Here is a 459,883-nt window from a genome sequence, read left to right as displayed (position 1 = left end):
CGCAGGCGGTCAAGCACGTCTTCGACGTTATGCGTGAACCCCACGATCGACGCCAGACCGAAAAGACCCGCCGAGCCCTTGATAGTGTGCGCGGCGCGGAAAATCGCGCCAATGGCGTCCTGGTCGTCCGGCTCGCTTTCCAATTGCAGCAGGGATTGCTCCATGGCCTGCAACAGCTCGCGTGCCTCAACGATGAATGTCTGCTGTGCCTGATCGAGATTGATGCTCACCGGGACTTTCCTTTTCGATCAAAAAACGTGGGAAGCGCTGACTATGAGGCCGCGCTGCGACACAGTTGGAGCGCCTGCATGACCACCTGGCTCTGGCCGGTCACGCTCAAGGCTGTACCGGCGATGCCGGCTTCACGCTGGATGACCGCGAGCAACTGCAAGCCGGCGCCATCCATTTCCGTGACCTCGGACAGGTCCAGTTCCAGGCGCGGTGCCGCGCCCATCTGCGGCAGCAGTGCACCCGCCAGTTCCGCTACGGTGTAGATCGTCAGCTCGCCGTCAATGCGCACGCGGGCAGTGTCGTCGACTGTTTCAGTGGTGATCGGCATGGGAGCCTCCCTGGCGCCGGGGATCAGGGCAGGATCAGTTTAGACACGGCGGCCAACATCTGCGCCGGCTGGAATGGCTTGACCACCCATGCCCTGGCGCCGGCGGCCTGGCCCTCGGCCTTCTTCGCTTCCTGGGACTCGGTGGTCAGCATGATGATCGGGGTGAACTTGTAATTGGCCAGCTTCTTGACCTCCTTGACGAAGGTGATGCCGTCCATGTTTGGCATGTTCACGTCACTGATGATCAAGTGCACTTTCTGCCCGGTCAGCTTGCTCAGGGCATCCTTGCCGTCGCTGGCCTCGATGACGTCGTAGCCGGCGCTTTTCAAGGCAATGCCGACCACTTGCCGCACGCTGCTCGAGTCGTCGACCACTAATACATTCTTTGCCATGATGTGCTCCTAAAAGAAGGTGATGTCTTGAGAGTTCTGCTGCGCGGCCGCCGCTCCGTGATGGAGGCGCCGTTGCTCGTCGGTGGCATAGGTGGCTTCCATCCGCGCGAGCCACTGCCGGGCATCGACGCCCACCGCCTGGTCCGGCGCCTGGCTGGCTTGCAGGAGGTGGTCATGCAAGGCCTGCATGTTGTCTCGCACGTGGCTGAGGATCTGGCTGACCCGGTCCTGGAATTGCAGGCTGACCAGCACTTCGGTCATCTCATCACGGATGCCGTAGCTTTCCTGCTTGAGCAGGTCGGCAGAGTCGGCCAGGCGCCCGGTGATGTTCTGGAAGCGCTCGAGTACGCGTTGAATGCTGTTTTCCGACTCGGCCACCGAGTGGCTGTCCTGGTCGGCACTGCTGGATGCGGCCTGCACCAATTGCGTGATGGCATTATTGATGATGTCGACCTTGGCCGACATCTGCTGGCCGGTTTCACTGGATTTGTTCGACAGGCTGCGCACCGCATCGGCGACCACCGCAAAGCCGCGCCCTGCCTCACCGGCGCGCGCCGCCTCGATGGCTGCGTTGAGGGCCAGGAGGTTGGTCTGCGCGGCAATCGCCGCCACGTCGGCGGCCATGGCGCGCAGTTCCTTGGTATAGGCGGTGAGGCTGCGGACCTGGGCCAGGGTCTGGTCACGGCTGGTCTGAGTGGCCTTGAGCGAGTTGATCACCTGGCTCAGCTCGCTGTCACTGCGCGCCAGCACCTCCAGCGCGCCATCGGCGGACTGCCCGTCCAGTTCGCCGGCAGCCTGCTGCGATGCCTGTACCGTGTCCTGCAATCGCGTGGCGATCCCGGTGAAACGGTTGGCCAGGCTTACAATCGCTTCTTCAGTCTGATGCCGCGAGCTTTCCACCTGCTTGGCCCAGATCGGCATGGCGCCCAGCAACACTTCATCGAGCTGCGCGCGAGAAGCCATGCCGTTGTGCGCCGCGTCCACCGTTGACTGATCCGCCTGGGCCCGCGCCGTCGTGCGCAACACCGCCTTGCGCTGTGAACCGGTGCTCCAGGCACAGGCACCGAGACCCATCAGCACCAGTACCGCACACGCCACCAGGTTGGCCGTGGAGGCTGATTGCACCAGCAACCACACCACGGCAGGCACTACCGGGATAAGAGCAAACCAGCAAAAACGCGGATGACCAGAAAGGGGAATGCGGACGGATTGACGCTGGGTCATGAGTTCGATCCTTGAACAGTGTTGCGGATATAGGCGACATAGGGGTTATCTGCCCAGTGCCTCGCAACTTTAGAATCCTGAATCGCCCCGGGTTTTCTAGACACTCTCAAGGCTCGCTGCGTAACGCTTTTCAAACTCTACCGGTGACAGCTGATTGTTGAAACTGTGGCGTCGTTTTGGGTTGTAAAACATCTCGATGTAATCGAACACATCATCTCGAGCATCCTGGCGTGTAGTGTAGATTTTACGCTTGATCCGTTCCCGCTTCAGCAACTGGAAAAAGCTCTCCGCCACAGCGTTGTCGTGGCAATTACCTCGACGACTCATGCTGGCTACCAGGTTGTTAGCTTTCAAGAAGCTTCGCCAGTCTGAGCTGCTGTACTGACTGCCTTGATCCGAGTGGATCATCACCTCTTGCTTCGGCTTACGTCTCCAAACCGCCATCAGCAGTGCATCAATGGCTACGTCGCTGGTCATCTGCGACTTCATTGACCAACCAATGATCTGGCGTGAAAACAGATCGAGCACCACGGCCAAATACAGCCAGCCTTCATATGTTCGGATGTAGGTAATGTCTGTGACCCAAACTTTGTTGGGTTCTCTGACATCGAATTGGCGCTTCAGTAAGTTCGGTGAGGCAACGGCTGGCTTACCGCCGTATTTTCCAGGCCTCCGTCGATACCCAGTCTGAGAACGTAAACCTTCAAGGCGCATCAACCTAGCCACCCGGTGACGGCCACAGCTCTCACCAACCTCTCGCAGGTCATCATGGATCTTTCGATAGCCATAAACGCCACCGCTTTCCAGCCAGGAGTGTTTGATCAATCCAAGCAGTCGCTGATCGTCCTTGGCTCGCGCAGATTTTGGTTCTGATAGCCACGCGTAGTAGCCGCTGGGATGAACCTTGAGCGTCAGGCAAAGCCGTCGAATCGCGTAATGACCCGCTTGCTGCTTAATAAAGGCGTACTTCAGCCGCACTCCTTGGCAAAGTACGCGGCGGCCTTTTTTAAGATGTCTCGCTCCTCCGTCACCCGTTTCAGCTCGGCACGTAGACGACGAACCTCAGCGCTCTGATCATCCTCCTCAACGCGCTGTTCCTGAGGCTTGGTGTAGCGCTTAACCCAGGCATAGAGGCTGTGCACAGACACACCCAATCGTGCAGCCACCTCCGAGACAGGAAGCTGCTTTTCGGTCACTTGCTTGACCGCCTGGATTTTGAATTCTTCGGGATAACGCTGGTTGCTCATGGCACCTCCTAATGGGCCTCATTTTAAGGCTTGGAGGTGTCTACGAAACTAGGGGCGATTCATCCTGATATGCCTTCCGTCTGGTTTATGACCATTGGATGACCGGCCTGGGTGTCGGAATTTCCTGTGCGCTGGACAAAAACGAAATATGGCGTGCGCGCAGAATCAGGGCGAATCGCTGGTCAGGCCAACAGATCTCTCTTTTCGACGTCCCAGCTGTGCAACCAGGTAGGCGACGGAGTCAGCGTTGTTAAGTACCGTCAGGATGCGTTTAAGCGGATCGGTACGGAAAACTCGCCGGGCATCGGCGAGGGTTTGGGTGCCGGTAACGGTGAGCAGCCTGTCGAGCACATGTTGTGTTGCCGTGCCTTGTGCAGGGTCTGTTTTGAGGCCGGTTGCAATATCGACAATTTGGAACAACGTATGGGTCGGGGTATTGAGCGACAGCCTTGAAAGATGGCGGTTTTCCAGGGTTCCTTTAGTGTTACGGCCCTCAGGGGTCTGGGGATCAATCAGATCATCAAAGGGATGGGTTGAATGCACGTAAGCCAAGTCCAACGTCTCACATACATGATGAGTGATTTCGTGAATGAGGGTAGTCGCACGGGCATGGACGCTGACATAGAACGGCTTTATCAACAAATGACTGTATTTCAGACCTGGGTTGAAAAATACCTCGGTCAAGTACACCAGTTGAAGGGGGTCAGGGACAATCGTAAAGGCCATCAACGTGTGTCCGCCCTGAACAGCCGGCAACCGCGAACGGCCAATGACAAATCGCGTTGAGTCCGAGGAGGTCAGTGAGGGCTCCATCAACGCAGTGCAGACCGTATCGACGATCTCCTGAATTTTCTCAAGGTGTTCGACCTCGAGCGTCTGCAAGCCAAAAAACGCTTTGATCTGTTTGACGAGCTCAGGTGCAGCAAGGGGTGTTTGTGCGATCAGGCGCAAGTTTTCCTGGGCGTTCTTTGCATAAAACGTCGCCAAGGCAAGTGCATCGGTGATAACCCAGGCTTCCCGAGGGTAAAGCGCTCGTATCTCGCGCATCCCGCTGGCCAATACATTCATACTGGAGCGCGCAAATGGCTCGGAGTAGAAGCCATTAAGTAATCGTGCAAGTGCCCGTCGCCCCGTCAGCACTGGGCCAGCGCTACTGAGCATCCACTGTTGTCGAGGGTTGCGCTGTACCTCAGGACCGACTTCGCCATCACCGATGATGCGCCAACCCAGGCCATGCTTGATGACTTCGAACACTTTACCTGCCACCGCCGCGTAATAATTGCTGGAGGTCGATCGGTAAAGGTTGAGTGAGGTGTCTTTGATCAGGTTGGCCAAGCTCGGCTCAAGGACTTCGAAACGCTGGAGCCGAGTACGCGGCGCAGCGGTAATGTCCAGCGCGGGCCAGGACACTACGGCGGTCGCAGCGGTGGAAGTCGGCGGGACCGGCTCGGCTGCAGCGGGTACGCCGCCTTCTGATACGGGAGGCATGGAGTTGCGCAAGCCGGCCAGCAAGGCGACACCGCCGATAAAATGACCCAGCGCCTCATGCCATTGGTGGCTTTGCAGCTCTTCGGCAGACGCTTTGAATAGCTTGAAGCTCTGCCAGACCACCAAGGGGTAAGCCAGTTTCCCGGCAAAAAACACGATGGCCTGCTGCACACCCTCAGAGAACACGGCCTTGGCCGTATCCCAGGTCGTGCCTGCATTGGCCGTTTTCTGACAGCCCAGCAGCGTTGTCAGCAGCTCGACATTGTCGGTGAACAACTGTTTGAACAGCGCAGCGTTGATAGGGTTGCTTGCCAACTGGAGGGCAGTGCTGGCCTGGGGTTGCTCCAGTACGCTTTTCAGTGCCGCATGATCAACGGCCGGCACCACCTGCCGAACCCACCGCTGTAAGGCGCCCGAGGTTGTCAGCTCGGCACGCAGGGCCGCCTCGACGGTATATTCCTTGAGGGTGTAGCCTGGACTGTAGGGGGCATAAAGGACGTAAGGTCCCTTGTCACCCGAGGTAGGGCCGATCAGGTAAGCCCCAGGGATCTTGAGCGTTTTCTTCCGGGCATCGACCAGCAGTTCCAGCGGGCGGATCATGGCGTTGGCGCCCACTACTGTCGCACGGGCGGTCGCATCGGGCATGTCCATGACTTGTTGGATGAGCCCGAAGGCTGCCGGTGAAAGCTGGCCTTGCAACGTCATACTGTGAGCGTATTGCATCAGTTGCCAAGGCAGTTGCTTGGCGAATCGCGTAAAGCGTTGCTCAAATTCAGGGCTGGCAGGACCCAGTACGGATTTGATGTACGTCTGGTAAGCCGCGTTGATGTTCAGCGCCTTTATCCGCGTTTTCAGCGTCAGCGCATCCAGGGTGGATGGCAACGGCGTTTTACCGGTGCTGGCGAAGAGGGGCACCTCATCGTTCCAATACGATTGATGACTCAAGGCATAGTCCAGCAGTGACTGGTTGCGGGCAGGCGTACTGCCCTGGGCCGGCAACCCGACTTCGACGTCATCCGGTGTAACGCTGGCCTGAATGTCAGGGCCCTCGAGTACACCGCTGAGTTTCTTGCGCGTGAACTGAACCAGCGAGTCGATCCCGTGCAGGTAATCCTGATTGTCGGTGACATTGTTTCGATACTGCTCCAACAACTCGGCATAGAGCTGTTGATCGACAGCACTGGCGTTGCCCAACCATTGCAAACCATGTTGCACGATCATGGCCCGGGCCATGTCCATGGCACGCTGCAGGTTGGTGGGCGCCAGATCTTGCGTGGCTTGAACCCGCCACAGCTTGCGCAACTGTTCGAGCGAGAGTTCCATGGAAAGGATTCGCGCCAGCTCACGGTCTTTCTGTTGAGCATAGGTTCGTTGCAAGTAGTCGACGAGGTTGTCTTCGATCAACTCAAGGGAACTGAGTGCATAGGTCGGATGTGAGTGCCAGTCCGGTTGCGCCAGGTTCTCCAGTAAAGCCTGTCGTTCGTCCGGGCTTGCCAGGCGTCGCTCCACCTCTGCTTTGAAGTGGCTCAATGAACGGAAATGCTCCAGTCCCAACGCGGGCGTCCAGAGCAGCGCACGACCGCTATATTGAGGGTCAAGCCCGCCGCGCTCGGTCAGCATGAAACAGTGAGTGAGTACCTGCTGGGTAGTTTGCCCAATGGGTGTGATCGCCAACGCAAACGCATCAGGGCGAAACCCGTTGACACTCAGGCGCAAGTCTCTGGCGTAGATACCCAGTACGGTTGAGAGTACTTCGTAGTCGAGGGGCAATAACGCGTTATTCCACAGCCTGACTTGCATTTCCCCGGTCAAGCCCATCTCCATTGCTTTTCTCAGCAAGGGCTCCATGTTGGGGTACGTACCGTGGGTTCTGCGCAGATACGGCTTGAAACTATCGACTGCACTGTCGATCAGCGTATTGAAGTCGGTGATGTCCAAGCCTGAAATCCTGGTGGCGGTTTCGTCAGGAGTGGTTGAATAAACGTAAGTGTTCAACGGGTCGTTCAGTGAACCCACATCGCCACATAACCGCGCCAGAAAATAGTCGACCATGCTGCTCGATGACAGCAGTCGAGGTGTGTCGATGTTATTGGAGGGAGTGCTGTATCGACGCACGGAGAGGCATGCGGCCTGCAGGTGTTGATGTTTAGCGTGCAGCCTGGTGTTGAGATAGGTGGTGGCGGAATGCTCCAGCGAGGGGCGCCACGCCAGGTGTCGTTCGATTTCAACGCTGACGTTTTCGAGCAATTGCACAGTGGTGCGCAGTGCAGAGAGCGTTGGCGGAACCCTGGGCTCTGTCGCCGCAGCCCAGGTGCTTGCCAATTGGGTACTCCAGCGGCCCATGGGGTCGAAGGTGAGTAATTTCGGATCGGTCATGCCACGCACGTCCAGCACATGATCGACCAGCGCATCGAGGTCCATCGTGCCCTGGCTCAGGCGATATTGATCAAGGGCGTATTCAAGGTTGCTGCCTTGTTTTTCAATAATGCCCGCCATGATGCTGTCAAAAATACCCCCTGTGACCGGGGCTTTGGTCAGATCGCAGGCCGACAGATCGGCTTCGTTAAAGCGTTGCGACCTGGCCAGATGATTTCTCCAGGCATCGGCGTGCTGCCGCGGGTTGAGGCTATCGAGAAGGTGGGTTTTCAGCGCTTCCAGCGCAGTAAACGATTGCAAGCCCTGGTGGGGGGTGTAGAGCAGCCAGGGCGAGCCATCGTCACTTTCATCATTTTCGTTACTGCTGATGATGAGCGTTGATGCCAGCTCGACAGGGGGCTGTCCAGGCGCCTGCAGCAGTGCCTTTTCAACAGCAATAGTGGGCGTCGGCGTTGTCGCGGCAAGCGCAGCCTTGAGCGGCAAGGCCTGTAGCTGCAAACGCTGGTCAACCGTAATCGCAGTTTGCTGCTGTTGATCCAGCGCGACCGTGAAAAAGGCATTGGCCATGGCTTGAGTAAACAGTTGCAGCCGTGAAACCCCGGTGGAAGCAGGCTGCACCCAAAATGTCTTGGGCTGTTGCTTCATATGGGCTTTCAAGCCCCGCGCCAATCCTTGCACAGAGACTTCCCAACCCAACTGATCGTCAGCCTCCTGAGCAGGCTGCTGATTGCCAGGCGCGCGTTGAGGGTCAACGTAGCGCCGGGTTTCCCCCTCAGGCCAGCCATTGTTGACGAAATACCGGAGGATGGTTTCGCTCAACGTGCGGGTGGTCGTGTGCCGCAACGTTGGACTGTCAGCGTTGCCTGATTCGCTGGAGGTGTCGATGACAAAAGTCTGCACCTGGATTCGGTGCTGATCGACACTCGCAAAAGACTGCGCCAACTGCGTGGAAATGTAGTCATCCAGCAAAGAAGTGAAAGTGGGCAGCTTGAGCAGTTCCTCGCGCATCAGACGGGCGTTATCCAGCAGGTTGCTGGCGAGGGTGGTTTGTTGTGCTTCGAAGACTGCGCCGCCCACGGTATGCGCGGTAATCGTCAGGTTCGCAGTGGGCGTCAGGACGTGTTGCTGGGAGATGGAAAGGTAATCAAGCAACCCTTGGCGCTGCGACGAATCTTTGAGCCACGCACCCAGTTGCGTCTTGAGTGCTTCATGGCTTGGTAATTTTTCCAGACCGCGAACTGGCGTATAGAGCACAACCCCGCCTTCCGGAGCGGGGCTCATGACGAAGGCGCCCGCCAGTTCAATGGCCGGTTGACCGGGTACATTCAGTCGCAGGGTTTGGACGTGCATCGGCACTGTCTGGGCTCGACGCAACGCATCGGTAGCCAGATAGACCGCGTCGAACCAGTCAAGGTCCTTGAGGGTAAAGTTGCGTGCGCGTTGGCGCTTGCTGAGCTGCGTGCGATCGGTTTGAGTTTCGCTGAAAAAATACGGCGGGTTGTCCGTGACCATTGAATACGCTCCATGCCGAATTGGCTGCTGAACTGAGCAGCGGTGGGTGATCGGAAAAGATCACTCTGGCGCTTCACGTTTCAGCCGAGGAGCTACATATGCCTATGCACCCGTGCTTCATGCCCGCTGGAAGGAAGGAAGACTTCCTGGGCGGCGCTGAACTGACATTCAAAGCCACGACGGCGAAAGGTCGCGTGTTCAACTGCTCAACCTTCATGACTCCGGGCATCCTGCTTGAGCCGCCGACTTACTCGCGACTGACCTGCACGAAGTAAACCCACCATTCGGTGCGGGCAGCGCGCGCACCGGCTATCCACATCGATACAGGCATGAAGCGTTTCAATCGCAATCCGCATCTGGCTGATTGAGAAACACCAGCACGCACAAAATGGCTGCATAGAATTTGAACGCTGCGTTCTGTCCATTCCATTCCTGGGACTGCCACATCAGGAACCACTCGCCGCCAATCACCATAAAGCCCAAGAACCACACCAACAGGCCTGCGGTGAGGCCCGCGACGGCGCAGGCCTTGGCGCGGTTGAACTGTTGACCATTGCGGTGCCGGGCGCGCCATAGCGTCAGCACACCAGCAGCCAACACCATGGCGGTCAGTGCCTCGCCTGCAATGATCAGCCAGTAACCCCCGTGCCACAGCCACGGGACGGTGATCGCGCGCGACAGGGCGGCATTGCCAGGGAAGGTGGTGTCCATGCTCATTACGTGCCGGACGAAGTTGAAATTCGAGGTGTAGTCCGTGAGGTTATTGAATGCTGCCAGTGCGGCGAAGGCCGCCAACATCGCGACCAGGACCACCTTTGAATAACGAGTGACCATGCTGATTTCCTGAAAATGCCTGAAAGGCTCAGCACGTTACACCTGCGTCGGCCCGCAGAATCCACCAGCTATCTGTTGATGATGTAAGAGTTTGCCGAATCAACTGTGGGCGAACCAGGTGGAGAGCGAAAGCCGGAACGAGGCGCTCTACTCCAACATAAAAAGACGCCAAAGCGTCTATTCCACAAATCTCAGGCAAAAAAAAGCCACTCGATTGAGTGGCTTTTTCTTCAATGCTTGGAGCGGGAAACGAGACTCGAACTCGCGACCCCGACCTTGGCAAGGTCGTGCTCTACCAACTGAGCTATTCCCGCTTGGTGATGCGCATTCTATAGAATCCTCGGCACCCGTCAACCCCTTGATTCAAAAAAGTTTTATTTCTTTTCAACGGTGGTGCGCAGGTGTGGCCAGGCGGCGCGCAGATATTGCAGCATGGACCACAGGGTCAAGCCCGCCGCGACCAGGAGCAAGGCGTAGCCGGTCAGGACCCAGAAAGAGAAGTCCGACGGGTTGGCCAGCAAGATGACCAGCGCGAGCATTTGCGCGGCGGTTTTCCATTTGCCCATGTTTGACACGGCGACATGGGCACGGGCGCCGATTTCGGCCATCCATTCGCGCAGGGCTGAAACGACGATTTCGCGGCCGATGATGACGGCGGCCGGCAGGGTCAACCACAGGTTGCCGTGCTCCTGCACCAACAGCACCAAGGCCACGGCCACCATGAGTTTGTCGGCCACGGGGTCGAGGAAAGCGCCGAAGGGCGTGCTCTGTTCCAGGCGGCGGGCCAGGTAGCCGTCGAGCCAGTCGGTAGCGGCGGCAAAAGCGAATACCGAACTGGACGCGACGTAGCTCCATTCATAGGGCAAATAGAACAACAAAATGAAGATCGGGATGAGCAGGACGCGTAGAACGGTGATCAGATTAGGGATATTCATCGGCACAACTGGCTACGAGGTGAGAAGGCATTCTATTCGCTGTGCAGATTGGCATAAATCAATTCAGCGAGCTTTTTACTGATACCGGGTGCTTTGGCTATTTCGTCAATGCTGGCACGGGAGAGCTCCTGCAAGCCACCAAAATGTTTAAGCAAGTCACGACGCCGTGTCGGGCCGACCCCTGCGACCCCCTCCAGGGTTGAGGTTCGGCGGGTTTTGCCGCGGCGCGCACGGTGGCCGGTAATGGCGAAGCGGTGGGCTTCATCGCGGATCTGTTGAATCAGGTGCAGCGCTGGGGAGTCGCCCTTCAAGGTGAACTCATGGGCGGCATCATTCAAGTACAGCGTCTCGAAACCGGCCTTGCGCGTGGTGCCCTTGGCCACGCCAAGCAGGATCAGGTCGGGCACGGCCAGTTCGTTGAGGACGTCGCGGGCCATGGATAACTGGCCCTTGCCGCCGTCCACCAAGAGGATATCGGGCAACTTGCCCTCCCCGTCCTTCAACTTGCTGAAGCGCCGCGTGAGCGCCTGGTGCATGGCCGCGTAGTCATCGCCGGCGGTGACGCCTTCGATGTTGTAGCGCCGGTAGTCGGCCTTGATCGGGCCTTCAGGGCCGAACACCACGCAAGAGGCCACGGTGGCCTCACCGCTGGAGTGGCTGATGTCGTAACACTCCAGGCGCTGCGGTGGCTCGTCCAGCTTGAGCACCTCGGCCAGGGATTCGAAGCGTGCGGCAACGTGCTGTCGATTGGCCAGGCGTGCGCCCAGGGCCTGCTCGGCGTTGGTCACGGCCAGTTGCTGCCAGCGGGCCCGGGTACCGCGAACGCGATGGCTGATGTCCAGCTCGCGCCCGCGCAGTTCGTGGATCGCCTCGATCAGGGTCGGGAAATCCTCGTGGACCACGTTGACGATAAGCTCCGACGGCAGGTCCCGCTCGGGGCTGCTCACATAGTACTGGCCGAGGAACGCCGCCATGACCTCGGAAACGTCTTCGTCGATGCCGGTCTGCGGGAAAAAATTCTTGCTGCCCAGCACTCGCCCGCCGCGCACGCTGATCAGGTGCACACAGGCTCCTCCCGGATTCACGAACGCCGCAATCACGTCGACGTCGCCGGTGCCGCCTTCCATGCTTTGCTGGTCCTGGACGCGGCGCAGCAAGGAGATCTGATCGCGCAGTTCGGCAGCCTTCTCGAAATCCAGGGTACTGGCGGCGATTTCCATGGCCCCCGACAGCTCATCGGTGAGCGCGTTACTGCGTCCCTCGAGGAACATCACCGAGTGACGCACATCCTCGGCGTATTCGGCAGGTTCAACCAGCCCCACGCAGGGCGCCTTGCAGCGCTTGATCTGGTATTGCAGGCATGGCCGTGTGCGGTTTTTGTAGAAGCTGTCTTCGCACTGGCGCACAAAGAACGTCTTCTGCAGCAGGCTCAGGCTCTCACGAATGGCGCCGGCGCTGGGGTAAGGACCGAAATACTTGCCCTTCTGCTTCTTCGCGCCACGGTGAATGCTCAGCCGTGGGAAGTCGCCGTCCGACAGGAACACGTAGGGATAGGATTTATCGTCACGCAGCAGGATGTTATACGGAGGCCGCCATTCCTTGATCAGCGTCTGCTCAAGCAGCAACGCTTCGGTTTCGTTGGCGGTGATGGTGGTTTCAACCTGGGCGATGCGCGCAACCAGGGCGGCGGTTTTCGGTGCGAGACCCGTCTTGCGAAAGTAACTCGCCAGACGGTTTTTTAGGTTCTTGGCTTTGCCCACATACAGCAGGCGCGCCTCGCTGTCGAACATCCGATAAACGCCGGGGCGGCCGCTGCATGTCGAGAGAAAGGCACTTGAATCAAACGGTGTGGTCATGTCAGGCGCTGGCGTCCACCATGCCGTGGCGTACCGCGAGCAGGGTCAATTCAACATCACTGCTGATGGCGAGTTTCTCGAAGATGCGGTAGCGGTAGGTGTTCACGGTCTTGGGCGACAGGCACAATTTGTCAGATATCGACTGTACCTTCTGACAACCGACGATCATCAAGGCGATCTGGATTTCCCGCTCCGACAGCGCGTCAAACGGCGAATCGCTGGTGGGCTGGAAAGATTTGATGGCCAACTGCTGGGCAATCTGCGGGCTGATGTAGCGCTGACCCGCAAAAACCAGGCGAATGGCTTGCACCATCTCCGACAGGCCTGCACCTTTGGTGAGGTAACCTGCTGCGCCCGCCTGCAAAAGACGCGTAGGAAAAGGATCTTCCTCGCACACGGTTACCACCACAACCTTGATATCCGGATGGCTGCGCAATAATTTGGTAGTGGCGCCCAGACCGCCGATCCCCGGCATCTTGACGTCCATCAGCACCACATCGGGTTTCAACTCCCGGGCCTTGATCAGAGACTCCTCTCCCGACTCGGCCTGGCCGACTACTTGCAGGCCATCGATGTCAGCCAGCATTCGTGTAATGCCTGTACGAACGAGATCATGGTCATCGACTACTAGCACCCTAATCAAGCAGACACCTCGCGATATGGTCTTTATAGGTTGCTGAACACCTTAACAAAAAACCTGGGCGCAGACCTAGCCGCTGGCGTCATATATATGGAGTTTGACCGCTCCGGACACGCCCACCGGCCGGTGGACGCCCGGATTTGCTGGGCAAAAGGTCAGGAATCCTGGGGATGCGGCTTGGTTTTTCCATTCCGGGAAAGGGAATGCTCGGCCAGGGTCGACGTCAGGCGGCGGATCGCATCCTGGTCCTCCTTGAACATCGCCCGGTAATCAACCAGTACTTTCTCTTCAAGCTGGCTTAGATTTTCCAGTTGAATCGGCGTAGCAGTCCCGGTCAGCACGTACAGGATATCCACGCCTCTCTCGGCCACACGAGATAAATAGTCGGCCTTGGGCACACGCCCACCACTTTCATATTTGCCTTGTGCGTTGGCTTCAACGCCTCCGATTTCACCAAAAACTTTTTGCGACAGGCCGAGTCGCTCTCTTTCTTGCCTTAAACGCGAACCGATTCCACTCATTTGGATGCATGATCCTATTTGCCCCCCCCCAAGAGGTGACACTCTCATCTCTTCGTTAAACGAACTTGAACGGTTTTGAACTATGCCCGGAATCCGTACTGCTGCACAAGCCAAGGCCTGGCTGGAACATCAAGGGAAGTCAGTTCAGGCGTTCGCCCGTGAACACGGCGTCGATCCGGCCATCACCTATCAAGTGCTCGCTGGGCGCAAAAAGGGACGGCGTGGGGAGGCCCATAAGGTAGCGATCCTTTTGGGCATGAAAGAGGGGATCATCCTCGCTGAGGCTGATGGTCAGGACAACGAACAGGAAGTCGGCTCCTGACCCAGTATGCGCTTATCAGGCGCCGGCGCATGTTTTTAGCTTGAGCGACAGACGCGCTCCATTCGCCAGAAGCTGTCTTCTTCACCGACAACACTGAATCCCATGCGCTCATAAAACTGTTTGGCCGGATTGGTCTTGAATACGGTCAAGCGCAACAATCCTGGCGTGCAGGCCTTCAGAGCCATGTGTTGCAACACCCAGCTACCGGCACCGAGCCCACGGTACTGCTCGAGCATATGCAGCTCGCGGATATAGAGCGCTTTGCTGTCACGACTCAGACTGATGAACCCCAGCACGCTGTCATCCTGGCAAATTATCCAGTTTTCCCGACCGGCCCAGGCTGTATCGAAGCCATCGTTGGACCACAGCAGTTGGTTTTGCACGTAATAATGGCTCATCGTCTGATGCGTCAGAGTGCGTGCAAAGGACAAGTCCTGATCTGTTGCAGCGCGCAAATGGAACGTCATTTACGAAGCGCCCCCAGCGCACCAAGGGTCAAGGCAGTCATGGTCGGTTCCCGGCACTCAATGTAGAGCTTCATCATATCGGTACTCGCCACATAGCCGTAAGCCCCTTTGCTCCATTGAAATTACTGATTGAATCCATCTGCGCAGCTCTAGTAAGCTGCCCACCATTATTTGGAGACTTACCATGTTGCCACTCACCCACACTCAGGTTTGCCCTGCCGCCAGCGCCTCGCGCTCGGTGTCGGCTACCCGCGTGAACGGTTCGAGCGCACTGGTCAGCTTTTATTTTGGGTATTGGTTTAGCCACTGGCGCGCCTGATACCTGAAATCGGCGCCCACTACTCAAGGGGTCGCCTGCCAGAGAAATCTAACCCCCGGTCGGCTTCCCGACCGGGGGTTTTGTTTTTTCAGGCCCTGATAATTTTGTTCAATCACACACACTTGAAGGAATCACCACATGAACTACGCCACCTATTACCGCTACGACACTTGTGCTGCATGGCGATTTAGCCAGCTCCGTTCGGGACAGCCTGCCGCCTCCGATCGGTCACCTCTTGGTGGCAAGCCAACACACGTAGCCAATACGGCCAATTGTCGAACACCCCAGTAGGCCAGGCGCGCGGGATTTGCCCGCCGCTTGCCCAGGAAACCATGAATATGAACGCCTCTGTCGCAGCTTTACCCGTCTCTACCCTGAACAGCGCCAACGAAGCCCTGACCCAGCGCCTGCCCAATGCCCATGAGCTCAAGCATCAGTTGCCTCTCAGCCCGTTCCTCAATGAACAGGTGCATGCCCATCGCCAAGCCGTGCGCGCTATCCTCAATGGTCAGGACTCACGCTTGCTGGTGATTGTCGGCCCGTGCTCGATACACGACCCGCAGTCGGCTATGGAATACGCGCGCAACCTGAAGAAGCTGGCGCTTGAAGTCAGCGACCAGATGCTGCTGGTCATCCGCGCCTACGTCGAAAAACCTCGCACCACCATTGGCTGGAAAGGCCTGGCTTACGATCCGCATCTCGATGGCAGCGATGACATGGCCGCAGGCCTGGCCCTGTCTCGGGAACTGATGCGTGAAATGCTGCGCCTGGGCTTGCCGGTCGCCACCGAGCTGCTGCAACCCATGGCCGCTGGCTACTTCGATGACCTGCTCAGTTGGGTCGCGATTGGCGCGCGTACCACCGAATCGCAGATCCACCGCGAAATGGCCAGCGGCCTGGGCATGCCCGTGGGTTTCAAAAACGGGACCGACGGCGGCGTTGCGATTGCCTGTGACGCGATGCGCTCGGCCTCGCACCCGCACCGCCACTTCGGCGTCGACAGCCAGGGGCACCCGGCCATCATCCAGACTCCGGGCAACCCCGACACTCACCTGGTGCTGCGCGGCGGACACCGTGGGCCGAACTACGATGCGCAGAGTGTGTGCCAGGTGAAACAAGACCTGGCCAAGTCCAAGATCGCTGCACGGATCATGGTCGATTGCAGCCATGCCAACAGCGGCAAGGACCCGCTGCGCCAGCCGGCGGTGTTCAACGAGGTGCTGGAGCAGCGCTTGCAGGGTGACACGTCGTTGATTGGCATGATGCTCGAAAGTCACCTGTTCGAAGGATGCCAGCCTCTGAGCCCATCAATGAAATACGGTGTGTCGGTAACCGATGGTTGCCTGGGTTGGACGAGCACAGAGCAGTTGCTGCGCAGCGCCGCCGTGCGCCTTCGCGACTAGGCTCCGACCGCCGGCTGGCGGGATAATGCCCTTAACCACGGCAAAACCCGCAAGCCGGTCATGGCGTGGGGAGGGTCGATGATCTCCATGAAATGTTCGAGATCGACGTTGTCCGGCACGCCCGGCAGGCGTACCGATACGGTCGGCATGGCGTCGGCGGGTGCGCTCAGGCCCAGGTTGTCGTATACCAAGACATGGCGTGCCTGAGGGTTGGGCCCGCTCGCATGGGCCGCCAGCCCCGCATTGATGATCAGCACATCAAAGGGTTCGGCCGGAATGGCGGTGAGAATCTGGACTTCCTCGAACGTCTGCACCGGTATAATCCGGTAGTAGCCCAACTGGTTGAGCATTTTTTCGATGTACAACCGTTGCAAGTGCAGATCATCGGCGATCAGGATGGTCAGTGCTTTGTTCGGCATGGCAAACCCCTGGGCAGGCAGCGCTCGTCAGTGAGCGTCGCCCATTTTCCAGACAAATCCTGAAGACAAAATCAGGCATATTCCCCCTTCACGTAGGACTTCTCCCAAAAACTCCAAATGGCCATTCATCGAGATCAAGGCTGATTGCAATAAAGACTCAGCCCTCCATGCAAAGCGACGATCGCTTCCTCTACCGCATCGGTCGCCGCCTCCAGCGCGTTGCGGTCTTGCCTTTCACAGACAGCCTCCAGCGCTTCACAGCGAGCTATCAGCACCTGGGCCTTGACCATTCGCGCACCGCCCTTGGCCCGATGTGCAAGGTCGTGCAACCTGGCGAAGTCAGCCTTGCGCCGCAGCGCCGGCAATAGCACCCGGTCCGCCTCCAGGCTGTCGAGCAAGGGTATCAAAAGCTCTGCGAGTGCGTGGTGGTCATCTCCTGTCAACGTGATCAGGGTGCTCAAATCAAACGTCGCAGCTTCAGGGCTGGGGGTGTAAGTGGAACGCGATGCCAGCGCCACGCGCAAATCGTCGATCCCGGTGGGTTTGAAGAGGCAGCCATCCATACCCGCCTGCCGGCAGCGCTCGGCCTCCTCGGGCTGCGCATTGGCGGTGAACCCCAGAAGCAGGCACGGTGCCAGGCCTCGTTCACGCTCCAGTACGCGGATCTCCCGTGCCAGCTGGTAGCCATTCTTGAACGGCATATTGCAGTCGGTAATAACGCCGTCGAACTGCCCCGTGCGCCAGTGCTCGAGCCCTTGAACGCCGTCCTCGGCCGTGGTGATGCGATGCCCCAGGAAACTTAACTGCCGAGCCAGCAGCAACCGGTTGGCCGGGTAGTCGTCCACCACCAGAATACTCAAGGCATGGGGCGGCGTGACTGGGGCGCTCGCCGCCGTCTCTTCCTGCGGCAATACTGCGGTCATGAGTAAAGCCAACGTCACATCCAGCCGGGTGCCCTGTCCCAGCACACTGCTCAAGTGCAGACGCCCGCCCATCATTTCGCACAAGTTGCGGCTGATCACCAGCCCCAGGCCGGAGCCGCTACGCGCAGATTGCTCACCATTGCTACCCTGGATGAAGGGGCTGAACAGGCGCAACTGGTCCTGGGCACTGATGCCTATTCCGGTGTCCTGCACCCATAATTGCAGTTTCAGGTGCTCCCCTTCGAACGCCGCATGCGCACCGAGCGTGACCTGGCCGTTGTGGGTAAACTTGATGGCATTGCTCAGCAGATTCGAGACCACCTGCTTGAAACGCAGTGGGTCAACCAGCACCACGCGATCGATCGATGGACCAAGTTCAACCTGCAGCGCCAACCCTTTGGCCCGCGCCAAACCTTCAAACACGCGTGCCACCGACGTCAGTAATTCGTGCAGATTGGCCGGTTCCAGGACCAACGACAGATGACCGGATTCGATCCGCGCGATATCCAGAATATCGCCGATCAATTCCAGCATGCCGCGCGAAGCTTCCGACGCCACCTCCAGCGCGTCCCGGTCCGCCAAGCCCTGCTCTGCATTCTTCAGCGCCAGTTCAATCATGCCGATCACCGCATTCATTGGGGTGCGGATCTCGTGGCTCATGGTCGCCAGAAAAGTCGTCTTGGCCCGGTTGGCGGCGTCGGCATCGTCTTTGGCTTCCTGCAACTGCCCCAACAATTGCTGGCGCTCGCTGACGTCCACCCACCCGGCAATCATGCCCACCACTTTCTCGTCACCGTCACGGTAGGGCAACATCCATTGATAGATGGTCAAGGCCTCGCCACTGGGCAACTTGAGAATGCGGTCATGAATCTGTGGCTCGCCTTCGGCCATCAAGCGCAGGTAATCCTGATGGAACGACTGAGCCTGCGGCAGGTTACCGGCGTCGGTTTCAACCACGGTTTTACCAATCACGTCTTCAAGCTTGTAGCCAAATACGTCGAGGTAAGCGTTGTTGCAGGCCATCAAGCGCCCTTGGCGGTCACGCACATAAATCGGATGGGGGGTGCCGTCGATCAATACGCTCATAAAGCGCATCTGGTCGCTCAAGGCCCGTTCGGCCTGGACGCGCTTGCGAATCAGACCGCGCAGATAAATGGCCCAGCTCAGCGTGACGATCAATAACAGCGCGGCCAGCCCGAATCCCTGAATGATCACGTTGCGGTGGCGCAGCCAATAACTGTCTTCGATAATCACCTCGCTGCGCCACTGGGCAATCATCTCATCCATTTCCTGCGGGGTGATGCTCAGCAGCGCCTTGTCGAGGATCGAATAAAGCTCCAACTGACTGCGGTTGACCCCGAAGGTAATACGCGCAGGTTCGGAGCCTACCGTGCTGGTGATGCGCAGCCGATCGCGGTAATACCGGGCGATCATATAGCGCGCACTGATCAGCGAATTGACTGCCGCCTCCGCTTCGCCCCTGGCCACCATCGCCATCGCTTGCTCCGCACTGTCTACATCGATAAACACGACGCCGGGAAAGTCCCGCGAGATAGTGTCGCGCAACCCGTTTCCGCTGATCATCGCCAGGCGTTTACCCACCATATCTTCCAATGTGACAGGACTGTGTTCATCCCCCCGGGTTACCAGCACCAGGGCGTTGGTCAGGTAGGGCCGGGTAAACCGCACCTTTTCGGCGCGTTCGACGCTGGGAGTCACGACCGCCAGCATATCCGCCGCGCCCGTGCTGACCTGGTCGATCTGACCCGGTATCGAGTCGCCTGGCACCACGTCGAACTTCAAGCCGGTGCGCAGGCTGATCCGTGACAGCACCTCGGCGCTCAGTCCCTCGAACCGCCCCTCGTCATCGATGACTGACAGCGGCAGGAGTTTGTCGAGCACCGCAACCTTGACCCGCGGATGCTTGAGGAGCCAGCGTTGTTCACTGGCACTCAGGTGCAGGCGGCCAGTACCGACAATTCCGAGGTTGCCACCACTCCAGCGGCGCAATATTTCCATCTGCTCACCGGCGGGAATCGCCTCCAGCGCCGCGTTGATGATCGGCGGCAGCCGCGTATTCTCCCGGGCGAACGCAAAGGCGAACGGGTTGACTTCTAGAGTGGAAAAATCCGCCATGCGCACGATATTGAGCTGGTTTCGGTTGATCAGGTAATTGGTACTGATGGCATCGCCCAGATACACATCGGCACGCCCAAACGCCACTGCGCCGATCGCCTCGAAGGCCGACGAAAACAATTCCACCCGGGCGCGGGGGTAAAAAGTCCGTACCACCTCCGGTTGCAGATAGTGATAAAGCATCGCAACGCGCTTGCCCGCCAAGTCATCACTCAGCGCCTGGCTGTCGTTGGTGCGGGTCACCAGGGTGGGTTGGTCGTTGGCGTAGGAGCGAGACAGGATCAGTTGCGGGTCGCCCGCTTCATAGCCGTTGGCCGAACCGAGGAAATCCACGTCGCCTCGCTTGAGGGCCTCGATCACTTCATCACGGGTTTCGTAACACCTGACCTCAATGGGAATATTCAGGGCCTGGCTGATCAGTGCCGCAAAATCGGCGGTAATCCCTTCAAGCTCTTCACGGTTATTGGTCAGGTCAAACGGCGCGTAATCGGGCGCAGACACCCCCATCAGCAACCTGCGCCGTTCGCGCAACCAGCGCCAGTCGGTCTCTTGCAACGTAACGATGGGAGGGTCAATACGAGAGTGGCCCAGTAGCCGCAAAACATTGGGCTCATCAAGGGCCATCGCGACCATGGGCAACAGGCTCAACCAGAGAAAGGTGGCGAACCGCTTGAACGCGATGGCGATCATTTCGAATCAGATCAGATGATTGCGCTGGGCAAATTTGGACAGGTGCACCACTGAGGACATCCGTAACTTCTCCTTGAGACGCGTCTTGTAAGTACTGATGGTCTTGTGGCTCAACAGCATGTCTTCAGCAATTTCCTTGTTGCCCAGCCCCAGGGCCAGCTTCTGCAAAACGGTCAATTCGCGGTCCGAGAGGCACTCGATCATCTGCCGTTCGGTTTCCTGCAGGTCGTCACGGCGTACCGAGCTGGTGGGCAGGCTCGGAAAACAGCTGTAGCCCGACTGGATCGCTCGGATGGCCTTTTGCAGTTCATCCAGCTCGCCGGTCTTGGCCACGAATCCCATGGCCCCGGCGCGCATGCAACGGGTGGAAAAAAATACGGCCAGGTAGGAGGTCAGCACCAGGATCCTGCACGGCAGGCCCAGTGCCTTGATCCGGCTGATCACCTCCAGCCCACCCAGCTTGGGCATCGCCAGGTCAAGGATGATCAGCTCGGGACGTTGCTCCCGGGCCAATTGCATTGCATCCGCACCGTCACCCGCCTGATAAATCTCATCGAATCCTTCCAGCTTCAGCAGATGCTTGACCGTCGCACGTATAAACGGATGGTCATCCACGATTAATGCTTTGCTCATACACACCCCTAGGTGATCGACATACCCTTACACATCAAATGGGACCTGGGTACCTGTGAGAAATGACAGTTCCGACAAACGGTGCTGCCCCCCCTCAGGACGATAACCACTCGCAGCCTGGCCCCTTCCATTGAAACATCACGAGCAACCACGGCAGGCGCAGAACGAGCGGCCAGCCGTAAGTGCCCAACCTTAACAATGCAATGACGTTTTGATTGAAGGGATAGTCCTGACTACTTGTAGGATTTTTCCTCAGGAAAAGCCTAGTCGATATTGGCACACAGGGCCGTGCATACAGGCGGATCAGTCGGTGGTGCTGGGACTCCAGAACGCCTGCACCACCAGGCTGGAGGTGGAAATACGCGCCACCAATGCGTCCAGCTCGTCACCGTCGACCGACGTCGCGGCGAGAGTGGCCTCTATTTCGACCTCTTCGCTGCCGAAGGGTCGTACGTCGACATCGCTGGCCGGGTAGTTGCACCGCGCCAGCTCGGCTTCCAACAGCACCATGACAGCCTGTTGCTGGCTACGCCGCGCGATGACATAGAGAATGTTGGTCACCTCGGCCGAGACCACGTCCAGCGGCTGACGGTTGATGTTATTGACGATCGGTCGCAGCAAGGTATTGGCCGCCAGTACGAACAGCGTTCCCAGCAGCGCTTCAAGAATCAGGTCGGCCCCCGCACAGGCGCCGACCGCGGCCGAAGCCCACAGGGTGGCGGCCGTATTGAGCCCGCGCACATTGCCCTCTTCGCGCATGATCACCCCGGCCCCCAGAAAGCCGATACCCGATACCACGTACGCGACCACGCGCACCGCGCCTTCCGCCCCACCCAGCCGATTGGCCATGTCGACAAAAATCGCCGCGCCGACCGCCACCAGCACGTTCGTTCGCAAACCGGCGGTGCGTTGGCGGTACTGGCGCTCGAAGCCGATCAGACCGCCGAGAACAAACGCGGCGGTGAGGCTGACGACGGTGTCGACCAGGGAGCCGAGGTTGATGTTGTTGATTGCCTGCATAAAAAATCTCCATGACTGCTGCGGCAACTGGCCCCTGTTACTGCCAGCCAAACTTGCGGATGTAGTAGCCCTTCACCGCCTGGGTCAGTGCCATGTAGGCCAGCAGAATCACGGGCAGGAACACAAAGTACAGCGACGGCAGTGCTTGCAACTTGAAGTAATGCGCCAATGGCCCCATCGGCAGAAAGATCCCGACGGCCATGATCACGCCCGTCATCACCATCAGCGGCATCGCCGCGCGGCTTTGCAGGAACGGGATTTTCGGGGTGCGGATCATGTGCACGATCAAGGTCTGGGTAAGCAGCCCCACCACGAACCAGCCCGACTGGAACAGGGTCTGGTGGTCCGGGGTGTTGGCATCGAACACATACCACATGAGTGCGAACGTGGTGATGTCAAAGATCGAGCTGATCGGCCCGAAGAACAGCATGAAGCGGCCCACATCCGCCGGCTGCCAACGTTGCGGCTTGGCGAGCATGTCTTCGTCGACGTTGTCGAATGGAATTGCGATCTGCGAGATGTCATACAGCAGGTTCTGCACCAGCAGATGCATCGGCAGCATCGGCAGGAACGGAATGAACGCACTCGCCACCAGCACTGAAAACACATTGCCGAAGTTGGAACTGGCGGTCATCTTGATGTACTTGAGCATGTTGGCGAAGGTGCGCCGACCTTCCAGCACGCCCTCTTCCAGGACCATCAGGCTCTTTTCCAACAGGATGATGTCAGCAGCTTCCTTGGCGATGTCCACTGCGCTGTCCACCGAAATGCCGATATCCGCAGTACGCAGCGCCGGTGCATCGTTGATGCCGTCCCCCATGAACCCCACCACGTGCCCGTTGGCCTTGAGCAGACGCACGATGCGTTCCTTGTGGCTGGGCGTGAGCCTGGCGAACACGTTGGTGGTTTCCACCGCCTGCGCCAGCTCGGCATCGGTCATGTCTTCGATAGCGTTGCCCATCAGCAGCCCTTGTTGCTCCAGGCCCACTTCCCGGCAGATCTTCGCCGTGACCAGTTCGTTGTCGCCGGTCAGTACTTTTACCGCGACGCCATGGGCCTTCAGGGCCTTGAGGGCGGGCGCGGTACTTTCCTTGGGCGGGTCGAGAAACGCCACGTAGCCGATCAGGGTCAGGTTGCTTTCATCCGCCAGGGTGTAGGTATCACGCCCGGCCGGCATCGGCTGCGCCGCGACTGCCACCACGCGCAGGCCTTCTTCGTTGAAGGCCGCGGTGACCTGGCGAATGCGCGCCAGCAGCTCTGGCGTCAGCGCTTCATTGACGTCGCCATGGCGCACGCTGGTGCACACCGACAAAATCTCCTCCACCGCGCCCTTGCAGATCAACAGGTGCGGCTGGTCCTGCTCAGCCACCACCACCGACATGCGACGACGGTTGAAGTCGAACGGAATTTCGTCAACCTTCTGAAACGCGGTACCGACTTTCAATTCACGATGGATCTCCACGTGCTCGAGCACGGCCACATCCAGCAGATTTTTCAAACCGGTCTGGTAGTAGCTGTTGAGGTAGGCCATTTCCAGCACATCGTCAGACTCCCGCCCCCACACATCCACGTGGCGCGCCAGGAAAATCCTGTCCTGGGTGAGCGTGCCGGTCTTGTCGGTGCACAACACATCCATGGCGCCGAAGTTCTGGATCGCGTCCAGGCGCTTGACGATGACCTTCTTGCGCGACAGGAACACCGCGCCCTTGGCCAACGTCGAGGTGACGATCATCGGCAGCATTTCGGGGGTAAGGCCCACGGCAATCGACAGCGCGAACAGCAACGCTTCGGTCCAGTCACCCTTGGTGAACCCATTGATGAACAACACCAGCGGTGCCATCACGAACATGAAGCGGATCAGCAGCCAGCTGACCTTGTTGACCCCCTGCTGGAACGAGGTGGTGGCGCGGTCGGTTGCCGTGACACGTTGCGCCAACGCACCGAAGTAAGTGCTGTTGCCCGTAGCAAGAATCACCGCCGTGGCGGCGCCGGACACCACGTTGGTGCCCATGAACAGGATGTTTTCCAGATCCAGCGGGTTGCGGGTATGGGCATCCTGCTGCTGGGCGAACTTCTCCACCGGCATGGATTCACCGGTCATCGCCGCCTGGCTGACGAACAGGTCCTTGGCATTGATTACGCGGCAATCGGCGGGAATCATGTCGCCGGCCGACAACACAATCAGATCGCCCGGCACCAACTGCCTGATCGGCAGTTCAAGACGCTTGGCCGCGTCCCGACGAAACACGGTCGCCGTGTTGCTGACCATTGCTTTCAACGCGTCGGCGGCCTTGTTCGACTTGGCTTCCTGCCAGAAGCGCAACAGGGTCGACAGCACCACCATGGAGAAAATCACCGTGGCCGCCTTCATGTCCTCGGTCAGCCAGGAGATTACCGCCAGCAAGGTCAGCAGCAGATTGAACGGGTTTTTATAGCAGTGCCACAGGTGCACCCACCAGGGCAGCGGCTGCTCGTGCTCGACCTCATTGAGCCCATATTGCCCGCGCAGCGCGTCGGCCTCCTGGGTGTTCAGCCCCTCGGCATGGCTGCCCAGCCTGCCCAGCAGTTGCACGGCACTGCCGTTGGCTGCGGCCACCAGGGTTTGGGCCAGGCTGGGCGGTACTTCGCGGCTGACACTGGCGTCGGTCACGGTCTCCAGCATCGCCAGGCGGCGAAAATGCCGAGCAATGTGCCGGGTCCGCAGGAAGCCGGCGAAGAACTCTTTGAGTAGGCTGAGGTTCATGGTGTTACTCCTGCGCGAGGAAAAACCCGTCGTGCAGGTACTGGCCGCCCGCGCCGTGCCCGTCAAACACAGGCACAGCCGAACCTGGCCCGCCCGCCGTAAAAGGCAGGCACGTCCGTAGCCTCCCGAGTCAACTCAGGTGCTGGTCAGCGTCGATGAGAGAGGATCAGGCAGTTGCCAGGACTGGCCACTGCCGGGATGCCGCTTCTCGCTTTTGTGGCGAGACAACGGCATCTGAAACATGCGCGTTACCTTGCCAAGTAGGTGCCGGTTACCGAAACCGGCCGACGACTGTCACTCGAACAAGTACCCACTGAGGGTCTCCGCTATTGATGAAAACGCGCGAAGCTTACGCCGCGATGTTGCCAGAGTAAACCGTAGGAAAGTGTCTGCATGGGGAATAAGAAAATTCTTCAGGATGGGTTCAGGAACGCCGTCCTCAACCACACCGGCGAGTACATGTGGGAGGGGGCTTGCCCTCGATAGCGGTGCATCAGTCAAGATATCAGTGGCTGATACTCCGCCATCGGGGGCAAGCCCCCTCCCACATTTGGATCGCAGCGCATCAGTTAGATAGCCGTCGGCTGTGAGGCTGTCAGCCGCCTGGCCACAGGTCCGACGCCGTACCGCCATTTACTGTGGGAGGGGGCTTGCCCCCGAAGACGGTACATCAGCAAGATATCAGTGGCTGACACTCCGCCATCAGGGGCAAGCCCCCTCCCACATTTGGACCGCAGCGCATCAGTTAGATAGCCGTCGGCTGTGAGGCTGTCAGCCGCCTGGCCACAGGTCCGACGCCGTACCGCCATTTACTGTGGGAGGGGGCTTGCCCCCGAAGACGGTGCGTCAGTTACGAATTCACTGCCTGATACACCGCAATCCCAGGCATTGACGCCCAAGGGGCGAAAGGCGCTGTACGGCAGATTTGGAATCAGGGTTGAGGAGACATCAGGCGCCTTGCACTGATGAGACCGGTACAGGTTACCGGGTGCTGGGTCGGTCCCGCTCAACCCGCGCCAGGTAGCCGTCAATGGTCCCGTTGCGCAGCGGCTTGATCTGGATAGAGACCCTGTTCACCTGAAGACCCATCGCGATGCCCTCTCGGGTTCGCACCTGCACATACCCAAGCCTGGGCCAAAAGCGCTCGGCCCTGGTATTGCCCACCACCACCGTCAACCGCAGCCACTGGGCGCCCTTCGCCGCCGCCCATGCCTCAAGGTCCGAGTGCAAGCGCTGCGCCAGCCCGCTGCCGTGCCAGCGCGTATGCACCAGCAGCAACCCGATATGCCATACCCCGGCGGCGAGCAGATCCGCGGCGATATTCACCACAGCGACCAGTTGATCCTGCGCATCGCGGTAACCCAGCCAGTACATGCGGCTGCAATGCCAACCTGCGGGTAATTGGCCGCGCAACTCGTCCCGCGCTTCGGTCGGGGTAGCCGGTTCACCGTTCACTGCGATGAAGTAATCCGGCGCCTGTGCAAAAAACTGCTGCAGCTCAGCCTCATTGCCGCCAAGCAGCTCGACCACCTGAATGCCTTCGAGGGAGCAGCCAGGCAACACATGTGGATCAACATCCATATTCAATCCCTTCAATCATCCCGCGTCAGCACTTCCACCAATTCAATTTCGAAACGCAGATTGCTGTTCGGCTTGATATGCGCGCCCATCGAGCGCTCGCCATAGGCCAGGTGCGCCGGTACATACAACGTGCGCACACCGCCAACCTGCATGCCCATCAAGCCTTGGTCCCAGCCCTTGATCACGCGGCCGGTGCCGATCACGCACTGGAACGGCTTGCCCCGCTCCCACGACGAATCGAACACCGTGCCATCTTCCAGTGTGCCGGTGTATTGGGTGGTGATCAGCGCGCCCTTGACCACGGTTTTGCCGGTGCCCAGGCGGATGTCGGTGACCTGCAGTTCGTCGTTGCTCATGGGAGTCTCATTGGAAGCGTGAAAGGCTGGGGTTTTCCCAGAATCGGCGGGGTTTGGCAAGTGTAGGAACAGTCATCTGGTGGAAATGGCACAAAACCAAATGTGGAAGGGGGCTTGCTCCCGATAGCGGTGCATCAGTCGAGATATCAGTGGCTGACACTCCGCCATCGGGGGCAAGCCCCCTCCCACATTTGGACCGCAGCGCATCAGTCAGATAGCAGTCGGCTGTAAGGCTGTCAGCGGCATCGCCACGGGCCCGTCGCCGTATCGCCATTAACTGTGGGAGGGGGCTTGCCCCCTCCCACATTTGGACCGCAGCGCATCAGTCAGATAGCCGTCGGCTGTGAGGCTGTCAGCGGCATCGCCACAGGTCCGGCGCCGTACCGGCATTTACTGTGGGAGGGGGCTTGCCCCCGATAGCGGTGCATCAGTCGCAACATCAGTGGCTGACACTCCCCCATCGGGGGCAAGCCCCCTCCCACATTTTGATTTGCATGCATCCAGCGCAGTGCTTTACAACCAATGCCAGAACCGGCTCCAGAACCCTCGCCCCAACTCATCCTTGCACCCGGCATATTGCCGCGCATACAGCTGCGAACGCGCCTGTACCTTGCTCGCCACCGGCAGCAGCCACGCTTTGCTGGCGTAGGTGCGCTGGCGGTAGCCGCCCCAGCCTTCGTGGTAGTTAAGGTACTGGCCGTAGGCGTCGTATTTGTAGACGCCGTTGATGGTGTAGGTCTTGTCCATGTACCAACCGATGAAGTCGATGGCGTCGTCGAAATCCTCGCGGTCGGCGCCGCTGCGGCCGGTGCTTTTGCGGTAGTCATTCCATACCTCATCCTTGGCCTGGGCATAGCCGGACGCCGTGGACACGCGGCCCCAGGGGATGATCCACAGCAGGTATTTACGCGGGGTCTTGGCGTCGTAGCGAAAGCCCGACTCCTGATACATGATCGCGAACGGCACCTGGATGGGCACGCCCCAGCGCTTTTGCGTGACCTTGGCGGCGTCGTACCAGTCGTCCTTTTCGCGGAAGATGCCGCAGATGTCGTTGGGCGTGCGTGGCGGCGAGGTGCCGCACGCCGCCAACAGAGAGGTGAGTAATAACAGTCCGACGGCTTTGCCTGCGCTCAAGGGGCACCTTTGCGTGATACGCGTAAAATGTCGGGCATTTTACGCGTTCACCGAGGCGGCGTCCTTGCCGCAGACAGTTTTTAAGCCAATGGCACGCGACGGGTTGTCAGCGCGATACGACCGACAAAGAAGCTCAAGGCCGCACCCAACAGCAGCATCGCCAAGGTGCTCCAGGCTGCACGAGACAGTTGCTTGGCCGCCACTTCACCGGCTTCACGGGCTTTCTGCTCAGCCTGTTGCTTGAGTTGTTCGACTTTCTGCATGGCCTGTTGATAAGCCTGGGCATAGTTATCGACGATCTGCGTGGCTTCTTCCTTGCTCTTGCCGGTGCGCGCCGCGACGATGTTGACCAGGGCCTCTTTATCTGCCGCGTTCAGTGCAGGCTCGCCGGATGCTTTCACGCGCTCGAACCACTGCTTGAGCTCATCGCCCGCCTGGGCAGGGTTGGTCGCTGCGTCAGTCGCCGTTTGCTTGCCATCGGCTGCAGCCTGGTCGGTTTTCTGCTCGACGTTGGCGGGGTCCAGCTCAGGCTTGCCTGTTTGCTTGAGCAAGGTATCGAGTTGGCCTTGCAGGCTGTTCCAGTCCAGCTGGATACCCTGCTCATTCAACTGCTGCTTGATGCTGTTGCCGATCCCCGGTGCGGCGGCGGCAATACCACTGCCGGCAGCCGACAGACCTTTACCCACCACGTTGCCTGCGGTGCCCACTACGCTGGAGGCCAACCCTGCCAGCAGCCAGGTGGTCAGCAAGGTGGTCAGGGTCCAGGTCAGCACCCCGTGCAGGCCGCCACGGTCCGGCGCGGTGCGCCCGGCCACGAACGCGCCCAGTGCCACGGCTATCAGCGTCGAAACGAACAGCCAGACCCCGGCACCCGTGCCGAAGCCGCTTAGCGGATTACCCGCCTCCATTGGCTCGACGGCACTGGCGCCAATGGCCGTACCCAACACGCTCAACACCAGGTAGGTCACCAGTGCAATTGCACTACCGGCCAATACCGAGCTCCACGACACCCGAAACAGCGATCGATTGGTTTCATAGACAGTGGTCATACAAAGGTCCTTTTCAAATTATCGGAGCAAGGCCAAGTGCCTTGTTGGGTGTGAGTGTGGCGAAACGACATACGTTCAGTCGTGGCCCAAATGCACTATCTGGCCTGGTGCATTCGCACTCCCACGGGGACAATTTCTCTGCACTATCCAGAACCTGGAATGTCGTAATTCAATGCGTCCACCCCTCGGAGAATCTATGACACAGGATGTTCTTGCCAAAGAAACCAACCGCCGCCAACTGCAACAGATCATCTCCGGGTTATCCGACGGTGTGATACTGGCGGAGGTCGACCAGACCATTCTCTGGGCGAACGAGGCCGCACTGGTCATGCATGGCGTAGGCGACGTCATGGGGCTGGGCGCCAACACCCGGCAATACGCCGAGCGCTTCAGTCTGCGCTATCGCAACAACCACCCCTTGCAACTGGACAGCTACCCCCTGGCCCGCGCAGCGGCGGGAGAAGAATTCAGCGACGTGATCGTGGAGGTCATTCCTACCGCCGACCAGGAAAAAACCTGGGTGCACCGCCTGCGCAGCCTGGTCATCACTGACGCACAGGGTGAGCCGGAACTGCTGGTGCTGATCCTCAGCGATGCCACCGAATGGGCCAGCGCCGAACAGCGCTTCGAAAAAACCTTCAACGCCAACCCCGCACCTGCCGTAATCTGCCGCCTGAGCGACCTGCGCTACATCAAGGTCAATCAGGGCTTCCTGGAAATGACCGGCTACAACCGCGATCAGGTCATCGGCAAATCCGTGTACGAACTGGACGTGCTCGAACACGCCGAGCGCAAGGACTTGGCGATCGAGCGCCTGGGGCAAGGCGCGACCATTCCGCAGATGCAGGCCGAATTGAGGTTGCCCGAAGGCGGCAGCAAGCTGGTTGTCGTGGCCGGCCAGCCCCTGGACATGAATGAAGAAGATTGCATGCTGTTCTCGTTCATGGACCTGGAGCCGCGTCGCAAGGCGGAAATCGCCCTGCGTCAGAGCGAAGAACGATTCGCCAAATCCTTCCGCCTGACGCCAGTGCCGACCCTGGTGTGCAACGCCGCCAATCGCCAGGTTGTGGACGTCAACGAAGCATTCATGAGCATTACCGGTTACATCAGTGAAGAATTGATCGGCAAGTCCATCGAAGAAATCAACTTCATCGACAGCCTGACCGCCAGCGCGCAATTGTTCGCCACGCTGGAAAAAGCCGGCAACCTCGACGGCCATGATCTGAAGGTTCGCAAGAAAGGTAATGAAGTGATCGATTGCGTAGTGTCCGCCGATACGGTGGTGATCCAGGATGTGCCGTGCTACCTGCTGGTGTTCATGAACATTACCGAACGCAAGCGCTCGGAACTGGAACTGGTGGCGGCCATTGAGGAAGTGATGCAGGACGCCTCCTGGTTCAGCCAGACCCTGATCGAGAAACTGGCCAACGCCAAAAGCGTCAACAGCCCTAACCTGCCGAACGTTTCCTTCACCGACCTCACGGCCCGCGAACGGGACGTGCTGGGCTTGATCTGCGAGGGCCTGGCCGACAAGGAGATCGCCTCGCGCTTGAAGCTCGCACCCAATACCGTGCGCAATCATGTGGCCACGGTGTACTCCAAACTGGGCGTTCACAGCCGCAGTGCGGCCATCGTCTGGGCCCGTGAGCGCGGGCTGTTCGCTGGCGAACTGCGGGTAAAAACCAAGCGCTGAGAGTGCAAATGCACTAGTACGGCTAGTGCGAATTCGCCTTATTAGGCAGCGGGGCAAGCAATAACCTTGAAGGCATCGTATGTGTGCCTTGAAGGAACCTGCATGTTTACCCTCTCTCAACTGCGAAATTGCATCGAAGAAGGCCTGTCGCCGCTGACCTGCGAATTCACCCTGTGCCGGGATGCGTCTTTGACCCTCAAGGTATTCGACGCCGAAACCGGCCGGGTCGACCTGGTGGTCACCGGCATCAGCGCCAACCGTCTGCAGACCCCCGAGGAAGTGGCGAAGATGGTCGATGAATTGCGCTACGAACTGCAGAGCAATACGGTCGGCAAACTCACGCTGGATGACTTGCCTTCAGCTTCGCCCCAATAAAATAGAACACCCCTGCGCCGACAATAAAGCCACAAACGCCGGGCTCAAACCGAGCGGAAGCCGACCTGCCTGATGTCGAGGGCAAAGTGGCGGACAACAAGTGATTCACCGTGCGGGATAGTTTCTAATTGCGCCAGGCATCGTGCTCTCTTTCCTTGAAGGTAACGCGACCATTGCGGCCGGTTACCCTGACGCAAGTAAAGAGGGCACGAGCAGGTGGCCCGGCAGGATTATTTCTTGACGGGGGTAATCTCAAGGATGGTGCCGTTGGTGGTCTTGAGCAGGACGTACTTGTCGCCTACACGCGCCCATTGACTCTCATCTTCGGGCTGCTTGAGGCCGCGTTTTTTCCAGTCTTTAACCGCTGACTCCTCGCGCATCAACATGTCCGGAGCGCGGTCGCCTTCTTTCAAGTCACGGGCATTGATGTTCGAAGGCTGCACGGTTTCCTGGGGAGTATCACCGGCCTGCACCACGAAACTGGCGGTGGACAGGCTTGCGGCAACGAGAACACAGGCAACTAGGGATTTGGACTTCATGGGTGCTCCTTCAATTCAGGGGGACGTACCCAGAATCCGACCGCGGCGGTGCGCAATCATTCAGCTCAAAACACCCATCGACCCTGTGGCGAGGGAGCGCGCTCCCTCCTGCAAACCTCCACGCCCATTGCCCCTATGAAATTAATCCTGTAATTTTTCATGAAATTACTCGAACTGAATTTCATGACACCCCAAGACGAACTCGCCACCCTCGCCGCCTTGATCCACGACCTGCGCAAGCACAAGAAGCTCACCCTTGCCCAGCTTGCGCAAAAAATTAAGCGATCGGTGGGTTTTCTGTCCCAGGTCGAGCGCGGCCTGTCGCGCCCAACCGTAGCCGACCTGACCGCCATCAGCCACGCCCTCGACGTACCCACTACCTATTTCTACAGCCTCCCCAAACCCAAGGCGGTGGACTGGGTCACGCGGCCCAACGAACGGCGCACGGTGTACTACGCCAATGGCATCACCGACATCCTCGTCTCGCCCAGCATGAACGGCGCATTTTCGATGCTCGACAGCCTGCTGGCACCCGGTGCCAACAGTGGTGAGCAAATCATGAGCGACCGCGCCGAACAGGCCGGTTTCGTGCTGGAGGGTGAGCTGACCCTATGGGTTGAAGGTGAAGCCGATGCGGTCACCCTCGGTCCGGGCGACAGCTTCCATCTCGCCAGCTTCGCCCACTGCCGCTACGCCAACCTGACCGACCTGCCCGCCCGCGTGCTGTGGGTTTACAACTAGGAGCTGCACCCGTGAAAAGCCCCTCTGCAACCTTGCTGGCCGAAGTACGGACCTTCCGCCAGAATCACCCCGACGTGCGCTACGTCGACCTGATCGCCCTGGACATTGCGGGGCATTTCTACGGCAAGCGCTACCCGGTGGACATGCTCGAGAAAGTCGCCGCCGGCAGCCCCTTGAAGCTGCCGCAGAACGCCGTATTGCTGGGGGCCCAGGGCGGGTTGTTCAAGATTGGCGACTACTGCTTCAACGACGGTGACCCGGACGCCAATCGGCGCCTGGTGCCGGGCACGCTTAAGCCGGTGAGCTGGGAGTCGCAGCCGCTGGGGCAGATGCTGATCACTTCCGACGGTACCGAAGCGCCGATCGAATTCGAACCCCGCGAAGTATTGGCCAAGGTACTGGAGCGCCTGCATCTCAAAGGCATCCATCCGGTCGTGGCGTTTGAGCTGGAGTTCTACCTGTTCGACAAAAAGCTCGACAACGGCCTGCCGCAATTCCCCCGCGACCCGCTGAGCGACGATGCCGACGACCAGCCCACCCTGCATATCGACCGGCTGTCGCGCTTTGGCGACGTGCTGGACGACATGGCGCAAACCGCCACGGCCCAGGGCATCGATATCACGGTGATCACCGCCGAAATCGGCCCGGGACAGTTCGAAATCAATTTCGGCCATTGCGACGACGGCCTGCGCGCCGCCGACTGGGCCGCCCTGTTCTGCCGCAGCACGCGCGGCGTGGCGCTCAAGCACGGCTATCGTGCCAGCTTCATGGCCAAGCCTTACCTGCAGTTTCCCGGCAGCGGCATGCATGTGCACGTCAGCCTGTATGACGGTGCGGGCAACAACCTGCTGGCGGCGCACCAGCAGCAACCGCTACGCCACGCCGTGGCCGGTTGCCTGGGGTTGCTGCCCCATTGCATGCCGATCTTCGCGCCCAACCACAACGCTTTGCGCCGGCTCGGCGGTACGGTCAACGCCGCCACCCGCGCCAGCTGGGGTTTCGAAGACCGGGATGCGTGCGTGCGCATCCCCGAGTCGGACCCGCGCAACCTGCGTATCGAGCATCGCCTGGCCAGCGCCGACGCCAACCCCTACCTGGTGCTGGCGGCGATCCTCGCCGGTTTGGAGCATGGCCTCGAAGCCAGGCAGGAACCTATCGCACCGCTGAATGAAGACCGCAGCAGCGGTACCGATTTCCCGGTGGAAATGCTCGACGCCGTGCGCGCCATGCAACATCAGCAGATTGTGCGCGACAAGCTGGGCGCGGAATTTGTCGATGTGTATTGCGAGAACAAGCGCCAGGATCACCTGGCGTTCCAGCAGGAGATTCATGCGCGGGAATATCGCTGGTTCCTTTAGCCAACGACCACGGGCGAAATACGAAAGGCCTGACACACATCAAGGAAAGGCTCTAGAACGGGCCTTTCAGGCGAAAAAATTGTCGAACAATCCTGGCCTTGGCCGTTGAGAGCGATTATCATCCGGCGCCTTCTCACTACCCGTCGGGTAGTTGTTTCAATGTGTCACCCGAGGCGCCCATGTACCGTTTTTCGTTTCACCGCCCCTTGATTGCCATCAGCCTGTGGCTGCTCTCCCATGCAGCCTGCGCGGCCCTCCAACCTATTGCCGAAGCCCCACTGGCCAGCGACACCGAAGTGCACTGCCACTTCAATCGCGACGCCAGTACCGACTGCACCACCACCTACCACTACACGATCCTTGCACCCAACGGCCGCGACATGCTCTCGCGCATCGACTTCAATTATTCCGAAGGCGACCGGTTTGAAGTGATCAGTGCGCAAACCACCCAGCCTGGCGCCAAACCGGTCGCCCTCGCCGCCTCGCAAATCGACACACGCACAGCGCCCAACCCGGACCAGGGTTTCAGCCGTGACCGGCAAACCTCTTTGGCTTTCCCCAACCTGCGCGTGGGCACGCATATTCGTTACACCGTGCGCGAGCACTATGCCGCCAAGCCGTTGATGTCCCAGTTTCACTACGTGCTCAAGTTAGGCGTCAGCGCGGCCCGTCGTGACCGCTTCAAGGCACGCTTCACCGCCGAGGTACCGATCCAGTGGCGCAGTGAGCTGTTCGATGATTTCAAAGTGACGCCTTCGGCCAACGGCAAGACGCTGGACGTGGTGCAAAAACAACCGGTGTACCTCAACTACATCAATGAGTCGTCCGATGCGGCATTGCTGCGCACCCCGCGCCTGGAACTGGGCAGCGCCCTGGAGCGCCAGGCCTATTTCGGCGATTTGGCCCAGCGCTACAACCAGATCCTCGGCGCCAACCTGCCGGCACACGCCGCTGCCGCCGTGGCCGCTGCTGGCAAGCTGGCCCCGGCGGAACAAGTCGCCGCGCTGATGCAGCACATCAACGATCACTACCGCTACCTGGGCGACTGGCGCGCCACCGAGCGCGGCTATGTGCCGTTCAACCTGGCGGAAATCGAGGAACATGGTTATGGCGACTGCAAGGACCTGGCGATCCTGCTGACGGCAATGCTCAAGGCAGCCGGCATCAAGGCAGAGACGGCATGGGTCAGCCGCGGCGATGCGGTGGACGCCTTGCTGATCCCGGGCACCCAGGCGCCGAACCACGCCATCGTGCGTGCCAAAGTAAGCGGCCAGGTGTGGTGGCTCGATCCGACCAATCCGGTATTCGCGCCTGGCCAGACCATGCCCGACATCCAGGATCGCTGGGTACTGGTCAACGATGCCCAGGGCCAGGTGCGCGAAGAACAGATACCGCTGGAACGCCCCGAAGTCGCGGTGCGTCTGGACAAACACGTGCAGTTCGGCAAGCAAGGCGATGGCGCAGTCGAGGCCACCCTTACCTTCAGCCGCCTGCCGTTGATGCAACTGAGCGTCGCCGACCGTCAGCAAGGCAGCACCGCGACCGACCAGAACATCTGCGCGAACTTTGGCAACGACATCAGTGACTGCCGGATCACCCGCCAACCCACCACATTTGGGGTGCGCGACGGCTACAGTGTCAACGCGCAAATGAACGACCAACGCGCCCTGGAAAAGCTGGACGACGATTACGTCTACACCGACCCTTCGCTAAAAGATCGCTGGGAGGGTTACATCAATTACCGCCGCCAGGGACAACAGGCCGACCTGTATCTGGGCAACCCTGAAACCTATGACTACCGCTACACCCTGAGCGGCGCGCAGATGGAAAAAGCCCTCCCCGGCTGCCGGGTGCGCTCGCCGTGGTACGACCTGGACCTGGAGGGGAATCTGGAGGATGGCACGCTGCGCTATCACTATCGCCTCAGCCAGAAAAAACGCTGGTTGACCCATGATGAAGTGGCCAGCGATGCGTTCGGCAAGATGATTGATGAAGCACGCGCCTGTGCCGAGCAGGTGCATCAGGTAGTGAAGCTCTGAAATCAGACACAGATCAAATGTGGGAGGGGGCTTGCCCCCGATAGCTTTGTATCAGTCAATGCAGCTGTGGCTGAACCACCGCTATCGGGGGCAAGCCCCCTCCCACAGTTTTGATTCGGTTTCGTCAGTCAGCTTTCGCCCAACAGCAGGCTCTGCTCCCGCGCGCACAACTCCACCACATAATCCCACAACACCCGCAACCGCACCGACTTGTGCAACTCCCGCCGCGAACTGATCCAATAACTGCGCTGGATACTCTCCCCCGGCAACAACGGCACCAACTGCGCATCGCCCGCCGCCATGAAACAGGGCAATACCGCGATCCCCAAACCGGATCGCGCGGCCTGGTGCTGGGCAATCACGCTGGTGCTGTGGAAGACCACCTTGGGACTGCGACAAAAACTGCTGAGGAATTTCAGTTCCTGGCTGAACAGCAGGTCGTCGACGTAATCGATCCAGGCATGGGCCGCGAGGTCTTCGCGCTTTTCAATCGGCGCATGACGCGCAAGATATGCGCGACTGGCGTACAGCGCCAGGCGATAATCGGTGAGTTTGCGGGTGACCAGTTGATCGACACTGGGGCGTTCCAGGTGAATGCTGATTTCCGCTTCGCGGTTGAGGATGCTGACAAAGCGCGGCACCGCGACCAGTTCCACTTCCAGGCCAGGGTAACGTTCAAACAGCCCGCCCATGCGCCCGGCGAGGAACATTACCCCCAAGCCCTCTGCCACACCGAGACGAATCTTGCCCAGGGGCGCCGCCGAGTGGGTCAGTTCGTCTTCAGCCAGCAGCGCCACGTTTTCCATGGCTTCGGCATGTTTGAGCAGGGCTTCGCCGGACGGCGTCAGCTCGTAACCCTGGGCGTGCTGCACGAACAGCGCCGTACCGAGGCTTTTTTCGATGGCCTCGATATGCCGCGCCACCGTGGCGTGCGTGGTCTTCAAACGTTGCGCGGCGGTGAGCAAGCGGCCGCTGCGCTGCAATTCGAGAAAAAACCGCAGGTCATTCCAGTCGAACATATCGCCTCCGTTGCGCACGAGTGGGCAGCGCTGTTTAAAAACGCACAGCAGCTGGGCAAAAACTAACATTTTTAAGACGAAAACTAACAACTAGGATGGAGCCAATAAGAAAAACAAGCGAGACCCCAGATGCCCACTGCAACTGCTGAATACGATTATGTGATCGTCGGTGCCGGCCCCGCCGGCTGCTTGCTGGCCAATCGTCTGTCCGCCAATCCGGCCCATCGCGTCCTGCTGCTGGAAGCCGGTGGTCGCGATAACTACGCCTGGATTCATATTCCGGTCGGCTACCTGTTCTGCATCGGCAACCCGCGCACCGACTGGTGCTTCAAGACCCAGGCCCAGGCCGGCCTGCAAGGTCGCGCCCTGAGCTACCCGCGCGGCAAGGTACTGGGCGGTTGCTCGTCCATCAACGGCATGATCTATATGCGCGGCCAGGCCCGGGACTATGACGGCTGGGCGGCGCAAGGCAACCCGGGCTGGGCCTGGAATGATGTCTTGCCGCTGTTCAAGCACAGCGAAAACCATTTCGCTGGCGATTCGCCGTTCCACAGCGACGGCGGCGAATGGCGCGTCGAGCAGCAGCGCCTGCATTGGCCCATCCTCGATGCGTTTCGCGACGCAGCCGAGCAGAGCGGCATCGCCAATATCAGCGATTTCAATCAGGGCGATAACGAAGGTTGCGGTTATTTCCAGGTCAACCAGAAGGCCGGGGTGCGCTGGAACGCGGCCAAGGCGTTTCTCAAACCGGTCCGCCAACGCCCCAACCTGACCGTATTGACCGAGGTGGAGGTCGACCGCGTGGTGCTGGAAAACGGCCGCGCGTCTCAGGTGATCGGGCGCCGCCATGGCCAGCAACTGAGCTGGAAAGCCTGCCGGGAAATCGTGCTGTGCGCCGGTGCGGTCGGCTCGCCAGGCATCCTGCAACGCTCAGGCATTGGCCCTGCGCATGTGCTCAAGCCGCTGGGTATCGACGTGGTGCATGAACTGCCGGGCGTCGGTGGCAACCTGCAGGACCATCTGCAACTGCGTCTGATCTACAAGCTGGAAAACGCCCGCACCCTGAACCAGATCGCCGGTACCGTATGGGGCAAGATGGGCATGGGCCTGCGCTACCTGTATGACCGCAGCGGGCCGCTGTCGATGGCGCCCAGCCAGCTTGGCGCATTTGCCCGCTCCGGCCCGGAGCAGACCTCGGCCAACCTTCAATACCATGTGCAGCCGTTGTCCCTGGAGCGCTTTGGCGAACCGCTGCACGCGTTTCCGGCCTTTACCGCCTCGGTCTGCGACCTGCGCCCACACAGCCGCGGGCGCATCGATATTCGCTCGGCCAACCCGGCGGACGCACCGCTGATCCAGCCCAACTACCTCAGCCACCCCGAAGACCTGCGCGTGGCCGCCGACGCCATTCGCCTGACCCGGCGAATCGTGGCAGCGCCGGCCCTGAGCCGGTTCAAGCCGGTGGAATACCTGCCCGGTGACGCGCTGCAAACCGAAGAACAATTGCATGAAGCCGCGGCGCGCATCGGCACGACCATCTTCCATCCGGTGGGCACCTGCCGCATGGGCGATGACAACGACGCCGTGGTCGACGCACAACTGCGCGTGCATGGCGTGCCGGGCCTGCGTATCGCCGACGCCTCGATCATGCCGCGCATTACCTCGGGCAACACCTGCTCCCCGACGCTGATGATCGCCGAGAAGGCCGCGCAGTTGATCCTCTCACCGAACACAAGGAGCCTCGCCCCGCAGAGAGAACTGGTTCACGCAATCTGAATAGCGGCGCCGCACCCGGCGCCGACAGTGGAACAACAATAAATAATCACTGTGAGGGTTACCCGATGTCAGAACATGCTCAACCCCTGGGCTCGGCGATGGATGCGAGTACCGGCAACGACTCGAAGAAAGTCATTTTTGCCTCGTCCCTCGGGACGGTTTTCGAATGGTATGACTTCTTCCTCTACGGCGCCCTCGCGGCGGTGATCAGCAAGCAGTTCTTTGCCGGGGTCAACGACACCACGGCGTTTATCTTTGCGCTGATGGCATTCGCCGCAGGCTTCGTGGTGCGGCCGTTCGGCGCGCTGGTATTCGGCCGCCTGGGCGACATGATCGGGCGCAAGTACACCTTCCTCGTCACCATCATTCTGATGGGCGTGGCCACCTTTTGCGTGGGCCTGCTGCCGACCTATGCCAGCATCGGCATCGCCGCGCCGATCATCCTGATCGTGCTGCGCATGCTGCAAGGCCTGGCGCTGGGCGGCGAATACGGTGGTGCCGCCACGTATGTGGCCGAGCATGCGCCTGCCGGCAAACGTGGCTTGCACACCAGCTGGATTCAATCCACTGCCACCCTCGGCCTGTTGCTGTCGTTATTGGTGGTGCTGGCCTGCCGTTACTTCACCGGCGACCAGTTCGAAGTGTGGGGCTGGCGCATCCCGTTCCTGTTTTCCATTGTGCTGCTGGGCATCTCCACCTGGATCCGCATGAGCCTGCACGAATCGCCGGCATTCCTGAAAATGAAAGAGGAAGGCAAGGCCAGCAAGGCGCCGATCCGCGAGTCGTTCGGTAAGTGGGAAAACCTCAAGGTCGTGCTGATCGCGCTGTTCAGCATCAATGGCGGACAGGCAGTGACCTTTTATGCGGCGCAGTTTTATGTGCTGTTCTTCCTCACCCAGTTCCTGAAGATGGACCCGGCCCTGGCCAACATGTTGCTGATCATCAGCGTGGTGATTGGTGCGCCGTTCTTCATCCTGTTTGGTTGGCTGTCGGACAAGGTCGGGCGCAAGCCGGTACTGATGCTTGGCCTGTTGCTGGCAACCGTGCTGTATTTCCCGATCTTCAAGGGCCTGGCGCACTACACCAACCCGGCGATGGACCAGGCGAGCCGCCAGGCACCGATTACGGTGCTGGCCGATCCGGCCACCTGCACCTTCCAGTTCGACCCGGTGGGCAAGGCGCGCTTTGACAGCCCGTGCGACAAGGTCAAGACCTTCCTGGTCAAGCAGGGCCTGCCCTACAGCAGCGTCGCCGCCCCAGCCGGCGCGCCGGTACAAGTCAACGTGGGCGACGTCAGTATCGATGGTTTTGACGAAGCGGCATTGCGCGGCGCGGTGACCCTGGCCGGCTACCCGAGTTCGGCGGACATGGCCCAGGTCAACAAGGTCATGGTGGTGGTGCTGATCGTGGCGCTGATCCTGATCGCAGCCATGTGCTACGGCCCCTTGGCGGCGCTGATGGTGGAACTGTTCCCGACACGCATCCGCTACACCTCGATGTCGCTGCCCTACCATATCGGTAACGGCTGGTTCGGCGGGTTCCTGCCCACCGTGTCGTTTGCGCTGGTGGTGTACACCGGGGATATCTTCTATGGCCTGTGGTATCCGGTGGTGGTGACCGGCGTGAGCCTGATCGTCGGACTGTTCTGCCTGAAGGAAACGCGGCATGTGGATATCGACAATAACTGAGTTGCCTTAAGCACTGCACATCCCCTGTGGGAGGGGGCTTGCCCCCGATGGCGGTAGTTCAGTCGATGTCTTCAAGACTGATACACCGCTATCGGGGGCAAGCCCCCTCCCACATTCGTCTGTGGTGCCTACATAATTAGCTGTACATCCATACAGATAACAGTTGCTCAATTCGCTTTGACTAAGCATCCTGCAAGGCATCAACCCGATTCGATGTGATGACCATGCAGCTGTACCTCTGTGAAAAACCCTCCCAGGCCAAGGACATCGCGGCCGTGCTCGGCGCCAGTCGTCGGGGCGATGGATGTTGGCTGGGCAATGGGGTCACGGTCACCTGGTGCATCGGCCATCTGTTGGAAACCGCCCCGCCTGACGCTTATGACGCCAAATACAAGCGCTGGGTATTGGCCGACCTGCCGATTGTCCCGGAAAAATGGAAGATGCAGGTCAAGCCCAGGACCGCCAGCCAGTTCAAGGTGGTCAAGCGCCTGCTGGGGGAAACCAGGGAACTGGTCATCGCAACCGACGCCGACCGCGAGGGTGAAATGATTGCCCGTGAGCTGGTGGACCATTGCCGTTATCGCGGACCGATCCAGCGGTTGTGGTTGTCGGCGCTCGATGATGCCTCCATCCGCAAGGCCCTGGCCGCGCTCAAGCCCGGCGCACACACCTTCAACCTGTATCACTCGGCCCTGGGCCGCTCCCGTGCCGACTGGCTGATCGGCATGAACATGAGCCGCCTGTTTACGTTGCTCGGACGTCAATCCGGCTATCAGGGCGTATTGCCGGTAGGCCGCGTGCAAACCCCCACTCTGCGCCTGGTGGTCGACCGTGACCGCAGCATCGCCGATTTCATCCCCGTGGCGTATTGGGCCATCGACGTGGACCTGCGCCACCAAAGCATGACCTTCACCGCGCAATGGCGCGCCGCCGACGATGCCTGCGATGACCAGGGCCGTTGCCTCAACCCGCAACTGGCCCGGGACGCCGCCGACGCCATGAGCCACGTGGCCGATGCGCGACTGGTTAAGCTGCGCACCGAACGCATGCGCGAGGCCGCCCCCCTGCCCTTCGACCTTGGCACCCTGCAGGAAATCTGCTCCAAAAAGCTCGGCCTCGGCGCCCAGGAAACCCTGGATATCGCCCAATCGCTCTACGAAACCCACAAGGTCATCACCTACCCGCGCAGCGATTGCGGCTATTTGCCATTGAGCCAGCACAGCGAGGCGCCGAAGATTCTCGCCGCGCTGGGCCGAGCGGATGCAGCGGTGGGCGAGCTGATGCAGCATATCGATCCCCAGCGCCGCTCACGCGCCTGGAACGACGCCAAGGTCAGCGCCCACCACGGCATCATCCCCACCGGGGCCGGCAAGGACGTCGGGCAACTCACCGGCAAGCACCGCTCGGTCTACACGCTGATACGCGCGCGTTACCTCGCGCAGTTCCTGCCCAACCATGAATACGACCGCACCCAGGCGGACTTCGACTGTGCAGGCCAGGCGTTGCGTGCGGTAGGCAAAGTCGTCATCGAGCCGGGCTGGAAACGCGCGCTGCCCGAGGCCCTCGCCCCGGCCAAGGGTCGGGAGGCCCCTGCTCCCCAAGCCTTGCCGATGCTGGTGCAAGGCCAGGACTGTGCGGTGGCCAAGGTTAACCTCAAGGACTTGTGGACCCAGCCGCCCAAGCCATTTACCGAAGGCGACCTGATCAAGGCGATGAAAAACGTCGCCAAGCTGGTGCAAGACCCACTGCTCAAGCAGAAACTCAAGGACACCACCGGCATCGGCACCGAGGCCACCCGCGCCGGCATCATCCAGGGCCTGCTGGACCGTGGTTACCTGGTGAAAAACGGCAAGGCACTGTCGGCCACCCCGGCCGCGTTCAGCCTGATCGATGCCGTACCCCGTGCCATCGCCGACCCCGGCACCACCGCCATCTGGGAACAGGCGCTGGATATGGTGCAAAGCGGCGAAATGAGCCTGGAAGAATTCGTCGCCAAACAAGCGGCGTGGATGAGCAAGCAGGTGGCTCGCTGCACTGGCATGCGCATGACCATCACCGCCGCCGCCAGCCCGGCAATCAAAGGCGCGGCGCCATGGAAAAACAAACGCAAGAGCGCGCCACGCAAGACGGCGACCAGTCCCAAACGGGCAAAAAGGCCGGCAAATGCCGGTTAAAACACAAAAAAATCCGGCGAATGACGCTTTTCGACGGGTTTGACGCCGCTTTGGACCTTGCTGCGACGTAGTGCGTCTAGGATTCTGTAGGGGATAGCTGACTACCTAACAACAACACCGGAGTGGCCGCCATGAAAACCGTCGCAGAATTGCTCAAAGCCAAGGACCAGAAGAACCAGGAGGTCCACACCATCCAGTGGGACCACACCGTGTTCGAGGCGCTGGTGCGCATGTCCGAGAAAAACGTCGGGGCTTTGCCAGTGGTCAGGGACGGCGCAGTGGTGGGGATCATCAGCGAGCGCGATTACGCCCGCAAACTCATCCTCAAGGGGCTGTCGTCGGTGACCACCCGCGTTGACGACGTGATGAGCTCCCCGGTCATCACCGTAGATACCCATAAAACGGTCGAGGCGTGCATGAACATCATGACCGACAGTCACCTGCGCCACCTTCCGGTCGTCGAAGACGGCAAACTGCTCGGCCTGCTGTCCATCGGCGACCTGGTCAAGGAAGCCATTGCTGAACAAGCCGCCTTGATCAAACAGCTGGAGCAGTACATCCGCGGCGAATAGGAGATCCCATGCTCGACACGCTGGAACATCAAGCAGACCACCTCGACACGCTGCACCGGGCGATGGTCGAAAAGCGCTTCCTGGTGCTGACCGGTGCGGGCATCAGCACCTCGTCGGGTATCCCCGACTACCGTGACGGCGAAGGCGTGCGCCGGGGCAAAGCGCCGATGATGTACCAGGAGTTCCTCGCCACCGCGCAGGCACGTCGCCGTTATTGGGCCAGGGCAATGCTGGGTTGGCCACGGGTGCGCCTTGCCCGGCCGAACAGGGCGCATCAGGCCCTGGCGACGTTGCAGCAACGTGGGATCATCAGTGGCCTGATCACGCAAAACGTCGACACGCTGCACGATCAGGCCGGCAGCCACGAGGTGATCGAGTTGCATGGCAGCTTGCACCGGGTGCTGTGCCTGGATTGCCGGCAGCGCAGCGAGCGCGACGCGATCCAGCGGCGGATGGAAATCGACAACCCGCACTTTGCGCATGTCCATGCGGCGCAGGCGCCTGACGGCGATACCTTGCTCGACCCTGTTTTCGAGGAGCACTTCCAGGTTCCATGCTGCCCCCACTGCGAGGGGCAACGGCTGAAACCGGACGTGGTGTTCTTTGGTGAAAACGTGGCGCCCGCTACCGCAGCCAGAGCCATGGCTGCCGTGCATGATGCCGAGGGGCTGCTGGTGGTGGGATCATCGCTGATGGCTTATTCGGCGTTTCGCCTGTGCAAGGCAATGGTGGAACAGGGCAAGCCGGTGATTGCCATCAACCTGGGCAAGACCCGCGGGGATGAGCTCCTGCAGGCAAAGATCGAAGCGCAGTGTGAGCAATTATTACCTCTGCTGGTCGAGCGCCTGTAGGAGCGAGCTTGCTCGCGAAAAACCCACAAGCGCCGCGTGCAACTTACTTACTTTACCAAACGCTATCACGCGACCCACCGCACGAAAAATGACGCCCAAGTCACGTTTTTCCTGCATCTCCCGGCCCCCACAACGATTTATGTAGCGCCTTAAAATAATCACTACATAATCGTTGACGTAAGCTTTTTGTCCTTGCATTATCGAGACGTCTCCCGGATCGGGAGCGTTGGTAACACGCGTTTTGAACAGGCTCGTCTGACCGCCGAGCTGTTTTTCCGGATGTGCACTGCCCACAAGGCAGATTGATGAAGCTGACTGGCCCCGAAAGGGAACGGTACAAGGAGCTAAAGCGCTGCTTGTCTTCGTTATGAAAGCGTTGCGTAGCGGTTCATCAGCAAAACTACATGCATCGGTTCACGACCCTGCCCGTATTCGGCAGACCGTCACTGACGCCCGGTTTTCTGAGCCGGAGACAACTTTGAAGTGTTAACGAATCAATTGATAGATCGCCAACTGGTCAAGGGGCTTACACATGAATCTGAACAACCAACCCACTATCGATGAACTGGCTGAGATGTTTGCCGCGCAGAAAGACACACTCGACGACCATATCCTGTGGATTGGCAAATCGGGCGAAGTTCAACTTGACTGCGTAGCGCCTCACACCGAGGAAGCCGAGTTCGACCGCAATCACCGTGAACTGGCGGCGCGCCTGAAGATGTACCGTCGCGGCCAGGGTTATGTCGGCAAGAAAGCGGCGGCCGATCGTAACTTCATCGAGCAGGTATTCGACACACTTAACAATGCCTGGGCCTCTTTCAAAGACAGCTCGCAAGTTAAAGTGATTGATCGTTACTACTAAGTTGTTGTTCTAATGTGGGGGCTGGCTTGCCAGTCCCCATATTTATAAGTGGTGTACTCAAAAAGTTGGAAACCGCCCCCTCCCCGCTTCATCTTTAAAGATATCAAACAACACCTGCGCCGCTGCCGACAGTTCATGCCCAGGCTTGGTCAGTACGCCAATAGGCCGCTCGATCACCGGGCCGGTCAAGGTGATGCAACGGGCGCCCGCCTCCTCCATCTGCCGTGCGCACAATGCCGGCACAGCACTGACCCCCAAGCCGCTGGCAACCATCTTGCCCACCGTAGCCAATTGATGGCTTTCTAGCGCCACAGGCAGTTTCATCTGCAAGGCGCCCAAGTGCTCTTCCAGCATGACCCGCACCGTCGATGGACGCTGGAGGGTGATGAAGGGTTGCTCCAACAGCGTTCTCCAGTCGATCTCGGCCACCTGCGCCAAAGGCGAATCGCCCGGTACCACGGCGATAAACCGGTCCAGGTACAACGGCGTGAACGCCAGTGACGAACCGTCGGACGGCTCAAACGCCACGCCCAATTCAACCTGGCGGTCGCGCACCATCTCCAGCACCTGCTCGTTGATCAAGTCATGCACCGTCACGTTCACCTGGGGGTAACGCGCGCGGAATATCTTCAGGATCGGTGGCAGCAGGTTGCCGGCAAATGACGGCATCGCCGCCACCGTCACACGCCCGCGTTGCAGGGTGAAGCGTTGGCGCAGTTCGTCCTCGGCATTGTCCCAATCGGCAATCAATCGACGCGCCAGCGGCAGCAGGGATTCGCCTTCGGGCGTCAGCGCGACATTGCGTGTATTGCGGCTGAACAGGCGCCCGCCCAGGCCTTCTTCCAGGCCTTTGATCGTCAGGCTCAGCGCCGATTGGGACAGGTGCAGACGTTCACACGCAGCGGCAAAACTCAGGCTCTGGGCCACGGCCAGGAAGGCACGCATTTGTTTAATGGTCATGAGGCTACTTCGCAGGGTGATCGACTATGCTGTTTTCTAAATCAATCAACCTTAAAAAACAACTTAACAAATCAATCTTTCAGCGCAACACTCGGTCCATTGGCTGGCCCACAAACAATAAGAGGTGCATATGGCAGGTTTCGATAAGCGCGTGGCGTCCTACGAAGAAGCGCTGGCAGGCCTGGAAGACGGCATGACCGTACTCTCCGGCGGTTTTGGCCTGTGCGGCATTCCGGAAAACCTCATCAATGAGATCAAGCGCAGAGGCACCCGTGACCTGACCGTGGTGTCCAACAACTGCGGCGTCGACGGTTTCGGCCTGGGCGTGCTGCTGGAAGAAAAGCAGATCCGCAAGGTGATCGCTTCCTACGTGGGCGAAAACGCTCTGTTCGAAAAGCAGTTGCTGAGCGGCGAAATCGAAGTGGTGCTGACCCCCCAGGGCACCCTCGCGGAAAAAATGCGTGCAGGCGGCGCGGGCATCCCGGCCTTCTTCACCGCCACCGGGGTCGGCACTCCTGTCGCCGAAGGCAAGGAAACCCGCGAATTCAACGGCCGCCCCTACCTGATGGAAGAGTCCATTACCGGTGACTTCGCTATCGTCAAAGGCTGGAAAGCCGACCACTTCGGCAACGTCATCTATCGTCACACCGCCCAGAACTTCAACCCGCTGGCCGCCACCGCCGGCAAAATCACCGTAGTCGAAGTCGAGGAAATCGTCGAACCGGGCGAACTGGACCCGGCGCAGATCCACACCCCTGGCATCTACGTCGACCGGATCATCTGCGGCACCTTCGAGAAGCGCATTGAACAGCGCACTGTCCGCAAATAATCCACGTCCAGAACAATAAGAGGAATCAACCATGGCTCTTACCCGCGAACAAATGGCTCAACGCGTCGCCCGCGAAATGCAGGACGGTTTCTACGTCAACCTCGGCATCGGCATTCCGACCCTGGTGGCCAACTACATTCCCGACGGCATGGAAGTGATGCTGCAATCGGAGAATGGCCTGCTCGGCATGGGGCCGTTCCCGACTGAAGACACCATTGACGCCGACATGATCAACGCCGGCAAGCAAACCGTCACCGCACGCATCGGCGCCTCGATTTTCTCCTCCGCCGAGTCCTTCGCGATGATTCGCGGTGGCCACGTGGACCTGACCGTACTCGGTGCCTTCGAAGTCGACGTACAGGGCAACATCGCCTCGTGGATGATCCCCGGCAAGCTGGTCAAGGGCATGGGCGGCGCGATGGACCTGGTGGCCGGTGCGGAAAATATCATCGTGATCATGACCCATGCGTCCAAGGACGGTGAGTCCAAATTGCTCAGCCAGTGCAGCCTGCCGCTGACCGGCGCCAACTGCATCAAGCGTGTGCTCACGGACCTGGCCTACCTGGAAATCGAAAATGGCGCTTTTGTCCTCAAGGAACGCGCACCTGGCGTCAGCGTTGAAGAGATTGTGAGCAAGACCGCCGGTAAACTGATCGTCCCGGACCACGTTCCAGAAATGCATTTCCAGTGAGGACAGATTCCATGCAAGACGTCGTGATTGTTGCTGCCACCCGCACCGCCGTGGGCAGCTTCCAGGGCTCGCTGGCCACCATCCCGGCCCCTGAACTGGGCGCTGCGGTGATTCGTCGCCTGCTGGAGCAGACCGGCCTTGACCCGGCCGAAGTCGATGAAGTGATTCTCGGCCAGGTACTCACCGCAGGCAGCGGCCAGAACCCGGCGCGCCAGGCCTCGATTCTCGCCGGCCTGCCCCACGCCGTGCCGAGCCTGACCCTGAACAAGGTGTGCGGTTCGGGCCTCAAGGCCCTGCACCTGGGCGCACAGGCGATCCGTTGCGGCGACGCCGACGTCATCATCGCCGGCGGCATGGAAAACATGAGCCTTGCGCCGTACGTATTGCCAGCCGCGCGCACCGGTTTGCGCATGGGCCACGCCAAGATGATCGACAGCATGATCACCGACGGCCTGTGGGATGCGTTCAACGACTACCACATGGGCATCACCGCCGAAAACCTGGTGGACAAATACGGCATCAGCCGTGAGGCACAGGATGCCTTTGCCGCTGCCTCCCAGCAAAAAGCAATTGCCGCCATCGAAGCCGGGCGGTTTGCCGATGAGATCACACCGATCCTGATTCCCCAGCGCAAGGGCGACCCGCTGGTCTTCGACGTGGACGAACAGCCGCGTGCCGGTACCACCGCCGAGTCCCTGGCCAAGCTCAAACCCGCCTTTAAAAAGGACGGCAGCGTCACCGCCGGCAACGCCTCCAGCCTTAACGACGGCGCCGCAGCGGTGCTGTTGATGAGCGCCGCCAAAGCCAAGGCCCTCGGCCTGCCCGTGCTGGCACGCATCGCCAGCTATGCCAACGCCGGGGTCGATCCGGCGATCATGGGCATCGGCCCGGTGTCGGCCACCCGCCGCTGCCTGGACAAGGCCGGCTGGCAGTTGGGCGAGCTGGATTTGATCGAAGCCAACGAAGCCTTCGCCGCGCAATCCCTGGCGGTGGGCAAAGAGCTGGAATGGAACGCCGAAAAGGTCAACGTCAACGGCGGCGCCATCGCCATCGGCCACCCGATTGGTGCATCAGGCTGCCGCGTGCTGGTGACCCTGCTGCATGAAATGATCAAGCGTGACGCCAAAAAAGGCTTGGCGACACTGTGCATCGGTGGTGGCCAAGGCGTAGCCCTCGCCCTCGAACGCGGCTGATTATCCAAGAGCAACACGGAAAAGGCCCGGTTCCACGAAAACCGGGCCTTTTCTTTATTGATCGTTTGATCGTTCCCTCGCTCCGCGTGGGAATGCATCCCGTGACGCTCCGCGTCACCCTTGCGCAAGTGCCGGATCTTGCGCCGAAAGCGGGACGCGGAGCGTCCGGGGCGGCATTCCCACGCAGAGCGTGGAACGATCAAACGCCGCAAGAAATCAGCGCTTCATACAACGCTGATAGCGCTCATCCACACGTTTGGCAAACCACGCCGTGGTCAGATTGCGGGTAATCTTCGGGCTCTTGAGCACGATGCCCGGCAGGATCGCCCGTGGCAGCGGTTTGCCGGCAGCCTTGTCAGCCAGGGCGAACACGCGCTTGTAGAGGGTGGTGTCCTCGAAGTCCAACGCTTCGCCTTGCTCCAGTTGACTGCGAATGCTGGGATTGCGCATCTCCAGCTTCGCCCCCAACGAACGCACCGCCAGCTCAGTGGTGCCGGGCAGCAACGAACCATAGCGAATCAAATCCCCATCCAGCGCCAGTTCGGTGCCAGAGGCGCGGCTGACAGCGGCCTGGAACGCAGCATTGCGGCTGGCGTACCAACCCGCATTGAAATCGGCAAAGCGGTACAGCGGCTGGTCATAGCTGACCGGGTAGCCCAGCAGATGGGCGATACCAAAATACATGCCGCCACGGCGAGTGAACACTTCGCGGCGAATCGTACCGTCTACCGTGTAGGGATAACCCCGCGCCTGTTTCTGCGCAAAGTCGATGCTGACCTGCATCGGGCCGGCGGTGTGTACCGGGTTGAAGCCGCCAAACAGCGTGTTGCCCAACGGCACGACGCCGATGAAATCGTCGAAGATCCCGCTCAGGTCCTTCTCGGTGCGCGCAGCATTCAAACGCTCGGCGTAGGTTTTGCCGGTGGGCGAGCGCAATTGCAAGGCGCTGCGCACGACAAACGCCGGCACATGAACCTTCCCGGCACGCCGCAGGATTTCGTCCTGGGCGATCTTGCCCATGCCCGGTACCGGTGGGTCGACCTGATAGGTGGACTCCTGCTCGGTCACCGCCAGTACGGCGCAGATGTTTTCGGTGCTGGGGTAGATCTTCTGGGTGTCGAACGCGGTGTAGATATCCTGGGCCCAACCTTCGCGGTCCGCGACCTTGGCCGGGAGCAGGCGCACGATCTGCGTCTTCACCTCGGCCTCGCTGCGCTCGGGTTGCTGCGGACCGCGTGAGGTGGAGCAACCGGCCAGCACCAGTAAAGTTGCAAGGCAGAGGATCAGGCGGCTTGAATACATATGGCTTCCTTGGTGAACGGCGGGTCGAGCGATGGGGATATCGACAGGCAAGTCTAACCGGGGTTCGTGGGTATGCCGAACTCACTGCGACTCTGGCTGAAACTTCCCACATAACCGTCGGATAAGCTCTACTCCCCGCCTCTGAAAACCGCTGCAAAGTCCTTCGCCTGATTAAACAGTGCGAGGGATTGCAGATGGTTTTTCCAGTTAAAGCCCTGATCGACAGGGCTCACCCATGATCGACGCAACCAGCCAAGCTATTGGCTTCCTGGTGTTGGCCGCGATGGACGCAAAGACGCGGGACGTCGAATCCATCCTCAGCGATTTCCGGGGCTGCCTGCACCCATACGACACCTGGGCTCAAAGCTTTTTCAGCTTTTCGGCACTGAATGTCGAGCAAGTGTTCAAGGTGGGAGAAGAAGTAGCGCTCGTAGCGCCGATCAATCGGTCCCTCTTTCCCAGCAGCACGGTCGCCACGTGTACAGCCAACGGCACGTTGACCCTGGTGCATATGTTCCAGAGTTCGCGATTCGTGCCGATCGGCAACACGCCGGTCGTGGTACAGTGCATCGATCCAGACGGCGGTCCGCTGGGGGACCCACTCCATAAAATCATCGGTCCCAGCGGCATTCTGGAAATCACCGAGTGTGATCGCAACCAGAAGTACCGAGTCAGTTTCTACCCCGACGTTTCTTCAGAGCATTTCAAGGCGCTGTACGCTTCTTATCAGTCGGTCATTGCGTCACTGGAAGGCTGGTTGCGCAGTGAGTGGGGGACCACTTTCGAACCCCTGTGGAAGGGGTACTCCGAGGCAAACTTCCTCAAGCGCTACCTTTCGCTGTACGGCGCCTATGCCCGAGGTTTCAGCGACTCCCTTTACTCAATCTGGGACGACGTAGAGCAGTTATTTCAATGGCTGTCAGCCCCCCTGGCCAATGCTGAAAAGCTGCTGCATTACTTTTCCCAGGACGAGTTTGAAAAATTACTGACGTTAAGTGCCGAGACGCTCGCCAAGGGTCTGCTGGTGCTGAGCGACGAGCCGTTGCTGTTCATTTACCTGGCGGCGCTGGTCAGTTGGATGCGCATGCTGCCACCGCCCTATATGAACGAAATGCTGGGCGAGATTGGCGCCGAGGTCGTCATCAATCTGTTACTGGGCCTGGCGACGGGCGGCATGGGTATTGTGCTGCGCATGAGCACGAAAGTGCTGGCTGGCATCAAGTCGCGCCGGGTGCGCAGGTGGCTGGAACAGATAGCCGAGCAGGTCGGAAAAATTCGCCTGGTGGGGCATAGCGAAGCGCTCAAGCCGGTGCTGCTGGGCAGTGCGGCGACGCCGATCAAGGCAGTGCCGGTGGCGCCGTTGAAGGCGGGCGATACGCTGGTTTCGAACCCCGTACCGATGGTTCGCAACAAAACGCAGCGTACGGCGTTGGTGCGCCAGGAGCCGGTGGATGATGTGCCTGCCATGGCGTCGAATCCGAAGGGCGATGCGGCGGCTTCTGCGGATAAAACCGTTACGAACGGTTGCCCGGTGTCGATGGTCACCGGCGAGGAACTGCTGACTCTGACCGACGGCGCGCTGGACGGCATCTTGCCGTTCGAGTGGACGCGCTTGTATCGCACCAGTGCAGTGGAGGTGGACTGCGGGTTGGGGTTTGGCTGGAGTCATGCGCTAGCGCATCGGCTTTCTGTGTCAGGCAACTCGGTGGTGTGGACGGACCATGAGAATCGCTCGACCACCCTGCCCTTGCCGACGGCTGCTAGGCCGGCGATTACCAACAGTCTGGCGGAAGCGGCGATCTACTTGGGGTCTGCGCCTGACGAGTTGGTGCTGGCCCAGTCCTCTCGGTTTTATCACTTTTGCGGCGGTGTGCTGACCGCGATCAGCGATGCGTATGACAACCGGCTGCGCATTGTCCGGGATCGGTTGGGGCGTATTGAGCGGCTGGATAACCGTGCCGGGCGCTCGCTTTTTTTGCGGTATGAATTCGACCGCATCGTGGCGGTGGACTACCAGGTGCATCGCGCCAAAGGCCATGAACCCTTCGTGTGGGTGACCGATCAGAACATCGTTTCCTACGCCTACGACGACGCCGGACGACTGGTATCGGCGACCAATGCGGTCGGTGAACGCGAGGTTTATCGGTACGACGAACAGCACGTCATTCTTGAGCGGCAGTTGGCCGGTGGGGCGAGTTTCTTTTGGGCGTGGGAAAGATCTGGTAAAGCCGCGCGCTGTGTCCGGCACTGGGCCAGTTTTTCACAGATGGACACGCGCTATGTATGGGGCGATGACGGCAGCGTCAACGTGCACAACGCCGATGGCAGCCAGGAAGTGTATGTCCATGACGACCGGGCGCGACTGGTACAGCGCATCGATCCCGACGGTGCCCGGCATTTCAAATCCTATGATGCCAAGGGCCGACTGACCGTCGAGCAGGACCCGCTGGGCGCGGTGACGGCGTATCAGTACGACGACGCCGGACGCTTGGTGGCGCTGTTTCCGGGGGAGGATGAGCCGACATCCTACGAGCATGACCATGGTTTCGTACGGGTTGTGCGCCGTGGTGAGGCGGTCTGGAAATACGAGCGTAATGAGCAAGGCGATGTCATCCGCAGGATTGATCCGGAGGGCAACGCGACCGACTACAGCTACGACAAGCGGGGGCAACTGACCGGTGTCTGGTATCCCGACAACAGCTGTCATCGTTTGGTGTGGAATGAGCGCGGGCAGCTTGTTGAAGAACAGTTGCCCAATGGCGGGATCAAGCGTTATCGCTATGACGATCTGGGCCGGCAATTGTCGTGTGAGGATGAGCACGGCGCGCTGACTCAGTATCAATGGGACGCGGTAGGACGCCTGCTGAAACTGACCCAATCCGACGGTACCTATCGGGAATTCAGCTACAACCCTTACGGAAAAATCATCGCCGAACGCGATGAACTCGGCCACGTCACCCGTTACGAATACGCCGACGGCCTGCACCTCATCAGCCGCCGCATCAACGCGGACGGTACTCAGGTCAAGTATCGCTACGACAACGCCTGCCTTTTGCTGACTGAAATCGAAAACGAAGTTGGCGAAACCTATCGACTGGACTACCACCCCAACGGCCTGATCCGACAGGAAACCGGCTTCGACGGCCAACGCACCGCCTACGCCTACGACCTCAACGGCAACCTGCTGGAAAAGACCGAACATGGCGACGATGGCAGTCAGCTTGTTACCCGTTACGAGCGCGATCATGCCGGTCGCCTCGTAAGAAAAACGCTGCCCGATGACAGCGTTGTTGATTATGCCTACGACCGCCAAGGCAACCTCCTCAGCGTCGAAGACGGCCACTGGGCGCTGGCTTACGAGTACGACAAACAAAACCGACTCACTGCTGAGCATCAGGGCTGGGGCACTTTGCGCTACGGCTATGACGCCTGCGGCCAACTTCAGCATTTACGCCTGCCGGATAATAACCGTCTGACCTTCAATCACGACAAAGGCGGCCACCTGGCCACCGTCGAGCTGAATGGCTCACTGCTGACTTCCCACCTGTTCCACGCCGGTCGCGAACACCAACGCCAACAAGGCAAGCTGCTCAGCCACTACCACTACGACGACCAAAACCGCCTGCACGCCCACGCCGTTACCCAGCAAGGAAACCACCTTTACCAACGCCAATACGACTACGACAAAGCCGGCAACCTCACGCGCCTGCTCGACACCCGCAAAGGCGAACACCGTTACCGCTACGACCCGCTAAACCGCCTGACCCGCGCCGATCACTCCCAGGATGTGCAGGAGCGCTTTGCACACAACCCGGCGGGCAATTTGCTTATGCAAAACAGGCCGGGCCCGGACATCGTGGCGGGTAATCGCCTGATGATCCAGGGCGACCACCATTACGACTACGACGCCTTCGGCAACCTGATCCGCGAACGGCGTGGCAAGGGCCAGCAACTCGTCACCGAGTACCGCTACGACTGCCAGCACCGGCTCATCGGCGTCACCAAGCCCAACGGCCAAACCGCGAGCTATCGCTACGACCCGTTTGGTCGGCGCATCAGCAAAACCATCGAAGAGAAAACTACGGAGTTCTTCTGGCAAGGCGACAAGCTGATCGCCGAACACCATGCCGATCGCCATCGCAGCTACCTCTACGAACCCGACAGCTTCCGCCCGCTGGCACTGCTGGAAGGCTTCGGTCCAGAAGACGTAAATCCCTACTACTACCAACTCGACCACCTCGGCACACCGCAGGAACTCACCACGCCCGACGGTGAAATCGTCTGGTCCGCGCACTACCGCGCCTACGGAGAAATCAGCCGCCTCGACGTCGGCAAAATCGACAACCCGCTACGTTTCCAAGGCCAGTACTACGACCAGGAAAGTGGCCTGCACTACAACCGGCATCGCTACTACCACCCGAATATCGGTCGTTACCTGACGCCAGATCCGGTGAAGCTGGCGGGTGGGGCCAATGCATACCAGTACGCACCGAATCCTACAGGGTGGGTTGATCCGCTGGGGCTTAGTAAGTGTCCTGGTGAATGCGTGCCCGTTAAAGGTGTTGAAGATCCGGTACTCAATGCGAAAGCCGAAGAAAACCAACCGACGCTGCCCTCACTTAAAGATGTCGAATGGACAGCCCATGGTTATAAGCACAGCCCTTCAAAGAAAATGCCTTGGAAAGATATTTTGGCAACCACAAAATCCGGGCCGGCCAAGTACAAGCCGGGCATAGACATTGAAAACTTAGAACGAGAAGCCTATAAAAATGGCAGAACGACCACCAATGGCAAACCATGGAAAGTGATGGAGTACCCTGAAAGCATCGGCGCCAGCGATGGCCTACCCAGTCGTTGGATACGCATTGAGTTGAGTGCTGGAACAATTCATGGCCATCCTATCTCAGAGCAAGAATTTCGGAGACTAACCAAATGATCTCGTTAGACTTCCTAAAAGGCAAAATCACTTACGATGAGCTATCTATGTTGCAGGATTGCGCGATTGAGCATCAAGCTCACCATCTGAAAGAGGACATGCTGCAGGTGGAATATCCAGACGGTTTCCTCATAGATGTGGGTTGGTATCCTTCGTTCGACGCAAATGGCCACTTTCAAATCAGGGTTGTCAGGGACTACGAGTGGGACCTGCCAGCGTTAACACTGACTGCGCAATCAATTAACGCACTAAAAGAAGTACTGGTTCTCGCACAAGGTTCGATTAATGCAGGACGTCAAAAAGAAGCCACTTCATTGATCGCCTGATAACACATTCAATTGATTGCCTTTCTGCACGCCTCTACCTGTGACGAGAAAGCTCGCTCGCCACAGGCAGATTAATTCAGCCCCCCTAAATCCCCGCCAACGCCAAATCCATCGCAAAATACGTAAATATCAAATCCGCCCCCGCGCGCTTGATCGAGCCCAAGGTCTCGCGCACTACGCGATCCTCGTCAATCGCCCCGGCCTGTGCGCCAAATTTGATCATCGCGTACTCGCCGCTCACTTGATACGCCGCCACCGGCAGGCGCGATGCCTCGCGGATGTCGCGGATAATGTCGAGGTAGGCGCCGGCCGGTTTGACCATCAGCGCATCGGCGCCTTCCTGCTCGTCGAGCAGCGATTCGCGTACGGCCTCGCGGCGGTTCATCGGGTTCATCTGGTAGCTTTTGCGGTCGCCCTTGAGGGCGCTGCCGCCGGCTTCGCGGAACGGGCCGTAGAGGGCCGAGGCGAATTTGGTGGAGTAGGCCATGATCGGGATGTGGGTGAAACCGGCATCGTCCAGGGCGCGGCGGATGGCCTGGACCTGGCCGTCCATCGCCGCCGAGGGCGCGATGACGTCGGCACCGGCGCGGGCGGCGGCCACGGCCTGTTTGCCGAGGTTGACCAGGGTCGCGTCATTGTCGACGTGAGCGCCATGCATCACGCCGCAATGGCCGTGATCGGTGTATTCGCAGAAGCAGGTGTCGGACATCACGATCATTTCCGGCGCGGCGTCCTTGATGATCGACGACATGCGCGAGACCAGGCCGCGCTCTTTCCACGTATCGCTGCCGCTGGCGTCCAGGTGGTGGGAAACGCCAAAGGTCATCACAGACTTGATGCCGGCGCGGGCATAGCGCTCGATCTCGCCGGCCAGCTTTTTCTCAGGAATACGCAACACGCCCGGCATGCTGGTGATCGGCACGAAATCGTCGATTTCTTCTTCGACGAAAATCGGCAGCACCAGGTCGTTGAGCGTGAATTCGCTTTCCTGGAACAGGCCACGCAGCTCCGGAGAGCGGCGCAGGCGACGGGGGCGGGCTTGGGGGAACTGGCTGGTCATGGCTTTCCTGAAAAAGTGGCTGAAATCTTTGGGGCCAAAGCTTATGCCCCTCGCCCCGGCGGCACAAATGCCGAGGGGCCAACAGTGTATTGCGCGGCGCGTAACAATTGCATTGATCTAAAGCTGTAAACGCCCTTCGATGCAGACGGCAACGGCGCCGCCCACCCAGATTTCATCGCCCTGGCGCTCGATGCGAATACGCCCCGCTCGCCCGATGGCGGTGCCTTGGCTGACAACATAGCGCTCCGGCGCCAGGCCCAGCCCCACGCGCACACGTTCCAGCAGCGACGCCTCGACAACACCGGAACGCAACAGCGGTGGCGCGATGAACGCCAGCTCGTCGCCGTCGCGTCGAATGCGTACCAGGCCGATTTCGCACTCCTGAATGATCTCTTGCCCACGCGCAACACCGCCTGCCTGCAACCACGCGTGGCAACTGCCCAAGGTCGGATGCCCGGCAAACGCGCGCACGGCTGAAGACATCCAATTGTTTGAAATCGAAAGTCGGCATGCTCAGCTCGGAATATTCAGACCACGAATCACCGCTGGGCGAGCGACAAAGCCGTCCAACGCGCGCAGCACGTTAGGGAAATCGGCGATGCCCACCAGGTCGCCCGATTCGTAGAAGCCGATCAGGTTGCGAATCCAGGGGAAGGTGGCGATGTCAGCGATACTGTAATCGTCACCCATGATCCAGGTACGGCCCAACAGGCGTTTTTCCAGCACCTGCAGCAAGCGCCGCGATTCGGCGGCGTAGCGGTCGCGCGGGCGCTTGTCTTCATAGGCCTTGCCGGCGAACTTGTTGAAGAACCCCAACTGGCCGAACATCGGGCCGATCCCGCCCATCTGGAACATCAGCCACTGGAGGGTTTCGTAGCGAGTGGCCGGGTCTTCGGCGAGCAACTGGCTGGTCTTTTCCGCCAGGTAAATCAGGATCGCGCCGGACTCGAACAACGCCAGCGGCTGCCCGCTGGGACCATTGGGGTCGATGATTGCGGGGATCTTGTTATTGGGGTTCAGCGACAGGAACTCGGGGGATAATTGGTCCTGGGTGTCGAAGCTGACCTTGTGCGCCTCATAAGGCAGGCCCAGCTCTTCGAGCATGATCGAGACTTTTACACCGTTGGGCGTAGGCAGCGAGTACAGTTGCAGGCGCTCCGGGTGCTGGGCGGGCCATTTGCTGTTGATCGGGAAAGCGGCGAGTGCGTTCATCGAGGAAGTTCCTGAGCGGAAAATCCCCATGATAGTCATCTGCTCGGCGTCGTGCATGCGTCATCATCGAGCAACATTGCCTGACTAGAATCCGCGTGGGCGAACCAAAATGCCCGAATGCACTCATAAGTGCGCTTGTTCGGTGAAGGGAGGCACCTGGCTATACCGACATGGAACACCCTCAGACGCGCACCGCGCCACTGGGCCGGGCCTGTCAGCCTTAACCCGACGCAAGAAGACTCGAACCTAAATGAAGATCAAGCCTCTGCGCCTTGTGCAACACATCAAACGTTATTCATACATCATGTTACCGCTGCTGCTGGTGACGGCGGGTATTGTCACGGCACTGGATGCCCGTGAAAGCCGCGCGCAACCGGTAGACGGCGTGCAAACCCTGGTATTTCTGCGCCACGGCGAAAAACCTGCCGGGGGCCTGGGCCAACTCAATTGCCAGGGCCTGAACCGTGCGATGAACCTGGCCAGTGTCTTGCCGGAAAAATTCGGCAAGGCCGATTTCGTGTTCGCCGCCAACCCGACGCGCAATGTCGAGGAAGGTGAACTGGACAACTCCTACAGTTATATTCGCCCGCTGATGACCATCAGTCCCAGCGCGATCAAGCTGGGCCTGCCGGTGAACATCAAGTTCTCGGCCAATGACACCAGCGCCCTGGCCGACGAACTGGTCGAGGACAAGTACCACAACGCGACGATCTACACCGCCTGGTCCCACGGTTATCTGCCGGAGCTGATCAACAAAGTCGCCAGTGAAGCCGCCGGCGAAAAACACACCATCACCGACGATTGGTCCGGTAACGACTATGACACGCTGTACGTGCTGACACTCACCTGGCACAACGGCAAGGCCTCGCTGCTCAGCCGCAACTACAAGCAGGGGCTCGATAATGGTGAGCAAACCTGCCCGAATCCGACCCAGGTCAGCGCAGATACCTGAAGGTTGAGCGTCAGGCGCGTATGATGCTGCGCTATTGACTCATCAGCGGATCCTCTTCATGTCCAACCTCTCTCCTGCCCAGCCCAACCGGGGCTGGTCGTTCTGGTGCAAACCTGCGCTGTTTCTGCTGGTGGCCTGCATTGGCCTCTACTATGTGAAATGGTCGCCCTACTACCTCAAGGCGTTTGTAGCGGCCGACAACCACAGCATCGGCGCCTCGATTCTCAATGACCAGCAAAGCTCGCCTCTCGCGGCGGCGCTGGCCTATGCCCAGGTGTATTTCCTGGCGATCTGGAAAGCCGCCGTGCTGGCGGTGATCCTCGGTTCGCTGCTGCAAGTGCTGATTCCTCGCGACTGGCTGCTGCGCCTGTTTGGCCGCGCCGGGCTGGGCTCGACCCTGCGTGGCGGGCTGTTCGCCTTGCCGGGGATGATGTGCAGTTGCTGCGCGGCGCCCGTGGCGGCGGGCATGCGCCGTCAGCAGGTGTCGGTGGGCGCGGCGCTGGCGTTCTGGATTGCCAACCCGGTATTGAACCCGGCCACGCTGGTGTTCATGGGCTTTGTGCTGGGTTGGGGCTTTACCGCGTTGCGGCTGGTGGCGGGGATTGTGCTGGTGGTGGGGGTGTCATTGATCGCGCAGCGTATTGCGCGCCCGGACCAAGTGCCGGAAGCGGCGCTGGAGGCCGTGGCCGAGGTCAGCACTGCTGAGTCCGAACCCTTCCTGACGCGCTGGTTACGGACGTTGTGGCAGCTGTTCTGGAGCACCATTCCGGTGTATATCCTCGCGGTGCTGATCCTCGGCGCGGCACGGGTCTGGCTGTTCCCCCATGTGGACGGGGCGATGGCCGACAGCCTTGTGTGGCTGGTTCCGCTGGCGATAGTCGGCACGTTATTCGTGATTCCTACAGCGGCCGAGATTCCCATCGTACAAACCATGATGACCCTGGGCATGGGCACCGGCCCGGCAGTCGCCTTGCTGATGACCCTACCGAGCGTAAGCCTGCCGTCGCTGCTGATGCTGCGCAAGGATTTCGATGCGCGGGTGCTGGTGACGGTGGCCGGGTTGACCATGTTGATGGGGGTAGTGTGCGGGTTGATCGGGGCGGTTATCCTTTAAGTGCACCGATAAGACCGAGGCCACGTCCTGCTTTGGCTGACGCGGCCTCCTATCGTAATCATCAGCGTTTCCGATCCTCTTCCTTGTACACCAGCAGTATTGTCGAGCGTTCTATTCCGCAGACGGAACTGCTCATATGACAAACACCGCCCCCCATCAAAGTAGCCGCGAAATATTGCACGACATTTTGCGCAAAGCCATGCCTTTGACCCCTTATGACCACGGCGCGCAAACGATCAGGGATAAATGGGGCGCCGACCTCGACCCCATGAGCGCCCAACTGGTCACGATTGACTACGACTACCATGGCCACCCACCGATTGATGGCGTGCACCAGGGACAAATTCGCTTCCAGCATTCACTGGTACAAGCGCTGCTCAGCGACTATCAAGCCGTGGCCGATGATCGTTTTGGCGAAACCGCCTTTGGCCTCTACACACCGCCGCGAGTCGGGCCGGCCATTAAAATTGTCGAACATGTTGACGAGTTTGCCTATCAAGGCAGCGGCAACCATACCGCCTACGAAGGCATCTACCGCTGTGTCGACCCGCAAACCTACGGACCTGAAACACAAATTGATATCACGCCTGCCAGCTTCAAGAAATGGGTATGGCAACTCGACTACAAAGATATCTACAACGACTATCTGGACAAAACCCTGCCCAGTGACGAAACCATCACAGACCATGCACCCTATGCATTGCGCACATCGGTAAAGACCGCTTTTGTCATGACAGCTTTTTTGCAAAAGCGCGAGTCCAGCTTGTCCCTCGACGGGTTGAAACTCGCGCTGTCGGCAGCAGGCCTTGGCGAAGGCCAGATCGAATTCGGCTTCATCAACAATGCCCAACTTGAGCAGCGCACCTGTCCCATGGCGCATGTGCAAGCCTCACGCCTGATGATCTATCGCTATACCGCCCGAGACATATGGGTATTTCGTCACCGTACCAGCGGGCGGGTGTTGATGTACATTCCAGGCAATTCATCCCCGCTGCATGAGTTTTCCGATCTCAAAGCAATGCGCACCTGGGTCGTGCAGCAAGGCAAAGACAGTGCCTGCAAGAGAGCGTTGGCCAGCCATTTTGCCAAGGATGATCGTTTAGATGGCACTTATCATGCCGGCGTGTTCACTGCGTTGGAGGCCATGGGCGAATACCCGAAGATGCATCGACTGAATCGTGAAGCCGGTTTTTTCAACAATGATGGCTATTGGAACCCGGATGATTACATCAGCCTGGACACTGTACCCAATACGCTCGATCCCTTTGTCGAATTGGTCAAGGTGCTCAAGGGAGACAACCTGAATACCGCGCAGGAAGCGATCCGCGATGATGCCGACGTCAACCGTGCCAACCTGAGTGCCGCTGTCGAAACGGCGGTGGGCTGGATCAATCGCTGGGGCGCCCTGGCTATATTTTTCCCCGGTGGCGAAGGGTTCCTGGCGCTTGCCGGCTTGATCGAAGCAGGCTATGGGCTGAGCGAGATCGCCAACGCCGATACCCACGCAGAACAGACAGAAGGCCTGACCCGCGTGGTGTTTGGCCTGCTCAATGCGTTGCCCCTGATCGTGAAGGCTGGTACGGCGCTGACCCACGATGTCGATGTGGCAGAGCAGGCGATAAAAGCGCCGGACGGTGAAACCCCGGGAGCGCCTGAACCTGTGCCTGTGCCTGAATCGCTGCCGGTACTGCCGGTGAAGCCCCCATCCGGCATCCCGTTCCAGCCACCGGGCACCGAAGGGCTCGAGTTGACGGAGTGGACCCGTCCGCAGTTGATGCGGGGTTTCGGCGACGCGGTTGAAGGCTTGTCCGATGAGACGCTGGAGCAGATTCGTCAGGTCAGCGATGTGTCGGATGATCACCTGCGTTATCTGCATGCCGAGGGCCTGGCGCCGCAAGGGATACTGGCGGACACGATTGTGCGCTTCAAGCTGGACAGGGAGGTGGAGCTTGCGCTGCATCAAAATGGGGGAGCTGTTGCCCCGAGCGACCGCATCGCATTATTCGATCGACGTTATCTGGAGGCCGTCAAACCCGACAGCGAACTGCTCCAGAGCCTGAGCCATGAGTTTCCGTCCTTGCCCAAGGAGGTACTCAAAGAGATGTTGGCTCGGGAAAACCTGAACCCTCAAAGTGAGCTTACATTAGGCCAGATGAAGCAACTGTTTCAGCGTCTTGAACCGCATGTGCACGGCTATGAAGAAAGCCTGCGCCTGGCTCGAGCCTACGAGGGGCTGTTTCTAGGTTCGGTACGCAGTGCCGACAGCGATACGCTCCTGCTGCACAGTTTCAGGCGCATGCCCGGCTGGCCGAAGGATGTTTCAATTGTCGTGCGGGACGGCTCGCCCACCGGGGTTGTGCTGGACCGGGTCGGTGCCACGTCACTGCCCAAGCAGCGGTTGGTGGTTAAAATCGGCGATCAGTTCCAGGGGTACGACGCCCTGCTGCATCCGGCCCACGCCTCGGATGATTTCGCCGATATGCTTGTGCATGCCATGACTGAGGACGAGCTAAAGGCCATGAACCTGCACCTTGATCCGGGACTCGAGCATTTCAGGTTCAAAGTCCGCCGCAGCCTGTTGAATCGCCCCGAGTTCACCCTCGTACTTCAGCGCCAGTCGCTCAGAACCGCGTTTTTCGAGCCCGAGGATATCGGGCTGCGTGGAGGTGCCGGTGACGAGCAGGCTCAAGTGCCGACGACAACCACTCAGGCCCAGGTCAAACGCTACTTTCCAGAGGCGACGAACCAACACGCGGATGACTTTATCGCGCGATTTAGTGATACGCATGCGGCCGATGTCGAGCTCCAGCGGCTTCAGAGTGGTTATCCACAGCTGGACCGGGAGGTCGGTGCCTGGGAGAAAAGCTATAAAGGCCCCGATGTCGCAGAGCGCAATCGGCGACTTGCAATCGGTGCCACCCTACGTCGGCTGTACAAGTGGCAAGGCGAACCCGCGGAGAGAGTCTATCGCGATGGGCGACTGCTGGGTTTCAAGCTGAATATAAATCTAGGAACTCGCACCAATCAAACGGCTCCGATTTTTTCGACGCGCCTCAATTCTGTTGTCTCCCTGAGATTGACAGGGCGCATTAACCGAAAGCTGGATGCTTTATTTACAAACTTTTCCCACATTGAAAGTCTGGAAATGTCTTTGTCCGGGCTCAGCAGACCACCAGCGGCTCTGGAACTACTCACAGAGTTGAGAGCTCTGGATATAAGCAGGACCCCACTCATCCTGAACTCAGTCGATACTGCACTGCTCGCAAAACTACCCCGTTTGCAAGAGCTGAACCTGGCACATTGTCGCCTCAAAGATGTCCCACCATTGTACGATTTGACTAATCTTCAGGCGCTGAATCTAAGTCACAACGACATATCCACGGTTTCGATTACCTTCGGTGGAGTACCGCGGATGTCACGTATGGAGGTGCTGGACCTGAGCTGGAATCAGAGAATGAGATATGCGCCTGAAATTGGCGGGATGCCCGCGTTGCGGATACTGGACCTGACAGAAACCGGAATCACACAGCCGCCTTACGGGCTTGGCACCGCACGTGGGCCTCTGCGGTTGGAGATACTGAGACTAAGCGGTAACAACCTACGCGTTGCACCTTCGCTCAGAGGCATGACTGCCTTGCGCGAAGTGGACCTTACCAACACCAGCATAGACAGATTCCCGGAGGGCATCACGTCAGAAATCCCTAGCACCCGCTTGATACTGCGTGACAATCATATTGCCTCGATCCCCGAATCCATCGAACTCAGAAAAGGTTTTGACCTGAGAGGCAATCCTGTTAACGACCCAGTTTCCTTGCGGCGCCTGATTGCTGCACGCCGACAAACAGGCACCGATATCTGGCTGGGAGCGCCAAGCAATGACAGGACGATAAACCTTTGGCTGCGAAATGTGCCGCAAGCGCAGATCGCTAACAAAAGCGCGCTTTGGCTTAGTTTTGCCAACGATTCTGCGAACCTGGTGCTGATGGAGCAGATTCGACTTCTGAGTCGTACGCCCGAATTCCTGGTCGAGCGTCAGCTGTTGCAGCGTCGGGTCTGGACGTTTCTTGAGAACTTCAATAAAGCCGGTGCCGGTACGCGCGAAGAGCTGAGAGCCATCGCAGACGCTGGTAATGCGAGCCCGCAGAGCCTCGTAGGGATGCTCGAGAGGCTGGAAACAACAGTACGTGAGCATGACGCGGGGAGGCAAAACCTGCCCATGTATCCGCTGCCCAAGCGCCCGAGACTCCATTAACAAGACTGCAGGGCGCTGCGCTCGCGCAAATACGCCACCACCGCCCCCTGCTCCCCGGCGAACTCGATGCGCGCGCCCTTGCTCTCGCGCTGGAACGCGTACATTGGGTCGTAATACTCGCGCAACAAGCCTTCGATCCACACGCGGTGCAGGTCCACTGCCCCGCTGCGGGCCTGTTCCGCCAGGGCGTCCTGCAAAATCGCCTGCAGCCGCTGGAAGCGCTCGCCGCCCAGGCGCTTATGGATATTGGCCAGGCTCTGGGTCAGACGTTCGGCAAACAAGGCCTGGCCATTCTCACCAAATACCGCAATGAATTCGGCGCACAGGTCGACCACGTAGTCCTTCAGGATGCGCTCGACCCGGCCTTCGACGCTGTCCTCGAGCCATACCATCGGGAACGTCTGCATACCTTTGTGCAACGACAGCGGCAGCGCGCAGCTGCCGATCATGCGGCTCTCGTCCTCGACCACGAACTGTTCGATACCCGCCGCACGCTTTTTCAACAAGTCCACTGCGAGGCGGTTTTCGAAGTCGATAGTGGACGGCTGTGCCGTGGCGCGTTTGCCGAAGCTGGAGCCACGATGGTTGGCATGGCCTTCCAGGTCCAGGGCGTTGCTTAACTGGCCGAGCACTTCGGTCTTGCCGGTGCCGGTCATGCCGCCGAGCAGGACGAAATCACACTGGGCGGTGGCCTGCTCGAGCGTGTCCAGCAGGAAGGCGCGCATGGCCTTGTAGCCACCGCCGACGCGGGGGTATTCGATACCCGCTTCGGTTTTCAACCATTGCTGCACGATCTGTGAGCGCAGCCCGCCGCGAAAGCAGTACAGGTAACCCTGCGGATTAGCCTGGGCAAACTGTGCCCACTGCTCGATACGTTGAGCCTTGATCGCGCCGGATACCAACTCATGACCCAGCACGATTGCAGCTTGCTGACCCTGCTGCTTGTAACAGGTGCCCACCCGCTGGCGCTCGTTGTCAGTCATCAACGGCAGGTTGACCACGCCGGGAAACGCGCCCTTGGTGAACTCGACCGGCGCGCGGGTATCCATCATCGGCCGATCGTTGAGGAAAATGTCGCGGTAATCGGTGATGTCGGTCGCCATCAAATCACCTCTACCGCGTGGGTCTGTCGCTCCAGCAGTTCGCCGATCGGCTCAAGGACCAGGCCCAGTTCAGCGGCCACTGCGTGGAACTCGGCGTCGCCATCGGGGGTGACGGCGATCAGCAGGCCACCGCTGGTTTGCGGGTCGCACAGCACGCGCTTGTGCAGCTCCTGTACACGCCCAAGCTTGCTGGCGTAGCTGTCGAAGTTGCGCAAGGTGCCACCGGGTACGCAACCCAGGTCCAGGTAGTACTCAACGCCCGGCAGCCGTGGGACCTTTGCATATTCGATACGGGCCGTGAGACCACTGCCGTCGGCCATTTCCACCAGGTGCCCGAGCAGGCCGAAACCGGTGACATCGGTCATGGCAGTCACCCCGTCCAGCTTGCCGAAGCGGCTGCCGGGTTTGTTGAGGGTGCACATCCAGTCACGGGCCAGGCCGATGTCAGCCTCGCGCAATTTGCCCTTTTTTTCAGCGGTAGTGAGGATGCCGATGCCCAAGGGTTTGGTCAGGTACAGCTTGCACCCTGCAGTGGCGGTGTCGTTGCGCTTCATGTGGCGCTTTTGCACGATGCCGGTCACGGCCAGGCCGAAGATCGGTTCCGGCGCGTCGATGGAGTGCCCACCCGCCAGAGGGATGCCGGCGGCGTCACACACCGAGCGGCCGCCACGGATGACTTCACGGGCAACTTCCGGCGCCAGCACATTCACCGGCCAGCCAAGAATGGCGATGGCCATCAACGGGTCGCCGCCCATGGCATAGATGTCGCTGATGGCATTGGTGGCGGCAATGCGGCCGAAGTCGAAGGGGTCATCGACGATCGGCATGAAGAAATCGGTGGTGGAGACCACCCCGCGCTCATCGTCGATGGCGTACACCGCAGCATCATCGCGTGAAGCGTTGCCCACCCAGAGGTTGGGATCGAGGTTTTGTGCGCCACTGCCGGCCAGAATCACCTCCAGAACCTGAGGCGAGATCTTGCAACCGCAACCCGCACCATGGCTGTACTGCGTAAGTCGAATCTGCTCGCTCATGGGAAACCTCTGACTATCGTGTAGGAAAATTCTACCAGATAGCCAAAAGCCAACCGCGCTCTAATGAACGCGGCCGGCTTTTCAGGTCAAGCGTTACTGCCGGGCAGCCAGCAAACGCGCGTGCCGGTTACGTCGGGCAATGTTCAGACATTCGATCGCCGCCGAGAACGCCATGGCCGCATACACGTAGCCTTTTGGTACATGGGCGCCAAAGCCTTCGGCGATCAGCGTCATGCCGATCATGATCAGGAAACCGAGGGCCAGCATCACCACGGTCGGGTTGTCGTTGATGAACTTGGCCAAGGGTTCGGCCGCCACCAGCATCACGATGACCGAGGTCACCACGGCAATGATCATGATCGGCAAGTGTTCGGTCATGCCCACTGCCGTGATGATGCTGTCGATGGAGAACACCAGGTCGAGCAGCAGGATCTGCCCGATAGCGGCAGCAAAGCCGATGGCAACCGTATTGCCAACGCTGGCTTTCTCTTCGGGCGCCGGGTCCATGCTGTGGTGGATCTCGGTGGTTGCCTTCCATACCAGGAACAGGCCACCGGCGATCAGGATCATGTCCTTCCACGAAAAGGCCTGGCCGAACACTTCGAACACCGGCGCCGTCAGCTGCACGATAAAGGCAATGGTGCTCAGCAAGCCCAGGCGCAATATCAGCGCCATGCTGATGCCGATGCGCCGCGCCTTGGCCCGATGCTGCTCGGGCAGTTTGTTGGTGAGGATCGAGATGAAGATCAGGTTATCGATGCCCAGCACGATTTCCATGACGATCAAGGTGGCCAGCGCGATCCACGCGGTGGGGCTGGCGGCCAGTTGTAAAAGATAATCCATAGGTCAGTCCTGACGTTGTGCTGGAAAATTAGGTTTCTTGGGTGGATTCTGCGTCTTTTTCTTGCTGATCATCCTTTTTCTGCGGACTGATCAAACCTTGGGTCGCTTCACTCAATGCCTGTTCGGCGGCCTTCTGGGTGTCGTCGATGGCTTGCTTGGCCGATTCGCTGGCCTTGCCCAGCACCTGCTGCGCGCTTTTCTCGACCTGATCACAACCGCTGATCACCACCAATGAAAGCGCAAGCAGCGACGCCGCGCCCAGGGAATTGAGTTTCATGATGTATTCCTCGTTAGAACCCCTGGGGCCAAATAGTGGCCCCGCGATAGCGAGGCATTCTATGCAGATGAACAGTTCAGAAAAATTCGTATTTTTCTCAGGTATACTTCGGTTTTTACGAAGTGTAGACGGTGATGCTCAATTATCGACAGTTGCATTACTTCTGGGTGGTGGCGAAGACGGGCAGCATTGTGCGCGCCTGCGAACAACTGAACCTCACACCCCAAACCATCAGCGGGCAGATCAGCCTGTTGGAACAGACCTTTGGCATCGCCCTGTTCCAGCGCGTAGGGCGCCAGCTGGAGCTGACCGAAGCCGGGCGCCAGGCCCTGCCCTACGCCGAGCAGATGTTCCAGACCGGCAATGAATTGGAGGCGATGCTGCGCGCGCAGCCCAATGAGCAGCAGATTGTGTTTCGCGTCGGGGTGGCGGACGTGGTGCCCAAGTCCATCGTGTACCGCCTGATCGCGCCCACCATGGAACTGAGCGAACCGATCCGCATCACGTGCCGTGAAGACAAACTTGAACGGTTATTGGCTGACCTGGCGATCCAGCGTCTGGACCTGGTGATCTCCGACAGTCCGATGCCGACTCACCTGGACATTAAAGGCTACAGCCAGAAGCTGGGGGAATGTGGCATCAGTTTTTTTGCCACCCATGCGCTGGCCAAGCAACATGGCGGCGCGTTCCCAGGGTGTTTGCACGGCGCACCGTTGTTGATTCCCGGCGCGGAAACAGTGGTGCGCAGCCGTTTGCAGCGCTGGTTTGTCGATCAGCAGATTCAACCCAGGATCATCGGCGAGTTCGACGACAGCGCCTTGATGCAGGCATTCGGGCAGTCCGGCAGCGGCATCTTTATCGCCCCCAGCGTGATCGCCGATGAAGTGGTGCGCCAGTACGGCGTGGCACTGATCGGCCAGACCGACGCGGTGACCGAATCGTTCTACGCCATCTCGGTGGAGCGCAAGGTCAAACACCCCGGCATCGTGGCGATTACCGAAGGTGCCCGACGCGAACTGTTTACCGCCCTGCCCTGAACACCCTGCGGGAGCGATTTGGCCAAATCCGGCGGTACCGGTGACGGAATGACGCAGCAAACGGGACTCATCCTACAGCGTGCTAGACTTCGCGCCTGCTTCCCACAGTACTTATCCCTGCAATGCTGCGCCCTACTAAAAAAACTAGAGACAACTGTTTATGACTGCTGCCCCTTCCTTGTTGCAACGGCTAATGCGCGTCAGCCTCGTTACGCAAATTGTCATCGGCCTGATCGCCGGTATCCTGCTTGCCCTGTTGCTGCCTGAGGCGGCCAGGGCCACCGGGTTTATTGGCAAAGTGTTCGTTACGGCGCTCAAAGCCGTCGCGCCGATCCTGGTGTTCGTGCTGGTGATGGCGTCCATCGCCAATCATAAACACGGCCAGCAAACCCATATCCGACCGATCCTGTTTCTGTATTTGCTGGGTACCTTTGCCGCTGCGGTGGTCGCGGTGGTTGCCAGCATGATGTTTCCGTCTTCCCTGGTCCTGGCTACCCATGACGCCACCGTCAGCGCCCCCGGTGGTATCGGCGAGGTGCTGCAAAGCCTGCTGCTCAGCGTGGTGGACAATCCGGTCAGTGCGCTGATGAACGCCAACTTCATCGGTATCCTGGCATGGGCCATCGGCATGGGCATTGCCATTCGCCATGCAGGCGACACCACCCGCACGGTGCTCGACGACCTGTCCAACGGCGTGACCCTGATCGTACGCGTAGTCATCCGCTTCGCCCCACTGGGGATATTCGGCCTGGTCGCCTCGACCCTGGCCACCTCCGGCTTCGGCGCCCTGCTCGGCTATGCCCATCTGCTGGTGGTATTGATCGGCTGCATGCTGTTTGTGGCGCTGGTGATCAACCCGGCCATCGTATTCTGGAAACTGCGTCGCAACCCTTATCCGCTGGTGCTGCTGTGCCTGCGCGAAAGCGGTATCACCGCGTTTTTCACCCGCAGCTCGGCGGCGAATATTCCGGTGAACCTGGCGTTGAGCAAACGTCTGGGCCTGCATGAAGACACGTATTCGGTGTCGATCCCACTCGGTGCCACGATCAACATGGCCGGTGCGGCAATCACCATCACTGTACTGACGCTGGCAGCCGTGCATACGCTGGGCATCGCCGTGGACCTGCCCACCGCCGTACTGCTCAGCGTGGTCGCGGCCATCTGTGCCTGCGGGGCATCGGGGGTGGCCGGTGGCTCGCTGCTGCTGATTCCGCTGGCGTGCAGCCTGTTCGGCATTCCGAGCGAGATCGCCATGCAGGTGGTGGCTGTCGGCTTCATCATCGGTGTCCTGCAAGATTCGGCGGAAACCGCACTCAACTCATCCACTGATGTGTTGTTCACCGCAGCGGCGTGTTTGGACAAGGATGCACAGCCGGCTTGAACATCAGCCATAAAAAAGCCCGGGACCGTTCATTGAAGAACGCTCCCGGGCTTTTTTGTGGGGGCTTAGAAAGCGCCCATGTAGTCACGCTTGCCCACTTCCACGCCGTTGTGACGCAACAAGGCGTAAGCGGTGGTGACGTGGAAGAAGAACTGCGGCAGGCCGTACGTCAGCAGGTAGGACTGGCCGCTGAAGCGCTTCTCTTTCGGGGTGCCCGGGCGAGTGACGATCTCGATGCCTTCCTTGCCGTCGATCTGCTCGGGCTTGATGGTGTCGACAAAGGCCAGCACTTTGGCGATCAACGCTTGCAGGTCGGCGAAGGTGACTTCGCTGTCTTCGTACTTGGGCACTTCAATCTCGGCCAGGCGTGCACTGACACCTTTGGCGAAGTCGACAGCAATCTGTACCTGGCGCACCAGCTGGAACATGTCCGGGAACAGGCGCGCCTGCAGCAAGGCGTTCGGCTCGATATTTTTGGCGCTGGCGTGGGCTTCGGCTTTGTTGAGCACGTCGCTCAGGGCGTTGAGCATTTGCTTGAAGACCGGGATAGAAGCGGCATACAGGGAAATAGTCATGTCAGTCTCACGGTAATGGCAGGGTTGGAACCAGCGGCGATTATAGCCATGCCTGCCGCTTGTCTTTTATTTTTTCCGGCTTAGGCTAGTGGATTCACTGCATAGGGAACGCGCGATGACCGCCGAGCACGACACCGACACTTCTGAGCCGCGCCTGAACAGCACGGAAATCCGCGTCCTGGGCTGCCTGATCGAGAAGCAGGCAACCAATCCGGAAACCTACCCCCTGACCCTTAACGCCCTGGTGCTGGCCTGTAACCAGAAGACCAGCCGCGAACCGGTGACCAACCTCAGCCAGGGCCAGGTTGGCCAAAGCTTGCGCGTACTGGAAGGCCAGGGTTTTACCCGGCTGGTCATGGGCAGCCGCGCCGACCGCTGGGAACACCGCGTCGACAAGGCGCTGGAACTGGTGCCGGCGCAGGTCATCCTGATCGGGCTGTTGTTCCTGCGCGGGCCGCAGACCGTCAACGAGTTGCTGACGCGCAGCGGGCGCATGCATGACTTTGAGGACGCCGAGCAAGTGGTGCATCAGCTCGAACGCCTGATTGCCCGCGGCTTGGCGGTGTTGGTGCCGCGCCAGGCGGGGCAGCGCGAGGATCGGTATACCCATGCGCTGGGCGACCCGGCGGATATCGAAGCGATTATTGCCGCGCGCGGGAACCCGGTGGAGCGTGGCGGCGGGGCCGTCGGCGCCGAGCGCATTGAAGAGCTGGAAGCGCGGATTGCCGCCCTGGAAGAACGCCTGACACAGTTGGAACAGGCGTGACGAGATTCAATCTTGCGCTAATGCCAATTAGTTAAGCGCACACCACCGTCTGTAGGAGCGTGGGGGGCGCCTAGCTCTTGCTCGCGAAAAACGTCAACGATGACGCGTATTTTCTGAATGAACGCGGTGCCAGTGAGTTTTTCGCGAGCAAGCTCGCTCCTACAAGGTGTCAGCTCCGGGCGAAGGCCACCGCCGCCTGGAACTGCTCCTGCGTAGGCCGCACGCCGGTATACAGCACAAACTGCTCCAGCGCCTGGATCGCAATCACTTCAAGCCCGGTAATCACCTGCTTGCCCTTGGCACGCGCACGCACGATCAAGGGTGTTTCAGCAGGGATCGCGACGACATCGAACACCGTCTCGGCGTTGTCCACGGCCTCCGCCGCAAATGCCAGCTGATCCGCTTCCGCCCCGCCGCTCATGCCGATCGGTGTCACATTCACCAGCAGTTGCGGGCGTAACTCGCCCAACTCAGCCTGCCATGCGTATCCCAGGTTCTGCGCCAGGGCCCTGCCCGCCGCTTCGTTGCGCGCCACGATCACACCCTTGGCGTAACCGCCATCGCGCAAGGCGCTGGCCACGGCCTTGGCCATGCCGCCGCTGCCGCGCAGGGCGAAGCTCGAATCTTTGGGCACCTGATGCTTTTTCAGCAGTTGCTCAACGGCGATGTAATCGGTGTTGTAGGCCTTGAGACGGCCGTCGGTGTTGACGATGGTGTTCAACGAATCGATGGCTTGAACCGAATCGTCAAGTTCGTCCACTAAAGCGATGGCAGCTTCCTTGAACGGCATGGACACGCCACAGCCGCGAATGCCCAGCGCTCGTATGCCGCCGATCGCGCCAGGCAAGTCCTGGCTGCTGAAGGCTTTATAGTAGAAATTCAGGCCCAGTTGCTCATACAGATGGTTATGGAAACGCAGGCCGAAATTTCCGGGACGTGCCGACAGTGACATGCACAGCCGGGTGTCCTTGTTGGGGTGCATCTGCATGGGTAACTCCTTGAGGTAAGCAAATCGGTACAGACCTTACACAACCTTTACCTATTGGCTGTGCTGTTTTTTAGAAATACGTTGTCTTAAAAGTATCCCCGCGACAATCCTTGAGTCTATTGATTGCAGACCACAAGCGCAGGGGCTAACCGAGGAAAGATCATGATGCGTAAAGTCCCCAGGATTGCTTTGCTTATTGGCGCACTCGCTATGGCAGGCCAAGCTTCCGCTCACGGTGGTGGGTGGGGCGGCCCGGCCGTGTTGGGTGCGATTGTCGGTGCAGCCGTCGTCGGCTCCGTGGTTGCCAGCCAGCCTCGTGAGGTCTATGTACAGCAACAACCGGTGTACGTGCAGCCGCAGCCAGTGTATGCCGCGCCGCCGCCGGTCTACTACGCGCCACCACCGCCGGTGTACGTGCAGCAACAGGTCTATTACCGCCCGGCGCCCGTCTATTACGGCCCGCCACGGGGTTATGGCTACTATGGCCCGCCCCACGGCTACTATCGCCACGGCTGGTAACCGCCGATCGGTGCACACGCCACAGGCCTCGCCCACACGCGGGGCCTTTTTTTGCGGCAAAGTCTGGATTTATGCTGCCAAGGTCGTTGTGAGGACAATGCTTGAGCGCCGATCCCACATCATCAGGTTGGAATCGCCTCTTGATCGACTCATACGAACGCTGTCATGTTTGTGTCACCAAGCCATCTCACTATTGATTCTGTCCACTCAATAACAATTAAGGACGATGGACCATGCCCACGCAAAATCCGCACCGCACCGCTGGCCTCTGCACGTCCAGCAAGGTCTACAGCGCGCTGACCGAACTCAAGCACCTGGAAGGCCACCGCAGCGCAAAGTTCCTGTCATTGTTGGCAGAGAACCTGGTGCGCAAAGGCCTGCTCAGTGAACAGGAAGTGGTGCATATGCTCGATCAGGTGGTGGACTGACGCCTGGCATTGATGTCGACTATCGAGCCAGGTGATTTTTCCTTGGCGCCGGCGCACCGTAAGGTGACCTCCATAACGTTTGGAGGTACTTATGCCCACTGTTCAGATCATGTCCGTCATCGGCAGCGCCGTTCCCGCCCCTCTTCGCAAGCGGGGCCTGCTCGCCTGCTGGTACGTGGTAAGCGATGGCGAACCCATCAGCGGCCCGCTCACCTCGTTATCCGACGCCCAGATGCAACGCCAGCTGGCAGCCGGCTACAGGCTTGAAGCCTAGGGCAACGGCAGCTTGACGCGCGGCTTGGTTTCGACAAACAACGCCCAGCAGGATATGAACAGCGCCGCGACCAGCGGCCCGATCACGAAACCATTGAGGCCAAACACCGACAGCCCGCCCAGGGTCGAGATCAGGATCAGGTAATCCGGCATCTTGGTGTCCTTGCCCACCAGAATCGGGCGCAGCACATTGTCCACCAGGCCGATCACGAACACGCCGAACAAGGCCAGCACAACGCCCTGCCAGATCGAACCGCTCAACAGGAAGTACGCGGCCACCGGTCCCCAGACAATTCCGGCGCCCACCGCAGGCAGCAGGGACAGAAACGCCATCAATACCGCCCAGAGCAACGCGCTGGGAATATCCAGAAACCAGAAGATCAAGCCCCCCAGCGCCCCCTGGGTGACAGCCACCAGCACGTTGCCCTTGACCGTAGCCCGCACCACCCGATTGAACTTGAGTTGCAGGCGACGCTTTTGCGGCTCGGCCAGCGGCACCGCCGTGCGCACCTTGCGTACCAGCTCCGGGCCGTCGCGCAGCAGGAAAAACAGCAGGTACAGCATGATGAAGAAGCTCACCAGGAAATCGAACGTGCCCTGGCCGAAGCTGAATGCCTGGGAGGCGAAGAACTGGCTGCCCTGCATCGCGCCCTTGACCACCTTCTCGCGCAGGCCTTCCAGGTTGCCCATGCCGAAACGGTCCAGCAGGTGCTGGAAATACGGCGGCAGGAAATGCTTGAACTGCTCGATATAACCGGCCACATCCAACTTGCCGCTTTCGACGTTTTTATAGAGCGTGGCGCCCTCTTGCACCAGCAAGGCGCTGGTAATGATCACCGGCAAAATCGCGATCACCAGGCACACCAGCAAGGTGGTCAGGGACGTCAGGTTGCGGTTCCAGCAAAAGCGCTGCTGCAGGCGACGCTGCATGGGCGCAAAGATGATGCCGAGGATCACTGCCCAGAACACCGCGCCGTAGAACGGCAGCAATATCCAGATAAAGGCGACGGTGACCAGGGCCAGCAGTAACAGCAGGGTCTTGAATTGCAGGTTGGTTTGATTCATGTCCGATCCATGTCAAAAAAACACAGGGCCGGTGTCGGCCCTGTTGCTTAGTCCGCAGCGAAACCTGGGAGTGCCCTGGTTTATCGAACAAGCATAGATCGGCTTATCCAGACGTGGATCAATACACCACGCCCTGGCCTTCGGGATCCAAAAGGCCCAGTCATAGGGCAAGCATTTCTACGTGGTGATGAACATGGCGCCGCATAACACCAGCGACACCATCGAGTCAGCGTCGGGGAATGGGCACACGGTGTATGTGCCCTTGCCGGCCGAGATGGAACTGGATTTCGGCCTGCTGATGCGCGATCTGTGAACGCTCAAATCCTGAACTGCCCCACCAACTGTCCCAGGCGCTGACCCAGATCCGCCAGGCTGCGGGACGTCTGGGCGCCAAGCTGGGTTTCATCGGCCACGCTGTCCACCGCCACGGCTATCTGGTGCACGCTGCGGTTGATCTCTTCAGCCACGGCGGTTTGCTCTTCGGCGGCGCTGGCGATTTGCGCGTTCATGGAGTTGATGGTGCCGATCAACTGGGCCATGGTGTCCAGCGATGCCCCGGCCTGGTTGGCCTGGGCCGACGTGCCGTCACCGGCATCGCTGGAACGGCGCATGGCTTCAACGGCGGCTTCGGTGCCTTTTTGCAGGCGGTCGATCATGCCCTGGATTTCCTGGGTGCTGGTCTGGGTGCGGCTGGCCAGGGCGCGCACTTCATCGGCAACCACGGCAAAGCCTCGCCCGGCCTCCCCGGCGCGCGCCGCTTCAATCGCCGCGTTGAGCGCCAGCAGGTTGGTCTGTTCGGCAATCGAGCGGATCACGCCAAGCACACTGACAATCGAGGACACGTCCTGCTGCAGGCTGTCGAGGGACACACCGCTGCTGCGGATATCGTTCACCAGCGCATGAATCTGCGCGATGCTTCCGTCCACGACGCGCTTGGCGGCCTGGCCCTCGGCATCGGTCTGCTGCGCGGCAACGGCAGCGCCCTGGGCACTGCGCGCCACTTCATGGGCGGCGGACGACATCTGATTGATCGCGGTGGCAACCTGGTCGGTTTCGTGACGCTGACGCTCCATGGCGGTTTCCGAACGCTGGGCTTGCTCGGACACCTGGCTCACCAGGCCGGTGAGCTGCGCGGTCATTTCGGTGATCTGGCGGACCAGCCCGTGAATCTTGTCGACAAACCGGTTGAATGCGCCGGCCAGGTCGCCGAGCTCATCCTGGCTGGTGATGGCCAGGCGGCGCGTCAGGTCACCTTCGCCGGCGGCGATATCGTCCAGGTTGGCCTTCATCAGGCTCAGTGGGCGCAGGATAGTGTTGGCCACCAGCAGGCCAACGGCGGCAATCACCAGCAATACCACGGCAGCCAGGCCGAGAATGCTCAACAGCACGCCTTCCATGCGCTCGTGGACCTTGGCCTCAACCACCGCGACCTGGGCCTCGATGCCATCCAGGTTGACCGAGGTACCGATGACCATGTCCCACTTGGGCAGGTATTCGGTGTAGCCGAGCTTGGGCACCAGCTCGGTCTGGCCGGGCTGGGTCGAGCTGTATTGCAGGTAATGGGTGCCGTCCTTGCCGACTTTGACCAGGTCGCGGTTGACGTAGACGCCGTTAGGGTCGCGATTGTCCTTGAAGCTTTTGCCCACGCCGTCCGGGCTGTTGCCCTTGAACAGGCGGATGGTCTCGGAGTCGTAGCCGAAGAAGTAGCCGTCCTTGCCGTAGCTGATGTTGGACAGCAACTTGACCACCTGCGCCCGTGCCGCCGTATCGCCGGGAGCAGCGGCGTCGTAGAGCGGCTTGATGGTGGTCATGGCCACCTCGACATACCCTTGCAGAGTGGCCTTGGCGTCGTTGAGCAGGCGCTGGCGGGTTTCATCCACTTCGTTGCGCGCCTGGCCCTGCAGCATCCACACGGTGGTCAGGCTGATGACCAGGGCGAACAGCAACACCGGCACGACGGCAAGGGACAGGACTTTGGCCTTGAGGCTCAGACGCATGGCTTTTCTCTCTTATTAGGGGCGACTTGAGAGGTTAGCGGCCAAACGCAAGTTTTCTGTAGGAGCGAGCTTGCTCGCGAAGGTCGCCAACGATAACGCGTGCATTCTGGATGAACGCGTTATCTGGGCGTTTTTCGCGAGCAAGCTCGCTCCTACAGTGAGGTGAGGGAGCTGATGTCAGAGGGTCATCGCCGCCAGCCAGCCAAACGCCAGCAGTGGTAGGTTGTAGTGTAGGAAAGTCGGCACCACAGTGTCCCAGATATGATGGTGCTGGCCGTCGATATTCAGGCCGGAGGTCGGGCCAAGGGTGGAATCGGAGGCCGGTGAACCGGCGTCGCCCAATGCCCCGGCGGTACCGACAATGCACACGATAGCCACCGGGCTGAAGCCCAGTTGCACACACAACGGTACGAAAATCGCGGCCAGGATCGGCACCGTGGAAAACGACGAACCGATGCCCATGGTCACCAACAGCCCCACCAGCAGCATCAACAACGCCCCGACTCCACGGCTATGGCCGATGAACGCCGCCGAGGTTTCCACCAGGGAACGCACATCACCGGTGGCCTTGAGCACTTCGGCAAAGCCCGAGGAGGCGATCATGATGAAGCCGATCATCGCCATCATTTTCATGCCTTCGGTGAACAGGTCATCGGTGTCGCGCCAGCGCACGATGCCCGACACCGAGAAAATCAGGAACCCGGCCAGCGCACCGATGATCATCGAGTCCAGCCACAGCTGAATGATGAACGCCGAGGCAATCGCCAGGCCGGCCACCAGCAGGGTCAACGGGTTGTACTGCACCGCCACCTGCTCGACACGTTCGATTTTCTCCAGGTCGTATACGCGTTTTTTGCGATAGCTGATAAACACCGCCACCAGCAGCCCGACCACCATACCCAGCGCGGGCAGGCTCATGGCATGGGTCACGTTGACGTGGCTGATGTCCACACCGCTTTTGGCCACATTGGCCAGCAGGATCTGGTTGAGGAAGATATTGCCGAAGCCCACCGGCAGGAACATGTAGGGCGTGATCAAGCCGAACGTCATGACGCAAGCGATCAGGCGGCGATCCAGTTGCAGTTTGGTCAGCACATACAACAGCGGCGGCACCAGCAGCGGTATGAACGCGATGTGGATGGGCAGAATGTTCTGCGAAGCGATCGCCACCGCCCACAGCAGGCCGATCAACAGCCATTTGACGTGGTTGCCGCCGCTGGCTTCCTGGCGATCGACCAGCAACAGCGCTTTGTCCGCCAGGGCATGGGCCAGGCCGGACTTGGCAATCGCCACTGCGAAAGCGCCGAGCAAGGCGTAGGACAACGCTACCGTCGCACCGCCACCCAAACCGCTGTTGAACGCTTTGAGCGTGGCGTCGATACCCAGACCCCCGGTCAAACCGCCCACCAGGGCGCCGACGATGATGGCGATGACCACATGCACACGGGACAGGCTGAGCACCAGCATGGTGCCGACCGCGGCGATAACAGCGTTAATCATGGTTACCTCAAGACAGAAACATAAAAGACAGGCATGCCCGCGCCTCAACGGCCATTGAAGGCGCTGCTGGCGTACGGGCTCAAAGAGGTCTTATTAGAGGGCGCGCACTTTGCAGCAGCCAGCCGGCCATGTCAAAAAGCTGTGACCCCGGACAGGTTTAAATTGACTGTTTGAATAAAGAAAAACCGCGCACAGCCGATAACGGTTTTTCTATGTGTCTTCAGGTAAGGATGTCCCGATGTCGCTCAGGCAGCTCTCCATTCAATGGAAAATCACCCTGCTCGCGGGCCTGTGCCTGCTGGGGATCGTGACCCTGCTGGTGGGTCTGTCGCTGTATCGCATGGCGCAGAGTTCCGAGCAGGTCAAGGCGTCGAGCATGCAGATGCTCGATGAAGCCGCCCAGGCGCGCATCGAGGCGCAAGGTGAAGTACAGGCGCTGGGCATCCGCCGCCAGTTCATGGATGCTTACCAGTACGGCCATGGGTTTGCCCGCCAGGTGCTGTTTTTGCGCGAGCAGGCGGAAAAACGCTTTCTGGATGCGTTCGACACCCGCGAAGACCTGACTCGCCAGGTCCGCGCTGCGCTGCAGGCCAACCCCGACCTGCTGGGTTTGTCCCTGGTATTCGAAGCCAATGCGCTGGATGGCAAGGATGAGCTGTTCGCCAACCAGGCGGAGCTGGGCAGTAACGACAAAGGCCGCTTCGCCCTGTACTGGTCGCAGCCGACGCCCGGCAAAATCACCTCCATGGCGCTGCCCGAAAGCGACATGACCGACACGTCCATCGGCCCCAGCGGCGAAAAAGCCAACGCCTGGTTCACCTGCCCGCGCACCACGCTCAAGCCCTGCGTGATCGAACCTTACTTTTATGTGATCGACGGGCAGAACGTGCTGATGACCAGCATCGTCTTCCCGCTGATGGCCAACGGCAAGGTCATTGCCTCGTTGTCCGTGGACATCAATCTCAACAGCTTGCAGGCCGTGAGCCAACAGGCCAGCCAGAAGCTCTACGACGGCCAGACCCAAGTCAGCATCCTCAGCCCCACCGGCTTGCTCGCCGGCTACAGCCCGGACGCCAGCAAACTCAGTCAACGCCTGGACCAGGTCGACCGCGACAGCGGCGCACAGCTGATCACTGCCCTGGCGAGCGGCACACAGATCCGCAGCCTGCGTACCGACCACCAACTCAAAGTGCTGGCGCCCTTTGCCCCGATCCCGGACGGCAAGCCATGGGGCGTGCTGCTGAACGTACCGAAAAAAGTCCTGGTGGCACCGGCCGAGGCGCTCAAGGCCCAATTGGATGCCGACAACACCCAGGGCACCCTGCTCGAACTCGGCCTGGGCCTGTTGGCCGCCGTGGTCGGCTTGATTCTGGTGTGGCTGATGGCGCGCAGCGTGACCCGGCCGATCCTCGGCGTGGCGCATATGCTCGAGGACATCGCCAGCGGCGAAGGCGACCTGACCCGCCGCCTGGCCTACGACAAACAGGACGAACTGGGCCAACTGGCCGGCTGGTTCAACCGTTTCCTCGACAAGCTGCAGCCGATCATCGCCGAGGTCAAACAATCGGTGCAGGACGCCCGTGGCACCGCCGACCGATCCGCCGCGATTGCCAGCGAAACCAGCGCTGGCATGGAGCAGCAGTATCGTCAGGTTGACCAGGTGGCAACGGCCTCCCACGAAATGAGCGCCACCGCCCAGGACGTCGCCCGCAGCGCAGCCCAGGCAGCGCAAGCGGCCCGCGATGCCGACCAGTCTACCCGCGAAGGCCTGACCGTGATCGATCAGACCACCAGCAACATCGGCCTGCTGGCGGCTGACATGAGCACTGCCATGGGCCAGGTTGAAGGCCTGGCCAGCAACAGCGAAAAAATCGGCTCGGTGCTGGAAGTGATTCGTGGCATCGCCGAACAGACCAACCTGTTGGCGCTCAATGCCGCCATCGAAGCCGCCCGCGCCGGTGAGGCCGGCCGTGGGTTTGCCGTGGTGGCCGACGAAGTACGCAACCTGGCACGGCGCACCCAGGAGTCGGTGGAAGAAACCCGCGTGGTGATCGAACAATTGCAAAGCGGCACCCAGGAAGTCGTCGGTGCCATGGGCAACAGCTATCGCCAGGCCCAAGGCAGCGTCGAGCAGGTCGGCCAGGCGGTCACCGCACTGCGCCAGATCGGCGACGCCGTCACCGTGATCAGCGACATGAACCTGCAGATCGCCAGCGCCGCCGAAGAGCAGAGCGCAGTGGCCGAGGAAATCAACAACAACGTGGCGACGATTCGCGACGTCACCGAGTCGCTGTCGGAACAGGCCAATGAATCGGCGCGGGTGAGCCGGGCGTTGAACAGCCTGGCGAATCAGCAGCAGGGGTTGATGGATCAGTTCCGGGTGTAACCACGCGGGTCCAATGTGGGAGGGGCCATCGCCGCCTGTAGGAGCGAGCTTGCTCGCGAAAAACGTCAACGATACCGCGTGCTTCCTGAATAAACGCGGTGCCTGCAAGTTTTTCGCGAGCAAGCTCGCTCCTACACAACGCAGCCGCGCCCTCCCGTAACCACGATGCGAAGCGAGCCGCTCTTGATCTTGATCTTGATCTGCTTTTGATCTCAGGCGCCCCGTTAAACCACGTTGGCCGAACGCAGGCGAGGTGCCGAGTGGTGGGGCAAGAGCGTTTTGCTTACTTTTGCGCTTTTCAAAAGTGAGCCGCTGTAAAAGCGGAACCCTAAGTGGCCGTCACCTAAATAATGGATATGTACTCGGTCTGATCCAAGATACTGGCCAGCCCAGAGGTCGCCATCGGGGGCAAGCCCCCTCCCACATTGGATTGTGGAGCATCAGTAAGATAGTCATAGGCTGACAAGTAGCAACGGGGGGCAAGTCGAATCGTCGCACCACCCCTCCCACAGTTTTAGATTGGCACTACCGCCTGGGCAATTCGACCAGCGCCTTAAGCCCACCCAGCTCACTTTCCTGCAACTGCAGCACCCCGCCCCACACTTCGACAATATCGCGCACGATGCCCAGCCCCAGGCCATGGCCGTCAATCTGTTCATCCAGGCGTGCGCCACGGCTGAACACCTGGTCACGCTGGATCTCCGGAATGCCCGGGCCATCGTCCTCGACCGCCAGCCGGTAGCCCTGCGGCGTCTCGCTCACACTCAGGCGAACTTCGGCATCCGCCCATTTGCAGGCGTTGTCCAGCAGGTTGCCGAGCAGCTCCAGCAAATCTTCGCGGTCCCAAGGCAGTTGCAGACCGGGCGCGACCTGAAAGCTGAGGTCCAAATGTTCGCCGTGGATCATGCTCAGCGTCGCCAGCAGCTCCGGCAGTTCCTTTTCACAGTCGAACAACGCCCCCGGCAAGGTTTCACCGGCCAGGCGCGCGCGATTGAGCTCGCGGTTGAGGCGCTGCTGCACCTGTTCAAGCTGATCGCGCAACAACTTGCTCAACTGCGGCTGATCCCTGAGCGCCTCGCTTGACGCGGCACTCAGCATCACCGCCAATGGGGTTTTCAGCGCGTGCCCCAGGTTGCCCAGGGCATTGCGCGAGCGTTTGAGGCTGTCTTCGGTGTGCGCCAGCAAATGGTTGATCTGCGCCACCAGCGGCTCCAGCTCCAACGGCACCTGAGTGTCCAGTTGCGAGCGCTGGCCCTGTTGCAACTGAGCAATCTGATTGCGCGCGGTTTCCAGCGGGCGCAAGGCGCGGCGTACGGTGATGCGCTGCAATACCAGCACCACCAGCAAGGCCGCCAGCCCCAGTACCAGGCCGATCTGGCGCATCAGGCGAAAGCTTTCCCGTACCGGCGTGTAGTCCTGCGCCACGCTGATGGAGATCGACTGGCCGAAGCGTTTGTAGTCCGAGCGCAATACCAGCAGTTTCTGGCCTTCAGGGCCCAGTTGCAGGTTGCCCTTGAGCCCGGCCTCGGGGAGTGTCGGCAGTTCCTGATCCCACAAAGAGCGGGAACGCCAGTGCGTGTCGGCAAAATCAATGCGGAAGTAGTGCCCCGAGAATGGCCGTTGATAGGCCGGTGACAGGCGTTGCTCATCCAGCTGCACGCCATTGGGCCCACGCACCAGGGCCACCAGCAGGTTTTCGCTGTCGTTGCGCAGCCCGGCCTCCAGGTAGCGCTGCAAACCGGCCTCGAACAGCCACAGGCTGGTTTGTGCCAGCACCACGCCGACGATCACCATCACGCTGATCAACCCCAGGCTCAGGCGCCGCTGGATCGACTTCATGCAGGGCTGGCGCCAAACCGGTAACCCTGGCCGCGCCGGGTTTCGATCACACTGCGCCCCAGTTTGCGCCGCAGGTGGTTGACGTGGACTTCCAAGACATTGGAATCGCGCTCGGTCTCGCCGTCATAGAGATGCTCGGCCAGATGGCTTTTGGACAGGATCTGTTCAGGGTGCAACATGAAATAGCGCAACAGGCGGAACTCGGCGGCCGTGAGCTGGATTTCCTCACCGTCGCGCAGCACGCACTGGCGGCCTTCGTCCAGGTGCAGGCCGGCAGCTTGCAGTGTCGGTTGGTTGGCATGCCCGTGGGCCCGGCGTAACAGCGCCTGGATGCGCAGGTGCAATTCCTCGGGATGAAAAGGCTTGCTCAGGTAATCATCGGCACCGGCCTTGAGCCCTTCGATACGCTCTGCCCAGGAATCACGCGCCGTCAGCACCAGCACCGGCGTGGCCAGGGCTGCCGCGCGCCATTGCGCCAGCACCTCAAGCCCCGGCAAGCCCGGCAGGCCAAGGTCGAGGATGATCAGGTCATAGGGTTCGCTGCGGCCCTGGTACGCCGCGTCGCGCCCATCGGCCAGCCAATCGACCGCATAGCCTTGACGCTGCAGGCCGGCCAGCAGCTCATCGGCCAGCGGGACGTTGTCTTCCACCAGAAGCAGGCGCATCAGTCTTCCTTATCCTTGATCAATGTACCGTTGGTGGCGTCGAGCTTGATTTCGCGCACGACGCCTTCGATGGTCACCAGCTCCACTTCATAGGCGTACTGGCCATGCTTGAGCTCCAGCTCGGCCTCCAGCAGGCGGGCCTGCGGGTACCGGGACATCGCCTTGTGCAACAGGAACTCCAGCGGCAGGATCACGCCCTGCTGACGCAGCGCCAAGGCTTCATCCTGATTGAGATCGCGAGCGGCCAGGCTTGAGCAAAAGGCCAGGAGCGCCAGCAGCACCAGACTACCGGCGCGTCGATATAGCGTCATTACGTGTCCTGATGATTCTTGAGAACGTGCCCGGTGAGCGCGTCCAATTCAATGTCCCATTCAAGGCCATGAGCATCTTCGAGTTCGACCTGATAGATGTACTTGCCATACTCCTCGTCCAGGTCGGTGCCCAGCAGGGTAGAACCCGGATGCAAGGCCAGGGCGGCGGCTTCAAGCTGATCGAAGGCGACAATTGTAACAGTGCCAGGCAATTTCAGTGGTTTGTCGGGGTCCATTGCCCAGGCCGGCATGACCGAGGACGCAATGATACCGGCGGCGACCAGCGCTGTGAGGCGCTTCATGATAAGTCTCCGTTTCAGGATGTTTTTCCTACGCATGATCACGGTACGCGCGGCAACTTAATTGAAACTGAATTGCCACCATGGCAATTTTCCCAGGAGCGAGGTTGTTCCTGCAATCGCTCTGACAGAGAACGGTATGACAGCTATTCACATCAAGTTCCCCGCCCTGGCGCTCAGGGCCGGCAAACGCGCCTTCGCGCGCATTCGTGAGCAAGGCCTTGCACCCGCCGACGTTGGCATCCTCCCGGGCGCGGCCGGCGGCCCCAAGGCGCTGGGCATCCAAGGCCTGGACCTGGCGCTGTTCGGCGACTGGCTGCCGCGCAAACCTCGGGAGCGTGCGCTGATCGGTGCGTCCATCGGGTCCTGGCGGTTTGCCAGCGCTTGCCTGCCCGACCCGGTGCAAGGCTTGCTCGACCTGGGCCGCCTGTATAACGAACAGCGTTTTGCCAAAGGCGTGACCATGGCCGAAGTCAGCCAGAGCTGCCGGCGCATGCTCGACGACCTGCTGGCCGGCCGCGATGCACAGGTGCTGAACAACCCCGACTACCGCCTGAACATCATGGTAGTGAAAAGCCATGGCCTGCTCGCCGATGATCATCGAGGCCGGCTGGGCCTGGGCCTGTCATCGGTAATTGCCGATAACCTGCGCGGCCGCGCACGGCTGTCGCGGCATTTCGAACGCCTGATCGTCCACGACCCCCGCCAGGCGCCGCCGGTGCATCCACTCAAGGATTTCCCGTCACGCTTCCTTGAACTGCAAATGGGCAACCTGCGCCAGGCACTCCTGGCGTCCGGCTCGATTCCCATGGTGATGCAAGGCGTGCGCGACCTGCCCGGCGCAGGCGTTGGCACCTATCGCGACGGCGGCCTGCTGGACTACCACCTCGACCTGCCCTACTGCGGCGACGATATCGTGCTGTACCCGCATTTCACCGACCGCGTCATTCCGGGCTGGTTCGACAAAGGCCTGCCGTGGCGGCGCAGCAACCCACAGGGGTTGCAGGATGTCCTGCTGCTGGCGCCGTCAAGGGACTACCTGGCCCGCCTGCCCCACGGTAAATTGCCGGACCGCAGCGACTTCAAGCGCTTCATGGGCGACGACGCGAGCCGCAACAAATACTGGCAGACGGCAATGAGCGAGAGTCGCCGGCTGGGGGATGAGTTCTTGCAGTTGGCGGACAACGGTGGGCTGGGCGAGCGTTTGCAAGCACTTTGACCCAGCGGTATGCGCGGCGACGGGTCAAGCTGTTAAACTCGCCGCCTGCCAGATACCTGACCGAGCTGAAAATACCGTGGAAATCTTCAAAGAGTTTACGTTCGAATCCGCCCACCGCCTGCCCCACGTCCCGGACGGCCATAAATGCGGGCGCCTGCACGGGCATTCGTTCAAGGTGGCGATCCACTTGAGCGGCGACCTGGATCCCCATACCGGCTGGATTCGCGACTTCTCGGAAATCAAGGCGATCTTCAAGCCGCTCTACGAACGTCTGGACCACAACTACCTCAATGACATCCCCGGCCTGGAAAACCCCACCAGCGAAGTGCTGGCCAAGTGGATCTGGGTTGAATTGAAACCCTTGTTGCCCGAACTCAGTGCGATTCGCATCCATGAGACGTGCACCAGTGGGTGCATCTATCGCGGCGAGTAAGCGATGCCCAGTTGAAAAAAACCACCTGCGGGTGGTTTTTTTACGCCTGGACTCAACTGATCCAATTTGTCTCACGGCTGCACCGCTTTTGCGCTTGATGGGCTAGCCCGGAACCATTGCGCTGCCGACTTCCCTGCGTTTGGCTGTCAATATCGAGCGCCAAGCGTACATGAATCAGGGCCCCCGGTTTGGCACGCAGGGTGCAACAGGCCTGCGTCACCATTCAAGGAGCAAGGCACATGACCCAGCAAGAATCCGGCAACGATTACCCGCTCAGCGAAGTGCCTTTGCATGCGCGCAAGGGCCTGGCATCCACGGCCATGGTGCTGCTGGGGTTCACGTTCTTTACGGCGACGATGTTTGCCGGCGGCAAGCTGGGGGTGGCCTTCAGTTTTACCGACATGCTCGGCATTGTGGCCCTGGGTAACCTGCTGTTGGGTATCTACGCCGCCGGCCTGGGTTACATCGCCTTCAAAAGCGGCTTGAACTCGGTATTGATGGGGCGTTTCTGCTTTGGAGAAATCGGCAGCAAGCTCAGTGACTTGATCCTCGGCTTCACCCAGATAGGCTGGTATGCCTGGGGCACCGCCACGGCTGCCGTGGTACTGGGCAAATATTTCGAATTGAGCCAGGGCAGCGTGCTCGCCTTGATGGTGGTGTTTGGCCTGGTGTTCTGTGCGACTGCGTACGTGGGGTATCGCGGGCTGGAAATCCTGTCTTATATCGCGGTGCCCGCCATGGGCCTTTTGCTGTTGCTGTCGATGTGGGTCGCCACCGTCAAGGTCGGCGGGCTGGACGGCCTGCTGGCGGTGGTACCGACCGCCGAGCTGGACATGTCCACGGCGATCACCCTGGTATTCGGCACCTTTGTCAGCGGCGCGACCCAGGCCACCAACTGGACGCGGTTCTCCCGCTCGGCCAGGGTTGCGGTGCTGGCCAGCCTGATCGGTTTTTTTATCGGCAACGGCCTGATGGTGCTGATCGGCGCCTACGGCGCCATCGTCTATCAGCAACCGGATGTGGTGGAAGTCCTGCTGTTGCAGGGTTTCGCCATGGCGGCGATGGCCATGCTGCTGCTCAATATCTGGAGCACCCAGGACAACACCATCTACAACTTCGCCGTCGCCGGTTGCAACCTGCTGCGCACCCGGCGGCGCAAAACCGTGACCCTGGCCGGCGCAGTGATCGGTACCCTGCTCGCCTTGCTGGGCATGTACGACATGCTCGTGCCTTACCTGATTCTGCTGGGCACGGTGATTCCGCCGATTGGCGGGGTGATCATGGCGGACTTTTTCTATCGATATCGGGGCCAGTACCCACGCCTGGCAGAGGCCCGCCTGCCCGCGTTCAACTGGCCTGGGCTCACGGCCTACGCGGCGGGTACGCTGCTGGCGTTCAACTCGCCCTGGGTTGCACCGCTGGTGGGGATCGCGGCCGCGTCACTCAGCTACATACTGCTCAGCTACCTGCTGCGCGTGCGCGCACCTTTGGCGGATGCCCAAGCATGAGGTTGACGGCTGCCAATGCTAACCTGACGGCCGCCTGATTGAATTTAGCCAAGAGGAACTTGACCATGCACATCATCAATGCCCGTCTGCGCAACCGTGAAGGCCTGCATGATCTGCACCTGGAACATGGCCGGATCGCCAGCATCACCGCGCAAACAGGCGTACCGATGTCAATGGCCGGCGACCTGGATGCCGCCGGCAACCTGGTGATACCGCCCTTCGTCGAACCGCACATCCACCTGGATGCCACGCTCACCGCCGGCGAACCCCGCTGGAACATGAGCGGCACGCTGTTCGAAGGCATTGAATGCTGGGGCGAGCGCAAAGCCACCATCACTGAAGAAGACACCAAAACCCGCGCAAAAAAAACCATCCAGGCCCTCGCCGCCCACGGTATCCAGCATGTGCGCACCCACGTCGACGTGACCGACCCGGACCTCACCGCGCTCAAGGCCATGCTGCAGGTGCGTGAAGAAAGCACGCACCTGATCGACCTGCAAATCGTGGCCTTTCCCCAGGAGGGTATCGAGTCGTTCCGCAATGGCCGTGAACTGATGGAAGAAGCCATTCGCCTGGGCGCCGACGTCATCGGCGGCATCCCCCACTTCGAGTACACCCGCGATCAAGGGGTGAGTTCGGTGAAGTTCCTCATGGACCTGGCCGAACGCACCGGCTGCCTGGTAGACGTGCATTGCGACGAAACCGATGACCCGCATTCACGCTTTCTTGAGGTGCTGGCCGAAGAAGCGCGCAGCCGCGACATGGGTGCCCGCGTCACCGCCAGCCACACCACCGCCATGGGCTCCTACGACAACGCCTACTGCGCCAAACTGTTTCGTCTGCTGGGCCATTCCGGCATCAGCTTCGTCTCCTGCCCCACCGAAAGCATCCACCTGCAAGGCCGCTTTGACAGTTTCCCGAAACGCCGCGGGGTCACCCGCGTCAACGAACTGCTCGAAGCCGGCATGAACGTGTGTTTCGGCCAGGACTCCATCGTCGACCCCTGGTATCCCTTGGGCAACGGCAACATCCTGCGGGTATTGGAAGCCGGTTTGCACATCTGCCATATGCTCGGCTACCGCAACCTGCAGAGCGCCCTGGACCTGGTCACCGACAACAGCGCCAAGGCCATGGCGCTCGGCGACCGCTACGGCCTGGCACCCGGCCGACCGGCCAACCTGTTGGTGCTGTCGGCAGACAGTGACTATGAGGTGATTCGCAGCCAGGGCCTGCCGTTGTATTCGATCCGCAACGGCAAGGTGCTGATGAAGCGTCAGCCGGCCCAGGTTGAATTCATGTAGCGCGGCGCTAGACGATCGAGTCGATGTCCAGCACTTGCGCTTTGCCCAGGTCGCTGTGGACGGGTGAAGGGATACTGGCAACCTGGGCCAAGACTCGGTTTTCCCGGTGAGTGAACCAGCGCTTGAGACCCTGTTGCAGGTGGGCGCCCTGGGCGTGGCTGCCATACACATCGCGCCCATCGAGACGGCGCCAGCGCAGGCTGGCCAGGCGCTCGCGACTGGTATGCAAACGGTCAATCTCTGCGTTCAGGGCGTCGTTATGCTCATGGCTACGGTCGTTGGCCGGGCGCATGCGGGCCAGTTCGCGGCGTTTTGCCCTCAGTTGCTCGCGCATGTCTTCGAGCGCGCGATCAAGCAACTCGAACTCCCTCGCGGTAACCAGAGGGCCCTGGCTATCCAGGGCTTGCTGCCAGCGTCGCAATGTCGCCCAGGCCGCAGGAATATAGCTGGCGGTCATGAAATGCTGGTTGGCCTGGAAGAGCTGCCTCAACAGGTTGTCGCGGTCGGGCATGTCGCCGTGCAACCGCAACGCTTGAGTACAGCCAAGCTCCTGGATCGACTCACAGCCAGGTTTCCACAGCACTGAAGAATGCGTGCCATCCGGGAGCGTGATCGGCATGAAGTGCTGCTGTTCGCCATGGTGCTGATAGGCACTGCCACCAACGCGCACCAGGCCGGCGGCGAACAGCAAACCGCCGGCGGTGGGCGCACTGAACAAGGTGACAGCCCCCGGCACCCACAGTTTGGCAGTGGTGTTCATCCACGGCGCCGGGACACTGGGGACAGGGTCGTTATGGTTGACGATTCGATGGTGAACCAGGGCAGAGGCGCCGGAGATAAATTCGGAATCGGCGGCGCGGGGGGCGCCGTAGGTGTAGAGGAGTGGGTTGTAATGGGCGTCCGGGATTCGGCGCAGCCCTTCAGCCAGCAGCAGGGCGATCGCGCCACCCAGGCTGTGGCCGCAGATGACAACACGTTGACCGATGTGATATCGCGAAAGGTAATCCAGAACAAAGTGAAACGTGGCTTGGAATGCTTGGTAAAAACCTCGGTGAGCTTTACCTGCGCCTTCGAGGAAAGGGACTTGATGAGCATCTGCGTCGCGTAAAGCGTCCGCGCCACTGGCAGTGCCACGGACAGCTATGAGTACAACCTCATCGTGATGGCAGATAAAAGCTTGCGTGCCAGTTCCGGATTCAACGTCGTTAAAAAAATGTATACGCTCCGGATGCTCACCAGGCGGGTGATTGCGCTCATATAATTCAGGATCGAAAGGCAGAATCTCAAAGCGACGAGAGTAGGCTACGTCTTCATACAATGGATAAAACCGCTGTACTTGTCTTGAATCGAACTTCCAAGCCTCCCGGTAACATGACAACTGTTCTACAAACACGTTTCCTATGCTCGGGTTCAGCGGAAAAGTGACCGTATCCGCAGCTCCGGTTGGGGGATCCTGACCAAATTCGCAATAACTCAATGTGGCCATGAGCGCCAATTGGTAAAGGTTCAGTGCACAAAACTGATCATCAGTGGAAATAATTGGCCGTAGCGCTCGTAAAGGACGCACCTCCAAAACCGTAAATTGGTTTGGGAATAGCACCACCCCTTTGAATAAGGACTCAGCAGGACCAAACCCCAGGTCCGCCATCATCTTGAGCGCATTGCGCGTGGGCCGGTGAGCCCCAGACGACGTTGGAGGTAAGTGGGCTTTGTATCGAACCAAATCACTTACCTCCACCTGATAAAAACAGTCTGCTTTTTGCCGTGCCGGGTTACCGTCGACACATTGACCATCGCTGCTTAGAAAAAAAGTTTGCTCCGCGCGTACTTGAAGCTCCGTAATGGGCAAAGGGTAGTCAAGCCGTTTCATAAGCGTGATATAGGGTATTTCTGTTCCCGAATAAGGCTCATCCATCATGAGAACTACCGGGCCACAATAGATACCCTCCAGCCTGGTAAAACCATCCCCATCCAGCCGCCCCCTGTATTGTTGCCCAACACTGTCCTGGAGAGTATAAAGCAGACCACCGTAGGCCTTGCCGCTCCCGGTTTCATCAACGAGCCCCAAAGACAACCAATCTCCGCGTAATGGGCAAGCGGGCATCCTGTCGTTAAAAAACTGCTGCTTCCATGCATCCTGTTTCATCAACCTTTTCCCTATCAATCACACGTTGGATAAACGCTGCATAAGCGCCCATCTGGCATTTTGAACGTCTTGAAATCGGAAACATTGCCGCGACAAAACCCGAACAAATCCTCCTCACTTTCGCCCCTGCAGCGTTTCCAGCCACGGGCAACTTTTACCCAGTTATCACCAAAAGCGGGTTGCTCCTCTTCCGTGAACGCCAACACCATCCTCAACGTTTTCCCGGACAGTCCGTCACGGTGCACATGCCCCCCAGGCCGCGCCCTCGTAAGCTTTCCGGCAGCATCCAGTGATTTGCACCAAAGGCTTTTAATTAGGGCATGTCTGGGGCCAGCGGTACGAAATAACCATTGGCATTGCCCAGGAAGCTCTTGAACTCCCGTCTCAGGCATCAAAGGCATTCCAGGCTCCCAGCTATCGTGAAAATAGATAAGGGCATAGTCCCTTCCGATATCCGACCAACGCTGCCCCCAACTGGCATTAATTACGAAAACGAGGCTGCGCAATACGAGAGGGCAGCCATTTACCTGTTCCGTTAATGGCACCTCAAAACTGACCCTATTGGCGACGGGTTTCCTGGCAGCCTTGAATATTTTGAGCTCAGGTCGCCTACCCTTTCTTGTAGGCAGCTTGCAGCGTTCACCTGATGCAGGTGCGTATGAAGCGTCACCTAACGCGTCAAACCCCGCCGGCAAATCCACCTCCAACGTAAAGCTATCCGCCGCCCTCCCCGCACACCCCGTTAGCCACAGCATCCCAACGCCAAGCAACACTTTTCCCATCCACCCACGCATTCCCAAGCCCTTATGTGAACCACTGTTCCCGCACCCGTTCAAAATGCTGTGCAGGTGTCTCGCCCTCCAGCGGCTGCCAGCGAATGACACTGCTCCGGGTCGCCTCCTCCAGCCGGCGCACCACCAGGAATTCAAGTTGCTCAGGCGACCGCCATCGCCAGGTACGGGCCTGTTCCAGCACATGGGCCAACCAGATCCTGGGGTCGTGAAACTCCACCAGGGCCGCCAGGTCTTCACTGTGTTCAGCCAGCAGGTAGCGCAGGATATTGGCCTGGAGAATGGCCGACGCTCGAGGATTGGGCAACTGCAACCAGGGCGCGGGATCGGGCACCGGGTAAGCACCCGGCGCGGGGTTGTCGTGGCTGCACCAACGTCCCTCATGCCAATAGCACACGCTGGTCAACGGGCCCAGGTAAACTGGCCATTGTTCTGCCGGCAGATACGCCAGGGCGCGGGCCAGGGTGCGGTTGTCGTGGAAACGGTACAGGGCCTTTTCGCCTTCCGGCCCGATCAGCAGGCGCTCACGCCAATGTCGGGTCACAACGGCCAGGTCATCGCTGGGTAAACTGCCCAGCCACCCTCGATTTGCCTCTGGGTCTCGCAGAAAATTGATTAGCGCAGGCTCCCCTGGCTGCTCCAATAGCAGGATCACCGGGCCCTTGCTGGCCAGTTCCGCTGCCGCGGTTTCACCATAGAGCGGACAATATTGCGAGAGGTCGCGAGCCGCCATGAGCGACTGGCAGCGCTCGTTGCTGGCTTCGAGTATCAGGCACAGACGACGCCCCGACTGTTGCTGCTGCGCCATCCATTGATAAGGTTCGTGCTGCATCACGCGGCCCTCCCGGTGCTGGCGCATTGACCTTCGCGACAGCGCTCGCATAAGGGGCAAAAATCCGCATCCAGTTGGCCGGCCATATCCGTGATAAGCCCCTGCACCATCGACACCTCTGGCGGGCCCGCAACAGACAAAGGGTTGGCCGACCTTGCAACGGCTGGCGAACCACCGACAGTGATGGGCCGGCTGCTGAAAATCCCGCCGGCCTGAATCTGCAAATGCTCGCCGCCCGCCTTGAAACTCAACTGGGCGCCCGCATCGATGACAAGGCTGGCCCCCGCCTTCAGGTGAATCTGTTGACCGGCTTCGATCACCATCACCTGGGTCACCTGAGTGTGGCTATCGCCTTGCACGGCGAGGTGATCGCTGGCCTTCAGCACAATGCGGCGGTCGCCCGCGATGTGGCGCTGCTCACCGCTCTTAAGATGAACCGTGCTCAAGCCTCGGATGATCTCACTGCGCTCACCGAGCACTTCCAACCGACAGTCATGGCCCACGTGCTGCTCCAGGTCGCGCTGGGCGCGCAGGTAGATCAGCTCCTCACCACGACGATCTTCCAGGTGCAGCTCGTTACTGCCCGCGCCACCAGGAACGCTGCAGCTGCGCAAAACGCTACGGGTCTTGTGCTGCGGCAGGGAAAAGGCCGGCATGTGCAATGCATTGGGCAGGCAACCATTGATCACCGGCTGGTCCGGGTCACCCTCCAGGAAGGTCACCAGTACCTCCATGCCCACCCGGGGAATCATCATGGCGCCAAACCCGGCACCAGCCCAACCGGTTGCGACCCTCACCCAGCAGCTGCTTTTATCATCCGACCTGTCCAGCCGGTCCCAATGAAAACGCACCTTCACGCGACCGTATTCATCGCAGTGCACTTCCTCGCCCGCAGGCCCCGTAACCGTCGCCGTCTGGCTACCGTTAATGAGCGCCTTGGGATGTTTGAGGGGTGGCCGATGCACGGCACGCCATGGGGTCGCAGTGAAACGGTTGCGATACCCCACGAAGCTGTCCGTATCGCCTGTCGATTCCTCCAGGACCTGGGGCTGATAGCCTTCGTGGCGCACCGAGGTGAGCAACCACAGGTCATTGCAGGTCGGATCCGGGTGGTCCTGCAATTCAAGAAAGTGACCACTGCGCAACAGGGGCTGGTCACTGCTGCCCGACGCGCGATGATGGTCGGACTGATGTCGCTCCAGACTGCGACGTGTCAATTGCGCCCCCCGTGCACGGCTCGTGAAACCTGCCGGGTAACGGTAGTCCTCATGTGCTGCGCCAGGTGCACAGCCAGCGGCATCCTGCAGCCGCAGTGAAGGGTGTTCGAAGTCATGATCACGGCGCACCGTTCGCCGACTGCGGGTTTCCAGGCGAATATCGAAGCGCTTTACCCCGTGGGTTGCGGCCATCGGATCAATCGTCGAGCAGTATCGCTGCATCGGCAGGCGCTGAAACACCGTTTGATCATCACCAAACACCAGCAAATGACTGTCGGCACTATGGCGAAAGTGGTAATGGATACCCTCCTCCTCGCACAGTCGCTGAATGAAGTGCAGATCAGTCTCCGCATACTGCACGCAGAAGGGCCGAGGCGGATAAATCACCGGGCCCAGCTCGAAGGCATAGGCATCTGCCAGGATGCCGTGTTGTTCAAGCACGCTGGCGATGATCTGCGGCACGCTACGCTGCTGGAAAATCCGCTGGTCAAGGCGATGGGCCAGGCACGCCAAGCGGGGGGCGAGCGTAAGGTGGTAACGGGTGAGCCGGGCCCCCGCGGCATCGCGACCGATGGCGTAGACCAGCCCGTGCAGGCCTTGATCCGTTTCGCCCAGATCCAGATAGACCGGCTGATGGAGCAATGCCTCCAGATCCAGGGCAGGATTTTCGCTGACGAGTTGTACCTGTATGAAATAGGGTCGATCAAGATACTCACAGCCTTCGAAAGCGAGTACCTGCAAGTTGGCAGCGACGCCTGGAATCATTAATTTGAAACGTGACGAAACAAACGCGTCAACCATCCGTTGTTACCCGCCGTCAATAACCAACTGATTAAAAGCTCCCCCTCGTTAATTGCCGCAAATGCTGATCGAGAAAAAGCGCCTGAACGCTCTGAAGCTTAGCGATTTCAGGAAAAAAACGGCCCTTTGAAAATAAAACAGAAGATTCGTACGGCGAGAATGGAAGTGTCTTTATCAAGTCCAACTATGGTCCCAGGGGGAACCCCACTCGCTCGACGAGGACTGATATGCCAGGATGTCGCGCTGGACATCGTTCGTTGAACGCAATACCAAGGATTATTCATGACTGCCATTCCCACTTCCGCCCCCGTGGTTCCCGGGCGGCTGGAGCAAATGTCGACCCGTATCGCTTTTTTCATTGCAGGCTTCGGCATCGCGGCCTGGGCGCCGCTGGTGCCGTACGCCAAGGCGCGCGCGCAACTCAACGAGGGCACGCTTGGTCTGTTGTTGTTGTGCCTGGGGGTAGGCTCGATCCTAGCCATGCCCGTGGCGGGGGTGCTGGCGTCGCGCTTCGGCTGCCGGCGGGTGTTGACGGCCGGCACGATCATGATCTGCCTGGCGCTGCCGATGCTGGCCACCGTGAGTTCGATTCCGCTATTGATGGCGGGGTTGTTTCTGTTTGGCGCCGGCCTGGGTACCGTGGATTCGACCGTCAACCTTCAAGCGGTGATTGTTGAACGCGCCAGCGGGAAAACCATGATGTCGGGCTTCCACGGCTTGTTCAGCCTGGGCGGCATTGTCGGCGCGGCGGGCGTCTCCGGCTTGCTGGGGCTGGGCCTGTCGCCGTTGCAGGCAACCCTGGTGGTGATCGTCATCATGGTAGTGGCGCTGCTCAAGGCCGCGCCGCATTTGCTGCCCTACGGCAGTGAAAGCTCGGGGCCGGCGTTTGCCATTCCTCACGGCGTGGTGCTGTTTATCGGCTGCTTGTGTTTCATCGTGTTCCTGGCCGAAGGCGCGGTACTGGACTGGAGCGCGGTGTTCCTCAGCGCCGAGCGTGGCGTGGACCCGGCGTATGCAGGCCTGGGCTACGCGGCCTTCGCCCTGACCATGACCGCAGGGCGCTTGACCGGCGACATGATTGTGCGGCGCTTGGGTGCAACCCGGGTGATCGTGGCCGGTGGCACGCTGGCCGCGGCCGGTGTGTTCCTGGCGACGCTCTCCCCTGCCTGGGAAATGGCGCTGCTCGGGTACGCGCTGGTGGGCGCCGGCTGCTCCAATATCGTCCCGGTGCTGTACACCGCCGTCGGCAGGCAGAACGTGATGCCAGAACACATTGCCGTACCCGCCATTACCACGCTGGGCTATGCAGGCATATTGGCAGGGCCGGCAGTGATCGGGTTCATTGCCCATGGCAGCAGCGTGGCAACCGCCTTCCTGCTGATCGGTGGGTTGCTGGCGGCGGTGGCAATCAGCGGGAAAATATTGCGCGTATAAACCCGTTTGTATGAGCGGCTTGATTCATACAACCCGCTCATGCATCTGCGGCGCCTTCAGTTGCCCTTTTCTTTCTTATCGTTTTCCAACCATCGATCGATGCTGTAGTTCTTCAGCCAGCCATCGTTGTTACGGCTTCCAGTGAGTTCGTAGCCATTTGCCTTATAGCCGTCCAGCGAATCAAGCAGGCCCGGTCTTTCAACAATGTTCTTGGCCAGATACACCTGCTGTTCGCTGTATTTCTTTTTGGGGAAACCGTTGGCCGGGTCCCGCACGACATTACCTTTACTGTCCAGTTCGTCAGGATCCTTGCTCATTTCAACAAGCGTGTCTGTTTTCACAAATCTATGTTTATCGAAAGGCCAGGCGAAATCTTCCGATTTATCGCGCAGTTGATCGAACATGCCCCTGAATGCAGTAACGACCTGGGCATTGGACATGCTATGGAACGGGTCTGCACTTTGAGTATTGGGACTGGTGTTACCTGTGAGCAGTGCGGAAGCCTTGGCCAAGCTTTCAGGCGTGATTTTACCGCCATCCACCAGAATCGCTTCGTTGAGCCTGGGGCGGTTGAGTATCTCCCTGGCCAACATGATGGTGCGTTCGGAGACGCTGCTTTTGTGCACATCCTCACCGGCAATTTTTTGCAGCCCACTCTGGGTCAGATGACCATCTGTCTTGAACTTATCGAGCATGGCAAAGTTGCTGTTCAGGTCTGTCGCCAGCAGGTGATCATCCGAGCTGGTATAGGGGTTTCCCACATTCGACATTCCGCCATACAAGCCCTGACCGTCGAAATGCCGGCTGGCGCCATTGACCATCAAGCTGTTCGAGACAAAACCTGAGTTCGTTGCCTGCGGTTGCTGAGTACCGATCGCCTTGTCGACGACGCTGAGCCGCGTGTAACCACCACTGGCCGGCGCAGGCCCCTGATTCGGTATTAAAGGTATTCCATAGCCTGGAGTAATCCCGTTCGTCATGTTCATTCCCACCCTATTTAGATTCCATTAACTGAACCTGGAGTGCCCAGTCTTCAAACTCGCGTCGACTGTCAGCACGAGACAGGCAACGGATGTGTGGCAACCTGAAACCAATGGTTCCGACAAGTCCTGGGCATGGGCGGGGTAAAACTTGAGCGTTTGTAACGGGCCAGGCCGGCCGGTCATGGCCGACGTAATAATTTGCTCCAGAGCGTTTCGAGCAAGGACAGCGCAGACCGGGGAGCCGGTCCTTCTGCTGTCGCTCGCGAGCCCCTGTCGAAGTCTTCGGTCGTAGGCGCCTTGAAACTGAACTTCGGCGAAGACGTGAGGTTGAGCCCCTTGGCTTGAGATTTGCCAGGGCTTCGTTCCATAGTTTCCGGGGCAGGCAGGCTTGCAACAGCGTACTGGGAGTGAGACTGGCGAGGTTCAAATGATGTCGAATTCATAGGCCATTACCTGTTCCAGTAGACGAAGGCATCCACGGGCAGACCGATGGATGCTCTCTTCGTGGTAAATCCTTGCAAATGGTTCCCGTATCACCGACGGGTGATTTCGCGGCTGCGAATCCGCCAGCCGATGCAACGCAATAGGGCCAGGTCTTAGCGCAGAAGCCGATACAGGTCGTCTCGAGTGATCTTGCCGTCGCGCAGGAACCCGAAAACGTTGTCCATCGAGCCCTTGAGCTCCGAACGATTCATGATTTCCCTCGACAGTTGGGTAATGCTGTCGGTTGGCCCATGACCATACAGCGGGCGCGAGGCGTACTTTGCAAACGTATTGACATCGATGGCGTTTCTGTCGGCGCTCCACCACGGCCCTTTCAACGCGTTGAAGTTATTCAGGACATTCTGGGCAAGTTGCTTGTCGTCCTGAAGCTTCAGTGGATTGGACGAAAGAATGAATTTACTGATGTCGTCCTTGGACAGGGACTGATCCAAAGCCCCCGTTCCGCTATTTCGATCCAGGGCTTGCGTCAAGCCTGGGCGCTTGAGCAACTCCCTGGCCAGCCTGATATTCGAATCGCGCTCCGGGTTACCGGTCAGGGGCCGACCTGCCAGGTTATTGAGATGCTCAGGCGTAACGGTCGGGGCGTACCAGGGTTTGAAGGCGTTGTATTTATTCAACAGCCCCTGAGCCAGTACCTCGTTGCTCTGCTTGCCGTAGTAAGGGTCCGGCAGCGTGGGGTTGGGCCGTGGAGGTGGGCCTGGATTGAAGGCGGATTTCGAAGACTGCGTTGCGCTATCGAAAACCGGGCCGGACTGACTCGCCGATGGCTCGAAACTCGGGCCCGCCGCGCCTGCTGCCTTGGCCGCAGGGCTGGCCTGCGCGCCCGCAGAGGGTTGCGCGAAGTTGTCCGTCGATGGGGTGTACGCTTGATTGGATGCGGATACCGACATGTGGTGCTCCAGTTCTGAGTTAGGGCGGTGCCTTGCTGCTGCAGCCGTGCCAGCGATCAATAAACCGTGGCGCAGGTCTGCACCAGCAGGCATTTGCTGTGTGGCAAAGCCATGGCATTGGGTTCCTCGACGTGTTGAAAACTTCTGAATGCGGGTAGGAAGGAGGTCGTGACAGATGAAGAGCGAACCGCGAAATTTTCCCACCACAGCACAATGCAAATCGCAGGCTCAGAACCCGACGCTGGTCCGTACGCACAAAGGTGTCGTGGGCCAGGTCTTCGGCCAGTTGACGATTCCTCAGGCAGCGCTTACGGGTTCCGAACAACTCGTCGTAATGCTCGAAGCTGAACTTGTGCGCTGCCCTGCCAGTCAGCTAACTGAACTCACACAGTAAAGGCGGGCAGTCCATGCAACTCTCGTTGGATCAACAAGTGGCCCTGGTCACCGGCGCCAGTTCCGGTATCGGCGCAGGCGCCGCCAAGGCGCTGGCCGAAGCCGGAGCAGCCGTGGTGCTTAACTACAATTCCCAGGCGGCACCGGCCGAGGCGCTGGCGGCACAGATCAATGCCAATGGCGGCCAAGCCATTGCTCTTGCTGGCGATGTGTCGAAAGAAGCCGACGTCGAACGCCTGTTCGCCCAGACCCTCGACGCCTTCGGCCACCTGGATATTCTCGTCGCCAACTCCGGCCTGCAGAAAGACGCCAACCTGGTCGACATGAGCCTGGAGGACTGGAACACCGTGATCGGCGTCAACCTCACCGGCCAATTTCTCTGCGCGCGCGCCGCCGTGCGGATTTTCAACCGCCAGGGCGTGCGTGAGGGCGTGTCCCGCGCAGCCGGCAAGATCATCCACATGAGTTCGGTGCACCAGGTGATTCCCTGGGCCGGGCACGTGAATTACGCAGCGTCCAAGGGCGGTGTGGAGATGCTGATGCGCACCCTCGCCCAGGAAGTCAGCGAGCAGCGCATTCGCATCAACGGGATTGCGCCGGGGGCGATTCGCACGGCGATCAACCGTGCTGCCACTGAAGGCGCCGCCGAACAGGAGCTGCTCAAGTTGATTCCCTATGGCCGCGTCGGCGATGTGCAAGATGTGGCGAATGCGGTGGTGTGGCTGGCCAGCGACGCGTCCGATTACGTGGTCGGCAGCACGCTGTTCATCGATGGCGGCATGAGCCTTTATCCGGAGTTTCGTGGCAATGGTTGATTTGAAAAACGAACCACAAAGTGCCATCGATGCCCACGGCATCATCGGCGACATGCGCAGCGCGGCGTTGGTGAATGACCAGGGCAGTATCGATTTTTTCTGCTGGCCGGAATTCGACAGTCCATCGATCTTTTGCGCGTTGCTCGACAGCCCCGAGGCCGGCACCTTCCAGCTCACCCCGGACTTGCCCAATGCACGCCGCGAGCAGATCTACCTGCCCGACACCAATGTGCTGCAAACCCGCTGGCTCAGCGATGCGGCGGTGGTGGAAATCACTGATTTGCTGGCCGTCAGCGAAGAGGTCGATGATCTACCTTTATTGATCCGCCGCGTGCGAGTGGTCAGCGGCACGGCGACGTTCCATCTGCGCTGCGCCGTGCGCCATGACTATGCCCGCGCCAAGACCCACGCCAAGGCGGTCGATCAAGGCGTGTTGTTCAACGCGGACGGTCAGCCCGGACTGCGGCTGGCGGGCAGCCACCCATTGACCCTCGACGAACATGTGGCCACGGCCAGCTTCACCCTGGCCCAGGACGAGAGCGCCGAGTTCGTCCTCGGCGGCCAGGACGATCCACGCGTGACGAACGCCTGCACCGAGCTCTACCTGGAACGCACCTTGAAGTTCTGGCGCAGTTGGATCAGTCAATCGAACTACCGCGGACGCTGGCGTGAAATGGTCAACCGCTCGGCCCTCGCGCTGAAGCTGCTGACCTCACGCAAACACGGCGCCATCATCGCCGCCGCGACCTTCGGCTTGCCCGAGACGCCCGGCGGCGAGCGCAATTGGGACTACCGCTACACCTGGATCCGCGACGCTTCGTTTACCGTCTACGCGTTCATGCGCCTGGGTTTTGTCGAGGAAGCCAACGCCTACATGCGCTGGCTCAAGGGGCGGGTCAGCGACTGCTGCGGCCAGCCGACCAAAATCAACATCCTGTACGGCATCGATGGCCGCCAGGAGCTGCCGGAAACCACCCTGGATCACCTCAGTGGTCATGGCGGCGCACAGCCGGTGCGCGTCGGCAATGAAGCGTTCGACCAGGTTCAGTTGGATATCTACGGCGAACTGATGGACGCGGTTTACCTGGTCAATAAATACGGCGAAGCCATCTCCCACGAGGGCTGGAAGCACACCGTTGAAGTGGTCGATCAAGTCTGCGAAATCTGGAATCAGCAAGATGTCGGCATCTGGGAAATGCGCGGCGAGCAGCATCACTTCCTGCACTCGCGCCTGATGTGCTGGGTGGCCGTGGACCGCGCGATCCGCCTGGCCTCCAAGCGCTCGTTACCGGCGCCGTTCGCCCGTTGGGACCAGACCCGCCAGGCGATCTATGCCGATATCTGGAGCAACTTCTGGAACGAAGAACGTGGGCATTTCGTGCAGCACATCGGCAGTACCGCCCTCGACGGCTCGATGCTGTTGATGCCGTTGGTGCGCTTCGTTGCCGCCACCGATCCGCGCTGGCTGTCGACATTGGAGGCGATCCAGAAAAGCCTGGTTCGCGATGGCATGGTCTACCGTTACCGCAACGACGACAGCCAGATCGATGGGCTGCAAGGCACTGAAGGCGCATTTGCCGCGTGTTCGTTCTGGTACGTCGAATGCCTGGCCCGCGCCGGCCAGGTGGAAAAAGCCCATCTGGAGTTCGAACAACTGCTGCGCTACGCCAACCCGCTGGGGCTGTATGCCGAAGAGTTCGACAGCCAGGCCCGGCACCTGGGCAACACGCCCCAGGCGTTGAGCCATCTGGCGCTGATCAGTGCGGCGACGTTTCTGGACCGTAAACTCAGTGGCGCGAAAACGGTGTGGCAGCCATGATTTCCCGCCTGTTCAGGAGCCGATCATGACCACCCTCGCCCCACTGCTCTACGTGCGCACGCCCATGCTCGATATCGCCTATGAAACCCACGGTCCGCTCGAGGGTGACCCGGTGATCCTGCTGCACGGTTTCCCCTACGACCCTCGCGGCTACGACGAAATCGCGCCAGGCCTGGCCGAACAGGGTTACCGCGTGCTGGTGCCCTACCTGCGCGGTTATGGCCCGACGCGTTTTATCAGTGAGCAGGTCATGCGTTCCGGTCAACAGGCGGCGCTGGGCAAGGACTTGCTGGATTTCATGGATGCGCTGTCAATCCCCTGCGCCACCCTGGCCGGTTATGACTGGGGCGGGCGTGCCGCGTGTATCGTCGCGGCGCTGTGGCCGGAACGGGTGCGCGGATTGGTGACCGGTGACGGCTACAACATCCAGAACATCGCCCAGTCACTCAAGCCGCGCGCACCTGAAACAGAACACCGCCTGTGGTATCAGTATTACTTTCACACCCAGCGCGGCGTGGATGGCTTGACTGCCAACCGACGGGAATTGTGCGAGCTGTTGTGGTTGTTGTGGTCGCCGTCCTGGGCGCGTGGGCCGAGCCTGTATGGGCAAACCGCGCCCTCGTTCGACAACCCGGATTTTGTCGAGCTAGTGATCCATTCCTACCGCCATCGCTTCATGTACGCGCCGGGCGACCCGGCGCTGGCGTTCATCGAGCAGGCGTTGGCGCTGCAACCGCCGATTTCGGTGCCAAGCATTTCGCTGTGCGGTGCCGATGACGGTGTGGGGCCGCCACCTGCAGAAGACGACGATATCGAGCATTTCAGCGGTTTTTATCGACGGCAGGTGCTGCCCGGCGTGGGCCACAATATTCCCCAGGAAGCGCCGCAGGCCACCCTGGCAGCCCTGCTGGAATTGCTACAACGGTGAAAAGCGCTCGCGGTAAGCCTGGGGCGTTACCGACAGGGCCCGCAGGAAACTGCGTCGCAGGGTCTCTTCACAGCCAAACCCGCACTGCATGGCTATGCGTTTGATCGAGGTGCTGCTGTCGGCCAATTGCCGGCGCGCGCTCTCCACACGGAGCAGCTCCACAGCCCGCGCCGGGGTCTGGCCGGTTTCGGCACGGTAATGACGCACAAAGCTGCGCTCGCTCATGCCGGCCTGGGCGGCCAGGGTGGCGATATTCAAATCCAACTTAAGGTTCTCGGCGATCCAGGCGTGCAACTCGGCAAAGCGGCTGTCGCTCTTTTGCAGCGACAGGGTCACGCTGAATTGCGACTGCCCGCCGGGACGTTTGAGAAACACCACCAGGTGCCGCGCCACTTCCAGGGCGACGGCGCGTCCCAGGTCCTCCTCCACCAGGGCCAGGCACAGATCGATACCGGCGGTCACACCGGCCGAGGTCCACAGCGCGCCTTGCCGGATGAAAATCGGATTGGACTCCACCGTCAGTGCGGGAAACTTGCGCGCCAGTTCTTCACAGCGCGTCCAGTGCGTGGCCACGCGGCAACCGTCGAGCAAGCCACTGGCGGCCAGCAGAAAAGCGCCGGTGCAGACCGAGGCCATGCGCCGGGTGTGCCGCGACTTTTCCCGCACCCAGTGCACCAGCGCCGGGTCTTCGGCGGCGCCGTACACGCCCCAGCCGCCGGCGATCACCAGCGTGTCGCACGGCTGGTCGACGCCGGGCAACGGATCGGCCAGCAGCGCCAGGCCCGCCGATGTCACCACCGGTTTGGCCTGGTCAGCGATCACATTCACCGCATAGGGCAAGGGCAAACCGCGCTGGCGCGCCAGGTCATTGGCCGAAGCGAACACCTGCAGAGGCCCGGTGACATCGAGTACCTGGGCATTATCGAAAGCGAGGACATGAATGACTCTGGGCATCATTGGCGTGATCTGTGGGTTCAATGGCGTATTCGCCAAAGCCTAGGCCTCTACAGTGAAGCCGTCCACCCCTTTATTGGAGCGTCATCCATGACCCTGCACATCGGCTTCCTGCTATTTCCCGGCATCCAGCAACTGGACCTGACCGGCCCCTATGACGTGCTCGGTTCGCTGCCGGACGTAAAACTGCACCTGGTGTGGCAGGACCTGGCGCCGATCACCTCCAGCACCGGCCTGGTGTTTACGCCAACCATGACCTACGCCGACTGCCCGAACCTGGATGTACTGTGCGTGCCCGGCGGCTCGGGCGTCGGCGCCTTGATGGAAGACCCAGGCACCCTGGACTTTCTCAAGGCCCAGGCGCAGACCGTGCGCTACATGACGTCGGTGTGCACCGGCTCGCTGGTGCTGGGCGCGGCGGGTTTGCTGCGCGGTCGCAAGGCCACCACCCACTGGGCCTACCACGACCTGCTCGCGCCACTGGGTGCCATTCCGGTGCAAGCGCGCGTGGTGCGTGACGGCAACCTGTTTACCGGTGGTGGGATTACGGCCGGCATCGACTTCGCGCTGACCCTCGCGGCGGAGTTATACAGCGAAGCGGCGGCGCAACTGGTGCAATTGCAAATCGAATATGCACCCGCACCGCCGTTCGACTCGGGCCGCCCGGATACGGCGCCAAGGCACGTGCTGGAGGAAGCCAACAAGCGCACGGCAGAATCGCGCAGAGTGCGCGCAGAGATTGTTGCGCGGGCGGCGGCACGCTTGGGTTGAGCTGGCGCCTGAGTTCCCACTGACGCATACAGAGCCAAATGTGAGAGGGGGCCTGCTCCCGATTGCAGTGTGTCAGTCACAAAAGCATTGGCTGACACGTCCTCATCGGGAGCAAGCCCCCACCCACCCTTTGAACCGTGCTCGACATCCGATTGCCCATTCCCACACTCAACGACTAGAATGCGAAACATTATCAATTAAGACGGCTGCGCCGGGATGCCCATGTCGAGCGATCACCCACTGGACCCTGCCGCCATCGGCCAGCTGTACCAAACCCATCATGCCTGGCTGCGCGGCTGGTTGAGCCGACGTACCGGCTGCCGCGAGCACGCCGCCGACCTGGCCCAGGAAACCTTCGTGCGCCTGCTCAACGCGCGCCGGCAACAGACCTTGCAGCAACCGCGCGCTTACCTGAGCAGCATTGCGCGCAGTCTGATGATCGACCAGTACCGACGCCGCGAACTTGAGCGTGCCTACCTGGAAAGCCTTGCGCATTTCCCGCAGGTCGAAGTGCCTTGCGAGGAAACCCGCTTGTTGATCATCGACAGCCTGGAGCGCATCGACCGTTTGCTCGATCAACTCAAACCGCGCGTGCGTGAGGCCTTCCTGCTGGCTCAACTGGACGGCCTGACCTGCCCGCAAATCGCCGTGCGCCTGGGCGTGTCCAGGGCCACGGTGGAGCGCGACCTGGCCAAGGCGCTGCATGCCTGTTATCGGTTGCGCTATGCCGACTATTGACCCGCGCCTGGTGGACCAGGCGATCCAGTGGATGATCCAACTGCGCTTCAACAGCGCTGACGACGCCGCCACCGCCGCCTTTGAGCAGTGGCTGCACACAAGCGCCGCGCATCAACTGGCGTGGCAGCGCGTGGCGACGATGAATGACGATTTCAGCCAACTGCCCGCGCATATCGGTCGCCGTGCACTGGATGGCGCGCGCCAGCGCATCAGCCGTCGTGATGGCTTGAAGCTGCTCGGGCTGTTGGCCGGTGCCGCCGGTTTGACCTGGTTGGGCCGCGACTACACGCCCCTGCCCGCGCTGATGGCCGACTACCGCACCGCCACCGGTGAGCGGCGCTGGGTGGCGTTGAACGAGGGCAGCAAGCTGCAGCTCAACAGCGCCAGTGCTATCGATGTCGCGCTGAATGCCGAGCGGCGCCTGGTGAGCCTGCGTCAGGGTGAGGTGTTGATCAATACCGGCGCCGATAATCGCCCGTTCTGGGTACACACCCGCGACGGTGACCTGCGCGCACTCGGCACGCGCTTTCTGGTGCGTGAAGAATCCCACGGCACGCTGCTGGTGGTGCAACAGGGTGCGGTGGCGGTGTTTGCCGACCGCCACGCCGCTCACGCACGCCACGTGATCAAGCCCGGCGAACAGGTGCTGTTCGACCGCAGCGACGTGCGCCCTGCCCCGGTCAACGGTCTCGATCCCTGGGCCTGGAGCGAAGGTGTCATCAGCGCCCACAACATGCGCCTGGATGCCTTCCTGGCCGAACTGGGCCGCTACCGCCACGGCCTGGTGCGTTGCAGCGAAGCCGTGGCCGCGCTGCGGGTGTCGGGCACGTATCAACTGGACGACACCGATCAGGTGCTGCAATTGCTGGCCCAGTCGTTGCCGGTCACCCTGACCTACCGCAGCCGCTATTGGGTGACGCTGTCCTCGCGGGCTTGACCGAAAAAAATAAATGAGGTGAATTCTCATTGCCGCTCGACCTGTAAGGAAAGGCCGATCAACAGGCCGGATTCAGCCACTTCCTTCAGGAGCATCCGCGGTCATGCAAGCGTTCCCCTCCCAATGTTCATCCCTCAAGCACGCGGTACGGGCCGCCCTGCTCGGCGTCTGCCTGGGCAGTGCCAGCCTGCCCATGACAGCGCTGGCCGAGAGTGCCGCCGACACCCAGGCCCGCGATTGGCGGATCGCACCCGGCCCGCTCGCTTCGGCACTCGACCAGTTCGCCCGCCAGGCCGGGATCAGCCTGTCCTACGACGCCAGCAGCGTCGCCGGCAAAAGCAGCAGCGGGCTCAACGGCAGCTTTGACCCTGAGCAAGCCCTGGCCCAATTGCTGCGTGACCAGGGCCTGCAAGCCCAACGCCAGGGCAACAGCACCTGGCTGCTGCTGCCGCAAACGGCCGATACCGGCGCACTGAACCTGGGCGCGACAATGATCACAGGCGATCGCCTGGGAGCGATGACCGACGGCACCGGCGCCTACACCACTGGTGCGGTCACCATTGGCAAAGGCGAACACAGCCTGCGCGAAACGCCGCAGTCGGTGAGTGTGATGACCCGCCAATTGATGGACGACCAGAACGTCACCACCATCGACGACGTGATGGAGCGCACGCCGGGAATCACCACTTATGAATCGCCCATGGGCGGCAAGTATTTCTATTCCCGTGGTTTCAAGATGCTTGGCCAGTACCAGTACGACGGCGTGCCGCTGGACATGGGTAAGGACTACGTACAAGCCGACAGTTTCAGCGCCAATATGGCGATTTATGACCGTGTGGAAGTGCTCAAAGGCGCGGCCGGCATGCTCAAGGGCGCCGGCACCGCCAGCGGCGCGGTGAATTTCGTGCGCAAGCGACCGCAGGCCAGGCCCACGTCCAGCCTGTCGCTGTCCGCAGGCACCTGGGACAACTACCGCGCCGATGTCGACACCGGCGGCCCGCTCAATGACAGTGGCACCGTGCGTGGCCGTGCGGCGTTCAGCCAACAGGATCGCGGCTCCTATATGGATATTTCCAAGCGCAAGGATCGCGCGTTCTACGGCGCGCTGGACATCGATCTCAACCCCGACACCACTCTGGGCCTGGGCGCCAGTTATGAAGACGTCGATGCCAGCCCGTGCTGGGGTGGCTTGCCGCGCTACAGCGACGGCAAGAGTGCCAAGCTCAGCCGCTCCACGTGCCTGGGCCAATCCTGGAACGACTGGCAAAGCCGTCGTGCCACGTTCTTCGCCGACCTGACCCATCACTTCAACGACGACTGGACACTCAAAGTCGCCGCCGTGCACAGCCGCAACCTGCAAGACACCAAGTATGCCGCCAGCGAAGGCACCATCGCTTACGGCAACCCGCTGCCTACCGCCAATTCCTATGCAGCCTTGATGGATTACGACCACAAGGACGTCGGCCTCGATGCCTACGTGGACGGCCAGTTCGAAGCCTTCGGCCTGGAGCACGAATTGATCCTCGGCGCCAACGGCAGCCGTGGCACCCAGGACGACATCTACGCGATCCAGAACTTGCCCAGGCGCCAAAGCATTTATCAACCCGACCACCATTTCCCGGAACCGGCCAATGACACCTTCTGGCCGAACATGTACCGCGGCGGCACGGTCAAGGAAACCGCCACGCAATACGGCACCTACGCCACGCTGCGCCTGCGTCTGGCCGAGCCGTTGATGTTTATCGTCGGCAACCGAGTAAGCTGGTACGACAACCGCCGCCAGTCAAACAACCTGGGCTGGGGCGAATGGAGCGTGCAAGACGCACACACCAAAGAAAGCGGCGAAGTCACTCCATTTGCCGCGCTGATCTATGACCTCAATGAGCACCTGTCGGTATACGCCAGCTACGCCGATATCTTCCAGCCGCAGAGTGCCTATGCAACGGCCGATGGCGCGGCGCTCAAACCGAAAATCGGTAACAACTACGAGCTGGGCATCAAGGGCGAATGGTTCGACGGGCGCCTCAACAGCTCGCTGGCGCTGTTCCGCGCGATCGAGAAAAACGGCGCCGAGACCGACTTCCTGAGTTTTTGCCCGACCTCCGCCGATGGCTATTGCTATACCGACACCGGCAAAGTACGCGCCCAGGGTATCGAAGCCGAAGTCAGCGGCCAATTGCTCGAGCGTCTGCAGGTGTCCGGCGGCTACACCTACACCCAGACCAAATCGTTGAAGAATATCGACAGCAGCCTTGAAGGTGGCGCGTCCAATACCTACGTGCCCCGGCACATGCTGCGCATGTGGGGCGACTACCAGCTTGATGGCGCGTTGTCCAAATGGAGCGTGGGAGCTGGCGTCAATGCACAGAGCAGCAATTACCGGATGCAGGGCATCAAGCTGGAGCAAGCCGGTTATGCCCTGTGGGATGCGCGCCTGGCGTACCGTGTGGATGACACGTGGACCCTCGCGCTGAACGGCAAAAACCTCTTCGACAAAAATTATTATCAAACCGTAGGCACGGCGTCCTGGGGTAATTTTTATGGCGAACCGCGCAATTTCACCGTCAGTTTGAAAGGCACGTTCTAACCCCCCTTCTTAGCGGCGATTGCTTCACTTAATCGCCCCTGCGCGTCCCCTTTTCCTGCCACGCGAAAAAACCTTTTCACAGCTGGCAGGAAAATTCTCACATTTGTTCCTACACTCAAAATTACCCCCCCCCCCAATGCCAAGTGCCAGTACAAGGAACGTCAAGCATATGACATGCAGAAGCCTGTTCTACCTCCCAGCAATGCCAAATCCAGCACGACGTCAATTTATTGGCCAATTCGCATAAGGAATCTTTTTTTACCTTTTCCCCGCAAAACTACCTTCATTTGGATGGTTCCACTTGGATGATGGTTGCGTTTTAACCAGATGCAGCGCTCCGCCTGCTCAGTTGAACAGTCGCAAAGCGAACCTGGTATGCAATGAGGGATGTTCGTATGCGAGAGAAGTCATCAGTTGTCAGTTTGTTTTTGACTCGTGCAGGTTTCGTTGAATTTTTTGTCATTTTTGTCAAGTTGATCCATGGCCTGACTGCCATTTTGCCGCCGCTGGTGCTGGCGTTTTTCATCGACCCGATGGAACTTGAAATGCGCTCGCGCTTTCTGGGTCTGTTGCTGTTCTTCGCGTTCCTGACGATTATTTTGTTCCAGGCCCTGGGCATCTATTCCGAAGAGCTGTTCAGCAACCGCCTGCGCTTGCGCGCCAAAATCGTGGCCTGGTCGTCGGCGTTCTGCATCCTGCTGTTCATGTACCAGATCCTGCAGGTGTTCCCGCAGTTGAACCCGCGCAATCTTGTGGCCTGGTACTTCGCAAGCCTTGGGCTGTTCTGCCTGGAACGCATGATGATGCTGCGCCTGTACCGCAGCCTGATGCGCCGGGGCAAATACCTGCAACGCACGGTGCTTCTGGGCTTCACCGACACCGCCGTGCATATCGCCGACCACCTGCAACGCAATGGCGATATCCGCTCCGGCCTGATTGGTTTTATCGACGACCGCACCGAACGCATCCCCAAGGAGCTGAGCAACCTGCCGCTGCTGGGCAACACCCGCGACCTGGAAAAACTGATCCGCGCCGAGCAGGTCAACCAAGTGATGATCTGCCTGCCGTGGTCTGCCGAGCAGCGTATCCTTGGGCTGGTCAATCGCCTGCGGCAGATGTCGGTGAACGTGATGCTGGTGCCGGACATGGCCGCCCTGCGCTACGGCCACAGCCGCATTACCGACGTGGGCGGTATCTTGATGTTCAACACCTCGCAGCTACCGCTGCGCGGCTGGGCGCCCTTTATCAAGCGCTGCGAAGACCTGTTGCTGGCCAGCATTGCCCTGGTGGTGCTGTCTCCGGTGATGCTGTTGACGGCCATCGCGATCAAGCTCGATTCCAAGGGCCCGGTGCTGTTTCGCCAGAACCGCTACGGCTACAACGACAATGAAATCCGCGTGTTCAAGTTCCGTTCGATGTTCACTGACCAAAGCGACTTCACCGCCGAACGCCAGACCACCCGTCAAGACCCGCGTATCACACGCGTCGGCCGCATCATCCGCAAAACCAGCATCGACGAGCTGCCCCAGTTGTTCAACGTACTGCTGGGCAACATGTCCATGGTCGGCCCGCGCCCCCACGCCACCGCAACCAAGGCTGCAGGCATTCCTTTTGAACTGGCGGTAAGCGAATACAGCTCGCGGCATCGGGTCAAGCCAGGCATCACCGGTTGGGCGCAAATCAACGGCTATCGGGGCGAAACCGATACCCTGTTCAAAATCCAGAAACGCGTCGAGTACGACCTGGAATATATCTCCAAATGGTCGGTGTGGTTTGACTTGTACATCGTTTTCATGACGGTCCCGGCCGTCCTTTCCACCAAGGAAGTCTATTGATGAATACCCTCAACGGATTGATTCCCTGCATTATTTCCGGTGGTTCGGGCACACGCTTGTGGCCGGTGTCCCGGCAGAACATGCCCAAGCCGTTCATGCGCATGCGCGACGGCCAGAGCCTGCTGCAGAAAACCTTCCAGCGCGCCGCACGCCTGCCGGGTGTGGAAAGCGTGCTGACGGTGACCAACCGCGACCTGCTGTTTCGCACCCTGGACGACTACCGCAGCGTCAACAAGGTCCACCTGCCCCTGGACCTGCTGCTCGAACCGTTCGGGCGCAATACCGCTGCGGCCATCGCCGTGGCGGCGCTGCATGTGCAGGAACATTTCGGTGGCGAGGCGCAACTGCTGGTGATGCCCGCCGACCACTTGGTGCTCGATGAAAGCGCCTTCGCCGAGGCAGTGACCCAGGCTCGCGAACTGGCCGAAGCCGGCTACCTGGTGACCTTCGGCATCCAGCCCGACCACCCGGAAACCGGCTTCGGCTATATCGAAAAAGGCGAAGCGCTGAGCCTGGGCAACCGGGTCAAGCGCTTTGTCGAAAAGCCCGACCTGGCCACCGCCCAAGCCTACCTCGACGGCGGCAAACACCTGTGGAACGCCGGCATGTTCTGCTTCAAGGCCAGCACTCTGGTGGATGAACTGAACACCCATGCCCCCGACGTTCTGATTGCTGCGCGTGCCGCCCTCGAACACAGCCAGCACCTGCAAAACAAAACCTCGCGCCAGCGCGAACTGGACAGCGACGCCTTCGCCAGCGCGCCGGACATCTCCATTGACGTGGCGCTGATGGAAAAGTCCCAGCAAGTGGCCGTGGTGCCGTGCGACATCGGCTGGAGCGATATCGGTTCCTGGGAAGCCCTGCGCCAGCTCACCCCCAGCGATGCCCAGGGCAACCAGGTCAATGGCGAAGCGATCCTGCACGACGTGCGAAACTGCTACATCGACTCGCCCAAGCGCGTACTCGGTGCGGTCGGCGTGCGTGACCTGATCATCGTCGACACCCCCGACGCCCTGCTGATCGCCGACGCCAACCGCAGCCAGGACGTGCGCTACATCGTGGCCGAACTCAAGCGCCAGAATCATCCGGCCTTCAGCCTGCACCGCACCGTGACCCGGCCGTGGGGCACCTACACCGTGCTGGAGGAAAGCAGCCGCTTCAAGATCAAGCGCATCGTGGTCAAACCCCAGGCGTCGCTGTCGCTGCAAATGCACCACCACCGCAGCGAGCACTGGGTGGTGGTCAGCGGCGCGGCGCAGATCACCAATGGCGAACGTGAATTCCTGATCAACGCCAACGAATCCACTTATATACCGGCCGGACACAAACACCGCCTGACCAACCCCGGCATCATCGATCTGGTGATGATCGAAGTGCAGAGCGGCGAATACCTGGGCGAAGACGATATCGTGCGCTTCGATGACATCTACGGGCGTGCGCCTGCCGAAGTGAAGAAGTGACATGCGCACCTCGTTGATCATCCCGGCACGTAACGCCTCCAGCCACCTGGCGCGGCTGCTACCCGCGCTGAAGATGCAGACCCTGCAGCCGGACGACATGCTGGTGGTCGACAGCGCCTCCAGCGATGACACCGTGGCGCGCTTTCGCGACTACGGTGCGCGGGTCGAGGTGATCGACGCGCGCACCTTCAATCATGGCGGCACGCGGCGCTGGGCCAGCGAGCAAGTGAGCGGTGACGCCCTGATCGTGATGACCCAGGACGCCATCCCCGCCACCCCGGAAACCTTCGCCAACCTGCTCGCGGAATTGCAGCAGGACCCGCTCAACGGCGTGGCCTACGGGCGCCAGTTGCCGCATCCGGATGCCGGTGTGCTGGGCGCGCAGTCGCGTCACTTCAATTACCCGGCCCAAAGCCGCAGCAAGCGCCTGGCCGATGCGCCGGAACTGGGGATCAAGACCTGTTTCAGCTCCGATTCGTTTTCCGTCTACCGGCGCAGCGCCCTGCACGCCGTGGGCGGCTTCCCCGCCGATGTGATCGGCAGCGAAGACGCCTACGTCGCGGCACGCCTGCTGATCGAAGGTTACACCGTGCGCTACGCGGCCTCCGCGCAGGTGTACCACTCCCACGATTACCGACTCATGGACGAGTTTCACCGCTACTTCGACATTGGCGTGTTCTACGGTCGCGAACCGTGGATACGCCAGGCCTTTGGCGATGCCGGCGGTGAAGGTAAACGCTATGTACTGGCTGAACTCGCGGCATTGCGCGCAGCCGGTGCCTGGCACCGCGTACCAGAAGTGCTGGTGCGCAGCGCGTTCAAATTGCTCGGCTATCGGCTGGGCCAGCAGGAGCGCCGGCTACCTCTGGCCCTCAAGCGGCGCATCAGCATGTTCCCCGGTTATTGGAGGTGAGCATCATGACCTACAGGAAGTCCTATTTGATGAAACGAACCCTGCTCGTCCTGGCCATGATGGCCCTGGCCGCCTGCAATACGCCCGCGCGCATCGTTGCGCCCGACGACAAGACGGTCGAGGACGGCAAGCGCGCCCTCGACCAGCTTGCCCAACTGCCGCCGGCGGTGGAACGCATCCGCGTCGGCGATCAGTTGCGCATCGTGCGCGACGCCGGGGAAATGCCGACGCTGTCGGCGTTCAACGTCAGTACGATCTACGAGCTGACGCTGTACACGGTGCAAAGCGACGGCAAGATCAACTACCCGTTCCTGGGCCCGATCCAGGTGGCCCGACGCACGCCGACGGAAGTGGCGAACGAGCTGACCAACAAGCTCACGCCGGTGTATCGCGAGCCGCGGGTGACGGTGAACATCAACCAGGCGCCGGCCAATTCGATCATTGTCGGCGGCGCGGTGAACAACCCGACCTCGGTGTCGATCGCAGTGGCCAACACCCTGGAGCAAGCCATTATCGGCGCGGGCGGGGTGAACCCGGCGGGCAATGCGAGCATGGTCGCGCTGCTGCGCGAAGATACCCAGGGCGTCTATCGCGCCTACTTCCTGGACTTCAGCCAATACCTCAAGACCGGCCCCAACGGACGCAAACAAGTGCCCCTGCAACGCGGTGACGTGGTGTTCGTGCCCAAATCCAATGTGGGCGAGCGCATCCAGGGCGTGGATACCTACCTGAACCAACTGATCCCATTCACCAAGTCGATCGGGGTTGGCTACAACTACACCCGAACCAGCGGCGGCAGTAACTAAAGGAGCGACATCCCATGATCGAGATCCGTTCTTTTCGCGATCTTCTGCGCCTGTTCTTCATCTTCCGGCATGAGTTCAAGCTGGCGGCCATCGCGGCGCTGGTGATCATTCTGCTGGGGGCGTTCCTGCTGCCGGCCAAGTTCGAATCCACCGCGCGCCTGCTGGTCAAGCCGGGGCGTGATTCGACGCTGCCGATCGAGATCAGCAATCGCCAGGCGCTGGTGATGCCCAGCACTCAGCGCGACCCGATCGTCGATGAGGAACGCCTGCTCACCGGGCGCCCGATCGTACGCGCGGTGGCCGAGCATTACCTGGAAGTCATCGACAAAATGCCGCCGCCCGAAGGCGTCTGGCAACGCACCAAGTACTACGTCAAAAACGGCATCGGCGCAGTGTTCGATGGGGTGCGCGTGGTGTTGGAAACCGTGGGCGTGATTGAACGGACCACGCCGGTGGAGCGCCTCGCCGCAGGCCTGGAGAAGAACTTCGAAGTCAGCCACGCGGCCGGCTCCACGGTGATGGACATCAGCTTCAAGTGGAGCGACCCGCAAATCGCCCAGGCGGTGGTCAAGAGTTGGGTCGAGATCTACATCAACGAACGCACCCAGGCCCTGGGGCGCAAGAGCCTGTACGTCTTCTATGAAGGCCAGGTGTCCAACAGCGCCACCGAGATCAAGAGCTACAAGGAGCAGATCCTTGCCCAATTGAACCGCATCGGCGCGGCGAGCATCACCGATCGCCTGGAGGATTTGTCCGAGCGCATCAACGTGCTGCGCGGTGAAACCTTCAACACCACGCGCTTGATCGCTTCGTCCGACAGCGCCATTGCGAGCACGCGCACCCAGCTCAAGACCCAACCCAAGGAAGTGACCACGGTTCGCCAGATTGCGCTGAACCCGCAGCAGCAGGATTTACGTCGTCTGCTCAACCAGAAGCTGCTGGAAAAAGCCGACATGATGCGCACCTACACCGATAACGCGCCGCCGGTCAAAGCCCTGGATGCGTCGATTCAGGCGATGCGGGTCCAGGTCGCGAGTGAAAGCAACACCGTGCAAAGCTCGGAAAACCGCGCACCGAACACCCTGGAAATCCACTTGCAGCGTGTGCTGCTCGACGAGTCCAGCAACAACCTGGCGCTGCGTACCCAGCTGGTGCAACAGCAGAAGCAACTGGTCAACCTCGAGGCGCAACGCAAGGAAGCGCTGGAGATTGAACCGGAACTGGCGCGCCTGTCCCGTGAGCTGGGCGCCACCGAGCGCAACTACGCGCTGTACGTGGACAACCTGGAGAAATCGCGCATCGACCGTGAGTTGGATAACAGCCAGATCAGCAACATCGCGGTGATCGAGGAAGCCACCCTGAACCCGGGCCGCATCTTCCCCAAAACCCTGCTGATGCTGTTGCTGGCGATCCCGTTCGCCATCGTCGTCGGCCTGCTGGTGGTCTACCTGTGCTACCTGCTCGACCAGCGCATTCACGATGGCGGCCTGGTGGAACGCAAGTTCGGCCTGCCGCTGTGGACCACGTTGCCGGAGCTGGACACCAGCACCGCGCAAGGCACCAATGCGTTCAATGCAAGCATTTACCGGCTGTACGGCCTGCTGCAGCTGGACCGCGTGGCCGAACGCGGCCTGACCCTCGGGCTGACCTCGGCGCGCCACGGTGAAGGGGTGACCTTCGTGGTGGAGCAACTGCGCCAATTGCTCCAGGAAAACGGTATCACCGTGCGCGTCGGCGGGGTTGATCCGGCGGCGCCAGGTGAAGTGGTGCTGCTGGACGCCTCAGCGCTGCTGGACAACCGCGATGCCTTCGTCAACCTGCGCCGCGCCGACCTGATCGCGCTGGTGGTCGAAGCCCGCAAGAGCACGGTGCCGGTGGTGGAGCACGCGCTGTCGATCCTCAATACGGCGTTCGGCAAAGTCGATGGCATCATCATCAACCGGCGCAAGTTCGAAGTGCCGGCCAAGGTGCTGCGCACCATCGGCAAATACCGGGGGGCGTTCTGATGCGCATCGCCCTGCTTGCACCCTTGCCGCCGGAAAAAAACGGGATCGCCGACTATGCGAACCATTTCAAGACGGCATTGGAGCAACTGGGCGTGACGGTGCTGACACCGTTGAGTGGCGTGGAAGGCTCGAGCGCGACGATCAGGCAGGCCGTTGCCGCGTTCGACTGGAGCAGCGTAGACCTTGTCCACGCCGAGCTGGGCGGCGGGCGCCTGGGGGAGTTCCTGGCCTTGCGCGAGTTGCGCAAGGCCTACCCGGACCTGCCGCTGACGGCCACCGTGCATGACCCCGAGCGCATCGTGTGGCGGCGCGAGCACCTGCCCTTCCCGCTCAACCTGCTGGAACGCCTGCCCAGCCCGATGCCGCAGGCGGCAGTGGTGCTGGCAGACCCGCTGACCCTGCGTGAAGAACGCCAGATCGCGCGGGGCCTGACGCGGCTGATCACCCTCACCCGCCTGGGCGCCGATTGCCTCAGCCAGCGTATGCAACTGCCGGCCGGTAAGGTGGCGGTCATCCATCACGCCAACCTGGCGATTGCAGCCGTGGCCTTGCCGCCGCTGGACACGCTGCACCTGCTGTATTTCGGTTTTATCTACCGTGGCAAAGGCATTGAAGACCTGTTGCAGGCCCTGGCCGCCGTCTTCAAGCAAGCCCCACAATTGCGTGACCGTGTGCGCCTGACCCTGGCCGGTGGCACGGCCGCCGAAATGGCGTTTGGCGCGGGCGGTAATTACCTGGAGCAGTTGAACCGCCAGATCGCCGACCTCGGCCTGGCAGGCGTCATCGATTGGCGGCTGAACCTGCCGGCTGACGAGATTGCCCAGACGATCCAGGCCCACCATGTGATGGTGCTGCCGTACCGCGAATCGAAAAAACTCGGCCTGCTCGGCCGCCAGCGCGGCACCAGTGGCGCGCTGTCCTGGGCCGCCGCGTGCGGGCGTGGAGCGATTACCTCCGATGCGCGGGCGTTTGCCGAGGAAGTCGCCAGCGGTAACGGCGCGATCTATCCCGAAGGCGATGTGGCGGCGCTGGGCGAGCAGTTGTTGCGCCTGGCCCGTACACCGACCCTGGCCCGGGACTGGGCCGAACGCGCCGGGGCCATTGGCCGCGAACGCTTGTGGCCGCTGACGGCGCAGCACTTCAAGCAACTCTTCGAACAGGCAATTGCGGGAGCCCCGTATGGCGCGTAAACGGACGTATTTCGCCACCCTTGCGCTGGTCGCCGTCCTGGGTCTGACCGCCTTTATCTGGGGGCGCCCGGCCGATGCCGAGAACCACGTGCTCAAGGGCAACAAGGTGGTGGTGTGGAAGGACTTCCTCGGCGTGAACGCGCAGTTCCTGTGGTTCAGCCCCGAGCGCTACCAGTTGCAGATCGACCGCCTCAAGGACCTGGGCCTGGAATGGGTGCGTCTGGACCTGCATTGGGACCAGCTGGAGCCCGTCGCCGACCAATACCAGGTGGCGACCCTGGACCAGTTGGTGACCAAGCTTAAAGACAACCAGCTCAAGTCGGTGTTTTACCTGGTCGGCTCGGCGCCGTTTATCACCTCCGCGCCGGCGGGTGCGCCGTATCAGGACCAGTATCCGCCGCGAGATCCTAATGTGTTTGCGCTGCGCATGGCGCTGTTGGCCCAGCGCTACCCCAGCGTCGACGCCTGGCAGGTGTGGAACGAGCCGAACCTGCTGGGCTTCTGGCGCCCGGCGGCGGACCCGGACGGTTATGCCGAGCTGCTGCGCACCACCGCCGCCGCACTGCGCGCCGTCGCCCCGAACAAACCGGTAGTGGCCGCCGGCATGGCGTTTTTCAGCGAAATGCCCAACGGCCAGACCATGCTCGACGCCCTTGATGCCCTCGGCGTGCCGAGCCTGAACACCGTCATGTCCTACCACCCTTACACACAACTGCCCGAGGGCAACGACCCGGCCAACCTCGACTTCGTGGCCAAGACCAGTGCGCTCAACCAGAAGCTGAGGGACAGCGGCGTGAAAACCCTGTGGAGCACCGAGTGGGGCTGGTCGAACTACCTCGGGCCCAAGGAAGCCCAGGACATCATCAGCCAACAGGGCCAGGCCGATTACGTGATACGCCGCCTGGCGCTGATGAGCGCGCTGGATTTCGACAAGATTTTCCTGTTTACCCTGAACGACCTGGATCAGCGCGCCAGCGTGCGCGACCGCGCCTACGGCTTGCTCGATATCGACGCCAAGCCCAAGCCGGTCTACACCGCGTTGAAAAATTTCCTCGACATCAGTGGCCCGCAGCTGACCCCCGGTGACCCGCCCACCGCCGACCAATTGCCCGACGGCCTGTTCAGCGTCGGCTGGACCCGCGCCGATGGGCGCAAGCTGTGGTTTTTCTGGTCGGCCGGTGGCGGCAACGCGCATTTGCCGAACCTCGCCAGCGCGACGCTGTATGACCCGTTGCGCGGCACCCAGACACCGGTGAGCGGCACTGACGGGTTGACTGTCCCGGTCAAGTCGAACCTGCAAATTCTGTTATGGGATTGAAGCCCGCCATGCGCATTTTATGGATCCTGCCCTACTCGCCCTGGCCCGCCACCAGCGGCGGCAAGACGCGCCAGTTCCACTTGCTGCGCAGCCTGGCCGCGCGTGGGCACCGGATCACCTTGCTGCTGCACGACAAGCAGCCGGTGTCGCTGACCGATCGCCAGGTGCTGGAGGCGTTTCTCGAGCAATTGATCATCCTGCCGCGCCGCCCGCTGCGCAGCGTGAAAACCCTGGCGGCCGGGCTGTTTGCGCCTTACCCGTTGCTGGCCAGCGTCAACGGCCTGTCGGGAGCGTTGCAGGACCGGTTCAACCAACTGCTCAACGAACATTGGGACGTGGTGCAGGTCGAGCACACTTATACTTTCCAACCTTACGAAGATGCGCTGGTGCGTAAATCCCAACCCTTCGTGCTGACCGAACACAACGTCGAGTCGGCCCTTGGCGCGGCCACCTACGACCGCCTGCCACGTTGGGCGCTGCCATTTATTCGCTATGACCAATGGCGCTACACGCGCTGGGAGCGTCGCGTGATGCGCCAGGCCACCCAGGTGGTAGCGGTCACCGACAGCGATGCGCAGGTGCTGGAAAAAATCGCCGGCAAACCGGTGCCGGTGGTGGTCAATGGCGTGGATTGCGATCACTTCGCCGCTGCCCGTCCTGACCCGTCGACCCGCCGCGTGCTGTTCCTGGGCAACTATGAGTACGCGCCCAATGTGGATGCCATCGAATGGGCGCTGGATGAAATCCTGCCCAAAGTCTGGGAACACTGCCCTGACGCGCGCATGAGCGTGTGCGGCTTCGGCATGCCCGCCAGTTGGCGCGAACGCTGGCAGGACCCGCGCATCGAATGGCAAGGCTTTGTGCCAGACCTGTTGAGCCTGCAATCGACCTGTTCGGTGTTTCTCGCGCCGTTGCGCCATGGCGGTGGTTCCAAGCTCAAGGTTCTCGAAGCGCTGGCCGCCGGCCTGCCCCTGGCCAGCACCGAACAGGGGGTGTCGGGCCTGGACCTGGTGGACGGCCTGGATTACCTCGGCGGGCAAACCGTCGCCGGCCTGGCGGACGCCGTGGTGCGCCTGCTGCAGTCGCCCGAAACCGCCGCGCCCATGGGTGAAGCCGGCCGCGCCTATGTGCGACGGGCCCATGACTGGAGCGTTGCCGCCAGCCAACTGGAGCAGGTGTACGCCACCCTGTCGCCGCTCAATCAAAAGGAGCCCGCATGCGTGTAGGCCTGGATTACCGCACCGTCGGCACCTCCCCGCAATCGGGCATCAGCCGCCAGGTGTATGCGCTGGAAAGCGCCCTGCGCAGCGTGCCGGACCTGGAACTCGAGCGCTTTACGGTGGCGCCCCTGGGCGATGAAACGCGGTTGCAGGCGCACTGCCCGGCCTGGGGCTGCGCGAAAACGGCGATGCACCAGCCGCACAATCGCCTGCGCTTCGAAGCCGGTTTTTTACCCCGCGCCCTGCGCGAACAGCACATCGACCTGTACATCAGCACCTTCAATATGGGCCTGCCGTTGCCGCCCAGGCCCAAGGGATTGCGAACCGTGGTGCTGCTGCACGACCTGTTCCAGATCACCCTGGACAACTACCACGCCAATCGCCTGAAGGCATTGGTGTACAAGACCACCGATCGCCTGTCGATTGCCTATGCGGTACGCAGCGCCGACCGGGTGTGGACACCCTCCCAGTACAGCGCCGACGAAACTGCGCGGTTGTTTCCCCAGGCGGCGGGCAAGATTCGCGTGCTGCCCAATCAGGTGAACGGTTTCCACGAACCGGCGGCGGACCTGTCGGCGCGCCCATTGCCCAAGGGCTTCTGGCTGCTGGTGGGCACCCGTGAATTGCGCAAGAACGTGCCGTTCCTGGTGGATGCCTGGCAACAGGCGCGGCGCCTGTCCGTCAACGTGCCGGAATTGGTGCTGGTGGGCAGCCTGGAGCATTTGCCCGACGCCCAGCGCACGCTGGCGGGCATTCATGCGCTGAGTGGCGTCTCTGATGCCGAGTTGCACGGGCTGTACCGCCAGGCGTCACGTGTGTGGCAACCGTCCTACGCCGAGGGTTTCGGTTTGCCGGTGATTGAAGCGCTGAGCGTCGGCACCCCCGTGGCCGTGGCCAGCGGCACCTCGCTGGACGAAATCACCCCGCCGGCGGCACCGCGCTTTTCGCCCACCGACGGCCCTGCCCTGGTGCAACTGATGCTGAGCCTGGGTGAGCGCGGCGATGAAGGCACACCCGAAGACCATCGCCAATGGGCCGCACGTTTCAATCAACACGCCTATCGTCAGCGCCTGGCCGAACTGATCGAGGAACTGAAATGAGACTCTCCCTGGCAAGCCTCGTCGCTATCCTCCTCGGCGTGCTGTTTGGCGTGGTCGCCCTGGCGCTGTCACCGGCCAAGGCGTTTCTCGCCGTGATTGGCCTGGCGGCGGCCGTGACCATCCTGCGCTTTCCCTTCTGGGGCTTGTTGCTGTTCGCCCTGGTCGCGACCTTCATGCCCTACTCCACGCTCAACCTGGGCATCCGCAGTACGGTGTGCGAAGCGATTCTTGCGCTGACCTGGGGCGCGGTGCTGTGGCACAGCTTTCTGTCACGCCTGCCGGATGCGCCGCGCCTGGCCCGCCGCCCCACCGACCAGGCGCTGTTGTGGCTGATGCTGTTCAGTGTGTTCCCGTTCATTGTCGGCCAGGTCAGCATCCACGCCGAAAGCAGCGGAGTGGCCAACTGGCTGCGCTGGTTGCTGAATTTGTCGGGGGTGTTTCTCACGGCCAAGTTGCTGGTCGACTACAAGCGCCGCGAAAGCCTGGTGATCGCCCTGCTGCTGGGCACCCTGGCGATGCTGGTGATGTCGATCGCGGTGTTCGTGCGCACGCGCTCCGGGGCGGGGATTGCGCCGATCCTGGCGCTGCTCAATTACGGCAACTTCGACATGTTGAAATTCGGCCTGGAAGCCATGTCGTCACGCATGGGCTCGCCGTGGATGCACCCGAATGCCATCGGCGGGATCATGGCGCTGCTGCTGCCCCTGGCCTTCTGCTACGGCATGACCGAACAGGGTTGGAAACGCGCGCTGGGCCTGGGCGTGGCGTGCCTGGGGGCGGCGGCGCTGCTGCTGGCCAGCAGCCGGGGGGCGATGGTCAGCCTGGCGCTGGTGCTGATATGGCTGGCCGGCCGGCGCGTGCCCTACACCGGACGCTTGCTGATGATCGGCGCGGCACTGACCGTGGCGCTGGTCATGGCGTATCCGCCGTTGCAGGAGCGCCTGGCGACGATTTTTTCGTCGAGCAACGCCAGTACCGAAGTGCGTTTCGACGAGTACCGCATGTTCCCGCAGGCCGTGGCAGCGTACCCGTTCGGCATCGGTTTCAAGGTCGACCCGCCGGTACCGGACACGCACTTGCTGGGCATCTCCAACCTGTGGCTGAACTTCATCTACAAGACCGGCGTGATCGGCATGCTGTTGTTTATCGCGGTCACCGTGCGCTGGTGGCGTGAGGCCCGGCCGGAAAAAGGCCCGATCCGCCTGACCAAGGACAATGCGCTGTGGCTGGGCAGCACGGCTGGGATTCTGTCGGCGCTGGTCAGCGGTTTGTTTGACCACTACTTCAGCTTTGCCGTGGTGATGGTGGCGCTGTTCTGGCTGATGGTGGGGATTAACGTGCTGGAGGCGCGCCGCTTGTTCCCGGCGCGCCTGCCCCAGGTCAAGGCGGTGCTGTATCAAAAGCCGATGCTTGATGGCGCGCGGCCCTGATGCTCGGCTCCGCCGTATGGCTGACCGTGGCGACTCTGTTGGGTCTGTGCCTGGGTTTTGCGCGCGAGTGGTTGCTGGTGGCGGCCTGGGGCGCGGGCGAGCGCAGTGATGCGTTTCTGATCGCCTTGTTCCTGCCCGAGGCGCTGCGCATGTCGCTGGCCGGTGGCGTGTTGAGTGCCGCCGCGTTGCCGCTGTATCTGCAACGCCGGGATAGCGAACGCCTGGACTGGCTGGCGGTGCTGTTCCCGGCATTGATGCTGATCGCCCTGCTCACCAGCCTGTTGCTGATGCTGTTGGCGCCCTGGCTGGTGCAGGTGCTCGGCCCCGGGCTAGCCGCCGGCGCCACGAACCTGGCCGCCAGCAACCTGCAGATCGTGGCGTGGTGTGTACCGGGCCTGATGCTGCATGCACTGTTCAGCGTGCCGTTGCAGGCCAGCGAGCGGTTTGTGCTGGCGGGGTTGGGCTCGCTGCTGTTCAACCTGCCGCCGGTGACGTACCTCGCGTTGGCAGGCACCGCCAGCCAGCCCCACAGCCTCGCGCTGGCGTGCCTGGTCGGCAGCGCGTTGATGCCATTGGCGTTGCTGCCGTCGATCTGGCACCAGGGCTGGCGACCCTGGCGCATGCAGCTGTCGCTCGCGCCCTTACGCGAGCTGGGCCAACGCATCGGCCCCCTGTTGCTGAGCAACGGTGCCAGTCAGGGCCTGGCGTTGATCGAGCGTCTGGTGGCATCGCTGCTGGGGGAAGGCGCGGTGACCTGGGTCAACCTGGCACGCAAGCTGATGAACCTGCCGCTGATTGCGCTGATGAGCCTCAATCAAGTGCTGCTGGGCATGATGAGCCGGCGTCAGGGCGATGAACGCCTGGCCCTGCTCAAGCGTGGCCTGGAAACCGCCAGCGTGCTGACCTTGCCGGCCGGCGTCGGCCTGGTGGCGGCGGCGCCGAGCCTGGTGGCGCTGCTGCTGCCCAGCCAGTCGGCGGACTCGCCGCTGCCGCTGTTGCTGGCGTGGTTTGCCGTGCCGCTGGTATTCGGCGCCTGGAACGCCCTGCTCGCGCGTTACGCCTACGCCGCCGGCGATACGCGCCAGCCGCTGCGCTGCGAGCTGCTCGGCAGCCTGGTCAACGTGCTGCTGCTGAGCGTGCTGCCGTTTGCGTTTGGCTTGCCCGGCATCCCCCTGGCGGCGCTGGCCGGCGTGCTCTGCACCGCGCTGCTGCTGATGCAGCGCCAGGCGTTGCTAGGCGCTCTGCCGTGGGCCCGGCATTGGCTGATCAGCGCCGTGCTGATGGGGCTGGCGGCGCTGCTGTTGTTTCGAATCGAAGGCGTGTGGCTGCAACTGGGCTTGAGCACTCTGGCAGGCGCGGTGGTGTTGCTGGGTATGGGGCTGTGGCTGAAGCCGTGGCGCAAGGCGTGAATGATCGTTCGGGAAGACTCAAATGAAACATCGCTGGATTCAAATGGATATCGCCAAAGGCATCGGTATCCTGGTTATCGTGTACGCCCACAGTTGGTTTGTCGCCAACTCGGTGGATTTGCTCTACCCGATCATTGCCTCGTTCGTGCTGCCGTTGTTCTTCTTTTTGTCCGGGGTGTTCTTCAAGCCCGAGCAGCCGTTCGTGGAGATGGCGGTGCGCAAGGCCGATGGCTTGCTCAAGCCGTTCTTCTTCACCATGTTGGCGTATGTGATCGTGCGCGCTGTGCTGCGCGGGCAGCCGTTGCTGCCGGACATCGGCGGCGTGTTTTACGCCTCGGTGGATACCATCCCGTGGCAGGCGTTGTGGTTTTTGCCGCACTTCTGGGTGGCGATCCTGTTCAGTTGGCTGATGCTGCGGCTGATCCAGCGCCTGAAGCTGCCGTTGCTGGGCGCTTGCCTGCTGGCCGGCGCGCAACTGTTGCTCGGGGTCTGGACGCTGCCGTGGTTCTGGCAAGTGCCGGTCAGCGTCGGCGAGCAGACCTGGACAATGCCCGGCCTGCCCTTCAGCCTCGACGTCACACTGATCAGCAGCACCTACTTCATCTACGGCTACCTGCTGCGCGATTGGCTGCGTCGGCATGAGAGTTCGCTGTTGACCCTGCTGATTGCGGTGGCGCTGTTCGCCGCGGTGTTCCTCTACAGCCACGACACCATGGACCTGGCGCAGCGTCGCTATGACCACTGGTTGTGGACCAGCCTGCTGGCGGTGATCGGCGTGTACCTGTGCTGGGCGCTGGCGCGGGTGTTGATGGTGTCGAGCCTGCTGACCCGGATGATGACCTACATCGGCCAATCCACCTTGATCGTGCTGATCTTCCACGGCGAGATCCAGCACAAGACCTTCGACCTGATGGAGCGTCTGGGCCTGCATCCGTTCCTGGCGGCGTGTGTGGGCTTTGTGGTGGCGGTGGTGGTGTCGTTGCTGATCGGGGAAGTGATCAAGCGCGTGGCATTCCTGCGGTTTTTCTACTTTCCGTTTCCGCTGCGTAAAGCAGCTAAACCTTGAGCAGGCTGCATCGCTGATGTGATGGGGTATTAACGCATATCCCCTGTGGGAGGGGGCTTGCCCCCGATAGCGGTGGGTCAGGCACTGATATCTCAACTGCTCCACCGTTATCGGGGGCGAGCCCCCTCCCACATTTTGATCGGTATGCTCAGTCGTCCAGCTGTTGCGGCGCGGGCTTGCTACCCGGCTTGGCCGGTTTCGCGCCCTTCGCTGGCGCGGGTTCGACCGGTGCAGGTTCCGGTGCGGCAGCCGCTTCTTTTTCGGCCATCGGCATCTGGTCGATGGTACTGAAAAACTCTTTCAGATCGAGCGTATCCGGCGGCACGTTCTTCTCGAGCTTCTTGTCACCGTCCTTGCCCACCAGGATCACCTTGGTGCCGCTGCCGACACCCAGCTTGAGGGCGCGGATCAGCGCGTTGGTCTCAGGCGGTGTGAGCTTTTTGCTGTCCTTGGGGTCCTTGGCGAACTTCTCGCCTTCGGCGCCGATGCTGCCGAACTTCACGGTGTAGAGCACCATGCTGCGTTCTTCGAAGGACTGCTTGGTGGCAGGCTCTTCCAGTTGTTTCTTGAGCGTGGCCAACGTCGGGTTACCGGCATCGAGTTCCACCACGACCAGAGGGCGGGTTTTGCCCAGCTCCAGCTTGAGCGGATTATCATCGGCAGCCAACAACGGCCCCGTAAAAGCCATCAAGGTAGCCAGGGTCAGCGACCGGATGAGCATGCGCACCTCCTTTGAATTCCATGCAGGGTTCTTGAGTTTCATGTCTGCGACAGTCAAATTCAAGGATGATTCCTACGCCACGTTGAGAAGCGCAGGTCAGGGCGTACGCTACGCAAGGGTTTGCAGGGCGGCGAGGTGATTGTTTCCTCTGATTACGAGACCTTCCAATCCGGCCAATGCCGGGCGAATACGGGCGCCACAAGCGGGTCGGCGTCCACCCGTTCCAGAGTATGAGCAAAGCCTGGGGCCAGATTGTGCAGCGCTTCACGCGCCTCGTCCCAGCGCGACACCGCCGCCGCCATGATGCCCAATGCGTTGGGGACGTTGCCGGGGGCAAACAACTGGTCGGCAAATTGATCGGCGAACACCACCCAGGCCTGATGCAGATAGCGCCGCGTGCCGGTGATCAGTTGCGCTTGCAGGGCCTGATCCACGTTGCCCAGCCAGCGTTGCGGGTAGTCGATGATGCCGATGGCCGAATAGCAATTGGCGGCGATGTACAGCAGGCCGCGCAGAATCTGCGCGCGGTTGCCGGCCAGCAGGTCGGCCTGGGGATACTCAAGGCCCAGGTGGATCAGGATGGCGGCGCTTTCGGTCAGCACTTGGCCATCGGGGGTGACCAGGGTGGGAATCTGTTTCAGGGGATTGATGCGCGCAAGGGCTTCGCTGCCCTCGCTGTCCTGCCACGAACTGGCCTCCACGCGATGCCACGGCACGGCGCAGCGTTGCAGGGCGATTTCGATCATGCAGGAACCGGACTCGTCGGTGCCATAAAGCGTGTACATGGACGTTTCTCCTGAGTAACGGGTGTTGCGGCGATCCGCCTAGAACAGGCCCATCTGACCACCCACCAAAGTGCCAAAATCATCGTTCACGAACGGCAGGATCGCGTCCGCCACGGGCTGCAATTGCCGGGTCACGTAATGATCGTAGTCGATCGGCGCTTGCCGCACTTCCAAAGGCTCGGGGCCGTTGACGCTGATCACATAGCTGATCCAGCCGCCGCGCTGGTACTGGCGCGGGCGCCCGAGGCGGTCGTTGTATTCATCGGCCAGGCGGGCGGCGCGCACGTGGGGCGGGACGTTGCGTTCGTAGTCATGCAGCGCCCGGCGCAGGCGCTTGCGGTAGATCAGCAGGTCGTCGAGCTCGCCGCTCAAGGTGCGACGCACATAATCGCGGACATACTCCTGATGGGGCTGGCGATGGAAGATGCGCCGGTAGAGCTCCTGCTGGAATTGCCGCGCCAGGGGCGACCAGTCACTGCGCACGGTTTCCAGCCCTTTGTAGACCATCTCTTCGCTGCCATCGCCGCGCACCACCAGGCCGGCGTAGCGCTTCTTGCTGCCCTCCTCCGCGCCGCGAATGGTCGGCATCAGGAAGCGGCTGAAATGGGTTTCGTATTGCAGCTCCAGGGCGCTTTGCAGGCCGTACTCGGTGTGCAGATGGCTGCGCCACCAGTCGTTGACGTGCTGCACCAGCGCCTGGCCGATACGACCGGCGTCCTCGTTGGAATGGGCGCTGCCAAGCCAGACGAAGGTGGAATCGGTATCGCCGTAGATCACCTCATAGCCCTGGGCCTCAACCAGCTCACGGGTCTGGCGCATGATCTGGTGCCCGCGCATGGTGATCGACGACGCCAGCCGCGTATCGAAGAACCGGCAGCCGCTGGAACCGAGCACCCCGTAGAAGGCATTCATGATGATCTTCAGGGCCTGGGACAACGGTGCATTGTGTTCGCGCTTGGCCACTTCGCGGCCTTCGGAAACCCGCGTGACGATGGCCGGCAGGCAATGCCGGGTGCGGGAAAAACGCGCACCGCGAAAGCCTTCCACCGAGTCGCTGTCGTCGGGATGCCTGAGGCCTTCGATCAAGCCCACCGGGTCGATCAGAAAACTGCGGATGATCGACGGGTAGAGGCTTTTGTAGTCCAGCACCAGCACCGACTCGTAGAGGCCCGGGCGTGAATCCATGACAAAGCCGCCGGGGCTGGCCTGGGGCGGCTTGTCGCCGAGGTTCGGCGCAACGAAACCCTGGCGGTGCATCAACGGCATGTAGAGGTGGGTAAACGCCGCGACGGAACCGCCATTGCGGTCGGCAGGCAGGCCGGTGACGCTGGCGCGTTCGAGCAGGAACTCGAGCAGGCCGGTCTTCTCGAAAATCCGCGTGACCAACTCGCAGTCCTTGAGGTTGTAGCGCGCCAGGGCAGGCTTGTCCTCGGCGAACATGCGGTTGATTTCGTCCATGCGCTGGTAAGGCGTGGAGATGTCCTTGCCTTCGCCCAGCAGGGTTTGCGCGACGTTCTCCAGGCTGAACGACTCGAAGCTCCAGGTGGCCGAGCGCAGGGCTTCGATGCCGTCGATGATCAGCCTGCCTGCGGCCGCGGCGAAGTAGTGATTGCGGCTGCCGTGTTCGCGCCAGGTCATGGCTTCACCGCCGCGCCCGAGCAGCAGCGGCACGTTCAGGCGCTGGGCATGTTCGTGCAGTACGCGCAGGTCGAATTGCACCACGTTCCAGCCGATGATCGCATCCGGATCATGGGTGGCCAGCCATTGGTTGAGACGTTCAAGCAGTTGGGCGCGGGTGTCGCAATAGTCGAGCTTGAAATCCACCGCGTCGTGTTTGTTGGGCGGCCCGAGCATGTACACCTGGCGCTCGCCGCAGCCTTCGAGGGCGATGGAATAGAGATCGCCCTGGGCGGTGGTTTCGATGTCCAGGGACACCAGCTTCAACGGCGGACGGTAGTCGGGAGCGGGCTTCATCTGCGCGTCGAGCAGGGTGCCGTCCGCATCCGCAGTGCCGCCGAACCACACCGGGGCGGTGATAAAGCGTTCCATCATGTAGCGCTCGGGCGGCCGCACGTCGCCTTCATAGACGTCGACCCCGGCGCTGCGCAGGCGCTTTTCGATGTCCATCATCTGGCGGTGCTGCCGGGCGTAGAGACCCAGGACCGGTCGATGATGGAAATCGCACAACTGCAACGCGCGCAACTCGATGTCGCGCTCGTCCTTGAGCAGCCAGCCCAGCGGCTTGCGATGGATCTCGGGGATGAACATCACCGAGGTCTGCACGGGTAGGCGAATGCACCGAGGCCCTTGGTCGGTCGCCAGCCAGAAGCTGACCTGCGTACCCGCCGGAGTGTCGCGCCAATGCCGGGTCAGGACAAAACCCTGCTGTAAATCCACCGTACCGCACCTCGGCAATTGCTTTCAGGGCGTGATTCTACTCGGCATCCGGTCAAGGCGGCAGGTTAACTGTCATCTCACAAATCTGTTGCGGAACATGAATAACAATTACTATCATTCGCGCCGGAGTCGTATTCGCGCAGTGAGGAAGCGCACTGCTGTTGCCCCCTTCCTCATCATTGACGGTTCACCGTCCGGATTGACCATGCCTCTGTGTAGCCGCCTCGCTGTGCCCTTTCGCCCTACCGTGCTTGCCCTTTGCTGCGCCCTTAGCGTTGCCGCGCAGGCCGATACGAGCAACACCTTGCAACTGGACGCCACGCGCATCGATGCCCAGGCCCCCGCGCTCGATGCGTTGCCTGCGGTGTACGCCGGTGGGCAGGTTGCCCGTGGCGGCCAACTGGGTGTGCTGGGCAACCAGGACATCATGGACGTGCCGTTCAGCATGTCCTCCTACACCGAGCAATTGATTCGCGACCAGCAGGCGGAAACGGTCGGCGATGTGTTGCTCAATGACGCGTCCGTGCGCCAGGCGTCAGGGTATGCGAACCAGGCCCAGACTTTCATGATTCGCGGTTTGCCGTTGAATGGCGACGATATTTCCTATAACGGTTTGTACGGCATCCTGCCACGCCAGATTATGTCCACTGACGCGCTGGAACGTGTGGAAGTGTTCAAGGGCCCCAACGCGTTCATCAATGGCGTCACGCCGGGCGGCTCGGGGATCGGCGGCGGTGTGAACCTGCAACCCAAGCGCGCCGGTGACGTGCCGCTGCGCCGCTTCAGCACGGACATCAGCAGCGATGGCCGGGTGGGCGAGCATCTGGATATCGGGCAGCGCTTTGGTGAAGACCACCGTTTTGGCGCGCGGCTCAACCTGTCCCAGCGCGAAGGCGACACCGGTATTGACGACGAAAACCAGCGGTCGAAACTGTTCGCGGCCGGCCTCGATTACCGTGGCGATGCACTGCGCCTGTCGGGTGATTTCGTGTATCAGAAGCAGCGTATCAATGGCGGACGCAACTCCGTGTTCCTGGGCAGCGCGACCCGCGTCCCGGATGCGCCTTCGGCGGATACCAACTATGCGCCCCGCTGGAGCAGCACCAACCTGGAGGACACCCTGGGCATGCTGCGCGCCGAATACGACCTGAATGAAAACTGGACGGCTTACGCTGCAGGCGGTGCCAAACACAGCCGGGAAATGGGCCGATATTCCTCGATTACCCTGACCGATAACCTCGGCAATGCCACCTCCAGCCGCTCGACCATTGCCCACGAAGAAGACAACGCCAGCCTGATGGCCGGCTTGAACGGCAAGTTCCAGACCGGCGCCGTCAGCCACCGACTCAACGTCGGCCTGGCCGGCATCTGGACCCAGGTGCGCAACGCCTATGTGTTCAACGGTTCACCCGGTACGACCAACCTCTACAACCCTGTAACCGGCGCACCACCCACGCTCAACACGCCGCGCAACACCCCTGGCACCGACTTCAGCGACCCGACCATTACCGCCAAGACATTCGTGCGCAGCGCTGCGGTGTCCGACACTCTTGGTTTATTCGACGACCGTCTGTTGGTGACATTGGGTGCACGTCGCCAGCAGATGGTGGTGCAGGGCTACAACTACATGAGCGGCACACGCACGGCCAACTACGACGAATCGATCACCACGCCGGTCTACGGCATTGTGTTCAAACCGTGGGAGCACGTGTCGCTGTACGCCAACCGCATCGAAGGCCTGGCCCAGGGCCCCACCTCGCCGCTCAAATCCGGTGACCGGACGATCATCGGTGGCGGGCAAGCTTACGCACCGGCGCGCTCCAAGCAGATCGAAGCGGGCGTCAAGGTCGACATGGGCACCTATGGCGCCACCCTCGGCGTGTACCGTATCGAGCAGCCAGGCGCGGGTTATGCAGAAGTCATTGATGCAACCACCGCCCGCTATGTGCGCGAAGGTCAGCAGATCAACAAAGGCGTCGAACTGAACGTGTTCGGCGAACCGGTAAGCGGCCTGCGTCTGCTTGGAGGTGTGACGCTGATGAAGACCGAACTCAAGGGCACCCTCAACGGCGCCAACGACGGCAACCGCGCCATCGGTGTCCCTTCGTTCCAGCTCAACGCCGGGGTGGATTGGGACGTGCCCGGCCTGCAGGGCGTGAGCCTCAATGGGCGCATGCTGCGCACGGGCGGCCAGTATGCCGACGCGGCGAACAACCTGAGCCTGCCGGCCTGGAACCGCTTCGACGTGGGCGCGCGCTACACCTTCGCGCTGGCTCAACGTGAAGTGACACTGGGCGCTACGGTGGAGAACGTCGCCAACGAGAAATACTGGGAATCGGCCCAGGGTGGCTTCCTGAGCCAGGGTGACCCGCGAGTGGGGAAGCTGTCGGCGACGATTGATTTCTGAATCCGCGATTGTTGACGATGGGCATCAGCGTTGATGCCCGTTCGCGTCAGGCGCGCTGGGCCTTGTTCAGATAGGTTTCGATGTTGCCCATTTGCTCATCCCAGCCCCGGGAGTTCATCTTGAACGCTTTCTGGCGTCGAGCCTGGGGGACGTTGTCGAAACCCGACTCCACCACCCGCAGCAGAATGCCCGGCGCGCGATCCTCAAGGGTGAATTCCACCAGCGTCGGTGTTTCCTTGTCGTAGTCGATACTTTTATCTACCGCGAAGGGATGCCACCAGAAAGAAAACAGGGTTTGCGGCAAGATGCGTTCGATCCTGGCCTTCCACACCACGTGCTCGTAGCCTGGATAAGTGATCTGCGCTTCGAGGGTTTCGCCGGCCACAAAGGTTTTTCCCTTAAGGGCGATACCGAACCAATCACCAAATCGCTCAGCATGGGTGAGCGCTTCCCACACCTGTTTACGTGATGCGTTGAGCAGGACTTTCCGTTCGATGCGATCCAATACGTGCATAAGTCACCTCCTCCATTGAACACTAGGCGACATCGACCAATGCGCAACTTTTGGTTATGCGCGATGATGATGTCCCCATCCTTGACCTGGTCATAGGTTATGACTGAACGCTTGAAAGGAAGTTGCTTGTGCAAAGGAGTGGGCTACCAGGTGGACCGCCTGGACATGCCCATCAGTCAGTGCCACTGCAACAGTTGTCGCAAGGCGCACGCGGCCGCGTTTGTCGCCACGGCCGGCGTGATGCGCGAACACTTTCGCTGGACTCACGGTGAAGAATTGCTGTCGTCGTTCGAGTCATCACCGGGCAAGCAGCGCCATTTCTGCTCGCGCTGCGGCTCCCATCTGATCGCCGAACGCGCGCACCAACCCCACGTAATCGTGCGGGTGGCGACGCTGGACGATGATCCGGGCACCAGGCCCATCGCCCATATCTGGACAAGCCATGATGTGCCCTGGCTTGTTGATGACGGCGTAGAGCGCTGGGGCGAATGGAAAGTCTGAGTCAGACGCGCGGGTCGCCAGGCGCCTTGGCCGGCGTCGCATATTGCGGCTTCAAATGACCCTCCTGGTCGAGCAGCCAGGCATCCATGATCTGCCGCACCACGGGGCCCGCTACTCGGCCACCGGCCTCACCGTTTTCGATCATCACCGAGATCACGATCTTAGGATGTTCGGCTGGCGCGAAGCCGACAAACAAGGCGTTATCGCGATGACGCTCCAGCGTCTTGTTGCGGTTGTAACGCTCGCCCTGCTTGATCGCCACCACTTGCGCGGTGCCGCTTTTGCCGGCGATGCGGTATTGGGCACCTTGCGCGGCCGCGCGGGCGATACCGCGTGGGTCGTGCATGACCAGTTGCATGCCGTGGTTGACCTGTTCCCAGTCACGCGGGTCCTTGAGGACTACGTTGGGCATCGGGTTCTCATCCACCGGTGGCACGCCGTTGATGGTCTTGGCCAGGTGCGGCCGGTTCCATACGCCTTTGTTGGCGATCAGCGCAGTGGCCTGGGCCAGCTGCAGCGGGGTGACCTGCATATAACCCTGGCCGATGCCCAGGATCACGGTTTCGCCGGGGAACCAGGGCTGGCGGCGTGTGGCGCGTTTCCAGGCCTGGGAAGGCATCAGCCCGGCGGACTCTTCGAACATGTCCAGGGACACCTTCTGACCCAGGCCGAATTCGGCCAGGTAATCATGCAGGCGATCAATGCCGAGTTTGTGGGCCAGGTCATAGAAGTAGGTGTCATTGGAGCGCATGATGGCGGCGTCCATATCTACCCAGCCGTCGCCGCTGTGGTTCCAGTTGCGGTATTTGTGATCGAAGTCCGGCAGCTGGTAGTACCCTGGATCGAACACGCGGGTTTGTGGTGTGACCACGCCGCTGTCGAGACCTGCGATGGCCACTTCGGGCTTGATGGTCGAGCCTGGCGCATACAGCCCGCGCAGCACGCGGTTGAACAGCGGGCGGTCGATGGAATCATGCAGTGCGGCATATTCCTTGAAGCTGATACCGGTGACGAACAGGTTCGGGTCGAAACTCGGCTTGCTGACCATGGCCAGCACCTCACCGGTTTGCGGGTCCAGGGCAACCACCGAACCACGACGATCACCCAGGGCCTCCTCGGCGGCTTCCTGGAGCTTGACGTCGAGACTCAAGACAATGTTTTTACCGGGGATAGGGTCCGTGTGCTTGAGCACCCGTAACACCCGCCCCTGAGCGTTGGTTTCGACTTCTTCATAACCGACATGACCATGCAGTTCCGATTCGTAGAAGCGTTCGATGCCGGTTTTGCCGATCGATTGGGTGCCGCGGTATTCCACTGAATCGAGGGCCTTGGACTCTTTCTCGTTGATTCGTCCGACATAGCCAATGGAGTGAGCGAAGTGCGTACCCAATGGGTAGTGGCGAACGAACTGGGGCTCAACGTCTACACCCGGTAGGCGGAACTCGTTGACGGCCAGGACGGCGATCTGCTCTTCGGTCAGCTCGTAGAACAGCGTGACGGGAACAAACGGATGGCGGGCCTGTTTGAGCGCTTTGTCGAACACAGCGCGATCTTCGGCGGGCAGGTGTAACAAGCTGACGATCGCGTCCAACTCACCCTTGAGGTCGGTGGTGCGCTCGCGGGTGATGGTCAGGTTGTAGCTGGGGCGGTTGTCGGCCAGGACCACACCGTTGCGGTCATAGATCAAGCCGCGCGTGGGGGTGATGGGCAGCACGTGGACGCGGTTGTTTTCGGAAATGGTGGAGTGATAGTCGTATTGCACGACCTGCAGGAAGTACATCCGGCCCACCAGGGCGCAGGTGATACCGATCACCAGGAGTGCGCAGGCAAGCAAACGTTTGTTGACCAGACGGTGTTCTTTTTCGTGGTCCTTGATGGGTATCGGTTCAGGCATTTCTACAGCATCTCGTTGAAAAAGGTCGACGCCGCGTCCTGCGGATAAAGATCAATCCTTGTGAAAATGTGCTGCACCATACCAAAAATGCAGAAACACTTTGTATCGATTTACCTGAACGGCGGGTTATTTCATCCAAGGAAGCGAAGGTGCGGTAGTAAGCGAGCGGCAGCTGAAGAGATACTTTTCAAGCGCCCAAAACAAAACCCCAACTGCTTTCGCAATTGGGGTTTCGGAATTTAATCTTGACGATGACCTACTCTCACATGGGGAAACCCCACACTACCATCGGCGATGCATCGTTTCACTGCTGAGTTCGGGATGGGATCAGGTGGTTCCAATGCTCTATGGTCGTCAAGAAATTCGGGTACTGAGTCGTGACCAGATGGCCTCGCTTCAGCAAATTGGGTATGTGATAGTTTCGGTGTTTTGTGAGCGTCGAACTTTCGGTTCATCTCGTCTTCACACACCGCAATCTGATGCTCGTTAGAGTAGTCAAATTGCTTGGGTGTTATATGGTCAAGCCTCACGGGCAATTAGTATTGGTTAGCTCAACGCCTCACAGCGCTTACACACCCAACCTATCAACGTCGTAGTCTTCGACGGCCCTTCAGGGAACTCAAGGTTCCAGTGAGATCTCATCTTGAGGCTAGTTTCCCGCTTAGATGCTTTCAGCGGTTATCTATTCCGAACATAGCTACCCGGCAATGCCACTGGCGTGACAACCGGAACACCAGAGGTTCGTCCACTCCGGTCCTCTCGTACTAGGAGCAGCCCCTCTCAAATCTCAAACGTCCACGGCAGATAGGGACCGAACTGTCTCACGACGTTCTAAACCCAGCTCGCGTACCACTTTAAATGGCGAACAGCCATACCCTTGGGACCGGCTTCAGCCCCAGGATGTGATGAGCCGACATCGAGGTGCCAAACACCGCCGTCGATATGAACTCTTGGGCGGTATCAGCCTGTTATCCCCGGAGTACCTTTTATCCGTTGAGCGATGGCCCTTCCATACAGAACCACCGGATCACTAAGACCTACTTTCGTACCTGCTCGACGTGTCTGTCTCGCAGTCAAGCGCGCTTTTGCCTTTATACTCTACGACCGATTTCCGACCGGTCTGAGCGCACCTTCGTACTCCTCCGTTACTCTTTAGGAGGAGACCGCCCCAGTCAAACTACCCACCATACACTGTCCTCGATCCGGATAACGGACCTGAGTTAGAACCTCAAAGTTGCCAGGGTGGTATTTCAAGGTTGGCTCCACGCAGACTGGCGTCCACGCTTCAAAGCCTCCCACCTATCCTACACAAGCAAATTCAAAGTCCAGTGCAAAGCTATAGTAAAGGTTCACGGGGTCTTTCCGTCTAGCCGCGGATACACTGCATCTTCACAGCGATTTCAATTTCACTGAGTCTCGGGTGGAGACAGCGCCGCCATCGTTACGCCATTCGTGCAGGTCGGAACTTACCCGACAAGGAATTTCGCTACCTTAGGACCGTTATAGTTACGGCCGCCGTTTACCGGGGCTTCGATCAAGAGCTTCGCGTTAGCTAACCCCATCAATTAACCTTCCGGCACCGGGCAGGCGTCACACCCTATACGTCCACTTTCGTGTTTGCAGAGTGCTGTGTTTTTAATAAACAGTCGCAGCGGCCTGGTATCTTCGACCGGCATGAGCTTACGGAGCAAGTCCTTCACCCTCACCGGCGCACCTTCTCCCGAAGTTACGGTGCCATTTTGCCTAGTTCCTTCACCCGAGTTCTCTCAAGCGCCTTGGTATTCTCTACCCAACCACCTGTGTCGGTTTGGGGTACGGTTCCTGGTTACCTGAAGCTTAGAAGCTTTTCTTGGAAGCATGGCATCAACCACTTCGTCATCTAAAAGATGACTCGTCATCAGCTCTCGGCCTTAGAATCCCGGATTTACCTAAGATTCCAGCCTACCACCTTAAACTTGGACAACCAACGCCAAGCTGGCCTAGCCTTCTCCGTCCCTCCATCGCAATAACCAGAAGTACAGGAATATTAACCTGTTTTCCATCGACTACGCTTTTCAGCCTCGCCTTAGGGACCGACTAACCCTGCGTCGATTAACGTTGCGCAGGAAACCTTGGTCTTTCGGCGTGGGTGTTTTTCACACCCATTGTCGTTACTCATGTCAGCATTCGCACTTCTGATACCTCCAGCAAGCTTCTCAACTCACCTTCACAGGCTTACAGAACGCTCCTCTACCGCATCACTTACGTGATACCCGTAGCTTCGGTGTATGGTTTGAGCCCCGTTACATCTTCCGCGCAGGCCGACTCGACTAGTGAGCTATTACGCTTTCTTTAAAGGGTGGCTGCTTCTAAGCCAACCTCCTAGCTGTCTAAGCCTTCCCACATCGTTTCCCACTTAACCATAACTTTGGGACCTTAGCTGACGGTCTGGGTTGTTTCCCTTTTCACGACGGACGTTAGCACCCGCCGTGTGTCTCCCATGCTCGGCACTTGTAGGTATTCGGAGTTTGCATCGGTTTGGTAAGTCGGGATGACCCCCTAGCCGAAACAGTGCTCTACCCCCTACAGTGATACATGAGGCGCTACCTAAATAGCTTTCGAGGAGAACCAGCTATCTCCGAGCTTGATTAGCCTTTCACTCCGATCCACAGGTCATCCGCTAACTTTTCAACGGTAGTCGGTTCGGTCCTCCAGTTAGTGTTACCCAACCTTCAACCTGCCCATGGATAGATCGCCCGGTTTCGGGTCTATTCCCAGCGACTAGACGCCCTATTAAGACTCGCTTTCGCTACGCCTCCCCTATTCGGTTAAGCTCGCCACTGAAAATAAGTCGCTGACCCATTATACAAAAGGTACGCAGTCACCCAACAAAGTGGGCTCCCACTGCTTGTACGCATACGGTTTCAGGATCTATTTCACTCCCCTCTCCGGGGTTCTTTTCGCCTTTCCCTCACGGTACTAGTTCACTATCGGTCAGTCAGTAGTATTTAGCCTTGGAGGATGGTCCCCCCATATTCAGACAAAGTTTCTCGTGCTCCGTCCTACTCGATTTCATGACTAAGAGATTTTCGCGTACAGGGCTATCACCCACTATGGCCGCACTTTCCAGAGCGTTCCGCTAATCTCAAAGCCACTTAAGGGCTAGTCCCCGTTCGCTCGCCACTACTAAGGGAATCTCGGTTGATTTCTTTTCCTCAGGGTACTTAGATGTTTCAGTTCCCCTGGTTCGCCTCTTACGCCTATGTATTCAGCGTAAGATAACCATCTTATGATGGCTGGGTTCCCCCATTCAGACATCTCCGGATCAAAGTCTGTTTGCCGACTCCCCGAAGCTTTTCGCAGGCTACCACGTCTTTCATCGCCTCTGACTGCCAAGGCATCCACCGTATGCGCTTCTTCACTTGACCATATAACCCCAAGCAATCTGGTTATACTGTGAAGACAACATTCGCCGAAAATTCGAACTTCTCGTTAAGAGAACTCACAAATTTTACCTTAGCCTGAGCCGTTACCAGTGAAAGTAACGGCCAGTCTATCTTTCTATCACATACCCAAATTTTTAAAGAACGAACTAGTCAAAGACTAGAAATCAACATTCACCATCATGACAATGGAATGCTCATTTCTAAGCTTTATACAAACAGAAGCAGTAGTGGTGGAGCCAAACGGGATCGAACCGTTGACCTCCTGCGTGCAAGGCAGGCGCTCTCCCAGCTGAGCTATGGCCCCGTATTTCTACAGGCGTTTCCCACACAAAATTGGTGGGTCTGGGCAGATTCGAACTGCCGACCTCACCCTTATCAGGGGTGCGCTCTAACCAACTGAGCTACAGACCCAATTTCGGGCTGCTTCTTTCGTCTTCTTCAATGAATCAAGCAATTCGTGTGGGAACTTATGGAGCAGCTGATGTCGTCGATTAAGGAGGTGATCCAGCCGCAGGTTCCCCTACGGCTACCTTGTTACGACTTCACCCCAGTCATGAATCACACCGTGGTAACCGTCCTCCCGAAGGTTAGACTAGCTACTTCTGGTGCAACCCACTCCCATGGTGTGACGGGCGGTGTGTACAAGGCCCGGGAACGTATTCACCGCGACATTCTGATTCGCGATTACTAGCGATTCCGACTTCACGCAGTCGAGTTGCAGACTGCGATCCGGACTACGATCGGTTTTGTGGGATTAGCTCCACCTCGCGGCTTGGCAACCCTCTGTACCGACCATTGTAGCACGTGTGTAGCCCAGGCCGTAAGGGCCATGATGACTTGACGTCATCCCCACCTTCCTCCGGTTTGTCACCGGCAGTCTCCTTAGAGTGCCCACCATAACGTGCTGGTAACTAAGGACAAGGGTTGCGCTCGTTACGGGACTTAACCCAACATCTCACGACACGAGCTGACGACAGCCATGCAGCACCTGTCTCAATGTTCCCGAAGGCACCCATCCATCTCTGGAAAGTTCATTGGATGTCAAGGCCTGGTAAGGTTCTTCGCGTTGCTTCGAATTAAACCACATGCTCCACCGCTTGTGCGGGCCCCCGTCAATTCATTTGAGTTTTAACCTTGCGGCCGTACTCCCCAGGCGGTCAACTTAATGCGTTAGCTGCGCCACTAAGAGCTCAAGGCTCCCAACGGCTAGTTGACATCGTTTACGGCGTGGACTACCAGGGTATCTAATCCTGTTTGCTCCCCACGCTTTCGCACCTCAGTGTCAGTGTTGGTCCAGGTGGTCGCCTTCGCCACTGGTGTTCCTTCCTATATCTACGCATTTCACCGCTACACAGGAAATTCCACCACCCTCTACCACACTCTAGTCAGTCAGTTTTGAATGCAGTTCCCAGGTTGAGCCCGGGGATTTCACATCCAACTTAACAAACCACCTACGCGCGCTTTACGCCCAGTAATTCCGATTAACGCTTGCACCCTCTGTATTACCGCGGCTGCTGGCACAGAGTTAGCCGGTGCTTATTCTGTCGGTAACGTCAAAACAATCACGTATTAAGTAACTGCCCTTCCTCCCAACTTAAAGTGCTTTACAATCCGAAGACCTTCTTCACACACGCGGCATGGCTGGATCAGGCTTTCGCCCATTGTCCAATATTCCCCACTGCTGCCTCCCGTAGGAGTCTGGACCGTGTCTCAGTTCCAGTGTGACTGATCATCCTCTCAGACCAGTTACGGATCGTCGCCTTGGTGAGCCATTACCTCACCAACTAGCTAATCCGACCTAGGCTCATCTGATAGCGCAAGGCCCGAAGGTCCCCTGCTTTCTCCCGTAGGACGTATGCGGTATTAGCGTCCGTTTCCGAACGTTATCCCCCACTACCAGGCAGATTCCTAGGCTTTACTCACCCGTCCGCCGCTCTCAAGAGAAGCAAGCTTCTCTCTACCGCTCGACTTGCATGTGTTAGGCCTGCCGCCAGCGTTCAATCTGAGCCATGATCAAACTCTTCAGTTCAAACATCTTTGGGTTTTTAAGAAACCCTAAACTTGGCTCAGCAATCGTTGGTTATTCTTTGATTTCTCGCGGAGTAACTTGTGATGCTGATAATCTTGTTGACTATCAGTCTGACCCCACAAGCACCCACACGAATTGCTTGATTCAGTTGTTAAAGAGCGGTTGGTTAAGATGTTTCGTCTCAACCGAGGCGCGCATTCTACAGCAGCCTCATTTGCTGTCAAGTGGTTATTTTCAGAAGTTTTCGAAGATTTCGAAGATTTCTTCAACAACTTCAACCACTTGCGCTTGCGATCTCTCGTAAGCGGGAGGCGAATTCTACAGCGTTACACGCTGCTGTCAACACCTCTTTTTCAACTTCCTTTTGGCTTCGATGAACTGAAGCGGCCTGCTGTCGAAACCTACTTAACTCATTGTTTACCAAGGAGTTTTCCGTTTCGACTGCGCCGGAAGTGGGGCGAATTATAGACAGATAAAATTATCCGTCAACTATTAATGTGAACTTTCTATGAATCCGTACAAACCTTTCATCCCCTTTCTCAACTGAGCAATATATTGCTCAATTCATAGCAGTTAAGCATCATAGGCCCTTCTACTCTTCTACTATGACTTCGGACAACACCATTAATGACCACCCCACACCGCAGCCTGGCCTCCGTACTGTTCCCCGTCGGCCTGCTGTTGATCGCGATGGCATCCATCCAGTCCGGCGCCTCGCTGGCCAAAAGCATGTTCCCTATCGTCGGTGCGCAAGGGACCACTACCCTGCGCTTGATCTTCGCCAGCGTGATCATGCTGCTTCTATTACGCCCATGGCGCGCCAAGCTGACGGCCAAGTCCCTGCGCACGGTAGTGGTCTACGGCATGGCGCTGGGCGGCATGAACTTTCTCTTTTATATGTCACTGCGCACCGTCCCCCTGGGTATTGCGGTCGCGCTGGAATTTACGGGCCCGCTCGCCGTCGCCCTCTATGCATCGCGCCGGGCAGTGGACTTTTTGTGGGTTGCGCTCGCGGTCATCGGTTTACTCCTGCTGATTCCAATGGGCGAAGCCAGCAGTGGCATCGACGTGGTGGGTGCCGCCTATGCGCTCGGTGCCGGCGTTTGCTGGGCGCTTTATATTCTGTTCGGCCAAAAGGCGGGCAACGATAACGGTGTGCAGACCGCCGCGCTCGGCGTCATGATCGCCGCTCTGTTCGTCGCGCCCATCGGCATCGTGCACGCCGGTACCGCGTTGCTGACTCCTGCGCTGATTCCCGTCGCCATCGGCGTTGCCATTTTGTCCACGGCCCTGCCCTACACATTGGAAATGGTTGCGCTCACCCGCCTGCCCGCTCGCACGTTCGGTACCTTGATGAGTATCGAGCCGGCGTTTGGCGCCCTCTCCGGCCTGTTCTTCCTGGATGAGCAGCTGACGCTCGCGCAATGGCTGGCCATCATCTGCATCATTCTGGCCTCCGTCGGTGCCACGCTGACAATGCGCAACGAATCCAAACCCCTGGTGCCCGCCGACTGACCCTCTTTCAAGGTAGCTCTGGTATTTAACGCTCATTTAGGCCATGTTTAGGGCCGTAAACGAATGTCTTTCATGGAGAAGTTCGACACGGACAGCATGAACGCTACGCTCGAGAGCGAGTAAAAGCCGGCTTCGATCCTTTTGCGAAGCGGCTATATAAGGATTGGAATGAATCGAATTTTGATACTGTTGCTGGTCATAGGCATTGCGGGTTGTGCCGCGACCACAAAAACAGAAGTGAAACGGGGTAAAAAAGGACTACATATCAACTGTTCGGGCCTGTCCTCCTCATGGGACCAGTGCTACACCAGCGCAGCCAATTCATGTGGTGCCAAGGGATACCGGGTTATCGCCAAATCCGGCGAGAGTTCCGAGGAGCCAGGGGATTATCCCTTCGGCCTCAACCCTGCCGGCTATACCAGTCGCAGCATGATCGTCATTTGCAAATAGACACCTGAGCGACGCACAACAAGAGCGTCGCATTGGTAGTCAGCGCAGGCGATGCGACAGTTCTCGGTCAGGACCGTCTGGATTTCGTGCGCGAAGCCCTGAGTCAGTCCTGAATCAGATAGCCGCTGTCCGCACTCGCAACCATTCGAGCGCATCGCCACTGAGCAACGGGCTCAAGCGCTCACGCACCTGGGCATGATAAGCGTTGAACCACTCGCGCTCATCGACGTTAAGCAAAGATGGCTCCAGGCAACGGGTGTCGATCGGGCACAAGGTCAGGGTTTCAAATTTGAGGAATTCACCAAACTCGGTCGTCCCCGCTTCACGGTTCAACACCAAATTCTCGATACGCACACCCCAACGCCCCGGGCGGTAGGTACCCGGTTCGATCGACGTAATCATGCCCGGTTGCATCGCCGTCTGCGGTGCGGCCGCCGCCTGATAGGCGATCACTTGCGGGCCTTCGTGCACATTGAGGAAATACCCTACACCGTGCCCCGTACCATGACCGTAGTCCACGCCCTCGGCCCAGATCGGAGCGCGCGCGATGGCATCGAGCAGCGGCGACAGGATGCCTTTGGGGAAGTGAGCACGGGACAAGGCAATCACCCCCTTGAGCACACGCGTGCAATCGCGTTTCTGCTCTTGACTCGGCGTACCGATGGGCACCATCCGCGTGATATCCGTGGTACCCCCCAGGTACTGGCCGCCCGAGTCGATCAGCAATAAGCCATCGCCCTCGATCACCGCATGTTCTTCTGGTGTGGCGTGGTAGTGCGGCATTGCGCCGTTGGCGTTGAAGGCCGCGATGGTGTTGAAACTCAGCGATACATAACCCGGACGACGGGTACGCGCCGCCGTCAGATGTTCGTCGATGGTCAACTCGGTAATGCGTTCGCGCCCCAGGGCCGTTTCCAGCCAGGCGAAAAATTCGCACAAGGCGGCGCCATCCTGCTCCATGGCCTGACGGATATATTCGGCATCAGCCAGGCTTTTGCGCGACTTGGCCAGGGTGGTTGGGTTCAAGCCTTCCACCAGCCTGACACCGGCATCGAGATGTTCCAGTAGACCGGCCGTGACGCGGGCCGGGTCGACTTGCAGGCTAGCCCCTGCCGGTACAGCTTGCAGCGCGTCGGCCACATCACTGTAGTCACGTACGATCACACCATCGCGCTCAAGCTCCGCTCGCAGTTGAGCATCGACTTTGCTCAGCGCCACGAAAAGAGTGGCCTGTTGTTGATTGATCAAGGCAAAGGACACGAACACCGGGTTGAACGACACATCGCCACCGCGCAGGTTGAACAGCCAGGCGATGTCATCGAGGGTCGCGATGAAATGCCAGTCGGCACCTTTGTCTTTTAAGCTCGCGCGCAGGGCCGCGAGTTTCTCGCCACGGCTGAGGGTCGCTTGCGGGGGCAAGTGCTGATAGATCGGCTGGTTCGGCAGCGCCGGACGGTCATGCCAGACTTCATTGAGCAGATCGACATCGGTACGCAAGCGCGCGCCGCGCTCAGCCAGCTTGCCACCCAGGGTCCGTGCCGACGCCACCGCCATGACCGCGCCGTCCACGGCTACCACGCCACCTTCCGGGGTTTGTTCAGCCAGCCACTCCAGGGGGCCGGGTTGGCCCGGTTGCAGTTTGACCAGCTCGATGCCACTGCCTTTGAGCTCCTTGGTCGCCTGTTCCCAATAGCGGCTGTCGGCCCATACACCGGCAAAATCCACAGTGACGATAAGCGTTCCCACCGAACCATGGAACCCCGACAACCACTGGCGCCCCTGCCAGTATCCCGGCAGGTACTCGGACAAATGCGGATCCGCAGACGGCACCAGCAGGGCATGAATACCCTCTCGGCGCATCAGCTCACGGGTCCGCGCCAGGCGCTGGGGAATCGTTCCATGGGTCAAAGGCTGCGTACTCATTGTGTCTCCTGCTAACCACTAATAATTGTTATGGACTGCGAATGAAGTTTCAGACGGCCCAGAACGCCGGTGCGCTGGCAAGGGCCGACTTGATCAGTTGTGCCGCTTCGTCGATATCCCGCTCGGTGGTAAACCGGCCCAGGCTCAAGCGAATGGTACGGCCGGCGCTGCGCGCGTCATGCCCCAGGGCCAAAAGCACATGGGACGGCGCATTGCTGGCCGAATTGCACGCCGAAGTCGCCGAAAAGGCAATCCCGGCGCTCAACGCACTGGCGTTGAATTCGCCTTCGCTGAACGTAAGGCTCAAGGTGTGAGGGATTCTCTGTGCCGGGCTACCGTTGAGGCGCACACCCGCAATCGAGCCCAACTGCTCCAGCAGCCGCTCACGCAAGGCCACGATCTGTGCCTTCTCCTCGGCAAAAGACGCCGCCGCCAGGGCGAACGCCATACCCATGCCCGCAATCTGGTGAGTCGCCAGGGTCCCCGAACGCAAGCCACCCTCATGACCGCCGCCATGAATCTGCGCCAGTACCTTCTGCTGCGCGCGAGGCCCCACGTACAACGCGCCGACGCCCTTCGGACCATAAAGCTTGTGGGCCGAAAACGACATCAAGTCCACCGGCCACTGCGCCAAGTCGATGGCGACCTTGCCCGCGCCCTGGGCCGCGTCCACATGGAACAACGCTCCCTGCTCACGCACCCGCGCACCGATGGCCGGGATATCGTTCAAGGTGCCCAATTCATTGTTGACCAGCATCAGCGACACCAGAAAGGTGTCTTCACGCAGTGCCTCACTGACGGCTTCGACACTGATCAAGCCATCGGCATCAGGCACCAGGTAGGTCACCGCCACCCCGGCTTCCTGCAATTGCCGCGCGGTGTCGAGGGTCGCCTTGTGTTCGATCTGGCTGGTGATGATATGCCCGCCCGTTACGCCACGGGCCTGGGCCACACCCTTGATCGCCAGGTTATTGGACTCGGTGGCGCCGGAGGTCCAGACAATCTGTTCAGCCTGGGCGCCGACCAGTTCGGCCACCTGCTGACGCGCCTGCTCAACCGTTTGCCGGGCCGCCTGGCCGAACGCGTGGGAGCTGGACGCCGGGTTACCGAAATTGGCATTGAAGCCCAGACACTCAACCATCACCTGGATGACCCGCTCATCCACCGGCGTGGTGGCGGCATAGTCGAAATACAACGGACGTTTATTCATGGCGTTAAAAACTCGCAGAGCGTGTTCCCGAGAGCAGTGTCGCGGGGGCATCGAACAGAACAGAGGTTGTCAGGTTTAACTGATCGAGTGCCGTTAAAGAAGGACCACTTTATGAAAATGTGCGTAGGAACGCTCCTGAAATTCAGCTTAACAGGCTGAAGTCACGCCACGGAAAACAAAAAACCCGAGATTCCTGATGGGAAACCCGGGTTTTTCACCTCAACAGCACCGCTCAACTGGGGCGATCCTTCAAGGCTATGCTGCGCTCGGCATTCATTTCGCCTTGATGGTCAAAACCGAACGCTTTCTGTGGCTGGCCGGTCAGTGCCGCGCGCTGGCGTTGGTAGTCATCAAACGACAGGCCACGACGGCTCAGCGCTTCCAACGCCAGTTGTTGGGTTTCCTGTGCCGTGTAAGGCCGCAGCTCAGGGGACGGATGAGTCGCGCATCCGGCAAGGACAGAGATGGCAAGCAACAGCGAAACAGCGAGTGAACGGATCATGGCGGTGGCCCTGCAAAGGAGGTGTCGAATCAATGAACACAGGCTACTCCCGCCCCCGCACGCTGAAAAATCACCGTCCTCGATAGTCGCTATCAACCGTACCGGCAGGCTCGATAATCGCCACCAGTTATTTCTTTATGATCTATAAATATGTAAATCAATTAATTTACGGAATATAAGAATCCCTCTATAAACAACGCTGCCCGCCCACGTTGCCGCGACTCGCCAACGGCAATTCCCGCATTTTATTTCCAAGAGAGGTGTCCATGCAGTTATTAACCCTCCCCCCCTCGCCCGCGCTAGCGACCTCCATTCGTGCCACGGCGCAGGTGTTCGAAGACCCCAAATCCAAGGCCCTGCTCGACCACATCCAGCAAGTGGCGCCCAGCGAAGCCAGCGTACTGATCATCGGCGAAACCGGCACCGGCAAGGAGCTGGTAGCCCGGCACATCCACAACCTCAGCGCGCGGCGCAACCGGCCATTCGTGGCGGTCAACTGCGGAGCGCTTTCTGAATCCCTTGTCGAAGCCGAGCTGTTCGGTCATGAAAAAGGTGCCTTTACCGGCGCCCTCAGTGCCAAGGCGGGCTGGTTCGAAGAGGCCGATGGCGGCACATTGTTCCTCGATGAAATCGGCGATTTGCCCCTGCCGATTCAAGTCAAGCTGCTTCGGGTGCTGCAGGAACGTGAAGTGGTACGCCTGGGCTCGCGCAAGAGTATTCCTATCGATGTGCGGGTACTGGCGGCAACCAATGTACAACTTGAAAAAGCCATCAACGCCGGACACTTTCGCGAGGACCTTTACTACCGTCTCGACGTGGTCAGCCTGGAGCTTAGCCCGCTGCGCGAGCGCCCCGGCGATATCCTGCCGCTGACCCGGCATTTTATCGACGCCTACAGCCGACGCCTGGGTTATGGTCCGATCAGCCTCAGCCGCGAGGCCGAACACAAGCTCAGGAGCTACAGCTGGCCGGGCAATATTCGCGAGCTGGAAAACGTGATTCATCACACCTTGCTGATTTGCCGCAACAGCGTGATCGAACGCGACGATCTGCGCCTGTCGAACCTGCGTATCGAACGCCAAGACGACAGCCAGCAATATACCGACAACAGCGCCGAAGCGTTGCTCGAACGGGCCTTTCAACAACTGTTCGAGGAACAGGCCGGCGCCCTGCACGAGAAGGTCGAGGACGCGCTGTTACGCGCCGCTTACCGCTTCAGCCACTGCAACCAGGTGCACACCGCCAGCCTCCTGGGCTTGAGCCGCAACGTCACGCGCGCGCGGCTGATCAAGATCGGCGAGTTGGCGGTGAACAAGCGCAGGCCGGGGGAAAACCTGCAGGGCGAGCGGATGCTGCATCTATCCATTTAGGCGGCAGTGCAAGGCGTCGTCATGGCTGCGCTCAAAACTGCGCAGCACCTGAAACGAATCAAAGATCACCGCTTTGGCCTGGTGTACTCGGATCAGCGTCCAGAAATCCTCGCCACCCTGCTCGAAGCGCCGGAATGCCGCCTCGCCATCCTCACGGGATTGCCATTGCAGGTAATTGAGCACCCGCCGCCCGTCATCGCTGACCTGCACGCTCGCGCTTAAAAAACCGCCGTGGCTCTGCGCCAGTCGCTCGCTTTGCACGGTCAAGGCCGCCACCAGGGCAGATTGCTGGCGGGGCTCGATCTGAAACTCGATCAACTGCGTGAAGCTGAGACTCTTCTCTGATACCTGCATGAACACTCCCCTTTCTTTGTAGGCAGAATCTTGCGATCCAGTGCCACGCAGGGTAAAACCTCTAGTTAAGTCAAGGTCAAGCGCTGAATAGGGGTTTGTATGCTCAACAAGGAACTCACCGTTGGCCAACTGGCTGCCCGCAGCGGCGTGGCCGTTACTGCCCTGCATTTCTATGAAACCAAGGGGCTGATCAAAAGCAATCGCAACGCCGGCAACCAACGGCGCTACCCACGGGATGTGTTGCGGCGGGTGGTGGTGATCAAGATCGCCCAGCGCCTGGGGATTCCGCTGGCGACCATCGGCGAGGCGTTGCAGGCATTGCCCGATGGCCGCACGCCCACGGCCAAGGATTGGGCACGTCTGTCGGCACGCTGGCGGGAAGACCTGGATGAGCGGATCGATAAATTGTCGCAGTTGCGCGACAAGCTCAATGGCTGCATAGGCTGCGGGTGCCTGTCGATGGAAGCGTGCCCGTTGCGCAACCAGGGCGACCAACTCGGTGAGCGCGGGCCGGGGGCGCAGTTGCTGGAGCCTACTGCACAGGCCTGAGCCACCGATCCGATCCTCGTGGGAGCTGCGAGTACGCCAGCTCCCTTCCCGCTGCGACGATCAACGCGAGGGCGGTGAATCCGACGCGTCCGGCCTGCCCCGGTAAGCCGCGCACCCCAGCCACAAGGTCATCACGCCCAACGCCGTCAGCGGTAGCCCATGGAACAGCACGATCACCTGGGCCGGCGTCCACGTGACATAGAATGGCCCCACCACCAGCATCCCCACGCCAAAACCCGCCATCTGAATCAGGGTCAGCAAGCTGAACAGGGGCAGGCGCAAGCTATCCGGTTCGCTCTGCGCACGTGAGACCAATGCCACCTCGGAGAGCCCGTCCCCCAGTCCCGCCCACACCACCCACAGCAGTGCCAGCCACAATTCGGTTTGCTGGAACGTCAGGATAAAACCGCTGGACATCAGCGCCACGCCAAACATGAACAACCGCTCCATGCCTGGCGTGCCACGGCCCTTCAACAACGCACTGGCGATACGCGCCCCGATAAACTTGCCACAAGCCCAGACTGCCAGCAGGTAACCCATCACGGTTTTGGCCGTGTCCGGCGAAATGTACTGGGACAGCACCGGCCAGCCGACGTTATGCGCCGCGCTGCCAAGGGTGTCGAGCATGCTGATCAACAACATCGCAGCCAGTACCGGCGCCCCGCGCAGTCCCTTGGTCAACGCGTGCCACTCGGCCGAAAGGCCGCGATGGGTGGCGACGGCAGCGCTGTACAACGCACGCAGCGGCAGCACCAGGAGAGCGGCGATCACATAGGTGCTAATATTCACCGCGAATACCGCCTCGAATCCCCCCGTGGCAATCAGCAGCCCCGACAGCAAACTGCCGAACACCGCGCCGGTCGCGGCCGCCGAGGTGATCCAGGCGTTGGTATCGACCCGCTGTTCAAGGGCAACCCAGGTGGGCAACTGGCTGTTGAGGCCGATGGCGAACAGCGAATTGCACAGGCCGATACCAAAGGCGATAAACGGCAGCAGACTGAGTTGATGCGCGGGGATCAGCAGCAGCAACGGCGTCAACAACAGCGCTCGCGCAAGGTCCAGCCCGGCCAGGGTGCCGCGCCCGGCGAAACGCCGGAAAAACGGGATGCCGAACAGGCTGGCGACAATGCCACCGGTCACGCGGCACGCCAGGAAGATGCTGACGAACACCACGCTTTGGCTGAGCCAGTAGACATAGGTGGACAAGGCCACCATGTTGAGGAAGGCACCAAAGTCCGACACGCCGCGAGCGAAGATGATCAGCCGCGCGTTGCGGATCGACAGGTACAACTGTTGATCATGGCTCATGCAGGCGGCACCGTTTGATCATCCGGCACGCTGCGCAGGCTGACCAGCAGCATGTCGCGCCAGGCCGGTGTCGACTCTACCTTCGGCCGCACATCGCCGGCGCGATGGTAGAGCCCTCGGTCATCGATCACGAGGGTTTCCAGGAAGCGCGTCATCGGCAGATTCAACACGCGACTGTGCTCCTCATCACTGGTAAACACTTCCGAGACCACCGGCAATGTGTTGTGCTCGCCGATAAAATGCATGAACACCCAATCCAGACCATCCTGGTGAATCCCCGACGTGGTGGGGCTGCACGCTTGCGCGTCCGCCCGCACACGAAACTGGTGGATATCAATGGTATGACTCTGCTCGCCCAGGTGCGGTGCGATCACCGCCAGGTCGGTGGCCAGCAGCTTGCGCATCAGCGGATGTTCGATAAAACCTTCCTCGCTGTAGCTCAAATGGTTCACCCCCTGGCGATAGTTGACGGCGTAGGTGACCGGCGACTTGAACGCAGTGCTCCTGTCGATCTGCAATTGCCGTGACGATGATAAACGATAGCGCAGAATACGCCGCTCGCGATGGGTGTACGCCTTGAACGCCTCGTCGCGCACCAGGTTGGCCCAGTACGCGCGAAAGCTCTGCTCTTCGCCCGCCTCGACACTGACCAACTCGCCAAAGTCAGGCCGATGGCAGTAATGGTGCTCGCGCAAGTGCGCGGAAATTGTCGGGATATCCATATCGCTAGCCTGCCACCGGGTTGTCGATGATGACGCGCAAGTGCTGGCCGACCGCATCATGCAGTGCGCGCGCATCGGCAGCGTCCGCGACCCTGGCCCAGCACTTGAGCAGATAATGTTCCTCGATATCCGCATCGATCATGTGCCCCGGCTCCTGCTGGGCATACTCGAGCACCGCGACGTTCTGTTCCAGGAACTCCACGCCTTCAATGCCTTGAAACCGACCGCTGTGCTGCGGGTAGATCGCCAGCATCGCGTAATGTTGCCCGGCCTCGGCCACCTTGCGAGCGCTCGCTTCCAATTGCGCGTCAATGCCCTGCTCGCCCGTCAGCAACGAAAGATACAGCTGATAGGGATCGATACCGGCCAGATCGCGAAACGCCGCGTTCACATAGAGCCCGCCCACCCGCGGGTTGATCTCGATCACCACAGGGCCCTGCGGGGTCATGCGGAACTCGAAATGCACCACGGCGTTGGTCAGGCCGACCGCCTTCAGACACGCCAGGGCGTACGCGCGGATCTGCTCGCACTCGCGGTCGGTGAAGGAGGTCGGAGGGGAAATCAGCAGGTTTTCGAGCACCGTGCCGCTGCGCTCGGTCAGCAACAGTTTTTCGTTGATCAGCAGTGGATGCACACGCTCGCCGGCCACCACACATTCCACACTGCCTTCGATACCGGGAATGTAGCCCTCCAGCAACAGGCTGCGCCCGGGAATGTAGGCATGCCGTTGGCCGTCGTCCTCCAGTAGGGTATGCGCGCAGCCATAGAAGTCCGCGTACGCCGCCGTGGCGTGGTCTTTGACAAACAACGCGTAGTGGCTGCGCAGTTCCGCCCAATTGGCGCATTTCCTGATAAACGCCGAAGCGCCGCCAAAGGGCGGTTTGGCGATCAGCGGGTAACCGACCCGCTCGGCCTGTTGCTGGAGTTGCTCTTCGTTATTGCACAGCGTAAACGGCACCGAGGCAATGCCGTGCTGTTTCAGCACCCTGCGCATCAGGAACTTGTTGTTGCACGCTGCCACCGCCTCGGGGCGGCTATGCACCAGGCCCAGGCGCTGGGAAGCTCGCGCAACGATACAACCGACTTCGCCCAGCGCGGACGGATGGCCGGCCTGACAGAAGATCCCGCGAATCTGATACTGCCCATCGAGCTGGCCGACCAAGCCAAGAATGGCCTGCTCGTTGAGTGCGTCGAGCAGGAACACCGCGTCACTGTCATCCCTGAGCCGTTGCACATGCCTGCGCCCTGCCACGCCCGCCGTCAAGCACACCAGGCCCTGGGCGCGGGCAGCCGCGAAGTGCGGCTCCCGGTAGTTATAACGAACAGACGTGCTGTCATCGACATCGATAAAAAGGATGGCGTCCTGTTTCATGCTTTATACCGCCTTAGTCCATCAATTTATTCAGGCATCCTGCCAACTGCACCACTGCCCTTCCCAGTTACGGAAACGGTAATGACGCTGCCCATCGCGAACTTCGAAGTACGGCAAGTCCTCAGGCTTTTCAAAGTCCAGCAGCGGCACCGTAAACTTGCCTTGGGCGTGCGGTAGAACATATTCGGGCAGGGCAATATTGGACACTCGCCGTTTGAGGCGATCCATGATGGCGATGGCCTGACTGATCGACGCCTTGTATTCAGAGGCGCCGGGAGAAAACGGCATGAAGTGATATAAGTAATAAGGCTTCACACCCAAACGATAAAGATCGATAAACAGTTTATGCAGTGTGGCTTCATCATCGTTGACGCCGCGCAACAATGGCATATTGGAAAATACGATCGGCACAACGCCCTGAATACGTTTGACCGCCACGGCAAAGTCAGCGCTGAGTTCGAGCGGGTGGCAGACGTGCACGCCAAACGCATTGACCTTGTACTTTTCCAGCATCGCGATCAACTCATCGGTCACGCGAAACGGGTTGAAACTCAAGGCCCGCGAGTGAACGCGGATCAGCAGCTCGTCACTGATCCCGCGCAGCGCGGCCAGGTACTCTTCAAGCTTGCGGTCGGCCAGCATCAGTGGGTCGCCGCCGCTGAGAATCACTTCTTCGATGGCCGGGTTGGCGCGGATGTACTCCACCGACTCCATGAAGGAATCCCGGCTGGCGTTGGCCTTGTCCGTGCCCACCTGCAAGGTGCGCAGCGCTTCGAAGCAGAACTGGCAATAGGCATTGCAGGTATTGGTGGTGCGCAGGATCACGCGATTGTCGTACTTGTGCTGGCAGATGGGCGTCTTCATTTCATGGCCCAGCTCCCAGTTCTCGGAAGTGCCATCGTAATCACCCTCGACCTGCTCGCTCCAGTACGGCACCACTTGCCGCCACAGCGGGTGGTCCATGACCGTGCCAGCGGTGAGCGAGCGCTTGATCAGATCGATGTAGTAAGGCGTGATCTGCATCTTGCGTCCAAGCAGGTTATGTTCGATGTGCGCAGTCGTTTCCTCGCCCCAACCACCGCAGGCCACGCGAAGTGCCGGCTCATCACGCAGGGCGTTCTTCTGCTGCCAGCGCCAATCCTGCCACTGCACCGAGCGGTGAATTTCTTCATCAAAAATCGACATGAGTACGTACTCTCTGTTCAGGCATATGAATGCGTGCCCTTCCCTCTCGGGAACAGCGACAATCGCAACAATGACAACTCAGGTGACAGGCGGCGATCAAATAGCCGATGCAATCAGCCACGCTGGAAAGTAATAAGAATTTATTATCTTAGAGTTCGGATGAACGACGGATACGGACATATAACAAACTTCCTTTTTTATAAAATTATCTGACTTCCAAGCCGACACCTACTTAAGCCGAAGCTTCCGATACCGTCAATACAATATCCTTTATTTTTTTCAGGATTTAATCCATGTCTTTGCCTGCCTCCCGCAGGCATGGGTATTCAGCCGTTCAAATGGGTTGATTTAAAAAGTAAATAGCACAGCAAATAACCCGTTCAGCTCCCACCAGATTATTTTTTATACTTATGTAACTACGTAGTTCAACGCGTGTCACTCAACCTCGGCACTCGCTTCGCCTGCACCGATGCCCTCGGTGCAATTCGCACGACCATTGCCCATGCGTAACGCGCCCCCCCCCCCGGAAGCCTGAAACATTTTCTTTCATTTCCCGCTTAGGGATTTCTCATTCTCATTCGTCTTAATTTAGATACAGCCCGTCGCGTCAGCAAAAGCTACGACCGGCCTTTTCCGGGCCTCCATCGCCCCTTCCATCAAGATCCTCATTCACATGTCGAAGAAGTCACGCTCGAAAATCTGGTTTCTCGTACACAGCTGGCTGGCGTTGCCCATCTGGTTCTTTGTCCTGATCGTCTGCGTCACCGGCACCCTGGCGGTGGTCAGCCAGGAAATCGTCTGGCTGGCCAACCCGGACATCCGCGCGAGCAAGCCGTCGGATGATGCCCAACCGCTGAGCTTCGACCAGGTGATCGCCGCCATCAAGCGCGACGAGCCCCAGGTCATCGTGCGCTCGATCATCCGTCCCGACGAATCGCACTTCGCGTTGATGGTAGGCCTCAGCTATCCGGACGGGCGTTCGGTCGATGCCTATGCCAACCCCTACACGGGCGCCCTCCAGGGGATCAGCCCGGCCTTCGACTTCCAGCAATTCACTCGCGCCCTCCACGGCTGGTGGCTGGTGCCGTTTACCAATGGCTTCAGTTGGGGCTGGTACCTGGTGTCGCTGCTCGGCCTGCCGCTGCTGGCCTCGTTGGTCACGGGCCTTGTGGTGTACAAGCGTTTCTGGAAAGGTTTTTTGCGCCCCACCCTGCGCATCCGTCACGGCGCACGGATTTTCTGGGGCGACTTCCACCGCCTGAGCGGTATCTGGTCAATCTGGTTCATCGCCGTCATCTCCATTACCGGCACCTGGTTCCTGATCCAGGCGATTCTGGGTGACAACCAGATCTCCATTTCCAGCGAGCCCATCGTGCCGGTGATTGCCCGGGAAAAGGTGCCGCTGTCCGCACCCGGCGTGCCGGCCCCGATGATTGCCCTGGACGACGCGATCAAGATCGCCACCCAGCGCATCCCCGGGCTGGAAGCCACCTTTGCCTTCCTGCCGCTCAATGCCTACAGCCACCTGCAGATCGGCGGGCGCGGCTGGTACCCGCTGATGTTCCAGACCGCGCAACTGAATCCCTACAGCGGTGAAATCGCCGTATCGCACCTGCTGTCCGACCGCACCGCGCTGGAGTTCGTCACCGAGTCCATGCGCCCGCTGCACACCGGTGATTTTGGCGGCCTGTGGATCAAGCTGATCTGGGCCTTCTTCGGCCTGGTGCTGAGCATGATGGTGTTGAGCGGCTTGCTGATCTGGACCAAGCGCACCGCCCTGGCCACCCTCAACGCCTTCAAACGCGAGGCCAAGACCCAGCGCCAGCCTGTGCCCAACCCGGCCTTGCAGGCTGAAACCTCGGAGACTCACTGATGAGCAGAGTCGTGGCCAAACCCTCTTCACCCCTGCGGGCCTGGTGGCTGAAGTGGCGTTTCCATATAAATATCCTGCTGTTGCTGGTGCCGCTGGGGTTCATGCCCAAGTATTTTGCCGATGCCGCCCTGTTTCGCGGGGATGCCGGTATTGGCGAGCGGGTCGCCGGGGACATTCAAGTCGGTCCCTGGAGCCTGACCCTCGCCGAGTTTCGCAACGAAGGCCCGCGCCCCGACCCGGCCGGCCCGATGAAAGCGTTTAACGCGGCCCTGTGCGCCACCTGCGCCGAGCAGGTCAAGGCCACTTACCTGCGCATCGGCAAGCCCCGCAGCCTCCGGGCCGCCGGGGTGATCTTCTTTGGTACGCCGTACCGCATGGGCGCCATCGTGCCGGTGCCGGAACGCACGCCGGTCGATGCCGAGCTGTGGGTCACCATGGAAGGCTGGGACGGCACCCTGCACCAGGGTTCCATCCCGCTGAGCCAGGCCTCGCCTGCCACCATTGCCTGGTTGAACAAGCAAGGAGTCAAACCATGATATTCAAACGCCTGACTGCCGGTTGCGTACTGTTGCTCAGTACCGGCTTTAGTCAACTTGCCTTCGCTCACAACCCGATGTGCGAGTGCAAGGAAATCCCCGGTGAACAGATCCAGTGCAAGGGCGGGTTCTCCGACGGCAGCGGCGCTCCGGGCGTGACCCTGGATGTGATCGGCTACGACGAGACCATTCTGGTGCCGGGCAAGCTCGGTGAGGATTCGACCCTGACCTTCAAGAAACCTGCGGCCGAATTCTATGTGCTGTTCGATGCCGGCCCCGGTCATGTGGTGGAAATCGATCAAGCGGATATCCAGGCGCCATGAGTACCGTACAGGTAGTGCGCCCCGCCGGCGCGGGGCATGAAACCCTCTATGTGCTGTTGCTGTGCCTGATCATCCTGGCGGTGGCGGGAACGGTGGTGGCCTTGCACGGTGAAACCCAAGAAATCGCAGCAGTGCCCAGTCATCAGTTGGATGCCCGGCGTGACCTGAGCGCCGCCGAACAAGGCATCTACGCCGACCTGCGGGTGACCCTGGATGAAATCCACTTGCTGCAGCAAGAGCAGAACGCCCTGCCCACGCCTGACCAATTGGCGCACGAAGGCTTTGCCCCGTTCGCTCAGGACGCCAGTTCCGTCAGCCGTGGCGATCATCGCTGGCAACTGCTCGCGCCCTCGACCTACCTGGGCTTGAGCCAGGCCACCGACATCAGTGGCTCGCTGCTGATGCGCGTGCAAGGCGCCGAGCCGGATATCTGGCTCAACCGTGGCAAACACCTGGCCGTCCCCTCCGACCTCACTGACCAGGCGCTGATCGCTGCCGGCTGGCAGCAGGTGGTCGCGCAATTCGATGCCGGCGTGACCCGCCAGCACCGCCACTGAACGAGAAGACCGAGTGCCCATGTCCATTTCATCTCCCCTGTTGCGCCTGTTGCTGGTTGGCCTGTTCAGCCTGATCCTCGCTCCCCTGGCGAACGCCGAGGCGAGCAAACGCCTGCGCATCGGCATCACCTTGCATCCTTACTACAGCTACGTGGCCAACATCGTCGGCGACAAGGCCGAGGTGGTGCCGCTGATTCCGGCGGGCTTCAACCCCCATGCCTACGAACCGCGCGCCGAAGACATCAAGCGCATCGGCACCCTGGACGTGATCGTGCTCAATGGCGTGGGGCATGACGACTTCGCCGACCGCATGATCGCCACCAGCGAGCGCCCGGATATCCCGGTGATCGAAGCCAACGCCAATGTGCCGCTGCTGGCCGCCACCGGTAACGCCGCGCGCGGTGCGGGCAAGGTGGTCAACCCGCACACGTTCCTGTCGATCAGCGCGTCGATTGCCCAGGTCAATAACATCGCCCGCGAGTTGGGCAGGCTGGACCCGGACAACGCCAAGGTCTACACCCAGAACGCCCGCGCCTACGGCAAGCGTCTGCGCCAGATGCGCGCCGACGCCCTGGCCAAGCTGACCAGCGCACCCAACCCGGACCTGCGCGTAGCCACGGTGCACGCGGCCTACGACTACCTGCTGCGCGAGTTCGGCCTGGAAGTCACCGCCGTGGTCGAACCGGCCCACGGCATCGAACCGAGCCCCAGCCAGCTGAAGAAAACCATCGATGAACTGCGCGCCCTGGACGTGAAAGTGATCTTCTCGGAAATGGATTTCCCGTCCACCTATGTCGATACTATCCAGCGTGAATCCGGGGTCAAGCTGTATCCGCTGTCACATATTTCCTACGGCGAATACAGCGCCCAGAAGTACGAAGTGGAAATGACCGGCAACCTCAATACCGTGGTCCGGGCGATCCAGGAGTCGGGAACATGACGGCGGCAGAACATCTGAACATTGCAAGCAGCGGCCCGACGCTGGACTTCGACAACGTCGCGCTGACCCTGGGCCGTACCGTGATTCTCGATGGCGTGAGTTTCCAGGTTCAGCCCGGCAGCATCCACGCGCTGGTCGGCCCGAACGGCGGCGGCAAGAGTTCACTGATCAAGACCCTGCTGGGACAAACGCCGCATCAGGGCCGATTGAGCCTGGCATGGCCGACCACGCCCGGCACCATCGGCTACGTGCCCCAGGCCCTGGAGTTCGACCGGGGGTTGCCGATGACGGTGGATGATTTCATGGCTGCCATGTGCCAGCGGCGGCCGGCGTTTCTTGGCCTGTCCCGGCACTACGCCGGTGCGATTGGCGAGGCGCTGGAACGAGTCGGCATGCAGGACAAGCGCAAGCGGCGCATGGGCGCGCTGTCCGGTGGCGAGCGCCAGCGCGTGCTGCTGGCCCAGGGTCTGATTCCGGCGCCGCAATTGCTGGTGCTGGATGAGCCGATGTCGGCGCTGGACGAAGCCGGTATCCAGGTATTCGAACGCTTGCTCAGGGACTGGCGACTGGCCGGGATCACCGTGCTCTGGGTCGAGCATGACCTGGAAGCCGTTGGCCGTCTGGCCGACCGTGTCACCGGCCTGAACCGCCGCGTGCTGTTCGACGCCACGCCCCGGGAAGCGCTGACCCCGGATCGCCTGCTGACCTTGTTTTCCACTCACCCTCGGAGCCCGGCGCAATGAGTTATGAAGCGTTTCGCCTGATGGTCCAGGGCTGGGCCTCTTCCGGCTATTTGCCGGAGGCGCTGGCCTACGGTTTTGTGGTCAACGCGCTGCTCGCCGGGTTGCTGATCGGCCCGGTACTGGGCGGACTGGGCACGCTGGTGGTGGTCAAGCGCTTTGCGTTTTTCTCCGAAGCGGTCGGCCATGCCGCCCTGACCGGCGTGGCCGTGGGCATCCTGCTCGGTGAACCCTACACCGGGCCCTACGGCAGCCTGTTCGGCTACTGCCTGCTGTTCGGCATCCTGCTCAATTACCTGCGCAACCGCACCGGCCTGGCGCCGGATACGCTGATCGGCGTATTCCTGTCGGTGTCCCTGGCGTTGGGCGCCAGCCTGCTGTTGACCCTGGCCGGCAAGATCAATGTGCACATTCTGGAAAACGTGCTGTTTGGCTCGGTGCTGACGGTCAACGGCAACGACTTGCTGGTGCTGGCGGTGGTCGGTGCGCTGGTGATGGCCCTGGCGCTGCCGCTGTACAACCGCATCATGCTCGCCAGCTTCAACCCGCAACTGGCGGCAGTGCGCGGCGTGGCGGTGAAGACCTTGGACTATCTGTTCGTGATTCTGGTGACGCTGATCACCGTCGCGGCGGTCAAGGTGATCGGCGCGATCCTGGTCGGTGCCCTGCTGGTGATTCCGGCGGCGGCGGCGCGGCTATTGAGCCAATCGCTCAAGGGCTTCTTCTGGGTTTCGGTGGCAATCGCTACCGTCAGTACCCTGTGCGGCATCCTGCTGCCGATCATCTTCGATCTGCCTGTACCGTCCGGTGCCGCGATCATTCTGGTTGCCGGCATCGCCTTTGCCCTCGCCGCCATCGCGCGCGGCACCGTGCCCAGCCTCAAAGGGAATCTTGGATAATGCGCCCTGTCTTTCGCCCACTGGCCCTGACCATTGCCTGCTTGCTCAGCACCTCGGCGCTCGCCGTCGTGGATGGTTTTCAAACCAGGGACTTCGTTGCCAACCATGGCCTTGGCCATGCCGCGCTGGCCAAGGCCAAATCGGTAAAACCGGTCAAGGTGCTGGCGTCGTTGCCGATCACCTACGGCCTTGCTGAAGTGCTGCTCAAAGGCTGCGACGTGCAGCTCGAACGCGCGGCACCCGCCAATTTGCCCGGTTCGCGGCAAGTGTCCTACTTCACCGGGCGCGGTGCGTCGGCGCTGAGCCAACTGGCCCAGGATGCCGATGCCGCCATCGGCCTGCGCTCGCTGTGGGCCGATGACCCGCTCTACCCCGTGGCGCGACGCAGCAACATCCGTATTGTCGAAGTCGACGCCGCGCGCCCGGTGGACGGCGGTTTGCCGGGCATCGCCGTGCAGCCGGGCGTCAGCGATGGCTTGAACAGCCAACCCTGGCAGTCGAGCAACAACATGGGACGCATGGCCGATGTGTTGGCGGCCGACCTGAGCCGCCTGGCGCCGGGCGCCAAAGCGCAGATCGACGCTAACCTGGCCGCGCTCAAGCAACGCCTGCTCAAGCTCACCGCCGACAGCGAGGCACGCCTGGCCAGGGCCGATAATCTGAGCGTGGTCAGCTTGAGCGATCACTTCGCCTATCTGGTCAGCAGCTTGAACCTGGAACTGCTCGGCACCGATGCGCGGCCGGATGCAGACTGGACGCCTGAAGCGTTGCAAAAACTCAGTGCGCAGTTGAAAGACAATGACGTGGCGCTGGTGCTGCACCACCGCCAGCCGAGTGAGGCGGTGAAAGCGGCTGTCACTGCCGGCGGCGCCAACCTGCTGGTGTTGAATGTGGACGGTGCCGATCCTGTAACCGAGCTGGAAACCAATGTCGATCAGGTAATCAAGACGCTGATGCCATGACGTCCACCCCCACATGAATCGCATCATGGCGCCAGAACTCAAGGTCGCAGTCGATCAAGCGCTGGTGCTGGTCATAGTTGACCCGGGCGATCCGCAAGCCCGGGCTGCCCACCGATACGCGCAACGCAGCGGCGGCTTCCACCGGCAGGGAGGTCGGCACGATCTCGAAACGCACCCGCCCGTAGTGCAAGTCGTACTTGCGCGCATAGAGTTCGGTCATCGACTGATTCAAATCGCACGCCAGGATGTCCGGGAAATAGTGGGGGTTCAGGTAGTGCTCCACGTACAGCACCAGACGCCCGTCGATCCGGCGCGCCCGGCAAATCTGGATCACGCTGGACAACGCCGGCAGCCGCAGCCACGCACACACCGCCGCCGACGCCGGTTGCAGGCGCGCCGAAATAACCTCAGTGGACGCCACGCGCCCCTGGTCGCTGACCATCGCGTGAAAGTGGCTGCGCTGCATCAGGTTATAGGCCAACCGGGGTGGCGAGACGAACCAGCCCCTGCGCTCCTCGCGATAGATCTGCCCTTGGGCCTCCAGCTGTAACAAGGCTTCGCGCACGGTAATCCGAGTGGTACCAAACAACTCGCTGAGCTTGCGTTCGGCGGGCAGTTTGCTGGCAGGCGGCAACAGGCCATGATCGATCTGCTCTTGCAGCGCCAGGCCGATGGAGGTTACCGCCTTGATTGCCTCGTCACGCATCAACGTTACCTATCTGGACTAGACCAGCACCGTTCAGGTGCAAAAAACGCGCTCTTGATGGGCTCGTGCTGCTGCTTGCCAGCCTAGGCATTGCAGATGACCGACAGATGACAATGGATGTCGCTGCCCGCACCACACCCTGCAATACATCGGCCAAGTCCATGGCCTGCGGGCACTTGGGCATGGTCTACGCTAAGTCTGAACGCAGCGACACCCGTGCTTCAAAAACGACATCGACATGAAACTGTCATCCATCGGGCCTAGATTGGCTCAGGTATTGCTGACCTAGACCACACCCTCGCCAACGTTCAGATAAAACGCCGCGTGATAAACGCCCAAAGGAGCTTCGGATGAAACAGCTTTTCCTGGCATCACTGTTAGGCTCGACCATTGCCATGTGCACCGCCGCCATGGCCGCTGATACCGATCTAAAAACCTTGGAAGCCGCCGCCAAGAGCGAGGGCGCCGTGAACAGCGTCGGCATGCCCGATGACTGGGCCAACTGGAAAGGCACCTGGGACGACCTGGCCCGCATCCATGGCCTCAAGCACATCGACACCGACATGAGCTCGGCCCAGGAAATCGCCAAGTTCAAGGCCGAAAAAGACAATGCCAGCGCGGATATCGGCGACGTGGGCGCCGCCTTCGGTCCCATCGCGGTGAAGCAGGAAGTGACCCAGCCGTACAAACCCTCCACCTGGGCTTCGGTACCGGATTGGGCGAAGGACAAAGACGGCCACTGGGCACTGGCCTACACCGGCACTATCGCGTTTATCGTCAACAAGAAACTGCTCCACGGCTCCGAAGTCCCGACCAGTTGGGCCGACCTGCAAACCGGCAAATACAAGGTCTCGGTGGGTGACGTAAGCACCGCCGCCCAAGCCTCCAACGCGGTACTCGCCGCCGCCATCGCCAACAAGGGCGACGAGAAAAACATCGCACCGGGCCTGCAGTTCTTCACCAAGATTGCCCAGCAAGGTCGCCTCGGCCTGTCCAACCCGACCATCGCCACCCTGGAAAAAGGCGAAGTCGAAGTGGGTATCGTCTGGGACTTCAACGGTCTGAGCTACAAGGCCAAGATGGCCAACCCGGATGACTACGTGGTGCTGATCCCATCGGATGGCTCGGTGAAGTCCGGCTACACCACCATCATCAACAAGTACGCCAAGCACCCGAACGCCGCCAAGCTGACGCGCGAATACATCTTCAGCGATGCCGGCCAACTCAACCTGGCCAAAGGCAATGCCCGTCCGATCCGCGCCGAGACCGACCTGAAACTGCCGGCTGACATCGCCAAAAACCTGATCCCGGGTGAGCAATACACCAAGGCCAACCCGCAGCCGATCAAGGATGCCGATGCCTGGGAAGCGACGTCCAAGAAGCTGCCGCAGCTGTGGAACGAGCAGGTGATTGTAGAAATGAAGTGAGGGTTTAAGCCCACATTGGAGACCCAATGGAGATCCAATGTGGGAGGGGGCTTGCCCCCGATGGCGGTGGGTCATGCAACCAACTCATTGACTGATCTGCTGCTATCGGGGGCAAGCCCCCTCCCACACTTTTGCACCGTTTCCAACGGGAAATCGAGTCACGCCTGAAATCCTTGTCGCGGAGCCCCAGCCCCCATGAAGCACCCTGTCATCCTTGTCGTGCTCGACGGCCTGAACGCCGGGGTCGCCCGGCACGCCATGGGGCACTTGCAGGCTTATGTCGGCGCAGGACGCGCAGCCTTCTACACACTGGAATGTGAACTGCCCGCCCTGTCCCGCCCGTTGTATGAATGCATCCTGACCGGTGTGCCGCCGATCCAGAGCGGCATCGTCCACAACAACGTCGCGCGCCTGTCCAGCCAGCGCAGCATTTTCCACTACGCCACCCGTGCCGGCTTGACCACCGCAGCGGCGGCTTACCATTGGGTCAGCGAATTGTATAACCGCACCCCCTTTCTCGCGGCTCGTGATCGTCATACCGACGATGCGGCGCTGGCGATCCAGCATGGGCATTTCTACTGGAATGACCACTACCCGGACTCCCACCTGTTTGCCGACGCCGAAAGCCTGCGCCTCAAGCACGCGCCGGACTTTCTGCTGGTGCACCCGATGAACATCGACGACGCCGGTCACAAGCACGGCCTCGACACTGCGCAGTACCGCAACAGCGCACGTTCGGCCGACATTATTCTTGCCGACTACCTGCAAGGCTGGCTCGACGCCGGTTACCAGGTGCTGGTCACCGCCGACCACGGCATGAACAACGACCGCTCCCACAACGGCCTGCTGCCGGAGGAACGCGAAGTGCCGCTGTTTGTACTGGGCGACGCCTTCAGCCTGGATGCCGCCGCCGCGCCGAAACAGACCGATCTGTGCGGCACCGTCTGCGCACTGCTCGGCGTACCCCACGACAAACCGGTCTGCCGGGAGTTGCTCAAATGAGTGGCATGGTTCGCGGCAAATGGCTGGCCTTACTGTGCCTGGCGCCCTTCGCGCTGTTCTTTATCGTGTTCCAGATCGCGCCGTTGGCCTGGGTGCTGATCAACAGCCTGCAAACCGAAGACAGCGGTTGGAGCCTGGAAAACTTCACGCGCATTTTCAGTTCGAAGTTCTACCTGCAGGCGATCCAGTTCAGCCTCGAGATCAGCTTCTACTCCAGCGTCTTCGGCATCATCATCGCCACGCTGGGCAGTTACTCCCTGCGCCGGGTCGATTCGCCGCTGCGCAATTTCGTCACGGCGTTTGCCAACATGACCAGCAACTTCGCCGGCGTGCCCCTGGCCTTCGCGTTCATCATCCTGCTGGGGTTCAACGGCAGCATTACCATCATGCTCAAGCAGGCGGGCATCATCCAGGACTTCAACCTGTACTCCAAAACCGGTTTGATCCTCCTCTACACCTACTTCCAGATCCCCCTCGGCGTCCTGCTGCTGTACCCGGCCTTTGACGCGCTGCGCGAAGACTGGCGCGAATCGGCCGCCCTGCTCGGTGCCAATGGCTGGCAGTTCTGGCGGCACATCGGCTTGCCGGTCCTGACCCCCGCCCTGCTCGGCACGTTCGTGATTCTGCTGGCCAACGCCCTTGGCGCCTATGCCACCGTGTACGCCCTCACCACCGGCAACTTCAACGTGCTGCCGATCCGCATCGCGGGGCTGGTTTCCGGTGACGTGTCACTGGACCCGAACATGGCCAGCGCCCTGGCCGTGGTGCTGGTGGCGCTGATGACCGTGGTCACGGTGGTCCATCAACTGCTGCTCAAGAGGAGCTACCATGTCTCGCGCTGATGCCGGCCCGGCGTCCCTCTACCATCGGGTGGTGGTGTACGTGCTGTTCCTGATCCTGGTACTGCCGCTGGCAGGCACCTTTGTCTATTCGATCTCCAGCAGTTGGTCGGCCACCATCCTGCCTGCCGGCTTCAGCCTGAAATGGTATGTGCAGCTATGGAGCGACCCGCGCTTCCTGATGGCCTTCGGGCAATCGCTGCTGGTGTGCGTGGGCGCGCTGATCCTGTCGGTGGTGCTGATCCTGCCGCTGCTGTTCGTGGTGCATTACCACTTCCCCAGGCTGGATGCGCTGATGAACATCCTGATCCTGCTGCCGTTCGCGGTGCCGCCGGTGGTGTCGTCGGTGGGCCTGCTGCAACTGTACGGGTCCGGACCGCTGGCGATGGTGGGTACGCCGTGGATTCTGATCGGTTGCTACTTCACCGTGGCGCTGCCGTTCATGTACCGCGCAATCACCAACAACCTGCAGGCGATCAATCTGCGCGACCTCATGGACGCCTCGCAACTGCTCGGCGCCAGCACCTGGCAAGCGGCAATCCTGGTCGTGCTGCCCAATCTGCGCAAAGGCCTGATGGTGGCGCTGCTGCTGTCGTTCTCATTCCTGTTCGGTGAGTTCGTGTTCGCCAACATCCTGGTCGGCACCCGCTATGAAACCCTGCAGGTGTACCTCAACAACATGCGCAACAGCAGCGGCCACTTCACCAGTGCCGTCGTGATCTCCTATTTCTTCTTTGTGCTGGTGCTGACCTGGGCCGCCAATATCTTGAACAAGGACAAAAGCCAATGAGCTTCGTCAGCGTCCAACACCTGCAAAAGAGCTATACCGGCACCCCGGTATTCAGCGATATCAACTGCGAAATCGCCAAGGGTGAGTTCGTCACCCTGCTCGGCCCGTCCGGTTGCGGCAAGTCGACCTTGCTGCGCTGCATCGCCGGGCTGACCTCGGTGGACAGTGGGAAAATTCTGCTTGATGGCCAGGACATCGTCCCGCTAAGCCCGCAGAAACGGCATATCGGCATGGTGTTCCAGAGCTACGCGCTGTTTCCCAACATGACCGTGGAACAGAACGTCGCCTTCGGCCTGCGCATGCAAAAAGTCAACGCCGACGACAGTCACAAGCGGGTCCAGGAGGTCCTGCAATTGGTCGAGCTCAAGGACCTGGCCGGTCGTTATCCGCACCAGATGTCCGGCGGCCAGTGCCAGCGCGTCGCCCTCGCCCGCTCACTGGTGACCCGCCCGCGCCTGTTGCTGCTGGATGAACCGCTGTCGGCGCTGGATGCACGGATTCGCAAGCACCTGCGCGAGCAGATCCGCCAGATCCAGCGCGAACTCGGCTTGACCACCATTTTCGTCACCCATGACCAGGAGGAAGCCCTGACCATGTCGGACCGCATCTTCCTGATGAATCAAGGCAGGATCGTACAGAGCGGCGATGCCGAGACCCTCTACACTGCGCCGGTGGATGTGTTCGCCGCCGGGTTTATCGGCAACTACAACCTGCTGGATGCCGACAAGGCCAGCCAACTGCTGCAACGGCCGATCAGTGGGCGCATCGCGATCCGCCCCGAAGCCATCGAACTGAGCCGTAACGGCGACCTTGACGCGCTGGTGCGCAGCCACAGCCTGCTGGGCAACGTGATTCGCTATCGTATCGAAGCCCGTGGCGTGGAGTTGGTGGTGGATGTGCTGAACCGCTCTGCCGACGATCTGCATCCGGACGGCCAGCGCCTGGCACTTTCCATCGACCCCAGCGCGCTGTGTGAAGTAGCCTGATGGGCAACGACTGAATGAGAGAGCATTTCGGATGGCATTGGTAATTTTTGATCTGGACGACACCCTGATCCATGGCGACTGCGCCACCTTATGGAGCGCGCAGATGGGCCGCCTGGGCTGGGTTGACCCTGAGTCATTCATGCGCAGGAACGACGAGCTGATGGCGGCCTACGGCCGAGGCGAGCTGCGCATGGAGGACTTCATGGATTTCAGCCTGGAGCCGATGATCGGCCGCACCCCGCAAGAGATCGAACACCTGGTGGAGCCCTGGGTCGAGGACGTGATCGAGCCACTGATCTACAGCGACGCGACCAAAACCATCGCCCGACACCGCGCCAATGGTGACCGGATCCTGGTGATCTCCGCTTCGGGCACGCACCTGGTCACGCCGATTGCGGCGCGCATCGGCATCGACGAAGTGCTGGGCATCGAGCTGGAGGTCAGCCACGGGGTGTACAGCGGCAAGACCGAGGGCGTACTGACTTACCGCGAAGGCAAGATCACGCGCTTGCTGCAATGGCTGGAGCAGGAAGGCGAAACCCTGGAAGGTGCCTGTTTCTATTCGGATTCGCGCAATGACCTGCCGTTATTGCTGAAAGTGGATCATCCGCAGGTGGTCAACCCCGACCCGGTATTGCGGGCCCACGCCGAACAGGCCGGCTGGCCGATTCACCACTGGGCCTGAATCCACGGAGATCTCCCTGTAGAAGATCCCCATGTGGGAGGGGGCTTGCCCCCGATGGCGGTGGATCAGATGAAACATTCTTCACCGGCATACCGCTATCGGGGGCAAGCCCCCTCCCACATGGGTACTGTTACAACTCTGCGATGAGCGCCCGCTTCCACCACGCGAACGCGAACTTGACCTACATTGCAGGTAGGACCGAGCTATTACACCGCTCGACATGACCCTCGACGCCTTGCAATGCACTCACAGTGCCTCCATAGTGAGTCCGGACTGAGCCCGTTGCAGTAGCGTCGGGCTTTTTGCATTATGCGACCGGACCATATGGAACCGGCTCCCTCAAAGACGGCCTAATATGCGTTATCAATTGCCCCCGCGTCGAATCAGCATGAAGCATCTGTTCTCCAGCACCGCCCTCGCTTTTTTCATTGGTCTCGGCTTCGCGTCGATGTCGACCAATACGTTCGCAGCCAATAGCTGGGACAACCTTCAGCCTGATCGCGATGAGGTGATTGCCAGCCTTAACGTCGTCGAGTTGCTCAAGCGCCATCACTACAGCAAGCCGCCGCTGGACGACGCACGCTCGGTGATCATCTACGACAGCTACCTCAAGCTGCTGGACCCGTCGCGCAGTTACTTCCTGGCCAGTGATATCACTGAGTTCGACAAGTGGAAGACCCAGTTCGACGACCTCCTCAAAAGCGGCGACCTGCAGCCCGGTTTCACCATCTACAAGCGTTACCTGGACCGCGTCAAAGCGCGTCTGGACTTCGCCCTGGGTGAGTTGAACAAAGGCATCGACAAGCTCGATTTCACCGAGAAGGAAACCCTTCTGGTGGACCGCAAGGACGCCCCTTGGCTGACCAGCACCGCCGCGCTCGACGACCTGTGGCGCAAACGCGTCAAGGACGAAGTGCTGCGCCTGAAGATCGCCGGCAAAGAGCCCAAGGCCATCCAGGAGCTGTTGACCAAGCGCTACAAGAATCAGCTGGCGCGCCTGGACCAGACCCGTGCCGAAGACATCTTCCAGGCTTACATCAACACTTTCGCGATGTCCTACGACCCGCACACCAATTATCTGTCGCCAGATAACGCGGAAAATTTTGATATCAACATGAGTCTGTCCCTGGAAGGCATCGGTGCCGTCCTGCAAAGCGACAATGACCAGGTCAAGATCGTGCGCCTGGTGCCGGCAGGTCCGGCGGACAAGACCAAGCAGGTCGCCCCGGCCGACAAGATCATCGGCGTGGCCCAGGCCGACAAAGAGATGGTCGACGTGGTCGGCTGGCGCCTGGACGAAGTGGTCAAGCTGATCCGTGGGCCCAAGGGCAGCGTGGTGCGCCTGGAAGTGATTCCGCACACCAATGCACCCAACGACCAGACCAGCAAGATCGTGTCCATCACCCGTGAAGCGGTGAAGCTCGAAGACCAGGCCGTGCAGAAGAAAGTCCTCAACCTCAAGCAGGATGGCAAGGACTACAAGCTGGGCGTGATTGAAATCCCGGCCTTCTACCTGGACTTCAAGGCCTTCCGCGCCGGTGACCCGGACTACAAGTCCACCACCCGCGACGTGAAGAAAATCCTGACTGAGCTGCAGAAGGAAAAAGTCGACGGCGTGGTCATCGACCTGCGCAACAACGGCGGCGGTTCCCTGCAGGAAGCCACCGAGCTGACCAGCCTGTTCATCGACAAGGGCCCGACCGTGTTGGTGCGCAATGCCGACGGCCGTGTCGACGTACTCGAAGACGAGAACCCGGGCGCCTTCTACAAAGGCCCGATGGCGTTGCTGGTCAACCGTCTCTCGGCCTCGGCCTCGGAGATCTTCGCCGGCGCCATGCAGGACTACCACCGTGCGCTGATCATCGGTGGCCAGACCTTCGGCAAAGGCACCGTGCAGACCATCCAGCCGCTGAACCACGGCGAACTCAAGCTGACCCTGGCCAAGTTCTACCGGGTTTCCGGGCAGAGCACCCAGCATCAGGGCGTACTGCCGGACATCGACTTCCCGTCGATCATCGACACCAAGGAAATCGGCGAGAGCGCCCTGCCCGAAGCCATGCCGTGGGACACCATACGCCCTGCGATCAAGCCGGCATCCGACCCGTTCAAGCCGTTCCTGGCACAGCTGAAAGCTGACCACGACACGCGCTCCGCCAAGGACGCCGAGTTCGTCTTCATCCGCGACAAGCTGGCCCTGGCCAAGAAGTTGATGGAAGAGAAGACCGTCAGCCTCAACGAAGCGGACCGTCGCAAGCAGCACGCCGACATCGAGAATCAACAACTGGTGCTGGAAAACGTGCGCCGCAAGGCCAAGGGCGAGGACCCGCTCAAGGAACTGAAGAAAGAAGATGAAGATGCGCTGCCGACCGAGGCGGAAAAAACCAAGCCGGAAGACGACGCCTATCTGGCCGAGACCGGTCGCATCCTGCTGGACTACCTGAAAATCACCAAGCAGGTAGCCAAGCAGTAAATGATGTCAATTTAATGTGATCGCTCCCTGGAGTGTCATCATATAGACATCATTCTGTCGTGAAATATAAGGACCGCAGGTTTCAAGCCTGCGGTCCTTTTTTTTCGATCGAGAGTGCCATGACCATGACCGAACAGCTGGATGCATTGGGCTCTATCCTGGCTCAACGCAGTTTGCACAGCCTGTTCCAACCGATCATTTGCCTGTCTGAACGCCGCATCCTCGGCTACGAGGCCCTCAGTCGCGGCCCGTCCAACAGCCCGTTGCACTCCCCCGTCGCCCTGTTCTCCATCGCCAGCCATGCCGGGCGCCTGAGCGAACTGGAAATGGCCTGCCGTGAGAGTGCCTGCCGGCGCTTCAGCGAGCAGAAGCTGCCGGGCAAGCTGTTTCTCAATATCTCACCGGAATCCCTGGTGGAGACGGCCCACCAGCCGGGGCGCACCCTGCAATTGCTGCGCGAGTTCGGTATTCCCCCCAGCCAGGTGGTGATCGAACTCACCGAGCAGACGCCCACTGATGATTTCAAGCTGTTGCAGACCGCGTTGCATCACTATCGCGACATGGGCTTTGCCATTGCCCTGGATGACCTGGGCGCCGGTTACTCCAGCCTGCGGTTGTGGTCGGAGCTACGCCCGGATTATGTGAAGATCGACCGCCACTTTATCGACGGCATCCATCAGGACGCGCTCAAACGCGAATTTGTCGGCTCGATCATGCAGATCGCCAAGGCCTCCCGGGCCCAGGTGATCGCCGAAGGCATTGAACTGCCGGAAGAGTTGGCGGTGTTGACGGAAATGGGCGTGGACCTGGTCCAGGGCTACCTGCTCTGCCGGCCTCAGGAGCATCCACCGCAGGAAGCACGCTTGATGCTGCCCAAGCCGGACCACGCCAATATCGCCCTGAACGAAGAAGCCAGTGACCTCAGCGCGCTGCTCATTGAACAGCCGGCGGTGGATCAAGACACGGCAACCGCCCAGGTGCTCGAAGCATTCCGTCGCCAGGCCAACCTGAACTCACTGGCGGTGCTCGATGCCCGCAACCACCCGGTGGGCATCGTGCATCGACACTCGCTGTCGGACGCGCTGCTCAAACCCTTCGCGACCGACCTGTTCGCGCGCAAGCCCATCAGTCGCCTGATGAGCGATGACTTTCTGGCCGTGGAGTTGAGCCAATCCCTGCAACAGGTCAGCCGCTTGCTCACCAGCCGCGCGCGACAACGCATCGAAGAAGATTTCATCATCACGTTGAACGGCGACTATCTGGGCCTGGGCCGGGTCATCGATGTGCTCAAGCTGATCACCGAACTGAAGATCCAGCAGGCGCGCTACGCCAACCCGCTCACCCTGTTACCGGGCAATGTGCCGATCCAGCAGTGCCTGACGCGCCTGCTGCAGCAACAGCGTGAATCGGTGATCTGCTATGTGGACATCGACAGCTTCAAGCCCTTCAACGATATCTATGGTTACGGGCGCGGGGATGAGGTGCTGTTGTGCCTGGCGCAGTGCCTGAACGACCGGGTCGATCCCAGCCGCGACTTTGTCGGGCATATCGGTGGTGATGACTTTCTGCTGGTGCTGGGCCCACAGGACTGGCGCAAACGACTCAATCAACTGCTGGACGACTTTCACACCCAATGCCGACGTTTCTACCGCGCCGAGCACCTCGACGCCGGCTGCTTCACCGCACTCAACCGCCAGGGCGTGAGCCAGGAATTCGCCTTGCTTTCACTGTCGATTGGCGTGGTGCATTTGTATCCACAGGCCTGTGCACAACTCGATGCCAGCCAGTTGGCGGAGCTGGCGTCGCAGGCCAAGCACCAGGCCAAGGACATCGTCGGTTACAGCATTCATGTGATCGACAGCCTGGACCTGCTGCCGGCTTAGGCCTCGGCGGATTCGGGATATTCGTACTCGAACACCCGCACCACCTCCGAAGCGTGCCAGGAAGCGGCGGCCACACCGTCGGAGGGCCCGCTGAAACGCCCCAGGCGCTCCACGCACTCAAAGAACCCCGTGCGCGGCAGGCGGCTGGCACCCTGACTGATCACCAGGGAACTGCGCAGCGGCTGCTCGGCCTTGGCGTCCAGCGCCGCCAGGTGCTCCAGGGCCGCGGCCAGCGTCTGCATCGCCGGCGTCGGGAATTGCAGGCGCTCAAGCAGCGCACGGTAGGTCAGCAGATGGCGCTGACGGCGCGCCTGGTCCAGTTCGTTGAGTAAGCCATCCCAATGTTGACGGCTGATACGTAGGCTCAAGATTCATCCCTCCAACCTGCAACGCCCAATTCCCAGGCCAGGCTGCGGCGAATGGCGGCATCCGGCTGGCGTTCACCACTTTCGATCAAACCCAGATACGAGGGGCTGATACCCACTGTGCGCGCCAGGGTTTCGATCGCCAGGCCCTTAGCTTCGCGCAGGCCGCGCAGGGCTGCGAGCGGGTGCACGTCCTGGTCGGGAGTAATCGGTGTGGCAGGGGAAGAAGCCAGTGTGGGCTGTTGCTGACCGGCCGCCTTCAGCAGCGCCTGGTACTGGTCCCATGGCAACACCGCATATTCGGGTTCGCCATTACGTGAAATGATCTGGATATCCATGACTGCCCCGTAGGATAAAAACACTTACCAAGTAAGTAATTTCCTTACTCCTTCCTTGGAAGTGTAATCCTAACAGCCACGGAGGTCGCAGGGGATAGCCCAAAGCATCAGTTTTTTTGTGGGTTTTCCTGGGCGAGCAGCTCAGGTGTGGCCGGTAGACGTTCGACCACGGCCAGCTTTTCCGGGCGTTGCGCATCGCGCCAGGCGCGAAACGCGCTGAGCTCACCGCTCAGGGTCTTCATGACCCAGGCCAGCACAGCGATGTCGTCGAACATACCGAACATGGGAATAAAATCCGGAATCGCGTCAATCGGACTGAGAAAGTACATCAGCCCCGCCACTACCGAAATCAGCGCCTTGGGACTGATCGCCCGATACTCGCCGCGCCAGTAGGCCAGGCACAGCGCCTGGAGCAGCTTGAGGTCATCCTTGAGCTGGCCCAACCGATTACCCTGACTCGAACCTTTGGCCGCGACGGCAAACAGCAGGGTCGGCAGACGGCCACGCCCCAGCAAACGTGCGGCTATAGGCAGGAAGCGGGTGAAATTGAAGGGTGGTTTCATGTGTCACTCCAGTTCCATACGACAGAAAGGTTATCCACACAAATTGTGGATAACCTTGTGAACAGAGCCTTTTTTCATGGCTGAAAGCCACGGACTACAAGGCTTGCAGTCAGATCGGGCGTTTTTTGCGCACATCAGAAAATCCCAATATTTCATTGACTTGGCAGATCTGTGCGGCTACCCGTGCTCGGGCCTAATATCAGACTGTGTCAAGTTGAGGACGTTCGTTCGGATTTGCAGAGTCTTAAACGTAACAGCTGACACGCCTGCGATAGGCTACTGCACGGCGCCCAACCGTAACCACGATGCGAAGCGAGCCGCTCTTGATCTTAAGCGCCCCGTCAAACCACGCTGGCCGAACGCAGGCTTGAATCCGTGGGTAACCCGGCAGGACGCCGGGTTAGCCGCACTGGGCCATGGATGGCCCATTGCGGCGGCCCACGGATTCAAGCCGGAGAGAGGGCACACCGAGCCTAGGCGAGGTGCCGAGTGGTGGGGCAAGAGCGTTTTGCTTACTTTTGCGCTTTTCAAAAGTGAGCCGCCGTCAGGGCGGAACCCTAAGTGGCCGTTACCGCAGAAACGGATATGTACTCAACCCAATCCAACATCCTGGTCGGCCCTGAGGCCGCCATCGGGGGCAAGCCCCCTCCCACATTTGGATCAGGATCGACTCAACATCCTGGTCGGCCCCGAGGCCGCCATCGGGGGCAAGCCCCCTCCCACATTTGGACCGGAATCGACTCAACATCCTGGTCGGCCCTGAGGCCGTCATCGGGGGCAAGCCCCCTCCCACATTTGGACCGGGATCGACTCAACATCCTGGTCGGCCCTGAGGCCGCCATCGGGAGCAAGCTCCCTCCCACAGTTTGATCGCAGGGGCGTCAGGTAGATACGCGTCGGCGAAAACAACAACGCCCCGTCGAACGGGGCGTTGTCGTTGGTTGCAGCGCCGATTACTTCTTGGCGGCAGGTGCAGCAGGTGCGTCAGCCGCTTCAGCCTTGGCTGGGTCCTTGATGGCCAGCAACTCCAGGTCAAATACCAGCACGGAGTTGGCTGGAATCGCCGGGCTCGGGCTCTGGGCGCCGTAAGCCAGGTCGGACGGAATGTACAACTCAACCTTCTCGCCCACGTGCATCAGTTGCAGGCCTTCGACCCAACCCGGGATCACACCGCTGACCGGCAGGTCAATCGGGCTGCCACGGTCCACGGAGCTGTCAAAGGTAGTACCGTTGGTGAGCTTGCCGGTGTAATGAACAGTCACTACGTCGGTAGGCTTGGGCTGTGCGCCGTCGGCTTTCTTCACGATCTTGTACTGCAGACCGGAAGCAGTGGTGACCACGCCGTCTTTCTTGGCGTTGTCTTCGAGGAATTTCTTGCCGGCCGCTGCCGACTCTTCGCTCATTTTGGTCATGCGTTCTTCAGCGCGCTTTTGCAGCGCGGCAAAGGCTTCAACCAGTTCGTCATCCTTGAGCTTCTGTTCTTTCTTGCCGACAGCGTCTTCAATGCCTTGGGCTACCGCTTTGGAGTCCAGGTCATCCATGCCTTCTTGAGCAAGGCTTTTGCCCATGTTCAGGCCGATGCCGTAGGAAGCTTTCTGCGCCGGGGTTTTCAGCTCTACGCTGGTCTGCGAATCACAACCCGCAAGTACCAGGCTAACCAGGGCCACCGCCGCCGCCAACCGATGCTGTTTCATGCTATTTCCTTGTTCATGCGCCAAAAGGGCATTCGAATAAAGTCGCGAGCTTATCAGGCGGCCACGACCAATGGCTACCGGCATGTGAGCAGGAAACGTCTGATAAGTTCACGTGTTTAAAAGCAATTTCATTCATGATGCAGGTCCGCGACGGATCGTGGGACCTGCCACTCCAGACTCATGGCCACTTGCCGCCCCCTTGGCGTAGTGGCATAACAACGCGAACAACCGACAAGGATAGTTAACTTGCGCATTTTCACCCGTGTCTTACTCCTGATCCTCCTGGTACTGGGCCTGATTCTGGCCGTGGTGCTCTATTACACAATCAACCCCAGGCTGCCGGACTACGTGCCCGTGGAGCAGGTGCACTACCAGGACCAATGGAGTGCCGCCGACCGCCAGACCTATTACTTCACGCCCCAGGGCACCCAGGTCAAAGGCCTGCATTACGACTGGTTCACCGCGCTGGAGCTGCCCTTTTCCGAGCGCCGTTTTGCCTCGCCGGAGTACCTGGCACGCTTCGGCTTTCTGGTGGACCCGCGGCAAGCGCCCAGCGCGCAAAACCCCGGCAACCTGCCGGTGGGTTTCGCCCGGCATAAAAATGCGGGCAGCAACGTTGAATACCTGGATATCACCTGCGCCGCCTGCCACACCGGCGAGCTGCACTTCAAGGGCCAGGCCCTGCGTATCGACGGCGGCTCCGCCCAGCATGTACTGCCGTCGAGCGTGCCGACCCTGCGCGGCGGCAGCTTCGGCCAGGCCCTGGTCGCCAGCCTTGCGGCGACTTATTACAACCCGTGGAAATTCGAGCGCTTCGCCCGCCAGGTCCTGGGGGAGCGCTACGACGCCGAGCACAGCCAGCTGCGCCAGGACTTCAAGCAGTCGCTGAACCGCTTCCTCAAGGTTGCCTGGAACGATACCCACCGTGGCCTCTACCCTACCGAAGAAGGGCCGGGCCGCACCGACGCCTTCGGCCGCATCGCCAATGCCAGCTTTGGCGATGCCATTTCCCCGCAAAACTATCGCATCGCCAACGCGCCGGTGGACTACCCGCAATTGTGGGATATATGGACCTTCGACTGGGTGCAATGGAACGGTTCGGCCCAGCAGCCCATGGCCCGCAACATCGGTGAAGCCCTCGGCGTCGGCGCGACCCTGGACTTCTTCGACAGCGCCGGCCAGCCCCTGCAGGGCGATGCGCGCTACCCTTCCAGCGTACGCGTGCGCGACCTGAACCTGATCGAAGAGACCTTGCAACGTCTCAAGCCACCCACCTGGCCCGAAGACCTGTTCGGCGCCATCGACAAGCCCCTTGCCGCCCAGGGCCGCGCATTGTTCGCCGAGAACTGCGCCGGCTGTCACGTGCCCACCGTCACGCAAGAAGGCGGCCGGCCGGTGCAGCAACTGAAGATGCTGCCGGTGGACTACATCGGCACCGACCCCGGCACCGCCAGCAACATCGCCGACCAGCGCTACGACCTCAGTGCGCTGCAATGGGACCCGGCGGAGCTGGCCGGGCTCAACGTCCAACTGCACCCCACGCCGACCGAGCCACTGGACCTGAAGAAGATGTCCGTGGCCAAGGGCCTGGCCTACGTCACCGCATTCGTCGAGGACCACGCCTACCGCGCCGCCGGCGTGACCCCGGCCGAGCGCCCGCGCCTGGACGGGTACGGCCTGCCCATCGGCGTGCGAGAGTTACGCGCCTACAAAGCGCGGCCACTGGCTGGCGTCTGGGCAACGCCGCCGTTCCTGCATAACGGTTCGGTGCCGACGATCTACCAGTTGCTCTCGCCCCAGGACGAGCGCAGCACCACCTTTTATAAAGGCACCTTCAACTATGATCCGCGCCATCTCGGCTTTGAGACCGACGCGTTCAAGAACGCCTTTGTGTTCGATACCAAAATCACCGGCAACCACAACAGCGGCCACGAATTCCGTGCCGGCCAGCGTGGCAACGGCGTCATCGGCCGTGGCTTGCTGCCACAGGAACGCTGGGCGCTGCTGGAATACCTCAAAGTGCTGGGCAGCCCGCTGGAGCAACAACTGCCATGATGATTCGATCCCCCTATGACCGCCCCTCCCTGCTCGCCCGCCTCTGGCTGCGCATTGGCGGGTTTCTCGGCAAAACCCTGCTGTGGCTGGTGGGTCTCGGCCTGCTCGGTTGGCTCGGCGCCAGCGCGTGGTACGCCTGGCAGCACAGCGGCCCGGTGTCGCCGGATGAGCAGATTCCGCCCGGCGAAGCCGCCATGACCCAGGGCATCATCCAGACCGCCGTGCGCATCGTCGACCAGCACCGCGAGGGCACGCGCTACCTGCGCGATGCCCACGCCAAGGCCCATGGTTGTGTGAAGGCCGAAGTCAGCGTGCTCGCCGACCTCGATCCGGCGCTACGCCAGGGCGTGTTCGCAACGCCGGGTAAAACCTGGCAGGCGATGATGCGGCTGTCCAATGGCAATGCCTACCCGCAATTCGACAGCATCCGCGATGCCCGCGGCATGGCCATCAAGCTGCTGGACGTCCCCGGCAAACAGCTGATGGCCGATCAGCAAGCGCGCACCGAGCAGGACTTCGTGATGTTCAGCCACCCGAACTTCTTCGTCAGCGACGTGGCCGAATATGCGCAGAACATTGGCGCCCAGGCGGATGGCAAAAAAGTGCTGGCATTCTTCCCCAAGGCCGACCCGCGCACCTGGCAGATACGCCACCTGTTCATCGCCCTGGCCACCCTCGCCCCTGCCCCGGCCAGTCCGACGCAGACCACCTACTTCTCGGTTTCGCCCTACAAGTTCGGTGCGGCCAACGCCAAGTTCCGCGTCGCCCCCGACCCGCAAAGCTGCCCCGAATACGTGCAGCCCAAACAGAACCAGGACCTGCCGAACTTCCTGCGCAGCGCGCTCAATCAACAACTGTCCACCGACCGCGTACCGGCGTGCTTCGTGTTGCAGATCCAGCGACAGAACCCGCAGACATTCATGCCCATCGAAGACACCAGCATCGAATGGAAGGAAAGCGATGCGCCTTTTGAGACCGTGGCCAGGGTGCGGGTCCCGGCGCAGGACTTCGACACGCCCGCGCTGAATCTCGCCTGCGACAACCAGTCATTCAACCCCTGGTTCGGCGTGGCAGAACACCGCCCCATCGGCGGCATCAACCGCCTGCGCAAGGCGGTGTACGAAGCGGTCAGCGATTATCGCCACAGCCGCAATGCGCCGTAGACTCAGTGCCTGCATGCCAGCAGAGGAAACCGATGTGAGTCCCGCTTACCTGTATCGCCCGGCAACCGCCGCCGACCTGCCCGCCGCCCATGCTCTCTCCGTGCACCTCAAATGGCCGCATCGCGAGGAAGACTGGGCGATGGTGCAGCGCACATCCGAAGGCTTCGTCGCCGAACAGGACGGTGTCTTGGCAGGCGTCGCATTCGCCTGTCATCAGGGGGCCTATTCGTCCATCGGCCTGGTGATCGTCAGTCATGAGCACCGGAGCAAAGGCATCGGACGGCGCTTGATGAATTTGTGCCTGGACACCGTGGGCCCGCGCACGCCGATCCTCAATGCCACCGAGTCAGGCGCGCCGCTGTACGCCAGCATGGAATTCGTTGAATTTGCACGTATTCAGCAACATCAGGGCGTGCCGCAGATGCCAGAGCCCTTGCCCGCGAGCCGCCACGCGCTATGTCGCGTATTGAACCGGGCCGACTACCCGAAGGTGATCGAACTGGCCAACGCCGGCAGCGGCCTGGACCGCACCGAGGTACTCAACGACCTGCTGCCGAGGGCTGAACACGTGGTGGGCATCGAGGTAGAGGGACACCTGCAGGGATGCGCACTGCTACGCCAATTTGGTCGCGGCCACCTCATTGGCCCCGTCGTCGCGCACCACCCGGAGCAGGCCCGACACTTGATCACTCACCTTCTTCGGTTGATCCCGGGCGCGTTCGTGCGTTTGGATATTCCCAACGCATGCGGGTTGGGGGACTGGCTGGAGAGCCTGGGGCTGCCGTGTGTGGATAACGCGCCACGGATGGTGCGCGGTGTGCCGCCCCGATCAAGCGCCGGGGTCACCGAGTTTGCGCTGGTGACCCAGGCGATCGGCTGAAGCACAAAGCCCGCCAGGCGGATTCAGCGGCGCGTGCAATCGTGCCCTCTTCACAGACCAGAATGAACAAGTGCAAGGATAAGGGATCCAGGTGCTGCATGACGCCCCTCCCGTTGCAATGTGACGCAAACCGAACGCTGCCTTTGCCTTCAATTTCCCCGATTGCTCTACTGCACACCGAGCGTAGTGCGGTGCCCATCCCGATTAACCCTTGCTCAATTTGGGTATGGCAATGCGACTACCGGTCTTGATTTCACGCAACGCCAGACTCGACTGAATAGACGCAATACCGACCTGGCGCCTCAGCACTTGCTCGATAAAGTCGCTATAGCTATCGAGATCCTCTGCCAACACTTGAAGCACGTAATCGGCGTCTCCGGTGATTTTGTGGCAGGCCAATACTTGCGGCAATTGCGCAATCACTGCCTCGAAGGCGTCCGGCGCATGATCGGCATGGGTGGAAAAGCGGATGTGCACGAACGCCATGATATCCAGCCCGAGCATTCTTCGATCCAGCGTTGCCTGATAACCCTTTATCACGCCCGCCTCTTCCATTCTCTTGCGCCGCCGCCAGCAAGGCGTGAGGCTCAATGAAAGCCGCTCACTGAGTTCGGCATTGGAAATGCTCGCGTCCTCCTGCAACAACTCAAGAATGGCCAGATCGGTCTCGTCGAGGCTGATGCGCCTGGATATATTTTTCTTCATTACGCTGTTCCTGAGTTAAATCGCCCGATAAATATCCTTAAGCACGAAGACAAAGCAAAGAAATCGCGTCCCGACCAGAACAGAATATTTGCACTGGCTCACATTAACGGATGCGCAGAATGTTTACAGTTTTCAGTGATTCCCACCGTCTGCACCATGGCACCGAGTTGAAGGATGGCGTGCTCAAGCCGTCGTTTGAGCAGCCCAGTCGGGCCGACACCGTTTACAACCGTGTCAAGCAAACAGGCCTTGGCCGGATAGTCGAACCGCGCGTGTTTGACCGCTCGTGTTACGTCAACGCCCACAGCGAACGCTACGTGAGCTTCCTGGAAAGTGCCTGGTCGCAGTGGTGCGCCACAGGACGCACCCATGACGCCCTGCCACTGGTATGGCCTGTACGTGACTTGGCCAACGATCAAGTGCCGACGTTCATTGACGGCAAACTCGGTTTCTTCGCAATGGATGCCGGCTCGCCAATCACCGCCACGACCTGGCAGGCCGTCAAGACCAGTGCCGATATCGCCCTGACGGGGCTGGCACTTATCGACGAAGGCCACGACAGTGCCTTTGCCCTGTGTCGTCCGCCGGGCCATCACGCGGCGCGTGAATATATGGGGGGCTACTGCTATCTCAACAATGCGGCCATTGCTGCACAGCAGGCAATCACTCAGGGCGCCAAACGTGTCGCGGTACTCGACGTCGATTTTCATCACGGCAACGGTACCCAGAACATTTTTTACCCGCGCAACGACGTGCTGTTCGTCTCGCTGCACGGCGAGCCGGCCGTGTCCTATCCCTACTATTCGGGGTTCAGCGATGAAATCGGCGCCGGTCACGGCGAAGGGTTCAACCTCAACTATCCATTGCCGAAAAACACCGCCTGGGAACGCTACCGCGACGCCCTGCTTCATGCCTGCGGAAAACTTCAGCAGTTCGCGCCAGAAGTATTGGTGATCTCACTGGGCGTCGACACTTTCAAGGACGACCCGATCAGTCACTTCCTTTTGGAAAGCGAGGACTTCATCGGGATCGGCGAGCTGATAGCGAGTGTGGGTTGCCCCACCCTCTTCGTGATGGAAGGCGGCTACATGGTCGATGAAATCGGCATCAATGCGGTGAACGTACTGCATGGCTTCGAGAGCAAACGCGCCTGATCCCCCCTGACTCTACAACGCGTAACTGGATAGATTGGAGAATAAAAATGACGCTCTTCCTGGATGTCGATGATGCCGCGCGCCTGTTCGCCAAGATTGGTATCCGCCGGGCAATCCGTGAGATGGCCACCTACATCGAAGCAGACTATTTACGCTGGGCGCAGTTTGACAAGTCGCCGCGCACGGCCAATCACTCCGCAAATGGTGTGATCGAGCTGATGCCTACCGATGATGGCAAGCAGTATTCCTTCAAGTACGTGAATGGCCACCCGGACAATGGTCAGCAGAACCTGCTGACGGTGATGGCATTCGGTCTGCTGGCCGATGTCCACAGTGGCTATCCAACCCTGCTCAGCGAGCTGACACTGACCACTGCTGTGCGTACCGCTGCAACCTCGGCACTGGTCGCGCGTGCGCTTGCCCGTCCTGGGGCAACCTCGATGGCGCTCATTGGCAATGGTGCTCAGAGCGAGTTTCAGGCGCTGGCCTTCCACGAAATGCTGGGCATCAATGAAATTCGCATCTTCGATATTGATCGCGACGCCTCACTCAAGCTGCTGCGCAACCTGGCGGCTTTCCCGACGATCAAAGTGATTCACGCCGACTCCATACAGGAGGCGGTCAAGGGCGCGCACATTGTCACCACCGTTACCGCCGACAAGGCCTACGCGACGATCCTGACGCCCGAGATGATTGAGCCCGGTATGCATATCAATGCCGTCGGCGGCGACTGCCCGGGCAAGACCGAACTGCACGCCGACATCCTGCGCAACGCGCGGGTCATCGTGGAGTTTGAACCTCAAACGCGGATTGAAGGTGATATTCAGCAACTGGAGGCCGACTCACCCGTCATCGAGTTTTTCCGGATTGCGCAAGGCGACGTCCAGGGACGCGAGAACAATGAACAGGTGACGGTATTCGATTCAGTGGGCTTTGCCCTCGAGGATTTCTCATCGCTTCGCTACCTGCAGGCGATGGCGCACGAACATCAAGTCGGCCGGCACATCCACCTGGTACCCACGCCTGAAAATATAAAAAACCTGTTCCAGATGCTTGATCAGCAACCCACCAAAGCCGCCCTTCTGCGCACGGCCAGTTGACCTGCGAGTGACGCCCCAAGGCATCTGCAGCGGGCCGTCACTGCCCAAATAAAACAACACCGTCACCCGCCACTGCATCCTGACAGTGGCGCTGGATATCCATTTTTCTGCCAAAACTCAAAAACATAAGACCAAGAGGTTTTGAAATGAAATCGAACTCATCAGAGCGGGCTGAGCAGCCTGCGCTGCAGCGCACGCTCAGCAATCGTCACATCCAGTTAATGGCCATGGGCGGAGCCATTGGCACGGGTTTGTTCATGGGCTCCGGAAAGATCATCGCCCTCTCCGGCACCTCGATCATCCTCATCTACATGATCATCGGCCTGTTCGTTTACTTCGTCATGCGCGCCATGGGCGAAATGCTGCTATCGAATTTGAATTTCAAGACCTTTGCGGATTTCGCCGGCGCGTACCTGGGGCCTCGCGCCGCATTTTTTCTCGGTTGGTCGTATTGGCTGAGCTGGAGCGTTGCAGTGATCGGCGATGCCGTGGTCGTGGGCGGCTTTTTCCAGTACTGGTTCCCCCAACTGCCTGCCTGGATACCGGCTATCGGGATGCTGGCGACCCTGTTTGCCTTGAACGTGCTGACGGTCAGGCTTTTCGGTGAGGTCGAATTCTGGTTCGCGATCATCAAGATCATCGCCGTCGTAACGCTTATTGGCGTCAGCCTCGTGATGATTGCCAGCTCGTTCGTATCCCCCAGTGGCGTTACCGCGTCCCTGGGTCACCTGGTGGATAAACAGGCTGCATTCCCGAATGGCTTGCTGGGTTTTTTCGCCGGTTTCCAGATGGCGATATTCTCCTTTGCCGGCACCGAACTGATCGGCACCGCAGCGGCAGAAACCCGATCTCCGGAGAAGACCCTACCCAAGGCAATCAACTCGATTCCGCTGCGAATCATCCTGTTCTACGTGTTGGCATTGGGCTGCATTATTGCCGTGACGTCCTGGCAGCAGGTTTCACCTGTGAAAAGTCCTTTTGTCGAACTGTTCCTCGTCGCAGGCTTCCCCGCAGCAGCCGGCATCGTTAACTTCGTGGTTCTGACATCCGCCGCTTCCTCGGCCAACAGTGGCGTGTTCTCATCCAGCCGTATGCTGTTCGGGCTGGCCAATCAAGACAATGCTCCGGGTATTTTTCGGCGGCTATCGGGCAATAGCGTGCCTCTGCTGAGCCTGGCCTTCACGACATTATTGATGCTGGTGGGTGTACTTGTGCTGTTCATCGTTCCGGAGGTCATGACCGCATTCACCATCGTTTCCACGGTGTCAGCGATTCTGGTGATATTCACCTGGTCGACCATCCTCGCGTCCTACATTGCCTATCGCAAAAAGCGCCCTGAGCTTCACGCTAAATCTGCCTACAAGATGCCGGGCGGCGTCCCAATGGCAGTGCTCTCACTGGCGTTCATGGGCTTCGTTCTCTGCCTGCTGGCATTGAGACCTGACACCCGCGTTGCCTTGATGGTCATGCCCGGATGGTTCATATGGCTGGCCATTGCTTATCAGCTGACACGTAGCAGGAAACCAAAAACCACAGCGGAACCGGCACGTCAATTCGGTTGAGCTGCGCTAAAGAGGCTTGGCGCAACTTAACTGTCGATTAAAACGCGTGGTTGGAGATGCAATTGCAGCGCAATTGTGCAGACGAAAAAAAGCCCGCTCAATGAGCGGGCTTCTTGTGGCGACCTGGCGTTCAGTGTTCCAGGTTGCCGAATATGGCGCAGCGGACGGGACTCGAACCCGCGACCCCCGGCGTGACAGGCCGGTATTCTAACCGACTGAACTACCGCTGCGCGTAACACGTGAAGCGAATGGTGGGTGATGACGGGATCGAACCGCCGACCCTCTGCTTGTAAGGCAGATGCTCTCCCAGCTGAGCTAATCACCCTTCGTTTCGGTGTGGGCGCATCATACACCAAAAAATCGTAATGTCTTGATTTAAATGCACTTTATTTAAAAAAAGTTTACCGCACGATTTTTTGCCATATTGCGGGCAATAAAAAGCCCGCTCAATGAGCGGGCTTTCCGTGGTGACCTGTCGTTCAGCATTCCAGGCTACCGAATATGGCGCAGCGGACGGGACTCGAACCCGCGACCCCCGGCGTGACAGGCCGGTATTCTAACCGACTGAACTACCGCTGCGCGTAACACATGAAGCGAATGGTGGGTGATGACGGGATCGAACCGCCGACCCTCTGCTTGTAAGGCAGATGCTCTCCCAGCTGAGCTAATCACCCTTCGTTTCGGTGTGGCGCGCATTCTACGGAGCGCTCCCAGGTCTGGCAAGCACTTTCTTAAATCTTTTTTTTCAGCCCTTCCAATGGCTTACGCAGGGTTGGCCTGCGGCGTGATCAAGAGAATAATGCCCCCCTTTGTATAGAGGAGAGACTCACCCCATGTGGTTCAAGAACCTGCTTATCTATCGCCTGACCCAAGATCTGCCTGTTGATGCCGAGGCGTTGGAAGCGGCCATGGCCACCAAACTGGCGCGCCCGTGTGCAAGCCAGGAACTGACCACCTACGGTTTCGTTGCACCCTTTGGTAAAGGTGAAGACGCTCCCCTGGTCCACGTCAGCGGGGATTTCCTGCTGATCGCCGCGCGCAAGGAAGAACGCATCCTGCCGGGCAGCGTGGTACGCGACGCGGTTAAAGAGAAGGTCGAGGAGATCGAGGCCGAGCAAATGCGCAAGGTCTATAAAAAGGAACGCGACCAGATCAAGGATGAAATCATCCAGGCTTTCCTGCCACGCGCCTTTATTCGTCGCTCGTCGACCTTCGCCGCCATCGCGCCTAAACAGGGCCTGATCCTGGTGAACTCGGCCAGCCCGAAACGCGCGGAAGACTTGCTCTCCACCCTGCGCGAAGTGATCGGCACCCTGCCGGTGCGCCCGCTGACCGTAAAAACCGCACCGACGGCGATCATGACCGACTGGGTCACCACCCAGAAACCGGCAGCCGACTTCTTTGTGCTCGACGAATGCGAACTGCGCGACACCCACGAAGACGGCGGGATCGTGCGCTGCAAGCGCCAGGACCTGACCGGCGAAGAAATCCAGCTGCACCTGACCACCGGCAAAGTCGTGACCCAATTGTCCCTGGCCTGGCAGGACAAGCTGTCCTTCATGCTCGACGACAAGATGACCGTCAAGCGCCTGAAGTTCGAAGACTTGCTGCAGGACCAGGCCGAACAGGACGGCGGCGACGAAGCCCTGGGCCAATTGGACGCCAGCTTTACCCTGATGATGCTGACCTTCGGCGAATTCCTGCCGGCGTTGATCGAAGCACTCGGCGGTGAAGAGACCCCACAAGGCATCTGAGCCATGTGAAAGTCAAAATGTGGGAGGGGGCTTGCCCCCGATAGCGGTGTATCAGGCAAAAATCCATTAGCTGATAGACCGCCATCGGGGGCAAGCCCCCTCCCACTTTTGATTGCATTGCCAATTCAAAAATCGAACAAGAAGGACACCCTCCATGCGCGCACTCGCCGCCTTGAGCCGCTTCGTCGGCAATACCTTCGCCTACTGGGTGTTGATCTTTGCCGTCGTCGCATTTCTCCAACCCAGCTGGTTCCTCGGCCTGAAAAGCGCCATCGTCCCACTGCTGGGCCTGGTGATGTTCGGCATGGGCCTGACCTTGAAACTCGAAGACTTCGCCGAGGTCGCCCGCCATCCGTGGCGCGTCGCCCTGGGCGTGGTCGCGCATTTTGTGATCATGCCCGGCGTGGCGTGGTTGTTGTGCCAGGTCTTTCACCTGCCGCCGGAAATTGCCGTTGGCGTGATTCTGGTGGGCTGCTGCCCAAGCGGTACGTCATCCAACGTAATGACCTGGCTGGCCCGTGGCGACCTGGCACTGTCGGTGGCGATCGCCGCCGTCACCACCCTCCTCGCCCCGCTGCTCACCCCGGCGCTGATCTGGCTGCTGGCCTCGGCCTGGCTGCCGGTGTCGTTCATGGAGCTGTTCTGGTCGATCCTGCAAGTGGTGCTGCTGCCGATCGTGCTCGGCGTACTCGCGCAACGCTTGCTGGGTGATCGGGTTCGTCATGCGGTCGATGTGCTGCCACTGGTCTCGGTGGTCAGCATCGTGATCATCGTCGCCGCCGTGGTTGCCGCCAGTCAGGCGAAGATTGCCGAGTCGGGCCTGTTGATCATGGCCGTGGTGATGCTGCACAACAGCTTCGGCTACCTGCTCGGCTACTTCACCGGGCGCCTGTTCAAGTTGCCATTGGCGCAACGCAAGTCGTTGGCGCTGGAAGTGGGCATGCAGAACTCCGGGCTCGGCGCCGCATTGGCCAGTGCGCACTTCTCGCCACTGGCGGCGGTGCCCAGTGCGCTGTTCAGCGTCTGGCACAATATTTCCGGGGCGTTGCTCTCGACTTACTTTCGACGCATGAGCGAGAAGGAAGATCGCCGCGCGTTGGAAGATACCCCGCACACTTGATCGACCGACCCATATTCGGCACTCTTGGCACCACGCGGGGACGACCCCGCGACGCCTGTGCGCGTTGAATCCGGGGACGACCCCGCCTGAAGAAGCGAGGTCATCATGTCCTGGATCATTCTGTTTTTCGCCGGATTGTTTGAAGTCGGCTGGGCCGTCGGCCTTAAGTACACCGACGGCTTCAGCAAGCCACTGCCCACCGTACTCACTGTCGCCGCCATGGCCATCAGCCTTGGCCTGTTGGGGCTGGCGGTGAAAGAATTGCCGTTGGGCACGGCCTACGCCGTATGGACGGGAGTGGGCGCCGTGGGTACGGTGATCGCCGGGATTATTCTGTTTGGGGAGTCCATGGCGTTGTTTCGGTTGGCCAGCGTGGCGTTGATCATTTGCGGGCTGATTGGCCTCAAGATCAGCGCTTAGGCCGCTACCGCCATCGGGGGCAAGCCCCCTCCCACATTTTGAATGCGTTCACAAAGCAAAAGGTGGGAGGGGGCTTGCCCCCGATGAGGCCAGTCCCCCCAAGCACAGAACTACCTGACACTCCCCCGCAGAACACCGACCACAGCCTGCAACTGCGCAGGCGTCGCGTCCTCTGTACGAACAGGCTCCCCCGCCACCAGCACCACCCGCGACCAGATCCGATGAAAGAACCCCTTGTTCGGATCGCGACTGAAAAAACTGCCCCACAGCCCCTGCAACGCCAGCGGAATCACCGGCACCGGCGTCTCTTCCAGAATGCGCGTCACGCCACCGCGAAACTCATTCATCTGACCATCCCCGGTCAACTTGCCTTCCGGGAAGATGCACACCAGCTCGCCGTCCCTCAGGTACTCGGCAATCCGCGCGAAGGCCTTTTCGTAGATCTGGATGTCCTCGTGACGCCCGGCAATCGGAATCGCCCCGGCGGTGCGGAAGATAAAGTTGAGCACCGGCAAGCGGTAGATTTTGTAGTACATGACAAAACGAATCGGCCGACGCACTGCGCCACCAATCAGCAGCGCATCGACAAACGATACATGGTTGCAAACGAGCAAGGCCGCGCCTTCATCCGGAATCCGTTCCAGGTTGCGGTGCTCGACGCGGTACATGGAATGGCTGAGCAGCCAGATCATGAAGCGCATGGTGAACTCGGGCACGATCTTGAAGATGTAGGTATTGACCGCGATGTTGAGCAGCGATACCACCAGGAACAACTCGGGGATCGACAGCTTGGCCACGCTCAGCAGCAGGATCGAGACGATGGCCGACACCACCATGAACAGTGCATTGAGAATGTTGTTGGCCGCGATCACGCGCGCACGCTCGTTTTCGGCGGTGCGCGACTGGATCAGCGCGTACAGCGGCACGATATAAAAGCCGCCGAACACACCCAGGCCGAGGATATCGAACAACACCCACCAGGCTTGCCCGTAGCCGAGCACCGCCAGCCAGTCGTTGGCCTGGATATTCTGGGGGAAGCCGCCGGAATGCCACCACAGCAGCAGGCCGAACACCGTCAGGCCGAACGAGCCGAACGGCACCAGGCCGATCTCCACTTTACGTCCCGAGAGCTTTTCGCAGAGCATCGAGCCCAGGGCGATCCCCACAGAGAACACGGTGAGGATCAGGGTCACGACGGTTTCATCGCCATACAGCCATTCCTTGGCGTAGGCCGGAATCTGCGTCAGGTAGATCGCGCCGACGAACCAGAACCATGAATTGCCGACGATGGACCGCGACACCGCCGGGGTCTGTCCCAGGCCCATGCGCAACGTGGCCCAGGATTGGGTGAAGATATTCCAGTCCAGGCGCAATTGCGGCGTGGAGGCCGCCGCCCGTGGAATGCTGCGGCTGGCCAGGTACCCCAGCACCGCCACGCCGACAATTGCCACGGCCACTACCGGCGCGTAATGGGTGGACGACATCATGATGCCCGCGCCGATGGTGCCGGCAAGAATCGCCAGGAACGTGCCCATTTCCACCAGGCCGTTGCCGCCGACCAACTCATCGTCATGCAGGGCCTGGGGCATGATCGAATATTTCACCGGGCCGAACAGCGCCGAGTGGGTGCCCATGGCGAACAGTGCCAACAGCATCAATTCCAGGTGATTGAAGAGAAAACCGGTGGCGCCCACGGCCATGATCACGATTTCACCGAGCTTGATCGCGCGGATCAACGCGTCCTTATTGAATTTCTCGCCAAACTGCCCGGCCAGCGCCGAGAACAGGAAGAACGGCAGGATGAACAGCAAGGCGCACAGGTTGACCCAGATGGAACGGTCGCCGTCGATGCTGAGCTTGTAGAGAATCGCCAGAATCAGCGACTGCTTGAAGATGTTGTCGTTGAAAGCGCCCAAAAGCTGGGTGATGAAAAACGGCAGGAAACGCCGTGTGCGCAGCAAGGTGAATTGTGAGGGGTGGCTCATCGTCCGTGTTCCTGCGTGGCCTGTTATTAGTCAGGCCACGACTTTACCTAATCCCGCTTACTTATTCGCTAGCCCCGCAATGCATGGCGAAACAAAAAGCTCGCCTTTGTAGGCGCCCTGCACCGTGCGCGTGGCCACGATCAGCCACATCAGCGCCAGAGCCACCACCAGCACACCGCCCAATACGCTGAAGAACCCCAGGTGCAGCAGGCTGGCAAGCTTGAGCGTGGCCAGCGCGTAAACCCCAAGCGGAAAGGTAAAGCCCCACCAGCCCAGGTTGAACGGAATACCGCCGCGCAGGTAACGCAGGGTGATCAACACCGCCATCAACATCCACCACAAGCCGAAGCCCCACAGGGTGATTCCGGCCACCAGGCCGAGCCCGTTGGCCATTTCGCCAACTCCCGGCAGGCCATTGGCGGCGAAGATCGCGGGCGCATCGCCGCCCAGCAGCAACATGCCCAGGGCACCGGTGCCGATGGGGCCCAGCGCCAGCCAGCTCGATGCCGCCATATTGGCGTGGGGCAGTTTATGCAGGGCCATGCGCAGCATCAGGATGGTCAGGATGCTGAAGGCGACCGGCAGCGAGAACGCCCAGAGTACGTAGCTGGTTACCAGCATCACCAGTTGCCCATGGGCATCGGCCAGGTGTGGCGCGAGCAGACCACCGCTGGCGGCGGCGACCTCGGCGGCCACCACCGGCAGCAGCCACACTGCGGTCATCTGGTCGATGCTGTGTTCCTGGCGGGTGAACATCATGAACGGAATCAACACACCGCAGGCCAACGCCATGGCCACGTCCAGCCACCACAGGGCTTCGGCCAGGGGAATCACAGCGCTGCCCCAACGCGGCAGGCCGAACAGCAGCAAACCATTCAGAATGGTGGCCAGGCCCATGGGGATGGTGCCGAAAAACATCGAGACCGTGGAATGCCCGAAAATCCTGCGTGCCTCGTGGAAAAACATCAGCCAACGTGCGCCATACAGCACGCTGAACAAGACGAACAGGCCGATGGTGAACATCCACAGGCCTTCGGCGACCGCACGCAAACCGGGCAGATTGACCGGCAGTTGCGCCAGGGCCAGCGCCAGCACGCCGGTCCCCATGGTCGCGGCAAACCAGTTCGGGGTGAACTGGCGAATCACTTCCCGAGGACGGGTCAGGTGGCTGAAGGGTTTATAGCTGATGCTTGTCGAGCAGGTCATGATGGCAATCCTCTTCCTCGCATGAGGTTGCAGCCATCATAGAAGCGTATCGAATATCTATATAACGGGTAATATCTCTAACTGTTATCTGTTTTATAGATACTAGGCGATGGCGTGCGCTGCAACAGCAGCCCGGCCAAGGCACTGATGGCGAGCAGAATAAGCAGCGCGCCGTAGGCATCAGTGGTCGCAATCAGACCGAATTCCCGACTCAGGTTACCCGCCAGCAGCGCCGGCAGGCAGAACGCCAGGTAGCTCAACACATAGAACGCCGACATCAACCCCGCTCGCTCATGGGGCAAGGCCAATCCCACGATGCTGCGCACACTGCCCATGAACCCGCCGCCGAAACCCAGGCCTGCAATCACGCTGGCGGCGAAGAACAGCCACAAGCTGGCACTTTGCACAGCCACCAGCAACAGCGCTACGCCCGCCGCCAGCAATGCCGCCGACAGCCGCATGACCTTGTCCGCAGGATGCTCGCGCAGGCTGTAGATCATCAGCGCCCCACTGAGGGTGATCACCGCCACCAGGCCACCGCCGATCAAGTGCGACGTCGACCCAGTGGCGGCCCGTACCAGGGAGGGCGCCAGGGATGAGAAGAACCCTCCCAGCGCCCATACCGCCACATTCAGCGGCATTGCCAACCCCAAGGCGCGCCGTGCCCGCTGCGGCACATGCAGGGTCGGCGCCAGGGACTTCAAGGCCCCCGGGATTCGGCTGACGGTTTCCGGCAAGCGCCAGACATACAACGCCTGAAGCACCATCAATCCGAGTAGGGCGAAGTAGATCAGTTGGGTCGGCCACGGTGCGTATTCCACCAGCAAACCGCTGCCCAGGCCGCCACTGGCCATGCCCAGCATCGGCGCGAGGCTGTTGAGCATCGGCCCGCGCAGGCGGTCGGTGTCAAGCAACGTCGCACCCAGGACTGCCGTGGCCGTCCCGGTGGCGAAGCCCTGCAGCGCACGCGCGGCGATCAAGTACGCAGTGCTGTCGGCGTTGATAAACAGCAGCATCGCCACGATATTCAGGACCAACGCGACGAAAATCACCGGCTTGCGCCCGACATAATCCGACAGCGAGCCCACCGTCAGCAGCGCCGCCAGCAGGCTCACGGCATACACGGCAAAGATCAGCGTCAGCATCGCCGCGGAGAAATGCAGGTTGTCCTGATACACCTGATACAAGGGCGTCGGCGCGCTGGAGGCTGCCAGAAAGGTCAGTACGGTGATGACCAGGAATGTCAGGCTGGACCGTTGAGACAGGTTGCTGGGCATAGGCTTGCTGGACATAGGCTTGCTTGACATAGGCACGCTCCGCTAAAGCTAATATTTTGCTTTTGTGAAGTGTGCTACCCGTCGACGCTTAAAGCAAATTCTTTGTGTTAAGGTTTTACTCATGGCGATCAGAGAAGGCCTTCGCCCGGGGGGCCGTAGTGCCCGGGTACAAGAATCGGTGCATTCGGCCGTCCGCGAACTGCTGCAGACCCATGAGCGCGCCACCATCACCGTACCGATGATTGCGACACGCGCGGGCGTCACCCCCTCGACCATATACCGTCGCTGGGGCGACCTCTCCGCCGTGCTGGCTGACGTAGCCCTGGCACGCATGCGCCCGGACACCGAGCCGGCCACTACCGGCAGCCTGCGCGGCGACCTGCTGGCCTGGGCTGAGCAATACCTGGACGAAATGAGTTCGGAGCCCGGGCGCAACATGATGCGCGACGTGCAGTGCAGCCTGACGCCGGGGTATTGCGTGAGTATCTTGAGCGGGCAGTTGCAGGTCATTGTCGATCGCTACCCGGAGCAGGCAGCCCCCAGCGTGGACCGCCTGATCAACCTGCTCGCAGCACCCACGGTATTCCGAATTCTATTTTCGACAGAGCCCCTGAGCGTCGAAGAGCTGCATGCCCTGATCGACCTGGCACTGCAAGTCTGAAGACCTTACACAAAACCAAATGTGGGAGGGGGCTTGCTCCCGATGGCAGTGTGTCAGCTGCAGATGAGCTGGCTGACACACCGCTATCGGGGGCAAGCCCCCTCCCACATTTTGACCGAGTAGAAACTGTATTTACGTCCGCATCCCACGCCCGCTCACCAGCAACCGCGCGCATCCGACGTACAAGACGATGGTGGCAACGATCATGAAGGTGATCGCCACGCTGATCTTGATATCCGACACGCCCAGGATGCCGTAGCGGAAGGCGTTGACCATGTGCAGCACCGGGTTGGCCAGGGACACGGTCTGCCAGAACGGCGGCAGCAACGTGATGGAGTAGAACACCCCGCCCAGGTAGGTCAGCGGCGTGAGCACGAACGTCGGGATGATCGAAATATCATCGAAGTTGCGCGCAAATACCGCGTTGATGAAGCCGAGCAGCGAGAAGATCGTTGCCGTCAGTACCACCACCAGAATGGTGACCCCCAGGTGATGCACTTGCAGGTCGGTAAAGAACAACGACAGCAAGGTCACGATCACGCCCACCATCAAGCCGCGCAGCACGCCGCCCAAGGTATAGCCGATCAGGATCGTGTGCGGCGACACCGGTGAAACCATCAGTTCTTCGATGGAGCGCTGGAATTTGCTGCCAAAGAAACTCGACACCACGTTGCCGTATGAGTTGGTGATCACCGACATCATGATCAGGCCCGGCACGATGTACTCCATGTAGGTGAAGCCACCCATGTCACCGATCTGCCGACCGATCAGGTTTCCGAAGATCACAAAGTACAGGACCATGGTGATCGCCGGTGGCAGCAGAGTCTGCGGCCAGATTCGGGTAAAGCGCTTCACCTCGCGGTAGACGATGGTCTGCAGCGCGACGAGGTTGGGTTGCAGTTCGGAACTCATACCGCCACCTTCGCCAGATTTTTCTCCACCAGGGACACGAACAACTCCTCAAGGCGATTGGTTTTGTTACGCAGGCTCGTTACCTCGATGTTCTGAGTAGCCAGTTGGCTGAACAGCGCCGTGATGCCCATGGCTTTGTCCACCTGGACTTCAAGCGTGTGGCTGTCCACCAGCCGACTTGGGTAGCCCAACAGTTGCGGCGGCGCCGACAGATTGTTCTTCAGGTCGAGCAGGAAGGTTTCCACATGCAGCTGGCCCAGCAGGTTACGCATGCTGGTGTTCTCGACAATGGTGCCATGGTCGATGATGCCGATATTGCGGCACAGCTGTTCAGCTTCCTCGAGATAGTGCGTGGTGAGAATGATGGTGATGCCCTTCTCGTTCAGCTCGGTGAGAAAGGTCCACATCGAACGACGCAACTCGATGTCCACACCCGCGGTGGGTTCGTCGAGGATCAGCAGGCGCGGTTCATGCACCAGTGCGCGGGCGATCATCAGGCGGCGCTTCATGCCACCGGACAACGAGCGCGAAGGCACATCACGCTTGTCCCACAGGCCCAATTGGGTCAGGTACTGTTCGGCGCGTTCCTTGGCGACTTTCATCGGGATGCCGTAGTAGCCGGCCTGGGTCACGACGATGTCGAAGGTCTTTTCAAACTGGTTGAAATTGAATTCCTGGGGCACCACGCCGATCGAGCGCTTGAGCGCCGCCGGGGATTTGTCCAGGTCATGGCCAAAGATATTCACCGTGCCGCTGGTCTTGTTGACCAGGGTCGAGAGGATACCGATAGTGGTGGATTTGCCGGCACCGTTGGGGCCGAGCAAGGCGAAGAAGTCACCTTCGGCAACGTCCAGATCGATACCACTCAGGGCCTGGAAACCGTTGCCGTAGGTTTTGGTTAGCTGCCGGATGGACAGAGCGGAACTCATATCTGATTACGCACCAAAGAAAAGAATAGAAACAATAGATGAGGGCACACCGCAGGTAGTTCAACCTGCGATGAGGTGCGAGCATGGTGCGTGCCCGCGCTGCACAAGTACAGTCACCCGTATTAATAGTGTGTATCAGGTCAACGCGGTCATCACCGCTTTGCGGTAGGCCGGACGTTGTTGCAGGCGCTGGTACCAGGCTTCCAGGTTGGGCATTGACGGGCGTTCGATGGGCATTTCGAACCAGGCGTAGATAAAGCAGCCTAGTGGGATATCACCCATGCCGAACGCCTGCCCGGTAAGGTAGGGTTGCGCAGCCAGGGCTTGTTCAACGGTGTCGAGCGCATCGATGCAGGCTTGGCGCCCGGCGTTGATACTGTCCCAGTTGCGCTGTTCGGGTGCTGTACGCAGGATGCCCCAGAACACCGACTTGAACGGATCGGCGAGCGTCGACGTGGTCCAATCCATCCACTTTTCGGCGCTGGCCCGGATTTGCAGGTCACTGGGGTAAAATTCCGACGCGTGCTTGGCGCACAAGTAGCGCACGATGGTATTGGATTCCCACAACACAAAGTCGCCATCTTCAATCATCGGCACCCGGCCATTGGGGTTCAAGGCCCGGTATTGCGGGGTGTCGACCACACCAAACGCCCCGCCCGCATCAATTGCCTCATAGTCCAGGCCGAGCTCCTCGGCGCACCACAGTGCTTTCCTGACGTTTGATGAATTTTTACGACCCCAGATTTTCAGCATGACCGCGCCTTATCGTTGTTGAACATGGCTTGATGAACGCCGCAGCATACGCCGGTTCAGGCGCGGCTTGAATCACCCTGCATGGCGCCCGGCATTGAGTCAGCGCAGCGCACAGTCTCACCGATGGCACGGCAAAGACTGACCGGTCATATAAATCCCCATGGGTTCCGCGACGTTTCGGGGCGAACTCCACCACCAGAGGGCGGTCACTGATGAAGAGGCTGGCGATGAAGCGGTACTCATCTATATAGCGCACTGATGGCTGTCCCCAGTACAAACTTGTAACACCCTGATCACCCCGCTTGGCCGGACGCCGTCTAAGCTCCCTGGTGGTTTCGCCCTGGTTTCACGGAGGATTGAATATGCTGTTGTTGTGGATACTGGTTCTGGTGGTCGGCATTGCCTACCTGGCACACCGGCGCACTGCGCCCCTGCCTGCCCTGGGTGTGGTCGCCGTCTACCTGTTGGCGATGGGCGCCTGGAGCCATGCTCCGGGTTGGCTGCTGCTGATTTTCTGGGTGCTGATCGCCGTCGTGGCCCTGCCGCTGTTGCTGCCCGACCTGCGCCGCCAATACTTCACCAAGCCGCTGTTCAGCTGGTTCCAGAAAGTCCTGCCGCCCATGTCCGAGACCGAGCGCGATGCGATCGACGCGGGCACCGTGTGGTGGGACGGCGAACTGTTCAGCGGGCGTCCTGATTGGGACAAACTGCTGGCCTACCCCAAGGTGCAATTGACTGAAGAAGAACAGGCGTTCATCGACGGCCCCACCGAAGAGCTCTGCGCCATGGTCAGCGACTGGGAAATCGGCCAGGCCATGGACCTGCCCCCTGCGGCCTGGGAGCACATCAAGACCCACGGCTTCTTCGCCCTGATCATTCCCAAGGAGTACGGCGGCAAGGGCTTCTCTGCCTATGCCCACTCCCAGGTCGCGATGAAACTGGCCACCCGCAGCGGTGATCTGGCGTCCACCGTGATGGTGCCCAATTCCCTGGGCCCCGCCGAGCTGCTGTTGCATTACGGCACCGACGAGCAACGCAACCACTACCTGCCGCGCCTGGCGCGTGGCGACGATATTCCGTGTTTCGCCCTGACCGGCCCGCTGGCCGGCTCCGATGCGGGCGCCATGCCCGACACCGGCGTCATCTGCAAAGGTGAGTGGGAAGGCAAGGAAACCCTCGGCCTGCGCCTGAACTGGGAAAAGCGCTACATCACCCTCGGTCCGGTCGCGACCTTGCTCGGCCTGGCATTCAAGGCCCATGACCCGGACCATCTGCTGGGCGACGAGGAAGACCTGGGCATCAGTCTCGCACTGATCCCCACCGACACCCCGGGTGTTGAAATCGGCCGCCGTCACCTGCCTCTGGGCGCCGCGTTCATGAATGGGCCGAATTCGGGCAAGGACGTCTTCATTCCCCTGGAATTCCTCATCGGTGGCCAGGAGATGCTCGGCAAGGGCTGGATGATGCTGATGAACTGCCTGTCCGTGGGTCGTTCAATCTCCCTGCCTGCGGTGGGCACCGGCGCCGCCAAGTTCACCAGCCTGGTGACCGGCCAATACGCCCAGGTGCGTGAACAGTTCAACGTGCCGCTGTCAGCCTTCGAAGGTATCCAGGAAGCCCTGGCACGCATCGGCGGCAACGCCTGGCTGATGGACAGCGCTCGCATGCTCACCGCCAATGCCGTGGACCTGGGCGAAAAACCCTCGGTGCTGTCGGCGATCCTCAAGTACCACCTCACCGAACGCGGCCGCGAGTGCATCAGCCACGCCATGGACGTGCATGGCGGCAAGGGCATCATCATGGGCCCGAACAACTACCTGGGCCGCAGTTGGCAAGGCGCGCCTATCTTCATCACCGTGGAAGGCGCGAATATTCTCTCGCGCAACTTGATGATCTTCGGCCAGGGCGCGATTCGTTGCCATCCGTTCGTACTCAAGGAAATGGCCCTGGCCGGTCGTGAAGACCATGACCAGGCGTTGAAGGAGTTCGATGGCCTGCTGATGCAACACATCGGTTTCGCCGTGAGCAATGCCGCCAGTACGTTGGTGTTGAACCTGGGCATCGGTCACTTCGAAAAGGCCCCGGGCAACCGTCTGAGCCAGGGTTATTTCCGCGCGCTGAACCGCCAGGCCGCCGCGTTCGCCCTGCTCGCGGACCTGAGCATGATGCTGCTGGGCGGCGAGTTGAAACGCCGCGAACGCTTGTCGGCGCGCCTGGGTGATGTGCTGAGCCACATGTACCTGGCCTCGGCGGCGCTCAAGCGCTACCACGACCTGGATTCGCCGGACCACCTGGAACCGCTGTTCGCCTGGGCCATGGAGGAAAGCCTTGGCCAATCTGAGCGTGCGTTGGATGAACTGCTGAGCAACTTCCCAAATAAAATCCTGGGCTGCCTGTTGCGGGTGATCGTGTTCCCATTCGGGCGTCGTCATACCGGGCCATCCGATGCATTGGATGCCGAGGTTGCCGCCGTGATTGGCCGCGCCAAGGGCGACCCGACCCTGGAAGAGTTGCTGGCGGGCTGCTATCGCCCACAATCGGCGGAAGACCCGGTGGGCGCGCTGCAACACGCCTATGACCTGCTCGGCGCCAGCCATCCCCTGCAGAAAAAACTGCACACCGCGCTCAAGAGCGGGCAGCTCAAACCGACTGCCGGTGAGTCCGCAATCGACGCCGCGCTGCACGCCAGCGTGCTGCAACCGGCCGAAGCGCAAACCCTGCGCGACGCCGAAGCGGCGCGTCGCAAGGTGATCGACGTGGATGATTTCAGCAAGGACGAGCTGATACAGGCTGAGGGTAAAGTCCGCTGATACCGGCGGTCATATAAAAACGGGCGCGAGAGGCATATACTCTCGCGCCCGTTTTTGCTTTAGAGGACTTATCTCGTGTCCAACGTCGTTGCCGATCATCTCGCCTTGCTCGACCACCTGCGTAGCATCCTGGTTGCCGTCGGCGAAGCCGAACAGGTACCCGAGGAAAGCCATTCGCTGTTTCTGGAACGTTTCGACGAACTGCGCGCCCTGCTGCCCGTCGACCCCATCGAAAGCCAGTACCTGGGCCAGGACCTGATGAGCCAGGTCATCCTGCGCTACCCGCAGATCGCCCACCTGGTGCCGCGCGATCTGCTGTGGTTCTTTGGCGGCGATTGCCTGCATTTCATGCCCGACGAAGAACTGGACCTGTACCAGGCCCTTGAAGAACGTCGCTATGAAGCCGAGCTGAACGACGAACCGTTCGACTGGAACCAGGAAAAGCAACTGCTGGCCATGCCGGATGACCAGAGCAAGCACTGATTATCAGGGGCTTGTGTGGGAGGGGGCTTGCCCCCGATGAGGGAGTGTCAGTAGGCGCATTTTTGACTGAACCACCGCCATCGGGGGCAAGCCCCATCCCACATGTTTAACCCATTTCTACCGACTGCGCAGTGTCGGCTCCTTCGCCATGCACTCCACCAGATAATCAATAAACACGCGCAGCTTGGGCGGCAAGTAGCGCGTTGGCGAATGCAACAACCACGCCTCGCCGTGGTACGACGCAATAAAATCCCACGCCGGTAATACCTGCACCAACCGCCCTTCTTCCAAGGCGTGCCGCGCCGTGAAATACGGCAAGCTGCCAATCCCTACATGCTGCAACACGGCATCCAGCCGCACGCCCGTGTGGTTCGCCGCATACCGCCCGCGCACGCCGACCGTCACCGCCTTGCCGTCCTGACGAAACTTCCAGCGTGAGTCACCGGGAGTTTCGCCCAGATAGATGCAACTGTGCTCCAGCAGATCATGGGGATGGCTCGGCGTGCCATGCTCGGCCAGGTACTGCGGCGTTGCGCAGAGCAAATGTTCGATCGGCAATAATTGCCGCCCGACCAGACCGGGCGGCGGGCTGTCGGTGATGCGGATGCTGAGGTCGACATTGTCGTCGATCAGATCCACAGGCCGATCCTCAAGGATCAGTTGCACATCCACCTTGGGATAGCGCCGCAGGAACGCCGGCATATGCGGATGCACCACAAACCGCCCCACTGCCTTGGGCACGCTGACCCGCACCAGGCCCTCGGCTTCATGGGTAAATTGCCCGCTGATCTCCATTACCGAACGCGCCGCGCTGACCATCTCGCGGCACCGCTTGAACACCTCTTCGCCGCCCTCGCTAAGGCGCAGCTTGCGTGTGGTGCGTTGCAACAGGCGGGTTGCCAGTGCCTGTTCCAGGCGCGAAATACTGCGGCTCACCGCCGAGGGTGAAACGCCCAGTTGCCGCGCCGCTTCGGAGAAACTGCCGGTTTCGACCACCTTGACGAAAATCGCCATTTCACCCAGCAGTGGCAACGGAAGATTGATGCTCATGACGCACAGGTCCATTGATATTTGAATGGATTATCGCCTATCAGCGCACTATTTATACTGTGGCATCACCTGGATGCGGATGTAGACGATGACCGAGCGCCTGTTTTTCACCCACGATCACCTGACAGCCGAGCTGGAAGTGCTGAGCTGCACGCCTCACGAAGAGCAATTTGCGGTGATCCTGCAATCGACGATTTTCCATCCCCAAGGCGGTGGCCAGCCCTGCGACACCGGGTGGCTGGGCGACAGCCAGGTGCTGCGCGTCACGCAGGACGCAACGCATGTGGTGCATTACGTCAATCAACCCCTGGAACCCGGCCCCATCACGGCGCGGGTCGATGCATCACGCCGCGCGCTGCACGCACGCCTTCACTCAGCGGGGCACCTGATTGGCAATGCCGGCGAACGCCTGGGCTGGATACCGATCAAGGCCCATCATTGGCCAGGTGAGGGCAAGATTACCTTTATCCGCGGCGAAGCCGCGCAAGAGATGGATGCGCAGGTCCTTCAACAACTGGTCAACCAATGGATCGCCGCAGATTATCCACGCCACATGACGCTGGAAGAAGGCACCCGAGAAGTCGGCTTCGGTGAATTGCCGGCATACGCGTGCGGTGGCACGCATGTTCAAGCACTGAGCGAACTGGGCCAGGTAACGATCCTGGCCCTCTCGGAAAAAAGGGCGCACTGTCGGTACGCTACGAAATCAACTGATACGCCGAGCCTCAAAATGTGGGAGGGGGCTTGCCCCCGATGAGCATAGGTATCTACACAATTTTGGTGCGACACCGCACCTGTGGCGAGGGAGCTAACGCGTATCTACCTGACGCTCCGAGGTCCAAATGTGGGAGGGGGCTTGCCCCCGATGGCGGCCTCTGGGCCGACCAGGATGCTGGATCAGACTGAGTACATATCCGTTTCTGCGGTAACGGCTGCTAGTGGTTCCGCTTTTACAGCGGCTCACTTTTGAAAAGCGCAAAAGTAAGCAAAACGCTCTTGCCCCACCACTCGGCACCTCGCCTAGGCTCGGTGTGCCCGAACGCAGGCTTGAATCCGTGGGCCGCCGCAATGGGCCATCCATGGCCCAGTGCGGCTAACCCGGCGTCCTGCCGGGTTACCCACGGATTCAAGCCTGCGTTCGGCCAGCGTGGTTTAACGGGGCGCCTAGGATCAAAAGCAGATCAAGATCAAGAGCGGCTCGCTTCGCATCGTGGTTACGGTTGGGCGCTGCTGAGTTGTGTAGATACCTATGCCCCGATGAGGGAGTGTCAGTAGGCGCATTTTTGACTGAACCAACGCCATCGGGGGCAAGCCCCCTCCCACATTTGAGCCCAGGCTACACAGCCATCGCCCCCGCCCTGCCCGGCTCCACCACAAACGACTGCAACGTCGAGACCGTGGCTGCCGGGTCGCGTGGGTCGCTGATCACGCGAAAGTGCGTGAGCATCTTGCGCGCGTCCAATTCCACCGACACATAGCCACGCTGGCGACTGTCAAAAAACTTCACATGGGGATTGAGCGGCAGGATTTTCGTGAAGGCCTCATAGGGCGGGCCATCGGAGGTCACCGACGAGCCGACGAATTCAGTCGCCACAACCGGTGAGTCCGGGTCATTGGCATCGGCGTGCAGGTCCGTGGTCCAGAACGAGTGGATATCCCCGCCCCAGAACACCGGGTTACTTACGCGGTTGCGCTGGATGGACGCCAGCATTCGCTTGCGGTTGGCCATATAGCCATCCCAGCCATCGGTCCAGCGGCCGACTTTGTGATGGGTCAGGTCACGCTGCATCAGCGGCGCCACCAACAAGTCCTGGGCGATCACATTCCACTGCGCCCGGGACTGGGCAAAGCCCTGGTCCAGCCAGGCCTCCTGCTGCCAGCCGAGCAAGGTGCGGGCGGGGTCACGCAAGTCGCTGCAGGGGGTGGTGACAATATGTCCTTGGTGGCTGCCATCGGCCGCGATGCAAGGCTGCTCGGAACGGTACTGGCGGCCGTCGAGCACATGGAAGCGCGCGAGCCGCCCATAGTCCAGGCGCCGGTAAATGCGCATGTCCGGGCCCTGCGGCCGGCTGCTCGCACGCAACGGCATATGTTCGTAGAACGCCTGGTAAGCCGCCGCCCGTTGCTGGAGAAACTGCGCCACGGGGATTTTCGGGTCCTGGGACCAGCGGTTGGCATAGTCGTTCTGCACTTCGTGATCGTCCCAGGTCGCCACGCTGGGCGCGGCGGCGTGCAGGGCCTGCAAATCGGGATCGGTCTTGTACAGCGCGTAGCGGTTGCGGTAGTCGCTCAAGCTCACCGCATTCCCGCTGCCGTGGGCGCGAAACACTTTGCCGGAGTCCGCCGCGTAGGAGCTGTCGTAAATATAGTCACCGAGAAAAAACACCAGGTCGGGACACTCGGCAGCGAGATGACGGTAGGCACTGAAATACCCGCGCTCCCAATGCGAGCAGGAGACGAACCCGAGCCGGGCGGACGCCATCTCATGCCGCGCAGGCGTGGTGCGTGCCTGACCAATCGGACTCTGCGCGCCAAGGCCCTCGAACTGATACCAGTACGGCCGGCCCGTCGCCAACCCCGCCACCTCGACATGTACCGAGTGGGCAAAATGCCCGGTCGCCATCACCTCGCCCTGTTGCACAATCCGCGTCATCGCCGCATCGCTGGCCACCCGCCAGCGCACCGGCACCGCACGCTGCAATCCACCGCGTCCGTCCTCGGCATTGAACAACGGCGCCAGGCGCGTCCATATCACAAAGCCATCCGGCAATGGGTCACCGGACGCTACGCCGAGGGTGAACGGATAATCCACCCCGGCACTGCGCGCAAACGGGCTGAGGATGGAAAACGCCGTAGCGATCGCCAGCCCGCCGAGTACCCGGCGTCGATCAGCGTCAACTGCGCTCTTCATGACCTGCGCTCGCGATCATCACACCCATTTTCAAGCACAGTAAATCTCTCGAATTGCGCCACGTCCCGCGCCTGCATGAGCACACTCGGGGTAAAGAAATGCGATAACAAACGACTCATGGGTAGGCGGCTCTCGCGATAAATTTCTCGAGCATGTACGTCCTGGATGTCAGTTTCGTTACGCCCAAAAACTGACGGGTAAGTTTTCTGAAAGCCCCGTCCTAGAGCTTTCAAATCGTCAATTAAAGTTAACCATTCGGTCATTTTTGCTTGCTAGCGTGTTGCCCCTAATTCAATAACGGGGTAACGGAATGAGAACCTGGGATGAACCCAAGAAGCGCAAGGCGCACATCGAACTGATCCCGATGATCGACGTGATGATGTTCCTCCTGGTGTTTTTCGTACTGGTGAGCCTGAACGTGATTCCGGCCCTGGGCATGAAGACTCAGTTGCCCAGCGCCAGCAGTTCACAGCAGCTCAAACCGCAGAACAAATTCATCCTCACCCTGGGCCTGGAAGGCCAGTTGCAACTGGATGGCAAGGACCTCCCGGTGGACGCGCTGGTGCCGGCGCTGAAGGCGGCGCAAAAGCCCGATACCCAGTCGACGATCATCGTCAACAGCGACAAAGGCGTGGAGGTTTCGCGCCTGGTGGAAGTGATGGACACCCTACGCCTGGGTGGCTTCACCTCCGTGTCCATTGCCACGCGTAAGTCCTGATCATGTACCTGCTGTTTCGAGTACGTCAGTGGCTGGGCAGTGTCCCGGCCTTGGTCGCGCTGGTGCTGATTGCACTGGGTATCCAGTCACAGACCTTGAAGGTCGAGCCGGTGTACGACGAGTCGGCGGTCGAGCTGGCGTTGGTCGAGCCGGAGCCGGAGGTGGTCCCGCAGCCTGTGGTGGAACAGGCGCCGCCACCGCCGGTGATCGAAGACGAGGAAGCCGAGCCCGCCCCACCGCCGCCACCGCCGAAACCGGTGCCAAAACCCGAACCCAAGCCCAAGCCCAAACCTGTGCCCAAGCCTGCGCCCGTGGTTGCCAAGCCCACGCCGACACCGCCACCGGTGGCCGCCAAGCCTGCGCCCGCGCCGGTTGCGCAGGTGGCCCCGACACCCGCCCCGCCCGCGCCGCCAAAGGTCGACAGCCAGGCGCTGGAAGGCGGTTACCTCAAGGGCTTGCGCAACGAGCTGGACACCTACAAGCAGTACCCCACCGGGCGCCAGGCCTCCCTCGAACGCCCGAGTGGCGAAGTGGTGGTGTGGCTGCTGGTCGACCGCCAGGGCCGCGTGCTGGATTCCGGCCTGCAAACCCAGGCCCCGAGCATGTTGCTCAACCGGGCCGCCACCAACAGTTTGCGTCGCATCAAGCAAGTCAAGCCGTTCCCCGAGCAGGCGTTCGGGGGCCGCAATGAGCAGCGCTTCACCGCCACCTTCAACTACAGCGTGCAATAAGCACGCGCCACCAGGACGACAGTGATGAAGTTCACCCGCATTCACCTGGCACTCGTTGCCGCGACCAGCATGACCCAGACAATGGTCATGGCCGACCCCGGCGACAGTGACGTCGGCACCATTGGGGTCCAAGGCAAAGCCAGCGCCGGGGGCGGTTACATGGTGCCCGAGGAAAGCATCAAGGGCCGCTCCACCGTGACCAAGGAGGCGCTGGACAAACAGACGGCGACGGGCAACGCCATCGACAAGCTCAAGTACACGCCGGGCCTGAACATTTCCAGCGAGGACAACACCGGCCTGTCGGGCTTTCGCTTCACCATGCGCGGCATGAACTCCGACCAGGTGGGCATGTCGGTGGACGGCATGCCGATCAACGATTCGGGCAACTATGCGCTGTATTCCAACCTGCTGGGCGACCCGGAAAACCTCGACCAGATCTTCGTCACCCAGGGCGCCTCGGAGTCCGACGGCCCGCACATCGGTTCCAGTGGCGGCAACATCGGCATCGTGACGATTCGCCCGACCAAAGAGACCGGCGCCTTCGTCAAACAGATCGTCGGCAGCAACGCCACGCGCAAGACCTTCGCCCGCCTCAACACCGGCGAAGTCAACGGCCTGAGCAACTGGCTGTCGGCGTCCCATACCGAGGGTGATATGTGGCGTGGTTCGGGCGCCGTGCGCGCGGACAAGGTGGAATGGAACAGCTTCTTCGACGCCGGCAACGGCAACACCGCCAACCTGATCCTCAAGTACCACGAGCAGGACAACAACAGCTACAGCCAGTTGACCAAGGCGCAGTTCCAGCAAAACGGCCGCAAATACGATCCCTACCCGGCCACACCGACGGTGGGCGGCAACGGCAAGTACAACAGCTACTACGCCCTGGCGCAGAACCCGTTCCAGACCTTCACCGCCGTGCTCAACACCCAGTTCAAACTGGCCGACAACCTGGCCCTGTCGGTGATCCCGTATTACTTCTGGGGCAATGGCAGCGGCGTCGGCTCATCGAGTTATGCGCTCAACCGTGGTTCGAACCAGGGCGGCGTATTCGACCTTGGCAATCTGCCAACCGCCGCCCAGTACAACGCCGACGGCACTCCGAACAGCGGCGTGTACTACCGCCCTTCGCGCACCCAGACCTGGCGTCCGGGCATCACCACCAAACTGACCTGGGACCTGGGCGACCACAGCCTGCAATTGGGTTACTGGTACGAGCGCGCACGCCAGAGCCAGACCCAACCGTTCATCCCCCTCAAGAGCAATGGCAAGCCGGTCGACACCTGGCCGGATTCCAACAGCGCCGTCGTCGACGCCAACGGCAACCAGGTCCAGGGCCGCGACCGCTTCACGGTCACCCCGGCGCAAAAAGTCTGGGCCCAGGACACCTGGTACATCAACCCGGACTGGACCTTTATCGCCGGCCTGGCCTACATGAACGTCGAGCGTGACGGCACCAACCACGGCAGTCTCAGCGAACAGCCGGAAAAGCGTAACCAGACCTACAACAAACTGCTGCCTAACGCCGGCCTGAAATACCAGTTGGACGAGCGTGACCAGTTGTTCTACAGCCTGTCGCGCAATATGCGTGTACCGCAGAACTACGCGCTCTATGACAAAGGCGCCGGTTCCATCGACCTCGAGCCGGAAACCAGCTGGAACCACGAGCTGGGCTGGCGCTACAGCGGCGACGACATGACCCTGGCCGCAACTCTGTTCTACATGGACTTCAAGAATCGCCAGGTCTCCTCCAAGGACATCAATGGCGACTCCGCCGATATCAACGTCGGCGCCGTCACCAACAAAGGCCTGGAATTGGAGTGGAGCGGCCTGCTGCCCCACCACTTCAACTACTACACCTCCTACACCTACACCAAGGCCGAGCAGCAGGACGACATGACCGTCTACAACGCAGGCCAGGCCATCGCGTTGCCCACCAGCGGCAAACAGTTCGCCAACGTGCCGAAGAACATGCTGGCGGCCAACATCGGTTACGACGACGGGCGCTTCTACGGCACCTTCGGCGGCAAGTACACCAGCAAGCTCTACGGCGACCTGACCAACGACGAAGCCATTTCCGCGCGCACCGTGTTCAACCTCGGCGCGGGTATCTACCTGCCGGTCGACAAAAAGGTCGTGAAGGACGCCACCCTGCGCCTGAACGTCGACAACCTGTTCGACAAGAAATACCTGGACGGCGTGTACACCACCAAGACCAACGCCGCCAGCTACAGCGGTTTTCGCGATGGCGACCCGGCGTACATCGTCGGCCTGGACCGCACCGTCACAGTTTCGCTGGAAGCGAATTTCTAAGACTGACCCAAGAGGAACACCATCATGGATATGAACCTGCTCCACGACGTCACCTTCTATGTGATGTATGCCGCGATGGCCATCGCCATCTTCATCGCCATCGAACGCGGCATCTACTTCGCTTATGTCCGGCGCCAGGCCCGCGCCTTGATCGACGCCCTGGGCGCCACCGTGCACAGCGAACGCGACCTGCCGGACCACCTGACCCGTCGCGACAGCCTGCCACTGAACATGATTCTGCCGGTGTTGGCGCAAAAGACCTCCCACTGCTCACGCAAGGACCTCGACGACGAAATCGACACCCAGTACCTCAAGACCCGCGCCCCGCTGGCCCGCAGCCTGTGGATCATCGAGACCATCACCACGGCGGCCCCGCTGCTTGGCCTACTGGGGACCATTCTGGGCATCATCGACACCTTCAAGGCATTGGCCACAGCGGGTGTGTCGGACCCAGGGCAGATTTCCGGGGGTATCGGCACAGCCTTGTTCGCCACCGGGCTGGGGATCGCCATCGCACTGTTCTGCGTGGTGTTCCATAACTTTTTCCAGGACAGCCTGGAGCGCATCAACGACCAGTTGAAGATCCTGCTGATCCGCGCCTCCAGCGGGGCCCGCGCCCACGATGAAGTGCCGCACCGCGTGCCCACGCCACTGCACAGCCGCACGGCCTGACCTGCACCGCGGGCGCGTCATGGCCCGCCTGTTCTTTTTGCGCGATGAGACACTTATGTCCCTTTCGATAAAGTTGCGTGTCGCAGGCCTCGCCGGTTTGCTCCTCAGTCCGCTGGCCCTGGCGGACTTTTCAATTGCAGGGTTTGAACTGGTGCACACCGTGCCGGTGGACACCACACTGGGCACTGCCGATCTGCGCCAGCCGGGCCCGGTGTGGATCGAGCTGTTCGACGGCGCAAAAAACCGCATCGATATCGGCCAGTTCTACGCAGCCGACCATCCCGGCTCAGTGATGGACAAGGTCATCGAACACCTGGAAGCCGCCGGTAAACGCGGGGTGAAAATTCGTTTCCTGCTCGAAGAAAAAGGCATCAAGTTATCCGATGCGGCCACCCTCGAACGCTTGCGCGCCATTCCCAACCTGACCTTCCGAGTGCTGCCCTTCGGACAATTGAGCGGCGGGATCATCCACGCCAAATACATGGTGGTGGACGTCAGCCAGGCGTTTATCGGCAGCCAGAATTTCGACTGGCGCTCCCTGGAACATATCCACGAAACCGGGCTACGCATCAGCGACGCAAGCGTGGTCGGTCAGGTCCAGGCGATCTTCGACCAGGACTGGCAAGCCCAGCAGGCCCTCAGCGACAACCGACCGGTGCCACTGCCCACCGCCGGCCAGGCGCCTGCGCGCACCGGCAACTATCTGGTGGCCAGCCCGCAACGCTACAACCCGCCCGGCGTGGGCGATTCACAGCAGGAACTGCCGCGCCTGCTGGGCGAAGCGAAGAAAGAGGTGCGCGTGCAGTTGCTTGACTATGCGCCGCTGTCCTACGGCCCGGATCGGACCCGCCCGTACTACGCGGTAATCGACAACGCCGTGCGCGCCGCCGCTGCGCGTGGGGTGTCGATCAAGTTGATGGTGTCCAACTGGAACACCGACCCGCTGGAACTGCCCTACCTCAAGAGCCTGGCGGTGCTGCCCAACGTACAGATCAAGATCGTCACCCTGCCCGAGGCCAGGCAAGGATTTATCCCCTATGCGCGGGTGATCCACAGCAAGACGATGGAGATCGACGGGCAGGTGGCGTGGGTCGGCACCAGCAACTGGTTGGGCGGTTACCTGGACAATTCGCGCAATCTTGAAGTGGTGATGCGCAGTGAAGCGATGGCCAAACGCGTCGGGCAATTGCATGAACAATTGTGGGACGGACCCTATGCCAGAGCCTTGAACGCGACTGATGAGTTCCCCGCGCCGCACCCTGGCCAGCATTGACCTCCAGCACCTGAGTAATGCTAGTGTGTGGAAATGTTTCTGACTTATCCGTCAGAAACACCCTACTCACTACCTGCAAGGGAATGCCTTCAACCATGCACTTTCAATTGAAAAAACTCGCGGCTGCCACACTGTTCGCCGCCAGCCTTGCGGCCGTCGCCACACCTGCGCTCGCCAACATCACTGCTGAACAAAACACCGCGATTGTGAAAAGCTTCGGCGGCGCATCCGTCAGCGATTTCCGCGGTTTCCTCGGCACCCTGGCCAAAGGCGACCTGGGCAAGTCCGGTGACGTCGCCCCGGCCATCAGCGCCTTTCTCAATGACAAAACCCTGAGCGCCGAGCAGCAGAACGAGATCAATCGCCTGCTTGGCATTTACACACGGGTCAAGTACGGCAAGGCGGCCCTGGAAACCTTGCGCGAACTGGTGGAAATTCCGACGTTCAACGTAGACGGCCTGCCGCAGTACAAAAACCCGGAATTCCTCAAGATCGCCGACAGGATCCAGGCCCTGGCCAAGTCTTTCAACCTGAACTTCCGTAACGTCGATAACCGCGTGTATGAAATTTCCCTGGAAGGCAGCGGTGAAGAAGTGGTGGGCGTGCATGCCCACGCCGATGTGGTCCCGGTGACGCCGGAAAACTGGGTACTGAAGGATGGCACCAGGCTGGACCCGTTCAAGGTCACGCTGATTGGCGACCGCATGTATGGTCGCGGCACCGAGGATGACAAGAACGCCATCGTCGTGGCGATGTACGCCATGAAGGTGATCAAGGAAGAAAAGCTGCCGCTGGCGCGCACGTTCAAGCTGCTGGTGGACACCACCGAAGAAACCTCCGGTGACGCCATTCCCTACTATTTCGAACGCAATCCCGTACCGAACTACAACCTGGCGCTGGATGGCGGTTACCCGGTGGTGATTGCAGAAAAAGGTTCGGGCACGGTCATGGCCACGTTCCCGGTGCGCAAGGGTGAAGGCAACGGCGCGGAAATTATCGCTATGACCGGCGGTAAGGCCACCAACCAGATTCCGTCGGTCTCGGTCGCCACGCTGGCCAGCGATAACCCGGCTGAACTGGCGGCCAGCCTGCAGCAGGCCGGTAATGACTATGCCAAGCGCAATGGCGGCAACTTCCAGGTGAGCGCCCAGGTTGACGGCAAGAACGTCAAACTGACCGTCACCGGCGTGTCGGCCCATTCTTCGGAACCCGAAACCGGCGTCAACCCGGTGGCACGTATGCTGGAATTGATCCACAGCGTCGATGGCAAGATCGCCCTCAAGCACAACCACATCACGGATGCTGCGCGGTATGCGGCGGACAACTGGGGCCTGGATTACCTGGGCGGCAAATTGGGCGTGGGCTATGCCGATGACTTCATGGGGCCGCTGACCACCTCGCCGACCTTTGTCGGCCTGGATGACAAAGCCTTCAGGCTGGCAGTCAACCTGCGTGCGCCAAAGGGTAAAACCCCGGAGGCACTCAAGGCACAGATCGAGCAGAAACTGAACGCCTGGAACACGCAAGCCAAGGTCAACGTCAACTTCACCTGTTCGCTGGACAAGCCGATGTACCGCAATCCCGAAGGTGAGTGGGTAAAAGCCCTGCTGGCGGTGGCCACGGAAAACCTGGGCATGCAGCACAAGTTCGGCACATCCGCCGGCGCCACGTCCGTGCACGACCTGCCCAACGGCGTGCAATTCGGCCTGGCCCGTCCGGAAGAGAAGTACACCGGCCACACTGACGGTGAGTTCAAGACTGTCGGGCAGTTCCTGCTGGACCTGCAGATTGTGACTGAAATGATGGGACGCGTCGGCCAACTGCCCAAGCTCTGATCCATTCTCGAGCCCGCCGCAACGGCGGGCTCTTTACGCCTGCAACATCAGCATGTCCTCAAAAAACCCACCGACCGGCTCAGTGGGATGGCACAGCTGGATCTCCAGCACCCAGGCCATTTCACTCGGTGGGATTTCCAGCTCGGCCAATTGTTTGCTCTCGAACAGCGCATGGGGAAAATCCGCCAGGCGATGCCCCGCCAGATTGCGTGCCAGTCTCCAGCCCTTGGCCACGGCGCTCTGTTCGGCGAAGTCGTAAAGCTCGCGTCCGGTCAGGCCGCGCAGCCAGGCTTGCCGGGTTTCATCGAACACCTGGTGCAGTGCGGTGGTGCAGGCCAGGTGCAGGGGCGAGTCGCCGAAGACAAACGTGTCGCCGTAGTCGCCTTCGTAGCCGTCCCACACCGGGCCAAGGTCGACCACCACGATATCGCTGGCGCGCAGCCTGCGCTGACGATCGATAGCTTCGCGGGGCGGGCGCACCGTGTCGGCGCCAAACCGGATGTAGGTGGGATGCCAGGTGTGCGAAGCGCCCATGGCCTGCAGGTGTTCGGCGGCCATTTCCAGCGCTTCGCCGGTGGTCATGCCGACTTTCAAGCGGCTGGCGATGGCTGCCAGGGCGCGTATGGATTTCTCCCGCGCCGCCAGCATGCCGTCCAGGGAATAACGCGGGCCAACTTTTTCCCAGATCGGGTCGAACGCCGGCGGCGCCTTCTCAACGCTTGACCGACCGCTGGCGACAAACGCCTCCGCGACAAACCGATGGCTTGGCAGCCCCGCCTCCAGGCATTGGGTCCGCACCTGGCTGAGCATCGTGCCGTTCCCGCATGCATAAACCTGCGCCACCTCCCAGGGATGCCCATGACTCACTGCAACCTCCTGCACCCTGCCCTCGGAGGCGCGCACTGGATGCCAGCGAAACCGCGGATGTTGGAGCGCTGCTTGATCCAGGAAAGCGCTGTCATAAAAGTCCGCAGAGTTTGCGCCGCCCCAATACAACGTCACTTCCAGATCATGCTTGAGCGCGCTCAACAGGATCGGCTTGATACCGGCATAACCGGTGCCCGTGGCGAACAGGACCACGGCGTCGGCGGCATCGTCCTGCCAGGTACAGGCACCGAACGGGCCCTCCAGTTGCAGGCGGTCACCCACGGCCAGGCCATCCAGAATGCCCTCGGAAAAGTACCCGCCGCTGACCCGACGAATCTGGAAAACCAACCGCCCGCCGTCCTCGGCAGGCAGGTTGGCAATCGAGAAACTGCGCGTATCGCCATGGTCCAGGCGGAACTTGAGGTACTGCCCTGCCCGTACCGCCACAGGTGCGTCCGGCAACAGCACCAACTCGATAACGTCGGGGGCGACTGCCTGCTTGCTGAGTACGCGTGCGCCAAAAACCAGCGCGGGCGTATCCAATGACCAACCGGGAATTTCCAGGCGCATGTCGGTGCAGGCACGGCTCTGGCACAACAGCATTTCATTGGTGGCCAGGGGGTAACAAGGCGCGGGCGCGTCCGGGGCCAGGCGCTTGGCCTGGTACTCGCCCTGGGTGACCACCACTTTGCACGAGCCGCACGCGCCACGGCGGCAGGAGAACGGCACGGCCAGGCCGCTGGCGAGCATGGCGTCAAGCAACAGCTCGTCGCCAGCCTCAAAGGTTTTGCCCGAGGGGAACAGTTCGATGACATGCCGCATGTGCTGAGGACCCGAGAATGATTGAAGCCTGATTGTTACGCTAGACTAGGCCCATTAGAACCTCCAGTTGTGGATACTTCAGATGGTCCAGATGCGTAAATGGCGCCCTTTATTGGAACTCGATGAAGACGCGCCGCAAGCGTCTTACCGCAAGATTGCAGAGGGTTTGGCAATCGCGATTGGCGAAGGGCGCCTGCCCCCCGGCACGTTGCTGCCAGGTACGCGGGAAATGGCGCAGTTGCTCGATGTGAATCGCAAGACGGTCGTCCTGGCCTATGAAGAAGCCTCGACCAAAGGCTGGCTGATCAGCGAGCCGCGTCGCGGAACGTTCGTCAATGCGCAACTGACGCCCCAGCAACTGCCCGGTCGTGCACCGCAGTCCTTCGCACCGTCCATTCTGGCGCAGCCGGTTGTGCCGTATTTCACCCATAACGCCCAGGTCACCGCGCTGCGGCATCGACATGAGGCACTGTTTTTCGACAATGGCACCAGCGACCACCGCCTGCTGCCGCAAGCCGTGCTGCATCGCTACTATCGCAATGCCCTGCGCAACAGTTTTGCCTCCAACACCGTCCGCTACGGCAGCGAAGGCACCGGCTATCACTTGCGCTGCGCCCTCGCCGAGATGCTGCGCAGCAATCGCGGGCTGGCCGTCAACGCCGACAACATTTGCCTGACCCAAGGCACTCAGATGTCGCTGTACCTGAGCGCCAGTTTGCTGATCAAACCCGGCGACGTGGTACTGGTGGAGCGCTTGAGTTACCCGCCGGCGTGGGAAATTTTTCGTCAATTGGGCGCGCAACTGGTCACGGTGGACATGGACGAAGAAGGTTGCCGTACCGACCAGATCGACCGTTTATGCCGGGAGCACAACGTGCGCATGATCTACGTCACGCCGCACCATCAGTTCCCCACCACCGTCAGCCTGCACGCCGCGCGGCGGCAACAACTGTTGACCCTCGCTGCGTTGCACGACTTCTGCATCATCGAGGAAGACTACGACCACGAATTCCACTTTAACGGTCGCCCCTACCTGCCGCTTGCCAGTGACCGCTCCCAGCGCCACGTCATCTATATCGGCTCGTTATCCAAAGCGCTGGGCTCGACGTTTCGCTGCAGCTATATCGTGGCGCCCGCCGAGGTGGTTGAAGCCCTGCACCGCAACGCGGCGCTGATGCTGGGGGATGCCGACGCCGTTGCTCAGAAAATGCTGGCCGACCTGATCAATGAGGGTGAACTGAAAAAGCACCTGCGCCGCGTGTCGAAAGAATATCGAGGGCGTCGGGAGACGTTGCAAACCTGTCTGCACGAGTCGCTGGGCGATCGTATCCAGGTGCGCGAACCCGAGGGCGGCCTGGCGTTGTGGGTGCGTTTCGAGGATGAGATTGACGTGGATCGACTGGTAAAAGCGGCCCTGGGTCACGGACTGGTGGTGCGCAGCGGCCGGCAGTTCTCGCCGACGGGCCAGCCGGAGAATGCGCTGCGCTTGGGCTTTGCGTCGCTCAATCAGGCAGAAATCCGTCAGGCTACGTTGCGGCTGGCTCAAGCGGTGAATGCCGTTTAGCAATAGTGATCGTTCCCACGCTCTGCGTGGGAACGATCACTATTGCTTTCAATAAATCGCAGACAAAAAAAAGCCACTCACTTGAGTGGCTTTTTCTTTGAATTGGAGCGGGAAACGAGACTCGAACTCGCGACCCCGACCTTGGCAAGGTCGTGCTCTACCAACTGAGCTATTCCCGCAAATGGCGTCCCCTAGGGGACTCGAACCCCTGTTACCGCCGTGAAAGGGCGGTGTCCTAGGCCACTAGACGAAGGGGACACGCTACTGAAACACATGGTGTGTATCTCAGTGCCCAGAGGCCTCATCCGAAGATGGGGTCCTGGTTTCACTCAATGCCGCCCGAAGGCCACACTGCTTGTAAATTGGAGCGGGAAACGAGACTCGAACTCGCGACCCCGACCTTGGCAAGGTCGTGCTCTACCAACTGAGCTATTCCCGCATATGGCGTCCCCTAGGGGACTCGAACCCCTGTTACCGCCGTGAAAGGGCGGTGTCCTAGGCCACTAGACGAAGGGGACACACGTACAACATTCACTCCCTACCGCGTTTCGCTGTGTGCTTTACGCTGTAAGTGGCGCGCATTCTATGGATGGATTCAAAGGTCGTCAACCCCCAAGGATAAATTTATTTAAATCAATGACTTCGCGCCCGTTTACCGGCCTGGACGGGCATTCTGCCCGTTCAGGCCCTGGCGCCTATATTCTGACGCTCGACAAGGCGCTATAGTTGCCCCAGGCAAATGATGGCAATGTGCAGTCACGCCGGTAACACTTATATCTATATAGAAGAAACTACCTGGGCAACTGGTCGAACAATCCTATCCGCCGGATAGCTCAGTCACTACACTCCATAGCAAACCCCTTGAAGAGGTCACACCGGTGACACCACTCATGATCACCCTGCTGGTTATAGTCGGGATCGTAATACTGATCGCCATTGGCTACATGAACCATGTGGTGGAAAACAATAAGCTGGAAAAGAAGCGTACCGAGATCGAGCTCAATGACCGACTGCGTCGCTGTGGTGAAATCACCGAGACGTTTCCCGGCCAATTGATGAACCCGGCGCTCAAGCTGTTGCTGACCCGCCTGGAACTCAACGTCAACCAGCGCCTGCTGAACCTCAACAAATCCAGCGCCCCGCTCAAGGCACGGATCGCCGAGCTCAATGCATTGATCGCTCAGGGCGAATCGATTCCGGTGGCCAACCCGCCCGCGCCGATCCAGACCGAAGCCAAGGCCAAGGATGTGCGCTTTTTGCTCGAAGCGCTGCATGGCCAAGTCACCCGCGCGGCGCAGGACGGCTTCCTGCCTGCCAACGAAGCCAAGCACTGGATCAAGGAAGTCCGCCACATCCTGGTGCTGCTGCATATCGAGTTCTTCAACAACCTCGGTCAGCACGCCCTGCAGCAAGGTCAACCGGGCCAGGCACGCCTGGCGTTCGAGCGCGGCGTGCAGTACCTGCGCAAACAACCGGAACCGGTGCTGTACAGCGCACAGCTGCGAACGCTGGAGTCGCAATTGGCCCGCGCCAACTCCACGGTGTTGACCAACAGCCAGCCGGCAGAAGACGAAATCAACGAATTGACCGAAGGCCTGAAAGTCGTCGACGCCGATGCCGAATGGAAAAAGAAAGCCATCTACGATTGATGGTTTTCTCGCTATGTGGCGGCGCCCCGTCGCCACGTGCCATCAAAATGCACCTATCCCACCGCCCCTGACTAGGGTAAAAAAGTGCCCCTCACTCCGTGAAGTTAGAGGCCTGCTATGCCTGTCGCCGTGATTGATGGACAAACGCTGCACTATATCGACCAGGGTAACGGCCCGGTCGTCTTGTTGGGTTCGAGCTACCTGTGGGACAGCGACATGTGGGCACCGCAGATCGAAGCGCTGTCGCAGCAATACCGTGTAATCGTCCCTGAACTGTGGGGCCATGGCGAGTCGGGCAGACTGCCCGAGCACACCCTGTCCCTTGACGATCTGGCGCGCCAGACACTGGCGCTACTGGACCAGTTGGACATCCCGCAGATCAACCTGGTGGGTTTGTCGGTCGGCGGGATGTGGGGCGCCCGCCTCGCTCTGTTGGCTCCTGAACGCATCAACAGCCTGGTGCTGGTGGACACCTACCTCGGCGCCGAGCCGCAGACCACGCGCGAGTATTACTTCTCGCTGTTCAAGATGATTGAAGGCGCCGGTGCCATTCCTGAACCGTTGCTGGATGTGATCGCGCCGATCTTCTTCCGGCCGGAAATCGACCGTGAATCAGCGCTGTATCAAAACTTTCGCACGTCGCTTCAAGCATTTTCCCGGGAACGCCTGCTGGACAGCGTGGTGCCCCTGGGTCGCTTGATCTTCAGTCGCGAAGACATCCTCGATCAGCTGCCTCGCCTGGACTGCGACACCACCCTGGTCATGTGCGGCGAACAGGACAAGCCCCGCCCGCCCGCAGAGTCCGAGGAAATGGTCGGTCTGATTGGCTGCGCCCTGACGTTGATTCCCAACGCCGGACATATCTCCAGCCGAGAGAATCCGGACTTCGTCAATGAAGCGCTGCTGACATTCCTCGCCAACCACGCCTGAACACCTTCCCTCCTGATCGCGGCGCCCCGGCTGCGATCAGAGGCGGAAGTGCCCCACCATGCCCTTGAGTTCTGCGCCCAACTGCGCCAGCTGGATGCTCGACGCAGCATTGCCTTGCATGCTCAACGCGGACTGGTCGGCACTCGCCCGGATGCTGGTGACGCTACGGTTGATCTCTTCGGCCACCGAGCTTTGCTCTTCGGCGGCAGCGGCAATCTGCTGGTTCATCTGCTGGATCACTGACACCGCCGCGGCAATGCTGCCCAAAGCGCTTTCGGTTTCCAGCGCATCACTGACCGCCAGTTTCACCAATTCGCCACTGTGCTGAATCTGCTGCACCGACGACTGCGCCGCGCTGCGCAAGGTGCTGACCAGGCGCTCGATTTCCTCGGTCGATTGCTGTGTGCGCTTGGCCAGGGCCCGTACCTCGTCGGCGACCACCGCAAAACCGCGCCCTTGCTCCCCGGCGCGGGCTGCTTCAATCGCAGCGTTGAGCGCGAGCAGGTTGGTTTGCTCGGCAACGCTCTTGATCACACTCAATACCGTACCGATGTTCTGAATCTCGGCGCTGAGGCTTTCGATACTGTCGCTGGCACTGTTGCTGGAGGTAGCCAGCAATTCGATGCGCTGCAAACTCATGCGCACCACCTGTTGGCCACTACCAACCTTGTCATCCGCCGTCTGCGCCGCTTGCGCGGCCTCTTCGGCGTTACGCGCCACGTCGTGCACCGTGGCGGTCATCTGGTTCATCGCCGTCGCCACCTGTTCGGTTTCCTCCTTCTGGCTGCTGACCTCGATGTTGGTCTGCTCGGTCACGCCGGACAACGCATGCGCCGAGCTGGCCAGTTGCTCGATACCCGCCTGCAACCCGCTGACCATATGGCTCAAGCCATTGCCCATCTGCTGCATCGCCTGCATCATCTGGCCGATTTCATCGCGGCGGCTGACTTCCATGCGCCCGGTCAAGTCACCGGAGGCAATCTGCTGGGCCACTGCGATTACCCTGCGCAGCGGCGCCACAATCAAGCGGGTAATCCCCCACGCCGCAATCAGCCCCACCAGCAACGCCAGGGCGGATGAACCGATGATGAGCAGCGTACTTTTGGCCAGCTGCGCCTGCATCGACTGGTCTTCGGCGTCATAGGCCTGGTTGACCCGGCTGACCACCTGCTCGGCGCGATCATGCAACTGTTTGTAAACCACTTTTTCCTGGGCCAACAGCCCGGTGTACTCGCCCAGCTTTTCGCTGAACGACGCAATATGCCCGGACACTTCATTAAGCACCGTCTGGTAACCTTGGTCCTTGACCGAGGTTTTCAGTTGCTCGGCCTGAGCCAGCGCCTGGTCGGCCTGTTCGATCCGGCCCTGCTCGGCCTCGTCTGCGTCGGCCTTGCGACTCTGATCCAGGCGCAACCGCGCTTCGTTCATCGCCTGCAGCATCAACCGTGACACCTGGCTCACCTGCCCCGCTTGCTCGATGAACTCTGCGCCCTCCTTGCCCTGGCTTTCCTTCAGGCCATAGGCGCCGTCGTCCGCCAGGCCGGCCTGCAGCACATCGAGATTATTGGCCACGCTGGAGACCGACCAACTGGCCATTTCCAGGGCCAGGTCCTTGGCCTGGGTCAGCTCGACAAACTCGTCGAACGCCTTGCGATAGGCGGCCAAGGCTTGCTCCACCTCGGTCATCACCGGCACGTTGGCGACGGACTGGGCCTTGAGGCTGACCGCCAGCGCAGCCAGCGCGTCGACACTTTCGTGCAGGGCATCCACCGACTTGGGGTCGGCGTGCAAAGCGTAGTCCTGCTCGATCAGGCGCACCTTGAGCAGCTCACTGTTGAGTGAAGACATACGCTTGAGGCCTTCGAAGCGCTGACCAACGGTTTGCAGGGACCCTACGCCAATGGCCGCGACCAGCGCCGTCAGCAGCAGCACCAAGGTAAATCCCAAACTCAGTTTTTTCGCCATACCGAGGTTGGCGAAACGTCGTTGTGCGCCCGAAATCATTGCACGTGAGTCCTCTCGCAATGGCAGATGCCATAAACCCGCTTTATCAGCAGCGAGATTGGCAACCACGGGGCACTGAGCACAAGCCATTGGCGCCACAATAATGGCAAAAAGCTACACGCCTGTCGTTTTCAGAATGGTCGAGGTCGATCTGGCGGGCCCCAGGGCACGGAACAGCGCCAAGGCTCGCTGATCCGCCGCATAGGCCACGTTGATGCGCAGCCACTCGCTGCATTCACCCTTGGGGTTGAACAGCGTTCCAGGTACCAACAAGACGCCCAGCCTGCGGGCACACGCCTGCACGCGCGAAGGGCTTTGCGCGCCAGGTCGCGCCCACAGGAACATGCCGCCGGCGGGGACCGCAAACACTTGCCATTCTTCATCCTCCAGCACCTGCAGGGTGGCGGCCATTTGTGTGTTCAGACGCTTGCGCAGGCGCTGTACCCACTTGCGGTACGTGCCGTTGGCCAGCAAGGTCGCCACCATCGCTTCGGCAAACCGTGAAGTGCCAATGCCCGTCAGGGTCTTGAGATGCGCCAGTTGCGCGATGATCGCCGCACCGGCGCTCAGGTAGCCCACGCGCAAGGCACTGCTCAGCGTCTTGGAAAAACTGGAGACATAGATGACGCGGTCTTCATGGGGCAACGCCGACAGCCGCGTGCAATTGGCATGTTGCAGATCGCCATAGACGTCTTCCTCGATGATCAGAAAATCCCGGCTGCTGGCCAGCGCCAGCAAACGCTCGGCCACCGTGCGGCACAGGCTGGTGCCGGTAGGGTTGTGATAGAGGCTGTTGATGAACAGGCACTTGGGGCGATGGCGCTGCAGGTGTGCCTCCAGCACCTCGATATCCGGGCCGCTGCGCGTGCGCGGCACTTCGAGCAAGGTGACGCCGTGAAAGGCCAGTTGCCGATAGAGGTTGCCGTACCCCGGCGTCTCGACCACCACCGTATCGCCCGCCTTGAGCAGCGTGCGTATAAGCAGGTCCAGGGCATGACTGGCCCCGTGGGTAGTCAGAATGCACTCCAGGCTGCTGGCCACCTGGATCTGCGTCAGGCGCTTGAGCAATTGCTCACGCAGGGCCGGCAGCCCCAGGGGCGTGCTGTAGTTGAACAGGCCAGCGGTATCGGTGCGGCTGACTTCGCGGATTGCGTAGTTGATGTCATCGGTCTCGCGCCAGGCGTCCGGCAGCCAGCCGCAGCCGAGTTTAAGCTCGCCCAGAGGGCCGTCGGTAAAGCTGTCCCACCCCTGTTCCGCGCCCTCGTACCACGAGTTTTCCTGAATGGTTGCGGGCTGCGCCACCACGAACCCGGAGCCATTTTTCGAGGCCAACAGACCCTGGGCTGCCATTCGCTCGAATGCCTCGATCACGCTGGACTGGCTCAGCAGGTTGTCGAGGGCCAATTGCCGGACGGACGGTAAGCGTGTGCCGGGGCTCACCCCATTGTTGCGAATCCATCCGGCGACTGCGCTGATGATTTGCTGCACCACCGGTACCGGGGCTTGTCGATCAATCCCTAAATCCATGACCCACTCACTTCAACTGTTTGTTATTCAACCCAAACAGTTAAGCACAGAAGTTCAAAAAAACCCGTCCTCGATATTTATTAAATCATTGATTTGATTGGGTTTTTTACCTAATGATACATATTCAATCACGGCGTTTTGCCAGCTATGGAAACACCCCACGACACCCCAGCACTTTTCGAACAGGCTGCAGTGTGAAGTCTTAAATCGCCGTGGCACCGCCGTCCACCGCCAGGGCCTGGCCGGTGGTGAAGGCCGCACCATCACTGCACAGGTACAACACCGCACTGGCGATTTCCTCGACCTTGCCAATGCGCCCGACCGGGTGCATCGCCGCGGCAAATTCGGCCTTGCGCGGGTCAGCTTCGTAGGCGCGTCGGAACATGTCGGTATCGATCACCGCCGGGCAGACGGCGTTGACGCGGATTTTCTTCTTCGCGTACTCAATGGCGGCCGACTTCGTCAGGCCGATCACCGCATGCTTGGACGCCGCATAGATACTCATTTTCGGTGCTGCGCCCAAACCCGCGACCGAAGCCGTATTGACGATGGCTCCCCCGCCCTGGGCCAGTAACAGTGGAAGTTGATGCTTCATGCACAACCACACGCCCTTGACGTTGACCCCCATGATGGCATCGAACTCATCCAGGGTACCGTCGGCCAGCTTGCCCCGCTCGATCTCGATCCCGGCATTGTTGAAGGCATAGTCCAGGCGGCCGTAGGCGGCAACCGTCTGCGCCATCAATTGCTGCACATCCGCCTCCACGGTGACGTTGCAGCGCACGAACAACGCTTGGCCACCGGCTTGCTGAATCAGCGCCACAGTGCCCTCGCCGCCCGCCACATCGAGGTCGGCCACCACCACTTTCAAGCCTTCGGCGGCAAACGCCAACGCGGTTGCACGGCCAATACCGGCGCCGGCGCCAGTCACCAGGGCGACCTGGCCGGAAAACGTCATGCTCATGGGGAGTGTCCTGTGGGATTGATAACCGTGGGTCGAGTCTAGCCAACGACGAGAGCGCCGCGTCAGCACTATCAGAAGCCCGGTGGGTGCTGCATGAGTCCTGGTGATAAGGCCAAAGGCACGAGTATCAACCCTGTCTATCGGCAAGCATTCGCGTGGCTCGAACAACCTTGCTCGCAGGCCGTTCCTTGTCTATGACTGGTACTTCATTTCTAAAGAGTTGCCGCCATGACTGCCCAGACCAACCGCCAGTTCCTGCTTGCCAAACGCCCGGTCGGAGCGGCCACGCGGGACACCTTCACCTACCAGGAAGTCCCGGTGGGCACACCCCGGGACGGGCAGATACTGGTGCACAACGAGTACCTGTCCCTCGACCCCGCCATGCGCGGCTGGATGAATGAGGGCAAGTCCTACATCGCGCCGGTGGGCCTTGGCGACGTGATGCGCGCCTTGGGCGTGGGCAAGGTGATTGCGTCCAACCACCCGGACTTTGCGGTCGGCGACTACGTCAACGGGGCCTTGGGCGTGCAGGATTACTTCCTCGGCGAGCCACGCGGGTTCTATAAGGTCGATCCGAAACTCGCGCCGCTGCCCCGCTACCTGTCCGCGCTGGGCATGACCGGCATGACCGCCTACTTCGCGCTGCTGGACACCGGCGCGCCCAAGCCAGGGGAGACCGTAGTGATCTCCGGCGCCGCCGGTGCGGTCGGCAGCATTGCCGGACAGATCGCCAAACTCAAGGGCTGCCGCGTGGTGGGCATCGCCGGAGGCGCCGACAAGTGCAAGTTCCTGGTGGACGAACTGGGCTTTGATGCGGCCATCGACTACAAACACGAAGACGTACCCGCCGCCCTCAAGCGCGAGTGCCCCAAGGGCGTGGATGTCTATTTCGATAACGTTGGCGGCGAGATTCTCGACGCGGTGCTCAGTCGCCTGGCGCTGAAAGCGCGAGTGGTGATTTGCGGCGCCATCAGCCAGTACAACAACAAAGAAGCCGTCAAAGGCCCCGCCAACTACTTGTCATTGCTGGTCAACCGCGCACGGATGGAAGGCTTTGTGGTGATGGATCACGCGGCGAACTTTGCCGCCGCCGGGCAGGAAATGGCCGGCTGGATGGCCCAGGGCAAGCTCAAGAGCAAAGAGGATATCGTTGAAGGGTTGGAAACGTTCCCGGAAACACTGATGAAACTGTTCAACGGCGAGAACTTTGGCAAATTGGTGCTGAAGGTCAGCTGACAGGCGCCATTTACAACGGTGGGAGGTGGCTGGCCCCAATGCCAGTCAAGGCTTTTTGTAGGAGCGAGCTTGCTCGCGAAAAACGTCAACGATAACGCGTGCTTTCTGGATGAGCGCGGTGCCTGTGAGTTTTTCGCGAGCAAGCTCGCTCCTACACAACGCAGCCGCGCCCCCTCCGTAACCACGATGCGAAGCGAGCCGCTCTTGATCTGCTCTTGATCTCAGGCGCCCCGTTAAACCACGCTGGCCGAACGCAAGCGAGGTGCCGAGTGGTGGGGCAAGAGCGTTTTGCTTACTTTTGCGCTTTTCAAAAGTGAGCCGCTGTAAAAGCGGAACCCATAGCAGCCATGACCGCAGAAACGGATATGTACTCGATCTGATCCAACATCCTGGTCGGCCCTGAGGCCGCCATCGGGGGCAAGCCCCCTCCCACAGGAAGCAAGCCCCTCTTAGATTTTTCAGTGAACGCTCGGGTATCAGGCGATTTCGGCAACGACTGCCGCCAACGCTTGCGCCGGATCGGCCGCTTGGCTGATCGGGCGACCGATTACCAGGTAATCAGAACCGGCATCGAGCGCCTGACGCGGCGTCAGAATACGGCGCTGGTCATCCTGGGCGCTGCCCGCCGGACGGATGCCTGGCGTGACCAGTTGCAACGACGGGTGAGCAGTCTTGAGGGCCTGGGCTTCCAGTGCCGAGCACACCAGACCGTCCATGCCGGCTTTCTGCGCCAGGGCTGCCAGGCGCAACACCTGCTCCTGCGGCTCGATGTCCAGGCCGATACCGGCCAGATCTTCGCGTTCCATGCTGGTCAGCACGGTCACGCCGATCAACAGCGGTTTGGGCCCGCTACGCTGCTCCAGCACTTCACGGCAGGCGCTCATCATGCGCAGGCCACCGGAGCAATGCACATTGACCATCCACACGCCCATCTCGGCCGCAGCCTTGACGGCCATGGCGGTGGTATTGGGGATATCGTGGAATTTCAGGTCGAGAAACACTTCGAAGCCTCTGTCACGCAAAGTGCCGACGATTTCCGCCGCGCAACTGGTGAACAGTTCCTTGCCGACCTTGACCCGGCAAAGCGCGGGGTCCAACTGGTCAGCCAGCTTCAGTGCGGCGTCACGGGTGGGGTAGTCCAGGGCGACGATGATAGGAGTCTGGCAGACGGACATTGGCATGGGCTCTCAGGCAAGTCGAAATCGGCGCGGATTGTAGCGCAAGCGGCGCCGTTGCGGGATCCGATGATCGGTAAATACTGATTCTGCGTGGATTGGCGCAGGTTTGCGGCCATTGTTTCAAAGTCGATACATTCACGACATGCGCCCAACATGCCCCTCCGCTAGCCTCGACGCATGACCAACCGTCCAGCACTTCCAGCCATGGGGCTGGGCGCCTATGCTGACCGTAACAATCAGGCAGATGATCGCACTATGCATACTCCTTCCGTCCCGGTAAACGATGCGCACACAGGCGCGGTGATCGCCGATGACAAGCGCTGGAACACCCGTGCGCTGATCGTCGACGACGACGCGCCAATTCGTGAATTGCTGATCGATTATCTGGCGCGCTTCAATATTCTCGCCACGGGCGTGACCGACGGCGCGGCGATGCGCCAGGCCATGCAAGCCGAAACCTTCGATGTGGTGGTGCTCGACCTGATGCTGCCCGGTGAAGACGGCCTCACGCTGTGCCGCTGGCTGCGGGCTGAATCGGACATTCCGATCCTGATGCTCACCGCCCGCTGCGAGCCCACCGACCGTATCATCGGCCTGGAGCTGGGCGCCGACGACTATATGTCCAAGCCCTTTGAGCCGCGCGAATTGGTGGCCCGCATCCAGACGATCCTGCGCCGGGTACGCGATGACCGCACCGAGCAGCGCGCCAACATCCGCTTCGACAATTGGCGTCTGAACAGCGTGTTGCGTCAACTGGTGGCCGACAACGGCCTGGTGGTGCCGCTGTCCAACGCCGAGTTCCGCCTGCTGTGGGTGTTTATCGAACGCCCGCGCCGCGTACTGAGCCGCGAGCAATTGCTGGATGCCGCGCGCGGCCGGTCGATCGAAGCGTTCGACCGCAGCATCGATCTGCTGGTCTCGCGCCTGCGCCAGAAACTGGGAGACGACCCCAAGGCCCCGCAACTGATCAAGACTGTACGCGGCGAAGGCTACCTGTTCGACGCGCGGGATATCGGTTGATGCGCGCCACCTTCAATACGTTGTTCGGGCGGCTGTTCGGCGTGCTGCTGGTGGCCATCGTGCTCGCGCATCTGCTGGCGTTCTTCTGGTTCCATCATTACGGTCCCCCACCACCACCGCCGCAGGACACCTTCGTCGAGCAGCCGGATGGCTCGATGAGGCCGCTGGTCAAGCCTCACCGTCCCTGGTTCGGTGGCCCGGTGGTGCCGCTGACGTTTCAATTCATCTCGCTGATCATCGCCGCGTGGTACGGCGCCAAGCTGCTGAGCCGGCCGATCCAGCGCCTGAGTGCGGCGGCCGAGCGTTTGAGCCTTGACCTCGACAGCCCGCCCCTCGAAGAATCCGGGCCCCGCGAAGCGCGCCAGGCCGCGTCAACCTTCAACCTGATGCAAAGGCGCATCCGCGAACAGGTCAGCCAGCGCGCGCGCATGCTCGGGGCGGTCTCCCATGACCTGCGCACCCCGCTGTCGCGGCTCAAGCTGCGCCTGGAACAGATCGAAGACACCCGGCTGCAAGGTCAGATGCGCCAGGACCTGGACGACATGATCGGCATGCTCGACGCCACCTTGAGCTACCTGCATGAACAGCGCACCAGCGAGACCCGACACTGGCTCGACGTGCAGGCGCTGGTGGAGTCGCTGAGCGAAAACGCCCAGGACCAAGGCAGCGATGTGCACGTGGGCGGCACCTGCGCGCCGTTGCAGGTGCAGCCCATGGCATTGCGTTCGTGCCTCAACAACCTGATCGACAATGCCCTGCGCTATGCAGGTTCAGCCCGTGTGGAACTGGCGGACAGCCGCGGGGCGCTGGTGATCCGGGTGATTGACCACGGCCCCGGCATCGCCGCCGACAAGCGCGAAGCGGTGTTCGAACCGTTCTTTCGCCTGGAGGGCTCACGCAACCGTAATTCCGGCGGCGTCGGCCTGGGCATGACGATCGCCAGGGAAGCGGTCGAGCGCCTCGGCGGCCACCTGAGCCTGGAAGACACGCCAGGCGGCGGATTGACCGCAGTGATGTGGCTGCCCAGGGCTTAAAGCGGCTTGTCTTCGCGCCGCGCCTGGGCCTGGGTCGCGCTCCAGTCCGTCAACAGGCTGTAGGCCACCGCGAGCAAGGTCGGGCCGATAAACAGGCCGATGAAACCGAACGCGATCAAGCCGCCGAACACGCCCAGCAACACGATCACCAGCGGCAGGTTGCCGCCACGGCTGATCAGGTATGGCTTGAGCACGTTGTCGACACCGCTGATGATGAAGGTGCCCCATACGCCTAGGAACACCGCGTAGGTGTAGTCGCCCTTCCACGCCAGCCAGGCCGTGGCCGGGATCCACACCAGCGGCGGGCCCATGGGGATCAGGCTGAGCAGGAACGTCACGCCGCCCAGCAGCAACGCACCGGGCACCCCGGCGATCAGGAAACCGATCAGCGCCAGCACCGCCTGGGCCGCAGCCGTGCCGATCACGCCGTTGACCACCCGTTGCACCGTCCCCGCCACCAGTTCGATGTAATAACCGGCACGGTCGCCGATCAGGCGTTCAAGCAGGCGATGCACAAACATCGCCAGGCGCGGCCCGTCGCGGTAGAAAAAGAACACAAAGACCAGGCTCAAGGTCAGCTCGAGGATACCGCCGCCAATCTGCGCACTGCGCGCCAGCAACCAGTTGCCGACCTGGCCGAGGTACGGCTTGATGCTGAGCATCAGCGCCGCGCCCTGTTGGTCGATGCTGTCCCATGTCGCCACCAGCCGCTCGCCGATAACCGGGATCGAGCCAAGCCAGGTGGGCGCATTGGGCAGGCCGTCGACCTGGATATCCTTGATCAGCACCACGGCATCGCGCACATGGTCCGCCAGGTTGAACCCCAGCCACACGAGCGGCAGCGCCACCAGCAACATCCAGCCCAACGTCAGGATACCGGCCGCCAGCGATTCGCGGCCGCCCAGCACACGTGTCAGCAGAACCATCAGCGGCCAGCTCGCGAACGCCAGCACCGCCCCCCAGAACAGCGCCGACCAGAACGGCGCCATGACCCAGAAGCTGGCACCAAACAGCACCAGCAGCAGGATTTGCACCAGCAGGCGATCGTTATTGAGCATCGGGTATCTCGAAAAGAGTCGGTAGAAGACAGCTTAGGCGAACGGCGCGGGTCCGTTCGCCTTGTGAGGTTAGCGTATCAGACGCACATGCAGGCCCTCGGCGTCACCCGGGCTGTTTTCCAGGCGTGCGGCGCGCACACCGTTATCGATCAGCCCCTGACGCCAAGCTTCGGCGTTGGGACCGGACAGGCTGACCCGCAAGGTGGTATCGAGGTTCAACCCCCTGGAGATCAACGTCAGCCACGTGTCATCAGGCTCGGCACCTAGCGCGGGAAAGTCCAGCTCACCGGTGCTTTTCAACTCACGCAACAGCGTTGCCGAGGTGGGCAGAAGACTCCCCAGCGGCGTGCTGGCGTCCATCTGCTCGACATGCAGATAGGCGCGGCGATTGCCACGGGTGATGCCGTACAGCGCCACCAGCGTGGTGTCCTGCGGGGCCGCCAGACGTAAAAGCAGGTATTCCTGCTGGCCGTCGGCCCCTACCAGCTTGGCATTGCCGAACACTTCGTTGGCCCACAGGCTGCTTTCGCCACAGTCGCGGGCCTGGCACCAGAACAGCAACTGCGCGCCCTTGGCCTGCAGGGCTTCGCGGGTGGCGGTAAAGGCGGCGCTGGAGCTGTGTTCGGCAGGCAGCTCGTAAGTGATCGCGGTGGTTTGACCGCGCGCGGTGGCCTGGCCTTCGGAGCGCAGTTGGCCGCTGATCTTGCGGATGGCACCCATGGGGTAGATGCGTTCCCGCTCTTCAGCAGGGCGGTAGTCGACGATCTGTGCGTCCGCCGGGCGGGCCACGGCCGGCAAGTCCTGGCTCCCCGGCACATCGGCGGCGAACACAAGCGGGCTGAAACAGCACAGCCCGAGGGCACGTAAACATCCTTTACCCAGGCTCATCGGATCAATGAGCCGTGGCCATGGAGGGGCGCAGCGGTTTGAAGATGGTGCATGGTTGACTCCCTTTCAATCCGCCCAGCCTCGGCAGTTGACCGCGCCAAGTCAAGGCGCGCAGAAGAACCGATTGAAACAGTCTGCAACAAGAACCGCACCGGGCTCGTCATTCAGGTGCAAATGATGACCACCCGGCAGCGTCGTCACGGTAAAGGGCAGCCGTGAAAGCAATTCGGGATGTTTCGCCACCATACCGTCAGCCGCCACCACCAACTGCGTAGGGCAACTCACGCGTCGTACGAAAGCCATGGCTTGTTCGTCGGTCAGGCGCATCGGTGATGCCAGGGTCAGACGACTGTCGCTGCGCCAGGTATAGCCGCCCGGCACCGGCATCAAACCGCGCTGGGCCAGCAGTTCTGCGGCTTCGCGGCTGACCGCGACCACGCCATGCATGCGCGCCTCGACCGCCCGGTCCAGGCTGGCATACACCGGTTTGCGCTTGCCTTGCAGGCTCAGTTGCGCCTGCAAGGCCATGCCCAGCCGTTCGGCTGCGTTCTCGCCGCCGGCGGTCGGCGGGATCACGCCGTCGATCAATCCAAGATGCGTCACGCGCTCCGGTAACGCCCCGGCGAGCACCAGGGAGACGATGGCGCCCAGGGAATGGCCAAGTAATGCAAAACGTTGCCAGCCCAGTTGCTCGGCCACTTGCACTACATCGTGCACGTAATCCCACAAGGCATAACCGGCCCCCGCCGGACGATGGGCCGAGTGCCCGTGACCGGCCATATCCAGCGCAACAATGCGTAAACCCTGGAGCTTGGGTGCCAGGCGCGCAAAGCTGTTGGCGTTGTCCAGCCAGCCATGCAGGGCAATGACCGGCAAACCGTCTTCAGGTCCAAATAGATGCGCGGCCAACTCGATATGCGGCAGGCTCAGGCGTACTTCTTCCACCGGCGTACTCATGCGCAACTGCGCTCACGGGCCTGCCAGCGGGAAAACAGCTGCTTGATCAACATGGCGGTGTCCTGGGGTCGCTCAAGGGGGAACATGTGGCCGCCGGGCATGGTGAGCATTTCACCCATGGGCAGGCGACCTACGCCGCTGGCATGATGGCGCAGCACCACACGGCTCTGACGGCCGCGCACCACGGCCAGTGGCACTTTCAACTGGCGCACCTGGCCGGGGCTGGTGTGAGGCACGCCCCGATAGATGCTGATTTCGGTCGCTGGGTCGAAACGCAAGCGCAGGCGATCGCCCACTTGCTGCAGGCCATGTTGCAGATACGCCTCGAAGCACTCGGGGTCGAAACTGCGAAACAGGGTCTTGCCGGCGAAGTAGGCGCGCGCGGCGTCCAGGTCGCTGAATTCCTCGCGGCGGCCCAGGGTGCGTCCGGCCGGGGTCAGGCGGTCGATGAAGCCAAAGCGCTTGGCGGCGCGAATCACCCAGCGATCCGCGCGGGTCAGCACCGGCGAGTCCAGCATCACCACGCCACGGTACAACTGCGGGCAGCGCATTGCGGCATGCAAATGCAACAATCCGCCCAGGGAATGGCCGACGCCCCATACCGGTTCCGGCTGCTGCTGCAGATGATGGATCAGTTCATCCACCAGGTTCTGCCAGTTGTCGTCCACCGGAAACCTGGGGTCATGGCCGTGCTGCGGCAGATGCGCCACGGCATACTCGGGGGCCAGGGCGTCGAACAACTTGCCGTAGGTGGCCGACGGAAAGCCATTGGCGTGGGCGAAAAATACAGGCTGCGACATACCGGCTCGCTCCAGAGGAACAGACCTCGATTGTCACCATGCCCGGCCCTTACGGCAATGACCGTAACCGCCAGGAATGATGACACTCACGCCACGCCTATCGCGCCGGCGGCTGCTCGCCCAGCGGCACCACGGCCACGGTCAGGCGCGAAACGCAACTGGCCTTGCCCTCGTCATTGGTCAGGCGGATGTCCCACACTTGGGTCGTGCGGCCAATGTGGATGGCCTTGGCCACCGCCGTTACCCGCCCGCTGCGCACGCCGCGCAGGTGATTGGCGTTGACCTCCAGGCCCACGCAATAGAATTTGCTGGCATCGACGCACAGGTAGGCCGCCATGGAGCCCACGCTTTCGGCCAGCACCACGGAGGCGCCGCCATGCAGCAGGCCGTAGGGCTGATGGGTACGGTGGTCGACCACCATGCTGGCGGTGAGGGATTCGTCGTCGAAGCTTTCGAAGCGAATGTCCAGCAATTCACCGATGGTGCTTTTCTGACTCGCGTTGAGGTGTTCGATATTCGGTTGCGTGCGCCACAGGCTCATACGGGGTGTCCTTATTGGTTTTATTACGACCCTAATACTGCCATAGATATAGCACAGACACCCGGTCGATGTAGCTTATGGATTTTTCACGCTGACCAGACTCATCAGCCCCGCCAGCGGGAAATCGCCTTCCAGCTCCGCCAGGCTGGCGGTGTGCATCGGTTCTGGCTGGCGCTGATGGCCATGCTGCGCAACGCTGATCAGGCCCCCCACCAATGGCTGATGGCTGACCAGCAGCACGTTGTCATCGGTGTCGAGCTTTTCCAGCACCTGCAGCGGATTGCCCTCCGGCGTCAGCCACGGCACCGTGCGAATCTGCGGTTCGAAGCCCAGCGCCTCGCGCACCAGTTGCGCCGTCTGCTGCGCACGCACATAGGGGCTGGCGATAATGGCGCCGAGCGGCTGGCCGATCAGATGCGCAGCGCTGCGCAACACTTCGGCCCTGCCGTGCGCGGTCAGGTTGCGCTCGGGGTCGGTGCGAGCGTGTGCCTCGGCTTCACCGTGGCGCAGAATCCACAGCTTCATAGCTTGGGCTCTTCGTCACGCACCGGGTGCGGTGCCGGCGGCACGCTGTGAGCGGCTTCGCCTTCCGGTGCACGCGGGGTTGGCCAATCGGCAAACGGCCAGGGTTTTTGCTCGGTGTGGAAGCTGCCGAAGCGACCGATCTGCGCCAGGAACTGGCTGAGGCTGTCGCCGAAGTTCATCAGGCCCAGGTTCGGCGCGCCGTAGATCAGTCGGTAAATCAGTTGCACAATCACCAACGCGCCGAGCAGGAACTGCGCCACCTGCCACACCAGCGCAAACACCAGCATCCAGAGGATGCGCAGCACAATGGACTCATACTTGGGGGCTGCTTTGGAATCGTTCATGCCGCGTTCCTCAGTTGAAACCGCTGGTGGAAATAAAGTCGACATCGGTTTTCGGCTCGGCGCGCATCAGCAGCTCGATGACCTGGCTCAAGGTGCGTCCTTCGAACAGGATCGCGTGCAGCCCGGCCACCAGCGGCATATACACACCGACTTCCTGGGCCTTGGCTTTCAGCACTTTGAGGGTGTTGACCCCTTCGGCCACTTCGCCCAGGCGTGTCACCGCCTCTTCCAGGCTCAACCCCTGGCCCAGCGCGAAACCGACTTGATAGTTACGGCTCTTGGGCGACGAGCAGGTGACGATCAGATCGCCGACGCCCGCCAGGCCCAGGAACGTCATCGGGTTGGCGCCCTGATTCACGGCGAAACGGGTCATTTCGGCCAGGGCGCGGGTAATCAGCATGCTCTTGGTGTTTTCGCCCATCTCCAGGGCCACGGCCATGCCGGCGATGATGGCATAGACGTTCTTCAACGCACCGCCCAGCTCGACGCCAAAGCGATCGCCACTGGCGTACACACGAAAGGTGCGGCCATGCAGCACCGCCTGGACGCGCTCGCACAGCGCCTCATCCTCACTGGCGATCACCGTGGCGGTCAGCGCATGCTCGGCCACTTCCCGCGCCAGGTTCGGCCCGGACAGCACGCCGATGCGCGCCTGGGGTGCGATCTCTGCGAGGATTTCGCTCATCAGCTTGAACGTCTGCGCCTCGATGCCCTTGGTCAGGCTGACCAGCAGCTTGCCCGCCAGACGTTCGGCGTGGGGCGCCAGCACCGAGCGCAAGGCGCTGGAGGGCAGCGCGACAAAGCACAGGTCGCAGTCGGCAAGGGTTGCCAGCAGATCGGTAACGGGCTCGACCGCCGGGTGAATCTTGATGCCTTTAAGGTAACGCGGGTTTTCGCGGTGCACGCGAATGGCCTCGGCCTGCTCTGGATCACGCATCCACTGACGCACCGCGCGGCCATTCTCAGCCAGCAGATTAGCCACGGCGGTACCAAAACTTCCGCCTCCCAGGACCGCAATAGGGCGCTGTTCAGTCATATGCAATCCGTTAATCCATACCAGTGGCAATGGTGGCATTATACGGGGCGACCCGCTTGCGGCCAGCCCCCGCGTGAATTCATGGGCTTGTCGGAAAATGCCACACTTAAGTGAAGTAATTGCAAGTCTCACGACTGGCAAAATGCCCGACCTCAGTTAACATGGGCGGCTATCCGAAATTATCAAGGCCGTGCCGTGTATCTGGGCCCCCCTCCCCGCTCATCCCTGCTATTGATGCTGCCCTTGGTGCTCGCGTGCAGCACCAGTGCGTCGGCCGACGACCTGTTCCTCGACAGTCAGCCGCTGCCGCAGGTCTTGACCGCCACCCGCCTCAAGCAATCGGCCGCTGCCGTACCCGGCAGCATGACCGTGATCGACAGCGAGTTGATCAAGGCCAGCGGGGCGCGTGACATTGCCGAGCTGTTGCGCCTGGTGCCCGGAATGATGGTCGGTTACACCACCGGCAACCAGGCGGCGGTGAACTACCACGGCACCAGCGCCAGCGATGCACGGCGCATGCAGGTTCTGATCGATGGGCGCTCGGTGTACCGCGCAGGGCTGGCCACGGTGGACTGGAGCGATATTCCGGTCGCCATGGAAGACATTGAGCGTATCGAGGTGTTTCGCGGCCCCAACACGGTCAGCTATGGCGCCAATGCGCTGATGGCGGTGGTCAATATTCTCACCCGTTCCCCGGCCAACAGCCAGGGCACGCGGGTGAAAGTCATTCAGGGTGAACGCGGGATCAACGATGTCTACGCCAGTCAGGGCGTGGGCTGGGAAACCGGCGATCTGCGCCTGTCGCTGTCAGGGCAGCAGGACGATGGTTTTGACAGCGATGCCGCCGGCGCCGACCGCCGCGACGGCCGTCGCCTCAGCCGTTTCAGCCTGGCCGTCAGCCAGACGTTGAATGCGCAACAGAGCATCGACTGGCAACTGGATGCCAAGGAGGGGACCAATCAGCGCCCCTACACCTACGCTCCGGTATTTGCCGGGATTACCGAGGGTGGTACCAATTCCGACGCCACTGCCAAGGACTATGCAGGCTCGATGCGCTGGAACTTCGATTTCAATCCCGAACACAGCCTGTATATCCAGGGGTCGGCCCAGCAATGGGACCGTCGGCAAGTCTGGAAAGCCTGTGATGCCAAGGTCTCGTTCAGCCCCGAGTTGACCCGGTTGTGGCAACTCAACCCGAACTATGCCGAACAACTGGCGCGGCACATGGATAAATTCAGCCAGGGCAGCGCCCCACCCGGCAGCGCCGCCGAACAGGCGTTGGGCAACCAGGTGCTGGACCAGTGGCGCAACGGCGCCAACCAGAGCGTGTGCGGCGATATCGACCAAAGCACCAGGGAAAGCCGCTACGACCTGGAGCTGCAAGACACCCTCAGCCTTTCCGACAGCCTGCGCCTGGTCAGCGGGATGAATTACCGCTACGACCGCGCCGACTCCGACACCTACTTCAACGGGACGCTGGACGACACCACCTGGCGCCTGTTCGGCCATCTGGAATGGCGGGCCAGCGAACACTGGCTGCTGCAAGGCGGCGCGATGTACGAAGACACCCACTTGAGCGGCAACTCGCTGACGCCGCGCGTGGCGGTCAACTATCTGATCAACCCGCGCCACGGCCTGCGGGCGGTGTACTCCGAGGCGATCCGTTCGCCGGACATGTTCGAGAACAACGTCAACTGGAGCTACCGCGTCACCAACCTCAGCTCGCCGGTCTACGGGCAGAATTCCGGGCAATATTTTGTGGTGACACGCGGCCCCGGCAATCTTGATAAAGAGTTGATGCGCTCGCGCGAACTGGGCTACAACGGCTTCTTTGCCGACCTCGGGTTGAATGTCGACGTGAAGCTCTTCTACGACGAAATCACCGACATGATCAGCTCGCCGTTGCGCAACAATCAATATATCGCCAGCAACGCCAACAGCTCGCGCTTTACCGGTGCCGAATCGCAGTTCGACTGGCGCGTCAGCGACGCCGACCGGCTGCGCCTGACCTACGCTTACGTCGATGCGAGCGCCAGCAACCCGCTGGACAAGGCACAGACCGCACGCAACAGCGGCTCGGCCGGCTGGTTGCGTGAATGGGGCCACGGCTGGTCGAGCGCCTTGTTCTATTACGGTGACGACGCACTCAACGAGTATCGCTTCGAGCGGGTCGACCTGCGGGTGGCCAAGCGCATTGCCCTGGGCAAAACCAACATGGAGCTGGCCGGCATGCTGCAACAACGCCTCGACAACCAGCCGACCACCTGGCCCGACAACCATTACGACCATCGCCATGTGCTCTACTTCAGCGCGCAGCTAGAGTTCTGACATGGGCGGCCCGTCACGGATGACCCTCCTTCTTGTTTCACGGCTGTGGCGGCGCGGCTTGCTGGCGTCGTGTCTGCTGTTCACCACGCCCGTATGGAGCGCCGATATTCTGCTGACCGCCGCCGAGGACAGTGCCGGTGTCCAGGATTTCACCCGGGCTCTGGCCCGGCAGCGCCCCGAAGACCATGTCGCCTTCACCCTGCTTAAAGATTTGTCGGCACCGAGCCAGTTGCCCAGCACTACCCGCCTGATCCTGCTGGACCTGCCCGGCCTCGACTGGCGCTTGCAGGATACCCAGGGGCCGCCGACGCTGGTGCTGCGCATCAGCCGCCTGCAAGCCCATCAACGCCTGGGCAGCGCGCACCCGGCTAAAATCAGCCTGCTGTGGAGCGACCCGCCGCTGACGCGCCAGTTGCGCCTGATCGCCAGCATCTTGCCCCAGGCGCGGCGTATCGGCGTGCTTTACGGCGCCGACAGCGAATTCCTGCTGCCGGAGCTTGACCGGTACGCCGCGCCATTGGGCCTGGAAATCGTGCCCCAACACTGGGACAACACCAACGACAGCCGCCCCCTTCAAGCCCTGTTCAAGAACAGTGACGTGCTGCTGGGCCTGGACGACCCACAGTTGTACAACCCTAAAACTGCCAAGAACCTGTTGCTGAGCAGCTACGCCCAGCAATTGCCGCTGGTAGGGCCCAACGCCGGGTTTGTCCGGGCCGGCAGCCTGGCCAGTACCTATAGCGACCAGCCCGACTGGCTCGCCGTACTCGATCGCCTGCTGGACCTCCCGCCGGCCAACTGGCCGCGCACGCTTTACCCGCACCATTTCAAAGTGGCGGGCAACCCGCAAGTCGCACGCTCACTGGGCATCGAACAGGTCGACGAAGCTGCCGTCGCCGCCCGACTGGCCGAAGGAGATGAACGCCCATGACCTTGCGCCGTCGCTGGGACATCAACACCCGCACCCAGCTCATCACCCTGGGGCCCGCACTGTTGCTCACCTTGCTGTTGATCAGCTTCTTTACCTTCGTGCGTATCCAGGACTTGCGCCAGGAGCTGGACCACACCGGTCAGTTGATCGCCAATCAACTGGCGCCGGCTACCGAGTACGGCGTTATCTCCGGCAACAATGATGTGCTCGACGCCCTCCTGCGCGCGACGTTGGCCACCCCCCACGTGCGTTTTCTGGAGATCCAGGACAGCGCCGAGAACATCCTGGTGTACGTCGAGCAGCCGTCGGAGAAGCACGACCGTTCATTGTCGGTGAAAGTGTTCCAGGCACCGATCCGCCTGCAGCATATCCAGCTGGGCAATGACTTTTTCCAGGACAACCTCAACGAACCCAAGGCACCGCGAGCGGACTACCTGGGCCGGGTGATCGTCGGGATGTCCAACGACGCGTTCAGCCAGCGCCAGCAGGAAATCCTGTTCAAGGCCGGCATCCTGGCGCTGTTCGCGCTGCTGTTTACCTTTCTGCTGGCGCGACGCCTGGCCGCCAGCCTGTCGCAGCCGATCAGCGCCATGGGGCACGCGGTGAAGGCCATCCAGCAGGGCGATTACAAGACACCGCTGCCGATTGTCGACGACTCCGAACTGGGCGACCTGGCACGGCACATCAACAACCTGGCCACGGGCCTCAACCAGGCCAGCCGCGAGCAACAGCAAGCCATGGCCCAGTTGATCCAGACCCGCGAAGAAGCCGAGCGCGCCAACAATGCCAAATCGGAATTCCTGGCGATGATGAGCCATGAGCTGCGCACGCCGATGAATGGTGTGCTGGGCATGCTGCAACTGCTGGAAACCACCGAAATGACCGACGAGCAGGCCGAGTACGCCGCGCTGGCCTCCGAGTCTACCGAGCACCTGCTCAAAGTGATCAACGACATCCTCGACTTCTCGCGTATCGAACGGGCCGCGCTGGAGCTGGAAGATATTTCCTTCAACCTGGCCGACCTGATCAGCAGTTGCGCCCAAGCGTTCCAGCACAGTGCGCAGCAGCGCGGGCTGGCCCTGGAGCTGTCGATTCCATCGGGCATGGAGGCCCTGCGGGTGCGCGGCGACCCTACGCGTATCCGGCAGATCCTGGTGAACCTGATCGGCAACGCCTTGAAGTTCACCGAGCACGGTACCGTGCGCGTGGAGCCCCACTGGCAGACACTTGACCATGAACTGGTGTGGTTCACCTGCACCGTACGCGACAGCGGTATCGGCATTTCACCCGAGCGTCTGGAATTGATGTTCGACGCGTTCCAGCAGGCCGACAGCTCTATTTCAAGACGTTACGGAGGCACCGGCCTCGGCCTGCCGATCGCCCGCACCCTGGCCGAGCGCATGGGTGGCACCCTGCGCGCCCAAAGCGAAGAAGGCCAGGGATCGGTGTTCACCCTGGAAATTCCATTGGTCATCGATCAGCAAAGCCTGCCTGCCATCGACCTGGACGCGGTGGGTAAAACCAGTGCTGGCGACGGGCGGCACATACTGCTGGTAGAAGACAACCCGGTTAACCGTACCGTGGTCGAAGCCATGCTGCGCAGCCTGGGCTTTGAAGTGAGCCTGGCCACCGATGGCGCCGAGGCGATCCGCAGCGCCGAGAGCCTGATGTTCACCGCGATTCTGATGGATTGCCGGCTGCCATTGATTGACGGTTACGAGGCGACCCGACGCATCCGACAATTGCCGGGCTGCGTCGATTTGCCGATTATCGCCCTGACCGCCAATGCCTTGCAGGGTGATCGCGAAGCCTGCCTGGCTGCCGGAATGAACGATTACCTGGCCAAACCGTTCAAACGCACGGATTTGCAGCAAATCCTCCAACGCTGGGTGCAATAGCTGTCGTGGCTAAGCCAAGTCCGACTGGCGTGGAGGACGAAAGTGCGGCAGTCTTAGGCACCCGAACGGGCCGATAAACAGGTCCGGTTTAACATTTCAGTGAACAAGTGTACATTGAGTACCTTGACGCTGTGACTTTCACTACAACGCAATAGTCTATGTGTAGGCTGCCGCTATGAGGCATGAACGCTTCATCCGGTTCGGGAAGATTTGCCCTGCCCTGCCGCATGGGATTATTGAGGAGCTCGCATGACCAAACAAAACGCCTTTACTCGGGAAGACCTGCTGCGCTGCAGTCGCGGTGAGCTGTTCGGCCCAGGTAACGCGCAACTGCCCGCCCCGAACATGCTGATGGTGGATCGCATCACCCATATCAGCGAAGAAGGTGGCAAGTACGGCAAAGGTGAATTGGTCGCCGAGCTGGATATCACCCCTGACCTGTGGTTCTTCGCCTGCCATTTCGAAGGCGACCCGGTGATGCCGGGCTGCCTGGGCCTCGATGCCATGTGGCAACTGGTCGGCTTCTACCTGGGCTGGCAAGGCCTGCCGGGTCGCGGTCGGGCCCTGGGTTCGGGCGAAGTGAAGTTCTTTGGCCAGGTCCTGCCGACCGCCAAGAAAGTCACCTACAACATTCAAATCAAGCGCGTCCTCAAGGGCAAGCTGAACCTGGCCATTGCCGACGGTTCGGTGACTGTCGACGGTCGCGAGATCTATACTGCCGAAGGCCTTCGGGTCGGCGTATTCACTTCCACTGACAACTTTTAAGGGTTATCCGCATGCGCCGCGTCGTTATCACTGGTCTGGGCATCGTTTCTTGCCTGGGCAATGACAAAGAGACCGTCACCGCTAACCTGCGTGCAAGTCGCCCTGGCATCCGCTTCAACCCGGAATATGCCGAAATGGGTCTGCGTAGCCAGGTTTCCGGCTCCATTGACCTGCCCCTCGAAGAACTGATTGATCGCAAGATCTATCGCTTCGTCGGCCACGCTGCCGCCTATGCCTACCTGGCCATGAAAGACGCGATCGCCGACTCCGGCCTGAGCGACGACCAGGTGTCTAACGTACGTACCGGCCTGATCGCCGGCTCCGGCGGCGCATCCACCCTGAACCAGATGGAAGCGCTGGACATCCTGCGTGAAAAAGGCGTGAAACGTGTCGGCCCGTACCGTGTCACGCGGACCATGGGCAGCACCGTTTCGGCTTGCCTGGCCACGCCGTTCGCGATCAAGGGTGTGAACTACTCGATCTCCTCCGCCTGCGCCACCAGCGCCCATTGCATCGGGACTGCCGTTGAGCAGATCCAGTTGGGCAAGCAGGACATCGTATTCGCCGGCGGCGGTGAAGAAGAACACTGGAGCCAGTCGTTCCTGTTCGACGCCATGGGCGCGCTGTCCACCCAGTACAACGAAACCCCGGAGAAGGCCTCCCGGGCCTACGACGCCAAGCGTGACGGTTTCGTCATCGCCGGCGGTGGCGGCATGGTGGTGGTCGAGGAGCTGGAACACGCTCTGGCCCGTGGCGCGAAGATCTACGCGGAAATCGTTGGCTACGGCGCGACGTCCGACGGCTACGACATGGTTGCGCCAAGCGGTGAAGGCGCCATCCGTTGCATGCAGATGGCCATGTCCACCGTCGATACCCCGATCGACTACCTGAACACCCACGGCACTTCGACTCCGGTTGGCGATGCCAAGGAGATGGAAGGCGTGCGTGCGGTATTCGGTGACAACGCGCCGAAAATCAGCTCCACCAAGAGCCTGTCGGGTCACTCCCTGGGTGCCGCCGGCGTTCACGAAGCGATCTACTGCCTGCTGATGATGCAAGGCAACTTCATGGCCGGCTCGGCCAACATCGACGAGATCGACCCGGTCGTCGCCGATATGCCGATCCTGACCAAGACCGTTGAAGATGTGAAAATCGACACTGTGATGAGCAACAGCTTCGGCTTTGGTGGCACTAATGCCACCCTGGTGCTGAAACGCTGGCAGGGTAAGTAAGGCCTGACGCTTGACCGATGAAAAGCCCCGACTGGTTCGGGGCTTTTTTATGGGCGATTGAATGAGACCGAGTCACGTGCATCGGGGCAAGTGAGTCGCCCCTCTCACATTTGACCGAGTTGGCCCAAAGAATGCGGTCGAATGTGGGAGGGGGCTTGCCCCCGATGGCGGCCTCCGGGCCGACCAGGATACCGGATCAGACCGAGTACATATCCGTTTCTGCGGTAACGGCTGCTATGGGTTCCGCCCTTAAGGCGGCTCACTTTTGAAAAGCCGGAATGCCGGCCCAGTCAAAAGTAAGCAAAACGCTCTTGCCCCACCACTCGGCACCTCGCCTAGGCTCGGTGTGCCCGAACGCAGGCTTGAATCCGTGGGCCGCCGCAATGGGCCATCCCTGGCCCAGTACGGCTAACCCGGCGTCCTGCCGGGTTACCCACGGATTCAAGCCTGCGTTCGGCCAGCGTGGTTTAACGGCGCGCCTGAGATCAAAAGCAGATCAAGATCAAGATCAAGATCAAGGGCGGCTCGCTTCGCATCGCGGTTACCGTTGGCCGCTACACAGTTGTGAAGATACCTATGCGCGATAGGATCACCTCAATTACGCAACACCAAAACCCGACCTCAATGCGCGCCCTCATTGCGGGTCGACTTGGGCAGGATGGCCAGAAAGTTATCCCGCGCGACCTTGTGGGCGACGTCTTCAGGTAATGCGTCGAGGAAAGGGTCAAAACCGCGCATTTCCTTACCCAGCTTGTTGAAACGCCCTACCACGTCAGAGCCCAGCATGAAGCGATCAGGGAAGCGCTCCACCAGTTTGACCCACTCCGGCCTGGGCTTGCCCGCATCATCCAGCAAGTAGGGCGTGAGCACGCTCCAGGACAGGTCGATATACAGGTTGGGATAAGCCTCGAGCAGGCGGCTCAGGGTAGGCAGCAGGAAATCCATTTGCACCTGATGGCGGTGAATCTCCTTGCTGGTACCGGCGTGGGCCCAGATGAAGCGTGTGTGCGGGTGGTTGCGCAACGGCTGCTCGACTTCGGCCAGGTACAACGGGTTGCGCTCGCGCTTGGAGGTGATGTTGGAGTGCAGCATCACCGGCAGGTCGTTCTCCGCCGCCAAGTGATAGATGCGCGTCATGGCCTCGTTGTTGGCGCGTGGCGTATCACCCGAGGTCAGCGCGGTGAGATCGTCGTGGCGGGTAAACACTTCGCCAATGCCCTGCCACAGCCCTGGGTTGAGGTCGAGCATGCGCTGGATGTGGGCGGCAGAGTTTTTGTCGTTGGGGTTGAAACCGGCCAGGAACGGATGAAAGTGCTGGAGCTGTTCCGGGCCGAGCTTATTGACCGCAGCGGCGACGATCACATCGGTGGCGCTGTACCAGTAGGCATCGGCATCGTCGCCTGCGTAATAGCGTGGGCGCTTGGGTTCGTCCTCGTGCCATTTTTTGGCCACGGGAATACCGGAAATCATCACATGCTCGACGCGATTTTCCGCCATGGCCTTGAGCAGCTTGTCCATGCCCGCGGTTTCCTGGAAAAAGTCCACGTAATGCAGGTGGGCGTCGCTGTAGGCATAGTCGCGGGCCTGCACGGCAAGACTGCTGGCGGCGAGCATCAGGGCAAAACTCACACGGGTCCAGAGCACGGTGATACCTCGATAGGGACTGATAGGAGTAGACCCTGCGCCGCGCACCAGGGTTCAGCAGGGACAAAAACCTGGAACACCCAGGTGCCGGCATGTTCTATTACTGCAAGACCGTCATCCACAGCCTTGTGAGGTTCGCCATGCCTGTTACCGTCAATACGTTGAACGCTGACAACTTCCGTCACAGCGTTAATATCAACAACCACGAGCTGTTTACCGACCTGCCCAAGAGCCTGGGCGGTGACGACTCCGCCCCCTCTCCTCACGACTATTTCGATGCCGCGCTGGCGTCGTGCAAAGCCTTGACCGTCAGGCTTTACGCGCAGAAGAAGGACATTCCGCTCACCGGTGTAACAGTAGAAGTGACCCATGACGCCGCCGAAGAGCAAAAAGGTAAATATACGCTCAACGTCAAGTTGACCCTCAAGGGCGTGCTGACCGACGCTCAGCGTGATGAGCTGCACCGCGTCGCCGACAAGTGCCCGGTGCACAAACTGATGACCACCGCCGAAGTCAGCATTGAGACAACACTTTCGGAAGGCGCCTTCAGCCAATAACGCCAACTTCCGGTCGAGCAGGCGCGGCAGCGATGGGCGGCTGGGGATTGGCTCACTGTGCAGGGGGAGTCAGAAAGAATTGAGTTGCCTGCGAAATAGCCATCGGGGGCAAGCCCCCTCCCACATTGTGAAGACATCCAAAATGTGGGAGGGGGCATGCCCCCGATGAGGCCCGAAAGAGCGCTGAAATATCAGCCCTTGAACACTTCATCCAGCAAGTTATGCATCGACTGGAACGCCCGTGCAGCAGTCCTGGCGTCGTACATCATCTTGCCTGGCACATTGGCATGGGGATCAGTGAAGGAATGCACCGCGCCACCGTAGCTGAGCAACTGCCAATCCACACCCGCTGCGTTCATTTCATCTTCGAACGCCGGCAGTTGTTCTTTCGGTACCAGCGGGTCGGAGGCGCCATGCAGCACCAGCACTGAACCCTTGATGTTCTTCGCCTCCGCCGGGTTCGGCGTGTCGAGCGTGCCGTGGAACGAAATAGCCGCCTTCACCGGCGCACCGGTACGGGCCAATTCCAGGGAGCAGCAGCCGCCGAAGCAGAAACCGAAGGTCGCCAGTTTAGACGTATCAACCGCTGCCTCGGTCTGGCCTTGCAGTTGTTCAAAGGCCGCTTGCATACGCTTGTTCAACAACGGCCGATCATTCTTTAACGGCATCATTGCCGCGCCGGCTTCATCGCCATTGGTCGGCCGCACAGTTTGCCCATACAAGTCGGCAATCAGCACCACATAGCCTTTGCTGGCGACGGTCTTGGCGATCTCTTCGGCCCCCGCGCTAACGCCCATCCAGTTCGGTGCCATCAGCAGCCCCGGCAACGGGCCCTTGTGGCTGGCGTCGAACGCCAGGCGGCTTTCATAAGACTGGCCATCAACCTGATAGACCACGGAACGTACTGTGACTTGGCTCATCATTTTCTCCAGTTGAAGTACACGCAGAAGCAGTAATGCAACGGTAGGAGCGAGCTTGCTCGCGAAAAACTTCAGGGCACCGCGTTGATTCAGAATATGCGCGTTATCGTTGACGTTTTTCGCGAGCAAGCTCGCTCCTACAAACGAAAAAACCCGCCGAAGCGGGTTTTTTCTACAACGGTGTTAAACCGACAGTTCCACCAACAGCTTGTTCAGTCGGCGCACATAAGCGGCCGGGTCCTTGAGGCTGTCGCCAGCGGCCAGGGCCGCCTGGTCAAAGAGGATGTGCGACAGGTCGCCAAAGCGCTCCTCGTTCTGCTCACCGTCGAGCTTCTCGATCAGCGGGTGAGCCGGGTTGAATTCGAAGATCGGCTTGGAATCCGGCACCTTCTGGCCGCTGGCTTCAAGGATCTGACGCATCTGCATGCCCAGGTCCTGCTCGCCAATGGCCAGGATCGCCGGAGAGTCGGTCAGGCGATGGGAAACCCGCACTTCGCTGACCGCCTCACCCAGGGATGCCTTGATCCGCTCAACCAGGCCTTCCTTGGACTTGGCGACTTCCTCGGCGGCTTTCTTGTCTTCCTCGGAGTCCAGGTTACCCAGGTCCAGGTCGCCGCGTGCCACGTCCACAAAGGATTTGCCGTCGAACTCGGTGAGGTAGCTCATCAGCCACTCATCGATACGGTCGGTCAGCAGCAGGACCTCGATGCCTTTCTTGCGGAAGACTTCCAGGTGCGGGCTGTTCTTGACCTGAGCGTAGGTTTCGCCGGTGAGGTAGTAGATCTTGTCTTGACCTTCCTTGGCGCGTGCCAGGTAGTCGGCCAGCGACACAACCTGTTCGCCGTCTTCACCTTGAGTCGAAGCAAAACGCAGCAGGCCGGCAATTTTTTCCTTGTTGGCAAAATCTTCCGCCGGGCCTTCTTTCATGACCTGGCCGAAGTTTTTCCAGAAGCCCTGGTATTTCTCAGGCTCGTTCTTCGCCAGTTTTTCCAGCATGTCGAGTACGCGCTTGGTCAGCGCCGACTTCATGGAATCGATGATCGGGTCTTTCTGCAGGATCTCCCGCGATACGTTCAGCGACAAGTCGTTGGAGTCGACCACACCCTTGATGAAACGCAAGTACAGGGGCAGGAAAGATTCCGCCTGGTCCATCACGAACACACGTTGTACGTAAAGCTTCAGGCCCTTCGGCGCTTCGCGCTGGTACAGGTCGAACGGCACACGAGCCGGCACGTAGAGCAAGGAGCTGTATTCCAGCTTGCCTTCGACCTTGTTGTGACTCCAGCTCAGCGGGTTTTCGTAGTCGTGACCGATGTGCTTGTAGAACTCCTGGTATTCCTCGTCCTTGATCTCGGTACGCGGACGGGTCCACAGAGCGCTGGCGCGGTTGACGGTTTCCCATTCCTCGGCCGGCGGCTCTTCGCCTTCGGCAGCCGCTTGTTCTTTCGGCAGCTCAATCGGCAAGGCGATGTGGTCGGAGTATTTCTTGATGATGTTGCGCAGGCGCCAGCCATCGGCGAATTCTTCTTCGCCCTGCTTGAGGTGCAGCACGATACGGGTGCCACGGTCAGGCTTGTCGAGGGTGGCGATTTCAAACTCACCCTCACCTTTGGAAGCCCAGTGCACGCCTTCGCTGGCGTCGAGGCCGGCACGGCGGCTGAATACTTCAACCTTGTCAGCCACGATGAAAGCCGAATAGAAGCCCACACCGAATTGGCCGATCAGGTGAGAATCTTTTTTCTGGTCGCCCGACAGGTTCTTCATGAAATCTGCGGTGCCGGATTTGGCGATGGTGCCCAAGTGGGTGATCGCGTCCTCACGGCTCATGCCGATACCGTTGTCTTCGAGGGTGACGGTCTTGGCGTCTTTGTCGTAGCTCACACGGATTTTCAGTTCGGCGCCACCTTCCAGCCACTCAGGCTTGGACAGGGCTTCGAAACGTAATTTGTCGACAGCGTCAGAGGCGTTCGAGATCAATTCGCGAAGGAAAATTTCCTTGTTGGAATACAGCGAATGGATCATGAGGTGCAGCAGTTGCTTCACCTCGGTCTGGAAGCCCAGGGTTTCCTTTTGAGTTTCCACACTCATGGTCATCAAACTCCAATTGGATGGCAGTGGCCGCGCCCGAAAGGGTTGGCGGCGGGTTGTCATCAAAGTTGGGGGCTAAGACCGGGATTTCAAGAGCGGCAATTCCTCGATCTTGAAATGGGCGCGAGCGGTGGCAATCGGCTCGGTGGGGGTGGTTTGCCAAGCGGTGATCGCCACATTGGCCACGCGCCGCCCCTGCCGGCACACCTGACAGGTGGCGTAGGTGTCGCGAAACTGGCCGGCGCGCAGGTAATCCAGGGAAAAATCGATGATTTTCGGCAGGCCCGGGACGCCGGTGAAGACGAGCAGGTGCAATGCCGCCGACAGCTCCATGAAGCCGGCGATCACCCCACCATGCAACGCCGGTAATATAGGGTTACCAATGTTGTCCCGGCTGGCCGGCAGGCGAAACAACAATTCGTCCCCTGAGCGTGTGCATTCGACCCCGATCAGCTTTGCGTAGGGCACCAGATCGAGCAGTGCCGCGTAATCGCCGCGCTCAAGGGCTTGCTCCAGGCGCGTCTTGAATCGATGGGTCATGCCTGTTCTCCCCTGATCGCGCCGCCCAGTCCCTGGGTGCCCTTGAGTCGCTTGCCCATGCGCATGAATGTGCCCACCACATGGGCAATGGGCTGCTGCGGGTCGTCCTGGTAGGCAAAGCCGCGAGTGAAGATCACATCGGTGGTGACCCGGTAGCACTGGGCGAAGCCATGCACCGGCTTATGCGGTTCGGCGGGATGCATATAGTCGATGCGCAAATCCAGGGTCGGGCAGACCTCGAACTCGGGCAGTACGCACAAAGTGGCCATGCCGCAGGCGGTGTCCATCAATGACGTCAGCGCGCCACCGTGGATGATGCCGGTACGGGGATCACCGACGATATGCGCGCCATAGGGCATCACCAAAGTCATGCCCTGCTCTGTCGCGGCATGGACCGTAATTCCCAGTACATGGCAGTGGCGAAGCGCCGAAACAAAGCGGGTAGCTCGGTCTAACAAAGGGCTTTCAGTCATGTTTTTTAAATTCTTATTAGTCTGGGTCGGCCGGATAGGTAATAATTTGGAAAGTTCCTGGCGAAAAGCTTTATATATCTGTGGAACACAAGGAACTAATGCTGGCCCCATGAGTTCGAAAGGCCAGTAGATATCTTCAATAAGGAGAAACACCCATGCGCAAGACATTAGCTATTTCCATGATGCTGGCCGCTGCCCTCGGTCTGGCTGCCTGCGACAAGAAATCCGAAGACAAAGCCCAAGACGCCGCCGCACATTCTGAGCAAGCTCAGCAAGACATGGCGAAAGCACAGGATAAAGTGAACGACGCTGCGAAAGAAAACGCCGATGCTGCCAAAGCTCAGGCTGAATCGAACGCTGCCGCCGCCAAAGAAGCTGCACCTGCCGCCCCTGCAGAGCCTGCCAAGCAGTAATTGCAGGATGTAGTGCTGTCGTGCTGCAAAAGATAGCCCGCTTATAGAGCGGGCTTTTCTTTGCCTGCAGTTTTACCCGGGCCTTTAAGTCACGCTGTCTTTTGCAGGATCCGGGGCTTGCATATTCGTCGGCGTATACACCATCACCTGCAAAACGTCAGAGTGAAACTCACGGCGGTAAAGCACCAGCACCACCCCGCTGCTCATCAACATGAACAACCAGGGGCTGACGAACCAGGCCAGCATGGTCATGCCGAAATAATACGCCCGCAGGCCAAAATTGAACTGGTTGGCCGCCATCGAAATAACCCGCGCCGCGCGCAAGGCAAATGCATTGCGCTCCTGCTCAGATACATGCCGCTCACCAATCATCGGTGCCGAGCCCACCAGCACCGCGGCGAAGTTGTACTGGCGCATGCACCAGCTGAAGGTGAAAAAGGCGTAGACAAACACCAGCGCCAGGCACAGCAACTTGATCTCCGACATCCCCTGGGAGGCCTGCTGTACCAAGGGGATATCCGCCAGCAATGACACCGCTCGCTCCGAGGCACCCAGCACCGTCAGGATGCCGGCGAGGATGATCAACGTGCTGGAGGCGAAGAACGAGGCGTTACGCTCCAGGTTACCGATCACACTGGCGTCGGCGATGCGGTTATCGCGCAGCAGCATGCGGCGCATCCAGTCTTCGCGGTACAGGTGCAACACGCTGGCCAGGCAGGCGGTGTCACGGGCTTTCCAAGTAGCATAGCGGGTATAGCCGCCCCAGCAGATAACAAACCAGAGTGCGGCTAGAAGGTGGATCAGGTTGGTTTCGACGAACGACATGCGGGTCCTTCTAAAGGTGAATTCCGTGCATCCCAGTGGGATCATCAGCGAGCCTATGACGGCGGCTCCCGTTCTACCGTCACTGCAACAGGGCCTGCGGTGTCCTGAAAGATCTGGAACAAATATCAAAAACCCGACCGCACTGCCTGTTCTTTATGACAATTCCTGTTTCACGATGTACACAAGCTCGGCCTGGGAACCAGCAGGACGCCTTTTATCACTTAGTTAAGCCCTGGCACGAAGCCCCGGTCACTCATTCTCAGACAGAAGGAACTACTCTCTATTCGTAGGACTTCCATGCACTCGACTTCTCTCTCCCCCCGCCAGACACCCGCGCCACAAGAAACCCAACTGTCCGTCAGTACAGCTTCTGAATCGAGGACACCACAAGTAGCTTTATCGAGTCACAATCAGCCCAGGCCGCTCGGATTAGCCCCCGATGATCGGATAAAGCTTGAGGTAAGCGGCATAACGCCGGTCGCCGCCGATACGACGGGAGCAGACCCAGTCGCTGCGCAACTCCAATTGATTGAGCTGCATCAGACATACAACCGCAAGATTACTGATTTGCTCAGTCACCAGATGACGCTCCAACGCTTCATCCAGGCTCAGTTGACAAAAGCCTTTCCCCAGCTCAAGCCAATCGACCCCGATGTCATCCTCGTCAACACCTATCGAACTCAACCGCCGGCAGAGCCCGTGTTGATTTCTACACAAACCTTATCGCAGGCATTGATCAATAAGGTCGCGCAAATCCACGTGAACGCCGTCACGGGTTCGCCTAACGCTGAAGAACACGGTGCCGACACGCAAATCGTCTTTTACAATAACGGACCTGCAGGGGGGCCCCAGAACACGCTGGAGCATCAGGGCTCCCTGCTGACGCTTGCACAAAATATCGCAACCCGCTTCCCCGAGGCGCTCAGTAGCTACTGGAACAGATCTCCCGAGGGCCCCTTCAAACAGCCATCACGCCTGGCCCAATTACTCGGCCTGCACCGGCAAATGCTCTCTACCGAGGCAGCGTTACGGTTTGAAGACGGCACCCTCAGCGAGACGGGCAAAAAGCTGATCGATACCGCTTTTCAGTACCCGACCCTCGAGGTACGCGAACGCGAACTTTCCGCTGGGGACCGTCCCGGGGTGTATCCCATCCGAATAGATGACAACTCCGCCAACGGTGCCCTTTTAGCCGGTTGCTTTCTTATCACCCGCAGTGACGGGTCGTCGGCCGAGGCGCCTTATACCGCCAGTGACACCAGAAGCATCGGACTGGATGACACCACTGGACCTGTGGTGCTGTATACCCCCGGAGAAGGTTTTGAGGAGTTCGCGAGCGCCGGCGACGCCCGCGAAGAACTGATGCAGAGGATCAATAACGGCGGCGAGAAGGCCAACCAACTACTCAAAAGTTTGCCGGTGTCGGTAGAACACAGTCGCGCCCCTCAATGGGGCGATGACTTACTGCTGGGGTTCGCTCCCGTCACCGGCGACGTCGTGGCGCAGACCCTTTCCCAGTTGTTGCAGCGCCAGGCGGACGAGGTCAATGACGCCATGCAGTACGGCTTCGCCGAAGCGCAGACTGCCACGCAATCCGCTCGTACACCCTCGCTGCTTTCTGCCGAAACTGTCGCATCCGTCAATGATGCGGCGGATCTTTCACTGCATTTCGACGGCAGTAACGCTCTGCTCGCACGCAATGAACAGCTGAACAACAAGCTGCAGCCGCAATGGCTCAAGGAACTGACCCTCGAACAAGAAACGACCTACAGGGAACTGGACGAAGCGGAACACAAAAGCCTTGCGCACTTGCAACCATTATTGAGAAGCATCCCTTCCCTGAACACTTTCGCCAAACAGTTACTGGCCCAGGCGTTGAAAGTCAAACTGCAGGACCGCTACCCGAATGCGCAAATAGACCCTGACAACGTGATGGTTCAGATAACAACACAGCCGCCGGGCAATAGCGGCTTGTCAGGCACCCAAAACGCCCCAAAGCCGAAGATCGACAACACGTCGCTGACCGAAATGGCCCTAATGAACACAGCGCCATGGAAGGATAACTCGCTGACGAGCACCTGGACCGCTCGGGTGGTCGATGCCAACGCAAACTACCTGCTGACATTGGATAAAACCTTCCTTGAGGAGCTGATCAGTCAAACCGATGTGGGCGGCCAATACCTTAATCTACTGGATGAAAAACTCAGCCCCACCGCCACTTCCGACGAAGCTAGAGCGCTACCCAACGCCTGGAAAGAACTTCAAAAGGCAAGGATGGCCAAGGACGCGTTCATCACCAGCCTGGATCCCGACGCCTACCTGAACAAGCAAAAGATCGCCGAACAGTGGATCAAAGCAACACTTGAGCATGACGATTCCACCACCTGGCCAATGGTGAAGGGTGCGTCTATCGTCTCGCACAGCGTGGCCGTGGACGGCAAACCCGTCCAAGGCATGCTGGTCATCAAACCGACCAACCACCCCTCCCTTGTCCTGTACAGCCCGGATGCTCCCGACGGACGCCCTTTCAGAGAGATTGTGGACGAGGATCAACTTAACGAGCTGCTCAACACTGCCCAGTGGAAAACCTACATGGACCAACGGATATCACCGGCTGATCGGTATGGTATTTACGACGACCTGTTTTTGCCTGGGATCAGCAGATGGCTCAAGGCATTCGCAGCCGATCATGAAGCGGGCATCAGGCTAAAGCCAATCAAAGGGAGCACCAGTGACAGCCTATACATGCAGGAGCTGGAGTTGCTCAGAGCAAGAGCCCTGGTTCAGATGACCACCAGCGCAGATGTATCGGCCCGTTCCACGGTCAACAAGCTGATGTTCGCCGCAGATATGTCCCAACTGTTGCTGAGCCTGAGCGCGGTCAACCCCGGTATTTCAGCCCTCACCAGAGTCTCCAAGGCTACGTTAAGGGCCTTGCGTGCATCCGGACGAAGCCTGCCCAGGCTCCTCACCCAACCGGGGCAATGGGGCGCGGTGTACACCGACTTCGCCATGGCCGCGTCGGGTATTCCTTTACTCAGAAGGACCCGGTTGCGCCCGGTATTCAGAGCCCCTGCGCACACGCCCCAACAGCGCCTGGCAATCTCGCCAGCTACTGCTGGTGCCCCAAGCCATCACCTCGCGCCGGTTCCGGTTACGTTATCGGAGGGCCTCCCCTCACGCATCCCGATCCAATCGCCAACCGCGGCCCACACTGTACAGACGTTAAACCGTGGGGATCTCTGCGCTCATGCGCTGGATAATCAGCTACTGGCAGCGATCCCCGTGCGCGCCACTGGGCCGCAGCAGATTGCCGGCAAATGGCTGATTCGTTACACCGATAACTCAGGGATCAACAGGCCCTATGAGGTAAGCCCGGCATTTAAATTCGAATCGGGGTATGTAAACGTTGTAAATCCGCAGACGGGACAACGAGTGGCCACGCTGCTGAGCAAAGGGAATGGCGAGTGGGCACCCATCGGTTTGCCGGGAGGGCTCAAGCTACCGGACCAGCTAAGGAAAATCATTGGACGCTCTGCTGTGCCCGTGCCTGCAACGTCGGTGGAAATGGGTATGTCGAAAACTATCCAGGGAGGCGAATCCACCCTATCCACTCGCGGCCTCTCGGACTGTTCAGCGCTCGCTGTGTTGTCAGGCTGGAATGGCAAAACCTACAACACCCGTACACTGATGCACTTGCAGGGCAGCAATCTGGAAGCCCCCTTGAACGGCCGCAAGGGCTTTGATGCAGTAAGAGAACTACAAGCCTCATTGAAAAGCGGTGACAAAGTAATACTGGTCGGCGGATCCCTTTCTGAATCCAAAATCGGCCTGGCAACAACCTTGAGCCAAACAGACAGCAGTGGCCGGCAACCGCTGCTGGATTTGATCAGCACCGAGGGAGTGTCCTTCGAAATGGCCGGGGCCTCGGGTGTTGATGTTATGGCTGATGGTAGCTACACGTTGGTTGAAGGAGGCGCCGGCACGGTGGATGACGCGATGAAGAAGTGGATCATTGACTTCGCCAAAGACTAGGGCCGGCAACAGGCGACTGTTCTGCCCTGAATAAAAATGCCCCGTATCGGCTGATACGGGGCATTCCTGGTTACAGCGTACGAACAAAAATCTTAAGCGATGGCTTCGCTACGCTTACCGAGCACGCGGTCAACCACGACAGCGACCACCAGCATCATCACCGACGGCACCAGCCACGCCAGGCCTTGCTCGCTCAGCGGCAGATGCATCAACTGCGCTGGCATCCAATCCGCCAGGCCCGCCCCCTTGAGTGCATCAATGCAACCAAAGATGAATGACACCAGCATCACCGGACCGACGATACGCCCCTGTTCCTGCCAGAAATCCTTACAGAAGCTCAACGCCACCAACACGATGCACGGCGGGTAGATCGCAGTAAGCACCGGAATGGAGAACGCGATCAGCTTGGTCAGGCCCAGGTTGGACACAAACAGCGAGAACAGCGCCAGGATCACTACCAGGGTCTTGTAGGACAGCGGCAGGATTTTGCTGAAGTACTCGGCACAGGCACAGGTCAGGCCCACGGCGGTCACCAGGCACGCCAGGGAGATCAGCACAGCGAGGAAGCCGCTGCCCAGGGAACCGAAGGTATGTTGTACATACGCATGCAGCACCGCAGCACCGTTACTGGCACCAGCGGCCACCGCATGGCTGCCTGAACCCAGACGGAACAGGCTGACATACACCAGCGCCAGGCCCACACCGGCAATCAGCCCGGCAATGATCGCGTAACGCGTGATCAGCTTGGGCGACTCAACGCCACGGGAGCGAATCGCGTTGACGATGACGATGCCAAATACCAGCGCGCCGAGGGTATCCATGGTCAGGTAGCCATTGATAAAGCCCTGGGAGAACGGCGCAGCGACGTATTCCGGCGTGGCGACACCGACCTCACCGGCCGGCAAGGCAAACGCGGCAACGCCGAGGATGGCCAACGCGATGATCTTAAGCGGCGCGAGAAAACGGCCGACGGTATCCAACAGTCGACCCGGATACAGGGAGACAAAGAACACCACCAGGAAGTACACCGAACTGTAGAGGAACAGCGCCAGCGGGCTTTCCCCGGTCAGCGGCGCCAGGCCCACTTCGAACGAGACGGTGGCCGTGCGCGGCGTGGCGAACAGCGGCCCTACCGCCAGGTACGCCGCCGCCGCCAGCAGGCCACCGGCGATCTTGCCGATCGGGCTGCTCAACGCATCCATGCCGCCGCCGACCTTGGCCAACGCGATCACGGTGACGACCGGCAGGCCGACTGCCGTAATCAGGAACCCCAGGGCCGCCATCCACACATGAGGCCCGGACTGCAAACCAACGATAGGCGGGAAGATGATGTTGCCGGCGCCCACGAACAGGGCAAACGTCATAAAGCCCAACGCCAGGATATCCTGGCTTTTCAACACTTTCATTTTGAGGAAATACCACACTACTGAATCGGAATTTAGAGGGGGATTCCCTGTGGATGAGGGAAATACTGCCGGCCCTTATAGAGGCCGACCGGTCTGGCGCGCAGCTTCCTTTTGGGATACGGGCGCATAAAGAGGCGGCTAGAGTACAGAATTAGACTGACAAACGCACTGTTGCGGGGCGTACTGTCCGATAAGCGACATTCAAATGTCGCGTTTTCATACTTAATCTGACAATGCAATCAAATGTGGGAGGGGGCTTGCCCCCGATAGCGGTGGTTCAGTCACATCATCATGACCGACACCCCGCTATCGGGGGCAAGCCCCCTCCCACATTTGGATCTCTACCAACCTCAGATACGTTGCTGAGCCCAGAATGCACAAAGGCCACCCGAAGGTGGCCTTTGTGGGGGTGAAGCGTCAGCTAAGCGCGAGGCTTACTTGACGGCCCAACCGGTCAGCTCGGCCAGGGCCTTGCCGATGTCTGCCAGCGAACGCACGGTTTTCACACCTGCGTCTTGCAGCGCAGCGAATTTCTCGTCTGCAGTGCCCTTACCGCCGGAGATGATTGCGCCAGCATGGCCCATGCGCTTGCCCGCAGGGGCAGTCACACCAGCGATGTAGGACACAACCGGCTTGGTCACGTGTGCCTTGATGTAGGCAGCCGCCTCTTCTTCAGCCGAACCGCCGATCTCGCCGATCATCACGATAGCCTCGGTCTTCGGGTCTTCCTGGAACAGCTTCAGGATGTCGATGAAGTTGGAGCCCGGGATCGGGTCACCGCCGATGCCGACGCAAGTCGACTGACCGAAACCGGCGTCAGTGGTCTGCTTCACAGCCTCGTAGGTCAGGGTGCCGGAACGGGAAACGATACCGACTTTACCTGGCAAGTGAATGTGACCCGGCATGATGCCGATCTTGCATTCGCCTGGGGTGATCACGCCTGGGCAGTTAGGGCCGATCAGGGTAATACCCAGTTCGTCGCACTTAACCTTGGCGTCCAGCATGTCCAGGGTAGGAATGCCTTCGGTGATGCACACGATCAGCTTGATGCCGCCAAAGGCCGCTTCCAGGATCGAGTCCTTGCAGAAAGGTGCTGGAACGTAGATCACGCTGGCGGTGGCGCCAGTGGCTTCTACTGCTTCTTTCACGGTGTTGAACACTGGCAGGCCCAGGTGTTCGGTGCCGCCTTTGCCCGGCGTTACGCCGCCAACCATCTGGGTGCCGTACTCGATGGCTTGCTGGGTGTGGAAACTACCTTGCGAACCGGTAATACCCTGGCAGATAACTTTGGTGTCTTTATTGATCAGGACGCTCATTACTTGCCCTCCGCAGCTTTGACAACTTGTTGAGCAGCGTCGGTCAGGCTGGTAGCCGCGATGATGTTCAAACCGCTTTCTGCCAGTACTTTAGCGCCCAGTTCAGCGTTGTTACCTTCAAGGCGAACAACAACCGGGATTTTAACGCCGACTTCTTTCACTGCACCGATGATGCCTTCGGCAATCATGTCGCAACGAACGATGCCGCCGAAGATGTTGACCAGTACTGCTGCGACGTTGGAGTCGGACAGGATGATCTTGAACGCTTCGGTTACGCGTTCCTTGGTAGCGCCACCGCCTACGTCGAGGAAGTTGGCTGGCTTGCCGCCATGCAGGTTGACGATGTCCATGGTACCCATGGCCAGGCCGGCACCGTTGACCATGCAGCCGATGTTACCTTCCAGCGCTACGTAGTTCAGTTCGAACTTGGCAGCGTGCGCTTCGCGCGGATCGTCTTGCGACGGATCGTGGAAAGTCTTCAGCTTTGGCTGACGGTACATGGCGTTGGCGTCGATGTTGATCTTGGCGTCGAGGCAGTGCAGATCGCCATCAGCCTTGATCACCAGCGGGTTCACTTCCAGCAGGGCCAGATCGTGATCCTGGAACAGTTTGGCCAGACCGACGAAGATCTTGGCGAACTGGGCAACTTGCTTGCCTTCCAGACCCAGCTGGAAAGCCAGCTCGCGACCCTGGAATGGCTGAGCGCCAACCAGTGGATCGATAGTGGCCTTCAGAATTTTTTCTGGGGTTTCGTGAGCGATCTTCTCGATGTCCACGCCACCTTCGGTGGACGCCATGAACACGATGCGACGGCTCGAACGGTCAACGACAGCGCCCAGGTACAGCTCTTTAGCGATATCAGTGCACGATTCAACCAGGATCTTGGTGACTGGCTGGCCATTGGCATCAGTCTGGTAAGTCACCAGACGCTTGCCCAGCCACTGCTGTGCGAAGGCCTTGGCGTCTTCTTTGCTGCGAACCAGCTTGACGCCGCCCGCTTTACCGCGACCACCGGCGTGGACCTGGGCTTTGACAACCCACTCGCTGCCGCCGATTTTGTCGCAAGCTTCTGCTGCTGCTTCCGGGGTGTCTACTGCGTAGCCCTTGGAAACTGGCAGGCCGTATTCAGCGAACAGCTGCTTACCCTGATACTCGTGAAGATTCATGCTTTTTACCGTCTTCGTTAGGTACTGCGCATTCGGCGCTGCGCTCATTATGAGTGCCGCGCCACCTGTGACTGCTGCTTGCGCAACCTGCGGGGCTTATGGCCCGTAAAGCTGCACAAGGCTGCGTCCAGCGGATATTCCGCGGTGAGTCTTGCGCGCAAGGCTCACGACGGGCAACTCCGCCGTGGTTTCTTATTATCTCGCTTAGCGCTTCTTGCGGTTGGCGATGTGGATGGCGCCGCCATTCACTGCCAACGCTGCTTCGTGCAACGCTTCGGACAGGGTCGGATGGGAGAAGACCATCATGCCCAGGTCCTCGGCACTGGTGCCGAATTCCATACCGATAGCGCCTTGCTGAACCAGTTCTGCAGCGCTTGGACCAATCACGTGGACGCCCAATACGCGGTCAGTCTTGGCATCAGCGATGACTTTGACAAAACCACCGGTGTCGTTGGCTGCCATGGCACGGCCAGAAGCGGCGAACGGGAAGGTGCCGACGTTAACTTCAACGCCTTCAGCTTTCAACTGCTGTTCGTTCTTGCCGACCCATGCAATTTCCGGGTGGGTGTAGATAACCGATGGAATCAGGTCGTAGTTCATCTGGGTTTTGTGACCCTTGATGCGCTCGACCACCATGATGCCTTCTTCGGAAGCCTTGTGGGCCAGCATCATGCCACGAACCACGTCGCCGATCGCATAAACGCCCGGTACGGTGGTTGCGCAATGATCGTCAACGTGGATGAAACCACGCTCATCGATGCTCACGCCGCTGTCGGAGGCCAGCAGATCGGTGGTCACGGGGCGACGACCGACGGCTACGATCAGCTTGTCGAAGGTGATGGTTTGCTCGCCTTCCTTGTCGGTGTAGGTCACGACAACTTCTTCGCCGTTGACTTTGGAACCGGTAACGCGCGCGCCCAGCTTGATGTCCAGACCCTGTTTGGTCAGGGTCTTGTAGGCTTCCTTGGACACGGCGGTGTCGGCGGCCAGCAGGAAGGTGTCCAGGGCTTCGAGCACGGTCACTTGCGAACCCAGGCGGGACCATACCGAACCCAGCTCCAGGCCGATGACGCCGGCGCCGATCACACCCAGGCGCTTGGGCACGGCCTGGAATTCCAGGGCGCCGGTCGAATCGACGATCACGTTCTGATCGACTGGAGCCGGTGGAATGTCGATTGGACGCGAACCGGGTGCCAGGATCACGTTTTCGGCTTCGATGACTTCAACCGAGCCGTCCGGCTTGGTGATTTCAAGTTTCTTGCCGGCCAGCAGCTTGCCGTGGCCTTGCAGGGAAGTCACGCCATTGGCCTTGAACAAGGTGGCAACGCCGGAAGTCAGGCCTTTGACGATGTTGGCTTTACGGCCGACCATCGCGGGCACGTCCATGGTCACGCCGGCATGGTTGATACCGTGGATCGCGAAACCATCCTGGGCTTCGTGGAATTTCCAGGAGCTGTCCAGCAGCGCCTTGGAAGGAATGCAACCGACGTTCAGGCAGGTACCGCCCAGCGCCAGTTTGCCTTCCTTGTCGGTGTATTTTTCGATGCAAGCAGTCGAGAGGCCCAGTTGTGCAGCCTTGATGGCGGCAACATAGCCGCCAGGGCCTGCACCAATCACTACAACGTCAAATTTCTGTGTCATGAAAATAGATCCTCTATTTGCGACAAGCTTCTAGCCCCAAGCTGCAAGCCAAGCTGCTTTTTCCTACAGCTTGTAGCTCGCAACCTGGGGCTGCTTCAATCAGATATCCAGCAGCAGGCGAGCCGGGTCTTCCAGCAGGTTCTTGATGGTCACCAGGAACGTCACGGCTTCTTTACCATCGATCAGGCGGTGATCGTAAGACAGCGCCAGGTACATCATTGGGCGGATCACGACCTGGCCGTTGATGGCCATTGGACGCTGGATGATGTTGTGCATGCCCAGGATCGCGGCTTGCGGTGGGTTGACGATCGGCGTCGACATCATCGAACCGAAGGTACCACCGTTGGTGATGGTGAACGTACCGCCGGTCATCTCGTCGATGGTCAGCTTGCCGTCACGGGCTTTCTTGCCGAAGCCGGCGATGCCGCCTTCGATTTCGGCCAGGCTCATCAGCTCGGCGTTACGCAGCACCGGAACCACCAGGCCACGGTCGCTGGACACGGCAACGCCGATGTCTGCATAGCCATGGTAGACGATGTCGGCGCCGTCGATGGAAGCATTGACTGCAGGGAAGCGTTTCAGCGCTTCGGTGGCCGCTTTCACGAAGAACGACATGAAGCCCAGGCGCACGCCGTTGTGGGACTTCTCGAACAGATCCTTATACTTCGAACGCAGGGCCATGACTTCGGTCATGTCGACTTCGTTGAAGGTGGTCAGCATCGCCATGTTCGACTGAGCTTCAACCAGGCGCTTGGCCACAGTGGCACGTACACGAGTCATCGGCACGCGCTTCTCGGTGCGATCGCCAGCGGCAAACACAGGCGCAGCGGCAGCAGGCGCAGCTGGCTTGGCAGGTGCGGCAGCCGGAGCGTTTTTCTTGGCTTCAACTGCGGCAACCACGTCTTCCTTGGTCACGCGGCCGTCTTTGCCGGTGCCCTTGATGGAAGCCAGGTTGATGCCGTTTTCTTCAGCCAGCTGACGCGCAGCCGGTGCAGCGATTGGGTCTTCGCCACCTGCAGCCGGTGCGGCGGCAGGTGCGGAAGCGGCAGCCGGTGCAGCGGCGGCGGCAGGAGCAGCAGCGCTGCCCTCTTCGATCGAGCCCAATACCTGGTTCGACAGGACGGTAGCGCCCTCTTCGGCCACGATTGCGCCCAGCACGCCGTCGGCTTCGGCAAGCACTTCCAGCACGACTTTGTCAGTCTCGATGTCGACGATCAGGTCGTCACGCTTGACGGCCTCGCCTGGTTTCTTGTGCCAGGTGGCAACGGTGCCATCGGCAACCGATTCCGGGAATGACGGGGCTTTGATTTCGATAGCCATTATCTGTAGGTCCTTAAAATTCGGTTTCAGTCAGCGCGAAGGCGTTAAACAGTGAAAGCAGCTTGCAGCAGTTTTTCCTGCTGCTCGGCGTGCATCGACGCATAACCACAGGCAGGTGCAGCAGACGCATCACGACCGGCGTACTCCAGGCCCAGGGCCCTGTTGTGGTTGCCGATGCTGCGACGCAGATGATGCTGGCTGCTGTACCAGGCGCCCTGGTTCATCGGTTCTTCCTGACACCACACCACATTGGTGAGGTTGGTGTAAGGCGCGATGATCTCCATGAGGTCATCTTCCGGGAACGGGTAAAGCTGCTCGATACGCACAATGGCGATGTCTTCGCGGCCTTCGGCGCGGCGTTTTTCCAGCAGATCGTAATAAACCTTGCCGCTGCACAGGATCAGGCGAGTGACCTTGGCGGCGTCCAGCGTATCGATTTCCGGAATAACGGTCTGGAACGAACCTTCGGCCAGATCTTCCAGGGTCGAAACGGCCAGTTTGTGACGCAACAGCGATTTCGGAGTCAGCACGACCAGTGGCTTGCGCAGCGGACGGATCACCTGGCGACGCAGCAAGTGGTAGATCTGCGCCGGGGTCGTCGGCACGCACACCTGAATGTTGTGCTCGGCGCACAGCTGCAGGTAACGCTCCAGACGGGCCGAGGAGTGCTCGGGGCCCTGACCTTCATAACCGTGTGGCAGCAGCATGGTCAGACCGCACAGACGGCCCCACTTGTGCTCACCGCTGGTGATGAACTGGTCGATAACCACCTGGGCACCGTTGGCGAAGTCGCCGAACTGGGCTTCCCAGATCACCAGCGCGTTAGGCGTGGTGGTGGAATAGCCGTATTCGAACGCCAGCACGGCTTCTTCGGACAGGAACGAATCGTACAGGTCGAAACGTGGCTGGCCTTCGTACAGGTTCTGCAACGGGATGTAGGTGCCCGCGTCTTTCTGGTTGTGCAATACGGCATGACGGTGCGAGAACGTACCGCGGCCGATGTCCTGGCCGGTCATGCGGATCGGGTGACCTTCGAACGCCAGGGTCGCGTACGCCATGGTTTCGGCGTAACCCCAGTTGATCGGCAGGCCGCCGGCTTGCATCTTCTGACGGTCTTCGTAGATCTTCGCAACCTGGCGCTGAACCACAAACCCTTCAGGGATTTCCAGCAACTTGGCAGACAACTCCTGCAACGTCTTCAAGTCGAAGCTGGTGTCATGGCGCGCAGTCCAGGTGTGGCCCAGGTACGGGCGCCAGTCAACGAACAGCTCTTTGTTCGGTTCCTTGACCAGGCTTTTCACCACATGCAGGCCGTTATCCAGCGCATTGCGGTATTCGTCGATCTTCGCCTGGACACGCGCGTCATCCAGCACGCCGGCCTTGGTCAGGCTTTCGGCGTACAGCTCACGGGTGGTGCGCTGCTTGGTGATCTGCTGGTACATCAACGGCTGGGTGCCGCTTGGCTCGTCCGCTTCGTTGTGACCGCGACGGCGGTAGCACACCAGGTCGATGACCACGTCACGCTTGAACTGCATGCGGTAGTCGACAGCCAGTTGGGTCACGAACAGTACGGCTTCCGGATCATCGCCATTCACGTGCAGGATCGGCGCCTGGATCATCTTGGCAACGTCGGTGGCGTACTCGGTGGAGCGCGCATCCAGCGGGTTGCTGATGGTGAAGCCAACCTGATTGTTGATGACGATATGAACCGTGCCGCCGGTCTTGAAGCCGCGGGTCTGCGACATCTGGAACGTTTCCAGGACCACGCCTTGACCGGCGAATGCCGCGTCACCGTGGATGGAAATCGGCAGGACCTTCTCGCCGGTTGCGTCGTTACGACGATCCTGGCGCGCACGCACCGACCCCTCGACCACCGGGGAAACGATTTCCAGGTGGGATGGGTTGAATGCCATGGCCAGGTGAACTTCACCGCCGGTGGTCATCACGTTGGACGAGAAGCCCTGGTGATATTTAACGTCACCGGAACCCAGCTCGACCTTCTTCTTGCCTTCGAACTCGTCGAACAGCTCGCGCGGGTTCTTGCCGAAGGTGTTGACCAATACGTTCAGACGACCACGGTGAGCCATGCCGATCACGACTTCCTTGGTGCCGTAGGAACCGGAACGCTGGATCAGTTCGTCGAGCATCGGAATCAGGCTTTCGCCGCCTTCCAGGCCGAAACGCTTGGTGCCCGGGTATTTGGTACCCAGGTATTTTTCGAGACCTTCAGCGGCGGTCACGCGCTCAAGCAGGTGGCTGCGCACATCGGCGGACAATACCGGACGACCACGCACGCCTTCCAGGCGATGCTGGAACCACTGGCGCTGCTCGGAATCGGTGATGTGCGTGAATTCAGCGCCGATGGTGCGGCAATATGTCTGCTGCAACGCTTCGTGAATTTCGCGTAGGCTCGCTTCCTCTTTGCCGATGAACAGGTCGCCGGCACGGAAGGTCGTATCAAGATCGGCATTGGTCAAGCCGTAATGATTGATCGACAGGTCAGCAGGTGCAGGACGCTGCCAGAGCCCCAGCGGGTCAAGCTGGGCCGCCTGGTGGCCGCGCATCCGGTAAGCCTGGATCAGTCGCAGTACTTCAACTTGCTTCTTCTCGTGCTCACTGCTCACGCTGCCGGCGGAAACCGGTTGGGCGCGGCGCTGGTTCTTTGCCAGCAGCACGAAATGATCGCGAATCGCAGCATGCGATACATCGGTGGCAGCGTTGCCGTCTGAAGACAACGTCTGAAATTTGGTGCGCCATTCTTCTGGCACAGCGTTAGGGTCGTGCAGGTAGAGCTCATAAAGCTCTTCCACATAGGCAGCGTTACCACCTGAAAGATAGCCGCTGTTCCACATGCGCTGCATCACGCTTTCTTGCATGCTTGGTCACCCTCGATTTGGGGACACCACCGGCGAAAACACCGAGTTTGCTTGCAAAAGGCCAAGTGCAGCGACCAGAACAAGCCACTAGGATCACGCTGATAGTTCGGGTACCAACCCGAATGCCCCTGCTTGTCTCATTTCTTCAAAATAAGAGCCGCGGCTTTGTAAGTCGCTGCTCAAGTTAAAACTACGGCGCCGGTTGAAGCCTGCGCCGCAGCATTTACGGGCACAACGGTCCTGCTTTTACTGCAACGTCAGTTACACGCCGCTCTGCAGCAGCATGTTACGGATGTGACCAATGGCCTTAGTCGGGTTCAGGCCTTTGGGACATACGTTGACGCAGTTCATGATCCCGCGGCAGCGGAATACGCTGAACGGGTCATCCAGTGAAGCCAGACGCTCGGACGTCTTGGTGTCACGGCTGTCTGCCAGGAAGCGGTAGGCTTGCAGCAGCGCAGCCGGGCCCAGGAACTTGTCCGGGTTCCACCAGAAGGACGGGCACGACGTCGAGCAGCAAGCGCACAGGATGCACTCGTACAGACCGTCGAGTTTTTCGCGCTCTTCCGGGGACTGCAGACGCTCGATGGCCGGAGCCGGCGTGTCGTTCTGCAGGAACGGCTTAACTTTCTCGTATTGCTTGTAGAAGATGCTCATATCGACGACCAGGTCACGGATAACCGGCAAACCTGGCAGTGGACGAACGATCAGCTTGTTGCCCTTGACCACGGCCGACAGCGGCGTGATGCACGCCAGGCCGTTTTTGCCGTTGATGTTCATGCCGTCGGAACCGCACACACCTTCACGGCAAGAGCGACGATAGGAGAAACCTTCGTCCTGCTCTTTGATCAGTGCCAAAACATCCAGCACCATCAGGTCTTTACCGCCGGTATCGACCTGGAATTCCTGCATGAACGGCGCGGCGTCCTGATCAGGGTTGTAGCGATAAACACTGACTTTCAACATGGCAGCCACCCTTAGTAAGTCCGAATCTTCGGTTCAAACGTCGGCACCGTCTTCGGCGAGAAGTTCACGGCACGCTTGGTCACGCGCTTGTCACCCGGGAAGTACAGGGTGTGGCACAACCAGTTCTCGTCGTCGCGGTCTTCAAAGTCTTCACGGGCATGAGCACCACGGGATTCCTTGCGAACCTCGGCGGCGATCGCCGTCGCTTCGGCCACTTCCAGCAGGTTCTGCAGCTCAAGGGCTTCGATACGAGCGGTGTTGAACGCCTGGCTCTTGTCGTTGATCTTGACGTTGGCGATGCGTGCGCGCAGGTCGGCCAACTGGGCGATACCCTTCTGCATGTATTCGCCAGTACGGAACACACCGAAGTAGTTCTGCATGCAGCTTTGCAGCTCGCGACGCAGGGTTGCCACGTCTTCGCCATCAGTGCGCTCGTTCAGAGCGTTCAGGCGCGCCAGGGCGGCTTCGATGTTGGCATCGGTGGCGTCATCGTATTCGATGCCGTCGGTCAGGGCTTTTTCCAGGTGCAGGCCGGCAGCGCGGCCGAATACCACCAGGTCGAGCAGCGAGTTGCCGCCCAGGCGGTTGGCACCGTGAACCGATACGCAAGCCACTTCGCCTACCGCGAACAGGCCGTGAATGATCTCGTCCACGCCTTCGGCATTCTGGGTGATGGCCTGGCCATGAATGTTGGTCGGCACGCCGCCCATCATATAGTGGCAGGTCGGAACCACCGGAACCGGAGCAACCACCGGGTCAACGTGGGCAAAAGTCTTGGACAGCTCGCAGATACCTGGCAGGCGGCTGTGCAGCACTTCTTCGCCCAGGTGATCGAGCTTGAGCAGCACGTGGTCGCCGTTCGGGCCACAGCCGTTGCCGGCGATGATCTCTTTAACCATCGAACGGGCCACAACGTCACGACCGGCAAGGTCTTTAGCGTTCGGAGCATAACGCTCCATGAAACGCTCGCCGTGCTTGTTGATCAGGTAACCACCTTCACCACGGCAACCTTCGGTCACCAGTACACCGGCGCCGGCGATGCCGGTCGGGTGGAACTGCCACATTTCGATGTCCTGCACCGGCACGCCTGCACGCAGGGCCATGCCGACGCCGTCACCGGTGTTGATCAGGGCGTTGGTGGTGGACGCGTAGATACGACCTGCACCGCCGGTCGCCAGGACAGTCGCCTTGGCGCGGATGTAGGTGGTTTCACCGGTTTCGATGCAGATGGCGATCACGCCGACGAACTCGCCCTTGCCGTTCTTCACCAGATCGACAGCGTAGTACTCGTTCAGGAACGTGGTACCGGCTTTCAGGTTGCCCTGATAAAGGGTGTGCAGCAGCGCGTGACCGGTACGGTCGGACGCGGCGCAGGTACGGGCAGCCTGCCCGCCTTTACCGTAATCCTTCGACTGGCCGCCGAATGGACGCTGGTAGATACGGCCTTGCTCGGTACGGGAGAACGGCAGACCCATGTGGTCCAGCTCGAATACCGCAGCCGGGCCTTCCTGACACATGTATTCGATAGCGTCCTGGTCACCGATGTAGTCGGAACCCTTGACGGTATCGTACATGTGCCAGCGCCAGTCATCGTTCGGGTCGGCGGAGGCGATGGCGCAGGTGATGCCACCCTGGGCCGATACGGTGTGCGAACGGGTCGGGAACACCTTGGTGATCACGGCGGTCTTGTGACCACCCTGGGCCAGCTGCAGCGCAGCGCGCATGCCAGCACCGCCGCCACCAATAATGATGGCGTCGAAGGAAATAGTTGGAATGTTAGCCATGAATCAGATACCCCAAAGAATCTGCACACCCCAGACGAAGTAAGCGAACATCGCGATGCCGCATACTGCCTGGAAGAGGAAACGGACTGCGGTCGCGGACTTGCCCAGCGCCATTGGCGTCAGGTAGTCGGTCGCGATGGTCCACATGCCGACCCAGGCGTGAGCGCCCAGGGCGACAAGGGCCAGCAGGCTGAAGATTCGCATCGCATTGTGGGCGAACAGGCCGTGCCACTGCTCAAAGCCGATGCCCGGGTTTGCGACGAGGTATCCGATCAGGAAAATGAAATAAGCCGCGAGAACGACCGCAGACACACGCTGTGCCATCCAGTCATAGAGGCCCGAACGCGACAGATTCGTTACGCTGGTTACCATATCCAAACTCCTGCCAGAACGATCAGCACCACGGAAATGGCGATGATGATTTTCGAGCCCAGGCGGCCGCCTTCCAGCGTCTCACCGATGCCCATGTCCATGATCAAATGGCGCACGCCGGCTACCAGGTGATACAGAAGAGAGGACAGGAGGCCCCATGCTACGAACTTGGCCAGCGGGCTGGTCAAGGTTGCCTTCACCTCGGCAAAACCTTCCTCGGAACCCAGGGATTTGCTCAATGCATAAAGCATGATGCCCAGGCCCAGGAACAGGATGATGCCGGAAACACGGTGCAGGAACGACGTAACGCCGGTGATGGGGAGTTTGATGGTCCTTAGGTCTAGGTTTACAGGTCGTTGGCTATTCACGGCTTTTTTTCACACTGAAGAGCCCCTAACAATCAGGGCAAAGTTGTTGGGGAGTGCGACTGGTCAGGTAAGCACCACCCAGGGAGTGCGACCCCCAATGAAAGCAAGCCCAAAAGCCCTTGGCGGTCGGTGGCCGAGTATAGACAGTTAGGTTACTAATGACAACGCGCACACCTCACCCTAATAGCTGATTGCGCTGACGGGATAAAAGGCGTAAATGGCAGGCAATTTCGACGAAAAAGTACGGTTAAAGCCTTCTGGAGCAAGACTTTAGGCAAATTGACATCTGAATTTATCTCACTATAGTGGTGCGGGCCCTGCGTGGGGGGTCTGTCTGATGATTTGAAGCATAAATAGGAGGCCACATGGCTGACAAAAAAGCGCAGTTGATCATCGAGGGCGCAGCCCCCGTCGAGCTGCCCATTTTAACCGGCACCGTTGGTCCCGATGTAATCGACGTACGGGGCCTGACGGCCACGGGCCGTTTCACTTTCGACCCAGGCTTCATGTCGACCGCCTCTTGCGAGTCGAAGATCACCTATATCGATGGCGACAATGGCATTCTGCTTCACCGCGGCTACCCGATCGAGCAACTCGCCGAACAGTCGGACTACCTGGAAACCTGCTACCTGCTGCTAAATGGCGAATTGCCAACAACCGAGCAGAAAGCCCAGTTCGTCAGCACCGTGAAGAACCACACCATGGTTCACGAGCAGTTGAAGACCTTCTTCAACGGCTTCCGTCGCGACGCCCACCCGATGGCCGTCATGTGCGGTGTGGTCGGCGCCCTGTCGGCCTTCTATCACGACTCCCTGGACATCAATAACCCGCAGCATCGCGAAATTTCCGCGATCCGCCTGGTTGCCAAGATGCCGACCCTGGCCGCCATGGTGTACAAGTACTCCATGGGCCAACCCATGATGTACCCGCGCAACGACCTGACGTACGCGGAAAACTTCCTGCACATGATGTTCAACACGCCGTGCGAGATCAAACCGATCAGCCCGGTGCTCGCCAAGGCCATGGACCGGATCTTTATCCTCCACGCCGACCACGAACAGAACGCCTCCACCTCTACCGTGCGTCTGGCCGGCTCTTCGGGCGCCAACCCGTTCGCCTGTATCGCCGCCGGCATTGCCGCCCTGTGGGGCCCTGCCCACGGCGGTGCGAACGAAGCCGTATTGACCATGCTCGATGAAATCGGCGATGTCTCGAACATCGACAAATTCATCGCCAAGGCCAAGGACAAGAACGACCCGTTCAAGTTGATGGGCTTCGGTCACCGGGTCTACAAGAACCGCGACCCGCGCGCCACCGTCATGAAGCAGACCTGCGACGAAGTGTTGAAGGAACTGGGCATCAAGAACGATCCGCAACTCGAACTGGCCATGCGCCTGGAAGAGATCGCCCTGACCGACCCTTACTTCATCGAACGCTCGCTGTACCCGAACGTCGACTTCTACTCGGGGATCATCCTCAAGGCGATCGGCATTCCAACCAGCATGTTCACCGTGATCTTCGCCCTGGCGCGGACCGTGGGCTGGATCTCCCACTGGAAGGAAATGCTCTCGAGCCCGTACAAGATTGGCCGCCCGCGCCAGTTGTACACCGGCTATGAGTCGCGTGACATTACCAAGCTGGAAGATCGCAAGTAAGCATTTAGCTGCGAGCTGTACTGAGAACGGCCTCCCTTAGTGGAGGCCGTTTTTATTTGTGTCGTCTGAGCTGGCCTCATCGGGGGCAAGCCCCCTCCCACATTTGACTGTATTCACACGTTCAGATGTGTAAACGCAATCCAGTGTGGGAGGGGGCCTGCCCCCGATGAGGCCAGACCAGACACCACAAATCTCCAGACAAAAAAATACCCCAGCCTTTCGACCGGGGCATTTCTTCATCCCTCTAAAAGCTTAGTGGTTAACCGCCCCACTCGCTCCCAGCCCCGTCTGCGAACGCACAAACTGCGGGAAGTACAGCGCACGCTCTTTCTCCGCCGCCGCCGACTTGTCGGTGATGGAGAAGAACCAGATACCGACGAACGCAATGATCATCGAGAACAGCGCCGGGTACTCGTACGGGAAGATGGCTTTTTCATGGTGCAGGATCGAGACCCAGATGGTCGGCCCCAGGATCATCAGGCCAACGGCACTGACCAGGCCCAGCCAGCCACCAATCATGGCGCCACGGGTGGTGAGGTTTTTCCAGTACATGGAAAGCAGCAGTACCGGGAAATTACAGCTGGCGGCAATCGAGAACGCCAGGCCGACCATGAACGCAATGTTCTGGCTTTCGAACAGAATCCCCAGGCCGATAGCCAACACCGCCAGGGCGATGGTGGTGATCTTCGACACGCGAATCTCGTCCTTCTCGTTGGCCTTGCCTTTCTTGATCACGCTGGCGTACAGGTCGTGGGACACCGCCGAAGCACCTGCCAGAGTCAAGCCGGCAACCACCGCAAGGATGGTGGCGAAGGCCACGGCCGAGATGAAGCCCAGGAAGATACTGCCGCCCACCGCGTTGGCCAGGTGCACCGCCGCCATGTTGTTGCCGCCGAGCAGAGCACCGGCCGCGTCCTTGAACGCCGGGTTGGTGCTGACCAGCAGGATCGCGCCAAAGCCGATGATGAACGTCAGGATATAGAAGTAGCCGATAAAGCCGGTGGCATACAGCACGCTCTTACGCGCTTCCTTGGCGTCGCTCACGGTGAAGAAGCGCATCAGGATGTGCGGCAGGCCCGCAGTACCGAACATCAGGGCAAGCCCCAGGGAGAACGCCGAGATCGGATCTTTCACCAGACCGCCCGGGCTCATGATCGCTTCACCTTTAGGGTGAACCTTGATCGCCTCGGAGAACAGCATATTGAAGTCGAAGTTCACGTGCTTCATCACCATCAGCGCCATGAACGAGGCACCGGACAGCAGCAGCACCGCCTTGATGATCTGCACCCAGGTGGTCGCCAGCATGCCGCCGAACAGTACGTACAGGCACATCAGGATGCCCACCAGAATCACCGCCACATGGTAATCGAGGCCGAACAGCAGTTGGATCAGCTTGCCCGCGCCGACCATCTGCGCGATCAGGTAGAACGCTACCACCACCAGCGAACCACAGGCCGACAGGCTGCGAATCTGGGTTTGCCCGAGGCGATAGGACGCCACGTCAGCAAAGGTGTACTTGCCCAGGTTACGCAGGCGCTCGGCGATCAGGAACAGGATGATCGGCCAGCCCACCAGGAAGCCGATCGAGTAGATCAGGCCGTCATAACCGGAGGTGAACACCAGCGCGGAAATCCCCAGGAAGGACGCGGCCGACATATAGTCGCCGGCGATCGCCAGGCCGTTCTGGAAACCGGTGATCTTGCCGCCGGCCGCATAGTAGTCGGCCGCCGAGTTGTTGCGCTTGGAGGCCCAGTAGGTGATGCACAACGTCGCGCCGACAAAGGCCACGAACATCAGGATCGCTGCAATATTCAGCGGTTGCTTGTGCACTTCACCGGTCAATGCATCGGCCGCCCAAACGGCGGGCGCAAAGACTGAAGCGGCGAATACAGCCAATAGACGACGGATCATTGCGCAGCCTCCTTGAGAATCGCATTGTTCAGGTCGTCGAATTCGCCGTTGGCGCGTCGTACATAGATGCCGGTGAGGATGAAGGCCGAGACAATCAGCCCGACCCCAATGGGGATGCCCCAGGTGATGGATGAACCAGGGCTGAGCTTGGCCCCCAGCACTTGCGGCCCGTAGGCGATCAACAGGATGAATCCGGAGTAAAGCCCTAGCATGATCGCCGAGAGAATCCAGGCGAATCTTTCCCTTTTCCTGACCAGCTCCTTGAAACGCGGGCTGTTTTGAATCGAGAGGTAAATGCTGTCGTTCATTGTTTTTATCCTCGCAGCACAGCTTTTTTATTATTGGAACGTATCCACTGTATGCGGCTGTGGAAAGGGTTCCAGACGACCTTAGTAGTAGATCGAGTGTAGCGAGGGTTTGCTGGAGCACAGAAAAATTTGAGGACGAATGAAATCAATGTGGGAGGGGGCTTGCCCCCGATGCGGTAGGTCAGTCAACACTGCGCTGACTGAACTGTCGCAATCGGGGGCAAGCCCCCTCCCACAGGTACATCAGTGGCTTTTATTTAGCGGTCCACTCGGCGACGCGCTCAGGGTGCTTGGCGACCCAATCCTTGGCCGCGGCATCGGGCTTGGCGCCCTCTTGAATGGCCAGCATGACTTCACCGATTTCATCCTTGGAGGCCCACTGGAATTTCTTCAGGAACGCCGCCACTTCCGGCGCTTTCGCCTCCAGGCCCTTGCTGCCGATGCTGTTGACGGTTTCAGCAGCACCATAAACGCCTTTCGGGTCTTCCAGGAAACGCAGTTTCCACTTGGCGAACATCCAGTGCGGCACCCAACCGGTGACCGCGATGGAATCCTGCTTGTCTTCGGCGCGGGTCAGTTCGGCGATCATTGCGGCGCCCGAGCTGGCTTGCAGTTTGTAGTCGAGCCCGTATTGCTTGATGGCCTCGTCGGTCTTGAGCATCACGCCTGAACCGGCGTCGATGCCGACGATTTTGTTTTTGAAGGTGGTGTCGGTCTTGAGGTCTTCGATGGACTTGGCCTTGACGTACTCCGGCACGATCAAGCCAATTTTCGCATCCTTGAAGTTGGGGCCGTAGTCGACCACCTTGTCCTTGTTCTTGGTCCAGTATTCGCCGTGGGTCACCGGCAGCCAGGCGGACAGCATGGCATCGAGCTTACCGGTGGCCACACCCTGCCACATGATCCCGGTGGCGACCGCTTGCAGCTTCACGTCATAGCCGAGCTTTTGCTTGATCACTTCAGCCGCCACATGGGTGGTGGCCACGCTGTCGGACCAGCCATCCACATAGCCGATGCTCAGGGTTTTGCTGTCGGCACTGGCCAGTGTGGAGCCCATCGCAACTACCAGCGTGGCAGCTGCGCCCAAGAGTCGTCGCATCTTCATATTACTTCCCCGAAAGTGCTGCGCCCGACGAATGCCGAGCGACGTCAACCTGTTGTTATACGGTGCACCGCGCCCCCTTCACGCGCATCGATCCGGTCGCTGAGGCATCAGTGGAGTACTGACAGTTTTATCATCAACCTGCCGAGGCCTTTACCCTGCTCTGTCAGCGACCTTGGTTGAGCAGGAAACGACATCACATCGCCAGCAGGACGTTTTGTAGGAGTTATCGTCAGAATCACGCCCGAAGTTTGCATGTCAAAATTATGCAGCCGCACTGGCGCGCGCCAAATCCGGGTAAGATGCGCGCCTTTGCTCTCCCAGATAAGCCGACCATGCCCGCGACTGCCCGCTTCCCCGCCCTGCCCTATTTTCTTGCTTTGATCCTGGGTGTGCTCGCCCTTGTCGGCTACTGGTATGGCCTCGGCCGGCCGCTGGTGCTGCCGGATGTAGCGAGCGCCAGCCACAAGCTGCAATGTGCGTCCTATACGCCGTTCGACAAGGACCAATCGCCGTTCGACCAGCCCTTCCAGCTGCGTCCCGAACGCATGGACGCCGACCTGGCCCTGCTGGCCACACGCTTTGAATGCATTCGCACGTACTCCATGACCGGCCTCGAAGCGTTGCCGCAGATGGCGCGCAAGCATGGCCTGAAGGTGATGGCCGGGGCCTGGGTAAGCAGCGACCCGGTGGCGACTCAAAAGGAAATCGACGAGTTGATCACGGCCGCCAATGCCAACCCGGACGTGGTGACCTCGGTTATCGTCGGCAACGAAGCGCTGTTGCGCAAAGAGGTCACCGCTAAACAGCTGGTGACGCTGATCCAGACCGTCAAGCGCCAGATCAAGCAACCGGTCACCTACGCCGATGTGTGGGAATTCTGGCTGCAGCACCCGGAAATCGCCCCGGCGGTGGACTTCCTGACCATCCACCTGCTGCCGTACTGGGAAGATGAGCCATCCGGCATCGACCAGGCGCTCAAGCACGTAGGCGATGTACGCCAGACCTTCGGCCATAAGTTTGCGCCCAAGGACATTCTGATCGGCGAAACCGGCTGGCCCAGTGAAGGACGCCAGCGCGAAACCGCCGTGCCGAGCCGGGTCAATGAAGCCAGGTTCATGCGCGGCTTTGTCGCCATGGCCGAAGCCAATGGCTGGCGCTACAACCTGATTGAAGCCTTTGACCAGCCGTGGAAACGCGCCAGTGAAGGGGCCGTGGGCGGTTATTGGGGGCTGTTCGATGCAGACCGTCAGGACAAGGGCATCCTCGCAGGGCCGGTGACCAATGTGCCGTACTGGCCGCTATGGCTGGGCGTCGGCGGGATGATTCTGTTGGGGACATTGGTGCTCGGCGGGCGGGTGCGGACAGTTCGTGCGGCCATTGCCCTGCCTTTACTGGGGGCGGTCGCCGCATGTTCCGTCGGCACCTGGGCTGAACTGACCCGCGTTACCGCGCGCTTTGCTGATGAATGGGTATGGGCCGGCTTGCTGGTGATATTGAACCTGCTGGTACTGGCCCACGCCGCCCTGGCGCTCGGCGTGCGTGATGGGTGGCGTGAGCGAGCGTTCAACTGGCTGGAACAGCGCGCCGGGTGGTGGGTGGCAATCGCCGGGTTTGCTGGCGCTGTGATGATGCTGGCGCTGGTGTTTGACCCACGTTATCGCAGCTTTCCAAGCGCGGCGCTGGTGCTGCCGGCCCTGGTGTACCTGGTGCGCCCGGTGAGCGGGCCGCGTCGGGAGATGGCGCTGCTGACCTTTATCATCGGTGCCGGCATTGCGCCGCAATTGTACCGTGAAGGTGTGCTGAATCAGCAGGCCTGGGGTTGGGCGGTGGTCAGCCTGCTTATGGTTGTGGCTTTGTGGCGTTGCTTGCGGGTGCGCAAGGCTTAACACCCCCATCGGGGGCAAGCCCCCTCCCACATTTGGAATGCGTTCCCCTGTGGGAGGGGGCTTGCCCCCGATTGGCCCTGTCAGACGACGCAAGGCTTCCTGACCAACCGCAACCCCGCAATCACCACCGCAAACACCGCAAACGTGGTGTTATACAGCGCCAACGCCGGCAACCCGAACACCACCCCCAACACCGCCAAGCCCCACCCCGCACGGCCCGGCACGCAAAACCCTAGCACCGACGCAATCAACGCCGCCCACCCCAACACCTTGAAATGAATCATCAACCCAAGGTTCGAACGCACCTGGCATTCCCAGCGGCTGGCTTCATCAGCACAAATGCCGACCCACTGCCCATCCTCCATAAAGCCATACCGCGCGGCATAACTGGCCGCCAACCATAATGGCAGGGCGATAAGCAGCAGGATCAATGGCAAACGACGGGACATAGGGCACTCCGATAGGCAAAAACGGCGCTCAGCTTAATCCCCCGGCGGCCGTTAGCAAGGTGTCTGCGCAGATATCTGTTCATCAATGCGTGGCAAAGTGTATCGTCTGCCAGCTATTACTCCGATTCCGACGTTTTTTTCCGACTTTTCGTGCCGAAGGCTGGCACTTCGGTGGCAACGCGGTGGTCATAGCCTGCGAATTTCATTCAGCACCTTTCCTCTTAGGGATTAAGTCATGCTCCGTTCCTTGCGCTGTGCTGCCTTGCTGGGCAGCCTTTTTTTGAGTGCGTCAGCACTGGCCGTCGATATCGACCAGGCCAGCTATGGCTACCCTTTGACGAACCCGTTCGAAGCGACCATTGCCACCACTCCACCCGATCTTCGGCCCACGTTGCCGACCGACGACGAGATCAATCAATCCGATTACACCTTGAACATGCGTCCCGAGCGCGAGTTCAGCCTGCCGGACAACTTCTGGGCGGTGAAGAAACTCACCTACCGCATCGCCAAGCAGGACCGCGCCGCGCCATTGATCTTTCTGATCGCCGGTACCGGTGCGCGCTTCGACAGCAGCATCAACGAATACCTCAAGAAGCTGTATTACCAGGCCGGCTACCACGTGGTGCAGCTGTCATCGCCGACCAGCTTCGACTTCATCAGCGCCGCATCGCGCTTCGCCACTCCGGGTATCACCCAGGAAGACGCCGAAGACATGTACCGCGTGATGCAGGCCGTGCGTGCGCAGAACGCTTCGTTGCCGGTGACTGATTTCTACCTCACCGGGTACAGCCTGGGCGCCCTGGATGCTGCCTTTGTCAGCAAGCTCGACGAAACCCGTCGCAGCTTCAACTTCAAGAAAGTGCTGCTGCTCAACCCTCCGGTCAACCTCTACACGTCGATCACCAACCTCGACAAGCTGGTCCAGACCGAGGTCAAGGGCATCAACAACACCACCACCTTCTATGAACTGGTGTTGAGCAAGCTGACCCGCTACTTCCAGCAAAAGGGCTACATTGACCTCAATGACGCCCTGCTCTACGACTTCCAACAGTCCAAGCAGCACCTGACCAACGAACAGATGGCCATGCTGATCGGCACCTCGTTCCGTTTCTCGGCTGCCGATATCGCCTTTACTTCGGACCTGATCAACCGCCGCGGCCTGATCATCCCGCCCAAATACCCGATCACCGAAGGCACCAGCCTCACGCCGTTCCTCAAGCGCGCCCTGCAGTGCGACTTCGACTGCTACCTCACCGAACAGGTGATCCCGATGTGGCGCGCCCGTTCCGACGGCGGCAGTCTGCTGCAACTGGTGGACCAGGTGAGCCTGTATGCGCTCAAGGACTACCTGCATGCCAGCCCGAAGATCGCCGTGATGCACAACGCCGACGACGTGATCCTTGGTCCGGGCGACCTGGGTTTCCTGCGTAAAACTTTCGGCGATCGCTTGACCGTCTACCCGCTGGGCGGCCACTGCGGCAACCTCAATTACCGCGTCAACGCCGACGCCATGCTGGAGTTCTTCCGTGGCTAAATATCTTCTGCTGCTTGCTGCACTGATGTGCGCAGGCGTGGCCAATGCCGACAACAGCAAGGCCCACGAACCGGTCAAGGTCGATGCCGACGGCTTCAAGGAGCCGCTGACCAAACTCAAGTTCAACGCAGGCCTGGACCAGCGTGAATTCGAACGTTCGTCGCTGACCGCGCTCAACGTGTATGACCCGCTGGAGTCGTGGAACCGCCGCGTTTACCACTTCAACTATCGCTTCGACCAGTGGGTGTTCCTGCCGGTGGTGGACGGTTACCGCTACGTCACCCCAAGCTTCCTGCGCACCGGCGTGAGCAACTTCTTCAACAACCTGGGCGACGTGCCCAACCTGTTGAACAGCCTGCTGCAACTCAAGGGCCATCGCTCCCTGGAGACCACCGGGCGCCTGCTGGTCAACACCACGATCGGCATCGCCGGCCTGTGGGACCCGGCCACCGCCATGGGCTTGCCGCGCCAGAGCGAGGACTTCGGTCAGACCCTGGGTTTCTACGGCGTACCCGGCGGCGCCTATGTGGTGCTGCCGATCTTCGGCCCGTCGAATCTGCGCGACACCGGCGGCCTGCTGGTGGACTACACCGCCGAATCGCAGATCAACTTCCTCAACGTCTCCGAAGTCAGCTCCAACCACCCGGAAATCTGGGCCCTGCGCGCCGTGGACAGGCGCTACCAGACCAGCTTCCGCTATGGGCAGATGAACTCGCCGTTCGAGTATGAAAAGGTGCGCTACATCTACACCGAATCGCGCAAGTTGCAGATTGCCGAGTAAACGACACACACAAAAAAGGCCATTCAATCGAATGGCCTTTTTTATGCCTGTTACTTCATGCCCTGAACGCTTTCCAAACCTTGCCGACCACGCTGACCACGACCAACACCACAGCCCCTGCAATAATCCCCGCCACCGCATTCAACAACGTCGGCATCAACCACGCCAGCGCCCCGCTGTTCTGGCTCACGGTTTCGATCCAGTGATGCACCACCGGCACGCCATGGGTGAGGATGCCGCCGCCGACCATGAACATCGCCGCCGTACCGATCACCGACAGGCTTTTCATCATGTAAGGCGCTGCACTGAGAATGGCGCCGCCGATATTGCGTGCCACTTGGCCCGGTTTCTGTGTCAGCCACAGCCCCAAGTCATCCAGCTTGACGATACCCGCCACCAGCCCGTAAACGCCGGCGGTCATGACGATGGCGATGCCCGACAGCACGATCACCTGCTGCGTCAACGCCGCATCGGCCACGATGCCGAGGGTGATGGCAATGATTTCGGCCGAAAGAATAAAGTCGGTGCGGATCGCGCCTTTGATCTTGTCCTTCTCGAACGCCACCAGGTCAGTCGCCGGGTCGGCCACCGCTTCGCTCAACTGCGCGTGTTCGGCCTGGTCTTGCGCCTTGCTGTGCAGAAATTTGTGCGCGAGTTTTTCGAACCCTTCGAAACACAGGTAGGCGCCGCCCAGCATCAATAGTGGCGTCACCGCCCAGGGGGCGAAGGCGCTGATCAACAGTGCGGTCGGCACCAGGATCAACTTGTTGACGAACGAGCCCTTGGCCACCGCCCACACCACGGGAATTTCCCGCTCGGCGCGCACGCCGGAGACTTGCTGGGCATTGAGCGCCAGGTCATCGCCGAGTACACCCGAAGTCTTCTTCGCCGCCATTTTTGTCATCAGTGCAACGTCATCGAGTACCGCGGCGATATCGTCGAGCAAAACCAACAAGCTGCTTCCTGCCATGAATCGGGTATCCGTTAAGTGAGAGATGAGGCGAGCATAGCGCGGCGCACTGCTGAGCGGGCACATTGTTGAGGCGCGCGGATGGCCGGTGCTACCATGCGCCACCGCCTGTCATGGCAAGGAAACGTCCGGTTTATGAGCAGCATTCGCGAGCGCAACAAAGAAAAGATCCTGCGGGCGGCGAGCGAGGAGTTTGCCGACAAGGGCTTCGCCGCGACCAAAACCAGCGACATCGCCGCCAAGGCCGGGCTGCCCAAGCCCAACGTCTACTATTACTTCAAGTCCAAGGACAACCTCTACCGCGAGGTGCTTGAGAGCATTATCGAGCCGATCCTGGCCGCTTCCACGCCGTTCAACCCCGAGGGCGACCCCAAGGAAGTGTTGAGCAACTATATCCGCTCGAAAATCCGTATCTCCCGCGACTTGCCGTTTGCTTCCAAGGTGTTTGCCAGCGAAATCATGCACGGCGCGCCGCACCTCAGCGCCGAACAGGTCGAACAGCTCAATGCCCAGGCCAGGCACAATATCGACTGCATTCAGAGCTGGGTGGAGCGCGGCCTGATCGCGAAGATCGAGCCTAATCACCTGATGTTCAGTATCTGGGCGGCGACCCAGACCTACGCGGATTTCGACTGGCAGATCTCGGCGGTGACCGGCAAGGCCAAGTTGGATGAGGCCGATTATGAAGCGGCGGCGCAGACGATTATTCGGTTGGTGCTCAAGGGGTGTGAGCCGGACTGATAGTCCCGCAGTGCCTGTGCCAATCGGGGGCAAGCCCCCTCCCATATTTGACCGCATTCTCAAAGTGAACATCGGTGAAGTGTGGGAGGGGCTTGCCCCCGATGAGGCCCTGACAGTCACTCAGTACTTTAAGCCGACACCCCCGCATCCGCCCTCAACCCCACCCCCTCGATCGCCGTAATCGCGCACTGCTCGTCAATATCCGACGTATCCCCGCTGATACCGATCGCCCCCAGCACCACGCCGTCCTGATTGCGAATCAACACCCCACCCGGCGCCGGCACCACACTGCCCTGCCCCAGGCTGTTCAGCGCCGCGATAAACGCTGGCCGCTGCTGCGCATCCAGCGCCAGCAGGCGTGAGCCTTTGCCCATGGCAATCGCGCCCCAGGCTTTGCCGATCGCGATCTGCGGGCGCAGCAGGCTTGAGCCGTCTTCGCGCTGCAGGACGACCAGGTGCCCGCCACTGTCGAGCACTGCAATGGTCAGCGGCGCGGCGGCAATGGTGCGGCCCGCAGCGAGGGCCTGGCTGGCCAGTTGGGTGGCAATCTTCAAGGTTAAAGCGCTCATGGTGCCGTCCTTCTTTTGTTATTGGGAATACGTTGGAGCGTCTGTTTGATCAGATGCCGGATCGAACAAATAGAACACAATGATATTCATTTTTGTATACAATATTTTTAAACAAAGCTTCCATACGTCGAGAAAAGTGATTCAGACGAACGCAAAGCTCAGTTTATGAAATGCATTGACCTACGCCGCTCGCCGTGAATACACTTTGCTCAAACACCACTTGTATACAATTACAAAACGCAAGAGGCACCAAAACATGAGCAAAATGAGAGCAATCGAAGCCGCCGTCCTGGTGATGCGCCGTGAAGGGGTGGACACCGCCTTCGGTATCCCGGGCGCCGCGATCAACCCGTTGTATTCGGCCTTGCAGAAGGTGGGTGGCATCGATCACGTCCTTGCTCGCCACGTTGAAGGCGCCTCACACATGGCCGAGGGCTACACCCGCACCAAGGCCGGCAACATCGGCGTGTGCATCGGCACCTCGGGCCCGGCGGGCACCGACATGGTCACCGGCTTGTACAGCGCCTCGGCCGATTCGATCCCGATCCTGTGCATCACCGGGCAAGCGCCCCGCGCACGGATGCACAAGGAAGACTTCCAGGCCGTGGACATCACCAGCATCGTCAAGCCGGTGACCAAGTGGGCGACCACCGTGCTCGAACCGGGCCAAGTGCCCTATGCGTTCCAGAAGGCTTTCTATGAAATGCGCTCCGGTCGCCCGGGCCCGGTACTGATCGACTTGCCGTTCGACGTACAGATGGCCGAGATCGAGTTCGACATCGACGCCTACCAGCCACTGCCCCTGGCCAAGCCTTTGGCCACCCGCATTCAGGTAGAGAAAGCCCTGGCAATGCTCGACCAGGCTGAACGCCCCTTGTTGGTCAGCGGTGGTGGTGTGATCAACGCCGACGCCAGCGAGCTGCTGGTGGAATTCGCCGAGCTGACGGGCATCCCGGTGATCCCTACCCTGATGGGCTGGGGCACTATCCCCGACGATCACCCGCTGATGGTGGGCATGGTCGGCCTGCAGACGTCCCATCGGTATGGCAATGCAACGCTGCTCAAGTCCGACGTGGTCCTGGGTATCGGTAACCGCTGGGCCAACCGCCACACCGGTTCGGTGGAGGTGTACACCGAAGGCCGCAAGTTCATCCATGTCGACATCGAACCAACGCAGATCGGCCGCGTGTTTACGCCGGACCTGGGCATCGTGTCCGACGCCGGTTCCGCGCTGACGATGTTCATCGAAGTGGCCCGCGAGTGGAAAGCCGCCGGCAAGCTCAGGGACCGCAGCGCCTGGCTGCACGACTGCCAGCAGCGCAAGGCCACCCTGCACCGCAAGACTCACTTCGACAACGTACCGGTCAAGCCGCAACGGGTGTACGAAGAGATGAACCAGGTGTTCGGCAAAGACACCTGCTACGTCAGCACCATCGGCCTGTCGCAGATTGCCGGCGCGCAGTTCCTCCACGTCTACAAACCACGCCACTGGATCAACTGCGGCCAGGCGGGCCCACTGGGCTGGACCATTCCGGCGGCGCTCGGCGTCGTCAAGGCTGACCCGAGCCGCAAGGTGGTGGCGCTCTCGGGCGACTACGACTTCCAGTTCATGATCGAAGAGCTGGCAGTCGGCGCACAGTTCAAGCTGCCGTATATCCATGTGGTGGTGAACAACTCGTATCTGGGGCTGATCCGCCAGGCACAACGCGGCTTTGAAATGGACTACTGCGTGCAGTTGTCTTTCGACAACCTCAACGCCCCGGAACTCAACGGCTATGGCGTCGACCACGTCGCCGTCGCCGAAGGCCTGGGTTGCAAGGCGCTGCGTGTGTTCGAGCCGAGCCAGATCCAGCCGGCGCTGCGCCGCGCCCAGGAAATGATCGAAGAATTCAAGGTGCCGGTGATCGTTGAGATTATTCTGGAACGGGTGACCAATATTTCCATGGGCACCGAGATCAACGCCGTCAACGAATTCGAAGACCTGGCCCTGGTCGGCAACGACGCACCGACCGCCATTTCCCTGCTCGATTAAGGAGAACCCTATGCCGCGCTTTGCCGCCAACCTGTCCATGCTGTTTACCGAACAGGAGTTCCTTGCCCGCTTCAAAGCGGCCGCCGATGCGGGCTTCGAAGGTGTGGAATACCTGTTCCCGTATGAATTCAGTTCAGCCGACATCAAGGCGCAGCTCGATGCCAACGGCCTGACCCAGGTGCTGTTCAACCTGCCCGCCGGGGACTGGGCCAAAGGCGAGCGCGGCCTGGCCTGCCATCCCGACCGGGTCGAGGAGTTCCGCGCCGGGGTCAAGCTGGCCATCGCCTACGCCCAGGTCCTGGGCAATACCCAGGTCAACTGCCTGGCGGGTATTGCGCCGCAAGGCGTGGATGACGAAACCGTGGAAAAGACCTTCGTCGCCAACCTCAAGTACGCCGCCAACGCGTTGCAGGCGGCGGGCATCAAGCTGGTGATGGAGATGATCAACACCCGCGATATCCCCGGCTTCTACCTGAACAACACCGCCCAGGCCCTGTCGATTCGCGAGCAGGTGGGCAGTGACAATCTGTTCCTGCAGTACGACATCTACCACATGCAGATCATGGAAGGCGATTTGGCCCGGACCATGGCGACGCACCTGGGGGTCATCAACCATATCCAGCTGGCGGATAACCCGGGGCGTAATGAGCCGGGGACGGGGGAGATTAATTACCGGTTCCTGTTCGAGCATTTGGACCGGATTGGCTACACGGGTTGGGTCGGTTGCGAATACAAGCCGCTGACCACTACCGAAGCGGGTTTGGGTTGGCTCAAAACCCATAACGCCATCTAACAGACACCGGCAGCTTATGTGGGAGGGGGCTTGCCCCCGATAGCGGTGGTTCAGTCACATCATCTACACCTGACACACCGCAATCGGGGGCAAGCCCCCTCCCACATTGGACTTGCTGTGTCTGGCAGGCCTCAGCAAGTCTGCTATCGAATAAAAAAAGAGGATTTTGATCATGGCTAAAATCGGATTTATCGGCACCGGGATCATGGGCCAACCCATGGCCGCCAACCTGCAGAAAGCCGGGCATCAACTGTTTCTTTCCGAGCATCACGGCAAAGCGCCTGCCGAGCTGATCGCTGCCGGCGCAGTGGCGCTGGCCAACCCACAGCAAGTGGCCCAGGAAGCTGAATTCATCATTGTGATGGTGCCGGATACCCCTCAGGTCGAAGACGTGCTGTTCCGGGCCGACGGTGTGGCCGCCGGGCTGTCGCCCCATAAAGTGGTGATCGACATGAGTTCGATCTCCCCCACCGCCACCAAGGCGTTCGCGGCCAAGGTCAACGAGACCGGCGCGCAGTACCTGGATGCACCGGTGTCCGGTGGTGAAGTCGGCGCCAAGGCCGGCACGCTGAGCATCATGATTGGTGGCGAGCCGCAGACCTTCGAGCGCGCCCTGCCGCTGTTCCAGGCCATGGGCAAGAACATCACCCTGGTCGGCGGCAACGGCGATGGCCAGACCGCCAAGGTCGCCAACCAGATCATTGTCGCGCTGAATATCCAGGCGGTGGCCGAAGCGCTGCTGTTCGCCTCGAAAAATGGCGCGGACCCGGCCAAGGTGCGTGAAGCGTTGATGGGCGGCTTTGCGTCGTCGAAGATTCTCGAAGTGCATGGCGAACGCATGATCAAGGGCACCTTCGATCCGGGTTTCCGTATCAATCTGCACCAGAAAGACCTGAACCTGGCGTTGGCTGGCGCCAAGGAACTGGGGATCAACCTGCCGAACACCGCCGGCACCCAACAAGTGTTCAGCACCTGTGCCGCGCTTGGTGGCGGCAACTGGGACCATTCGGCGCTGATCAAGGGCCTGGAGCATATGGCGAATTTCTCGATTCGCGATAAATAAGCTGCAATGAAATGCAAATCAGTGTGGGAGGGGGCTTGCCCCCGATTGCGGTGTGTCAGGTATAGATGATGTGACTGAAACACTGCTATCGGGGGCAAGCCCCCTCCCACATTTGCCCCTCATTTCATAGCTGGACGGTTGCATCCCTAATAACAAGATTCCCCGGAGCCCGCTTATGTCGGTCGATCCGCAACACCTGCTTCGCGAGCTGTTTGCCACAGCCATCGACGCCGCCCACCCCCGGCAAGTCCTTGAACCTTACCTGCCCGCCGACCGCAGCGGCCGTGTGATCGTGATCGGCGCCGGCAAGGCCGCCGCCGCCATGGCGCTGGTCGTGGAGCACTGCTGGCAGGGCGAGGTCAGCGGCCTGGTCGTCACCCGCTACGGCCACGGTGCACCGTGCAAGAAAATCGAAGTGGTCGAGGCCGCGCATCCCGTGCCCGACGCTGCCGGCCTGGCCGTGGCCAAACGCGTGCTGCAACTGATCAGTGACCTGAACGAAGACGATCGCGTGATCTTCCTGCTCTCCGGTGGCGGCTCCGCCTTGCTCGCCCTGCCCGCCGAAGGCATCACCCTGGCCGACAAGCAAAGCCTCAACAAAGCCCTGCTCAAGTCCGGCGCCACCATTGGCGAGATGAACTGCGTGCGCAAGCACCTGTCGGCGATCAAGGGTGGACGGTTGGCGAAGGCCGCGTGGCCCGCCACGGTCTACACCTACGCGATTTCCGATGTGCCGGGCGACCTGGCCACGGTAATCGCTTCCGGCCCTACCGTCGGTGACCCCAGCACCTCGCAACAGGCCCTGGCGATCCTCAAGCGCTACGGCATCGACATCCCGGCCTCGGTACGCAGTTGGCTGCAAGACCCCGCCTCGGAAACCGTCAAGCCCGGCGACGCGCTGCTGGCGCGCAGCCACTTCCAATTGATCGCCCGGCCGCAGCAATCCCTGGAAGCGGTGGCGGTTAAAGTGCGCCAGGCCGGTTTCAGCCCGCTGATCCTCGGCGACCTCGAAGGTGAAGCGCGCGAAGTGGCCAAGGTGCACGCCGGCATCGCCCGGCAAATCGTGCAGCACGGCCAGCCGTTGGCGGCGCCGTGCGTGATCCTCTCCGGCGGCGAAACCACCGTCACTGTGCGCGGCAATGGCCGTGGCGGGCGCAACGCGGAATTTTTGCTCAGCCTCACCGACAGCCTCAAGGGCCTGCCCGGCGTCTACGCCCTGGCCGGCGACACCGATGGCATCGACGGCTCGGAAGACAACGCCGGCGCGCTCATGACCCCGTGCAGCTACCGCCGTGCCGAAGCCCTGGGCCTGAGCGCCAGCGACGAGTTGGATAACAACAACGGCTACGGCTATTTCGCCGCCCTGGGCGACTTGATCGTCACCGAGCCGACCCGCACCAACGTCAACGACTTCCGCGCCATCCTGATCCTTGAGACCGCCAAACATGACGCCTGACAAGAAGGTCAAAATCCTCGCCACCCTGGGCCCGGCCACCGATGGGATCGATGACATCCGCGAGCTGGTGCAGGCCGGGGTAAATATCTTTCGCCTCAACTTCAGCCACGGCGACCACGCCGATCACGCGAAGCGCTATGAGTGGATTCGCCAGGTAGAGCGCCAACTGAATTACCCGCTGGGCATCCTCATGGACCTGCAAGGGCCCAAGCTGCGCGTCGGGCGCTTTGCCGAGGGCAAAGTGCAACTGGTGCGCGGCCAGGCGCTGCGCCTGGACCTGGATGAAACACCGGGCGATCAACGCCGGGTCAACCTGCCCCACCCGGAAATCATCGCGGCGCTGGAGCCCGGCATGGACCTGTTGCTGGACGACGGCAAGCTGCGCTTGCGCGTCATCACCCGGCACGCCGACGCCATCGACACCACCGTGCTCAATGGTGGCGAGCTGTCCGACCGCAAGGGCGTGAATGTGCCCCAGGCACTGTTGCAACTCAGCCCGCTGACCTCCAAGGACCGTCGCGACCTGAGCTTTGGCCTGGAGCTGGGCGTGGACTGGGTGGCGCTGTCGTTCGTGCAGCGCCCGGAAGATATCCGCGAAGCCCGCGCACTGATCGGCGACAGGGCATTCCTGATGGCCAAGATCGAGAAGCCCTCGGCGGTGCAACACCTGCGCGAAATCGCCGAATTGAGTGATGCGATCATGGTGGCCCGTGGCGACCTGGGCGTGGAAGTGCCGGCCGAAAGCGTGCCGCACATCCAGAAGGACATCATCAAGACCTGCCGCCAACTGGGTAAACCGGTGGTGGTAGCGACCCAGATGCTCGAGTCCATGCGTTTCTCTCCGGCACCGACCCGCGCCGAAGTCACCGACGTGGCCAATGCGGTGGCCGAAGGGGCGGATGCGCTGATGCTGTCGGCCGAAACGGCCTCGGGCGAATACCCTCTGGAAGCCGTGCAGATGATGAGCAAGATCATCCGCCAGGTGGAACACGGCCCGGATTACCAGGCCCAGCTGGATGTCAGCCGCCCAGGGGCAGATGCCACGATGTCGGACGCCATCAGCTGCGCGATCCGCCGCATCAGCAGCATCCTGCCGGTGGCGGTGCTGGTGAACTACAGCGAGTCGGGCGCCTCCAGCCTGCGTGCGGCACGGGAGCGGCCGGTGGCGCCGATCCTCACGCTCACGCCGAACCTGTCCACGGCGCGGCGCTTGAGCGTGGCGTGGGGCGTGCACTCGGTGGTCAATGATCGGCTTCGGCAGGTGGATGAGGTGTGTTCCACCGCGCTTGAGATCGCCCAGGCCCAGGGCATGGCGCAGCGTGGGGATACGTTGGTGATTACTGCGGGGGTGCCGTTCGGGCAGTTGGGGTCGACCAACTCCTTGCGTATCGAAACCCTGATTTAACGTCTGTTCGGGCCTCATCGGGGGCAAGCCCCCTCCCACACTTGATTGGGTTCACATAGTTGCGATTGTGAATGCAGGCCAATGTGGGAGGGGGCTTGCCCCCGATAGGCACAACTCGGTCTCATTGACGCCCCCCCAATGCACAATCCAACCTGCCCCGACTGGGCCGAAGCCCTGCTCAACGGCTTCAGCCAGATCTTTCTCCAGCGCCATCCGCTGTGCGGCCTGCTGTGCCTGTTGGCGATTCTGATCGGCGCGCCGGGGTTGCTCGGCGGCGCATTGCTGGGTGGCGTCGCAGGCTTGCTCACGGCGCAACGCCGGGGCTACCCCAAGGCTGAACGCCAGGCCGGGCTGTACAGCTACAACGGCGTATTGCTGGGCGTGTTGATCAGCCAGCACCTCGCCTGGTCGGCCCTGGTGCCGCCGCTGATCCTGGCCTGTGGCGGCTTGAGCGCAATGCTGGTGCGGCAGTGGTCGAAATACGCCGCCCACCCCCAGGATCTGCCCGCCTACACCACACCCTTTGTCAGCCTGGGCTGGTTGTTGCTGGGCAACATCGCGCCCGCGACCTTGGCCCTGAGCGAGCCCGAGCCCCTGACGGTAATCGCTGCGCCATTCACCGGCCTGGCGCAAGTGATGCTGTTGGACCAGCCCCTGGCGGGAGCCTTGATTGCGCTCGGCCTGCTGCTGGCTGATCGGCGCGCCGCCTTATGGGCACTGACCGGTGCCATCGCCGGCGTGCCGGTCGCCTTGCTGCTGGGCGAAACCAGCGGCGCCCTGCTCGGCCTGCACAGCTATAACCCGGCGCTCGCCGCCTTGGCACTGAGCCAGGCACGCCGCGAGCCCTGGTTGCCGCTGATCGGCATCGTCCTGGCAATCATGCTCACCCCCGGCTTCGCCGCCCTGCACCTGCCGGCGCTGACGGCGCCCTTCATTCTGACCTGCTGGCTGGTGCGCGCCAGCCAGCGAATACTGCGCAAGCCGCGCATGGACAGTCCGTACGAATCCCCCTAGGCTTTGCCGATATTCAATTCGAGCGGGATTTATGGACAGCAACAACGACTGGCGCCAGCGGCTCTACGTGATGGTTTTCCAAAGCGACACCGTCGCCGGGCGGCGCTTTGACGGCATCCTGTTGTTGATCATCCTCGCCAGCCTGGTGATCGTGATGCTCGACAGCATCGACGAAATTCACCAGAACTACGCTGACGTGCTGGCCTACATCGAGTGGGGCTTCACGCTGATCTTCGCCATCGAGTACGGCCTGCGCCTGTACTGCTCGCCCAAGCCCTTGCGCTACGCCTTCAGTTTTTACGGCCTGGTGGATCTGCTCGCGATCGTGCCCGGCATCCTCGCGTTGTACTACAGCGACGCGCAGTACCTGCTGATTATCCGCATCATCCGCATGCTGCGGATCTTCCGCGTCCTCAAGCTCAGTCCGTACCTCAAGCAGGCCAACTACCTGATGGCGGCGCTGCGCGGCAGCAAACAGAAGATCGTGGTGTTCCTGGTCAGCGTGTGCACCCTGGTGACAGTGTTCGGCACCCTGATGTACGTGATCGAGGGCCCGGAGCACGGGTTTACCAGCATTCCCAAGGGCATCTATTGGGCGATCGTGACGCTCACCACCGTGGGCTTTGGCGATATCGTGCCCAAGACCCCGCTGGGCCAGGTGATTTCCTCGCTGGTGATGATTACCGGCTACTCGATTATTGCCGTGCCGACCGGGATATTCACCGCCGAGCTGGCCAGTGCCATGCGCGGTGAACAGCTGCAGACCGACTGCCCGGTATGCAAGAAGAACAGCCACGAGCCGAGTGCGGCGTTTTGTTCACGCTGTGGCAGTAACCTCTTTAAGAAAGTGGAATAAGCAAAGTTCTTTTTAATCTTTAAGCGACTATGCAGCCCCGGCTATAGTCGCTGGCATTGTGCCTCCCCCTTCTCTCGAACAACAAGGAATGAGCAGTGAAAAACATCCTCAGCGCCTCCCTCCTGGCCGCCGGCCTGGCCCTGGCCGGCGCCGTCCAGGCGGCTCCGGTTACTCTGCTCAACGTCTCCTACGACGTGATGCGTGATTTCTACAAAGACTACAACGCCGCCTTCCAGAAGCATTGGGACGCCGAGCACCCGAATGACAAGCTGACCCTGCAGATGTCCTTCGGCGGCTCCAGCAAACAAGCGCGCTCGGTGATCGACGGCCTGCCGGCGGACGTGATTACCATGAACATGGCGACCGACATCAACGCCCTGGCCGACAACGGCAAGCTCGTACCGGACAACTGGGTCACCCGCCTGCCGAACAACAGTGCGCCGTTCACCTCGGCCACTGTCTTTATCGTGCGCAAGGGCAACCCGAAAGCCCTGAAAGATTGGCCGGATCTGCTCAAGGATGGCGTGCAAGTGATCGTGCCCAACCCGAAGACCTCGGGTAACGGCCGCTACACCTACCTGTCGGCCTGGGGCTATGTGCTCAAGAACGGCGGCGACGAAGAAAAAGCCAAGGCCTTTGTCGGCAAGCTGTTCAAACAAGCGCCGGTACTCGACACCGGTGGCCGGGCCGCAACGACCACCTTCATGACCAACCAGATCGGCGACGTGCTGGTGACCTTTGAGAACGAAGCGGAAATGATCGCCCGTGAATTCGGTCGTGATCAGTTCGAAGTGATCTACCCAAGCGTGTCCGCCGAGGCCGAGCCGCCGGTGTCGGTGGTGGACAAAGTGGTCGAGAAGAAAGGCACCCGCGCCGCCGCCGAAGACTACCTGAAGTACCTGTGGTCGCCGCAAGGCCAGGAAATCGCCGCCAACAACTACCTGCGCCCGCGTGACCCGAACGTGCTGGCCAAGTACACCGACCGTTTCCCGAAAGTCGACTTCCTGTCGGTGGAGAAGACCTTTGGTGACTGGCGCACCGTGCAGAAAACCCACTTCAACGATGGCGGGGTGTTTGACCAGATTTACACCGGCCAATAAACGTTCGGGCTGAATAAACACAGTCAGAACTGTGGGAGGGGGCTTGCCCCCGATGGCGGTGGGTCAGTCAGCATATATATTGACTGACACTCCGCTATCGGGGGCAAGCCCCCTCCCACATTGGTTTGGCGTTGAATCATTATTTCGCGGCATGACAGTTATCACCACAAGCGGCCTACTCAGCGCCGGCCGATGTCTTTACTCTCTCATCCCATCGTCCTTCGCCTGCATGAGAACCCCATGAATGCTACCCCCCACGCTGCCGGCACCATGACCCGAGGCATGGTCATGCTGTTTGCGTTTTGCTGCGGCGCCATTGTCGCCAACATCTACTACGCGCAGCCGATTATCGAACTGATCGCGCCGGACATCGGCCTCACGCCGGCAATGGCCAGCCTGATCGTGTCGCTCACGCAGATCGGCTACGCCCTGGGCCTGTTCTTCCTGGTGCCGCTGGGGGACCTGCTGGAAAATCGCAGGCTGATGATCATCACCACGGTGGTGGCCATCGCCAGCTTGTTGGGCGCCGCGTTCACCGAGCAGCCCAACCTGTTTTTGCTGGTGTCACTGCTGATCGGCTTCAGTTCGGTGTCGGTGCAGATCCTGATCCCGTTGGCCGCACACCTGGCGCCTGCCGAATCCCGTGGCCGGGTGGTCGGCAGCATCATGGGCGGCCTGCTGCTGGGCATTCTGCTGGCGCGACCGGTGTCCAGCGTGGTGGCGGACCACTTCGGCTGGCGGGCGATGTTCATGGCGGCGGCGGCATTGATGGCGTTTATCAGTGTGGTGTTGATGCTGACCATTCCCAAGCGCCAACCGACGCACAGCGCCAGTTACGGCCAGTTGCTGGGTTCGCTGGGTACCTTGCTGCGTGAGCAGCCGGTGTTACGCCAGCGTGCGTTTTATCAAGGTTGCATGTTTGCCGCGTTCAGCCTGTTCTGGACCGCCGCGCCACTGGAACTGGTGCGCAACCACGGCCTCAGCCAGACCCAGATCGCGATCTTCGCCCTGGTCGGTGCCATCGGTGCCATCGCCGCGCCCATCGCCGGGCGGCTGGCCGATGCCGGTCACACCCACCGCGCCTCGTTGCTGGCGATGCTGCTGGGCGCGCTGAGTTTCCTGCCGGCTTTCGTGCACCCGCTGTACAGCGTGATCGGCCTGGCGGTAACGGGCGTCGTGCTGGACTTCTGCGTGCAGATGAACATGGTCCTCGGCCAGCGTGCCGTCTACGCCCTCGACGCCCATAGTCGCAGCCGCCTGAACGCGCTGTACATGACCAGCATCTTCATTGGCGGTGCCTTAGGCTCGGCGATTGCCAGCAGCGTGTACGAACACGGCGGTTGGCTGGGCGTGATGCTGGTGGGCAGTGCTTTCCCACTGGTGGCGTTGTTGCGGTTCCTCAGTGCGTCGCGGCAGGTAACGGTCGCCAACGCTTAAGAACGCACCAACTTCTCCAAAGCCGCATCCGCCAGAAATGACGAGCGGCTTTTGACGTTGTGTTCACGCACGTAACGGTCGATGCGTTGGATCACATAACCGGGCAAGGTCACATTGACCTTCTCGGTCTTGCCCAGATAGGGCGAGATATCCAGCTCCAACATGCCCCAGCCCATACCGGCGTAGTCTTCATGGGCGTGATGAGTGGCAACCGAGGTTGGCATTGGAATCACCCCGCCCTCTGCGGCAATCTCCTGCAGCATGAGGTGCGCCACTTCCACGGCCGCGTTGTAGGCCTCTTCGAAACTGTCCCCGGCGGTGACGGCGCCCGGAATATCGGGGATCTGGATACCGGTGGCGGTGAAGTCATCGCCCCATTCGATACAGATTGGGTATTGCATGCATGCTCTCCTTAAAACTGAAACAGCCCGGCGCGTTTCCTGATGCTTCTCACAGTGCCCAACGGCAGATCCTTCTTCGGATGGGGCACCGGTATCGTGTACGGGTTATAGCGGTGGGTGAAAAGGTGATGGCTGCCGGTAACCCGATCCAGCACCCAGCCCGCTTCCAGCAACTCCTTGATCAATAGCCTGCTTTGCACCGTCGCCTCCTTGGCTCGGACTGAATAAACGTAACCCTAGAGTTATATTTATTCAAGCACAGAATCGCCAAGCCTGACTGACGGTTGTTTTACCGGATATTGATGAGAGGTTCGGCGCCGCTTCAGGCTCAAGCCGAGTGCGCGTGGTCCAGGCAGCACAGCAAGCGCGCGACCGTATGTTCCAGCGGGCCGGAGTTATCCAGCACGAACAAACCCGCGCCATTGGCGGCGATCAGCGCCTCGGTGAACTGCGCGTTGCGCGCCAGACGTTCCTCGATGTCCGCCAGGGACTCACGACCGCGCGCGACCAGGCGCTGGCGCAGTACGGCCTGATCAACAGTCAGCAGCAGTACCAGCAGCGTCGGATAACGCTCACGGGTTTGCGCCAAGTGAGCACGGGAGCCGTTGACCAGCACGTCCTCCCCGGCCGCCAGCCACTCGTCAATCTCCTTGGGAATGCCGTAGGACAACCCATTGGCCTGCCAACTGAGGGCAAACGCGCCCTGCGCCTGCATCGCTGCAAACTGCGCCGGGCTCACGCCTTGCGCCGCCTCGCCCACCGCCTCCGCCGAGCGCGTAATCACACGGCGCACAATGCGGCAACCACGCTCGGCCAACCGGGGGCGTGCGGCATCCAGCAGGCTGTCCTTGCCCGAACCTGAGGGTCCGATGAGATAGATCAACCTGCCTGCCATCACACCACTCTCTTTGCTTGTTTTCGCATGGGTTGGCCCCTGGCCCGGTTTGCCTGGTACCGCAGAGTATATCCAGCGATTGCCCGGCAGCCAGGCCGGCGGTGGTCACCTTACCGGGAAAGGGTGAGCGGTGACAGCGGTGGATGGCTGCGCTGCTTACTCGTCACCACTCAGACGGCGCAACAGCTGAGCCAGCCAGGATCGTTCCCACGCTCTGCGTGGGAATGCCGCTCTGGACGCTCCGCGTCCTGCTTTTTGCGCACTGGTGACGCGGAGCGTCACGGGATGCATTCCCACGCGGAGCGTGGGAACGATCAAAACGGCGCAACGTTTGAGCCAGCCAGGAACTTTCCTACGATCTGCGTGGCTTGCAGTTGCTATAACGCACCGTTAGCCTCTCGCAGTCGCTGCTCATCAGCGATCAGGCTTGGTCGCCTGGGTTAGAATGGCGCACAGTGCCGCGCAAGCGGCATTCTTGTGCTCGCGTTATGGCGGGCTGTGCGCGGGAGGGCTCAGGGCCCTGCCGGGTTTCCATTCCCTGGTCGACCAACCTGCGTACAGCTCGCCACCCTTCTGCTTGGTCGCGGACGTGGTGAGCTCCAACTGAATGGAGACTGACCGCATGAAAAAAGTTACGCCAAATCCCCCATCATTCCAATCGGATGACCTTTCACAAACCTCACCCAACCTCATCTTCACCGTCCGACCCGGCCTCGGCACCGAAGCGGCGTTAAGCAATGCCAGCGAAATGCTGGAGTCGGCGACAGTCTGTGCGTACGACTGCGCCGAGCATCTGGATGGCTCAGGCCGCAATCAGGTGCTGGCGGTCGTGCAGATGATGGAAATTGCACAGTTGTTGGTGAATGAGGCGTTGAACCGGGAGTGTCCTGTAGCTTGATAACAAGATCGTTCCCACGCTCCGCGTGGGAACGATCAATCAGAGGCAAGAAAAAGGCGACCCGAAGGTCGCCTTTTGTCATTGCGCGTATTGCTTGCTCAGCCCTGGCGGCACGCCTTGCACGCTGGTCTCTTCCCACGGCCCGTTCGGGCTGATGGAGCGGCTCCAGCCGTTGCTCCAGCGGTAGTAGGTGCGCTGGCGGTAGAACGTGTCGGGCTGGTCGTCGAGGACGTACACCTGCATCTTGCCGTCCCAGTGGCTGGCGGCGCCTGGGGGTGGGGCGAAGGTCGGCGATTTGCTCGGCAGCGGTTTTGGCGGCGGGGTTACCGGGCCGGAGGGTTTGGTGTCGGGTTGGGTCGACGGGCCCGACGGTGGGATGGTCGGGCCGGTGGGGCCGGGAGGTGGCCGGTGAACCGCACAGGCGCTCAATCCCACTACGAGGCTGAGCAGGGTCATACGTGCAAATGCGTTCATGGGCGTTTCCTTAAATTACTTGTCCGGACTGTCGATGGTCAGCTGCTGCAGCGCAGTCATGCTGCTGGCCAAGGGTTGGCTGCGGCCGATCCACTCGCCAGCGGTTGGAACACCTGCCCGGGATATGCGCGCAACCAGTTGGACTTCAGGGAAGTTGGACAGTTTCAACTGCGGCATCATCGCGTCGGCATCGCTCAGTTCCACGGTGACGGGCAGTTCGGCAACGGTGACCCGTTTGGCCGCGAGCGGCGCAGGCGGGCCGCTGACGGCGCGGGCGAAGATAAACACGCTGTCACCCGGCAGGGCCTTGGCTTTCACGTCGGCGGACAGGTCCACGCGCACTTTCAGCACCGCCTTTTGCGCAACAGTGCCGCCGCTCTCCCGGAGCTTTTGCGCAGCGCGATCGATACCGCCCTGCAGCGCCACACGGGAATTGTCGTCGGGCGGCAGTTGCGCCAACAGACGATTCCAGTAGTCGATAGCCTCCTGATAGCGCTGGCCTTCAAAGGCGGCAATACCGAGCAGGCCGAGGCTGGTAACTTCCTTTGGATCGAGCTTCAGGGCTTCGTCGGTCAGCGCCTGAACCTTGGGCGACCACTGTTTGTTGTCAGCAAAATACTGCGCCTGGGCCCACTGCCCGAGCAACTCGGGCTGGCGACCGGCCAAGGCAACGCTGCGTTCAAACACCTTGGCGGCATCGGCGGAGCGATCCTGGGCCATATAGGCGCGCCCTAGAAAGTACAGGCCTTCAGCTGAATCCGGCTGGGCCACTGCGGCACGTTCCAGGCGCTGCGTCATGTCGGCCATCGACACCGGCGGCTGGGAAAACTCGCGGGTCAGCTCGACCTTGTCGCTCGCCCCGTAATGCAGGTTCAGCGCAACGCCCAGCACCGGCACGAGAAACGCCGCCAACAATGGCAGCGGCTTGCCCAGGCGTGATTCACGAGGCTTGTCCACACCTTCGGTATCGGCCAGCAGCTCACGCGCCGCTTCGGCGCGGCCGGTATCGAGTTGCGCCGCATCCAGGACGCCGTCGTCGCGCTGCACTTGCAGTTCGGCGACGCGCTCTTGGTACAGCGCCACGTTCAGCGCGGTGCGATCCTCTTCGCGCTGGGCACGACGGCCGCGCAGCACAGGGATCAACAGGAAACTCAGGGCAATCAACAGCAGCAGGCCGGCTGCGAGCCAGAAATCAATCATCGGTCTTGGTGTCCAGCAATTGGTCGAGACGTTTACGCTCTTCGGGGGACAGCGCGTCGCTGCCATCGGCAGGTGCGGCGCGACGACGGCGCACGATAACGGCCATCACCACCACGCCAGTCAGCAGCAGCCCGGCGGGACCGAACCAGAGCAGCGCGGTCTTGCCGGTAAGCGCCGGTTTATAGCGCACAAAATCACCGTAGCGGTCGACCATGAAGTCGATGATCTGCTGGTTGTCCTTGCCCTCCCCCAGCATGCGGAAGATTTCCTTGCGCAGGTCGGCGGCGATGGGCGCGTTGGAGTCGGCGATGTCCTGGTTCTGGCATTTGGGGCAGCGCAGTTCCTTGGTCAGCTCGCGGAAACGCTCGCGATCACCGTCATTGGCAAATTCGTAGGTGTCGATGGCGGCGTGGGCCACACCGGCCAGGCCCAGCGCCAGTAAAGCTGCGACTAACAGACGCTTCATGGTTTGGCCTCGTCGACCAGGGCCTGGTACTTGGCGGCGAGTTGCTCGCGCCACACCACTTCGTCGATCACGCCGACGTACTTGTCGCGGATCACGCCTCTAGCGTCGATAAAGAAGGTTTCCGGAGCGCCATAGACGCCGAGGTTCAGGCCGAGGTTGCCGTCTTCATCACGAATATCCAGCTGGTACGGGTTGTGAAATTCGGCCAGCCATTTCAAGGCTGCTGCATTGTCGTCCTTGTAGTTGATGCCATAGATCACCACGCCCTTCTCGGCGAGTTTGTTCAACACCGGGTGTTCGACGCGGCAGGAGATGCACCAGGTACCCCACACGTTGACCAGCGCCGGCTCGCCCAGCAGGTCGGCGCGGGTCAGTTGCTTGTCGCCCTGCACCGTGGGCAGCGAGAATTCCGGGAATGGCTTGCCGATCATGGCCGACGGCAACTCGGCCGGGTCCAGGTACAAGCCGCGATAGAGGAACACTGCCACCACCAGGAACGCTGCCAGCGGCAGCACCATCAACCCACGCTTCATACCGCCGCTCCCATGCCGAGGGCTTCACGCACCCGGCTCTTGACCTTGACCCGATACCGCCGGTCCAGCGCTGCGAGCAAGCCACCCAACCCGGTCAGCAAGCCACCGAACCAGATCCAGCGCACGAACGGTTTGACATGCACGCGCACTGCCCAGGCGCCATCGCCCAGGGGTTCACCCAACGCCACGTAAAGGTCACGGGTGAAACCCGCATCGATGCCCGCCTCGGTCATCATCGAACTCTGCACGGTGTACAGGCGTTTTTCCGGGTGTAGCACGGCGATTTCCTTACCGTTGCGCACCACGCGTACGGTGCCTTTGTCTGACGTGAAATTCGGTCCTTCAAAGTGCCTGGCGCCTTCGAAGATGAACTGGTAACCGCCCAGGTCCATGGACTCGCCGGGCGCCAGGCGCAGGTCGCGCTCGGCGCTGTTCTGGCTCGACAGCACCACGCCCAGGGCGCAGACGGCGATGCCGATATGGGCGATCTGCATGCCCCAGTAGCTGCGGGTCAGGGTCGGCAGGCCTTTGATCAGGCCCTTGTGGCGGGTCTTGTCGGCGATATCGCGCACGCCGGCCAGCAACACCCAGGCCGCGAGCAGGAAGGTGGCGAGCACCGCCCAGTTGAAGTCGCCGTAGGCAACCCCGGCGATCACAGCCAGGGCCACACTGCCCAGCAGCACCGGCATCAGCATGCCGGCCAGCCATTTCACCGGGGTGTCTTTCCAGCGCACCAGCACACCGACCGCCATCACCACCATCAACAGGCCCATCAACGGAATGAACAAGGCGTTGAAGTACGGCGGGCCGACGGACAGCTTGGCGCCGCTCAAGGCATCCAGCACCAGGGGGTAGAGGGTGCCGAGCAGAATCATCGACGCCGCCACCACCAGCACCAGGTTGTTACCCAGCAACAAGGTTTCCCGCGACCACAGGTTAAAGCCGACCTGGCTCTTGACCACTGGCGCGCGCAGGGCGAACAGGGTCAGCGAACCGCCGACGACAAACAGCAGGAAGATCAGGATGAATACGCCGCGCGCAGGGTCGGAAGCAAACGCATGCACCGACGTCAGTACGCCCGAACGCACGAGGAACGTGCCGAGCAGGCTGAGGGAAAATGCCGCGATGGCCAGCAACACGGTCCAGCTCTTGAACACGCCGCGTTTTTCGGTGACGGCCAGCGAATGAATCAGCGCGGTGCCGACCAGCCAGGGCATGAAGGAGGCGTTCTCCACCGGGTCCCAGAACCACCAGCCGCCCCAGCCGAGTTCGTAATACGCCCACCACGAGCCGAGGGTGATGCCGATGCCGAGGAAGGCCCAGGCGACGATGGTCCATGGCCGCGACCAGCGCGCCCAGGCTGCATCAAGACGCCCGCCGAGCAAGGCGGCGATGGCGAAGGCAAAGGCCACGGAAAAGCCGACATAGCCCATGTAGAGCATCGGCGGGTGCACGATCAGGCCGATGTCTTGCAGCAGCGGGTTGAGGTCATGCCCGTCCATGGGGATCTGCGGCAGGATGCGGCTGAACGGGTTGGACGTCATGATCAGGAACAGCAAAAAACCAATGCTGATCATACCCATCACCGCGAGCACCCGCGCCAGCATGACCTGCGGCAATTGGCGGGAGAACACCGACACGGCGAAGGTCCAGCCACCGAGGATCAGCGCCCACAGCAGCAGCGAACCTTCGTGGGCGCCCCACACGGCGCTGAACTTGTAGTACCAGGGCAGTGCACTGTTGGAGTTATTGGCGACATAGGCGACGGAAAAGTCGTCGGTCATGAATGCGTAGGTCAGGCAACCGAAGGCGAACAGCAGGAACGCGAACTGCCCCCAGGCGGCCGGCTGCGCCAGGCTCATCCACAGGCGGTCACCGCGCCAGGCACCGAGCAACGGCACCACGGCCTGGACGATGGCAAAGCACAGGGCGAGGATCATCGCCAACTGGCCGAGTTCGGGAATAAACAAAGCGGCGTTCATGACTCAGCCCTCCTTGGCAGGGGTTGGGGCGGATTGGCCGCTGTCCTTGAGGGCTTTGGTCACCTCCGGCGGCATGTATTTTTCATCGTGCTTGGCCAGCACTTCATCGGCCACCACCACGCCACTGGCGTTGAGCTTGCCCAGGGCGACGATGCCCTGGCCTTCGCGGAACAGGTCCGGGAGGATGCCACGGTAGGTGATGGTCACGGATTTGCTGAAGTCGGTGACCACGAAGCTCACATCCAGGGAGTCTGCGGAACGCTTCAAGGAGCCCTTTTCGACCATGCCGCCAGCGCGGATGCGCGTATCGACCGGCGCTTCGCCATTGGCGATCTGGGTCGGGGTGTAGAACAGGTTGATGTTCTGCTGCAAGGCACTCAAGGCCAGACCCACGGCAATGCCGACGCCGGCCATGATGGCGAGAATGATCAACAGACGCTTTCTACGCAGCGGATTCACTGTTCGGTCTCCCGGCGCAGACGACGCGCCTCTTGTTGCAGGTAACGCTTGCGCGCCAGCAGCGGCGCGGCGACGTTGAGGGCCAGCACCGCCAGGCAGATGCCATAGGCCGTCCAGACATACAGGCCGTGATGGCCCATGGCGAGAAACTCACTGAAAGAAGCAAAACTCATCCTCGCGCTCCCAGGCAGGCTTGAACTTCGGCCTTGACCCAGCTGGTGCGAGCCTCACGCTTGAGCACTTCAAGGCGCATGCGCATCAGCAGCACGGCGCCGAAGAAGGAGTAGAAGCCCAGCACCATCAGCAGCAGCGGTGCCCACATTTCCACCGGCATTGCCGGTTTTTCGGTGAGGGTGAAGGTGGCGCCCTGGTGCAGGGTGTTCCACCACTCGACCGAGTATTTGATGATCGGGATGTTGATCACGCCGACAATCGCCAGCACCGCGCAGGCCTTGGCGGCGCTGTCGCGGTTGCTGATCGCATTGCCCAGGGCGATCAGGCCGAAGTACAGGAACAGCAGGATCAACATCGACGTGAGCCGCGCATCCCACACCCACCACGAACCCCAGGTGGGTTTGCCCCAGATCGCGCCGGTGACCAGCGCCACGGCGGTCATCCACGCCCCGATGGGCGCGGCGCATTGCAGGGCGACGTCGGCAAGCTTCATCTTCCACACCAGGCCGACGATGCCGCATACCGCCAGCATCACGTAGCAGGACTGCGCCAGCATGGCGGCGGGCACATGGATATAGATGATGCGAAAGCTGTTGCCCTGCTGATAGTCCGGTGGCGCAAAGGCCAGGCCCCAGACCAGGCCGATGCCGATCAGCAGCACCGCGGCGACGCTCAACCACGGCAGCAGTTTGCCGCTGATGCCATAGAACCATTTGGGCGAGCCGAGCTTGTGAAACCAGGTCCAGTTCATTGCTGTTTCTCACGGTTGCTTCTTGTCATGGCAAGAAGCGTAGGGTCTTTACTGGCCAAGCGTGTAACGCCTGGCCAGACCTCATTATTCGCCGACGCTGATCTTCAGGCCGGCCGCTATGGCAAAGGGTGTCAGGGTTACCGCCAGGGCGGCCAGGCTGCCAAGCCACAGGAGGTAACCGGTCACCGGCATCCCCATCAGCGCGGCCTGTAACGCACCGCTGCCGAGGATCAGAACCGGGATGTACAAAGGCAGAATCAGCAGGGCCAGTAACAGGCCGCCGCGCTTCAAACCGACGGTCAACGCTGCGCCCACCGCCCCCAACAGGCTGAGCACCGGCGTACCGAGCAACAAGGACAGGAGCAGCACCGGCAAGCATTCGACGGGCAAGCCCAGCATCAGCGCCAGCAGCGGCGAAAGCAAGACCAGCGCGAGGCCGGAAAAAGCCCAGTGTGCCAGCACCTTGGCCAGTACCAGAAGTGGCAACGGGTGCGACGAAAGGACCCACTGTTCCAGGGAGCCGTCCTCGAAATCACTGCGAAACAGCCCGTCCAGCGAGAGCAGCACGGATAAAAGCGCCGCGACCCACACCAGTCCCGGGGACAAGGTTTGCAACAGTTTAGTCTCGGGACCGACCGCCAACGGGAACAAGGCGATCACGATGGCAAAGAACACCAGCGGGTTGGCCAGTTCGGCCGGGCGACGACACAACAGGCGTGCTTCGCGGGCAACCAACAGGGCGAATACGCTCATGCCGACCACCGCCCCAGATCCAGCTCACGGTAACCGGCGGGCAGGCGCGTCAGGCTGTGGTGGGTGGTGAGCAGCACCGTACCGCCCTGCTCACAGTGCCTCGCCAGGTGCTCCTCGAGCTGGGCGACACCGTATTTATCGAGCGCGGTAAAGGGTTCGTCGAGGATCCACAGCGGCGGGCCCGGCAAGTACAAACGCGCCAGGGCCACGCGGCGCTGCTGGCCGGCGGACAGGGTGTGGCAGGGCACGTCTTCGAACCCCTTGAGACCCACGGCGGCCAGGGCCTGCCAGATGGCGTCGCGGCTGGCGCGCTGATGCAGGGCGCTGAGCCAACTGAGGTTTTCTTCGGCAGTGAGCACGTCCTTGATACCGGCGGCGTGGCCGATCCATATAAGGTTGCGTGCCAGTGTTGTGCGTTGCTCGGCGAGGGGCTTGCCGTTGAGGCGCACCACCCCGGCCGTCGGCTGCATCAGCCCGGCCAGCAAGCGCAACAGGCTGGTCTTGCCGCTGCCGTTGGGTCCGCTGACCTGCACCATGTCGCCACCTGCCAGGCGCAGGTCGAGGTGCTCGAACAGCAGGCGCAGGTCGCGTTCACAGGAGAGCGCTTCGGCTTCAAGAAGAGGGCTGGTCAAAAGATCGCGGGCCTTTACGGTTCAAGTCGGCGGTGCAGCGGCCGTTATAAAGAAATGCACAATAACGGCTTTGGCGACCGATTTTAGAGAGCTGGATCAAATAGTTGTGAGGTTTTTACCGCTCTCTTTGCAGACGGGCGGCATTATACATGCGATGCCCTACGCTAAAGAGGGCAATTTCCCCAGAGACGATGCGCACGATGACCGGTGAGATCAACCTTCCTACGCTTCCTCCCACCCCGCCAGCCGGGCAAAGCCCTGCGCCTGCGCCCGGGGCACTGCTCAAACTGCTGGAGCCGCAGGTCGGGCTGATCGACCCTGGGAAAACCGCGAATGCCGAAGTCATTGCCCTTAAACAAGGCGGTGAAGCCTTTCAGTTGCTGCTCAAGCTGACCCTGGACGGCGGCCGCCAGACGCTGGTGCAGGCCAGCAGCGCCCAGCCCCTGCCCGTGGGCAGCAATGTGGCGGTGAGCCAGACGCCAGCAGGCAACCTGACCCTCAGCCTGCAACAGGCCTTGAGTGCCAACATCGCCGCCCTCACCCGCATCGATACGGCCAAGGTCCCAGAAGGTACGCTGTTGCAAGCCAAGGTACTGACCACCCAGATGCTGCCCCAGGGCACGGCGCAACCGGCGATCTATCGTTCGTTGGTGACGGTGCTGAATAACGCCTTGGCCGGCGCGACACTGACGGTGGAAAGCCCACAACCGCTGCGCGTGGGCAGTTTGCTCAGCGCAGTGGTGCAGAACGCGCAGACCCTGAATTTCGTGCCGCTGAGCGGGCTCAAGGACCAATTGGCGGTCACCCAGCAACTGTCGACCCAGCAAAGTCGCCAGGGCTCCCTGGATGCGGTCTTCACCGCCCTGCAAAACCTGCCCCGTGGCGACAGCACGTCCGCCGACCTGCGCGCCGCCGCCGACCGTCTGCTCGCTGCATTGCCCGACCTGGCACAGGTCAGTAACCCCAAAGTCCTGGCTCAAGTGATCCAGAACAGCGGCGCCTTTCTGGAAGCCAGATTACTCGCGGGGCAGAATCCCCAGATACCGCCACTGGACATGAAGGGCGCACTGCTGCGCCTTGTCGCGGACTTACTGCCCGCCCTGCCCGCCAGTACCAACCTGAACGCCATTCTTGCGGCCAACACGCTGGCCCATGTATTGCCCAACTTTGTGCGCAGCCCACTGAACACGCTGGGCCAGGTCAGCGCGCGGCAGGCCCCGGTCAGCTTTCCACTGCCCGAGCGGCTGATGGCCAAGCTTGAAGGCGAAGGCGACCTGGAAAACCTGCTGCGCCTGGCCGCCGGGGCGATCGCCCGATTGCAGAGCCATCAGCTGTCGAGCCTGGAACAGACCGGCACCACCGCTGATGGCCGCCTGCAAACCACCTGGCAACTGGAAGTCCCGATGCGCAGCCTGCAGGACATCGTACCGCTGCAGATGAAGTTCCAGCGCGAGGAGCCGACGCCCGACAAGGAGCCATCCGACCGCAAAGACCGCAAAGACCCCAAACACATGCTCTGGCGCGTCGAACTGGCGTTCGATATGGAACCGCTGGGGCCGTTGCAGGTGCAGGCGCAATTGACCCAGGGCAAACTCTCCAGCCAGTTGTGGGCGACCCGCGCCTTCACCGCCAGCCTGATCGAAAATCACCTGGGCAGCCTGCGCGAGCGCCTGGTGGCATCCGGGCTTGACGTCGGCGACCTGGATTGCCACCTCGGCAGCCCGCCGCGCGGGCCAAAAACCGGACTGGAACAACGCTGGGTGGATGAAACCGCATGAAGAACGCTGCCCCTCCCCGCCAGGCGATTGCCCTCAAGTACGATGGCCAACAAGCGCCCACCCTGACCGCCAAGGGCGACGAGGCCCTGGCTGAAGCGATCCTCAAGCTGGCGCGGGAAAACGAAGTGCCCATTTATGAAAATGCCGAGTTGGTGAAGCTGCTGGCGCGCATGGAGCTGGGCGACAGTATTCCAGAGGAGTTGTACCGCACAGTGGCGGAGATCATTGCGTTCGCGTGGACGCTGAAGGGCAAGTTCCCGGTGGGGTACGACCCGGATGCGGGGCCGGTGGAGCGCGATGTCACCGAGCGTGGGGATGATTACTGAGAATCCACAAGCGACCGGCCAGTCAAGCGTACATCGCCGTCTGTAGGAGCGAGCTTGCTCGCGAAAAACCTCAACGATAACGCGTGCTTTCTGAATGAACGCAGCGCCTGTGAGTTTTTCGCGAGCAAGCTCGCTCCTACAAAAAGCCTTAAGGCAAGCCCCCTCCCACATTCAGATCCACGTCAGTTCAGGACTTCGTTCAGGGGAATGAAATTGACTCGGTCGCCGACGGCTAATGTGGTCCCTTCCATCACCTCCACAAATCCTTCAGCCCACGCTGCGCTGCGCAGCACACCGGAGCTCTGGTTGTGGTAGATGATCGCCTTGCCCTGCTCGATGCGCCCGCGCAGGTACTCGCGACGGTTGCCGGGCTTGGCCCAGACGAACCCGGCCGGCACTTCGAAACGCAGGGGCTGCACGTCCTCCACACCCTGACGACGCAGCAGGTAAGGCCGTGCCAACAGGGCAAAGGTCACCAGGGTCGACGCGGGATTGCCTGGCAGGCCGATCACCGGCACGCCACGAAAATGCCCGAAGGTCAGCGGCTTGCCCGGCTTGATCGCCAGTTTCCACAGCGCCAGCTCGCCCTCTTCACGCAAGGCAATGCCCAGAAAATCCGCCTCGCCCACCGACACACCGCCCGTGGACAGGATCAAGTCGACGTTGCCCAACCCGGCCAACCGTGTGCGGGTCTGTTCCAGGTCGTCCGGCAGAATGCCAGCATCGATCACTTCGCAGCCCATGCGCGTCAGCCAACTGCACAGCACGCGGCGGTTGCTGTTGTAGATCTGACCCGGCCCCAGGGGCAATCCAGGCTCGATCAACTCATCGCCGGTCGACAGCACCGCCACCCGCACTCGGCGCACCACCTCCAGGCGATCACGCCCAAGCGAAGCAGCCAGCCCCAACTCGATCGGGCCCAGGCGCGTACCGGCCGGCAGCACCAACTCGCCGACCGTGGTTTCCTGGCCTTGCGGGCGGATGTTCTGACCCGCTTGCAACGGCTCGCTGAAACTCACGCGCTCATCGCTGTGAATGATCGCGTTTTCCTGCATTTCCACGCAGTCCGCACCCTGAGGCACCGGAGCCCCCGTAAAGATGCGCGCACAGGTGCCGTGCGCCAACGGCTCAGGCGCATTGCCGGCGAAAATACGTTGGCTGACCGGCAATGGCTCGCCGGCCCAGTCCGCGACGCGCAGGGCGTAGCCATCCATGGCACTGTTGGGCCAGGGTGGCAGGTCGAGGGTGGAGACCAGGTCCTGTGCCAATACGCGGCCATCGCACTCGGCCAGGCGCACTGTTTCGCGCTCGAGGATCGGTGTGGCGTCGGCCATGTCCAGCAAACGCTGCAAGGCCGCTTCCACCGGCATCAAGGCGCCGGTTTTACCGGGCTTATCCACGGGTTTCACAGGGCTCGGCCTGCTTCAGGTGGGGTACGAAATTGCATGGCCGGTGACGGTTGTCCAGTTGTTCGGCCAGGATGCCGTCCCAACCGGTGCGCACGGCATTGGTGGAGCCCGGCAGGCAGCACACCAGGGTGCCATTGGCCAGGCCGGCAAGGGCGCGCGATTGCACGGTGGAGGTGCCGATATCGGCCACCGATATCTGGCGGAACAATTCGCCAAACCCATCGACCTGTTTATCCAACAGGCAGCTCACTGCTTCGGGTGTGCTGTCACGACCGGTAAAGCCGGTGCCGCCGGTGATCAGCACGACCTGCACTACGTCTTCGGCGATCCAGTGGGCGACCTGGGCGCGGATCTTGTACAGATCGTCCTTGAGCAGCACGCGCTCGGCCAGGGTATGGCCGGCGGCGGTCAGGCGGTCGACGAAGACCTGGCCCGAGGTGTCGGTGTCCAGGGTGCGGGTGTCGCTGACGGTCAATACAGCGATATTCAGAGGTACGAAAGGCGCATCAGCCTTGGCTTTCATGGCACGGTCCGGTTGTCGAAGGAACAGCCCGATGTTATATCACAAGCCTCTGTTTACCTGCCGCAGCGGAACCCTCATGCCTCTTGAATCCTTACCCCTGCCCTGCTCGATTCTGTTGCTGGCCGGCGGTCGTGGCCAGCGCATGGGCGGCCAGGACAAAGGCCTGCTGCAGTGGCACGGCCAACCCTTGATTGCGCACCTGCAACGCCTGGCACGGCCGCTCACGGACGACCTGATCATCTCGTGCAACCGCAATCATGAGCGGTATGCAGCCTACGCCGATCAGCTGGTGAGCGACGACAGCGCGGACTTTCCCGGACCACTTGCAGGTATCCGTGCGGGACTCTTCGCCGCACGCCATAGGCATCTGCTGGTCCTGCCCTGTGATGTGCCGCACATCGATGCCCGATTGTTGGCAAATTTACGTGCGACAACCCACCGCAACCCGCAGGTTCCGGTGATGATGCGCCATGGCGAGTTCTGGGAACCCTTGCTCTGCATCATCCCTGTGGCCCTGAAGGATCAGGTGGAGCAGGCCTGGAAAGCCGGCGAACGCAGCCCGCGTAAAATCCTGCTGCAGCTGGGCGCCGTGGGCCTGGAATGCGCGGCCGGTGACCCGCGCCTGGCCAACCTCAATACACCGGACCTGTTGCACACAAGGCCTGGCGTGTCAGAATGAGCCTTGCATCAGGAACTTTGCCGACGTTGCACACGTCACAAGGTCAGTATTTTATAAAGTATTCTCTCGGAGACAAACCCATGACTCAACGGACCATCGCCGCTCTCATGCTTGCACTGGGCCTCGCCACCCTCGCCGGTTGCGCCTCGCCAACAGTGATCACCCTGAATGACGGTCGCGAAATCCAGGCCGTCGACACCCCGAAATTTGACGAAGATTCGGGCTTCTACGAGTTCCAGCAACTTGACGGCAAGCGCACTCGCATCAACAAGGATCAGGTTCGCACCGTTAAAGACCTGTAAGCCTTACCGCTTACCCACAAGGCCCGCCTCGAGCGGGCCTTGTCGTTTCTGGCGCTTACCAGTCCAAGGTGATTTCACTGTAAAAGCTGCGTTCATGGCCGCTGACCGGGTCGATAAAACGCACGCCCTGGGCCAGCAACTTGAGCGGGTTGGCGTAATCGTCCTTGGCGTCCTTGATCACATCGGGATAGAACGGGTCGTTGCAGATACTCGCCCCGAGCGCATTCATGTGCACACGGAGCTGGTGCTTCTTGCCGGTGACCGGGAACAGGCCGTAGCGCCATAGATCGCCGTGTTTCTCGCGCACCTCTACCGCCGTTTCGGTATTGCTGGCACCGGGGCCTTCCTGCATGCGGAAGAAAGGCTCGCCGTCCACCAGCCGGCTCTTGTGCACCAGGGGGAACGTCAGGTCAGGCAAGGCAGGGGCGATGGCTTCGTAGAATTTATCGATACGCCGCGTGGGAAACAGTTGCTGATAGGCCGCGCGGCTGGCGGGATTGGCTGAGAACAGCACCAGCCCTGCGGTATGCCGGTCGATGCGATGCAGGGGCACCAGGGCGGGGTTGCCCAGGCGCCGGATCAAACGGCGCAACAGCGTTTGTTCGACGTACTCGCCGGCGGGAGTCACCGGCAGAAAATGCGGTTTGTCGGCCACCACCAGGTGTTCATCGGCGTACAGGATGGTTTCTTGTACCGGTATCACCTTCTCGTTGGGCACTTCACGAAAGTAATAAATGCACAGGCCTTCCTTGTAAGCCAGGTCCAGCCTGATGGGATGGCCATTACTATCCAGCACCCGGCCACGGGCAATGCGGTCCAGCCATTGTTCACGGGCGATCGCCGGGAAATGCTCGCACAGGCAATCGAGGACCGTCGCCCACGAGCCAGGCGGCAGGTACAAGGTGCTGGCTTGGTGCTGTGAAGGGGAAAAACCGGAAGTGGACATGCAGATGTTCGAGGCCTGAAATAAACAGGCAGGCATTATCGCGCATGACGCGCGATTGAGCCTAGGGCAGATCTCAGGCCTTGGCCGAGTGCACGCGCAAAACCGGCGAAGCACTCGCCGCCTCGGTAAACTCCTTGAGCCAGCGCAGTACGTCCACGGCCTCCCAACGGCCCGGGTCATAGAGTGCGTAGAGCAGACCCTGATAACCCACCACATCCAGCTGCTTGTGATAACCGGCACGCTGAAACAGCGCTTCGATTTCCGCAAAACAGGTGTTGAAATGCACTTTGTTGAAGGGCGTCTTGCCTTCCGTGACCAGGCCATCGAGGCGCAGCTCGTTCACCGCATCGCGCACGATGTCGGCGGACATGCGATTGACGCTGCTTTTCAGTTGTTCAACATTCACCACGGGCGTTCCCTCTATTCAATCGCTGTACAAACATACAGTAACGTAATATTCGGAAACTCGCCATCGCATAAACGTCAGCGCAGGAAAGCAACCACCTGCCCGGTGTCGAACGGCCAGTCCAGCTCAGCCCCCGTGTCCACCCGCCTGAGCACCGGAATCCGCAGGCCGTAGACCTCGGTCAGGTCGTCGGGATCGGTGATATCCACCAGCTCCACGAGCAACCCGTGCTCGACGAGCGGCATGATTTCGGCTTCGGCAATTTCACACAGATGGCAACCCAGGGTGCCGAACAGCTGGCATTCAGCAAGCATGGCAAATGCACTCCGATGGAAAACACCTCACCATTCTAAGCCCAACATTGTTCGGTAGGCGCGCACTGATCAATCCTGACTGACCGCGCCGATCTTGTGGATCGACAGGTCCGCACCGTAATACTCCTCTTCCTGGCTCAGGCGCAGCCCGCAAACGCGCTTGATCACGCCATACACCAGCAGGCCGCCGACCAGCGCGATAGCAACGCCAAGGGTGGTACCGATCAACTGGCTGGTCAGGCTCACCCCGCCCAGCCCACCCAGGGCCGCCTGCCCGAAGATGCCGCAGGCAATACCGCCCCATACGCCACACAGGCCATGCAGCGGCCATACACCGAGTACGTCATCAATTTTCCAACGATCCTGGGCGGCCATGAAGCACCACACGAACAAGCCCCCCGCAACCACGCCGGTTACCAGCGCGCCCACCGGATGCATCAGGTCGGAACCGGCACAGATCGCCACCAGCCCGGCCAGCGGGCCGTTGTGCAGAAAGCCGGGGTCATTGCGACCGATCACCAACGCAGCGACGGTGCCGCCGACCATCGCCATCAACGAGTTGACTGCCACCAGGCCGCTGACGCCATTGAGAGTCTGTGCGCTCATCACGTTAAAGCCGAACCAGCCCACGATCAGAATCCATGAGCCCAGCGCCAGGAACGGAATGCTCGAGGGAGCAAACGCCACCAGGCGCCCTTCGCGGTAGCGCCCGTTGCGCGACCCAAGCAGCAACACCGCCGCCAGCGCCAGCCAACCGCCCATGGCATGCACCACCACCGATCCGGCGAAGTCATGGAAGCTGGCGCCAAAGGTCGCGAGCAGCCAGGCTTGCAGACCGAAATTGCCGTTCCACACCATGCCTTCGAAGAACGGGTAGATGAACGCCACGATCAAGGCCGTTGCACATAGCTGGGGCGCGAATTTCGCACGCTCGGCAATCCCTCCGGAAATGATCGCCGGGATCGCTGCCGCAAAGGTCAGCAGGAAGAAAAATTTCACCAGGCCATAGCCATGGTCCGCATTGATCACCGCCGCCGGCTGCATGAAGCTGACGCCGTAGGAGATCCAATAGCCTATAAAGAAGTAAGCCAGGGTGGAGATCGCGAAGTCACTGAGGATTTTCGACAAAGCGTTGACCTGGTTCTTCTGGCGTACCGTGCCGACCTCCAGAAAGGCAAACCCGGCGTGCATGGCCAGGACCATGACCGCGCCAATCAGGATGAACAGGGTGTTTGAGCTATGGACAAGCGTGTCCACCGCACTTTGCAAATTTTCCATGGAAGTTGGCAGGCCTGCAGTAAGGCAAAAAGCACCAAAGCGGTTCAAGCCAGGGTTGCTCGCACTAAATTGGCACCAAGGCGCCCACCCTTCTTCTGAGGGCGTGACCCGCTTTAGCGCAGCGATCAACACAACCGGCAATCCCCGAGAGGGGTATTTGCGCGAGTTTCAGTTAATTAGGGTAAGGTTTTTCAAGGCTTGCACCTCGGCCGCCCGGATTCAGCGCAAGCCCCGAAGCATACGCACCAAGGCAAAGCAAAAGCTGTACCACACAATCACAGTGAACCTTCGACAAGCCCCGCGACTCGAAACCACACGTACAGAACAGCCACACGGAGATAACCATGGCCGGTAAATCAGCAAAGACTGCTCAAGAAATACTGATGGCGGATTTTCAGACCCTCGTCGCCGACACCGAAAGACTGCTGGACGATACCGCCGTACTGGCCGGTGACCAGGCCGATGAACTGCGCACCAAGATTCATGAAAGCCTGTTAAAGGCCCGCGAAACCCTTCAGTTGACTGAAGACTCCCTGCGTGAGCGCGGTCAGGCGGCAATGACTGCGACGGAAGATTACGTGCAGGCCAACCCCTGGCAGTCCGTCGGCATCGCTGCCGGCGTGGGCTTTTTGATCGGTCTGCTGGCTACCAGGCGCTAATATCATGGCTATCGACGAATCCAGCTCGTCAAAGGGCGCAGGTACCACCTCCCGCCGCCTGGGCGCTGCCGTCCTCGGCTTATTGCACAGCCATGTCGAACTGTTTGGCATCGAGTTACAGGAGCAGAAGGCACGCACTGTCAGTTTGCTGCTGTTTGCCGGCCTGGCGTTGGTGTTTGCCCTGCTGCTGTTGGTGGGGTTATCGACACTGGTGATGATCCTGGTGTGGGACACCGGCTACCGCCTGACCGGGATCATCTGTCTGTGCATGTTTTATACACTGGCCGCAGCATTCTGCGGGGTCCGCTTGAAAGCGGCGGTGTTCGATGAGTCCACCCCCTTCCATGCCACCCTTGAAGAACTGGCCAATGATCGGGAGCGTCTGTTGCCATGAGCCTGCCTGAAATCCCGCAAAACACGTCCCGTCGGGAAATGCGCAAGGCGTTGATTCGCCTGCGCATGGAAATGCACCGTCAGGAAATCCGTCATGAATCCCAGCAACTGATGGCGCCCCTGCACAAAGTGCGCGACATGCGTCACAACTGGCAGGACAGCCTGGGCATCAAGCACGCGCCGCTGTGGGGCGTGGCAGCGGTGACCCTGATGGGATTCTTTACCGGCAAGGGTGCCAAGGGCGGCAGTATCGGTAGCGTTACGCGCCTGGTACGCCTGGGCGCCGGGTTGATCCCGCTGATCAAACTGGCCATGCAAGGCGCTTCGCGCAAACGATAAGCTCCGTTCGCTCAACACCATGACCTGACCGCCGAGCACTTGCGCAACGGCGGTCAGTGCCTGCTGTTCATCGCGCTTGAAACAATCGTCTTCAACATTGCGCTTGCCCCGCCAGCGTGGAAACGGGAAGCTGCACCTGTCATTCACCGTACGGAGCGTACCCGCCTTGGATTGGCCCACCCTGTTGACCCGTGAACGCCTTGGCAAGTCGCTGCACAGCCCTGAAGAACTGGGCCGCAGTCCTTTTCACAAAGACCATGACCGCATTATTTTCTCCGGCGCTTTCCGTCGCCTGGGCCGCAAGACCCAAGTGCATCCGGTTTCGAGCAACGACCATATCCACACACGCCTGACCCACTCGCTGGAAGTCAGTTGCGTGGGACGTTCCCTTGGCATGCGTGTTGGCGAAACGTTGCGTGGCGCCCTGCCCGACTGGTGCGATCCAAGCGATCTGGGCATGGTGGTGCAGTCGGCCTGCCTGGCCCATGACATCGGCAATCCTCCCTTCGGGCACTCCGGCGAAGACGCTATCCGTCACTGGTTCCAGCAGGCCGCCGGGCGCGGCTGGCTGGATGACATGAGCAGCGCCGAGCGCAATGACTTCCTCAACTTTGAAGGTAATGCCCAGGGTTTCCGTGTATTGACCCAACTTGAATATCATCAATTCGACGGCGGCACGCGGCTGACCTATGCCACCTTGGGCACCTACCTCAAGTACCCCTGGACTGCCCGCCACGCAGACTCGTTGGGCTACAAGAAACACAAGTTCGGCTGCTACCAGAGCGAGCTGCCTATTCTGGAACAGATCGCTCATAGGCTCGGCCTGCCTCAACTGGAGGAACAACGCTGGGCCCGCCACCCGTTGGTGTACTTGATGGAGGCCGCCGACGACATCTGCTATGCGTTGATCGACCTGGAAGATGGCCTGGAAATGGAGTTGCTGGAGTACGCCGAAGTCGAGTCACTGCTGCTCGACCTGGTGGGTGATGACCTGCCGCAGACGTACCGACAGCTGGGCGCGTCAGACTCGCGCCGTCGCAAGCTGGCAATCCTGCGCGGCAAGGCCATCGAGCACCTGACCAATGCGGCGGCGCGCGCCTTCGTCGAACAGCAGGATGCTCTGCTTGCCGGCACCCTGCCTGGCGATCTGGTAGAGCACATGCATGGTCCGGCAAAGCGCTGTGTACTGGATGCCAAGGACATGGCGCGCAAGAAAATCTTTCAAGACAAGCGCAAGACCCTGCATGAAATCGGCGCCTACACCACCCTGGAGATCCTGCTGAACGCGTTTTGCGGTGCGGCCCTGGAGCAACACGGTGGGCGTACGCCGTCGTTCAAGAACCAGCGCATTCTCGACTTGTTGGGCAACAGCGCGCCGGACCCCGCCTGGTCGTTGCACGCTGCCTTCCTGCGCATGATTGATTTTATCGCCGGTATGACCGACAGCTATGCCACCGAGATGGCACGGGAAATGACAGGACGCTCCAGTCCTCAATAACGTCTGGATAAGGCCGCTCTTCGCCCTGAAGGAATTGCCCTACGATGGGAACAGAGCGGCCTGATCGAATTCGTACACATTCTCGAGGAATAATCACGCACGCCCCCGCGGACCAGACGAGCAACTCCTACGCTCCCATTGATGCTTGACTCACCGTGTGCTCTTTATGCCCAGACACCCCCCTCGTATTCTTCTGGTAGAGGATCATCCCTTTCAACTCCTGGCCACCCAGTGCTTACTGAGAAGCTTTGGTTTCGACCAAATCACCCCCGTGGAAAATGCGGAGCAGGCCATATGCACAATGACTCAATCCGAGTTCTCTTACGACTTGATGTTATGCGACCAGTGCTTACCTGACCTGCCGGGTCTGGAATTGGTAGACATCGCCAGCCGCGGTCAATTTATTACCAGCGCGATTCTATTGAGCGGGCTACCAGCGGCAGAATTGCTCAAACTGACCACGCAAGCTACGCAGCGTGACCTTCCACTACTGGGCTGCTTATCAAAACCGTTAAACAGAGGTGAACTTGAAAGTTTGATGGCCCTGACTCAAACCTTATCAAAGTAGGACTTTTAACCTTATTAACTGCGAAAATTAACGTGATCGCCGCCGTAAATCGCTTATGACCGTTAACCAAGCCGCACGCCCTAAAAGCCCACACCTCAAGTGTCACAATTACCCATCGACTTGTAGTCCCCTACCTCTTTTGATGTAGGAAACTTCCTGTTTTGTACCTGTTCACCCCCTGCTTCATGCTGCTGCCGCTTCTTCTGAGCTAATGTGACCGCTTTATTTGCACCTGCATGGAATTTGATTATGAACACCGTTTTTATTATCGACGACCACCCCGTTATACGGCTTGCCATCAGAATGTTACTGGAACATGAAGGCTACAAAGTCGTTGGAGAAACGGATAACGGATGCGACGCCATACAAATGGTCCGCGAATGCCTGCCCGACTTGGTCATTCTCGATATCAGCATCCCGAAACTTGACGGCCTGGAAGTGCTCTGTCGATTCAACGCCATGAACACTTCGATGAAAACCCTGGTCCTCACGGCTCAATGCCCAACCCTGTTTGCCACGCGCTGCATGCGTTCGGGCGCTGACGGTTACGTCTGCAAGGAAGGTGACCTGAGCGAACTGCTGAGTGCTATTCGCGCAGTACTGTCCGGTTACAACTACTTCCCCAGCCAGGCGTTGAATGCAAATGGAACGGAAGGTGTTGACAGTCAGGAGCTGGAACTGTTCAAGGCCGTTAACGACCGAGAACTCATGGTCCTGCAACTTTTTGCACAAGGCCGCACTAACAAAGAAATAGCCAAAGGCATGTTCTTGAGCAATAAAACAGTCAGCACCTATAAAAAGAGATTAATGCAAAAACTAAAAGCCCAGTCTTTAGTTGAGCTCATCGAGATGGCAAAACGAAACGCGCTAGTGTGAGAAAGCGGATGCCCAGCCGTATCAAGGACTATTTGATTATATTGAGTGCCAGCCTGTACTTCAGCACGACCGTGCTCGCGGACTCCCCCATCCCCCCCCAACACTTCACCTTATTGAGTCGCGCGGGAACCGTTCAACTGGACACTCGACTGGACAGGACCCAGCGCCAGTGGCTGCAGTACAAGCGCGAACTGGTACTGGGTACCGCTGCGCCTGATTACCCGCCGTTCGACCTCACCTCCAGTGGCCGCGATTACGAGGGCCTTACCGCAGATTATGCAGGCCTGCTGGCCAAGGCACTTGCCATACCGATCAAGGTCCTTCGCTACCCTTCACGGTTGTCCGCCATTCAGGCCCTTGAAGCCGGCGACATTGACTTGCTGGGCTCCTCCAATGGCTTTGAAGCAGCAAACCCCAATCTGACACTGTCGGCGCCTTATGCCGTGGACCAGCCGGTACTGGTGACTCGCGAGGGAGAAACCCGAAGTCTCAGCAATGGCCTGGAAGGGCTGCGCTTAAGCCTGGTTTATCATTACCTGCCCCTTGAAGAGGTTGAGAAGCTGTACCCCAAGGCGGATATCCGCCCCTATCCCTCTTATCAGAACGCACTGAATGCCGTGGCATTCGACCAGGCGGATGTCTTTCTCGGCGACACCATTTCCACCCATTTCATGATTAACAAGGGCTACCTGAAAAACATCCGCATGGCCAATTTCGGCAAGCATGAAGCTTATGGTTTCAGCTTTGCCCTGCGCCACGACAACTTCATTCTCTTGAGCATTGTCGACACGGTGCTGGCGGCTGTGCCCATCAACGAACGCGACAGCATCGCCAAGCGTTGGAGCGCCGGCAGCGACATCCTGCTGACCGACAAGAAACTGCAACTGACCCCACGCGAGGAACGCTGGCTGAAGGCGCACCCGATCGTGACAGTCATCGTCAATGAAACCTTTGCCCCACTCACTTTCTTCGATGCGGAGGGCAACTTTCGCGGTATCACCGCCGACCTTCTTGAACTCATTCGCTTGCGTACCGGCTTGCGTTTCGCGGTTCAGCGTGGGCGTGAAGTTGACGATATGATCGAACAGGTCGCCGCGCAGAACGTCGACATGATCGGGGCCATCGTACCGAGTAACCAACGGGAGGCTCAGTTGAGTTTCAGCCGTCCCTACCTGGAAAACTCGTATGTGTTGCTGACCCGCAAAGAGCCTGGAGCGCCCGGGAACCTGGAGCAGATGACGGGCAAGCGCCTGGCGGTGACCCGAGGCACCCCACTGGCCGATACCCTGCGCAAGGACTATCCCCAGATTCAACTGGTGGAAACCGGCGATACCTTCAGGGCATCCGAGTTGCTGGCACAAGGACAAGTGGACGGCGCGGTGAACACGCTGCTGATTGCCAACTACTTCCTGTCCTCGAAAGTTTTCCGGGACAAGCTGCAGATCACGACCAGCATCGGCACAACGCCTGCAACATTCGCCCTGGCCACATCACGCCATGCCACCGAATTGAGCTCGATCCTCGACAAGGCGCTGCTCAGTATCGCCCCGGACGAAATGGGCGTGATCAACAGTCGCTGGCGTGGCTACACCGTCGAGTCCGACAGCTATTGGCGCAATTACAACCAACTGATTGCCAGGATCGTCATCGGAACGGGGTTGTTGCTCCTGGTTTCCCTGACCTGGAACGCCTACATGCGCCGCCAGATCAGGCAACGAAAAATGGCCGAGCGCGCCCTCAATGATCAGTTCGAGTTCATGCGCGCACTGGTCAACGAAACGCCACACCCCATCTATGTCCGTGACCGTAATGGCTTGCTGCAAACCTGCAATGACAGCTACCTGCAGACATTCGACGTCAAGCGAGAGGATGTGATCGGCAAAAGCGTGACCCAGATGAGCATGGCCCTGGCGCCTGAAGCGGCGCAGTACCACGCCGACTACCTGCGGGTGGTGGCTGAGGGCACGCCATTGATCCTGGACCGCACGCTGCATATCCACGAGAAGAAGCTGACGATCTACCACTGGATCCTGCCCTACCGCGACTCCATCGGCGAAGTCCAGGGCATCATTGGCGGCTGGATCGATATCAGTGAACGACGCCAGTTGTTTGATGAGCTGCGTGCCGCCAAAGAACGCGCCGATGAGGCAAACCGCGCCAAAAGCACCTTCCTTGCCACCATGAGCCACGAGATACGCACCCCGATGAACGCCGTGATCGGCATGCTCGAACTGACACTCAAGCGTGCCGACCAAGGGCATCTCGACCGTCCGGCGATAGAAGTAGCGTACAACTCAGCCAAGGATCTACTGGAGCTGATAGGCGATATTCTCGATATCGCGCGTATTGAGTCCGGGCGTCTGAGCCTGGCTCCGGAGCGCGTCAATCTGAGGGAAGTGATTGAGTCCGTGGTGCGCGTCTTCGATGGCCTTGCACGCCAGAAAACCCTCAGCTTGCTACTGGAGTTCAAGCCCGACCTGAGCGACATCGAAGTCTTGATAGACCCGCTGCGCTTCAAGCAAGTGCTGTCCAACCTGGTGAGCAACGCCATCAAGTTCACCGAGCATGGACAGGTGAAGGTCAAGGTGGAGGTGCAACCGAGCCAGACACCGGAGCAGGTCGAACTGAAGCTGATCGTGGAAGACACCGGCATAGGCATCAACCGCGACGACCAACTGCGCCTGTTCGAGCCATTTGCCCAGGCCGACAACTCCGGGCACCTGGCCAGAAGTGGCGCCGGCCTGGGCCTGGTGATCTGCCGCAGCCTCTGCGCAATGATGGGCGGCCAGTTAAGCTTGAGCAGCGTGCCCATGGTCGGCACCCAGGTGCACGTCAACCTGAAAATGCCGCGCCTGCGCCCGGTCACGACCGTGGGCGAGCATGCGCCAGCCAAGCCGGCCTCTACCCCGGTCCTCAATGTGCTGGTGGTAGACGACCACCCGGCGAACCGCCTGCTGATGTGCCAGCAACTGGGCTACCTGGGCCATCAGTTCACCGCCGCCGAGCACGGCGCTGCGGGGTTCCAGGCGTGGCGCCAGGAACAGTTCGACCTGGTGATCGCCGACTGCAACATGCCTATCATGAATGGGTACGAATTGAGCCGTTCGATTCGTGAATACGAGCAACGCGAACAGTTGGCACCCTGTGTGGTACTGGGGTTCACCGCCAATGCCCAACCGGAAGAAAGACAACGCTGCGTGGAAGCGGGCATGGATGACTGCCTGTTCAAGCCCATCAGTCTCACGATACTGGAGCGGCAACTCGCGCAAATCACACCGCAGCCCACGAGCCAGCGCCTGGACCTGGCGTGCCTGGACGCACTGACGGGAGGCGATCCGCAATTGAGTCGACGGTTGCTCGAAGAACTGCTGACCAGCAGCGTTCATGATCGTCAGGCACTCACCGCGCTGCTGGATCGCAAGGCATCATCCATGGACATTATCGAACAAGCCCACAAGATCAAGGGGGCCGCACGCATCGTCCAAGCCAATGCCCTGGCCGGGCAATGCGAAGCCCTGGAACAAGCCTGTTCCCGCGACGACGATCGACGAGTGGTCGAGGCGGGGATCAAATCCCTGGAAAAGCTCATGCTCGAGCTGGAACGGGCGCTGCAAGTTCAACTGCATGAACTGGACAGCCAATAAGTCAGTGTAGGAGCGAGCTTGCTCGCGAAAAACTCACAGGCACCGCGTTCATTCAGGAAGCACGCGTTATCGTTGACATTTTTCGCGAGCAAGCTCGCTCCTACAAGGGCGGTGTACGCTTAACTGAATGGCATTCCTCGCCTCGCTCGGTCAGCAATCGGTCAAGCGCAGAAAAATAGCCGCCAACTGTTCGATACCCATCTGGTCCTGGGGGGTAAAACGGGCCAGCGATGGGCTGTCGAGGTCAAGGACGCCGATCAACTGGCCGTTCTTGACCAGCGGCACTACCAATTCGCTGTTCGAGGCGCTGTCACAGGCAATGTGCCCGGCAAACGCATGCACGTCTTCCACTCGCTGGGTCTGCCGGGTCGCGGCGGCGGCGCCACACACACCACGACCGAAAGGGATCCGCACACAGGCAATCTGGCCCTGGAATGGACCAAGCACCAGCTCCTCATTGCGATTAAGGTAAAAGCCCGCCCAGTTCAGGTCATCCAACTGATTGAACAGAAACGCAGAAAACTGCGCGCTGTTGGCGATGAAATCCCGCTCATCGGCCAGCAGAGACTCCAATTGCGCGCACAGCAGGGCATAGCCATCCAGGCCGGTGCCGGCCTGTTGCAAGTCGATCATGGTTGACGCTCCAGCAATTTGAGACCCACCCAGTAACGGGCGAACTGATAGGCACAGCGGCCATTGCGGTTACCGCGCCCGGTGGCCCAGCGCACCGCAAGAATGTCGAGTTGTTCATCGCGCTGCCACTGCAGGCCGGCCTTGCCTGCAAGCTCACCGATCCAATGTTCCACCACATTCAGGAAGTGTTCCTGGGTGAAGGGGTAGAACGACAGCCACAAGCCGAAACGGTCGGACAAGGCGATCTTGTCTTCCACCGCCTCGCTCGGGTGCAGTTCGCCATCCACGCGCTTCCAATTGTCGTTGTCACTCTGGTTCTCCGGCACCAGGTGACGGCGGTTGGAGGTGGCGTACAGCAATACGTTTTCCGGCGCCTGCTCCAGGGAGCCATCCAGTACACTCTTGAGCACGCGATAGTCGCCTTCGCCTGCTTCGAACGAGAGGTCGTCGCAGAACAGAATGAAACGCTGCGGCAGCTTGAGCAGTTGCTCGACCACGCGCGGCAGGTCGGCCAGGTGGTCACGCTCGATTTCGATCAAGCGCAGGCCGGCCTTGGCATGCTGGGCGAGCAAGGCGCGGACCATGGAGGACTTGCCGGTACCACGCGACCCCCATAGCAGCGCATGGTTGGCGGGTAAGCCGTCAAGAAACTGCTGGGTGTTGCGCGCCAGCGTTTCGCGTTGCTTGTCGACGCCGATCAGGTCAGACAGACGCATGTCCAGGCTGACGTCCAGCGGCAACAGGAAACCTGAGCGGCCTTCGCGCTGCCAGCGCGCGGCCAGGCAGTGATGCCAGTCAATGGCTTGGCGCGGGGCGGGTAACAGGGGTTCCAGGCGCGCGAGCACTGCGTCAGCCCGCTCAAGAAAGGCATTCAATCGAGAATCCACAGCTATTCCTCTGGCAAGTTCTTGTAAAAGATGGCGTATTGACAACCCTGTGGCAGACCGTACAAGGCTGCGTCAAGAAAATCGATTCATGCCGGGCAAGTCAGCATTTGTGGATGTTCAGCTATGCTTGCCGGGCGAAGGGAAACGTGAAGTGGTTCAACACTCGATGGATATCAAGTTCGCCCACCGCTTGTCTTATAAACAAGCCAGATTGACTGTGCTGGTCGGTTTCGTCTTGGGAACCTTGCTCAGCCTTATCCAAATCGGCATTGATTATGCCAGCGAAGACGCATCCATCAACCGTGAAATACGCTCGCTGATCGAAATCAGCCACAACCCCGCCTCACGCATCGCCTATAACATCGATGCCGAACTCGCCCAGGAGCTGACCCTTGGCCTGCTGCACTCCCCGGCCATTTTTCACGCCCAACTGATCGACAACAACGGTGTGGTGCTGGCCGATGTCGACCGGCCGCGCCAGGAAAGCCATTATCGGCCCCTCAGCGATTTTCTGTTTGGCGCCAACCGTCAATTCGAAGACCGTCTGTACCTTAGCCACATGCCCAACGAATCCCTCGGCGTGCTGCGCCTTGATGTAGACACCTACGCGTTTGGCGGCCGCTTCCTTCGCCGCGCCGAGGTCACGTTGCTCAACGGCTTTGTCCGCAGCCTGCTGCTGACCGGGATCCTGCTGGGCTTGTTCTACGTCATGCTCACACAACCGCTGGTGCGTATTATTCGGGCATTGAGCACGCGCAGGCAGGCGCGCCTGGACTGTCCGCCAGGGCATGAGCATGACGAGATCGGCGTGCTGGTCAACGTTGCCAACCAGCAGTTCGAAAACATGGAAACCGAAATTCAGCAGCGTCGTCACGCCGAGGATCGCCTTACCGAGTACCTGGGTCAGCTTGAGGACATCGTTTCTGCGCGCACCCTTGAGCTCAAGACCAGCAACCAGCGCTTGAGCCAGTTCAATGATGAGCTGGAGGCTGCCAGATTGAATGCTCTGAGCATGGCCCAGGCGCGGGCGGCGTTTCTGGCCAACATGAGCCATGAAATCCGCACCCCGCTCAATGGCCTGTTGGGCATGATTGCCCTGTCGTTGGACAGCCCGCTCAACGCCGAGCAGCGCCAGCAATTGTCCATCGCCCATGACTCCGGCAAGGTACTGGTGGAGTTGCTCAACGATATCCTCGACCTGTCCAAGTTCGACGCGGGTCAACTGGAGCTTGAACGTATCCCGTTCGACCTTGGTTCACTGATGGAAGACACCGCCAACCTGTTATCGCAAAACGCCGCCCCCAGCGTGGAACTGACCTGCCTGATCGACCCGCTGTTTCCTGCTCAAGTGATTGGCGACCCGACGCGGGTAAGGCAAATCGTCAGTAACCTGCTGTCCAATGCCTTGAAATTCACCCGCTTCGGCCGCGTGGATGTCCGCCTGAGCCAACACGGCGAAGGGATCCGCATTGAAGTCTGCGATACCGGTATCGGTATTGCCCAGGATGCCCAGGTCAAGATTTTCCAGCCGTTCACCCAGGCCGGTGCCGGTATCACCCGCCAATACGGCGGCACGGGCTTGGGTCTGGCATTGACCCATAACCTGTGCGAGGCCATGCAGGGCCGTTTGAGCATCAGTTCGGAGGTCGGCTTCGGCAGCCAGTTCTGCGTCGACCTGCCGCTGCCCACCCACCTGCCGGCGGCGGCTCAAGTACCCTTGGCGGGGGATGTGATCGTCATTACCAACCGAAGCAGTGGCCTGGGAGAATTGCTCACCGTGCTGCTGCCCCACTGGGGATTGGCGCCGCGTTGTTATTCCATGGAAGACGACCTGAACGGCCAGCATCCCGACCTGTTGATCACCGACTGCCCGGAGTGCCTGTTCCGCCTGAGGCTGGGCATTACCGCGCCGATCCTGGTAGTGACGGCCTATGGCAATTTCATGCCTGGCGAAGAAGTCGCGGCGCTGGCACCGCTGCAGCAACAGGCCCGCCCGCTGAGCCGTAACGCGCTCTATCAGATCCTGCAGCGTAATTTGCACAGCGACACGCAGCCGATGGCGGACCCGGTGCGAATCGACGCCACCTCCCTCAGCCATCGCGCGCGCATCCTGCTGGTGGAGGACAACCCGGTCAATCAACTGGTGGCCAAGGGCATGCTCGGCAAGCTCGGCTGCGAAGTCATTGTGGCCGCCCACGGTGGCGAAGCCCTCAAGTGTCTTGAGGACCAGCGTTTCGATATGGTGTTGATGGACTGCAACATGCCCGTGATGAACGGCTACGAAGCGAGCCGGCAGATTCGCCAGAGCGGTCGCTGGCCGGACCTGCCGATCGTTGCCTTGACCGCCAACGCCCTCTCCGAAGAACGTGAGCGTTGCCGTGCGGCGGGGATGAATGACTACCTGGCCAAGCCGTTTCGCCGTGAAGAACTCAAGGCCCTGCTGGACCTGTGGGTGCCTGAGACGACAAGCCTCTGACTTGCACCAGCATCGGTCATTTGAGCAGCGCTTCGATCTCTTGGCTCAGATCCTGAGGCTTGGTGGTCGGTGCAAAACGCTTGACCTGCCTGCCATCACGCCCGATGAGGAACTTGGTGAAATTCCATTTGATATTCTTTGAGCCCAGCAGCCCCGGCGCCTGCTTTTTCAGCTGCACGAACAGCGGGTGGGCGTCGCTGCCGTTGACGTCGATCTTTTTGAACAAAGGAAAACTGACGCCGAAATTCAGCTCGCAGAACTCGGCTATCGCGCCTTCATTGCCCGGCTCCTGCTTGCCGAATTGATTGCAAGGAAAACCCAGCACCACCAGGCCCTGGTCCTTGTATTGCTGCCAGAGTTGTTCCAAGCCCTTGTACTGCGGGGTGAAACCACATTTGCTGGCGGTGTTGACCACCAGGATGGCCTTGCCGGCGAAATCGGCCAAGGTCTTTTGCTCACCCTTGATCGTAGTGCAAGGGATGCTCAGCAGGTTGTCGCTCATGGCAGTGACTCTGGCAAAGGGGAAGCAGAAAGATAGTACGCAATTGAATTGTGTACAAACTAATAAGCGGGAATGATGACGTCCCATCAACCAGCCCTCCATGTGAATGCCAGTCAATAAAGGCTTTTTGTAGGAGCGAGCTTGCTCGCGAAAAACTCACAGTCACCGCGCTCATTCAGAAAGCACGCATTATCGTCGACATTTTTCGCGAGCAAGCTCGCCCCTACAAAGGGCGATGTACGCTTAACGGACTGGCATTCCCACATTGTGGTCGAACACGTGCTCTCTCAGCGTGGCACCAGGTCCAGGCACACCGAGTTGATGCAGTAACGCAGGCCGGTCGGCGGCGGGCCGTCCGGGAACACGTGCCCCAGGTGTGCATCGCACTTGGCGCAGGTGACTTCGGTGCGAATCATGCCGTGGCTGACATCGCGGATCTCGACCATGGCACTGTCGGCAATCGGCTCGTAAAAGCTGGGCCAGCCGCAGCCCGAGTCAAACTTGGCCTTGGAATCGAACAGCGCCTCATTGCAGCAAATGCAGTGATACACACCGTCGGTCTTGGTTTCGTTGTACTTGCCGCTGAAAGGTCGCTCAGTGCCTTTGAGACGGCACACGTTGTACTGCTCCGGATCGAGCATGGCTTTCCATTCATCAACGGTTTTCTGCAGCTTTTCCATCGATACACCTCGGCAACTGAAAAACCCTGATCTGTGTCTTTTCCGTGGATCAGGCGGCACGTATGATTGCGCCTCTTCAAAACACCAGTCTGGCACCCGCGCCACCGGCATTCAAACGTATTTAAGGTGCGGGCCGCGCAGGATTCACAGTACGGTAGTGCCCACGCCGTCTGGATCGTTCATTTTCAGGATCACATCGCCATGCAGGTCAGCAAATCGAACAAGCTCGCCAACGTCTGCTACGACATTCGCGGCCCGGTGCTCAAGCACGCCAAACGCCTGGAAGAGGAAGGCCACCGCATCCTCAAGCTGAACATCGGCAACCCGGCGCCCTTTGGTTTCGAAGCGCCCGACGAAATCCTCCAGGACGTGATCCGCAACCTGCCCACGGCACAGGGCTACAGCGACTCCAAAGGCCTGTTCAGCGCGCGCAAGGCGGTGATGCAGTATTACCAGCAGAAGCAGGTGGAAGGTGTCGGGATTGAGGACATCTACCTGGGCAATGGCGTGTCCGAGCTGATCGTGATGTCGCTGCAAGCCCTGCTCAACAACGGCGACGAAGTGCTGGTGCCGGCGCCGGACTACCCATTGTGGACCGCCGCCGTGACCCTGGCCGGTGGCCACCCGGTGCATTACCTCTGCGACGAAGGTGCCGACTGGTTCCCTGACCTGGCCGATATCAAGGCCAAGATCACCCCGAACACGAAGGCCCTGGTGATCATCAACCCGAACAACCCCACCGGCGCCGTATATTCCAGGGAAGTGCTGCTGGGCATGCTCGAACTGGCGCGCCAACACAACCTGGTGGTGTTCTCCGATGAGATCTACGACAAGATTCTTTACGATGACGCAGTCCACGTATGCACTGCCTCCCTGGCCCCGGACCTGCTGTGCCTGACCTTCAACGGCTTGTCCAAATCCTACCGCGTGGCGGGCTTCCGCTCCGGCTGGATCGCCATTTCCGGGCCCAAGCACAACGCCCAGAGCTATATCGAAGGCATCGACATGCTGGCCAACATGCGCTTGTGCGCCAACGTGCCGAGCCAGCACGCGATCCAGACCGCCCTCGGCGGCTACCAGAGCATCAACGATCTGGTCCTGCCCCAAGGTCGCCTGCTGGAGCAACGTAACCGCACCTGGGAGTTGCTCAACGCAATCCCGGGCGTCAGCTGCGTGAAGCCCATGGGGGCGTTGTATGCATTCCCGAGGATTGACCCGAAAGTCTGCCCGATCCTCAACGACGAAAAGTTCGTGCTCGACCTGCTGCTGTCGGAAAAGCTGCTGGTAGTGCAAGGCACCGCGTTCAACTGGCCGTGGCCGGACCACTTCCGCGTGGTGACCCTACCGCGCGTGGATGAGCTGGATATGGCCATCGGTCGCATCGGCAACTTCCTCAAGTCCTATCGCCAGTAAGGGAAATGTGGCTGTACGACCTTCATTTGGTCGTACAGCGATTATCTGGCAACACTTCTTTGGCAAGGGCAGCCTCGGCGCCGACGATGGCACCGCGCCAGCCGCCCTGCCCTAGTGTTAACGGGTTGTTCGACACGCCAAGCGGCTAATCGGCAGAGGATTGGATGTGGGAAAATCCCTTCAACGCGCTACATTTTCGCTGTAGGACACAGTTTGAAATAGTCGCCCGGTTGAATCACCCCAGGCCGCACCTTATATACCCCGCAGTAAGCGACATATTAAGCATGAGGAGAATTCTACAACCATGATGCGCATCCTGCTGTTCTTGGCCACTAACCTGGCAGTCGTACTGATTGCCAGCGTCACCCTGAGCCTTTTTGGCTTTAATGGGTTCATGGCGGCCAACGGGGTTGATCTGAACCTCAATCAGCTGCTGATTTTCTGTGCGGTCTTTGGTTTTGCCGGTTCGCTGTTCTCGCTGTTCATCTCCAAGTGGATGGCGAAAATGAGCACCAGCACCCAGATCATCACTCAACCACGCACTCGCCATGAACAATGGCTGATGCAAACCGTGGAGCAGTTGTCTCAAGAAGCAGGCATCAAAATGCCCGAGGTGGGGATTTTCCCTGCTTACGAGGCCAACGCCTTTGCCACCGGCTGGAACAAGAACGACGCACTGGTCGCCGTCAGCCAGGGCCTGCTGGAGCGTTTCTCGCCGGACGAAGTCAAAGCAGTGCTGGCCCACGAGATCGGCCACGTGGCCAATGGCGACATGGTCACCCTCGCGCTGGTACAGGGCGTGGTGAACACCTTCGTGATGTTCTTCGCACGGATCATCGGCAACTTCGTCGACAAGGTGATCTTCAAGAACGAAGAAGGCCGCGGTATTGCCTACTTCGTGGCAACCATATTCGCCGAGCTGGTGCTGGGTTTCCTGGCCAGCGCCATCGTGATGTGGTTCTCGCGTAAACGTGAGTTCCGCGCAGACGAAGCCGGCGCACGCCTGGCGGGCACCAGCGCGATGATCGGCGCACTGCAGCGCCTGCGCTCCGAACAAGGCCTGCCGGTGCATATGCCGGACAGCCTGACCGCCTTTGGTATCAACGGTGGCATCAAGCAAGGCCTGGCGCGCATGTTCATGAGCCACCCACCTCTGGAAGAGCGGATTGACGCATTGCGTCGTCGTGGCTGACAGCATCGGGCAAGACAAAAGGGGCGATTGAATCGCCCCTTTTTTTTGCGGGCGTGATTCAGACCCTGGTCAACCGGTAAACCCGCTCGTCAAGGCGGGTGACACCGTCCTGAACAAACTTCCAGCTTTCGCCCAGAATGTCCTGCTCTTCGAGCTTGTCCAATGCCCAGTGCTCGCCCAGCAATACGCGCACTTCAGCATCGCTGACGGCAAAAGGCGGCCCGGCCTTTTGCACCTGGTCGTAATCGAGCGTAACCAGCAGGCCCTGGCAACCACGACCCAGCAAGGCAGTGAGGCGCTCGGCGTATTGGGCGCGCATCAACGGCGGCAACGCGATCAACGCTGCGCGGTCATACAGGGCGCTGCAACCAGCGACTGCATGTGCGTCGAGCGCGAAGAAATCGCCACACCACACCTCGATCAAGCCCGTCTGGTACACCTTGAAGTCGCCCCTTCGGCTGATCTGCGGCGCCAGCCCCTGCTCGTTGAAAAACGCCTCCACCGCCTGCTCCGACAGTTCCACCCCCATCACGTGGCAGCCCTGACTGGCCAGCCATACCAGATCCAGGCTTTTGCCACACAACGGCACCAGCACCTTGGCCCCATCCACCAGCCCCAACTGCGGCCAATGCCGCTGCAGATAGGGGTTGACCTCGGGCAAATGAAAGCCAATCTGGTTGCGGGCCCAACGCTCCTGCCAAAACTCAGGCTGCATAAATCACCTCGAAAATTCGATCAAAAAGCACTAAAACTTATATTAGATTTTGATTGATGATCTGACTGAAGATGGGCCTATGTTAACCCTCAGGACTCCTATTATGCTCCCCAGCCTGTTTATCTCGCACGGTTCCCCCATGCTCGCCCTGCAACCCGGCGCGAGCGGCCCGGCGTTGCAACGCCTGGCCGCCGAGCTGCCGCGCCCGAAGGCGATTGTGGTGGTATCGGCGCATTGGGAAAGCCAGGAGTTGCTGGTCAGTGGCGCCAGCGCGCCCGAGACCTGGCATGACTTCGGGGGTTTCCCTCGCGAGCTGTTTGCCGTGCAGTATCCCGCGCCGGGCGACCCACGACTGGCGGCTGAAATCGTCGAATTGCTGCATGCCGATGGCCTGGGTGCGCACATCGATGAGCGCCGCCCCTTCGACCATGGCACCTGGGTGCCCCTGTCGCTGATGTACCCGGCGGCGGATATCCCGGTGGTGCAAGTGTCGCTGCCCAGCCGCATGGGCCCAGCCCTGCAGAGCAGGGTTGGACGTGCTCTCGGCGGGTTGCGTGAACAAGGTGTGTTGTTGATTGGCTCCGGCAGCATCACTCATAACCTGGGCGAACTGGACTGGCATGCAGGACCTGAGAGCATTGAGCCCTGGGCGCAGGAATTCCGTAATTGGATAGTGGAAAAGCTGGAGATCAACGATGAAACCACCTTGCAAGACTATCGTCGCGAGGCTCCCCATGCGGTGCGTAGCCATCCCAGCGATGAACATCTTCTGCCATTGTTCTTTGCACAAGGCGCCGGAAAGTTATTCAGCGTCACGCATCAGGGTTTTACGATGGGAGCGTTAGGAATGGATATTTATCGATTTGATTAACTCATCGCAAGTCAATTGCTCGCGAGCAACTATCTGGACTGGTTTGTCCGCATACTAAAAACAGTGGTGAATCATATGACCAGCGCGCCCAACTCACTGTTGAGCCAATCACGCTCACTGTCCTTGACATCCACCCGACAAGCTATCTGTCAATACACTGGTCAAAGTCTCGGCCGTACTTTGGGTTAGCCAGTGGCTTCGAGCGTCATACGGCGTAGATTTGTAAGATCAGGCGAAGAAGAGAAAGACATGATATGAGGATTCTTCCTCGCTCCGCCATTGGGAATCCCCTCTATTGAACCAATTGTGTCGGACGTCGGCACATAGTACTTACCGTCGTTACGCTGAAGAATCAGATCTTCGATATTACGCCCACTCGAAAGGGTATTAATCACATCATCAAGCTCAAATGAACGAGCATTGTTAAGGGGGTGATCCGCTTTATTCGCCCAAACATGAAGATGTAACGTGGCTGTTTTTTCTGCAACCGGGAAATGGAAAAACATTTTCACCTTATCTTTCCGAGCATCGACGTCATAAACCTCAGAAAGATGATGTAAAGAATCGCCCCTCAGCTTTTCCAGCATTGGCAGATCGCTTTTATTTAAATCCAGAATGGAGGACAGGTATTTAACACCGGTACCCTCCTCGATGTGATCCAGTGTTCTTGAGTTACTCTTATAATCACCCCTGAGTTGATGAGCGTTGGCCCCTGCCTCGCCCGTCATTTTATCTACCAGCGGCATTTGCTGGTTAGGATGAATCGCCCACGCACCTAAGGTAACGCCGCCTTTTTTATCCTTGAGGGTCTTTTCATTTTCAGAATACTCCTTCATATCAATATAGGGCAGGTTGGGAAATATCAAAAAGCCATTTGACGCCTTGTCCAGAGGATTAAAATATTCGAATCTTTGTGGGGATAGCTGATAACCAGCACTATCTTTACACGGTGTCAGATTAAGAAAATCATGCAGGAATTTTGTGACACCCTCAACTTGGCGATAAGTATCTTTCAGCTTCGCAAGACTTTCCTTATCAAAACTCAAGACATTGCAGTCGGGTGCTTGATACTTCTTAGTCCCTACACCCGAATAAAACCTGAACTCTCCATATCGATCACCTTGAGCAGTATCATTTATGAATAAGCCGGTGTTTAAATTATAACCTTCAGCGGTTTTGTGAGCGAACACCGTACGCTCTCCCTGAGAACGCTGCGACGAACGGTCATTAAGATTTATATTGATATTGAGCTGATCCAATGTTCTCTGCATCGGGTGTGATTTTTTATTCGGGGAAACCTCATAAAGGCTTCCTTCATTATTCATGGCGCCCGCCTCCAGCCTGCTCATGGACTCATAACTTTGTGCCAGCTGATTATTTTGTATTCTCATTTCCACACTCTCTTTTTGCCAGTAAGAGCAAAAAGTACTTCTCCCGTCTATTTGATGCGTATAAGCTTTTTCCGAAGAGTGCGCAAAAACTTGCCTGATTTTATTCAGACATTTACGCCTTGCAACTCGTTGAACATCCAAGTCACTGTTACTAAATTTTAAACAAAAAAATCCCCGAACCAGTCGGGGATTTTTTATGTGCGATCAATCAGCCCAAGGGGCGGATCAATCTTCGCGGTAGCGACGCAGCTTCAACTGCTTACCGGCAACGCGAGTGTCTTTCAACTTGGCCAGCAGTTTTTCCAGACCATCTTCCGGCAGCTCCACCAGGGAGAAGCTATCACGGACCTGGATGCGACCGATGGCTTCACGTGCCAGGCCACCCTCGTTGAGGATAGCGCCCAGCAGGTTCTTGGCCGCGATACCGTCACGCGCGCCCAGCGCGGTACGGCAACGAGCACGACCTTCGGCCAATGGAACCGGAGCACGACGCTCACGATCGCCACGGTCCGGACGATCGCCGGTACGCTCTGGACGATCACCGCGTGGCGCGTTGTTCGGTACCAGTGGGCGTTCTTTCTCGATGGCCGCCAGGGTCAGGGCCTGACCGTTGGTGGCTTTGCGCAGCAACGCTGCAGCGAGGGCACGCGGAGTGCAACCGATATCGGCGGTCAGGCGGTCCAGCAGGTCGCCGTGGGTCGATTCAGCGTCAGCCACCAGTGGCGCCAGGCTGTTGGTCAGTTTCTTGATGCGCGCATCGAGAACGGCCTGGGCGTCCGGCAGGCGCACTTCGGCAACTTTCTGACCGGTTACACGCTCGATCACTTGCAGCATGCGGCGCTCACGCGGAGTCACCAGCAGCAGTGCACGGCCTTCGCGACCGGCACGGCCGGTACGGCCGATACGGTGAACGTAGGATTCCGGATCGTAAGGCATGTCAACGTTGAACACGTGGGTGATACGTGGAACGTCAAGGCCACGAGCGGCAACGTCGGTCGCCACAACGATGTCCAGACGGCCATCCTTGAGGGAATCGATCACGCGCTCACGCTGGTTCTGGGCGATGTCACCGTTGAGCGCAGCGGCCTTGTAGCCTTTGGCTTCCAGGGCGCTGGCCAGGTCAAGGGTGGCTTGCTTGGTGCGCACGAACATGATCAGCGCATCGAAGTCTTCGACTTCCAACAGGCTCAATACAGCCGAGGTCTTCTGGTCAGCGTGAACCAACAGGTGAGCCTGTTCGATCGCAGTAACGGTCTGGGTCTTGGTCTGGATCTTCACGTGTTGCGGATCGCGCAGGTGGCGTTCGGCGATGGCACGGATCGACTGCGGCAGGGTGGCCGAGAACAGCACGGTCTGACGGGTCGGTGGCAGCGCCTTGAAGATGACTTCCAAGTCATCCATGAAGCCCAGTTTCAACATTTCGTCGGCTTCGTCGAGAACCAGGTGGTTCACGGTCGACAGGACTTTCTCGTCACGACGCAGGTGGTCGCACAGACGGCCCGGGGTGGCGACAACGATCTGTGCGCCGTTACGGATGGCTTTCAGTTGTGGGCCCATGGGCGCGCCGCCGTAAACGGCCACAACGGTTACACCTGGCATTTGCTTGGCGTAGGTTTCGAAAGCGGTTGCTACTTGCAGCGCCAACTCACGGGTTGGCGCCAGGATCAGGGCTTGCGGTTCGCGCTTGGCAGGATCGATGCAATGCAAAATAGGCAAGGCGAACGCGGCGGTTTTACCGGTACCGGTTTGCGCCTGGCCAATCATGTCCTGGCCGGCCATGATGATCGGGATCGATTGCTGCTGAATAGCCGAAGGTTCTTCGTAGCCAGTCGCGATGACAGCGGCGAGAATGTTCGGGTTAAGATTAAAAGCGGCGAAGCCGCCGGTTTCCTGGGTCATGGGTCTGCCTCTAAGTGCATCCGCAAAGACCCATGCTCCAAAGCTGCGCATGCCGTGTTGAGACTCAAGAGTCGCCCTGGCTGCTTTGTCGGCGGGGATTTGCGAAAACGAATGAATGAAAAAGATTCGTCAAGGAAGAGTCCGCTGTGCGGACGTGCAGCCGAAGCTGACTTCGGGGAATTGCGCTACCTAAACGCGGCCCGGTTAAAGGCCGGCGCGCACTATACCGGAAATAGCTGAAAAAGGGAGCTTTTTTTATCGTGAAGCGCTGAGAAACCGTGCTGTGTCACAGCCTTTGCAGATAAGCGCGCCAGGGTCTATTTTTCAGAAGCCCGGCCCAGTGGGTCATCACGCTTAAACGGTTCACCTATCCAGACCGGCCCTTTGGTCTGAAACCTTACCCGCGCCCGAGGGCACACCCGATGAATCAAGCCAGCACCAGCCGCGTCAGCCGTGAACTCCAGGGTCATGTCCTGCTGTTGGGACTGGATCGAGTGGCCAAGCGAAATGCTTTCGACCTGGATTTGCTCAACGAACTGAGCATGGCCTATGGCGATTTTGATCGAAACGATGACGCGCGCGTCGCCGTGGTGTTTGCCCATGGCGATCACTTCACCGCAGGGCTCGACCTGGCCAATGTCAGCGGCGTAATGGCCGGCGGCTGGCAACCGCCCCTGGGCGGCTGCGATCCCTGGGGCGTGTTCGCCGGCCCCAGGGTCAATAAGCCGGTGATCGTTGCCGTCCACGGCTACTGCCTGACCATCGGCATCGAACTGATGCTGGCGGCGGATATCAACCTGTGCGCCAGCAACACTCGCTTCGCGCAGATGGAAGTTCAGCGTGGGATATTTCCGTTCGGCGGCGCGACATTACGCTTTCATCAGATCGCCGGCTGGGGCAATGCAATGCGCTGGTTGCTGACCGGCGATGAATTTGACGCCCATGAAGCCCTGCGTCTGGGCCTGGTGCAGGAAGTGATGGCCAGCGAAGACTTGCTGCCGCGCGCCATCGAGTTGGCCAATCGCATCGCACGCCAGGCGCCGCTTGGGGTGCAGGCAACGCTGATGTCGGCGCGACTGGCACACAGGGAAGGTGAGACCGTCGCGGCGGCCGCATTGCCGCCGATGGTGGATAAATTGCTCAACAGCGAGGATGCCAAGGAAGGCGCACGGGCGATGATCGAGAAGCGCCCGGGGGTGTTCAAGGGTATTTGACTTGGCAATACCGGCCTAATGGGCCATAGGCATCTACACAACTCTGCAGCGCCCAACCCTAACCACGATGCGCAGCGAGTCGCCGGTAACCACGATGCGAAGCGAGTCGCTCTTGATCTTGATCTGCTTTTGATCTCAGGCGCCCCGTTAAACCACGCTGGCCGAACGCAGGCTTGAATCCGTGGGCAACCCGGCAGGACGCCGGGTTAGCCGCCCCGCGCCATGGATGGCGCGTGGTGGCGGCCCACGGATTCAAGCCTGCGTTCGGGCACACCGAGCCTGGGCGAGGTGCCGAGTGGTGGGGCAAGAGCGTTTTGCTTACTTTTGCGCTTTTCAAAAGTGAGCCGCTGTAAAAGCGGAACCCATAGCAGCCGTTACCGCAGAAACGGATATGTACTCAACCCAATCCAACATCCCGGCCAGCCCGGAGGCCGCCATCGGGGGCAAGCCCCCTCCCACACTTGAATGTATTCACAAATCAAAATGTGGCAGGGCCAGTGCGACGATTCGACTTGCCCCCGATGAGGCCGGCACAGACGATTAAGTAGCCGGCCGAATCGCCTTGATCAACGCCTGCAACGAATACCCCAGACGCGGCGCCAAAGCTTCTGCACGGACCACCAGCGCCTCCAGGTCCAACTCCTGATCCAGCTCCGAAGGCACCAGCAGAATCACATTGCCCTCCTTCACCGGCAGTTCCCAGTAATGCCGGTGATACAACCCGCGCAACAACGCTGCGCCCAGCGGCTTGCCGTCATCGGTGGCCCACTGGTTGATCACCAGCCAGCCGCCCGGGTTGAGCTTCTTCTGGCAGTTCTCGAGGAACGTCCAGGCCAGGTGGCCGACGCCCGGCCCCACATCGGTGTACAAGTCGACGAAGATCAGATCGGCCGGTTCAGCGCTGTCGAGCAATTGCAGGGCATCGCCGATACGGATATACAGGCGTGGGTCATCGTCCAGCCCCAGATACTCCATCGCCAGGCGCGGTACGTCGGGGCGCAGCTCGATGGCCTCAACATCGTCAAGCGTCAGGAACCTGAGGCAGGCCTGGGTCAAGGTGCCAGCGCCCAGGCCAAGGAACAGCGCACTTTCCGGCTGCTCATGGCACAACGCCCCGATCAACATGGCGCGGGTGTAGTCGTACTCCAGCCAGCTCGGGTCGGCGGTGAACACGCAACTCTGCTCGATGGCGTCGCCAAATTCGAGAAAACGGTAATCGGCCACTTCCAGCACACGGATCATGCCGAAATCATCATGGACTTCGGCCAGCAGGCGCTCGACACGCTCCTCGCTCATCACTACTCCTAACGGGTTTGCTGCAGGACAAAGTGCGCGATTGTCAGCCAAGCGACGCCAGCAGGTCACGCACTAATTGCTGCTAACATTGACGTCCGAACCTCAACCTAACTAACGAGTTCATGATGAGCCAACCCTGGAGCCACGACAGCTGGCGTGCCCTGCCGATCCAGCAACAACCCCTTTACCCGAATGCTGCGCACCTGCTGCAAGTGGAGCAGAGCCTGGCCAGTTACCCGCCGCTGGTATTTGCCGGGGAAGCCCGCGAATTGCGTCGTCAGTTTGCCGAAGTGACCCAGGGTCGCGCCTTCCTGCTGCAAGGCGGTGACTGCGCCGAGAGCTTTGCCGAGTTCTCCGCCGCGAAAATCCGCGACACCTTCAAGGTGCTGCTGCAGATGGCAATTGTGATGACCTTCGCCGCCGGCTGCCCGGTGGTCAAGGTCGGACGCATGGCCGGCCAGTTCGCCAAGCCGCGCTCGTCCAACGATGAAACCATCGACGGCATCACCCTGCCCGCCTACCGCGGCGATATCGTCAATGGCATCGGCTTCGACGAAAAGAGCCGCGTACCGGACCCGGACCGCCTGTTGCAGAGCTACCACCAGTCCACCGCCACCCTCAACCTGCTGCGGGCCTTTGCCCAGGGGGGCTTCGCCGACCTGCACCAGGTGCACAAGTGGAACCTGGACTTTATCGCCAACTCCGCGTTGGCCGAGAAGTACAGCCAACTGGCCGACCGCATCGACGAAACCCTGGCCTTCATGCGCGCCTGCGGCATGGACGATTCGCCGCAACTGCGCGAGACCAGCTTCTTCACCGCGCACGAAGCGTTGCTGCTCAACTATGAAGAAGCCTTTGTGCGTCGCGACAGCCTGACCAACGACTACTACGCCTGCTCGGCCCATATGCTCTGGATTGGCGACCGTACCCGGCAGTTGGATGGGGCCCATGTCGAATTCCTGCGCGGGGTGAACAACCCGATCGGGGTCAAGGTCGGCCCGAGCATGAACCCCGACGACCTGATCCGCCTGATCGATATTCTCAACCCGAATAACGATCCTGGCCGCTTGAACCTGATCGCACGCATGGGCGCCAATAAGGTTGGCGACCACCTGCCCGGGCTGATTCGCGCCGTGCAGCGCGAAGGCAAGCAGGTACTGTGGAGCTCCGATCCGATGCATGGCAATACCATCAAGGCCAGCAGCGGTTACAAGACCCGCGACTTTGCGCAGATCCTTGGCGAAGTGAAGGAGTTCTTCCAGGTGCACCAGGCTGAAGGCAGCTATGCCGGCGGCATTCATATCGAGATGACCGGGCAGAACGTCACCGAATGCATCGGCGGCGCACGGCCGATCACCGAGGACGGCTTGTCGGACCGCTATCACACTCACTGCGACCCGCGGATGAACGCCGATCAGTCGCTGGAGCTGGCGTTTCTGATTGCCGAAACCTTGAAACAGGTCAAGCGTTAGGTTCCAGGTTGTTGTCGCCTGGACTGACGCCAATCGGGGGCAAGCCCCCTCCCACAGGGACCGCGCTCAACAGGTGGGAGGGGGCTTGCCCCCGATGGCGCCCTAAAGCCCAGCATCGATCCTGAGCATCGCCTCGCGTAACCGTGCGGCACTGGCCCGCTGGCAATTGAGCTTGATCTGTTGCAGCCCCAGCCAATCGGCCATCTGCCGCAGGTTCAGCGCCAACGCCAACATGCCCGGCTCATCCAGGCCCTGCTCTTCCTCGTGCACAGCATGCACCGCCAGGCAGTTGTTGGCCCGTTCGGCACGCACATCAACGCGCGCAGCGATCCGCTCGCAGTGCAAAAACGGCAGCACGTAGTAGCCGTACACCCGCTTGTGTTGTGGGGTATAGATTTCCAGCCGGTAACGGAAATCGAACAGGCGTTCGGTACGGGCACGCTCCCAGATCAACGAATCAAAGGGCGACAGCAATGCGCTGGCCGGCACGCTGCGTGGTACTTTCGGCTCGGGCAGGCAATACGCCGACTGCTTCCAGCCCTGCACCTGGCAACTCAGCAATTGCCCCTCCTCGACCAACTCGGCCAGGCGCTGGCGACTGTCGACGGGATCGAGGCGAAAGTAATCGCGCAGATCTTTTTCAGTGGCCACGCCCAGTGCGCTGGCGCTGTGCAGCAACAAGCCACGCTGGGCATCGGCTTCGCTCACGAAGGTTTGCAGGATCTCGCCGGGGATAACTCGCTCCGGCAAATCGTACAGACGCTCAAACCCTCGCCGCCCCGCCACGGTCACCAGACCGGCTGCGAACAGCCATTCCAGCGCATGCTTCTCGTCACTCCAATCCCACCAGGGCCCGGCGCGCTCGGCACGGGTCGACAAGCTGCCCGCGCCCAACGCGCCCTGCTGCTCGACGGCCTGCAGCACGCGCCGGACAGTGTCTTGCCGCTCACGTCCGAACCGAGCCATTTGCGCATAAATCCCCCGCCCCTGTCTGGCCCGCTCCATGCGCCAGCGCATCAATGGGTACATCGCCATGGGCAGCAGCGAGGCCTCGTGTCCCCAGTATTCGAACAGCGAACGCCGCCGCCCCTGGCTCCAGGCGGCCTGTTCGAGCATCGAGGCGGAATAATTGCCCAGTCGAGAAAACAGCGGCAGGTAATGGGAACGCACCACCGCATTGACTGAGTCGATCTGCAGCACGCCAAGGCGTTCGATCAAGCGGTTGAGATGTGCTGCTTTTATCTGCGCCGGCGGCTGGCGCCCGGAAAAGCCCTGGGCCGCCAGCGCCATACGGCGTGCCTGCTTGAGGGAAAAGGAGAGGACGGCGGGCATGGATGACTCCTTGAATGCTCGCACCTACCCTACTGCATCCGGGGTCACTTGCGCAGCGGGTCTTCCCAGAAATGCCGGTGGAGCTCCTGCTCCACGTCGATACGGTTGAGCCCGATATCCTTGAGCGCATCATCACTCATGCCGGCCAGCATCCAGCGTTCGCGATGCAACGCCTGCCAACGCGAAAGGGTATGCACAAGCCCGGACAACGGCGACCTTGCCACCCACCCACGATCTTTTTGACCTTTCATCTTCTCGCCCTCCAGTGTGGATGACGCGAGTGTGTGCCTGGGCCTATGATCAATCCAACGAATGTTTCTTATGTAATACATCTCGGAGATTGATCAATTGTCGAGTTACCCGAGCATCGACACAGAAGTGCTGCGCACCTTCGTCGCCATCGCCGATCAGGGCGGTTTTACCCGAGCCGGAGAGCTGGTCAACCGCACACAATCAGCGGTGAGCATGCAAATGAAACGCCTGGAAGAGGACGTGCTGCAGCGCAAGCTGTTCGAACGCGACGGCCGTCAGGTGCGCCTCACGCCAGAGGGCCAGGTGTTGTTGGGTTATGCACGGCGCATTCTGAAATTGCACAGCGAGGTGTTCAACACCCTGCGCGAGCCGCATATGGTGGGGTTGGTGCGCATCGGTACGCCGGACGACTATGTGATGCGCTTCCTGCCGGGCATTCTCAAACAGTTTTCCAAGGCCTACCCGCTGATCCAGATTGAGCTGCACTGCGAGTCATCATCGGTACTGATGCAGCGACGCGACCTGGCATTGACCGTTATCAGCCGCGAGCCCGGCAACGATCTGGGGGAATTCCTGCGCACGGAACGCATGGTGTGGGCCGCCGCGCCGTGTTTTTGCGTGGACGACCACGAGGCCCTGCCGCTGGCGGTTTCCGGCGGCGACTGCCTCTACACGCAGTGGGCCCAGACAGCGCTGGACATGGCCGGGCGGGGTTATCGCCTGGCCTATCACAGCTCCAATGGCGCGGCGATCCTGGCGGTGGTCAGTGCCGGCCTGGCGGCGATGGTGAGCATGGAAAGCCTGGTGTCCCAGGACCTGCGCGTGCTCGGCAGCGACGAAGGCTTTCCGCCCTTGCCGTCGATGAATCTGCGCTTGCTGCGCAACCCGCAAATGACGTCGCCCATTACCGAATGTCTGGCCGAATACATTCTTGAAGGGTTCAGACTTTAAACGTCAGCATCACCGCGCACACCGCCAGAAAGCCACAGAACAACCCCCGCAATACACGCTCGGGCAGCGCATGAGCGACTTTCACGCCCCAACTGATGCTGAGCAGGCCGCCCACCGCCAACGGCACGCCAATCAACCAGTCAACTTCGTGATGCCAGGCGTAAGTGACCAGGGTCACGCCGGTACTGGGCAGCGCCAGCGCCAGGGACAAGCCTTGGGCGATCACCTGGCTGGTGCCGAACACGCTGGTCAGCACCGGCGTGGCCACCACCGCACCACCGACACCGAACAATCCGCCCATGGCGCCTGACGCTGCGCCGAGTACGCCCAGCCACGGCCAGGAATAACGCATTTGCGCGGTCGGCGGTGCGTTACGGGTAAACATGCGCACCAGATTGTAGGCCGCCAGCACCACCAAAAAGACGATAAACCCGATCCGCATCGCCCCGGCATCCAGGCCGACCGCCCAGATCGAACCCAGCCAGGCGAAGCTGAATCCCATCACGCCTAATGGCAAAGCGTGGCGCAGCTCTATGCGGTTGCGCTGGTGATACCGCCACAGGGCCAGCATCACGTTCGGGACCACCATCACCAGCGCCGTGCCTTGGGCGATCTGCTGATCGAGACCGAACAGTACACCCAGCACGGGGATGGCGATCAGCCCGCCGCCAATGCCAAACAAGCCGCCTACTGTGCCAAGGGCCGCGCCCAATACCAGGTACATCGCTAAATCCAACACCGCTCGCTACTCCACAAATCCCATCCCTGCATGCTACGCAGTCGGCTATGGCGCGGAAACGCACAGCAACGCACAATGGCTGTGCCAACTTCGCACAAGCATGGAACGATGAATCCCAATACGCTGACCGACCAACTGAGTCTGTTTCTGGATGTGCTGGAAAGCGGCAGCTTTTCCGCCGCAGCGCGCCGCCATCCGTTGACCCCCTCGGCGGTGGCGCGACGTATCGACAGCTTGGAAAACGCTGTCGGCAGTCGTCTGTTCCAGCGCAGCACCCATGCGGTGGTCGCCACCCCGGCCGGCTTGGCGTTTGCCGAGCGGGCGCGACGGATTGTCGGAGAGTTGCAACTGGCGCGCGCCGAAGCCGTGTCCCTGAGCCATGCGCCGGAAGGCATGATCCGCGTGGACGCACCGGCGGCGTTCGGGCGGCGGCACCTGGCGCCCGTGATTGCGGATTTCCTGCAGGTGTACCCGGGGCTGGATGTGCACCTGCATTTGATCGACAGCTTTGTCGATATGCAGGGCGCGCACCTGGGCAAGGTCGACCTGGTGCTGCGCGCCGGGCATATTGCCGACACCCGGTTGATCGCCACGCCGCTCGCCAGTATCGTGCGCATTGCCTGCGCCAGCCCGGCTTACCTGAAAAGCCGAGGCACGCCAACGCACCCGCGGGAATTGAGCGAACACGACGGCCTGGACTGGGACGGGTTGGCGCCGATGTTCGCCTGGCGCTTCGAACTGGACGGGCGCCGCGCCATCTATCGCCCGCGTCGTATCCGCATGAGTGCAAACAATGCCGAGGCTCTGCTCTGCGGAGCCTTGGCGGGGTTGGGTATTGCACACCTGCCCACTTGGCTGGCCAGTGAATACCTGGTGCGTGGCGAGCTGTTGCCGTTGTTTTGTGAAACCGGTTTGCCCAGCCCGGAAACCACCGGCATCTACGCGCTACGCCTGGAACAACAACCCAATGCACGCAGCAGGCTGCTGCTGGAATACCTGAAATCCCGTTTCAGCCCTGTGCCACCTTGGGATCTGGCACTGCAAAGCGGCCTGGTCTGACCATCGGGGCAGAATTATCTGGCGCATCAAAGATTTGCCCGCTAGATTCCCGCTCATACAGGCTTTTCGAGGCACCGCCATGAGCAAAAATCCCAATCCTTGCGAATCCTTGATGCTGGATAACCAGCTTTGTTTCGCGTTGCACTCCACCTCGCTGTTGATGACCAAGGTATACAAGCCCCTCCTTCAGGCTCTCGGCCTGACCTATCCGCAGTACCTGGCCATGATGGTGCTGTGGGAAGAAGACGGTTTGACCGTGGGTGAAATCAGCACTCGCCTGCTCACCGACCCCGGGTCCCTGACACCCCTGCTCAAGCGCCTGGAAGCCGAAGGCCTGTTGAGCCGCACCCGCAGCCGCGAAGATGAGCGCGTGGTGGTGGTGGAACTGACTGCTGCCGGGCGTGCGCTGCAGGACAAGGCCATGGGGATCCCGCAGTGCATCCTGGGCGCCAGCGGGATGGAACTGGAGCAGTTACGCAAACTGCAGGCGGATTTGATTGCTTTGCGCAGCAACCTGCAGAGCGCAATCTAAAGAAGCAAAATACTGAACCTGTGGGAGGGGGCAAATCCTGTAGGAGCGAGCTTGCTCGCGAAAAACGTTAACGATAACGCGTGCTTCCTGAATAAACGCGGTGCCTGTGAGGTTTTCGCGAGCAAGCTCGCTCCTACAAAAAAAGCCTTAACTGACTGGCATTAGGATTTGCCCCCTCCCACATTGTTTTCCCGGCGCCTGAAAATATTTGTGAATTTATCTTGCGCACTAAACATTAGCGCTATACATTCGCTTCACCAACTACTTAGCGCACAAATATTTAGTGCTAAAACAAGAGGACGACACCATGCAAACGCTCTATACCGCAGTAGCCACCGCCACCGGCGGCCGTGATGGTCGCGCTGTCTCCAGTGACAACATCCTCGACGTCAAACTCTCCACGCCCAAGGAATTGGGCGGCGCTGGCGGCCAGGCCACCAACCCTGAACAGCTATTCGCGGCCGGCTATTCGGCCTGCTTTATCGGCGCCCTGAAATTCGTCGCCGGCCAGGCCAAACGCAAAATCCCGGATGACGCCTCGATCACCGCCCACGTTGGCATCGGCCAGATCCCCGGCGGTTTCGGCCTGGACATCGACCTGCACATCAGCCTGCCAGGCCTGGCCCAGGACGATGCGCAAACGCTGGTCGACGCCGCCCATCAGGTCTGCCCGTACTCCAACGCCACGCGCGGCAACGTCGACGTGCGTCTGCACGTAACCGTTTAACCACCACAGCCCTGATTGGAGAAGAACATGAACCCACTTGCCAAAGCACTCACCGGTAGCCTGCTCGCCCTTTCCGTCAGCACAGCCTTCGCCGCCAGCGGTGATGTGGAGCACAGCACCCAGGGCTTCCTGGATGCGCTGAACGCCGGCACCGGCAAGCCGATGGAGCAATTGACGCCCCAGCAAGCCCGCGCGGTGCTGACCGGTGCGCAGGCCGGAGTGAAGTTGAGCCTGCCCAGGGCGGATGTGAGCCAGAAGACCATTCAGGTCGACGGCCAGCCGCTGGACCTGACCATTGTGCGTCCGGCCGGGGTCAAGGGCACGTTGCCGGTGTTCATGTTCTTCCACGGCGGCGGCTGGGTGCTGGGGGATTACCCGACCCATGAACGCCTGGTGCGAGACCTGGTGGTGGGTTCGGGAGCCGTGGCGGTTTTCGTCAACTACACCCCATCACCGGAAGCGCATTACCCGGTGGCGATCAACCAGGCGTATGGCGCAACAAAGTGGGTGGCGGAGCACGGCAAGGAAATCAACGTCGATGGCAAGCGCCTGGCAGTCGCGGGCAACAGCGTCGGCGGCAACATGGCAGCGGTGGTCAGTCTGATGGCAAAGGACAAGGGCACGCCGGCGATCAAGTTCCAGCTGCTGCTGTGGCCGGTGACCGATGCCAACTTCGACACGGGCTCCTACAACCAGTACGCCGAGGGGCACTTCCTCACCAGAAACATGATGAAGTGGTTCTGGGACAATTACACCACTGACGCCAACCAGCGTGCCGAGATCTACGCCTCGCCACTGCGGGCAACCACCGATCAACTCAAGGGGCTGCCCCCCGCGATGGTGCAAACCGCCGGTGCCGATGTCCTGCGTGACGAGGGTGAAGCCTACGCCCGTAAACTGGATCAGGCCGGTGTGCCGGTGACTGCCGTACGCTACAACGGCATGATCCACGACTACGGCTTGCTCAACGTGGTCAGCCAGGTGCCCGCTGTACGTTCTGCCTTGCTGCAAGCGTCGGATGAACTCAAGCAACACCTGAAGTAAACACTGCACGAACAAAAAAGCCCGACGCATGGTCGGGCTTTTCAGTTCGTAGCGCGGCGCAGGAATTACTTCTTGGCGCGACCTTTGTACGAACCACCTTCGCGGGTGTCGATCTCGATCAGGTCGTCGATTTCGATGAAATCGGCGACTTGCAGTTCGGTACCGTTGCTCAGCTTGGCAGGCTTCATCACCTTGCCGGAAGTGTCACCGCGAGCGGAACCTTCGGTGTAGGCAACTTTACGCACGATAGTGGTCGGCAGCTCTACGGAGACCAGGCGCTCTTCGAAGAAAATGGCTTCGCAGACGTCTTCCATGCCTTCTTCGATGAACGGCAGAACGGCTTCGATATCTTCAGCGTTCAGCTCGTACATGGTGTAGTCGGTAGTGTCCATGAACGTGTAGGTGTCGCCGCTGATGAAGGACAGGGTCGCTTCCTTGCGGTCGAGGATCACGTCGTCCAGTTTGTCATCGGCGCTGTAGACGATCTCGGTCTTGTAACCGGTCAGCAGGTTCTTCAGCTTGGTCTTCATGATGGCGCTGTTACGACCGGACTTGGTGAACTCAGCTTTCTGAACCAGCCAAGGGTCGTTTTCGAGACGGATCACTGTACCGGGTTTCAGTTCTTTACCAGTTTTCATTGCATATATCCGAAATTTGGATGGGATTTACAAAAATCAAGGTGGCGTATCATATCCAACTTTCATAAAACTGTACCAGCGCCGTCGCAAGATCGGCCTGCAAGGCCTGTTCCAGACACCAGGTTTGCGCATGCCTGTTGAGTTCCGGCCAGTGTTCCAGCAGCATTTTCCACGGCTGGGCCATATCGCCCTCGGTGTTCCAGGCTTGCCAGAGTGTAACCAGTGCGGCCTTGGCCGCCGGCGACAAGGCTGCGGTGTACAGTTCGAGAAAGGCATCGAGCTTGTCCAGGTGGATGTCTTCGTCCTGACGATAGATGTGCCACAGCAACGGGCGCCCGGCCCACTGGGCGCGCACGAACGAATCCTCGCCACGCACGGCATTCAGCTCACAGCACCACAACAATTGGTCGTACTGCGCCTGGCGCACGAACGGCAGCACCTGCACGGTCAAGGCCCCGCGTTGATGAATCGCCCCCGCCGTCAGCCCCTCCTCGCCCAGCCAGCGTTGCACATCGACCAGGATGCGCCCTTCCGGCACCAACAGATGAGTGGCACGTGCGTCTGTCGACAACACGTCCAGCCAACTGCCCAGCCCGGCGTTTTCGTAGGCGAACAGCGAGATCAGCCGCGCATCGGCCACTGGAAACACGCCCAGGGTTTGCAGGAATTGGCGCTGCGCATGGGTGTCCTGCTGAAAAGCCTGACGCTGCTGCAGCAACCCTGCTTCACGCAACAGCCCGCCAGTGCCTGGGCGAAAGCCAGGAAAGAAGAAGTACTTCTGCACGCCCTTGAACTTCACCGACGGCAGGCGGTGACAGCCCACCACCCAGTCCTCGGCACTGAGGTAATCCAGGTTCATCCACAACGGCGTGCGTGCGCGCGCGGCCATGGCTTCCATATAGTCAGCCGGCAGTTGGCAAGCGAACGCGGCAACCACCACATCGGCCGCAGGGGTTGGCGCCCATTCGCACGACCAGTGGCGCACATCGACGCCCTCTTGCCACTGCTGCTCCAGGCTGACATCGATCTGCGGGCACATGCGCTCGAAGGCGCGCAGGTCATCGACCCACAGGCACACATCGCACGTATGCTCCGCTACCAATTGCCGGGCCAGTCGCCAGGTCACGCCAATGTCGCCGTAGTTATCGACGACACTGCAAAAAATATCCCAGCGGGCTTTCATTCCGGGCTCCAGTGCTCAAAGGCTCGATTGTCCGCATAAATGCGCCGATGCAGAAGGCTTGATCGCGATTATTCTGTGCAGCGGCTGTGCGACAATCGCCAACTTGCCATCAATGCTAGCCAGGAGGCCCCATGTCTGACCGTCCGATGTCGCTGTTCAAACTGTGCATCGCCATTGCCGCAGGCGTGTGGCTGGGGTTTATCGCCATCGCGCTGACCACCTGGCTGGCATCGCGCTACCTGTTCCCGCAGAGCCTGGCGCCGGTGGCCCAGGCGGTTCAACAACTGGGCACACCGGCGGGTGCTGCACCGGAGCCGCCCAATCGCATGTTCGAGCAGTTCCAGCAGAACCTGCAAAAGCAGGAGCAGCAACAAGCCCTGGACCAGGCGCGAAACAATGCGCGCAATTTGTCCAACCCCAAATGCCAGTTCTGGCTGCAACAGGACCAGAACGCTCCGAACGAAAAGAGCAGGGCAAATGTCCTGCAATTCTGCGAATGATCAAGCACAGCCATGAATAAACACGCCGTCCTTCAATTGATTCTGGAAAAGCTGACAGTTGACCTCGATGTCCTCCAACGCGCCGCGCAGACCGCTTACGAGACGGCGACCCACGAAGAAAACATCGCCGAGAACAAATACGACACCCTCGGCCTGGAGGCTTCGTACCTGGCGACCGGACAAGCCAGGCGAGTCGAGCAAATCAGGCAATCGCTGGTGCTGTGCCAGAACCTGCAGCTGCGTGCCTACGATGACCAGCGCGGGATAGAACTCGGCACCCTGGTCGGACTGGAAGACGAGGACGGTCGCCAGCAATGGCTGTTCCTGGCGCCGGACGCGGCGGGGTTGAAGGTCGATGTGGTCGGTCAACCCGTCACCGTCATCACCCCACGCGCTCCGTTGGGCAAGAGCCTGCTGGGCAAGTGCATCGATGATGAGGTGGAGATTCTGGTGGCGGGCGCCCGGCAACACTTCACCGTGACCGAGGCCCGCTGAGCCACTTAGTGAACCGGCAGTTCCACGCCGTCGAACAATTCTTCCAGTTCCTGCTTGTTGTGGCACTGGATTGCCTTGGCCATCACTTCGCGGGTCAGGTGCGGTGCGAATTTCTCGATGAAATCGCACATGAAACCACGCAGGAACGTGCCACGCCGGAAACCGATCTTGGTCACGCTGGACTCGAACAGCTCGCTGGCATCGAGCACCACCAGGTCTTTATCGAGCTGGGTGTCGACGGCCATCTTGGCGACGATGCCCACGCCAAGGCCGAGCCGCACGTAAGTCTTGATCACATCGGCGTCGGCTGCGGTGAACACCACCTTCGGCGTAAGACCACGGTGACTGAAGGCTTCGTCAAGCTTGGAACGGCCGGTAAAACCAAACACGTAGGTCACGATCGGGTATTCGGCCAGAGCTTCCAGGGTCAGCTTCGGCAACTTGGCCAAGGGGTGCCCCTGCGGCACCACGACGCAACGGTTCCAGCGGTAGCACGGCATCATGACCAGGTCACCGAACAGCTCCAGGGCTTCGGTGGCGATAGCGAAATCGACGGTGCCGTCAGCGGCCATCTCGGCGATCTGCATCGGCGAGCCCTGGTGCATGTGCAACGCCACGTCGGGGTATTGCTTGATAAAATCGCGGATCACCGGCGGCAAGGCGTAGCGTGCCTGGGTGTGGGTGGTGGCGATCGACAGGGTGCCCTTCTTCTCGTTGGAGAATTCCTGGGCGATCTGCTTGATGCTCTCGACCTTGCGCAGGATCTCGCCGGCCGTGGTGATAATGCGCTCGCCCGCCGGCGTGACGCGGGTCAAGTGCTTGCCGCTGCGCGCGAATACTTCGACGCCCAGCTCGTCTTCGAGCAGGCGGATCTGCTTGCTGATACCGGGTTGCGACGTGTAGAGGCTTTGAGCGGTAGCGGAAACGTTGAGGTCGTGGTGCGCCACTTCCCAGATGTAGCGCAGTTGTTGAAGCTTCATATGAATCCCTCAAAGCAGATAGACGCCACGGGTATCAGCGACGGTATATAACTATATTAAAGGTAATATATATAAATCTAGAACTTTTTATCGTTTTCTACCGATCACTCTCATCACTGCGCCGGCGTTGCAGCGACGGCACCAGGTAAACCGGCACACTCGTCACTTGCACCAGGCGCGCTGCGGTGCGCCCAAGCGGTGTGGCCGCTGCGCTTGCATGGCTATGACTGCCTACGATTAACAAGTCGACGGAAAGTTTATGCAACTGGTCGAGAATCACCTCGCAGGGGTCGCCCTGGATCACCCGTACCGACCGAATCAACTTCAGGTCCTGCTCCCCGTCCCCCAGCTCCTCGCGAAAGCTGTCGAGCACCCGTTGCTCGATCGTCGCCATGAGCGTGGTCAGCCCCTGGCGCTGCCACTCGCTGAGGGCCTTTTCATCAAGGTAGCTCTGCAACACCGATTCGGCGAACAGCCCGATGGGCTCCACCACATGAATCACATACAAATCCGCCTTGAACGTTCGCGCCAACGCCAGGGCATGTTGCATGACATACGGTGCATACAGGCCAAGATCCGTGGCGTACAGCATCGAACGAATCATAGAACCCCCTGGGTTGCCAGGCTGGCGGAGATTGGATGAGCTTAGCAGCGCCTCGAGCAGTTCGGCTCAGCTCTCGCTCTGGATTTTCAACTCGTTACTGATGCCATGGGGCACATGCCCGGTGGCCACCACCTCCCTGGCTCTTTCACAATGCCCGGCCTGGTCATCGAAGAACACATCGGCGGCAAACGCTTCCAGGAACGCGGATTTATCCAGGCCGCCCAAGAACAGCGATTCATCCAGGCGGATGTCCCATTCGCGCAAGGTGCGAATGACCCGCTCATGGGACGGCGCCGAGCGCGCGGTGACCAGTGCCGTGCGAATCGGGCACGCCTCGTCGGCGAACTCACGCTGCAACAGGTTGAGCGCCGCCAGGAAGCCCTTGAACGGGCCGCCGTGCAACGGCTCGCGCGCCGACTCTCGTTCGCTGGCCTGGAACGCTTCCAACCCGCCGGCCTGATAGATGCGCTCCGAGGCGTCGGAGAACAGCACCGCGTCGCCATCGAAGGCGATCCGCAGTTCCTCGCTTGATGCACGGTGCGGGCCACCCGACAGGAGCGTCGCCGCGGCAAAACCGGCGTCGAGCGCACTGCGCACATCTTCTGCATGGGTCGACAGAAACAGATGGCAACCAAAGGCGGCCAAATACGGATAGGGACTACGCCCTCCAACGAAAGCGGCGCGGGAAATGTCCAGGCCGTAATGCTGAATCGAGTTGAACACTCGCAGCCCGGTATCGGCGCTGTTGCGCGACACCAATACCACCTCGACACGGGCCCGCCCGAGGCTGGCGTTGAGGCTCAGCAGTTTCTTGACCAGCGGGAAGGCGTCGCCGGGTTCAAGGATTTCCTCTTCGTGCTCGATCTGGTATTGGCGATACGGCTCCACCCCTTCGGCGAGGTAGACCTTGTGGCTCTCGCTCAAATCGAACAAGGCCCGCGATGAAATCGCCAGCACCAGTTTATCGCTCAATCCCTTCACCATGTACTTGCCCCCGGAATCAGCGATTGTGCCGATCAATAAAACTCAAGGCCTGGAACAGCGCCTGCATGCGCGGCAATTCGCAGCCGGCGGCTTTGGCAGCGGCCAACGGTCGCGCGTAGATGGCCGCCAGTTCCAACGCACGCTTGTGCACGTGATCGTGATACATGCTGGGCAGGTAGTCGTCCATGGTTTCAGTCATGGCGAACATCTGCCCGGCGTAGCTCGCCGCTATTTCATGGCCACAGGCGTGAGCACCCTGCACCACTTCGGCCATCAGCGCTTGAATCAGCGCGCGGCTGGAATCATCCGTCATCAGCGCGCGGGTGCCAGTGCCGAGCAAAACCGAGAGCCCGTTGAACGGCACGTTCCACACCAGTTTATGCCAGCGGGCCTGATGCACGCTCGCCATGGCCTGAGACTCGATGCCCGCTTGATGAAACAGCCCGGCCCCTTCTTCGACAATCGCCTGCTGCCGCGCTTCATCGTCGGCGGCGGTGCCACTGTGATAGCCCAGGTTGACCCGCCCCAGCGCCTGATGCTCGACGACGCCGGGCGCGGCACGATGCACACCGATGTAGCAAAGGCCGCCCAGCAAGTGCAGCGACGGCGGCAGGTGCTCACGCAGGCTGTCCTCGACGTCCAGTCCGTTTTGCAACAGCACCACCTTGGCATCCGGCGCCCCGACTTGGGCGATGGTCGGAGCAAGATCGGCATTGCCGGTGGATTTGGTACCCACCAGCAGCCAATCGCACGGCGGCATATCGGCAGCGTTGGCATACGCTTGCACCGGATGCAGGTGCAGGTTGCCATGCACGCTGCTGTTGACGCGCAGACCCTGTTTGCTGACTACCGCGTATTCGCTGCGCACCAGAAAATGCACATCGAACCCGGCACGCGCCAGCATCAGGCCATAGAAGCCGCCTATGGCGCCGGTGCCAATGATGCCGATACGTGGCGAAGGGTGTGCAGTGGCGGTCATGGCAAATCCTCTTGGGTACGGGTCAGTGCGTGGTTTACTGCGTCGGTCAGGTCTGATTGCGTAAGACGTGTCTGTAGTTGCCCGTAGAATTGACCCTCGCACACGAGGAACAACGCGGGCAAATGAAAGATCTGGTAACGTTCGACCGCGCCGCCGTTGTGCCCGGCATCCACCCAGCACACTCGGTCCACCGGCAAGTGCCAGCCCGGCAACTGCTGGCGCGCCCAGCGGCAACTGGAACAACCGACACTGGTAAACGCTACCAGCGAACACCCTGGCAATTCCAGCAATTGCTGGTCGATGTCCAGGTCGGTCAATTCCAGTTCCTTCACTATACTGCTGCCACTGCCGTCCATGGGACGGTGTTCGGAGTCCGTGTACATGGGTCGTTTTTTACCTCACCCTGATGATGTCGCTGTCGAATTGATCCAACGTCCCTCTCCTCCCCTGCCCCGCCAACACCTGCGCACTATCGGCCGCGGCGGCATCGCCTGCAACTGCCCGCGAGCCTGGCGCACCGGTACGGCGGTCGACCTGCATATCCCTTCCCTGGGCGCCAGCGCTCGGTATCCGGGCTATGTCGCGTGGTGCCGCAAAGGGGATGCCGGCTATCGCATCGGCATCAGCTTTACCGATGAACACGCCCTGTTCGGCGCGCGTATGGGCGAGCAAGTGTGCCAGATCGAGCGCTACTGCCGCCTGCATGACGCCGACGAGCACACGCCTGAGCAACTCGAAGCCCTGGCCCGCGATTGGGTGTCGCGCCACGCCGGCGAGTTCTCCCACGAGGCGGTTGTGCAGCCAGTGCTGGATTAAAGCGGCCTTTGCCCATTGTCGCGAGCCCGTATTACGCGCTAAGGTTCCTCCCCCCTGCATCCAAATCATGCTGTGCTCCGCCGCACGGGGATGGCTGGCGGCCGGCACCCGTGACCCTGACGAGTAACACGATGGCTGATTTACCGATCAATGACCTTAACGTTGAATCCAACGAGACCCTGATCACGCCCGATCAGCTCAAGCGCGAAATCCCCCTGAGCGACGCTGCCCTGCAGACCGTCACCAAGGGCCGCGAAGTCATCCGTGACATTCTCGACGGCACCGACCACCGCCTCTTCGTCGTGATCGGGCCTTGCTCGATCCATGACCTCAAGGCCGCGCACGAATACGCCGAACGCCTCAAAGTGCTGGCGGCGGAGGTGTCCGACACCTTGTACCTGGTGATGCGCGTCTATTTCGAGAAGCCGCGTACAACCGTGGGCTGGAAAGGTTTGATCAACGACCCGTACCTGGACGACTCGTTCAAAATCCAGGACGGCTTGCATATCGGTCGTCAACTGCTGCTGGACCTGGCGGAAATGGGCCTGCCCACCGCCACCGAAGCGCTGGACCCGATCTCCCCGCAGTACCTGCAGGACCTGATCAGTTGGTCGGCCATCGGCGCCCGTACCACCGAGTCCCAGACCCACCGCGAAATGGCCTCCGGCCTGTCCTCGGCCGTGGGCTTCAAGAACGGCACCGACGGCGGCTTGACCGTGGCGATCAACGCGCTGCAGTCGGTCTCCAGCCCTCACCGCTTCCTGGGCATCAACCAGGAAGGCGGCGTGTCCATCGTCACCACCAAGGGCAACGCCTACGGTCACGTGGTGCTGCGTGGCGGCAATGGCAAACCCAACTATGATTCGGTCAGTGTGGCACTCTGCGAACAGGCGCTGAACAAGGCCGGGATCAAGCCAAATATCATGGTCGACTGCAGCCACGCCAACTCCAACAAGGACCCGGCTCTGCAGCCGCTGGTGATGGAAAACGTCGCCAACCAGATCCTCGAAGGCAATCAGTCGATCATCGGCTTGATGGTCGAGAGCCACCTGAACTGGGGTTGCCAGGCCATTCCAAAAGACTTGGCCGATTTGCAGTACGGTGTGTCGATCACCGACGCGTGCATCGACTGGGCCGCTACCGAGAACACCCTGCGCAGCATGCACGCCAAGCTCAAGGACGTATTGCCCAAACGCAAACGCACCTGAATCAGGCACACACAAAAACGCCGGGCTAAACCCGGCGTTTTTTTATGGCTGTTCGTTCACAGCTTGGCGGCATGGCGCTGGTGGCGCTCCATGTAGCGCTCCACATAGGAGCAGGACGGGATGACCGTGTAGCCTGACTCTTCGGCAAACTTCAACGCCTCTTCGGTCAACGCAGCCGCAATACCACGCCCACGCAACGCGTTGGGCACGAACGTGCGATAGATATCCAGGGTCTGTTTCCCGAGGTCCATATAGGTCAGATAGGCACGATGACCGTCCACATTGGTCTCGAACTGATGACCAGCCTGGTCATGGTGGATGGACAACGCCTCGCTCATCACTACTCCTCGCGGGTCTTGAATATTGACCCTACCTTACCGATGTTTTTCCGGCGAAGGAACATCTACGCCACCCCGTGCCGGTTTCGACAACGAGAAAACCCTGAGCGCTCACACCTGCACGCAGGGAATAGTAGGCACCAATTCAGCAATTGCTCAAGGCACACTCGTCATCCCCTGCCACGGGCGGATTATTAGAAAGGGCCTCGATCAACCGGTGACCGAACGCCTGAACATTGCCGGCAGTTGCAGCTTGAGACGAACTGGCGCTGTTAAAGTCACCTCTAGATGGGCGAAAGATACCCGTTGCGGTACGCGCAAGCGCAACGCAAGTGCCCGTCTGGATATATAACATTTCATCTGCTTACAAGGCTCGAGGCATGCGGGCCGGTGCTTTCAGCCTGGATCCAATCTTCAGCAGGATGAAAAAACCCGTCTGGGTTTTATACAAATCTCCCACAGATTAGCCAAAACAGATTCGGTACGAGAATTTTTTTTGCTTCTTGCGCAACGTCAGTTTACTTACTACAAGTAATGGGTAGTATGTACGCCGGCTATTTGCTCACTCTGAGACAGTAGCCATCTAAATAGAAAGTCCTTGAAGGGGAACACGATGAACAACGTTCTGAAATTCTCTGCTCTGGCTCTGGCCGCAGTTCTGGCTACCGGTTGCAGCAGCGTCTCCAAAGAAACCGAAGCGCGTCTGACTGCAACAGAAGATGCAGCAGCTCGCTCCCAGGCTCGTGCAGACGAAGCCTACCGTAAAGCTGATGAAGCGCTGGCTGCTGCTCAAAAAGCACAACAGACTGCTGACGAAGCTAACGAGCGCGCTCTGCGCATGCTTGAAAAAGCAAGCCGCAAGTAATAATCCTTCGGGGTTGTTATCAAGCCGATCCATTTATGGATCGGCTTTTTTTTGCCTGAAATCTGCCGCGCCGGCCGTAGCCGTCCGCAGAGGCTTTATTGAAAATCAACCGGCGCGCCGGACACCACCGGAGCGACGCCAGGCACACCGATTTCAGTCGGCAAACCATCTTCCGCCGCCACCACGTCACGCACCTGGTCCCAGTTGACCCGCAGGCTGTTGGCCAGGTCTTCACGCTTGAGCAGGGCATTGATCACGGCCGTGTGCTTGTCGACCACCGACGGTGTGCCATCGTCGTTCAAGGGTGTATGGGCTTCAAGATAGACCTTGCCGCCGGCGCTGCCGAACTTATAGGCATCGTTGATGATTCGCACCGACGTGCCGACCGGCACCATGCTCGCCATTTCCAGCACATTGTTGTTGAACATGCGGAAGCAACCGTGGCTGGTGCGGGTGCCGATACCGAATTTCATGTTGGAGCCATGGATCAGATAACCCGGTGTGCCCAGGGTGAACTTGAACGGGCCCAGCGGGTTGTCAGGGCCGGCAGGTACTACGTTGGGCAGCGGGTCACCGTTGGCGGCATGTTCGGCCTTGATCGAGGCCGGCGGTGTCCAGGTGGGGTTCGGCGTCTTCGCGATGATGCTAGTGTGGGCAATGGGCGACCCCCAGCCTTCACGACCAATCCCCAACGGGAAGGTGTATACCACGTCCTGTCCCTTGGGGTAGTAGTAGAGCCGATATTCAGCCAGGTTGATCACAATCCCTTCGCGCGGGCCCGGCGGCAGGATGAACCGTGTCGGCAGCACGATATCCGTACCTGCACCTGGCAACCAGGCATCGACACCCGGGTTGGCCGCGACCATTTCCGAATAGCCCAGGTCATAGGTGGTACCCAGGTCGGCAAACGTGTCTTCGTATTTGGCCTTGATCACCTGGACCTGACCGACGATGTCCTCACCGGGCGGCGGCAAGGGCAACTGCAAGGCCAAGGCCGGACCGGCCGCACAGAGCGCAGCGAGAGACAGGCAGCAGGTAACGACGGAAAGGCGCGACAACATCCGGAAAATCCTTCGCAGAACGACGGTAGGAAAAAACTGATTGTATACGTGAAGCGACCGCCTGGCATCAAGCCGGCCGCGCTAGAGCTCGAAGCGCAGCTCCGGCCAGATCGGCGGTGTGCCGCGCTTTTGAGACTCCAGAATTGCCCTGCATAACGGGCACAGCCGCTGGTCCTGGAAGATCGAACGATCCACCGACGACCAGAGCGGTTGCGCAGGCAATAACGTGCCGCAGAGCGTGCGATCAATCGAGCCGCCCAACTCCAGTTGACGCGCCACCAGATGCACCCGGACTTCCTGGCAGGCGAACAGATCCAGCTGCTCGTCCGGCTCGATCAGTTGGTAATTAAACAGGGACCAGGCAGGACGCGACATCAGGGGCTCCAAATCGGGGGGGCGCCACCTTAGCCGAAAGCCTGCCGGTAGAAAAGCGTCATAACAGCGGTTTGAGCGTCGGCCAGACATTTTCCAGCAACTTGCCCTGGGCGGCGACTGCCGGGTGCAGGCCGTCTGCTTGCATCAAGTCAGGGTGCCCGCCCACTCCCTCCAGGAAAAACGGTACCAGCGGCACCTTTTTTTCCTCTGCCACCTCGCCGAACACCCTGGCGAACGCATCGACGTAACGCTTGCCATAGTTGGGCGGAATCTGCATGCCCAGCAGCAGCACCTTGGCACCGCCTGCCTTGGACTGGTCAATCATCGACGCAAGATTTTGTTTCAATTGCGCCGGCGGCTGACCTCGCAGCCCATCATTGCCACCTAACTCGATGACCACCACCTCCGGCTTATGCGCTGCAAGCGCCGCAGGCAACCGCGCGAGGCCTCCGGCACTGGTGTCGCCACTGATCGACGCATTGACCACTTTATCGTCAAACCCCTCCTGCTTGAGCCGTTGCTCCAGCAGGGCAACCCACCCTTTGCGGGTATCCAGGCCGAAACCGGCACTGATACTATCGCCAACGATCAGGACTGTACCCGCCGCTGCGTTCTGGGCCATGCACATCAAGGCCAGGCCAGCACTCAAAAACCACATTCGCATCGGATTCTCCATGGGCGCAAGCATTCTCACCGCGCGAAACCTCAGCAAAGTGGTTCCCAGCGCGGAAGGTGAACTGACTATCCTGCACGAACTGAGCCTGGAACTGAACAAGGGCGATAGCCTGGCTATCGTCGGCAGCTCCGGTTCCGGCAAATCCACCCTCCTCGGCCTGCTGGCCGGCCTGGACCTGCCCAGCAGCGGTGAAGTCACCCTGGCAGGTCAAGCCCTGAGCAGTCTCGACGAGGACCAACGCGCGCGCATCCGTGCCGAACACGTGGGTTTCGTATTCCAGTCCTTTCAGTTGCTCGACAGCCTCAATGCGCTGGAAAACGTCATGCTGCCGTTGGAGCTGGACGGCCGCAAGGATGCCCGCGAGCGCGCCACGCACCTGCTCGAACGCGTCGGCCTCGGCAAGCGCCTGACCCATTCGCCACGCCAGCTTTCCGGCGGCGAGCAGCAACGCGTGGCGATTGCCCGTGCATTTGCCGCCGAGCCGGACGTGCTGTTTGCCGACGAGCCCACCGGCAACCTCGACAGCCATACCGGCGAGCGCATCAGCGACCTGTTGTTCGAACTCAATAAAGAGAGCGGCACGACCCTGGTATTGGTCACCCACGACGAGCGCCTGGCCCATCGCTGCCGACGCCTGATCCGCCTTGAAGCCGGCCTGATGGTCGCGCCCCTGGAGCCTTGATGGCACGCCTGCCGCTGTTACGCCTGTTCAGTCTTGCCATGCGCCAGTTACTGCGCGATGCCCGCGCCGGCGAATTGCGCGTGTTGTTCTTCGCCCTGCTGGTGGCGGTGGCCGCCAGCACCGCTATCGGCTATTTCGGCGCACGCCTTAACGGCGCCATGCTGCTGCGCGCCACCGAGTTCCTGGGCGCGGACCTGGTACTTGAAGGCAGCTCGCCAGCCCGCTCCGAGCAAATCCGATCCGGCACCGAACTGGGCCTGGATCATGCGCGCATCGTGGAATTCTCCAGCGTCATCGCCGCCGACAACGGTATCCAGCTCTCCAGCATCAAGGCGGTCAACGAGCAGTACCCGCTACGGGGTGAGCTTAAAAGTACGGGTGAGCCCTTTGGTGCCGAAACCCCGGGTGGTGGCCCAAAACCCGGCGAAGCCTGGGTGGAAGCGCGGCTGCTGACAGCGCTGGATTTGAAAGTCGGCGACAGCATCGACGTCGGCATGAAGACCCTGCGCCTGACACGCATACTGACCTATGAGCCCGACCGCGCCGGCAACTTCTACAGCCTCACACCCAGAGTGATGATCAACCTGGCCGATCTGGACGCCACCGGCGTGGTCCAGCCTGGCAGCCGCGTAAGCTATCGCGAACTGTGGCGCGCCCCGCCCGGCAGCACGGCGCTGCAAACCTATCGCGACCTGGTCAAGCCGGGCCTGGCGGCCAACCAGCGCCTGCAGGACTCGCGCGATGGCAACCAACAGATTGGCGGCGCCCTGGGCAAGGCCGAGCGTTACCTGAATATGGCCAGCCTGGTGGCGGTATTGCTGGCCGGCGTGGCTGTGGCGCTGTCAGCCAACCGCTTTGCCAGCCGCCGCTTCGATGCCAGTGCCCTGCTGCGCTGCCTGGGACTGTCACGCCGCGAAGCCATGTTGCTGTTCAGCCTGCAACTGAGCGTACTGGGCCTGCTGGCAAGCCTGACCGGCGCCGTCCTCGGCTGGCTCGCGCAATTCGGGCTGTTCTACTTCCTGCACGATCTGCTGCCCGCGGACGTACCACCCGGCGGGCTGCTGCCGGCCGTGGCCGGTATCGGCACGGGGCTCGTCGCCCTCGCCGGCTTCGCGCTTCCGCCCCTGGCCGCGCTGGGCCGGGTGCCGCCGTTGCGGGTACTGCGTCGCGACCTGCTGCCGATCCCCTCGAGCACCTGGATGGTGTACGGCGCGGCGCTCTTTGCCCTAGGCCTGATCATGTGGCGACTGAGCCTTGATCTGGTGCTGACCTTCGCATTACTGGGCGGCGGCGTGGTAGCGGCATTGATCCTCGGTGGCTTGCTGCTGTTGTTATTGCAAAGCCTGCGCCGCTTACTCGCACGGGCCTCCCTGCCCTGGCGCCTGGGCCTGGGCCAATTGCTGCGCCATCCATTGGCGGCAGCCGGCCAGTCCCTGGCGTTTGGCTTGATCCTGCTGTCCATGGGCTTGATCGCCCTGCTGCGCGGCGAGCTGCTCGACACCTGGCAGAACCAGTTGCCCAAGGATGCGCCCAACTACTTCGCGCTGAATATCCTGCCGGCCGACAAAGAGGCGTTTGGCGCGCGCCTCCTGGAAGTGCAGGCGCAATCGGCACCGCTTTACCCCGTCATACCCGGACGGCTGATCAGCATCAACGGCGAGCCCGTGCAGGATATTGTCAGCAAGGACTCCAGCGGCGATCGCGCGGTGCAACGGGACCTGAGCCTGACCTGGGCCGCCGATTTACCCCAAGGTAATGTACTGACGGCGGGCAGCTGGTGGACCGCGCAACCGGGCGATGACGTGCCAGGGGTCTCGGTGGAAGCCAAGGTGGCTGAAAGCTTGAAACTCAAGCTCAACGACCATCTGGTATTCACCATTGGCGGGGAGAATCGCGAGGCGCGGGTTACCAGCCTGCGGACGATCAACTGGGACAACTTCCAGCCCAACTTCTTCATGATCTTCCAACCGGGCACCTTGAAGGATTTGCCGACCACCTACCTGACCAGCTTCTACCTGGCGCCTGGGCATGACCAGCAGATCGTCGACCTGTCCCGCGCCTTCCCGGCCGTTACCATCCTGCAGGTCGAGGCGCTGCTGGAACAACTGCGCAGCATCCTTGCCCAGGTGACCCTGGCGGTGGAATACGTGCTGCTGTTCGTGCTCGCCGCAGGCATGGCCGTGCTGTTTTCCGGCTTGCAGGCCACCCTCGATGAGCGGATCCGCCAAGGTGCGCTGCTGCGTGCGCTGGGTGCCGAGCGCCGGCTGCTGGTCAAGGCCCGGCGCATCGAGTTCGGACTGCTGGGGGCGGTCAGTGGTTTGCTGGCGGCACTGGGCACCGAACTGGTGACCTGGGTGCTGTACCGCTACGCCTTTGACCTGGCCTGGCACCCTCACCCCTGGCTATTGCTGTTGCCAGTGATCGGCGCGGCGCTGATCGGTGCCGCCGGGGTGTTCGGCACACGTCGTGCGCTCAACGCCAGTCCGCTGACGGTACTGCGCGAAGGCTGAAACACGGATGGCCCTTGCTCCAACCAGAGCAAGGGCCATCCGTTGCTATTTCACGTACTCAATCCGGGTAATCCACCAGCACACCTCCCCGCCGGGGGTCTGCACGATGGCTTCATCGTCGACCTCTTTGCGCAGCAGCGCACGTGCCATGGGGGAGTCGATAGAGATGTAATCCATCCGGTCGTAGATCTCGTCATAACCCACAATGCGAAAACGTTTGGTCTCGCCCTGCTCGTTTTCGACATCGACCCACGCACCAAAAAACACCTTGCCCTCCTGCTCCGGCATGTATTCCACCACGCGCATATCCTCGAGGCGTTTGCGCAGGTAGCGCACCCGCCGATCGATCTCACGCAACAGCTTCTTGTTGTACTGGTAATCCGCGTTTTCGCTGCGGTCTCCCAGGGAAGCCGCCCACGTGACCTTGCGCGTTGTGTCCGGACGCTTCTCACGCCAAAGGTAATCCAATTCCTTTTTCAGCGCTTCATGGCCTTCTTTGGTAATCAGCTTGGTACTCAAACGCGCACATCCCCAGGCAATGTCCAATAGTGTCGACAGACCGAGGCATCATACCCTGGCGTCGGCTGGCGGGGATCGATGATAAATCAACAGCGCAAAGTATCCAGCTCGACAGCGACTCAGCCCTGCCCGTCGAGGACCTGGTCCAGTTCAACGAGCGTGCCTTGCAGGCGCTGTCGCATCAGCGAAAGTTGCGACATCATCAGCACCATTTTTTCGGTCTTCTGGCTCACCTCCAACTCTTGCTCCTGCAGTCGCGAATGGCGCTGGTCCAACGCCCGGCCTCTTTCGTCCTGTTGAGTCTGCTGTTGTTGCAATCGAGCCTGCCACTGTTCGAGCATCTCTTCGCGCTCGATGACAGCCTGTTTTTTCTGTGTCAGTTCCTGGGCAACCCTGGCCAGATTGCTCAGCGTGCTGTCTATTTCGAGAATGGAAGTATTCTCCTTTGGAGAGAGGGGTTGCGGCGGCATGTAAATGGGTTCTGACTGGACGACAGGCGCGCTGGACTCGACCGGTACTTGCAACTCTTCCAGCCCCGTGGCCCGCACAGGCGGCTCTTCAACGAAACCGTCATCCGCAGGCGGCGGGACGGGCTCCGGCTGACTCTTGCCCCGCGGCGGAGCAACCATTTGCGATGAGAAGCGGATCGACGGCACGATGACCGCGCTGCTTTCAATGGCAGGCGCAGCAGGGGCGGACATACCCAATGTAATCACCTTCATTACCAGCGCTTTCTTGACGATCACTGAGTGATGGTCCTCGGGCCTGGCAGGCGGCAACCTGCAGCCTTTCAGATCAATGAAGTGAAACGGAACCTGAGACTCGGTGACAGTATTTTCCTTATTGCCCGCTGCCGCCGCCATCATCAGGATTTGCTTGAAGACTTGCATCGCTACTTGCAAGTCCTCCTTGGACTCAACCCCGCCAAGAAAATACCGTTCGAGCTTTTTGCGCAAGGCGGCGATATACACCCTGGAATGACCGGGTTCGGCTTCTTCATCAAGGCTATACACCAGAAAGTTGGAGGACGTCTGTTCGACGGCAAAGCCACACAACAGTGCGCCGTTGACGGGAGCATCCTCACCGCTGCGCTCAAGAACAAGGGTACGTAGAAGCATCATGGCAGTCAGGCCTCATTGCAAAAAGAAAACCTTATATAAATATCAGACAAATATCCGACCATTATTAAGCATTCAGAACACCACAATTGTTTCAGCGAGTTATCAATTCAAACGTAGGACTTTACTTATTAAGTGAACCCAGCGTTCCCAAGAGCAGGTATTGAACGTAATCTTTTTAACGCACCGACACCACAAACGAAACCTTCTTCAGGCACCGCCCAATTGATTCGGTAAACCTATGATCGAAGTCAGCAACCTGACAAAGTACCTGGGCAAAAAAAGCGTGATAAGCGACGTTTCGTTCTGTGTCCAACGCCAGGAATGCGTGGGATTGCTTGGAGAGCATGGCGCCGGTAAAACAACGTTGCTGAATCTGATTTCCGGCATGACTCGACCCACCAATGGGCACATCAGCATTCAGGGTTTGAGCACTCAAACCCATTCAGGTCTCGCCAGGCGAGCCCTCGGTTACCAGCTCCAGGGAGGCATCACCCACCACACGCTGTCAGTCAAAAGCCTTCTCAACTTTGTTGCCGCAGCTCGAAGCTTCAGCGGCGCCGAAAAACGCCGGCACGTGGACCGGGTCGCCACGCGACTGGAGCTGCAGCCCGTACTCAACTGTCCTATCGATGTGCTCAGTCATGACTTGAAGCGCAGAGTCGCGATAGCGCAAGCCATTTTGCACTCCCCCAGCGTCCTCCTGCTGGACGAGCCCACCGAAGGGCTGAACGCCGAGCAACGGCTCAAATTCAGGGCGCTCGTTCAGTCCCTGGCCGAAGAAATGAGCGTCCTCATCGCCTCGCGTCATTACGACGCGCTGTCCGACATTTGCACCCGCGCCCTGGTAATTGCAGGTGGGCGACTGATTGCCGATGCTTCGCTGGCCGACTTGCAGCGCAGCTCCCGGCACTTCCAGGCGGTGACGCTCGCAGCGGATCCGCCTCTGGATCTACTCGCCCTTGCCGTATTGCCCGGCGTTGCCGGTATCGAAGAAGACCGTCAGAACCCGGGGACAGTGACGGTTCTGGCCATGCCCGGGCACGCCATCTTCCCCGCCATCAATTCACTCATCACCCATCGCGGCTGGAACATCACGTCACTGCATCTGGAGCCAGGTCGCCTGAACGATGTCGTTCACCATCTGAGCCACGAGGTATCCTCTTGAAACTGCTGCCCCTCATTTTCAAACGCCAACTCGCCAGCTATGCCTGTACCCCTCACACCTACCTGAGCGTGGCTTTGTTCCTGGTGTTATGTACGGCGCTGGGGTTGCACGCCCACCTCTGGATGGAGCGCGACAGCAGTGACCTGCAGGCCTTTTTCGAACTGCACCCCTGGCTCTACCTGTTGTTGATACCCAGCTTGTCGATGCAATTGTGGTCCGATGAACGCAGTGCCAGCTTTTGCGGCATGATGAAAACCTTGCCCGTTACTTCAGCAGAACGTGTGATCGGGAAATTCCTCGCCGCCTGGGCCGTATGCAGTGTCGCCCTAGTGTTGAATTTTCCCATAGTGGTTGCCGCTCACTATCTTGGAACGCCCGACAACGGGGTGATCGCTTCCCAATTTCTGGCAAGTTGGCTACTGGCCGGAAGTTATCTGTCTGTCGGCTGTTTTATATGCGCACTCACGCACCAGCGCATTATCATTTTCATATTCACGATGGGTTTGCTGCTGACCATCAGCGGGCTTTCTTTAGTTCTGGATGCACTTGAACAACAGGCCCCGATCTGGATCGTTGACAGCGTCATGAAACTTGACCCGATTTCCCGCTTCAGCTCAATGGACAACGGAAAGATAACACTGCATGACGGCTTATATTTTGCCAGCATGATCTTTGCGTTTCTTTCTGCAACCATCGTGACACTCAACTATAAAAACAGCTAAGGAAAGTCGCTGATGCGATCCGCTCTCCGTATGGGTATGACATTGATTGTCATATCATTACTGTTCCTGGCATTCAATCTGGTCTGGATAAACAAACTACCCGATATCCGCTGGGACTTTTCACAACAGAAAATTTATACGTTATCACCCTCGACGCAGCAACTGCTCAGGACGCTTGAAAGCCCACTGGACCTGTATTACTTCAATTCGCTCACATCACCGAAGAAAAGCCGAATCGTGAAACGCTTCGGCCAGCGCATAGAGGATTTGCTCCAGGAATTCGAAGCAGCCGCCAACGGCATGGTCAATCTGCACATTATCGACCCGGTCCCTTTTTCCGAAGACGCCTACAAAGCCAGCTTGTTCGGCCTGGATGACACACAAGGATTTCTTGGCCTTATAGGCACGCGTGCCGGCCAAAGTATGCAACGCATTGATGCGTTCAATCCCGTAGACGAACCGCTGCTTGAGTATCAAATCAGCCAACTGATCTATCGGCTGATGCACACTCAACGGCCCAGCGTCGGCCTGTTGTCCGGGTTACCGTTGAATGAGTCCGCCGAGCAACTGATGGAGCAGATGCGCGGACATTTCAACCTGGTGGAACTGGCATCGAACATCACCCAGGTGCCTGCATCGATAGGCAGCTTGATGGTCGTGCAACCAAGGGCCCTGGCCGAACAAGCGCTTTACGCCATAGAGCAGTTTGTCTTGAGCGGTGGCAAGCTGATGATCTTCATCGACCCGGTAAGCGAAATGGGGTCGGAAGCCCTATCGGTAGATTCCAAGCTGGATGGTCTGTTGACCGCATGGGGAATACGCATGCCCGCGAACAAGCTGCTGGTTGACAGCCTTTACGCCTCTTCGGCCTCACGCGGCCCGGGCATGCCCACCGTATTGCACCCAGCCAGGTTGAAACTGCCACGACAAGCAATGAATGCGCACGATATCAGCACCTGGAAACTCAACAGTCTGAGCGTATCAAGCAGTGGCGCGCTCTTGCGCACCCGAAAAAGCCGGACGACACTCACCCCGCTGCTGCAAAGCTCTTGGCAGTCTGCGCTGCTGGACGCCGGGCGTTTCGCTTCAGAAACGCAGTTCGACGCGCTGATTGACGAAGCCTCCACTTCCGGCCAGCGCCATGTGATCGCCGCACGTCTCGAGGGGCCGGCTTATTCGGCATTTCCTGACGGCCTCAGGGGACAGCCGCCAGGCTTGCAAAAGGCTGCCCGGATCGAGGTCGTGGTGGTTGCCGATACCGATCTACTCGCCGACGCCGTCAGTCAGACAACGGCCAACAATAACGTGCAGTTCGTACTCAATACGCTGGACAACCTGGCAGCTCCCGCATCACTTGCCAATATTCGCCCGCACATCACGTTGCGTTCGTTCAGCACTCTCGAGCCCATGCGCGAAGCTGCCGCGCAGGCCTATCGGGAAAAGGCAGCAGAACTGGAGCGTCGCCTTGAGCGTACCGAACAAGCGTGGCTACGGTTGAATCCAAAGGCTACAGGCCTGGGCACCCAGGTTGTGGACACCAATACCCAATTGCAAGCGCTTAACAAAGAGCGCCTGCGCCTGCCCATGGAACTGCATGCCCTCAAGGTTGAGGCGTATGCGCCGTTAAATCGCTTCGAACGCAACATTAAGCTGCTGATGATCGCGACGGTACCCCTGATTCTGTGCCTGATCGCCTGGGTCCGGTATCGCTGCCTGCGTCGACGCCGATGGTCGCCGGCGGCCTTCAACTGATCACTTGGCGGCGAGAATCAGCGACGGGCAATCAAACCTTGCCGGGCAATACGGGTCAGTTGGCGGATGACCTCTTCGGCATTACCCGCACTCGGTGCCTGGATCACAGCGAGGTCAAAGCTGTTACTGGCGAAACGCGTCAGGGAGTCGCCGTCTTCCACGAACTGGATCAGGAACGCCGAAGGCCGCCCGGTGCGACGTGGCCAGCCATCCAGGTAGCGCAGCAGTGTCGGCTGGTGTTTGCCGCCCAAGAGAATTTTCGGATTGCGCAGGGTCAGGTCCGCAGTGATCGGGGCCAGGCGTATCAGAGGGCGTAGTGCATTCATCGTGTCGTGTCTCTGCCTCAAAAGTCTGCGGGCAGGTGAGAGGCAACACCGAACCAGCGCTTTAGCGGTATTTCGACCCGTGCCTGCTGATGAGTGCATGGTTCTGTCGGACTGCATCGAGTCCAGTGGCGCCCCGCAATTAGCTGTTTAAATCGGCGCATGAGCAGCATCCTAGAGAAGCTGGCGGGGCAGTGTCAAGAATCCCGAGCAACGAAAAAGGCCCGCACGTGGCGGGCCTCCTACCTTGCGAAACGATCAGTGGGTGATGGCGCGATCGGCCGAGAGTTTGCCGGCACCTTCGTACAGTACCGCCAGCGAGCCGCCAAGCAGGGCCAGGGCGAACTCATAGCCATTGTTGGCCATGAACAGCCCGTTATGAATGTGCACGGAAAAGATCGCCACCAGCGACAGGAAGGTCAGGCCCAGTGCCGCAGGACGCGCGAGCAGGCCGATGATCAGCGCCAGGCCGGCAAAGAACTCGGTGCCGCCGGACAACACGGCCATCAGGGTGCCCGGCGCCAGGCCGATGCTTTCCATCCATTGGGCAGTGCCGGCCAGACCACCACCGCCGAACCAGCCGAAAAGTTTTTGCGAGCCGTGGGCAGCGAAGATGATACCGACGAAGATGCGCAGAACAGTCAGGCCATAACCTGCGCGAGTGGACAGGACACGGGTAATCAATGGGCTCACGAGGTAAATCCTTTTTCAGATAGGGGTTGGTTGGCCGCTATATTAATCAGTTTAAACAATGATAAAAGCCAAAAAACTGCATTATCACCATCGACAAATTCGATTATTTACGCGACGCAACGTTCGGCGTCGACGGCTCCAGGGACTCCCGCTCCCGGTCGAACGCCAGATAGTATTTGTTGACGCTATTAACATAGCTGACGCCGCCCATCCCTACCTGCTCCATGGCAATGCGCTCAACCTGGAAGAACCACTGATTGGGGTTGAGCCCCCGACGCCGGGCTTCGGTGCGCATCCCCTGCACCCGCTCCGGCCCCATGTTATACGCGGCCAGCACAAAGGCCATGCGTTCACGCTCGTTGAGCCTGGGGCTGGCAAAGAACTTGCGACGGATCATGGCCAGGTAGCGCGCGCCTGCCTGCACATTACTGTCCAGATTCTCGATATTGTTCACGCCTACGCGCTGCGCCGCCGAGGGCGTGATCTGCATCAAACCTGTAGGCCCACCGCTGTTGCGTGCGCCAGGGTCCAGCGCAGACTCCTTGAATGCCAGCGCGGCCAGGTTCAACCAGTCCATGCCTTGCTCGCGCGCATGCTTTTGCAGGACCGGGCGCAGTTTCTCCAGGCGTTGACGATCGGCGCGGGCCAACGGGTTACGCACCTGGTAGAGACGTCGATAGATACGCTGGAACGCCACATCCTGATCGGAAGGCGTGTGGTAGGTCTTGAGGAAACGATCGATGCTTGCCCGCAGCATTGAAGCATCCTGGCGCACAAACCAGTACTCGTCGCCCGGCTCGCTGATGACCACCTGCTTGTCAAAGCGCAACCTGGGCAGGATTTTCGACCAGCGCTCGGCAATCGGTTTTTCAACGATGGTCAGGTGAAAGATCCCGGCCTGCACCATCTCCAGCACGTCCTCCACCGCCAGACTCGGGTCGACCCATTCCACCTTGATCGGCGGGCGCTTGTGCAGGGCCAGTTTCTGGTTGACCTGGCTGATCGCATCCGCCGCCGCACTGCCGGTGGTCAACGCCAGGGTGCGGCCCGACAACTGTTCCAGTTTGGTAAACCGTCGCTCACCCTTGACGCCGACCAGCCACAACGGCACGTCGCTGGCGATAGGGTCACTGGTGCTGATCCTGTGCGCGGCCTTCATGTCCAGCAATTCGCCGGGGGCCACCAGGTCGCCTTCGCCACGGGCCAGCGCGCCGAGCAACTGGTCCTTGGCCCTTGGGATGATCTTGAGGTTGATTGCCTGCCCATCGCGGGCCCGGCCATTGAGGTATTGTTCGAAAGCACGCAAGCGATGGTATTCGACACCGATAGACTGGCCCTGCACTTCACCTGAGCTGTTACGGCTCTGGTTGACCAATACACGCAGGGTGCGACTGGAGCGAATCTCTGCCAGGTCACGCACCTTGCCGGGCTTGGTTACTTCGAGCGGCCCTTCCAGACGCGCGACCGCCGTCAGGGGCAGCAGTAACGTCACGCACATCATAAGCAACGCCGAGGGTCGGATCATCCGCTCTCCGGAAAGAATACTGGCCAACGCCTTCATCAAAACGAGGTGTTGGGCGTCAGAAACAGAGCGCTTTATGCGCTGGCAAAGCGTGCAACGGCGACACGGTGAGAGGCAACGGGCCCGGCACAATGTCGCTGGCGACGTTCAAAGACAGCTATAACGCGTTGTAGTTCTTCGTTTTTCTTATAAATCTACAGCTCTGATATGCTTTCCGGCCGCAGGCGGAGGTAGCACCATGCAACTCATTGATATCGGCGTCAACCTGACCAACCCCAGTTTCGACGAGAGGCACTCGGCCGTTCTCGAGCGTGCCTACGCCGCCGGCGTGCAACAATTGGTCCTCACCGGTACCAGTACCGAAGGCAGCGAGCAAGCCCTGGAGCTGTGCGTAAACCTCGATGAAAGCGCGCAACGCCTGTTCAGTACCGCCGGCATCCACCCCCACTCCGCCAGTACCTGGAACAGCGACAGCGCCCAGCGCTTGCGTGGCCTGCTCAACGAAACGCGCGTGCGTGCCGTCGGCGAGTGCGGACTGGATTTCAACCGCGACTTTTCGCCGCGTCCGCAGCAGGAAAAAGTCCTCGAGGAACACCTGGCCCTGGCCGTCGAACTGAAACTGCCGGTGTTCCTTCACGAACGCGACGCCGACCAGCGCCTGCTGGAGATCCTCAAGGACTACCGTGACCACCTGCCCGCCGCCGTGGTGCATTGCTTCACCGGCGAACAAGAGGCTCTGTTCAGTTACCTCGACCTTGACCTGCACATTGGTATCACCGGCTGGATCTGCGACGAGCGCCGTGGAACGCATCTGCACCCATTGGTCAGGGAAATTCCCCGTGGCCGTCTGATGCTGGAAAGTGATGCGCCCTACCTGCTGCCACGTACGTTGCGCCCCAAACCGAAAAACGGCCGCAATGAGCCCGCGTTCCTGACCGAAGTGCTGCGCGAAGTTGCCCTGCATCGCAATGAAACCCTGGAAGACCTGGCGCTGCACAGTACCGCCTGTGCCCGTGCTTTTTTTGGACTGCCGGCCGTGGAGTGATGCGGCGCATTGACCCATGTCAAAAACCCTTTCCTGAGTAGCGGCACAATAATGGCACCTTGCCAATGCTGTTTCCGCTATCAGAGAAAACCTCCATGGGTGCCTGGCTTAGCAATATCTCACTGAAGTACAAATTCTGGGCCGTCAACGCGGTGGCTTTCATCACCACTTTGCTGCTGGTGCTGTATGCCGTCCAGCTCGAACAACAGGCTCGCAGCCAGGCGGCTCGGGTTTCGGCCCACGCCCAGGCGCAGTTGCTCAACACCTGGCCGGCCGACAAGACACTGCCCATTGGCGAGAACTGGCTGACCTTCACCCGCGACCAGGCGCCACAACGGCCAGGCCAGGACCTGTCCGCATTGCAAGGTGCCAGCGGCTGGGTCGAGCTCAGTCACCTGCCCTTGTTCGGCGTAGACCCGCTGCTGGGCGCAGAGGTCATCCGCCGCGCCGACGGACAACAGGTCGCCGTACTCGCCTACGCGCCAAGCCTGCGCCAGGTGTTCGGCGAACGCTTCGTCAATTATGCGGTGGCGGTGGCGATCCTGATGCTGGCGATGCTCGGCGCCTCACAACTGCTGATCCGCTTCCTGCTCAGCCAGCTCAACACCCTCAAGGACGTGATGCTCCATGTAGAGAAGACCGGCGACCTGTCCGCCCGGGTGCCGCTGGCCTGCAAGGATGAAGTCGGGCAGATGGCCAATGCCTTCAACGCCATGCAAGCCGGCTACCAACGCGTGGTCAACACCGTGGCCCGTACCGCCAGGCAATTGGACGAGGGCGCCGCACGCCTGGCCAGCAGCATGAACGAGGTGCAGCACGGCATGCTCGGCCAGCAAAGCGAGACCGACCAAGCCGCCACGGCGATCAACGAGATGACCGCCACCGTTCACCATATTGCCCAGCACGCCGGGGCCACCCGCGACCTCTCGCAAACCGCCGACACCCTAGCCGGCAGCGGCCAGGAAGTGGTCACACGTGTGCAACGTTCGATTGCCGGACTGTCCACCGGTGTGCAGCAGACCGCTGAGATGATCCAGAAACTCGCCGAAGACAGCCAGAAAATCAACGGCGTGGTCGGGGTGATCCACAGCATCGCCGAACAGACCAATTTGCTCGCCCTCAACGCCGCCATCGAAGCTGCCCGCGCCGGCGAAATGGGCCGTGGCTTTGCGGTGGTCGCCGACGAAGTGCGCAACCTGGCCAAGCGCGTGCAGAGCTCCACCGACGAAATCACCCGCATGGTCTCGGCGCTGCAAGCCGGTACCCGCGACGCGGTGGACTTCATGCAGGAAAGCTCGCTCAAGGCCGATGACTGCGTGCAACAGGCCCAGGAAGCCGGCGCCGCACTCGCCGAAATCACCGGCGCCGTCGCGCAGATGCGTGAGAGCAACACCCAGATTGCGGTGGCCGCCGAACAGCAGAGCCATGTCGCCGAAGAGATGAACCGCGCCGTGGTGAGTATTCGTGATGTGACCGAGAATACCGTGCAGCAGACTGTGGATTCGGCGACCACCAGTAATGAACTGGCGACGTTGGCGGGGGAATTGAGTAAGGCGATTGGGCAGTTGAAGCTGTAGGACCGTTCAGCCCGTAATCCGACTCCTACAACCATGTCGCAGCCGACCTGAGATTAAAACGAAACCCCTCGCCGTCCCCGCGAATAACGCCGACTTCTTTTACCTGGGAACCTCTGCAAAGTCCCTCGCCTGATCATTCAGTGCGAGGGATTGCAGATGGTTCTTTTCGTTACGGTCCCGGTTATCGGGGCTGTGTTTTGATTCCGGCGCTGGCCAGCTTCGTCCTGGCACCCATGGACCCCGAAGCGCCGGATGTTGAACGCGTCCTCCAGGATTTGCGCAATTGCCTGAACACGTTCGACGCCTGGGCTGAAAGCTTTTTCAGCGGCTCGGCACTGGGTTGCTGCAGTACCTTTCCCAGGCCGAACTCGATGAACTACTGAAACTGGGCAAGGACACGCTCGCCCAGGGTTTTCTGGTGCTCAGTAACGAGCCGCTGCTGTTTATCTACTTGTCAGCAATGGTGGCCTGGATACGCCTGCTGCCGCCGCCCGAGATCTCACCAGTCCCGAAGGCGACATCATCTGGTCCGCCCACTACCGCGCCTACGGCGAAATCAGCCGCCTCGACGTCGGCAAAATCGACAACCCGCTACGTTTCCAAGGCCACTACTACGACCAGGAAAGCGGCCTGCACTACAACCGGCATCGCTACTACCATCCGGATATTGGCCGTTACCTGACGCCGGATCCGGTGAGCTGGCGGGTGGGATCAATGGGTACCAGTACGTGCCCAATCCTACGGGTTGGGTGAATCCATTAGGGTTAACTTGTGTACCCACAGATTGTCCGCAGTCCCAAAATGGATGGACTTGGAAGTTCAACTCTGATGTCGATCTGGACTGGCGCAAAAAAACGGTAGTAATTACGAGCAAATGCGTAGAGGTGTGGATGAGGCCTTTCGCAGAGCAGGCATACCCAAGGATGAGTACAGCGTATCCAAATGGGGCAAGGACCAATATGGGAAGTCATTTCCGACCGAATGGCGCGTACAAAAAGGCACAAATAGAGGGGCAGAGGTTAAATCTGATTTTTTTAGTGTTTGATTCAAGGTACAGAGGCTGGGAAGTTGACGATGCGCAAAATATCACATCTATTTTAGGTGAGACCTCTGGATACCCATTCTGGATAACGGATAGAGAACTTACGTTTCTAGTCCATATGGATGATCATGACTGTGTCATTTGGGCTTGAAAGATGTACACCATAACGACCCCTCTATAACCCCCATAGCCAACCCCAATTCGCCGCCCCACCCTCCCCCGCCTAAACTTCCCCCAAGTTGTTTCAACGGACAGAGGACTCACCATCATGGGCAAACGTCATCCCAATCTCCCCGCCTGGCAATGGCGTCATTACCCACAAAACCATCAGCACCCGGCCAACCTGGCCTTGCACCTGATTGCCGTGCCGCTGTTCATCATCGGCTTCCTGTTGATCGTCTCCGGTGTGTTCAGCCTGAGCATGGTCAGTGTCGCCATCGGCGTGATCGGGGTCCTGGCGGGCCTGGCGTTGCAGCGTCACGGCCATAGCCTGGAAGCCCAGGCCAGTGAGCCGTTCAGCGACCGTAAGGACGCGGTGCAACGCCTGGTGGTCGAGCAGTTCGTGACGTTCCCGCGCTTTGTGATCAGCGGTAGCTGGTGGCGGGCCTGGCGCCAGCGCCACCCGCGTTGAGCGTCAGGCGAAGACCACCACGGTCTGGCGGCTGAGGGCGATCAATTCGCCGGTCGGGCTCCAGAGCGCGGCGGCGGCATGGCCGTAGCCGTCGCGGGCGTGTTCGATGTTGACGTGATATTGGCACCAGTCGAGTGTAGTCAGGTTCTGCAGTGGCTGGATGAACTCGATGGTCCAGGTCAGGGTGCTGCCCGGCGCCGGTTTCTTGAGGTGCGGGAGCAACGCCGGGGGCCAGGCATCGACCAGTGCGAGGATATGCGCCTCGGTCAGTGGCTCTTCCTTCACATCCCCACGCAAACGCACCCAACCGCCCATTTCACGGGATTTATTGCCGGTAAACGGCAGGCCGCCGACGCTCCAGCGCATGGCCAGGTGTCGCATGAATTCCGGCGTGACGCCGCTGATATAGGGCAGCTCCTGGCACTCATCCCAATGTTTGAACACCGGTGGCGGCTCGCTCGCCACATCGATTTGCGACTCGCGGGACGCACCGAAACTGGCCTGGACCAGGGTCGCCACTTCGCCGTTCTGCACCACACGGCCCAGCAATTGGCTGACGGCCTTGCCCTCGCGCAATACTTCAACTTCATAACTGGCCGGCAGATCCGGCGCCACCGGGCCCACGAAGGTGATCGCCAGTGAGCGCAGCGGTCGGTCTGCCGGTACTTGCGCCCGCAAGGCCTGGTACTGCAAGGCGGCGACCAAACCACCAAAAGTGGCGCGGCCCTGGGCCCATTCGGCGGGAATGGTGACATCCAACGGGTGGCTGCGAGCAGCGTCGAGCAAATCACTAAAGCGCATGGCGACCTCACATCAAGCAAACGATGAGGGGATCTTAACCATCCGCCCCGCCAGGTACAGCGCCTATTCCGGCCAAAAGCCGGACCGGTTCAGAAACAACCGGCGCTTAGTTTGGCCAGCACTCGATCCGCCCGTGCCTCGGCCTTGACCATGGCAGCACGCCAGGTCGCAATGCACGGTTGCAGGTCAGCCTGGTGCTCGGCCTGGAGCAGCCATTGCCAGCAGTCATGCCAATCACCCAGGACGCCCTGTGCTTTTTTCAAAGCGGCCATGGCGCGGACCGGCAGCTTGTCCAACTCGGGATAGGCTTCGGCTGCGTAGCGCACGCGTTTGATCAGCAAGCGCAAACGATGGCGATCATGCTCGGGATCTTTGAGCTCGTGCTCAAGGGTTTTCCATTGCTTGGCCAGGCGCTTCTGGATGCGCGAGCGCAGGTCCTTGAGCAATTTCTGGTGTTGGGAGGCACGGATAAACCGTGGAAACGCATCGAGGATTTGCAGCAGGTGGGCCAGCTCCGGGCTTTGCGCAACCTGGCGATAGGCCTCAGGTTGCAAGCGCAAACGTCGCTCGGCCGCCTCATGATGCCCATGCTGGTGCAAGTAAGCCGCCAGCACTTCACGATCACGCAATGGCGTGGTCAGTTGGCCGACCGTGCGGGCGGCGGATTCAAGCTGTTCGACACCGGGTAACCCGCGCAAGGGGCGCAACAGGCTGCGCAGCCGCCGCACCGTGGTGCGCAGATCATGCAGGGCTTCACCGTCGGTGAGCGAGGCAAGACGAGCCTGGCAGCTCAGTAACCCTACCTCCAGGCCAATGACCTGAGCGACTAACTGATTGACCAGCGATGACATCCTGCCCTCCCTTTGCGATGAAAAGCCCTATTCGTGTTCGTGCCTAGATCAACGCCCGGCGCGTGACTCACGGATATAGAAGCGCGCCTTCTCGGCCTTGTTGGAACAGCCCTCGAACGCTTCGAATTGTTGCTGGGTCTTGGCCCCCGTCAACAGCGACAACGCCTTGGAATAGCTGACGGTGCCGGCGAAGCCCTCGGCCTTGGCCAGGTCCAGCTCTTTCCAGGCAGCATCCAACTGCGACCCACAGCTGTCGCGATACGCGGTTTTCCCGGCACAGCCCGCCAAGGCCAACAGGAGCACAGGTACACACATCCAGGCTTTCATTGATGACACCTCAAAATATACAAAATCTGTCGTAGCCTGTAGACGATGCCTACAGGAAAAAGTGCCTTGTCCCTAGCCTGAAATCGGTAGTACCTATTGCCAGAGCATACCCGAGCCTCGTGGCGATTCTGGAAAAATATTATCAGGGCTCACCGAGGATTGAAGCCGCCCCCTGGATGGGTGCATTGTGGGCACCTGTATTGCGAAGGATCGGGTCATGAAGAAACGTGTTGCCTTGGTGCTGGGCTCCGGCGGGGCCAGGGGCTACGCCCATATCGGCGTGATCGAAGAAATCGAACGACGCGGCTACGACATCGCTTGTATTGCCGGCTGCTCGATGGGCGCCGTGGTCGGCGGGATCTATGCCGCCGGCAAGCTGGACGCGTACCGAAACTGGATCGAAAGCCTGGATTACCTCGACGTATTGCGCCTGGTGGATGTGAGCTTTCGCCTGGGCGCGATTCGCGGTGAAAAGGTGTTCGGGCAGATCCGCAAGATCGTCGGCGAAATCAATATCGAAGACCTGCGCATCCCCTACACCGCCGTGGCCACCGACCTCACCAACCAACAGGAAATCTGGTTCCAGGAAGGTTGCCTGCACCAGGCCATGCGCGCCTCGGCAGCGATCCCCAGCCTGTTCACGCCGGTGATGCAGGGCAATCGCATGCTGGTGGACGGTGGTTTGCTCAACCCGTTGCCCATCGTGCCGGTGGTATCGAGCCATTGCGACTTGATCATTGCGGTCAACCTCAACGCCACCAACCAGAAGCACTATCATCTGCCGGTGATCCAGCGCCCGCCGGCGTTCAAAAGCCGCTTCAACAGCCTGGCCAAATCATTGGGCTCGCACCTGCCGTTTCGTCGTAAACAGGCCGAGCAGTTGATGAAGCTCGAGCAGGAAGCCTTGCAGGCCCAGGCTGCCGAGATCAACCCGTGGCTGGAGTCGGCTGAACCCGAATCCCAGCAACCCGCCGCCGCACCGGAAAAGCCCGGCGCGCCGAAGTCGGCCACGGGCTCGTTCATCATCGACAATGTCGGGCCGGCCTCACTGCTGGACCTGATCAACCAGAGTTTCGAAGTGATGCAGACGTCATTGGCACAGTACAAGATCGCCGGTTACCCGCCGGATGTGCTGATCAACGTGCCAAAGCGGGTCTGCCGGTTTTTCGAGTTCTACAAGGCGCCGGAGTTGATCGCATTGGGCCGGGAAATTGCCAGTGATACCTTGGATCGGTATGAGAGTGAGCAGACCTGAAATTGCGGGTGTCTGAGCGGGCCTCATCGGGGGCAAGCCCCCTCCCACATTTAGATTTGTGAATACATTCAAAGTGTGGGAGGGGGATTGCCCCCGATGAGGCCGGTCCAGACAGCGGTAAACTCAAGCCCCCAGCAACCGATACCCCACACCCGCCTCAGTCAGGATAAACCTCGGCTGCGCCGGGTCATCCGCCAGCTTCTGGCGCAAATGGCCCACCACAATGCGCAGGTAGTGACTGTCTTCGGTGTGGGTCGGCCCCCAGATATCCTTGAGCAATTGCTGTTGGGTAATCACCCGCCCCGGATGCCGCGCCAGTTGCGCCAGCACCGCGTACTCCTTGCGGGTCAGTGCCACTTCGGCGCCGTCAAGCAGCACGCGGCGGTAGGCCAGGTCCACGGTCAGCGGGCCGAAACTCAACGCAGCCTCCTGAGCTTCCCCCGTCGGAGCCTGGCGCAACAATGCGCGCACGCGGGCGAGAAACTCCTGAATGCCGAACGGTTTGGTCACGTAGTCATTGGCGCCACCGTCAAGGGCTTCGACCTTCTGCGCTTCGCTGGCCCGCACCGAAAGCACCAGTACCGGCACCGTCGACCACTCGCGGAACTCGCGCAGCACCTGCTGGCCGTCCATATCGGGCAAGCCCAGGTCCAGCACGAGCAAATCCGGTTTGCTCAGGGCTGCTTGAGCCAGGCCCTCGTTGCCGGTACCGGCTTCGATCACCTTATAGCCTTGGGAGGCCAGGCTGATGCGCAGGAATTTGCGGATCTGCGGTTCGTCATCAATGACTAGAATCGTCGCGGTCTGGCTCATGGTGTCTCAGTTAAAATCAATTAAAAAACCAACCCATGCAGGAGCGAGCTTGCTCGCGAAAAACGTCTAGGTGCCGCGTACATTCAGCAAGCCATCTTTATCGTTAACGACCTTCGCGAGCAAGCTCGCTCCTACAGGTTTTGCTCCAGGGCAGGTTGTGTCGGCAATGGCAGGAACAAGGTAATACAGGTGCCCCGCCCTTCAATACCGTCGGCCACGCTGATGTGCCCACCGTGCGCGCCGACCATGCCCTGGCAGATCGCCAACCCCAGGCCGGTGCCCTGCCCGCCGCGATCACCGCGCGCAGCGGTGTAGAACATATCGAAGATTTTTGCGCGTTCGTCCTGCGGAATCCCCGGCCCCTCATCGGCTACGGCGAAAAACACCTGGCCGTCCGACACGCCGGCGCTCAACTGCAAGCGGCCCTGGGGCGGCGAAAAACGCGCGGCGTTTTCCATGACGTTGACCAGCGCCTGCTCGATCAACGCCGCATGCACATAGAGCAACGGCAGGTCCGGCGGCACATCGGTGTTCACCTGCAACGGCGCCAGCACGGCGCGCAATCGGCCAAGGGCGCTGCCGACGATATCGCCGGGCGACACCCAATCGCGCGCCAGCTTCAGGGCGCCATGGCCTAGACGGGTCATGTCCAGCAGGTTCTGGATATAGCGGTCCAGGCGCTCGGCTTCATCACGGGTACCTTCGAGCAATTCGCGACGGTCCTCCAAAGGGATCGCCTCGCCCAGCGCCAGCAGGCTGTCGATACTGCCGCGCATGGAGGTCAGCGGCGTGCGCAAATCATGGGAGACGGAGGCGAGCAAGGCGCTGCGCAGTTGTTCGGTTTCACCGTGCAAACGCGCGGACTCCAACTCCTGCGCCAACTGCGCACGCGCCAGCGCCTGGGCCAACGGCTGGCTCAGGGCGGTGAGCAGGCGACGGCGCTGTCCACTCAGCTCCATGCCGGCTTTCGCGCTGACGCCCAGCAAGCCCAGCGGGCCCTCTTCACCCGACAACGGCCACCACCACCAGCGTCCGAACGGCAAGGTGCCGGTGCCCCTGCCTGCCGGCTGGTCGTGTTGCCAGGCCCAGTCGGCGGCAGCACGTTCGGCTTCAGTGAGGGTCAGCGGGCCGCCGGTCTCGATCGTCCAACCGCCCTGGCCGTCGCGATTGACCAGGCACAGATCCAGGTCATTCCAGCCTTGCAGGTGGTGAGCCGCCGCACTGACAACCGCCTGGCGATCCGTGGCGGCAGTGAGCTTGCGTGACAGGTCGAGCAGCTCGCTGGTTTCTTCCTGGGTATCGCGCAGCGCCTGTAATTGCCGACGCTGGCGTGCGGCCAGGTTGCCGGTCAGCGCCGCCATCAACAGGAAGAACAACAGCGTGAGGACATCCTCTTCACGCTGGATCGCGAAGGAGAAGTTCGGCGGGATAAACAGAAAGTCGTAGGTCATGAACGACAACGCCGCGCACACCAACGAAGGGCCCAGGCTGCTGCGCACCGCCACCAGCAGCACCGCGGCGAGAAACACCAGCGAGATATTCGGCAACGGCAAGAGGCTGGACACGCCCCACGCCAGGCCGGCCGCAACCAGGGTGGCCACCACGGCCAGGGCATAATCGAACCAGCGCAGCCCACGCACATCCGGCAAGCGCGGCGCTGCAGGGATATCGTCGCTGTCGAGCACGTTGATTTCCAGGCCCCGCGCATTGCGCAGCAAGCGTGCGGCGAGGCCGCCGCCGAACAGCCGTCGGCGCCAGCGCATGCGCGACTGCCCCACCAGCACCAGACTGGCGCGGCGCTCGGCGGCGTGCTGGATCAACGTCCTGGCCACCTCGCCGGCCCGCAGCAGCACCACCTCACCACCCAAGCGTTCAGCCAGTTGCTGGGCATTTTGCAGGCGCAGCCGTGACTGCTCATCCCGCGCGCGGCCGTTGTCGACATGCACCAGGCTCCAGGGCAAATGCCGCCGCTGCGCGACCCGGCTGGCATGGCGCACCAGGCGTTCGGCGTGTGCGTCACCATCGACCCCCACCAGCAGACGGCCACGCACCGCCGGCGCCGCTTGGCCGAGCTGGCGGTAACCCTGGGCCAGATCGTCGTCGACGTGGGCGGCAGCAGTCTGCATGGCCAGCTCGCGCAGGGCCATCAGGTTGGTCTGGGTGAAAAACGCATCGATGGCCGCGCGCGCCTGTTCCGGCACATACACCTTGCCGTCGCGCAGGCGCTCGAGCAATTCTCGGGACGGCAAGTCGATCAGCAGCAGTTCGTCGGCCTCCTGCAGCACCCAATCCGGCAGGGTTTCACGCACTTGTACGCCGGTGATGCCACGCACCTGGTCGTTGAGACTTTCCAGGTGCTGGACGTTGACGGTGGTGAACACGTTGATGCCGGCCGCCAGCAGCTCCTGGATGTCCTGCCAGCGCTTTTCATGGCGGCTGCCGGGGGCATTGCTATGGGCCAGTTCGTCGACCAGCACCAGCTTGGGCCGGGCCGCGAGCAGGCCATCGAGGTCCATTTCTTCAAGCATTACGCCACGGTATTCGCTGCGCAACAGCGGTTGTTGCGGCAAACCGCTGAGCAAGGCTTCGGTCTCGGCGCGACCATGGGTCTCGACCACCCCGGCGATCAGAGCCACGCCCTGGCGCAGTTGAGTATGGGCCGCCTGGAGCATGGCATAGGTCTTGCCCACGCCGGGCGCGGCGCCAAGGAAAACTTTGAGCCGGCCACGGCCGTTGCGGGGCAGATCGGCTAGCAGGGCATCGGCGCGGCCGGAGTCGCTCATGTTGTGGTCCTTCAAAAATATCGATGCAGGAGCGAGCTTGCTCGCGAAAAACCCCAGAGCGCCACGCTGACTCTGGATGCCCGCGTCATCGTTTAACGACCTTCGCGAGCAAGCTCGCTCCTACAGGGTTCAGAGTTTTTCCAGGGCCATGTTCAGGGCCAGCACGTTGACTACGGGCGGGCCTACCAACGGGCTTTCGATGTGTTCATCCAACAGCCGCTGCAAGGTCGACACCGGCACATTTCGTGCTGCTGCGACTCGCGCCAGTTGATAGGCAATTGCCTCGGGTGGCAAGTGTGGATCAAGCCCGCTGCCGGAGGTCGTCAGCGAGGCCAGTGGCACCGGGCCCTGGCCAGGCACTGACTGCTTGCTGGCATCCTCGAATATGCGTGTCGCCAAGGCCGGATTGCTGGGCCCCAGGTTACTGGCACCGCTGGACACGGTGGCAAAAGCACCGGCTGACGGGCGCGGGTGAAACCAGCTGTCGCCGGTAAAGTCCTGGGCGATCAGGCTGGAGCCGCGCACTTTGCCGCTGGCGTCGCGCACCAGGCTGCCATTGGCTTGGTCGGGAAAGGCCACTTGCGCCACGCCGGTGACTACCAGCGGGTAGGCCACGCCGGTGATCAGGGTCATGAGTACCAGCAGGCTCAGGGCTGGACGGATGATGTTGGACATTTCAGACTCCTCAGTTCAGTGATGCGCGGGACGCGGAGCGTCCGGGGCGGCATTCCCACGCGGAGCGTGGGAACGATCAACCGCAGGGTTACACCAAGTGCAGCGCGGTCAGAAGCATGTCGATGGCCTTGATACCCACGAACGGCACCAACAGTCCGCCCAGCCCGTAGATCAGCAGGTTGCGTCGCAACAGTGCCGCGGCACTCGCGGCCTGCACACGCACCCCGCGCAGGGCCAGGGGAATCAGCACCACGATGATCAGCGCGTTGAACACGATGGCCGACAGGATCGCGCTCTGCGGGCTCTGCAAGTGCATGACATTGAGCACGCCCAGTTGCGGGTAGATCGAGGCAAACAGCGCCGGCAGGATCGCGAAGTACTTGGCCACATCGTTGGCGATGGAAAACGTGGTCAGCGCGCCCCGGGTCACCAGCAACTCCTTGCCGATCTGCACCACGTCCAGCAGCTTGGTCGGATCGCTGTCGAGGTCGACCATGTTCGCGGCTTCCCGCGCAGCCTGGGTACCGTCGTTCATCGCCATGCCGACGTCGGCCTGGGCCAGTGCCGGGGCGTCGTTGGCGCCGTCGCCGCACATGGCGACCAGACGGCCGTCGTTCTGTTCATGGCGGATACGCGCCAGTTTCTTCTCAGGCGTGGCTTCAGCCAGTACATCATCCACGCCGGCTTCAGCGGCAATCGCGGCGGCGGTCAGCGGGTTGTCGCCGGTGACCATCACGGTACGAATGCCCAAGGTGCGCAGCTCGGCGAAACGCTCGCGGATACCGGGCTTGACCACGTCTTTGAGATGGATCGCACCGAGTAACTTGCCATCGGCGCACACCAGCAACGGCGTGCCGCCACTCTGCGCGATCTTGTCGATTTCCCGCGACAGCGCAGGTAACAGGTCGCTGCGTTGCTGGCCGATAAACGCCAGCAGCGAATCCACCGCGCCCTTGCGAAAGACGCGGCCCTGGTAGTCGACACCGGATAAGCGGGTTTCGGCGCTGAAGGGTACGGCGGTCAGTTGGTCAAGCGTCGGCTCGGCCTGGGGGTGCAAGGCGCGCAGGTATTCGACGATGGATTTGCCTTCCGCCGTGTCATCGGCCAGGGAGGCGAACAACGCGCCTTCAGCCACTTCCCGACCACTGACACCGGGCGCCGCAACCACGGCGGTGCAACGACGGTTACCGAAGGTGATGGTGCCGGTCTTGTCCAGCAGCAACACGTGCACATCCCCTGCCGCTTCCACCGCGCGACCGGACTTGGCGATCACGTTCAACCGCACCAGACGGTCCATGCCGGCAATGCCGATGGCCGAGAGCAAGCCGCCAATGGTTGTGGGAATCAGCGTCACCAGCAGTGCGACGAGGAACACCAGGGGCAGGCTGCCATTGGCGAAGTGAGCGAACGGCTGCAGGGTGACCACCACCAGCAGGAAGATCAGGGTGAGGCCGATCAGCAGGATATCCAGTGCAACTTCGTTGGGGGTTTTCTGGCGTTTGGCGCCTTCCACCAGCGCGATCATGCGGTCCAGGGTCGACTCGCCGGGGTTGGCGGTGATGCGGATCAGCAGCCAGTCCGACACCAGGCGGGTGTTGCCGGTGACGGCCGAGCGGTCGCCGCCGGACTCGCGGATCACCGGGGCGGACTCGCCAGTGATCGCCGCTTCGTTGACTGCGGCGATACCTTCGATCACCTCGCCGTCGCCAGGAATCATTTCGCCTGCCTCGACGCGCACCACATCACCTTTGCGCAGGCCGGTGGCCGGCACCACCTTGAAGCTGCCGTCGGCCTCCTTGCGGCGTGCGCTCAACCCTTCACTGCCAGCCTTGAGGCTGTCGGCGCGGGCCTTGCCACGGCCTTCAGCCAAGGCTTCAGCGAAATTGGCGAACAGCACGGTGAACCACAGCCATACAGCAATTTGCACGGCCACGAAGGTCGGCACGCTGGTATCGGGCACAAAGCACAGCACAGTGGTAAGAATGGCGGTCAGCTCGACCACCAACATGACCGGAGAGCGTTGCAGTTGACGTGGGTCCAGCTTGACGAACGCCTGGACCAGCGCCGGGCGCCACAACGCAGAGATCGCGGTTTTGGCGGGCTCCTGAGTGCGCGCTGGGGCAGCATTTTTTACAGACATGTTCATTCTCATATCCCCTTAGAAGCCCATGCTCAGGTGTTCAGCAATCGGGCCAAGCGCCAGTGTCGGCAGAAACGTCAGGCCACCCACCAGCAAAATGGTCACGGTCAACAGCGTCACGAACAACGGGCCATGGGTCGGGAAACTGTTCTGGCCAATCGGCGCGGTCTTCTTCATCGCCAGGCTACCGGCCAGGGCCAGTACCGGCAGGATGTAGCCGAAACGGCCGATCAACATGCCCAGCCCGAGCATCAAGTTGTGAAATGCAGTGTTGCCGCTGAAACCGCCGAACGCCGAACCGTTGTTGGCACTGGCCGAGGTGTAGGCGTAAAGCAACTGGCTGAAGCCGTGGGGACCAGGGTTGCTGATGGCACCGGCCGGGCCTGGCAGGCTGGCGGCGATGGCACCCAGCACGAGCACACCCACCGGCATCACCAACAGGGTTACCACGAGCAATTGCACTTCCTTGGCCTGAAGCTTCTTGCCCAGGTATTCCGGAGTACGGCCGATCATCAGGCCGGCGAGGAACACCGCGATCAACACGTTGAGCAGCATGCCGTACATACCGGCGCCGACGCCGCCGAAGATCACTTCGCCGACCATCATGTTGACCAGCGCCACCATGCCACTCAGCGGGTTGAGGCTGTCCTGCATGCCGTTGACCGAACCGTTGGACGCCGCAGTGGTGGTCACCGACCACAGCACGGTGCCCGTAGTGCCGAAGCGCGTCTCCTTGCCTTCCAACGGCGCGGTCTGCTCCACGGCCGGGTTGTTCAGGGTCGGGTTGGGCTGGTACTCGGACCACAGCGACGTCGCGCCGCCAATCAGGAACAAGGCCAGCATGCACGCCAGAATCGCGCGGCTCTGACGCAGGTCTTTAACGTAATGACCGAAGGTGAACACCAGGGCGACCGGGATGAGAATGATCGACGCCACTTCGAAGAGGTTGGCCCACGCCGTCGGGTCTTCAAACGGATGCGCCGAGTTTACCCCAAAGAAGCCGCCGCCATTGGTGCCCAGTTGCTTGATCGCAATCTGACTGGCTGCCGGGCCCAGCGGGATGACTTGATCAACACCTTGCATGGTCACGGCATCAACATAATGGGCGAACGTCTGCGGCACACCCTGCCATACCAGAAACAGCGCCAGCACCAGGCATAACGGCAGCAAGCCGTAGAGAGTGGCGCGGGTCATGTCGACCCAGAAATTCCCCAGGGTCGCGGTGGATTTGCGACCGATCCCACGGCAAAGCGCGACCAGGACTGCCAGGCCGGTGGCGGCACTGACGAAGTTCTGCACGGTGAGACCGACCATCTGACTGAGGTAGCTCAGGGAGGCTTCGCCGCTGTAGTTCTGCCAGTTGGTATTGGTCATGAAACTGACCGCTGTGTTGAATGCCAGCGTCCATTCCTGGCCCGGCAATTTCTGCGGATTGAGTGGGAGATAGTCCTGAAACAACAGGATCGCGAACAGCAGCACGAAGCCCGCAAGGTTGAACGCGAGCAAGGCCAGCATGTACTTCTGCCAGCTTTGCTCTTGTTGGTCGTCCACACCCGACAGGCGATAACAGGCTTTCTCGACTGGCCCCAGCACTGGCGTCAGCCACGTGCGCTGGCCTTCCATCACCTTGTAATAGAACCGCCCCAGAAACGGTGCCGGCACCAGTACCACGGCGAAGAAGGCGATGATCAGCCAATAGTCATAACTGTGCATAGCCCGCTCCTAGTTCCGATCCGCGCGTAACAGCGCAACCAGCAGATAAATGAACAGCGCCACGGCCAATAGCAGTGACACCCCGTCCAGAACGCTCATGGAAGTTTCTCCGTTTAACGGCGAGTGCCGCGTGTGGGGCAATTGTCCGCAGGAGGGGTGTAAAGGAACGAGAGCGAGGCGGGGCGCGGGGCGTAAAGATGGCGTAAAGAGTGGCTTTATGCGGGGTTTACAGGGGAATTGGCGGTGACTGAGAGGGCCTCATCGCGGGCAAGCCCACTCCCACCTTTTGATCGCGTTTTTCAGGCCCGACGCGGTCCACTGTGGGAGCCGGGCTTGCCCGCGATGGCGGCAGTCCAGGCAATACCGCCCTTATCTGGTGCGCGCCAGGCCGCATTCAAACGCTAAACCGTCTCGCAGGCGACATAGGCGCCCCTTTGCGACAGGTTTGCGTAGCCTGGCATAGCCACTGCAACACCCTGAATCATTCCAACCGTTCAGGGAACTCCTCACAATGAACACACAACTCAAACCCACCTTGGGCACCCTGCATCTATGGGGCATCGCCGTCGGACTGGTGATTTCCGGCGAATACTTCGGCTGGAGTTATGGCTGGGGCGTAGCCGGCACACTGGGCTTTCTGGTGACCTCGTTGATGGTCGCTGCGATGTACACCTGCTTTATCTTCAGCTTCACTGAACTGACCACCGCGATTCCCCACGCTGGCGGCCCCTTTGCCTACAGTCGCCGCGCCTTCGGCGAAAAAGGCGGCTTGATTGCTGGCCTGGCAACCCTGATCGAATTTGTCTTCGCGCCGCCCGCCATCGCCCTGGCCATCGGCGCCTACCTCAATGTGCAGTTTCCGGCACTGGACCCCAAACACGCCGCCGTGGGCGCCTATATCGTGTTCATGGGCCTGAACATCCTCGGCGTGAAACTCGCCGCCACCTTCGAACTGGTGGTCTGCGTACTCGCCGTCGCCGAACTGCTGGTGTTCATGGGCGTCGTCGCCCCGGCGTTCAGCTTCAGCAACTTCGCCCTGAACGGCTGGGCCGGCTCCGACACCTTCGGCGCCCCGGCGATTGCCGGCATGTTCGCCGCGATCCCTTTTGCCATCTGGTTCTTCCTCGCCATCGAAGGCGCGGCCATGGCCGCCGAAGAAGCGAAAGATCCAAAGCGCACCATTCCGAAAGCCTACATCAGCGGCATCCTCACCTTGGTAATCCTGGCCATGGGCGTGATGTTCTTCGCGGGCGGTGTGGGCGACTGGCGCACTTTGTCAAACATCAACGACCCGCTGCCCCAGGCGATGAAAACTGTGGTGGGCGAAAGCTCCGGCTGGTTGCACATGCTGGTATGGATCGGCTTGTTCGGCCTGGTGGCGAGTTTCCACGGCATCATTCTCGGCTACTCGCGCCAGTTCTTCGCCCTGGCCCGGGCCGGTTACCTGCCTTCCTTCCTGGCCAAGCTGTCGCGGTTCCAGACACCCCACCGCGCCATCATCGCCGGCGGCGTGGTCGGCATTGCGGCCATCTACAGCGACGGCCTGATCAACCTGGGCGGCATGACCTTGACCGCCGCGATGATCACCATGGCGGTGTTCGGCGCCATCGTCATGTACATCATGAGCATGCTCAGCCTGTTCAAACTGCGCAAAACCGAACCCCTGCTGGAACGCACCTTTCGCGCCCCCGGCTACCCCATCGTGCCGGGCATCGCGCTGTTACTGGCCGTGGTGTGCCTGGTGGCGATGGCCTGGTTCAATACGCTGATCGGGCTGATCTTCCTTGGCTTCATGGCCGTGGGCTTCATCTACTTCCAACTGACCGCCCAGGATCGCGCCGATGCCCCGGCCGACGCGATGTTGACCGGGCTATAGGGTTTGCGAGGCAGAACGGGCCTACACTGAACTACTCAGAACGCCCGTAACTCAAAGCAGTTATTACCGTGGGAAAATTCTCCCCCGGCGATCTGCCTCAAGGAGAGTCTTATGCCGTGGTATGCGTGGTTGATTATGGTAGTTGCGATCGGGTCGATCGTCGGTGGGTTGATGATGCTGCGTGACAGCGCCAACAAAGTGGAACTCACCGACGAACAACGCAAACGCGTGGCCGAACGTAATGCGCAGGCGGATGCCAAGGATGCGCAGGATCGTTGAGCCTTGGGTTACTCCCAAGCCGCCTTGGCAATCTGCAACCCGTGCTGCCCTTTATAGGCAGCACGCTCGGGCTGGCTCCAGCCTGTAAGCAACCCCTCCTCCAATTGGTAGATCTCGACGCCCAACGGACGACACACCGCCAACGGATCCTGCGCATCCGGCCCCCACATTGGCAGCGACAAATCCCCACCCGGGCACGTCGACAGCGCGCACAGCAAATCAATCTCGGCGAAAAACTCCAGGTAATCGCCCTTCTGTGCCGGACAGGCTTTCATAAAGTACATGTCATCGTGATTGAGCCCGGTGCACTGGAAAATATTCAACACGTCGTGCACATCGAACTCCGTCAGACCGTGGGGCAATACGGCACGGGTCAGGTTTGAGTGGCAATGATGATGAAAATCCTCACCGGTAAGCATGCGGTTCACATACGGATCGCAGCGCGTGCCAAGCAAATCGTGCAGACGTCCGCCATGCTCATCGATACCGTGGCCTGCCAGGCTGTCATCGGTAATGGTGACCAACGGCCTCAGGAATGGAAGGTTGGACCACAAGCGGTCGTGGGTGCTGACATGGGCACCTTGAAGTTGCCGGGTGCGAGCTGCCCACAGGCGCTCGCGCGGATCATGGGCGTTCCACACGTTGAAGTCGCCGACCTGCGGCCCCACCGGAGTAGTCACACGGAATACATGCCCGGCCGGCACCTTCCATGCCCTGCCCGTGCGGATCGGTACCTCGAATTGTTCGATCAGAGTGCGCCGGTCCTGGCGATCCCGGATACGTTCGTAGAACGCCGTATCCACCTGTAATGCCGAGCCTTTGCTGACTTGATAGGCGGCCGGATAGTCTTTGTACATGGGGTAATCCTCCATCAGGGGTGATCAAACAGGGCCAGGGAAAGACGTTCGGATTCGTCCAGGTACAGGCTCATTGCCTCGCTGGCGGCAGGTTTGTTGTCGCCGGCTAACAACGTGTAAATCTCACGATCCCGTTCCAGCCAGGGCGTTTGGAAGCGTTGCTCATCAGGAGCGGCACAGAACACCAAGCGTAGTTGGGCGATGATTTGGGCGAAAAACTCATCGAACAATGGGCTGTGCATCAGCCCGACAATCTGTTGGTGAAACAACAGGCTATGCGTAGCCACGGCGCGCCAGTCCTCACGCTCCCGTGCAAAGGTGGTGGCGTCGATTGCGTTTTGCATGCGCTCGGATTGGTCGTTAGTCACACGGCCGCTTTGGGCAACGGCCTGCAGTTCCAGCGTGCGGCGGACCACAAACAGATCCCGCACTTCCTCACGCTCCATACGGCGAACCATCACACCCTTGTTACGTACATACCGCGTCAGCCCCTCCTGCCCCAAACGATGCAAGGCCTCACGAATCGTATTGCGCGATGCGTTGTAGGCTTTGACCAAGTCGGCCTCGATCAACGGCATACCCGGTAACAGCCGCCCGCCGATGATATCGGCGCGTAGCTCCAGAGCGATCTGGTCGGCTAAGGACAAATTGAGCTTCATTCAACACCTCAGGATTGTTGAACAATCTTTCATCTTGAGGTAACCACTTTTCATGCCAAGGTTGCTAAAGCGCAGTAAAAAATCGAGAAAGGCCGATCAATGATCGGCCTCTCGAGCTCGCCTTTTAGTTGATAACCAGCCTGTCGCGATTTTTCTCCAGCAAGGCCTTGCCGATGCCTTTTACTTCCAACAACTCATCCACCGAGGTGAAGGGACCATTGCTTTCGCGAAAAGCGATGATCGCTTTCGCCTTGGAGGCGCCGATACCGAAGAGGTCACGGCGCAAGACTTCGGCGTCGGCGGCGTTGAGGTTGACCTTGGTGGATTGCTCGGTCTTGGTCATTTGGGCGGAGATAGGAGTTGGAGCTTCCGGCTTGATAAAAGGGGCAGCGGTGGTGGCGACGGATAAGCTGGTGAGGAAAGCGAAGATAAGGGAGGAAGTGTAGAGGTTTTGCATTGGTAACGCTCCATGACATCGGTAAGAGAAAAGCAGCTTTTCCGAAGCTGCTTTTCTAACTTAGGCGATGGTTGGAGGGTGTCAAAAGCGGTTGAGTAACAGGGTGTTAACTCACGGTTCCAGCCGACGTTGCTGATAGATCCAATCGACGATTTCGCCATCGGGCGCATAGCCGCTGACCGTGTCGCGCAGCAGCTGACGGACACGGGTGTAGTCATCCTCATCCACCGCCGCAAGCAACTCAGAGAGTTTGCCCTTGAGTATTTCCCAGGATAGATAATCTTCGTTGGCACTCATAATCATCGGGTGCTGGGTGGCAACGACGTTGTCGCCAATTAGCAACTCTTCGTAAAGCTTCTCGCCGGGACGCAGGCCGGAGAATTCGATGGCAATATCGCCGTGGGGATTTTTGTCTGAACGAACACTCAAGCCTGAGAGATGCACCATCTTCTCAGCAAGCTCGACTATTTTGACCGGCTCTCCCATATCCAGCACGAATACATCGCCGCCAAGCCCCATGGATCCGGCTTGAATAACCAGTTGTGCAGCTTCCGGGATAGTCATGAAGTACCGAGTGATCTTCGGATGCGTCACCGTGAGCGGCCCGCCCGATTTGATCTGCTTATGGAACAGCGGAATCACTGAGCCGGACGAACCCAGCACATTGCCGAAACGCACCATCGTGAAGCGAGTTTTATTCACTCGCGAAACGTTCGATTTATCACCGAATAATACAGGCGCTAATTCACGGCTCAATGCTTGGAGCGTTAACTCAGCGAGACGCTTGGTACTGCCCATGACATTGGTCGGGCGAACGGCTTTATCGGTGGAAATCAATACGAAGTTAGACACACCTGCCTGAAGTGCAGCCTGCGCAGTGTTCAGCGTACCGATAACATTGTTCAATACGCCTTCGGCAATGTTGTGCTCAACCATGGGTACATGCTTGTAAGCGGCCGCATGATAAACAGTGTCGACACGCCAGGTGTTCATCACGTCCATCAACTTGGACTGATCGCGCACGGAGCCTAGCATTGGCAATAACTTAACCGACAACGACTCGCGTACAACTCGCTGCTCAAGCTCCGAAAGGATGCTGTAAAGATTGAACTCACTGTGCTCAAACAGCAGCAAAGTAGTCGGACGCAATGCCAGAATCTGCCGGCAAAGCTCGGAGCCGATTGATCCCCCCGCACCCGTCACCAGAACAGTCTGCCCTTTGATACAGTGTTCCAGCAGATCTTCCTGCGCGGGTACCGTATCCCGCCCAAGGAGGTCTGCAATGTCAACCTCCTGAATGTCATCAACCTTGACCCGTCCACTGGCCAAGTCCATGAATCCCGGAACGCTGCGCACATGGAGTGAAAACCCCTCTAGAAAACCGAGGATTTCACGACGACGACCACGGTTCGAAGAAGGAATGGCCAAGAGGATTTCATCGGCGCCGGTCACGTCAATCATGCGTTGAATGTGCTTGGGCTTATAAACCTGTAGCCCAGAAATAACTCGATCAGAAATACTCGGATCATCGTCTATGAATGCGACGGGACGCATGACCCGTCCCATTCTCAACGCAGCAACCAATTGGTTACCCGCAGCACCTGCTCCATAGATAGCTACTCTCGGCAGACCGTTCTCACGACTTGTAAAAGGTACATGCTGAGCCGCAGCGAACCAATCGCCAAGAAAAAATTGACGCATCGCCAAACGCAGGCCGCCCACCATAATCAGGCTGAGCCACCAATAATTGAAGATAATGGAGCGGGGGACGACATTCTGGTGATTACTGTACCAGTACACCAATACACCCAGAATGAGGGATGAAAGACTGACCGCCTTTATAATCGCAATAAGCGCATCATTTCCGAAGTAGCGCATCACAGCCCTGTACATCCCAAAACGGATGAACAAGGGAATGGCGACTACTGGCGCAGCGACAAACAACCAGAGATGATCTCGCAGTGGATTGACCCACTCGTCCAAACCTAGCCTTACGACAAATGCCATCCAAAGCGCCGCCCATACCACCACTACGTCAGTGGACACCTGAATAAGCCGTTTCTTGCGGCGTGGAAGCCCTACAAGTACCGCTCTTAACCGTTCCATAACCCCTTCGTCCACTAAGATTGCTCCTGCTACCAACGCGCGCCAGCGTACATTCTACGTTTACCAGACAGCTTCGTCTGAAAAATCGCGAAAAAAAAAATCAAACGACTTTCTCAAGCTCCCCAGCATGAAACTTGATAGCCAGCGCAATCAATGGGACATAAGCCAATAACAGACACGTGAATCCGTCCAACTGAAGCAACGTGACCGCCAGTGCCCAAGGTAACAACCAGAATAGGCAGATTGCTCCGACGGCAAGCGTCACCGGACGATGCGTCCCCACCGACCTTGAAGCGTACTGATAGGCATGACTGCGATGTGCTTCGTAAACCTTGTCACCGCGCAGCAGTCGTCGAAACAACGTGTATGTCGCGTCAACGATAAAAACACCCAACAGAATTAACCAGGCCCAAAGTAACTGAGATGACGTCCATGCGGCTTGAATAGAAATAATCCCGAGCACTATGCCCAGAAAGCCGCTGCCAGCGTCCCCCATAAAAATACGAGCAGGAGGAAAATTCCAAAATAGAAAACCAGCGACAGCCATCGCAAGAATAAATGGAACCCATATCAAGTAGTCGACTCCCATCAACCAATAAATCAGACACGCCCCTAAGCACGCGCAGATTGCCTGAACGCTGGCGATACCGTCTATTCCGTCCATAAAATTATATAAGTTGAGCATCCATACTAAGTAAAATGCAGCAAGTATATGTCCGATCCAACCAAAATCAATATCGACACCCACAACGTGAAGCCTCGGTAGCCCACCTAGCCAGAAAAGAGCCCAAACCGCAGCTGAAAAATGCCCAAGTAACCGCCAACGTGCTGCGATATGGCCGTGATCGTCCATGAAACCGACGATAGCAATTAACGCACCCGCGCCCGCAAGGCCGAGTGTAACGGACAAAGGCAAAATCTGGGTATATCCTAATACCCCGAGAGACAGCAAGAACGTCAGCACAATTGCGACTCCGCCTCCGCGAGGCGTCGGGACCGAGTGTGAACTCCTCACGTTTGGAATATCAATAATATTGCGAGACAAGGCGTAACGGCGCAATGCCCAAGTAAGGCTAAGAGACACTAAAAAAACGATGATAGCCCAATAACCGTACGTCATGACTTTTTAAGTTCCTTGTAGTGAACCGCCGTTGCTTTCAAAGCCGCATCAACTGATAGAGGCGGTTCCCAATGCAATAACTTCTTGGTTTTAGAAATATCAACCTGCAGGGATCCTAACAACCGTTGAGAAATGCTACTTTTTCCCAGTAGCGTTGCCGCCCCCCGTAACAGATAGTCAGGAACAGGGAAGAGACGCGCACGTTTGTTTAACGCTTGAGCCATTCTCGTAAGTAGGCCAGCTGTTGACAAATCATCGCCATCGCTTACCAAAAATATCTGGTTAGATGCACTCGGATGGCTGATACATGTGATGATCAAATCCACCAAGTTATCAAGGGCCACTAAACTCCTGCGGTTATTGATGGCCGCAAATGGCAACGGTACGCCTTTATCCATCCATCGCATCATACTTTGGAAGTTGGCCTTGACCCCTGGCCCATAGACTAACACCGGTCGAATAATTACGACGTCCATTCCGGTCTCTGCAGCTAACGCCAGCAGCCCTTTTTCGGCTTCCATTTTCGAGACACCATAAGGGTCACGAGGCGAAGGCACGTCATCCGCTTTGAATGGCGCTCCCTTCTGAGTAGATTCGCCATTTACCTTGATAGAACTGATAAAAATAAACCGCCTGATGCCGGCAGCTGCAGCCTGAGCAGCTAAATGTAACGTCCCTAAGACATTTACTTTGCGGAACTCAACAAGCGGATCAGCAGACGTATCGTTCATGACGTGAACGCGCGCTGCACAGTGCACGACCACTTCCTGACCCGCCACTGCATGCGACCAATCGAAGGCATCATCAAGCGAGTCGAACTTTACGGTCTGGACAGCTGGTGGCAAACTCGCGACCGACCGACGCAAGGCTGCAGTACATGAAAACCCCTGAGCAGCCAGGCGTTCTATTAGCGCCGCTCCCAGAAATCCAGAAGCACCAGTCACAAATACTTTAGTCATCGTCCTAAGCCCCGCACTAGTAAATACCCAAGACAATAACAATCGCCAAAAACATACGGTCTCTAAATCGACGGCGAGTACTATGGATATTTTTTATCAAAAATGACAGAGGTACCGTTCCCCTTTGGATCATGACATCGGGTAACCGAGGAAGATGCTCAGATAATAAACCTGAAATTTTAGAAATTTCATTTCTGTACCAACCAGAACGCATCAACGCCAAGCGAGCGAGTAATGGCTTAAAGCCTAAATTAGCACCGACTTGATTGTGACTATGCTGGCGGTACAAAATTTTTGAGGAAGAATCAATAAACCAGGCAATATTATTTGAACGGTACCACGCATAGATGAGCCAGTCGTGCAATGAAACCTCATTTGCCTGCGCCCAATTTTCTTGCAGAAACTGCTTGAAGCGAAGTGCCTGAGGCACACTGAAAACGTAGCCACAACCAGGCCCAGCGGCTTCAAAAATAAAATCATATTTGCGTTGCTTTTGTGATTTATCAAGAAGTGCTTGACGGCCATCAGGCCAAAAAGCGGTAACATTGCACGAGTATGCCAAACAGTCGGACGTTGAGAGTATCTGATGAGCAGTAACCAGTTTGTCGGCAATCCAGATATCATCTTGATCAGCAAACGAAACGTAATCGAAATTTCTGAAATCGACATCACGAATTAATCTAAAAAAATTCTTGGCTGCCCCGCCAAACTTCAAGCCTAACGGCAATACACGGACTCTGGCGTCGCGATGACTCAACTCCTCAAACCACTGTTCAGTCCCATCAGAAGACACATCAATACTGACGAAAAGAGTAACATCAACGCCCTGCTGATTTAAAATTGAGTCGACTTGCTCTTGCAGCCATTGAGTCCCATTGTAGGCGGCCAATAAAACTGCAACTCGCGCATTACCTGTTGACGCGTCACTCATTCCCATCACACATTCACCCAAGCTGAACTTTCTACATCATATACTTTTATAACTTTCGCGGGCGAACCCACTGCAATGCTCATAGGTGGAATGCTGCGCGTTACGACTGACATGGCGCCGACAATACTGCCCTTACCAATAGTCACTCCAGGTAACACGCAGACAAATTCGCCCAACCAGACATCGTCCTCAATAATAATAGGGGCAGAAACAATTTCACGAGTTGCCGGATTTTCAAAAGGCGACGAGTGTTTGCCACTCCCCTTGTAAACGCCATGATTGTGATCACTGATAAAGACTTTACTTGCGATCAAAACTCGATTGCCAATCTTGATTGATAGCGCACTACCAATATGAACATAGTCATTGATCTGTACATCTTCACCGATCTCGAGACAGTACCCAGGCGTGGAAGGAAATGCGTCAATTCTGCACCCTACACCGGTTGTAAAATTCTTACCCAGCTTGACATAGCGTCGGCCACGAATATAAAAGGGTCTGCGCACGATCCTCGCAACGGGATAAAATAATCGTGTATAGATGACATCAATTATCAGTTTAATAAAGCCCCAAAAACCGTAAACTTTTAGCACACTGGAAACCTTTTTAATAAGGGGAATATCCGCATAAGCCTATACCTTTGGCTACCGCGCGTAAAATCAACGGTGAGCCGCTCAATGTGAGAACGACCCTATGTTTTAACCCGAGCAACCCGCGCACATCCGCACGATTAGCATTTTTCATAATTGACGACCCACGCAGTGCCTGAAGGGTGCGTGAATAGTTCGAATAGGCTGGCATACGAAAAGCTGCCAGTACTGTCGCATGAGCTATCTGCTTGGCTGAATGGGCGAAATACAGCGTGCTATATTTTTCCCAAGCACCATTATATGCCAGGAACTGCCTCTCAAGCTCAAGCGTTTGCATGAGTGATGTAAAGAATGCCTCACCGATTGAACGGCTTGTGCTGCCATCTCGTACCAACGCGTGATAATAAACTTTTGGCACAAACGCAGTTCTGCTGGAAAAAAACGAGATAGCTCTTGAAAAATACATATCTTCACAAGCGCGTACCGGAGGAAAATTGATTCGATGTTCATTGATAAACGATCGTCGGTACAACTTATTCACAGGACTTGAGAGGACGGCGTCGTCCATCATCGCGGCTTTGAAAATCTCCTCCCCCACAAGATGTGTAAATCGAAAGCTGTCAATTTTATGCACCACTCGCTCGTTCTGATCAACGAAGTCTAAGCCGTAGTTTATAAAATCAAGCTGCTCATCGTTCATGCGCTTAATCAAGTCGGAACACAGATCTGGGTCAATCCAATCATCCGCATCGACAAAAAGCAAATACTCTCCAGACGCCGCACTCATACCCAAATTTCGCGCAACGCCTTGTCCGCTATTTTGCTGGTTTAAGATTTTGACATTGTCTGCGCCTTGGAAATATTCTTTACAAACAGCAACAGACCCATCCGTGGAGCCATCATCCACAATAATAATTTCCACGTTTGAAAACGTCTGCGCACTTAAACTTTTTAAACACCGTAGAATATAGTTTTCAACGTTATACATCGGCACAACTATGGAACACAGTGACGGCGACATCATGCTTCCTCCCAAAAAAACAAATAAGGAACAAACGGAGACGCACCATCGCCTGCACTGTCAGCAAAATTTTTCATTTTCAAAACGAACGCCAAAATAGCAACACCAATCAGTGATATCTTAGTTATCTTGCTCAATGTGACGCGCCCAGCCGACATTGACACGATAAAGAATAAGATAACCGCAAAATTTATCAACTGTAGAAACCGCAACCCCGCATAAGAGTACTGGGCCAGGCCGAACATCAAGACGGCCAAACTCAATAAAATCAAGCAGGCGGGCAACGTATTTTTACGAGTCCCCGGATCCAACATCCATATAAATAAAGACACTGCGGTTACGACCAGCGTCGACGCGCCCGAAAACAGAGAAGTTGTATACAGCCCAGAATAGCTTTCGAGTTTTGCAAGAAAATATTTATACGTTACTAACAGAACTAAAGAAAACAGCGCAGAACATGCTATTAGCACTTTCCAACGGCGGCTGTACAACACGTAAAGAATAATACCCAGCAGCCCCCCTGAGCTCTGAACTAACCCTGCCACCAATACCCAGAGTATAAATTTTAAATCCTTGCGGTCTCGTAAGTACGGCAATGCAAAATACACAATAGAGAAGGACAACCCGTATCGCACACCGTTCATGACCATATCAAAATAATATGCAGGAATCAGAAACGCACAAAAAATAAATGGCGATCGGTATTTATCAATCTTTCCGCAGATCAAAAACAATGTCGTAAACAGTCCGAGTGTTGCCAGAATCGCTCTCGGACTGTCAAAAAAGAACGACAGTAAGAGGATCAAGGCTTCGAAAAAAGGCTCAAACGTATGCGTATACTCGCCAACGGAAATAATTTTTTGAATTTCTTGAATATAAACAGCTGTGTCAATGCCCACGTCACCTCGAAGTAACGCTAGCATTGCCATCGGCAACAAACCGAGCACTAAAAAAAAACGCGGAAACCGAGTGTAGGCACCAAAGGTACTGGAAGTGACAAAAAACAATACGCTAACTACATAGTAAGGCATGTGCGAACCCATGAACTCTTAAATTGGCATCAGGCAAAGTCTATCCTGCAGATACTTTCCCTTTTTGCCATTCCCTCAGGACATTAGCGTCCTCAAAGATGGAATGACTCTGCGCCTATCAATAGGTCACGGCAGCGGCTGTCGCCGCTACCGCTGACTACCCCGTTTGCCTTACTTAGCGTGCAGGGCAAGTTCCTCCTGGATGTAATCAAGCTTTAATAGCACTTCCTTGATCTGCTCAACAGTCAAGCGATGAGTATTATGCGACGTGTAGTCTTCTGTGAGGGAAACCTCCTGTTCGCCACTCATAGAATATTTTTCGTAATTGAGATCTCGGTTGTCTGCCGGAATACGGTAGTAACGCCCCATGTCTTCGGATTTAGCCATTTCCTCACGCGAAATTAGCGACTCGTACAGTTTTTCACCGTGACGGGTACCGATAACCTTTACCTCTCCTGACTTTGAAAACAGCTCTTTCAGCGCTTGTGCGAGGTCTTCAACTGTCGAAGCAGGCGCTTTCTGAACAAAAATATCACCTTGCTCAGAGTGTTCAAACGCATGCAGCACCAAATCGACCGAGTCTTCCAGGGACATAAGAAATCTTGTCATATTCGGATCAGTTACAGTCAGAGCCTGATCATTTTTCAATTGGTTAACGAACAACGGAATTACCGATCCTCGTGAAGCCATAACATTGCCGTAACGAGTAGCGCAAATTACTGTTTCAGAGTTAGACGGGATCATTCGAGACTTGGCAATTACCAATTTCTCAGCCATCGCCTTGGATATTCCCATAGCGTTAATTGGATATACCGCTTTATCCGTGCTCAACACAACGACTCGCTTAACATTACATGCAATAGCTGCGTTGAGTAGATTTTCTGTCCCGAGAACGTTGGTCTTAACTGCCTCCATCGGGAAAAACTCACACGATGGCACTTGTTTGAGGGCCGCGGCGTGGAATACATAATCCACGCCAACCATAGCCTGAGAAATACTCGCGTAATCTCGAATATCGCCGATATGAAATTTAACTTTGTCGTTTGACAAAGCAATACGCATATCTTCCTGCTTTTTTTCATCGCGACTAAAGATGCGGATCTCTTTAACTTCCGTATCCAGAAAACGTTTGAGCACTGTATTTCCGAAGGAACCTGTCCCGCCAGTGATCATCAAAACCTTATTGTCAAACATGTGAATACCTAAATTGAGTGAGCTTAAGAAGCTGCGTGCATGTTTGCTATGAGCACATTCCAGGGCGAGGGATTATAGCCTACCGCTGAGCGAAATCGTGACGAGTCTAGTGAACGGTCAATCTTCAGCGTCTCATCCGCCACTATCACCGTTTCTTTCTTGTATTCAAGCTTGACGAGCTCCAACAACGAAAATTTGTCAATCGGATCAGCTGAAACGTGGTAAAGACCGAATATGTCGGTACGCGGAAGCACGTAATCAGCGATGACATTTGCAAGCTCATCGGTTGGAAGACCCGAAAAAATAGCTTTCGAATAACCTTTCACGGTACCAGACTGGCTCAGAAACCAGTCAACCAGAGAATTAGTCGAGTTCAACTCACGACCAATAATAGACGTACGCAGCGTGATGACGTTTTTCGAATCTATAACTTCGCCTATGTATTTCGACTTTCCATAAAGATCTTCAGCATCTGATATATCAGACTCAACGTAGCCGCCCTTGGTGCCAGAGAATACGCAATCAGTGCTGATCTGTACGAACCGAGCACCTACCAGGTCGCAAAGCTTGGCCAAACGATGAGGAAGCAAAGCGTTGATCGGTAGCGTAGCGAGCGGATCTTTTGCGCTGGAAAACTGCTTGATTAAACCAACACAGTTGATAACCACATCCGGACGTTCGTTCACGAACAACGTTGTTAACTCATCAGCATTCAACACGTCCAAATTAGAAATAAGCTTGGCTTGTTGCCCTTCATTGAAATACTTCAGTCCGGAAGGGCTACGCATTGTTCCTCGCACTTCGTAGCGAGCATCAAGGTCCATTCTCTTAAAAACGGCACTGCCCAGCATTCCCGTAACACCCAATACCAATACTTTCATCCCGACCTCTTCTCAACTCCGCCAATGCTTACGCGCAAACCTATCTGAAATGCACTAATTTCTTTCTGAAAATATACCCTCCTACCACGACGATTGCCAGTACGGACGCCGTCTCGAAGGCAAGCCCTTCGTAGGTATCCATAAAGGCAGCAGCCACAGCTTTTACCGCATAACAGATAACCACGGATGATATTAGTGTTACTGCAAAAATGCGCATTAATTCAGCATTGACTGCCTTAAGGAAAGAAAACCTCCTGGCTACCAAAATAAACGTCAAGATCGTAGAGAACACATTATAAATAAGCCAAGCATAGGCGCCTCCGATGACACCAAACTTATGCACCAATGCCGGTAACAGCAGCAACACAATTGGGATCCAGATTAAATTTAGACGCAAAGCTAAACTCGTCCACTTCGCTGCCAACTGCAATGCGAACGGGACAATCAAAACAGACTGCAGTGCTGTGCCAATTAACAAGACAGGCAAAATCTGTCCTATGCCGGTCGCAAGGTCAGGGGTAAAAAAAAGCGCAAGCAAACTTCCGCCAAAAAAATACACCGCCACACACAGCACAACCATCAAAAATGTAATTGCAGCACAGGAGACCCCGAATAAGCTCAACACTTTATACTCATCTGCAGCGTCGAGATTTATGGAGAATCTCGGAAAAAGCACTGAATTCAATGCAGTGGAAAAAATATAGGGAAATCCAGCCAATGTGCTGGCTAAGGAGTAAGCCGCATAATCTGCGAGTGATGAGTTACCACTCAGATACAACTTATCAATTTGCACAACAAAAACTGAAGTTATCGATATCAACAGAACGCCACGACTAAATCTCCACCCTCTTTTGAGATACAAAAACCTAAAAGACAGCGCGCCCAGTACGGCCGCAAACTCTTTTGATAAAACTGCGATTAACAAGATCAGATAAGTGGTTTGAATAAATACCTGAATCAGGAAATACTCTTCGACACTGCGCCAGCCCGGAAAAGCCAGCATGACCAATAGCACACCGATGGTCCTTGCCAACGAATAGGGTATGTAGAGAGCATTTAGCTTTATCTGTTGTTCTCGACCAATGAATACTCCCTGCAGGATCATCACTGGTAAATTGAGTCCAACGAACACTCCCATGCATTTTACGGAGTACTCCACCTGGGCATTCGAAAGTGCTGAAAACTTTAACCACTGCTGAACAATGGCATCTGAAAGCCCAATGATTATAAAAGTTAAAACAGCCCCAACAACCGCGAAAAATCCTACATAAGTTAATATCAAAGAACCCGACGAAGCCGAAAAACGCCTCGGCGCGCGCGCCTCCCTTACTCGACGCCACGCCAGCTGTTGTATTACATTACTGGTCAAGCCTCCTTCGAACACCATCATAACCATCACAATGGTTGAAAAAAATCCAACGAGTCCTACTGCTTCAGCGCCTAACAACCTCGACAGTAGTGGAAGTGCCGCCAAACTCGCTATTGCATAGATCATCCTTCCGGAAAGACTGGCAAACAATAACGCTCTGAGGTTGCTTCGTTTGATCACATCCTGCCCCATGATTACTTACGCAACACGGGCAGATCCGTTAATCGGGTATTCAAGTCACTGCCCGCAAGTTTTTTGCCTAGGCTTTCATCAAGCTTCTCTCGAGCCAATGCGACATTTTCTACAACGGCTATAACCTCTGAGCCATTGCTAGGACCCGGATTCAACACTCTTTTGAACTTCGCTAAGACGTATTTTCCACCCACCGAAACAATCTCACGACATACAGCCCATGTGCCGACGTTCGGCAATCCAGACTGCTTAGCGCTGCGCCAAGCCTGGTACGTTTCACGTGCATAGTCAGGATGATGAAAAAAGCACAATGCATAGAGGCGAGAAAGATTGTAACCCGTGACTGATTTACGATGCTCCAAGGTATCCCAAGCCGCATGTCCCCATACGGTTTCTACACTGAAGAACCGAGGAATGAATGTCGACCAATTGAGATTTTTGAACGGCGTCAAATGCGGGTCTTTGTCCAAACCTCCCTTATGCTTACCTGTTGCGCTACGACCGCTGTTACTGCCACCGCCGCCGCCTGGCATAGTGAACGGAAAATCGATCAGGTAATATTCTCCGCCGGTCAAACAAAGTGAAACGGCGGCCGACATATCGGGGCTTGTACCATATAACAAGGTACCGTTTAGTGCTCTGATATCATCCAACAATGAGCGTAAAACCAAACCATGATAAAGCTTTGGCATTCCGTCAGTGCCTTGGCAAGCTATCGATAGCGCCTCCTCGAGCCTTTCTTCAACGTCGTACTTGGTCAGCGAACAATCAAATTGGGACAGGTAGATACGCCCTGCATGGGCCGCACCGTAGTTTTTAGTTCTAAAATCTGGCCAGTAATACGCAGCTTTTACTTTCGGCGTGAGCATTTTTATATTTTGTTTTTTCGCATAATTTGCGATATCGATAATGTAGCTCGAAACAGTGTCATCATCACCGATCAAGCAAATATACTCACCCGTAGCTAGCTTGAGCGCCCGCTCATGATTTTCGGTCATGGATAACCGGTCCGCCCAATGGACATAAATCAATCGGCTGTCGGCGCTTTGGCCAGCCCAGGCAGCCAGCTCACAAGCATCATTGCTTGTATCATGAACAACGACTTGAATCTCGCTGGAAGCTATACTTAGCAAACTTTCAATACAAGAAATCGCATATTTAGACCGATTATGGGTAGCAATTACAATGGAAACCAAATAATCAACATTACTCATTTAAATACCCATAAACACAATTGTGCGACCTTAGAAAAACACCACCCCTCCAAAATTTTTTGGTGGATGCCGTATACGGACTCCTGCCTACCGAGGGCCCTGACCAGAAATCTCCCTCACTGATATCAAAGCCAGTCAACATCGGTGCGGTTTTTTTGAGAATAATTTTGTAGTCCAGCAATGATCAGCAACCCGGCCATCGGATCGCCGATCGCAAAATCCAGGCGTGAAAAACAACACTGCACCGAGCTCAACGCTTCGACAACTAAGCGCCATCTGAGTTTCACGCAATGTGAGCGCGTCAAAAACGTCGCCTACCGTCATCTTCGGTCAGCGCAGCTTTAGACATATTCACTTGAGTGGCGGAGGCCGAATTTCTAGAAACAAGATACCGACAGACCACCACCAGTAGCGCAAGCAAGCCGCCCAACAAAACACCGAGTAGGACGATGAGTATCCTTTTTGGCTTGATAGGTGCCAACGGCTCGAGCGCGAGCTTATCGACATTTACCAGCTTAATCCTGCTCATATCTATATTCAGAGCCTGAAGACGAGCCATTTCGGAACGAAGCGGCTGGACCCCTACCAAAAAGAGATCCTCTTTTTTACGCTGACTCAGCACCTCCACCTCGCGATTCGCTTGGAGAAGCTGAAGTTCTTTAGCAATCTGCGCAATTCGGCCCTCTGTAAAATCATCGGATTTTCGCTTAACAAGAGCCGCCCGTTCTGCCTCCAATGCATCAACTCCCATAAAGTAAAGTGGTGTTTGCTGATTGTTGATCTCGGTGCGCATCGTGGTCGCAGACGCAAGCTTTTCTACGTCCCCCATGGCTGAAGGCGTTGTAGGCTTTTTGATTCCCAGCGACGCAGCTATTCCGATAGCTTCGCCAAGTTGAGCCATTCGGTCGGCGCGCTGAGCTTTCAGCTGATTGCGTAATGCCTTAAGTTCATCTTGCAGTTGAGCACGCTTTAAATTATCAGCCTCGCGGAGCGATTCAATTCGAGCCTCTTTTTCAATATCATAATTCGCTCGCGCGGCGGCTAGCTTACCGTTGAGTTCACCTAACCGGTTCTTGACAATCACGTCCATATCGGCAGCTATCTGATGACGCTCCTCCTCAATAGCGTAATCGACAAAACCGTTGAGAATACTTACGCCATCCACCCCTTTGGGGTAGGTCATCTCAATTCGTACATTCGCACTGAGCGAGTCCATTTTAGTGGGGTCGGGCGAAATCAATTCAATCGAATTACGGTTGAATTCTTCAAAGCTCTGCTCAAGGGTTTGGCCTGGTCGCACGAAACGTTCAAATAGCTTCTGATTAGCTCGAAAAAAACCTAACCGAGTGTCGTAAGACTCAAGAGATGCCCCCACTTTGATCAATGCCTCACTGGGAGGGAGCTTGTAAACCTCTGAGCGATTAAGCGCATCGAGTTCGTTAAGCGCGGCAGGCTTCAATACACTGCTGATTTGATACTGAGGGGTTGCCAGAAATGCATAACATGCAGCTACCAGACCGAAACCAATCGCGGCGAGCATGATGATTTTCTTTTTTTGCCATACGGCGCTTAGGAGCGCGGCGAGATCGATTTCACCAGACGAAGGTACCGGAGGGACGCGGAAGCTACTACTCACAACAAAGACCTGCCTTCAAAGAGAAACTGCGGGCTCGTTATGCAGACATGATTGCGTGTTTTTTTATTTTAATTGCATGATCGCCAAAACCAGCGTCTCTGCTAAATTTTGAGCGCACAAAATGCCTGTTATCGAGAACAGATTCCATTCTGCCATCTCTCTGGCATATTACAAGCCTTCACTTGTATGTAGGACTAATCCTATCCGCTCAACGAAACCGCCTTATCCCTGTGAAGCTAGCAGTGAATCCTAAAGCGACGATGGCACAAAATTAATTGCTGGTTGCGCGCGTCTCATACAGGCTCATAGCCATACCTACGCAAAACGTTGAATACGGCGAAGGCGCTGGTTCGAATGCTGTATCTGACAGATGGTCACGTATGGACAGCGTCCATAGCACTTGACAGGAGAACGTCAAACTTAAATTCGACCACTCACGGCTGTCCTCCGCCGCTGCCTGCACACAAATACTCCCAGCACCGGCCCAATCACCATCCCCACAATCAAAGCGGCCACCACAAACACCGCTACCGGCATCTGCGCAGTACTCCAACCCAGGAACGTCAACGCAACACCCTGCTGGTTCTCCAGCACAAACGCCAAAACAACCAACGCTGCAAGCACTGCAATCAATACCGCAACAACGCGCTTAACCCCACGCATAAGCTTCTCCTACCCCAAAAACACTCAGACGCCCTCTTCCTCTTCTTCGTTCACCCGATCGCGCAACTCCTTGCCCGGCTTGAAGTGAGGAACGAACTTGCCATCGAGACTGACGGATTGGCCGGTTTTTGGGTTACGGCCAACGCGCGGCGCGCGGTAATGGAGAGAGAAGCTGCCAAAGCCGCGGATCTCGATACGATCTCCGGTCGCCAGGCATTGGGACATTTGCTCAAGCATGGTCTTGATAGCCAGCTCCACATCCTTGGATGAGAGCAGCCCTTGATGGGTGACAATTCGTTCGATCAACTCCGACTTCGTCATATTTTTCCCTTCTTTTTCAAGCAGCTAGGAAAAGCGCTTCGAAGGTTTTAGCATGACTTGATGAATTTGAACAGCCTGTATATCAAGTTATCTTCGAGCTGAATAGACGCCCGTCATGAACACACAGAAACCTTAATTGCAGATCACTAACATCGTCCGCGTGACTGCGCCGGCTGGGTTCCAGCCGAATGGGTAATCGCCCTCTTCATCCGCAGCATCACTGGATCGGGTAATGACTTTATAGCCCTGCATTTTGCATTCGCGAGCAGCGCGCTTTTCGCACTTCTCCCATTTGTTACCCAGACCAGAGCAGTCGACCTCTATGCCGCTGACGCCTCGCTTGGCATGGGTCTTAGCGCTGGTGCTGGAGCAACCCGCAAGTACGATCAATGCAAGTATCAAGATAATCCTGTTCATTCAAACCCTTATCGTATCAGTAACGCGACATGTCTTTTAAAGACTATAGCCAGTTCTGACCACAGGCTGAATGCCTTGGTTCGAGGATGTTAATTCATCAAATTTCAGGCACAAAAAAGGGCGACCGAAGTCGCCCTTTTTCTACAGCCTTACAGAACTTAGTTCTGCTTAGCCATTGCTTCGCGCAGCAGGGAGGCCATGGTGGTCTCGCCAGTTGCAGCTTCCGGAGCGGATTTCAGGCTCTGGATAGCTTCTTTCTCTTCCACTTCGTCTTTCGACTTGATGGAGAGTTGGATTACGCGGCTCTTGCGGTCAACGCTGATGATCTTGGCTTCTACTTCCTGGCCTTCTTTCAGAACGTTGCGCGCGTCTTCAACGCGGTCACGGCTGATTTCGGAGGCTTTCAGAGTCGCTTCGATATCGTCGGCCAGGGTGATGATGGCGCCTTTGGCGTCAACTTCTTTCACTGTACCTTTAACGATGGCGCCTTTGTCATTCTCTTGTACGTACTCGGAGAACGGATCGCTTTCCAGTTGCTTGATGCCCAGGGAGATGCGCTCGCGCTCTGGGTCAACCGACAGGATAACGGTGTCCAGCTCGTCGCCCTTCTTGAAACGACGAACAGCTTCTTCGCCAACTTCGTTCCAGGAGATGTCGGACAGGTGAACCAGGCCGTCGATGCCGCCGTCCAGACCAATGAAGATACCGAAATCGGTGATCGACTTGATGGTGCCGGAGATTTTATCGCCCTTGTTGAACTGGCCAGAGAAATCTTCCCATGGGTTAGATTTGCACTGCTTGATGCCCAGGGAGATACGACGACGCTCTTCGTCGATGTCCAGAACCATAACTTCCACTTCGTCGCCGACTTGTACGACTTTCGAAGGGTGGATGTTCTTGTTGGTCCAGTCCATTTCGGAAACGTGTACCAGGCCTTCCACGCCTTCTTCCAGCTCAGCGAAGCAGCCGTAGTCGGTCAGGTTGGTAACACGCGCGGTCACGCGGGTGCTTTCTGGGTAACGGGCTTTGATAGCGACCCATGGATCTTCACCCAGTTGCTTCAGGCCCAGGGAAACACGGTTGCGTTCGCGATCGTATTTCAGAACCTTGACATCGATCTCGTCGCCAACGTTGACGATTTCCGATGGATGCTTGATACGCTTCCAAGCCATGTCGGTAATGTGCAGCAGGCCATCGACGCCACCCAGATCGACGAATGCGCCGTAATCGGTGAGGTTCTTGACGATACCTTTGACTTGTTGGCCTTCCTGCAGGGATTCCAGCAGAGCTTCACGCTCGGCGGAGTTCTCTGCTTCCAGGACGCTGCGACGGGAAACGACAACGTTGTTGCGTTTCTGGTCGAGCTTGATGACCTTGAATTCGAGTTCCTTGCCTTCCAGGTGCGTGGTGTCGCGCACAGGACGAACGTCGACCAAAGAACCTGGCAGGAACGCACGGATGCCGTTAACGTCGACAGTGAAGCCGCCTTTAACCTTACCGTTGATAACGCCCTTGACCACTTCTTCAGCTGCGAAGGCTGCTTCGAGAACAATCCAGCATTCAGCGCGCTTGGCTTTTTCACGGGACAGCTTGGTTTCACCGAAACCGTCTTCAACCGAGTCCAGAGCAACGTGAACTTCGTCACCGACATTGATTGTCAGATCACCAGCATCGTTGTAGAACTGTTCCAGCGGGATCAGAGCTTCAGACTTCAGACCAGCGTGAACGGTTACCCAGCGAGCTTGGTAATCGATATCAACGATAACACCGGTGATGATGGAGCCTGCCTGAAGGTTCAGGGTTTTTAGGCTTTCTTCAAAGAGTTCCGCAAAGCTTTCGCTCATTTTAATTCCTGTTGATAAGGGCGAAGAATACGCCCATCTCCACACCCCAGACGGTATGGGTCAGTTTCAATTAGAAGAAGCACCGCAGGACTATGACTGGTCCCCTGCAGCCTTCTTGGTCACCCGGCGATATCGCGAATGGCGATCTCGCTCATGATGCGTTCCAGCACCTGCTCGATGGACAACTCCGTGGAATCCAGCTGTATGGCGTCAGCCGCCGGCTTGAGCGGGGCTACCGCACGCTGGGTATCACGCTCATCGCGTGCACGGATCTCATCTAGCAGACTCGACAGACTAACACCATCGACTTTGCCCTTCAACTGCAAGTAACGGCGGCGAGCACGTTCCTCGGCGCTGGCGGTCAGGAAAATCTTCAGCGGTGCCTCTGGAAACACCACCGTGCCCATGTCACGGCCGTCGGCGACCAGGCCCGGCGGCTCCTGAAACGCGCGCTGGCGCTGCAGCAATGCATCACGCACGGCGGGCAACGCGGCAACCTGGGAGGCCCAGGAACCGACTTGCTCGTTACGCAGGTCGTCGGTCACGTCGTCGCCTTCAAGGATGATCCGCTGGGGATGACCTTCCGTCGCGCCGACGAACTGGACGTCAAGGTGCGCCGCCAGCAGCTTCAGGGATTCTTCGTTGGTCAGGTCGACGCCATGGTTGCGCGCAGCGAAGGCCAGCAGGCGATACAGCGCGCCGGAATCGAGCAGGCACCAGCCCAGACGCTTGGCCAGAATGCCGGCGATCGTGCCTTTGCCCGAGCCGCTTGGCCCATCGATGGTAATCACCGGTGCTTTGATATTCACAATTGAGCCTCTTGGGCTACACGCATGCCGACATGGGCACACAGTGTAAGAAAGTTCGGAAAAGATGTAGCAACGTTGGCGCAGTCACGGATACGAATCGGCGCCGCCGCTCGCAACGACGCCACGCTCAATGCCATGGCGATGCGGTGATCGCCATGGGCATGCACGTCGCCGCCGCCTATCGGGCCGCCATCAATGATAATCCCATCAGATGTCGGTTCACACTTCACACCCAGCGCCAACAGACCGTCGGCCATGACCTGGATGCGATCGGATTCCTTCACCCGCAGCTCCTCGGCACCGCGCAACACGGTGCGCCCCTCGGCGCAGGCGGCGGCGACGAACAGCACGGGAAATTCATCGATCGCCAGCGGCACCAGCGCTTCGGGAATCTCGATGCCTTTGAGCACAGCGGCGCGTACACGCAAGTCGGCCACCGGCTCGCCACCCACTTCACGCGGGTTTTCCAGGGTAATGTCCGCGCCCATCAGGCGCAGGATATCGATCACCCCGGTGCGGGTCGGATTGATACCGACATGTTCGAGCAACAACTCGGAACCCTCGGCAATCGTGGCCGCCACCAGGAAAAATGCCGAGGAGGAAATATCCCCCGGCACTTCTATATGGGTAGCGGTCAACGTATGCCCGGATTCGACCGACGCCGTCGCGCCCTCCACGGTCACCGGGCAACCAAAACCGCGCAGCATGCGCTCGGTGTGGTCGCGGGTCGGTGCAGGCTCGGTCACTGCGGTTTTACCTTCGGCATACAGTCCGGCCAGCAACACACAGGATTTCACCTGGGCACTGGCCATCGGCAGTACATAATTGATGCCTTTGAGCGCCTGACCACCGTGAATGGTCAGCGGCGGACACCCTTGCGGCCCGGTCTCAATCACTGCGCCCATGTCCCGCAACGGCTTGGCCACGCGGCTCATCGGACGCCTGGACAGCGACGCATCGCCCGTCAGCACGCTGTCGAAGCGCTGCGCCGCCAGCAGCCCGGACAACAGGCGCATGGACGTGCCGGAATTACCCAGGTAGATCGGCCCCGGCGCCGGCTTCAAGCCATGCAGGCCCACGCCATGAATTGTCACTCGCCCATGGTGCGGTCCTTCGATCACCACGCCCATGTCGCGAAACGCCTGCAAGGTCGCCAGAGCGTCCTCACCTTCAAGGAAGCCCTCCACTTCGGTCACGCCATCAGCCAATGAGCCCAGCATGATCGAGCGATGGGAGATCGACTTGTCGCCCGGCACCCGAATGCGCCCGCTCAAGCGGCCACCTGGACGGGCGATGAAGGTCAGTTCGTCGGCATTCACCGCGGTTTCCATATAGGCGCGCCGCGCCAGGATCTTGCTGAAGTGTTCACGCGCCACCCGCGCACGGGTGAACACACCCAAGAGTTGATGGCCATCGCCTGCATCCACGGCGTCGCGCAAGGCGTCGAGGTCGCTGCGGAAGGTATCGAGGGTACGCAACACCGCTTCACGATTGGCGAGGAAGATGTCGTGCCACATCACCGGGTCGCTGCCGGCAATCCGCGTGAAGTCGCGGAAGCCGCCGGCGGCATAGCGGAAAATCTCCAGGTTCTCGTTGCGCTTGGCCAATGAATCCACCAGGCCGAATGCCAACAGGTGCGGCAGATGGCTGGTCGCCGCCAGCACTTCGTCATGACGCTCGACCTGCATGTGCTCCACATCCGCGCCCAGCTCGCGCCACAGCCGGTCCACCACGGCCAGGGCCGCAGGATCGGTCTGCGCAAGCGGAGTCAGGATCACTTTGTGCCGACGAAACAGCTGCGCATTGGACGCTTCCACTCCGCTCTGCTCGGAACCGGCAATCGGATGTCCCGGCACGAAGCGCGGCGGCATTTCGCCAAACGCCACTTGCGCCGCGCGCACCACGTTGCCCTTGGCGCTGCCGACATCCGTGAGGATCGCGCCGCCCAAGTCCAGGCCGGCCAAAATCGCCAACAGCTTTTCCATGGCCAGGATCGGCACGGCCAGCTGGATGACGTCGGCGCCCCGGCATGCGATGGCCAGGTCCGCCTCACAGCGATCCACCACCCCAAGCTCAACCGCCAGCTTGCGCGACTGCGGGTCCAGGTCCACGCCGACCACTTCGCCGCACAGGCCGCTCTCGCGCAGGCCTTTGGCGAAGGATCCACCGATCAACCCAAGACCGACCACCACCAGGCGACCGATCATAGGCACAGCAGGTTGCAGTGCAGTGAAATCAACCACGAGCCAGAACCTTGGCCAACGCCTCCAGGAAGCGGCTGTTCTCAGCCGGCAAACCGATGGTGACGCGCAGGTGATTGGGCATGCCGTAATTGGCCACCGGGCGCACGATCACGCCTTCGCGCAGCAAACCCTGAAAGACCGGGGCGGCTACCTGGCCGAGGTCGACGCAGATAAAGTTGCCCCTGGACGCAATCCAGCCCAGGCCCAACTCGCGAAAACCGTCCTGCAATTGCTGCATGCCGCGCTCGTTGAGGCGACGGCTTTCCTCGAGGTAATCGGCATCGTTCAACGCCGCGCAGGCCGCCGCCAGGGCCAGGCTGTTGACGTTGAACGGTTGGCGCACGCGGTTCAGCACATCGGCGACTACCGCGCTGGACAAGCCATAGCCAACCCGCAGCGACGCCAGGCCATAGGCCTTGGAGAAGGTGCGCGACACCAGCAGGTTCGGATAGGCCGCCAGGAAGGCCAGGCCATCCGGCAGGTCGCTGCCTTCGGCGTACTCGATATAAGCCTCGTCCAGCACCACGAGGACGTGCTCGGGCACGTCCTGCAGGAATTCGTTCAAGGCCTGCTCATCGAACCAGGTGCCCGTCGGGTTATTCGGGTTGGCGATAAACACCACGCGGGTTTGCGCATCGATTGCGGCCAGCATCGCCGGCAGATCGTGGCCCCAGTCCTTTGCCGGAATCACCCGCGCATCGGCGCCTACGGCCTGGGTGACGATCGGGTAGACCGCAAATGCATGCTCGCTGAACACCGCGTTCAGGCCCGGTGCCAGGTAGGCCCGGCCGACCAGCTCGAGGATGTCGTTGGAGCCGTTGCCCAGGGTCACCTGGTTCAGCTCGACCCGACACTTTTGCGCCAGCAACGACTTGAGGGCAAAGCCGTTGCCGTCGGGATAACGGGTCAGCTCCGCCAACTCTTCCCGAATCGCCGCCAACACTTTGGGGCTCGGGCCCAGCGGGTTTTCGTTACTCGCCAGCTTGACGATTTTGGACGGGTCCAGATTCAACTCACGCGCCAACTCGTCCACAGGCTTGCCCGGAACGTAAGGCGAGAGTTGTTGCACGCCCGGCTGCGCCAGGGCGAGGAAGTTGCCACTCATGTCAAAGCCTCACAAAACCGCTTTCGGGTAAGAGCCCAGCACCTTGAGTGCCACGGCCTCCTGGCTGATTTTCTCCAGTACACCTTTGACCAGTGGGTCACGGTGATGCCCGATGAAGTCGATAAAGAACACGTAGGTCCATTTACCGCTGCGCGAAGGACGCGTCTCGATGCGCGTCAGGTCAATCCCGTTGTCGTGGAACGGCACCAGCAGCTCATGCAGCGCACCGGGCTTGTTGCTCATGGAGACGATGATGGAGGTCTTGTCGTCGCCGGTGGGCGGCACTTCCTGGCTGCCGATCATCAGGAAGCGCGTGGAGTTGTCCGGACGGTCCTCGATTTTCTCGGCCAGGCGCGTGAGCCCGTACAGGCCAGCCGCCATATCGCCGGCAATCGCCGCCGAGTTCCACTCGCCCTTGACCCGCTTGGCCGCCTCGGCATTGCTGGAGACCGCCACGCGCTCGACGTTCGGGTAATGGGCGTCCAGCCACTTGCGGCACTGAGCCAGGGACTGGGCGTGGGAATAGATACGGCTGATGCTGTCGGTCTTGGTGTTTTCGCCCACCAGCAGGTGGTGGTGGATGCGCAGCTCGACCTCGCCACAGATCACCATGTCGTGTTCCAGGAAGCTGTCCAGCGTGTGGTTGACCGCGCCTTCGGTGGAGTTTTCCACCGGCACCACGCCAAAATTCACCGCACCGGCCGCCACTTCGCGGAACACTTCGTCGATCGCCGCCATTGGCTTGCTGATCACGGCATGGCCGAAATGTTTCATGGCCGCCGCTTGGGTGAAGGTGCCTTCCGGGCCGAGGTACGCCACTTTCAGCGGCTGCTCCAGCGCCAGGCACGAGGACATGATTTCACGGAACAACCGCGCCATCTCTTCGTTGCCCAGCGGCCCCTTGTTGCGCTCCATCACGCGCTTGAGCACCTGAGCCTCGCGCTCGGGCCGGTAGAACACCGGCACCTCGCCTTCCGCCAGGGACGCCATTTTCACCCGGGCCACTTCCTGGGCGCAGCGTGCGCGCTCGCTGATCAGCTCGAGGACTTTCTCGTCCAGGCTGTCGATGCGTACCCGCAGGGCCTTGAGTTCTTGCTCAGACATTAGCCGTGTTCCTTTTCGAACTCTGCCATGTAGGCAACCAGCGCGTTGATGGCGTGGATGTCGACGGCGTTGTAGATGGAGGCGCGCATGCCACCGACCGAACGGTGACCCTTGAGGTTCAGCAGGCCGCGCTCGTCGGCACCGGCCAGGAACGGCTTGTCCAGGCGGTCGTCAGCCAGGCGGAATGGCACGTTCATCCATGAGCGATTGGCGAGGTTGATCGGGTTGCTGTACAGGCCGCTGGCGTCGATGAAGTCGTACAAGGTGCGCTTCTTCACTTCGTTGAGCTTGCCCATGGCAGCCACGCCGCCCTGCTCCTTGAGCCATTCGAACACCAGGCCGGACAGGTACCAGGCGAATGCCGGCGGGGTGTTGTACATCGAGCCATTATCGGCCGCGACCTTGTAGTTGAGCATGGTCGGGCACACCGAGCGCGCGCGGCCGAGCAGGTCTTCGCGGATGATATTGACCAGGATGCCGCTCGGGCCGATGTTTTTCTGCGCACCGGCGTAGATCATGCCGTACTTGGACACATCGATGGGGCGCGAGAGGATGTCCGAGGACATGTCGCACACCAGTGGGACATCGCCCACTTGCGGCACCCAGTCGAATTGCAGGCCGCCGATGGTTTCATTGGCGACGTAGTGCACGTAGGCCGCATCCTTGGACAGATTCCATTCGTTCTGACCAGGAATGGCGAAGTAGTCATAAGGCTTGGCGGTGCCTGCCACATTGACATGACCGTAGCGGGAGGCTTCTTCAATGGCCTTCTGACCCCAGATACCGGTGTCGATATAGTCGGCCGTGCCGCCTTCGGGCAGCAGGTTCAGCGGGATCTGGGCGAACTGCTGGCTCGCGCCGCCCTGCAGGAACAGCACTTTGTAGTGGGAGGGGATGTCCAGCAAGTCGCGCAGATCCTGCTCGGCCTTGGTGGCGATGGACACGAACTCATCGCTGCGATGGCTCATTTCCATCACGGAGAGGCCTTTTCCATGCCAGTCGAGGAGTTCAGCCTGCGCGCGCTGCAGGACTGCTTCAGGAAGCGCCGCGGGACCGGCACAGAAGTTATAGGCTCTCTTGCTCACATCCAATCTCTCTGATCTGGTGGGACTGAAATCAAACACTGCTGGGGCGAGCTTGCTCGCGAAAAACCCGATAGCGCAAGGGCGTATCAGGCAGCCCGCGTCATCGTTGGCGATTTTCGCGAGCAAGCTAGCTCCTACAGGGGGCGGCGTTATATTTCAAAGGGGACAAACAACAAGGGGGCGAATCTTCATCCGCCCCCTGTGTGTCCGCTTATTCCTGCGGTTCTTCTTCGTCTGCGGCAGCATCGAGGGTTGGCTCGTCGACGTTGTCATCGCCGGCTGCGATCACCTCGCCGTCGAATTCCTCACCTTCGAGCGCTTCGCCCTCAACTTCCGAAGGCTCCTGCACACGCTCAAGGCCGACCAGTTTTTCATCCTTGGCCAGCTTGATCAGGGTCACGCCCTGGGTGTTACGGCCCAGGCTCGATACTTCCGCCACGCGGGTACGGACCAGGGTGCCCTGGTCGGAAATCAACATGATCTCCTCGCCGTCGAGCACCTGCACCGCGCCGACCAGACGGCCGTTGCGGTCGTTGCTGACCATGGCAATCACGCCCTGGCCGCCACGCTTGTACTCCGGGAACTCGCTGATGGCGGTGCGCTTGCCGTAGCCACGCTCGGAAGCGGTAAGGATCTGGCTGCCTTCTTCCGGGATCAACATGGAGATCAGCTTCTGCCCTTCCGGCAGGCGCATGCCGCGCACGCCGCGGGCGGTACGGCCCATGGCGCGAACGTCGGACTCCTTGAAGCGCGTGACCTTGCCGCCGTCGGAGAACAGCATGACTTCGCGCTCGCCATCGGTGATCGCGGCAGAGATCAGCACGTCGCCTTCATCCAGTTCCAGGGCGATCAGGCCCACACTGCGTTGACGGCTGAAGGATTCCAGCGGGGTCTTCTTCACGGTGCCCATGGCGGTGGCCATGAAGATGAAGTGACCTTCGGTGTATTCCTCGACCGGCAGCATGGTGGTGATGTATTCATCACTGTCCAGCGGCAGCAGGTTGACCAGTGGACGCCCACGGGCGGCACGGGAGGCTTCCGGGATTTCGTAGGTTTTCAGCCAGTACACCTTGCCCTTGCTGGAGAACAGCAGCAGCGTGGTGTGGCTGTTGGCGACCAGCAGGTGAGCGATGTAGTCCTCATCCTTGACGCCGGTAGCCGATTTACCTTTACCGCCACGACGCTGGGCCTGGTACGCCGCCAACGGCTGGGTCTTGGCATAGCCACCGTGGGAGATGGTCACCACACGCTCTTCTTCCGGGATCATGTCACCCAGGGTCAGGTCGAGGCGCGCATCGAGGATTTCGGTGCGGCGCACGTCGCCGTATTCGGCGCGGATCACTTCGAGTTCTTCGCGGATCACTTCCATCAGGCGCACGGCGCTGTTGAGGATGCGGATCAGCTCGCCGATCTGGTTGAGAATCTCCTGGTACTCGGCCAGCAGCTTCTCGTGCTCCAGCCCGGTCAGGCGGTGCAGGCGCAGTTCCAGGATGGCCTGGGCCTGTTCCGGCGACAGGAAATACTTGCCGTCACGCAGGCCGTATTGCGGGTCCAGGGTCTCAGGGCGGCAGGAATCAGCGCCGGCGCGTTCAACCATGGCCACCACGGCACTGGATTCCCACGGCATCTTGATCAGGGCTTCCTTGGCTTCCGACGGCGTCGGCGATGCCTTGATCAGGGCGATTACCGGGTCGATGTTCGACAGCGCAACCGCCTGGCCTTCCAGGATGTGGCCGCGCTCGCGGGCCTTGCGCAATTCGAACACGGTACGACGGGTGACCACTTCACGGCGGTGACGGACGAAGGCTTCCAGCAGATCCTTGAGGTTCAGGATGCGTGGGCGGCCATCGATCAGGGCAACCACGTTGATGCCAAACACGCTTTGCAGCTGGGTCTGGGCGTACAGGTTGTTGAGGATCACCTCGGGCACTTCGCCACGACGCAGCTCGATGACTACGCGCATACCGTCCTTGTCGGACTCGTCGCGCAGTTCGGTGATGCCTTCGAGCTTCTTCTCTTTAACCAGCTCGGCGATCTTTTCGATCAGGCGCGCTTTGTTCAGCTGGTACGGCAGTTCGGTGATGACGATCTGCTGGCGGCCACCGACCTTGTCGATGTCCTCGATGATCGAGCGGGCGCGCATGTAAATGCGCCCGCGACCGGTGCGGTAGGCTTCGATGATGCCGGCGCGACCGTTGATGATCGCGGCGGTCGGGAAGTCCGGGCCGGGGATGTATTGCATCAGCTCATCGACGGTCAGCTCAGGGTTGTCGATGAGGGCCAGGCAACCATCGATGACTTCACCGAGGTTGTGCGGCGGGATGTTGGTGGCCATGCCCACGGCGATACCGCTGGAACCGTTGACCAGCAGGTTGGGAATACGGGTGGGCATGACGGCCGGGATCATTTCGGTGCCGTCGTAGTTCGGCACCCAGTCCACGGTTTCTTTATGCAGGTCGGCCAGCAGCTCGTGCGCCAGCTTGGTCATGCGCACTTCGGTGTATCGCATGGCCGCGGCGTTGTCGCCGTCGACCGAACCGAAGTTGCCCTGGCCGTCTACCAGCAGGTAGCGCAGGGAAAACGGCTGGGCCATCCGAACGATGGTGTCGTACACCGCAGTGTCGCCGTGGGGGTGATACTTACCGATCACGTCACCGACAACACGGGCAGATTTCTTGTACGGCTTGTTCCAGTCGTTACCCAGCTCGCTCATCGCGAACAGCACACGCCGGTGCACGGGCTTCAAGCCGTCGCGCGCATCAGGCAGTGCCCGACCGACAATGACGCTCATCGCGTAGTCGAGGTAGGACTGTTTCAGCTCGTCTTCGATATTGACCGGGAGGATTTCTTTGGCCAGTTCGCCCATGAGAAGCCTGATTCCTTTTTCGGGTGAAACTTCGTTACATCCATTCGGGACGAACAAAGCTCGCCGCTGCCGGCACGGTGCCTGACAACGACTTACGACAAATCAACGAGTTATGACACGGATCTGCACGTTATGGACCACCCCTCGGGGCAGCCCTGGAAACCGCCGGATGTTATCACAATCGCCGCCACGCACCTATCCCCCTGATGCGCATGGAGGATAGTAATTTGATGAATGACAGGCTTGAGGGGGACGAGAGAGGCTCAGAGGTGGGGTGGTGCTGTTTTTTGAGGCTGGATCCGGGACTTTTATTGACTTTGAGGGCCAATCGGGGGCAAGCCCCCTCCCACATGTTGACCGTGTTCACAATCCAAGTGTGGGAGGGGGCTTGCCCCCGATAGCTATTTCACAGACACCACAGCCCTCAATGCAGCCGCTTACGGCACATCAACCTGGCCAGCTTGGCGGTATCCGGCCGCTCCACCACACCTTTTTCGGTCACGATCACATCAATCAGATCCGCCGGCGTCACATCGAACGCCGGATTAAATGCCTGCGCCTCCAACCGCTGGCCATTCACCTCCAGCAACTCACCGACATCACGCTCTTCCAGGGTCACATCATCGCCGGTAGCCATCATCAGATCGAGGGTCGAACTCGGTGCCACCACCATGAAGCGTACGCCATGGTGCATGGCGCAAACGGCCAGTTGATAGGTGCCGATCGTGCTGATCACATCACCATTGGCTGCGATGCAGTCCGCGCCGACTACAACCCAGGTGACACCCTTGGTCTTGAGGATATGCGCCCCGGCGGAGTCGGCATTCACCATGACCGGAATCCCGGCGCCGGCCAGCTCCCAGGCGGTCAATCGCGAGCCTTGCAGCCACGGACGGGTTTCATTGGCATAAACCTGCTCGACCAGGCCTTCCAGGAACGCCGCGTGAATCACCCCAAGGGCCGTGCCGACACCGCCGGTGGCCAGAGCGCCGGCGTTGCCATGGGTCAGGATCGCCTGGGCGTTGCCTTGATGTTTGCGAATGCGCTCGAGGCCCAACTGCGCCATGACCACGTTGGCTTCGCGGTCGCTTTCATGAATCGCAATGGCTTCGGCTTCCAGCACCGCCAACGGGTCGGCGTGCGGCTTGAGACGGTCGAGGCGGTCGCGCATGCACTTCAACGCCCAGAACAGGTTGGATGCGGTGGGCCGGGTATCGGCCAGCAACGCGTAGTCTTCTTCCCATGCCGCCTGCCAGTCGCCGCCTTCAGCAAGGCGCTGGCGCGCAGCCAGCACCAAGCCGTAGGCCGCACTGATCCCGATGGCCGACGCGCCGCGCACCACCCTTGCGCGAATGGCGGCGACCACCTCGTCGACGGTCGAGCACGCCACCCAGCTTTCCCGGGCCGGCAGCGCGCGCTGATCGAGCAGGTGCAGCACGCCATCACGCCATTCGATGGCCTTCACCTTCTCCGCCGCCAACAGTCGGTCGCGCATCCCTTACCCCGTACTCATGAACAAAAGCCGCCGATTATAGCGATCCGCCAGCCGGGGCGCTCGGGTATACTTCGCCCTTCTTTTATAGCTGCCCAGGAAGAAGCCTGCGATGACGCCCACTGCCGCCCCGCTCGACTTATTACTGCTGCCGACCTGGCTGGTACCCGTCGAACCCGCCGGCGTAGTGCTCAAGGAGCATGGCCTGGGTATCCGCGACGGTTGCATCGTGTTTATCGGGCCGCGGGCGGCGGCATTGAAGCTTGAGGCGAGCGAAGTGCGCGAACTGCCGGGCATGCTGCTCAGCCCCGGCCTGATCAACGCCCACGGGCATGCGGCGATGAGCCTGTTTCGCGGCCTGGCCGATGACCTGCCATTGATGACCTGGCTGGAAAAACACATCTGGCCTGCCGAGGCCAAGTGGGTCGATGAAGCCTTCGTGCGCGATGGCACCGATCTGGCCATCGCCGAGCAGCTCAAGGGCGGCATCACCTGCTTCTCCGATATGTATTTCTACCCCAAGGTCGCCAGCGATTGCGTGCACAACAGCGGCATGCGCGCGCAGATCGCCATTCCGATCCTGGACTTCCCGATCCCGGGCGCCAGCAACGCCGATGAGGCGATTCGCCAGGGCATCGAGCTGTTCGGCGACCTCAAGCATCATCCACGCATCAAGATCACGTTCGGCCCCCACGCGCCGTATACCGTCAACGATGAGAACCTGGAAAAGATCCGGATCATCGCTGAAGAGCTGGACGCCGCAATCCATATGCACGTGCACGAAACCGCCTTCGAAGTGCAGCAGGCGGTGGAACAGACGGGCGAGCGGCCACTGGCCCGCCTGGCTCGCCTTGGCCTGCTGGGCCCGCGCTTCCAGGCCGTTCACATGACCCAAATCAGCGAGGAGGACCTGGCTTTGCTGGTAGAAAGCAACACCAGCGTCATCCATTGCCCGGAATCGAACCTGAAACTGGCCAGCGGCTTCTGCCCGGTTGAACGCCTGTGGCAGGCTGGCGTCAATGTGGCTATAGGCACTGACGGCGCCGCCAGCAACAACGACCTCGATCTGTTGGGCGAAACCCGCACCGCCGCCATGCTGGCCAAGGCCGTAGCAGGGTCGGCCACCGCGCTGGACGCCCATCGCGCGTTGCGCATGGCAACCCTCAATGGTGCGCGAGCCATGGGCCTGGACAGCCAGGTCGGCTCGCTGGAAGTCGGCAAGGCTGCGGATATCGTCGCCTTCGATCTTTCGGGGCTGGCGCAACAACCGATCTACGATCCGGTCTCACAGCTTATCTATGCCACCGGTCGCGATTGCGTGAAACACCTTTGGGTCGCCGGCAAGCAGTTGCTCGACGACCGACGATTGACCCGCATGGATGAAGCACAGCTGACCGCCACGGCCATTGCCTGGGGCCAACGCATCAGCGGGCACAGCGAATAAACCGATTTATCAGATTCAGAGGATTCACCATGAGCAACGTCGACCACGCCGAAATCGCCAAATTCGAAGCCCTGGCCCACCGCTGGTGGGACCGTGAGAGCGAGTTCAAGCCGCTGCATGACATCAACCCACTGCGGGTCAACTGGATTGACGAACGCGTCAACCTGGCCGGCAAAAAGGTGCTGGACGTCGGTTGCGGCGGTGGCATCCTCAGTGAAGCCATGGCCCAGCGCGGCGCCACCGTCATGGGCATCGACATGGGCGAGGCACCGCTGGCCGTGGCCCAGTTGCACCAGCTGGAATCCGGCGTAAGCGTGGAATACCGCCAGATTACCGCCGAAGCCTTGGCCGAGGAAATGCCCGAGCAGTTCGACGTGGTCACCTGCCTTGAAATGCTCGAACACGTGCCGGACCCGTCTTCGGTGATCCGCGCCTGTTTCCGCATGGTCAAGCCCGGCGGACAGGTGTTCTTCTCCACCATCAACCGCAACCCCAAGGCTTATCTGTTCGCGATCATCGGCGCCGAATACATCATGAAGCTGCTACCGCGCGGCACCCATGACTTCAAGAAATTCATCCGCCCCTCCGAGCTGGGCGCGTGGAGCCGCCAGGCCGGGCTGACCGTCAAGGACATCATCGGCCTGACCTACAACCCGCTGACCAAGCACTACAAGCTGGCCAACGACGTTGACGTCAACTACATGATCCAGACCCTGCGCGAGGAGTAAGCCTGTGAAGTTGCGAGCGGTTCTCTTCGACATGGACGGTACCCTGCTGGACACCGCGCCGGACTTTATCGCCATCTGCCAGGCCATGCGCGCCGACCGTGGCCTGCCGCCGGTCAATCCGCAGCACATCCGCGATGAAATCTCCGGTGGCGCGAAAGCGATGATCGCCGTGACCTTCTCGATGGACCCGGAGTCGCCAGGTTTCGAAGCGCTGCGCCAGGAATTCCTTGAGCGATACCTCAAGGACTGCGCGGTGCACAGCAAATTGTTCGACGGTATGGCCGAGCTGCTGGAAGACATCGAGAAAGCCAGGCTGATCTGGGGCGTGGTCACCAACAAGCCGCTGCGCTTTGCCGAGCCGATCATGCAGCAACTGGGCCTGGCCGAGCGCTCGGCCGTGCTGATCTGTCCGGACCACGTAAAGAACAGCAAACCCGACCCGGAGCCGATGATCCTGGCGTGCAAGATGCTCGACCTCGACCCGGCCAGCGTGTTGTTCGTGGGCGACGATTTGCGTGATATCGAATCCGGTCGCGATGCCGGCACCCGTACGGCGGCGGTCACCTACGGCTATATCCATCCGGACGACAATCCGCGTCACTGGGGGGCGGATGTGGTGGTGGACCACCCATTGGAGCTGCGCAAGGTGCTGGATAGCGCGGTGTGCAGTTGCTGATTTAACTGATCGATGAAGATCCAATATGGGAGGGGGCTTGCTCCCGATTGCAGTGTGTCAGTCACTGCATTTGTTGACTGATCCACCGCTATCGGGGGCAAGCCCCCTCCCACAGTTGATCTTCGGCGTTTTCGAATGTGAGGTTATGTATGTTTGATTATTCTGCCCCTCCAGAACTGCTCAAAGGCCGGGTGATCTTGGTCACCGGTGCCGGCCGCGGGATCGGCGCGGCTGCGGCGAAAACCTACGCCGCCCGCGGTGCCACCGTGCTGCTGCTGGGCAAGACCGAGGCTAACCTGGCCCAGGTGTATGACGAAATCGAAGCCGCCGGCCAGCCGCAACCGGTGGTGATCCCGTTCAACCTGGAAACCGCCCTGCCCCATCAATACGATGAGCTGGCAGCGATGATCGAAAAGGCATTCGGCCGCCTCGACGGCCTGCTGCACAACGCCTCGATCATCGGACCGCGCACGCCCCTCGAACAATTGTCCGGCGAGCACTTCATGCGGGTGATGCACGTCAACGTCAACGCGATGTTCATGCTGACCAGCACCCTGCTGCCGCTGCTCAAGCTGTCCACGGATGCGTCTGTGGTGTTCACTTCCAGCAGCGTCGGGCGCAAGGGCCGGGCGTATTGGGGCGCTTACGGTGTGTCGAAGTTTGCCACTGAAGGCTTGATGCAGACCCTGGCCGACGAGCTGGAAGACGTCGCCGCCGTGCGCGCCAACAGCATCAACCCGGGCGGTACGCGCACCAGCATGCGAGCCCAGGCCTACCCAGGGGAAAACCCGATGGAACGGCCGGCGCCGGAAGACATCATGCCGGTGTACCTGTACCTGATGGGGCCGGACAGTGCGGGGATCAATGGGCAGGCGTTCGACGCCCAGTAACCCCTGACACAACCTAAAGCAAAATGTGGGAGGGGGCTTGCCCCCGATTGCGGTGGATCAGCCCATGAATCTGTTGGCTGAGATACCGCTATCGGGGGCAAGCCCCCTCCCACATTGGTATTGCAGCGCTCGTCAGTTTTTCACCACTTCCTCAAGCGTGAAGCGGCCCAACGGGTTCTGCAGGAAGTTGCTCACATTCTTGCGTGAGATATTGATGTACGGGCTGTAGTACAGATCAATCCAGTTCACGTCCTGCTTCGCCAGTTTCTGCAGCTCCACATACATCTGCTCACGCTTGGCCGGGTCGGCCTCAACGCGTGCCTGCGCCACCAGCGCCTTGACCTTGTCGTTCTTGTAACGGGTCATGTAGTTCTGGTTGGTGTCGTGGCCCAGTACGAAGGTGGTCTTCTGGTCCGGGTCGAGGATGTCGTTGGTCCAGTACATCACGGAAATGTCGTACTCACCGTCCACCAGCATCTGCCAGCTCTGGGTCGGGTCGACCTTTTGCAGGTTGGCGGTGACGCCGACTTTGGCCAGTTGGTCCTTGATGATCACCGCAATCTGCTCGTCGGCCTCGTTGCCGGCGTTGACCACGTAGTTGAGCTTCAGGTCCTTGGCGCCCGCATCGGCCAGCAGCTTTTTGGCGGCGGTCGGGTCGTACGGGCGTTGCAGGTTATTGGCGTAGTGGTAAAGCGAGCCTTTCGGAATGTAGGAATACGCCACGGTGCCTTGACCGTAAGTGGCGGTCTTCACCAGCGATTGTTTGTCGATGGCCATGTCCAGCGCTTCACGCACTTCCGGCTTGGCCAGCAGGCCATGGGCGTGGTTGATCAGCAGGTGGTCTTCGCGGGTGGACGGGTCGGCATGGATCACCACGTTCGGGTCTTTCTTCAGCTCTTCAACCCGGGAGAAGGGTACGAAGATCGCCGTGTCCAGCTCGTTGTTCTGCACCATGCGCATGCGTGTGTTGTCGTCCGTGACCGACACCCACTCCACCCCGTCCAGGCTGACGTTGCCGGCCTGCCAGAAGTTCGGGTTCTTCTTCAGGATCACGCGGTCGCCCTTGCGCCATTCGTCCACGGTGAAGGCGCCGGAGGTCACCGGGTTTTCCGAGTAGGCGTCTTCACCCATTGTCGTCATGGCTTTTTCCGACAGGATCGACACCGTTGGCGACGCCAATTGCGAGAGAAACGCCACCGCCGGGGTTTTCAGGGTCACGACCAGGGTTTTCCCATCGCGGGCCTTGGCGGTGTCGATCAGGCTGAACGGGTCGCTCCACAGCGACGCCTTGTTATCGCGGATGCGCAACAGGCTGAACGCTGCGTCGCTGGCGGTGATCGGCGAGCCGTCGGAGAACTTCGCGTCGCGCAGTGTGAAGGTGTAGGTCAGGCCGTCCTTGGAAATCTCCCAGCTTTGCGCCAGGCCCGGTTCCATCTTGGTGCCCAGGTTATCCACTCGCACCAGGGTGTCGTAGACGTTGGCAAATACCCAGGTATCGCGGTTCTGCGCGCTTTTGATCGGGTCAAAGGTGGTGCTGTCTTCACGGCAACCGATGGTCAGTACGCCAGCAGCCTGGGCCAGGCCGACAGTGAGGGACCAGGCGGTCAGCGTGGCGGCGGCGAGTAATTTCAAATGGCGCGATTGCATGTCATAACTCCTTGTTCATGATGGGCAGGAAGGGGCAAAGGGTGTTCAAGCACGCAACTGTACCGATGCTCATGCACTGAATGGGTAGGCGGCAACACCACGGAACACATGGCCTGGGCATAGCGGCAACGCGGGTGAAACGCGCAACCTGTGGGCAAATTCAGCGGGCTGGGTGGTTCGCCGGGCAATGGCTGCGCAGGCAACGGACGATGGGGGTCAATCTGCGGAATCGCCTCGATCAATGCCGCCGTATAGGGATGGCGCGGCGCAGTGAACACTGCTTCCACCGGCCCCTCCTCGACGATCCTGCCCAGGTACATCACCGCCACGCGGTCGCACAGGCGCCGCACGATGGCCAGGTCATGGGCGATAAACAGGATCGCCAGGTTCATGCGCTGTTGCAGTTCCAACAGCAGATTGATGATCTGGCCCTGGATCGATACATCCAGCGCCGCCACGCATTCGTCGGCGATGATCAGGCGCGGCTCCACCGCCAGCGCCCGGGCGATCCCCACGCGCTGGCACTGGCCGCCACTGAGGGAGCCGGGTTTGCGCGAGGCCAGTTCAGGGCGCAGGCCAACCAGCTCGAGCAGTTCATCGACACGGGCGCGGATGTTTTGCGGCGCGACCTTGCGCTGCACCCGCAACACTTCGGCGAGGGTTTCACCGATGCTGTGACGCGGGTTCAGGGCGGCGTAGGGGTCCTGGAAGATCATCGCGGTTTCCCGGCGCAAGCGCGCAATATCGATGGCGCTGCCCCGGGCCATGTCGACACCGTCGAACAACACTTGCCCGGCGCTGATCGGGTTGAGGTGCAAAATTGCCCGGCCCAACGTGCTTTTACCGCTGCCCGACTCGCCCACCAGCCCGAGGGTTTCACCGGCGGCCAGATTCAGCGACACCCCGTTCACCGCCCTCACCCACTGCTTGCTCAACCCGAACAGGCCACTGCCGGACGCGGCAAAGCGGACCTCCAGGTCCTTGATCTGCAACAGGCTCATGGGCGCCCTCCGAGAGGATAGTGACAGGCAACTCGCGCGCCTTCCGGCAACAGTTCGCTACACAGGGCGCCGACCTGCGGGCAGCGCGGGTTGAAGCGGCAACCGCCCGGCAATGCGTCGAGCAGCGGCGGCTGGCCAGGGATGGTGCGCAACAACGCATGGCCGCTGCTGTGGGCCGGCTGGCAATCGATCAGGCCGGCGGTGTACGGGTGCCGTGGCTGGGCCAGCAGTTCGTATTTGCTGCCGTGTTCGCACAGGCGCCCGGCGTACATCACCGCGATGGAGTCGCAGCTTTGCGCGACCACGCCGAGGTCGTGGGTGATCATGATGATCGACAGGCCACGCCTGTCGCGAAGGTCGAGCAACAACCGCAGGATCTGCGCCTGCACCGTCACATCCAGGGCCGTGGTGGGTTCGTCGGCAATCAGCACCTTCGGGTTGCACCCCAGGGCTACGGCAATCATCGCGCGCTGGCGCATGCCGCCGGAAAACTCATGGGGATAGTTGTCGACACGGGCCTGCGGGTCCGGAATGCCCACTTGGCGCAGCACGTCGATGGCCAGCAGGCGCGCGTCTTTCTTCGAGGCGCCTTGATGCAGGCGGATGCCTTCAGCGATCTGCTCGCCGATACGCATCAACGGGTCAAGGTGACTGCTGGGGTTCTGGAAGATCATGCCCAACTGCCCGCCACGCACGGCGCGCATGCCGGCGTCATCCAGGCGCAACAAGTCCTGGCCGGCCAGGTGTACCGTGCCGCCCTGCACCCGCAGGTTTGGCGATGGCAACAGGCGCATCAGGCCGCGACAGGCCAGGGTCTTGCCCGAACCGCTTTCACCGACCAACCCCAGGATCTCGCCTTCGGCCAGGTCGAAGGAAACGCGGTCGACCAGGGTCAGCTCGCGACCGGCGTTATTGGCGATCACGCTGAGGTCGCGCACTTGCAACAGGCTCATGAACGATCCCCCAGGACGTGCGCCACACCATCGGCCAGCAGGCTGAAACCCATGGCCAGGGTCACGATGGCCAGCCCTGGAAAGGTGCAAATCCACCAGGCGGTGGTGATAAACGCCTGACCCTCGGCGACCATCGTGCCCCATTCGGCGGTCGGTGGTTGCACGCCCAGGCCCAGGTAGCTCACCGCAGCACCGTTGAGCAGCACCAGCACCGCGTCGGACATGGAAAACACAATCGAGCCAAACAGCGCATTGGGCAGCAAATGCCGGAACAGAATGCGCCCATGACCAAACCCCAGGCTCCTGGCGGCCAGGGCAAAATCACTCTCCTTGAGCACCAGGATCTGCGAGCGGATCAACCGCGCATACGAGACCCAGCCCACCAGCGCCATGGCGATGTAAAAGCTCTGCAGTCCAGGCCCGAGAATGGCCATGATCGCCAGCATCAACACCAGAAACGGGAACGCCAGGACCACATCGATCACGCGCATGCACACACTGTCCAGGCGCCCGCCGATATAACCGGAGATTGCACCGATGAAGGTGCCGATCATGAACGGAAAGATCACCCCGACAATCGCCAGTTGCAGGTCGATGCGCGCGCCCCAGATCACCCGCGACAGCACGTCGCGGCCGTAGTTATCCGTGCCGAACGGGTGCGCAAGGCCGGGTGCCAACAGGCTCATATCGGTGTTCTGCGCAATCGGGTCGTAGGGCGCGATCCACGGCGCGAACAGCGCCAGGGTCAACCACATGAGCAGTATCAACAGGCCCCACGCGGCGGTCAGCCGACCGTTGCGAAAACCCAGGCGCAGGCGCAGACGCCAGGGCGCTATCAATGGGCGGCTGCTCATTGCATCTTCACTCGTGGGTCGAGGGCCACCGTCACCACGTCGGCGATGAAGTTGACCACCACCGTCGCACAGGCCAGCACCATCGCCACGCCCTGTACCACCATGTAGTCGCGGGTAAAAATACCGCGCACCAGTAACTGGCCGATGCCGGGAATGGCGAACAGGCTTTCGATGACCACCGTGCCGCTGATCAGCCAGCCGATGTTCACGGCCAGCAGGTTGACCGCCGGCACCAGGGAATTGGGCACGACGTGACGGCGGAACACGGCGGCTTCCGACAGCCCGCGCGCCCGTGCAGCGGTGACATGATCGGCCTGCAGTTCCACCAGCATGCTCGCGCGCAAATTGCGCACCAGCACCGCCGACAGCGCCAGGGCAATGGTCAAACACGGCAGCACCATATGGTGGGCCTTGTCCAGCCAGGTGCGCCCGTAACCGGACACCGGGAACAGGCCCCATTGCACGCTCAGCAACAGGATCAGCATCAGGCCCAGCCAGAACGCCGGCATGCCCAGGCCGACCGTGGTGAAGACGCGGATCAGGTTGTCCGGCCAGCCACCTTTATTGCGCGCCGCCAGAGTCGCCAGCGGTACCGCTATCAGCAGCGCCAGCAGCACACTGCCGAGCACCAGCACCAACGTTGGTTCGATACGGGTGACGATCAGCTTGAGGGCGTCGACCTTGTACAGCAGCGATTGGCCGAGGTCGCCCTTGAGCAGGTTCTTCAGGAAGTAGAAATATTGCAGCCACAACGGTTCATCGAGGCCGTACTGGGCGCGGATTTTCAGCAACGCGTCCGGCGTGCTGCGCGAACCCAGCAGCGCGCGCGCCGGATCGCCCGGGATCGAGCGCACCAGCACAAAGGTGATCAGGCTGATGCCCAATAGCACCGGCAACAATTGCAGGGGCAGGGACAGTACGAAGCGGTAACGCGCGAGGTTCATGCGTCAGCCTCGGTGGCGGGCGAGAAAGTCCAGCAGCACCGGAAAATACGCCTCGGGTTCTTCGTAGAACGGCATATGGCTGCTGTTGGGAAATACGTGCAGTTCGGCGTGCCGGGCCGCCATCTTCATGCGCATGGCACAGGCCGGCGTGAGTTCGTCGTGCTGGCCGGTGGTGATCAGGATCGGCATGCGCAAATCGGCCATTTCAGCAAGGCGGTTCCAGTCCTTGAGGTTGCCGATATAAAGGAATTCGTTGGGCCCCTGCATGGTTTCGTAAGGCCCCATGTTCCAGTCGCCGAGGGAGCGCTTGACCGGCTCCGGCCATTCGTCCAGGCGGCACACGTGGCGATAGTTGAGCAAGGTAATGGCGGCTTGATACTGCGGGTGATCGAGCGTGCCCATGGCTTCATGGCGCTGCATCATGGCCACGGTTTCGCTGCCAAGGGCGCCGCGCAGGCGTTCAAGTTCCCGGGACAGGTGGGGAATATCGCCGACCGTGTTTTCGAGGATCAGGCTTTTCAGCGCATCGGGGTAATGAACGGCGTACTCGATGCCCAGCCAACCGCCCCAGGAATGCCCGAGCAGGTGCACAGGGCCCAGGCCCAGTGCCTGGCGCACGGTCTCGACTTCTTCGACATAACGGCGGATTTCCCACAGGGAAACGTCGGTCGGTCTGGCTGATGCGCCCGTGCCAAGCTGGTCGAATGCAACCACTCGCAGGTTATGGTCTTTGAGCCAGCCATGGGCGTCGCGCAAATAGTCACACGGCAGGCCCGGCCCGCCGTTGAGGCACAGCAGCACCTCATCGCCTTCGCCAAAGCTGTAGACCACGAGATTATGGCCGTCGACTTGCACGTTGTACTGCTGGTCGGGGGCAATTTCACGCCACATGCATACATTCCTTGTGTTGTATCGGCCTGGCAGGTAGTGGCCGTTTGTAACGTCAACACTACCGAGGATGCCGCGCGTCCATAACCTAGCGTTTCTTATAGGTTTGGCCTGGCAGTCCTTCGCCGGGGCGTGGCATTCTACTTGCAGCAAGTCGAGATTCAAATGAATTCGGGAGCAGAACGGATGCTGGCCAGGCTAACTGCCTTCAATAATCGTCTGATGCCGGGCAGGAGCCTGGACGAGCAGATGGACAATACGTTTATCCTCGCCCAGCAACTGGGCTTCGATGCGCTGGTGTACGACTACACGCCGGTGCCCATCGACCTCAATGGTGCGCTGATCACGCCCTCGGTGCTGCAACTGCGCAACACGCCGACCGACTGGCACGCCTTGTGGTGCAGCGAAGGTTTCTACCAGATCGACCCGGTGCAACACCTGGCCTTGCGCAGCGTATCGCCGTTTGTCTGGTCGTATGAGGCAAAGGCCGAGACTGCACTGCAAACGATCATCGACCCCTGCCATGCACCCGTTTGTTCCTACCTGCACGAACAACAGTTGACCTGCGGCGTCAGCGTGCCGATCCACCTGCCCCGCGGAGGCTTCGCTTCACTGACCGGGCTGCGTACCGGTAAGGCGAGCGCGGTATTGAAAGATGCGCAGCAAACCTTGTCGGACTTCAGCGTGATCGGCCACGCGTTGCAGGAGGCAGCTTATCCTTTATTCAACAAAGCCTTGCGCACCTACCCGCATATCCACCTGACCAAACGCGAGCGCGAGTGCCTGAAATGGGCGGCCGAGGGCTTGACTGCGGCCGAGATCGCCACGCAATTGACCCGCTCGCTGGCGGTGGTGACCCTGCACCTGGCGTCGGCCATGCACAAGTTGGGCGCCAAGAACCGCGTGCAGGCGGTGGTGCGCGCCACGCACTACCGGTTGCTGGACGATTGATCCTTATCTAAAACCTAGCTGTTTTGCTAGTTACCTAAACGTCGCGTGCAGACTATCGTAGCCCTGATCCTTTTTTCAGAGCAGGGTACGAAATGGAATTCATCGACAAAGTCCGCGAAGGCTACGCCCCCTTCGGCGCCTATCAGACGTGGTATCGCATCACCGGTGAGCTGGCCACAGGCCGCACCCCGTTGGTGATCCTCCATGGCGGCCCCGGCTGCACCCACGATTACGTCGACGCGTTCAAGGACGTGGCCGCCAGCGGCCATGCGGTGATTCACTATGACCAGTTGGGCAACGGTCGTTCAACGCACCTGCCGGAAAAACCGGCTTCGTTCTGGACCGTCGAGCTGTTCCTCGACGAATTGAACAACCTGCTCGACCACCTGCAAATCAGCGACAACTACGCGATCCTCGGCCAATCCTGGGGCGGCATGCTCGGCAGCGAACACGCGATTTTGCAGCCCAAGGGCCTGCGCGCCTTTATCCCGGCCAACTCACCGACGTGCATGCGCACCTGGGTCAGCGAGGCCAATCGGCTGCGCAAGCTGTTGCCTGAAGGTGTGCATGAAACCTTGCTCAAGCACGAAGCCGCCGGTACCTACCAGGACCCGGAATACCAGGCCGCCTCGCGGATTTTCTACGACCAGCACGTCTGCCGGGTCAACCCGTGGCCGGAAGAGGTGGCACGCACCTTCGCCCAGGTCGATGCCGACCCGACGGTGTACCACGCCATGAGCGGCCCGACGGAATTTCATGTGATCGGCAGCTTGAAGGACTGGAACGTGATCGGTCGCCTGCCTGGGATCAACGTGCCGACCCTGGTGATCTCCGGTCGTCATGACGAAGCCACGCCGTTGGTGGTCAAGCCATTCCTGGATGAAATCCCGGACGTGCGTTGGGCGCTGTTCGAAGATTCCAGCCACATGCCCCATGTGGAGGAACGCCAGGCGTGCATGGGGACCGTGGTGAAGTTTCTGGATGAGGTGTGTTCAGCACGGCACGCAGCACTCAAAGCCAGTTGATTTCCAATGTGGGAGGGGGCTTGCCCCCGATGGCGGTGTGTCAGCCACTGGAGTTTTGACTGATACGCCGCCATCGGGGGCAAGCCCCCTCCCACATTTAGACCTTGCTGGTTTCAGCCTTCACTGTTCTCTTCGGCATATCCGCCACCAGTGGAATCTCCTTGCCCTCGGCATCGAACAGCTTCCCGCCCCGGTAGTAATCGCCGTCGCGCAGCGCCGCCACGTCGCGAAAGCACAAACTGCGCTCAGTCCCCGCCACGAATACCGATTGCTGGTCCGAGTTACCGGCAGTGAAGTGGTTGAACGTCAGGTTGAGCAAGATCGCCATGATCGCCGACGAACTGATGCCCGAATGGAAAATCGTCGCGAACCAGCTGGGGAATTGGTCATAGAAGCTGGGCGCGGCGATGGGAATCATGCCGAAACCGATACTCGTGGCGACAATGATCAGGTTCATGTTGTTGCGGTAATCCACCTTGGACAAGGTGCGAATACCGCTGGCCGCCACCGTGCCGAACAACACAATGCCGGCACCGCCAAGCACCGAGGTGGGCACGGCAGCAATCACCCGGCCCATAAACGGCAGCAGGCCAAGCACCACCAGGAACACCCCGCCGGTTGCCACCACGAACCGGCTTTTCACCCCGGTCACCGCGACCAGGCCGACGTTCTGGGCGAACGCGCTTTGTGTGAATGAACCGAAGATCGGCGCGAACAGGCTCGACAGCATATCGGCGCGCAGGCCGTTGCCGAGGCGTTTGGAGTCGACTTTGGTATCGATGATCTCGCCCACCGCGAGAATGTCCGCCGAGGTTTCCACCAGCGTCACCATCACCACGATGCACATGGAAATGATCGCCGCCACATGAAAGGTCGGCATGCCGAAATGAAACGGCGTGGGAAAGCCGAACATGGGCCCCTGGGTCACGCCGGAGAAGTCGGCCATGCCCAGGAACACCGCGATCACTGTGCCGATCACCATCGCCAGCAGAATCGACAGGCGCGAGATGGCGGCGCTGCCGATTTTGCTCAGCAGCAACACCAGCACCAGTGTCAGTGCCGCCAGGCCGATATTCGACATGCTGCCGAAATCCGCCGCGCGGCTGTTGCCGCCCATGGCCCAGCGCGCCGCCACGGGCATCAGGGTCAGGCCGATGGTGGTAATCACAATACCGGTCACCAGCGGCGGGAAAAACTGGGTGATGCGCGAGAACACCGGGGTGATCAACAAACCAATGAACGACGCGGCCATTACCGCGCCGAGAATCGCCGGCACGCCCCCTGCCCCGTCGCTGCCAACGATCGCGACCATGGTCGCCACACCGGCGAACGACACACCCTGCACCAGCGGCAACTGGCAGCCGAAGAATGGCACCCCAATGGTCTGCAACAATGTGGCCAGGCCACCGGCAAACAACGACGCGGCGATCAACAGACCGATATCCGCCGGCGACAACCCGGCCGCCTGGCCGACGATCAGCGGTACGGCAACGATGCCGCCATACATGGTGAGCACATGCTGCAGGCCGTAAGCCATGTTGGCGGCGACGCCCAGATTTTCATCTTCGGGCCGCTGCGGTGACGCCTTCGGGATAGTCATGGTGAGGGGATCTCTGTTTTTGTTGTGCGCTCACTGTATGCAATATCAAGACTGTATGTCCATAGAGTTGTATACAATCATTCGGACAAGATACCCTGCCGCGGCGTTACAAAAATAATCCGGCCGTCATGAGCCAGAACGCCAAAGGACCCAACAGAAAATGAAAAAGGCATTGCAGGGCGCAACCGTCGCATTGACCCTCCTCGGCGGCGGGGAGGCTGTCGCAGTGGAATGGATGGACAACAGCCTGGGGTTTCGCTACGGCCAACACTTCACCAACCCGAACAACCCCGACGACTTCAGCAAGCGCATCTACAGCTTCACCCACGCCAGCGGCTACATGTACGGCAGCAATTTCCTGAATCTCGATGTGTTCCTGTCCGACAGCAAAGACCCACGCAAGGGCACCGCCCACGGTGGCAGCGAGGTGTACGCGGTGTACCGCCATCAGCTCTACGCCTCACGGGTATTCGATGTGCCGCAGGGGAACGGGCTGATCAAGGATTACGCGCTGACGCTGGGCTTCGATGCCAACCGCAATAACAATTTCGCCTCCGCCAAAAAACGCGCATTGGTCATCGGCCCCACCTTGAAATTCAATACCGTCGGTGTGCTGGACCTGAGCCTGATGTACTACAAGGAAAAGAACCACACCGGCATTCCCGGCGCGAAGGAATCGAACCACACCTTCGACGACACTTACATGCTCAACCTGACCTGGATGCGCCCGTTCGAGATTGCCAACCACGCGGCGAAATTCCAGGGCTTCATCAATTACGTGGGGGAGAAAGGCGAGGACTATCATGGCCGCGATACCGCGCCGGAAGCCCTGATGCGCACCGCGCTGATGGTGGCGGTGCGACCGGGCAAGAGCGTCAAGCCGAACCTGTACCTCGGCGTGGGCTACGAATACTGGCATAACAAATTTGGCGTGGACGGCGGCCGGGGTAGCCGCACTTCAACGCCGACGCTGAATATGGAAGTGACGTTCTAGCTGAAGAAACTCAATCCAAATGTGGGAGGGGGCTTGCTCCCGATGGCGGTGGATCAGTCAATATCTCCTGTGACTGACACACTGCTATCGGGGGCAAGCCCCCTCCCACATGTTGATCGCATTGTCAGCTCAGGCGCTGGACAGTTCGCAAGCATTACCCTTCGGCCGCGCCAGCCAATAACCCAACACCGCCAACGGCGCGGTCGCCAACATCACAATCACCGTGATCAACAGCGGTTGCTCGATCATCGACGACACCAGCAGACTGGCGAGAAAGCACAAGCCCAACTGCAGGGTATTTTGCAGCGCCACCGCTTTGCCGGAGTTTTCCGCAAATGGCATCAGCGCATTCGCCACCACGATCGGGTAGCTGGCGCCATTGCACAGCGCCATCAGGCAGAACGGAATCAGCAAGGTGGTGAGGGTCGGCACGGTCAGGGTTGCAACCAGGTACAACGCCACCATGCTCAGGCAATAGAAGGCGAGCAACCACGGTAGCAAGGTTTTGCCCGGCAAGCGCTGCAAGGCGCTGCGGCAACTGTAGCCGCCGACGAGAAAGGCCAGGGTCGGCACCACATAGCTGAGGCCGATGTCACTCGGGCTGTAGCCCATGCCGCCGAGGATGAATGGCGAAGCGGTCAGCCAGGCAAAGAAACTGGCGGAGCAGGCGGCAAATATCATGACATTGCCGGTAAATACCCGTGACGTGAGCAACTGTGCATAGCCCAGGCGCACGGGTTGGTGCTTCTGACGCTTCGGCGCGCTGCGCAGGAACACCGTCGGCAGCAACAGAAGCAGCGACACCCCCAGCAATACACCGAAAATCGCCTGCCAGCCAAAGTGATTCAACACCATCGCGCCCAACAAGGGCGCCAACGCCGGCGACAGCGACATCAGCGGCATGATGCTGGCGAAGACGCGGTGGGCCTTGTCCGCCGGGTAGCGGTCAATCACCAGCGCCTGCCAACTCACGGCCGCAGAGCACACACCGATCGCCTGCATAAAGCGCAATGCCCAGAGCTGCGGCGCGGTCTGCACCCAGAACATGCCCAGGCAACCCAGTACAAACAGGCTCAACCCCATGAGCAGGACCGGCTTGCGGCCGAGCCGGTCAGACAATGGTCCCCACAGCAACTGCCCTAGCGCAAAACCGGCAAGGAAAATGCTCAAGCTGGCGCCCACGGCCCCGGCGCCAATCTGTAATTGCTCGCCCATGGCGCCAAACGCCGGCAAGTACATGTCCATGGCGAGATAACCGAGCATGCTCAGCCCCGCCAGATACCAAATGAAACCAAAAGAATTTTTCATTGAAGCCTTGTAGGTCCTGCCATCAAACTATTTGCTGACTGGCGCCCATTATGAAGCTGGCATTTCTTCTGTGAAGCGATAATAATTGGACAGTCTTATCAATAATTTTGAAGGCAACCGATATGTGGTCCGAATACTCTCTGGATGTGGTCGATGCCGTCGCACGCCACGGCAGTTTCAGCGCCGCTGCCCAGGAACTGCATCGCGTACCGTCGGCCATCAGCTATACCGTGCGTCAGCTGGAAGAGTGGCTGGCGGTGCCGCTGTTCATACGGCGCCACCGTGACGTGGAGCTGACGCCCGCTGGTCGGCTGTTTATCGACGAAGCCCGCAGTGTGATGAAAAAAATGCTCGGCACCCGTCGCTTGTGCCAGCAGGTGGCCAATGGCTGGAGCGGTCAGTTGAAGGTGGCCGTGGATTCCATCGTCAAGCCCCAGCGCTGTCGGCAACTGGTGCTGGATTTCTATCGGCAGTTTCCCGAAGTGGAATTGCTGCTGGAGTACGAGGTGTACAACGGTGTTTGGGATGCGTTGGCGGACGAGCGCACCGACATTGTGATCGGCGCCACCAGCGCGGTACCGGTGGCCAGCCATTTCAGCTTTCGTGATATGGGCTTGTTGAATTGGTTGTGCGTGGTCAGCGCCAGGCACCCCCTGGCAACGGTGAGCGGGCTACTCAGTGACGATCAACTGCGCCCCTTCGCCTCCCTGTGCATGACCGACACCTCGCGCAACCTGCCCAAACGGGACACCTGGACCCTGGATAACCAGCGCCGCCTGGTGGTGCCCAACTGGTCCTCGGCGCTCGACTGCCTGCGCGATGGCCTGTGCGTCGGCATGGCCCCGGCGCATCAGGTGCAGCCGTGGATCGAGCGCGGCGAGCTGGTGGCGCTGCAATTGAGCCGACCCTTTCCGGCCAGCCCATCCTGCGTGGCCTGGGCGCAGAACAAACTGTCGCCAGCCATGGCCTGGTTGCTGGAGTATCTGGGAGATACCGACACCCTGAACCAGGAGTGGTTGAATGGCATCTGAAAAGCAGCACAGAACTGTGTGGGAGGGAGCTTGCTCCCGATAGCGGTCTTTCAGTACCCGATGTGCTGGCTGAACCATTGCTATCGGGGGCAAGCCCCCTCCCACATTTGATTGCATTTCAAGCCAGCAGTCGGGTGATGGCTCGTACGATCATCTCCACTTCCTTGCTGTGCAGCGTCAGCGGCGGCAACAGGCGAATGATCTTGCCCCGCGTGACGTTGATCAACAGCCCGTGCTCCTGGGCGGCACGTTGGGCAAGGTCGCGACAAGGGCTGGCCAGCTCGATCCCGATCATCAAACCCTTGCCACGAATCGCCCGTACCTGCGGATGTTCTTCCAACTCCATGCGCAACCGCGCCAGCATGTGCTCGCCCTGCCGCGCTGCGTTGTGCAACAGGCCCTGCTCTTCGATGATATCCAGCACCGTGCAGCCGACACGACACGCCAGCGGGTTGCCGCCGAACGTGCTGCCATGGCTGCCTGGCGTGAACAGTTCGGCGACGCCGGCGCGGGCCAGGCAGGCGCCGATCGGTATGCCGTTGCCGAGCCCTTTGGCCAGGGTCATGACATCGGGGACGATGCCCTCGTGCTGGAAGGCGAACCAGGCCCCGGTACGGCCAATGCCGGTTTGTATTTCGTCGAGCATCATCAGCCAGCCGTGGCGCGTGCAATGATCGCGCAGCGCTTTCAAATAGCCGGGCGGTGCCGGTAACACACCGCTTTCGCCCTGGATCGGCTCCAATAGCACGGCGGCGATGCGCGTACCAAACTGTTGGGTGATGCGTGCCAATGCGTCCAGATCGCCAAACTCCACCTTCAGAAAATCCCCCGGCAAACGTTGAAACCCAAGGCGCACCGATGGCCCGTCACTGGCTGCCATGGTGCCCAGCGTGCGCCCGTGGAAAGCGTTCTCCATTACCACCACCAATGGCGCCTCAATGCCCTTTTTCCAGCCGTGCAGCCGTGCCAGTTTCAGCGCCGTCTCATTGGCTTCAGCGCCGGAGTTGTTGAAGAAAGCGCGGTCCAGCCCGGACAGCTGGGCCAGGCGCCGGGCCAGACGCTGTTGCCAGTCGATGCTGTAGAGGTTGGAGGTATGCAACAGCAGGCCGGCCTGCTCGCTGATGGCCGTTACCAGCCGCGGGTGGGAATGGCCGACATTGGTCACGGCAACGCCGGCGACCGCGTCGAGGTATTCGCGGCCCTGTTGGTCCCACAGACGCGTGCCCAGGCCACGCGTAAAGCTCAGGGCCAAGGGTTGATACGTGCTCATCAGGCAGGCGGCGGTCATGGTGGAAGACTCCAGTGCATCGTTGTGGTGTTTAAGTATCGTTAGCCACCACAGCTGGATAAACTGCGAATTACTGCAATTACTTTAAATCAGGACTTGATAATGGATCTGTTCCAGGCCATGTCGGTGTACGTGAAGGTCGTCGAAACCGGCAGCATGACCGCCGCCGCGCAGGAATGCGGGATGTCGACCACCATGGTCGGTAACCACCTGCGTGCGCTGGAGCAACGACTGGGCGTCAGTTTGCTCAAACGCACCACCCGCAAACAGAACCTTACCGAATTTGGCGGGCAGTATTATCAGCGCTGTCTGGAAGTGCTGGGGCTGGTGGCCGACTCCGAGCTACTGGCGGAGCAGATTCACAGCGAAGCCCCCAAAGGCACCCTGCGTATCACCGCGCCGCCCGTGTTCGGCACCGAACGCTTGGTGCCGGCCTTGAGTGAGTTTTCCCAGCGTTATCCGCTGATCGACCTGTACGTGGTGCTGAGCAATGAGCGGGTGGACCTCGTCGACAGCGGTTTCGACGTGGCGATCCGTCTCGGCGAACTGGAAACGTCCAGCCTGATCGCCAGACCCCTGCAGGCCTACACCCTCACCCTTTGCGCGTCACCTGAGTACCTGGCGCGACGTGGCACGCCGCAGACCCCGGCCGACCTGCAGCAGCACGACTGCCTGGCCTTCGCTTACCCTGCGACCGACAACTGGCGCGACACCGACAAGCTGTGGCGCATGAACGGGGATGAAGGCGGCGTAGAAGTTCCGGTGGCCGGCTCATTGACCATCAACAGCTCGCAAGGCTTGCACCAGGCGGCGGTAAACGGCATGGGTATCGTCATGCTGGCCGATGCCCTGGTGCAGCCGGACCTGGAGAGCGGCAAACTGGTGGCCTTGCTGACCGGCTATAAACTACCCAGCCGCCCCATGCACCTGCTGTATCGCCAAGACCGTTATCGCTTGCCCAAGCTGCGGGCCTTCGTCGATTTTGTCATGGAGAAATGGGGGCGCTAGAACACCGCCCCCACTATGCGCAGACGCGCGGCGGTGCGCTCGGCCGACACATGATGAATGCCCTGCCAGCCAAGGGCGATGGCAGCGTCGACATTGTCTTTGACATCATCGATGAATACCACTTCACCCGCTTGGATATCCGGTAAATGGGCACGGATTTGAGCGAGGCTGGCCTGGTAGATCGCCGGGTCGGGCTTGATCAGTTTCAAGTGGCCCGAGACGACGATATCGCGGAAATATTGCAGGAACGGATAGTGCTCGCGGGCATAGGGAAAGGTTTCCGCCGACCAGTTGGTCAGCCCGAACAACGGCATATTCGCCTGATGCAACGCGGTGAGAATCGCGACCCCTTCCGGCAACGCGCCACGCAACATCTCGTGCCAGCGTGCGTAATAAGCCTCGATCAAGGTCTGGTGTTCAGGGTATTGGGCAATCAGGCTGCGGGTGGCTTCAGCCAGGGTTCGGCCTGCATCCTGCTCGGTGTTCCAGGCCTGGGTGCAGATATTCTCCAGAAACCATTGCCGCTGCTGCTCGTCGGCAATGAGCTTGCGGTACAGATGCTGTGGGCTCCAGTCGAATAACACGCCACCGAAATCAAACACTACCGCACGGATCGTCATGGTTTGCTCCCGTCTGCAAGATGAGTCAGGCAGTCTGGCATGCCCATGAACCGCAGCAGAAGGTAAGCAAGAGTAGGATTGGTCTGAAAAATCGCCACGCCCCCCCCGCCAAGGGCCAATCTCTCTTAATGTCAGCCCTATCAAGGAGAACTGTGACTGAACGGAATCACCAACACTGCCGCAAGACGTGACATAGAGGTATTCCAATGAAAACCACGATTCTCAGTGTTACATCACCTTCCGCCCTCAGCCTTGAAGCCTTGCAACGCAATCAGTCCCGTTCCAACAACCCCGTCGCCGGGGATGCCGGCAATCTAACGCGCAGTCTGCTTGAGCGGGTAAAGGAGCAGACAGGAATAGTTTCGAGCCACCTTGAACCCTTGCAACGGGTAGCGGCAACCACCAATTCCATCATCGGCATACGCCCGGTCGAGTCCGTGGCTACCGGGCTGATAGAAGCCGGGCACCCCACCAAGGACTTCCACATCAAGGGCAAAAGCGCCAACTGGGGGCCGCAGGCCGGTCTGATCTGTACCGACCAGGCACTCAGCAAGCTGGAGAGCGCGCCGGAAAAAGTCGCCAAAGCCAACGCGCAGATCCTGGATTGCGTCGAGCAACGCCATGCAGTCCCGATCCCGCTGAAACTCTCGCGCCATCGCCTCAATGAACTGGTGAACCTGGGTCATATCACTGATCTGTCCGCTAAAGATGCGGACGGCACGCTGCAATTGAGCGCCCGAGGGCCGAGCGGGCAACGCTACACATTTCAAGCCCGTCCTGGATCGCCTGCCGACGACACCTATCTCATCACCCATCAGGGCAAGCCAGTGGAAGTGTTGGCCAAGCAGGCAGAGGGCAAGCCTTTGACCGCCGATTACGATCTGCACATGGTCGCGCCGCACCTGAGCGACTTCGGGCCCCAGGATAAGCTCCCCGTACCGGATGTCGCTCACAGCGTGTTCAAGGAACGAGTCAATCGATACAGGCAGGTTCCGCAAGAACTGCACGCAGACTTTGCAAACGCGGCCAGTTTCTACCAGAAAGAGCATCCCCATCTCGGCAATGCCACGTCACGACTGGAACAGATGATAGGCATCATCAACCAGAAACTGGTCGGTGACGCAGAAAGGGTGGTTCACCACAATGCCGACTCAGGCAGCCCAGCCACGGAGGTAACCGCGAACTACCCGGCAACATTTTTCCTGCCGGCGAAACTGGGTAGATTCGACGAAATCAGCATCATTCATAACTGCAAGGAAATGGCCGAGCTGATAAAGACCGCCAAAGACAGCGGTTATCACGTGCCGCTCAATCCACTTTGGGAGAAGGAGCTGGTGAATATCCGCCGATCAGACTTCACCCAGGCAAAACATCGCCTGTCTGAATCCAGATATGCCTGATATCCGCAGCAGCAGGCAGCGGCCTGATAATCGAGTTATCGAGGCCGCCACCCTTACATCATTTACGCCTGGACCAGACCGTTGATCTTGACGGTCGGGTTCACGTCCGCGTCGTAGTCCACGCCCTCGATCTCAAAGCCGAACAAGCGCAGGAACTCAGCCTTGTAGCCGGCAAAATCACTGATCTCGTTGACGTTGTCGTCGGTAACCTGGTTCCACAGTGCCGCGACAGCGTCCTGAACCTTCGGCTCCAGCTCGGCCAGATCGGCACGCAGACGACCGTCGGCATCCAGCTTTGGCTCGCTGCCATACAGGCTGTCCTTGAACAGGCCGTAGACCTGCTCGATGCAGCCTTCGTGGGTGCCCTGCTCTTTCATCACCTTGAACAGCAGTGACAGGTACAGCGGCATGATCGGGATTGCTGAACTTGCCTGGGTGACCACGGCCTTGAGTACCGATACACGGGCGTCGCCCTTGAGTGCGGCGAGGTTGTCGCGCAGGGTCAGGACTTTTTTATCCAGGTCTTTCTTGGCTTCGCCGATGGAACCGTTCCAGTAGATATCCTGGGTCAGCTTCTCACCGAGGTAAGTGAACGCGGTGGTCTTGGCGCCTTCGGCCAGTACATCGGCGTCACGCAGGGCGTCGATCCACAGCTGCCAGTCTTCGCCGCCCATTACCTTCACGGTGCCGTCGATTTCTTCCTGGGTCGCCGGCTCCAGCGTCGTGTCGACCACCACGCCCTTGTCAGTGTTGATCCCGCGCAGCGTCACAGCCTTGCCGATCGGCTTGAGGGTGGAGGTGTGCACCACGCCTTGCGGGTCAGTACGGCGCGGCGCGGCCAGGCTGTAGACCACCAGGTCGATCTTGCCCAGGTCTTTCTTGATGGTTTCAATGGTGAGGCGCTTGATCTCGTCGGAGAACGCGTCGCCGTTGATGCTCTTGGCGTACAGGCCCTTTTGCACGGCAAACTTCTCGAACGCCGCGCTGTTGTACCAGCCGGCGGAGCTCAGCTTGCCTTCTTCGCCTTCTTTCTCAAAAAACACGCCCAGGGTGTCGGCGCCGCAGCCAAACGCGGCACTGATGCGCGCGGCCAGGCCGTAACCGGTGGAAGCACCGAGGACCAGCACCTTCATGGGGCCGCCTTCGATGGTGCCGTTTTTGGTCACGTAGTCGATCTGTTCCTTGACGTTCGCTTCACAGCCAACAGGGTGAGCGGTCACACAGATAAAGCCACGAACCCGCGGTTTGATGATCATAAAAATTCTGCCTCTTCCAAGGTGCCGAAGGCCAATGGTGGCCATTCAACTTCAATCGTACCGGTCTATGACGTCCGAAAATCCGAAGCGTCACGATAGTCGCAAATCTTGCGTTCTCAAAATTCAATCCACAAGGCGCCGGCCTGGCCTGGCAACCGTTACAAATTTTGAGAGGACTTAACAATTTCACTCCATTTAAAAACGCCTGTACGCGCCATAAAGCCTTATCATGACGATATTGTTTCAATATGTTTCATATCTGGAGCCAGGTTACATGAGCAAAAATGCGGTTGGCAAAAAGCTGATATCCCTCGCCTGGGCGCTCGGCGTTCTGCTGTTTATCGAGGTTTTTCCGCATATCAGCCTGGTTTTCCTGCTGCTGGTGCTGTGCTGCGGCGTTTATGACTTCTTGCGCAATGGCCTGTACGACCGCGACACCATCAAGAAATATTTCGTCGGCAACGGTCGCAACACCTGGATCCTGGCGCCGTTCAACACCCTGTTCGACCTGTTGAGCAGGCGCAACCGACATGTCTACACGATGCAAGACCTGCCGCCCGCCTGGCGCGAGGACCTGCAACAGGTGATCGATGACGCCATGGCCCGCAAGGAAGAAATCATCGGTTACCTGGACGCACGCATGGCCGAGAAGAAACGCGGCATGCTGTTTTTCCAGTGGTACGGCCGCCCCATCGAAACCGCCCTGGATATCCCGCAACTGCGCAAGAAACTGCCCTACGTGAAGACCATCGGCGTGTCGGTGTTCAACGAGAATCGCTCGACGTCGTTCCACTTCGGCCCCCTGCGCATGATGTTCCGCGTGCTCTACAACATGGCGCCGGCGCCGCACCACGAAGGCGTGTATATCCAAGTGGGCAAGTACAAGCACTACTGGCACGACGACCCGCTGTTTATCTTCGATGACACGCTGATGCATGCGTCTTTCAACAAAAACGATGCGAAACGTTACTGCCTGTTCATTGATATCGTGCGGCCCACCCGGGTGCCCTCGGTGCTTAACGCCGTGATCGCGGGCTTTGCCGGCCTGGTGTTTACCCTGCGTCGGGTTTTCTACAAAAACTGGAAGCTGATCCAGTAAGTTCTGCGGCATGATGGTGCTGGACGGTATTTGCGCTCGGCCTTGCGCCTGAGGTAAATAACCGTCTCGTGCGACCGTATACGGCGCCCATCATTCTCAAGCCACCGCGCCTGTCGTGGATGCGGTGGCTGTGCTTTCAAGGAATCAGAATGCCCCAACGTCAAGTCATCAATGCCTCCGTCAGCCCCAAGGGCAGCCTCGAAACCCTGTCCCAACGTGAAGTCCAGCAACTCAGTGAAGCCGGCAGCGGCAGCGTCTACGCCCTGTTTCGCCAATGCGCCCTGGCGATCCTGAATACCGGCGCGCATATCGACAACGCCAAGACCATCCTCGACGCCTACAAAGATTTTGAAGTGCGCATCCATCAGCAGGACCGCGGCGTACGCCTGGAACTGCTCAACGCCCCGGCCGATGCCTTCGTCGATGGCGAGATGATCGCCAGCACCCGCGAAATGCTGTTCAGCGCCTTGCGTGACATCGTCTATACCGAGAACGAGCTGGACAGCCAGCGCATCGACCTGAGCAACTCCCAGGGCATCACCGACTACGTGTTCCACCTGCTGCGCAACGCCCGTACGCTGCGCGCGGGTGTCGAGCCGAAGATCGTGGTGTGCTGGGGTGGCCACTCGATCAACACCGAAGAATACAAATACACCAAGAAAGTCGGGCACGAACTGGGCCTGCGCAGTCTTGACGTATGCACCGGCTGCGGCCCCGGCGTCATGAAAGGGCCGATGAAAGGCGCGACCATTTCCCACGCCAAACAACGCATCACCGGTGGCCGCTACCTGGGCTTGACCGAGCCGGGCATCATTGCCGCCGAAGCACCCAACCCGATCGTCAACGAGCTGGTGATCCTGCCGGACATCGAGAAACGCCTGGAAGCTTTCGTGCGTGTCGGCCACGGCATCATCATCTTCCCCGGCGGCGCCGGCACCGCCGAGGAATTCCTCTACCTGCTGGGCATCCTGATGCACCCGGACAACCGCGACCTGCCGTTCCCGGTGGTGCTGACCGGGCCCAAGCATGCGGCCCCTTACCTGGAACAACTGCACGCGTTCGTCGGCGCTACCCTCGGCGAAGCGGCGCAGAAGCATTATCAGATCATCATCGACGATCCGGCCGAAGTCGCGCGCCAGATGACCACAGGTCTCAAGGCGGTCAAACAGTTCCGTCGCGAGCGCAACGACGCGTTCCACTTCAACTGGCTGTTGAAGATCGACGAAGGTTTCCAGCGTCCCTTCGACCCGACCCACGAAAACATGGCCAGTCTGCAACTGAGTCATGCGCTGCCGCCCCATGAACTGGCAGCGAACCTACGTCGCGCGTTCTCGGGAATCGTGGCAGGTAACGTGAAGGACAACGGTATTCGCCTGATTGAAGAAAACGGCCCGTACGAAATTCACGGCGACCCGGCGATCATGAAACCGCTGGACGAGCTGCTCAAAGCGTTTGTCGCCCAGCACCGCATGAAGCTGCCGGGCAGCGCGGCCTATGTGCCGTGCTATCGCGTGGTGCAGTGAACGGGCGCGGTCGGTCATAGTTTGTATCGGTTTGGCCCATGGCCGAAGGTGTGGGAATCGAGAGTCCGGTCTAGGGTTTCAGTACCGACTCACCCCCACCTTCGAGCAACCTATGGACCAACGGATATTGTCCTCCATCATTCCTTACCCTAAGGTAAGGAATATCACGATGGAGAGCTTCACTATGGCGACCGCCACACTGACTTCAAAAGGGCAAATCACCATCCCCGTCCAGGTGAGGACAGCCCTCGGCCTGGAAACAGGCGACCGGGTGGAATTCGTCGAAATGGAAGACGGCAAGTTTTCCATGATCGCCGCCAGTAAAACCGTCACCGACCTCAAGGGACTGATCACCAAGCCTGCCACTGCTGTGTCCATCGAGGACATGAACCAGGCCATCGCGGCCCGGGGAGCAAACGCCAGATGATCGGCCTGGATACCAACGTGCTGGTGCGCTACGTCACCCAGGACGAGCCCATGCAGTCAGCCAAGGCGTCCAGACTGATCGAATCACTCACCGCCGCATCACCGGGTTTTGTCAGCCTGGTGACCGTTGTGGAGTTGGTGTGGGTCCTGCAGTCCTGCTATGCGTCGGCCAAAAGCGATGTGGTGATGGTGCTGGAAACCCTGCTGCACACTCGCGAGCTCACGGTTGAGCACGCGGATATCATCTGGCAGGCCCTGCGCAAGTTCGTGGCAAACACCGCAGACTTTGCCGACTGTCTGATCGAACGCTGCGCCCACGCGGCGGGTTGCGAGTACACCGCCACCTTCGACCTGAATGCGGTCAAGGCGACGGGTATGAAACGTATCGGCTAGGCCGTCTTTTGCAGGAGAGGACGCTCGGTCAACGAATCCAGCCACCGACCTGCCAGTGATACCCGTCATTGCGCTGTACCCAATGCGGATGCACATAGCGATAACCCTCGCGCACCGGCTCCCAGTGGCCGTGCACCGCCACATAGCGCCCGCCTTGCCAGCGCCAGTAACCGCGTGACCAGATATAACCTTCGCGTACCGGTGGTTCGACTTCGATCACCTGTACGGGCGGCGGCTGCGGTGCAACAACTTCTACATACTCATGTTGTACCGGTCTGCGCTCATGCACGACACGCTCTTGCACACACCCGGATGCTGCGACGACTACCGCCGCCATTGCCGCATAACGTAGCAACATACAAAACCCTCGGGCCTAATCGCCCCGCACCTGTATCAGTAAGAAATCCTCCTTTGTTGCAACCAGGCCTCCTGCTTGGGCATGGTTTATTTTTAACAGGAGATGTCTGTCAGATTGCTGAACCCACCGGCCTCAAGACGTGCACTCGACGGTCGGTCGCTTCAGGCGTAATAAAACCAGCCCGGCAATGACCACGACGATGCCAGCGTAGGTCGAGGCATGAATCCTGTCGCCGAACATCAACGCCGCCCATACGAGGGTGACCGGAGGCTCCAGGTAGACCAACGCGGCAACCTGGGTGGCCGTCATCACACGCAGCAGTTGCCACAGGCTTAAGTAAGCGGCAAAGGTGGAAAACACCGTCAACCACGCAATCGAAACCAGTACGTCGGTGTCATGGGGAATGCTCAAGGTATCGGTGTACAACACAGCGCCGGTGAAACCGATCAGGCTCAGCAGCGATTGGATAAACAGCGGTATGAGCAAACCGACATTCTCGCTCTGCACCGAACGACGTTCGTACAGCGTCGCCAGGGTCAGCCCCAGCGCCGAGACCAGTGGCAGCCCATACATGGCCAGGCCTACCTCGGTTGCGCTATTGCTGTACTGCCCGGCGATCACAATTGCCACACCGGCAAAGCTGATCACGAGCCCCACCCATTGCCAACCGCCGCTGCGCTCGGTGGCGCTGCCCGTCGACAATGCTGCGGTCATCAACGGCTGCATCGCCGCGATGATTGCCGCAATGCCTGGCGGCAAACCGTTCTGGATCGCCACATAGAGGCAACTCAGGTACAGAAACTGCGACAGGCAACCGATCACCGCGTAGTGGCGGATCTGCGCCCATGAAACCTTCAACAGCCTGACGTTCAGGAACAGCCCCAGGCACAGCGATACCATCAGGAATCGCCAGAACAGCAGGTTGAACGCACCGCCTTCCTGAGTGCCGAGCTTGGCGCCGATATAGCCCGAACTCCATGACAGGACAAACGCCCCTTGCAACAGCAGCAATCCCAGGGTTGATCGCTTCATGCAGCCCTCCAGCCTTAGTCGATTGACTTCAAGGCTAGGGACAGGAGACTCTTCTGTATATTTGAATAACCTGCACCATCAATCCGTAGAAGTCGAACCATGGCCAGACAACTGAATATCGATCTACTGCGTACGTTTCATGCCGTCGCGCGCTTTGGTCGCTTCAACGAAGCCGCCGAACATGTGCACCGCAGCGCTTCCACCGTAACCACGCAGATTCAGAAACTGGAAGACCAGGTCGGCCAGCGCCTGTTCAGCCGCAGCAACCAGGGCGTGGACCTGACGCTGTACGGCAGAAAACTGCTGGACGAAACCAGCGAATTTCTCAAAAGCCACGATCGCCTTCTGATCGCCCTGATGCCCCAGCGCATGCAGGGCAAGATCCGCCTGGGTGTGCCCGACACTTACGCGCCCGCCTTCATCCAGGCATTTGTGCCACGACTGATAACCGACAATCCGCTGCTGGAGCTGGAAATCGAAGCGCGCACCAGTGGCGAACTGCTGAGTCTGTTCACGGCAAACCAACTGGACCTGGCAATCACCGTCAGCGCACGGCCGCTGGCACAGGGTGAGCGCCTGGGCTCAGTGCAACCACTATGGGTGGCAGCCGAGCAGTTCAGTTCTCCGCCAAACGCGCCGCTGCCCATCACCGTGCCCATCGCAGGTTGCCCGTATCGAGCGGCGGCGTTACAGGCGCTGAAAGATCACGGGGTTTACCATCGCGTACTGCTGGAAAGCCCCAACTCATCGGCGGTAGAGGCTTGCGTGCGCAGCGGCGTGGCCGTGGGCCTGATGGAGGAAAGCCGCATGGGCGAAGGGCTGAGACACATCACGCAACTGCCGGCCCTCCCCGCCCAGCATCTGTATCTGCTGTGCGACACCGCTAATGCACTGGCGCTGCATCTGTACGAGCAAGTCAGGCACTTCAGGGTCTGAACGCCGCACACAAAAAAGCCCGCTGACCGTCACCGGTTCAGCGGGCTTTTGCTTAAGCCTTACTTACAGCGCCAGATCAGACGCCGGCTTGCTCGGCTCAGCCGCAGGCTTGGCAGCCTCGGTGGCCTGTGGAGCAGCCAGTTGCGGGATCGCTGGCGGTGGCGTCAGTTGCAGCACACCGGCCGTGTAGGCCCATTCCTTGGCAACCGCTTCAGGGCTTTCGTTCAGCTTGGTGCCGTAGCTTGGCACGATCTGGTGCAGTTTTTCCTGCCAGGCCGGGCTTGCTACCTTGTCCTTGAAGACTTTTTGCAGCACGGTCAGCATGATCGGCGCTGCGGTCGACGCGCCTGGCGATGCACCCAACAGGCCGGCAATGGAGTTGTCGGCGGAGCTGACCACTTCGGTACCGAGTTTCAGGACGCCGCCCTGCTCTTCGTCACGCTTGATGATCTGCACACGCTGGCCGGCTTGCCACAGGCGCCAGTCCGATTGCTTGGCGTTCGGGAAGTATTCCTGCAGCGCCTTGAAGCGGTCGTCATCGGACAGCATCAGTTGGCCGGCGAGGTACTCGACCAGTGGGTATTCACGAATACCGACCTTGGTCATCGGCCAGATGTTGTGGGTGGTGGTGCTGGTCAGCAGGTCCAGGTACGAGCCTTCCTTGAGGAACTTGGTCGAGAAGGTGGCGAATGGGCCAAACAGGATCACGCGCTTGCCGTCCAGCACGCGGGTGTCCAGGTGCGGAACCGACATCGGTGGCGAACCTACCGAAGCCTTGCCGTAGGCCTTGGCCAGGTGCTGCTCGGCGACGGTTGGGTTATCGGTCACCAGGAACGAGCCGCCAACCGGGAAGCCGGCGTATTCCTTGGCTTCAGGAATGCCAGACTTTTGCAGCAGGTGCAGGGCACCGCCGCCGGCGCCGATGAACACGAACTTGGCGTCAGTTTCAGTCTTGGTGCCGTCTTTGAGATTTTTGTAGCTCACACGCCACGAACCGTCGTCGTTGCGGGTGATGTCCTGCACTTCGCTCGACAGTTTCAGGTCGAACTTGGGGGTGGTTTGCAGGTGGGCAACGAACTGGCGGGTGATCTCGCCAAAGTTCACGTCGGTGCCGATCGGGCTCCAGGTGGCCGCGATTTTCTGGTTGGGGTCACGCCCTTCCATCATCAGCGGGACCCACTTGGCGATCTGCGCCGGGTCTTCGGAGTACTGCATGCCGGCGAACAGCGGGCTCGCCTTCAGCGCTTCGTAACGCTTTTTCAGGAACTTGATGTTGTCATCGCCCCACACAAAGCTCATGTGCGGAGTGGAGTTGATGAACGAACGCGGGTTCTTCAACACGCCCTGCTGGACTTGCCAGGACCAGAACTGACGGGAGATCTGGAACGCTTCGTTGATCTCGACCGCTTTAGGGATCTCAACGTTGCCGTTCTTGTCTTCCGGGGTGTAGTTCAGCTCGGCCAGGGCCGAGTGACCGGTACCGGCGTTGTTCCAGCCGTTGGAGCTTTCTTCGGCCACGCCATCAAGGCGCTCGACCATCTCCATCGACCAGTCCGGTTCCAGCTCATTGAGCCAGACACCCAGGGTCGCACTCATGATGCCGCCGCCGATCAGCAGCACATCGACTTTCTTTGCCTCTTCCGCGTGAACGGACGTGATCCCCATCGACAAAGCCAGCCCCAGCAGGGCAGTGTTTACTTTTTTAAACATCAGTAGCACCTATGATAAAACGCCATCCGCCCTACCGCCCCTGATTGTTCAAGGCTGCAGGGTGGGCACACAAGGCCGATGGATCGACCTCACTGTTATGTCCCTTCTGCGCTGACTTCTTATCATTATTGGCTTCAGCTACCTGGGCGACAACCAACCGCTGGGACGTATACGGGTGTACGCACCAAGGAAAGCCTAGACCAGGACGGCGCGCAGAATATCACGCCAAACAGCGTTTATGCGCCGTTTGGCCGATTGACACCGCTAAATCGCAGCTTTTATCGCGCCAGTGTCAAGACTGCCAACCGCGACCTGGGGTCACAGGGCCGGAACTCTCGTGCTTGCGGCTGTTCTAGACACCTTCACAGTCGCCTGCGTAGCATCGGCGATTGTCTTTCGTGCACCTCATCCAAACAGAGCGATCCATGTCTATCCAGCAAACAACCGGGCACCTGTTGCCCGCGCGCAGCGCCGCCAAAATGGAAGCCGCGATGGCCGTGGGCGCGTTCGCCATCGGCACCGGCGAATTCGCCATCATGGGCCTGATGCCCGACATCGCCCAGAACCTGGGCTTGAGCGAACCGCAAGTCGGCCACGCCATCAGCGCATACGCCCTCGGCGTGATGGTCGGCGCCCCACTGCTGGCCATCCTCGGCGCCAAGCTGCTGCGCAAACACATGCTGCTGTTGCTGATGGGCCTCTACGCCCTGGGCAACTTCGCCACCGCCTTCACCCCCACCTTCGGTTCGCTGGTGGCCTTCCGCTTTATCAGCGGCCTGCCCCACGGCGCCTACTTCGGCATCGCCGCCGTGGTCGCCTCCAGCATGGTGCCCACCGACAAACGCGCCGGCGCCGTGGCCCGCGTCATGATGGGCCTGACCCTGGCCATGCTGCTGGGCAACCCCATCGCCACCTTCCTCGGCCAACACCTGGGCTGGCGCTCGGCGTTCGCCCTGGTCAGCGTGATCGCCCTGCTCACCATCGCCCTGGTCTGGCAATTCGTGCCACACCGCCACGACGAAGAACGCAGCGACCCGCGCAAAGAACTGCGCGCCTTCACCAAACCTCAAGTCTGGATGGCCCTGTCCATCGGCGCGATCGGCTTCGCCGGCATGTTCTGCGTATTCAGCTACCTGGCGCCGACCATGCTGGAAGTGACCAAAGTGTCGCCGCAGTGGATTCCGTTTGGCCTGGCAGCATTTGGCGTGGGCGGCATCATCGGCAACATTGCCGGCGGCAAACTGTTTGATCGCCTGCAGTTTCGGGCAGTGGGTTGGATCATGGTGTGGTCGATGGCCGTGCTGATTTTCTTCACCTTCGCTGCCAGCTCACTGTGGAGCGTACTGCTGGGCATCGGCCTGGTCGGCACCATGATCGCCATGGCCGCGCCGCTGCAAATCCGCCTGATGGACATCGCCCACGAAGCCCCAAGCCTCGCGGCGGCGTCCAACCATGCGGCGTTCAACCTGGCGAATGCGCTGGGCCCTTGGCTTGGCGGCATGGCGATTACGGCCGGGCTCGGCTGGACCAGCACCGGCTACATCGGCGCCGTAACGGCCCTCATCGGCCTGGGCCTTTACCTCATCGCCCGCCGCATGAAGGGCGGCAACTAACACCCACAATCTTGCCCCCACCACAGTTCCAATGTGGGAGGGGGCTTGCCCCCGATAGCAATGGATCAGTCAACACACCACTGACTGACCCACCACCCCATCAATCATCATGCAACAACCCCGCCCCATACTCCCCATAACTACTCCCCAGCCCGCTGCCACCAAAATTCATCTTGGCGGCTTTGCTGGGGCTGTGGTCCCCAAACGCCTGGCATCCACCTGAAAAGCACGGGTCACTGCTCACGGCGGGTGAAGATGAACAGGCGCTCAACAGCAACGTGCCGGTGATCATTGCGACTTTGACGAGGTTTGAAATCATGGTTGCAGTTCCCTGTGAGCTGGAGGCGCTGGGGTCCTCGCTTGCAGGGATCGTAGACCTCAACGGCGCAGGGAATTATGAAACTTTGCTGGGGGACAGGATGGGTTCAGGTTGCCGCCTTGGCGTAAGGCGGCGGGGTTGGTTGTCAGGCTTTGACTGGTTTGCTAACAGGCGCAATTTGCTCCTGGGCTCGGTCAACGAGTAGCGAACTCAACTCGATCAACTGCTGAATGCCCAGGGCGATGGCGCGCTGGGAGTCGTCGAGGTCGAACGCCAAGGTGGCGGCCATTTCGTTGGCGGATGCTAGATTTTCGGCGGCGTTGGCCAGGAGGGTTTCGGGGTCGAGGGTTGGGTTGACGAGGAAGAGGTTGTCGATTGGGCGTTCGACGGGGGCAGTATCGTCGGATGACGGCAAGTGATGGTTGATTGCTCGCTGGGCTGCGGCTTGAAGCTTGGGATCGGCGGAAGATGCGCTTTGATCAAGTGAAGAACTGCGTGTGTTGTAGTGCATGGGCGAAACTCCAAATATTTATGGGAGTTAAAACGCCTTAGCAGTTCGGACTTCCACCTCCGGCCGCTGGGTTTGCAGCGGCTCGAGGAGGTTAGCTATGAGAGGTCTGACGAGCAAGCCGATAACTAGGTGGGAAAAATCCTAAAAGCAACCAACCAGTTCGCAACGAAGCTTAGTGCTCCTCCTAAATTCACAATTAGTGGGATTAAATCGCTATTAATCACCACAAGCTTCTCGAATTGCCAAAACAATGGAAAGATGTCAAAATGACATCAAATTTTCCGCACAAATTAATCCGGTGACTCATGGAAGAAAAAAACAATCTACCCAGCATCCACTATCGATACGTGATTTTGATTCTTCTCGCAATATCAGTATTTTTAATGACAGACAGATGGACTGAAAGAGGCGATTTCACACAATATTTGAGCAACGCCGCAACCATGACTTCGTTACTACTGGGTGTAGTAGCCATTTTCTATTCATTTATATCAAACAGCAATATGTCCAACAGTCTCGGAAGCATAAGTGAAGTATCTAAAGACGTGGGAAAAGTGGGCGAGAAAATTGCCGAGTACCACCAAAACTCAGGAGAATTAATTGTAGCTGGCGCGAAAAGCGCTCAAGCATTCGAAGAGGTCTCAAGGGAGATAACAGGTAACCTCCAAAACTTTCATGTTTTATTAAAAGACATGGACAGCAAAAACATTGCAATGCGCGCACTAATGGAGGGTATTCCAAGTAAGTTCAGCCAACTCGAGGCAAGATTCAACCAAGTTGCTGACAGCGTTGAAAAACAGAAACAGGTGGCGGCCCCTCCCGGACAAGCTAATCAATGGAACTTAACCATGTTCGTGTCAAGATCGGGAGATGCTGAAAACTTCATTACCTACGCGTGCATTCTTCATGCCGAGCAAGATAAAATCTTGGATGTTCAGAAGGTATGTGAAATTTTAGAATTTGGAAATGCAGCTGTTCTCAACTCATTTATCCGATGCCTTGACTCAGCGGATTTAATAACCCTTATAACATCTGAAACAGGCAATATGACATATCATGTCTCCACAGATACCGATGTAAAGGCAGACGACTACGCAGAACTAATAGTTGAAGACATAAAAAAGCACCACACCAATAAAAAAGCTGAGGAGCTGTTTAAATCACTTGACAACCTCAAAGATTATGCCTTTCAGCGAAATTAAAATATCACTTACCACCTTTCTCTTAGGCAATATCAAACAAGAGCAGAAACGGAACAAATATATTTACAGCTCGTCGAGAAAACTTATTAGTATGCAAAAAAAAGCCGCCTTACCGGCGGCTAATTGTTTTGGGAACGATCTCTGGCGACTACGCCTTCAGCTCATCTGGCGTATGCGTCTTGAGCCAATCAGCCAAGGCTGCGTTCATTCGCGTTTGCCAGCCCGGCCCAGAAGCCCTGAATTTCTCCAGCACCTCAGCATCAAAACGAACATTCACGTGCTCTTTAGTCGCTTCCGACTTTGGTCGGCCACGCTTTGGCTTGAGCATTTCCTTCGCCTGAGCGTTGCCAAACAACCCAACAAGCACTTCGCTGGCTGGTTTGGCCTTGGCAAAATCCTCGGCCGACCATTCGGGGTTTGCCGTATCGACCATTTCAGGACTGGGTTTCTTGGTCATAATTTTTGACCTCCCGTTTGTTGGCTTTACGAAAGCTGATAACGTGGACCGCGTCACCCCGTGGGGTAAACACTACGACATGCAGCCGACCCCCTATGTACCCCATCGCCCGATAACGACACTCGCCGTAGTCAAATCGATCATCCTGCAGGATCAAGGCCGTGGACCACTCAAAGTCTCGCACCAGCGCAAATGGGAGACTACGCTCTGAAACGTTGCGAGCGTCTTTGGCTGGATCATAGGTAATCTGCATAAATTATCGTAGCCACAATAAATAGCCAACACAAGGTTTACGTCAAAACCCTAACCGGCATGCGCTCCAGGTGTCACTGGAGATTAAGTAACTAGCCGTGAGAACCCGCTGAGTACCTGACAAGCATCCCTGATAAACTGCTCGCCTTTCCGCCCGCTAGCTCAGACCCCCAATGCCCCTACAATCCGCTCCTCTCTCCCGCCGCTTCTCCGTGGCCCCCATGATGGACTGGACCGACCGCCACTGCCGGTTCTTCCTACGCCTGCTCTCCAAACACGCCCTGCTCTACACCGAGATGGTCACCACCGGTGCGATCCTCCATGGCGACCACGAGCGCTTCCTGCGCCACAACGAAGCCGAGCACCCGCTGGCCCTCCAACTGGGCGGCAGCGTCCCCGCCGACCTGGCCGCCTGCGCCCGTATGGCCGAAGCCGCCGGTTACGACGAAGTGAACCTGAACGTCGGCTGCCCCAGCGACCGGGTGCAGAACAACATGATCGGCGCGATCCTGATGGCTCATCCTGCCCTGGTGGCGGACTGTGTGAAGGCGATGCGCGATGCGGTGTCGATTCCGGTGACGGTGAAGCACCGTATCGGCATCAATGGGCGGGACAGTTATGCCGAGTTGTGTGATTTCGTCGGGACGGTGAAGGACGCCGGTTGTACCAGTTTTACCGTACATGCGCGGATTGCGATTCTGGAGGGGTTGTCGCCCAAGGAGAACCGCGACATTCCGCCGTTGCGCTATGACGTGGCGGCGCAGTTGAAGCGGGACTTTCCGGCGTTGGAGATCAATCTTAACGGTGGAATCAAGACGTTGGAGCAGTGCGAGGAGCATTTGCAGACGTTTGATGGGGTGATGTTGGGGCGGGAGGCTTATCACAATCCGTATCTGTTGGCGGAGGTGGATCAGCGGTTGTTTGGCAGTGAGGCGCCGGTGATCCGCCGATCGGAGGCGTTGGCGCAGTTGCGGCCTTATATCGCTGAGCATTTGGCCAGTGGTGGGACGATGCATCACATTACTCGGCATGTGTTGGGGTTGGGCACCGGGTTTCCGGGGGCGCGCAAGTTCAGGCAGTTGTTGTCGGTGGATATTCATAAGGCGGCGGATCCGTTGGCGTTGTTGGATCAGGCGGGGGAATTGTTGGAGGGGCGGTGAGTGGGTAGCTTGCCGGGGGGTCAGTTAGCTGTGGGTTGACTGATACATTGCTATCGGGGGCAAGCCCCCTCCCACATTGGGTGCTGTGTGTGTCAGGGGAGGTGTTGGTGGCTGTGGAGGCGCTATCGGGCAGTTGGGTTGAACCTGCCATCGATTCTGGCCTCCTATGGAGCAGTACGGTCGGTATTTAAACGGCTGTTTTCAGGTTGTTGCCCCGCGCAAACGACCTAACGCATTTGCGCCCTTGAGCGCCTGCCAGCGCTCGGGTAATGTCAACAGACCCACAGGACAGAGCACGCCCATGACTTCCAAGCTGGAACAACTCAAGCAATTCACCACCGTCGTAGCCGATACCGGCGATTTTTCTACCCTCGCCAAGCTCAAGCCGCAAGATGCGACCACCAACCCTTCCCTGCTGCTCAAGGCTGCGTCGATCGCAGGCTATGCCAAGCTGCTGGATGAATGCGTGCAGGACTGCAATGGCGATGTTGGCCTGGCCAGTGACCGGTTTGCGGTGGCGGTGGGTCAAGAGATTCTCAAAGTTGTGCCGGGCCGTATTTCCACTGAGGTGGATGCCCGCCTGTCGTTCGACGAAGACGCGATTCTCAAGCGTGCGCACCGTCTGATCGATCTGTACGACAAAGCCGGCGTTAGCCGTGACCGTGTGCTGATCAAGATCGCTTCTACCTGGGAAGGCATCCGTGCCGCCGAGAAGCTGGAAAAAGAAGGCATCCAGACCAACCTGACCCTGCTGTTCTCCTTCGCCCAGGCCGTGGCCTGCGCTGAAGCGGGTGTGTTCCTGATCTCGCCGTTCGTGGGCCGTATCTACGATTGGTACAAGAAGGCCAACGGCAACGACTACACCGGTTCCGATGACCCGGGCGTGCAGTCGGTGATGCGCATCTACAACTACTACAAGGCCAACGGCTACAAGACGGTGGTGATGGGTGCGAGCTTCCGTAACCTGAGCCAGATTGAAGAACTGGCCGGGTGTGATCGCCTGACCATCAGCCCGGACCTGCTGGAGAAGCTGGCGGCGGATGACGGCAAGCTGGAGCGCAAGTTGTCGCCCGGCCATGCCGGTGAGGCGCGGGTGCATATGACTGAAGCGCAGTTCCGTTGGGAATCCAACGAAGATGCGATGGCGACTGAGAAGCTGGCAGAGGGGATTCGTCAGTTTGCTCGGGATCAGGAGAAGCTGGAGGCGTTGTTGTCGGCCAAGCTGTAAAAGCGCAGGCAGCAAAAAGGGCGGCACCTGAGTGGGTGCCGCCCTTTTTTGTGGGCGCCGGTTTCAAGCCTGTCATGGATCAACTGTGGGAGGGGGCTTGCCCCCGATGGCAGGGTGTCAGTCAGCTTATTCATAACTGACACAGTGCTATCGGGGGCAAGCCCCCTCCCACATTTGAGCGCATTTCAATTGGGGATCAGTGGCGCTCGAGGGCGTTGACCAGGTCGTGGAAGGCTTCGCGGTTGGACTCGTTCAGGCCCATCAGGATCTTGTGTGCTTCAAGCACCTTGATCCGCACGATTTCCTCGGACTGGTCCTGCGACGGCAGGTCGGTCAGGCATTCCGGGCAGGGGATCGGGCGGTCAACGATGTTGAACACCTGATCAAAACCCATGGACTGCAGCAGACGGGTAATGTCTTCGTGGGTGGTGACCACCGTCGGCAACAGGCCGACCTTCTGCCGCGACAGAATGGACAATTTGGCCAACAGGCCCAGGGTGGTGCTGTCGATGCTGCGGGTTTCGGTCAGATCGATCACGATCGCCGAGAAGTTCAGCGCTGTGAAGATCCGCTCGATCGTCGCATCCAGCGCCGAACACAGGGTCAGGCGCACTTCACCGACAAACTTCAGGACAAAGGTCCCGTCTTGCTCGGCGAATTGGATTCTTCCGGTACTCATCAAAGATTCCTGCTCAACACCAATAGGGCGATATCATCCGGCATCTCCCCTAGCGTGGCCAATCCAAAAACCTGCCGCAGACCATCCAGGCTGCCGCCCGCCGACTTGACCTTTTGGGGCAAGGCGGCTTCTTTCTCTTTAAGTGTAGGCTCTGGAAGGAGGTCCAGGATGCCGTCGGACATCAGCGTCAGGCTGAAGGTCGGCGGCAGTTCCAGGATGTGGTCTTCATAGGTGGCTTCATTGAACAAGCCCACCGGCAGGCCACGCCCTTCCAGGTAACGCACACTGTCAGGAGTGTACAGAACAGGCATCGGCAGGTGACCGCCAATGCTGTAGGTCAAAAGACCGGTTTCTTCATCGATCACGCCGCCAACCATCGTCACGTGCTTGCCCAGCTTGCAGCTGATCAGGCCCCGGTTGATGTGGCCCAGCACCTCGGAGGGGGTGAATTCCGGCAAGGTGCCATTGCGCTTGGATTCAAACAACAACCGCGTGGTCATGAACTTCAACAACACGGTGACAAACGCAGAGGATGCACCGTGGCCGGACACGTCGGCCAGGTAGAACGCCACGCGCCGCTCATCCACACGGAAATAGTCGACAAAATCCCCCGACAGGTACAACGACGGGATGATCTGGTGCGCGAACTGGAAATCGTCGATGGTCCAGGGGCTCACCGGCAGCATGTTCATCTGCACCTGGCGACCGGCGTTCTGGTCTTCCTGGAGCAGGTTCAGGCTGGCTTCGAGCTCGCGGTTGGCGGTCTCGAGCTTATCGCGGTAGCGCTGGTTTTCCTGAAGCAGGCGTGCACGGTCCAGGGCGCGGCGCACCGAGTGCTCCAGCACCGCCAGGTCTTCCAGGGGTTTGATCAGGTAATCGGCGGCGCCCAGGCGCAAGGCTTCAACGGCGTCATTCATGACCCCGGCCCCGGACACGACAATCACCGGCGTCTGCGGAGCAAGCTCGGTCACCTGGCGAATCAGCTCGAGGCCGCCCATCTGGGGCATGCGCAGGTCGCAGATCACGAGGTCGGGCTGGTCGCGCTCGAATACCTGGAGACCCTGTTGGCCGTTGCCGGCCTGCAGGACGCTGAAGCCACTGTCTTCCAAATAGGCCGCGAGGCTCGCGCGCACTACTTCGTCGTCATCGATTATCAGCAGCGTGGCACTGGTTTTTTGCATGTGGGCAAACGGCGCCAGAATTAGGTTGGCGTAGGTGGCTCGACAATGGCCGGGCTCACGTACTGGATTCGCTTTCTAGCCTCTCTGTCCTACAAAGCATTGGGATTTATCCAATGCACAACCGTAAAGCAGAGGTGCCCTTCTAAGGCGCAGACGGTACTCCCATCCGTGAGGGGTTTCAAGCTCATGCCGATGGTCGCCGAACGTCTTTACACCGCAAATCACCGGGAGTTATAAGAACGTTCATCACCACAACCCAAAGTAAGGATGGATGCTGTGAGCGAACATGAGCGCGACTACGCGGAAAAACGCGACTTCATCCGCATGCGGGTGGATGCCGATGTGTCCTTGATCCACGCCGGGCAGGAAATTGCAGGGGTCTGCGTGGACCTTTCCAGCTCCGGCATGCAGGTGCAGGCACCTCGCCAGTTCAGCGTCGGTGACTTGCTTACCGTGCGCATCGATTCGGAGCACGCCGCACTCAGGGGTCTTGAGGCTGATACCGAGGTGGTGTGGGCCAAGGCCGTAGGCGATGAGCAGCAGCTGGGCCTGAAGATTTTGAAAATGCGCTGATCCACGCGCACAAAAAAGGCGACCGTTCAAAGGTCGCCTTTTTCATTTCAAAACGTCACAGCTTAAAAGTCGTCGACAACCTTGCCGTCCTTGACCTTGAACTCACGGTTCTGCAGGTAAGCGTTACGGATAAAGGTGTACTTGTCGCCGCTGATCAGCTTTTCGCTGTCGAGCAGGCTGGCACGGGTGTCGACCACATTCAGGCCAAAGGTGCTGTTGCGCCAGCCGATGTCGTTCATGTAGCGGTACGGTTGGGTGTAGCTGTCCACGTATTTGGACGGCGCATCACGCAAGGTGCTCGGGCCCATCAACGGGATCATCACGTAGGGACCGCTGCCGACGCCCCAGTAGCCGAGGGTCTGGCCGAAGTCTTCATCGCTGCGCTGCAGCCCCATTTTGGTGCCGACATCGATAAAGCCCAGCACGCCGAACGTGGTGTTGACCAGCAGGCGGGCCGTGTCGACGCCAGCGTTGTGCGGCTTGAGTTGCAACACGTTGTTGGCCAGGTTGCCGACATCGCCGATGTTGCGGAAGAAGTTGTGAATGCCGTCCTGCACCAATTGCGGGGTGACGAACTGATAGCCTTGGGCGATTGGCTTGAGGGCATAGGTATCAACGGTGTCGTTGAAGGTGAAGATCGGGCGGTTGACGCTTTCCCATGGATCATCTTCTGTCGCGGCCTGGGCGGCGAACGGTGCCATTAGGACGGTGGCACACACCGACAACTGAGCGAAGTACTGGCTCCAGCGCATAGCTTTTGCTCCTTGAATAGTCTGTCATGGGCGCTATGCCCTGAATAAGGCGGCCAGTATATGACGGAAGTGTGGATTTAGGCAGCTGCAAGGAAACGACTTTCATAATTTGCACAAAATTCCTACAAATACGCGCCGATGTCATCCACCTGTCATGCCGCCCCGATAGCGTTGCAGCTATTTCAGGGACGTTCAGATGCCACATGCCGAGATCGCCGTTGCCACTGCCCCCGCGCTGACCGCCGTGTTGTTTGGCCTGAGTGGCTGCCTGGTGGATTTCGGTTCCCAGGCCCGGCGCGACTCACCCTCCCCCGACTCCCAGGCCACACCCGGCGCGCTGAAAATCCTGCGCAGCCTGAAGGAGCAAGGCGTGCCCTGCGCCTGGCTGGATGAACTGCCGCCCTCTGTCACCACGCCACTGGCCGCGACCCTGCCCGCGTGGGTCAAGGCCGCCTCACCCTCCACCATCCGCTGGCCGGCGCCCCACGCCTGCTGGCAAGCCTTGATGGAGCTGAACATCGATCGCCTGGACGGCTGCGTGCTGGTCAGCGGCGAACCGCGCCTGCTGCAATCAGGCCTGAACGCCGGGCTGTGGACCATTGGCCTGGCCTCCTGCGGCTCGCTGTGCGGCGTGGCGCCGGAGCAATGGCAGGCACTGAGCGAAAAGGAACGCGAGCACAAGCGCGGCAAGGCCACCGTGGCCCTCTATGGATTAGGCGTGCATTCGGTGATCGACCACCTCGGTGAGCTCGACACCTGCCTGGCCGACATCCGCCTGCGCCGCCTCAAAGGCGAGAAGCCCTGACAAGGATCATGCACAGTTGGCGCCAGTGGATTAATCTACAGGTCAGTTCGTAGACCTTTCACGGCGCGCCGCGGTCTATGCCAGTGCCTATCGATAAAAGGAAAGAATGTCATGCCTGATCGCAAAAAACTGGAAGAACAGGTCGAGATCCTGCGCGGGCAGCTGGAACAGGAACCGCCGCTGCCGGAAGAAAAACGCGAAGCGCTGGAAGCCTTGATCGCCAAGTTTGAAGTGCAACTTGAACTGGAGCCGGCCACCCAGTCGCCCAGCATTTCCGACGACGTGAATCAAGTGGCCATAGAGTTCGACGCTGAACACCCGGTCATTTCCGGGACATTGCGCAATATCATGATCACCTTGGGCAACATCGGCATCTAACCTGCCCGCGAGCCAAGCGCAGATCCAAATGTGGGAGGGGGCTCGCCCCCGATAGCGGAGTGTCAGTCACAGCATCTGTGTCTGAAACCCTGCAATCGGGGGCAAGCCCCCTCCCACATTGGGTTTTGGGTGCAGGCTTATTGACGCGCCAGGCGCACGTTCTGGAACGCCGCATCCTCGGTGCTGCGATACGGGTTGATGTCCAGCCCGCCCCGGCGCACATACCGCGCGTACACGGTCAGTTTCTGCGGTTTGAGCAAGCGCTGCAGGTCCAGGAAGATGCGCTCCACGCACTGTTCATGGAAGTCCGAGTGCTGACGGAAGCTCACCAGGTACGCGAGCAGGCTGGCGTGATCCAGCGCCGCACCGCGGTACTCCACCACCACACTGCCCCAATCGGGCTGGCTGGTGACCGGGCAGTTGGATTTGAGCAGGTGGCTGTGCACGCTCTCTTCCACCACACGCAAGTCATCACAGCGCAACAGTTCCGGGCGCGGATGTTCGTAGCTGCTGACGTTGATATCAAGATCATCGATGCATACGCCCGGCAACGCCATCACGCCTTGCGCCTCGATCTCGGCCAGGCTGCGGATGCGCACGCTGACCGGCTTGCCGGCGGCGGCGCTGAGGTCGTTGCGCAGGGTCTCTTCCAGGCCATGGGTGTCGGCGAACGCGGTCTGGTTCAACGAATTGAGGTACAGCTTGAAGGACTTGGACTCGATGATGTTCGGCGAGTCGGCCGGGATGCTGAACTCACCGATGGCCACCACCGGCTTACCGGACGGCAGCAACCAGGACAGTTCGAAGCAGTTCCAGAAATCCACACCCTTGTAGGGCAGGGTCTCGGCGCTCAGGCCCAGCTCGGCCCACTTGGCCGCGCGAGGGATCGGGAACAGCAACGAAGGGGTGTACGTGGAGATGTATTCACTGGACTTGCCCAGCGGCGAATGTTCGGCTGCGGGATGCATGGCGGAAACCTGGCTAAATAAACCGCGCCAGTCTACCAGCCTTTGCTCCCGCCCTTAAGGAACGCCTTACTCAACGGTCAGCGTGCCGACCATGCCCGCCTGGTAATGACCGGGAAGATTGCAGGCGAACTCAAGGCCGGTGGCCTTGCTAAAGGTCCAGGTCAGCTCGGCGGTTTTGCCGGGTTCGACCAACACGCTGTTGGGGTCATCGTGCTTCATCGCGCCATGCTCCATTTTACTGTGGTCCATGGTCCCCATACCGGTCGCCGTGAGCATGCCGCTGGCCTGCATCTGCAACATTTCCTTCTGATGTTCGGCGTGCATGGCCGCGTCGCCAAGGTTGAACTCATGCAGCAACCGGCCTTTATTGACCAACACAAAACGGACCGTCTCACCGGCCTTGACGTCGAGGGACTTGGGCGAGAAGGAAATATCCTGCAGCGTCACCTCCACCGTACGCGTGGCTTTGTCAGCCGGCGCCGGTTGGCCAAACGCGTAGGTGCGAGACGCATCAGCCAATGCATTGAAGCTCAACGCCAGCAGGCAGCCCGCCAGCAACAGGGGTGTACGCAACGCCATCTTTCTTCTCCAAAAATACATAACCCGCTTGGGCAGCACTCTAAGATAAGCCCGCTGCCAGCGAGCTGACTGCTAGATTACAACTTTGTCAGGTTACCCCGTTGGCGCGCTCAGCCGCTTATTGTGGTAGGAGCGAGCTTGCTCGCGAAGAACATCAGCACGCTGCGTCAAGCCAGAGAGTACGCGTTATCGTTGACGTTTTTCGCGAGCGAGCTCGCTCCTACAGGGAAGCGTCCATCCTTTGCCAAGAGCCTTACATGAAACTGCTGATCGTCGAAGACCAACCGAAAACCGGCCACTATCTGCGCCAGGGCCTGGCCGAAGCTGGGTTTACCACCGAGTTGGTGGCCGACGGCACCAGCGGCCAGCACCTGGCGCTGACCGGCGACTATGACTTGCTGATCCTCGACGTGATGCTGCCCGGTCGTGATGGCTGGCAAATCCTGCAAGCGGTGCGCAGCGCCGGCCTGGACATGCCGGTGTTGTTTCTTACCGCACGCGACGCGGTGGAGGATCGCGTGCACGGCCTGGAGCTGGGCGCCGACGATTACCTGGTCAAGCCCTTCGCCTTCTCCGAGCTGCTCGCCCGCGTGCGCAGCCTGTTACGGCGTGGTGGCAGCGCGCCGCAGGACACCCACCTGCAACTGGCCGACCTGCGCCTGGACCTGATCCGCCGCCGCGTCGAACGCAGCGGCCAGCGTATCGACCTCACCGCCAAGGAGTTTTCCCTGCTGGAACTGCTGCTGCGCCGCCAGGGCGAAGTGCTGCCCAAGTCGCTGATCGCCTCACAGGTGTGGGACATGAATTTCGACAGTGACACCAACATCATCGAAGTGGCGATCCGCCGCCTGCGCCTGAAAGTCGACGATGCCTTTCCCAACAAGCTGATCCACACGGTGCGCGGCATGGGCTATGTACTGGAGGAGCGCTTCACGTGATCCAGCGCCTGTCCCTCGCCAGCCGCCTGGCCCTGCTGTTTGCCGCGTGCACCGCCGTGGTTTCGCTGCTCGCCGGCGTGTTGTTCAACCACGCCAGCGAGGCGCACTTTATCGAGCTGGACCAGCAGCAATTGGACAGCCGGCTGGTGACGCTGCGCAACACGTTGCAGGGTGTCGACTCGCCGCAAGCCTTCGCCCGACGCGAACCCCAATTGCGCGCCGACCTCAACCATCAACCCGACCTCACCTTACGCATCACCGCGGCCGGCCAGCGCTGGCTTGACCAGGCTCCCGGCGTGGCGTTGCCCGAGGCACCCGGCCTGCACAGCCTGCAGCAGGCCGGCACCGCCTATCGCGTGTACAACGCGCCCTTGAACCCCGGCCAAACTGACTCAGCGCAGTTGACCCTGATACTCGACATCACCCACCACCAGCATTTCCTGCAACGCATGCAGCGCTTGATCTGGCTGACCGTCGGCCTCTCGGCCCTGGCCACCGCGCTGCTCGGCGCCTGGGCGGCGCGCAGCGGGCTGCGACCCTTGCGGCGCATGGGCGAAGTCGCCGCCGGCGTGTCCGCCCATTCCCTGACGCAACGCTTGCCGCAGCAACAGATGCCGGCCGAACTGGCGGAGTTGGCGCAGACCTTCAATGCCATGCTGGGCCGCCTGGACGACGCGTTCCAGCGCCTCTCGGCCTTCTCCGCCGATATCGCCCACGAACTGCGCACACCGCTGTCGAACCTGCTGACCCAGACCCAGGTCATCCTCACCCAGCCGCGCCCACTGGAGGATTACCGTGAAGCGCTGCACAGCAACCTGGAGGAATTGCAGTGGATGGCACAACTGGTCAACGACATGCTGTACCTGGCCAAAGCCGACCACGGTTTGCTGAACCCCAGGCGCGAGCCGTTGGCACTGGCTGATGAAGTCGAGGCGTTGCTGGAGTTTTTTGCACTGCTGGCCGAAGACGCGCAGGTTTCGCTGGTGTGCGAAGGCCGTGCCCACGCGGCCGGTGATCGCGGCATGTTGCGCCGGGCCTTGTCCAATCTGTTGGAGAACGCACTCAGGTTTACCCCGGCGGGCGGCGAAGTGCGGGTGCGCCTGGCAGACGATGAGCGCGGCGTGAAGCTGACGGTGGAAAACACCGGGGAAGGTATTTCGAAAGATGTGTTACCCAAGCTGTTCGATCGCTTCTACCGCGCCGATCCGGCGCGGCGCGAGGGCAGCAGCGAGCATGCGGGGCTGGGGCTGGCGATTACCCAGTCGATTGTTCGGGCGCATGGGGGGAGGATTTACTGTGAGTCCGAGGCGGGGTGGACGCGGTTTGTGATTGAGTTGCCCAAGGGAGATTGATGCAAGCTGGACCGGCCCTATCGGGGGCAAGCCCCCTCCCACAGTGGACCCCATTTACTCAGGAGAAATGAGGTCAAAATGTGGGAGGGGGCTTGCCCCCGATGGCGGCCTCAAACGCTACGAATACCTGAGCGCATGCGCCGGCTCGATCTTCGCCGCCCGATACGCCGGATAAATCGTCGCCAGGAAGCTCAGCACAAACCCCGCCGAGCAAATCAGCAGCACATCGCCACCTTGCAGTTCGGAAGGCAGGTTGCTGACAAAATACACATCCGAACTGAAGATATGCTGCCCGCTCACCCGCTCCATCCAGCCCACCAGTTCGCTCACGTTCAGCGCCGCAATCACGCCCAGCACGCCGCCGATCAGGGTGCCGACCACGCCGATCACCGTGCCCTGCACCATGAAGATCGCCATGATCTGCCGAGGTGTGGCGCCGATGGTGCGCAGGATCGCGATGTCGGCGCCCTTGTCGTTCACCACCATGATCAAGGTGGCGATGATGTTGAAGGCGGCCACCGCGACGATCATCAGCAGCAACAGGCCGATCATGGTCTTTTCCATCTTCATCGCACTGAACAGGCTGCCCTGGGTGTGGGTCCAGTCGTCGGCCTTATACGCCGCGCCGAGGCTGGCGGCGATGTCCGCCGAAACCTTCGGCGCCGCGTACAGGTCGGTCACCGCCAGGCGCACGCTCTGCACCTGGTTGGGTTGCCAATGCTGTATTTCGGCCGCATCGGCCATGTTGATCAAGGCCATGGAACCGTCCAGCTCGGCGCCCACCTTGAAGATACCCACCACGTTCAAACGCTGCATACGTGGGGTAATGCCGCCCGGCGCGGTGCTGATTTCCGGCACGATCAAGGTCAGTTTGTCGCCCACATTGAGGCGGAAGCGGCGTGCGGTGATGTCGCCGATCACCACACCGAACTCGCCGGGTTTCAGGTCTTCCAGTTTGCCGCGCACGATGTGCTTGGCCACGATCGACACCTTGCCTTCCTGGGCCGGGTCGACGCCGCTGATCTCAATCGGCTGCATCGCGCCCTTGTAGGAGAACATGCCGTCCATCTGTGTGAAAGGTACCGCCGCCGTCACTTGCGGGTTCTTCATCGCGGCAGCGGCCACCGGCTGCCAGTCATCAATCGGCTTTACGCCGACGATGGTGGCGTGGGGCACCATGCCAAGGATGCGCGAGCTCATTTCGCGCTGGAAGCCATTCATCACCGAGAGCACCACGATCATCGCCAAGACGCCCAGGGCGAGGCCGATCATCGAGGTCATCGAGATAAACGAGACAAAACGGTTGCGGCGTTTGGCGCGGGTATAGCGCGTGCCGATGAAAATCGATAACGGTCTGAACATTCGCGTGCACCGCCTGAAAAAATAAAAAAGCCCGGCCTCGAAAAACCGGGCTTGCAGCCACTCAGATAGCGACCAGATGACCTTCCTGCAAATGCAGTACGCGGTCCATCTGACGTGCCATGCTCATGTCATGGGTCACCACCAGGAACGCGGTGCGCATCTGGGTGCTCAGCTCCAGCATCAAGTCCTTGATGCCCTGGGCGGTGTGGGAGTCGAGGTTGCCGGTGGGCTCGTCGAGCATCACCAGGCCTGGGTTGTTCACCAGCGCACGGGCGATGGCCACACGCTGGCGCTCACCACCGGACAGCTCGGCCGGCTTGTGCTCCAGGCGATGGCCGAGGCCGACGCGCTCCAGCAAGGCGGTGGCACGCTGGCGCGCCTCGGGGATCGCGGTCTTGCCGATCAGCAGCGGCATGCACACGTTTTCCAGGGCGGTGAATTCCGGCAGCAGGTGGTGAAACTGGTACACAAAACCCAACGAGCGGTTGCGCAACTGGCCACGGGCCTTTTCACCGAGGGCCGAGAGTTCTTCACCGGCCAGCCACACGCTGCCCTGGGACGGCGTGTCGAGGCCGCCCAACAGGTTCAGCAAAGTGCTTTTGCCGGAACCGGAACTGCCGACGATCGCCACGCGCTCGCCCGGGTGCAGTTCAAGTTGCAGGTTGGCCAGCACGACCACCGATTCCGGGCCTTCCTCATAGGATTTGCCCAGGTTGCGGCAGCTCAGGATTGCTTTTTCACTCATGCCCGATTCACTCATAACGTAATGCCTGTGCTGGCTGGGTACGTGCCGCGCGCCAGGCTGGATACAGGGTGGCAAGGAAACTCAGGACCAACGCGGCACCGCCCACCATCAACACGTCCTGGGCCTGAACCTGGGACGGCAAGTAGTCGATGAAGTAGACGTCGGCGTTGAGGAATTTGTGACCGAGCACTTTTTCAAGCAGGGCGATGGCGGCGCTGACATTCAACGCGGCGAGAATGCCGACGGCGGTACCGATCAGGGTGCCGACCACGCCGATCACGGTGCCCTGCACCATGAAGATCGCCATGATCTGCCCCGGCGTGGCGCCCAGGGTGCGCAGAATGGCGATGTCGCCCTTCTTGTCGTTCACCACCATCACCAACGTGGAGATAATGTTGAAGGCGGCCACGGCGACGATCAGCAACAGCAGCAGGCCGATCATGGCTTTTTCCATGCGGATGGCCTGGTAGAGGTTGCCGTGGGTGCGGGTCCAGTCGCGGGCGTAGTACTGGGATTCACCCAGGTGCTGGGCGATTTCCCAGGCGCCGCGCGGCGCGTCGAACAGGTCGTTGAACTTCAGGCGCAGGCCCTGCACCTGGTCCGGCTGCCAGCGGTGCAGGCGCGCGAGGTCAGTGAGGTTGGTCAAGCCGAGGTAGCCGTCGATCTCGCCGGCGCCCACATGAAAGGTGCCGACCACGGTAAACCGCTTCATGCGCGGGAACATCCCGGCCGGGGTCACGGTGACCTCCGGCGCGACGAAGGTCAGCTTGTCGCCAACGCTTACGCCGAGCTTGGCCGCGGCCTTGTCGCCGATGATGATGCCGAAGCTGCCGGGCGCCAGGTCATCGAGCCGGCCCTGCAGCATGAACTTGTCGATGATCGAGACGTTGCGCTCCTGGGCCGGGTCGACGGCATTGAGCAGGATCTTCTGCACCTTGCCGTCATTGGTCAGCAGCCCCTGCATCTGGGTAAACGGCGCAACGGCCAGCACCTTGGGGTTCTGCTTGACCTTGGCGGCCAGGCTTTGCCAGTCGCTGATGGGCGCATCGCCCTCGATGGTCGCGTGGGGCACCATGCCCAGCACGCGGGTGCGCATCTCATGATCGAAGCCGTTCATCACCGACAGCACCACGATCATCACGACCACGCCCAGGGCGAGACCGATCATGGAGGTCAGGGAAATGAACGACACAAAATGATTGCGACGCTTTGCACGGGTATAACGCGTGCCGATAAATACGAAGAGAGGTCTGAACATGTCGGGGCTTGTTCGGAGGAAAAGAAGACGTCCCGGTGGCGGGGTCTGGTCAGCAGCTTTACACTCAGACCATTACCGTTACCTGGGGTTCGCCATGTCGACATTAGATGAAGAAGAGCGCCGCGAATACTACCGTATCGACGACATGATCGCACTCCAAATCAAAAGCCTGTCGGCGCCCGATGCGGCGAGCAAGGAAGTATTGCTGGATGATTCGCCGCTGTTCAATCTGCTCAGCGAATTGCACCTCAGCGAGTTCGAAGCCCAGCACCTGCTGCGCCAAATCAACGAAAAAGACCGCAGCCTGGCGGCGTTCCTCAAAGTGCAGAACAAGCGCCTGGACCTGCTCAGCCAGGTCATGGCCCGCGGGCTGCTCAATGAGGTGGGCGCGCCGCAGCCGGTGATCCTGTCCGAAGGCGGCATCGACTTCCAGCACCCTGCCCCACTGGCGCCCGACACGCACCTGGCGGTCAAGCTGGTGCTGATGCCCCAGGCACTCGGCCTGCTGCTGCGCGCGCGGGTGACCCATTGCAATCCCAAGGGCGACGGCTTTGACGTGGGCACGGAATTCGAATCCATGACCGACGCCCAACGCCAACTGCTGGCGCGTTACATCCTGCAGAAACAGGCCCAGGAACGCCGCCTGGCGCGAGAACAAAGCGACGATCTCTGAATGCGTATTCACGACGCCAGCCATCCTGGCGCAAAGGAGCAACTGTGACCCTGATTTACGGCCATCGCGGTGCCAAAGGCGAAGCACCGGAAAATACCCTGACCAGCTTTCAGGAATGCCTCAAGCACGGCGTACGCCGCTGCGAACTGGACCTGCACCTGTCCATGGACGGCGAACTGATGGTCATCCACGACCCTACCCTCAAGCGCACGGCCGACCGACGCGGCAAAGTCGTCGAGTACTCGGCAGCCGACCTGGTGAAGATGGATGCGCGCAAAGGCGGCCCGGGCTGGGTCAGCCCTTGCCCGATCCCGCGCTTGGAGGAGTTGTTCGAAAAGTGCGACTTCGACCACTGGCAGCTGGAAGTCAAAAGCGCTTCGCGCACCCGCGCCGCCACCACCGTGCTGGCAATCCGCGAGATGGCCGTGCGCTTTGGCCTGATGGACAAAGTCACCGTCACCTCAAGTTCGCGGGAAGTGCTCAAAGCGGCGATTGAACTGACCCCCGACCTGTCACGCGGGCTGGTGGCCGAATACGCCTGGCTCGACCCACTGAAGGTCGCGCAGAACTATAGCTGTGAGTACCTGGCGTTGAACTGGACGTTGTGCACCCCTGAGCGGCTGGAAAAAGCCCAGCGCCAGGGTTTGCATGTATCCGTGTGGACGGTCAACGAACCTGCGTTGATGCGCAGGCTCGCCGACTTCGGCGTAGATAGCCTGATTACAGACTTTCCCGGTTTGGCCACTGCCACCCTCGGGAATTACTGAAATCGGTCTCCCCGGCCGGCTCAGGCCACCGGCCGGAGCCGCTCAAAAAAGCCGGTTGAGGCCGTCGTAGGCCGCTACCCGATAGGCTTCGGCCATGGTCGGGTAGTTGAACGTGGTGTTGACGAAATACTTGAGCGTATTCAGATCACCCGGCTGATTCATGATCGCCTGGCCAATGTGCACGATCTCCGACGCCTGGTAGCCGAAGCAATGTACGCCGAGCACTTCCAGGGTTTCGCGGTGGAACAGGATCTTCAGCATGCCTTGCGGCTCACCGGCGATCTGCGCACGCGCCATGCTCTTGAAGAACGCCTTGCCCACTTCGTACGGCACCTTGGCCTTGGTCAGTTCGTGCTCGTTCTTGCCGATCGAGCTGATCTCGGGAATGGTGTAGATGCCGGTCGGCACGTCGTTCACGTAGCGCCAGCTGCCGTTGTCGACGATGCTGCCCGCCGCCGAACGGCCCTGGTCATGGGCGGCGCTGGCCAGGCTTGGCCAGCCGATCACGTCACCGGCGCCGTAGATGTTGGTCACGCAGGTGCGGTAGTTCTCGTCCACCTCGATCTGGCCACGGCTGTTGACCTTGACCCCGATGTTTTCCATGCCCAGCTTGTCGGTGTTGCCGGTACGGCCGTTGCACCACAGCAAGGCGTCGGCCTTGATCTTCTTGCCGGACTTGAGGTGCAGGATCACCCCGTTGTCCAGGCCTTCGACGCGCTCGTACTCTTCGTTGTGGCGCACGGTGATGTTGTTGTTGCTGAAGTGGTAGCTCAACGCCTGGGAAATTTCCGAGTCGAGGAAGCTCAGCAACTGGTCACGGTTGTCCACCAGTTCCACCAGTACACCCAGGCCGCTGAAGATCGAGGCGTATTCGCAGCCGATCACGCCGGCGCCGTAGATGATCAGCTTGCGCGGGGTATGGCCCAGGCTCAGGATGGTATCGCTATCGTAGATACGCGGGTGGTGGAAATCGATATCCGCCGGGCGATACGGGCGCGAGCCGGTGGCAATGATGATGTGCTTGGCCACCAGCTTCTCGACCACGCCGTTGGCGCAGACCACTTCGACGGTCTGCTCGTCGGCGAAGCTGCCGGTGCCGAAGAACAGGTCGACGCGGTTGCGGGCGTAGTAGCCGGTGCGCGACGCGACTTGCTTGGAGATGACTTTCTCGGCGCTTTTCAACACGTCCGGGAACGAGAACCAGCGCGGCTCACCAATCGCCCGGAACATCGGGTTGGTGTTGAATTGCATGATCTGGCGCACGGAGTGACGCAACGCCTTGGACGGGATGGTACCCAGGTGGGTGCAGTTGCCGCCGACCTGGCGACGGCTGTCGACCATCGCCACCTTGCGCCCTGCCTTTGCAGCGTTCATCGCCGCGCCTTCTCCAGCCGGGCCGGAACCCAGTACCACCACGTCGTAGTTGTAGACAGCCATGCGTACTCCTCAGAACAGGCCAGGCGTACGGTTGGACGCCTGGCTAAATCATGCCGCGGCCAGCGGGCATGAAGGACAATTTGGCTCAAGTGTGTGAACCGGGGCACAGTCTATATAAGGCTCAACGCCGCGCACATTAACCCTTGGTCGCGTCGTAGGCCAGTGTTGCCATACTAACAGGGCGCAAAGCAGCGTCGATTCAAGGATCAGCCATTATGCGACAACTCTTTATCGGTTTGATGCTGATGCTGTCGATCACGGCCCAGGCCAGTGATACGGACCGACTCAAGCAGGCTGGCTTCCCCACGCAGGTCGAGGGGTTGGCGCTGAAAAACCAGGCGGTGCTCAACTATCTCTGGGCGGATGTGTATGCGGCGGCGCTGTACGCGCCGGCTGATCTGACCGCAAAGCAAGCCTGGGACCAACAGAAAGCGTTGCGCCTGGTGCTGTATTACTTTCGCAACATCGATCGCGCGGATGTGATCAAGGCGGCCAGCGCCACCCTGGAACGCCAGCAAACCAATGCCGGCTTGAATCCGGAGATAGCCAGGCTGCACGCCCGATTCCGGGATATTCGTAGCGGTGACCGCTATGCCCTGGATTTTCGCCCGGGCCGGGGTTTGAACCTCGAGATTAATGACCAGGTGGTGTTCAGCAGTAGCGATGATGCGCTGGCGAGGGCTTACTTGGGTATCTGGCTGGCACCTGAAGGGTTGTCTGATGAGTTGCGCGGCCAGTTGCTGGATTGATGTGTCGGCTGCAGCACCGCCATCGGGGGCAAGCCCCCTCCCACAGTTTGATTTGCGAACACATACCAATGTGGGAGGGGGCTTGCCCCCGATGAGGCCCTCCAGGCACAAAAAAGCCCCGAACCAGTCGGGGCCTTTTCATTCAACACTCAGGCTTAGCGCGGAAACGCCGGCGGGTTGACCCCAGCCATGTCTTCCATCACGCGAACCACCTGGCAGCTGTAGCCGAACTCGTTGTCGTACCACACGTACAGCACAACGCGGTTGTCCTGGCTGATGGTCGCCTCGGCGTCCACCACACCGGCATGGCGCGAGCCGACGAAGTCGGTGGACACCACTTCCTGGGAATTGACGAAGTCGATCTGCTTGTGCAGATCGGAGTGCAGCGCCATGTAGCGCAGGTACTCGTTCATCTCTTCACGGGTGGCGGTTTTCTCAAGGTTCAGGTTGAGAATGGCCATCGACACGTTCGGCGTCGGTACACGGATCGCGTTACCGGTCAGCTTGCCGGCCAGTTCAGGCAGGGCCTTGGCGGCAGCGGTGGCGGCACCGGTCTCGGTGATCACCATGTTCAGCGCGGCGCTGCGGCCACGGCGGTCGCCCTTGTGGAAGTTGTCGATCAGGTTCTGGTCGTTGGTGTACGAGTGAACCGTCTCGACGTGGCCGTTGACGATGCCGAACTTGTCATTCACAGCCTTGAGCACCGGCACGATGGCGTTGGTGGTGCAGGACGCGGCGGACACGATCTTGTCGTCAGCGGTGATTTCGGCATGGTTGATGCCGTGCACGATGTTCTTGAGCTTGCCCTTGCCAGGCGCGGTCAGGACAACGCGGTCGACACCCGGGCAGGCCAGGTGCTGGCCCAGGCCTTCGGCGTCACGCCATACGCCGGTGTTGTCCACCAGCAGCGCGTCCTGGATGCCGTACTGGGTGTAATCCACCTCGGACGGGTTCTTCGCGTAGATCACCTGGATCAGGTTACCGTTGGCGGTGATGGTGTTGTTTGCTTCGTCGATAACGATGGTGCCGTTGAACGGACCGTGTACCGAGTCGCGGCGCAATAGACTGGCGCGCTTGGTCAGGTCGTTCTCGGCGCCTTTGCGCACCACGATGGCCCGCAGGCGCAGGCCGTCGCCGCCGCCGGTTTTTTCGATGAGGATGCGCGCCAGCAGGCGGCCGATACGGCCGAAGCCGTAGAGCACCACGTCGGTGCCTTTGCGGGCAGCGGCGCTTTGCTGGCCGATCACCTCGGCCATTTGTTCACGCACGAACTGCTCGGCACTGCGACCGGCGCCTTCCTTGCGGAATTTGTAGGCCAGCTTGCCCAGGTCGACCGAAGCCGCGCCGAGCTTGAGCTCGCTCATGGCCTTGAGCAACGGGAATGTTTCGTGGACGGAGAGTTCGCTGTCGTCGGCAGAACGGTGGCGCGCAAAGCGGTGCGCCTTGAGAATCGCGATGACGGACTGGTTGATCAGGCTGCGGCCATAGATCGAGCTCACCACATTGTTATTGCGGTACAGCTGACCGATAAGCGGAATCATCGCTTCAGCGAGTGCTTCACGGTCGATCCATTCACCAAGACACTGGTCGGGCTTCTGAGTCACGGGAACCTTCCACATGTAGGGGCTGAAAAAAGGGGCTACATTATGTCGCCCGACTGACCGTTGAGCAATGCGCTACAGGCAACAAAAACCCCTTGCAAAAAAATACCACCGCGCTACAGCCCAGGAAATACGCGGGTTCCAGAAGACCATTCGTTTGACAAGCAGGCCGACTTGTCCGTAACCCTCCTAAACATTCGCGCATTTTGGCACTACATATTGAGTCAAAACCCGCGATTGTTTGTCTTAGCCACTACATTTCCAACAAACCGTAATAGGCACAGTCAGCAACTGACAGGCGGCACCTCTGGCCGTTACAATTACCGACTTTGTCGCAACGCTTGGAGCTCAACCTTCCGTGCCCGTTCTGCGTCTACCGCTACTCCCTGCCGCGGCAGGTAAACAGCACTGGGGCAACCTGCCCGGTGCCGCCCTGAGCCTGGCCATCGCCGAGGCTGCCAGCGCAGCCAAGCGCTTTACCCTGCTGCTGACCGCCGACAGCCAAAGCGCCGAACGGTTGGAGCAGGAGCTGAGCTTCTTCGCCCCCGATTTGCCGGTGCTGCACTTTCCCGACTGGGAAACCCTGCCCTACGACCTGTTCTCGCCGCACCAGGACATCATTTCCCAGCGCATCGCCAGCCTGTACCGCCTGCCGGAACTGGCCCACGGCGTGCTGGTGGTGCCGATCACCACCGCCCTGCACCGCCTGGCGCCGACCAAATTCCTGCTGGGCAGCAGCCTGGTGCTGGATGTCGGCCAGAAACTCGACGTGGAGCAGATGCGCACGCGCCTGGAGGCCACCGGCTACCGCTATGTCGACACGGTGTACGAACACGGCGAATTCACCGTACGCGGTGCATTGATCGACCTGTTCCCGATGGGCAGCAAGTTGCCGTATCGCATCGACCTGTTCGATGACGAGATCGAAACGCTGCGCACCTTCGACCCGGAAAACCAGCGCTCCATCGATAAAGTCGAGTCGATCAAGCTGCTGCCGGCACGGGAATTTCCCCTGCAAAAAGACGCGGTCACGCGCTTCAAGGCGCGCTTTCGCGAGCGCTTCGATGTGGACTTCCGTCGTTGCCCGATCTTCCAGGACTTGAGCAGCGGGATTACGCCGGCCGGTATCGAGTACTACCTGCCGCTGTTCTTCGACGAAACCTCGACCCTCTTCGATTACCTGCCCCAGGACACCCAGGTGTTCTCGCTGCCGGGCATCGAGCAGGCGGCGGAAAATTTCTGGAACGACGTGCGCAACCGCTATGAAGAGCGCCGCGTCGACCCATCCCGACCTTTATTGCCCCCCGCCGAGCTGTTCCTGCCGGTGGAAGACTGCTTCGCGCGCCTGAAAAACTGGCCGCGCGTGGTCGCCAGCCAGCAGGATGTGGACGCCGGCAGCGGCCGCGAGCGCTTCCCCGCAGCGGCGCTGCCGGATTTGGCGATCCAGGCCAAAGCCACACAACCGCTGGAAGCGCTGTCCAACTTCCTCGGCGACTTCCCCGGCCGCGTGCTGTTTACCGCAGAGTCCGCCGGCCGTCGCGAGGTGTTGCTGGAGTTGCTGGAGCGCCTGAAGCTGCGCCCGAAAACCGTCGACAGCTGGCCGGATTTTGTAAAAAGCAAGGAGCGCCTGGCAATCACCATCGCGCCGCTGGACGAAGGGCTGCTGCTGGATGACCCGGCCCTGGCCCTGATCGCCGAAAGCCCTTTGTTCGGCCAGCGTGTGATGCAGCGTCGCCGTCGCGAAAAACGCGCCGACGCCAATAACGATGCGGTGATCAAGAACCTCACCGAGCTGCGCGAAGGCGCGCCGGTGGTGCACATCGACCACGGCGTCGGCCGCTACCTCGGTTTGCAGACCCTGGAAATCGACAACCAGGCCGCCGAATTCCTCACCATGGAATACGCCGAAGGCGCCAAGCTCTACGTGCCGGTGGCCAGCCTGCACTTGATCGCGCGCTACACCGGCAGCGACGACGCGCTGGCGCCGTTGCATCGCCTGGGCTCCGAGACCTGGCAGAAAGCCAAGCGCAAGGCCGCCGAACAGGTGCGCGACGTGGCCGCCGAACTGCTCGACATCTACGCCCGCCGCGCCGCCCGCGAAGGGTATGCGTTCGCCGACCCGAAAGCCGACTACGCCACCTTCAGCGCCGGCTTCGCCTTCGAAGAAACCCCGGACCAGCAAACCACCATCGAAGCCGTGCGCGCCGACATGCTCGCGCCCAAGCCGATGGACCGCCTGGTGTGCGGCGATGTGGGCTTCGGCAAGACCGAAGTGGCCATGCGCGCCGCCTTTATTGCGGTGCATGGCGGCAGGCAGGTGGCGATCCTGGTGCCGACCACCCTGCTCGCCCAGCAGCACTACAACAGCTTCCGCGACCGCTTTGCCGACTGGCCGGTGACGGTGGAAGTGATGAGCCGCTTCAAATCGGCGAAGGAAGTCAATGCCGCGATTGCCGACCTGGCCGAAGGCAAGATCGATATCGTGATCGGCACGCACAAGCTGCTGTCGGACGATGTGAAGATCAAAAACCTGGGCCTGGTGATCATCGACGAAGAACACCGCTTTGGTGTGCGCCAGAAGGAGCAACTCAAGGCCCTGCGCAGCGAGGTCGACATTCTTACGCTCACGGCGACGCCGATCCCACGCACGCTGAACATGGCGGTGTCGGGCATGCGCGACCTCTCGATCATCGCTACGCCGCCGGCGCGCCGCCTGTCGGTACGCACCTTCGTGATGGAGCAGAACAAAAGCACGGTCAAGGAAGCACTGCTGCGCGAATTGCTGCGCGGTGGTCAGGTGTATTACCTGCACAACGACGTGAAGACCATCGAGAAGTGCGCCGCCGACCTTGCCGAACTGGTGCCGGAAGCCCGCATCGCCATCGGCCACGGGCAGATGCGCGAGCGCGAACTCGAACAGGTGATGAGCGACTTCTACCACAAGCGCTTCAACGTGCTGATCGCCTCGACCATTATCGAGACCGGTATCGACGTGCCGAGCGCCAACACCATCATCATCGAGCGCGCCGACAAGTTCGGCCTGGCCCAGTTGCACCAACTGCGCGGCCGCGTCGGGCGCAGCCACCACCAGGCCTATGCCTACCTGTTGACGCCGCCGCGCCAGCAAATTACCAGCGATGCGGAAAAGCGCCTGGAAGCCATCGCCAACACCCAGGACCTGGGCGCGGGTTTTGTGCTGGCTACCAACGACCTGGAAATCCGTGGTGCCGGCGAACTGCTCGGCGACGGCCAGAGCGGGCAGATCCAGGCGGTGGGTTTCACGCTGTACATGGAGATGCTGGAACGCGCGGTGAAAGCCATTCGCAAGGGCGAGCAACCCAACCTCGATCAACCGCTGGGCGGTGGCCCGGAAATCAACCTGCGCCTGCCAGCGCTGATTCCCGAAGACTACCTGCCGGATGTGCATGCGCGGCTGATCCTGTACAAGCGCATCGCCTCGGCCACCGACGAAGAAGGCCTCAAGGACCTGCAGGTGGAGATGATCGACCGCTTCGGCCTGTTGCCGGAACCGACCAAGAACCTGGTGCGCCTGACCCTGCTCAAGTTGCAGGCCGAGCAGCTGGGCATCAAGAAGGTCGACGCCGGGCCGCAAGGCGGGCGTATCGAATTCGAAGCCCAGACGCCGGTGGACCCGTTGGTGCTGATCAAGCTGATCCAGGGCCAGCCCAACCGCTACAAGTTCGAAGGGGCTACGCTGTTCAAGTTCATGGTGCCGATGGAACGTGCCGAAGAACGCTTCAATACCCTGGAGGCGCTGTTTGAGCGCCTCATTCCGAAATCTGCTTGAAGGACGCCTCCATGCGCGTGTTCCGCATTCTGAGCCTGTTGTTGGTGGTACTCGCGCCTTCAGCCTTTGCCGACAGCCCCTACCAGGTGGAAATGATCCTGGTGCGCCAGAATGCGGAGCCGGTGATCAACAGCCGCGCCGCCCCGGAAAACTGGGATGGCGGTGCACCGCGCCTGGGCGAGCGGATGAGCCCGCCGCGCCTGGGTAACATCGTCGACAAGCTGCGCGCCGATTCCAGCTACACCGTGCTCGCGCACAAAGCCTGGGAGCAGAACCTGGGCGAGCAGCCGGTGCGGATCGCCATCACCGACGGCCAGGAGCAATTCGGCCAATTCCCGATCCAAGGCGTACTGAACCTGCAACTGGGACGTTTCACCGACATCGATGCCGACTTCTGGATCAACCAGTTCGACGCCAACGGCAGCGTGATCGCCAGCGAACACTTGAGCCAGAAAGAGGTGCGCACCAAGAACAACCAGCTCAATTATCTGGATGGCGGCCACCTGGCGCTGCTGATCAAGATCACCTCGCTCACCGCCAAGCCCCCCAGCGCACCACCGCCCGACCTGCAGGACTGATCCAGCGCCATGCCCCTGACGCCATCGCTGACCAAACCCCTGGCCCCGTCATGGGCCAATCGCTTCAAAGAGCAAAGCCTGGAGCGCGGGCGCCGTTATGCGCTGGAGAATCGGGTGCGCATCGTCGAGTCCGGCGACAGCACCATCACCGCCAGTTGCGAGGGTTCGGGCGGCAACGTGTACCGGCAAACCATCTCGTTGCGCGAATCGGCCAAGGGCATGCTGATCCTGGTGGACAGCCGCTGTACCTGCCCGGTGCACACCAACTGCAAACACATCGCGGCGGTGCTGCTCAAGGTCCAGGAAACCCTGGCCTACCCGGCGGCGGCCCAGGATGCCGAGCTGCTGGGCAAACTCCAGGCGGTCCTCGACAACCGCGTGGTGCTGCCGCAGGTGGTCATGGAAGATGTGCGCCCCGTGCCGCGCCTGTGGCTGGCCAGCGTGGAGTTCAGCGCGTTCGAGCCGCGCAATGGCAAGATGCAGCGTTACATCCAGCATCGCGCGGCGCTGTCGTTAAACTACCTGGGCAATTACGTCAGCGGACAGAAGAACGCCGACATCATCGTGCGCCAGGAAACCCAGAGCCTGCGCATCAAGCGCCATCCGGAGCTGGAACAACCGTATCGCGAACAACTGCGCCTGCTCGGCTTCAAGATCGCCACGCGCCAGAGCAAGGCCCTGCCGGAGAGCGCCGGCGAACTGTTCGAGATGGTCAATGACAGCGCCTGGTTGAATTTCACCCTCAACGCATCCCCCGCGCTGCGGGCCGAGGGCTGGGAGCTGCAGATCGATGAAGACTTCGGTTTCGACCTGAGCCCCGTGGACGACTGGTACGCCAGCGTCGATGAAGCCCCCGAGCGTGACTGGTTCGACCTGGAGCTGGGGATTATCGTCAACGGCGAACGGCTGAGCCTGCTGCCGATCCTGCTCAACTTGATGCGCTCCCACACCGAAATCCTCAATCCGGAAAAACTCGCCCGACGTCGCGATGATGAACTCATCCTGGTGAATATTCCCGGCCTGCCCAACGGCCACGGTCCGCTGCAGGTGGCGCTGCCTTATGGGCGCTTGAAACCGGTGCTGGCGACCCTCGGCGAGTTCTACTTGCAGGAAGCCGGCACCACCACGCTGCGCCTGGCCAAGGCCGACGCGATCCGCCTGAACCCGCTGGAAGACCTGCCGCTGCAATGGGAAGGCGGCGAGAAGATCCGCAACTTTGCCCAGCGTCTGCGCGACATCAAGGATTTCACCTGCGTGGCGCCCGAAGGCTTGAACGCAACCTTGCGCCCTTACCAGCTGGAGGGCCTGAGCTGGATGCAGTCGCTGCGCCAATTGGAGGTGGGTGGAATCCTTGCGGATGACATGGGCCTGGGTAAAACCCTGCAAACCCTGGCGCATATTCTTACCGAGAAAGCCGCCGGGCGCTTGGACAGGCCGTGCATGGTCGTCATGCCCACCAGCCTGATCCCCAACTGGCTCGATGAAGCCGCGCATTTCACCCCGCAACTGAGGGTGCAGGCGCTGTACGGTGCCGGGCGCAAGAAGCATTTCGCCAACCTGCAGGACTACGACCTGCTGCTCACCACTTACGCCCTCCTGCCCAAGGACATTGAACAACTCGCCGCCCTGCCCTTGCACGTGCTTATTCTCGATGAAGCCCAATACATCAAGAATCCCACCAGCAAGGCGGCTCAGGCAGCCCGTGAGCTCAATGCACGGCAACGCCTGTGCCTGAGCGGTACGCCGCTGGAAAACCACCTGGGCGAACTGTGGTCGCTGTTCCACTTCCTGCTGCCGGGCTGGTTGGGCGACGTAAAAAGCTTCAACCGCGATTACCGCGTGCCGATTGAAAAACGCGCCAGTGAAGTGCGACTGCAGCACCTCAACGGTCGGATCAAGCCGTTCCTGCTGCGCCGCACCAAGGAGCAGGTGGCGACGGAACTGCCGCCCAAGACCGAGATCATCCACTGGGTCGATCTTAATGAAGCACAGCGCGACGTGTACGAAACCATGCGCCTGGCCATGGATAAAAAAGTCCGCGATGAGATTACCCGCAAGGGCGTGGCGCGCAGCCAGATCATCATCCTTGAGGCACTGCTTAAATTGCGCCA

At 59.9% G+C, this 459,883-nt stretch carries 409 protein-coding genes, 11 tRNA genes, 3 rRNA genes and 7 pseudogenes (2 of these 430 running past the window's edge); 195 read left to right on the top strand and 235 right to left on the bottom strand.

Features of this window, described 5'->3' with window-relative positions:
• From BOP93_RS09925 to BOP93_RS09900, 6 genes are all read right to left on the bottom strand, one after another.
• Positions 1–230: the start of a chemotaxis protein CheA gene (locus tag BOP93_RS09925; RefSeq protein ID WP_104502458.1), read on the bottom strand. It extends 1,810 nt beyond the left edge of the window; only the first 230 of its 2,040 coding nucleotides appear in the window; the start codon lies at positions 228–230; the stop codon falls past the left edge of the window.
• A gap of 41 nt (positions 231–271) precedes the next feature.
• Positions 272–559 carry an STAS domain-containing protein gene (locus BOP93_RS09920; RefSeq protein WP_104502457.1) on the bottom strand — a complete coding sequence of 96 codons (288 nt, stop codon included), beginning with the start codon at positions 557–559 and terminating at the stop codon, positions 272–274.
• 23 nt (positions 560–582) lie between these two features.
• On the bottom strand, positions 583–951 hold the full coding sequence (locus BOP93_RS09915; protein WP_104502456.1) for a response regulator: 369 nt from the start codon (positions 949–951) through the stop codon (positions 583–585).
• 9 nt (positions 952–960) lie between these two features.
• The gene (locus tag BOP93_RS09910; protein ID WP_370671238.1) at positions 961–1,872 is read right to left on the bottom strand and encodes a methyl-accepting chemotaxis protein; all 912 of its coding nucleotides are present in this window, start codon (positions 1,870–1,872) and stop codon (positions 961–963) included.
• Positions 1,873–2,271: 399 nt separating this feature from the next.
• Positions 2,272–3,422, bottom strand: a protein-coding gene (locus BOP93_RS09905; protein ID WP_104502081.1) for an IS3 family transposase whose coding sequence is annotated in 2 segments (ribosomal slippage) — positions 2,272–3,188 and positions 3,188–3,422 — 1,152 coding nt in all. Because the reading frame shifts where the segments join, the coding sequence is not laid out codon by codon here.
• Positions 3,423–3,587: 165 nt separating this feature from the next.
• A complete protein-coding gene (locus BOP93_RS09900) occupies positions 3,588–8,798 on the bottom strand; it encodes a dermonecrotic toxin domain-containing protein (RefSeq protein WP_104502454.1) in 5,211 nt (1,736 codons plus the stop codon).
• Between the two features lie 98 nt (positions 8,799–8,896).
• On the opposite strand from BOP93_RS09900, the gene BOP93_RS27400 reads away from it, so the two are divergent.
• Positions 8,897–9,073 carry a hypothetical protein gene (locus BOP93_RS27400; protein ID WP_157943490.1) on the top strand — a complete coding sequence of 59 codons (177 nt, stop codon included), beginning with the start codon at positions 8,897–8,899 and terminating at the stop codon, positions 9,071–9,073.
• 64 nt (positions 9,074–9,137) lie between these two features.
• Here the strand turns inward: BOP93_RS27400 and BOP93_RS09895 are convergent, their stop codons facing one another.
• The 6 genes from BOP93_RS09895 to BOP93_RS09870 all read right to left on the bottom strand — a co-directional run bounded on the left by BOP93_RS09895 (position 9,138) and on the right by BOP93_RS09870 (position 13,584).
• A complete protein-coding gene (locus BOP93_RS09895; RefSeq protein WP_104502453.1) occupies positions 9,138–9,632 on the bottom strand; it encodes a DUF2165 family protein in 495 nt (164 codons plus the stop codon).
• Between the two features lie 238 nt (positions 9,633–9,870).
• A tRNA-Gly gene (locus tag BOP93_RS09890) sits at positions 9,871–9,946 on the bottom strand.
• A 60-nt stretch (positions 9,947–10,006) separates the two neighbouring features.
• The gene (gene pgsA, locus BOP93_RS09885; RefSeq protein ID WP_003190391.1) at positions 10,007–10,567 is read right to left on the bottom strand and encodes a CDP-diacylglycerol--glycerol-3-phosphate 3-phosphatidyltransferase; all 561 of its coding nucleotides are present in this window, start codon (positions 10,565–10,567) and stop codon (positions 10,007–10,009) included.
• Positions 10,568–10,599: 32 nt separating this feature from the next.
• Entirely contained in the window at positions 10,600–12,423 is a 1,824-nt protein-coding gene (gene uvrC, locus BOP93_RS09880; protein WP_104502452.1) for an excinuclease ABC subunit UvrC, read from the bottom strand.
• Between the two features lies 1 nt (position 12,424).
• Positions 12,425–13,066, bottom strand: a complete 642-nt coding sequence (gene gacA, locus BOP93_RS09875; RefSeq protein WP_104502451.1) for a response regulator transcription factor GacA — start codon at positions 13,064–13,066, stop codon at positions 12,425–12,427.
• Positions 13,067–13,218: 152 nt separating this feature from the next.
• A complete protein-coding gene (locus BOP93_RS09870) occupies positions 13,219–13,584 on the bottom strand; it encodes a helix-turn-helix domain-containing protein (RefSeq protein ID WP_104502450.1) in 366 nt (121 codons plus the stop codon).
• Between the two features lie 82 nt (positions 13,585–13,666).
• On the opposite strand from BOP93_RS09870, the gene BOP93_RS09865 reads away from it, so the two are divergent.
• Complete coding sequence (locus tag BOP93_RS09865; RefSeq protein ID WP_104502449.1) at positions 13,667–13,906, top strand: DNA-binding protein; 240 nt, start codon at positions 13,667–13,669, stop codon at positions 13,904–13,906.
• A gap of 35 nt (positions 13,907–13,941) precedes the next feature.
• Here BOP93_RS09865 and BOP93_RS09860 read toward each other — a convergent pair whose 3' ends face one another.
• Complete coding sequence (locus BOP93_RS09860) at positions 13,942–14,373, bottom strand: GNAT family N-acetyltransferase (RefSeq protein ID WP_104502448.1); 432 nt, start codon at positions 14,371–14,373, stop codon at positions 13,942–13,944.
• 657 nt (positions 14,374–15,030) lie between these two features.
• On the opposite strand from BOP93_RS09860, the gene BOP93_RS09855 reads away from it, so the two are divergent.
• A complete protein-coding gene (locus BOP93_RS09855) occupies positions 15,031–16,095 on the top strand; it encodes a 3-deoxy-7-phosphoheptulonate synthase (RefSeq protein ID WP_104502447.1) in 1,065 nt (354 codons plus the stop codon).
• Here the strand turns inward: BOP93_RS09855 and BOP93_RS09850 are convergent.
• From BOP93_RS09850 to BOP93_RS09810, 9 genes are all read right to left on the bottom strand, one after another.
• Positions 16,092–16,514 carry a chemotaxis protein CheY gene (locus tag BOP93_RS09850; RefSeq protein WP_104502446.1) on the bottom strand — a complete coding sequence of 141 codons (423 nt, stop codon included), beginning with the start codon at positions 16,512–16,514 and terminating at the stop codon, positions 16,092–16,094. The genes BOP93_RS09855 and BOP93_RS09850 overlap by 4 nt on opposite strands.
• Positions 16,515–16,648: 134 nt before the next feature.
• Positions 16,649–20,263: a transporter substrate-binding domain-containing protein gene (locus BOP93_RS09845; RefSeq protein WP_104502445.1), complete on the bottom strand. Its 3,615-nt coding sequence runs from the start codon at positions 20,261–20,263 to the stop codon at positions 16,649–16,651.
• A gap of 6 nt (positions 20,264–20,269) precedes the next feature.
• Positions 20,270–20,896: a response regulator transcription factor gene (locus BOP93_RS09840; RefSeq protein WP_104502444.1), complete on the bottom strand. Its 627-nt coding sequence runs from the start codon at positions 20,894–20,896 to the stop codon at positions 20,270–20,272.
• 303 nt (positions 20,897–21,199) lie between these two features.
• A complete protein-coding gene (locus BOP93_RS09835) occupies positions 21,200–21,916 on the bottom strand; it encodes an MgtC/SapB family protein (protein WP_104502443.1) in 717 nt (238 codons plus the stop codon).
• Between the two features lie 37 nt (positions 21,917–21,953).
• A complete protein-coding gene (mgtA, locus tag BOP93_RS09830) occupies positions 21,954–24,659 on the bottom strand; it encodes a magnesium-translocating P-type ATPase (protein ID WP_104502442.1) in 2,706 nt (901 codons plus the stop codon).
• A 981-nt stretch (positions 24,660–25,640) separates the two neighbouring features.
• Positions 25,641–26,240, bottom strand: a complete 600-nt coding sequence (locus BOP93_RS09825) for a GNAT family N-acetyltransferase (protein ID WP_104502441.1) — start codon at positions 26,238–26,240, stop codon at positions 25,641–25,643.
• 11 nt (positions 26,241–26,251) lie between these two features.
• Positions 26,252–26,596 carry an FKBP-type peptidyl-prolyl cis-trans isomerase gene (locus BOP93_RS09820; RefSeq protein ID WP_104502440.1) on the bottom strand — a complete coding sequence of 115 codons (345 nt, stop codon included), beginning with the start codon at positions 26,594–26,596 and terminating at the stop codon, positions 26,252–26,254.
• A gap of 513 nt (positions 26,597–27,109) precedes the next feature.
• Positions 27,110–27,730, bottom strand: coding sequence for a hypothetical protein (locus tag BOP93_RS09815; protein ID WP_065952253.1), 621 nt, complete (start codon positions 27,728–27,730; stop codon positions 27,110–27,112).
• An 80-nt stretch (positions 27,731–27,810) separates the two neighbouring features.
• Complete coding sequence (locus BOP93_RS09810; RefSeq protein WP_104502439.1) at positions 27,811–28,779, bottom strand: hypothetical protein; 969 nt, start codon at positions 28,777–28,779, stop codon at positions 27,811–27,813.
• 196 nt (positions 28,780–28,975) lie between these two features.
• Between BOP93_RS09810 and BOP93_RS09805 the strand changes: the two genes are divergently transcribed.
• Together BOP93_RS09805 and BOP93_RS09800 are read left to right on the top strand one after the other, a co-directional pair.
• Entirely contained in the window at positions 28,976–30,472 is a 1,497-nt protein-coding gene (locus BOP93_RS09805) for a PAS domain S-box protein (RefSeq protein ID WP_104502438.1), read from the top strand.
• Between the two features lie 102 nt (positions 30,473–30,574).
• Positions 30,575–30,847: a DUF1652 domain-containing protein gene (locus tag BOP93_RS09800; RefSeq protein ID WP_104502437.1), complete on the top strand. Its 273-nt coding sequence runs from the start codon at positions 30,575–30,577 to the stop codon at positions 30,845–30,847.
• Between the two features lie 230 nt (positions 30,848–31,077).
• Here the strand turns inward: BOP93_RS09800 and BOP93_RS09795 are convergent, their stop codons facing one another.
• A complete protein-coding gene (locus BOP93_RS09795) occupies positions 31,078–31,386 on the bottom strand; it encodes an RcnB family protein (RefSeq protein WP_104502436.1) in 309 nt (102 codons plus the stop codon).
• A 183-nt stretch (positions 31,387–31,569) separates the two neighbouring features.
• Here BOP93_RS09795 and BOP93_RS09790 point away from each other — a divergent pair, with 183 nt between their 5' ends.
• The 3 genes from BOP93_RS09790 (at position 31,570) to BOP93_RS09780 (ending at position 35,524) form a co-directional block, all read left to right on the top strand.
• A complete protein-coding gene (locus BOP93_RS09790; protein WP_104505263.1) occupies positions 31,570–32,127 on the top strand; it encodes a helix-turn-helix domain-containing protein in 558 nt (185 codons plus the stop codon).
• Between the two features lie 11 nt (positions 32,128–32,138).
• A complete protein-coding gene (locus tag BOP93_RS09785; protein WP_104502435.1) occupies positions 32,139–33,485 on the top strand; it encodes a glutamine synthetase family protein in 1,347 nt (448 codons plus the stop codon).
• A 179-nt stretch (positions 33,486–33,664) separates the two neighbouring features.
• The gene (locus tag BOP93_RS09780; protein ID WP_104502434.1) at positions 33,665–35,524 is read left to right on the top strand and encodes a DUF3857 domain-containing transglutaminase family protein; all 1,860 of its coding nucleotides are present in this window, start codon (positions 33,665–33,667) and stop codon (positions 35,522–35,524) included.
• A gap of 128 nt (positions 35,525–35,652) precedes the next feature.
• Here the strand turns inward: BOP93_RS09780 and BOP93_RS09775 are convergent, their stop codons facing one another.
• Complete coding sequence (locus BOP93_RS09775; protein WP_104502433.1) at positions 35,653–36,543, bottom strand: LysR family transcriptional regulator; 891 nt, start codon at positions 36,541–36,543, stop codon at positions 35,653–35,655.
• 129 nt (positions 36,544–36,672) lie between these two features.
• Between BOP93_RS09775 and BOP93_RS09770 the strand changes: the two genes are divergently transcribed.
• The 6 genes from BOP93_RS09770 (at position 36,673) to BOP93_RS09740 (ending at position 44,466) form a co-directional block, all read left to right on the top strand.
• The gene (locus tag BOP93_RS09770) at positions 36,673–38,319 is read left to right on the top strand and encodes a GMC family oxidoreductase (RefSeq protein ID WP_104502432.1); all 1,647 of its coding nucleotides are present in this window, start codon (positions 36,673–36,675) and stop codon (positions 38,317–38,319) included.
• A gap of 65 nt (positions 38,320–38,384) precedes the next feature.
• Positions 38,385–40,007, top strand: coding sequence for an MFS transporter (locus BOP93_RS09765; RefSeq protein WP_104502431.1), 1,623 nt, complete (start codon positions 38,385–38,387; stop codon positions 40,005–40,007).
• 218 nt (positions 40,008–40,225) lie between these two features.
• Positions 40,226–42,181 (top strand): DNA topoisomerase III, encoded by a 1,956-nt coding sequence (locus BOP93_RS09760; RefSeq protein ID WP_104502430.1) that lies wholly within the window; start codon positions 40,226–40,228, stop codon positions 42,179–42,181.
• A 131-nt stretch (positions 42,182–42,312) separates the two neighbouring features.
• Positions 42,313–42,753 (top strand): CBS domain-containing protein, encoded by a 441-nt coding sequence (locus BOP93_RS09755; RefSeq protein ID WP_104502429.1) that lies wholly within the window; start codon positions 42,313–42,315, stop codon positions 42,751–42,753.
• An 8-nt stretch (positions 42,754–42,761) separates the two neighbouring features.
• Positions 42,762–43,604: an NAD-dependent protein deacetylase gene (locus BOP93_RS09750; RefSeq protein ID WP_104502428.1), complete on the top strand. Its 843-nt coding sequence runs from the start codon at positions 42,762–42,764 to the stop codon at positions 43,602–43,604.
• A gap of 532 nt (positions 43,605–44,136) precedes the next feature.
• The gene (locus tag BOP93_RS09740) at positions 44,137–44,466 is read left to right on the top strand and encodes a hypothetical protein (RefSeq protein ID WP_065884399.1); all 330 of its coding nucleotides are present in this window, start codon (positions 44,137–44,139) and stop codon (positions 44,464–44,466) included.
• Positions 44,467–44,523: 57 nt separating this feature from the next.
• Here the strand turns inward: BOP93_RS09740 and BOP93_RS09735 are convergent, their stop codons facing one another.
• Positions 44,524–45,426, bottom strand: a complete 903-nt coding sequence (locus BOP93_RS09735) for a LysR family transcriptional regulator (RefSeq protein ID WP_104502426.1) — start codon at positions 45,424–45,426, stop codon at positions 44,524–44,526.
• Between the two features lie 130 nt (positions 45,427–45,556).
• Between BOP93_RS09735 and BOP93_RS09730 the strand changes: the two genes are divergently transcribed.
• From BOP93_RS09730 to BOP93_RS09720, 3 genes are read left to right on the top strand one after another with little or no spacing between them, the layout of a single operon-like run.
• Positions 45,557–46,255, top strand: a complete 699-nt coding sequence (locus BOP93_RS09730) for a CoA transferase subunit A (protein WP_104502425.1) — start codon at positions 45,557–45,559, stop codon at positions 46,253–46,255.
• A gap of 31 nt (positions 46,256–46,286) precedes the next feature.
• The gene (locus tag BOP93_RS09725) at positions 46,287–46,946 is read left to right on the top strand and encodes a CoA transferase subunit B (protein ID WP_017736560.1); all 660 of its coding nucleotides are present in this window, start codon (positions 46,287–46,289) and stop codon (positions 46,944–46,946) included.
• Positions 46,947–46,957: 11 nt separating this feature from the next.
• Positions 46,958–48,139, top strand: coding sequence for an acetyl-CoA C-acetyltransferase (locus BOP93_RS09720; RefSeq protein ID WP_104502424.1), 1,182 nt, complete (start codon positions 46,958–46,960; stop codon positions 48,137–48,139).
• A gap of 216 nt (positions 48,140–48,355) precedes the next feature.
• Here the strand turns inward: BOP93_RS09720 and BOP93_RS09715 are convergent, their stop codons facing one another.
• Positions 48,356–49,441, bottom strand: coding sequence for a DUF1615 domain-containing protein (locus tag BOP93_RS09715; protein ID WP_104502423.1), 1,086 nt, complete (start codon positions 49,439–49,441; stop codon positions 48,356–48,358).
• A gap of 235 nt (positions 49,442–49,676) precedes the next feature.
• Here BOP93_RS09715 and BOP93_RS09710 point away from each other — a divergent pair, with 235 nt between their 5' ends.
• Positions 49,677–54,377 carry an RHS repeat-associated core domain-containing protein gene (locus BOP93_RS09710; RefSeq protein ID WP_104502422.1) on the top strand — a complete coding sequence of 1,567 codons (4,701 nt, stop codon included), beginning with the start codon at positions 49,677–49,679 and terminating at the stop codon, positions 54,375–54,377.
• Positions 54,374–54,703: a hypothetical protein gene (locus BOP93_RS09705; RefSeq protein WP_104502421.1), complete on the top strand. Its 330-nt coding sequence runs from the start codon at positions 54,374–54,376 to the stop codon at positions 54,701–54,703. The genes BOP93_RS09710 and BOP93_RS09705 overlap by 4 nt, the downstream gene beginning before the upstream one ends.
• 85 nt (positions 54,704–54,788) lie before the next feature.
• Here the strand turns inward: BOP93_RS09705 and hemB are convergent, their stop codons facing one another.
• From hemB to BOP93_RS09690, 3 genes and pseudogenes are all read right to left on the bottom strand, one after another.
• Complete coding sequence (gene hemB / locus BOP93_RS09700) at positions 54,789–55,763, bottom strand: porphobilinogen synthase (protein ID WP_104502420.1); 975 nt, start codon at positions 55,761–55,763, stop codon at positions 54,789–54,791.
• Between the two features lie 117 nt (positions 55,764–55,880).
• Positions 55,881–56,225 (bottom strand): annotated as a pseudogene (locus BOP93_RS09695) (hypothetical protein); the annotation flags it as partial.
• Positions 56,226–56,276: 51 nt separating this feature from the next.
• Positions 56,277–56,975, bottom strand: a complete 699-nt coding sequence (locus tag BOP93_RS09690; protein WP_065891833.1) for a glutathione S-transferase N-terminal domain-containing protein — start codon at positions 56,973–56,975, stop codon at positions 56,277–56,279.
• A gap of 250 nt (positions 56,976–57,225) precedes the next feature.
• Between BOP93_RS09690 and BOP93_RS09685 the strand changes: the two genes are divergently transcribed.
• From BOP93_RS09685 to BOP93_RS09675, 3 genes are all read left to right on the top strand, one after another.
• The gene (locus BOP93_RS09685; RefSeq protein ID WP_104502419.1) at positions 57,226–57,927 is read left to right on the top strand and encodes a histidine phosphatase family protein; all 702 of its coding nucleotides are present in this window, start codon (positions 57,226–57,228) and stop codon (positions 57,925–57,927) included.
• Positions 57,928–57,985: 58 nt separating this feature from the next.
• A complete protein-coding gene (locus BOP93_RS09680; protein WP_104502418.1) occupies positions 57,986–59,041 on the top strand; it encodes a permease in 1,056 nt (351 codons plus the stop codon).
• A 136-nt stretch (positions 59,042–59,177) separates the two neighbouring features.
• Positions 59,178–63,293: a leucine-rich repeat domain-containing protein gene (locus BOP93_RS09675; protein ID WP_104502417.1), complete on the top strand. Its 4,116-nt coding sequence runs from the start codon at positions 59,178–59,180 to the stop codon at positions 63,291–63,293.
• Here BOP93_RS09675 and mnmH read toward each other — a convergent pair.
• The 4 genes from mnmH to BOP93_RS09655 form a co-directional block, all read right to left on the bottom strand.
• On the bottom strand, positions 63,290–64,396 hold the full coding sequence (mnmH, locus tag BOP93_RS09670; RefSeq protein ID WP_104502416.1) for a tRNA 2-selenouridine(34) synthase MnmH: 1,107 nt from the start codon (positions 64,394–64,396) through the stop codon (positions 63,290–63,292). The genes BOP93_RS09675 and mnmH overlap by 4 nt on opposite strands.
• On the bottom strand, positions 64,396–65,430 hold the full coding sequence (gene selD / locus BOP93_RS09665) for a selenide, water dikinase SelD (protein WP_104502415.1): 1,035 nt from the start codon (positions 65,428–65,430) through the stop codon (positions 64,396–64,398). Before selD ends, mnmH begins: the two co-directional genes overlap by 1 nt.
• A gap of 93 nt (positions 65,431–65,523) precedes the next feature.
• On the bottom strand, positions 65,524–66,273 hold the full coding sequence (locus tag BOP93_RS09660; RefSeq protein ID WP_065884069.1) for a TerC family protein: 750 nt from the start codon (positions 66,271–66,273) through the stop codon (positions 65,524–65,526).
• Positions 66,274–66,301: 28 nt separating this feature from the next.
• Positions 66,302–66,550, bottom strand: coding sequence for a hypothetical protein (locus BOP93_RS09655; RefSeq protein WP_104502414.1), 249 nt, complete (start codon positions 66,548–66,550; stop codon positions 66,302–66,304).
• Positions 66,551–66,684: 134 nt separating this feature from the next.
• On the opposite strand from BOP93_RS09655, the gene nhaR reads away from it, so the two are divergent.
• Together nhaR and sstT are read left to right on the top strand one after the other, a co-directional pair.
• Positions 66,685–67,587 (top strand): transcriptional activator NhaR, encoded by a 903-nt coding sequence (nhaR, locus tag BOP93_RS09650; RefSeq protein WP_104502413.1) that lies wholly within the window; start codon positions 66,685–66,687, stop codon positions 67,585–67,587.
• A gap of 160 nt (positions 67,588–67,747) precedes the next feature.
• Positions 67,748–68,968, top strand: coding sequence for a serine/threonine transporter SstT (gene sstT, locus BOP93_RS09645; RefSeq protein WP_104502412.1), 1,221 nt, complete (start codon positions 67,748–67,750; stop codon positions 68,966–68,968).
• Between the two features lie 65 nt (positions 68,969–69,033).
• Here sstT and BOP93_RS09640 read toward each other — a convergent pair whose 3' ends face one another.
• Positions 69,034–69,543: a DUF1993 domain-containing protein gene (locus BOP93_RS09640; protein ID WP_057726249.1), complete on the bottom strand. Its 510-nt coding sequence runs from the start codon at positions 69,541–69,543 to the stop codon at positions 69,034–69,036.
• A 115-nt stretch (positions 69,544–69,658) separates the two neighbouring features.
• On the opposite strand from BOP93_RS09640, the gene BOP93_RS09635 reads away from it, so the two are divergent.
• The gene (locus BOP93_RS09635; protein ID WP_065937401.1) at positions 69,659–70,309 is read left to right on the top strand and encodes a YceH family protein; all 651 of its coding nucleotides are present in this window, start codon (positions 69,659–69,661) and stop codon (positions 70,307–70,309) included.
• Between the two features lie 169 nt (positions 70,310–70,478).
• Here BOP93_RS09635 and BOP93_RS09630 read toward each other — a convergent pair whose 3' ends face one another.
• Entirely contained in the window at positions 70,479–71,297 is an 819-nt protein-coding gene (locus BOP93_RS09630) for a shikimate 5-dehydrogenase (RefSeq protein ID WP_104502411.1), read from the bottom strand.
• Between the two features lie 165 nt (positions 71,298–71,462).
• Between BOP93_RS09630 and BOP93_RS09625 the strand changes: the two genes are divergently transcribed.
• The 3 genes from BOP93_RS09625 (at position 71,463) to BOP93_RS09615 (ending at position 72,518) form a co-directional block, all read left to right on the top strand.
• A complete protein-coding gene (locus tag BOP93_RS09625) occupies positions 71,463–71,816 on the top strand; it encodes a hypothetical protein (RefSeq protein WP_065884089.1) in 354 nt (117 codons plus the stop codon).
• A 233-nt stretch (positions 71,817–72,049) separates the two neighbouring features.
• Positions 72,050–72,244 (top strand): hypothetical protein, encoded by a 195-nt coding sequence (locus BOP93_RS09620; RefSeq protein ID WP_104502410.1) that lies wholly within the window; start codon positions 72,050–72,052, stop codon positions 72,242–72,244.
• 91 nt (positions 72,245–72,335) lie between these two features.
• Positions 72,336–72,518, top strand: coding sequence for a hypothetical protein (locus tag BOP93_RS09615; protein WP_065884060.1), 183 nt, complete (start codon positions 72,336–72,338; stop codon positions 72,516–72,518).
• Here the strand turns inward: BOP93_RS09615 and BOP93_RS09610 are convergent.
• The 4 genes and pseudogenes from BOP93_RS09610 to BOP93_RS09600 form a co-directional block, all read right to left on the bottom strand.
• On the bottom strand, positions 72,515–73,582 hold the full coding sequence (locus tag BOP93_RS09610) for an AI-2E family transporter (protein WP_104502409.1): 1,068 nt from the start codon (positions 73,580–73,582) through the stop codon (positions 72,515–72,517). The two genes, BOP93_RS09615 and BOP93_RS09610, sit on opposite strands and share 4 nt — an antisense overlap.
• A 317-nt stretch (positions 73,583–73,899) precedes the next feature.
• On the bottom strand, positions 73,900–74,655 hold the full coding sequence (locus BOP93_RS28140; protein WP_420220229.1) for a methyl-accepting chemotaxis protein: 756 nt from the start codon (positions 74,653–74,655) through the stop codon (positions 73,900–73,902).
• 102 nt (positions 74,656–74,757) lie between these two features.
• Positions 74,758–75,489 (bottom strand): annotated as a pseudogene (locus tag BOP93_RS28135) (cache domain-containing protein); the annotation flags it as partial.
• 267 nt (positions 75,490–75,756) lie between these two features.
• Complete coding sequence (locus tag BOP93_RS09600; RefSeq protein ID WP_162303228.1) at positions 75,757–77,076, bottom strand: Na+/H+ antiporter family protein; 1,320 nt, start codon at positions 77,074–77,076, stop codon at positions 75,757–75,759.
• 241 nt (positions 77,077–77,317) lie between these two features.
• Between BOP93_RS09600 and BOP93_RS28130 the strand changes: the two are divergent.
• Both BOP93_RS28130 and BOP93_RS28125 read left to right on the top strand, forming a co-directional pair.
• A pseudogene (locus tag BOP93_RS28130) lies at positions 77,318–78,607 on the top strand (HAMP domain-containing protein); the annotation flags it as partial.
• 348 nt (positions 78,608–78,955) lie between these two features.
• Positions 78,956–79,465: pseudogene (locus tag BOP93_RS28125) on the top strand (methyl-accepting chemotaxis protein); the annotation flags it as partial.
• Positions 79,466–79,990: 525 nt separating this feature from the next.
• Here BOP93_RS28125 and BOP93_RS09590 read toward each other — a convergent pair.
• The 4 genes from BOP93_RS09590 to BOP93_RS09575 are packed head-to-tail and all read right to left on the bottom strand — an operon-like array spanning position 79,991 to position 82,582.
• Positions 79,991–81,304, bottom strand: a complete 1,314-nt coding sequence (locus tag BOP93_RS09590; protein WP_104502405.1) for a sensor histidine kinase — start codon at positions 81,302–81,304, stop codon at positions 79,991–79,993.
• Positions 81,301–81,969 carry a response regulator transcription factor gene (locus tag BOP93_RS09585; RefSeq protein WP_057726269.1) on the bottom strand — a complete coding sequence of 223 codons (669 nt, stop codon included), beginning with the start codon at positions 81,967–81,969 and terminating at the stop codon, positions 81,301–81,303. Before BOP93_RS09585 ends, BOP93_RS09590 begins: the two co-directional genes overlap by 4 nt.
• Positions 81,969–82,280 (bottom strand): PepSY domain-containing protein, encoded by a 312-nt coding sequence (locus BOP93_RS09580; protein WP_104502404.1) that lies wholly within the window; start codon positions 82,278–82,280, stop codon positions 81,969–81,971. The genes BOP93_RS09585 and BOP93_RS09580 overlap by 1 nt, the downstream gene beginning before the upstream one ends.
• Positions 82,280–82,582 (bottom strand): PepSY domain-containing protein, encoded by a 303-nt coding sequence (locus BOP93_RS09575; RefSeq protein WP_104502403.1) that lies wholly within the window; start codon positions 82,580–82,582, stop codon positions 82,280–82,282. Before BOP93_RS09575 ends, BOP93_RS09580 begins: the two co-directional genes overlap by 1 nt.
• A 136-nt stretch (positions 82,583–82,718) precedes the next feature.
• On the opposite strand from BOP93_RS09575, the gene BOP93_RS09570 reads away from it, so the two are divergent.
• From BOP93_RS09570 to codA, 4 genes are all read left to right on the top strand, one after another.
• Positions 82,719–83,798: a patatin-like phospholipase family protein gene (locus BOP93_RS09570; protein ID WP_104502402.1), complete on the top strand. Its 1,080-nt coding sequence runs from the start codon at positions 82,719–82,721 to the stop codon at positions 83,796–83,798.
• A gap of 76 nt (positions 83,799–83,874) precedes the next feature.
• The gene (queD, locus tag BOP93_RS09565; RefSeq protein ID WP_065884039.1) at positions 83,875–84,231 is read left to right on the top strand and encodes a 6-carboxytetrahydropterin synthase QueD; all 357 of its coding nucleotides are present in this window, start codon (positions 83,875–83,877) and stop codon (positions 84,229–84,231) included.
• A 239-nt stretch (positions 84,232–84,470) separates the two neighbouring features.
• Positions 84,471–85,739: a cytosine permease gene (codB, locus tag BOP93_RS09560; RefSeq protein WP_104502401.1), complete on the top strand. Its 1,269-nt coding sequence runs from the start codon at positions 84,471–84,473 to the stop codon at positions 85,737–85,739.
• Positions 85,740–85,804: 65 nt separating this feature from the next.
• A complete protein-coding gene (codA, locus tag BOP93_RS09555; RefSeq protein ID WP_104502400.1) occupies positions 85,805–87,040 on the top strand; it encodes a cytosine deaminase in 1,236 nt (411 codons plus the stop codon).
• 7 nt (positions 87,041–87,047) lie between these two features.
• On the opposite strand, the gene BOP93_RS09550 is transcribed toward codA, so the two are convergent.
• The 4 genes from BOP93_RS09550 to BOP93_RS09535 are packed head-to-tail and all read right to left on the bottom strand — an operon-like array spanning position 87,048 to position 92,827.
• Positions 87,048–89,186, bottom strand: coding sequence for a lipase family protein (locus BOP93_RS09550; protein ID WP_104502399.1), 2,139 nt, complete (start codon positions 89,184–89,186; stop codon positions 87,048–87,050).
• A gap of 14 nt (positions 89,187–89,200) precedes the next feature.
• Positions 89,201–89,980, bottom strand: coding sequence for a hypothetical protein (locus tag BOP93_RS27775; protein WP_104502398.1), 780 nt, complete (start codon positions 89,978–89,980; stop codon positions 89,201–89,203).
• 10 nt (positions 89,981–89,990) lie between these two features.
• Entirely contained in the window at positions 89,991–90,809 is an 819-nt protein-coding gene (locus BOP93_RS09540; protein WP_104502397.1) for a DUF4123 domain-containing protein, read from the bottom strand.
• Positions 90,809–92,827, bottom strand: coding sequence for a type VI secretion system tip protein VgrG (locus BOP93_RS09535; RefSeq protein WP_104502396.1), 2,019 nt, complete (start codon positions 92,825–92,827; stop codon positions 90,809–90,811). The genes BOP93_RS09540 and BOP93_RS09535 overlap by 1 nt, the downstream gene beginning before the upstream one ends.
• A gap of 282 nt (positions 92,828–93,109) precedes the next feature.
• Here BOP93_RS09535 and BOP93_RS09530 point away from each other — a divergent pair, with 282 nt between their 5' ends.
• Positions 93,110–94,261 (top strand): MFS transporter, encoded by a 1,152-nt coding sequence (locus BOP93_RS09530; RefSeq protein WP_104502395.1) that lies wholly within the window; start codon positions 93,110–93,112, stop codon positions 94,259–94,261.
• 56 nt (positions 94,262–94,317) lie between these two features.
• Here BOP93_RS09530 and BOP93_RS09525 read toward each other — a convergent pair whose 3' ends face one another.
• Positions 94,318–95,241, bottom strand: a complete 924-nt coding sequence (locus tag BOP93_RS09525; RefSeq protein WP_237140406.1) for a hypothetical protein — start codon at positions 95,239–95,241, stop codon at positions 94,318–94,320.
• A gap of 599 nt (positions 95,242–95,840) precedes the next feature.
• On the bottom strand, positions 95,841–96,638 hold the full coding sequence (locus tag BOP93_RS27770) for a hypothetical protein (protein WP_237140405.1): 798 nt from the start codon (positions 96,636–96,638) through the stop codon (positions 95,841–95,843).
• Positions 96,639–96,813: 175 nt separating this feature from the next.
• On the opposite strand from BOP93_RS27770, the gene BOP93_RS27395 reads away from it, so the two are divergent.
• From BOP93_RS27395 to BOP93_RS09495, 4 genes are read left to right on the top strand one after another with little or no spacing between them, the layout of a single operon-like run.
• The gene (locus BOP93_RS27395; protein ID WP_157943489.1) at positions 96,814–97,032 is read left to right on the top strand and encodes a hypothetical protein; all 219 of its coding nucleotides are present in this window, start codon (positions 96,814–96,816) and stop codon (positions 97,030–97,032) included.
• Between the two features lie 13 nt (positions 97,033–97,045).
• On the top strand, positions 97,046–97,846 hold the full coding sequence (locus BOP93_RS09505; protein ID WP_104502392.1) for a glucose 1-dehydrogenase: 801 nt from the start codon (positions 97,046–97,048) through the stop codon (positions 97,844–97,846).
• Positions 97,839–99,665: a glycoside hydrolase family 15 protein gene (locus BOP93_RS09500; protein ID WP_104502391.1), complete on the top strand. Its 1,827-nt coding sequence runs from the start codon at positions 97,839–97,841 to the stop codon at positions 99,663–99,665. Before BOP93_RS09505 ends, BOP93_RS09500 begins: the two co-directional genes overlap by 8 nt.
• Positions 99,666–99,690: 25 nt before the next feature.
• Positions 99,691–100,593 (top strand): alpha/beta fold hydrolase, encoded by a 903-nt coding sequence (locus BOP93_RS09495; protein ID WP_104502390.1) that lies wholly within the window; start codon positions 99,691–99,693, stop codon positions 100,591–100,593.
• On the opposite strand, the gene BOP93_RS09490 is transcribed toward BOP93_RS09495, so the two are convergent.
• Positions 100,582–101,547 carry a GlxA family transcriptional regulator gene (locus BOP93_RS09490; protein ID WP_104505261.1) on the bottom strand — a complete coding sequence of 322 codons (966 nt, stop codon included), beginning with the start codon at positions 101,545–101,547 and terminating at the stop codon, positions 100,582–100,584. The genes BOP93_RS09495 and BOP93_RS09490 overlap by 12 nt on opposite strands.
• A gap of 90 nt (positions 101,548–101,637) precedes the next feature.
• Here BOP93_RS09490 and BOP93_RS09485 point away from each other — a divergent pair, with 90 nt between their 5' ends.
• The 16 genes from BOP93_RS09485 to BOP93_RS09410 all read left to right on the top strand — a co-directional run bounded on the left by BOP93_RS09485 (position 101,638) and on the right by BOP93_RS09410 (position 122,333).
• Positions 101,638–102,318, top strand: a complete 681-nt coding sequence (locus BOP93_RS09485; protein ID WP_104502389.1) for a DJ-1/PfpI family protein — start codon at positions 101,638–101,640, stop codon at positions 102,316–102,318.
• A 222-nt stretch (positions 102,319–102,540) separates the two neighbouring features.
• Positions 102,541–103,056, top strand: coding sequence for a sigma-70 family RNA polymerase sigma factor (locus BOP93_RS09480; RefSeq protein ID WP_104502388.1), 516 nt, complete (start codon positions 102,541–102,543; stop codon positions 103,054–103,056).
• Positions 103,043–103,993, top strand: a complete 951-nt coding sequence (locus BOP93_RS09475) for a FecR domain-containing protein (protein WP_104502387.1) — start codon at positions 103,043–103,045, stop codon at positions 103,991–103,993. The genes BOP93_RS09480 and BOP93_RS09475 overlap by 14 nt, the downstream gene beginning before the upstream one ends.
• A gap of 103 nt (positions 103,994–104,096) precedes the next feature.
• Positions 104,097–106,580 carry a TonB-dependent siderophore receptor gene (locus tag BOP93_RS09470; protein ID WP_104502386.1) on the top strand — a complete coding sequence of 828 codons (2,484 nt, stop codon included), beginning with the start codon at positions 104,097–104,099 and terminating at the stop codon, positions 106,578–106,580.
• Between the two features lie 395 nt (positions 106,581–106,975).
• The gene (locus BOP93_RS09465; protein WP_101221154.1) at positions 106,976–108,415 is read left to right on the top strand and encodes an undecaprenyl-phosphate glucose phosphotransferase; all 1,440 of its coding nucleotides are present in this window, start codon (positions 106,976–106,978) and stop codon (positions 108,413–108,415) included.
• Positions 108,415–109,875 (top strand): mannose-1-phosphate guanylyltransferase/mannose-6-phosphate isomerase, encoded by a 1,461-nt coding sequence (locus BOP93_RS09460; protein WP_104502385.1) that lies wholly within the window; start codon positions 108,415–108,417, stop codon positions 109,873–109,875. The genes BOP93_RS09465 and BOP93_RS09460 overlap by 1 nt, the downstream gene beginning before the upstream one ends.
• Position 109,876: 1 nt before the next feature.
• Positions 109,877–110,788: a glycosyltransferase gene (locus tag BOP93_RS09455; RefSeq protein WP_104502384.1), complete on the top strand. Its 912-nt coding sequence runs from the start codon at positions 109,877–109,879 to the stop codon at positions 110,786–110,788.
• Between the two features lie 29 nt (positions 110,789–110,817).
• The gene (locus tag BOP93_RS09450) at positions 110,818–111,594 is read left to right on the top strand and encodes a polysaccharide biosynthesis/export family protein (protein WP_104502383.1); all 777 of its coding nucleotides are present in this window, start codon (positions 110,818–110,820) and stop codon (positions 111,592–111,594) included.
• Between the two features lie 14 nt (positions 111,595–111,608).
• Positions 111,609–113,600 carry a GumC family protein gene (locus BOP93_RS09445; RefSeq protein WP_104502382.1) on the top strand — a complete coding sequence of 664 codons (1,992 nt, stop codon included), beginning with the start codon at positions 111,609–111,611 and terminating at the stop codon, positions 113,598–113,600.
• Positions 113,600–114,790 (top strand): glycosyltransferase, encoded by a 1,191-nt coding sequence (locus BOP93_RS09440; protein WP_104502381.1) that lies wholly within the window; start codon positions 113,600–113,602, stop codon positions 114,788–114,790. Before BOP93_RS09445 ends, BOP93_RS09440 begins: the two co-directional genes overlap by 1 nt.
• On the top strand, positions 114,780–116,108 hold the full coding sequence (locus tag BOP93_RS09435; RefSeq protein ID WP_104502380.1) for a cellulase family glycosylhydrolase: 1,329 nt from the start codon (positions 114,780–114,782) through the stop codon (positions 116,106–116,108). The genes BOP93_RS09440 and BOP93_RS09435 overlap by 11 nt, the downstream gene beginning before the upstream one ends.
• Positions 116,109–116,116: 8 nt before the next feature.
• Positions 116,117–117,334 carry a glycosyltransferase family 4 protein gene (locus BOP93_RS09430; RefSeq protein WP_104502379.1) on the top strand — a complete coding sequence of 406 codons (1,218 nt, stop codon included), beginning with the start codon at positions 116,117–116,119 and terminating at the stop codon, positions 117,332–117,334.
• The gene (locus BOP93_RS09425; RefSeq protein ID WP_104502378.1) at positions 117,325–118,428 is read left to right on the top strand and encodes a glycosyltransferase family 4 protein; all 1,104 of its coding nucleotides are present in this window, start codon (positions 117,325–117,327) and stop codon (positions 118,426–118,428) included. The genes BOP93_RS09430 and BOP93_RS09425 overlap by 10 nt, the downstream gene beginning before the upstream one ends.
• On the top strand, positions 118,425–119,858 hold the full coding sequence (locus BOP93_RS09420; protein ID WP_104502377.1) for an O-antigen ligase family protein: 1,434 nt from the start codon (positions 118,425–118,427) through the stop codon (positions 119,856–119,858). The genes BOP93_RS09425 and BOP93_RS09420 overlap by 4 nt, the downstream gene beginning before the upstream one ends.
• The gene (gene murJ, locus BOP93_RS09415; protein ID WP_104502376.1) at positions 119,858–121,267 is read left to right on the top strand and encodes a murein biosynthesis integral membrane protein MurJ; all 1,410 of its coding nucleotides are present in this window, start codon (positions 119,858–119,860) and stop codon (positions 121,265–121,267) included. Before BOP93_RS09420 ends, murJ begins: the two co-directional genes overlap by 1 nt.
• A 22-nt stretch (positions 121,268–121,289) precedes the next feature.
• Entirely contained in the window at positions 121,290–122,333 is a 1,044-nt protein-coding gene (locus tag BOP93_RS09410) for an acyltransferase family protein (protein WP_104502375.1), read from the top strand.
• 148 nt (positions 122,334–122,481) lie between these two features.
• On the opposite strand, the gene BOP93_RS09405 is transcribed toward BOP93_RS09410, so the two are convergent.
• From BOP93_RS09405 to BOP93_RS09395, 3 genes are all read right to left on the bottom strand, one after another.
• The gene (locus tag BOP93_RS09405; RefSeq protein WP_104502374.1) at positions 122,482–123,054 is read right to left on the bottom strand and encodes a DUF4174 domain-containing protein; all 573 of its coding nucleotides are present in this window, start codon (positions 123,052–123,054) and stop codon (positions 122,482–122,484) included.
• A 152-nt stretch (positions 123,055–123,206) separates the two neighbouring features.
• On the bottom strand, positions 123,207–123,839 hold the full coding sequence (locus tag BOP93_RS09400) for a glutathione S-transferase family protein (RefSeq protein WP_104502373.1): 633 nt from the start codon (positions 123,837–123,839) through the stop codon (positions 123,207–123,209).
• A 39-nt stretch (positions 123,840–123,878) separates the two neighbouring features.
• Positions 123,879–126,236, bottom strand: a complete 2,358-nt coding sequence (locus BOP93_RS09395; protein WP_104502372.1) for a DNA polymerase II — start codon at positions 126,234–126,236, stop codon at positions 123,879–123,881.
• A 205-nt stretch (positions 126,237–126,441) separates the two neighbouring features.
• On the opposite strand from BOP93_RS09395, the gene BOP93_RS09390 reads away from it, so the two are divergent.
• Positions 126,442–128,643 carry a TonB-dependent receptor gene (locus tag BOP93_RS09390; protein WP_104502371.1) on the top strand — a complete coding sequence of 734 codons (2,202 nt, stop codon included), beginning with the start codon at positions 126,442–126,444 and terminating at the stop codon, positions 128,641–128,643.
• 46 nt (positions 128,644–128,689) lie between these two features.
• Here the strand turns inward: BOP93_RS09390 and BOP93_RS09385 are convergent, their stop codons facing one another.
• Positions 128,690–129,157 (bottom strand): SRPBCC family protein, encoded by a 468-nt coding sequence (locus BOP93_RS09385; RefSeq protein ID WP_104502370.1) that lies wholly within the window; start codon positions 129,155–129,157, stop codon positions 128,690–128,692.
• A gap of 99 nt (positions 129,158–129,256) precedes the next feature.
• On the opposite strand from BOP93_RS09385, the gene BOP93_RS09380 reads away from it, so the two are divergent.
• On the top strand, positions 129,257–129,658 hold the full coding sequence (locus BOP93_RS09380; protein WP_104502369.1) for a GFA family protein: 402 nt from the start codon (positions 129,257–129,259) through the stop codon (positions 129,656–129,658).
• Position 129,659: 1 nt separating this feature from the next.
• On the opposite strand, the gene mrdA is transcribed toward BOP93_RS09380, so the two are convergent.
• The 6 genes from mrdA to BOP93_RS09350 all read right to left on the bottom strand — a co-directional run bounded on the left by mrdA (position 129,660) and on the right by BOP93_RS09350 (position 137,006).
• Complete coding sequence (gene mrdA, locus BOP93_RS09375; protein WP_104502368.1) at positions 129,660–131,552, bottom strand: penicillin-binding protein 2; 1,893 nt, start codon at positions 131,550–131,552, stop codon at positions 129,660–129,662.
• A gap of 243 nt (positions 131,553–131,795) precedes the next feature.
• Positions 131,796–131,911: ribosomal RNA gene (gene rrf, locus BOP93_RS09370) — 5S ribosomal RNA — on the bottom strand.
• A gap of 156 nt (positions 131,912–132,067) precedes the next feature.
• Positions 132,068–134,959, bottom strand: a 23S ribosomal RNA gene (locus tag BOP93_RS09365).
• 246 nt (positions 134,960–135,205) lie between these two features.
• Positions 135,206–135,281, bottom strand: a tRNA-Ala gene (locus tag BOP93_RS09360).
• Between the two features lie 30 nt (positions 135,282–135,311).
• Positions 135,312–135,388 (bottom strand) — tRNA-Ile (locus tag BOP93_RS09355).
• Between the two features lie 81 nt (positions 135,389–135,469).
• Positions 135,470–137,006: ribosomal RNA gene (locus BOP93_RS09350) — 16S ribosomal RNA — on the bottom strand.
• The 16S, 23S and 5S rRNA genes sit together here with 2 tRNA genes alongside, the layout of an rRNA operon.
• A 627-nt stretch (positions 137,007–137,633) precedes the next feature.
• Here BOP93_RS09350 and rhtA point away from each other — a divergent pair.
• Both rhtA and BOP93_RS09340 read left to right on the top strand, forming a co-directional pair.
• On the top strand, positions 137,634–138,521 hold the full coding sequence (gene rhtA / locus BOP93_RS09345; protein ID WP_104502367.1) for a threonine/homoserine exporter RhtA: 888 nt from the start codon (positions 137,634–137,636) through the stop codon (positions 138,519–138,521).
• Positions 138,522–138,689: 168 nt separating this feature from the next.
• Entirely contained in the window at positions 138,690–138,971 is a 282-nt protein-coding gene (locus BOP93_RS09340) for a hypothetical protein (protein ID WP_104502366.1), read from the top strand.
• A 114-nt stretch (positions 138,972–139,085) separates the two neighbouring features.
• Here BOP93_RS09340 and BOP93_RS09335 read toward each other — a convergent pair whose 3' ends face one another.
• From BOP93_RS09335 to BOP93_RS09325, 3 genes are all read right to left on the bottom strand, one after another.
• Positions 139,086–140,894, bottom strand: a complete 1,809-nt coding sequence (locus BOP93_RS09335) for an aminopeptidase P family protein (RefSeq protein WP_104502365.1) — start codon at positions 140,892–140,894, stop codon at positions 139,086–139,088.
• Between the two features lie 49 nt (positions 140,895–140,943).
• Positions 140,944–142,104, bottom strand: a complete 1,161-nt coding sequence (locus BOP93_RS09330; RefSeq protein ID WP_104502364.1) for a cysteine desulfurase family protein — start codon at positions 142,102–142,104, stop codon at positions 140,944–140,946.
• Between the two features lie 232 nt (positions 142,105–142,336).
• Positions 142,337–142,606: a hypothetical protein gene (locus BOP93_RS09325; RefSeq protein WP_104502363.1), complete on the bottom strand. Its 270-nt coding sequence runs from the start codon at positions 142,604–142,606 to the stop codon at positions 142,337–142,339.
• A 266-nt stretch (positions 142,607–142,872) separates the two neighbouring features.
• Between BOP93_RS09325 and BOP93_RS09320 the strand changes: the two genes are divergently transcribed.
• Positions 142,873–143,976 (top strand): sigma-54 interaction domain-containing protein, encoded by a 1,104-nt coding sequence (locus BOP93_RS09320; RefSeq protein WP_104502362.1) that lies wholly within the window; start codon positions 142,873–142,875, stop codon positions 143,974–143,976.
• Here BOP93_RS09320 and BOP93_RS09315 read toward each other — a convergent pair.
• On the bottom strand, positions 143,965–144,330 hold the full coding sequence (locus BOP93_RS09315) for an antibiotic biosynthesis monooxygenase (protein WP_104505260.1): 366 nt from the start codon (positions 144,328–144,330) through the stop codon (positions 143,965–143,967). The two genes, BOP93_RS09320 and BOP93_RS09315, sit on opposite strands and share 12 nt — an antisense overlap.
• Positions 144,331–144,429: 99 nt before the next feature.
• Here BOP93_RS09315 and soxR point away from each other — a divergent pair, with 99 nt between their 5' ends.
• On the top strand, positions 144,430–144,879 hold the full coding sequence (soxR, locus tag BOP93_RS09310; RefSeq protein ID WP_104502361.1) for a redox-sensitive transcriptional activator SoxR: 450 nt from the start codon (positions 144,430–144,432) through the stop codon (positions 144,877–144,879).
• Between the two features lie 60 nt (positions 144,880–144,939).
• On the opposite strand, the gene BOP93_RS09305 is transcribed toward soxR, so the two are convergent.
• From BOP93_RS09305 to BOP93_RS09290, 4 genes are read right to left on the bottom strand one after another with little or no spacing between them, the layout of a single operon-like run.
• A complete protein-coding gene (locus BOP93_RS09305; protein ID WP_104502360.1) occupies positions 144,940–146,187 on the bottom strand; it encodes an MFS transporter in 1,248 nt (415 codons plus the stop codon).
• Positions 146,184–146,909, bottom strand: coding sequence for a 2OG-Fe dioxygenase family protein (locus tag BOP93_RS09300; RefSeq protein WP_104502359.1), 726 nt, complete (start codon positions 146,907–146,909; stop codon positions 146,184–146,186). Before BOP93_RS09300 ends, BOP93_RS09305 begins: the two co-directional genes overlap by 4 nt.
• Before the next feature lie 4 nt (positions 146,910–146,913).
• The gene (locus BOP93_RS09295) at positions 146,914–148,281 is read right to left on the bottom strand and encodes an ATP-grasp domain-containing protein (protein WP_104502358.1); all 1,368 of its coding nucleotides are present in this window, start codon (positions 148,279–148,281) and stop codon (positions 146,914–146,916) included.
• Positions 148,282–148,311: 30 nt separating this feature from the next.
• A complete protein-coding gene (locus BOP93_RS09290) occupies positions 148,312–149,466 on the bottom strand; it encodes a KamA family radical SAM protein (RefSeq protein ID WP_104502357.1) in 1,155 nt (384 codons plus the stop codon).
• A gap of 673 nt (positions 149,467–150,139) precedes the next feature.
• On the opposite strand from BOP93_RS09290, the gene BOP93_RS09285 reads away from it, so the two are divergent.
• The 8 genes from BOP93_RS09285 to BOP93_RS09250 are packed head-to-tail and all read left to right on the top strand — an operon-like array spanning position 150,140 to position 156,296.
• Positions 150,140–151,339: a PepSY-associated TM helix domain-containing protein gene (locus tag BOP93_RS09285; RefSeq protein ID WP_104502356.1), complete on the top strand. Its 1,200-nt coding sequence runs from the start codon at positions 150,140–150,142 to the stop codon at positions 151,337–151,339.
• Positions 151,339–151,875 (top strand): thiamine pyrophosphate-binding protein, encoded by a 537-nt coding sequence (locus tag BOP93_RS09280; RefSeq protein ID WP_104502355.1) that lies wholly within the window; start codon positions 151,339–151,341, stop codon positions 151,873–151,875. The genes BOP93_RS09285 and BOP93_RS09280 overlap by 1 nt, the downstream gene beginning before the upstream one ends.
• On the top strand, positions 151,872–152,198 hold the full coding sequence (locus tag BOP93_RS09275; protein WP_104502354.1) for a hypothetical protein: 327 nt from the start codon (positions 151,872–151,874) through the stop codon (positions 152,196–152,198). Before BOP93_RS09280 ends, BOP93_RS09275 begins: the two co-directional genes overlap by 4 nt.
• Positions 152,195–152,755: a DUF6162 family protein gene (locus BOP93_RS09270; RefSeq protein ID WP_104502353.1), complete on the top strand. Its 561-nt coding sequence runs from the start codon at positions 152,195–152,197 to the stop codon at positions 152,753–152,755. Before BOP93_RS09275 ends, BOP93_RS09270 begins: the two co-directional genes overlap by 4 nt.
• 19 nt (positions 152,756–152,774) lie before the next feature.
• Positions 152,775–153,695: a metal ABC transporter substrate-binding protein gene (locus tag BOP93_RS09265; RefSeq protein WP_104502352.1), complete on the top strand. Its 921-nt coding sequence runs from the start codon at positions 152,775–152,777 to the stop codon at positions 153,693–153,695.
• Positions 153,692–154,438, top strand: a complete 747-nt coding sequence (locus BOP93_RS09260) for a metal ABC transporter ATP-binding protein (RefSeq protein ID WP_104502351.1) — start codon at positions 153,692–153,694, stop codon at positions 154,436–154,438. Before BOP93_RS09265 ends, BOP93_RS09260 begins: the two co-directional genes overlap by 4 nt.
• On the top strand, positions 154,435–155,334 hold the full coding sequence (locus BOP93_RS09255) for a metal ABC transporter permease (protein WP_065895922.1): 900 nt from the start codon (positions 154,435–154,437) through the stop codon (positions 155,332–155,334). The genes BOP93_RS09260 and BOP93_RS09255 overlap by 4 nt, the downstream gene beginning before the upstream one ends.
• Positions 155,334–156,296, top strand: coding sequence for a metal ABC transporter solute-binding protein, Zn/Mn family (locus tag BOP93_RS09250; protein WP_104502350.1), 963 nt, complete (start codon positions 155,334–155,336; stop codon positions 156,294–156,296). Before BOP93_RS09255 ends, BOP93_RS09250 begins: the two co-directional genes overlap by 1 nt.
• Here BOP93_RS09250 and BOP93_RS09245 read toward each other — a convergent pair.
• The gene (locus tag BOP93_RS09245; RefSeq protein WP_104502349.1) at positions 156,277–157,002 is read right to left on the bottom strand and encodes a UTRA domain-containing protein; all 726 of its coding nucleotides are present in this window, start codon (positions 157,000–157,002) and stop codon (positions 156,277–156,279) included. The genes BOP93_RS09250 and BOP93_RS09245 overlap by 20 nt on opposite strands.
• A gap of 350 nt (positions 157,003–157,352) precedes the next feature.
• Here BOP93_RS09245 and BOP93_RS09240 point away from each other — a divergent pair, with 350 nt between their 5' ends.
• The 8 genes from BOP93_RS09240 to BOP93_RS09205 all read left to right on the top strand — a co-directional run bounded on the left by BOP93_RS09240 (position 157,353) and on the right by BOP93_RS09205 (position 167,084).
• Positions 157,353–158,429: an ABC transporter substrate-binding protein gene (locus BOP93_RS09240; RefSeq protein WP_065888223.1), complete on the top strand. Its 1,077-nt coding sequence runs from the start codon at positions 157,353–157,355 to the stop codon at positions 158,427–158,429.
• Between the two features lie 195 nt (positions 158,430–158,624).
• Positions 158,625–159,431, top strand: coding sequence for an alkaline phosphatase family protein (locus BOP93_RS09235; RefSeq protein ID WP_065891630.1), 807 nt, complete (start codon positions 158,625–158,627; stop codon positions 159,429–159,431).
• Positions 159,428–160,273, top strand: coding sequence for an ABC transporter permease (locus tag BOP93_RS09230; protein WP_065888221.1), 846 nt, complete (start codon positions 159,428–159,430; stop codon positions 160,271–160,273). Before BOP93_RS09235 ends, BOP93_RS09230 begins: the two co-directional genes overlap by 4 nt.
• Positions 160,260–161,060, top strand: a complete 801-nt coding sequence (locus BOP93_RS09225) for an ABC transporter permease (protein ID WP_065888220.1) — start codon at positions 160,260–160,262, stop codon at positions 161,058–161,060. Before BOP93_RS09230 ends, BOP93_RS09225 begins: the two co-directional genes overlap by 14 nt.
• Entirely contained in the window at positions 161,057–162,046 is a 990-nt protein-coding gene (locus BOP93_RS09220; RefSeq protein WP_104502348.1) for an ABC transporter ATP-binding protein, read from the top strand. Before BOP93_RS09225 ends, BOP93_RS09220 begins: the two co-directional genes overlap by 4 nt.
• 31 nt (positions 162,047–162,077) lie before the next feature.
• Complete coding sequence (locus BOP93_RS09215) at positions 162,078–162,731, top strand: HAD family hydrolase (protein ID WP_104502347.1); 654 nt, start codon at positions 162,078–162,080, stop codon at positions 162,729–162,731.
• A gap of 355 nt (positions 162,732–163,086) precedes the next feature.
• A complete protein-coding gene (locus tag BOP93_RS09210) occupies positions 163,087–165,201 on the top strand; it encodes a carboxy terminal-processing peptidase (RefSeq protein WP_104502346.1) in 2,115 nt (704 codons plus the stop codon).
• 119 nt (positions 165,202–165,320) lie between these two features.
• The gene (locus tag BOP93_RS09205) at positions 165,321–167,084 is read left to right on the top strand and encodes a bifunctional diguanylate cyclase/phosphodiesterase (protein ID WP_104502345.1); all 1,764 of its coding nucleotides are present in this window, start codon (positions 165,321–165,323) and stop codon (positions 167,082–167,084) included.
• Here the strand turns inward: BOP93_RS09205 and BOP93_RS09200 are convergent.
• The 4 genes from BOP93_RS09200 to BOP93_RS09180 all read right to left on the bottom strand — a co-directional run bounded on the left by BOP93_RS09200 (position 167,081) and on the right by BOP93_RS09180 (position 170,044).
• Positions 167,081–167,452: a hypothetical protein gene (locus BOP93_RS09200; protein ID WP_005786715.1), complete on the bottom strand. Its 372-nt coding sequence runs from the start codon at positions 167,450–167,452 to the stop codon at positions 167,081–167,083. The genes BOP93_RS09205 and BOP93_RS09200 overlap by 4 nt on opposite strands.
• Positions 167,449–167,787 carry a helix-turn-helix domain-containing protein gene (locus tag BOP93_RS09195; protein ID WP_104502344.1) on the bottom strand — a complete coding sequence of 113 codons (339 nt, stop codon included), beginning with the start codon at positions 167,785–167,787 and terminating at the stop codon, positions 167,449–167,451. The genes BOP93_RS09200 and BOP93_RS09195 overlap by 4 nt, the downstream gene beginning before the upstream one ends.
• 107 nt (positions 167,788–167,894) lie before the next feature.
• A complete protein-coding gene (locus BOP93_RS09190) occupies positions 167,895–168,350 on the bottom strand; it encodes a YkvA family protein (RefSeq protein ID WP_065932250.1) in 456 nt (151 codons plus the stop codon).
• A 953-nt stretch (positions 168,351–169,303) separates the two neighbouring features.
• Positions 169,304–170,044, bottom strand: a complete 741-nt coding sequence (locus tag BOP93_RS09180) for an FKBP-type peptidyl-prolyl cis-trans isomerase (protein ID WP_003190133.1) — start codon at positions 170,042–170,044, stop codon at positions 169,304–169,306.
• A 246-nt stretch (positions 170,045–170,290) separates the two neighbouring features.
• Between BOP93_RS09180 and BOP93_RS09175 the strand changes: the two genes are divergently transcribed.
• From BOP93_RS09175 to BOP93_RS09165, 3 genes are read left to right on the top strand one after another with little or no spacing between them, the layout of a single operon-like run.
• Positions 170,291–172,099, top strand: coding sequence for a di-heme-cytochrome C peroxidase (locus BOP93_RS09175; RefSeq protein WP_104502343.1), 1,809 nt, complete (start codon positions 170,291–170,293; stop codon positions 172,097–172,099).
• Positions 172,096–173,262 carry a catalase family protein gene (locus BOP93_RS09170; protein ID WP_104502342.1) on the top strand — a complete coding sequence of 389 codons (1,167 nt, stop codon included), beginning with the start codon at positions 172,096–172,098 and terminating at the stop codon, positions 173,260–173,262. The genes BOP93_RS09175 and BOP93_RS09170 overlap by 4 nt, the downstream gene beginning before the upstream one ends.
• A gap of 34 nt (positions 173,263–173,296) precedes the next feature.
• A complete protein-coding gene (locus BOP93_RS09165) occupies positions 173,297–174,142 on the top strand; it encodes a GNAT family N-acetyltransferase (protein WP_104502341.1) in 846 nt (281 codons plus the stop codon).
• A gap of 204 nt (positions 174,143–174,346) precedes the next feature.
• Here the strand turns inward: BOP93_RS09165 and BOP93_RS09155 are convergent, their stop codons facing one another.
• Positions 174,347–174,847 (bottom strand): Lrp/AsnC family transcriptional regulator, encoded by a 501-nt coding sequence (locus BOP93_RS09155; RefSeq protein ID WP_065888210.1) that lies wholly within the window; start codon positions 174,845–174,847, stop codon positions 174,347–174,349.
• A gap of 119 nt (positions 174,848–174,966) precedes the next feature.
• Here BOP93_RS09155 and BOP93_RS09150 point away from each other — a divergent pair, with 119 nt between their 5' ends.
• From BOP93_RS09150 to BOP93_RS09140, 3 genes are all read left to right on the top strand, one after another.
• Positions 174,967–176,001: a histone deacetylase family protein gene (locus BOP93_RS09150; protein ID WP_104502340.1), complete on the top strand. Its 1,035-nt coding sequence runs from the start codon at positions 174,967–174,969 to the stop codon at positions 175,999–176,001.
• A 47-nt stretch (positions 176,002–176,048) separates the two neighbouring features.
• Positions 176,049–177,101, top strand: a complete 1,053-nt coding sequence (locus BOP93_RS09145; protein ID WP_104502339.1) for an ornithine cyclodeaminase — start codon at positions 176,049–176,051, stop codon at positions 177,099–177,101.
• Between the two features lie 146 nt (positions 177,102–177,247).
• A complete protein-coding gene (locus BOP93_RS09140) occupies positions 177,248–178,663 on the top strand; it encodes an amino acid permease (protein ID WP_104502338.1) in 1,416 nt (471 codons plus the stop codon).
• A 153-nt stretch (positions 178,664–178,816) separates the two neighbouring features.
• On the opposite strand, the gene BOP93_RS09135 is transcribed toward BOP93_RS09140, so the two are convergent.
• The 4 genes from BOP93_RS09135 to BOP93_RS09120 form a co-directional block, all read right to left on the bottom strand.
• Positions 178,817–178,893: transfer RNA gene (locus BOP93_RS09135), tRNA-Asp, on the bottom strand.
• Positions 178,894–178,912: 19 nt separating this feature from the next.
• Positions 178,913–178,988 (bottom strand) — tRNA-Val (locus BOP93_RS09130).
• 177 nt (positions 178,989–179,165) lie between these two features.
• Positions 179,166–179,242: transfer RNA gene (locus BOP93_RS09125), tRNA-Asp, on the bottom strand.
• Positions 179,243–179,261: 19 nt separating this feature from the next.
• Positions 179,262–179,337: transfer RNA gene (locus BOP93_RS09120), tRNA-Val, on the bottom strand.
• A 159-nt stretch (positions 179,338–179,496) separates the two neighbouring features.
• Here BOP93_RS09120 and rdgC point away from each other — a divergent pair.
• The 3 genes from rdgC (at position 179,497) to sugE (ending at position 181,957) form a co-directional block, all read left to right on the top strand.
• Positions 179,497–180,417: a recombination-associated protein RdgC gene (rdgC, locus tag BOP93_RS09115; protein WP_065893686.1), complete on the top strand. Its 921-nt coding sequence runs from the start codon at positions 179,497–179,499 to the stop codon at positions 180,415–180,417.
• 154 nt (positions 180,418–180,571) lie between these two features.
• Positions 180,572–181,537 carry a bile acid:sodium symporter family protein gene (locus BOP93_RS09110; protein WP_104502337.1) on the top strand — a complete coding sequence of 322 codons (966 nt, stop codon included), beginning with the start codon at positions 180,572–180,574 and terminating at the stop codon, positions 181,535–181,537.
• A 105-nt stretch (positions 181,538–181,642) separates the two neighbouring features.
• The gene (sugE, locus tag BOP93_RS09105; RefSeq protein ID WP_065888204.1) at positions 181,643–181,957 is read left to right on the top strand and encodes a quaternary ammonium compound efflux SMR transporter SugE; all 315 of its coding nucleotides are present in this window, start codon (positions 181,643–181,645) and stop codon (positions 181,955–181,957) included.
• A 110-nt stretch (positions 181,958–182,067) separates the two neighbouring features.
• Here the strand turns inward: sugE and BOP93_RS09100 are convergent, their stop codons facing one another.
• The 3 genes from BOP93_RS09100 to BOP93_RS09090 all read right to left on the bottom strand — a co-directional run bounded on the left by BOP93_RS09100 (position 182,068) and on the right by BOP93_RS09090 (position 186,425).
• Positions 182,068–183,942, bottom strand: a complete 1,875-nt coding sequence (locus BOP93_RS09100) for an MFS transporter (RefSeq protein WP_104502336.1) — start codon at positions 183,940–183,942, stop codon at positions 182,068–182,070.
• Positions 183,943–183,999: 57 nt separating this feature from the next.
• Entirely contained in the window at positions 184,000–185,148 is a 1,149-nt protein-coding gene (locus BOP93_RS09095; RefSeq protein ID WP_104502335.1) for a TDT family transporter, read from the bottom strand.
• 77 nt (positions 185,149–185,225) lie between these two features.
• Positions 185,226–186,425: an MFS transporter gene (locus tag BOP93_RS09090; protein WP_104505259.1), complete on the bottom strand. Its 1,200-nt coding sequence runs from the start codon at positions 186,423–186,425 to the stop codon at positions 185,226–185,228.
• A 121-nt stretch (positions 186,426–186,546) separates the two neighbouring features.
• On the opposite strand from BOP93_RS09090, the gene BOP93_RS09085 reads away from it, so the two are divergent.
• The gene (locus tag BOP93_RS09085; RefSeq protein ID WP_104502334.1) at positions 186,547–187,086 is read left to right on the top strand and encodes a TetR/AcrR family transcriptional regulator; all 540 of its coding nucleotides are present in this window, start codon (positions 186,547–186,549) and stop codon (positions 187,084–187,086) included.
• Positions 187,087–187,218: 132 nt separating this feature from the next.
• Here BOP93_RS09085 and BOP93_RS09080 read toward each other — a convergent pair whose 3' ends face one another.
• The 3 genes from BOP93_RS09080 to BOP93_RS09070 all read right to left on the bottom strand — a co-directional run bounded on the left by BOP93_RS09080 (position 187,219) and on the right by BOP93_RS09070 (position 189,680).
• A complete protein-coding gene (locus BOP93_RS09080) occupies positions 187,219–187,998 on the bottom strand; it encodes an ABC transporter permease (RefSeq protein ID WP_104502333.1) in 780 nt (259 codons plus the stop codon).
• Positions 187,995–188,927, bottom strand: coding sequence for an ABC transporter ATP-binding protein (locus BOP93_RS09075; RefSeq protein WP_065893681.1), 933 nt, complete (start codon positions 188,925–188,927; stop codon positions 187,995–187,997). Before BOP93_RS09075 ends, BOP93_RS09080 begins: the two co-directional genes overlap by 4 nt.
• A 135-nt stretch (positions 188,928–189,062) precedes the next feature.
• Complete coding sequence (locus BOP93_RS09070) at positions 189,063–189,680, bottom strand: glutathione S-transferase family protein (protein ID WP_104502332.1); 618 nt, start codon at positions 189,678–189,680, stop codon at positions 189,063–189,065.
• Positions 189,681–190,042: 362 nt separating this feature from the next.
• Between BOP93_RS09070 and BOP93_RS09065 the strand changes: the two genes are divergently transcribed.
• Together BOP93_RS09065 and BOP93_RS09060 are read left to right on the top strand one after the other, a co-directional pair.
• Positions 190,043–192,490 (top strand): acyl-CoA dehydrogenase, encoded by a 2,448-nt coding sequence (locus BOP93_RS09065; RefSeq protein WP_104502331.1) that lies wholly within the window; start codon positions 190,043–190,045, stop codon positions 192,488–192,490.
• Positions 192,491–192,565: 75 nt separating this feature from the next.
• On the top strand, positions 192,566–192,973 hold the full coding sequence (locus BOP93_RS09060; RefSeq protein WP_065888196.1) for a PA2817 family protein: 408 nt from the start codon (positions 192,566–192,568) through the stop codon (positions 192,971–192,973).
• 117 nt (positions 192,974–193,090) lie between these two features.
• Here BOP93_RS09060 and BOP93_RS09055 read toward each other — a convergent pair whose 3' ends face one another.
• Positions 193,091–194,023: a LysR family transcriptional regulator gene (locus BOP93_RS09055; RefSeq protein ID WP_104502330.1), complete on the bottom strand. Its 933-nt coding sequence runs from the start codon at positions 194,021–194,023 to the stop codon at positions 193,091–193,093.
• Positions 194,024–194,111: 88 nt separating this feature from the next.
• Between BOP93_RS09055 and BOP93_RS09050 the strand changes: the two are divergent.
• A pseudogene (locus tag BOP93_RS09050) lies at positions 194,112–194,737 on the top strand (alanyl-tRNA editing protein).
• A 622-nt stretch (positions 194,738–195,359) separates the two neighbouring features.
• Here BOP93_RS09050 and BOP93_RS09040 read toward each other — a convergent pair.
• Positions 195,360–196,934: an alkaline phosphatase D family protein gene (locus tag BOP93_RS09040; protein ID WP_104502329.1), complete on the bottom strand. Its 1,575-nt coding sequence runs from the start codon at positions 196,932–196,934 to the stop codon at positions 195,360–195,362.
• A 310-nt stretch (positions 196,935–197,244) separates the two neighbouring features.
• On the opposite strand from BOP93_RS09040, the gene BOP93_RS09035 reads away from it, so the two are divergent.
• From BOP93_RS09035 to BOP93_RS09010, 6 genes are all read left to right on the top strand, one after another.
• A complete protein-coding gene (locus tag BOP93_RS09035) occupies positions 197,245–197,652 on the top strand; it encodes an ExbD/TolR family protein (RefSeq protein WP_104502328.1) in 408 nt (135 codons plus the stop codon).
• 2 nt (positions 197,653–197,654) lie between these two features.
• Positions 197,655–198,383 carry an energy transducer TonB family protein gene (locus BOP93_RS09030; protein ID WP_104502327.1) on the top strand — a complete coding sequence of 243 codons (729 nt, stop codon included), beginning with the start codon at positions 197,655–197,657 and terminating at the stop codon, positions 198,381–198,383.
• A gap of 24 nt (positions 198,384–198,407) precedes the next feature.
• Entirely contained in the window at positions 198,408–200,693 is a 2,286-nt protein-coding gene (locus BOP93_RS09025; RefSeq protein WP_104502326.1) for a TonB-dependent receptor, read from the top strand.
• 24 nt (positions 200,694–200,717) lie between these two features.
• Positions 200,718–201,365, top strand: a complete 648-nt coding sequence (locus BOP93_RS09020) for a MotA/TolQ/ExbB proton channel family protein (protein ID WP_104502325.1) — start codon at positions 200,718–200,720, stop codon at positions 201,363–201,365.
• A gap of 55 nt (positions 201,366–201,420) precedes the next feature.
• Positions 201,421–202,638: a phospholipase D-like domain-containing protein gene (locus BOP93_RS09015; RefSeq protein WP_104502324.1), complete on the top strand. Its 1,218-nt coding sequence runs from the start codon at positions 201,421–201,423 to the stop codon at positions 202,636–202,638.
• 95 nt (positions 202,639–202,733) lie between these two features.
• Complete coding sequence (locus tag BOP93_RS09010) at positions 202,734–204,473, top strand: dipeptidase (RefSeq protein WP_104502323.1); 1,740 nt, start codon at positions 202,734–202,736, stop codon at positions 204,471–204,473.
• 33 nt (positions 204,474–204,506) lie between these two features.
• On the opposite strand, the gene BOP93_RS09005 is transcribed toward BOP93_RS09010, so the two are convergent.
• On the bottom strand, positions 204,507–206,162 hold the full coding sequence (locus BOP93_RS09005) for a M24 family metallopeptidase (RefSeq protein ID WP_104502322.1): 1,656 nt from the start codon (positions 206,160–206,162) through the stop codon (positions 204,507–204,509).
• Positions 206,163–206,244: 82 nt separating this feature from the next.
• On the opposite strand from BOP93_RS09005, the gene BOP93_RS09000 reads away from it, so the two are divergent.
• Positions 206,245–207,726: a PLP-dependent aminotransferase family protein gene (locus tag BOP93_RS09000; RefSeq protein WP_104502321.1), complete on the top strand. Its 1,482-nt coding sequence runs from the start codon at positions 206,245–206,247 to the stop codon at positions 207,724–207,726.
• Positions 207,727–207,829: 103 nt separating this feature from the next.
• Here BOP93_RS09000 and BOP93_RS08995 read toward each other — a convergent pair.
• From BOP93_RS08995 to BOP93_RS08980, 4 genes are all read right to left on the bottom strand, one after another.
• Positions 207,830–207,905, bottom strand: a tRNA-Gly gene (locus BOP93_RS08995).
• Between the two features lie 3 nt (positions 207,906–207,908).
• Positions 207,909–207,984: transfer RNA gene (locus BOP93_RS08990), tRNA-Glu, on the bottom strand.
• Between the two features lie 105 nt (positions 207,985–208,089).
• A tRNA-Gly gene (locus tag BOP93_RS08985) sits at positions 208,090–208,165 on the bottom strand.
• 3 nt (positions 208,166–208,168) lie between these two features.
• A tRNA-Glu gene (locus BOP93_RS08980) sits at positions 208,169–208,244 on the bottom strand.
• 372 nt (positions 208,245–208,616) lie between these two features.
• On the opposite strand from BOP93_RS08980, the gene BOP93_RS08975 reads away from it, so the two are divergent.
• Entirely contained in the window at positions 208,617–209,375 is a 759-nt protein-coding gene (locus BOP93_RS08975; RefSeq protein ID WP_237140404.1) for a hypothetical protein, read from the top strand.
• Positions 209,376–209,492: 117 nt separating this feature from the next.
• Positions 209,493–210,305 carry an alpha/beta fold hydrolase gene (locus tag BOP93_RS08970; protein ID WP_104502319.1) on the top strand — a complete coding sequence of 271 codons (813 nt, stop codon included), beginning with the start codon at positions 209,493–209,495 and terminating at the stop codon, positions 210,303–210,305.
• A gap of 36 nt (positions 210,306–210,341) precedes the next feature.
• Here BOP93_RS08970 and BOP93_RS28120 read toward each other — a convergent pair whose 3' ends face one another.
• The 4 genes and pseudogenes from BOP93_RS28120 to BOP93_RS08955 form a co-directional block, all read right to left on the bottom strand.
• Positions 210,342–211,184, bottom strand: coding sequence for a methyl-accepting chemotaxis protein (locus BOP93_RS28120; RefSeq protein ID WP_420220232.1), 843 nt, complete (start codon positions 211,182–211,184; stop codon positions 210,342–210,344).
• Positions 211,185–211,202: 18 nt separating this feature from the next.
• A pseudogene (locus BOP93_RS28115) lies at positions 211,203–211,427 on the bottom strand (HAMP domain-containing protein); the annotation flags it as partial.
• Positions 211,428–212,423: 996 nt separating this feature from the next.
• The gene (locus tag BOP93_RS08960) at positions 212,424–213,836 is read right to left on the bottom strand and encodes a PLP-dependent aminotransferase family protein (RefSeq protein WP_104502317.1); all 1,413 of its coding nucleotides are present in this window, start codon (positions 213,834–213,836) and stop codon (positions 212,424–212,426) included.
• Between the two features lie 202 nt (positions 213,837–214,038).
• Positions 214,039–214,800: an SDR family oxidoreductase gene (locus tag BOP93_RS08955; protein WP_104502316.1), complete on the bottom strand. Its 762-nt coding sequence runs from the start codon at positions 214,798–214,800 to the stop codon at positions 214,039–214,041.
• A gap of 228 nt (positions 214,801–215,028) precedes the next feature.
• Here BOP93_RS08955 and BOP93_RS08950 point away from each other — a divergent pair, with 228 nt between their 5' ends.
• Complete coding sequence (locus BOP93_RS08950; protein ID WP_065935399.1) at positions 215,029–216,036, top strand: NADP-dependent oxidoreductase; 1,008 nt, start codon at positions 215,029–215,031, stop codon at positions 216,034–216,036.
• Positions 216,037–216,512: 476 nt separating this feature from the next.
• Here the strand turns inward: BOP93_RS08950 and pyrF are convergent, their stop codons facing one another.
• Entirely contained in the window at positions 216,513–217,211 is a 699-nt protein-coding gene (gene pyrF, locus BOP93_RS08945; protein ID WP_104502315.1) for an orotidine-5'-phosphate decarboxylase, read from the bottom strand.
• Between the two features lie 258 nt (positions 217,212–217,469).
• Here pyrF and BOP93_RS08940 point away from each other — a divergent pair, with 258 nt between their 5' ends.
• Together BOP93_RS08940 and BOP93_RS08935 are read left to right on the top strand one after the other, a co-directional pair.
• Complete coding sequence (locus BOP93_RS08940) at positions 217,470–218,234, top strand: response regulator (protein ID WP_104505258.1); 765 nt, start codon at positions 217,470–217,472, stop codon at positions 218,232–218,234.
• Positions 218,234–219,268: a sensor histidine kinase gene (locus BOP93_RS08935; RefSeq protein WP_104502314.1), complete on the top strand. Its 1,035-nt coding sequence runs from the start codon at positions 218,234–218,236 to the stop codon at positions 219,266–219,268. The genes BOP93_RS08940 and BOP93_RS08935 overlap by 1 nt, the downstream gene beginning before the upstream one ends.
• On the opposite strand, the gene BOP93_RS08930 is transcribed toward BOP93_RS08935, so the two are convergent.
• The 8 genes from BOP93_RS08930 to BOP93_RS08895 form a co-directional block, all read right to left on the bottom strand.
• The gene (locus BOP93_RS08930) at positions 219,265–220,326 is read right to left on the bottom strand and encodes an AI-2E family transporter (protein WP_104502313.1); all 1,062 of its coding nucleotides are present in this window, start codon (positions 220,324–220,326) and stop codon (positions 219,265–219,267) included. The two genes, BOP93_RS08935 and BOP93_RS08930, sit on opposite strands and share 4 nt — an antisense overlap.
• A gap of 69 nt (positions 220,327–220,395) precedes the next feature.
• Positions 220,396–221,214, bottom strand: coding sequence for a DUF4892 domain-containing protein (locus BOP93_RS08925; protein WP_104502312.1), 819 nt, complete (start codon positions 221,212–221,214; stop codon positions 220,396–220,398).
• 102 nt (positions 221,215–221,316) lie between these two features.
• Positions 221,317–222,171: an alpha/beta hydrolase gene (locus BOP93_RS08920; RefSeq protein WP_104502311.1), complete on the bottom strand. Its 855-nt coding sequence runs from the start codon at positions 222,169–222,171 to the stop codon at positions 221,317–221,319.
• Positions 222,168–222,971, bottom strand: coding sequence for an alpha/beta fold hydrolase (locus BOP93_RS08915; RefSeq protein WP_104502310.1), 804 nt, complete (start codon positions 222,969–222,971; stop codon positions 222,168–222,170). Before BOP93_RS08915 ends, BOP93_RS08920 begins: the two co-directional genes overlap by 4 nt.
• Positions 222,972–223,068: 97 nt before the next feature.
• Positions 223,069–223,512, bottom strand: a complete 444-nt coding sequence (locus tag BOP93_RS08910; protein WP_104502309.1) for a hotdog fold thioesterase — start codon at positions 223,510–223,512, stop codon at positions 223,069–223,071.
• A 75-nt stretch (positions 223,513–223,587) separates the two neighbouring features.
• Entirely contained in the window at positions 223,588–224,037 is a 450-nt protein-coding gene (sixA, locus tag BOP93_RS08905; protein ID WP_104502308.1) for a phosphohistidine phosphatase SixA, read from the bottom strand.
• Positions 224,034–224,381: a DUF4389 domain-containing protein gene (locus BOP93_RS08900; RefSeq protein ID WP_065896341.1), complete on the bottom strand. Its 348-nt coding sequence runs from the start codon at positions 224,379–224,381 to the stop codon at positions 224,034–224,036. Before BOP93_RS08900 ends, sixA begins: the two co-directional genes overlap by 4 nt.
• A 10-nt stretch (positions 224,382–224,391) precedes the next feature.
• Positions 224,392–225,417 carry an NAD(P)H-dependent glycerol-3-phosphate dehydrogenase gene (locus BOP93_RS08895; protein ID WP_104502307.1) on the bottom strand — a complete coding sequence of 342 codons (1,026 nt, stop codon included), beginning with the start codon at positions 225,415–225,417 and terminating at the stop codon, positions 224,392–224,394.
• Between the two features lie 195 nt (positions 225,418–225,612).
• On the opposite strand from BOP93_RS08895, the gene BOP93_RS08890 reads away from it, so the two are divergent.
• From BOP93_RS08890 to fabB, 5 genes are all read left to right on the top strand, one after another.
• Entirely contained in the window at positions 225,613–227,745 is a 2,133-nt protein-coding gene (locus BOP93_RS08890; protein WP_104502306.1) for a TonB-dependent receptor plug domain-containing protein, read from the top strand.
• Between the two features lies 1 nt (position 227,746).
• Complete coding sequence (locus BOP93_RS08885; RefSeq protein WP_104502305.1) at positions 227,747–228,676, top strand: ABC transporter substrate-binding protein; 930 nt, start codon at positions 227,747–227,749, stop codon at positions 228,674–228,676.
• Positions 228,673–230,574: an ATP-binding protein gene (locus tag BOP93_RS08880; protein ID WP_104502304.1), complete on the top strand. Its 1,902-nt coding sequence runs from the start codon at positions 228,673–228,675 to the stop codon at positions 230,572–230,574. The genes BOP93_RS08885 and BOP93_RS08880 overlap by 4 nt, the downstream gene beginning before the upstream one ends.
• A gap of 249 nt (positions 230,575–230,823) precedes the next feature.
• Positions 230,824–231,339, top strand: coding sequence for a 3-hydroxyacyl-[acyl-carrier-protein] dehydratase FabA (gene fabA / locus BOP93_RS08875; protein WP_003210552.1), 516 nt, complete (start codon positions 230,824–230,826; stop codon positions 231,337–231,339).
• A gap of 11 nt (positions 231,340–231,350) precedes the next feature.
• Entirely contained in the window at positions 231,351–232,571 is a 1,221-nt protein-coding gene (fabB, locus tag BOP93_RS08870) for a beta-ketoacyl-ACP synthase I (protein ID WP_104502303.1), read from the top strand.
• A gap of 621 nt (positions 232,572–233,192) precedes the next feature.
• On the opposite strand, the gene BOP93_RS08860 is transcribed toward fabB, so the two are convergent.
• Complete coding sequence (locus tag BOP93_RS08860; RefSeq protein WP_430758790.1) at positions 233,193–234,185, bottom strand: amidohydrolase family protein; 993 nt, start codon at positions 234,183–234,185, stop codon at positions 233,193–233,195.
• 170 nt (positions 234,186–234,355) lie between these two features.
• Here BOP93_RS08860 and BOP93_RS08855 point away from each other — a divergent pair, with 170 nt between their 5' ends.
• Positions 234,356–234,772 carry an OsmC family protein gene (locus tag BOP93_RS08855; RefSeq protein ID WP_104505257.1) on the top strand — a complete coding sequence of 139 codons (417 nt, stop codon included), beginning with the start codon at positions 234,356–234,358 and terminating at the stop codon, positions 234,770–234,772.
• A 191-nt stretch (positions 234,773–234,963) separates the two neighbouring features.
• Here BOP93_RS08855 and BOP93_RS08850 read toward each other — a convergent pair whose 3' ends face one another.
• The 4 genes from BOP93_RS08850 to BOP93_RS08835 all read right to left on the bottom strand — a co-directional run bounded on the left by BOP93_RS08850 (position 234,964) and on the right by BOP93_RS08835 (position 238,793).
• Entirely contained in the window at positions 234,964–235,692 is a 729-nt protein-coding gene (locus BOP93_RS08850; protein ID WP_104505256.1) for a dienelactone hydrolase family protein, read from the bottom strand.
• 183 nt (positions 235,693–235,875) lie between these two features.
• Positions 235,876–237,780 (bottom strand): molecular chaperone HtpG, encoded by a 1,905-nt coding sequence (htpG, locus tag BOP93_RS08845; protein ID WP_104505255.1) that lies wholly within the window; start codon positions 237,778–237,780, stop codon positions 235,876–235,878.
• 75 nt (positions 237,781–237,855) lie between these two features.
• Complete coding sequence (locus BOP93_RS08840; RefSeq protein WP_104502301.1) at positions 237,856–238,320, bottom strand: PaaI family thioesterase; 465 nt, start codon at positions 238,318–238,320, stop codon at positions 237,856–237,858.
• Entirely contained in the window at positions 238,317–238,793 is a 477-nt protein-coding gene (locus tag BOP93_RS08835; protein WP_104502300.1) for a PaaI family thioesterase, read from the bottom strand. Before BOP93_RS08835 ends, BOP93_RS08840 begins: the two co-directional genes overlap by 4 nt.
• A 155-nt stretch (positions 238,794–238,948) precedes the next feature.
• Here BOP93_RS08835 and BOP93_RS08830 point away from each other — a divergent pair, with 155 nt between their 5' ends.
• On the top strand, positions 238,949–239,206 hold the full coding sequence (locus tag BOP93_RS08830) for a hypothetical protein (protein ID WP_057722672.1): 258 nt from the start codon (positions 238,949–238,951) through the stop codon (positions 239,204–239,206).
• An 84-nt stretch (positions 239,207–239,290) separates the two neighbouring features.
• Here BOP93_RS08830 and BOP93_RS08825 read toward each other — a convergent pair whose 3' ends face one another.
• Positions 239,291–240,031 carry a DUF599 domain-containing protein gene (locus BOP93_RS08825; RefSeq protein ID WP_104502299.1) on the bottom strand — a complete coding sequence of 247 codons (741 nt, stop codon included), beginning with the start codon at positions 240,029–240,031 and terminating at the stop codon, positions 239,291–239,293.
• A gap of 297 nt (positions 240,032–240,328) precedes the next feature.
• Here BOP93_RS08825 and BOP93_RS08820 point away from each other — a divergent pair, with 297 nt between their 5' ends.
• Positions 240,329–244,066, top strand: coding sequence for a dermonecrotic toxin domain-containing protein (locus BOP93_RS08820; RefSeq protein WP_157943487.1), 3,738 nt, complete (start codon positions 240,329–240,331; stop codon positions 244,064–244,066).
• A 92-nt stretch (positions 244,067–244,158) separates the two neighbouring features.
• On the opposite strand, the gene brnQ is transcribed toward BOP93_RS08820, so the two are convergent.
• From brnQ to sdhC, 10 genes are all read right to left on the bottom strand, one after another.
• Entirely contained in the window at positions 244,159–245,472 is a 1,314-nt protein-coding gene (brnQ, locus tag BOP93_RS08815) for a branched-chain amino acid transport system II carrier protein (RefSeq protein ID WP_104502297.1), read from the bottom strand.
• Positions 245,473–245,906: 434 nt separating this feature from the next.
• Positions 245,907–246,788 (bottom strand): succinate--CoA ligase subunit alpha, encoded by an 882-nt coding sequence (sucD, locus tag BOP93_RS08810; protein ID WP_065884237.1) that lies wholly within the window; start codon positions 246,786–246,788, stop codon positions 245,907–245,909.
• Positions 246,788–247,954 carry an ADP-forming succinate--CoA ligase subunit beta gene (sucC, locus tag BOP93_RS08805; protein WP_003190011.1) on the bottom strand — a complete coding sequence of 389 codons (1,167 nt, stop codon included), beginning with the start codon at positions 247,952–247,954 and terminating at the stop codon, positions 246,788–246,790. Before sucC ends, sucD begins: the two co-directional genes overlap by 1 nt.
• Positions 247,955–248,158: 204 nt before the next feature.
• Positions 248,159–249,595 carry a dihydrolipoyl dehydrogenase gene (lpdA, locus tag BOP93_RS08800; RefSeq protein WP_104502296.1) on the bottom strand — a complete coding sequence of 479 codons (1,437 nt, stop codon included), beginning with the start codon at positions 249,593–249,595 and terminating at the stop codon, positions 248,159–248,161.
• 99 nt (positions 249,596–249,694) lie between these two features.
• Complete coding sequence (gene odhB / locus BOP93_RS08795) at positions 249,695–250,915, bottom strand: 2-oxoglutarate dehydrogenase complex dihydrolipoyllysine-residue succinyltransferase (protein ID WP_104502295.1); 1,221 nt, start codon at positions 250,913–250,915, stop codon at positions 249,695–249,697.
• A gap of 44 nt (positions 250,916–250,959) precedes the next feature.
• On the bottom strand, positions 250,960–253,791 hold the full coding sequence (locus BOP93_RS08790; protein WP_104502294.1) for a 2-oxoglutarate dehydrogenase E1 component: 2,832 nt from the start codon (positions 253,789–253,791) through the stop codon (positions 250,960–250,962).
• Between the two features lie 261 nt (positions 253,792–254,052).
• A complete protein-coding gene (locus BOP93_RS08785; protein ID WP_003172807.1) occupies positions 254,053–254,757 on the bottom strand; it encodes a succinate dehydrogenase iron-sulfur subunit in 705 nt (234 codons plus the stop codon).
• A gap of 11 nt (positions 254,758–254,768) precedes the next feature.
• Positions 254,769–256,541: a succinate dehydrogenase flavoprotein subunit gene (gene sdhA / locus BOP93_RS08780; RefSeq protein ID WP_065884233.1), complete on the bottom strand. Its 1,773-nt coding sequence runs from the start codon at positions 256,539–256,541 to the stop codon at positions 254,769–254,771.
• Positions 256,542–256,544: 3 nt separating this feature from the next.
• Positions 256,545–256,913 (bottom strand): succinate dehydrogenase, hydrophobic membrane anchor protein, encoded by a 369-nt coding sequence (gene sdhD, locus BOP93_RS08775; protein WP_065884231.1) that lies wholly within the window; start codon positions 256,911–256,913, stop codon positions 256,545–256,547.
• On the bottom strand, positions 256,907–257,281 hold the full coding sequence (gene sdhC / locus BOP93_RS08770; RefSeq protein ID WP_057722687.1) for a succinate dehydrogenase, cytochrome b556 subunit: 375 nt from the start codon (positions 257,279–257,281) through the stop codon (positions 256,907–256,909). Before sdhC ends, sdhD begins: the two co-directional genes overlap by 7 nt.
• Positions 257,282–257,646: 365 nt before the next feature.
• Between sdhC and gltA the strand changes: the two genes are divergently transcribed.
• Positions 257,647–258,936 carry a citrate synthase gene (gltA, locus tag BOP93_RS08765; protein WP_104502293.1) on the top strand — a complete coding sequence of 430 codons (1,290 nt, stop codon included), beginning with the start codon at positions 257,647–257,649 and terminating at the stop codon, positions 258,934–258,936.
• A 252-nt stretch (positions 258,937–259,188) separates the two neighbouring features.
• Here gltA and BOP93_RS08760 read toward each other — a convergent pair whose 3' ends face one another.
• From BOP93_RS08760 to BOP93_RS08750, 3 genes are all read right to left on the bottom strand, one after another.
• Positions 259,189–260,847: a cation acetate symporter gene (locus tag BOP93_RS08760; RefSeq protein ID WP_104502292.1), complete on the bottom strand. Its 1,659-nt coding sequence runs from the start codon at positions 260,845–260,847 to the stop codon at positions 259,189–259,191.
• Positions 260,844–261,155 (bottom strand): DUF485 domain-containing protein, encoded by a 312-nt coding sequence (locus BOP93_RS08755; RefSeq protein WP_057014105.1) that lies wholly within the window; start codon positions 261,153–261,155, stop codon positions 260,844–260,846. The genes BOP93_RS08760 and BOP93_RS08755 overlap by 4 nt, the downstream gene beginning before the upstream one ends.
• A 253-nt stretch (positions 261,156–261,408) precedes the next feature.
• On the bottom strand, positions 261,409–262,260 hold the full coding sequence (locus BOP93_RS08750) for a glycine betaine ABC transporter substrate-binding protein (RefSeq protein WP_104502291.1): 852 nt from the start codon (positions 262,258–262,260) through the stop codon (positions 261,409–261,411).
• Between the two features lie 332 nt (positions 262,261–262,592).
• On the opposite strand from BOP93_RS08750, the gene BOP93_RS08745 reads away from it, so the two are divergent.
• Complete coding sequence (locus BOP93_RS08745; protein ID WP_104505254.1) at positions 262,593–264,146, top strand: glycosyl hydrolase family 17 protein; 1,554 nt, start codon at positions 262,593–262,595, stop codon at positions 264,144–264,146.
• A gap of 80 nt (positions 264,147–264,226) precedes the next feature.
• Here BOP93_RS08745 and BOP93_RS08740 read toward each other — a convergent pair whose 3' ends face one another.
• Entirely contained in the window at positions 264,227–264,595 is a 369-nt protein-coding gene (locus tag BOP93_RS08740; protein ID WP_104502290.1) for a hypothetical protein, read from the bottom strand.
• A gap of 235 nt (positions 264,596–264,830) precedes the next feature.
• Between BOP93_RS08740 and BOP93_RS08735 the strand changes: the two genes are divergently transcribed.
• Positions 264,831–266,129: a serine/threonine protein kinase gene (locus tag BOP93_RS08735; RefSeq protein ID WP_057722697.1), complete on the top strand. Its 1,299-nt coding sequence runs from the start codon at positions 264,831–264,833 to the stop codon at positions 266,127–266,129.
• Positions 266,122–266,910: an MlaA family lipoprotein gene (locus tag BOP93_RS08730; RefSeq protein ID WP_065884221.1), complete on the top strand. Its 789-nt coding sequence runs from the start codon at positions 266,122–266,124 to the stop codon at positions 266,908–266,910. Before BOP93_RS08735 ends, BOP93_RS08730 begins: the two co-directional genes overlap by 8 nt.
• A 55-nt stretch (positions 266,911–266,965) precedes the next feature.
• Here the strand turns inward: BOP93_RS08730 and BOP93_RS08725 are convergent, their stop codons facing one another.
• Complete coding sequence (locus BOP93_RS08725) at positions 266,966–267,880, bottom strand: DUF808 domain-containing protein (RefSeq protein ID WP_104502289.1); 915 nt, start codon at positions 267,878–267,880, stop codon at positions 266,966–266,968.
• Between the two features lie 135 nt (positions 267,881–268,015).
• Here BOP93_RS08725 and BOP93_RS08720 point away from each other — a divergent pair, with 135 nt between their 5' ends.
• Positions 268,016–268,621, top strand: coding sequence for a TetR/AcrR family transcriptional regulator (locus tag BOP93_RS08720; protein ID WP_065894780.1), 606 nt, complete (start codon positions 268,016–268,018; stop codon positions 268,619–268,621).
• A gap of 128 nt (positions 268,622–268,749) precedes the next feature.
• Here BOP93_RS08720 and BOP93_RS08715 read toward each other — a convergent pair whose 3' ends face one another.
• A complete protein-coding gene (locus BOP93_RS08715; protein WP_104502288.1) occupies positions 268,750–269,190 on the bottom strand; it encodes a GlcG/HbpS family heme-binding protein in 441 nt (146 codons plus the stop codon).
• A 256-nt stretch (positions 269,191–269,446) separates the two neighbouring features.
• On the opposite strand from BOP93_RS08715, the gene gcl reads away from it, so the two are divergent.
• The 9 genes from gcl (at position 269,447) to BOP93_RS08670 (ending at position 280,346) form a co-directional block, all read left to right on the top strand.
• Positions 269,447–271,222, top strand: coding sequence for a glyoxylate carboligase (gene gcl / locus BOP93_RS08710; RefSeq protein WP_104502287.1), 1,776 nt, complete (start codon positions 269,447–269,449; stop codon positions 271,220–271,222).
• A 10-nt stretch (positions 271,223–271,232) separates the two neighbouring features.
• Positions 271,233–272,015, top strand: a complete 783-nt coding sequence (gene hyi / locus BOP93_RS08705; protein ID WP_065936899.1) for a hydroxypyruvate isomerase — start codon at positions 271,233–271,235, stop codon at positions 272,013–272,015.
• A 172-nt stretch (positions 272,016–272,187) separates the two neighbouring features.
• Positions 272,188–273,078, top strand: a complete 891-nt coding sequence (locus BOP93_RS08700; RefSeq protein ID WP_104502286.1) for a 2-hydroxy-3-oxopropionate reductase — start codon at positions 272,188–272,190, stop codon at positions 273,076–273,078.
• Between the two features lie 175 nt (positions 273,079–273,253).
• Positions 273,254–274,534, top strand: a complete 1,281-nt coding sequence (locus BOP93_RS08695; protein ID WP_104502285.1) for a glycerate kinase type-2 family protein — start codon at positions 273,254–273,256, stop codon at positions 274,532–274,534.
• Entirely contained in the window at positions 274,524–275,939 is a 1,416-nt protein-coding gene (gene pyk / locus BOP93_RS08690; protein ID WP_104502284.1) for a pyruvate kinase, read from the top strand. Before BOP93_RS08695 ends, pyk begins: the two co-directional genes overlap by 11 nt.
• A 138-nt stretch (positions 275,940–276,077) precedes the next feature.
• Positions 276,078–276,953: an urea transporter gene (locus BOP93_RS08685; RefSeq protein ID WP_104502283.1), complete on the top strand. Its 876-nt coding sequence runs from the start codon at positions 276,078–276,080 to the stop codon at positions 276,951–276,953.
• A gap of 31 nt (positions 276,954–276,984) precedes the next feature.
• Positions 276,985–277,809, top strand: a complete 825-nt coding sequence (locus BOP93_RS08680) for an ion transporter (RefSeq protein ID WP_104502282.1) — start codon at positions 276,985–276,987, stop codon at positions 277,807–277,809.
• Between the two features lie 95 nt (positions 277,810–277,904).
• A complete protein-coding gene (locus tag BOP93_RS08675) occupies positions 277,905–278,909 on the top strand; it encodes a sulfate ABC transporter substrate-binding protein (protein ID WP_065894770.1) in 1,005 nt (334 codons plus the stop codon).
• Positions 278,910–279,149: 240 nt separating this feature from the next.
• Positions 279,150–280,346 (top strand): MFS transporter, encoded by a 1,197-nt coding sequence (locus BOP93_RS08670; protein ID WP_104502281.1) that lies wholly within the window; start codon positions 279,150–279,152, stop codon positions 280,344–280,346.
• On the opposite strand, the gene BOP93_RS08665 is transcribed toward BOP93_RS08670, so the two are convergent.
• The 3 genes from BOP93_RS08665 to phnN all read right to left on the bottom strand — a co-directional run bounded on the left by BOP93_RS08665 (position 280,343) and on the right by phnN (position 281,642).
• Entirely contained in the window at positions 280,343–280,747 is a 405-nt protein-coding gene (locus BOP93_RS08665; RefSeq protein ID WP_065894766.1) for a type II toxin-antitoxin system HicB family antitoxin, read from the bottom strand. The genes BOP93_RS08670 and BOP93_RS08665 overlap by 4 nt on opposite strands.
• 11 nt (positions 280,748–280,758) lie before the next feature.
• Positions 280,759–280,947: a type II toxin-antitoxin system HicA family toxin gene (locus BOP93_RS08660; RefSeq protein WP_065934378.1), complete on the bottom strand. Its 189-nt coding sequence runs from the start codon at positions 280,945–280,947 to the stop codon at positions 280,759–280,761.
• Positions 280,948–281,075: 128 nt separating this feature from the next.
• A complete protein-coding gene (gene phnN / locus BOP93_RS08655; RefSeq protein WP_104502280.1) occupies positions 281,076–281,642 on the bottom strand; it encodes a phosphonate metabolism protein/1,5-bisphosphokinase (PRPP-forming) PhnN in 567 nt (188 codons plus the stop codon).
• A gap of 622 nt (positions 281,643–282,264) precedes the next feature.
• On the opposite strand from phnN, the gene BOP93_RS08650 reads away from it, so the two are divergent.
• Complete coding sequence (locus BOP93_RS08650) at positions 282,265–282,540, top strand: DUF6124 family protein (RefSeq protein WP_104502279.1); 276 nt, start codon at positions 282,265–282,267, stop codon at positions 282,538–282,540.
• Between the two features lie 78 nt (positions 282,541–282,618).
• Here BOP93_RS08650 and BOP93_RS08645 read toward each other — a convergent pair whose 3' ends face one another.
• The 10 genes from BOP93_RS08645 to ccmA form a co-directional block, all read right to left on the bottom strand.
• Positions 282,619–283,014 carry a hypothetical protein gene (locus BOP93_RS08645; protein WP_065898045.1) on the bottom strand — a complete coding sequence of 132 codons (396 nt, stop codon included), beginning with the start codon at positions 283,012–283,014 and terminating at the stop codon, positions 282,619–282,621.
• 15 nt (positions 283,015–283,029) lie between these two features.
• Complete coding sequence (ccmI, locus tag BOP93_RS08640) at positions 283,030–284,214, bottom strand: c-type cytochrome biogenesis protein CcmI (RefSeq protein ID WP_104502278.1); 1,185 nt, start codon at positions 284,212–284,214, stop codon at positions 283,030–283,032.
• The gene (locus tag BOP93_RS08635; RefSeq protein WP_104502277.1) at positions 284,207–284,680 is read right to left on the bottom strand and encodes a cytochrome c-type biogenesis protein; all 474 of its coding nucleotides are present in this window, start codon (positions 284,678–284,680) and stop codon (positions 284,207–284,209) included. Before BOP93_RS08635 ends, ccmI begins: the two co-directional genes overlap by 8 nt.
• Positions 284,677–285,213 (bottom strand): DsbE family thiol:disulfide interchange protein, encoded by a 537-nt coding sequence (locus tag BOP93_RS08630; RefSeq protein WP_104502276.1) that lies wholly within the window; start codon positions 285,211–285,213, stop codon positions 284,677–284,679. The genes BOP93_RS08635 and BOP93_RS08630 overlap by 4 nt, the downstream gene beginning before the upstream one ends.
• Entirely contained in the window at positions 285,210–287,195 is a 1,986-nt protein-coding gene (locus tag BOP93_RS08625; protein WP_104502275.1) for a heme lyase CcmF/NrfE family subunit, read from the bottom strand. The genes BOP93_RS08630 and BOP93_RS08625 overlap by 4 nt, the downstream gene beginning before the upstream one ends.
• A gap of 3 nt (positions 287,196–287,198) precedes the next feature.
• Positions 287,199–287,654, bottom strand: a complete 456-nt coding sequence (ccmE, locus tag BOP93_RS08620; RefSeq protein WP_065894757.1) for a cytochrome c maturation protein CcmE — start codon at positions 287,652–287,654, stop codon at positions 287,199–287,201.
• Positions 287,651–287,827 carry a heme exporter protein CcmD gene (gene ccmD, locus BOP93_RS08615; protein ID WP_104502274.1) on the bottom strand — a complete coding sequence of 59 codons (177 nt, stop codon included), beginning with the start codon at positions 287,825–287,827 and terminating at the stop codon, positions 287,651–287,653. Before ccmD ends, ccmE begins: the two co-directional genes overlap by 4 nt.
• A complete protein-coding gene (locus tag BOP93_RS08610; protein ID WP_104502273.1) occupies positions 287,824–288,579 on the bottom strand; it encodes a heme ABC transporter permease in 756 nt (251 codons plus the stop codon). The genes ccmD and BOP93_RS08610 overlap by 4 nt, the downstream gene beginning before the upstream one ends.
• An 84-nt stretch (positions 288,580–288,663) precedes the next feature.
• The gene (gene ccmB, locus BOP93_RS08605) at positions 288,664–289,332 is read right to left on the bottom strand and encodes a heme exporter protein CcmB (RefSeq protein ID WP_065885198.1); all 669 of its coding nucleotides are present in this window, start codon (positions 289,330–289,332) and stop codon (positions 288,664–288,666) included.
• Positions 289,329–289,964, bottom strand: coding sequence for a cytochrome c biogenesis heme-transporting ATPase CcmA (ccmA, locus tag BOP93_RS08600; RefSeq protein WP_104502272.1), 636 nt, complete (start codon positions 289,962–289,964; stop codon positions 289,329–289,331). The genes ccmB and ccmA overlap by 4 nt, the downstream gene beginning before the upstream one ends.
• Before the next feature lie 200 nt (positions 289,965–290,164).
• On the opposite strand from ccmA, the gene BOP93_RS08595 reads away from it, so the two are divergent.
• Together BOP93_RS08595 and BOP93_RS08590 are read left to right on the top strand one after the other, a co-directional pair.
• Complete coding sequence (locus tag BOP93_RS08595; protein WP_104505253.1) at positions 290,165–291,742, top strand: flagellar hook-length control protein FliK; 1,578 nt, start codon at positions 290,165–290,167, stop codon at positions 291,740–291,742.
• The gene (locus BOP93_RS08590; protein ID WP_065885171.1) at positions 291,739–292,068 is read left to right on the top strand and encodes an EscU/YscU/HrcU family type III secretion system export apparatus switch protein; all 330 of its coding nucleotides are present in this window, start codon (positions 291,739–291,741) and stop codon (positions 292,066–292,068) included. Before BOP93_RS08595 ends, BOP93_RS08590 begins: the two co-directional genes overlap by 4 nt.
• Before the next feature lie 182 nt (positions 292,069–292,250).
• Here BOP93_RS08590 and BOP93_RS08585 read toward each other — a convergent pair whose 3' ends face one another.
• Positions 292,251–293,477 carry a molybdopterin molybdotransferase MoeA gene (locus BOP93_RS08585; protein ID WP_104502271.1) on the bottom strand — a complete coding sequence of 409 codons (1,227 nt, stop codon included), beginning with the start codon at positions 293,475–293,477 and terminating at the stop codon, positions 292,251–292,253.
• On the bottom strand, positions 293,461–294,000 hold the full coding sequence (gene moaB, locus BOP93_RS08580; protein ID WP_065949160.1) for a molybdenum cofactor biosynthesis protein B: 540 nt from the start codon (positions 293,998–294,000) through the stop codon (positions 293,461–293,463). The genes BOP93_RS08585 and moaB overlap by 17 nt, the downstream gene beginning before the upstream one ends.
• Positions 294,001–294,076: 76 nt before the next feature.
• On the opposite strand from moaB, the gene mobA reads away from it, so the two are divergent.
• Both mobA and BOP93_RS08570 read left to right on the top strand, forming a co-directional pair.
• Positions 294,077–294,679 carry a molybdenum cofactor guanylyltransferase MobA gene (gene mobA / locus BOP93_RS08575; protein ID WP_104505252.1) on the top strand — a complete coding sequence of 201 codons (603 nt, stop codon included), beginning with the start codon at positions 294,077–294,079 and terminating at the stop codon, positions 294,677–294,679.
• Between the two features lie 80 nt (positions 294,680–294,759).
• Entirely contained in the window at positions 294,760–294,981 is a 222-nt protein-coding gene (locus BOP93_RS08570; RefSeq protein WP_005786486.1) for a YgdI/YgdR family lipoprotein, read from the top strand.
• 55 nt (positions 294,982–295,036) lie between these two features.
• Here the strand turns inward: BOP93_RS08570 and BOP93_RS08565 are convergent, their stop codons facing one another.
• From BOP93_RS08565 to BOP93_RS08550, 4 genes are all read right to left on the bottom strand, one after another.
• The gene (locus BOP93_RS08565; RefSeq protein WP_104502270.1) at positions 295,037–295,927 is read right to left on the bottom strand and encodes a pseudouridine synthase; all 891 of its coding nucleotides are present in this window, start codon (positions 295,925–295,927) and stop codon (positions 295,037–295,039) included.
• A 73-nt stretch (positions 295,928–296,000) separates the two neighbouring features.
• The gene (locus tag BOP93_RS08560) at positions 296,001–296,336 is read right to left on the bottom strand and encodes a transcriptional regulator (protein ID WP_104502269.1); all 336 of its coding nucleotides are present in this window, start codon (positions 296,334–296,336) and stop codon (positions 296,001–296,003) included.
• Positions 296,337–296,410: 74 nt separating this feature from the next.
• On the bottom strand, positions 296,411–296,647 hold the full coding sequence (locus tag BOP93_RS08555; RefSeq protein WP_104502268.1) for a glutaredoxin family protein: 237 nt from the start codon (positions 296,645–296,647) through the stop codon (positions 296,411–296,413).
• Positions 296,648–296,716: 69 nt separating this feature from the next.
• Positions 296,717–297,925, bottom strand: coding sequence for an ammonium transporter (locus BOP93_RS08550; RefSeq protein WP_104502267.1), 1,209 nt, complete (start codon positions 297,923–297,925; stop codon positions 296,717–296,719).
• A gap of 344 nt (positions 297,926–298,269) precedes the next feature.
• Here BOP93_RS08550 and BOP93_RS08545 point away from each other — a divergent pair, with 344 nt between their 5' ends.
• The 7 genes from BOP93_RS08545 (at position 298,270) to BOP93_RS08515 (ending at position 305,902) form a co-directional block, all read left to right on the top strand.
• A complete protein-coding gene (locus BOP93_RS08545) occupies positions 298,270–298,584 on the top strand; it encodes a DUF883 family protein (protein WP_104502266.1) in 315 nt (104 codons plus the stop codon).
• Between the two features lie 4 nt (positions 298,585–298,588).
• Positions 298,589–298,978, top strand: coding sequence for a phage holin family protein (locus BOP93_RS08540; protein WP_104502265.1), 390 nt, complete (start codon positions 298,589–298,591; stop codon positions 298,976–298,978).
• Complete coding sequence (locus BOP93_RS08535) at positions 298,975–299,316, top strand: hypothetical protein (RefSeq protein WP_104502264.1); 342 nt, start codon at positions 298,975–298,977, stop codon at positions 299,314–299,316. Before BOP93_RS08540 ends, BOP93_RS08535 begins: the two co-directional genes overlap by 4 nt.
• A gap of 166 nt (positions 299,317–299,482) precedes the next feature.
• Positions 299,483–300,814 carry a deoxyguanosinetriphosphate triphosphohydrolase gene (locus tag BOP93_RS08530; RefSeq protein ID WP_104502263.1) on the top strand — a complete coding sequence of 444 codons (1,332 nt, stop codon included), beginning with the start codon at positions 299,483–299,485 and terminating at the stop codon, positions 300,812–300,814.
• Between the two features lie 166 nt (positions 300,815–300,980).
• Positions 300,981–301,382 (top strand): response regulator, encoded by a 402-nt coding sequence (locus tag BOP93_RS08525; protein WP_104505251.1) that lies wholly within the window; start codon positions 300,981–300,983, stop codon positions 301,380–301,382.
• Positions 301,383–301,631: 249 nt separating this feature from the next.
• Positions 301,632–302,258 carry a response regulator transcription factor gene (locus BOP93_RS08520; RefSeq protein WP_104502262.1) on the top strand — a complete coding sequence of 209 codons (627 nt, stop codon included), beginning with the start codon at positions 301,632–301,634 and terminating at the stop codon, positions 302,256–302,258.
• An 8-nt stretch (positions 302,259–302,266) separates the two neighbouring features.
• Positions 302,267–305,902, top strand: a complete 3,636-nt coding sequence (locus BOP93_RS08515) for a transporter substrate-binding domain-containing protein (RefSeq protein ID WP_104502261.1) — start codon at positions 302,267–302,269, stop codon at positions 305,900–305,902.
• A gap of 150 nt (positions 305,903–306,052) precedes the next feature.
• On the opposite strand, the gene BOP93_RS08510 is transcribed toward BOP93_RS08515, so the two are convergent.
• Positions 306,053–306,535, bottom strand: a complete 483-nt coding sequence (locus BOP93_RS08510) for a GAF domain-containing protein (protein ID WP_104502260.1) — start codon at positions 306,533–306,535, stop codon at positions 306,053–306,055.
• Positions 306,532–307,422, bottom strand: coding sequence for an ATP-binding protein (locus tag BOP93_RS08505; RefSeq protein WP_104502259.1), 891 nt, complete (start codon positions 307,420–307,422; stop codon positions 306,532–306,534). The genes BOP93_RS08510 and BOP93_RS08505 overlap by 4 nt, the downstream gene beginning before the upstream one ends.
• Positions 307,423–307,588: 166 nt before the next feature.
• Between BOP93_RS08505 and BOP93_RS08500 the strand changes: the two genes are divergently transcribed.
• Positions 307,589–309,898 (top strand): hybrid sensor histidine kinase/response regulator, encoded by a 2,310-nt coding sequence (locus BOP93_RS08500; RefSeq protein WP_104505250.1) that lies wholly within the window; start codon positions 307,589–307,591, stop codon positions 309,896–309,898.
• 16 nt (positions 309,899–309,914) lie between these two features.
• On the opposite strand, the gene BOP93_RS08495 is transcribed toward BOP93_RS08500, so the two are convergent.
• Together BOP93_RS08495 and msrB are read right to left on the bottom strand one after the other, a co-directional pair.
• Positions 309,915–310,400 (bottom strand): glutathione peroxidase, encoded by a 486-nt coding sequence (locus BOP93_RS08495; protein WP_065885155.1) that lies wholly within the window; start codon positions 310,398–310,400, stop codon positions 309,915–309,917.
• A 287-nt stretch (positions 310,401–310,687) separates the two neighbouring features.
• Positions 310,688–311,080: a peptide-methionine (R)-S-oxide reductase MsrB gene (gene msrB / locus BOP93_RS08490; RefSeq protein WP_104502258.1), complete on the bottom strand. Its 393-nt coding sequence runs from the start codon at positions 311,078–311,080 to the stop codon at positions 310,688–310,690.
• A 201-nt stretch (positions 311,081–311,281) separates the two neighbouring features.
• Here msrB and BOP93_RS08485 point away from each other — a divergent pair, with 201 nt between their 5' ends.
• Positions 311,282–312,493, top strand: coding sequence for a pyridoxal phosphate-dependent aminotransferase (locus BOP93_RS08485; protein ID WP_065885153.1), 1,212 nt, complete (start codon positions 311,282–311,284; stop codon positions 312,491–312,493).
• A 304-nt stretch (positions 312,494–312,797) separates the two neighbouring features.
• A complete protein-coding gene (htpX, locus tag BOP93_RS08480; protein WP_065885152.1) occupies positions 312,798–313,685 on the top strand; it encodes a protease HtpX in 888 nt (295 codons plus the stop codon).
• A 58-nt stretch (positions 313,686–313,743) separates the two neighbouring features.
• Here htpX and BOP93_RS08475 read toward each other — a convergent pair whose 3' ends face one another.
• Positions 313,744–314,400: a thiopurine S-methyltransferase gene (locus BOP93_RS08475; RefSeq protein ID WP_104502257.1), complete on the bottom strand. Its 657-nt coding sequence runs from the start codon at positions 314,398–314,400 to the stop codon at positions 313,744–313,746.
• Between the two features lie 103 nt (positions 314,401–314,503).
• Here BOP93_RS08475 and BOP93_RS08470 point away from each other — a divergent pair, with 103 nt between their 5' ends.
• Positions 314,504–315,271, top strand: a complete 768-nt coding sequence (locus BOP93_RS08470) for a DODA-type extradiol aromatic ring-opening family dioxygenase (protein WP_104502256.1) — start codon at positions 314,504–314,506, stop codon at positions 315,269–315,271.
• Positions 315,272–315,456: 185 nt separating this feature from the next.
• On the opposite strand, the gene BOP93_RS08465 is transcribed toward BOP93_RS08470, so the two are convergent.
• Positions 315,457–316,662 (bottom strand): hypothetical protein, encoded by a 1,206-nt coding sequence (locus BOP93_RS08465; protein WP_104502255.1) that lies wholly within the window; start codon positions 316,660–316,662, stop codon positions 315,457–315,459.
• Positions 316,663–316,887: 225 nt separating this feature from the next.
• Positions 316,888–318,561, bottom strand: a complete 1,674-nt coding sequence (locus BOP93_RS08460; protein ID WP_065885148.1) for a DEAD/DEAH box helicase — start codon at positions 318,559–318,561, stop codon at positions 316,888–316,890.
• A gap of 422 nt (positions 318,562–318,983) precedes the next feature.
• On the opposite strand from BOP93_RS08460, the gene BOP93_RS08455 reads away from it, so the two are divergent.
• Positions 318,984–319,775 (top strand): crotonase/enoyl-CoA hydratase family protein, encoded by a 792-nt coding sequence (locus tag BOP93_RS08455; protein WP_104502254.1) that lies wholly within the window; start codon positions 318,984–318,986, stop codon positions 319,773–319,775.
• 540 nt (positions 319,776–320,315) lie between these two features.
• On the opposite strand, the gene BOP93_RS08445 is transcribed toward BOP93_RS08455, so the two are convergent.
• Positions 320,316–321,071 (bottom strand): spermidine synthase, encoded by a 756-nt coding sequence (locus BOP93_RS08445; RefSeq protein WP_065894705.1) that lies wholly within the window; start codon positions 321,069–321,071, stop codon positions 320,316–320,318.
• A 125-nt stretch (positions 321,072–321,196) separates the two neighbouring features.
• Between BOP93_RS08445 and BOP93_RS08440 the strand changes: the two genes are divergently transcribed.
• Positions 321,197–322,543, top strand: a complete 1,347-nt coding sequence (locus BOP93_RS08440; protein WP_104502253.1) for a class II 3-deoxy-7-phosphoheptulonate synthase — start codon at positions 321,197–321,199, stop codon at positions 322,541–322,543.
• 102 nt (positions 322,544–322,645) lie between these two features.
• On the opposite strand, the gene BOP93_RS08435 is transcribed toward BOP93_RS08440, so the two are convergent.
• Together BOP93_RS08435 and BOP93_RS08430 are read right to left on the bottom strand one after the other, a co-directional pair.
• Positions 322,646–323,875 carry a winged helix-turn-helix domain-containing protein gene (locus tag BOP93_RS08435; protein WP_104502252.1) on the bottom strand — a complete coding sequence of 410 codons (1,230 nt, stop codon included), beginning with the start codon at positions 323,873–323,875 and terminating at the stop codon, positions 322,646–322,648.
• A gap of 44 nt (positions 323,876–323,919) precedes the next feature.
• On the bottom strand, positions 323,920–324,126 hold the full coding sequence (locus tag BOP93_RS08430; protein WP_237140403.1) for a DUF1127 domain-containing protein: 207 nt from the start codon (positions 324,124–324,126) through the stop codon (positions 323,920–323,922).
• Between the two features lie 97 nt (positions 324,127–324,223).
• Between BOP93_RS08430 and BOP93_RS08425 the strand changes: the two genes are divergently transcribed.
• Positions 324,224–325,078 carry a LysR family transcriptional regulator gene (locus BOP93_RS08425; RefSeq protein WP_104502250.1) on the top strand — a complete coding sequence of 285 codons (855 nt, stop codon included), beginning with the start codon at positions 324,224–324,226 and terminating at the stop codon, positions 325,076–325,078.
• On the opposite strand, the gene BOP93_RS08420 is transcribed toward BOP93_RS08425, so the two are convergent.
• Positions 325,068–325,817, bottom strand: a complete 750-nt coding sequence (locus tag BOP93_RS08420) for a sulfite exporter TauE/SafE family protein (protein WP_104502249.1) — start codon at positions 325,815–325,817, stop codon at positions 325,068–325,070. The genes BOP93_RS08425 and BOP93_RS08420 overlap by 11 nt on opposite strands.
• 108 nt (positions 325,818–325,925) lie before the next feature.
• Here BOP93_RS08420 and BOP93_RS08415 point away from each other — a divergent pair, with 108 nt between their 5' ends.
• The 4 genes from BOP93_RS08415 (at position 325,926) to BOP93_RS08400 (ending at position 329,179) form a co-directional block, all read left to right on the top strand.
• Positions 325,926–326,876 (top strand): LysR family transcriptional regulator, encoded by a 951-nt coding sequence (locus BOP93_RS08415; protein WP_104502248.1) that lies wholly within the window; start codon positions 325,926–325,928, stop codon positions 326,874–326,876.
• 79 nt (positions 326,877–326,955) lie between these two features.
• Positions 326,956–327,408, top strand: a complete 453-nt coding sequence (locus tag BOP93_RS08410; protein WP_104502247.1) for a MarR family winged helix-turn-helix transcriptional regulator — start codon at positions 326,956–326,958, stop codon at positions 327,406–327,408.
• 307 nt (positions 327,409–327,715) lie between these two features.
• Entirely contained in the window at positions 327,716–328,135 is a 420-nt protein-coding gene (locus BOP93_RS08405) for an organic hydroperoxide resistance protein (protein WP_104502246.1), read from the top strand.
• 27 nt (positions 328,136–328,162) lie between these two features.
• Positions 328,163–329,179, top strand: a complete 1,017-nt coding sequence (locus BOP93_RS08400) for an alpha/beta hydrolase (RefSeq protein ID WP_104502245.1) — start codon at positions 328,163–328,165, stop codon at positions 329,177–329,179.
• Between the two features lie 65 nt (positions 329,180–329,244).
• On the opposite strand, the gene BOP93_RS08395 is transcribed toward BOP93_RS08400, so the two are convergent.
• Both BOP93_RS08395 and earP read right to left on the bottom strand, forming a co-directional pair.
• Positions 329,245–329,817: an elongation factor P gene (locus BOP93_RS08395; protein WP_003172723.1), complete on the bottom strand. Its 573-nt coding sequence runs from the start codon at positions 329,815–329,817 to the stop codon at positions 329,245–329,247.
• A gap of 49 nt (positions 329,818–329,866) precedes the next feature.
• On the bottom strand, positions 329,867–331,000 hold the full coding sequence (earP, locus tag BOP93_RS08390) for an elongation factor P maturation arginine rhamnosyltransferase EarP (protein ID WP_104502244.1): 1,134 nt from the start codon (positions 330,998–331,000) through the stop codon (positions 329,867–329,869).
• Between the two features lie 131 nt (positions 331,001–331,131).
• Here earP and BOP93_RS08385 point away from each other — a divergent pair, with 131 nt between their 5' ends.
• Positions 331,132–331,500: a hypothetical protein gene (locus BOP93_RS08385; RefSeq protein WP_104502243.1), complete on the top strand. Its 369-nt coding sequence runs from the start codon at positions 331,132–331,134 to the stop codon at positions 331,498–331,500.
• 12 nt (positions 331,501–331,512) lie between these two features.
• The gene (locus BOP93_RS08380; protein ID WP_104502242.1) at positions 331,513–331,995 is read left to right on the top strand and encodes a GreA/GreB family elongation factor; all 483 of its coding nucleotides are present in this window, start codon (positions 331,513–331,515) and stop codon (positions 331,993–331,995) included.
• 5 nt (positions 331,996–332,000) lie between these two features.
• Here the strand turns inward: BOP93_RS08380 and cysB are convergent, their stop codons facing one another.
• From cysB to BOP93_RS08355, 5 genes are all read right to left on the bottom strand, one after another.
• The gene (gene cysB, locus BOP93_RS08375; RefSeq protein WP_017849520.1) at positions 332,001–332,975 is read right to left on the bottom strand and encodes an HTH-type transcriptional regulator CysB; all 975 of its coding nucleotides are present in this window, start codon (positions 332,973–332,975) and stop codon (positions 332,001–332,003) included.
• Between the two features lie 97 nt (positions 332,976–333,072).
• Entirely contained in the window at positions 333,073–333,579 is a 507-nt protein-coding gene (locus tag BOP93_RS08370) for a universal stress protein (protein WP_104502241.1), read from the bottom strand.
• A 66-nt stretch (positions 333,580–333,645) separates the two neighbouring features.
• The gene (locus tag BOP93_RS08365) at positions 333,646–334,563 is read right to left on the bottom strand and encodes a 5'-nucleotidase (RefSeq protein WP_104505249.1); all 918 of its coding nucleotides are present in this window, start codon (positions 334,561–334,563) and stop codon (positions 333,646–333,648) included.
• 16 nt (positions 334,564–334,579) lie between these two features.
• Complete coding sequence (locus tag BOP93_RS08360; RefSeq protein ID WP_104502240.1) at positions 334,580–335,542, bottom strand: putative 2-dehydropantoate 2-reductase; 963 nt, start codon at positions 335,540–335,542, stop codon at positions 334,580–334,582.
• Positions 335,539–335,925, bottom strand: coding sequence for a thioredoxin (locus tag BOP93_RS08355; protein ID WP_104502239.1), 387 nt, complete (start codon positions 335,923–335,925; stop codon positions 335,539–335,541). The genes BOP93_RS08360 and BOP93_RS08355 overlap by 4 nt, the downstream gene beginning before the upstream one ends.
• On the opposite strand from BOP93_RS08355, the gene BOP93_RS08350 reads away from it, so the two are divergent.
• The gene (locus BOP93_RS08350) at positions 335,924–336,358 is read left to right on the top strand and encodes a PilZ domain-containing protein (protein WP_104502238.1); all 435 of its coding nucleotides are present in this window, start codon (positions 335,924–335,926) and stop codon (positions 336,356–336,358) included. The two genes, BOP93_RS08355 and BOP93_RS08350, sit on opposite strands and share 2 nt — an antisense overlap.
• A gap of 131 nt (positions 336,359–336,489) precedes the next feature.
• Positions 336,490–337,566 (top strand): 3-deoxy-7-phosphoheptulonate synthase, encoded by a 1,077-nt coding sequence (locus BOP93_RS08345; protein ID WP_104502237.1) that lies wholly within the window; start codon positions 336,490–336,492, stop codon positions 337,564–337,566.
• 56 nt (positions 337,567–337,622) lie between these two features.
• On the opposite strand, the gene BOP93_RS08340 is transcribed toward BOP93_RS08345, so the two are convergent.
• On the bottom strand, positions 337,623–337,904 hold the full coding sequence (locus tag BOP93_RS08340) for a GNAT family N-acetyltransferase (protein ID WP_003233387.1): 282 nt from the start codon (positions 337,902–337,904) through the stop codon (positions 337,623–337,625).
• A 613-nt stretch (positions 337,905–338,517) separates the two neighbouring features.
• Here BOP93_RS08340 and oprI point away from each other — a divergent pair.
• Complete coding sequence (oprI, locus tag BOP93_RS08335; RefSeq protein ID WP_003172710.1) at positions 338,518–338,769, top strand: outer membrane lipoprotei OprI; 252 nt, start codon at positions 338,518–338,520, stop codon at positions 338,767–338,769.
• A gap of 95 nt (positions 338,770–338,864) precedes the next feature.
• Here the strand turns inward: oprI and BOP93_RS08330 are convergent, their stop codons facing one another.
• From BOP93_RS08330 to BOP93_RS08320, 3 genes are all read right to left on the bottom strand, one after another.
• On the bottom strand, positions 338,865–339,830 hold the full coding sequence (locus BOP93_RS08330) for a L,D-transpeptidase family protein (RefSeq protein ID WP_104502236.1): 966 nt from the start codon (positions 339,828–339,830) through the stop codon (positions 338,865–338,867).
• Positions 339,831–339,911: 81 nt separating this feature from the next.
• Positions 339,912–340,205 (bottom strand): hypothetical protein, encoded by a 294-nt coding sequence (locus tag BOP93_RS08325; protein WP_057722836.1) that lies wholly within the window; start codon positions 340,203–340,205, stop codon positions 339,912–339,914.
• 58 nt (positions 340,206–340,263) lie between these two features.
• Complete coding sequence (locus BOP93_RS08320) at positions 340,264–340,869, bottom strand: arylesterase (protein WP_162303210.1); 606 nt, start codon at positions 340,867–340,869, stop codon at positions 340,264–340,266.
• Between the two features lie 10 nt (positions 340,870–340,879).
• On the opposite strand from BOP93_RS08320, the gene BOP93_RS08315 reads away from it, so the two are divergent.
• Together BOP93_RS08315 and BOP93_RS08310 are read left to right on the top strand one after the other, a co-directional pair.
• The gene (locus tag BOP93_RS08315; protein ID WP_065885127.1) at positions 340,880–341,563 is read left to right on the top strand and encodes an ABC transporter ATP-binding protein; all 684 of its coding nucleotides are present in this window, start codon (positions 340,880–340,882) and stop codon (positions 341,561–341,563) included.
• Positions 341,563–344,073, top strand: a complete 2,511-nt coding sequence (locus BOP93_RS08310) for an ABC transporter permease (protein WP_104502234.1) — start codon at positions 341,563–341,565, stop codon at positions 344,071–344,073. Before BOP93_RS08315 ends, BOP93_RS08310 begins: the two co-directional genes overlap by 1 nt.
• A gap of 45 nt (positions 344,074–344,118) precedes the next feature.
• Here the strand turns inward: BOP93_RS08310 and greB are convergent, their stop codons facing one another.
• Together greB and BOP93_RS08300 are read right to left on the bottom strand one after the other, a co-directional pair.
• The gene (gene greB / locus BOP93_RS08305; protein WP_065892558.1) at positions 344,119–344,592 is read right to left on the bottom strand and encodes a transcription elongation factor GreB; all 474 of its coding nucleotides are present in this window, start codon (positions 344,590–344,592) and stop codon (positions 344,119–344,121) included.
• 119 nt (positions 344,593–344,711) lie between these two features.
• The gene (locus tag BOP93_RS08300) at positions 344,712–345,713 is read right to left on the bottom strand and encodes a hypothetical protein (protein WP_104502233.1); all 1,002 of its coding nucleotides are present in this window, start codon (positions 345,711–345,713) and stop codon (positions 344,712–344,714) included.
• A 238-nt stretch (positions 345,714–345,951) separates the two neighbouring features.
• On the opposite strand from BOP93_RS08300, the gene BOP93_RS08295 reads away from it, so the two are divergent.
• The 3 genes from BOP93_RS08295 to BOP93_RS08285 are packed head-to-tail and all read left to right on the top strand — an operon-like array spanning position 345,952 to position 349,352.
• Positions 345,952–346,878, top strand: a complete 927-nt coding sequence (locus BOP93_RS08295; protein ID WP_104502232.1) for an ABC transporter ATP-binding protein — start codon at positions 345,952–345,954, stop codon at positions 346,876–346,878.
• Positions 346,875–347,600, top strand: a complete 726-nt coding sequence (locus BOP93_RS08290; protein WP_104502231.1) for an ABC transporter permease — start codon at positions 346,875–346,877, stop codon at positions 347,598–347,600. The genes BOP93_RS08295 and BOP93_RS08290 overlap by 4 nt, the downstream gene beginning before the upstream one ends.
• A 12-nt stretch (positions 347,601–347,612) precedes the next feature.
• Complete coding sequence (locus tag BOP93_RS08285; protein ID WP_104502230.1) at positions 347,613–349,352, top strand: Gldg family protein; 1,740 nt, start codon at positions 347,613–347,615, stop codon at positions 349,350–349,352.
• Positions 349,353–349,369: 17 nt separating this feature from the next.
• On the opposite strand, the gene BOP93_RS08280 is transcribed toward BOP93_RS08285, so the two are convergent.
• The 3 genes from BOP93_RS08280 to BOP93_RS08270 all read right to left on the bottom strand — a co-directional run bounded on the left by BOP93_RS08280 (position 349,370) and on the right by BOP93_RS08270 (position 351,893).
• On the bottom strand, positions 349,370–349,678 hold the full coding sequence (locus tag BOP93_RS08280) for a hypothetical protein (RefSeq protein WP_104502229.1): 309 nt from the start codon (positions 349,676–349,678) through the stop codon (positions 349,370–349,372).
• Positions 349,679–349,933: 255 nt separating this feature from the next.
• A complete protein-coding gene (locus tag BOP93_RS08275; protein ID WP_104502228.1) occupies positions 349,934–350,368 on the bottom strand; it encodes a DoxX family protein in 435 nt (144 codons plus the stop codon).
• A 103-nt stretch (positions 350,369–350,471) separates the two neighbouring features.
• Positions 350,472–351,893 (bottom strand): transglycosylase SLT domain-containing protein, encoded by a 1,422-nt coding sequence (locus BOP93_RS08270; RefSeq protein ID WP_104502227.1) that lies wholly within the window; start codon positions 351,891–351,893, stop codon positions 350,472–350,474.
• A 235-nt stretch (positions 351,894–352,128) separates the two neighbouring features.
• On the opposite strand from BOP93_RS08270, the gene BOP93_RS08265 reads away from it, so the two are divergent.
• The 5 genes and pseudogenes from BOP93_RS08265 to BOP93_RS08245 all read left to right on the top strand — a co-directional run bounded on the left by BOP93_RS08265 (position 352,129) and on the right by BOP93_RS08245 (position 356,185).
• Positions 352,129–352,935 carry a TatD family hydrolase gene (locus tag BOP93_RS08265; RefSeq protein ID WP_104502226.1) on the top strand — a complete coding sequence of 269 codons (807 nt, stop codon included), beginning with the start codon at positions 352,129–352,131 and terminating at the stop codon, positions 352,933–352,935.
• A 95-nt stretch (positions 352,936–353,030) separates the two neighbouring features.
• A complete protein-coding gene (locus BOP93_RS08260) occupies positions 353,031–354,512 on the top strand; it encodes a methyl-accepting chemotaxis protein (protein WP_104502225.1) in 1,482 nt (493 codons plus the stop codon).
• A 492-nt stretch (positions 354,513–355,004) separates the two neighbouring features.
• A pseudogene (locus tag BOP93_RS08250) lies at positions 355,005–355,303 on the top strand (RHS repeat-associated core domain-containing protein); the annotation flags it as partial.
• Between the two features lie 83 nt (positions 355,304–355,386).
• A complete protein-coding gene (locus BOP93_RS27210; RefSeq protein ID WP_106427356.1) occupies positions 355,387–355,557 on the top strand; it encodes a polymorphic toxin type 47 domain-containing protein in 171 nt (56 codons plus the stop codon).
• Between the two features lie 265 nt (positions 355,558–355,822).
• Complete coding sequence (locus tag BOP93_RS08245) at positions 355,823–356,185, top strand: terminase (protein WP_104502223.1); 363 nt, start codon at positions 355,823–355,825, stop codon at positions 356,183–356,185.
• Positions 356,186–356,188: 3 nt separating this feature from the next.
• Here the strand turns inward: BOP93_RS08245 and BOP93_RS08240 are convergent, their stop codons facing one another.
• The 3 genes from BOP93_RS08240 to BOP93_RS08230 all read right to left on the bottom strand — a co-directional run bounded on the left by BOP93_RS08240 (position 356,189) and on the right by BOP93_RS08230 (position 358,164).
• Positions 356,189–356,986, bottom strand: a complete 798-nt coding sequence (locus BOP93_RS08240) for an acyl-CoA thioesterase (protein WP_104502222.1) — start codon at positions 356,984–356,986, stop codon at positions 356,189–356,191.
• Between the two features lie 89 nt (positions 356,987–357,075).
• Complete coding sequence (locus tag BOP93_RS08235; protein WP_104502221.1) at positions 357,076–357,837, bottom strand: CHAD domain-containing protein; 762 nt, start codon at positions 357,835–357,837, stop codon at positions 357,076–357,078.
• Positions 357,838–357,885: 48 nt separating this feature from the next.
• The gene (locus BOP93_RS08230) at positions 357,886–358,164 is read right to left on the bottom strand and encodes a hypothetical protein (protein ID WP_104502220.1); all 279 of its coding nucleotides are present in this window, start codon (positions 358,162–358,164) and stop codon (positions 357,886–357,888) included.
• Positions 358,165–358,381: 217 nt separating this feature from the next.
• On the opposite strand from BOP93_RS08230, the gene BOP93_RS08225 reads away from it, so the two are divergent.
• Positions 358,382–359,419 carry a patatin-like phospholipase family protein gene (locus BOP93_RS08225; protein WP_104502219.1) on the top strand — a complete coding sequence of 346 codons (1,038 nt, stop codon included), beginning with the start codon at positions 358,382–358,384 and terminating at the stop codon, positions 359,417–359,419.
• A gap of 123 nt (positions 359,420–359,542) precedes the next feature.
• On the opposite strand, the gene BOP93_RS08220 is transcribed toward BOP93_RS08225, so the two are convergent.
• From BOP93_RS08220 to kdpF, 6 genes are all read right to left on the bottom strand, one after another.
• Positions 359,543–360,232, bottom strand: coding sequence for a response regulator (locus BOP93_RS08220; protein ID WP_104502218.1), 690 nt, complete (start codon positions 360,230–360,232; stop codon positions 359,543–359,545).
• Positions 360,233–360,363: 131 nt separating this feature from the next.
• Positions 360,364–363,015 carry a sensor histidine kinase gene (locus BOP93_RS08215; protein ID WP_104502217.1) on the bottom strand — a complete coding sequence of 884 codons (2,652 nt, stop codon included), beginning with the start codon at positions 363,013–363,015 and terminating at the stop codon, positions 360,364–360,366.
• Between the two features lie 129 nt (positions 363,016–363,144).
• Complete coding sequence (kdpC, locus tag BOP93_RS08210) at positions 363,145–363,690, bottom strand: potassium-transporting ATPase subunit KdpC (protein ID WP_104502216.1); 546 nt, start codon at positions 363,688–363,690, stop codon at positions 363,145–363,147.
• 88 nt (positions 363,691–363,778) lie between these two features.
• On the bottom strand, positions 363,779–365,842 hold the full coding sequence (kdpB, locus tag BOP93_RS08205; RefSeq protein ID WP_237140402.1) for a potassium-transporting ATPase subunit KdpB: 2,064 nt from the start codon (positions 365,840–365,842) through the stop codon (positions 363,779–363,781).
• Between the two features lie 6 nt (positions 365,843–365,848).
• Entirely contained in the window at positions 365,849–367,543 is a 1,695-nt protein-coding gene (gene kdpA / locus BOP93_RS08200; RefSeq protein ID WP_104502214.1) for a potassium-transporting ATPase subunit KdpA, read from the bottom strand.
• A gap of 9 nt (positions 367,544–367,552) precedes the next feature.
• Positions 367,553–367,642 carry a K(+)-transporting ATPase subunit F gene (gene kdpF / locus BOP93_RS08195; protein WP_003218754.1) on the bottom strand — a complete coding sequence of 30 codons (90 nt, stop codon included), beginning with the start codon at positions 367,640–367,642 and terminating at the stop codon, positions 367,553–367,555.
• A gap of 412 nt (positions 367,643–368,054) precedes the next feature.
• Here kdpF and eat point away from each other — a divergent pair, with 412 nt between their 5' ends.
• Both eat and BOP93_RS08185 read left to right on the top strand, forming a co-directional pair.
• The gene (gene eat, locus BOP93_RS08190) at positions 368,055–369,419 is read left to right on the top strand and encodes an ethanolamine permease (RefSeq protein WP_104502213.1); all 1,365 of its coding nucleotides are present in this window, start codon (positions 368,055–368,057) and stop codon (positions 369,417–369,419) included.
• A gap of 111 nt (positions 369,420–369,530) precedes the next feature.
• Entirely contained in the window at positions 369,531–369,698 is a 168-nt protein-coding gene (locus BOP93_RS08185; RefSeq protein ID WP_003172675.1) for a DUF2897 family protein, read from the top strand.
• An 8-nt stretch (positions 369,699–369,706) separates the two neighbouring features.
• Here BOP93_RS08185 and BOP93_RS08180 read toward each other — a convergent pair whose 3' ends face one another.
• The 26 genes from BOP93_RS08180 to mtnA form a co-directional block, all read right to left on the bottom strand.
• Positions 369,707–370,555: an urea carboxylase-associated family protein gene (locus BOP93_RS08180; protein ID WP_104502212.1), complete on the bottom strand. Its 849-nt coding sequence runs from the start codon at positions 370,553–370,555 to the stop codon at positions 369,707–369,709.
• A 14-nt stretch (positions 370,556–370,569) separates the two neighbouring features.
• Entirely contained in the window at positions 370,570–371,214 is a 645-nt protein-coding gene (locus tag BOP93_RS08175; RefSeq protein ID WP_104502211.1) for a GntR family transcriptional regulator, read from the bottom strand.
• 124 nt (positions 371,215–371,338) lie between these two features.
• Entirely contained in the window at positions 371,339–371,671 is a 333-nt protein-coding gene (locus BOP93_RS08170) for a ComEA family DNA-binding protein (RefSeq protein ID WP_104502210.1), read from the bottom strand.
• A gap of 111 nt (positions 371,672–371,782) precedes the next feature.
• The gene (locus BOP93_RS08165) at positions 371,783–373,777 is read right to left on the bottom strand and encodes a polysaccharide biosynthesis protein (RefSeq protein WP_104505248.1); all 1,995 of its coding nucleotides are present in this window, start codon (positions 373,775–373,777) and stop codon (positions 371,783–371,785) included.
• A gap of 100 nt (positions 373,778–373,877) precedes the next feature.
• On the bottom strand, positions 373,878–374,897 hold the full coding sequence (locus BOP93_RS08160) for an MraY family glycosyltransferase (RefSeq protein ID WP_104502209.1): 1,020 nt from the start codon (positions 374,895–374,897) through the stop codon (positions 373,878–373,880).
• A complete protein-coding gene (locus BOP93_RS08155) occupies positions 374,894–375,856 on the bottom strand; it encodes a UDP-glucose 4-epimerase family protein (RefSeq protein ID WP_104502208.1) in 963 nt (320 codons plus the stop codon). Before BOP93_RS08155 ends, BOP93_RS08160 begins: the two co-directional genes overlap by 4 nt.
• A 16-nt stretch (positions 375,857–375,872) precedes the next feature.
• Positions 375,873–376,787: a glycosyltransferase gene (locus BOP93_RS08150; protein WP_104502207.1), complete on the bottom strand. Its 915-nt coding sequence runs from the start codon at positions 376,785–376,787 to the stop codon at positions 375,873–375,875.
• A 5-nt stretch (positions 376,788–376,792) separates the two neighbouring features.
• Complete coding sequence (locus BOP93_RS08145; protein ID WP_104502206.1) at positions 376,793–377,380, bottom strand: acetyltransferase; 588 nt, start codon at positions 377,378–377,380, stop codon at positions 376,793–376,795.
• 13 nt (positions 377,381–377,393) lie between these two features.
• The gene (locus tag BOP93_RS08140; protein WP_157943485.1) at positions 377,394–378,398 is read right to left on the bottom strand and encodes a glycosyltransferase family 2 protein; all 1,005 of its coding nucleotides are present in this window, start codon (positions 378,396–378,398) and stop codon (positions 377,394–377,396) included.
• Positions 378,398–379,429 (bottom strand): EpsG family protein, encoded by a 1,032-nt coding sequence (locus BOP93_RS08135; protein ID WP_157943484.1) that lies wholly within the window; start codon positions 379,427–379,429, stop codon positions 378,398–378,400. Before BOP93_RS08135 ends, BOP93_RS08140 begins: the two co-directional genes overlap by 1 nt.
• A gap of 171 nt (positions 379,430–379,600) precedes the next feature.
• Positions 379,601–380,623: a polysaccharide biosynthesis protein gene (locus tag BOP93_RS08130; protein WP_104502203.1), complete on the bottom strand. Its 1,023-nt coding sequence runs from the start codon at positions 380,621–380,623 to the stop codon at positions 379,601–379,603.
• A gap of 23 nt (positions 380,624–380,646) precedes the next feature.
• Positions 380,647–381,504, bottom strand: coding sequence for a dTDP-4-dehydrorhamnose reductase family protein (locus BOP93_RS08125; protein ID WP_104502202.1), 858 nt, complete (start codon positions 381,502–381,504; stop codon positions 380,647–380,649).
• A 40-nt stretch (positions 381,505–381,544) separates the two neighbouring features.
• Positions 381,545–383,053, bottom strand: a complete 1,509-nt coding sequence (locus tag BOP93_RS08120; RefSeq protein WP_157943483.1) for an oligosaccharide flippase family protein — start codon at positions 383,051–383,053, stop codon at positions 381,545–381,547.
• A 14-nt stretch (positions 383,054–383,067) separates the two neighbouring features.
• On the bottom strand, positions 383,068–384,279 hold the full coding sequence (locus BOP93_RS08115; protein ID WP_104502200.1) for a glycosyltransferase family 2 protein: 1,212 nt from the start codon (positions 384,277–384,279) through the stop codon (positions 383,068–383,070).
• 301 nt (positions 384,280–384,580) lie between these two features.
• Complete coding sequence (locus tag BOP93_RS08110) at positions 384,581–385,915, bottom strand: Wzz/FepE/Etk N-terminal domain-containing protein (RefSeq protein WP_104502199.1); 1,335 nt, start codon at positions 385,913–385,915, stop codon at positions 384,581–384,583.
• A gap of 420 nt (positions 385,916–386,335) precedes the next feature.
• On the bottom strand, positions 386,336–386,578 hold the full coding sequence (locus BOP93_RS08105; RefSeq protein WP_104502198.1) for a lipopolysaccharide assembly protein LapA domain-containing protein: 243 nt from the start codon (positions 386,576–386,578) through the stop codon (positions 386,336–386,338).
• 24 nt (positions 386,579–386,602) lie between these two features.
• Complete coding sequence (ihfB, locus tag BOP93_RS08100) at positions 386,603–386,899, bottom strand: integration host factor subunit beta (protein WP_003189779.1); 297 nt, start codon at positions 386,897–386,899, stop codon at positions 386,603–386,605.
• A 132-nt stretch (positions 386,900–387,031) separates the two neighbouring features.
• A complete protein-coding gene (locus tag BOP93_RS08095) occupies positions 387,032–387,316 on the bottom strand; it encodes a hypothetical protein (RefSeq protein ID WP_104502197.1) in 285 nt (94 codons plus the stop codon).
• A gap of 158 nt (positions 387,317–387,474) precedes the next feature.
• Positions 387,475–389,160: a 30S ribosomal protein S1 gene (gene rpsA / locus BOP93_RS08090; protein ID WP_065950327.1), complete on the bottom strand. Its 1,686-nt coding sequence runs from the start codon at positions 389,158–389,160 to the stop codon at positions 387,475–387,477.
• A 119-nt stretch (positions 389,161–389,279) separates the two neighbouring features.
• Entirely contained in the window at positions 389,280–389,969 is a 690-nt protein-coding gene (gene cmk, locus BOP93_RS08085; protein ID WP_012722932.1) for a (d)CMP kinase, read from the bottom strand.
• Entirely contained in the window at positions 389,966–392,176 is a 2,211-nt protein-coding gene (locus tag BOP93_RS08080; protein ID WP_237140426.1) for a bifunctional prephenate dehydrogenase/3-phosphoshikimate 1-carboxyvinyltransferase, read from the bottom strand. Before BOP93_RS08080 ends, cmk begins: the two co-directional genes overlap by 4 nt.
• 28 nt (positions 392,177–392,204) lie before the next feature.
• Entirely contained in the window at positions 392,205–393,317 is a 1,113-nt protein-coding gene (gene hisC, locus BOP93_RS08075) for a histidinol-phosphate transaminase (protein WP_065893579.1), read from the bottom strand.
• Between the two features lie 9 nt (positions 393,318–393,326).
• Positions 393,327–394,421, bottom strand: coding sequence for a prephenate dehydratase (gene pheA, locus BOP93_RS08070; RefSeq protein WP_003172650.1), 1,095 nt, complete (start codon positions 394,419–394,421; stop codon positions 393,327–393,329).
• Positions 394,421–395,506, bottom strand: a complete 1,086-nt coding sequence (gene serC, locus BOP93_RS08065) for a 3-phosphoserine/phosphohydroxythreonine transaminase (RefSeq protein WP_065936287.1) — start codon at positions 395,504–395,506, stop codon at positions 394,421–394,423. Before serC ends, pheA begins: the two co-directional genes overlap by 1 nt.
• 211 nt (positions 395,507–395,717) lie before the next feature.
• Positions 395,718–398,372, bottom strand: coding sequence for a DNA gyrase subunit A (gene gyrA, locus BOP93_RS08060; protein ID WP_065886408.1), 2,655 nt, complete (start codon positions 398,370–398,372; stop codon positions 395,718–395,720).
• Between the two features lie 424 nt (positions 398,373–398,796).
• Positions 398,797–399,867, bottom strand: a complete 1,071-nt coding sequence (gene mtnA, locus BOP93_RS08055; RefSeq protein WP_104502195.1) for an S-methyl-5-thioribose-1-phosphate isomerase — start codon at positions 399,865–399,867, stop codon at positions 398,797–398,799.
• Between the two features lie 109 nt (positions 399,868–399,976).
• On the opposite strand from mtnA, the gene BOP93_RS08050 reads away from it, so the two are divergent.
• The 4 genes from BOP93_RS08050 to BOP93_RS08035 all read left to right on the top strand — a co-directional run bounded on the left by BOP93_RS08050 (position 399,977) and on the right by BOP93_RS08035 (position 403,602).
• Entirely contained in the window at positions 399,977–401,308 is a 1,332-nt protein-coding gene (locus BOP93_RS08050; protein ID WP_104502194.1) for a TRZ/ATZ family hydrolase, read from the top strand.
• A 29-nt stretch (positions 401,309–401,337) separates the two neighbouring features.
• Positions 401,338–402,036, top strand: a complete 699-nt coding sequence (gene ubiG, locus BOP93_RS08045; RefSeq protein ID WP_003189760.1) for a bifunctional 2-polyprenyl-6-hydroxyphenol methylase/3-demethylubiquinol 3-O-methyltransferase UbiG — start codon at positions 401,338–401,340, stop codon at positions 402,034–402,036.
• Positions 402,037–402,040: 4 nt separating this feature from the next.
• Positions 402,041–402,712, top strand: a complete 672-nt coding sequence (mupP, locus tag BOP93_RS08040) for an N-acetylmuramic acid 6-phosphate phosphatase MupP (RefSeq protein WP_104502193.1) — start codon at positions 402,041–402,043, stop codon at positions 402,710–402,712.
• Positions 402,713–402,861: 149 nt separating this feature from the next.
• Positions 402,862–403,602, top strand: coding sequence for a YciK family oxidoreductase (locus tag BOP93_RS08035; RefSeq protein WP_104502192.1), 741 nt, complete (start codon positions 402,862–402,864; stop codon positions 403,600–403,602).
• Between the two features lie 132 nt (positions 403,603–403,734).
• On the opposite strand, the gene BOP93_RS08030 is transcribed toward BOP93_RS08035, so the two are convergent.
• The 6 genes from BOP93_RS08030 to BOP93_RS08005 are packed head-to-tail and all read right to left on the bottom strand — an operon-like array spanning position 403,735 to position 409,892.
• On the bottom strand, positions 403,735–405,249 hold the full coding sequence (locus BOP93_RS08030; protein ID WP_104502191.1) for an ABC transporter substrate-binding protein: 1,515 nt from the start codon (positions 405,247–405,249) through the stop codon (positions 403,735–403,737).
• Positions 405,231–406,250, bottom strand: a complete 1,020-nt coding sequence (locus BOP93_RS08025; RefSeq protein WP_104502190.1) for an ABC transporter ATP-binding protein — start codon at positions 406,248–406,250, stop codon at positions 405,231–405,233. Before BOP93_RS08025 ends, BOP93_RS08030 begins: the two co-directional genes overlap by 19 nt.
• Positions 406,247–407,203: an ABC transporter ATP-binding protein gene (locus BOP93_RS08020; protein ID WP_104502189.1), complete on the bottom strand. Its 957-nt coding sequence runs from the start codon at positions 407,201–407,203 to the stop codon at positions 406,247–406,249. The genes BOP93_RS08025 and BOP93_RS08020 overlap by 4 nt, the downstream gene beginning before the upstream one ends.
• A complete protein-coding gene (locus BOP93_RS08015; protein ID WP_104502188.1) occupies positions 407,200–408,057 on the bottom strand; it encodes an ABC transporter permease in 858 nt (285 codons plus the stop codon). The genes BOP93_RS08020 and BOP93_RS08015 overlap by 4 nt, the downstream gene beginning before the upstream one ends.
• Positions 408,054–409,001 (bottom strand): ABC transporter permease, encoded by a 948-nt coding sequence (locus BOP93_RS08010; RefSeq protein ID WP_104502187.1) that lies wholly within the window; start codon positions 408,999–409,001, stop codon positions 408,054–408,056. Before BOP93_RS08010 ends, BOP93_RS08015 begins: the two co-directional genes overlap by 4 nt.
• Positions 409,002–409,004: 3 nt before the next feature.
• Positions 409,005–409,892 (bottom strand): proline iminopeptidase-family hydrolase, encoded by an 888-nt coding sequence (locus BOP93_RS08005; protein WP_104502186.1) that lies wholly within the window; start codon positions 409,890–409,892, stop codon positions 409,005–409,007.
• Positions 409,893–410,075: 183 nt separating this feature from the next.
• Here BOP93_RS08005 and BOP93_RS08000 point away from each other — a divergent pair, with 183 nt between their 5' ends.
• Together BOP93_RS08000 and BOP93_RS07995 are read left to right on the top strand one after the other, a co-directional pair.
• Positions 410,076–410,840: a LuxR family transcriptional regulator gene (locus BOP93_RS08000; RefSeq protein WP_104502185.1), complete on the top strand. Its 765-nt coding sequence runs from the start codon at positions 410,076–410,078 to the stop codon at positions 410,838–410,840.
• A gap of 92 nt (positions 410,841–410,932) precedes the next feature.
• Positions 410,933–411,865 carry a proline iminopeptidase-family hydrolase gene (locus tag BOP93_RS07995; RefSeq protein ID WP_104502184.1) on the top strand — a complete coding sequence of 311 codons (933 nt, stop codon included), beginning with the start codon at positions 410,933–410,935 and terminating at the stop codon, positions 411,863–411,865.
• 97 nt (positions 411,866–411,962) lie between these two features.
• Here BOP93_RS07995 and BOP93_RS07990 read toward each other — a convergent pair whose 3' ends face one another.
• On the bottom strand, positions 411,963–413,465 hold the full coding sequence (locus BOP93_RS07990; RefSeq protein ID WP_104502183.1) for a nucleobase:cation symporter-2 family protein: 1,503 nt from the start codon (positions 413,463–413,465) through the stop codon (positions 411,963–411,965).
• A gap of 160 nt (positions 413,466–413,625) precedes the next feature.
• On the opposite strand from BOP93_RS07990, the gene BOP93_RS07985 reads away from it, so the two are divergent.
• Positions 413,626–414,459, top strand: a complete 834-nt coding sequence (locus BOP93_RS07985; protein WP_104502182.1) for a nucleoside-binding protein — start codon at positions 413,626–413,628, stop codon at positions 414,457–414,459.
• A gap of 129 nt (positions 414,460–414,588) precedes the next feature.
• Here BOP93_RS07985 and punC read toward each other — a convergent pair whose 3' ends face one another.
• Positions 414,589–415,767 carry a purine nucleoside transporter PunC gene (gene punC / locus BOP93_RS07980; protein WP_104502181.1) on the bottom strand — a complete coding sequence of 393 codons (1,179 nt, stop codon included), beginning with the start codon at positions 415,765–415,767 and terminating at the stop codon, positions 414,589–414,591.
• A gap of 122 nt (positions 415,768–415,889) precedes the next feature.
• On the opposite strand from punC, the gene punR reads away from it, so the two are divergent.
• Entirely contained in the window at positions 415,890–416,798 is a 909-nt protein-coding gene (gene punR, locus BOP93_RS07975; RefSeq protein WP_104502180.1) for a DNA-binding transcriptional activator PunR, read from the top strand.
• Positions 416,799–416,916: 118 nt separating this feature from the next.
• On the opposite strand, the gene BOP93_RS07970 is transcribed toward punR, so the two are convergent.
• Positions 416,917–418,086 carry an aspartate aminotransferase family protein gene (locus tag BOP93_RS07970; protein WP_104502179.1) on the bottom strand — a complete coding sequence of 390 codons (1,170 nt, stop codon included), beginning with the start codon at positions 418,084–418,086 and terminating at the stop codon, positions 416,917–416,919.
• A gap of 102 nt (positions 418,087–418,188) precedes the next feature.
• Between BOP93_RS07970 and BOP93_RS07965 the strand changes: the two genes are divergently transcribed.
• Entirely contained in the window at positions 418,189–419,094 is a 906-nt protein-coding gene (locus tag BOP93_RS07965; protein ID WP_104502178.1) for a LysR family transcriptional regulator, read from the top strand.
• Here the strand turns inward: BOP93_RS07965 and BOP93_RS07960 are convergent.
• Positions 419,091–419,714, bottom strand: a complete 624-nt coding sequence (locus BOP93_RS07960; protein ID WP_104502177.1) for an HAD family hydrolase — start codon at positions 419,712–419,714, stop codon at positions 419,091–419,093. The genes BOP93_RS07965 and BOP93_RS07960 overlap by 4 nt on opposite strands.
• 206 nt (positions 419,715–419,920) lie before the next feature.
• Between BOP93_RS07960 and BOP93_RS07955 the strand changes: the two genes are divergently transcribed.
• Positions 419,921–421,114 (top strand): anthrax toxin-like adenylyl cyclase domain-containing protein, encoded by a 1,194-nt coding sequence (locus BOP93_RS07955; protein WP_104502176.1) that lies wholly within the window; start codon positions 419,921–419,923, stop codon positions 421,112–421,114.
• Between the two features lie 62 nt (positions 421,115–421,176).
• Here the strand turns inward: BOP93_RS07955 and fabV are convergent, their stop codons facing one another.
• The gene (fabV, locus tag BOP93_RS07950; RefSeq protein WP_104502175.1) at positions 421,177–422,370 is read right to left on the bottom strand and encodes an enoyl-ACP reductase FabV; all 1,194 of its coding nucleotides are present in this window, start codon (positions 422,368–422,370) and stop codon (positions 421,177–421,179) included.
• Between the two features lie 274 nt (positions 422,371–422,644).
• Here fabV and BOP93_RS07945 point away from each other — a divergent pair, with 274 nt between their 5' ends.
• The 4 genes from BOP93_RS07945 to BOP93_RS07930 all read left to right on the top strand — a co-directional run bounded on the left by BOP93_RS07945 (position 422,645) and on the right by BOP93_RS07930 (position 425,811).
• The gene (locus BOP93_RS07945; RefSeq protein ID WP_104502174.1) at positions 422,645–423,469 is read left to right on the top strand and encodes an aspartyl/asparaginyl beta-hydroxylase domain-containing protein; all 825 of its coding nucleotides are present in this window, start codon (positions 422,645–422,647) and stop codon (positions 423,467–423,469) included.
• 149 nt (positions 423,470–423,618) lie between these two features.
• Positions 423,619–424,992 carry a nucleotide 5'-monophosphate nucleosidase PpnN gene (gene ppnN / locus BOP93_RS07940; protein ID WP_104502173.1) on the top strand — a complete coding sequence of 458 codons (1,374 nt, stop codon included), beginning with the start codon at positions 423,619–423,621 and terminating at the stop codon, positions 424,990–424,992.
• A gap of 169 nt (positions 424,993–425,161) precedes the next feature.
• Positions 425,162–425,419: an AbrB/MazE/SpoVT family DNA-binding domain-containing protein gene (locus BOP93_RS07935; RefSeq protein ID WP_104502172.1), complete on the top strand. Its 258-nt coding sequence runs from the start codon at positions 425,162–425,164 to the stop codon at positions 425,417–425,419.
• On the top strand, positions 425,416–425,811 hold the full coding sequence (locus BOP93_RS07930; protein WP_104502171.1) for a PIN domain-containing protein: 396 nt from the start codon (positions 425,416–425,418) through the stop codon (positions 425,809–425,811). The genes BOP93_RS07935 and BOP93_RS07930 overlap by 4 nt, the downstream gene beginning before the upstream one ends.
• A gap of 28 nt (positions 425,812–425,839) precedes the next feature.
• Here the strand turns inward: BOP93_RS07930 and BOP93_RS07925 are convergent, their stop codons facing one another.
• Together BOP93_RS07925 and BOP93_RS07920 are read right to left on the bottom strand one after the other, a co-directional pair.
• Positions 425,840–426,169 (bottom strand): YXWGXW repeat-containing protein, encoded by a 330-nt coding sequence (locus BOP93_RS07925; protein WP_065886379.1) that lies wholly within the window; start codon positions 426,167–426,169, stop codon positions 425,840–425,842.
• 132 nt (positions 426,170–426,301) lie between these two features.
• Positions 426,302–427,201, bottom strand: coding sequence for a DMT family transporter (locus tag BOP93_RS07920; RefSeq protein ID WP_104502170.1), 900 nt, complete (start codon positions 427,199–427,201; stop codon positions 426,302–426,304).
• A 99-nt stretch (positions 427,202–427,300) separates the two neighbouring features.
• On the opposite strand from BOP93_RS07920, the gene BOP93_RS07915 reads away from it, so the two are divergent.
• A complete protein-coding gene (locus BOP93_RS07915) occupies positions 427,301–428,137 on the top strand; it encodes a LysR family transcriptional regulator (protein ID WP_104502169.1) in 837 nt (278 codons plus the stop codon).
• A 63-nt stretch (positions 428,138–428,200) separates the two neighbouring features.
• On the opposite strand, the gene mqo is transcribed toward BOP93_RS07915, so the two are convergent.
• The gene (mqo, locus tag BOP93_RS07910) at positions 428,201–429,847 is read right to left on the bottom strand and encodes a malate dehydrogenase (quinone) (RefSeq protein ID WP_065886373.1); all 1,647 of its coding nucleotides are present in this window, start codon (positions 429,845–429,847) and stop codon (positions 428,201–428,203) included.
• Between the two features lie 425 nt (positions 429,848–430,272).
• Between mqo and BOP93_RS07905 the strand changes: the two genes are divergently transcribed.
• Positions 430,273–431,460, top strand: coding sequence for an MFS transporter (locus tag BOP93_RS07905; RefSeq protein ID WP_104502168.1), 1,188 nt, complete (start codon positions 430,273–430,275; stop codon positions 431,458–431,460).
• A gap of 100 nt (positions 431,461–431,560) precedes the next feature.
• On the opposite strand, the gene BOP93_RS07900 is transcribed toward BOP93_RS07905, so the two are convergent.
• Both BOP93_RS07900 and BOP93_RS07895 read right to left on the bottom strand, forming a co-directional pair.
• A complete protein-coding gene (locus BOP93_RS07900) occupies positions 431,561–431,779 on the bottom strand; it encodes a hypothetical protein (protein ID WP_104502167.1) in 219 nt (72 codons plus the stop codon).
• Between the two features lie 145 nt (positions 431,780–431,924).
• Positions 431,925–432,290, bottom strand: a complete 366-nt coding sequence (locus BOP93_RS07895; protein ID WP_104502166.1) for a DUF6124 family protein — start codon at positions 432,288–432,290, stop codon at positions 431,925–431,927.
• Positions 432,291–432,595: 305 nt separating this feature from the next.
• Here BOP93_RS07895 and BOP93_RS07890 point away from each other — a divergent pair, with 305 nt between their 5' ends.
• Positions 432,596–433,492 carry a hypothetical protein gene (locus BOP93_RS07890; protein ID WP_104502165.1) on the top strand — a complete coding sequence of 299 codons (897 nt, stop codon included), beginning with the start codon at positions 432,596–432,598 and terminating at the stop codon, positions 433,490–433,492.
• 148 nt (positions 433,493–433,640) lie between these two features.
• Here BOP93_RS07890 and BOP93_RS07885 read toward each other — a convergent pair whose 3' ends face one another.
• Positions 433,641–433,949, bottom strand: coding sequence for a BrnA antitoxin family protein (locus BOP93_RS07885; protein WP_065893551.1), 309 nt, complete (start codon positions 433,947–433,949; stop codon positions 433,641–433,643).
• Complete coding sequence (locus tag BOP93_RS28110) at positions 433,927–434,202, bottom strand: BrnT family toxin (protein ID WP_065893550.1); 276 nt, start codon at positions 434,200–434,202, stop codon at positions 433,927–433,929. Before BOP93_RS28110 ends, BOP93_RS07885 begins: the two co-directional genes overlap by 23 nt.
• A gap of 172 nt (positions 434,203–434,374) precedes the next feature.
• Between BOP93_RS28110 and dusA the strand changes: the two genes are divergently transcribed.
• Positions 434,375–435,361, top strand: coding sequence for a tRNA dihydrouridine(20/20a) synthase DusA (gene dusA / locus BOP93_RS07875; RefSeq protein WP_104502164.1), 987 nt, complete (start codon positions 434,375–434,377; stop codon positions 435,359–435,361).
• A gap of 301 nt (positions 435,362–435,662) precedes the next feature.
• Complete coding sequence (gene tal / locus BOP93_RS07870; RefSeq protein WP_104502163.1) at positions 435,663–436,589, top strand: transaldolase; 927 nt, start codon at positions 435,663–435,665, stop codon at positions 436,587–436,589.
• A gap of 196 nt (positions 436,590–436,785) precedes the next feature.
• On the opposite strand, the gene rssC is transcribed toward tal, so the two are convergent.
• Positions 436,786–437,268: an anti-sigma factor antagonist RssC gene (rssC, locus tag BOP93_RS07865; protein ID WP_017848891.1), complete on the bottom strand. Its 483-nt coding sequence runs from the start codon at positions 437,266–437,268 to the stop codon at positions 436,786–436,788.
• A complete protein-coding gene (rssB, locus tag BOP93_RS07860; protein WP_104502162.1) occupies positions 437,268–438,449 on the bottom strand; it encodes a two-component system response regulator RssB in 1,182 nt (393 codons plus the stop codon). The genes rssC and rssB overlap by 1 nt, the downstream gene beginning before the upstream one ends.
• A 276-nt stretch (positions 438,450–438,725) precedes the next feature.
• On the opposite strand from rssB, the gene BOP93_RS07850 reads away from it, so the two are divergent.
• The gene (locus tag BOP93_RS07850) at positions 438,726–439,022 is read left to right on the top strand and encodes a PilZ domain-containing protein (protein ID WP_104502160.1); all 297 of its coding nucleotides are present in this window, start codon (positions 438,726–438,728) and stop codon (positions 439,020–439,022) included.
• A gap of 62 nt (positions 439,023–439,084) precedes the next feature.
• Here the strand turns inward: BOP93_RS07850 and BOP93_RS07845 are convergent, their stop codons facing one another.
• Positions 439,085–439,723, bottom strand: coding sequence for an MlaA family lipoprotein (locus BOP93_RS07845; protein WP_370671219.1), 639 nt, complete (start codon positions 439,721–439,723; stop codon positions 439,085–439,087).
• A 247-nt stretch (positions 439,724–439,970) separates the two neighbouring features.
• Here BOP93_RS07845 and BOP93_RS07840 point away from each other — a divergent pair, with 247 nt between their 5' ends.
• Positions 439,971–440,579, top strand: coding sequence for a phosphatase (locus tag BOP93_RS07840; protein WP_104502159.1), 609 nt, complete (start codon positions 439,971–439,973; stop codon positions 440,577–440,579).
• Between the two features lie 111 nt (positions 440,580–440,690).
• Positions 440,691–440,957, top strand: a complete 267-nt coding sequence (locus tag BOP93_RS07835) for a DUF4404 family protein (RefSeq protein ID WP_104502158.1) — start codon at positions 440,691–440,693, stop codon at positions 440,955–440,957.
• A gap of 137 nt (positions 440,958–441,094) precedes the next feature.
• Here the strand turns inward: BOP93_RS07835 and queF are convergent, their stop codons facing one another.
• A complete protein-coding gene (queF, locus tag BOP93_RS07830; RefSeq protein ID WP_104502157.1) occupies positions 441,095–441,925 on the bottom strand; it encodes an NADPH-dependent 7-cyano-7-deazaguanine reductase QueF in 831 nt (276 codons plus the stop codon).
• Positions 441,926–441,991: 66 nt separating this feature from the next.
• A complete protein-coding gene (locus tag BOP93_RS07825) occupies positions 441,992–442,504 on the bottom strand; it encodes a cupredoxin domain-containing protein (protein ID WP_104502156.1) in 513 nt (170 codons plus the stop codon).
• 257 nt (positions 442,505–442,761) lie between these two features.
• Between BOP93_RS07825 and BOP93_RS07820 the strand changes: the two genes are divergently transcribed.
• The gene (locus BOP93_RS07820; RefSeq protein WP_065932318.1) at positions 442,762–443,442 is read left to right on the top strand and encodes a heavy metal response regulator transcription factor; all 681 of its coding nucleotides are present in this window, start codon (positions 442,762–442,764) and stop codon (positions 443,440–443,442) included.
• Positions 443,439–444,794, top strand: a complete 1,356-nt coding sequence (locus tag BOP93_RS07815) for a heavy metal sensor histidine kinase (RefSeq protein ID WP_104502155.1) — start codon at positions 443,439–443,441, stop codon at positions 444,792–444,794. Before BOP93_RS07820 ends, BOP93_RS07815 begins: the two co-directional genes overlap by 4 nt.
• 117 nt (positions 444,795–444,911) lie before the next feature.
• Here the strand turns inward: BOP93_RS07815 and BOP93_RS07810 are convergent, their stop codons facing one another.
• The 3 genes from BOP93_RS07810 to BOP93_RS07800 form a co-directional block, all read right to left on the bottom strand.
• Positions 444,912–446,156 (bottom strand): lipoprotein-releasing ABC transporter permease subunit, encoded by a 1,245-nt coding sequence (locus BOP93_RS07810; protein WP_104502154.1) that lies wholly within the window; start codon positions 446,154–446,156, stop codon positions 444,912–444,914.
• Positions 446,157–446,217: 61 nt separating this feature from the next.
• Complete coding sequence (gene lolD, locus BOP93_RS07805; protein ID WP_167400612.1) at positions 446,218–446,901, bottom strand: lipoprotein-releasing ABC transporter ATP-binding protein LolD; 684 nt, start codon at positions 446,899–446,901, stop codon at positions 446,218–446,220.
• Between the two features lie 7 nt (positions 446,902–446,908).
• A complete protein-coding gene (locus BOP93_RS07800; protein WP_065893540.1) occupies positions 446,909–448,159 on the bottom strand; it encodes a lipoprotein-releasing ABC transporter permease subunit in 1,251 nt (416 codons plus the stop codon).
• 94 nt (positions 448,160–448,253) lie between these two features.
• Here BOP93_RS07800 and BOP93_RS07795 point away from each other — a divergent pair, with 94 nt between their 5' ends.
• On the top strand, positions 448,254–448,832 hold the full coding sequence (locus BOP93_RS07795) for a PilZ domain-containing protein (protein WP_065886350.1): 579 nt from the start codon (positions 448,254–448,256) through the stop codon (positions 448,830–448,832).
• Between the two features lie 44 nt (positions 448,833–448,876).
• Complete coding sequence (locus tag BOP93_RS07790; protein ID WP_065893538.1) at positions 448,877–449,599, top strand: glycerophosphodiester phosphodiesterase; 723 nt, start codon at positions 448,877–448,879, stop codon at positions 449,597–449,599.
• A 42-nt stretch (positions 449,600–449,641) separates the two neighbouring features.
• On the opposite strand, the gene sthA is transcribed toward BOP93_RS07790, so the two are convergent.
• Positions 449,642–451,036: a Si-specific NAD(P)(+) transhydrogenase gene (gene sthA / locus BOP93_RS07785; protein WP_043047489.1), complete on the bottom strand. Its 1,395-nt coding sequence runs from the start codon at positions 451,034–451,036 to the stop codon at positions 449,642–449,644.
• A gap of 215 nt (positions 451,037–451,251) precedes the next feature.
• On the opposite strand from sthA, the gene BOP93_RS07780 reads away from it, so the two are divergent.
• Positions 451,252–451,785, top strand: a complete 534-nt coding sequence (locus BOP93_RS07780) for a chalcone isomerase family protein (protein ID WP_104502153.1) — start codon at positions 451,252–451,254, stop codon at positions 451,783–451,785.
• Between the two features lie 155 nt (positions 451,786–451,940).
• Here the strand turns inward: BOP93_RS07780 and BOP93_RS07775 are convergent, their stop codons facing one another.
• Positions 451,941–453,404 (bottom strand): glyceraldehyde-3-phosphate dehydrogenase, encoded by a 1,464-nt coding sequence (locus BOP93_RS07775; RefSeq protein ID WP_104502152.1) that lies wholly within the window; start codon positions 453,402–453,404, stop codon positions 451,941–451,943.
• A gap of 340 nt (positions 453,405–453,744) precedes the next feature.
• Here BOP93_RS07775 and mfd point away from each other — a divergent pair, with 340 nt between their 5' ends.
• The 3 genes in view from mfd to BOP93_RS07760 are tightly spaced (at most 11 nt apart) and all read left to right on the top strand, a layout consistent with a single transcriptional unit that may run on beyond the window.
• The gene (gene mfd / locus BOP93_RS07770; RefSeq protein ID WP_065932323.1) at positions 453,745–457,194 is read left to right on the top strand and encodes a transcription-repair coupling factor; all 3,450 of its coding nucleotides are present in this window, start codon (positions 453,745–453,747) and stop codon (positions 457,192–457,194) included.
• Between the two features lie 11 nt (positions 457,195–457,205).
• Positions 457,206–457,772 carry a CsiV family protein gene (locus tag BOP93_RS07765; protein WP_104502151.1) on the top strand — a complete coding sequence of 189 codons (567 nt, stop codon included), beginning with the start codon at positions 457,206–457,208 and terminating at the stop codon, positions 457,770–457,772.
• A 9-nt stretch (positions 457,773–457,781) separates the two neighbouring features.
• Positions 457,782–459,883, top strand: partial view of a DEAD/DEAH box helicase gene (locus tag BOP93_RS07760; RefSeq protein WP_104502150.1) — the 5' portion only. 589 nt of this gene lie beyond the right edge of the window; the window shows 2,102 of its 2,691 coding nt (coding positions 1–2,102); its start codon is at positions 457,782–457,784; its stop codon lies beyond the right edge, outside the window.

The organism is Pseudomonas orientalis, from assembly GCF_002934065.1.
Lineage (GTDB): Bacteria > Pseudomonadota > Gammaproteobacteria > Pseudomonadales > Pseudomonadaceae > Aquipseudomonas > Aquipseudomonas orientalis_A.
Note: the sequence above shows the minus strand (reverse complement) of the source record. Positions and strands in the feature narration are given on the sequence as shown.

What these genes read in the sequence shown, in the direction of transcription:
- BOP93_RS09920 (WP_104502457.1), bottom strand. Translation starts at nt 559, where the DNA reads ATGCCGATCACCACTGAAACAGTCGACGACACTGCCCGCGTGCGCATT.
- BOP93_RS09915 (WP_104502456.1), bottom strand. Translation starts at nt 951, where the DNA reads ATGGCAAAGAATGTATTAGTGGTCGACGACTCGAGCAGCGTGCGGCAA.
- BOP93_RS09910 (WP_370671238.1), bottom strand. Translation starts at nt 1,872, where the DNA reads ATGCCGATCTGGGCCAAGCAGGTGGAAAGCTCGCGGCATCAGACTGAA.
- BOP93_RS09900 (WP_104502454.1), bottom strand. Translation starts at nt 8,798, where the DNA reads ATGGTCACGGACAACCCGCCGTATTTTTTCAGCGAAACTCAAACCGAT.
- BOP93_RS27400 (WP_157943490.1), top strand. Translation starts at nt 8,897, where the DNA reads ATGCCTATGCACCCGTGCTTCATGCCCGCTGGAAGGAAGGAAGACTTC.
- BOP93_RS09895 (WP_104502453.1), bottom strand. Translation starts at nt 9,632, where the DNA reads ATGGTCACTCGTTATTCAAAGGTGGTCCTGGTCGCGATGTTGGCGGCC.
- pgsA (WP_003190391.1), bottom strand. Translation starts at nt 10,567, where the DNA reads ATGAATATCCCTAATCTGATCACCGTTCTACGCGTCCTGCTCATCCCG.
- uvrC (WP_104502452.1), bottom strand. Translation starts at nt 12,423, where the DNA reads ATGACCACACCGTTTGATTCAAGTGCCTTTCTCTCGACATGCAGCGGC.
- BOP93_RS09870 (WP_104502450.1), bottom strand. Translation starts at nt 13,584, where the DNA reads ATGAGTGGAATCGGTTCGCGTTTAAGGCAAGAAAGAGAGCGACTCGGC.
- BOP93_RS09865 (WP_104502449.1), top strand. Translation starts at nt 13,667, where the DNA reads ATGCCCGGAATCCGTACTGCTGCACAAGCCAAGGCCTGGCTGGAACAT.
- BOP93_RS09860 (WP_104502448.1), bottom strand. Translation starts at nt 14,373, where the DNA reads ATGACGTTCCATTTGCGCGCTGCAACAGATCAGGACTTGTCCTTTGCA.
- BOP93_RS09855 (WP_104502447.1), top strand. Translation starts at nt 15,031, where the DNA reads ATGAACGCCTCTGTCGCAGCTTTACCCGTCTCTACCCTGAACAGCGCC.
- BOP93_RS09850 (WP_104502446.1), bottom strand. Translation starts at nt 16,514, where the DNA reads ATGCCGAACAAAGCACTGACCATCCTGATCGCCGATGATCTGCACTTG.
- BOP93_RS09845 (WP_104502445.1), bottom strand. Translation starts at nt 20,263, where the DNA reads ATGATCGCCATCGCGTTCAAGCGGTTCGCCACCTTTCTCTGGTTGAGC.
- BOP93_RS09840 (WP_104502444.1), bottom strand. Translation starts at nt 20,896, where the DNA reads ATGAGCAAAGCATTAATCGTGGATGACCATCCGTTTATACGTGCGACG.
- BOP93_RS09835 (WP_104502443.1), bottom strand. Translation starts at nt 21,916, where the DNA reads ATGCAGGCAATCAACAACATCAACCTCGGCTCCCTGGTCGACACCGTC.
- mgtA (WP_104502442.1), bottom strand. Translation starts at nt 24,659, where the DNA reads ATGAACCTCAGCCTACTCAAAGAGTTCTTCGCCGGCTTCCTGCGGACC.
- BOP93_RS09825 (WP_104502441.1), bottom strand. Translation starts at nt 26,240, where the DNA reads ATGGATGTTGATCCACATGTGTTGCCTGGCTGCTCCCTCGAAGGCATT.
- BOP93_RS09820 (WP_104502440.1), bottom strand. Translation starts at nt 26,596, where the DNA reads ATGAGCAACGACGAACTGCAGGTCACCGACATCCGCCTGGGCACCGGC.
- BOP93_RS09810 (WP_104502439.1), bottom strand. Translation starts at nt 28,779, where the DNA reads ATGACCACTGTCTATGAAACCAATCGATCGCTGTTTCGGGTGTCGTGG.
- BOP93_RS09805 (WP_104502438.1), top strand. Translation starts at nt 28,976, where the DNA reads ATGACACAGGATGTTCTTGCCAAAGAAACCAACCGCCGCCAACTGCAA.
- BOP93_RS09800 (WP_104502437.1), top strand. Translation starts at nt 30,575, where the DNA reads ATGTTTACCCTCTCTCAACTGCGAAATTGCATCGAAGAAGGCCTGTCG.
- BOP93_RS09795 (WP_104502436.1), bottom strand. Translation starts at nt 31,386, where the DNA reads ATGAAGTCCAAATCCCTAGTTGCCTGTGTTCTCGTTGCCGCAAGCCTG.
- BOP93_RS09790 (WP_104505263.1), top strand. Translation starts at nt 31,570, where the DNA reads ATGACACCCCAAGACGAACTCGCCACCCTCGCCGCCTTGATCCACGAC.
- BOP93_RS09780 (WP_104502434.1), top strand. Translation starts at nt 33,665, where the DNA reads ATGTACCGTTTTTCGTTTCACCGCCCCTTGATTGCCATCAGCCTGTGG.
- BOP93_RS09775 (WP_104502433.1), bottom strand. Translation starts at nt 36,543, where the DNA reads ATGTTCGACTGGAATGACCTGCGGTTTTTTCTCGAATTGCAGCGCAGC.
- BOP93_RS09770 (WP_104502432.1), top strand. Translation starts at nt 36,673, where the DNA reads ATGCCCACTGCAACTGCTGAATACGATTATGTGATCGTCGGTGCCGGC.
- BOP93_RS09765 (WP_104502431.1), top strand. Translation starts at nt 38,385, where the DNA reads ATGTCAGAACATGCTCAACCCCTGGGCTCGGCGATGGATGCGAGTACC.
- BOP93_RS09760 (WP_104502430.1), top strand. Translation starts at nt 40,226, where the DNA reads ATGACCATGCAGCTGTACCTCTGTGAAAAACCCTCCCAGGCCAAGGAC.
- BOP93_RS09755 (WP_104502429.1), top strand. Translation starts at nt 42,313, where the DNA reads ATGAAAACCGTCGCAGAATTGCTCAAAGCCAAGGACCAGAAGAACCAG.
- BOP93_RS09750 (WP_104502428.1), top strand. Translation starts at nt 42,762, where the DNA reads ATGCTCGACACGCTGGAACATCAAGCAGACCACCTCGACACGCTGCAC.
- BOP93_RS09740 (WP_065884399.1), top strand. Translation starts at nt 44,137, where the DNA reads ATGAATCTGAACAACCAACCCACTATCGATGAACTGGCTGAGATGTTT.
- BOP93_RS09735 (WP_104502426.1), bottom strand. Translation starts at nt 45,426, where the DNA reads ATGACCATTAAACAAATGCGTGCCTTCCTGGCCGTGGCCCAGAGCCTG.
- BOP93_RS09730 (WP_104502425.1), top strand. Translation starts at nt 45,557, where the DNA reads ATGGCAGGTTTCGATAAGCGCGTGGCGTCCTACGAAGAAGCGCTGGCA.
- BOP93_RS09725 (WP_017736560.1), top strand. Translation starts at nt 46,287, where the DNA reads ATGGCTCTTACCCGCGAACAAATGGCTCAACGCGTCGCCCGCGAAATG.
- BOP93_RS09720 (WP_104502424.1), top strand. Translation starts at nt 46,958, where the DNA reads ATGCAAGACGTCGTGATTGTTGCTGCCACCCGCACCGCCGTGGGCAGC.
- BOP93_RS09715 (WP_104502423.1), bottom strand. Translation starts at nt 49,441, where the DNA reads ATGTATTCAAGCCGCCTGATCCTCTGCCTTGCAACTTTACTGGTGCTG.
- BOP93_RS09710 (WP_104502422.1), top strand. Translation starts at nt 49,677, where the DNA reads ATGATCGACGCAACCAGCCAAGCTATTGGCTTCCTGGTGTTGGCCGCG.
- BOP93_RS09705 (WP_104502421.1), top strand. Translation starts at nt 54,374, where the DNA reads ATGATCTCGTTAGACTTCCTAAAAGGCAAAATCACTTACGATGAGCTA.
- hemB (WP_104502420.1), bottom strand. Translation starts at nt 55,763, where the DNA reads ATGACCAGCCAGTTCCCCCAAGCCCGCCCCCGTCGCCTGCGCCGCTCT.
- BOP93_RS09690 (WP_065891833.1), bottom strand. Translation starts at nt 56,975, where the DNA reads ATGAACGCACTCGCCGCTTTCCCGATCAACAGCAAATGGCCCGCCCAG.
- BOP93_RS09685 (WP_104502419.1), top strand. Translation starts at nt 57,226, where the DNA reads ATGAAGATCAAGCCTCTGCGCCTTGTGCAACACATCAAACGTTATTCA.
- BOP93_RS09680 (WP_104502418.1), top strand. Translation starts at nt 57,986, where the DNA reads ATGTCCAACCTCTCTCCTGCCCAGCCCAACCGGGGCTGGTCGTTCTGG.
- BOP93_RS09675 (WP_104502417.1), top strand. Translation starts at nt 59,178, where the DNA reads ATGACAAACACCGCCCCCCATCAAAGTAGCCGCGAAATATTGCACGAC.
- mnmH (WP_104502416.1), bottom strand. Translation starts at nt 64,396, where the DNA reads ATGGCGACCGACATCACCGATTACCGCGACATTTTCCTCAACGATCGG.
- selD (WP_104502415.1), bottom strand. Translation starts at nt 65,430, where the DNA reads ATGAGCGAGCAGATTCGACTTACGCAGTACAGCCATGGTGCGGGTTGC.
- BOP93_RS09660 (WP_065884069.1), bottom strand. Translation starts at nt 66,273, where the DNA reads ATGGATTATCTTTTACAACTGGCCGCCAGCCCCACCGCGTGGATCGCG.
- BOP93_RS09655 (WP_104502414.1), bottom strand. Translation starts at nt 66,550, where the DNA reads ATGAAACTCAATTCCCTGGGCGCGGCGTCGCTGCTTGCGCTTTCATTG.
- nhaR (WP_104502413.1), top strand. Translation starts at nt 66,685, where the DNA reads ATGCTCAATTATCGACAGTTGCATTACTTCTGGGTGGTGGCGAAGACG.
- sstT (WP_104502412.1), top strand. Translation starts at nt 67,748, where the DNA reads ATGACTGCTGCCCCTTCCTTGTTGCAACGGCTAATGCGCGTCAGCCTC.
- BOP93_RS09640 (WP_057726249.1), bottom strand. Translation starts at nt 69,543, where the DNA reads ATGACTATTTCCCTGTATGCCGCTTCTATCCCGGTCTTCAAGCAAATG.
- BOP93_RS09635 (WP_065937401.1), top strand. Translation starts at nt 69,659, where the DNA reads ATGACCGCCGAGCACGACACCGACACTTCTGAGCCGCGCCTGAACAGC.
- BOP93_RS09630 (WP_104502411.1), bottom strand. Translation starts at nt 71,297, where the DNA reads ATGCAGATGCACCCCAACAAGGACACCCGGCTGTGCATGTCACTGTCG.
- BOP93_RS09625 (WP_065884089.1), top strand. Translation starts at nt 71,463, where the DNA reads ATGCGTAAAGTCCCCAGGATTGCTTTGCTTATTGGCGCACTCGCTATG.
- BOP93_RS09620 (WP_104502410.1), top strand. Translation starts at nt 72,050, where the DNA reads ATGCCCACGCAAAATCCGCACCGCACCGCTGGCCTCTGCACGTCCAGC.
- BOP93_RS09615 (WP_065884060.1), top strand. Translation starts at nt 72,336, where the DNA reads ATGCCCACTGTTCAGATCATGTCCGTCATCGGCAGCGCCGTTCCCGCC.
- BOP93_RS09610 (WP_104502409.1), bottom strand. Translation starts at nt 73,582, where the DNA reads ATGAATCAAACCAACCTGCAATTCAAGACCCTGCTGTTACTGCTGGCC.
- BOP93_RS28140 (WP_420220229.1), bottom strand. Translation starts at nt 74,655, where the DNA reads ATGGAGCGTCAGCGTCACGAAACCGACCAGGTTGCCACCGCGATCAAT.
- BOP93_RS09590 (WP_104502405.1), bottom strand. Translation starts at nt 81,304, where the DNA reads ATGAAGTCGATCCAGCGGCGCCTGAGCCTGGGGTTGATCAGCGTGATG.
- BOP93_RS09585 (WP_057726269.1), bottom strand. Translation starts at nt 81,969, where the DNA reads ATGCGCCTGCTTCTGGTGGAAGACAACGTCCCGCTGGCCGATGAGCTG.
- BOP93_RS09580 (WP_104502404.1), bottom strand. Translation starts at nt 82,280, where the DNA reads ATGACGCTATATCGACGCGCCGGTAGTCTGGTGCTGCTGGCGCTCCTG.
- BOP93_RS09575 (WP_104502403.1), bottom strand. Translation starts at nt 82,582, where the DNA reads ATGAAGCGCCTCACAGCGCTGGTCGCCGCCGGTATCATTGCGTCCTCG.
- BOP93_RS09570 (WP_104502402.1), top strand. Translation starts at nt 82,719, where the DNA reads ATGACAGCTATTCACATCAAGTTCCCCGCCCTGGCGCTCAGGGCCGGC.
- codB (WP_104502401.1), top strand. Translation starts at nt 84,471, where the DNA reads ATGACCCAGCAAGAATCCGGCAACGATTACCCGCTCAGCGAAGTGCCT.
- codA (WP_104502400.1), top strand. Translation starts at nt 85,805, where the DNA reads ATGCACATCATCAATGCCCGTCTGCGCAACCGTGAAGGCCTGCATGAT.
- BOP93_RS09550 (WP_104502399.1), bottom strand. Translation starts at nt 89,186, where the DNA reads ATGAAACAGGATGCATGGAAGCAGCAGTTTTTTAACGACAGGATGCCC.
- BOP93_RS27775 (WP_104502398.1), bottom strand. Translation starts at nt 89,980, where the DNA reads ATGCGTGGGTGGATGGGAAAAGTGTTGCTTGGCGTTGGGATGCTGTGG.
- BOP93_RS09540 (WP_104502397.1), bottom strand. Translation starts at nt 90,809, where the DNA reads ATGCAGCACGAACCTTATCAATGGATGGCGCAGCAGCAACAGTCGGGG.
- BOP93_RS09535 (WP_104502396.1), bottom strand. Translation starts at nt 92,827, where the DNA reads ATGGTTGACGCGTTTGTTTCGTCACGTTTCAAATTAATGATTCCAGGC.
- BOP93_RS09530 (WP_104502395.1), top strand. Translation starts at nt 93,110, where the DNA reads ATGACTGCCATTCCCACTTCCGCCCCCGTGGTTCCCGGGCGGCTGGAG.
- BOP93_RS09525 (WP_237140406.1), bottom strand. Translation starts at nt 95,241, where the DNA reads ATGACGAACGGGATTACTCCAGGCTATGGAATACCTTTAATACCGAAT.
- BOP93_RS27770 (WP_237140405.1), bottom strand. Translation starts at nt 96,638, where the DNA reads ATGTCGGTATCCGCATCCAATCAAGCGTACACCCCATCGACGGACAAC.
- BOP93_RS27395 (WP_157943489.1), top strand. Translation starts at nt 96,814, where the DNA reads ATGAAGAGCGAACCGCGAAATTTTCCCACCACAGCACAATGCAAATCG.
- BOP93_RS09505 (WP_104502392.1), top strand. Translation starts at nt 97,046, where the DNA reads ATGCAACTCTCGTTGGATCAACAAGTGGCCCTGGTCACCGGCGCCAGT.
- BOP93_RS09500 (WP_104502391.1), top strand. Translation starts at nt 97,839, where the DNA reads ATGGTTGATTTGAAAAACGAACCACAAAGTGCCATCGATGCCCACGGC.
- BOP93_RS09495 (WP_104502390.1), top strand. Translation starts at nt 99,691, where the DNA reads ATGACCACCCTCGCCCCACTGCTCTACGTGCGCACGCCCATGCTCGAT.
- BOP93_RS09490 (WP_104505261.1), bottom strand. Translation starts at nt 101,547, where the DNA reads ATGCCCAGAGTCATTCATGTCCTCGCTTTCGATAATGCCCAGGTACTC.
- BOP93_RS09485 (WP_104502389.1), top strand. Translation starts at nt 101,638, where the DNA reads ATGACCCTGCACATCGGCTTCCTGCTATTTCCCGGCATCCAGCAACTG.
- BOP93_RS09480 (WP_104502388.1), top strand. Translation starts at nt 102,541, where the DNA reads ATGTCGAGCGATCACCCACTGGACCCTGCCGCCATCGGCCAGCTGTAC.
- BOP93_RS09475 (WP_104502387.1), top strand. Translation starts at nt 103,043, where the DNA reads ATGCCGACTATTGACCCGCGCCTGGTGGACCAGGCGATCCAGTGGATG.
- BOP93_RS09470 (WP_104502386.1), top strand. Translation starts at nt 104,097, where the DNA reads ATGCAAGCGTTCCCCTCCCAATGTTCATCCCTCAAGCACGCGGTACGG.
- BOP93_RS09465 (WP_101221154.1), top strand. Translation starts at nt 106,976, where the DNA reads ATGCGAGAGAAGTCATCAGTTGTCAGTTTGTTTTTGACTCGTGCAGGT.
- BOP93_RS09460 (WP_104502385.1), top strand. Translation starts at nt 108,415, where the DNA reads ATGAATACCCTCAACGGATTGATTCCCTGCATTATTTCCGGTGGTTCG.
- BOP93_RS09455 (WP_104502384.1), top strand. Translation starts at nt 109,877, where the DNA reads ATGCGCACCTCGTTGATCATCCCGGCACGTAACGCCTCCAGCCACCTG.
- BOP93_RS09450 (WP_104502383.1), top strand. Translation starts at nt 110,818, where the DNA reads ATGAAACGAACCCTGCTCGTCCTGGCCATGATGGCCCTGGCCGCCTGC.
- BOP93_RS09445 (WP_104502382.1), top strand. Translation starts at nt 111,609, where the DNA reads ATGATCGAGATCCGTTCTTTTCGCGATCTTCTGCGCCTGTTCTTCATC.
- BOP93_RS09440 (WP_104502381.1), top strand. Translation starts at nt 113,600, where the DNA reads ATGCGCATCGCCCTGCTTGCACCCTTGCCGCCGGAAAAAAACGGGATC.
- BOP93_RS09435 (WP_104502380.1), top strand. Translation starts at nt 114,780, where the DNA reads ATGGCGCGTAAACGGACGTATTTCGCCACCCTTGCGCTGGTCGCCGTC.
- BOP93_RS09430 (WP_104502379.1), top strand. Translation starts at nt 116,117, where the DNA reads ATGCGCATTTTATGGATCCTGCCCTACTCGCCCTGGCCCGCCACCAGC.
- BOP93_RS09425 (WP_104502378.1), top strand. Translation starts at nt 117,325, where the DNA reads ATGCGTGTAGGCCTGGATTACCGCACCGTCGGCACCTCCCCGCAATCG.
- BOP93_RS09420 (WP_104502377.1), top strand. Translation starts at nt 118,425, where the DNA reads ATGAGACTCTCCCTGGCAAGCCTCGTCGCTATCCTCCTCGGCGTGCTG.
- murJ (WP_104502376.1), top strand. Translation starts at nt 119,858, where the DNA reads ATGCTCGGCTCCGCCGTATGGCTGACCGTGGCGACTCTGTTGGGTCTG.
- BOP93_RS09410 (WP_104502375.1), top strand. Translation starts at nt 121,290, where the DNA reads ATGAAACATCGCTGGATTCAAATGGATATCGCCAAAGGCATCGGTATC.
- BOP93_RS09405 (WP_104502374.1), bottom strand. Translation starts at nt 123,054, where the DNA reads ATGCTCATCCGGTCGCTGACCCTGGCTACCTTGATGGCTTTTACGGGG.
- BOP93_RS09400 (WP_104502373.1), bottom strand. Translation starts at nt 123,839, where the DNA reads ATGTACACGCTTTATGGCACCGACGAGTCCGGTTCCTGCATGATCGAA.
- BOP93_RS09390 (WP_104502371.1), top strand. Translation starts at nt 126,442, where the DNA reads ATGCCTCTGTGTAGCCGCCTCGCTGTGCCCTTTCGCCCTACCGTGCTT.
- BOP93_RS09385 (WP_104502370.1), bottom strand. Translation starts at nt 129,157, where the DNA reads ATGCACGTATTGGATCGCATCGAACGGAAAGTCCTGCTCAACGCATCA.
- BOP93_RS09380 (WP_104502369.1), top strand. Translation starts at nt 129,257, where the DNA reads ATGACTGAACGCTTGAAAGGAAGTTGCTTGTGCAAAGGAGTGGGCTAC.
- mrdA (WP_104502368.1), bottom strand. Translation starts at nt 131,552, where the DNA reads ATGCCTGAACCGATACCCATCAAGGACCACGAAAAAGAACACCGTCTG.
- rhtA (WP_104502367.1), top strand. Translation starts at nt 137,634, where the DNA reads ATGACCACCCCACACCGCAGCCTGGCCTCCGTACTGTTCCCCGTCGGC.
- BOP93_RS09340 (WP_104502366.1), top strand. Translation starts at nt 138,690, where the DNA reads ATGAATCGAATTTTGATACTGTTGCTGGTCATAGGCATTGCGGGTTGT.
- BOP93_RS09335 (WP_104502365.1), bottom strand. Translation starts at nt 140,894, where the DNA reads ATGAGTACGCAGCCTTTGACCCATGGAACGATTCCCCAGCGCCTGGCG.
- BOP93_RS09330 (WP_104502364.1), bottom strand. Translation starts at nt 142,104, where the DNA reads ATGAATAAACGTCCGTTGTATTTCGACTATGCCGCCACCACGCCGGTG.
- BOP93_RS09325 (WP_104502363.1), bottom strand. Translation starts at nt 142,606, where the DNA reads ATGATCCGTTCACTCGCTGTTTCGCTGTTGCTTGCCATCTCTGTCCTT.
- BOP93_RS09320 (WP_104502362.1), top strand. Translation starts at nt 142,873, where the DNA reads ATGCAGTTATTAACCCTCCCCCCCTCGCCCGCGCTAGCGACCTCCATT.
- BOP93_RS09315 (WP_104505260.1), bottom strand. Translation starts at nt 144,330, where the DNA reads ATGCAGGTATCAGAGAAGAGTCTCAGCTTCACGCAGTTGATCGAGTTT.
- soxR (WP_104502361.1), top strand. Translation starts at nt 144,430, where the DNA reads ATGCTCAACAAGGAACTCACCGTTGGCCAACTGGCTGCCCGCAGCGGC.
- BOP93_RS09305 (WP_104502360.1), bottom strand. Translation starts at nt 146,187, where the DNA reads ATGAGCCATGATCAACAGTTGTACCTGTCGATCCGCAACGCGCGGCTG.
- BOP93_RS09300 (WP_104502359.1), bottom strand. Translation starts at nt 146,909, where the DNA reads ATGGATATCCCGACAATTTCCGCGCACTTGCGCGAGCACCATTACTGC.
- BOP93_RS09295 (WP_104502358.1), bottom strand. Translation starts at nt 148,281, where the DNA reads ATGAAACAGGACGCCATCCTTTTTATCGATGTCGATGACAGCACGTCT.
- BOP93_RS09290 (WP_104502357.1), bottom strand. Translation starts at nt 149,466, where the DNA reads ATGTCGATTTTTGATGAAGAAATTCACCGCTCGGTGCAGTGGCAGGAT.
- BOP93_RS09285 (WP_104502356.1), top strand. Translation starts at nt 150,140, where the DNA reads ATGTCGAAGAAGTCACGCTCGAAAATCTGGTTTCTCGTACACAGCTGG.
- BOP93_RS09280 (WP_104502355.1), top strand. Translation starts at nt 151,339, where the DNA reads ATGAGCAGAGTCGTGGCCAAACCCTCTTCACCCCTGCGGGCCTGGTGG.
- BOP93_RS09275 (WP_104502354.1), top strand. Translation starts at nt 151,872, where the DNA reads ATGATATTCAAACGCCTGACTGCCGGTTGCGTACTGTTGCTCAGTACC.
- BOP93_RS09270 (WP_104502353.1), top strand. Translation starts at nt 152,195, where the DNA reads ATGAGTACCGTACAGGTAGTGCGCCCCGCCGGCGCGGGGCATGAAACC.
- BOP93_RS09265 (WP_104502352.1), top strand. Translation starts at nt 152,775, where the DNA reads ATGTCCATTTCATCTCCCCTGTTGCGCCTGTTGCTGGTTGGCCTGTTC.
- BOP93_RS09260 (WP_104502351.1), top strand. Translation starts at nt 153,692, where the DNA reads ATGACGGCGGCAGAACATCTGAACATTGCAAGCAGCGGCCCGACGCTG.
- BOP93_RS09255 (WP_065895922.1), top strand. Translation starts at nt 154,435, where the DNA reads ATGAGTTATGAAGCGTTTCGCCTGATGGTCCAGGGCTGGGCCTCTTCC.
- BOP93_RS09250 (WP_104502350.1), top strand. Translation starts at nt 155,334, where the DNA reads ATGCGCCCTGTCTTTCGCCCACTGGCCCTGACCATTGCCTGCTTGCTC.
- BOP93_RS09245 (WP_104502349.1), bottom strand. Translation starts at nt 157,002, where the DNA reads ATGCGTGACGAGGCAATCAAGGCGGTAACCTCCATCGGCCTGGCGCTG.
- BOP93_RS09240 (WP_065888223.1), top strand. Translation starts at nt 157,353, where the DNA reads ATGAAACAGCTTTTCCTGGCATCACTGTTAGGCTCGACCATTGCCATG.
- BOP93_RS09235 (WP_065891630.1), top strand. Translation starts at nt 158,625, where the DNA reads ATGAAGCACCCTGTCATCCTTGTCGTGCTCGACGGCCTGAACGCCGGG.
- BOP93_RS09230 (WP_065888221.1), top strand. Translation starts at nt 159,428, where the DNA reads ATGAGTGGCATGGTTCGCGGCAAATGGCTGGCCTTACTGTGCCTGGCG.
- BOP93_RS09225 (WP_065888220.1), top strand. Translation starts at nt 160,260, where the DNA reads ATGTCTCGCGCTGATGCCGGCCCGGCGTCCCTCTACCATCGGGTGGTG.
- BOP93_RS09220 (WP_104502348.1), top strand. Translation starts at nt 161,057, where the DNA reads ATGAGCTTCGTCAGCGTCCAACACCTGCAAAAGAGCTATACCGGCACC.
- BOP93_RS09215 (WP_104502347.1), top strand. Translation starts at nt 162,078, where the DNA reads ATGGCATTGGTAATTTTTGATCTGGACGACACCCTGATCCATGGCGAC.
- BOP93_RS09210 (WP_104502346.1), top strand. Translation starts at nt 163,087, where the DNA reads ATGCGTTATCAATTGCCCCCGCGTCGAATCAGCATGAAGCATCTGTTC.
- BOP93_RS09205 (WP_104502345.1), top strand. Translation starts at nt 165,321, where the DNA reads ATGACCATGACCGAACAGCTGGATGCATTGGGCTCTATCCTGGCTCAA.
- BOP93_RS09195 (WP_104502344.1), bottom strand. Translation starts at nt 167,787, where the DNA reads ATGGATATCCAGATCATTTCACGTAATGGCGAACCCGAATATGCGGTG.
- BOP93_RS09190 (WP_065932250.1), bottom strand. Translation starts at nt 168,350, where the DNA reads ATGAAACCACCCTTCAATTTCACCCGCTTCCTGCCTATAGCCGCACGT.
- BOP93_RS09180 (WP_003190133.1), bottom strand. Translation starts at nt 170,044, where the DNA reads ATGAAACAGCATCGGTTGGCGGCGGCGGTGGCCCTGGTTAGCCTGGTA.
- BOP93_RS09170 (WP_104502342.1), top strand. Translation starts at nt 172,096, where the DNA reads ATGATGATTCGATCCCCCTATGACCGCCCCTCCCTGCTCGCCCGCCTC.
- BOP93_RS09155 (WP_065888210.1), bottom strand. Translation starts at nt 174,847, where the DNA reads ATGAAGAAAAATATATCCAGGCGCATCAGCCTCGACGAGACCGATCTG.
- BOP93_RS09150 (WP_104502340.1), top strand. Translation starts at nt 174,967, where the DNA reads ATGTTTACAGTTTTCAGTGATTCCCACCGTCTGCACCATGGCACCGAG.
- BOP93_RS09145 (WP_104502339.1), top strand. Translation starts at nt 176,049, where the DNA reads ATGACGCTCTTCCTGGATGTCGATGATGCCGCGCGCCTGTTCGCCAAG.
- BOP93_RS09140 (WP_104502338.1), top strand. Translation starts at nt 177,248, where the DNA reads ATGAAATCGAACTCATCAGAGCGGGCTGAGCAGCCTGCGCTGCAGCGC.
- rdgC (WP_065893686.1), top strand. Translation starts at nt 179,497, where the DNA reads ATGTGGTTCAAGAACCTGCTTATCTATCGCCTGACCCAAGATCTGCCT.
- BOP93_RS09110 (WP_104502337.1), top strand. Translation starts at nt 180,572, where the DNA reads ATGCGCGCACTCGCCGCCTTGAGCCGCTTCGTCGGCAATACCTTCGCC.
- sugE (WP_065888204.1), top strand. Translation starts at nt 181,643, where the DNA reads ATGTCCTGGATCATTCTGTTTTTCGCCGGATTGTTTGAAGTCGGCTGG.
- BOP93_RS09100 (WP_104502336.1), bottom strand. Translation starts at nt 183,942, where the DNA reads ATGAGCCACCCCTCACAATTCACCTTGCTGCGCACACGGCGTTTCCTG.
- BOP93_RS09095 (WP_104502335.1), bottom strand. Translation starts at nt 185,148, where the DNA reads ATGACCTGCTCGACAAGCATCAGCTATAAACCCTTCAGCCACCTGACC.
- BOP93_RS09090 (WP_104505259.1), bottom strand. Translation starts at nt 186,425, where the DNA reads ATGCCCAGCAACCTGTCTCAACGGTCCAGCCTGACATTCCTGGTCATC.
- BOP93_RS09085 (WP_104502334.1), top strand. Translation starts at nt 186,547, where the DNA reads ATGGCGATCAGAGAAGGCCTTCGCCCGGGGGGCCGTAGTGCCCGGGTA.
- BOP93_RS09080 (WP_104502333.1), bottom strand. Translation starts at nt 187,998, where the DNA reads ATGAGTTCCGAACTGCAACCCAACCTCGTCGCGCTGCAGACCATCGTC.
- BOP93_RS09075 (WP_065893681.1), bottom strand. Translation starts at nt 188,927, where the DNA reads ATGAGTTCCGCTCTGTCCATCCGGCAGCTAACCAAAACCTACGGCAAC.
- BOP93_RS09070 (WP_104502332.1), bottom strand. Translation starts at nt 189,680, where the DNA reads ATGCTGAAAATCTGGGGTCGTAAAAATTCATCAAACGTCAGGAAAGCA.
- BOP93_RS09065 (WP_104502331.1), top strand. Translation starts at nt 190,043, where the DNA reads ATGCTGTTGTTGTGGATACTGGTTCTGGTGGTCGGCATTGCCTACCTG.
- BOP93_RS09055 (WP_104502330.1), bottom strand. Translation starts at nt 194,023, where the DNA reads ATGAGCATCAATCTTCCGTTGCCACTGCTGGGTGAAATGGCGATTTTC.
- BOP93_RS09040 (WP_104502329.1), bottom strand. Translation starts at nt 196,934, where the DNA reads ATGAAGAGCGCAGTTGACGCTGATCGACGCCGGGTACTCGGCGGGCTG.
- BOP93_RS09035 (WP_104502328.1), top strand. Translation starts at nt 197,245, where the DNA reads ATGAGAACCTGGGATGAACCCAAGAAGCGCAAGGCGCACATCGAACTG.
- BOP93_RS09030 (WP_104502327.1), top strand. Translation starts at nt 197,655, where the DNA reads ATGTACCTGCTGTTTCGAGTACGTCAGTGGCTGGGCAGTGTCCCGGCC.
- BOP93_RS09025 (WP_104502326.1), top strand. Translation starts at nt 198,408, where the DNA reads ATGAAGTTCACCCGCATTCACCTGGCACTCGTTGCCGCGACCAGCATG.
- BOP93_RS09020 (WP_104502325.1), top strand. Translation starts at nt 200,718, where the DNA reads ATGGATATGAACCTGCTCCACGACGTCACCTTCTATGTGATGTATGCC.
- BOP93_RS09015 (WP_104502324.1), top strand. Translation starts at nt 201,421, where the DNA reads ATGTCCCTTTCGATAAAGTTGCGTGTCGCAGGCCTCGCCGGTTTGCTC.
- BOP93_RS09010 (WP_104502323.1), top strand. Translation starts at nt 202,734, where the DNA reads ATGCACTTTCAATTGAAAAAACTCGCGGCTGCCACACTGTTCGCCGCC.
- BOP93_RS09005 (WP_104502322.1), bottom strand. Translation starts at nt 206,162, where the DNA reads ATGCGGCATGTCATCGAACTGTTCCCCTCGGGCAAAACCTTTGAGGCT.
- BOP93_RS09000 (WP_104502321.1), top strand. Translation starts at nt 206,245, where the DNA reads ATGGTCCAGATGCGTAAATGGCGCCCTTTATTGGAACTCGATGAAGAC.
- BOP93_RS08975 (WP_237140404.1), top strand. Translation starts at nt 208,617, where the DNA reads ATGATCACCCTGCTGGTTATAGTCGGGATCGTAATACTGATCGCCATT.
- BOP93_RS08970 (WP_104502319.1), top strand. Translation starts at nt 209,493, where the DNA reads ATGCCTGTCGCCGTGATTGATGGACAAACGCTGCACTATATCGACCAG.
- BOP93_RS28120 (WP_420220232.1), bottom strand. Translation starts at nt 211,184, where the DNA reads ATGGTCAGCGGGTTGCAGGCGGGTATCGAGCAACTGGCCAGCTCGGCG.
- BOP93_RS08960 (WP_104502317.1), bottom strand. Translation starts at nt 213,836, where the DNA reads ATGGATTTAGGGATTGATCGACAAGCCCCGGTACCGGTGGTGCAGCAA.
- BOP93_RS08955 (WP_104502316.1), bottom strand. Translation starts at nt 214,800, where the DNA reads ATGAGCATGACGTTTTCCGGCCAGGTCGCCCTGGTGACTGGCGCCGGC.
- BOP93_RS08950 (WP_065935399.1), top strand. Translation starts at nt 215,029, where the DNA reads ATGACTGCCCAGACCAACCGCCAGTTCCTGCTTGCCAAACGCCCGGTC.
- pyrF (WP_104502315.1), bottom strand. Translation starts at nt 217,211, where the DNA reads ATGTCCGTCTGCCAGACTCCTATCATCGTCGCCCTGGACTACCCCACC.
- BOP93_RS08940 (WP_104505258.1), top strand. Translation starts at nt 217,470, where the DNA reads ATGCATACTCCTTCCGTCCCGGTAAACGATGCGCACACAGGCGCGGTG.
- BOP93_RS08935 (WP_104502314.1), top strand. Translation starts at nt 218,234, where the DNA reads ATGCGCGCCACCTTCAATACGTTGTTCGGGCGGCTGTTCGGCGTGCTG.
- BOP93_RS08930 (WP_104502313.1), bottom strand. Translation starts at nt 220,326, where the DNA reads ATGCTCAATAACGATCGCCTGCTGGTGCAAATCCTGCTGCTGGTGCTG.
- BOP93_RS08925 (WP_104502312.1), bottom strand. Translation starts at nt 221,214, where the DNA reads ATGAGCCTGGGTAAAGGATGTTTACGTGCCCTCGGGCTGTGCTGTTTC.
- BOP93_RS08920 (WP_104502311.1), bottom strand. Translation starts at nt 222,171, where the DNA reads ATGAGTACGCCGGTGGAAGAAGTACGCCTGAGCCTGCCGCATATCGAG.
- BOP93_RS08915 (WP_104502310.1), bottom strand. Translation starts at nt 222,971, where the DNA reads ATGTCGCAGCCTGTATTTTTCGCCCACGCCAATGGCTTTCCGTCGGCC.
- BOP93_RS08910 (WP_104502309.1), bottom strand. Translation starts at nt 223,512, where the DNA reads ATGAGCCTGTGGCGCACGCAACCGAATATCGAACACCTCAACGCGAGT.
- sixA (WP_104502308.1), bottom strand. Translation starts at nt 224,037, where the DNA reads ATGAAGCTGTGGATTCTGCGCCACGGTGAAGCCGAGGCACACGCTCGC.
- BOP93_RS08900 (WP_065896341.1), bottom strand. Translation starts at nt 224,381, where the DNA reads ATGAACGATTCCAAAGCAGCCCCCAAGTATGAGTCCATTGTGCTGCGC.
- BOP93_RS08895 (WP_104502307.1), bottom strand. Translation starts at nt 225,417, where the DNA reads ATGACTGAACAGCGCCCTATTGCGGTCCTGGGAGGCGGAAGTTTTGGT.
- BOP93_RS08885 (WP_104502305.1), top strand. Translation starts at nt 227,747, where the DNA reads ATGGGCGGCCCGTCACGGATGACCCTCCTTCTTGTTTCACGGCTGTGG.
- BOP93_RS08880 (WP_104502304.1), top strand. Translation starts at nt 228,673, where the DNA reads ATGACCTTGCGCCGTCGCTGGGACATCAACACCCGCACCCAGCTCATC.
- fabA (WP_003210552.1), top strand. Translation starts at nt 230,824, where the DNA reads ATGACCAAACAAAACGCCTTTACTCGGGAAGACCTGCTGCGCTGCAGT.
- fabB (WP_104502303.1), top strand. Translation starts at nt 231,351, where the DNA reads ATGCGCCGCGTCGTTATCACTGGTCTGGGCATCGTTTCTTGCCTGGGC.
- BOP93_RS08860 (WP_430758790.1), bottom strand. Translation starts at nt 234,185, where the DNA reads ATGCTCGCCGCCAGCAGTCTTGCCGTGCAGGCCCGCGACTATGCCTAC.
- BOP93_RS08855 (WP_104505257.1), top strand. Translation starts at nt 234,356, where the DNA reads ATGCCTGTTACCGTCAATACGTTGAACGCTGACAACTTCCGTCACAGC.
- BOP93_RS08850 (WP_104505256.1), bottom strand. Translation starts at nt 235,692, where the DNA reads ATGAGCCAAGTCACAGTACGTTCCGTGGTCTATCAGGTTGATGGCCAG.
- htpG (WP_104505255.1), bottom strand. Translation starts at nt 237,780, where the DNA reads ATGAGTGTGGAAACTCAAAAGGAAACCCTGGGCTTCCAGACCGAGGTG.
- BOP93_RS08840 (WP_104502301.1), bottom strand. Translation starts at nt 238,320, where the DNA reads ATGACCCATCGATTCAAGACGCGCCTGGAGCAAGCCCTTGAGCGCGGC.
- BOP93_RS08835 (WP_104502300.1), bottom strand. Translation starts at nt 238,793, where the DNA reads ATGACTGAAAGCCCTTTGTTAGACCGAGCTACCCGCTTTGTTTCGGCG.
- BOP93_RS08830 (WP_057722672.1), top strand. Translation starts at nt 238,949, where the DNA reads ATGCGCAAGACATTAGCTATTTCCATGATGCTGGCCGCTGCCCTCGGT.
- BOP93_RS08825 (WP_104502299.1), bottom strand. Translation starts at nt 240,031, where the DNA reads ATGTCGTTCGTCGAAACCAACCTGATCCACCTTCTAGCCGCACTCTGG.
- BOP93_RS08820 (WP_157943487.1), top strand. Translation starts at nt 240,329, where the DNA reads ATGCACTCGACTTCTCTCTCCCCCCGCCAGACACCCGCGCCACAAGAA.
- brnQ (WP_104502297.1), bottom strand. Translation starts at nt 245,472, where the DNA reads ATGAAAGTGTTGAAAAGCCAGGATATCCTGGCGTTGGGCTTTATGACG.
- sucD (WP_065884237.1), bottom strand. Translation starts at nt 246,788, where the DNA reads ATGAGCGTCCTGATCAATAAAGACACCAAAGTTATCTGCCAGGGTATT.
- sucC (WP_003190011.1), bottom strand. Translation starts at nt 247,954, where the DNA reads ATGAATCTTCACGAGTATCAGGGTAAGCAGCTGTTCGCTGAATACGGC.
- lpdA (WP_104502296.1), bottom strand. Translation starts at nt 249,595, where the DNA reads ATGACACAGAAATTTGACGTTGTAGTGATTGGTGCAGGCCCTGGCGGC.
- odhB (WP_104502295.1), bottom strand. Translation starts at nt 250,915, where the DNA reads ATGGCTATCGAAATCAAAGCCCCGTCATTCCCGGAATCGGTTGCCGAT.
- BOP93_RS08790 (WP_104502294.1), bottom strand. Translation starts at nt 253,791, where the DNA reads ATGCAAGAAAGCGTGATGCAGCGCATGTGGAACAGCGGCTATCTTTCA.
- BOP93_RS08785 (WP_003172807.1), bottom strand. Translation starts at nt 254,757, where the DNA reads ATGTTGAAAGTCAGTGTTTATCGCTACAACCCTGATCAGGACGCCGCG.
- sdhA (WP_065884233.1), bottom strand. Translation starts at nt 256,541, where the DNA reads ATGGCTAACATTCCAACTATTTCCTTCGACGCCATCATTATTGGTGGC.
- sdhD (WP_065884231.1), bottom strand. Translation starts at nt 256,913, where the DNA reads ATGGTAACCAGCGTAACGAATCTGTCGCGTTCGGGCCTCTATGACTGG.
- gltA (WP_104502293.1), top strand. Translation starts at nt 257,647, where the DNA reads ATGGCTGACAAAAAAGCGCAGTTGATCATCGAGGGCGCAGCCCCCGTC.
- BOP93_RS08760 (WP_104502292.1), bottom strand. Translation starts at nt 260,847, where the DNA reads ATGATCCGTCGTCTATTGGCTGTATTCGCCGCTTCAGTCTTTGCGCCC.
- BOP93_RS08755 (WP_057014105.1), bottom strand. Translation starts at nt 261,155, where the DNA reads ATGAACGACAGCATTTACCTCTCGATTCAAAACAGCCCGCGTTTCAAG.
- BOP93_RS08750 (WP_104502291.1), bottom strand. Translation starts at nt 262,260, where the DNA reads ATGAAGATGCGACGACTCTTGGGCGCAGCTGCCACGCTGGTAGTTGCG.
- BOP93_RS08745 (WP_104505254.1), top strand. Translation starts at nt 262,593, where the DNA reads ATGCCCGCGACTGCCCGCTTCCCCGCCCTGCCCTATTTTCTTGCTTTG.
- BOP93_RS08740 (WP_104502290.1), bottom strand. Translation starts at nt 264,595, where the DNA reads ATGTCCCGTCGTTTGCCATTGATCCTGCTGCTTATCGCCCTGCCATTA.
- BOP93_RS08735 (WP_057722697.1), top strand. Translation starts at nt 264,831, where the DNA reads ATGCTCCGTTCCTTGCGCTGTGCTGCCTTGCTGGGCAGCCTTTTTTTG.
- BOP93_RS08725 (WP_104502289.1), bottom strand. Translation starts at nt 267,880, where the DNA reads ATGGCAGGAAGCAGCTTGTTGGTTTTGCTCGACGATATCGCCGCGGTA.
- BOP93_RS08720 (WP_065894780.1), top strand. Translation starts at nt 268,016, where the DNA reads ATGAGCAGCATTCGCGAGCGCAACAAAGAAAAGATCCTGCGGGCGGCG.
- BOP93_RS08715 (WP_104502288.1), bottom strand. Translation starts at nt 269,190, where the DNA reads ATGAGCGCTTTAACCTTGAAGATTGCCACCCAACTGGCCAGCCAGGCC.
- gcl (WP_104502287.1), top strand. Translation starts at nt 269,447, where the DNA reads ATGAGCAAAATGAGAGCAATCGAAGCCGCCGTCCTGGTGATGCGCCGT.
- hyi (WP_065936899.1), top strand. Translation starts at nt 271,233, where the DNA reads ATGCCGCGCTTTGCCGCCAACCTGTCCATGCTGTTTACCGAACAGGAG.
- BOP93_RS08700 (WP_104502286.1), top strand. Translation starts at nt 272,188, where the DNA reads ATGGCTAAAATCGGATTTATCGGCACCGGGATCATGGGCCAACCCATG.
- BOP93_RS08695 (WP_104502285.1), top strand. Translation starts at nt 273,254, where the DNA reads ATGTCGGTCGATCCGCAACACCTGCTTCGCGAGCTGTTTGCCACAGCC.
- pyk (WP_104502284.1), top strand. Translation starts at nt 274,524, where the DNA reads ATGACGCCTGACAAGAAGGTCAAAATCCTCGCCACCCTGGGCCCGGCC.
- BOP93_RS08685 (WP_104502283.1), top strand. Translation starts at nt 276,078, where the DNA reads ATGCACAATCCAACCTGCCCCGACTGGGCCGAAGCCCTGCTCAACGGC.
- BOP93_RS08680 (WP_104502282.1), top strand. Translation starts at nt 276,985, where the DNA reads ATGGACAGCAACAACGACTGGCGCCAGCGGCTCTACGTGATGGTTTTC.
- BOP93_RS08670 (WP_104502281.1), top strand. Translation starts at nt 279,150, where the DNA reads ATGAATGCTACCCCCCACGCTGCCGGCACCATGACCCGAGGCATGGTC.
- BOP93_RS08665 (WP_065894766.1), bottom strand. Translation starts at nt 280,747, where the DNA reads ATGCAATACCCAATCTGTATCGAATGGGGCGATGACTTCACCGCCACC.
- phnN (WP_104502280.1), bottom strand. Translation starts at nt 281,642, where the DNA reads ATGGCAGGCAGGTTGATCTATCTCATCGGACCCTCAGGTTCGGGCAAG.
- BOP93_RS08650 (WP_104502279.1), top strand. Translation starts at nt 282,265, where the DNA reads ATGAAAAAAGTTACGCCAAATCCCCCATCATTCCAATCGGATGACCTT.
- BOP93_RS08645 (WP_065898045.1), bottom strand. Translation starts at nt 283,014, where the DNA reads ATGAACGCATTTGCACGTATGACCCTGCTCAGCCTCGTAGTGGGATTG.
- ccmI (WP_104502278.1), bottom strand. Translation starts at nt 284,214, where the DNA reads ATGATTGATTTCTGGCTCGCAGCCGGCCTGCTGCTGTTGATTGCCCTG.
- BOP93_RS08635 (WP_104502277.1), bottom strand. Translation starts at nt 284,680, where the DNA reads ATGAAGCGTCTGTTAGTCGCAGCTTTACTGGCGCTGGGCCTGGCCGGT.
- BOP93_RS08630 (WP_104502276.1), bottom strand. Translation starts at nt 285,213, where the DNA reads ATGAAGCGTGGGTTGATGGTGCTGCCGCTGGCAGCGTTCCTGGTGGTG.
- BOP93_RS08625 (WP_104502275.1), bottom strand. Translation starts at nt 287,195, where the DNA reads ATGAACGCCGCTTTGTTTATTCCCGAACTCGGCCAGTTGGCGATGATC.
- ccmD (WP_104502274.1), bottom strand. Translation starts at nt 287,827, where the DNA reads ATGAGTTTTGCTTCTTTCAGTGAGTTTCTCGCCATGGGCCATCACGGC.
- BOP93_RS08610 (WP_104502273.1), bottom strand. Translation starts at nt 288,579, where the DNA reads ATGAACTGGACCTGGTTTCACAAGCTCGGCTCGCCCAAATGGTTCTAT.
- ccmB (WP_065885198.1), bottom strand. Translation starts at nt 289,332, where the DNA reads ATGAGCGTATTCGCCCTGTTGGTTGCCCGCGAAGCACGCCTGTTGTGT.
- BOP93_RS08595 (WP_104505253.1), top strand. Translation starts at nt 290,165, where the DNA reads ATGACCGGTGAGATCAACCTTCCTACGCTTCCTCCCACCCCGCCAGCC.
- BOP93_RS08590 (WP_065885171.1), top strand. Translation starts at nt 291,739, where the DNA reads ATGAAGAACGCTGCCCCTCCCCGCCAGGCGATTGCCCTCAAGTACGAT.
- moaB (WP_065949160.1), bottom strand. Translation starts at nt 294,000, where the DNA reads ATGAAAGCCAAGGCTGATGCGCCTTTCGTACCTCTGAATATCGCTGTA.
- mobA (WP_104505252.1), top strand. Translation starts at nt 294,077, where the DNA reads ATGCCTCTTGAATCCTTACCCCTGCCCTGCTCGATTCTGTTGCTGGCC.
- BOP93_RS08570 (WP_005786486.1), top strand. Translation starts at nt 294,760, where the DNA reads ATGACTCAACGGACCATCGCCGCTCTCATGCTTGCACTGGGCCTCGCC.
- BOP93_RS08565 (WP_104502270.1), bottom strand. Translation starts at nt 295,927, where the DNA reads ATGTCCACTTCCGGTTTTTCCCCTTCACAGCACCAAGCCAGCACCTTG.
- BOP93_RS08555 (WP_104502268.1), bottom strand. Translation starts at nt 296,647, where the DNA reads ATGCTTGCTGAATGCCAGCTGTTCGGCACCCTGGGTTGCCATCTGTGT.
- BOP93_RS08550 (WP_104502267.1), bottom strand. Translation starts at nt 297,925, where the DNA reads ATGGAAAATTTGCAAAGTGCGGTGGACACGCTTGTCCATAGCTCAAAC.
- BOP93_RS08545 (WP_104502266.1), top strand. Translation starts at nt 298,270, where the DNA reads ATGGCCGGTAAATCAGCAAAGACTGCTCAAGAAATACTGATGGCGGAT.
- BOP93_RS08540 (WP_104502265.1), top strand. Translation starts at nt 298,589, where the DNA reads ATGGCTATCGACGAATCCAGCTCGTCAAAGGGCGCAGGTACCACCTCC.
- BOP93_RS08535 (WP_104502264.1), top strand. Translation starts at nt 298,975, where the DNA reads ATGAGCCTGCCTGAAATCCCGCAAAACACGTCCCGTCGGGAAATGCGC.
- BOP93_RS08525 (WP_104505251.1), top strand. Translation starts at nt 300,981, where the DNA reads ATGCCCAGACACCCCCCTCGTATTCTTCTGGTAGAGGATCATCCCTTT.
- BOP93_RS08520 (WP_104502262.1), top strand. Translation starts at nt 301,632, where the DNA reads ATGAACACCGTTTTTATTATCGACGACCACCCCGTTATACGGCTTGCC.
- BOP93_RS08515 (WP_104502261.1), top strand. Translation starts at nt 302,267, where the DNA reads ATGCCCAGCCGTATCAAGGACTATTTGATTATATTGAGTGCCAGCCTG.
- BOP93_RS08510 (WP_104502260.1), bottom strand. Translation starts at nt 306,535, where the DNA reads ATGATCGACTTGCAACAGGCCGGCACCGGCCTGGATGGCTATGCCCTG.
- BOP93_RS08500 (WP_104505250.1), top strand. Translation starts at nt 307,589, where the DNA reads ATGGATATCAAGTTCGCCCACCGCTTGTCTTATAAACAAGCCAGATTG.
- BOP93_RS08495 (WP_065885155.1), bottom strand. Translation starts at nt 310,400, where the DNA reads ATGAGCGACAACCTGCTGAGCATCCCTTGCACTACGATCAAGGGTGAG.
- msrB (WP_104502258.1), bottom strand. Translation starts at nt 311,080, where the DNA reads ATGGAAAAGCTGCAGAAAACCGTTGATGAATGGAAAGCCATGCTCGAT.
- BOP93_RS08485 (WP_065885153.1), top strand. Translation starts at nt 311,282, where the DNA reads ATGCAGGTCAGCAAATCGAACAAGCTCGCCAACGTCTGCTACGACATT.
- htpX (WP_065885152.1), top strand. Translation starts at nt 312,798, where the DNA reads ATGATGCGCATCCTGCTGTTCTTGGCCACTAACCTGGCAGTCGTACTG.
- BOP93_RS08475 (WP_104502257.1), bottom strand. Translation starts at nt 314,400, where the DNA reads ATGCAGCCTGAGTTTTGGCAGGAGCGTTGGGCCCGCAACCAGATTGGC.
- BOP93_RS08470 (WP_104502256.1), top strand. Translation starts at nt 314,504, where the DNA reads ATGCTCCCCAGCCTGTTTATCTCGCACGGTTCCCCCATGCTCGCCCTG.
- BOP93_RS08465 (WP_104502255.1), bottom strand. Translation starts at nt 316,662, where the DNA reads ATGAGAATACAAAATAATCAGCTGGCACAAAGTTATGAGTCCATGAGC.
- BOP93_RS08460 (WP_065885148.1), bottom strand. Translation starts at nt 318,561, where the DNA reads ATGACCCAGGAAACCGGCGGCTTCGCCGCTTTTAATCTTAACCCGAAC.
- BOP93_RS08455 (WP_104502254.1), top strand. Translation starts at nt 318,984, where the DNA reads ATGAATCAAGCCAGCACCAGCCGCGTCAGCCGTGAACTCCAGGGTCAT.
- BOP93_RS08445 (WP_065894705.1), bottom strand. Translation starts at nt 321,071, where the DNA reads ATGAGCGAGGAGCGTGTCGAGCGCCTGCTGGCCGAAGTCCATGATGAT.
- BOP93_RS08440 (WP_104502253.1), top strand. Translation starts at nt 321,197, where the DNA reads ATGAGCCAACCCTGGAGCCACGACAGCTGGCGTGCCCTGCCGATCCAG.
- BOP93_RS08435 (WP_104502252.1), bottom strand. Translation starts at nt 323,875, where the DNA reads ATGCCCGCCGTCCTCTCCTTTTCCCTCAAGCAGGCACGCCGTATGGCG.
- BOP93_RS08430 (WP_237140403.1), bottom strand. Translation starts at nt 324,126, where the DNA reads ATGAAAGGTCAAAAAGATCGTGGGTGGGTGGCAAGGTCGCCGTTGTCC.
- BOP93_RS08415 (WP_104502248.1), top strand. Translation starts at nt 325,926, where the DNA reads ATGAATCCCAATACGCTGACCGACCAACTGAGTCTGTTTCTGGATGTG.
- BOP93_RS08410 (WP_104502247.1), top strand. Translation starts at nt 326,956, where the DNA reads ATGAGCAAAAATCCCAATCCTTGCGAATCCTTGATGCTGGATAACCAG.
- BOP93_RS08405 (WP_104502246.1), top strand. Translation starts at nt 327,716, where the DNA reads ATGCAAACGCTCTATACCGCAGTAGCCACCGCCACCGGCGGCCGTGAT.
- BOP93_RS08400 (WP_104502245.1), top strand. Translation starts at nt 328,163, where the DNA reads ATGAACCCACTTGCCAAAGCACTCACCGGTAGCCTGCTCGCCCTTTCC.
- BOP93_RS08395 (WP_003172723.1), bottom strand. Translation starts at nt 329,817, where the DNA reads ATGAAAACTGGTAAAGAACTGAAACCCGGTACAGTGATCCGTCTCGAA.
- earP (WP_104502244.1), bottom strand. Translation starts at nt 331,000, where the DNA reads ATGAAAGCCCGCTGGGATATTTTTTGCAGTGTCGTCGATAACTACGGC.
- BOP93_RS08385 (WP_104502243.1), top strand. Translation starts at nt 331,132, where the DNA reads ATGTCTGACCGTCCGATGTCGCTGTTCAAACTGTGCATCGCCATTGCC.
- BOP93_RS08380 (WP_104502242.1), top strand. Translation starts at nt 331,513, where the DNA reads ATGAATAAACACGCCGTCCTTCAATTGATTCTGGAAAAGCTGACAGTT.
- cysB (WP_017849520.1), bottom strand. Translation starts at nt 332,975, where the DNA reads ATGAAGCTTCAACAACTGCGCTACATCTGGGAAGTGGCGCACCACGAC.
- BOP93_RS08370 (WP_104502241.1), bottom strand. Translation starts at nt 333,579, where the DNA reads ATGATTCGTTCGATGCTGTACGCCACGGATCTTGGCCTGTATGCACCG.
- BOP93_RS08365 (WP_104505249.1), bottom strand. Translation starts at nt 334,563, where the DNA reads ATGGTGAAGGGATTGAGCGATAAACTGGTGCTGGCGATTTCATCGCGG.
- BOP93_RS08360 (WP_104502240.1), bottom strand. Translation starts at nt 335,542, where the DNA reads ATGACCGCCACTGCACACCCTTCGCCACGTATCGGCATCATTGGCACC.
- BOP93_RS08350 (WP_104502238.1), top strand. Translation starts at nt 335,924, where the DNA reads ATGGGTCGTTTTTTACCTCACCCTGATGATGTCGCTGTCGAATTGATC.
- BOP93_RS08355 (WP_104502239.1), bottom strand. Translation starts at nt 335,925, where the DNA reads ATGTACACGGACTCCGAACACCGTCCCATGGACGGCAGTGGCAGCAGT.
- BOP93_RS08345 (WP_104502237.1), top strand. Translation starts at nt 336,490, where the DNA reads ATGGCTGATTTACCGATCAATGACCTTAACGTTGAATCCAACGAGACC.
- BOP93_RS08340 (WP_003233387.1), bottom strand. Translation starts at nt 337,904, where the DNA reads ATGAGCGAGGCGTTGTCCATCCACCATGACCAGGCTGGTCATCAGTTC.
- oprI (WP_003172710.1), top strand. Translation starts at nt 338,518, where the DNA reads ATGAACAACGTTCTGAAATTCTCTGCTCTGGCTCTGGCCGCAGTTCTG.
- BOP93_RS08330 (WP_104502236.1), bottom strand. Translation starts at nt 339,830, where the DNA reads ATGTTGTCGCGCCTTTCCGTCGTTACCTGCTGCCTGTCTCTCGCTGCG.
- BOP93_RS08325 (WP_057722836.1), bottom strand. Translation starts at nt 340,205, where the DNA reads ATGTCGCGTCCTGCCTGGTCCCTGTTTAATTACCAACTGATCGAGCCG.
- BOP93_RS08320 (WP_162303210.1), bottom strand. Translation starts at nt 340,869, where the DNA reads ATGCGAATGTGGTTTTTGAGTGCTGGCCTGGCCTTGATGTGCATGGCC.
- BOP93_RS08315 (WP_065885127.1), top strand. Translation starts at nt 340,880, where the DNA reads ATGGGCGCAAGCATTCTCACCGCGCGAAACCTCAGCAAAGTGGTTCCC.
- BOP93_RS08310 (WP_104502234.1), top strand. Translation starts at nt 341,563, where the DNA reads ATGGCACGCCTGCCGCTGTTACGCCTGTTCAGTCTTGCCATGCGCCAG.
- BOP93_RS08300 (WP_104502233.1), bottom strand. Translation starts at nt 345,713, where the DNA reads ATGATGCTTCTACGTACCCTTGTTCTTGAGCGCAGCGGTGAGGATGCT.
- BOP93_RS08295 (WP_104502232.1), top strand. Translation starts at nt 345,952, where the DNA reads ATGATCGAAGTCAGCAACCTGACAAAGTACCTGGGCAAAAAAAGCGTG.
- BOP93_RS08285 (WP_104502230.1), top strand. Translation starts at nt 347,613, where the DNA reads ATGCGATCCGCTCTCCGTATGGGTATGACATTGATTGTCATATCATTA.
- BOP93_RS08280 (WP_104502229.1), bottom strand. Translation starts at nt 349,678, where the DNA reads ATGAATGCACTACGCCCTCTGATACGCCTGGCCCCGATCACTGCGGAC.
- BOP93_RS08270 (WP_104502227.1), bottom strand. Translation starts at nt 351,893, where the DNA reads ATGATCCGACCCTCGGCGTTGCTTATGATGTGCGTGACGTTACTGCTG.
- BOP93_RS08265 (WP_104502226.1), top strand. Translation starts at nt 352,129, where the DNA reads ATGCAACTCATTGATATCGGCGTCAACCTGACCAACCCCAGTTTCGAC.
- BOP93_RS08260 (WP_104502225.1), top strand. Translation starts at nt 353,031, where the DNA reads ATGGGTGCCTGGCTTAGCAATATCTCACTGAAGTACAAATTCTGGGCC.
- BOP93_RS27210 (WP_106427356.1), top strand. Translation starts at nt 355,387, where the DNA reads ATGCGTAGAGGTGTGGATGAGGCCTTTCGCAGAGCAGGCATACCCAAG.
- BOP93_RS08245 (WP_104502223.1), top strand. Translation starts at nt 355,823, where the DNA reads ATGGGCAAACGTCATCCCAATCTCCCCGCCTGGCAATGGCGTCATTAC.
- BOP93_RS08240 (WP_104502222.1), bottom strand. Translation starts at nt 356,986, where the DNA reads ATGCGCTTTAGTGATTTGCTCGACGCTGCTCGCAGCCACCCGTTGGAT.
- BOP93_RS08235 (WP_104502221.1), bottom strand. Translation starts at nt 357,837, where the DNA reads ATGTCATCGCTGGTCAATCAGTTAGTCGCTCAGGTCATTGGCCTGGAG.
- BOP93_RS08230 (WP_104502220.1), bottom strand. Translation starts at nt 358,164, where the DNA reads ATGAAAGCCTGGATGTGTGTACCTGTGCTCCTGTTGGCCTTGGCGGGC.
- BOP93_RS08225 (WP_104502219.1), top strand. Translation starts at nt 358,382, where the DNA reads ATGAAGAAACGTGTTGCCTTGGTGCTGGGCTCCGGCGGGGCCAGGGGC.
- BOP93_RS08220 (WP_104502218.1), bottom strand. Translation starts at nt 360,232, where the DNA reads ATGAGCCAGACCGCGACGATTCTAGTCATTGATGACGAACCGCAGATC.
- BOP93_RS08215 (WP_104502217.1), bottom strand. Translation starts at nt 363,015, where the DNA reads ATGAGCGACTCCGGCCGCGCCGATGCCCTGCTAGCCGATCTGCCCCGC.
- kdpC (WP_104502216.1), bottom strand. Translation starts at nt 363,690, where the DNA reads ATGTCCAACATCATCCGTCCAGCCCTGAGCCTGCTGGTACTCATGACC.
- kdpB (WP_237140402.1), bottom strand. Translation starts at nt 365,842, where the DNA reads ATGAGAATGAACATGTCTGTAAAAAATGCTGCCCCAGCGCGCACTCAG.
- kdpA (WP_104502214.1), bottom strand. Translation starts at nt 367,543, where the DNA reads ATGCACAGTTATGACTATTGGCTGATCATCGCCTTCTTCGCCGTGGTA.
- kdpF (WP_003218754.1), bottom strand. Translation starts at nt 367,642, where the DNA reads ATGAGCGTTCTGGACGGGGTGTCACTGCTATTGGCCGTGGCGCTGTTC.
- eat (WP_104502213.1), top strand. Translation starts at nt 368,055, where the DNA reads ATGAACACACAACTCAAACCCACCTTGGGCACCCTGCATCTATGGGGC.
- BOP93_RS08185 (WP_003172675.1), top strand. Translation starts at nt 369,531, where the DNA reads ATGCCGTGGTATGCGTGGTTGATTATGGTAGTTGCGATCGGGTCGATC.
- BOP93_RS08180 (WP_104502212.1), bottom strand. Translation starts at nt 370,555, where the DNA reads ATGTACAAAGACTATCCGGCCGCCTATCAAGTCAGCAAAGGCTCGGCA.
- BOP93_RS08175 (WP_104502211.1), bottom strand. Translation starts at nt 371,214, where the DNA reads ATGAAGCTCAATTTGTCCTTAGCCGACCAGATCGCTCTGGAGCTACGC.
- BOP93_RS08170 (WP_104502210.1), bottom strand. Translation starts at nt 371,671, where the DNA reads ATGCAAAACCTCTACACTTCCTCCCTTATCTTCGCTTTCCTCACCAGC.
- BOP93_RS08165 (WP_104505248.1), bottom strand. Translation starts at nt 373,777, where the DNA reads ATGGAACGGTTAAGAGCGGTACTTGTAGGGCTTCCACGCCGCAAGAAA.
- BOP93_RS08160 (WP_104502209.1), bottom strand. Translation starts at nt 374,897, where the DNA reads ATGACGTACGGTTATTGGGCTATCATCGTTTTTTTAGTGTCTCTTAGC.
- BOP93_RS08155 (WP_104502208.1), bottom strand. Translation starts at nt 375,856, where the DNA reads ATGACTAAAGTATTTGTGACTGGTGCTTCTGGATTTCTGGGAGCGGCG.
- BOP93_RS08150 (WP_104502207.1), bottom strand. Translation starts at nt 376,787, where the DNA reads ATGAGTGACGCGTCAACAGGTAATGCGCGAGTTGCAGTTTTATTGGCC.
- BOP93_RS08140 (WP_157943485.1), bottom strand. Translation starts at nt 378,398, where the DNA reads ATGTCGCCGTCACTGTGTTCCATAGTTGTGCCGATGTATAACGTTGAA.
- BOP93_RS08135 (WP_157943484.1), bottom strand. Translation starts at nt 379,429, where the DNA reads ATGCCTTACTATGTAGTTAGCGTATTGTTTTTTGTCACTTCCAGTACC.
- BOP93_RS08130 (WP_104502203.1), bottom strand. Translation starts at nt 380,623, where the DNA reads ATGTTTGACAATAAGGTTTTGATGATCACTGGCGGGACAGGTTCCTTC.
- BOP93_RS08125 (WP_104502202.1), bottom strand. Translation starts at nt 381,504, where the DNA reads ATGAAAGTATTGGTATTGGGTGTTACGGGAATGCTGGGCAGTGCCGTT.
- BOP93_RS08115 (WP_104502200.1), bottom strand. Translation starts at nt 384,279, where the DNA reads ATGAGTAATGTTGATTATTTGGTTTCCATTGTAATTGCTACCCATAAT.
- BOP93_RS08105 (WP_104502198.1), bottom strand. Translation starts at nt 386,578, where the DNA reads ATGCGTGGGGTTAAGCGCGTTGTTGCGGTATTGATTGCAGTGCTTGCA.
- ihfB (WP_003189779.1), bottom strand. Translation starts at nt 386,899, where the DNA reads ATGACGAAGTCGGAGTTGATCGAACGAATTGTCACCCATCAAGGGCTG.
- BOP93_RS08095 (WP_104502197.1), bottom strand. Translation starts at nt 387,316, where the DNA reads ATGAACAGGATTATCTTGATACTTGCATTGATCGTACTTGCGGGTTGC.
- rpsA (WP_065950327.1), bottom strand. Translation starts at nt 389,160, where the DNA reads ATGAGCGAAAGCTTTGCGGAACTCTTTGAAGAAAGCCTAAAAACCCTG.
- BOP93_RS08080 (WP_237140426.1), bottom strand. Translation starts at nt 392,176, where the DNA reads ATGATCGGTCGCCTGGTGGTGGTCGGTCTTGGGTTGATCGGTGGATCC.
- hisC (WP_065893579.1), bottom strand. Translation starts at nt 393,317, where the DNA reads ATGAGTGGCAACTTCCTCGCCCTGGCGCAGCCGGGCGTGCAACAACTC.
- pheA (WP_003172650.1), bottom strand. Translation starts at nt 394,421, where the DNA reads ATGTCTGAGCAAGAACTCAAGGCCCTGCGGGTACGCATCGACAGCCTG.
- gyrA (WP_065886408.1), bottom strand. Translation starts at nt 398,372, where the DNA reads ATGGGCGAACTGGCCAAAGAAATCCTCCCGGTCAATATCGAAGACGAG.
- mtnA (WP_104502195.1), bottom strand. Translation starts at nt 399,867, where the DNA reads ATGCGCGACCGACTGTTGGCGGCGGAGAAGGTGAAGGCCATCGAATGG.
- BOP93_RS08050 (WP_104502194.1), top strand. Translation starts at nt 399,977, where the DNA reads ATGACGCCCACTGCCGCCCCGCTCGACTTATTACTGCTGCCGACCTGG.
- ubiG (WP_003189760.1), top strand. Translation starts at nt 401,338, where the DNA reads ATGAGCAACGTCGACCACGCCGAAATCGCCAAATTCGAAGCCCTGGCC.
- BOP93_RS08035 (WP_104502192.1), top strand. Translation starts at nt 402,862, where the DNA reads ATGTTTGATTATTCTGCCCCTCCAGAACTGCTCAAAGGCCGGGTGATC.
- BOP93_RS08030 (WP_104502191.1), bottom strand. Translation starts at nt 405,249, where the DNA reads ATGCAATCGCGCCATTTGAAATTACTCGCCGCCGCCACGCTGACCGCC.
- BOP93_RS08025 (WP_104502190.1), bottom strand. Translation starts at nt 406,250, where the DNA reads ATGAGCCTGTTGCAGATCAAGGACCTGGAGGTCCGCTTTGCCGCGTCC.
- BOP93_RS08020 (WP_104502189.1), bottom strand. Translation starts at nt 407,203, where the DNA reads ATGAGCCTGTTGCAAGTGCGCGACCTCAGCGTGATCGCCAATAACGCC.
- BOP93_RS08015 (WP_104502188.1), bottom strand. Translation starts at nt 408,057, where the DNA reads ATGAGCAGCCGCCCATTGATAGCGCCCTGGCGTCTGCGCCTGCGCCTG.
- BOP93_RS08010 (WP_104502187.1), bottom strand. Translation starts at nt 409,001, where the DNA reads ATGAACCTCGCGCGTTACCGCTTCGTACTGTCCCTGCCCCTGCAATTG.
- BOP93_RS08005 (WP_104502186.1), bottom strand. Translation starts at nt 409,892, where the DNA reads ATGTGGCGTGAAATTGCCCCCGACCAGCAGTACAACGTGCAAGTCGAC.
- BOP93_RS08000 (WP_104502185.1), top strand. Translation starts at nt 410,076, where the DNA reads ATGCTGGCCAGGCTAACTGCCTTCAATAATCGTCTGATGCCGGGCAGG.
- BOP93_RS07995 (WP_104502184.1), top strand. Translation starts at nt 410,933, where the DNA reads ATGGAATTCATCGACAAAGTCCGCGAAGGCTACGCCCCCTTCGGCGCC.
- BOP93_RS07990 (WP_104502183.1), bottom strand. Translation starts at nt 413,465, where the DNA reads ATGACTATCCCGAAGGCGTCACCGCAGCGGCCCGAAGATGAAAATCTG.
- BOP93_RS07985 (WP_104502182.1), top strand. Translation starts at nt 413,626, where the DNA reads ATGAAAAAGGCATTGCAGGGCGCAACCGTCGCATTGACCCTCCTCGGC.
- punC (WP_104502181.1), bottom strand. Translation starts at nt 415,767, where the DNA reads ATGAAAAATTCTTTTGGTTTCATTTGGTATCTGGCGGGGCTGAGCATG.
- punR (WP_104502180.1), top strand. Translation starts at nt 415,890, where the DNA reads ATGTGGTCCGAATACTCTCTGGATGTGGTCGATGCCGTCGCACGCCAC.
- BOP93_RS07970 (WP_104502179.1), bottom strand. Translation starts at nt 418,086, where the DNA reads ATGACCGCCGCCTGCCTGATGAGCACGTATCAACCCTTGGCCCTGAGC.
- BOP93_RS07965 (WP_104502178.1), top strand. Translation starts at nt 418,189, where the DNA reads ATGGATCTGTTCCAGGCCATGTCGGTGTACGTGAAGGTCGTCGAAACC.
- BOP93_RS07960 (WP_104502177.1), bottom strand. Translation starts at nt 419,714, where the DNA reads ATGACGATCCGTGCGGTAGTGTTTGATTTCGGTGGCGTGTTATTCGAC.
- BOP93_RS07955 (WP_104502176.1), top strand. Translation starts at nt 419,921, where the DNA reads ATGAAAACCACGATTCTCAGTGTTACATCACCTTCCGCCCTCAGCCTT.
- fabV (WP_104502175.1), bottom strand. Translation starts at nt 422,370, where the DNA reads ATGATCATCAAACCGCGGGTTCGTGGCTTTATCTGTGTGACCGCTCAC.
- BOP93_RS07945 (WP_104502174.1), top strand. Translation starts at nt 422,645, where the DNA reads ATGAGCAAAAATGCGGTTGGCAAAAAGCTGATATCCCTCGCCTGGGCG.
- ppnN (WP_104502173.1), top strand. Translation starts at nt 423,619, where the DNA reads ATGCCCCAACGTCAAGTCATCAATGCCTCCGTCAGCCCCAAGGGCAGC.
- BOP93_RS07935 (WP_104502172.1), top strand. Translation starts at nt 425,162, where the DNA reads ATGGAGAGCTTCACTATGGCGACCGCCACACTGACTTCAAAAGGGCAA.
- BOP93_RS07930 (WP_104502171.1), top strand. Translation starts at nt 425,416, where the DNA reads ATGATCGGCCTGGATACCAACGTGCTGGTGCGCTACGTCACCCAGGAC.
- BOP93_RS07925 (WP_065886379.1), bottom strand. Translation starts at nt 426,169, where the DNA reads ATGTTGCTACGTTATGCGGCAATGGCGGCGGTAGTCGTCGCAGCATCC.
- BOP93_RS07920 (WP_104502170.1), bottom strand. Translation starts at nt 427,201, where the DNA reads ATGAAGCGATCAACCCTGGGATTGCTGCTGTTGCAAGGGGCGTTTGTC.
- BOP93_RS07915 (WP_104502169.1), top strand. Translation starts at nt 427,301, where the DNA reads ATGGCCAGACAACTGAATATCGATCTACTGCGTACGTTTCATGCCGTC.
- mqo (WP_065886373.1), bottom strand. Translation starts at nt 429,847, where the DNA reads ATGTTTAAAAAAGTAAACACTGCCCTGCTGGGGCTGGCTTTGTCGATG.
- BOP93_RS07905 (WP_104502168.1), top strand. Translation starts at nt 430,273, where the DNA reads ATGTCTATCCAGCAAACAACCGGGCACCTGTTGCCCGCGCGCAGCGCC.
- BOP93_RS07900 (WP_104502167.1), bottom strand. Translation starts at nt 431,779, where the DNA reads ATGATTTCAAACCTCGTCAAAGTCGCAATGATCACCGGCACGTTGCTG.
- BOP93_RS07895 (WP_104502166.1), bottom strand. Translation starts at nt 432,290, where the DNA reads ATGCACTACAACACACGCAGTTCTTCACTTGATCAAAGCGCATCTTCC.
- BOP93_RS07890 (WP_104502165.1), top strand. Translation starts at nt 432,596, where the DNA reads ATGGAAGAAAAAAACAATCTACCCAGCATCCACTATCGATACGTGATT.
- BOP93_RS07885 (WP_065893551.1), bottom strand. Translation starts at nt 433,949, where the DNA reads ATGACCAAGAAACCCAGTCCTGAAATGGTCGATACGGCAAACCCCGAA.
- BOP93_RS28110 (WP_065893550.1), bottom strand. Translation starts at nt 434,202, where the DNA reads ATGCAGATTACCTATGATCCAGCCAAAGACGCTCGCAACGTTTCAGAG.
- dusA (WP_104502164.1), top strand. Translation starts at nt 434,375, where the DNA reads ATGCCCCTACAATCCGCTCCTCTCTCCCGCCGCTTCTCCGTGGCCCCC.
- tal (WP_104502163.1), top strand. Translation starts at nt 435,663, where the DNA reads ATGACTTCCAAGCTGGAACAACTCAAGCAATTCACCACCGTCGTAGCC.
- rssC (WP_017848891.1), bottom strand. Translation starts at nt 437,268, where the DNA reads ATGAGTACCGGAAGAATCCAATTCGCCGAGCAAGACGGGACCTTTGTC.
- rssB (WP_104502162.1), bottom strand. Translation starts at nt 438,449, where the DNA reads ATGCAAAAAACCAGTGCCACGCTGCTGATAATCGATGACGACGAAGTA.
- BOP93_RS07845 (WP_370671219.1), bottom strand. Translation starts at nt 439,723, where the DNA reads ATGGCACCGTTCGCCGCCCAGGCCGCGACAGAAGATGATCCATGGGAA.
- BOP93_RS07840 (WP_104502159.1), top strand. Translation starts at nt 439,971, where the DNA reads ATGCCACATGCCGAGATCGCCGTTGCCACTGCCCCCGCGCTGACCGCC.
- BOP93_RS07835 (WP_104502158.1), top strand. Translation starts at nt 440,691, where the DNA reads ATGCCTGATCGCAAAAAACTGGAAGAACAGGTCGAGATCCTGCGCGGG.
- queF (WP_104502157.1), bottom strand. Translation starts at nt 441,925, where the DNA reads ATGCATCCCGCAGCCGAACATTCGCCGCTGGGCAAGTCCAGTGAATAC.
- BOP93_RS07825 (WP_104502156.1), bottom strand. Translation starts at nt 442,504, where the DNA reads ATGGCGTTGCGTACACCCCTGTTGCTGGCGGGCTGCCTGCTGGCGTTG.
- BOP93_RS07820 (WP_065932318.1), top strand. Translation starts at nt 442,762, where the DNA reads ATGAAACTGCTGATCGTCGAAGACCAACCGAAAACCGGCCACTATCTG.
- BOP93_RS07810 (WP_104502154.1), bottom strand. Translation starts at nt 446,156, where the DNA reads ATGTTCAGACCGTTATCGATTTTCATCGGCACGCGCTATACCCGCGCC.
- lolD (WP_167400612.1), bottom strand. Translation starts at nt 446,901, where the DNA reads ATGAGTGAAAAAGCAATCCTGAGCTGCCGCAACCTGGGCAAATCCTAT.
- BOP93_RS07800 (WP_065893540.1), bottom strand. Translation starts at nt 448,159, where the DNA reads ATGTTCAGACCTCTCTTCGTATTTATCGGCACGCGTTATACCCGTGCA.
- BOP93_RS07795 (WP_065886350.1), top strand. Translation starts at nt 448,254, where the DNA reads ATGTCGACATTAGATGAAGAAGAGCGCCGCGAATACTACCGTATCGAC.
- sthA (WP_043047489.1), bottom strand. Translation starts at nt 451,036, where the DNA reads ATGGCTGTCTACAACTACGACGTGGTGGTACTGGGTTCCGGCCCGGCT.
- BOP93_RS07780 (WP_104502153.1), top strand. Translation starts at nt 451,252, where the DNA reads ATGCGACAACTCTTTATCGGTTTGATGCTGATGCTGTCGATCACGGCC.
- BOP93_RS07775 (WP_104502152.1), bottom strand. Translation starts at nt 453,404, where the DNA reads ATGTGGAAGGTTCCCGTGACTCAGAAGCCCGACCAGTGTCTTGGTGAA.
- BOP93_RS07765 (WP_104502151.1), top strand. Translation starts at nt 457,206, where the DNA reads ATGCGCGTGTTCCGCATTCTGAGCCTGTTGTTGGTGGTACTCGCGCCT.